Annotated in this window: 425 protein-coding genes, 7 tRNA genes, 2 rRNA genes, 1 other RNA gene, 2 pseudogenes and 1 other annotated feature (2 of these 438 running past the window's edge); of the genes and pseudogenes, 186 read left to right on the top strand and 251 right to left on the bottom strand. The window is 62.6% G+C overall.

What is annotated here, in order from left to right:
• A protein-coding gene (gene dusA, locus RGQ15_RS11240; RefSeq protein ID WP_311161082.1) for a tRNA dihydrouridine(20/20a) synthase DusA crosses the window boundary here: on the bottom strand, positions 1–759 show its 5' portion. Its footprint begins 207 nt before the window's first position; the window shows 759 of its 966 coding nt (coding positions 1–759); it begins with the start codon at positions 757–759; the stop codon falls past the left edge of the window.
• A 717-nt stretch (positions 760–1,476) separates the two neighbouring features.
• Between dusA and RGQ15_RS11235 the strand changes: the two genes are divergently transcribed.
• Positions 1,477–2,667 (top strand): polysaccharide pyruvyl transferase family protein, encoded by a 1,191-nt coding sequence (locus tag RGQ15_RS11235; protein ID WP_311160309.1) that lies wholly within the window; start codon positions 1,477–1,479, stop codon positions 2,665–2,667.
• Positions 2,668–2,887: 220 nt separating this feature from the next.
• Here the strand turns inward: RGQ15_RS11235 and RGQ15_RS11230 are convergent, their stop codons facing one another.
• The gene (locus RGQ15_RS11230) at positions 2,888–3,535 is read right to left on the bottom strand and encodes a glutathione S-transferase family protein (protein WP_311160308.1); all 648 of its coding nucleotides are present in this window, start codon (positions 3,533–3,535) and stop codon (positions 2,888–2,890) included.
• A gap of 757 nt (positions 3,536–4,292) precedes the next feature.
• Between RGQ15_RS11230 and RGQ15_RS11225 the strand changes: the two genes are divergently transcribed.
• Positions 4,293–4,541, top strand: a complete 249-nt coding sequence (locus tag RGQ15_RS11225) for a hypothetical protein (RefSeq protein ID WP_311160307.1) — start codon at positions 4,293–4,295, stop codon at positions 4,539–4,541.
• Between the two features lie 35 nt (positions 4,542–4,576).
• Complete coding sequence (locus RGQ15_RS11220; protein ID WP_311160306.1) at positions 4,577–4,831, top strand: hypothetical protein; 255 nt, start codon at positions 4,577–4,579, stop codon at positions 4,829–4,831.
• 80 nt (positions 4,832–4,911) lie between these two features.
• Here the strand turns inward: RGQ15_RS11220 and RGQ15_RS11215 are convergent.
• Positions 4,912–4,986, bottom strand: a tRNA-Val gene (locus tag RGQ15_RS11215).
• Positions 4,987–5,158: 172 nt separating this feature from the next.
• A complete protein-coding gene (locus RGQ15_RS11210; RefSeq protein WP_311160305.1) occupies positions 5,159–6,025 on the bottom strand; it encodes an NAD(P)-dependent oxidoreductase in 867 nt (288 codons plus the stop codon).
• Positions 6,026–6,158: 133 nt separating this feature from the next.
• Here RGQ15_RS11210 and RGQ15_RS11205 point away from each other — a divergent pair, with 133 nt between their 5' ends.
• Entirely contained in the window at positions 6,159–8,615 is a 2,457-nt protein-coding gene (locus RGQ15_RS11205; protein WP_311160304.1) for a penicillin acylase family protein, read from the top strand.
• A 56-nt stretch (positions 8,616–8,671) separates the two neighbouring features.
• Entirely contained in the window at positions 8,672–9,616 is a 945-nt protein-coding gene (locus tag RGQ15_RS11200; RefSeq protein WP_311160303.1) for a nucleoside hydrolase, read from the top strand.
• A gap of 5 nt (positions 9,617–9,621) precedes the next feature.
• Here RGQ15_RS11200 and RGQ15_RS11195 read toward each other — a convergent pair whose 3' ends face one another.
• The 8 genes from RGQ15_RS11195 to pyrH form a co-directional block, all read right to left on the bottom strand.
• Entirely contained in the window at positions 9,622–10,344 is a 723-nt protein-coding gene (locus RGQ15_RS11195) for an OmpH family outer membrane protein (protein ID WP_311160302.1), read from the bottom strand.
• The gene (gene bamA / locus RGQ15_RS11190) at positions 10,344–12,680 is read right to left on the bottom strand and encodes an outer membrane protein assembly factor BamA (RefSeq protein ID WP_311160301.1); all 2,337 of its coding nucleotides are present in this window, start codon (positions 12,678–12,680) and stop codon (positions 10,344–10,346) included. The genes RGQ15_RS11195 and bamA overlap by 1 nt, the downstream gene beginning before the upstream one ends.
• 102 nt (positions 12,681–12,782) lie before the next feature.
• The gene (gene rseP / locus RGQ15_RS11185; RefSeq protein ID WP_409201318.1) at positions 12,783–14,108 is read right to left on the bottom strand and encodes an RIP metalloprotease RseP; all 1,326 of its coding nucleotides are present in this window, start codon (positions 14,106–14,108) and stop codon (positions 12,783–12,785) included.
• Positions 14,108–15,280: a 1-deoxy-D-xylulose-5-phosphate reductoisomerase gene (dxr, locus tag RGQ15_RS11180; RefSeq protein ID WP_311160298.1), complete on the bottom strand. Its 1,173-nt coding sequence runs from the start codon at positions 15,278–15,280 to the stop codon at positions 14,108–14,110. Before dxr ends, rseP begins: the two co-directional genes overlap by 1 nt.
• Positions 15,281–15,284: 4 nt before the next feature.
• Positions 15,285–16,133 carry a phosphatidate cytidylyltransferase gene (locus tag RGQ15_RS11175; protein ID WP_311160297.1) on the bottom strand — a complete coding sequence of 283 codons (849 nt, stop codon included), beginning with the start codon at positions 16,131–16,133 and terminating at the stop codon, positions 15,285–15,287.
• On the bottom strand, positions 16,130–16,864 hold the full coding sequence (gene uppS, locus RGQ15_RS11170) for a polyprenyl diphosphate synthase (RefSeq protein ID WP_311160296.1): 735 nt from the start codon (positions 16,862–16,864) through the stop codon (positions 16,130–16,132). Before uppS ends, RGQ15_RS11175 begins: the two co-directional genes overlap by 4 nt.
• Before the next feature lie 5 nt (positions 16,865–16,869).
• Positions 16,870–17,433 carry a ribosome recycling factor gene (gene frr, locus RGQ15_RS11165; RefSeq protein ID WP_311160295.1) on the bottom strand — a complete coding sequence of 188 codons (564 nt, stop codon included), beginning with the start codon at positions 17,431–17,433 and terminating at the stop codon, positions 16,870–16,872.
• An 81-nt stretch (positions 17,434–17,514) separates the two neighbouring features.
• On the bottom strand, positions 17,515–18,246 hold the full coding sequence (pyrH, locus tag RGQ15_RS11160) for a UMP kinase (RefSeq protein WP_311160294.1): 732 nt from the start codon (positions 18,244–18,246) through the stop codon (positions 17,515–17,517).
• Between the two features lie 90 nt (positions 18,247–18,336).
• Here pyrH and miaA point away from each other — a divergent pair, with 90 nt between their 5' ends.
• Positions 18,337–19,236: a tRNA (adenosine(37)-N6)-dimethylallyltransferase MiaA gene (miaA, locus tag RGQ15_RS11155; RefSeq protein WP_409201317.1), complete on the top strand. Its 900-nt coding sequence runs from the start codon at positions 18,337–18,339 to the stop codon at positions 19,234–19,236.
• 101 nt (positions 19,237–19,337) lie between these two features.
• Entirely contained in the window at positions 19,338–20,402 is a 1,065-nt protein-coding gene (locus RGQ15_RS11150) for a helix-turn-helix transcriptional regulator (protein WP_311160292.1), read from the top strand.
• A gap of 170 nt (positions 20,403–20,572) precedes the next feature.
• Here RGQ15_RS11150 and RGQ15_RS11145 read toward each other — a convergent pair whose 3' ends face one another.
• Together RGQ15_RS11145 and RGQ15_RS11140 are read right to left on the bottom strand one after the other, a co-directional pair.
• Positions 20,573–21,343, bottom strand: coding sequence for an RlmE family RNA methyltransferase (locus RGQ15_RS11145; RefSeq protein ID WP_311160291.1), 771 nt, complete (start codon positions 21,341–21,343; stop codon positions 20,573–20,575).
• A gap of 1 nt (position 21,344) precedes the next feature.
• Complete coding sequence (locus RGQ15_RS11140) at positions 21,345–22,469, bottom strand: Ppx/GppA phosphatase family protein (protein ID WP_311160290.1); 1,125 nt, start codon at positions 22,467–22,469, stop codon at positions 21,345–21,347.
• 115 nt (positions 22,470–22,584) lie between these two features.
• Between RGQ15_RS11140 and RGQ15_RS11135 the strand changes: the two genes are divergently transcribed.
• Genes RGQ15_RS11135 through RGQ15_RS11115 form a run of 5 tightly spaced genes read left to right on the top strand, consistent with a single transcriptional unit; the run spans position 22,585 to position 27,243 of the window.
• Positions 22,585–22,749 (top strand): hypothetical protein, encoded by a 165-nt coding sequence (locus RGQ15_RS11135; RefSeq protein ID WP_311160289.1) that lies wholly within the window; start codon positions 22,585–22,587, stop codon positions 22,747–22,749.
• A gap of 4 nt (positions 22,750–22,753) precedes the next feature.
• Positions 22,754–23,935 (top strand): vWA domain-containing protein, encoded by a 1,182-nt coding sequence (locus RGQ15_RS11130; RefSeq protein WP_311160288.1) that lies wholly within the window; start codon positions 22,754–22,756, stop codon positions 23,933–23,935.
• 27 nt (positions 23,936–23,962) lie between these two features.
• The gene (locus RGQ15_RS11125) at positions 23,963–24,646 is read left to right on the top strand and encodes a M48 family metallopeptidase (protein WP_311160287.1); all 684 of its coding nucleotides are present in this window, start codon (positions 23,963–23,965) and stop codon (positions 24,644–24,646) included.
• A 54-nt stretch (positions 24,647–24,700) separates the two neighbouring features.
• On the top strand, positions 24,701–25,900 hold the full coding sequence (locus RGQ15_RS11120; protein WP_311160286.1) for a hypothetical protein: 1,200 nt from the start codon (positions 24,701–24,703) through the stop codon (positions 25,898–25,900).
• Positions 25,897–27,243, top strand: a complete 1,347-nt coding sequence (locus RGQ15_RS11115) for a cytochrome P450 (RefSeq protein ID WP_311160285.1) — start codon at positions 25,897–25,899, stop codon at positions 27,241–27,243. Before RGQ15_RS11120 ends, RGQ15_RS11115 begins: the two co-directional genes overlap by 4 nt.
• Positions 27,244–27,288: 45 nt before the next feature.
• Here the strand turns inward: RGQ15_RS11115 and RGQ15_RS11110 are convergent, their stop codons facing one another.
• The 3 genes from RGQ15_RS11110 to RGQ15_RS11100 are packed head-to-tail and all read right to left on the bottom strand — an operon-like array spanning position 27,289 to position 30,698.
• A complete protein-coding gene (locus RGQ15_RS11110; RefSeq protein WP_311160284.1) occupies positions 27,289–28,761 on the bottom strand; it encodes a carboxypeptidase M32 in 1,473 nt (490 codons plus the stop codon).
• On the bottom strand, positions 28,758–29,903 hold the full coding sequence (gene ctaA / locus RGQ15_RS11105; RefSeq protein ID WP_311160283.1) for a heme A synthase: 1,146 nt from the start codon (positions 29,901–29,903) through the stop codon (positions 28,758–28,760). Before ctaA ends, RGQ15_RS11110 begins: the two co-directional genes overlap by 4 nt.
• A 54-nt stretch (positions 29,904–29,957) precedes the next feature.
• Entirely contained in the window at positions 29,958–30,698 is a 741-nt protein-coding gene (locus RGQ15_RS11100; RefSeq protein ID WP_311160282.1) for an RNA methyltransferase, read from the bottom strand.
• A gap of 74 nt (positions 30,699–30,772) precedes the next feature.
• Here RGQ15_RS11100 and RGQ15_RS11095 point away from each other — a divergent pair, with 74 nt between their 5' ends.
• The 7 genes from RGQ15_RS11095 (at position 30,773) to grxD (ending at position 36,989) form a co-directional block, all read left to right on the top strand.
• A complete protein-coding gene (locus RGQ15_RS11095; RefSeq protein ID WP_311160281.1) occupies positions 30,773–31,384 on the top strand; it encodes a thiamine phosphate synthase in 612 nt (203 codons plus the stop codon).
• Between the two features lie 126 nt (positions 31,385–31,510).
• Complete coding sequence (gene guaA, locus RGQ15_RS11090; RefSeq protein ID WP_311160280.1) at positions 31,511–33,070, top strand: glutamine-hydrolyzing GMP synthase; 1,560 nt, start codon at positions 31,511–31,513, stop codon at positions 33,068–33,070.
• Between the two features lie 341 nt (positions 33,071–33,411).
• Positions 33,412–33,864 carry a hypothetical protein gene (locus RGQ15_RS11085; RefSeq protein WP_311160279.1) on the top strand — a complete coding sequence of 151 codons (453 nt, stop codon included), beginning with the start codon at positions 33,412–33,414 and terminating at the stop codon, positions 33,862–33,864.
• A gap of 1 nt (position 33,865) precedes the next feature.
• Positions 33,866–34,915 carry a hypothetical protein gene (locus RGQ15_RS11080; RefSeq protein ID WP_311160278.1) on the top strand — a complete coding sequence of 350 codons (1,050 nt, stop codon included), beginning with the start codon at positions 33,866–33,868 and terminating at the stop codon, positions 34,913–34,915.
• Positions 34,864–36,144, top strand: a complete 1,281-nt coding sequence (locus RGQ15_RS11075) for a hypothetical protein (protein WP_311160277.1) — start codon at positions 34,864–34,866, stop codon at positions 36,142–36,144. The genes RGQ15_RS11080 and RGQ15_RS11075 overlap by 52 nt, the downstream gene beginning before the upstream one ends.
• Before the next feature lie 160 nt (positions 36,145–36,304).
• Complete coding sequence (locus RGQ15_RS11070; protein ID WP_311160276.1) at positions 36,305–36,547, top strand: BolA family transcriptional regulator; 243 nt, start codon at positions 36,305–36,307, stop codon at positions 36,545–36,547.
• A 79-nt stretch (positions 36,548–36,626) separates the two neighbouring features.
• On the top strand, positions 36,627–36,989 hold the full coding sequence (grxD, locus tag RGQ15_RS11065) for a Grx4 family monothiol glutaredoxin (RefSeq protein ID WP_311160275.1): 363 nt from the start codon (positions 36,627–36,629) through the stop codon (positions 36,987–36,989).
• Positions 36,990–37,071: 82 nt separating this feature from the next.
• On the opposite strand, the gene RGQ15_RS11060 is transcribed toward grxD, so the two are convergent.
• Both RGQ15_RS11060 and RGQ15_RS11055 read right to left on the bottom strand, forming a co-directional pair.
• Complete coding sequence (locus RGQ15_RS11060; RefSeq protein WP_311160274.1) at positions 37,072–37,758, bottom strand: phage holin family protein; 687 nt, start codon at positions 37,756–37,758, stop codon at positions 37,072–37,074.
• 6 nt (positions 37,759–37,764) lie between these two features.
• Complete coding sequence (locus RGQ15_RS11055) at positions 37,765–38,190, bottom strand: DUF883 family protein (protein ID WP_311160273.1); 426 nt, start codon at positions 38,188–38,190, stop codon at positions 37,765–37,767.
• A 272-nt stretch (positions 38,191–38,462) separates the two neighbouring features.
• Between RGQ15_RS11055 and RGQ15_RS11050 the strand changes: the two genes are divergently transcribed.
• Both RGQ15_RS11050 and RGQ15_RS11045 read left to right on the top strand, forming a co-directional pair.
• A complete protein-coding gene (locus RGQ15_RS11050; protein ID WP_311160272.1) occupies positions 38,463–39,374 on the top strand; it encodes a PfkB family carbohydrate kinase in 912 nt (303 codons plus the stop codon).
• A complete protein-coding gene (locus tag RGQ15_RS11045; RefSeq protein WP_311160271.1) occupies positions 39,371–40,282 on the top strand; it encodes a pseudouridine-5'-phosphate glycosidase in 912 nt (303 codons plus the stop codon). The genes RGQ15_RS11050 and RGQ15_RS11045 overlap by 4 nt, the downstream gene beginning before the upstream one ends.
• On the opposite strand, the gene RGQ15_RS11040 is transcribed toward RGQ15_RS11045, so the two are convergent.
• Positions 40,279–41,328, bottom strand: a complete 1,050-nt coding sequence (locus RGQ15_RS11040) for a patatin-like phospholipase family protein (RefSeq protein ID WP_311160270.1) — start codon at positions 41,326–41,328, stop codon at positions 40,279–40,281. The two genes, RGQ15_RS11045 and RGQ15_RS11040, sit on opposite strands and share 4 nt — an antisense overlap.
• Before the next feature lie 113 nt (positions 41,329–41,441).
• Here RGQ15_RS11040 and RGQ15_RS11035 point away from each other — a divergent pair, with 113 nt between their 5' ends.
• Positions 41,442–42,074, top strand: coding sequence for a LysE family translocator (locus tag RGQ15_RS11035; RefSeq protein WP_311160269.1), 633 nt, complete (start codon positions 41,442–41,444; stop codon positions 42,072–42,074).
• Between the two features lie 3 nt (positions 42,075–42,077).
• Here RGQ15_RS11035 and prfB read toward each other — a convergent pair whose 3' ends face one another.
• The 4 genes from prfB to RGQ15_RS11015 form a co-directional block, all read right to left on the bottom strand.
• Positions 42,078–43,205 carry a peptide chain release factor 2 gene (gene prfB, locus RGQ15_RS11030; protein ID WP_311160268.1) on the bottom strand — a complete coding sequence of 376 codons (1,128 nt, stop codon included), beginning with the start codon at positions 43,203–43,205 and terminating at the stop codon, positions 42,078–42,080.
• 94 nt (positions 43,206–43,299) lie between these two features.
• On the bottom strand, positions 43,300–45,843 hold the full coding sequence (locus RGQ15_RS11025; RefSeq protein ID WP_311161081.1) for a penicillin-binding protein 1A: 2,544 nt from the start codon (positions 45,841–45,843) through the stop codon (positions 43,300–43,302).
• A gap of 71 nt (positions 45,844–45,914) precedes the next feature.
• Positions 45,915–47,141, bottom strand: a complete 1,227-nt coding sequence (locus RGQ15_RS11020; protein ID WP_311160267.1) for an N-acetylmuramoyl-L-alanine amidase — start codon at positions 47,139–47,141, stop codon at positions 45,915–45,917.
• Positions 47,138–48,274 carry a pyridoxal phosphate-dependent aminotransferase gene (locus tag RGQ15_RS11015; protein ID WP_311160266.1) on the bottom strand — a complete coding sequence of 379 codons (1,137 nt, stop codon included), beginning with the start codon at positions 48,272–48,274 and terminating at the stop codon, positions 47,138–47,140. The genes RGQ15_RS11020 and RGQ15_RS11015 overlap by 4 nt, the downstream gene beginning before the upstream one ends.
• 156 nt (positions 48,275–48,430) lie before the next feature.
• On the opposite strand from RGQ15_RS11015, the gene RGQ15_RS11010 reads away from it, so the two are divergent.
• The gene (locus RGQ15_RS11010; RefSeq protein WP_311160264.1) at positions 48,431–49,183 is read left to right on the top strand and encodes a DsbA family protein; all 753 of its coding nucleotides are present in this window, start codon (positions 48,431–48,433) and stop codon (positions 49,181–49,183) included.
• Positions 49,184–49,235: 52 nt separating this feature from the next.
• Here RGQ15_RS11010 and ispG read toward each other — a convergent pair whose 3' ends face one another.
• From ispG to hemA, 3 genes are all read right to left on the bottom strand, one after another.
• Positions 49,236–50,363 carry a flavodoxin-dependent (E)-4-hydroxy-3-methylbut-2-enyl-diphosphate synthase gene (gene ispG, locus RGQ15_RS11005; protein ID WP_311160263.1) on the bottom strand — a complete coding sequence of 376 codons (1,128 nt, stop codon included), beginning with the start codon at positions 50,361–50,363 and terminating at the stop codon, positions 49,236–49,238.
• 120 nt (positions 50,364–50,483) lie between these two features.
• Positions 50,484–51,716, bottom strand: a complete 1,233-nt coding sequence (locus RGQ15_RS11000) for a helix-turn-helix domain-containing protein (protein WP_409201316.1) — start codon at positions 51,714–51,716, stop codon at positions 50,484–50,486.
• A 108-nt stretch (positions 51,717–51,824) separates the two neighbouring features.
• A complete protein-coding gene (gene hemA, locus RGQ15_RS10995) occupies positions 51,825–53,054 on the bottom strand; it encodes a 5-aminolevulinate synthase (protein ID WP_311160261.1) in 1,230 nt (409 codons plus the stop codon).
• Positions 53,055–53,222: 168 nt separating this feature from the next.
• Between hemA and RGQ15_RS10990 the strand changes: the two genes are divergently transcribed.
• A complete protein-coding gene (locus RGQ15_RS10990) occupies positions 53,223–54,608 on the top strand; it encodes a M20/M25/M40 family metallo-hydrolase (protein WP_311160260.1) in 1,386 nt (461 codons plus the stop codon).
• 636 nt (positions 54,609–55,244) lie between these two features.
• On the opposite strand, the gene RGQ15_RS10985 is transcribed toward RGQ15_RS10990, so the two are convergent.
• From RGQ15_RS10985 to coaBC, 9 genes are all read right to left on the bottom strand, one after another.
• A tRNA-Arg gene (locus tag RGQ15_RS10985) sits at positions 55,245–55,321 on the bottom strand.
• A gap of 46 nt (positions 55,322–55,367) precedes the next feature.
• Positions 55,368–56,579: a cysteine desulfurase gene (locus RGQ15_RS10980; RefSeq protein ID WP_311160259.1), complete on the bottom strand. Its 1,212-nt coding sequence runs from the start codon at positions 56,577–56,579 to the stop codon at positions 55,368–55,370.
• Positions 56,576–57,163, bottom strand: coding sequence for a YIP1 family protein (locus RGQ15_RS10975; protein WP_311160258.1), 588 nt, complete (start codon positions 57,161–57,163; stop codon positions 56,576–56,578). Before RGQ15_RS10975 ends, RGQ15_RS10980 begins: the two co-directional genes overlap by 4 nt.
• Entirely contained in the window at positions 57,160–57,648 is a 489-nt protein-coding gene (locus tag RGQ15_RS10970; RefSeq protein WP_311160257.1) for a hypothetical protein, read from the bottom strand. Before RGQ15_RS10970 ends, RGQ15_RS10975 begins: the two co-directional genes overlap by 4 nt.
• A gap of 8 nt (positions 57,649–57,656) precedes the next feature.
• Complete coding sequence (locus tag RGQ15_RS10965; protein WP_311161080.1) at positions 57,657–58,952, bottom strand: SufB/SufD family protein; 1,296 nt, start codon at positions 58,950–58,952, stop codon at positions 57,657–57,659.
• 35 nt (positions 58,953–58,987) lie between these two features.
• A complete protein-coding gene (sufC, locus tag RGQ15_RS10960; protein WP_311160256.1) occupies positions 58,988–59,743 on the bottom strand; it encodes a Fe-S cluster assembly ATPase SufC in 756 nt (251 codons plus the stop codon).
• Between the two features lie 119 nt (positions 59,744–59,862).
• A complete protein-coding gene (sufB, locus tag RGQ15_RS10955; protein ID WP_311160255.1) occupies positions 59,863–61,389 on the bottom strand; it encodes a Fe-S cluster assembly protein SufB in 1,527 nt (508 codons plus the stop codon).
• Between the two features lies 1 nt (position 61,390).
• Positions 61,391–62,461: a cysteine desulfurase family protein gene (locus RGQ15_RS10950; RefSeq protein ID WP_311160254.1), complete on the bottom strand. Its 1,071-nt coding sequence runs from the start codon at positions 62,459–62,461 to the stop codon at positions 61,391–61,393.
• Complete coding sequence (coaBC, locus tag RGQ15_RS10945; protein WP_311160253.1) at positions 62,458–63,735, bottom strand: bifunctional phosphopantothenoylcysteine decarboxylase/phosphopantothenate--cysteine ligase CoaBC; 1,278 nt, start codon at positions 63,733–63,735, stop codon at positions 62,458–62,460. The genes RGQ15_RS10950 and coaBC overlap by 4 nt, the downstream gene beginning before the upstream one ends.
• Positions 63,736–63,873: 138 nt before the next feature.
• Between coaBC and RGQ15_RS10940 the strand changes: the two genes are divergently transcribed.
• A complete protein-coding gene (locus RGQ15_RS10940) occupies positions 63,874–65,388 on the top strand; it encodes a YifB family Mg chelatase-like AAA ATPase (RefSeq protein ID WP_311160252.1) in 1,515 nt (504 codons plus the stop codon).
• Here the strand turns inward: RGQ15_RS10940 and gshB are convergent, their stop codons facing one another.
• The 3 genes from gshB to rsmI form a co-directional block, all read right to left on the bottom strand.
• The gene (gshB, locus tag RGQ15_RS10935) at positions 65,389–66,339 is read right to left on the bottom strand and encodes a glutathione synthase (protein WP_311160251.1); all 951 of its coding nucleotides are present in this window, start codon (positions 66,337–66,339) and stop codon (positions 65,389–65,391) included.
• A gap of 69 nt (positions 66,340–66,408) precedes the next feature.
• Positions 66,409–66,732, bottom strand: a complete 324-nt coding sequence (locus RGQ15_RS10930; RefSeq protein ID WP_311161079.1) for a YraN family protein — start codon at positions 66,730–66,732, stop codon at positions 66,409–66,411.
• A gap of 68 nt (positions 66,733–66,800) precedes the next feature.
• Positions 66,801–67,661 (bottom strand): 16S rRNA (cytidine(1402)-2'-O)-methyltransferase, encoded by an 861-nt coding sequence (rsmI, locus tag RGQ15_RS10925; RefSeq protein WP_409201338.1) that lies wholly within the window; start codon positions 67,659–67,661, stop codon positions 66,801–66,803.
• 162 nt (positions 67,662–67,823) lie between these two features.
• Here rsmI and RGQ15_RS10920 point away from each other — a divergent pair, with 162 nt between their 5' ends.
• From RGQ15_RS10920 to murJ, 3 genes are all read left to right on the top strand, one after another.
• Positions 67,824–69,026, top strand: coding sequence for a penicillin-binding protein activator (locus RGQ15_RS10920; protein ID WP_409201315.1), 1,203 nt, complete (start codon positions 67,824–67,826; stop codon positions 69,024–69,026).
• A 65-nt stretch (positions 69,027–69,091) separates the two neighbouring features.
• Complete coding sequence (locus RGQ15_RS10915) at positions 69,092–71,839, top strand: [protein-PII] uridylyltransferase (protein WP_311160249.1); 2,748 nt, start codon at positions 69,092–69,094, stop codon at positions 71,837–71,839.
• An 18-nt stretch (positions 71,840–71,857) separates the two neighbouring features.
• Positions 71,858–73,402, top strand: a complete 1,545-nt coding sequence (gene murJ / locus RGQ15_RS10910; protein WP_311160248.1) for a murein biosynthesis integral membrane protein MurJ — start codon at positions 71,858–71,860, stop codon at positions 73,400–73,402.
• On the opposite strand, the gene RGQ15_RS10905 is transcribed toward murJ, so the two are convergent.
• On the bottom strand, positions 73,393–74,106 hold the full coding sequence (locus RGQ15_RS10905) for a rhomboid family intramembrane serine protease (protein WP_311160247.1): 714 nt from the start codon (positions 74,104–74,106) through the stop codon (positions 73,393–73,395). The two genes, murJ and RGQ15_RS10905, sit on opposite strands and share 10 nt — an antisense overlap.
• A gap of 84 nt (positions 74,107–74,190) precedes the next feature.
• Here RGQ15_RS10905 and trpS point away from each other — a divergent pair, with 84 nt between their 5' ends.
• Together trpS and bmt are read left to right on the top strand one after the other, a co-directional pair.
• On the top strand, positions 74,191–75,210 hold the full coding sequence (trpS, locus tag RGQ15_RS10900; protein WP_311160246.1) for a tryptophan--tRNA ligase: 1,020 nt from the start codon (positions 74,191–74,193) through the stop codon (positions 75,208–75,210).
• Positions 75,211–75,282: 72 nt separating this feature from the next.
• Positions 75,283–76,239 (top strand): betaine--homocysteine S-methyltransferase, encoded by a 957-nt coding sequence (gene bmt, locus RGQ15_RS10895; protein WP_311160245.1) that lies wholly within the window; start codon positions 75,283–75,285, stop codon positions 76,237–76,239.
• Here the strand turns inward: bmt and RGQ15_RS10890 are convergent.
• The gene (locus RGQ15_RS10890; RefSeq protein WP_311160244.1) at positions 76,236–77,318 is read right to left on the bottom strand and encodes a PA0069 family radical SAM protein; all 1,083 of its coding nucleotides are present in this window, start codon (positions 77,316–77,318) and stop codon (positions 76,236–76,238) included. The genes bmt and RGQ15_RS10890 overlap by 4 nt on opposite strands.
• Positions 77,319–77,458: 140 nt before the next feature.
• On the opposite strand from RGQ15_RS10890, the gene RGQ15_RS10885 reads away from it, so the two are divergent.
• Positions 77,459–77,620: a hypothetical protein gene (locus RGQ15_RS10885; RefSeq protein ID WP_311160243.1), complete on the top strand. Its 162-nt coding sequence runs from the start codon at positions 77,459–77,461 to the stop codon at positions 77,618–77,620.
• A 138-nt stretch (positions 77,621–77,758) separates the two neighbouring features.
• On the opposite strand, the gene RGQ15_RS10880 is transcribed toward RGQ15_RS10885, so the two are convergent.
• Positions 77,759–78,355: an HNH endonuclease gene (locus RGQ15_RS10880; RefSeq protein WP_311160242.1), complete on the bottom strand. Its 597-nt coding sequence runs from the start codon at positions 78,353–78,355 to the stop codon at positions 77,759–77,761.
• A gap of 115 nt (positions 78,356–78,470) precedes the next feature.
• Here RGQ15_RS10880 and RGQ15_RS10875 point away from each other — a divergent pair, with 115 nt between their 5' ends.
• Both RGQ15_RS10875 and RGQ15_RS10870 read left to right on the top strand, forming a co-directional pair.
• Positions 78,471–78,677 (top strand): hypothetical protein, encoded by a 207-nt coding sequence (locus RGQ15_RS10875; RefSeq protein ID WP_311160241.1) that lies wholly within the window; start codon positions 78,471–78,473, stop codon positions 78,675–78,677.
• Positions 78,678–78,786: 109 nt separating this feature from the next.
• Positions 78,787–79,227: a VOC family protein gene (locus tag RGQ15_RS10870; RefSeq protein WP_311160239.1), complete on the top strand. Its 441-nt coding sequence runs from the start codon at positions 78,787–78,789 to the stop codon at positions 79,225–79,227.
• Positions 79,228–79,420: 193 nt separating this feature from the next.
• Here RGQ15_RS10870 and RGQ15_RS10865 read toward each other — a convergent pair whose 3' ends face one another.
• Genes RGQ15_RS10865 through RGQ15_RS10855 form a run of 3 tightly spaced genes read right to left on the bottom strand, consistent with a single transcriptional unit; the run spans position 79,421 to position 81,344 of the window.
• Entirely contained in the window at positions 79,421–80,083 is a 663-nt protein-coding gene (locus RGQ15_RS10865) for an alpha/beta hydrolase (protein ID WP_311160238.1), read from the bottom strand.
• Positions 80,080–80,703 carry a DNA-3-methyladenine glycosylase family protein gene (locus RGQ15_RS10860; RefSeq protein ID WP_311160237.1) on the bottom strand — a complete coding sequence of 208 codons (624 nt, stop codon included), beginning with the start codon at positions 80,701–80,703 and terminating at the stop codon, positions 80,080–80,082. The genes RGQ15_RS10865 and RGQ15_RS10860 overlap by 4 nt, the downstream gene beginning before the upstream one ends.
• Entirely contained in the window at positions 80,703–81,344 is a 642-nt protein-coding gene (locus RGQ15_RS10855; protein ID WP_311160236.1) for a GntR family transcriptional regulator, read from the bottom strand. Before RGQ15_RS10855 ends, RGQ15_RS10860 begins: the two co-directional genes overlap by 1 nt.
• Before the next feature lie 64 nt (positions 81,345–81,408).
• On the opposite strand from RGQ15_RS10855, the gene RGQ15_RS10850 reads away from it, so the two are divergent.
• The 6 genes from RGQ15_RS10850 to purF all read left to right on the top strand — a co-directional run bounded on the left by RGQ15_RS10850 (position 81,409) and on the right by purF (position 87,235).
• Complete coding sequence (locus RGQ15_RS10850; protein WP_311160235.1) at positions 81,409–82,095, top strand: pyrimidine 5'-nucleotidase; 687 nt, start codon at positions 81,409–81,411, stop codon at positions 82,093–82,095.
• A 27-nt stretch (positions 82,096–82,122) separates the two neighbouring features.
• Positions 82,123–82,323, top strand: coding sequence for a hypothetical protein (locus RGQ15_RS10845; protein ID WP_311160234.1), 201 nt, complete (start codon positions 82,123–82,125; stop codon positions 82,321–82,323).
• 6 nt (positions 82,324–82,329) lie between these two features.
• Positions 82,330–83,514 (top strand): UbiH/UbiF family hydroxylase, encoded by a 1,185-nt coding sequence (locus RGQ15_RS10840; protein WP_311160233.1) that lies wholly within the window; start codon positions 82,330–82,332, stop codon positions 83,512–83,514.
• A gap of 65 nt (positions 83,515–83,579) precedes the next feature.
• Positions 83,580–84,944: a DNA repair protein RadA gene (gene radA, locus RGQ15_RS10835; RefSeq protein WP_311160232.1), complete on the top strand. Its 1,365-nt coding sequence runs from the start codon at positions 83,580–83,582 to the stop codon at positions 84,942–84,944.
• Between the two features lie 37 nt (positions 84,945–84,981).
• A complete protein-coding gene (locus RGQ15_RS10830; protein ID WP_311160231.1) occupies positions 84,982–85,593 on the top strand; it encodes a CvpA family protein in 612 nt (203 codons plus the stop codon).
• A gap of 145 nt (positions 85,594–85,738) precedes the next feature.
• Positions 85,739–87,235 (top strand): amidophosphoribosyltransferase, encoded by a 1,497-nt coding sequence (gene purF, locus RGQ15_RS10825; RefSeq protein ID WP_311161077.1) that lies wholly within the window; start codon positions 85,739–85,741, stop codon positions 87,233–87,235.
• Between the two features lie 65 nt (positions 87,236–87,300).
• On the opposite strand, the gene RGQ15_RS10820 is transcribed toward purF, so the two are convergent.
• Genes RGQ15_RS10820 through gmk form a run of 3 tightly spaced genes read right to left on the bottom strand, consistent with a single transcriptional unit; the run spans position 87,301 to position 89,509 of the window.
• A complete protein-coding gene (locus tag RGQ15_RS10820; protein ID WP_311160230.1) occupies positions 87,301–88,356 on the bottom strand; it encodes a sensor histidine kinase in 1,056 nt (351 codons plus the stop codon).
• On the bottom strand, positions 88,353–88,880 hold the full coding sequence (locus tag RGQ15_RS10815) for a gamma carbonic anhydrase family protein (protein ID WP_311160229.1): 528 nt from the start codon (positions 88,878–88,880) through the stop codon (positions 88,353–88,355). Before RGQ15_RS10815 ends, RGQ15_RS10820 begins: the two co-directional genes overlap by 4 nt.
• Positions 88,877–89,509, bottom strand: a complete 633-nt coding sequence (gmk, locus tag RGQ15_RS10810; RefSeq protein WP_311160228.1) for a guanylate kinase — start codon at positions 89,507–89,509, stop codon at positions 88,877–88,879. The genes RGQ15_RS10815 and gmk overlap by 4 nt, the downstream gene beginning before the upstream one ends.
• A 198-nt stretch (positions 89,510–89,707) precedes the next feature.
• Between gmk and RGQ15_RS10805 the strand changes: the two genes are divergently transcribed.
• On the top strand, positions 89,708–90,502 hold the full coding sequence (locus RGQ15_RS10805; protein WP_311160227.1) for a PAS domain-containing protein: 795 nt from the start codon (positions 89,708–89,710) through the stop codon (positions 90,500–90,502).
• A 1,077-nt stretch (positions 90,503–91,579) separates the two neighbouring features.
• On the opposite strand, the gene RGQ15_RS10800 is transcribed toward RGQ15_RS10805, so the two are convergent.
• Entirely contained in the window at positions 91,580–92,980 is a 1,401-nt protein-coding gene (locus tag RGQ15_RS10800) for a class II 3-deoxy-7-phosphoheptulonate synthase (RefSeq protein ID WP_311160226.1), read from the bottom strand.
• Positions 92,981–93,097: 117 nt separating this feature from the next.
• Here RGQ15_RS10800 and RGQ15_RS10795 point away from each other — a divergent pair, with 117 nt between their 5' ends.
• The 6 genes from RGQ15_RS10795 (at position 93,098) to RGQ15_RS10770 (ending at position 99,477) form a co-directional block, all read left to right on the top strand.
• Positions 93,098–94,102 carry a GlxA family transcriptional regulator gene (locus RGQ15_RS10795; protein WP_311160225.1) on the top strand — a complete coding sequence of 335 codons (1,005 nt, stop codon included), beginning with the start codon at positions 93,098–93,100 and terminating at the stop codon, positions 94,100–94,102.
• A 133-nt stretch (positions 94,103–94,235) separates the two neighbouring features.
• Positions 94,236–95,420 (top strand): ABC transporter substrate-binding protein, encoded by a 1,185-nt coding sequence (locus RGQ15_RS10790; RefSeq protein WP_311160224.1) that lies wholly within the window; start codon positions 94,236–94,238, stop codon positions 95,418–95,420.
• A gap of 110 nt (positions 95,421–95,530) precedes the next feature.
• A complete protein-coding gene (locus tag RGQ15_RS10785) occupies positions 95,531–96,412 on the top strand; it encodes an ABC transporter ATP-binding protein (protein ID WP_311160223.1) in 882 nt (293 codons plus the stop codon).
• Positions 96,409–97,119, top strand: a complete 711-nt coding sequence (locus tag RGQ15_RS10780; RefSeq protein ID WP_311160222.1) for an ABC transporter ATP-binding protein — start codon at positions 96,409–96,411, stop codon at positions 97,117–97,119. Before RGQ15_RS10785 ends, RGQ15_RS10780 begins: the two co-directional genes overlap by 4 nt.
• Position 97,120: 1 nt before the next feature.
• Positions 97,121–98,122 carry a branched-chain amino acid ABC transporter permease gene (locus RGQ15_RS10775; protein WP_311160221.1) on the top strand — a complete coding sequence of 334 codons (1,002 nt, stop codon included), beginning with the start codon at positions 97,121–97,123 and terminating at the stop codon, positions 98,120–98,122.
• Between the two features lie 14 nt (positions 98,123–98,136).
• The gene (locus RGQ15_RS10770; RefSeq protein ID WP_311160220.1) at positions 98,137–99,477 is read left to right on the top strand and encodes a branched-chain amino acid ABC transporter permease; all 1,341 of its coding nucleotides are present in this window, start codon (positions 98,137–98,139) and stop codon (positions 99,475–99,477) included.
• 116 nt (positions 99,478–99,593) lie between these two features.
• On the opposite strand, the gene purN is transcribed toward RGQ15_RS10770, so the two are convergent.
• From purN to RGQ15_RS10745, 5 genes are all read right to left on the bottom strand, one after another.
• Positions 99,594–100,190, bottom strand: coding sequence for a phosphoribosylglycinamide formyltransferase (gene purN / locus RGQ15_RS10765; protein ID WP_311160219.1), 597 nt, complete (start codon positions 100,188–100,190; stop codon positions 99,594–99,596).
• The gene (purM, locus tag RGQ15_RS10760; RefSeq protein ID WP_311160217.1) at positions 100,187–101,233 is read right to left on the bottom strand and encodes a phosphoribosylformylglycinamidine cyclo-ligase; all 1,047 of its coding nucleotides are present in this window, start codon (positions 101,231–101,233) and stop codon (positions 100,187–100,189) included. The genes purN and purM overlap by 4 nt, the downstream gene beginning before the upstream one ends.
• Before the next feature lie 101 nt (positions 101,234–101,334).
• The gene (locus tag RGQ15_RS10755; protein ID WP_311160216.1) at positions 101,335–103,059 is read right to left on the bottom strand and encodes a S8/S53 family peptidase; all 1,725 of its coding nucleotides are present in this window, start codon (positions 103,057–103,059) and stop codon (positions 101,335–101,337) included.
• Positions 103,056–103,244 carry a hypothetical protein gene (locus RGQ15_RS10750; RefSeq protein ID WP_311160215.1) on the bottom strand — a complete coding sequence of 63 codons (189 nt, stop codon included), beginning with the start codon at positions 103,242–103,244 and terminating at the stop codon, positions 103,056–103,058. Before RGQ15_RS10750 ends, RGQ15_RS10755 begins: the two co-directional genes overlap by 4 nt.
• A 17-nt stretch (positions 103,245–103,261) precedes the next feature.
• A complete protein-coding gene (locus tag RGQ15_RS10745) occupies positions 103,262–104,374 on the bottom strand; it encodes a phosphatase PAP2 family protein (protein ID WP_311160214.1) in 1,113 nt (370 codons plus the stop codon).
• Positions 104,375–104,463: 89 nt separating this feature from the next.
• Between RGQ15_RS10745 and RGQ15_RS10740 the strand changes: the two genes are divergently transcribed.
• Entirely contained in the window at positions 104,464–106,098 is a 1,635-nt protein-coding gene (locus RGQ15_RS10740; protein WP_311160213.1) for an SARP family transcriptional regulator, read from the top strand.
• A 5-nt stretch (positions 106,099–106,103) separates the two neighbouring features.
• Here the strand turns inward: RGQ15_RS10740 and RGQ15_RS10735 are convergent, their stop codons facing one another.
• The 3 genes from RGQ15_RS10735 to bhcR all read right to left on the bottom strand — a co-directional run bounded on the left by RGQ15_RS10735 (position 106,104) and on the right by bhcR (position 109,496).
• Entirely contained in the window at positions 106,104–106,808 is a 705-nt protein-coding gene (locus RGQ15_RS10735) for a pentapeptide repeat-containing protein (RefSeq protein ID WP_311160212.1), read from the bottom strand.
• Between the two features lie 66 nt (positions 106,809–106,874).
• Positions 106,875–108,485 carry a DUF6345 domain-containing protein gene (locus RGQ15_RS10730; protein WP_311160211.1) on the bottom strand — a complete coding sequence of 537 codons (1,611 nt, stop codon included), beginning with the start codon at positions 108,483–108,485 and terminating at the stop codon, positions 106,875–106,877.
• 195 nt (positions 108,486–108,680) lie between these two features.
• Complete coding sequence (gene bhcR / locus RGQ15_RS10725; RefSeq protein WP_311160210.1) at positions 108,681–109,496, bottom strand: HTH-type transcriptional regulator BhcR; 816 nt, start codon at positions 109,494–109,496, stop codon at positions 108,681–108,683.
• A 184-nt stretch (positions 109,497–109,680) separates the two neighbouring features.
• Between bhcR and bhcA the strand changes: the two genes are divergently transcribed.
• The 7 genes from bhcA to uraH are packed head-to-tail and all read left to right on the top strand — an operon-like array spanning position 109,681 to position 117,212.
• Positions 109,681–110,871, top strand: coding sequence for an L-aspartate--glyoxylate aminotransferase BhcA (gene bhcA / locus RGQ15_RS10720; protein WP_311160209.1), 1,191 nt, complete (start codon positions 109,681–109,683; stop codon positions 110,869–110,871).
• Position 110,872: 1 nt separating this feature from the next.
• Complete coding sequence (gene bhcB, locus RGQ15_RS10715; RefSeq protein WP_311160208.1) at positions 110,873–111,832, top strand: beta-hydroxyaspartate dehydratase BhcB; 960 nt, start codon at positions 110,873–110,875, stop codon at positions 111,830–111,832.
• A gap of 9 nt (positions 111,833–111,841) precedes the next feature.
• On the top strand, positions 111,842–113,017 hold the full coding sequence (gene bhcC / locus RGQ15_RS10710) for a 3-hydroxy-D-aspartate aldolase BhcC (protein WP_311160207.1): 1,176 nt from the start codon (positions 111,842–111,844) through the stop codon (positions 113,015–113,017).
• A complete protein-coding gene (bhcD, locus tag RGQ15_RS10705) occupies positions 113,017–113,979 on the top strand; it encodes an iminosuccinate reductase BhcD (protein ID WP_311160206.1) in 963 nt (320 codons plus the stop codon). The genes bhcC and bhcD overlap by 1 nt, the downstream gene beginning before the upstream one ends.
• Positions 113,980–114,016: 37 nt before the next feature.
• Positions 114,017–115,498 carry a nucleobase:cation symporter-2 family protein gene (locus RGQ15_RS10700; protein ID WP_311160205.1) on the top strand — a complete coding sequence of 494 codons (1,482 nt, stop codon included), beginning with the start codon at positions 114,017–114,019 and terminating at the stop codon, positions 115,496–115,498.
• 11 nt (positions 115,499–115,509) lie between these two features.
• A complete protein-coding gene (locus RGQ15_RS10695; RefSeq protein ID WP_311160204.1) occupies positions 115,510–116,850 on the top strand; it encodes an 8-oxoguanine deaminase in 1,341 nt (446 codons plus the stop codon).
• 11 nt (positions 116,851–116,861) lie between these two features.
• A complete protein-coding gene (gene uraH / locus RGQ15_RS10690; RefSeq protein WP_311160203.1) occupies positions 116,862–117,212 on the top strand; it encodes a hydroxyisourate hydrolase in 351 nt (116 codons plus the stop codon).
• A 45-nt stretch (positions 117,213–117,257) separates the two neighbouring features.
• On the opposite strand, the gene RGQ15_RS10685 is transcribed toward uraH, so the two are convergent.
• Positions 117,258–117,692, bottom strand: a complete 435-nt coding sequence (locus tag RGQ15_RS10685) for a PACE efflux transporter (protein WP_311160202.1) — start codon at positions 117,690–117,692, stop codon at positions 117,258–117,260.
• Positions 117,693–117,947: 255 nt separating this feature from the next.
• Between RGQ15_RS10685 and RGQ15_RS10680 the strand changes: the two genes are divergently transcribed.
• Positions 117,948–119,195 carry a urate hydroxylase PuuD gene (locus tag RGQ15_RS10680; RefSeq protein WP_311160201.1) on the top strand — a complete coding sequence of 416 codons (1,248 nt, stop codon included), beginning with the start codon at positions 117,948–117,950 and terminating at the stop codon, positions 119,193–119,195.
• 63 nt (positions 119,196–119,258) lie between these two features.
• Positions 119,259–119,975: a class I SAM-dependent methyltransferase gene (locus tag RGQ15_RS10675; RefSeq protein ID WP_311160200.1), complete on the top strand. Its 717-nt coding sequence runs from the start codon at positions 119,259–119,261 to the stop codon at positions 119,973–119,975.
• Here RGQ15_RS10675 and RGQ15_RS10670 read toward each other — a convergent pair.
• Positions 119,972–120,871, bottom strand: coding sequence for a LysR family transcriptional regulator (locus RGQ15_RS10670; protein ID WP_311160199.1), 900 nt, complete (start codon positions 120,869–120,871; stop codon positions 119,972–119,974). The two genes, RGQ15_RS10675 and RGQ15_RS10670, sit on opposite strands and share 4 nt — an antisense overlap.
• Before the next feature lie 114 nt (positions 120,872–120,985).
• Here RGQ15_RS10670 and xdhA point away from each other — a divergent pair, with 114 nt between their 5' ends.
• Genes xdhA through guaD form a run of 4 tightly spaced genes read left to right on the top strand, consistent with a single transcriptional unit; the run spans position 120,986 to position 126,727 of the window.
• Entirely contained in the window at positions 120,986–122,431 is a 1,446-nt protein-coding gene (gene xdhA / locus RGQ15_RS10665) for a xanthine dehydrogenase small subunit (protein WP_311160198.1), read from the top strand.
• A complete protein-coding gene (gene xdhB, locus RGQ15_RS10660) occupies positions 122,428–124,725 on the top strand; it encodes a xanthine dehydrogenase molybdopterin binding subunit (protein WP_311160197.1) in 2,298 nt (765 codons plus the stop codon). The genes xdhA and xdhB overlap by 4 nt, the downstream gene beginning before the upstream one ends.
• Positions 124,722–125,465: a xanthine dehydrogenase accessory protein XdhC gene (gene xdhC / locus RGQ15_RS10655; RefSeq protein ID WP_311160196.1), complete on the top strand. Its 744-nt coding sequence runs from the start codon at positions 124,722–124,724 to the stop codon at positions 125,463–125,465. The genes xdhB and xdhC overlap by 4 nt, the downstream gene beginning before the upstream one ends.
• Positions 125,453–126,727 carry a guanine deaminase gene (gene guaD, locus RGQ15_RS10650; protein WP_311160195.1) on the top strand — a complete coding sequence of 425 codons (1,275 nt, stop codon included), beginning with the start codon at positions 125,453–125,455 and terminating at the stop codon, positions 126,725–126,727. Before xdhC ends, guaD begins: the two co-directional genes overlap by 13 nt.
• 81 nt (positions 126,728–126,808) lie before the next feature.
• Here guaD and RGQ15_RS10645 read toward each other — a convergent pair whose 3' ends face one another.
• Positions 126,809–128,299: a SulP family inorganic anion transporter gene (locus tag RGQ15_RS10645; protein ID WP_311160194.1), complete on the bottom strand. Its 1,491-nt coding sequence runs from the start codon at positions 128,297–128,299 to the stop codon at positions 126,809–126,811.
• 66 nt (positions 128,300–128,365) lie between these two features.
• Positions 128,366–128,424: a sequence feature (sul1 is cis-regulatory element that is thought to sense ions involved in sulfur or methionine metabolism; They are found in Alphaproteobacteria), on the bottom strand.
• 330 nt (positions 128,425–128,754) lie between these two features.
• Here RGQ15_RS10645 and RGQ15_RS10640 point away from each other — a divergent pair.
• Together RGQ15_RS10640 and RGQ15_RS10635 are read left to right on the top strand one after the other, a co-directional pair.
• A complete protein-coding gene (locus tag RGQ15_RS10640) occupies positions 128,755–129,216 on the top strand; it encodes a hypothetical protein (protein WP_311160193.1) in 462 nt (153 codons plus the stop codon).
• Between the two features lie 108 nt (positions 129,217–129,324).
• The gene (locus tag RGQ15_RS10635; protein ID WP_311160192.1) at positions 129,325–130,377 is read left to right on the top strand and encodes a hypothetical protein; all 1,053 of its coding nucleotides are present in this window, start codon (positions 129,325–129,327) and stop codon (positions 130,375–130,377) included.
• 838 nt (positions 130,378–131,215) lie between these two features.
• On the opposite strand, the gene RGQ15_RS10630 is transcribed toward RGQ15_RS10635, so the two are convergent.
• The gene (locus RGQ15_RS10630; protein ID WP_311160191.1) at positions 131,216–131,725 is read right to left on the bottom strand and encodes a MarR family winged helix-turn-helix transcriptional regulator; all 510 of its coding nucleotides are present in this window, start codon (positions 131,723–131,725) and stop codon (positions 131,216–131,218) included.
• Positions 131,726–132,013: 288 nt separating this feature from the next.
• A tRNA-His gene (locus tag RGQ15_RS10625) sits at positions 132,014–132,090 on the bottom strand.
• Between the two features lie 118 nt (positions 132,091–132,208).
• On the opposite strand from RGQ15_RS10625, the gene RGQ15_RS10620 reads away from it, so the two are divergent.
• Positions 132,209–132,436, top strand: coding sequence for a DUF6324 family protein (locus RGQ15_RS10620; protein WP_311160190.1), 228 nt, complete (start codon positions 132,209–132,211; stop codon positions 132,434–132,436).
• Here the strand turns inward: RGQ15_RS10620 and RGQ15_RS10615 are convergent.
• The 8 genes from RGQ15_RS10615 to RGQ15_RS10580 form a co-directional block, all read right to left on the bottom strand.
• Positions 132,417–132,854, bottom strand: coding sequence for an MmcB family DNA repair protein (locus tag RGQ15_RS10615; RefSeq protein ID WP_311161076.1), 438 nt, complete (start codon positions 132,852–132,854; stop codon positions 132,417–132,419). The genes RGQ15_RS10620 and RGQ15_RS10615 overlap by 20 nt on opposite strands.
• Positions 132,855–133,243: 389 nt before the next feature.
• Complete coding sequence (locus tag RGQ15_RS10610; RefSeq protein WP_311160189.1) at positions 133,244–134,164, bottom strand: DUF481 domain-containing protein; 921 nt, start codon at positions 134,162–134,164, stop codon at positions 133,244–133,246.
• A 435-nt stretch (positions 134,165–134,599) separates the two neighbouring features.
• Positions 134,600–134,944, bottom strand: a complete 345-nt coding sequence (locus RGQ15_RS10605; RefSeq protein WP_311160188.1) for a hypothetical protein — start codon at positions 134,942–134,944, stop codon at positions 134,600–134,602.
• A gap of 84 nt (positions 134,945–135,028) precedes the next feature.
• Complete coding sequence (nusB, locus tag RGQ15_RS10600) at positions 135,029–135,529, bottom strand: transcription antitermination factor NusB (protein ID WP_311160187.1); 501 nt, start codon at positions 135,527–135,529, stop codon at positions 135,029–135,031.
• The gene (locus RGQ15_RS10595; protein ID WP_311160186.1) at positions 135,526–136,077 is read right to left on the bottom strand and encodes a 6,7-dimethyl-8-ribityllumazine synthase; all 552 of its coding nucleotides are present in this window, start codon (positions 136,075–136,077) and stop codon (positions 135,526–135,528) included. Before RGQ15_RS10595 ends, nusB begins: the two co-directional genes overlap by 4 nt.
• Positions 136,078–136,080: 3 nt before the next feature.
• Entirely contained in the window at positions 136,081–137,199 is a 1,119-nt protein-coding gene (gene ribB, locus RGQ15_RS10590; RefSeq protein ID WP_311160185.1) for a 3,4-dihydroxy-2-butanone-4-phosphate synthase, read from the bottom strand.
• Complete coding sequence (locus RGQ15_RS10585) at positions 137,186–137,758, bottom strand: hypothetical protein (RefSeq protein ID WP_311160184.1); 573 nt, start codon at positions 137,756–137,758, stop codon at positions 137,186–137,188. Before RGQ15_RS10585 ends, ribB begins: the two co-directional genes overlap by 14 nt.
• A complete protein-coding gene (locus tag RGQ15_RS10580; protein WP_311161075.1) occupies positions 137,758–138,351 on the bottom strand; it encodes a riboflavin synthase in 594 nt (197 codons plus the stop codon). Before RGQ15_RS10580 ends, RGQ15_RS10585 begins: the two co-directional genes overlap by 1 nt.
• A gap of 253 nt (positions 138,352–138,604) precedes the next feature.
• Here RGQ15_RS10580 and RGQ15_RS10575 point away from each other — a divergent pair, with 253 nt between their 5' ends.
• The 3 genes from RGQ15_RS10575 to RGQ15_RS10565 all read left to right on the top strand — a co-directional run bounded on the left by RGQ15_RS10575 (position 138,605) and on the right by RGQ15_RS10565 (position 143,188).
• Positions 138,605–139,915, top strand: coding sequence for a capsule biosynthesis protein (locus tag RGQ15_RS10575; RefSeq protein ID WP_311161074.1), 1,311 nt, complete (start codon positions 138,605–138,607; stop codon positions 139,913–139,915).
• Between the two features lie 101 nt (positions 139,916–140,016).
• On the top strand, positions 140,017–141,192 hold the full coding sequence (locus RGQ15_RS10570) for a polysaccharide biosynthesis/export family protein (RefSeq protein ID WP_409201314.1): 1,176 nt from the start codon (positions 140,017–140,019) through the stop codon (positions 141,190–141,192).
• Between the two features lie 4 nt (positions 141,193–141,196).
• Positions 141,197–143,188, top strand: a complete 1,992-nt coding sequence (locus RGQ15_RS10565) for a capsular polysaccharide biosynthesis protein (protein WP_311160183.1) — start codon at positions 141,197–141,199, stop codon at positions 143,186–143,188.
• Here the strand turns inward: RGQ15_RS10565 and ribD are convergent.
• Positions 143,185–144,162 carry a bifunctional diaminohydroxyphosphoribosylaminopyrimidine deaminase/5-amino-6-(5-phosphoribosylamino)uracil reductase RibD gene (gene ribD, locus RGQ15_RS10560; protein ID WP_311161072.1) on the bottom strand — a complete coding sequence of 326 codons (978 nt, stop codon included), beginning with the start codon at positions 144,160–144,162 and terminating at the stop codon, positions 143,185–143,187. The genes RGQ15_RS10565 and ribD overlap by 4 nt on opposite strands.
• Before the next feature lie 14 nt (positions 144,163–144,176).
• The gene (gene nrdR, locus RGQ15_RS10555; RefSeq protein WP_311160182.1) at positions 144,177–144,641 is read right to left on the bottom strand and encodes a transcriptional regulator NrdR; all 465 of its coding nucleotides are present in this window, start codon (positions 144,639–144,641) and stop codon (positions 144,177–144,179) included.
• A 244-nt stretch (positions 144,642–144,885) separates the two neighbouring features.
• On the opposite strand from nrdR, the gene RGQ15_RS10550 reads away from it, so the two are divergent.
• Positions 144,886–146,010: a TRAP transporter substrate-binding protein gene (locus RGQ15_RS10550; RefSeq protein ID WP_311160181.1), complete on the top strand. Its 1,125-nt coding sequence runs from the start codon at positions 144,886–144,888 to the stop codon at positions 146,008–146,010.
• Between the two features lie 146 nt (positions 146,011–146,156).
• On the opposite strand, the gene RGQ15_RS10545 is transcribed toward RGQ15_RS10550, so the two are convergent.
• The 5 genes from RGQ15_RS10545 to cobU all read right to left on the bottom strand — a co-directional run bounded on the left by RGQ15_RS10545 (position 146,157) and on the right by cobU (position 150,962).
• Positions 146,157–147,995 carry a TRAP transporter large permease gene (locus tag RGQ15_RS10545; RefSeq protein WP_311160180.1) on the bottom strand — a complete coding sequence of 613 codons (1,839 nt, stop codon included), beginning with the start codon at positions 147,993–147,995 and terminating at the stop codon, positions 146,157–146,159.
• Positions 147,992–148,615 carry a TRAP transporter small permease subunit gene (locus RGQ15_RS10540; RefSeq protein WP_311160179.1) on the bottom strand — a complete coding sequence of 208 codons (624 nt, stop codon included), beginning with the start codon at positions 148,613–148,615 and terminating at the stop codon, positions 147,992–147,994. Before RGQ15_RS10540 ends, RGQ15_RS10545 begins: the two co-directional genes overlap by 4 nt.
• 121 nt (positions 148,616–148,736) lie before the next feature.
• Entirely contained in the window at positions 148,737–149,507 is a 771-nt protein-coding gene (gene cobS, locus RGQ15_RS10535; protein WP_311160178.1) for an adenosylcobinamide-GDP ribazoletransferase, read from the bottom strand.
• The gene (gene cobT, locus RGQ15_RS10530; protein ID WP_311160177.1) at positions 149,500–150,456 is read right to left on the bottom strand and encodes a nicotinate-nucleotide--dimethylbenzimidazole phosphoribosyltransferase; all 957 of its coding nucleotides are present in this window, start codon (positions 150,454–150,456) and stop codon (positions 149,500–149,502) included. Before cobT ends, cobS begins: the two co-directional genes overlap by 8 nt.
• Positions 150,453–150,962 carry a bifunctional adenosylcobinamide kinase/adenosylcobinamide-phosphate guanylyltransferase gene (gene cobU / locus RGQ15_RS10525; protein WP_311161071.1) on the bottom strand — a complete coding sequence of 170 codons (510 nt, stop codon included), beginning with the start codon at positions 150,960–150,962 and terminating at the stop codon, positions 150,453–150,455. The genes cobT and cobU overlap by 4 nt, the downstream gene beginning before the upstream one ends.
• Before the next feature lie 170 nt (positions 150,963–151,132).
• On the opposite strand from cobU, the gene RGQ15_RS10520 reads away from it, so the two are divergent.
• The 5 genes from RGQ15_RS10520 to RGQ15_RS10500 all read left to right on the top strand — a co-directional run bounded on the left by RGQ15_RS10520 (position 151,133) and on the right by RGQ15_RS10500 (position 156,709).
• Positions 151,133–152,737, top strand: a complete 1,605-nt coding sequence (locus RGQ15_RS10520) for a peptide ABC transporter substrate-binding protein (protein WP_311160176.1) — start codon at positions 151,133–151,135, stop codon at positions 152,735–152,737.
• A gap of 73 nt (positions 152,738–152,810) precedes the next feature.
• Positions 152,811–153,728, top strand: a complete 918-nt coding sequence (gene oppB, locus RGQ15_RS10515; protein ID WP_311160175.1) for an oligopeptide ABC transporter permease OppB — start codon at positions 152,811–152,813, stop codon at positions 153,726–153,728.
• A gap of 3 nt (positions 153,729–153,731) precedes the next feature.
• Positions 153,732–154,655: an ABC transporter permease subunit gene (locus RGQ15_RS10510; protein ID WP_311160174.1), complete on the top strand. Its 924-nt coding sequence runs from the start codon at positions 153,732–153,734 to the stop codon at positions 154,653–154,655.
• Position 154,656: 1 nt separating this feature from the next.
• Positions 154,657–155,706, top strand: coding sequence for an oligopeptide/dipeptide ABC transporter ATP-binding protein (locus RGQ15_RS10505; RefSeq protein ID WP_311160173.1), 1,050 nt, complete (start codon positions 154,657–154,659; stop codon positions 155,704–155,706).
• A complete protein-coding gene (locus RGQ15_RS10500) occupies positions 155,696–156,709 on the top strand; it encodes an ABC transporter ATP-binding protein (protein ID WP_311160172.1) in 1,014 nt (337 codons plus the stop codon). Before RGQ15_RS10505 ends, RGQ15_RS10500 begins: the two co-directional genes overlap by 11 nt.
• Here RGQ15_RS10500 and RGQ15_RS10495 read toward each other — a convergent pair.
• From RGQ15_RS10495 to RGQ15_RS10455, 9 genes are all read right to left on the bottom strand, one after another.
• Positions 156,706–158,631: a 3'-5' exonuclease gene (locus RGQ15_RS10495; RefSeq protein ID WP_311160171.1), complete on the bottom strand. Its 1,926-nt coding sequence runs from the start codon at positions 158,629–158,631 to the stop codon at positions 156,706–156,708. The two genes, RGQ15_RS10500 and RGQ15_RS10495, sit on opposite strands and share 4 nt — an antisense overlap.
• Positions 158,625–158,996 carry a response regulator transcription factor gene (locus RGQ15_RS10490; RefSeq protein ID WP_311160170.1) on the bottom strand — a complete coding sequence of 124 codons (372 nt, stop codon included), beginning with the start codon at positions 158,994–158,996 and terminating at the stop codon, positions 158,625–158,627. The genes RGQ15_RS10495 and RGQ15_RS10490 overlap by 7 nt, the downstream gene beginning before the upstream one ends.
• Positions 158,996–159,493, bottom strand: coding sequence for a hypothetical protein (locus tag RGQ15_RS10485; RefSeq protein WP_311160169.1), 498 nt, complete (start codon positions 159,491–159,493; stop codon positions 158,996–158,998). The genes RGQ15_RS10490 and RGQ15_RS10485 overlap by 1 nt, the downstream gene beginning before the upstream one ends.
• 8 nt (positions 159,494–159,501) lie before the next feature.
• Positions 159,502–161,319, bottom strand: coding sequence for a DUF294 nucleotidyltransferase-like domain-containing protein (locus RGQ15_RS10480; protein ID WP_311160168.1), 1,818 nt, complete (start codon positions 161,317–161,319; stop codon positions 159,502–159,504).
• 51 nt (positions 161,320–161,370) lie between these two features.
• On the bottom strand, positions 161,371–163,278 hold the full coding sequence (locus RGQ15_RS10475; protein WP_311160167.1) for a sodium:solute symporter family protein: 1,908 nt from the start codon (positions 163,276–163,278) through the stop codon (positions 161,371–161,373).
• Between the two features lie 3 nt (positions 163,279–163,281).
• Positions 163,282–163,539 (bottom strand): DUF4212 domain-containing protein, encoded by a 258-nt coding sequence (locus tag RGQ15_RS10470; protein ID WP_311160166.1) that lies wholly within the window; start codon positions 163,537–163,539, stop codon positions 163,282–163,284.
• 121 nt (positions 163,540–163,660) lie between these two features.
• A complete protein-coding gene (gene acs, locus RGQ15_RS10465) occupies positions 163,661–165,616 on the bottom strand; it encodes an acetate--CoA ligase (protein ID WP_311160165.1) in 1,956 nt (651 codons plus the stop codon).
• A 482-nt stretch (positions 165,617–166,098) separates the two neighbouring features.
• Complete coding sequence (locus RGQ15_RS10460; RefSeq protein WP_311160164.1) at positions 166,099–168,393, bottom strand: glycosyl hydrolase family 28-related protein; 2,295 nt, start codon at positions 168,391–168,393, stop codon at positions 166,099–166,101.
• Between the two features lie 136 nt (positions 168,394–168,529).
• Positions 168,530–170,122: a lysine--tRNA ligase gene (locus RGQ15_RS10455; RefSeq protein WP_311160163.1), complete on the bottom strand. Its 1,593-nt coding sequence runs from the start codon at positions 170,120–170,122 to the stop codon at positions 168,530–168,532.
• An 85-nt stretch (positions 170,123–170,207) separates the two neighbouring features.
• On the opposite strand from RGQ15_RS10455, the gene RGQ15_RS10450 reads away from it, so the two are divergent.
• Positions 170,208–170,630, top strand: coding sequence for a tellurite resistance TerB family protein (locus tag RGQ15_RS10450; RefSeq protein ID WP_311160162.1), 423 nt, complete (start codon positions 170,208–170,210; stop codon positions 170,628–170,630).
• Positions 170,631–170,634: 4 nt separating this feature from the next.
• Here the strand turns inward: RGQ15_RS10450 and RGQ15_RS10445 are convergent, their stop codons facing one another.
• The 7 genes from RGQ15_RS10445 to RGQ15_RS10415 all read right to left on the bottom strand — a co-directional run bounded on the left by RGQ15_RS10445 (position 170,635) and on the right by RGQ15_RS10415 (position 180,384).
• Complete coding sequence (locus RGQ15_RS10445; RefSeq protein WP_311160161.1) at positions 170,635–172,092, bottom strand: D-alanyl-D-alanine carboxypeptidase; 1,458 nt, start codon at positions 172,090–172,092, stop codon at positions 170,635–170,637.
• Positions 172,089–172,694, bottom strand: coding sequence for a nicotinate-nucleotide adenylyltransferase (locus RGQ15_RS10440; RefSeq protein ID WP_311160160.1), 606 nt, complete (start codon positions 172,692–172,694; stop codon positions 172,089–172,091). Before RGQ15_RS10440 ends, RGQ15_RS10445 begins: the two co-directional genes overlap by 4 nt.
• Before the next feature lie 3 nt (positions 172,695–172,697).
• Positions 172,698–174,368: a formate--tetrahydrofolate ligase gene (locus RGQ15_RS10435; protein ID WP_311160159.1), complete on the bottom strand. Its 1,671-nt coding sequence runs from the start codon at positions 174,366–174,368 to the stop codon at positions 172,698–172,700.
• Positions 174,369–174,438: 70 nt separating this feature from the next.
• The gene (locus tag RGQ15_RS10430; protein ID WP_311160158.1) at positions 174,439–175,575 is read right to left on the bottom strand and encodes an OpgC domain-containing protein; all 1,137 of its coding nucleotides are present in this window, start codon (positions 175,573–175,575) and stop codon (positions 174,439–174,441) included.
• Positions 175,572–177,722, bottom strand: a complete 2,151-nt coding sequence (mdoH, locus tag RGQ15_RS10425) for a glucans biosynthesis glucosyltransferase MdoH (protein WP_311160157.1) — start codon at positions 177,720–177,722, stop codon at positions 175,572–175,574. Before mdoH ends, RGQ15_RS10430 begins: the two co-directional genes overlap by 4 nt.
• 25 nt (positions 177,723–177,747) lie before the next feature.
• The gene (locus RGQ15_RS10420; RefSeq protein WP_311160156.1) at positions 177,748–179,373 is read right to left on the bottom strand and encodes a glucan biosynthesis protein; all 1,626 of its coding nucleotides are present in this window, start codon (positions 179,371–179,373) and stop codon (positions 177,748–177,750) included.
• Between the two features lie 144 nt (positions 179,374–179,517).
• Entirely contained in the window at positions 179,518–180,384 is an 867-nt protein-coding gene (locus RGQ15_RS10415) for a hypothetical protein (protein WP_311160155.1), read from the bottom strand.
• A 133-nt stretch (positions 180,385–180,517) separates the two neighbouring features.
• On the opposite strand from RGQ15_RS10415, the gene RGQ15_RS10410 reads away from it, so the two are divergent.
• The 7 genes from RGQ15_RS10410 (at position 180,518) to RGQ15_RS10380 (ending at position 187,947) form a co-directional block, all read left to right on the top strand.
• The gene (locus tag RGQ15_RS10410; RefSeq protein WP_311160154.1) at positions 180,518–180,946 is read left to right on the top strand and encodes a PepSY domain-containing protein; all 429 of its coding nucleotides are present in this window, start codon (positions 180,518–180,520) and stop codon (positions 180,944–180,946) included.
• Positions 180,943–181,605: a response regulator transcription factor gene (locus RGQ15_RS10405; RefSeq protein WP_311160152.1), complete on the top strand. Its 663-nt coding sequence runs from the start codon at positions 180,943–180,945 to the stop codon at positions 181,603–181,605. Before RGQ15_RS10410 ends, RGQ15_RS10405 begins: the two co-directional genes overlap by 4 nt.
• A gap of 26 nt (positions 181,606–181,631) precedes the next feature.
• Positions 181,632–182,915, top strand: a complete 1,284-nt coding sequence (locus RGQ15_RS10400; protein WP_311160151.1) for a sensor histidine kinase — start codon at positions 181,632–181,634, stop codon at positions 182,913–182,915.
• Positions 182,916–183,147: 232 nt separating this feature from the next.
• The gene (locus RGQ15_RS10395; RefSeq protein WP_311160150.1) at positions 183,148–183,561 is read left to right on the top strand and encodes a hypothetical protein; all 414 of its coding nucleotides are present in this window, start codon (positions 183,148–183,150) and stop codon (positions 183,559–183,561) included.
• 382 nt (positions 183,562–183,943) lie between these two features.
• Positions 183,944–184,333 (top strand): hypothetical protein, encoded by a 390-nt coding sequence (locus RGQ15_RS10390; RefSeq protein ID WP_311160149.1) that lies wholly within the window; start codon positions 183,944–183,946, stop codon positions 184,331–184,333.
• 115 nt (positions 184,334–184,448) lie between these two features.
• A complete protein-coding gene (ligD, locus tag RGQ15_RS10385) occupies positions 184,449–186,809 on the top strand; it encodes a non-homologous end-joining DNA ligase LigD (protein WP_311160148.1) in 2,361 nt (786 codons plus the stop codon).
• A gap of 664 nt (positions 186,810–187,473) precedes the next feature.
• Positions 187,474–187,947 (top strand): hypothetical protein, encoded by a 474-nt coding sequence (locus RGQ15_RS10380; RefSeq protein WP_311160147.1) that lies wholly within the window; start codon positions 187,474–187,476, stop codon positions 187,945–187,947.
• 151 nt (positions 187,948–188,098) lie between these two features.
• Here RGQ15_RS10380 and RGQ15_RS10375 read toward each other — a convergent pair whose 3' ends face one another.
• Both RGQ15_RS10375 and RGQ15_RS10370 read right to left on the bottom strand, forming a co-directional pair.
• Complete coding sequence (locus tag RGQ15_RS10375; protein ID WP_311160146.1) at positions 188,099–188,728, bottom strand: hypothetical protein; 630 nt, start codon at positions 188,726–188,728, stop codon at positions 188,099–188,101.
• Positions 188,729–188,740: 12 nt separating this feature from the next.
• Positions 188,741–189,121: a toll/interleukin-1 receptor domain-containing protein gene (locus tag RGQ15_RS10370; RefSeq protein WP_311160145.1), complete on the bottom strand. Its 381-nt coding sequence runs from the start codon at positions 189,119–189,121 to the stop codon at positions 188,741–188,743.
• A gap of 193 nt (positions 189,122–189,314) precedes the next feature.
• On the opposite strand from RGQ15_RS10370, the gene RGQ15_RS10365 reads away from it, so the two are divergent.
• The 4 genes from RGQ15_RS10365 (at position 189,315) to RGQ15_RS10350 (ending at position 193,644) form a co-directional block, all read left to right on the top strand.
• Positions 189,315–189,824: a hypothetical protein gene (locus RGQ15_RS10365; protein WP_311160144.1), complete on the top strand. Its 510-nt coding sequence runs from the start codon at positions 189,315–189,317 to the stop codon at positions 189,822–189,824.
• Positions 189,825–190,063: 239 nt separating this feature from the next.
• The gene (locus RGQ15_RS10360) at positions 190,064–190,762 is read left to right on the top strand and encodes a hypothetical protein (protein ID WP_311160143.1); all 699 of its coding nucleotides are present in this window, start codon (positions 190,064–190,066) and stop codon (positions 190,760–190,762) included.
• A gap of 3 nt (positions 190,763–190,765) precedes the next feature.
• A complete protein-coding gene (locus RGQ15_RS10355; RefSeq protein ID WP_311160142.1) occupies positions 190,766–191,482 on the top strand; it encodes a hypothetical protein in 717 nt (238 codons plus the stop codon).
• Entirely contained in the window at positions 191,482–193,644 is a 2,163-nt protein-coding gene (locus tag RGQ15_RS10350) for a coiled-coil domain-containing protein (RefSeq protein WP_311160141.1), read from the top strand. Before RGQ15_RS10355 ends, RGQ15_RS10350 begins: the two co-directional genes overlap by 1 nt.
• 331 nt (positions 193,645–193,975) lie before the next feature.
• On the opposite strand, the gene RGQ15_RS10345 is transcribed toward RGQ15_RS10350, so the two are convergent.
• The 8 genes from RGQ15_RS10345 to RGQ15_RS10310 form a co-directional block, all read right to left on the bottom strand.
• Positions 193,976–194,560, bottom strand: coding sequence for a hypothetical protein (locus RGQ15_RS10345; RefSeq protein ID WP_311160140.1), 585 nt, complete (start codon positions 194,558–194,560; stop codon positions 193,976–193,978).
• Entirely contained in the window at positions 194,541–195,041 is a 501-nt protein-coding gene (locus RGQ15_RS10340) for a hypothetical protein (protein WP_311160139.1), read from the bottom strand. The genes RGQ15_RS10345 and RGQ15_RS10340 overlap by 20 nt, the downstream gene beginning before the upstream one ends.
• A complete protein-coding gene (locus RGQ15_RS10335) occupies positions 195,031–195,519 on the bottom strand; it encodes a hypothetical protein (protein WP_311160138.1) in 489 nt (162 codons plus the stop codon). The genes RGQ15_RS10340 and RGQ15_RS10335 overlap by 11 nt, the downstream gene beginning before the upstream one ends.
• Complete coding sequence (locus tag RGQ15_RS10330) at positions 195,506–195,931, bottom strand: hypothetical protein (protein WP_311160137.1); 426 nt, start codon at positions 195,929–195,931, stop codon at positions 195,506–195,508. Before RGQ15_RS10330 ends, RGQ15_RS10335 begins: the two co-directional genes overlap by 14 nt.
• Positions 195,928–196,746 (bottom strand): hypothetical protein, encoded by an 819-nt coding sequence (locus RGQ15_RS10325; RefSeq protein ID WP_311160136.1) that lies wholly within the window; start codon positions 196,744–196,746, stop codon positions 195,928–195,930. The genes RGQ15_RS10330 and RGQ15_RS10325 overlap by 4 nt, the downstream gene beginning before the upstream one ends.
• A gap of 75 nt (positions 196,747–196,821) precedes the next feature.
• The gene (locus RGQ15_RS10320; RefSeq protein WP_311160135.1) at positions 196,822–197,082 is read right to left on the bottom strand and encodes a hypothetical protein; all 261 of its coding nucleotides are present in this window, start codon (positions 197,080–197,082) and stop codon (positions 196,822–196,824) included.
• A gap of 112 nt (positions 197,083–197,194) precedes the next feature.
• Positions 197,195–197,551: a hypothetical protein gene (locus RGQ15_RS10315; RefSeq protein WP_311160134.1), complete on the bottom strand. Its 357-nt coding sequence runs from the start codon at positions 197,549–197,551 to the stop codon at positions 197,195–197,197.
• Complete coding sequence (locus RGQ15_RS10310) at positions 197,475–198,728, bottom strand: hypothetical protein (RefSeq protein WP_311160133.1); 1,254 nt, start codon at positions 198,726–198,728, stop codon at positions 197,475–197,477. Before RGQ15_RS10310 ends, RGQ15_RS10315 begins: the two co-directional genes overlap by 77 nt.
• A 205-nt stretch (positions 198,729–198,933) precedes the next feature.
• On the opposite strand from RGQ15_RS10310, the gene RGQ15_RS10305 reads away from it, so the two are divergent.
• The 3 genes from RGQ15_RS10305 (at position 198,934) to RGQ15_RS10295 (ending at position 201,727) form a co-directional block, all read left to right on the top strand.
• On the top strand, positions 198,934–200,280 hold the full coding sequence (locus RGQ15_RS10305; RefSeq protein ID WP_311160131.1) for an NAD(P)-dependent oxidoreductase: 1,347 nt from the start codon (positions 198,934–198,936) through the stop codon (positions 200,278–200,280).
• On the top strand, positions 200,273–201,571 hold the full coding sequence (preA, locus tag RGQ15_RS10300; RefSeq protein ID WP_311160130.1) for an NAD-dependent dihydropyrimidine dehydrogenase subunit PreA: 1,299 nt from the start codon (positions 200,273–200,275) through the stop codon (positions 201,569–201,571). The genes RGQ15_RS10305 and preA overlap by 8 nt, the downstream gene beginning before the upstream one ends.
• Positions 201,572–201,637: 66 nt before the next feature.
• Positions 201,638–201,727, top strand: a tRNA-Ser gene (locus tag RGQ15_RS10295).
• Between the two features lie 133 nt (positions 201,728–201,860).
• On the opposite strand, the gene RGQ15_RS10290 is transcribed toward RGQ15_RS10295, so the two are convergent.
• Positions 201,861–202,151 (bottom strand): hypothetical protein, encoded by a 291-nt coding sequence (locus tag RGQ15_RS10290; RefSeq protein ID WP_311160129.1) that lies wholly within the window; start codon positions 202,149–202,151, stop codon positions 201,861–201,863.
• 440 nt (positions 202,152–202,591) lie between these two features.
• Between RGQ15_RS10290 and RGQ15_RS10285 the strand changes: the two genes are divergently transcribed.
• The 3 genes from RGQ15_RS10285 to RGQ15_RS10275 all read left to right on the top strand — a co-directional run bounded on the left by RGQ15_RS10285 (position 202,592) and on the right by RGQ15_RS10275 (position 203,863).
• Entirely contained in the window at positions 202,592–202,780 is a 189-nt protein-coding gene (locus RGQ15_RS10285) for a hypothetical protein (RefSeq protein ID WP_311160128.1), read from the top strand.
• Positions 202,781–202,790: 10 nt separating this feature from the next.
• Complete coding sequence (locus tag RGQ15_RS10280) at positions 202,791–203,159, top strand: hypothetical protein (RefSeq protein ID WP_311160127.1); 369 nt, start codon at positions 202,791–202,793, stop codon at positions 203,157–203,159.
• 311 nt (positions 203,160–203,470) lie between these two features.
• Positions 203,471–203,863: a hypothetical protein gene (locus RGQ15_RS10275; protein WP_311160126.1), complete on the top strand. Its 393-nt coding sequence runs from the start codon at positions 203,471–203,473 to the stop codon at positions 203,861–203,863.
• Between the two features lie 233 nt (positions 203,864–204,096).
• Here the strand turns inward: RGQ15_RS10275 and RGQ15_RS10270 are convergent, their stop codons facing one another.
• The 24 genes from RGQ15_RS10270 to RGQ15_RS10155 all read right to left on the bottom strand — a co-directional run bounded on the left by RGQ15_RS10270 (position 204,097) and on the right by RGQ15_RS10155 (position 220,475).
• Positions 204,097–204,450, bottom strand: coding sequence for a phage tail assembly chaperone (locus RGQ15_RS10270; RefSeq protein WP_311160125.1), 354 nt, complete (start codon positions 204,448–204,450; stop codon positions 204,097–204,099).
• On the bottom strand, positions 204,450–206,888 hold the full coding sequence (locus RGQ15_RS10265) for a phage tail tape measure protein (RefSeq protein WP_311160124.1): 2,439 nt from the start codon (positions 206,886–206,888) through the stop codon (positions 204,450–204,452). Before RGQ15_RS10265 ends, RGQ15_RS10270 begins: the two co-directional genes overlap by 1 nt.
• A 9-nt stretch (positions 206,889–206,897) precedes the next feature.
• Entirely contained in the window at positions 206,898–208,550 is a 1,653-nt protein-coding gene (locus RGQ15_RS10260; RefSeq protein WP_311160123.1) for a terminase large subunit, read from the bottom strand.
• Positions 208,550–208,939 (bottom strand): phage terminase small subunit P27 family, encoded by a 390-nt coding sequence (locus RGQ15_RS10255; RefSeq protein ID WP_311160122.1) that lies wholly within the window; start codon positions 208,937–208,939, stop codon positions 208,550–208,552. The genes RGQ15_RS10260 and RGQ15_RS10255 overlap by 1 nt, the downstream gene beginning before the upstream one ends.
• The gene (locus RGQ15_RS10250) at positions 208,936–209,253 is read right to left on the bottom strand and encodes a head-tail adaptor protein (protein ID WP_311160121.1); all 318 of its coding nucleotides are present in this window, start codon (positions 209,251–209,253) and stop codon (positions 208,936–208,938) included. Before RGQ15_RS10250 ends, RGQ15_RS10255 begins: the two co-directional genes overlap by 4 nt.
• Complete coding sequence (locus RGQ15_RS10245; RefSeq protein WP_311160120.1) at positions 209,250–209,657, bottom strand: DUF3168 domain-containing protein; 408 nt, start codon at positions 209,655–209,657, stop codon at positions 209,250–209,252. The genes RGQ15_RS10250 and RGQ15_RS10245 overlap by 4 nt, the downstream gene beginning before the upstream one ends.
• Entirely contained in the window at positions 209,654–210,076 is a 423-nt protein-coding gene (locus RGQ15_RS10240) for an HK97-gp10 family putative phage morphogenesis protein (protein ID WP_311160119.1), read from the bottom strand. Before RGQ15_RS10240 ends, RGQ15_RS10245 begins: the two co-directional genes overlap by 4 nt.
• Positions 210,076–210,405 (bottom strand): head-tail connector protein, encoded by a 330-nt coding sequence (locus RGQ15_RS10235; protein ID WP_311160118.1) that lies wholly within the window; start codon positions 210,403–210,405, stop codon positions 210,076–210,078. Before RGQ15_RS10235 ends, RGQ15_RS10240 begins: the two co-directional genes overlap by 1 nt.
• 1 nt (position 210,406) lies before the next feature.
• Positions 210,407–210,862 carry a hypothetical protein gene (locus tag RGQ15_RS10230; RefSeq protein ID WP_311160117.1) on the bottom strand — a complete coding sequence of 152 codons (456 nt, stop codon included), beginning with the start codon at positions 210,860–210,862 and terminating at the stop codon, positions 210,407–210,409.
• A 3-nt stretch (positions 210,863–210,865) separates the two neighbouring features.
• Positions 210,866–211,345, bottom strand: a complete 480-nt coding sequence (locus tag RGQ15_RS10225) for a hypothetical protein (protein ID WP_311160116.1) — start codon at positions 211,343–211,345, stop codon at positions 210,866–210,868.
• Entirely contained in the window at positions 211,342–211,722 is a 381-nt protein-coding gene (locus RGQ15_RS10220) for an HNH endonuclease signature motif containing protein (protein ID WP_311160114.1), read from the bottom strand. The genes RGQ15_RS10225 and RGQ15_RS10220 overlap by 4 nt, the downstream gene beginning before the upstream one ends.
• On the bottom strand, positions 211,722–212,102 hold the full coding sequence (locus tag RGQ15_RS10215) for a hypothetical protein (RefSeq protein ID WP_311160113.1): 381 nt from the start codon (positions 212,100–212,102) through the stop codon (positions 211,722–211,724). Before RGQ15_RS10215 ends, RGQ15_RS10220 begins: the two co-directional genes overlap by 1 nt.
• A 12-nt stretch (positions 212,103–212,114) precedes the next feature.
• A complete protein-coding gene (locus RGQ15_RS10210) occupies positions 212,115–213,638 on the bottom strand; it encodes a phage major capsid protein (protein WP_311160112.1) in 1,524 nt (507 codons plus the stop codon).
• Positions 213,638–214,024 (bottom strand): hypothetical protein, encoded by a 387-nt coding sequence (locus RGQ15_RS10205; protein ID WP_311160111.1) that lies wholly within the window; start codon positions 214,022–214,024, stop codon positions 213,638–213,640. The genes RGQ15_RS10210 and RGQ15_RS10205 overlap by 1 nt, the downstream gene beginning before the upstream one ends.
• Positions 214,011–215,174 (bottom strand): phage portal protein, encoded by a 1,164-nt coding sequence (locus RGQ15_RS10200; protein ID WP_311160110.1) that lies wholly within the window; start codon positions 215,172–215,174, stop codon positions 214,011–214,013. The genes RGQ15_RS10205 and RGQ15_RS10200 overlap by 14 nt, the downstream gene beginning before the upstream one ends.
• A gap of 134 nt (positions 215,175–215,308) precedes the next feature.
• Positions 215,309–215,533: a MerR family transcriptional regulator gene (locus tag RGQ15_RS10195; RefSeq protein WP_311160109.1), complete on the bottom strand. Its 225-nt coding sequence runs from the start codon at positions 215,531–215,533 to the stop codon at positions 215,309–215,311.
• Between the two features lie 86 nt (positions 215,534–215,619).
• A complete protein-coding gene (locus tag RGQ15_RS10190; RefSeq protein ID WP_311160108.1) occupies positions 215,620–215,841 on the bottom strand; it encodes a hypothetical protein in 222 nt (73 codons plus the stop codon).
• Positions 215,801–215,959, bottom strand: a complete 159-nt coding sequence (locus RGQ15_RS10185) for a hypothetical protein (RefSeq protein ID WP_311160107.1) — start codon at positions 215,957–215,959, stop codon at positions 215,801–215,803. Before RGQ15_RS10185 ends, RGQ15_RS10190 begins: the two co-directional genes overlap by 41 nt.
• A gap of 105 nt (positions 215,960–216,064) precedes the next feature.
• Positions 216,065–217,342 (bottom strand): AAA family ATPase, encoded by a 1,278-nt coding sequence (locus RGQ15_RS10180; protein ID WP_311160106.1) that lies wholly within the window; start codon positions 217,340–217,342, stop codon positions 216,065–216,067.
• Positions 217,339–217,785: a hypothetical protein gene (locus tag RGQ15_RS10175; protein WP_311160105.1), complete on the bottom strand. Its 447-nt coding sequence runs from the start codon at positions 217,783–217,785 to the stop codon at positions 217,339–217,341. Before RGQ15_RS10175 ends, RGQ15_RS10180 begins: the two co-directional genes overlap by 4 nt.
• Positions 217,782–218,219 carry a hypothetical protein gene (locus RGQ15_RS10170; protein ID WP_311160104.1) on the bottom strand — a complete coding sequence of 146 codons (438 nt, stop codon included), beginning with the start codon at positions 218,217–218,219 and terminating at the stop codon, positions 217,782–217,784. Before RGQ15_RS10170 ends, RGQ15_RS10175 begins: the two co-directional genes overlap by 4 nt.
• Positions 218,220–218,226: 7 nt before the next feature.
• A complete protein-coding gene (locus tag RGQ15_RS10165; protein WP_311160103.1) occupies positions 218,227–218,409 on the bottom strand; it encodes a helix-turn-helix transcriptional regulator in 183 nt (60 codons plus the stop codon).
• A 105-nt stretch (positions 218,410–218,514) separates the two neighbouring features.
• Positions 218,515–219,255, bottom strand: coding sequence for a hypothetical protein (locus RGQ15_RS10160; RefSeq protein WP_311160102.1), 741 nt, complete (start codon positions 219,253–219,255; stop codon positions 218,515–218,517).
• Entirely contained in the window at positions 219,255–220,475 is a 1,221-nt protein-coding gene (locus tag RGQ15_RS10155; protein ID WP_311160101.1) for a tyrosine-type recombinase/integrase, read from the bottom strand. The genes RGQ15_RS10160 and RGQ15_RS10155 overlap by 1 nt, the downstream gene beginning before the upstream one ends.
• A 314-nt stretch (positions 220,476–220,789) precedes the next feature.
• Here RGQ15_RS10155 and RGQ15_RS10150 point away from each other — a divergent pair, with 314 nt between their 5' ends.
• Positions 220,790–221,224: an Arm DNA-binding domain-containing protein gene (locus RGQ15_RS10150; protein WP_311160099.1), complete on the top strand. Its 435-nt coding sequence runs from the start codon at positions 220,790–220,792 to the stop codon at positions 221,222–221,224.
• 459 nt (positions 221,225–221,683) lie between these two features.
• Here RGQ15_RS10150 and RGQ15_RS10145 read toward each other — a convergent pair whose 3' ends face one another.
• Positions 221,684–224,647, bottom strand: coding sequence for a TrlF family AAA-like ATPase (locus RGQ15_RS10145; protein WP_311160098.1), 2,964 nt, complete (start codon positions 224,645–224,647; stop codon positions 221,684–221,686).
• A 478-nt stretch (positions 224,648–225,125) separates the two neighbouring features.
• Between RGQ15_RS10145 and RGQ15_RS10140 the strand changes: the two are divergent.
• Positions 225,126–225,508, top strand: a pseudogene (locus RGQ15_RS10140) (transposase); the annotation flags it as partial.
• Between the two features lie 470 nt (positions 225,509–225,978).
• Here RGQ15_RS10140 and RGQ15_RS10135 read toward each other — a convergent pair.
• The 11 genes from RGQ15_RS10135 to RGQ15_RS10085 all read right to left on the bottom strand — a co-directional run bounded on the left by RGQ15_RS10135 (position 225,979) and on the right by RGQ15_RS10085 (position 240,205).
• Positions 225,979–226,854 carry a DUF6602 domain-containing protein gene (locus tag RGQ15_RS10135; RefSeq protein WP_311160097.1) on the bottom strand — a complete coding sequence of 292 codons (876 nt, stop codon included), beginning with the start codon at positions 226,852–226,854 and terminating at the stop codon, positions 225,979–225,981.
• 482 nt (positions 226,855–227,336) lie between these two features.
• Positions 227,337–228,050, bottom strand: coding sequence for a hypothetical protein (locus RGQ15_RS10130; protein ID WP_311160096.1), 714 nt, complete (start codon positions 228,048–228,050; stop codon positions 227,337–227,339).
• Positions 228,051–228,423: 373 nt separating this feature from the next.
• Positions 228,424–228,609 (bottom strand): helix-turn-helix transcriptional regulator, encoded by a 186-nt coding sequence (locus tag RGQ15_RS10125; protein WP_311160095.1) that lies wholly within the window; start codon positions 228,607–228,609, stop codon positions 228,424–228,426.
• Positions 228,610–229,025: 416 nt separating this feature from the next.
• Entirely contained in the window at positions 229,026–229,628 is a 603-nt protein-coding gene (locus RGQ15_RS10120) for a hypothetical protein (RefSeq protein ID WP_311160094.1), read from the bottom strand.
• Between the two features lie 262 nt (positions 229,629–229,890).
• On the bottom strand, positions 229,891–232,641 hold the full coding sequence (locus RGQ15_RS10115) for a UvrD-helicase domain-containing protein (protein WP_409201337.1): 2,751 nt from the start codon (positions 232,639–232,641) through the stop codon (positions 229,891–229,893).
• A 383-nt stretch (positions 232,642–233,024) separates the two neighbouring features.
• Complete coding sequence (locus tag RGQ15_RS10110; RefSeq protein WP_311160092.1) at positions 233,025–234,008, bottom strand: ABC transporter ATP-binding protein; 984 nt, start codon at positions 234,006–234,008, stop codon at positions 233,025–233,027.
• Between the two features lie 4 nt (positions 234,009–234,012).
• Positions 234,013–234,984, bottom strand: coding sequence for an ABC transporter ATP-binding protein (locus RGQ15_RS10105; RefSeq protein ID WP_311160091.1), 972 nt, complete (start codon positions 234,982–234,984; stop codon positions 234,013–234,015).
• An 8-nt stretch (positions 234,985–234,992) separates the two neighbouring features.
• Positions 234,993–236,198, bottom strand: coding sequence for an ABC transporter permease (locus tag RGQ15_RS10100; protein ID WP_311160090.1), 1,206 nt, complete (start codon positions 236,196–236,198; stop codon positions 234,993–234,995).
• Entirely contained in the window at positions 236,195–237,178 is a 984-nt protein-coding gene (locus tag RGQ15_RS10095) for an ABC transporter permease (protein WP_311160089.1), read from the bottom strand. The genes RGQ15_RS10100 and RGQ15_RS10095 overlap by 4 nt, the downstream gene beginning before the upstream one ends.
• Complete coding sequence (locus tag RGQ15_RS10090; protein WP_311160088.1) at positions 237,172–238,569, bottom strand: lyase family protein; 1,398 nt, start codon at positions 238,567–238,569, stop codon at positions 237,172–237,174. The genes RGQ15_RS10095 and RGQ15_RS10090 overlap by 7 nt, the downstream gene beginning before the upstream one ends.
• Positions 238,570–238,600: 31 nt before the next feature.
• Complete coding sequence (locus RGQ15_RS10085) at positions 238,601–240,205, bottom strand: ABC transporter substrate-binding protein (RefSeq protein WP_311160087.1); 1,605 nt, start codon at positions 240,203–240,205, stop codon at positions 238,601–238,603.
• A gap of 152 nt (positions 240,206–240,357) precedes the next feature.
• Between RGQ15_RS10085 and RGQ15_RS10080 the strand changes: the two genes are divergently transcribed.
• The 3 genes and pseudogenes from RGQ15_RS10080 (at position 240,358) to RGQ15_RS10070 (ending at position 243,143) form a co-directional block, all read left to right on the top strand.
• Positions 240,358–241,305 (top strand): LysR substrate-binding domain-containing protein, encoded by a 948-nt coding sequence (locus RGQ15_RS10080; RefSeq protein WP_311160086.1) that lies wholly within the window; start codon positions 240,358–240,360, stop codon positions 241,303–241,305.
• 50 nt (positions 241,306–241,355) lie between these two features.
• Positions 241,356–241,628 (top strand): annotated as a pseudogene (locus RGQ15_RS10075) (YcbK family protein); the annotation flags it as partial.
• A gap of 183 nt (positions 241,629–241,811) precedes the next feature.
• Positions 241,812–243,143: an McrC family protein gene (locus tag RGQ15_RS10070; protein WP_311160085.1), complete on the top strand. Its 1,332-nt coding sequence runs from the start codon at positions 241,812–241,814 to the stop codon at positions 243,141–243,143.
• Positions 243,144–244,173: 1,030 nt separating this feature from the next.
• Here RGQ15_RS10070 and RGQ15_RS10065 read toward each other — a convergent pair.
• The 3 genes from RGQ15_RS10065 to RGQ15_RS10055 are packed head-to-tail and all read right to left on the bottom strand — an operon-like array spanning position 244,174 to position 247,861.
• Positions 244,174–245,166: a HupE/UreJ family protein gene (locus tag RGQ15_RS10065; protein WP_311160084.1), complete on the bottom strand. Its 993-nt coding sequence runs from the start codon at positions 245,164–245,166 to the stop codon at positions 244,174–244,176.
• Positions 245,163–246,032, bottom strand: a complete 870-nt coding sequence (locus tag RGQ15_RS10060; RefSeq protein WP_311160083.1) for a peptidylprolyl isomerase — start codon at positions 246,030–246,032, stop codon at positions 245,163–245,165. The genes RGQ15_RS10065 and RGQ15_RS10060 overlap by 4 nt, the downstream gene beginning before the upstream one ends.
• 8 nt (positions 246,033–246,040) lie before the next feature.
• Positions 246,041–247,861, bottom strand: a complete 1,821-nt coding sequence (locus RGQ15_RS10055; RefSeq protein WP_311160082.1) for a DUF3604 domain-containing protein — start codon at positions 247,859–247,861, stop codon at positions 246,041–246,043.
• A gap of 116 nt (positions 247,862–247,977) precedes the next feature.
• On the opposite strand from RGQ15_RS10055, the gene RGQ15_RS10050 reads away from it, so the two are divergent.
• Positions 247,978–248,706 (top strand): Crp/Fnr family transcriptional regulator, encoded by a 729-nt coding sequence (locus RGQ15_RS10050; protein ID WP_311160081.1) that lies wholly within the window; start codon positions 247,978–247,980, stop codon positions 248,704–248,706.
• A 63-nt stretch (positions 248,707–248,769) separates the two neighbouring features.
• Here the strand turns inward: RGQ15_RS10050 and RGQ15_RS10045 are convergent, their stop codons facing one another.
• The 5 genes from RGQ15_RS10045 to RGQ15_RS10025 form a co-directional block, all read right to left on the bottom strand.
• Entirely contained in the window at positions 248,770–249,768 is a 999-nt protein-coding gene (locus RGQ15_RS10045) for a HupE/UreJ family protein (RefSeq protein WP_311160080.1), read from the bottom strand.
• The gene (locus RGQ15_RS10040) at positions 249,765–250,616 is read right to left on the bottom strand and encodes a peptidylprolyl isomerase (protein ID WP_311160079.1); all 852 of its coding nucleotides are present in this window, start codon (positions 250,614–250,616) and stop codon (positions 249,765–249,767) included. The genes RGQ15_RS10045 and RGQ15_RS10040 overlap by 4 nt, the downstream gene beginning before the upstream one ends.
• Before the next feature lie 6 nt (positions 250,617–250,622).
• Positions 250,623–250,949 (bottom strand): hypothetical protein, encoded by a 327-nt coding sequence (locus tag RGQ15_RS10035; protein WP_311160078.1) that lies wholly within the window; start codon positions 250,947–250,949, stop codon positions 250,623–250,625.
• 3 nt (positions 250,950–250,952) lie between these two features.
• A complete protein-coding gene (locus RGQ15_RS10030) occupies positions 250,953–252,872 on the bottom strand; it encodes a DUF3604 domain-containing protein (protein ID WP_311160077.1) in 1,920 nt (639 codons plus the stop codon).
• Positions 252,873–253,462: 590 nt separating this feature from the next.
• Positions 253,463–254,764, bottom strand: coding sequence for an NCS2 family permease (locus RGQ15_RS10025; RefSeq protein ID WP_311160076.1), 1,302 nt, complete (start codon positions 254,762–254,764; stop codon positions 253,463–253,465).
• 217 nt (positions 254,765–254,981) lie between these two features.
• Between RGQ15_RS10025 and puuE the strand changes: the two genes are divergently transcribed.
• From puuE to RGQ15_RS10010, 3 genes are all read left to right on the top strand, one after another.
• Positions 254,982–256,391, top strand: coding sequence for an allantoinase PuuE (puuE, locus tag RGQ15_RS10020; protein WP_311160075.1), 1,410 nt, complete (start codon positions 254,982–254,984; stop codon positions 256,389–256,391).
• A gap of 5 nt (positions 256,392–256,396) precedes the next feature.
• Entirely contained in the window at positions 256,397–257,227 is an 831-nt protein-coding gene (locus RGQ15_RS10015) for a bifunctional allantoicase/(S)-ureidoglycine aminohydrolase (RefSeq protein ID WP_311160074.1), read from the top strand.
• Between the two features lie 70 nt (positions 257,228–257,297).
• Positions 257,298–257,693, top strand: a complete 396-nt coding sequence (locus RGQ15_RS10010; protein ID WP_311160073.1) for a VOC family protein — start codon at positions 257,298–257,300, stop codon at positions 257,691–257,693.
• Here RGQ15_RS10010 and alkB read toward each other — a convergent pair.
• Entirely contained in the window at positions 257,684–258,322 is a 639-nt protein-coding gene (alkB, locus tag RGQ15_RS10005; RefSeq protein ID WP_311160072.1) for a DNA oxidative demethylase AlkB, read from the bottom strand. The genes RGQ15_RS10010 and alkB overlap by 10 nt on opposite strands.
• Positions 258,323–258,410: 88 nt before the next feature.
• On the opposite strand from alkB, the gene RGQ15_RS10000 reads away from it, so the two are divergent.
• Entirely contained in the window at positions 258,411–259,028 is a 618-nt protein-coding gene (locus RGQ15_RS10000) for a DsbA family protein (protein WP_311160071.1), read from the top strand.
• 122 nt (positions 259,029–259,150) lie between these two features.
• On the opposite strand, the gene trpB is transcribed toward RGQ15_RS10000, so the two are convergent.
• The 7 genes from trpB to RGQ15_RS09965 form a co-directional block, all read right to left on the bottom strand.
• A complete protein-coding gene (gene trpB / locus RGQ15_RS09995) occupies positions 259,151–260,383 on the bottom strand; it encodes a tryptophan synthase subunit beta (RefSeq protein ID WP_311160070.1) in 1,233 nt (410 codons plus the stop codon).
• A gap of 52 nt (positions 260,384–260,435) precedes the next feature.
• Complete coding sequence (locus RGQ15_RS09990; protein WP_311160069.1) at positions 260,436–260,882, bottom strand: GNAT family N-acetyltransferase; 447 nt, start codon at positions 260,880–260,882, stop codon at positions 260,436–260,438.
• 69 nt (positions 260,883–260,951) lie between these two features.
• Complete coding sequence (locus RGQ15_RS09985; RefSeq protein WP_311160068.1) at positions 260,952–261,599, bottom strand: phosphoribosylanthranilate isomerase; 648 nt, start codon at positions 261,597–261,599, stop codon at positions 260,952–260,954.
• A 2-nt stretch (positions 261,600–261,601) separates the two neighbouring features.
• Entirely contained in the window at positions 261,602–262,003 is a 402-nt protein-coding gene (locus RGQ15_RS09980; protein ID WP_311160067.1) for a LapA family protein, read from the bottom strand.
• Positions 262,004–262,039: 36 nt separating this feature from the next.
• On the bottom strand, positions 262,040–262,327 hold the full coding sequence (gene ihfB / locus RGQ15_RS09975) for an integration host factor subunit beta (RefSeq protein ID WP_311160066.1): 288 nt from the start codon (positions 262,325–262,327) through the stop codon (positions 262,040–262,042).
• Positions 262,328–262,531: 204 nt separating this feature from the next.
• Positions 262,532–264,211: a 30S ribosomal protein S1 gene (gene rpsA / locus RGQ15_RS09970; protein WP_311160065.1), complete on the bottom strand. Its 1,680-nt coding sequence runs from the start codon at positions 264,209–264,211 to the stop codon at positions 262,532–262,534.
• A 228-nt stretch (positions 264,212–264,439) separates the two neighbouring features.
• Positions 264,440–265,027: a (d)CMP kinase gene (locus RGQ15_RS09965; RefSeq protein WP_311160064.1), complete on the bottom strand. Its 588-nt coding sequence runs from the start codon at positions 265,025–265,027 to the stop codon at positions 264,440–264,442.
• Positions 265,028–265,293: 266 nt separating this feature from the next.
• Here RGQ15_RS09965 and RGQ15_RS09960 point away from each other — a divergent pair, with 266 nt between their 5' ends.
• Positions 265,294–266,160, top strand: coding sequence for a helix-turn-helix transcriptional regulator (locus RGQ15_RS09960; protein WP_311160063.1), 867 nt, complete (start codon positions 265,294–265,296; stop codon positions 266,158–266,160).
• A gap of 74 nt (positions 266,161–266,234) precedes the next feature.
• On the opposite strand, the gene tsf is transcribed toward RGQ15_RS09960, so the two are convergent.
• Both tsf and rpsB read right to left on the bottom strand, forming a co-directional pair.
• Positions 266,235–267,146, bottom strand: a complete 912-nt coding sequence (gene tsf / locus RGQ15_RS09955; RefSeq protein WP_311160062.1) for a translation elongation factor Ts — start codon at positions 267,144–267,146, stop codon at positions 266,235–266,237.
• A 117-nt stretch (positions 267,147–267,263) separates the two neighbouring features.
• Complete coding sequence (gene rpsB / locus RGQ15_RS09950) at positions 267,264–268,046, bottom strand: 30S ribosomal protein S2 (protein ID WP_311160061.1); 783 nt, start codon at positions 268,044–268,046, stop codon at positions 267,264–267,266.
• Positions 268,047–268,325: 279 nt separating this feature from the next.
• Between rpsB and RGQ15_RS09945 the strand changes: the two genes are divergently transcribed.
• Positions 268,326–268,401: transfer RNA gene (locus RGQ15_RS09945), tRNA-Thr, on the top strand.
• A gap of 324 nt (positions 268,402–268,725) precedes the next feature.
• Here the strand turns inward: RGQ15_RS09945 and RGQ15_RS09940 are convergent.
• From RGQ15_RS09940 to RGQ15_RS09930, 3 genes are read right to left on the bottom strand one after another with little or no spacing between them, the layout of a single operon-like run.
• On the bottom strand, positions 268,726–269,478 hold the full coding sequence (locus tag RGQ15_RS09940; protein WP_311160060.1) for a hypothetical protein: 753 nt from the start codon (positions 269,476–269,478) through the stop codon (positions 268,726–268,728).
• Positions 269,475–270,824 carry a hypothetical protein gene (locus RGQ15_RS09935; protein WP_311160059.1) on the bottom strand — a complete coding sequence of 450 codons (1,350 nt, stop codon included), beginning with the start codon at positions 270,822–270,824 and terminating at the stop codon, positions 269,475–269,477. The genes RGQ15_RS09940 and RGQ15_RS09935 overlap by 4 nt, the downstream gene beginning before the upstream one ends.
• Entirely contained in the window at positions 270,821–271,102 is a 282-nt protein-coding gene (locus RGQ15_RS09930) for a hypothetical protein (protein ID WP_311160058.1), read from the bottom strand. Before RGQ15_RS09930 ends, RGQ15_RS09935 begins: the two co-directional genes overlap by 4 nt.
• Positions 271,103–271,132: 30 nt before the next feature.
• Between RGQ15_RS09930 and RGQ15_RS09925 the strand changes: the two genes are divergently transcribed.
• Entirely contained in the window at positions 271,133–272,236 is a 1,104-nt protein-coding gene (locus RGQ15_RS09925) for a hypothetical protein (RefSeq protein ID WP_311160057.1), read from the top strand.
• Between the two features lie 155 nt (positions 272,237–272,391).
• Here RGQ15_RS09925 and RGQ15_RS09920 read toward each other — a convergent pair.
• Both RGQ15_RS09920 and RGQ15_RS09915 read right to left on the bottom strand, forming a co-directional pair.
• Positions 272,392–272,468, bottom strand: a tRNA-Arg gene (locus tag RGQ15_RS09920).
• A gap of 47 nt (positions 272,469–272,515) precedes the next feature.
• Entirely contained in the window at positions 272,516–273,013 is a 498-nt protein-coding gene (locus tag RGQ15_RS09915; protein ID WP_311160056.1) for a GNAT family N-acetyltransferase, read from the bottom strand.
• A gap of 285 nt (positions 273,014–273,298) precedes the next feature.
• On the opposite strand from RGQ15_RS09915, the gene RGQ15_RS09910 reads away from it, so the two are divergent.
• The 6 genes from RGQ15_RS09910 (at position 273,299) to RGQ15_RS09885 (ending at position 278,363) form a co-directional block, all read left to right on the top strand.
• Positions 273,299–274,399, top strand: a complete 1,101-nt coding sequence (locus RGQ15_RS09910; protein WP_311160055.1) for a sulfate/molybdate ABC transporter ATP-binding protein — start codon at positions 273,299–273,301, stop codon at positions 274,397–274,399.
• Complete coding sequence (locus RGQ15_RS09905; RefSeq protein ID WP_311160054.1) at positions 274,396–275,394, top strand: sulfate ABC transporter substrate-binding protein; 999 nt, start codon at positions 274,396–274,398, stop codon at positions 275,392–275,394. The genes RGQ15_RS09910 and RGQ15_RS09905 overlap by 4 nt, the downstream gene beginning before the upstream one ends.
• Positions 275,391–276,236, top strand: a complete 846-nt coding sequence (gene cysT, locus RGQ15_RS09900) for a sulfate ABC transporter permease subunit CysT (RefSeq protein WP_311160053.1) — start codon at positions 275,391–275,393, stop codon at positions 276,234–276,236. The genes RGQ15_RS09905 and cysT overlap by 4 nt, the downstream gene beginning before the upstream one ends.
• On the top strand, positions 276,233–277,057 hold the full coding sequence (gene cysW, locus RGQ15_RS09895; RefSeq protein ID WP_311160052.1) for a sulfate ABC transporter permease subunit CysW: 825 nt from the start codon (positions 276,233–276,235) through the stop codon (positions 277,055–277,057). The genes cysT and cysW overlap by 4 nt, the downstream gene beginning before the upstream one ends.
• Positions 277,058–277,118: 61 nt before the next feature.
• The gene (locus tag RGQ15_RS09890) at positions 277,119–277,844 is read left to right on the top strand and encodes a TerB family tellurite resistance protein (RefSeq protein ID WP_311160051.1); all 726 of its coding nucleotides are present in this window, start codon (positions 277,119–277,121) and stop codon (positions 277,842–277,844) included.
• 54 nt (positions 277,845–277,898) lie between these two features.
• The gene (locus RGQ15_RS09885; RefSeq protein ID WP_311160050.1) at positions 277,899–278,363 is read left to right on the top strand and encodes a hypothetical protein; all 465 of its coding nucleotides are present in this window, start codon (positions 277,899–277,901) and stop codon (positions 278,361–278,363) included.
• Here the strand turns inward: RGQ15_RS09885 and RGQ15_RS09880 are convergent.
• The 6 genes from RGQ15_RS09880 to RGQ15_RS09855 form a co-directional block, all read right to left on the bottom strand.
• Positions 278,360–279,577, bottom strand: a complete 1,218-nt coding sequence (locus RGQ15_RS09880) for a glycosyltransferase (RefSeq protein WP_311160049.1) — start codon at positions 279,575–279,577, stop codon at positions 278,360–278,362. The two genes, RGQ15_RS09885 and RGQ15_RS09880, sit on opposite strands and share 4 nt — an antisense overlap.
• Positions 279,574–281,169, bottom strand: coding sequence for an ABC transporter ATP-binding protein (locus RGQ15_RS09875; protein ID WP_311160048.1), 1,596 nt, complete (start codon positions 281,167–281,169; stop codon positions 279,574–279,576). Before RGQ15_RS09875 ends, RGQ15_RS09880 begins: the two co-directional genes overlap by 4 nt.
• The gene (locus RGQ15_RS09870; protein WP_311160047.1) at positions 281,166–282,272 is read right to left on the bottom strand and encodes an ABC transporter permease; all 1,107 of its coding nucleotides are present in this window, start codon (positions 282,270–282,272) and stop codon (positions 281,166–281,168) included. The genes RGQ15_RS09875 and RGQ15_RS09870 overlap by 4 nt, the downstream gene beginning before the upstream one ends.
• On the bottom strand, positions 282,272–283,417 hold the full coding sequence (locus RGQ15_RS09865) for a microcin C ABC transporter permease YejB (protein ID WP_311160046.1): 1,146 nt from the start codon (positions 283,415–283,417) through the stop codon (positions 282,272–282,274). Before RGQ15_RS09865 ends, RGQ15_RS09870 begins: the two co-directional genes overlap by 1 nt.
• A gap of 35 nt (positions 283,418–283,452) precedes the next feature.
• Positions 283,453–285,336: an extracellular solute-binding protein gene (locus RGQ15_RS09860; RefSeq protein WP_311160045.1), complete on the bottom strand. Its 1,884-nt coding sequence runs from the start codon at positions 285,334–285,336 to the stop codon at positions 283,453–283,455.
• Positions 285,337–285,520: 184 nt separating this feature from the next.
• A complete protein-coding gene (locus RGQ15_RS09855) occupies positions 285,521–286,042 on the bottom strand; it encodes a c-type cytochrome (RefSeq protein WP_311160044.1) in 522 nt (173 codons plus the stop codon).
• Positions 286,043–286,188: 146 nt separating this feature from the next.
• On the opposite strand from RGQ15_RS09855, the gene RGQ15_RS09850 reads away from it, so the two are divergent.
• A complete protein-coding gene (locus RGQ15_RS09850) occupies positions 286,189–287,061 on the top strand; it encodes a prephenate dehydratase (protein WP_311160043.1) in 873 nt (290 codons plus the stop codon).
• A 30-nt stretch (positions 287,062–287,091) separates the two neighbouring features.
• On the opposite strand, the gene RGQ15_RS09845 is transcribed toward RGQ15_RS09850, so the two are convergent.
• Positions 287,092–287,544: a hypothetical protein gene (locus RGQ15_RS09845; protein ID WP_311160042.1), complete on the bottom strand. Its 453-nt coding sequence runs from the start codon at positions 287,542–287,544 to the stop codon at positions 287,092–287,094.
• A 143-nt stretch (positions 287,545–287,687) separates the two neighbouring features.
• On the opposite strand from RGQ15_RS09845, the gene RGQ15_RS09840 reads away from it, so the two are divergent.
• From RGQ15_RS09840 to RGQ15_RS09785, 12 genes are all read left to right on the top strand, one after another.
• On the top strand, positions 287,688–289,553 hold the full coding sequence (locus tag RGQ15_RS09840) for a bifunctional 2',3'-cyclic-nucleotide 2'-phosphodiesterase/3'-nucleotidase (RefSeq protein ID WP_409201313.1): 1,866 nt from the start codon (positions 287,688–287,690) through the stop codon (positions 289,551–289,553).
• Between the two features lie 49 nt (positions 289,554–289,602).
• An RNA gene (gene ffs, locus RGQ15_RS09835) (signal recognition particle sRNA small type) lies at positions 289,603–289,699 on the top strand.
• Positions 289,700–289,809: 110 nt separating this feature from the next.
• Positions 289,810–290,118, top strand: a complete 309-nt coding sequence (locus RGQ15_RS09830) for an acylphosphatase (RefSeq protein ID WP_311160040.1) — start codon at positions 289,810–289,812, stop codon at positions 290,116–290,118.
• Between the two features lie 127 nt (positions 290,119–290,245).
• A complete protein-coding gene (locus RGQ15_RS09825; RefSeq protein ID WP_311160039.1) occupies positions 290,246–290,869 on the top strand; it encodes a Rieske (2Fe-2S) protein in 624 nt (207 codons plus the stop codon).
• A complete protein-coding gene (locus RGQ15_RS09820; protein WP_311160038.1) occupies positions 290,866–291,705 on the top strand; it encodes an aromatic ring-hydroxylating dioxygenase subunit alpha in 840 nt (279 codons plus the stop codon). The genes RGQ15_RS09825 and RGQ15_RS09820 overlap by 4 nt, the downstream gene beginning before the upstream one ends.
• Entirely contained in the window at positions 291,702–292,352 is a 651-nt protein-coding gene (locus RGQ15_RS09815) for a glutathione S-transferase family protein (RefSeq protein ID WP_311160037.1), read from the top strand. The genes RGQ15_RS09820 and RGQ15_RS09815 overlap by 4 nt, the downstream gene beginning before the upstream one ends.
• The gene (locus RGQ15_RS09810; RefSeq protein ID WP_311160036.1) at positions 292,352–293,713 is read left to right on the top strand and encodes an amidohydrolase; all 1,362 of its coding nucleotides are present in this window, start codon (positions 292,352–292,354) and stop codon (positions 293,711–293,713) included. Before RGQ15_RS09815 ends, RGQ15_RS09810 begins: the two co-directional genes overlap by 1 nt.
• A 13-nt stretch (positions 293,714–293,726) precedes the next feature.
• Positions 293,727–294,821, top strand: coding sequence for a BMP family ABC transporter substrate-binding protein (locus tag RGQ15_RS09805; protein ID WP_311160035.1), 1,095 nt, complete (start codon positions 293,727–293,729; stop codon positions 294,819–294,821).
• Between the two features lie 3 nt (positions 294,822–294,824).
• Entirely contained in the window at positions 294,825–296,339 is a 1,515-nt protein-coding gene (locus tag RGQ15_RS09800) for an ABC transporter ATP-binding protein (RefSeq protein ID WP_311160034.1), read from the top strand.
• On the top strand, positions 296,329–297,399 hold the full coding sequence (locus tag RGQ15_RS09795) for an ABC transporter permease (RefSeq protein ID WP_311160033.1): 1,071 nt from the start codon (positions 296,329–296,331) through the stop codon (positions 297,397–297,399). Before RGQ15_RS09800 ends, RGQ15_RS09795 begins: the two co-directional genes overlap by 11 nt.
• Positions 297,396–298,307: an ABC transporter permease gene (locus RGQ15_RS09790; RefSeq protein ID WP_311160032.1), complete on the top strand. Its 912-nt coding sequence runs from the start codon at positions 297,396–297,398 to the stop codon at positions 298,305–298,307. Before RGQ15_RS09795 ends, RGQ15_RS09790 begins: the two co-directional genes overlap by 4 nt.
• Positions 298,308–298,581: 274 nt before the next feature.
• Positions 298,582–298,797 (top strand): hypothetical protein, encoded by a 216-nt coding sequence (locus RGQ15_RS09785; protein WP_311160031.1) that lies wholly within the window; start codon positions 298,582–298,584, stop codon positions 298,795–298,797.
• Between the two features lie 43 nt (positions 298,798–298,840).
• Here the strand turns inward: RGQ15_RS09785 and RGQ15_RS09780 are convergent, their stop codons facing one another.
• From RGQ15_RS09780 to RGQ15_RS09760, 5 genes are read right to left on the bottom strand one after another with little or no spacing between them, the layout of a single operon-like run.
• The gene (locus RGQ15_RS09780) at positions 298,841–299,569 is read right to left on the bottom strand and encodes an MBL fold metallo-hydrolase (protein WP_311160030.1); all 729 of its coding nucleotides are present in this window, start codon (positions 299,567–299,569) and stop codon (positions 298,841–298,843) included.
• On the bottom strand, positions 299,566–300,600 hold the full coding sequence (locus RGQ15_RS09775; RefSeq protein WP_311160028.1) for an ABC transporter ATP-binding protein: 1,035 nt from the start codon (positions 300,598–300,600) through the stop codon (positions 299,566–299,568). Before RGQ15_RS09775 ends, RGQ15_RS09780 begins: the two co-directional genes overlap by 4 nt.
• Positions 300,597–301,367: an ABC transporter permease gene (locus tag RGQ15_RS09770; protein ID WP_311160027.1), complete on the bottom strand. Its 771-nt coding sequence runs from the start codon at positions 301,365–301,367 to the stop codon at positions 300,597–300,599. The genes RGQ15_RS09775 and RGQ15_RS09770 overlap by 4 nt, the downstream gene beginning before the upstream one ends.
• Positions 301,367–302,221 carry an ABC transporter permease gene (locus RGQ15_RS09765; protein ID WP_311160026.1) on the bottom strand — a complete coding sequence of 285 codons (855 nt, stop codon included), beginning with the start codon at positions 302,219–302,221 and terminating at the stop codon, positions 301,367–301,369. Before RGQ15_RS09765 ends, RGQ15_RS09770 begins: the two co-directional genes overlap by 1 nt.
• Before the next feature lie 6 nt (positions 302,222–302,227).
• A complete protein-coding gene (locus RGQ15_RS09760) occupies positions 302,228–303,283 on the bottom strand; it encodes a polyamine ABC transporter substrate-binding protein (protein ID WP_311160025.1) in 1,056 nt (351 codons plus the stop codon).
• A gap of 105 nt (positions 303,284–303,388) precedes the next feature.
• Here RGQ15_RS09760 and RGQ15_RS09755 point away from each other — a divergent pair, with 105 nt between their 5' ends.
• Positions 303,389–304,021 (top strand): TetR/AcrR family transcriptional regulator, encoded by a 633-nt coding sequence (locus RGQ15_RS09755; protein ID WP_311160024.1) that lies wholly within the window; start codon positions 303,389–303,391, stop codon positions 304,019–304,021.
• Positions 304,022–304,078: 57 nt separating this feature from the next.
• Here the strand turns inward: RGQ15_RS09755 and RGQ15_RS09750 are convergent, their stop codons facing one another.
• The 3 genes from RGQ15_RS09750 to RGQ15_RS09740 all read right to left on the bottom strand — a co-directional run bounded on the left by RGQ15_RS09750 (position 304,079) and on the right by RGQ15_RS09740 (position 309,296).
• Positions 304,079–305,677: a GMC family oxidoreductase gene (locus RGQ15_RS09750; protein WP_311160023.1), complete on the bottom strand. Its 1,599-nt coding sequence runs from the start codon at positions 305,675–305,677 to the stop codon at positions 304,079–304,081.
• A gap of 119 nt (positions 305,678–305,796) precedes the next feature.
• A complete protein-coding gene (locus tag RGQ15_RS09745; protein ID WP_311160022.1) occupies positions 305,797–307,095 on the bottom strand; it encodes an MFS transporter in 1,299 nt (432 codons plus the stop codon).
• A gap of 233 nt (positions 307,096–307,328) precedes the next feature.
• Positions 307,329–309,296, bottom strand: coding sequence for a bifunctional 2',3'-cyclic-nucleotide 2'-phosphodiesterase/3'-nucleotidase (locus RGQ15_RS09740; RefSeq protein ID WP_311160021.1), 1,968 nt, complete (start codon positions 309,294–309,296; stop codon positions 307,329–307,331).
• Positions 309,297–309,510: 214 nt separating this feature from the next.
• Here RGQ15_RS09740 and RGQ15_RS09735 point away from each other — a divergent pair, with 214 nt between their 5' ends.
• From RGQ15_RS09735 to RGQ15_RS09715, 5 genes are all read left to right on the top strand, one after another.
• On the top strand, positions 309,511–310,770 hold the full coding sequence (locus tag RGQ15_RS09735; protein ID WP_311160020.1) for an Hsp70 family protein: 1,260 nt from the start codon (positions 309,511–309,513) through the stop codon (positions 310,768–310,770).
• 132 nt (positions 310,771–310,902) lie between these two features.
• A complete protein-coding gene (locus tag RGQ15_RS09730; RefSeq protein ID WP_311160019.1) occupies positions 310,903–312,084 on the top strand; it encodes an AI-2E family transporter in 1,182 nt (393 codons plus the stop codon).
• A 132-nt stretch (positions 312,085–312,216) separates the two neighbouring features.
• Complete coding sequence (locus RGQ15_RS09725) at positions 312,217–315,543, top strand: transglutaminase family protein (protein WP_311160018.1); 3,327 nt, start codon at positions 312,217–312,219, stop codon at positions 315,541–315,543.
• Between the two features lie 8 nt (positions 315,544–315,551).
• Positions 315,552–317,963 (top strand): circularly permuted type 2 ATP-grasp protein, encoded by a 2,412-nt coding sequence (locus RGQ15_RS09720; RefSeq protein WP_311160017.1) that lies wholly within the window; start codon positions 315,552–315,554, stop codon positions 317,961–317,963.
• Positions 317,960–318,949 (top strand): transglutaminase family protein, encoded by a 990-nt coding sequence (locus tag RGQ15_RS09715; protein WP_311160016.1) that lies wholly within the window; start codon positions 317,960–317,962, stop codon positions 318,947–318,949. The genes RGQ15_RS09720 and RGQ15_RS09715 overlap by 4 nt, the downstream gene beginning before the upstream one ends.
• A 68-nt stretch (positions 318,950–319,017) precedes the next feature.
• Here RGQ15_RS09715 and hflC read toward each other — a convergent pair whose 3' ends face one another.
• The 4 genes from hflC to rpiA form a co-directional block, all read right to left on the bottom strand.
• Positions 319,018–320,094, bottom strand: a complete 1,077-nt coding sequence (gene hflC, locus RGQ15_RS09710; RefSeq protein ID WP_311160015.1) for a protease modulator HflC — start codon at positions 320,092–320,094, stop codon at positions 319,018–319,020.
• On the bottom strand, positions 320,094–321,302 hold the full coding sequence (gene hflK / locus RGQ15_RS09705; protein ID WP_311160014.1) for an FtsH protease activity modulator HflK: 1,209 nt from the start codon (positions 321,300–321,302) through the stop codon (positions 320,094–320,096). Before hflK ends, hflC begins: the two co-directional genes overlap by 1 nt.
• A gap of 68 nt (positions 321,303–321,370) precedes the next feature.
• On the bottom strand, positions 321,371–322,771 hold the full coding sequence (gene gorA / locus RGQ15_RS09700; RefSeq protein WP_311160012.1) for a glutathione-disulfide reductase: 1,401 nt from the start codon (positions 322,769–322,771) through the stop codon (positions 321,371–321,373).
• Positions 322,768–323,493, bottom strand: coding sequence for a ribose-5-phosphate isomerase RpiA (gene rpiA / locus RGQ15_RS09695; RefSeq protein WP_311160011.1), 726 nt, complete (start codon positions 323,491–323,493; stop codon positions 322,768–322,770). The genes gorA and rpiA overlap by 4 nt, the downstream gene beginning before the upstream one ends.
• Before the next feature lie 185 nt (positions 323,494–323,678).
• On the opposite strand from rpiA, the gene RGQ15_RS09690 reads away from it, so the two are divergent.
• From RGQ15_RS09690 to RGQ15_RS09680, 3 genes are read left to right on the top strand one after another with little or no spacing between them, the layout of a single operon-like run.
• On the top strand, positions 323,679–324,821 hold the full coding sequence (locus RGQ15_RS09690; protein WP_311160010.1) for a bifunctional 2-C-methyl-D-erythritol 4-phosphate cytidylyltransferase/2-C-methyl-D-erythritol 2,4-cyclodiphosphate synthase: 1,143 nt from the start codon (positions 323,679–323,681) through the stop codon (positions 324,819–324,821).
• Positions 324,822–324,823: 2 nt separating this feature from the next.
• Positions 324,824–325,321, top strand: a complete 498-nt coding sequence (locus RGQ15_RS09685) for a phosphatidylglycerophosphatase A family protein (RefSeq protein ID WP_311160009.1) — start codon at positions 324,824–324,826, stop codon at positions 325,319–325,321.
• Positions 325,318–325,788, top strand: a complete 471-nt coding sequence (locus RGQ15_RS09680; protein ID WP_311160008.1) for a CinA family protein — start codon at positions 325,318–325,320, stop codon at positions 325,786–325,788. Before RGQ15_RS09685 ends, RGQ15_RS09680 begins: the two co-directional genes overlap by 4 nt.
• Here RGQ15_RS09680 and RGQ15_RS09675 read toward each other — a convergent pair.
• The 7 genes from RGQ15_RS09675 to RGQ15_RS09645 form a co-directional block, all read right to left on the bottom strand.
• Positions 325,785–326,828, bottom strand: a complete 1,044-nt coding sequence (locus RGQ15_RS09675; RefSeq protein WP_311160007.1) for a threonine aldolase family protein — start codon at positions 326,826–326,828, stop codon at positions 325,785–325,787. The genes RGQ15_RS09680 and RGQ15_RS09675 overlap by 4 nt on opposite strands.
• A complete protein-coding gene (locus RGQ15_RS09670) occupies positions 326,825–327,265 on the bottom strand; it encodes a YcgN family cysteine cluster protein (protein ID WP_311160006.1) in 441 nt (146 codons plus the stop codon). Before RGQ15_RS09670 ends, RGQ15_RS09675 begins: the two co-directional genes overlap by 4 nt.
• A complete protein-coding gene (locus RGQ15_RS09665; RefSeq protein WP_311160005.1) occupies positions 327,265–328,194 on the bottom strand; it encodes a bifunctional riboflavin kinase/FAD synthetase in 930 nt (309 codons plus the stop codon). The genes RGQ15_RS09670 and RGQ15_RS09665 overlap by 1 nt, the downstream gene beginning before the upstream one ends.
• A gap of 167 nt (positions 328,195–328,361) precedes the next feature.
• Positions 328,362–329,231: a TIGR01459 family HAD-type hydrolase gene (locus tag RGQ15_RS09660; protein WP_311160004.1), complete on the bottom strand. Its 870-nt coding sequence runs from the start codon at positions 329,229–329,231 to the stop codon at positions 328,362–328,364.
• 14 nt (positions 329,232–329,245) lie between these two features.
• Positions 329,246–330,166 carry a manganese-dependent inorganic pyrophosphatase gene (locus RGQ15_RS09655; RefSeq protein WP_311160003.1) on the bottom strand — a complete coding sequence of 307 codons (921 nt, stop codon included), beginning with the start codon at positions 330,164–330,166 and terminating at the stop codon, positions 329,246–329,248.
• Between the two features lie 199 nt (positions 330,167–330,365).
• Positions 330,366–330,701 (bottom strand): nuclear transport factor 2 family protein, encoded by a 336-nt coding sequence (locus RGQ15_RS09650; RefSeq protein ID WP_311160002.1) that lies wholly within the window; start codon positions 330,699–330,701, stop codon positions 330,366–330,368.
• A complete protein-coding gene (locus RGQ15_RS09645; protein ID WP_311160001.1) occupies positions 330,691–331,734 on the bottom strand; it encodes a TraB/GumN family protein in 1,044 nt (347 codons plus the stop codon). The genes RGQ15_RS09650 and RGQ15_RS09645 overlap by 11 nt, the downstream gene beginning before the upstream one ends.
• A gap of 328 nt (positions 331,735–332,062) precedes the next feature.
• Between RGQ15_RS09645 and RGQ15_RS09640 the strand changes: the two genes are divergently transcribed.
• Both RGQ15_RS09640 and groL read left to right on the top strand, forming a co-directional pair.
• A complete protein-coding gene (locus RGQ15_RS09640; protein WP_311160000.1) occupies positions 332,063–332,350 on the top strand; it encodes a co-chaperone GroES in 288 nt (95 codons plus the stop codon).
• Between the two features lie 38 nt (positions 332,351–332,388).
• Complete coding sequence (gene groL, locus RGQ15_RS09635) at positions 332,389–334,026, top strand: chaperonin GroEL (RefSeq protein ID WP_311159999.1); 1,638 nt, start codon at positions 332,389–332,391, stop codon at positions 334,024–334,026.
• A 57-nt stretch (positions 334,027–334,083) separates the two neighbouring features.
• Here groL and RGQ15_RS09630 read toward each other — a convergent pair whose 3' ends face one another.
• The 3 genes from RGQ15_RS09630 to RGQ15_RS09620 form a co-directional block, all read right to left on the bottom strand.
• Positions 334,084–335,019 (bottom strand): hypothetical protein, encoded by a 936-nt coding sequence (locus RGQ15_RS09630; RefSeq protein ID WP_311159998.1) that lies wholly within the window; start codon positions 335,017–335,019, stop codon positions 334,084–334,086.
• A 159-nt stretch (positions 335,020–335,178) separates the two neighbouring features.
• Entirely contained in the window at positions 335,179–336,987 is a 1,809-nt protein-coding gene (locus RGQ15_RS09625) for an ABC-F family ATP-binding cassette domain-containing protein (RefSeq protein ID WP_311159997.1), read from the bottom strand.
• Positions 336,988–337,029: 42 nt separating this feature from the next.
• Positions 337,030–337,617, bottom strand: coding sequence for a serine hydrolase domain-containing protein (locus tag RGQ15_RS09620; RefSeq protein WP_409201336.1), 588 nt, complete (start codon positions 337,615–337,617; stop codon positions 337,030–337,032).
• Between the two features lie 155 nt (positions 337,618–337,772).
• On the opposite strand from RGQ15_RS09620, the gene RGQ15_RS09615 reads away from it, so the two are divergent.
• The 6 genes from RGQ15_RS09615 (at position 337,773) to RGQ15_RS09590 (ending at position 342,730) form a co-directional block, all read left to right on the top strand.
• Complete coding sequence (locus RGQ15_RS09615; RefSeq protein WP_311159995.1) at positions 337,773–338,900, top strand: tyrosine-type recombinase/integrase; 1,128 nt, start codon at positions 337,773–337,775, stop codon at positions 338,898–338,900.
• Between the two features lie 358 nt (positions 338,901–339,258).
• Positions 339,259–339,420 carry a helix-turn-helix transcriptional regulator gene (locus RGQ15_RS09610; protein ID WP_311159993.1) on the top strand — a complete coding sequence of 54 codons (162 nt, stop codon included), beginning with the start codon at positions 339,259–339,261 and terminating at the stop codon, positions 339,418–339,420.
• Positions 339,417–339,611, top strand: coding sequence for a hypothetical protein (locus RGQ15_RS09605; RefSeq protein WP_311159992.1), 195 nt, complete (start codon positions 339,417–339,419; stop codon positions 339,609–339,611). Before RGQ15_RS09610 ends, RGQ15_RS09605 begins: the two co-directional genes overlap by 4 nt.
• Positions 339,608–339,796 carry a hypothetical protein gene (locus RGQ15_RS09600; protein WP_311159991.1) on the top strand — a complete coding sequence of 63 codons (189 nt, stop codon included), beginning with the start codon at positions 339,608–339,610 and terminating at the stop codon, positions 339,794–339,796. Before RGQ15_RS09605 ends, RGQ15_RS09600 begins: the two co-directional genes overlap by 4 nt.
• A gap of 602 nt (positions 339,797–340,398) precedes the next feature.
• Positions 340,399–341,166 (top strand): DUF7146 domain-containing protein, encoded by a 768-nt coding sequence (locus RGQ15_RS09595; protein WP_311159990.1) that lies wholly within the window; start codon positions 340,399–340,401, stop codon positions 341,164–341,166.
• Positions 341,159–342,730: a hypothetical protein gene (locus tag RGQ15_RS09590; RefSeq protein ID WP_311159989.1), complete on the top strand. Its 1,572-nt coding sequence runs from the start codon at positions 341,159–341,161 to the stop codon at positions 342,728–342,730. The genes RGQ15_RS09595 and RGQ15_RS09590 overlap by 8 nt, the downstream gene beginning before the upstream one ends.
• A 348-nt stretch (positions 342,731–343,078) precedes the next feature.
• Here the strand turns inward: RGQ15_RS09590 and RGQ15_RS09585 are convergent, their stop codons facing one another.
• Positions 343,079–343,996, bottom strand: coding sequence for an AbiTii domain-containing protein (locus RGQ15_RS09585; RefSeq protein ID WP_311159988.1), 918 nt, complete (start codon positions 343,994–343,996; stop codon positions 343,079–343,081).
• A gap of 374 nt (positions 343,997–344,370) precedes the next feature.
• On the opposite strand from RGQ15_RS09585, the gene RGQ15_RS09580 reads away from it, so the two are divergent.
• From RGQ15_RS09580 to RGQ15_RS09540, 9 genes are all read left to right on the top strand, one after another.
• Positions 344,371–344,607, top strand: a complete 237-nt coding sequence (locus RGQ15_RS09580) for a hypothetical protein (protein ID WP_311159987.1) — start codon at positions 344,371–344,373, stop codon at positions 344,605–344,607.
• On the top strand, positions 344,604–344,864 hold the full coding sequence (locus RGQ15_RS09575) for a hypothetical protein (protein WP_311159986.1): 261 nt from the start codon (positions 344,604–344,606) through the stop codon (positions 344,862–344,864). The genes RGQ15_RS09580 and RGQ15_RS09575 overlap by 4 nt, the downstream gene beginning before the upstream one ends.
• Complete coding sequence (locus RGQ15_RS09570; RefSeq protein WP_311159985.1) at positions 344,861–345,049, top strand: hypothetical protein; 189 nt, start codon at positions 344,861–344,863, stop codon at positions 345,047–345,049. Before RGQ15_RS09575 ends, RGQ15_RS09570 begins: the two co-directional genes overlap by 4 nt.
• Positions 345,036–345,209, top strand: coding sequence for a hypothetical protein (locus RGQ15_RS09565; RefSeq protein ID WP_311159984.1), 174 nt, complete (start codon positions 345,036–345,038; stop codon positions 345,207–345,209). The genes RGQ15_RS09570 and RGQ15_RS09565 overlap by 14 nt, the downstream gene beginning before the upstream one ends.
• A gap of 97 nt (positions 345,210–345,306) precedes the next feature.
• Positions 345,307–345,735 carry an HK97 family phage prohead protease gene (locus RGQ15_RS09560; protein WP_311159983.1) on the top strand — a complete coding sequence of 143 codons (429 nt, stop codon included), beginning with the start codon at positions 345,307–345,309 and terminating at the stop codon, positions 345,733–345,735.
• A gap of 177 nt (positions 345,736–345,912) precedes the next feature.
• A complete protein-coding gene (locus RGQ15_RS09555) occupies positions 345,913–346,332 on the top strand; it encodes a hypothetical protein (RefSeq protein ID WP_311159982.1) in 420 nt (139 codons plus the stop codon).
• A gap of 16 nt (positions 346,333–346,348) precedes the next feature.
• Positions 346,349–348,475 carry a phage tail tape measure protein gene (locus RGQ15_RS09550; protein WP_311159981.1) on the top strand — a complete coding sequence of 709 codons (2,127 nt, stop codon included), beginning with the start codon at positions 346,349–346,351 and terminating at the stop codon, positions 348,473–348,475.
• Positions 348,472–348,900 (top strand): hypothetical protein, encoded by a 429-nt coding sequence (locus RGQ15_RS09545; RefSeq protein WP_311159980.1) that lies wholly within the window; start codon positions 348,472–348,474, stop codon positions 348,898–348,900. The genes RGQ15_RS09550 and RGQ15_RS09545 overlap by 4 nt, the downstream gene beginning before the upstream one ends.
• Positions 348,893–349,333, top strand: a complete 441-nt coding sequence (locus tag RGQ15_RS09540) for a hypothetical protein (protein WP_311159979.1) — start codon at positions 348,893–348,895, stop codon at positions 349,331–349,333. Before RGQ15_RS09545 ends, RGQ15_RS09540 begins: the two co-directional genes overlap by 8 nt.
• A gap of 199 nt (positions 349,334–349,532) precedes the next feature.
• Here the strand turns inward: RGQ15_RS09540 and RGQ15_RS09535 are convergent, their stop codons facing one another.
• The gene (locus RGQ15_RS09535; protein WP_311159977.1) at positions 349,533–349,961 is read right to left on the bottom strand and encodes a serine hydrolase; all 429 of its coding nucleotides are present in this window, start codon (positions 349,959–349,961) and stop codon (positions 349,533–349,535) included.
• 157 nt (positions 349,962–350,118) lie between these two features.
• Here RGQ15_RS09535 and RGQ15_RS09530 point away from each other — a divergent pair, with 157 nt between their 5' ends.
• From RGQ15_RS09530 to recR, 3 genes are read left to right on the top strand one after another with little or no spacing between them, the layout of a single operon-like run.
• Complete coding sequence (locus RGQ15_RS09530) at positions 350,119–351,897, top strand: DNA polymerase III subunit gamma/tau (protein ID WP_311159976.1); 1,779 nt, start codon at positions 350,119–350,121, stop codon at positions 351,895–351,897.
• A 3-nt stretch (positions 351,898–351,900) separates the two neighbouring features.
• Positions 351,901–352,245: a YbaB/EbfC family nucleoid-associated protein gene (locus RGQ15_RS09525; RefSeq protein ID WP_311159975.1), complete on the top strand. Its 345-nt coding sequence runs from the start codon at positions 351,901–351,903 to the stop codon at positions 352,243–352,245.
• Between the two features lies 1 nt (position 352,246).
• Entirely contained in the window at positions 352,247–352,849 is a 603-nt protein-coding gene (recR, locus tag RGQ15_RS09520; protein ID WP_311159974.1) for a recombination mediator RecR, read from the top strand.
• 230 nt (positions 352,850–353,079) lie between these two features.
• Here recR and RGQ15_RS09515 read toward each other — a convergent pair whose 3' ends face one another.
• The 4 genes from RGQ15_RS09515 to RGQ15_RS09500 all read right to left on the bottom strand — a co-directional run bounded on the left by RGQ15_RS09515 (position 353,080) and on the right by RGQ15_RS09500 (position 357,389).
• Positions 353,080–353,526, bottom strand: a complete 447-nt coding sequence (locus tag RGQ15_RS09515) for an Hsp20 family protein (protein ID WP_311159973.1) — start codon at positions 353,524–353,526, stop codon at positions 353,080–353,082.
• A gap of 115 nt (positions 353,527–353,641) precedes the next feature.
• On the bottom strand, positions 353,642–354,919 hold the full coding sequence (glcF, locus tag RGQ15_RS09510; protein ID WP_311159972.1) for a glycolate oxidase subunit GlcF: 1,278 nt from the start codon (positions 354,917–354,919) through the stop codon (positions 353,642–353,644).
• A 6-nt stretch (positions 354,920–354,925) separates the two neighbouring features.
• The gene (locus RGQ15_RS09505) at positions 354,926–355,954 is read right to left on the bottom strand and encodes an FAD-binding protein (RefSeq protein WP_311159971.1); all 1,029 of its coding nucleotides are present in this window, start codon (positions 355,952–355,954) and stop codon (positions 354,926–354,928) included.
• On the bottom strand, positions 355,944–357,389 hold the full coding sequence (locus tag RGQ15_RS09500; RefSeq protein ID WP_311159970.1) for an FAD-linked oxidase C-terminal domain-containing protein: 1,446 nt from the start codon (positions 357,387–357,389) through the stop codon (positions 355,944–355,946). Before RGQ15_RS09500 ends, RGQ15_RS09505 begins: the two co-directional genes overlap by 11 nt.
• Before the next feature lie 127 nt (positions 357,390–357,516).
• Here RGQ15_RS09500 and RGQ15_RS09495 point away from each other — a divergent pair, with 127 nt between their 5' ends.
• Positions 357,517–358,221: a DUF599 domain-containing protein gene (locus RGQ15_RS09495; RefSeq protein ID WP_311159969.1), complete on the top strand. Its 705-nt coding sequence runs from the start codon at positions 357,517–357,519 to the stop codon at positions 358,219–358,221.
• Here the strand turns inward: RGQ15_RS09495 and RGQ15_RS09490 are convergent.
• The 10 genes from RGQ15_RS09490 to hemC all read right to left on the bottom strand — a co-directional run bounded on the left by RGQ15_RS09490 (position 358,183) and on the right by hemC (position 368,622).
• The gene (locus RGQ15_RS09490) at positions 358,183–359,379 is read right to left on the bottom strand and encodes an MFS transporter (RefSeq protein ID WP_311159968.1); all 1,197 of its coding nucleotides are present in this window, start codon (positions 359,377–359,379) and stop codon (positions 358,183–358,185) included. The genes RGQ15_RS09495 and RGQ15_RS09490 overlap by 39 nt on opposite strands.
• A 112-nt stretch (positions 359,380–359,491) precedes the next feature.
• Positions 359,492–360,274 carry a crotonase/enoyl-CoA hydratase family protein gene (locus RGQ15_RS09485; protein ID WP_311159967.1) on the bottom strand — a complete coding sequence of 261 codons (783 nt, stop codon included), beginning with the start codon at positions 360,272–360,274 and terminating at the stop codon, positions 359,492–359,494.
• Positions 360,271–361,128: a hydroxymethylglutaryl-CoA lyase gene (locus RGQ15_RS09480; RefSeq protein WP_311159966.1), complete on the bottom strand. Its 858-nt coding sequence runs from the start codon at positions 361,126–361,128 to the stop codon at positions 360,271–360,273. Before RGQ15_RS09480 ends, RGQ15_RS09485 begins: the two co-directional genes overlap by 4 nt.
• Positions 361,115–361,780, bottom strand: a complete 666-nt coding sequence (locus RGQ15_RS09475; protein WP_311159965.1) for a glutathione S-transferase family protein — start codon at positions 361,778–361,780, stop codon at positions 361,115–361,117. Before RGQ15_RS09475 ends, RGQ15_RS09480 begins: the two co-directional genes overlap by 14 nt.
• Positions 361,773–363,701, bottom strand: a complete 1,929-nt coding sequence (locus RGQ15_RS09470; protein ID WP_311159964.1) for an ATP-binding protein — start codon at positions 363,699–363,701, stop codon at positions 361,773–361,775. Before RGQ15_RS09470 ends, RGQ15_RS09475 begins: the two co-directional genes overlap by 8 nt.
• A gap of 46 nt (positions 363,702–363,747) precedes the next feature.
• Complete coding sequence (locus RGQ15_RS09465; protein WP_311159963.1) at positions 363,748–364,248, bottom strand: O-acetyl-ADP-ribose deacetylase; 501 nt, start codon at positions 364,246–364,248, stop codon at positions 363,748–363,750.
• A 5-nt stretch (positions 364,249–364,253) separates the two neighbouring features.
• Positions 364,254–365,858: a carboxyl transferase domain-containing protein gene (locus RGQ15_RS09460; protein ID WP_311159962.1), complete on the bottom strand. Its 1,605-nt coding sequence runs from the start codon at positions 365,856–365,858 to the stop codon at positions 364,254–364,256.
• Complete coding sequence (locus RGQ15_RS09455) at positions 365,855–366,313, bottom strand: lysozyme inhibitor LprI family protein (protein WP_311159961.1); 459 nt, start codon at positions 366,311–366,313, stop codon at positions 365,855–365,857. Before RGQ15_RS09455 ends, RGQ15_RS09460 begins: the two co-directional genes overlap by 4 nt.
• Positions 366,314–366,336: 23 nt before the next feature.
• Positions 366,337–367,497 carry an isovaleryl-CoA dehydrogenase gene (locus RGQ15_RS09450; RefSeq protein ID WP_311159959.1) on the bottom strand — a complete coding sequence of 387 codons (1,161 nt, stop codon included), beginning with the start codon at positions 367,495–367,497 and terminating at the stop codon, positions 366,337–366,339.
• Positions 367,498–367,680: 183 nt separating this feature from the next.
• Positions 367,681–368,622 (bottom strand): hydroxymethylbilane synthase, encoded by a 942-nt coding sequence (gene hemC / locus RGQ15_RS09445; RefSeq protein ID WP_311159958.1) that lies wholly within the window; start codon positions 368,620–368,622, stop codon positions 367,681–367,683.
• Positions 368,623–368,697: 75 nt separating this feature from the next.
• On the opposite strand from hemC, the gene hemE reads away from it, so the two are divergent.
• Together hemE and RGQ15_RS09435 are read left to right on the top strand one after the other, a co-directional pair.
• Entirely contained in the window at positions 368,698–369,726 is a 1,029-nt protein-coding gene (gene hemE, locus RGQ15_RS09440) for a uroporphyrinogen decarboxylase (RefSeq protein ID WP_311159957.1), read from the top strand.
• Positions 369,727–369,728: 2 nt separating this feature from the next.
• The gene (locus tag RGQ15_RS09435; RefSeq protein WP_311159956.1) at positions 369,729–370,604 is read left to right on the top strand and encodes a DMT family transporter; all 876 of its coding nucleotides are present in this window, start codon (positions 369,729–369,731) and stop codon (positions 370,602–370,604) included.
• On the opposite strand, the gene RGQ15_RS09430 is transcribed toward RGQ15_RS09435, so the two are convergent.
• Positions 370,591–371,187 carry a LysE family translocator gene (locus tag RGQ15_RS09430; RefSeq protein WP_311159955.1) on the bottom strand — a complete coding sequence of 199 codons (597 nt, stop codon included), beginning with the start codon at positions 371,185–371,187 and terminating at the stop codon, positions 370,591–370,593. The genes RGQ15_RS09435 and RGQ15_RS09430 overlap by 14 nt on opposite strands.
• A 63-nt stretch (positions 371,188–371,250) precedes the next feature.
• On the opposite strand from RGQ15_RS09430, the gene RGQ15_RS09425 reads away from it, so the two are divergent.
• The gene (locus RGQ15_RS09425) at positions 371,251–371,733 is read left to right on the top strand and encodes an Lrp/AsnC family transcriptional regulator (RefSeq protein WP_311159954.1); all 483 of its coding nucleotides are present in this window, start codon (positions 371,251–371,253) and stop codon (positions 371,731–371,733) included.
• A gap of 40 nt (positions 371,734–371,773) precedes the next feature.
• Positions 371,774–373,309, top strand: coding sequence for an ATP-dependent DNA helicase (locus RGQ15_RS09420; protein WP_311159953.1), 1,536 nt, complete (start codon positions 371,774–371,776; stop codon positions 373,307–373,309).
• Here RGQ15_RS09420 and RGQ15_RS09415 read toward each other — a convergent pair.
• Together RGQ15_RS09415 and RGQ15_RS09410 are read right to left on the bottom strand one after the other, a co-directional pair.
• Positions 373,306–374,130 (bottom strand): EcsC family protein, encoded by an 825-nt coding sequence (locus RGQ15_RS09415; RefSeq protein ID WP_311159952.1) that lies wholly within the window; start codon positions 374,128–374,130, stop codon positions 373,306–373,308. The genes RGQ15_RS09420 and RGQ15_RS09415 overlap by 4 nt on opposite strands.
• Positions 374,131–374,253: 123 nt before the next feature.
• Entirely contained in the window at positions 374,254–374,859 is a 606-nt protein-coding gene (locus RGQ15_RS09410) for a GNAT family N-acetyltransferase (protein WP_311159951.1), read from the bottom strand.
• 228 nt (positions 374,860–375,087) lie between these two features.
• Here RGQ15_RS09410 and RGQ15_RS09405 point away from each other — a divergent pair, with 228 nt between their 5' ends.
• The 8 genes from RGQ15_RS09405 (at position 375,088) to RGQ15_RS09370 (ending at position 379,936) form a co-directional block, all read left to right on the top strand.
• Positions 375,088–375,684, top strand: coding sequence for a flavin reductase family protein (locus tag RGQ15_RS09405; RefSeq protein ID WP_311159950.1), 597 nt, complete (start codon positions 375,088–375,090; stop codon positions 375,682–375,684).
• Positions 375,684–376,244 (top strand): adenine phosphoribosyltransferase, encoded by a 561-nt coding sequence (locus tag RGQ15_RS09400; protein WP_311159949.1) that lies wholly within the window; start codon positions 375,684–375,686, stop codon positions 376,242–376,244. Before RGQ15_RS09405 ends, RGQ15_RS09400 begins: the two co-directional genes overlap by 1 nt.
• A gap of 38 nt (positions 376,245–376,282) precedes the next feature.
• Entirely contained in the window at positions 376,283–377,233 is a 951-nt protein-coding gene (ispH, locus tag RGQ15_RS09395) for a 4-hydroxy-3-methylbut-2-enyl diphosphate reductase (protein ID WP_311159948.1), read from the top strand.
• Positions 377,234–377,335: 102 nt separating this feature from the next.
• On the top strand, positions 377,336–377,671 hold the full coding sequence (locus RGQ15_RS09390; protein ID WP_311159947.1) for a DUF1330 domain-containing protein: 336 nt from the start codon (positions 377,336–377,338) through the stop codon (positions 377,669–377,671).
• 106 nt (positions 377,672–377,777) lie between these two features.
• Entirely contained in the window at positions 377,778–378,107 is a 330-nt protein-coding gene (locus RGQ15_RS09385) for a DUF1330 domain-containing protein (protein WP_311159946.1), read from the top strand.
• A gap of 124 nt (positions 378,108–378,231) precedes the next feature.
• The gene (locus tag RGQ15_RS09380) at positions 378,232–378,837 is read left to right on the top strand and encodes a glutathione S-transferase family protein (protein ID WP_311159945.1); all 606 of its coding nucleotides are present in this window, start codon (positions 378,232–378,234) and stop codon (positions 378,835–378,837) included.
• Entirely contained in the window at positions 378,834–379,301 is a 468-nt protein-coding gene (gene rnhA / locus RGQ15_RS09375) for a ribonuclease HI (protein WP_311159944.1), read from the top strand. Before RGQ15_RS09380 ends, rnhA begins: the two co-directional genes overlap by 4 nt.
• On the top strand, positions 379,298–379,936 hold the full coding sequence (locus RGQ15_RS09370; protein ID WP_311159943.1) for a trimeric intracellular cation channel family protein: 639 nt from the start codon (positions 379,298–379,300) through the stop codon (positions 379,934–379,936). The genes rnhA and RGQ15_RS09370 overlap by 4 nt, the downstream gene beginning before the upstream one ends.
• On the opposite strand, the gene RGQ15_RS09365 is transcribed toward RGQ15_RS09370, so the two are convergent.
• Positions 379,933–380,256, bottom strand: coding sequence for a VOC family protein (locus RGQ15_RS09365; protein WP_311159942.1), 324 nt, complete (start codon positions 380,254–380,256; stop codon positions 379,933–379,935). The genes RGQ15_RS09370 and RGQ15_RS09365 overlap by 4 nt on opposite strands.
• A 46-nt stretch (positions 380,257–380,302) precedes the next feature.
• Entirely contained in the window at positions 380,303–380,701 is a 399-nt protein-coding gene (locus tag RGQ15_RS09360) for a group III truncated hemoglobin (protein ID WP_311159941.1), read from the bottom strand.
• 117 nt (positions 380,702–380,818) lie between these two features.
• On the opposite strand from RGQ15_RS09360, the gene queF reads away from it, so the two are divergent.
• Positions 380,819–381,280, top strand: coding sequence for a preQ(1) synthase (gene queF, locus RGQ15_RS09355; protein ID WP_409201312.1), 462 nt, complete (start codon positions 380,819–380,821; stop codon positions 381,278–381,280).
• A 181-nt stretch (positions 381,281–381,461) separates the two neighbouring features.
• Positions 381,462–384,359 carry an isoleucine--tRNA ligase gene (gene ileS / locus RGQ15_RS09350; RefSeq protein ID WP_311159939.1) on the top strand — a complete coding sequence of 966 codons (2,898 nt, stop codon included), beginning with the start codon at positions 381,462–381,464 and terminating at the stop codon, positions 384,357–384,359.
• Positions 384,360–384,609: 250 nt separating this feature from the next.
• On the opposite strand, the gene RGQ15_RS09345 is transcribed toward ileS, so the two are convergent.
• From RGQ15_RS09345 to RGQ15_RS09325, 5 genes are all read right to left on the bottom strand, one after another.
• Positions 384,610–385,806 (bottom strand): hypothetical protein, encoded by a 1,197-nt coding sequence (locus RGQ15_RS09345; RefSeq protein ID WP_311159938.1) that lies wholly within the window; start codon positions 385,804–385,806, stop codon positions 384,610–384,612.
• A gap of 629 nt (positions 385,807–386,435) precedes the next feature.
• A complete protein-coding gene (locus tag RGQ15_RS09340) occupies positions 386,436–387,278 on the bottom strand; it encodes an ATP-binding protein (RefSeq protein WP_311159936.1) in 843 nt (280 codons plus the stop codon).
• A complete protein-coding gene (gene tatC / locus RGQ15_RS09335) occupies positions 387,268–388,113 on the bottom strand; it encodes a twin-arginine translocase subunit TatC (RefSeq protein ID WP_311159935.1) in 846 nt (281 codons plus the stop codon). The genes RGQ15_RS09340 and tatC overlap by 11 nt, the downstream gene beginning before the upstream one ends.
• Entirely contained in the window at positions 388,114–388,605 is a 492-nt protein-coding gene (gene tatB, locus RGQ15_RS09330; RefSeq protein ID WP_311159934.1) for a Sec-independent protein translocase protein TatB, read from the bottom strand.
• Between the two features lie 18 nt (positions 388,606–388,623).
• Positions 388,624–388,914, bottom strand: a complete 291-nt coding sequence (locus tag RGQ15_RS09325) for a twin-arginine translocase TatA/TatE family subunit (protein ID WP_311159933.1) — start codon at positions 388,912–388,914, stop codon at positions 388,624–388,626.
• 175 nt (positions 388,915–389,089) lie between these two features.
• Between RGQ15_RS09325 and RGQ15_RS09320 the strand changes: the two genes are divergently transcribed.
• Positions 389,090–389,716, top strand: a complete 627-nt coding sequence (locus tag RGQ15_RS09320) for a MarC family protein (protein ID WP_311161070.1) — start codon at positions 389,090–389,092, stop codon at positions 389,714–389,716.
• Positions 389,716–390,291 (top strand): retropepsin-like aspartic protease family protein, encoded by a 576-nt coding sequence (locus RGQ15_RS09315; RefSeq protein WP_311159932.1) that lies wholly within the window; start codon positions 389,716–389,718, stop codon positions 390,289–390,291. Before RGQ15_RS09320 ends, RGQ15_RS09315 begins: the two co-directional genes overlap by 1 nt.
• 6 nt (positions 390,292–390,297) lie before the next feature.
• Here the strand turns inward: RGQ15_RS09315 and RGQ15_RS09310 are convergent, their stop codons facing one another.
• Together RGQ15_RS09310 and RGQ15_RS09305 are read right to left on the bottom strand one after the other, a co-directional pair.
• Complete coding sequence (locus RGQ15_RS09310; RefSeq protein ID WP_311159931.1) at positions 390,298–390,747, bottom strand: DNA polymerase III subunit chi; 450 nt, start codon at positions 390,745–390,747, stop codon at positions 390,298–390,300.
• A complete protein-coding gene (locus tag RGQ15_RS09305; protein WP_311159930.1) occupies positions 390,747–392,282 on the bottom strand; it encodes a leucyl aminopeptidase in 1,536 nt (511 codons plus the stop codon). Before RGQ15_RS09305 ends, RGQ15_RS09310 begins: the two co-directional genes overlap by 1 nt.
• A gap of 130 nt (positions 392,283–392,412) precedes the next feature.
• Here RGQ15_RS09305 and lptF point away from each other — a divergent pair, with 130 nt between their 5' ends.
• The 6 genes from lptF to rsmA all read left to right on the top strand — a co-directional run bounded on the left by lptF (position 392,413) and on the right by rsmA (position 400,312).
• Positions 392,413–393,564: an LPS export ABC transporter permease LptF gene (gene lptF / locus RGQ15_RS09300; protein WP_311159929.1), complete on the top strand. Its 1,152-nt coding sequence runs from the start codon at positions 392,413–392,415 to the stop codon at positions 393,562–393,564.
• Positions 393,561–394,682, top strand: a complete 1,122-nt coding sequence (lptG, locus tag RGQ15_RS09295) for an LPS export ABC transporter permease LptG (RefSeq protein WP_311159928.1) — start codon at positions 393,561–393,563, stop codon at positions 394,680–394,682. The genes lptF and lptG overlap by 4 nt, the downstream gene beginning before the upstream one ends.
• Complete coding sequence (locus tag RGQ15_RS09290) at positions 394,682–397,084, top strand: LPS-assembly protein LptD (protein ID WP_311159927.1); 2,403 nt, start codon at positions 394,682–394,684, stop codon at positions 397,082–397,084. The genes lptG and RGQ15_RS09290 overlap by 1 nt, the downstream gene beginning before the upstream one ends.
• 31 nt (positions 397,085–397,115) lie before the next feature.
• Entirely contained in the window at positions 397,116–398,402 is a 1,287-nt protein-coding gene (locus tag RGQ15_RS09285) for a peptidylprolyl isomerase (RefSeq protein WP_311159926.1), read from the top strand.
• Positions 398,403–398,498: 96 nt separating this feature from the next.
• Positions 398,499–399,467, top strand: a complete 969-nt coding sequence (gene pdxA, locus RGQ15_RS09280; RefSeq protein WP_311159925.1) for a 4-hydroxythreonine-4-phosphate dehydrogenase PdxA — start codon at positions 398,499–398,501, stop codon at positions 399,465–399,467.
• Positions 399,464–400,312, top strand: a complete 849-nt coding sequence (gene rsmA, locus RGQ15_RS09275) for a 16S rRNA (adenine(1518)-N(6)/adenine(1519)-N(6))-dimethyltransferase RsmA (RefSeq protein ID WP_311159924.1) — start codon at positions 399,464–399,466, stop codon at positions 400,310–400,312. Before pdxA ends, rsmA begins: the two co-directional genes overlap by 4 nt.
• Positions 400,313–400,328: 16 nt before the next feature.
• Here the strand turns inward: rsmA and RGQ15_RS09270 are convergent, their stop codons facing one another.
• The 4 genes from RGQ15_RS09270 to RGQ15_RS09255 all read right to left on the bottom strand — a co-directional run bounded on the left by RGQ15_RS09270 (position 400,329) and on the right by RGQ15_RS09255 (position 404,029).
• Complete coding sequence (locus RGQ15_RS09270; RefSeq protein WP_311159923.1) at positions 400,329–401,189, bottom strand: DUF4167 domain-containing protein; 861 nt, start codon at positions 401,187–401,189, stop codon at positions 400,329–400,331.
• Between the two features lie 228 nt (positions 401,190–401,417).
• The gene (gene prmC / locus RGQ15_RS09265; RefSeq protein ID WP_311159922.1) at positions 401,418–402,281 is read right to left on the bottom strand and encodes a peptide chain release factor N(5)-glutamine methyltransferase; all 864 of its coding nucleotides are present in this window, start codon (positions 402,279–402,281) and stop codon (positions 401,418–401,420) included.
• Positions 402,278–403,333: a peptide chain release factor 1 gene (prfA, locus tag RGQ15_RS09260; RefSeq protein WP_311159921.1), complete on the bottom strand. Its 1,056-nt coding sequence runs from the start codon at positions 403,331–403,333 to the stop codon at positions 402,278–402,280. Before prfA ends, prmC begins: the two co-directional genes overlap by 4 nt.
• Before the next feature lie 114 nt (positions 403,334–403,447).
• Positions 403,448–404,029, bottom strand: a complete 582-nt coding sequence (locus RGQ15_RS09255) for a YceI family protein (protein ID WP_311159920.1) — start codon at positions 404,027–404,029, stop codon at positions 403,448–403,450.
• A 304-nt stretch (positions 404,030–404,333) separates the two neighbouring features.
• On the opposite strand from RGQ15_RS09255, the gene rpsF reads away from it, so the two are divergent.
• The 4 genes from rpsF to RGQ15_RS09235 all read left to right on the top strand — a co-directional run bounded on the left by rpsF (position 404,334) and on the right by RGQ15_RS09235 (position 406,589).
• Entirely contained in the window at positions 404,334–404,732 is a 399-nt protein-coding gene (gene rpsF / locus RGQ15_RS09250; protein WP_311159919.1) for a 30S ribosomal protein S6, read from the top strand.
• A 17-nt stretch (positions 404,733–404,749) separates the two neighbouring features.
• Entirely contained in the window at positions 404,750–404,977 is a 228-nt protein-coding gene (gene rpsR, locus RGQ15_RS09245; protein ID WP_011747229.1) for a 30S ribosomal protein S18, read from the top strand.
• A gap of 12 nt (positions 404,978–404,989) precedes the next feature.
• Positions 404,990–405,574: a 50S ribosomal protein L9 gene (gene rplI / locus RGQ15_RS09240; protein WP_311159918.1), complete on the top strand. Its 585-nt coding sequence runs from the start codon at positions 404,990–404,992 to the stop codon at positions 405,572–405,574.
• 160 nt (positions 405,575–405,734) lie between these two features.
• A complete protein-coding gene (locus RGQ15_RS09235; RefSeq protein WP_311159917.1) occupies positions 405,735–406,589 on the top strand; it encodes a hypothetical protein in 855 nt (284 codons plus the stop codon).
• A 182-nt stretch (positions 406,590–406,771) separates the two neighbouring features.
• On the opposite strand, the gene RGQ15_RS09230 is transcribed toward RGQ15_RS09235, so the two are convergent.
• Positions 406,772–408,196 (bottom strand): inorganic phosphate transporter, encoded by a 1,425-nt coding sequence (locus RGQ15_RS09230; RefSeq protein WP_311159916.1) that lies wholly within the window; start codon positions 408,194–408,196, stop codon positions 406,772–406,774.
• A 409-nt stretch (positions 408,197–408,605) separates the two neighbouring features.
• On the opposite strand from RGQ15_RS09230, the gene RGQ15_RS09225 reads away from it, so the two are divergent.
• Positions 408,606–409,346, top strand: a complete 741-nt coding sequence (locus tag RGQ15_RS09225; protein WP_311159915.1) for a gamma-glutamylcyclotransferase — start codon at positions 408,606–408,608, stop codon at positions 409,344–409,346.
• A gap of 51 nt (positions 409,347–409,397) precedes the next feature.
• Here the strand turns inward: RGQ15_RS09225 and RGQ15_RS09220 are convergent, their stop codons facing one another.
• On the bottom strand, positions 409,398–410,342 hold the full coding sequence (locus tag RGQ15_RS09220) for a ring-cleaving dioxygenase (protein WP_311159914.1): 945 nt from the start codon (positions 410,340–410,342) through the stop codon (positions 409,398–409,400).
• A gap of 96 nt (positions 410,343–410,438) precedes the next feature.
• Between RGQ15_RS09220 and RGQ15_RS09215 the strand changes: the two genes are divergently transcribed.
• Positions 410,439–411,416, top strand: coding sequence for a LysR family transcriptional regulator (locus RGQ15_RS09215; RefSeq protein WP_311159913.1), 978 nt, complete (start codon positions 410,439–410,441; stop codon positions 411,414–411,416).
• A gap of 2 nt (positions 411,417–411,418) precedes the next feature.
• Entirely contained in the window at positions 411,419–412,438 is a 1,020-nt protein-coding gene (locus tag RGQ15_RS09210) for an LLM class flavin-dependent oxidoreductase (protein ID WP_311159912.1), read from the top strand.
• 3 nt (positions 412,439–412,441) lie between these two features.
• On the opposite strand, the gene RGQ15_RS09205 is transcribed toward RGQ15_RS09210, so the two are convergent.
• Genes RGQ15_RS09205 through RGQ15_RS09195 form a run of 3 tightly spaced genes read right to left on the bottom strand, consistent with a single transcriptional unit; the run spans position 412,442 to position 415,217 of the window.
• Positions 412,442–413,005, bottom strand: coding sequence for a HutD/Ves family protein (locus tag RGQ15_RS09205; protein WP_311159911.1), 564 nt, complete (start codon positions 413,003–413,005; stop codon positions 412,442–412,444).
• Positions 413,002–413,700 carry a response regulator transcription factor gene (locus RGQ15_RS09200; protein ID WP_311159910.1) on the bottom strand — a complete coding sequence of 233 codons (699 nt, stop codon included), beginning with the start codon at positions 413,698–413,700 and terminating at the stop codon, positions 413,002–413,004. Before RGQ15_RS09200 ends, RGQ15_RS09205 begins: the two co-directional genes overlap by 4 nt.
• On the bottom strand, positions 413,697–415,217 hold the full coding sequence (locus RGQ15_RS09195) for a sensor histidine kinase (protein WP_311159909.1): 1,521 nt from the start codon (positions 415,215–415,217) through the stop codon (positions 413,697–413,699). Before RGQ15_RS09195 ends, RGQ15_RS09200 begins: the two co-directional genes overlap by 4 nt.
• A 147-nt stretch (positions 415,218–415,364) precedes the next feature.
• On the opposite strand from RGQ15_RS09195, the gene RGQ15_RS09190 reads away from it, so the two are divergent.
• Positions 415,365–417,266: a potassium transporter Kup gene (locus RGQ15_RS09190; RefSeq protein WP_311159908.1), complete on the top strand. Its 1,902-nt coding sequence runs from the start codon at positions 415,365–415,367 to the stop codon at positions 417,264–417,266.
• Here RGQ15_RS09190 and RGQ15_RS09185 read toward each other — a convergent pair.
• The 6 genes from RGQ15_RS09185 to RGQ15_RS09160 form a co-directional block, all read right to left on the bottom strand.
• Positions 417,263–418,288 (bottom strand): AbrB family transcriptional regulator, encoded by a 1,026-nt coding sequence (locus tag RGQ15_RS09185; RefSeq protein ID WP_311159907.1) that lies wholly within the window; start codon positions 418,286–418,288, stop codon positions 417,263–417,265. The genes RGQ15_RS09190 and RGQ15_RS09185 overlap by 4 nt on opposite strands.
• A gap of 71 nt (positions 418,289–418,359) precedes the next feature.
• Positions 418,360–420,129, bottom strand: coding sequence for an acetyl/propionyl/methylcrotonyl-CoA carboxylase subunit alpha (locus tag RGQ15_RS09180; RefSeq protein WP_311159905.1), 1,770 nt, complete (start codon positions 420,127–420,129; stop codon positions 418,360–418,362).
• Positions 420,126–421,682, bottom strand: coding sequence for a 5-oxoprolinase subunit B/C family protein (locus RGQ15_RS09175; protein ID WP_311159904.1), 1,557 nt, complete (start codon positions 421,680–421,682; stop codon positions 420,126–420,128). Before RGQ15_RS09175 ends, RGQ15_RS09180 begins: the two co-directional genes overlap by 4 nt.
• Before the next feature lie 2 nt (positions 421,683–421,684).
• Positions 421,685–422,476 carry a putative hydro-lyase gene (locus RGQ15_RS09170; protein ID WP_311161069.1) on the bottom strand — a complete coding sequence of 264 codons (792 nt, stop codon included), beginning with the start codon at positions 422,474–422,476 and terminating at the stop codon, positions 421,685–421,687.
• Positions 422,473–423,243, bottom strand: coding sequence for a LamB/YcsF family protein (locus RGQ15_RS09165; RefSeq protein WP_311159903.1), 771 nt, complete (start codon positions 423,241–423,243; stop codon positions 422,473–422,475). Before RGQ15_RS09165 ends, RGQ15_RS09170 begins: the two co-directional genes overlap by 4 nt.
• A gap of 63 nt (positions 423,244–423,306) precedes the next feature.
• Positions 423,307–424,536 carry an NRAMP family divalent metal transporter gene (locus tag RGQ15_RS09160; protein WP_311159902.1) on the bottom strand — a complete coding sequence of 410 codons (1,230 nt, stop codon included), beginning with the start codon at positions 424,534–424,536 and terminating at the stop codon, positions 423,307–423,309.
• A gap of 278 nt (positions 424,537–424,814) precedes the next feature.
• Here RGQ15_RS09160 and RGQ15_RS09155 point away from each other — a divergent pair, with 278 nt between their 5' ends.
• On the top strand, positions 424,815–425,459 hold the full coding sequence (locus tag RGQ15_RS09155; RefSeq protein ID WP_311159901.1) for a GntR family transcriptional regulator: 645 nt from the start codon (positions 424,815–424,817) through the stop codon (positions 425,457–425,459).
• Here the strand turns inward: RGQ15_RS09155 and pdxR are convergent.
• Positions 425,456–426,943 carry a MocR-like pyridoxine biosynthesis transcription factor PdxR gene (pdxR, locus tag RGQ15_RS09150; protein WP_311159900.1) on the bottom strand — a complete coding sequence of 496 codons (1,488 nt, stop codon included), beginning with the start codon at positions 426,941–426,943 and terminating at the stop codon, positions 425,456–425,458. The genes RGQ15_RS09155 and pdxR overlap by 4 nt on opposite strands.
• A 20-nt stretch (positions 426,944–426,963) precedes the next feature.
• Positions 426,964–428,325 carry a hypotaurine--pyruvate aminotransferase Tpa gene (gene tpa, locus RGQ15_RS09145; RefSeq protein WP_311159899.1) on the bottom strand — a complete coding sequence of 454 codons (1,362 nt, stop codon included), beginning with the start codon at positions 428,323–428,325 and terminating at the stop codon, positions 426,964–426,966.
• A gap of 164 nt (positions 428,326–428,489) precedes the next feature.
• Between tpa and RGQ15_RS09140 the strand changes: the two genes are divergently transcribed.
• Positions 428,490–429,422 (top strand): sugar-binding transcriptional regulator, encoded by a 933-nt coding sequence (locus RGQ15_RS09140; protein WP_311159898.1) that lies wholly within the window; start codon positions 428,490–428,492, stop codon positions 429,420–429,422.
• On the opposite strand, the gene xylB is transcribed toward RGQ15_RS09140, so the two are convergent.
• From xylB to RGQ15_RS09090, 10 genes are all read right to left on the bottom strand, one after another.
• Positions 429,419–430,855 (bottom strand): xylulokinase, encoded by a 1,437-nt coding sequence (xylB, locus tag RGQ15_RS09135; RefSeq protein WP_311159897.1) that lies wholly within the window; start codon positions 430,853–430,855, stop codon positions 429,419–429,421. The two genes, RGQ15_RS09140 and xylB, sit on opposite strands and share 4 nt — an antisense overlap.
• Before the next feature lie 3 nt (positions 430,856–430,858).
• The gene (locus tag RGQ15_RS09130; protein WP_311159896.1) at positions 430,859–432,310 is read right to left on the bottom strand and encodes an FGGY-family carbohydrate kinase; all 1,452 of its coding nucleotides are present in this window, start codon (positions 432,308–432,310) and stop codon (positions 430,859–430,861) included.
• A gap of 15 nt (positions 432,311–432,325) precedes the next feature.
• Positions 432,326–432,985: an HAD family hydrolase gene (locus tag RGQ15_RS09125; protein ID WP_311159895.1), complete on the bottom strand. Its 660-nt coding sequence runs from the start codon at positions 432,983–432,985 to the stop codon at positions 432,326–432,328.
• Positions 432,986–432,988: 3 nt separating this feature from the next.
• Positions 432,989–434,452 (bottom strand): mannitol dehydrogenase family protein, encoded by a 1,464-nt coding sequence (locus RGQ15_RS09120; RefSeq protein WP_311159894.1) that lies wholly within the window; start codon positions 434,450–434,452, stop codon positions 432,989–432,991.
• 1 nt (position 434,453) lies between these two features.
• Positions 434,454–435,218, bottom strand: a complete 765-nt coding sequence (locus RGQ15_RS09115; RefSeq protein WP_311159893.1) for an L-iditol 2-dehydrogenase — start codon at positions 435,216–435,218, stop codon at positions 434,454–434,456.
• Positions 435,215–436,213 (bottom strand): ABC transporter ATP-binding protein, encoded by a 999-nt coding sequence (locus RGQ15_RS09110; RefSeq protein ID WP_311159892.1) that lies wholly within the window; start codon positions 436,211–436,213, stop codon positions 435,215–435,217. The genes RGQ15_RS09115 and RGQ15_RS09110 overlap by 4 nt, the downstream gene beginning before the upstream one ends.
• Before the next feature lie 11 nt (positions 436,214–436,224).
• Entirely contained in the window at positions 436,225–437,055 is an 831-nt protein-coding gene (locus RGQ15_RS09105; protein ID WP_311159891.1) for a carbohydrate ABC transporter permease, read from the bottom strand.
• A gap of 4 nt (positions 437,056–437,059) precedes the next feature.
• Positions 437,060–437,929, bottom strand: coding sequence for a carbohydrate ABC transporter permease (locus tag RGQ15_RS09100; RefSeq protein WP_311159890.1), 870 nt, complete (start codon positions 437,927–437,929; stop codon positions 437,060–437,062).
• 76 nt (positions 437,930–438,005) lie between these two features.
• Entirely contained in the window at positions 438,006–439,313 is a 1,308-nt protein-coding gene (locus RGQ15_RS09095) for an ABC transporter substrate-binding protein (protein WP_311159889.1), read from the bottom strand.
• A 97-nt stretch (positions 439,314–439,410) separates the two neighbouring features.
• Positions 439,411–440,316 carry a LysR family transcriptional regulator gene (locus RGQ15_RS09090; protein WP_311159887.1) on the bottom strand — a complete coding sequence of 302 codons (906 nt, stop codon included), beginning with the start codon at positions 440,314–440,316 and terminating at the stop codon, positions 439,411–439,413.
• A 105-nt stretch (positions 440,317–440,421) separates the two neighbouring features.
• Between RGQ15_RS09090 and RGQ15_RS09085 the strand changes: the two genes are divergently transcribed.
• Together RGQ15_RS09085 and RGQ15_RS09080 are read left to right on the top strand one after the other, a co-directional pair.
• Positions 440,422–441,813 (top strand): amidase, encoded by a 1,392-nt coding sequence (locus RGQ15_RS09085; RefSeq protein ID WP_311159886.1) that lies wholly within the window; start codon positions 440,422–440,424, stop codon positions 441,811–441,813.
• 78 nt (positions 441,814–441,891) lie between these two features.
• Positions 441,892–442,713 (top strand): sulfotransferase family 2 domain-containing protein, encoded by an 822-nt coding sequence (locus RGQ15_RS09080; RefSeq protein ID WP_311159885.1) that lies wholly within the window; start codon positions 441,892–441,894, stop codon positions 442,711–442,713.
• Between the two features lie 63 nt (positions 442,714–442,776).
• On the opposite strand, the gene RGQ15_RS09075 is transcribed toward RGQ15_RS09080, so the two are convergent.
• From RGQ15_RS09075 to RGQ15_RS09060, 4 genes are all read right to left on the bottom strand, one after another.
• Positions 442,777–443,952, bottom strand: a complete 1,176-nt coding sequence (locus tag RGQ15_RS09075) for a hypothetical protein (RefSeq protein ID WP_311159884.1) — start codon at positions 443,950–443,952, stop codon at positions 442,777–442,779.
• A gap of 606 nt (positions 443,953–444,558) precedes the next feature.
• A tRNA-Met gene (locus RGQ15_RS09070) sits at positions 444,559–444,635 on the bottom strand.
• A gap of 58 nt (positions 444,636–444,693) precedes the next feature.
• Positions 444,694–444,808: ribosomal RNA gene (gene rrf / locus RGQ15_RS09065) — 5S ribosomal RNA — on the bottom strand.
• A gap of 96 nt (positions 444,809–444,904) precedes the next feature.
• Positions 444,905–446,659: ribosomal RNA gene (locus RGQ15_RS09060) — 23S ribosomal RNA — on the bottom strand (it continues 1,076 nt past the right edge of the window).

The following is a 446,659-nucleotide window of genomic DNA, read 5'->3' as shown; positions in this document are numbered from 1 at the left end:
GGCTGCGGCAAGCGGATCGGCGAAGTTCGGTTCCTCGCCCCAAAGGCGGTCGGCTTCGCCAAGGATATCCCAGGGCTGATGATATGCCGCCCGGCCGACCATCGCCCCATCCATGAGTTCGAGATGCCCCCGCACTTCGTCCATCGTCGCGATGCCGCCATTGATCGAAAGGTACAGGTCGGAGAATTCGGCTTTCATGCGATGGACGAGCGGATAGTCCAGCGGTGGGATCTCCCGGTTTTCCCGCGGTGACAGGCCCTGGAGCCACGCCTTGCGGGCGTGAACCGCGATCCGGCGCACGCCGCTTTCACGCATCAGCGCGAGAAATGATGGCAAGACTTCCTCGGGCGTCTGGTCATCGACGCCGATCCGGCACTTGACGGTAACCTCGACGGGGCTGACCTTCGCCATGGCCTGAACGCAATCTGCCACGAGCTGCGGCATGGTCATCAGGACCGCACCGAAACAGCCCGATTGGACCCGGTCGCTGGGACAGCCGACATTCAGGTTGATTTCGTCATAGCCCCAGTCCGCGGCGATACGTGTCGCCTCGGCCAGCATCCCGGGATCAGAGCCGCCAAGTTGCAATGCCACAGGATGCTCGCTCGCATCATAATCCAGGAGCCGCGCGCGGTCGCCATGGATCACTGCCTGCGCAGTGACCATTTCCGTGTAGAGCAGCGCGTTTCTGGACAGGACACGATGGATCCTCCGGCAATTCCGGTCAGTCCAATCCATCATCGGGGCGACGCTTAGCATCGCGGCTCGGTTCACGTTCTGGTTCAAGTCTCTGTCCACCAAGAATGGAGTTTTCCCTCTGGCGGCGAAATATCGCCGTGCAGCCTCAGGGGTGACAAAACATCGTCCCCAAGATTTAGTCTTCCGATCCGGTCGCGCCATAGCGGAAACCCCGGAAATATCCAGCATGTCCGTTCTCGACATGCTGGAGATCCTCGGCGATTGGGGACTCGGACCCCTGATATTCCCGGGGTAAATCAGATCGAAGAGCCATCAACCTGCTGACCTTGTTAACTTGACCGTTCCCGGACTAAAGCCGGATTTGGCCGCATATGACCGCAGCAACCGGGGGTTTGCGACCACATAGCGCCGCATTAACGGCAATTCCAGAGCAGACCCGCCGCAACTGGACGAATCCCAAATCCCCCTGCCCCTGCGCAGAGAGCGTCATGCCACCGCCCATCACAAGCCGGCGATGCAGTTCGCAAGGCTTCTGATCCGCAGGCTGGCGCGACATCCGGGAGAAACCGTTGCGCCGGCCGCGATGACCACCTGAGGCTCTCGGGGCGCCGAGAATGGTCGGCTTCGATCATCGAAGATCGCACCGAAGGAAAAGCCAGCTCGAAAAGCACAGTGAGCGCCGCGCCGCCCAGAGACATTCCGAATTGGCCGACAAAGCGAGGTGTTAATTTAACAAGAAGCTTTCTACGATCGTCGCCGGAAGGTAATGAGGTGAACATGAGTCTGAATTCGTTAGCTTTTAGCGAAGTCCCGCCTCGGGAAACGGGTCGCGTCGGCTTCGTCGGAATTTCTTCTCGTGGCCGAGAAGGCTCGCGGGAGAACACCGGGAATTATCTTCACGGCTTTGCCGCACGGCAGATCCTGGGGGATTATCAGAACCTGTCTGTGGATCGTTTGCTCAACCATCCAGTCGATGAATTGCGCGAAAAGCTGTCGCACGTTGCCTTCGTCGCGGCGACGACGATAAAAGTCAACGATCAGGCGCAAACCTTCGCGGATGGTCATACTCGTCTGGCCACCGCAATCGAGAAGCTGGGGCTGCCAGTCATTGTATTCGGACTTGGTGCGCAGGCGCGTCTGGGACAGGCCGTTGCGACAGCCGAGGTCTCAGAGGAAACCAGGCGGCTGCTTGCGGTACTTTCGCACCACTCGTCCAAGATCGCGGTGAGAGGAGAGTTCACGGCGGATCTTTGCAGACATCTGGGGATCGACAATGTCGAAGTCATCGGGTGTCAGTCATGCTTCCTCAGCTGTCGGCCGGATTTCAGGATGCCGGAACTGGAAGAGCATCCAGATCCGCGACGCATGATCATCAATATCACGCGCCATTCGCAGGAGCTGCCGTTGCTGCGTTGGGCCATGGCGAATGGCGCGACGATGATCGGGCAATCTTCGCATTTCGAATATGCGCTTGCCCGCACGGAAGAAGTTGCGACTTTTTCGGCATTGCCGGATCACGTGAGGTCATTGGCCACAAAGGGACTGCAGAACGTCTTCAACTCCGGTTCACTCGATTTCGGAGAGTTCCACACCTGGGTAAAACAGGGCTTCTCACAATTCTATTCGATGCCGCCTTGGTTCGATAAATTGGCAACAGGATTTCATGCCAGCATTGGCACCCGTTTTCATGGGAACATGACCGCCATGCAGGCGGGCCTGCCCTCTCTGTGGGTGGTCCATGACAGCAGAACCAGGGAATTCTGCGATCATCTCGGATTGCCGAATGTCCCGCTCGAACTCATCCAGAAGGAATTTTCGATGGGCGAACTGTTCGAGCGCTTCTACGAGACCCGGACATTTCGCAGAAAATATCCGTCCAATTATAGACGGTTCTACGACTATCTTCAGGGTCAATCCGTCCCCCACAGGCTCGCGCCTCCGCTTCCATCTTCAACGGCACTGGATTGATGCCTCTCACCTGCTGCCCTTGACGCTTTCGGAAACTGGGGCTGCCCTGGGCGCTCGCCCCGTCTTGACCGGCATCCATTCGGTACGCACCTGTCCGACGACGAGCTGTCCCTATGGCTGGATATGCCACGGCCGCTTCGGCGCCGTGCATCCGCGCGCCGCAGGGACTTATGCCCCCGCCATCACGGCCCGAAGACATGCCCCGTAAGCCTGGCCGCTTTCATGGGGATTTCAGGTTCTGAAACACCTCGTATTGGGCCGAGAATGCGCGCTGATAGGCAGGTCTTGCTTGCGCGCGTGCGATGTAGTCCATCAGCACCTGATACTCTTCAAGTATCCCCGAGCCTTCCAGTCTGCGGATCGCATGGACCATGAGAATATCTGCCGCGCTGAAATTGCCGACCAGCCATTCTGCGTCTCCAAGTGCTGCGGCGAGTTGGTGAAGCCGCGTTCGGATACGCTCGTCCACCAGGGCAAACCGATCTGCCTGCCCGCTTCGATCCGCCTCGAAAAATCTCACGTTGTCACGTTCGACGATTGGCGGTTCAACAGTGTTCAGCGCAGCAAACATCCAGCTTATCGCCCTGGCGTGCGCGGCTTCGCCCTCAGGTAGAAGGCAATGATGACGCTCTGCGACATGAAGTACGATGGCCCCGGACTCGAAAAGGGAAACATCTTCATCTTCATAAGCAGGTATCTGCGCAAAAGGATGAAGTGCGAGATATTCTGGTTGCTTCATCTCTTCGAACGTCACCAGGCGCACGTCATAGGGCTGTCCAGCCTCTTCCAGCACCCACCGAACGCGCATGTCACGCGCCAATCCTGCACCTTTGTCGGGCGATGCCGCGAATGCTGTGATCGTGGGCATGCTTATGTCTCCGAACATGAAATAGCGTTAAGGATCGGTCATCTCGCTCACCGACATTCGTCAGATACGTAGCCTGGATCAAATGTGGGCGCGTCGCTTTGGATTGTCGATCGCCTGCGCAGCCCTAGCTATATCGGAATCCTATCTGCGGCGGTGACGTCTGGCCCTGAGGTGGCAGCGAACAGGTCACGATGTCAGTCGGGGGTTCCAGGCCCGGAGCCGGAGGGTTTCGGTCGCCTCTGTCGAAACAATCCTTGCTGCTCGGATGCGCGAAAAAAAACTGTCGAGGCGGGCTTTGTGATCGTGCGCACATATCTGGGCGCGATTGTCTGCTATCTACGTCCTCATCGGGCGAGTGTGTGGTGGCCTCGCCCGATCTTCGCCCAGTGTCGCATTCTTGGATGCCCCCCATGTTGGCAAAGCCGTTCTGTCCGCTCGTCAATTGAACGCTGTCGGAGGGGCAACCCTGCAAGAACAACGGCAACCGCACGCCTTCAAAGAAGCCCAGCCGATGATCAGATGCCGGCCATGACCCGCATAAATGCGGGACCTAGCCGATGGAAACGTCCGACGGACCATCCCCGATACCGGCGGCGGCCTATAAGCATTTGCGGCGAACGGTTATCAACGCTGATCGTCCGCCTGACCTTCTCCACTTTCCAGACCATGTCTGAAGGCGCCGTCCCTTTCGTCCCTGGCAAGGACGGAACATCCATCGATGCGGGCAGTTGAGTTGGCAGAACCAAAGGAGGCTCCTATGGGAAACCAGAAGGATCACGACAAGGAACGGCCACCGCTCAATACGGCGATCTATCCTCCCCGCATGAAAGTCGCGCGCAAGACAGCCGATTCGAGCGAGGCCGCCAAACCTGCGACCGCAGATCAGCCCAGACCACCAGACCTGAACGAGCCTGGCTCGGTTTACGACCATCGGACGACGGCCAGGCAGCCGCGCTACAGCCGCCCGCCTGCACCAGGACCGGCGAGCGGTGATCCAACGGAGTGAGCGCGTTCATCCCACCGCAAGGAGGAGAAATCCGAATGACAGAGGCAAAACTAAGCTTTGAAGATGGACCCGCTCTTTCGGGTATGGCGACACATGGCGGTGACTATGTCACCTTCAAAACCGAGACATCGCTGGATCAGGATCAACTGCAAGCGCTGAAGGCCGGGGTGGTCGAAATCTCAGGGAAAACCGAAAAGGTCTTCGTGGAAAGCGTCAGGGTTTCCGGCACCGAGGCGGATGGCTGTTGCCTGGAGATCACGCTTCGCCTTTACGCCCCGATCACGGGCTGATCTGCTTGGGAGCAGTTCGCGCACATGGCGGCAAATAAGTCGATCTTGCGATACAGCCGCATCATCGGCATTGCACGAAATGGTGGGGCGGGAGGGGATCGAACCCCCGACCAACACGGTGTAAACGTGTCGCTCTACCGCTGAGCTACCGCCCCACTTTGGCAGCACGACACGTCACTTGGGGATCATGCCGTGTTTTTCGCTTTCGTTTCCGGTCACTGATCGGTCAACATTCTCGGGGTAAACGAGACGCTCTGCCAAACAGGTTGACCGCCCGTGAAAGGGTCGTCGCGCTGATAACCCGAAGCGGACGGCAATGGCAAGCACCTACCTGCGAAGCCGCGCGATCAGGGACGAGGTGTCCCAGCGTCCGCCTCCCATATGCTGCACTTCCTTGTAGAACTGGTCGACAAGTGCGGTGACGGGAAGGCTTGCGCCATTCTCCTCGGCTGTCGCGAGACAGATGCCGAGGTCCTTGCGCATCCAGTCCACGGCAAAGCCGAAATCGAACCGATTCTCGGCCATGGTCGCAAAACGGTTCTGCATCTGCCAACTGCCTGCGGCCCCCTGGCTGATGACCTCGACCACATCGGCAATCGAAAGCCCGGCCTTTTCCGCGAAGTTCAAGGATTCCGACAGCCCCTGGACAAGCCCGGCAATCGCGATCTGATTGCACATCTTGGTCAGTTGCCCGGCGCCCGAAGGGCCCATGAGCTTGCAGATCTTGGCATAGGCCGCAATGACAGGCTCGGCCCGCGCGTAGTCCTCCTGCGAGCCGCCGCACATGATGGAAAGCTTGCCATTTTCGGCACCCGCCTGCCCCCCGGAGACCGGCGCATCGACATAGCCGAAGCCCGCCTCACCCGCCAAGGCAGAAAGTTCGCGCGTCACGGCCGCCGATACCGTCGTGTGATCGACAAAAAGCGCGCCACGCGACATGCCGGCGAAGGCGCCATCCGACGAGGTGCAGACTTCGCGAAGGTCGTTGTCATTTCCGACGCAGGCAAGAACGATCTCAGCCCCCTCTGCTGCTTCGCGGGCGGTCTTGGCAGATTGGCCCGGATGCTTGGCCGTCCATTGCTCGGCCTTGGTCGCGGTTCGGTTCCAGACCGTTACTTCATGTCCCTTGGCGGCAAGATGCCCCGCCATCGGAAAGCCCATCACACCCAATCCAAGAAATGCGACCCGTGCCATAATTTTCTCCCCAAGCCTGCAAAAAGGCGCGTTGATCCGGCACGCGCCCTGCCCTATTCAAACGCATGATTTCCACCACCTGCCGCACGGGTCAACCACCTGTGCGCCAAAGCATTGAGACCGCGCCCGATTCATGGTGACACTATTTCGCTGGCTCGTGCGCCTTACGGTCGGATTGATTGTGGCAGGCGCCGCGTTGATGGCTTTGGCCTGGTATTTCGCCGTCCGCTCGCTGCCGGATTACGGCGCAACCTATGAGGTTGCGGGGATCTCCGCTCCGGTCGAGATCGTCCGAACCACCGAGGATGTGCCGCATATCTTTGGGCAGGACGACCATGACGTATTCTTCGCTCTGGGCTTGGCGCATGCGCAGGACCGGCTGTTCCAGATGAACGTGCTGCGCCGCGCGGCGCAGGGGCGGCTTGCCGAGATTTATGGCGAAGGCGCGCTGCCCGCTGACGATCTTGCGCGTCGCCTGGGTCTTTATCGCAATGCGCGGGCCTCGGTCGAGGCGCAGACCCCCGAAACGCTCAGTGCGCTCAGGGCCTATGCCGACGGGATCAATTCCTGGATCCAGCAGATCAATCTGGGGGCGCGCGGGCGCGGCGCACCCGAATTCTTCCTGTTTCCGGACAATATCTCCTATTGGGAACCCGCCGATTCGCTTGCAATCCTGAAGCTCCTCGCGGCAACCTCGACCCAGCAGATCAGGCGCGAGATCCTGCGGGCCCGCATTTCTCTGGCCGCTCCGGAACGTGGGCAGGAGCTGATGGCCGCTCCGGGTGAGCCGCCACTTCCGACCTATGCGAGCCTGTTCAGCGGAGGCCGTTTCGCCGGGGCCGAGCGGCGCACGCTCGAGGCCGACTGGCCTACCACCCTCGCTGGCTATCTTGCCCCCTCGATGGGGGCCGGTGGGAGCGGCTGGGCCGCTGCCGCCGATCGGACGGCGGCGGGCGGCGCCCTTTTGGCGAACGATCCACAATTCGCGCTGACCGCGCCGGGCCTTTGGTATCTCGCGCGGATCGAGCTGTCATCCGGCGGCGTGATCGGCGGAACGATCCCCGGCGTTCCCTTGGTCCTGTCGGGACGGAATACCGAACTTGCCTGGGGCATCAGCCCTGCCCAGGTTGACGACCAGGATATCTTCATCGAAGAGGTCCAGCCCGGCGATCCCGATCGCTATCGCGGGACAGAGGGATGGACGGAGTTTGCCACCCATAGCGAGACGCTGGGCGTGCGCGGCAAGCCATCGCGAACGATCACGCTGCGTGAAACCGCGAACGGGCCGATCCTGCCTGCCAACTACCTCGATATCGCGAGCGTCCTGCCAGCAGGCCATGTCGCTGCATTGGCATGGACCGGAGGCCATGGGGACGACCGCTCGATGAGCGCGCTTATGGCCTTGATGCGGGCGTCGGACAGGCAGGCAGCAGCCGACGCCCTTGGCATGCTTGTCGCGCCCGCTCTCGAAGTCGTTCTGGCCGACAAGACGGGGGTCGGGCGTATCGTGGCCGGAGAAATGCCGATCCGGGATCCGGCATCGGTCAGCAAGGGACGCCTGCCCCAACCGGGTTGGATCGCCGGCAATCAGTGGCTTGGCCAGGAAGCGGCGCCCAGCGTGGCGGGCGATCTTGCACCTCCTAGCGGAATCGTGGCTGTCACCGGGGCGCCGATCTCGGGCGAACCGCTGCTTGGCTTCGACCGGGGCAATCATTTCCGGCAGGACCGTCTTCAGCACCTTCTGGACAGCCGCGAGGTGCATTCGCGCGACAGCTTCATCGCGGCCCAGAATGATATCGTCAGTCCGGTCGCCCGGTCGATCCTGCCGCTTGTCGGCGCGGATCTGTGGTTTACCGGAGAGCCTGCGCCTATGGGCACGCCCGAAAGGCAGCGCCAGGACGCGCTGGCCCTGCTTGCCAATTGGGACGGAACGCTCAGCGAACACCTGCCCGAACCCCTGATCCATGCCGCCTGGATGGGCGCTCTTCAGGATCGCATCCTGCGCGATGAGCTGGGACCCTTGGCCGATGAGCTGACCGAGCTTTACCCCGATTTTCTGGACCGGGTTTTCCGCGACACGAATGGCGCGGCGGTCTGGTGCGATATCCGTCAGTCAACCCCGGTCGAGACCTGCACGCAGATCGCCCGGCAGGCTCTTGACGAGGCGCTGCTTGAATTGACCGCCCGGTTCGGGCCCGATCTGGAAAGCTGGCGCTGGGGCGACATGCACCAGGCACGCCATGTCCATCCCGCGCTTGGCGATCTGCGGGGGCTGTCCTATCTGGTGAATATCGTGCAGCCGACATCTGGCGGGAATTCGACCATCGCCCATGCGGGCGTTCTGGGCTACGGGCGCAACCCCTATCTCAACGTGACGGGGGCAGCCTATCGCGGGGTCTATGATCTTGCCGATCCCGACAGTTCGGTCTTCATCATCTCGACCGGGCAATCGGGCCATCCGCTGTCGCGCCATTACGACGACATGTCCGAGCTTTGGCGGCGGGGCGAATATGTCCGGATGTCGCTCGACCCCGAACTGGCCCGTGCCGCGGCGGCGGGCATTACCCATCTGGAACCGCCGGGCAGATAGCCCCCTTGCATCCCTCGCTTGGGTGGTCATTCTCGCCTCGACGTATGGAGAGTGGAATGACCCGCAAGATCATCATCGACACCGATCCCGGCCAGGACGACGCCGTTGCCATCCTGCTTGCGCTTGCAAGCCCCGAGCTTGAAGTCCTGGGTCTGACCACGGTCGCAGGAAATGTTCCGCTGGACCTGACCCATCGCAATGCCCGTATCATCTGCGAAATCGCGGGACGAAAGGACATTCCCGTCCACGCCGGCTGCGATCGCCCGATGTGTCGCCCGCTCGTGACGGCCGAATATGTGCACGGAAAGTCGGGAATCGACGGCATCGAGATCTTCGAACCCGAAACCGCCCTGGGCGAAGCCCACGCGGTAGATTTCATTATCGAGACGCTGCGCGGCCAGGAACCGGGGGACGTGACCCTGGTCCCGATCGGGCCTTTGACCAATATTGCCACGGCTTTCGAGCGAGCTCCCGAGATCATTCCCCGTGTCAGGGAAATCGTTCTGATGGGCGGGGCATATTTCGAGGTCGGAAATGTGACACCCGCCGCCGAATTCAACATCTATGTCGATCCTGAGGCGGCCAAGCTGGTCTTTTCAAGCGGGGTTCCCCTGTCCGTGCTGCCGTTGGATGTCACGCACCGCGCCTTGACCAACCGTGAATGGGTCGAAACCATGCGATCAACCGGCCCGGTTGGACGCGCGGTCGCAGGCTGGACCGATTTCTTCGAGCGTTACGACCGGTCGAAATATGGAAGCGAAGGTGCGCCGTTACACGACCCTTGCGCGATCGCCTATCTCATCCGTCCCGATCTGTTCCAAGGCCGCCATATCAATGTCGAGATCGAGACGGCTGGAGAGTTCACGCAGGGCATGACTGTGGCAGACTGGTGGCGTGTCACGGGACGCAAGCCAAACGCAATGTTCCTGCGCGACATCGATCGCGACGGATTCTTCGATCTGCTGACCGAAAGGATCGGCAGTTTGGACCGCAGGATTTAGAAAGGTCAGGGCTTGGAAGGCGCGTTCTCGCGTCCTTCCGTTGCCGTCTCGGAACTCGTTTCGGCATCGGAAGGCGCGACCGGCCCTTCCCCAATCAGACGATCCATTCGTGCCACCAGATCATCCGTAACATCGACGGATTGTGCGGATACAAAGATGGACCTCTGGTCGAGCACGATGACCGCACCCCTTTCCTGCATCAATTGAGCAAGAATAGGGAGCGCTGCGCGAAAGAACGACGCCCGTTCTTCCTCGATCTCATCCTGAAGCTGCCTCGCCACGCTGTCGCGCTGACGGCGCACTTCGACGACCCGCTTGTCGAATTCCTCGGCGCGCTTGCGGAATTCATCCGGTGCCAGCGTGCCCCGCAACTTTGTCAGCTCGTCTTCTTCGGCCGAAAAATCATTCGCGAGGCGTTCGTTTTCTGCCGCGATCTCATCACCGCGTCGATCCAGTTCGGTCTGGACACGCATACCCCAGCGCGACTTCAGGAACACCGCGTCCTGATCTATCGTCATGATCATCAGTGGCGGGTGATCCGGTCCGGGATCGGGCGTTTCGACCATCAGCATCGTCTCGCCGGGTGGTGATGCCTGGTCGGCCAGGGGCAGAGTGGGCGCACCGATCATGTCGCTGCCACCCGTCTCATTGGGGACCGCCAGCTCCTCGGACGCGACCGGCCCCGACAGAGCCAGAACCAACGCGATCGAGGCGGCGCGGATCCGCATCAGAACTTCGTTGAAATCGTCAGGTCGAAGGGCTGATCGAGGTCATAATCCTCTTTCACGACGGCCTTGGCGAAGTTGAAGCGAAGCGGCCCGATCGGGGTCGTCCAGAACAGCGAGGCACCAACGGCTGCGCGGACATGCATCCCGTCATCAACCTCGTTTCCATAGGCACCGGCCGTGTCATCTAGCCCCCATACGGAACCGGCATCGGCGAACAGGCCGCCCTGAATGCCATATTCTTCGGGCAGGCCCAGCGGGAACCTGACTTCGGTGCGCAGTGCCCAGAAATAGTTGCCGCCCAGAGCGTCTTCGTTCGGCGCATAAAGGTCGCGCGGGCCAAGGCCGTTGGGTTCGAAACCGCGGATCTTTCCGTTGCCGGTGTAGCGGTCAAGGAAACGCGTGGACTCATCGTCGAGCATATGGACCGCACCACCCTCAAGCTCGGCGAGGAATGTTACGTTCTCACGCCAGGCATTGCTTTCGACGCCGCCATAGACCGAGGTGGTCACGGATTTCACGTCTCCGCCCAGACCGGCGAAATCCTGCGAGAGACGCAAGCGATACCGGGTCAGCGGGTCGATTCCGGTGATGCGGCTGTCATAACCGTAGGTATAGCCAAGCGCCGAGGTGAAGAAGCCGCCCTGCTCGCGGAACAGGATCGGCGACGAGCCGTCGAGTTCACCCGATTCCGAATCCACCTCGATCGGGTCGACGTCGAACAGGGTATCCTTGCTGAGCTTGTAGCGCAGTTCCAGCCGGCCATTCTCGGAGACCGGGAATTCGAATCCCGTCTGCAACCCGACCGAGCGTGTATTATAGTCGGAATTGTAGCGGTTGGTCGTGTTGTACCAGACCTGCGCCCGCGCCTTCAGGTTGCGGCCCAGGAAATAGGGCTCCACGAAGGTAATGCCCGATGACTGGTTGTCGGACCCGGCAGCGAAGGAAAGATTCAGTTCCTGGCCACGTCCAAGGAAGTTCTTCTCGGCCAGAGAGGCGTTGAAGCCCACCCCCGTCGAGACGCCGTAGCTCACGCCAAAGGACAGGCTGCCGGTGGGCTGTTCCTCGACGTTCACGTCGACGATGACCTGATCCGCGCTGGAGCCGGGGCGGCTTTCGGCCTGGACATCCGCAAAATATCCCAGGGCCCGCAAACGCTCTGCCGAGTTGCGGATCTCACGCGGGTTGAAGGGATCGCCTTCGACCGTCGCAAACTGCCGGCGGATCACCTCGTCCAGCGTGGTCGTGTTGCCTTCGATGTCGATCCGTTCGACGAAGACCCGCGGCCCGCGCGTCAGGGCAAAGGTCAGATCCAGCGTCTGGTCGCGCATGTTCCGGGTGATGCGCGGCTCGATCGAAACGAAGTTCAGTCCCTTGTTGATCGCCAGCGCCTCCATCCGGCGGATGGTGGTGTCGATCGAGGTCGGGTTATAGACGGCGCCCGGGCGAACACGGTTCTGCGCCTGGAAATCCGCGGCATCCACGCCGGGAACTTCACTGACGGTGTTGATGTTGCGGAAGGTATAGCGCGGGCCTTCCTGGATCTGGAAAGTGATGTAGAAAGCATCGCGTTCCCGCGCAACCTCGGGCGCGATGGCCTGAACCTTGAAGTCGGCATAGCCGCGCGAACGGTAGAAATCGGTCAGCAGCTTTTCGTCGACCGGAAGCCGATCGGGGGAAAACGTGTCGCGCTTGATGAAAGTGCGAAGCAGGCCCGCCTGTTTGGTCTGCAGCACATTGCGCAGTTTCTGATCCGAGAATGCGCGGTTGCCGACGAAGCCGATCCGCTCGATCTCGGTCACGTCGCCTTCGCGGATCTCGAACACCAGGTCGACACGGTTGCCACTGCGACGGATGATCTTGGGATCGACCCGCGCGGCCAGACGCCCTTGCGAGGCATAGACCTTGCTGATCTCGGCGGCATCGGCCTCGGCCTGGGCGGGCGAATAGACCCGGCGAGACTTGGACTGCACAACCTGGTTCAGGTTGTCATCCTTGAGGCGCTTGTTGCCCTCGAACGCGATCGTGTTGATGGTCGGGTATTCCGCGACCGTGACCACGAGCGTACTTCCCGAAGGCGTCAGTTCGACCTTTTCGAAAAGCCCCGAATTCTGCAGGCGCTGGAACGCCGCATTCAGCTGTCCGCCACTGACATCCTGCCCCCGCGGAAGGTCCAGGAAGGACAGGATCGTCTGGGGTTCGATCCTTTGATTGCCTTCTATGCGCACATTGTTGAACACATAGGCCGAGGCGGGCATAGGCACCATCGCAACCGGCCCGGCCAAAGCCAGCGCCGAAATCAGCGCCAGTGCGCCCTTGCCGAGTTTCCCGTCCGTCATTTCTGCCCCTCGCGCGTCTTGCCTTGCAAGCGGTTTTGCACCGCTCTCTTTGGCAAAGTGGATACAGCGAAGCAGGCCGGACTGTCAAAAGGCAAGGCCGGATCAGGGGCAGAAAAGATCGTTGGTGAGTCCGAAGATCATCAGTGCCAGCACCGCAGCCATGCCCAATGCAGACAAGATATCCAGGACGCGGTCCGAGGGACGACGCCCGGCAACCGCCTCATACAGGTAGAACATCAGGTGGCCGCCATCCAATACCGGGACAGGCAAAAGGTTGAGAAAGCCGATCGCGGCCGAAAGCACGGCGATCCACCAGATGAAATCGCTCCCCCCTGCCGAGGCTGCCTGACCAGTGCTTTCCGCGATGGAAATCGCCCCGCCCAGATTGCAGCTGCCGATCTGTCCTGAGATCATCGCCCAGAGGCCCGAAACCGAGGAGGCGATGATGTCCCAGGTGCGATTGACGCCAAGTTCCAGCGCTTCGCCCAGCCCGGTCGAGCGCGTCGCCGGATCGAAATACGTGCCTCCGCCGGTGACACCGATCATCCAGCGCTTCTCATAGCCGGTGGCGGTCGGAAGATCCTGTTCGCGCGGAATAAGGGTGTAATCCGCCTCTCCGGCACCTTCGCGCCAGACCTGCAAAAGCAGGGCACGGCCCTGCGCCGCCTCGACATGCTCGCGCAATTCGTCAAAGCGCGAGACGGGCTTGCCGTCGATGGCCAGAATGACATCGCCCGCCCGCAAGCCTGCCGCCGCGGCGGCGCTGCGAGGTGCGATACCGGTCAGCAGCGCTGGCATCGGATCAGGGCCGGGAACGATCAGCTCCTGCCCAGCACGGCGAACGGTCCATTCGTGCGATGGCCGTGGCTCCAACGCCTCGGCCGTTTTTGCGAGATCGGCCCAGGACCCTACCTGATGATTGTCGATCGCAATGATCCGGTCACCCGGCTGAAGCCCGATCTCGATCCCCGGAGGTGTCGCCCGCAACACCCCGACCTCGGGTTCATCCACCGGCATCCCGTGCCATAGCGCGACCCCGCCGAAAACGAGGATCGACAAGATGAAGTTGAAGATCGGCCCGGCTGCGACCGTCGCGAAACGCGCCCAGAGCGGTGCGCCGGGCAGGCTTTGCCGCGCGAGTTTCGTATCGACCGCCTCGCCTGAGCCGGCGCTGGCAGCATTGCTGTCACCCAGGAAGCGGACATAGCCCCCCAGGGGAATCGCCGCGACCTGCCAGACCGTCCCGCGTCGGTCGCGCCAGGAAAAAAGCTGCGGACCAAAGCCAAGCGAAAACACCTCGGCCTTGATGCCGGACCAACGGCCGACGATGTAATGGCCGTATTCATGGACGGTGACGATGATCGACAGCGCCAGGATGAACGCGCAGACTGTCCAGATCAGACCACCGAGTTCAGCGATCAATCCCATCATGCCGCACCTGCCGAACAGGCCGCATTCCGCCGCCCCATTTCATCCCATGCAAGAACATCATCCAGCCCTTTCGGGCTGGTTCCGAAGCCCTCTTCGCGGGCGCACATCTCAAGCGCGCGCTCGACTGCCGCCGCCATGTCGGTGAAACCGATATGACCGGCGATGAAATCGTCAAGCGCCTGTTCCTTGGCGGCGTTCAGCACGGCGCCGGCGGCACCTCCCGCACGGATCACCTCGCGCGCCAGTCGAAGCGCCGGCCAACGCTTTTCGTCGGGCGCTGCGAAAGTCAGGTTGCCGATCCGTGCGAGGTCCAGCGCCGGAACTGGCAGGGCGGCGCGCTTGGGCCAGTTCAGCGCATAGCCGATGGCGTGACGCATGTCCGGAGCCCCCATATGCGCAATGCTGCCACCGTCAGCATGGCTGACGAAGGCATGGACGATCGATTGTGGATGCACCAAGACCTTGATCTGCCTGTCATCCAGCCCAAAGAATTCATGCGTCTCAATCACTTCCAGCGCCTTATTGAACATCGAGGCACTGTCGATCGTGATGCGCTGACCCATCGACCAATTCGGATGACAGGATGCCTCCGCGACCGTCGCACGTGACAGACGCTCGATCGGCCAGTCTCGAAACGCGCCGCCCGAGGCAGTGATGGTTACGCTCTCGACACAATCGAGATCTTCACCGTTAAGGGATTGAAAGATAGCCGAATGTTCGGAATCGACCGGCAGGATGCGGGCCCCGTTCCGCTGCGCCTCAGACATCACGAGACGTCCTGCCGCGACCAGGCTTTCCTTGTTCGCCAGCGCAAGCGTCCCACCGCGCCGCAGGACCTCAAGTCCCGGTGGAAGCCCCGCCGCACCGATGATTGCCGAAAGGGTCCAATCCGCCGGGCGCGCCGCAGCCGCGGCGATCGCATCTCTCCCGGCCGCGGCCTCGATGCCTGATCCGGCCAGCGCGTCGCGCAGCTCGGCCAGCTTCCCGGGGATTGCGGTTACCGCGATCTCGGCACGCAGGGCGCGCGCCATTTCGGCCAGCCGCGCCACGTTCGCCGCACCGGTAAGCGCAACGGTTCGATACGCATCCGGCCCGCCCGACCGCATGAGAAGGTCAAATGCGCTTTCGCCGATGGAGCCGGTGGCCCCCAGCACGGTCACGCTGCGCATGGTCTTAGCCTCCGATTATCGGCAAGAGATGGAGGAGCATCAGCACGAAGGCAAGCAGAAGCGCGCCGCACATCGCATCGAAACGATCCATGACGCCGCCATGCCCCGGGATAAGCTGCGAGCTGTCCTTAACCGCAACACGGCGCTTGAGCCAGCTTTCCGCAATGTCGCCGAACTGACCCGCGAGTGCCAGAAGCGGCCCGACGAGCAACACCCCCAGGCTCGCATTTCGGCTGAGGACAAGGCCTGCCGCCAGCAGAAGCGCTCCGACCCATCCTGCGACGGTGCCGCTCCAGGTCTTCTTGGGGCTCAGCGAAGGCCAGAACCGCGGCCCCCCGATCCTGCGGCCGACAAAATAGCCAAGGATGTCGGATTGCACGACCGTCGCGACCACCCAAAACAGCGTCGCAAGCCCCATTTCCTCGCGCAGGGCGACAAGCCCGTAACCCGCGCCGAAGATCGCGATGGTGAATAGGGCATAGGGCACGCGCTCATGTGCATGCGTTCCGGGAAGACCCGCCAGCACCGGAACGGCAACCAGCAGAAACGGTAGATTGCCCGGCACGTTCAGCATGGTCACAAGGACGATGGCGCTGAGCGAGCCGATCAGTACGGGATGGCGCGGGCTGTGGAACTGGGGAAAGCGCCAGGCCGTCAGCCGCGCCAGTTCCCAGCTCATCAGCCCGACGATTACCGAAACTCCAAGCCGGAGCCACAATCCCGAGGAAACGAGAAGCAGTATTCCGACCAGAAGCAAAGGTGCCCCTGCGCCCAACCGCTTGCCCAGATCAGCCCAGTTTCCCGATTTGAGCCTGTCCACCAGGCGCCCGCGCGAAGGTTCCGTGCCGGTCATGCGCCGCCGAAGCGCCTGTCGCGCAGACTGTAGCGATCAAGGATCTCACCAAGGTGCTCGGGCGTGAAATCCGGCCAAAGCGTGTGCGAGAATTCATATTCCGAATAAGCGGCCTGGAAGGGCAGGAAATTCGACGTGCGTGTCTCACCCGATGTGCGGATCACCAGATCCGGGTCGGGATGCCCGGCCGTGTCGAGGCATGACGCGAAATCGGCCTCGGTCGGCCTCTGGACCTCGCCCCGCGCGATGCGTTCGGCCAGACGCGCGGCGGCACGCACCACCTCGTCCCGACCGCCGTAATTGATCGCGACAGTCAGGTTGAGACGGGTATTCATCGAGGTCCTGGCCTCGATCCCTTCCATCAGCCTTTGAAGCTTTTCGTCGAGCCTTTCGCGCCCGCCGATGAAGCGCATCCGCACACCTTCTGCGGCCAGGCCATCGGCCTCGCGTTCGATGTAGCGTGCAAAGATGCCCATCAGTCCAAGCACCTCTTCAGTGGTGCGCTTCCAGTTCTCGGTCGAAAAGGCATAAAGTGTCAGCCAGTTCACGCCAAGATCGGGGCAAGCCCGAACGATCTGCTTGACGCGCTCGGCGCCGCGGCGGTGGCCGACAAGCCGCGGCCAGCCCTTGTTGACGGCCCAACGGCCGTTACCGTCCATGATGATGGCCACGTGGCGAGGCCGGATATCCCCACCTTGGGCACGGGACAGGCTGGCTGCGGGATCTGCCATCTGGATCAGACCTGCATGATTTCGGCCTGCTTGGCCTCGAGCGCCTGATCGACCGAGGCGATGACCTTGTCGGTCAGTTCCTGCACCGCGCCTTCCCAGAACTTCTGGTCATCTTCGGACATGCCCGACGATTTGGCCTTCTTGATCTGGTCCATGCCGTCGCGTCGAACGTTGCGAACCGCGACGCGCGCATGCTCGGCATATTGGGCGGCAACCCGGGTCAAGTCGCGGCGACGCTCTTCGTTGAGCTCGGGGATCGGCAGCATGATGATCGTGCCATTGAGCTGGGGGTTGATCCCAAGACCCGATTCGCGGATTGCCTTTTCGGCCTTCGAGACCAGCGCCTTGTCCCAGATGTTGATTGTCACGAGGCGCGGCTCGGGCACGTTCACCGTCCCGACCTGGTTGATCGGGGTCGGCGATCCATAGGCATCCACCATGATGGGCTCGACCATGCTGGCCGAGGCGCGGCCCGTGCGCAACGAAGCGAATTCGTGGCGCAGGGACTCGATGGCGCCCTTCATCCGGCGTTCCAGGTCGTCGATATCGATCTCAATTTCGTCGGACATGCTCGATCATGGCCTTCTATGCTGTGGTTTTCAGCGCTTTTAGCCGAGCAGCGCCGCCAAGGCAAAGCCTATGCGGGGATTTTAGCCGTGAACACGCGTATAGGTGCCCTCGCCCGCAAGGATGCCACGGAAGCCGCCGGGTTCGTCCAGCGAAAAAACGATGATCGGCAAGTCGTTGTCCCGGGCGAGCGCGATGGCAGAAGCGTCCATCACGCCAAGATGTTTCTGCAAGACCTCGTCGTAGGAGACGTTATCGTAGCGCTTGGCGTCGGCATGCTTCTTGGGGTCCTTATCATAGACGCCGTCGACCTTGGTGCCCTTGAAGATTGCCTCGCAATTCATCTCGTTCGCGCGCAGCGTCGCAGCGGTATCGGTGGTGAAATACGGGTTTCCGGTTCCGGCCGCGAAGATGCAGACGCGCTTCTTCTCAAGGTGACGGACGGCACGGCGGCGGATATAGGGCTCGGCCACCTCATCCATGCGGATTGCCGAAATGACCCGGGTGTGGATCTTGAAGGATTCAAGTGCCGCCTGCATCGCCAGCGCATTCATGACGGTTGCCAGCATGCCCATGTAATCGGCGGTCGCACGCTCCATGCCCTGGGCGCTGCCCTGAAGACCGCGGAAGATATTGCCCCCGCCGATCACCATGCAGATCTCGACCCCCATGTCATGGACCGACTTGACCTCTTGCGCGATGCGCGCGACCGTCGGCGGATGCAGGCCGTAGCCCTGGTCACCCATCAGCGCCTCGCCCGAGATCTTCAGCAGAACACGGGAATATTTTCCGGCTTGCGGGGTTTTTTCGGACATCAGAAGGGGAACCTTTCACGGGGGTGTTTCATTGGCGCGCAAAATGTCGCAAACAGGGCGCATGTTCAACCGCCAGAGCGTGCGGGCAAAGTGACGCAGCCCCGGGAAATTCTTTCGACTATCTCCGCAGACAAGCATGTGCTGATCGCAGGACCCACAGCAAGTGGAAAATCCGCGCTGGCGATCGCGCTTGCCCAAGGACAGGGCGGCGTCATCGTCAATGCCGACGCACTCCAGGTCTGGTCCTGCTGGCGGATCATCTCTGCCCGCCCCTCTATCCAGGACGAGGCGGAGGCTCGGCATCTTCTTTACGGGCATATGCAGCCCGGTGCGCCCTATTCCGTGGGCCAGTGGCTGGATCAGGTGGCCGAGATCCTGAGCGGTGGGGAAAGGCTCATCGTCGTCGGCGGCACGGGTCTTTATCTTCACGCCCTTTCCAACGGTCTGGCCGTCATTCCGCCCGTTCCTGATGACATCAGGGCCGAAGGCAATGCGATCATCGCTTCTCCGGACGGCATGTCCCGCATGGTCGCTGCCCTCGATCCACGAACCCATCAGCGGATCGACCTGAGAAATCCTGCACGCGTTCAGCGGGCCTGGGAGGTCTTGCGCGCGACCGGACGGGGGATCGCCGACTGGCAGGCCGAAACCGGACCCGCGCTGATCCCCCCTGCCGCAAGCGAACGGATCGTCCTGAACAGCGACCGCGACTGGCTCGCCGAACGCATCGATCGCCGATTTCGCCTGATGATGCAGCAAGGGGCGCTTGAAGAAGTTCGCGAAATGCTGCCTCATTGGGAACCGACTGCCCTTTGGGCGCGCGCCATCGGAGCGCCGGAACTTGTTGCCTACCTGTCCGGCGACATGAGTCTCGACGAGGCGGTGGAACGCGCTATCATCGCTTCAAGGCAATATGCGAAATCGCAAAGGATATTCTTCCGGGGCAGAATGAAGGACTGGAGACAGATCCCGATCGGCCCTGCTGCCTGACTGCAACAGCTTCACGGTTTATCAACCTGTGATTGATAAATCTCTGGACCGAATCCGAGGTCGGCCTAGCATTTTCTGCGACGGCTCCAGAAAGGCGTTCCATGATCCATTCGTTGCGCCCACAGCAGAACCCCGATGTGCCGCACGAAGCGGCCACAAGGGAAAGGCTCGCCACGGCGGCCATAAACGCGCCGCGCGTGCAGGAACCCCCGCGGATGGACCCGCGATTGCCCCAGCCTGTCGAACTTGGCGAAGACACGGATTCCAAGGCACGGATTCGCGTCTTTTCAAGCGGAAAGCCTGAGGCCCTGCCGCGCCCCGCGCCAGGCGATGGATTGCGTCTCATGCCGCTTGAGGGGTTTTTCTGGTCAGGACCCCTGCTGGGACGTCATGAAGGGCTGGCCTGCGCGGCTGCCCCTCGGGTCCGCGGAGATCATGTCATCATCCTCGTGACCGAGGGCGGCTGCTCGATCGACCTGCCCAAGAAAAGGCATCTGGTCTCGGCTGGACGCATCGCCTTCATCCCAGCGGGAACGGCCTTTTCCACGAAGCCGCCCCCTGGGGTACGTGGCTGGGCGCTGCTCGTTCCGGTGCAACTGGCCCAAGGACTGCCCGACCCGCTTCCCCATGGTTTTCGTTGCGGCTTTCCCAACCCTGCGGACAGGCCACTGCTTGAGCCGGCAATCGTCTCGCTTGGGCAAGGAAGTCCGCGCAGTTCGATCGAAACGAAGGCCACGGCCTTTCAGATCGGGCTCTTGACCCTTGCGCTGTCACGGATCGTCGGCGTGCCTGAGGTACAGGACAGTCATGCACGCCGATTGGACGAGGCCCGGCAGCTGACCGAGCGGTTCCTGTCCGTCGCAGCCGAAAACCTGGCCCAGGGCTGGACCATCGCCGAACTTGCAGGGAAACTCGAATGCACCGTCGCGCATCTGGATCAATCCTGCCACGACAGCCGCGGACGTTCGGCGTTGGAACTGCTTTACGACCTGCGCCTGCAGAGGGCCGCGGCACTTTTGCGCGGCAGCGACATGAGTTTCGAGCATATCGCGCTTGAGCTGGGATATAGCGGGTTGGGACATTTCCTCAGAACATTCGCCGCGTCGACCGGCCGAACACCGGAATCGTTTCGAACGGACGGCCACAGCGCGGTCCTTGGCGACTGAGCCGCAGCCAGGGTTCAACGTCCCGCTGGCGCCCCTTTCAGGATAGTCGGCGCTGTCCGGCCCGGTCATGGGTCAAAGAGTTCGCCCAATTCTCGGCTACGTCTCGGAGACCGCGCGACCATCATGACCTATCGGGCCTTTCGCCGGGCCAGTTTCCGCCCTGAACGTCGCTAATTCCCGCTTCCTTCGTCGCCGACTGCCAATTCGGCCTCATCCCGCCCACGAAAACCTTGCGCGACGACAAATTTCTCTGACGAATCCGAACGGCTCGCCGGCGGCTTCACGTTCGCGACCTTTCGGAAACGGCGCTTGAGCAGCGCCTGCATTTCGTTTTCGGCGCCGCCCGCCAGCACCTTGGCCACGAAAGTCCCGCCCGGTTCCAGCACGTCGAAGGCCAATTCAAGCGCTGCCTCGATCAATGCGACGATGCGCAGGTGATCGGTGCCCTTGTGGCCAGACGAGGCAGCGGCCATGTCGGACATGACCACATCGGCATATCCGCCCAGCCATTCCTTGACCTTGTCGTCGGCCCCGTCGGACAGGAAATCCAGCTGATGCAACTCGGCCCCGGCGATCGGCTCGACCTCCTGCAGATCGACGCCCAGAACACGGCCGATCTTCTTGCCCGATTTTTCCCCCAGCGCATTCACCCGCCCCACGGCGACCTGGCACCAGCCGCCCGGGGCGCAGCCAAGATCGACAACCCGCGCACCCGGAACGAGAAAGCGATACTTGTCGTCCAACTCAAGGATCTTGAAGGCGGCGCGGCCACGGTAGCCTTCGCGCTTGGCACGGGCCACATACGGATCGTTCAACTGCCGTTCGAGCCAAAGCGTGCTCGACAGTTTCCGCCCCTTGGCGGATTTCACGCGGACCCGCAGATCGCGCTGTCCTCGGCCCGAGCTCTTGCGCCCGGCACCTGGTTTCTTGCCTTCGGTCATCTCATGCTACCCCGTTCAGTCCGTCGGGGGCGAGCACCCCGTCCTTCACCATTTGCGCATATAGCAGCCCTTCGCGCAGACCGCGATCCGCAACTGACAGCCGTGTCGTCGGCCAGACACGCATCAGCGTCTGCAGGATCGCCGCCCCGGACATGATCAGCGCATGTCGCTCACGCCCGATTCGTGGATCGGCACGACGGCCCTCGGGCCCGAGCGAGAGATAATCCCGAATCACGCGGTCGATCTGGACAGAGGTCATTGTCAGGCCATCAACCTTGGTCCTGTCGTAACGGCGCAGGCCGAGATGGCTGGCCGCGACCGTGGTCACGGTTCCCGAGGTGCCGATCACCTGGAAGTTCTCTTCGACCTTGTAGGTCAGGGAATAGGGGCTGAAGTCTGACAGCATCTCTTCGAAATGCCAGGACATCAGGGCGAAACGCCCCTCATCTTCCTCGACATCATCGAACTGGTCGCGCAGCGTCGCCACGCCCAGCGGCACGCTGATCCAGTCGACGACGCGAGCCCCGCCCGGCTGGGGGTTCCGAAAGCCGTCGGCCAGCCGCATGATGGCCCTTGGGCGTTCAGTCGGCTCGACCTCCTTCAGGTCGATCCAGACAAGCTCGGTCGAGCCGCCACCGATATCCACGACCAGCAACTGATCGGTGCGGTGGCTTACCAGGGGCGCACAGGAAATCACCGCCAGCCGGGCTTCTTCCTCGGCATTGATGATCTCGACCGGCAGGCCGGTTTCGCGCCGGATCATCCGCAGGAAGTCGCGACTGTTCCGCGCGCGGCGACACGCCTCGGTCGCAACCAGGCGCATGCGGGTGACGTTATGTGTCTCGAGCTTGCGACGACACACCTGCAAGGCATGCACTGTGCGCGCCATCGAAGAACGCGACAACCTGCCTGATGCTTCCAGCCCCTGCCCCAATTGGACAGGTTTTGAAAAGCTGTCGATCACCTGGAACTGACTGCCCGTGGGTCGGGCAATCAGCATCCGGCAACTGTTGGTGCCAAGATCCAAGGCCGCATATAGCGGCCCGTCCTCGGCCGGGCGGGTGACGAAGGGCTCGACCGTGTTTCTCGGGAACGCGTCCGCACCCGCAGGACGCCTGGGCGCCATGTCACGCCCTCCGATTACTAGTTGAAAATAGGTTAACCTGCGCCCCATTCCGGTTCAAGGGGCTGCGGTCAGTCTGGCACTCGACACGGACAACCAGCGGAGGTATCCCAGCCACATGATCGTGATCACAGCTCTTATCATCGGCGCCGCGATCGGCTGGTGGCGCGCCGGCAAGCTCGGCGGTACGCGGGCCGACCGGATTCAATATGCCGCCGTCCATGCCATGGGACTTGCGGTTCTTGGCGTTTTTCTGATCGTGCTGTTGGGAAGGCTGGGCTAGGCCGATGTTCCGCCCCTTTCTCGAAAGCCTGCGCCGACACGGAGTGCCAGCCAGCCTTCGAGAATATCTGGATCTGCTGGCAGGTCTTGAGGCGGGGCTTTCCGACTGGACAACGGATGGTTTCTACCATCTCGCCCGCGCGACACTCGTCAAGAATGAGGCACATATCGACCGCTTCGACCGGGCGTTTTCCGAAGCCTTCGCAGGTCTTGAGGAAATTCCCGTCGAAGCCCTGGTGGACGAGATCTCGATCCCCGCGGAATGGCTTGAGAAGCTTGCCGAAAAGCTGCTGACACCCGAAGAGCGCGCCGCGATCAGCGGGCCGGGAAGCTTCGAGGAGTTGATGAGGCGGCTGCGCGAGCGGATCGCCGAACAGAAAGGTCGCCATCAGGGCGGCAACAAGTGGATCGGCACGGCGGGAACGTCGCCATTCGGGGCCTATGGCTACAATCCGGAAGGCGTCAGGGTCGGTCAGACGGAAAGCCGTCACCGAAGCGCGGTCAAGGTCTGGGACAAGCGAGAGTTCCGGGATTTCGACGATTCCGTCGAGCTAGGGACACGCAATATCAAGGTTGCCCTCAAAAGGCTTCGGCAATGGGCGCGCCAGGGGGCGGCCGAGGAATTGGATCTGCCCGGGACGATCCGCGCCAGCGCCGAACACGGCTATATCGACGTCCAGACCCGGCCCGAACGCCACAATGCCGTCAAAGTGCTACTTTTCCTCGATGTCGGCGGATCGATGGATGAACATTCGCGCCTTGTGGACGAACTGTTTTCGGCCGCGAGGGCGGAATTCAAGCATCTTGAGCATTTCTACTTTCACAATTGTGTCTATGAGGCCGTCTGGAAGGACAATCGCCGGCGCTGGACCGAAACCACGTCAACCTGGGAAGTGCTCAACCGCTTCGGGCGAGACTACAAGGTGCTTTTCATCGGCGATGCCTCGATGTCCCCCTATGAGATCGCGATTGCCGGCGGCGCGAATGAGCATTGGAACCCCGAATCGGGTGAAACCTGGCTGCGGCGGTTTCGCGAGACCTGGCCCGATCATGTTTGGCTGAACCCCGTGCCGGAACGGCTTTGGCGTCATACCCGCTCGATCGAGATGATCGACGAGATCTTCGATGGCCGCATGCAGCCGCTGACGCTCGAGGGCCTGACGCGGGCGATGCGGCTCCTTGGCTGAGACGGAATTCGGCACCATATCCATTCCATGCTGAAGCTGACACCCATCATCCTGATCCTGCTTTATGCCGCAGCGATGTGGTATTTTTCGCTCTGGCGGCTGAAGGCCGAGTTGAATGCGAAATCTTCGCCCCTGGACCATCCGCGCCTGCTGCCGATGCTCGAGCGGCTGGGAAAGGCGATGGATCTGCCACCTGTCAGGGCGCATGTCTACGAAATCGCGCCGATCAATGGCCTTGCCGCGCCGGATGGCAGGATCTTCCTCACGCGCGGTTTCCTGGACAAACTAGATCAGGGACAGGTGACAGAGGCCGAACTCGCCTCGGTCGTGGCCCATGAGCTGGGGCATGTGGCCCACGGGCACGCCCGGCGGCGAATGGTGGATTTCGCAGGGCAAAATGTCATACGGATGGTTCTCGCGGGCGTTCTGGGGCGATTCCTGCCCGGGATCGGCGCCTGGATCGCGGGTATTGTCGCAACTGCCGTCGCGGCTCGCCTGTCACGCGGCGACGAGTTCGAAGCCGATGCCTTCGCGACAGCGCTGATGGTCAAGGCCGGACTGGGGACCGAGCCCCAGAAAAGCCTTTTTCGCAAGCTCGAGAAATTCGCCGGAGCCAGCACGACGACCCCTGCATGGCTGATGTCCCATCCCAAGATCGATGCCAGGATCGCGGCAATCGAAAAACTTGAAACAAGATGGGGTATGGCCTGACTTGCCCATGGCCGCGATTGGACTATTCTGCGGACGCATAGCTCATGAGATCCAATGACCAGCACTTTTCGGCGCCGCGTCCTTTACATTCCAGGCTACGATCCGATCCCACCCCGCCGCTACCGCGAGCTTTACAAGCGCGAGGGCAGCGATCAGGCGCGTATTTCGGGTTATGCGCTTGAGTTTGGCGCCCGACGTGACCGCAATGGTTTCGGTTGGGGGGTAAAGGGGAATTTCGACGGGGCTGCAACCGAAGCCGAAATCGAAGTCTTGCTATGGGCCGATATCGTTCAGGGCTCGATGGGCCAGTCGATTGCCGCGACCTACCTTCAGCTTGCGCGGACGGCTTGGGCCTATATCGGCTCGGGCGCGCTTTTCCGGCTGATGCGGCTGAGGCGCGGCCCGGTCCTGGCCGCGCTTTATCCTGTCCTGGTGCTGCTTGCGCAGCTTTTCTCGAGCATGCTTGTCGGCGCGCTTGTCGGCTGGGGGATCGGGCGGCTGAGCGGGTTGGATTGGTGGATCGGCCTGCCCGTCATGCTTGCGATCACATGGGCCGGGCTGAACCTTTGGCGCAAGTATGACGGCAAGGTTTTCGCCTATTACCTGATGCATGACTATGCCTTTACCGCCGCAAGCCTGGGCAGCTATCCGCCTGCGCTGAATGAAAGGCTGTCGCAATTCGCCGACCGCATCGCCGCGGTCCTTGCCGATGAATGGGACGAGGTGCTGGTCGTGGGGCATAGTTCGGGCGCCTATCTTGGCGTCTCGGTCCTTGCGGAACTGATCCGTTCGGGCCGCGTGCCGGCGAATGGGCCGAAGCTGTCCTATCTTTCGCTCGGTCAGGTCGTCCCGATGGCCTCGTTCCTGCCCAGGGCAAACCAGCTTCGGGCCGATCTGCGCTATCTCTCGGCGCGCGATGAACTCGCGTGGGTCGATGTCACGGCACCAGGCGACGCCTGTTCCTTCGGGTTATGCGATCCGGTCTCGGTGTCAGGTGTCGAACCTGCTGATCGCAAACATCCGCTGATCCTATCGGCCGCGTTCAAGCAGACGCTTTCGGCAGAAAAGCAGAAGGAGCTGCGCGGCCGTTGGTTCAGACTGCATTTCCAGTACCTCTGCGCTTTTGATCAGCCCGGCGACTACGATTATTTCGCGATCACCGCAGGGCCGTTGACACTGCAAGACCGCTTTGCCGGAAGGCAGCATTCACCGGGCCGCATCGCCCGCGCCGTGAACGGCTGGACCGCGACATGATCCCGCCCAAACCTCGGCCGCGCGAGGGCAAGGGCTCGGTCTGGCGCTTTATTCGCGAGTTCCGGCGCGACATCCTTTCAGCACAATCGGACCGGCTTTACCGCGCCTGGATGGCCGAATTCCGCGGCCCCTTCATCCACAGCTTCACCTGCAACGACCCCAGTCTCGTGGATATGGTGCTGAAGCGCAGGCCGATGGACTTTCCCAAATCTCCACGCATGGCGGCGGGGTTGCAGCCCTTGCTGGGGAATTCCAGTTTCATCTCGAATGGGGCGACATGGCTGCATCAACGCCGCATCATCGACATCGCCTTTGAGCGTGGGCGCGTGCGCGAAGCCTTCCCCGCGATGCATGATGCCGCCGAAGCCGTGGTCGAAAGGCTGGCACCGCTTGCCGACGGAAGCGAGATCGATATCGAACCCCATACCAGTCATGTCGCTGCAGATGTGATCTTTCGCACCCTTTTCTCGATCCCGATCGAGCATGAAACGGCGTCGCAGGTCTTTGAATCCTTCCGCGAACATCAGGACGCGCAGCCCATGGTCAATCTGGGCGGACTGATCGCCCTGCCCCGCTGGGCGCGGTATCACAATCGTCGCGTGCGCCACAGCGCGCGCCGCATCCGTCGGCTGATCAAGACGCTTGTTGCGGAACGCGCCGCAGACATCGACGCGGGTACAGCGCCCCAGGACCTCGCGACCAAGATCATGACCACGCCCGACCCCGTCACGAACGAGGTCTTCACGCCGCGCGAGATGATCGACGAGGTTGCGACCTTTTTCCTGGCCGGGCACGAGACCGGCGCTTCGGCGCTGGCCTGGTCGCTTTATCTTCTTTCAGGCAGCCCATATTGGCAGGAAAAACTGGCACGCGAAGCCAAGACCCACCTTTCACGCGACTTTTCCTGCGTGAAGCGGCTTGAGACCGCGCGCGCTGTCTTCCGCGAGGCGATGCGGCTTTACCCCCCTGTTGCGATGACCGTGCGCCAGTGTCGCCACCAGGAAACCCTGCGCGAACGCCGGGCGCCGAAAGGCGCGCAGATCGTTCTGTCACCGTGGCATCTGCATCGCCACCAGAAGCTCTGGGATAATCCCGACGGATTCGATCCGGGGCGCTGGGACACGCCAAACGGTCAAAGCTGCATGCGAGATGCCTATATGCCCTTCTCGCAGGGGCCGCGATCCTGCCCCGGTGCAGGCTTCGCGATGATCGAGGGTCCATTGCTGCTGGCGGCGATCGTCAGGGACTATCGCCTTGAAGAACCGGACAAGCCCCCCGTTCCCGTCATGCGCCTGACGCTGCGGGGCAAGGACGGAATTCATCTTCGCTTGCACAAGCGCTGAACCGTCAACTTCAGGGGCGATGGGAAAACCGCCCCTGAGGTCGTCTCAGAGCCGGTAGATGCCCGAAAACTTTTCTTCGAGATAGTCGAGCAAGGGCGCCTCGCTCACATCGCTGCCTGTCGCATCCTCGATCAGGTCACGCGGCGGATATAGCCCGCCATGACGCTGCATGTTCTCGCGTAGCCATTCGACGGCGGGGGTCGCATCCCCCTGAGCAAGATATCGGTCTAGATCGGGCACGGCTTCTGCCATTGCCTTGTTCAGGCAGCCTGCATAGACGTTGCCAAGCGCATAGGTCGGGAAATAGCCGAAAAGCCCCACCGCCCAGTGAACATCCTGCAGAACGCCGTTGGCGGGCCGATCGACGGCAATTCCGAAGTCCCTGAGGAAGCGGGCGTTCCACGCCTCGACCAGGTCCACCGTATCCAACCGACCAGAAATCAGGTCGCGCTCCAGATCAAAGCGCAGCATGATGTGGAGGTTGTATTGCACCTCGTCTGCCTCGGTGCGGATATAGCCCGGCGTCACGCGGTTGACGGTCGCATAGAACCCTTCGGCATCCGGGATCGAAAGACCGTCGAAGGCGTCCGACATGCGCTGGTAGAGCCAGCCCGTAAAGGCAGCTCCCCGACCGATCTGGTTTTCATAGATCCGGCTCTGGCTTTCATGTGCGCCCATCGAGACGCCCCGGCCGAGCGGCGTGAAGGCGTAATCGTCGTCGATCCCCTGTTCGTAGCTGGAATGTCCAACCTCGTGGATCGTCGAATAAATGCAGTTGAACGGATCTGTTTCAACCACGCGCGTGGTGATCCGGCTATCCTGCCAGCGCCCCGAACTGAAGGGATGAACCGCAATGTCCATTCGACCGCGCGCCCAGTCATAGCCGAAGGCCGTCGCGCAGCTGCGCGCCAGACGCAACTGGGTTTCCTGAGCGAAATGGCCGCTCAGGGCGGAGGGCTGGAACTCGGCCCCCAGCACATCCTCGCGCAAGGTGACAAGGCGCGGTCGCATGGAATCGAACAGGGCCGCGATCTGCGCCTGGCTTGCGCCCGGCTCGTAATCGTCGAGCAATGCGTCATAGAGATCGCCACCATCGGCTAGGGCCGAGGCTTCCTCGCGCTTCAGCATCAGGATGTCACTGAGGACAGGCAGAAAATCATCGGGCGCATCATTGGCCCGCGCATCGGCCCAGACGCCCTGCGCAAGTGAGGTCTGGCGTGCGATCTCGGTCGCAAGGCGCGCCGGAACCCGAGATGCGCGACGGAAATCGCGCGAGATCAATTCAAGAATGCGCTGATCTTCGGCATCCTGCGGCTCGGCCTGTTCCAGCCATTCGCCCAACCGGGGATCGGTCCGGCGTTCATGCAATACCGCTTCCATTGCCGCCATTTCCTCGGCGCGCTGCTCGGTCGCACCGCGCGGCATGACGGTCTCCTGATCCCAGCCCAGACGTTCGGCGACGGAACTCAGCGCCTCGGTCTGGCGCTGAAAGGCGAGAAGATCGTCGAAAGCGCTCATCTGGCAGTTCCCCGAACCGAAGTTTCATATGGATAGCGCGCGTGATGACGGGCGCGCAGGATCATCGCGAACAGCGCGACCGCACCGATCTGGTGCGCAAGCGCCAGCGGCAAAGGCGAGGCATGGAGCACGTTCATGACCCCAAGAAGGACCTGCACGGCGAGGGCCGCGATCATGACGAAATAGGCGCCGCGCGTCACGGGATGCGGCGAACGGCGCGAGCGCAGGAACACCACGACGGCAAAGATCGTCAGAAGATAGCCGGTCATGCGGTGGATGAACTGGACGAGCGCCGGATTCTCGAAGAAGTTCCGCCAGCCGAGCGCGGCATCCCATATGGCCGAGGGTATCCATTCGCCCCCCATGGTGGGCCAGCCGGTATAGGTCCGTCCCGCATCAATGCCCGCGACAAGAGCCCCCAGCAGGATCTGGACGAAGGCCAGATGCAGAAGCCCCGTGGTCATCGAGAAGAGCTTGTCTTCACCCGCACGACGCGACCGCATGAGCTGCGCCTCGGGCCTCGACAAGGCCAGCGCCCACCAGGCGATCAGCCCCAGAATGGCGAAAGCGATCCCCAGATGGATCGCCAGCCGATAGGAGGCAACGCGCACCATTTCGCCCGAAAGGCCGGAATGCACCATCCACCAGCCAATGGCGCCCTGCGCCCCGCCAAGGGCGCCCAGCAACAGCAGGCGCGGCGTCCAACCGGTGGGGATCTTCCTTGTGGCAAGGAAGAAGACGAATCCGACGGCCCAGACCAGTCCGATCAGGCGGCCCAGCAGCCGGTGCGACCATTCCCACCAATATATCTGCTTGAAACCGGCCAGATCCATGTCCGGATTGACCTCGGAGAATTGCGGGATCAGCTTGTACTTGTCGAATTCGGATTGCCAGGCAGTCTGATCCATTGGTGGCAATGCGCCCGTCACCGGCTTCCATTCGGTGATCGACAGGCCCGAGCCGGTCAGACGCGTCGCGCCGCCAAGGGCGATCATCGCCACGACCAGAACGAACATCACCATCAGCCAGATTCGGATCGCACCGCGTGCGCCACGGTTTCCGGCATCGATCATGCCGCCAGAGGGTTGCGTCTGGCGTGGCGTCGTTTCGGTGACTTCCTGAAAGACGGGGCGTCTTGCCATGTCAGCTTCCTTGTCGCTGGACCAGACCTTGACCGGCCTTGGTCCGGAAATCAATCAATCGCGGCGGGTCAATTGCCGCAGCATGCCGTGGAAGATCCGTGTGTCGGCGCGGGTCAGCGGCAGGCGCGACCAAAGGTTGCGCAACGTCAGCTTCATCGCGGGCGCCTTCTCGGGCGGAAAGAAGAAGCCATTGTCCTGCAAGCGCTCTTCCCAGTGATCGGCAAGCTTCTCGATCTCGATCCGGGTTGCGGGTATTTCACCATCCGGACGACGGCCATGCGGCGCGGGCTGTGCCGGCAACTGTTCGCGCGACCATTCGTAACCGTTGAGCAGGACGGCCTGCGCGAGGTTCAGCGACGGGAAGTCCGGGTTCACGGGTACCGTGATGATCGCGTTCGCCCGTGCGACATCGTCGTTTTCCAACCCGGCGCGTTCGGGGCCGAAGATAACTGCGACGCGCCCTCCCTGCCCGACGCGTTCCCTTGCGTCGGCCATGGCGCTGGCAGGCGTCAGCACGGGCTTTGTCAATTCGCGGCCGCGCGCCGTGGTGGCATATGCGTAGTCGATATCGGCCATGGCCTCGGCAAGCGTCGGGTAAACGCGGGCCTGATCAAGCACCTTACCCGCCGCGCCCGAAGCCATGGCGATGGCCTTGGGGTTCGGCCAACCGTCGCGTGGCGCAACGAGTCGCATATCGGTCAGTCCGAAATTCAGCATGGCGCGAGCCGCCGCGCCGATGTTTTCGCCCATCTGCGGGCGCACGAGAATGATCGCTGGTTCCATGTTTGCCGCCATATCGCCGCCGCGACCTACTGGCAAGCCGCGCGGCACTGCGCTATCTGCAGGACTGAACACAGGATGACATCGCCATGACAGACCAGCCGAACACGCCTCAACTCTACCTGATCACTCCGGTCGGGGCGGCAGCCTCGACGGTGGGGCCATTGCTTGCCGATGTCATGGACCGCTTCCCGGTCGCCTGCCTGCGCATCCCCGGCGCCGGAACCGAGGAGGATCTTGGGCGACTGGCGGACCTTGCCCGCGAAATCGCGCATGCCCGCGATGTCGCCGTCGTCATCGACGATCACGTGCAGCTTGCGCTGCGCCACGGGCTGGATGGCGTTCACCTGACCGACGGTCCACGCGGCATTCGCCATGCCCGCAAGGAACTGGGCGCCGACGCCATTGTGGGCGCCTATTGCGGGGCCTCGCGTCACGACGGCATCAACGCGGCCGAGGCCGGTGCGGATTACGTCAGCTTTGGGCCCTGCGGCTCGACCGCGCTTGGTCATGGCGATATCGCGGAATTCGAGCTTTTCCAGTGGTGGTCCGAGATGATCGAGATCCCGGTGGTGGCCGAGGGTGCCCTGACGCCGAGCCTCATCGCGCAGCTTGCCCCGGTCAGCGACTTCATCGCGCTTGGCGCTGAGATCTGGTCCGAGGACGACCCAGCCGAGGCACTCGGCAATCTCTGGCGCTGATCGCGGTACCTGTTGGCAGGCTGACAAAGCCAAGGAAGGGCAATCTTGCCGCAATGAAGCCAACCGTCACGCGGTTCGGGCAGTCAGGCCCTTGCGAATGGCATGGACGCGGCCTAAAGGCGGTCCATGACACAGCATCAGCGCCTCCTCATCATCGACTTCGGCTCCCAGGTCACGCAGCTGATTGCGCGGCGCCTGCGCGAGTTGAACGTTTATTGCGAAATCCACCCCTTCAACACGGTGGATGACGCCTTTCTCAACGACTTCGCCCCTCAGGCCGTGATCCTGTCGGGCGGACCGGCTTCAGTGACCGAGCCAGAATCTCCGCGCGCGCCGCAAAGCCTGTTCGACCTTCAGGTTCCGGTCTTCGGTATCTGCTATGGCCAGCAGGTCATGATGGAGCAGCTTGGCGGACGGGTTGAATCCGGCCATCACGCCGAATATGGCCGCGCCTTCATCGCGCCCGCCGAGGGTCACAAGGGCGACGGCATCTTCGCAGGTCTGTTCGATACCGGCCGCGAGGAAGTCTGGATGAGTCACGGGGACCGCGTGACGCAACTGGCGCCGGGCTTCGAGGTCATCGGCACCTCGCCCAACGCGCCCTATGCGATGATCGCCGACGAGGCGCGCAAGTTCTTCGCCGTGCAGTTCCACCCCGAGGTGCATCACACCCCGAATGGCCGCATCATGCTGGAGAACTTTGTCCGCATGGCGGGCTTCACCGGCGACTGGACCATGGCCAGCTATCGCGAGGAGGCGGTCCGCAAGATCCGCGAGCAGGTCGGCGACAAGCAGGTGATCTGCGGCCTGTCGGGCGGCGTCGACAGCTCGGTCGCGGCGGTTCTGATCCACGAGGCGATCGGCGACCAGCTGACCTGCGTCTTCGTCGATCACGGCCTGCTGCGCCTCAATGAGGCCGACGAGGTCGTCACGATGTTCCGTGACACCTACAACATCCCGCTGATCCATGCCGACGAAAGCGACCTGTTCCTGGGCGAGCTGGAGGGCGTCTCGGACCCGGAGGTCAAGCGCAAGACCATCGGCAAGCTTTTCATCGACGTGTTCCAGAAATACGCGAATCAGATCGAGGGCGCGGAATTCCTGGCCCAAGGCACGCTTTATCCTGACGTGATCGAAAGCGTTTCCTTCAGCGGCGGGCCCTCGGTCACCATCAAGTCGCACCACAACGTGGGCGGTCTGCCCGAGAAAATGGGCCTTAAACTGGTCGAGCCCTTGCGCGAGCTGTTCAAGGACGAGGTCCGCGCGCTGGGTCGCGAACTGGGCCTGCCCGAGAAGTTCATCGGCCGCCACCCCTTCCCCGGTCCGGGTCTGGCGATCCGCTGCCCCGGCGAGATCACCCGCGAGAAGCTCGAGATCCTGCGCAAGGCAGATGCGGTCTATATCGACCAGATCCGCAAGCACGGGCTTTACGACGAGATCTGGCAGGCCTTCGTCGCGATCCTGCCGGTGCGCACTGTGGGCGTGATGGGCGATGGGCGGACCTATGACTATGCCTGCGCCCTGCGCGCGGTCACTTCGGTCGATGGGATGACGGCGGATTACTATCCCTTCACCCATGAGTTCCTGGGCGAGACGGCGACGCGGATCATCAACGAGGTCAAGGGCATCAACCGCTGCACCTATGACATCACCTCGAAGCCGCCGGGCACGATCGAGTGGGAATAACCTTTTTCTGCCCGTTACGGCAGAAATCTTGACTTCAAGGGCCGCGGGAACCGACCTCCTGCGGCCCTTTCGTCTGAAGTCACGATCCTCCGCAAAGGCCGGAAACCTGACGAAAAGTTCAGCTATCGGTCCGCGATACGGCGTGTTAATTGATTGGTCAGTCAACAGTAGCTTGTTACCTTGTTCACACGAAGCTGCCCGGCAAAGCCGGGCAGTTTTGTCGTTTCAGGGCCATCGCTCTGGCGGAACCGGCCCCCGAACGTTGCACCTCCCCCCTGCGCAACAGCGTGAAATCGCTCGCATACTGGCCGCGACATCCGAGTTGAGCCGAGGAGCAAGAAATGCCGAACAAAGCATCCGTCAGTGGCATCCTAGTGGACGCCACGCTTTCCCCAATCGCAGCCGGCAAGATCGTGGCGACCCTGAACGGATCAGACATGTTCGAGGGGGGGCTGCGGATTGTGACCCAGAAGGTCGAGGCCACGACGAACCAGAGCGGTGAATGGTCCGTCGACCTGATCGTCAATGGCGAAGGCGAAGCCGCAACGACCAGTTGGACGATCGAAGGCTACAATCAATTCGTCGTAAAGGTTTTCGAATCGAAGTCGCTGTTCATCGCCTCGCCTTTGCCCGTTTCGCTTGGCGAGCTGGAAAAGACCAGCGGGCAAAACCAGAAGGCCGCGAAGGATGCCGGCGCGGCAAGGTTGCTCGTCGTGTCACGCTTTGCCGAATACGAAGAACTGCCCGCCGCGCAGAAGCGGCATAATGACATTATCCTGGTGAAGGGGGACTGACATGGCGATCCAGATCCATGATGGCCTGTCCCTGGCGCTTTTCAACAATTTGGGCGAGGTCTGGCTGGGCGACGATCCGGCCGAGCTTTACGATGCGGCAGGCAGCCTGATTGCGGGCGCACCGCCAACCATCGCCCCGGTGATCACCCAGGCGCCCAGCATCCTTCCGACCGACGCAAGCATCGGGCAAAGCATCTCGCTGAACATCGGCCAGGCGGATGGCAGCCCTGTCCCGCAAGCGCATTGGGATTTCACCCTGGACGGCATGTCGATCCGCGACCGGCTGGACGAGGGCGCGATGACGATGGAACTGAGCGACCCCGGTGAATACGAGCTTGCCGTGACCTGGACCAACAGCGCGGGTATGGCCACGAGCACAGCCGACGCCCTGAAGGTGGTTCTGCCCGAGGTGAAGGTCATCGATTATGATGCTGTCACGCTGGCCTATTTCAATGCAGCCGATTCCCTGGCCGCCCTGAGCGACGATCTTGCCAGCCTCACGACTCGCGGCACGGGGGGCTATGCTTTCGCCAAGACCGGCTCCGGCACGACCGCCCGAATGACCGACAAGGGGATTGTCTTTGCCGACGGGATCTATCTGCAATCTCAAACCCTGTCGAACCAGCCCGCGACCGACGGCCTGTTTGCCGTCGCGGATGTCACCCTGGACGGCTATGGCTCGAATATCGGTCAGATCCTGGACGGCACCGGTGGTCATGTGAAGCTGCGCAACAATGGCGGGACGCTTCAGGGAACCGGGACAGATGATACATCTGTCAACCTGACCCTCGGCCCTGCCGTCTACAGCTCGCGCGTCATCATCGCGGTCGAGATCGACGACGTGGCCGACACCGTCAGTGGCTTCGACGCTTCGGGCAACCTCGTCGCAGCAAGCCATCCCGGGCTGACGGACCCTTCACCCAACCGCTTTTCACTGGGACGCTATCTCAAAGGCACGATCCACCGGTTTGCGATTGTCGGTCGCGCTGAAGGAAAGGCATGGCCGATCACGATGCGCGAGGTTGTCGAGGATTTTCGGCGGGGGGCGTGACGGCCCCCGTTCCTTCCGTCACCTCGCTGGAGATCATGCCGGTCTACGGCCAAAGCGAGAATCGGCCGCTTCAGGAGACGTCGGCCGCAGATATCGAGACAGCCGCGCGCGAACAGGTTTACTACACCTACGGTTTGCGGGACCGTCAGGGCAGCCTCCTCGGCCCGCTCGGCGCAGGACTTGGAGAGATAGATCAATCGGTTACGGCTACCGGCTTCATGTCCGCCACGGGCCAGGGACGCGTCTCTCCGGCATTCACCTTTCAGTTTGCCCGTGCGGCACGGTGGCGCGACGAAGGAAGGACTGCGCAAGGAACCATCATCGGGGATAACGGCTTTGGCGGTCGGCAGATCAACGAATGGATCGCTTCGGACCCGAGTCCGCTGGGACGAAACCAGACCTATTGGATGCGCGAAAGCGCGCGTCTGGCGAATGAGTTCGGGATAGCCCTTTCCTGCCCCTATGTGTTCCTTTTCCAGGGAACCAGTGCCAAGGATCAGGTCGGCTCCTCCTATCGGGCAGATTTCGAAACGGCCCATACGGAAACCCTGAACGAGGCGCAAAGCCTTTTCGGGGCCAGTCCCAGATTGGTCGTTGTCGTCAACGGTGCCGATGTGAACTCGATCGGAGACCTCTACGAAACGCCCGGCGCTCAATATCGACTGGCGATGGAACATGACGGAATCGTCGCCACGTGGCAGCGGGTTTTCCTCATCAACGATCTGAACATTCATCCCACCGGCCGCACTCAGGTCCTGATCGGCGAGACCTGCGATTGGGCGGTTTCCGAAGTAGAGGCGGGCAATGTCTGGAACATCACCTACTCGGTTGCCAAATCGGGCGCACATGTCACGGTGCGGTTCTCGCTACGACCAGGCGAGACGCTGATGAGCCGTCCTGATCTCTACGACGCATTCGGAGGCAGCGCGACCTGTCTGGATTTCGGATTCGAGGCAGAGGGCGGCATCCAAAGCGCCTTGCCCGATTGGGAAGGAGACAGCGTCACGCTGGTCCTGAGATCGGCTTCGGCCGGCTGGTTGCGCTTTGCGCACCAATTGCAGGATTGCTACGCAATGGCCGATGCACAAGGTCGCACGATGTCCGCGCATCGCTCGACACTTTTCGGCAGTCACACCCGCGAAAGCCGTTTCGTTCCCGGTGAGCGACTGTGGCGTCCACTCCCCGGCTTTCGTGGAAAATTTTCGGGCGACCTGTTCATCCCCGAATGATATCTTCCCGCCCTTCTGCCTCGCATCCGCACCCCCAGATCGGGGGTGCGGATCGAATTTTCGCGTCGGCTCACTCCATCTCCGAAGACGGCACCGGTCGTGGCCTTGCGAGCCGCCGAGCCTTCCCCTACATCTGGGATAAGATTTGAAAGGACCCCCCATGGCGATGGAAGCCCAGGACATCGAGACGCTGATCCGTTCAGCATTCCCCCAGGCCAAGATCACGATCACGGATCTGGCCGGAGATGGGAATCACTATGCCGCAGAGGTAATCGACGAAAGCTTCCGGGGTCTCAATCGCGTGCAGCAGCAGCGCGCGGTCTATGCCGCGCTGAAAGGGAAAATGGATGGCCCGCAAGGCGAACTTCACGCCCTGGCCCTGACCACCAAGGTCCCTGAATAACCCCCAGTCTTCGGCGTCGGCTTTGGGGGAACATGAACCCGAAAGAACCGACGCGAGCAAAAGAAGAAAGTATCCAGACATGACCGACGTGCGTCAGAAGATCCAGGAAACCATCGACGGCAGCGATGTCGTGTTGTTCATGAAGGGCAGCAAGGAAATGCCGCAATGCGGTTTCTCGAGCCGCGTTGCCGGCGTGCTGAACTACATGAATGTCGATTACCGTGACATCGACGTTCTGAAAGATGCCGATGTCCGCCAGGGCATCAAGGACTTTTCGGACTGGCCGACGATCCCCCAGCTCTACGTCAAGGGTGAGTTCGTGGGCGGCTGCGACATCATCACCGAGATGACCCTTTCGGGCGAGCTCGATCAGCTGCTGGACAAGGCCGGTGTCGCCTATGACAAGGACGCCGCAGAGAAGATCCGCGAAGCAAACGCCTGAGAGTTCCGATCCTAGGCAAGATCAAAGCCCCGCCATCGGCGGGGCTTTGTCGTTTGCATACGCGTCATCACGGTGCCGGCTGTCAGAGACGGCTGTCGTGTTCATCCGGCCAAGAATGATCGGTCTCTTCTCTCCGGCGATAGCGTGATGCAAGGGTCAGACCGACGGCGACCAGTCCAAGGACCGGGGCGATATTCGTGGCTCTGATGCCGCCACGGTCTTCCTCGGTCAGGTCTTCGCCTTGCTCGGGCGAAGCGAAACCGAATCTCCGAGCCGCGTTTTCGCCCATCCGCCGGGCTGAGCCGTAGACCCTCGCTTCGGTCTGGTCCGCGAACCGGTTCGCGCGGTAGGTCAGATTGTCGGCGACCGAATGCACCTTGTTTTCGGCAAGATCCAGAAGGTTGCCCGCTTTGCTTGCAGCCCTGTCCATCGCGGCATCGGCAGCATCGCTGGCCTTGGTGATTGCCGTATTGGCCATCAGGTTGATCTGCTGTTCGACTTCGATCCGCAAATCTTCCGTGCTGGGCACCGGATGCCGCTCACGACCTGCGATGACCACAAGTATCAACCCGATCGCGACCATGAAACCTCCGATCACCAGCGAGGCGACCATCGAACCCCAACCCAGATGATAGGCAAGGAAAGTCCACAGTGCGGCAAGAAGAAAGCCCGCGCCGAGGACAAGGACTACCCCTGCCCCGGCGGCGAACCCCGCCCTGCGCAGCTTGTCGGATACGGCAAGCTGCATGTTTTTTGCATAGGCGAACATGCTCGATCAGCGGCGTGAAAGGATCAGGCCAAGCAGGAAACCGACGCCCGCAGCGATACCAAGCGCCTGGCCGGGGTTGCGACGGACCATGGCCGCCACGTCATCGTAATAGTCCTCGGCATAGGCGCCCACTTCTCCCGCGCGGCGCTCACCTTCGCGATAAAGACGCCGGGCCTCATCGCGGGCCTGCCCGGCATATTCCCGGCCCTTGCTGCGGGCCGATTCATAGTAGTCCGACCCCTGCTTCGTCGCGGCATCGACGAATTCCGAGCCCTTCTCGCGAAGGGATTCAAGGATTTCTCCGCCACGGTTCTTCGCGTCTTCAAGAGCTTCCTCGGCATCGTCAGCCGCGCGGCGTGCTTCGCGCCCAACTTCGTTAGCCGTGCGTCGGGCTTCGGCTTTCAGTTCGTCTTTCGGATCATGATGAGCCATGATTCTGTCCTTTCGGAATGAAGTGCCTGTTTCGCATTACCAACGCAGTTGATCGCCGATCGTTCCTGCTGCCGGCTGCACATCTGCGTCTTGCGACCCCATGGCCAAGTTTTGCCTATGGTCCGGTTGCCAGATCCGACTTGCAGAGCATTTGCGGCGAATGAATACTGCCAGTTGCGAAGGTAGCGTGGTAAATGCGCCGAGATGATCGATATTTCACGTGGTCTTTCCATGCTCCACCGCTGCCCCCCTTGCTGCCATGAAAGCGTGTCATGACCGAGAAACCCGGTATCATCTGCGTCGGCGCCATGCTTTGGGACGTCATCGGGCACAGTCCTGTCCGTTTGAAGCCAGGCGAAGACGTCGCGGGGCTTATCCACCAGCGCCCGGGGGGCGTTGCGCTGAATGTTGCGGTGGCACTTGCTCGTCATGGTCTGGCGCCGGCGATCCTGTCGGCCGTCGCAAGGGACGGACCGGGAGAAGGCCTGATCACGGAAACCCACAGGCTGGGCGTCGCGACCGACTGGCTTTGGCGTGACGGGCCGAAGCCGACCGACCTTTACATGGCGATCGAAACCCCGGACGGGCTTTTCGCCGCCATCGCAGATGCCCATGGGCTGGAAGCCGCCGGCACGGCAATCCTGTCGCCGCTGGAAAACGGAACGCTTGGCAGTTCGGTCGTGCCCTGGGAAGGAACGCTTGTCGTCGATGGGAACCTTACGCAGGACACGCTTGCGATCATGGCCGAGGCGCCCTTCCTGTCCCGCGCATTTTTGCGCATCGTTCCGGCCAGCCCGGACAAGGCCGAGCGTCTGGTGCCGTTGCTGAACCACCCCAATGCCATCTTCCACATCAATCTGGCTGAGGCCGAAGCCCTGGCCGGCCGCCCCCTTGATGGGGCCATTGAAGCTGCCGAAGCGATTGCCGCACTGGGGGCCGCACGCGTTCTCGTGACCGATGGCCCGCGCTCTGCCGCCGAAGCCGCGCGCGGTCTGCCGACCATCATCCAGACCCCGCCATGTGTCGAGGCGCGCCATGTGACCGGCGCGGGAGACGCGTTCCTTGCCACCCATCTCGCCGCCGAACTCGCTGGCGCGTCGCGCGAACAGGCGCTGGATCAGGCGATCCAGGCCGCCACCAAACATATTACCGCGCATCCCGTTACCCGAAAGGACATTGCATGAAGGACCTCATGGTCTTTGCACCCGAAGTCGAGGCCGCACTGGCCGCAGGCAAGCCTGTCGTCGCGCTGGAATCGACGATCATCACGCATGGCATGCCCTATCCCCAGAACCTCGAGGTCGCCCGCAAGGTCGAGGCGACGGTCCGCGATGGCGGAGCTGTTCCCGCGACGATCGCGGTCATGGGCGGGCGCATTCATATCGGTCTTGATGATACGAGCCTGGAAGGATTGGCTTCGACGCCAGGTGCCGAGGTCATGAAGCTGTCGCGGGCCGATCTGGCCGTCTGCCTGGCCCTTGGCAAAACCGGGGCGACGACCGTCGCAGCAACGATGATCTGCGCACATATGGCCGGCATCCATGTCTTTGCGACCGGCGGCATTGGCGGCGTTCATCGGGGTGCCGAGCTCAGCTTCGACATTTCGGCCGACCTTCAGGAGCTGTCGCGCACGCCCGTCACCGTCGTTGCCGCCGGTGCAAAGGCGATCCTCGACCTGCCGAAGACGCTTGAAGTGCTTGAAACGCTGGGGGTTCCGGTGATCGCGGTCGGACAGGATCAGCTTCCCGCCTTCTGGTCACGGGATTCTGGCTTGGCCGCGCCGCTGCGGATCGACGATCCGGCCCAGATCGCTGCGGCAGCCGGCATCCGTGCCAAGCTTGGCCTAGAAGGCGGTCAGCTTGTGGTGAACCCCATCCCGGAACGCGATGAAATCCCACGATCGGTTATGATCCCCGTCGTCGAAAAGGCGCTGGCAGAGGCCGCGGAACAAGGCATTGCCGCAAAGTCGGTCACGCCATTCCTGCTGCAGCGCATCTTCGAACTGACCGAAGGGCGTTCGCTCGAGGCCAATATCGCGCTGGTCCTCAACAATGCCCGCCTGGCGGCAAGGATCGCGGCGGCAATGGTTTAGGCGAACAGTGCCGGAAGGTTTACCGAATCCCGCGCGCCCAGATTACCCGCGTGATATTCCATGAACCTTTCGGCCGCGCCGCGCCCTGCCTCGCGCAGCGTTCCAAGAAGCCCCGGCTCCGGCACCAGCTTCGTTCCGGCGCTAAGCGAGGTCATCACGAAATCGTCCATGATCATGTGGATCAGCACGTTCTTCATAGGTCGTCCGGTCAGGCGATCTTCCTCATGCAGGCGCTTGACGAAGTTGATCGCGCGCAGCTCCCTGATCAACGAGGCGTTGAAGCTGATTTCGTTGATACGGTCCTGGATCTCCACCGGCGATTTCGGGACGGAATCGCGCAGCATCGGGTTGATGTTGACGATGACCACGTCGCGCGGAAGGTCCGGCGCGAACAGTGGAAAAAGCGCCGGATTGCCGGAATATCCGCCATCCCAATAGGCTTCGTTGCGCCCGGTAGCAGGGTCGTGGATCTCGATTGCCCGAAACAGGCTTGGCAGGCAGGCCGAAGCAAGAATGGCCTCGACCGTCACCTCGGGGCCACTGAACACCCGGATGCGTCCGGTCCGGACATTCGTGGCCGAGACGAAAAAGCGCGGCCCGCGCTCCAGCCCGAGTTTCGGATGGGGCATTTCACGCAATATTGCTGCAAGCGGATTGCTGTAGAATGGCCCGCAATCATAAGGGCTGAAGATCCGTGTCACCCCCTCCATCCAGGCGATGGGCGAGACGAGCTCGGTCAGGCGCTGCAATGCGCGCGGAGCCGGGAAAAGCGAATGAACCCAGCGCACCATGCGATTGTCGCTGATCTGGCTGACATGCGACCAAACATGGGCCAGATTTTCCAGGGCGGCCTGCCGTCCCCGACGGCCGGGGCCGCATGACAACCCTGCGGCCAGAGCAGCGCCGTTCAAGGCGCCAGCAGAGGTTCCGCTGATACCGGAAATTTCAATGCTGTCTTCCTGCAACAGCCTCTCAAGCACCCCCCAAGCGAATGCGCCATGCGCGCCACCCCCTTGCAGTGCCAGATTTATGCGTCTGACGGCCATGACAGTTTCACCCCGTTCGCACTCGCAGCATATCACGCTGCAACGCAGCATGTAAGGCTTGCGTTCCCTGCGTGGCACCCGGAAGATGGCTCTGCGAGAAACGGAGAATGTCGATGCCGGAATGGCCCGCGCTTATTGGTTTTTCTGCCCTGGCGCTTGCCATGGTGCTGACACCAGGGCCGAACATGATCTATCTGATTTCGCGATCGATCTGCCAGGGCAGCCGGGCCGGGCTGGTATCGCTGCTCGGCGTCGGGGTCGGCTTTCTCTTTTACATGCTCTGCGCGGCTCTGGGAATCACGGCAATCGTGATGGCCGTGCCCTATGCCTACGACGCCTTGCGGATGGCCGGGGCGCTATATCTGGCCTGGCTCGCCTGGCAGGCACTTCGCCCGAACGGACGCTCGGCCTTCCAGGTCCGCGACCTGCCAGCCGACAGCCCGCGCAAGCTGTTCTTCATGGGCCTTCTGACGAACCTGCTGAACCCCAAGGCGGCCGTGCTTTATCTTTCACTTCTGCCACAATTCATCGACCCCGCTCACGGGGCTGTTCTGGGCCAAGCGATGACGCTGGGCTTCACCCAGATCGTCATTAGCCTGGCCGTGAATGCTGTGATCATTCTCTGCGCCGGACAGGTGGCGCTGTTCCTTGCGCGCCGTCCCGGCTGGGCACGAGCACAACGCCTTTTCATGGGAACGGTTCTGGCCGGACTTGCCGTGCGACTGATGACCGAGACCCGTCGCTAAGGCTCAGTCCTCGGACTGAGCCTCGGCCCGCGATTTACCCGCCACGTCAAGGGCCAGGGTCGCCGCCATGAACGCGTCCAGATCGCCGTCGAGAACGCCTTGCGTGTCCGACGTTTCGTGCGATGTCCGCAGGTCCTTCACCATCTGGTAGGGATGCAGGACATAGGAGCGGATCTGGTTGCCCCAACCTGCCTCACCCTTCGCGGCATGCTGGGCATTGATCTCGGCGTTCCGCTTGTCGAGTTCCATCTGGTAAAGGCGCGCCTTGAGGGCAGCCATGGCGTTGGCACGGTTCTGGTGCTGCGATTTTTCCGAGGAGGTCACGACGATCCCGGTCGGAAGGTGGGTGATCCGCACCGCCGAGTCGGTGGTGTTCACGTGCTGACCGCCCGCGCCCGACGACCGGTAGGTGTCGATCCGGATTTCATTATCCGGAACGGTGATCTCGATATTGTCGTCGACGACCGGATAGACCCAGACCGAGCTGAAGGACGTATGCCGCCGCGCCGCCGAATCGTAGGGAGAGATCCGGACAAGGCGGTGAACGCCCGATTCCGATTTCAGCCAACCATAGGCGTTGGAACCCGAAATCTTGTAGGCGGCAGAGCGTATACCCGCTTCCTCGCCTGGGGTTTCGGAGAGCAGCTCGACGGTGTAGCCTTTCTTCTCGGCCCAGCGGACATACATCCGCGCGAGCATCGAGGCCCAATCCGCGCTTTCGGTGCCGCCCGCGCCGGCATTGATTTCAAGGAAAGTGTCATTGCCGTCGGCCTCGCCATTCAGCAGCGCCTCCAGCTCCTTCTGGGCCGAAAGCTCGGCAAGCTCCTTCAGCGAGCCTTCGGCATCTGCGACGATCTCGTCGTCACCTTCAAGTTCGCCCAGTTCGATCAGGTCGACATTGTCCTTCACGCCGGATTCGATCCTGCGATAGGTTTCGACCGCGTCGCTCAGCATCTGGCGGTCGCGCATGAGCTTTTGCGCGCGCGCGGGGTCGGACCAGATATCGCCCGCCTCGATCATGGCGTTCAGTTCTTCCAGCCGATGCGGCGCGGTTTCCCAGTCCATGCGCTGACCGAGCAGCTTCAGCGATTTGCGGATCGCATCGATGGTGGCTTGGGTTTCGGCGCGCATGGGCACTCTCTTTCGGGTCACGAACTACGGATCAGGGCAAGACAGATAGCGCGAGGGCGAGCCGGTCGCAAGCGCCCGGCCCGAAATCCTGCGTTCAGTAGAGCCCGCCCGATGAAAGCGTGCCGAAATCGGCCTTTTTCGGAATGACCTTCTTTCGTCCCGTCGAAGTCGTGACAGCCCGACCGGCGTCGCGACCTCCCTGGGTATAAAGCGGCAAGGTGGTGGGGTCGGCCCGTTCGAAGCCGCCGTCCACCAGCGCCATGCCGACGCTCATGTCCTGGCCATCCCGGAAATACTCGGCGATCACATTGTCACCCTTGGCGTTCGGTCCCAGCAGCGCCCCAGTGAATCGATCGATATTGACGAAATGGCCGCCCGGCGGAACCTTGAATTCGGTACCGCCATATTCCTTGACGACTTCCTTCATGAACTCGTTGAAGACGGGCACGCAAAGCGTTCCGCCATAAGCCCCTTCGCCCAACGTGCGCGGCTGGTCATAGCCCAGATAGCATCCTGCGACGATGTTCGAGGTGAAGCCGATGAACCAGACGTCCTTGGCATCGTTGGTCGTGCCGGTCTTTCCGGCCACGGGCACGGGCAGGTTTACCCCTCGCCCCGAACCGCGCTTGACCACGCCCTCCATCATCGAGGTCAACTGGTAGGCGGTAATGGCATCCATCACGCGTTCGCGGTTGCTCACGATTGTCGGGGCGGCGCCGGGAGGAAGCGTCGCCTGGCCGCAGGTCACGCAATCGCGCCGATCATGGCGATAGACGGTGCGTCCACGCCGGTCCTGCACACGGTCAACCAGCGTGGGCTCGACCCGCTCGCCGCCATTGGCGAACATCGCATAGGCCGCGACCATCTTGAAAAGCGTCGTCTCCTGAGACCCGAGGCTATTGGCGAGGAAATGCGAAAGCCGGTCATAAACCCCGAATTTTTCGGCATATTTCGCAACCGTATCCATCCCGATATCCCGCGCGATGCGGATCGTCATGAGGTTGCGCGACTGTTCGATCCCGGTGCGCATCGGCGCCGGACCGTAATACCGCCCCGAGGCGTTCTGGGGCGTCCACAGGCCTTCTGGCGTGTTCACCGTGATCGGCTCGTCGACGACGATCGTGGCCGGAGAGAAACCGCTATCCAGCGCCGCTGCATAGACAAAGGGCTTGAAGCTGGACCCCGGCTGACGCTGCGCCTGCGTCGCCCGGTTGAAGACCGAGCTTTGATACGAAAAGCCGCCCTGCATCGCCATGACCCGGCCGTTGTTCACGTCCATGGCCATGAAGGCCCCTTCGACCTCGGGAACCTGGCGCAGGGTCCATCGGATGAAGGCCCCGCTGGAATCGTCGGTCATGCGCCGGACCAGCACGACATCGCCGATTTCAAGCAGGTCCGAGGCCACCCGGGCCTTGTCCGCAAGCCGGCCATTCGACAGACGCTTTCGTGCCCATTGGACGTCCTTGGCAGGTATCGTCGCGGTTTCCTCGATATCCTCGATGCCGATGGTCGCGTCGCTGTCGCCGAGTGACAGCACGACCGCCGGATACCAGTCGGGAATGTCACGCGGGACTCTCGTTTCCCCAAGGGCCGCACGCCAATCGTCTTCGGTCGTCAACTTCTCGGGCGAAATGCTGACGCGCGTGCCGCGCCAGATGCTGCGGGAACGATCGAATTTCTCAAGCGCGCGCTGCAGCGCGCGCGCTGCGATCTTTTGCAGATCGGGCTCGACCGTGGCCCGGATCGCAAGACCGCCACCGAAGAATTCATCTTCACCGAATTCCCGCGAAAGCTGCCGCCGGATCTCGTCGCTGAAATAGTCCCGCGGGGGCAATTGTCGCTGAAAGGATGGAAAATCGCCATTCTGGACGGATTTCAGAGGCAGCTCTGCTTCGGACCGGTAGCCTGCCTCGGTGATGTAGCCGTTTTGCCACATCTCGCGCAGGACATAGTTGCGCCGCTCGGTGACGCGCGCCTTGGCGCGCACAGGGTGATAGCGCCCGGGCGCCTGGGGCATCGCGGCCAGGGTGGCCGCCTCGTGCGGGGCAAGATGTGTGAGCGATTTGTTGAAATAGGTCTGCGCGGCGGCGGCCACACCGAAACTGTTCTGCCCCAGGAAGATCTCGTTCAGGTAAAGTTCCAGGATCTGGTCCTTGGACAGCGTCTGTTCCAGCCGGGTCGCCAGTATCAATTCCTTGATCTTGCGCTCGATGCTGCGATCAGAGGAAAGCAGGAAGTTTTTCATCACCTGCTGGGTGATCGTAGACGCGCCGCGCACGCTCTGCCCGCGCGAGGCGATCGCCTCGACCATCGCGCCCGCCATGCCGCGGGGATCAAACCCATGATGGTGATAGAAATTCTTGTCTTCGGCGCTGACGAACGCCTGTTTCACAAGATCCGGGATTTCGTCGATCGGAACGAAGATCCGCCTTTCCTCGGCGAATTCGTCGATCAGCTTGCCTTCACTGGAATAGACGCGGCTGATTGTCTTGGGCGAGTACTGCGCCAATTGCTCGTGGCTGGGCAGATCGCGGGAATACATCCACAACACGGCCCCAAGGGTCAGCGCCACGAACACGATCGCGGTGACGATCCAGGCAAAAATCGCGCCGAAGAATGAAAGGACAAAGCGCAACAAGGTGACCATGCCTCAGGGGTTTCCGGAATTTATAGACGCTGGCTGCAACAAGGTCAAAACAACCTTGACGCTTAACGCCGCGAAAGCCCTGCCCTTACGGCATCATCCTGCGACCAGGCCGCGATCGCAGCCGCAATGGCGTTCGAGGTGCTTTGCCGCCATTCAGGGTTGAAAAGGTTTGCCCGGTCCCTCGGATCGGTCAGAAAACCCAATTCGATCAGGACGGAAGGTATGTCCGGCGATTTGAGCACCGAAAACGCCGCACCCTGGACAGGGCGGGCATGCATGGGCACTTTCGCACGGGTCAGTTCCGCAAGCAGGAATTTCGCGAAGGCTTCGGATCGGGGCTGCGTCTGCTGCCGCGCCAGATCCATCAGGACGGCCGCGACCTGGTCGTCGGTTCCCTGCAGATCAAGCCCGGTGACCAGATCCGAGCGATCGTGCCGCGCCGCGAGCTGGCGGGCGGCGCGGTCATCCGAATCCGGGTTCCAGACGTGGATGGAAAGCCCAGCCGCCTGCCCCTCGGGCAAGGCATCTGCGTGAAGCGAGATGAAAAGATCGGCCTGGGCCGCGCGGGCAATCGTCATGCGCTGCTCCAGCCCAACGAAACTGTCGTCGTTTCGGGTTTGCACCACGTCATAGCCTGCGCGGGTCAGAACCTCGGAGAGCTCGCGCGCAAAGCTCAGGAGCACCGCCGATTCCCGGATCGCCCCGACCTCGGCGCCGGGATCATGACCGCCATGGCCAGGGTCCAGCGCGACGCGCAGAACCTGATTTTGCCGTGGTGTCGCGGACATCGCTGGAAGCGAAGGCTCGGGCAGATCCCACAGCGCCGATAGCGCATTGCCGCGGGATCGAAACTCGGCCTGAGGCACCGGTTCGAGGCGAAGCATGACCTGGGCGCCGGCCGCACCGCCCTGCAGGCCATTCTGGACCGCCAGCCGCAACGCATAGGGGCCGGGAAGCTCCATCACCAGGCGAGACCAGCCGGGCCGGAACCGGCCCCAGCGAAGGGCCGGCACCAGGCTACGCCCGGCAAGCGCATCTGCATCGGCGGCGGAGAAATCCACCTCGCGGAAATCGATCACCAGTCGCGGCGGACCGTCCAGGAAATAGACCCGGTAGGGAACCGGGCCGCTGAGCCCAAGCCGCAGTTCAAGCGGTCGCGGCTTGCCCTTGTCCCTGCCCTCGGCAGTCAGCGAGGATCCAGCCAGATCGACCCGCGCCATCGCCGATCTTTCCTGCGCAAGGCTCGGCAGGGCCAGCATCACCAGAAGCAAAGCCCAAGCCCATCTCATCTGGCAGCCATGAACGCAGCGAGCCTGTCCAGTCCTTCGGCGATATCTGCGGTCGAGCCCGCATAGCTAAAGCGCAATGTTCGCGCCCCCCGCTTGGGATCGAAATCCAGGCCCGGCGTCACGGCAACCCCAGCCTTGTCAAGAATCTCGGCGGCGAATTCCAGGCTGTTCGCGGTCAGGTCCGACACATCGGCATAGATGTAGAACGCGCCTTCGGGCGGCGCGATGCGGGAAAAGCCGATCTGCGGCAGGCGCTTGAGCATCATCTTTCTGTTTTCTGCGTAAACAGAGAGATTTGCATCGGCTTCTTCGAAACAGTCGAGCGCAGCCATCGCAGCCACCTGGCTGGCATGGGGCGGGCAGATGAACATGTTCTGCGCGAGGCGCTCGATCGTTCGAACCTGGCTATCGGGCACCACCATCCAGCCCACGCGCCAGCCGGTCATGCTGAAATATTTCGAGAAGCTGTTGATGACGAACACATCATCGGTCACTTCCAGCGCAGAATGGAATCCTGCGCCGTAGTCGAGGCCATGATAGATCTCATCAGAAATGACGGCCATGCCCAGCTCGGCGGCGCGCCGGGTCAGCGCGGACAGTTCCTCGCGGCGCAACACGGTCCCGGAGGGGTTGCCGGGCGAGGCGAGGATAAGACCCTGCGCATCCGCAGGCAAATCCTCGGGCCGAGGCTGGTATCGGTTCTCGATCCAGGTCTCGATGCCGACCGGTTCAAGCGACATCGACCTCAGGATCTGTCGATAGCTGGGATAGCCCGGCTCGCCCAGTGCGACGCGGTCCCCGGCATCGAAAAGCGCGGAGAACGCCAGGATGAATGCACCGCTGGAGCCTGGAGTGACGATGATGCGCGCCGGGTCCAGTTCAAGCCCATACCAGCGGCGATAAAGGCCCGCGATTCCTTTGCGCAGTTCGGGCAGACCAAGAGCCACCGTATAGCCCAAGGGCCTTTCCAACGCAGCGGCCAAGGCCTTTCTTGCGCCTTCGGGCGCCGGAGTCGACGGCTGCCCGACCTCCATATGGATGACGTGCCGCCCCCCGGCTTCGGCCCGGCGTGCAGCCTCCATGACATCCATGACGATGAAGGGATCGACTTGCCCCCGGCGCGACTGTCTCATTCCTGCCTCGATGGTTTTCGCCGGGTATCACAACTTGTGCGTGCCGGGTCAAGCACCCCGGTCAAGCCCGCGTGAAACCGACATCATTCAGTCCATCCGCGCTTGCATGCCCGCCACACGCGCGGCAATCTTCCCGCCAAGCTGAAAGGACACGAGATGAAAGCCATTCTGACCGCCGCGGCACTGGCGACGGCCGCCCTGCCCGCCCTCGCCTTCGACCCGGCCAACATGACCGAGGACGAAAAGGCGGCCTTCGGCGAGGCCGTTCGCGACTATCTCATGGCCAATCCCAATGTACTGGTCGAGTCGATCAACGTCCTGGAAGAGCGTCGCGTCGCGGACGAGGCCAAGAACGACAAGCTTCTGGTCGAGAACAACAAGGCCGAGATCCTTGAGGACGGGCATAGCTGGATCGGGGGCAACCTCGACGGCGATATCACGCTGGTCGAGTTCGTCGACTACCGTTGCGGCGTTTGCAAGCGGGTGCATCCAGAGCTCGAGAAACTGATCTCGGCCGATGGGAACATCCGCTGGATCGTAAAGGAATTCCCGATCCTGACGCAAGAAAGCGATCTGGCTGCCCGGTTTGCCGTCGCGGTGCTGCAAGAAGGGGGCGATGCGGCCTATAAGAAGGTCCATGACGCGTTGATGGAAACGCGCGGCCCCGTCAATCTGGAAACCCTGGGTGCGCTCGCCGACAAGGTTGGCGTCGAGAAATCGACCGTGTTGAACCGGATGAATACCGAAGAGGTTTCGGCCGTCCTGCGCAAGAACCACCAACTGGCCGAGCAGATGCGGATCATGGGCACCCCCACCTTCATCATCGAGGGCGAAATGCTGCGTGGCGTTCCGGCCGAAGGTCTGGAAGGCGTGATCGAGCGGGCGCGGGCAGAAAAACAGCAGGGCTGAAACCCGGCCGATCCAGAATTGACGAGGCGGCGCCGATACGCCGCCTTTTTCCTTATTCCGCTGCCTGGGCCGAGGCCGCGGCGTCAAGCTCGGACGCGCGCTTTTCGACCAGTTGGACGATATGGTCAATCATCTGGTCATTCGACATTTTGTGATCCTGCTTTCCGGCAAGATAGACCATGCCAGCGCCGGCACCGCCGCCGGTGAAACCGATATCGGTCATCAATGCCTCGCCCGGGCCATTGACGACACAACCGATGATCGACAGGCTCATCGGTGTCTTGATGTGCTCCAGACGCTTTTCCAGGGCTTCGACCGTCTTGATCACGTCGAAACCCTGACGCGCACAGCTCGGGCAGGAAATGATCTGGACACCGCGCGTGCGCAGACCCAGGGATTTCAGGATCTCGAACCCGACCTTCACCTCTTCGACCGGATCGGCCGAAAGGCTGACGCGGATCGTGTCGCCAATTCCCATCCAGAGCAGGTTACCGAGGCCGATCGCAGATTTGACCGTGCCCGACACCAGCCCGCCAGCCTCGGTGATACCAAGGTGAATTGGCGCATCGGTCGCCTCGGCGAGCTGCTGATAGGCAGCCGCGGACAGGAAGACATCCGACGCCTTTACGCTGATCTTGAATTCGTGAAAGTCGTTGTCCTGCAGGATCTTGATATGATCGAGCCCGGATTCGACCATCGCATCGGGACAAGGCTCGCCGTATTTCTCAAGCAAGTGCTTTTCAAGACTGCCTGCATTCACTCCGATACGGATCGAGCAACCATGATCCTTCGCGGCCCTGATCACTTCGCGCACGCGACGTTCGTCCCCGATATTGCCGGGGTTGATGCGCAAGCAGGCGGCCCCCGCCTCGGCGGCTTCTATCGCGCGCTTGTAGTGGAAATGGATATCCGCGACGATCGGCACCGGGCTTTCGCGACAGATCTCGCGCAGCGCTCGGGTCGATGCCTCGTCCGGGGTGGAAACCCGCACGATATCCGCACCCACATCGGCGGCCCGGATGACCTGATCGAGCGTGGCCCGCACATCGCTGGTGTCGGTATTGGTCATGGTCTGGACGCTGATCGGGGCATCGCCTCCGACCGGAACATTGCCCACCATGATCTGGCGGGATTTGCGCCTTTCGACATTGCGCCAGGGCCGGATCGGGTTGTGCGTCATGAAGGAAAAACCTGTGCAGCGCGATTGGGAAGTGTCTGCGTCAGCAATAGGCCGATGCGCGCCAGCGGGCAACCCATGGCCGGCGCGCAGGTGGGGCGAATGCCGCAGCCGTGACCGCGATCAGTCGGTCTCGGCGTTGCCCGGATTGACCGGAGAAGCCGAAGCAACCGCGATCATCGAAGCCAGTTCGGGGTCCTTGCTCGGATCGGCAAAGGCGAACTTCGCGGTTAGCGCCTCGGGCGAAAGCTCGACATTCTTGACCACCTTCGCCCCCGGAGCAGCCGGGCCGTAGGTCTGACCATTGACCGCGAAATAGACAGCACCCGAGTTTCCGGTGCGCAGGGTCGGCGGCGATTCCAGCTTCGGCAGGGCAAATCGTTCGCCCGCATCCATGGTCTTTTCAAGAAGGACCGTGCCGTCCGCCGAGGTCACGCGAACCCAGGCCGGGCGCGCGGCCAGCAGCTCGACTGCCGGGGCATCGGGGGCCACCGTGCGAACCGCAGCCACCTGCATGGGCATTTCCGGCCCAAAGGGCTGACTTGCCCCTGCCCCCGCCTGACCAGCACCAACCGACTGCGCGACGACCGGTGCCGGCTGCATCGCCGGAGCATTCAGGCCCGGATCAATGGCCGAGATCGGCCCGTCCCGCGCGATCAGTACAGGCACTTCAAGAGCCTGCGGGCGATAGGTCCGGTCGATCCCTTCCGGACGCGGCAGGTTGACCTGCGCGGAATCGATCGTTTCGGGTTCGGCGGCGTCCTGCACCGGATCAAGCGTGGCAATCACACCCGGGGGTTGTTCGCCCGGCGTCAGGTTGACCTTCTGCACCTCCTGCAGGACGGACCAGCCCCCATAGCCGAGCCCGCAAGCAAGCAGCGCCATCACCAGAACCGAACCAATCGCGCGCGGCTCGATCGAAGACCACATGCTTTCCGGCTTGGGCAGGAAGATGGGATGGGGATTGGCCAATGCCTCGGCAGGGTCCGACGGGCGGCGCTGAGGTTTCGGGCCGGATGCGGCCGGAGCCATGCCGTGGGTCGGGCGGAACCCGGATTCCTGACAGAACCTACGAAAGGTCCAGTCGGAATCCATGCCAAGGTAGCGGGCATAGGAACGCACATATCCGGCAATGAAACTGGGCGTATCAAAGGCCGAGATGTCGCAATTTTCGATCGCGGCAACATAAGAGGCACGGATGCGCAATTCGCGCTGAACATCCAGCAGCGACTTGCCCAGCGTAGCGCGTTCGCCCCGCATCAGGTCGCCAAGCCGAACGTCCGGCTCCTCAATTCTTGGCGGCTGTGCCGCCTGCTCATCATGATGCATTGGGGCGTTCCCCCTCAGCCCGATCATCCCGCCTGCCCCGTATTATTTAGTGTGCCCCATCCCGAATCGGAAGGGTGTCACAGGTTCATTAACGGAAGGTTATCACGGGTGCGAGAGCATATCAGCCCCCAACCATCAGGCGACGTGAGACGAGCGATTCAACTTGCACTGCGACCAGAGAACATCCATCGCGCGCACCAACTGATCTATGTCCTTGGGCAGGTGAACCGGCGACGGCGTAAAGCGCAACCGCTCGGTTCCGCGCGGGACGGTGGGGAAGTTGATCGGTTGCACATAGATCCCGAAATCGGCCAACAGCATGTCCGACAAGGCCTTGCAGTGAACGGGATTTCCGACATGAACCGGCACGATATGGCTGCCGTGATCCACGATCGGCATGCCCAGGCCACGAAGACGCATCTTCAGGATGCGGGCGTGAAGCTGGTGCTGGTCGCGCAGCGCCTGCCCATCCTCGGTCTTGAGGAAGGAAATGGAAGCGGCCGCGCCGGCCGCCACGGCGGGCGGAAGCGAGGTCGTGAAAATGAAACCCGGCGCATAGGACCGGATCGCGTCAACCATCTTTGCAGAGGCCGCGATATAGCCGCCGAACACGCCGAACGCCTTGCCCAGCGTGCCGTTGAAGATGTCGATCCGCCCGAGCAGGCCGTCACGCTCGGCCACGCCGCCGCCGCGGGGTCCGTAAAGGCCCACGGCGTGGACTTCGTCGAGATAGGTCAGGGCGTTGAATTCATCTGCCAGGTCGCAGATGGCCTCGATCGGTCCGAAATCGCCATCCATCGAATAGATGGATTCAAAGGCGATCAGCTTCGGAGCAGCGGGGTCGTCAGCCTCGAGCAGTTCGCGCAGATGTGCGACATCGTTGTGGCGGAAGATGCGCTTGGCCCCGTCGAAGCGCTTGATGCCCTCGATCATCGAGGCATGGTTCAGCGCATCGGAATAGATGATCAGCCCGGGAAACAGCTTGCGCAGCGTCGAAAGCGTCGCGTCGTTCGCGATATAGGCGCTTGAGAAGACCAGCGCGGCTTCCTTGCCGTGCAGGTCCGCGATCTCGGCTTCCAGCCGCTTGTGATAAACGGTCGTGCCCGAGATATTGCGCGTGCCGCCCGAACCTGCCCCGGTCGCGTCAAGCGCCTCGTGCATGGCGGCAAGAACCGCAGGGTGCTGGCCCATCCCGAGATAGTCGTTGCCGCACCACACGGTGATCTGGGTCTCGGTGCCATCGGGGCGTGTCCAGACAGCATGGGGAAAGGCGCCCTTCCGGCGCTCGATGTCAATGAAAGTCCGGTAACGGCCTTCCTCATGCAGCTTCCCGATTGCCTGATCGAGGGCGGCCGAATAGTCCATCTGCGTCCCTTGCCTTGCTTGAACGTGCTCGCTTGGGGGATCATGGGGCGATCCCGCGGGTGTTAACTTGATACGTGTCAAGTTACAGGAAATATAGGGTCAAAATGTCGCATTACGACAATCGGACCAGTGATTTTCCCTGAGAAAATCAATCTAGAAAGGCTGATCATGCTGAACAATGCCAGAATCGAAGAGGTTCTTTCAACGCTGGACAGGGGCTTGCCGCAGGCGCTCGATCGTCTGCTCGCATTCCTGCGCATTCCGTCGATCTCGACCGATCCCGCGCATATGGGCGACGTGCGCGACGCGGCGGAATGGCTGTGCGCCGAGCTTGCCGGGCTGGGATTCGAAGCCTCGGTCCGCGACACGCCCGGCCATCCCATGGTCGTCGCCCACTCGCCCAAGGGCCAGCGACGCGCGCTTCTTTTCTACGGCCATTACGATGTTCAGCCGGTCGACCCGCTGAACCTGTGGGACCGCCCCCCGTTCGAACCCGAAATCGAGGACACGCCCGACGGAAAGGTCATTCGCGGCCGCGGTGCGGCTGATGACAAGGGCCAGCTTATGACTTTCATCGAGGCGTTCCGGGCATGGAAGGAGGTGCATGGCAGCCTGCCCACCGACCTGGTGCTGTTGTTCGAGGGTGAAGAGGAATCAGGCTCACCCAGCCTGCGCCCCTTCCTTCGCGAAAATGCCGAGGAGCTGCGGGCCGGCATCGCCATGATCTGCGACACCGGAATGTATTCGGACGGCCGCCCGGCGATCACGACCCAGCTTCGCGGCCTCTATGGCGAAGAAATCGTCATCCGCGCCGCAGACCGCGATCTGCATTCGGGAAGCTTCGGCGGATTGGCTGCAAACCCGATCCAGATCCTTGTCGACGCGCTCGCAACCATCAAGGACGAAAGCGGCCGCATCACCCTGCCCGGTTTCTATGCGGGCGTCGAGGAACTGACCAACGAGCTGCGCGCGGATTGGGACGACCTGGGCTTTGACGCCGCCGAGTTCCTGTCGCGGGTTGGGCTGAGCCAACCCATTGGCGAAAAGGGCCGAACCGGACTTGAAATGGTCTGGAACCGCCCGACCTTCGAAATCAACGGGCTTTCCGGCGGCTATACGGGCGAAGGTTTCAAGACGGTCCTGCCGGCTGAAGCCCGCGCCAAGGTAAGCTTTCGCCTGACCGGCAGCCAGGACCCCGAAAAGATCCGCGAGACGTTCCGCGCCCATATCCGCGCCGCGATCCCCGCCGATTGCTCGGTCGAATTCCACGCTCATGGTGCCAGCCCGGCAAGCCGCATGGACATCAGCGACGCCGCCTTCGCGGCCGCCAAGGCGGCGCTGAGCGACGAATGGGAACGCGACGCCGCCTATATCGGCGCGGGGGGCTCGATTCCCATCGCGGGCGATTTCAAGGAGATCCTCGGGATGGATTCGATGCTCGTCGGATTTGGCCGCGATGACGACCGCATCCATTCGCCGAACGAGAAATACGATCTGCAAAGTTTTGCCAAGGGCGCACGCAGTTGGGCGCGCATCCTCGCCGCTTTGAGCTGACGAACCGCCATGCCCCGGAATTCGCATTTCGGGGCATATGCACAAATCATCGCATGTCGTATCTGACGGCCGTCTTGCGATGCTTCTGGCCGGTTTGAGCGGGTCGCGGGGCTTTCCACGAGATCAAGCCGAAAACGCTGACCCCTGATCGCACGCCGCGACGGGGACCTATGCCCAGCAGGGCGGTGGCCACCGCTCGATCAAGGCTCCGCATCACGCGATCTGCACCCGGAAGAAAGGCCCGCGCAGCCTGATCGCAGCCACGATGGTGCAGACCGGCTATGGCGAGCAGCAGGGTCAGGCACCGCGCGCACGGGATATCGCCGCCGCTCGGGCCTGTGGTTGCCGATGGCGCGCAACATGCGCCCGTTGCGGCCCTCCACCCCAGCAGAATGGCATGCCGCGCATGGAAGCGCAGGCCGGGCACAAGATGGGAAACGCCAAACTGACCATCGAGGACCACGGACAGCCACCAGTCACAGATCGCGGCCTTCCTCGACAAACACTACGCCAGCGGTGACGGCGCGCGGACCGATGACCCGATGCGTACCGCCTGCCGGAAACGGGGCGTTCGGACCCCAGATTTACCCTTCCCCTTCAGGAAGTTATGGGAGAGATCATGAGCTGGATATGAAATGGCGCACCCGAGAGGATTCGAACCTCTGGCCTCTGCCTTCGGAGGGCAGCGCTCTATCCAGCTGAGCTACGGGTGCAACGCTTGGGCTGCATAGCCGCTATTTTGCGGCCGTGCAATGGGGTTCAGGCGAAAAGCTCACGGCAGAAGGAAAGCCCGTCGACCAGCGCGTCAACCTCGGATCGGGTGTTGTAAAGCGCGAAGCTTGCGCGCGCCGTGGCGCTGACACCATAGAAATCCATCAGCGGCATGGCGCAATGTGAACCCGCGCGCACCGCGATGCCGCGCTTGTCCAGAATCGTCGAGATGTCATGGGCATGCGCCCCCTGCATCGTCATCGAGAAGATCGCGCCCTTGTCCGCCGCGTCGCCCTGCACGCTCAGCCAGTTCAAGCTGCGCAACCGGTCGCGGGCATAGTCGCGCAGGTCGTGTTCATGCGCGGCGACCTGATCCATCCCGATGTCCATCAGGTATTCCAACGCGGCGCCAAGGCCGATCTGGTTCACGATGCCCGGTGTCCCCGCTTCGAACCTGAGGGGCGGGTCGGCATAGTCGACGCCTTCGCGCGTCACGGTCCGGATCATGTCGCCTCCGCCCATGAAGGGGCGCATCTCGGCCTGGCGCTCGCGCTTGATCCAGATCGCGCCAGAGCCCGAAGGACCGTAGAGCTTGTGGCCAGTGATGCAGTAGAAATCGACCCCGAGCGCGCCGACATCGACCGGCAAATGGACCGAGGCCTGGCTCCCATCGACCAGCACGGGCACTTCGGTACCACGCGCGATCGCCCCCACATCGACCACGGTCCCTGTCACGTTCGACATATGCGTGACGGCGATCAGCCTTGTCCTGGGTCCGACGGCGGCCAGCACCTTCTCGGGCGGCAGCGATCCGTCAGGCTCGGGCTCGACCCATTTCAGCACCACGCCCTGACGTTCGCGCAGGAAATGCCAGGGCACGATATTGGCGTGATGTTCAAGCACCGACAGGACGATCTCGTCGCCTGCCTGAAGGCGCGGCGCGGCCCAGCCATAGGAAACGAGATTGATGCCCTCGGTCGAGCCCGAGGTGAAGATCACCTCATCCTCGTGCGGGGCGTGCAGAAAGCACGCGATGATCGCCCGGACGCGCTCGTAATTCTCGGTGGCGAGGTTCGACAGGTAATGCAGCCCGCGATGGACATTCGCATACTCTGCCTCATAGGCACGGGTGATCGCTTCTATCACCATCTTGGGTTTCTGCGCCGAGGCGCCATTGTCCAGATAGACCAGTGGTCGACCGTTCACCTCTCGCCCGAGGATCGGGAAATCGGAGCGGATCTTGTCGATATCGAAGCTCATGGCGAGACCTCCGGTAGAATTCCCAATGCGGCGGCAAGGATCGAGAGAACAGTCGCCACCAGAAAGACGCCACCGATGAAGCCCAGGGCGACCTTGGGCGTGCTCGTGAAGCCGTGCAGCGCCTTGGTCAGCGAGATGGTCAGGTAGATCGAAAGCGCGAAGGCTACCAGTGACATAATCATTGCCGACGGCGGAACAAGCACCATCAGCACAAGCTGAACGGCCTGCAATCCGACCAGGATCAGTTCCACCCAGGCGACCAGGACCAGCGCATCCGCAAAATTGCCCTGCCCGCCAAAGGCCCGGCCGATCACCGTGACAGCTGCCGCCGACAGCACCATGGCGCCGAATTGCAGCGCCGCAAGGGTCATCGGATCGGCCAGGATCGCCGAAAGGGCGTCATTCGTGGCCGGTGGGAACATCTGCCGCGCAATGCCCGCCAGCAGGCTTGAAAGGCTCGCCGCAAGAACCACGGTCATCCACCGTTCCGACGTGCTCAGACCGAACTCGCGCAGAAGGCGCACCGCGCGATCCGGGTTCCTGAGCGTCAGGACCACCAGTTCGCCAAGATCACCGATTTTCATTCCGTCCTCGTCATTGCGCTCAGTCCGGCGCCCCATATCACGAGAAAACCGACCCCTGCCACCGCCCTTGTAAGACTCAGCGCAGGACCAGGCCCGATCAACCCCGCAACCAGCCCTGCGAGAAGCATCGCGGGCGACACGGCAAGCAAGGCCCAGAACAGGGCGAGCCGCGACGCATGCCCGTCAACAGGGCGTGGACCAATATGCGAGATCAAAGATACCAACGCCGCCAACCCATAGGCCAGCAGCGGCATCATGAACATCACCGCGAGCATCGCCCCGCCCATCCTCGCCTGAAGTGGCACCGAGGGGTCAAGGTAGGCGTCGCGGGCATGTTGGGGCGCCTGCGCGATCAGAAACACCAGCATTGCCGACATCAGGATCGCGATCAGCGCCCGGTCGGGCAGACCGCGCAGGGAATTCACGACCCTGCGCGGTGCCCACCAGCTTTCGATGATCCGCGGGACAATTCCGACGCGGGTCATCTTCGGTCTCAGGACGCGGCGCGGCTGGTCAGCCACTCGTCGAGGCGGGTCAGGATGTCGTCGCGCAGACGGTCATCCTCGATCTCTTCCAACGCATCGGCGAGGAAGGACAGGACCAGCAGGACCACCGCCTGTTCCTTCGGCACGCCACGCGAGCGCAGGTAGAACATCGCGGTTTCGTCAAGCGCGCCGGTGGTCGAACCATGCGAGCACTTCACGTCATCGGCATAGATTTCGAGTTCCGGCTTGGCGAGGAACTGGCTGCCCTCGTCCAGCAGAAGCCCTTGGCTGATCTGGTAACCGTCGGTCTTCTGCGCGCCGGGCTTGACCAGGATCTTGCCCTGGAAGATGCCATCCGCGCCGTTCTTGAGCACCTTCTTGAACACCTGGCGGCTTTCGCAACGCTCGGCGGCATGGGTGATGAAGACGGTGTCGTCATGGTGGAAGCGGCCTTCGGTGCCGTCGCCCAGAACGGCGGCGGCGATATGGGCAACGGCGTCGTCACCGACGATGTCGATCACGCCTTCATTGCGCATCATGCTGCCGTTCACCGAAAGCGTGAAGGATTTGAACAGAGCAGCTTCGCCCACGCGAGCGAAAACATGCCCGATGCCGACCTTGGCATCATCCGCACGCTTGCTGGCGATATGGTGGAAGCGCGCTTCCTTGGCCACGTCGACCTCGATCACCACGTTCGAGCGCGCGCCGATGCCACCGGTCTCCAGCAGCGTCAGCTCGGCGCCCTCTTCCATCTTCACGACGTGATGGAGCGTGACATCGGCATCCTGCGCCTCGCGGCGGTAAAGGATGTGGACCGGACGCGAGACCTTGCCGGTGACGCGGATCAGCACGCCATCGGTCGCGGCCAGCGTGTTCAACACGGCGAAGGGACGCTTGACCGGGATCTGACCCGCCGTTTCCAGCTTGCCGTAAAGCTCGGCGGCCCAATGATCGCCCGCAGCATCGGCAGCGGCCAAAGTCGAGATTTCAAGCCCCTCGCCTTCCAGCGCGTCCGAAGCAGCCGCGTCGAAACGGCCATCGACAAAGACCAGCTTCAACTGCTCGATATCGTCGAACAGCGTCGATGCGCGCGAAGTGAAGGCCAGTGGCTCTGCCACGGCGGCGTTGAAGGCCGTCGGATCGGTATAGCGCCAGTATTCGTCGCGCTTGCCCGGCAGACCCATCGCATCGAGACGGGCCGAGGCATCGGCGCGGGCTCCGGCACTGAAGCCGCCCTTGGGAAGGTCAAGCGCGGCGAGGCGCGCGGCCAGAACGTCGCCGGCCCGGGCCTTGCCCTCGGCCATCGGCGCCTTGCTGGCAAGAACAGCCGTATCCGCCATCAGCCAACCTCCGCCAGAAGGTCGCCATAGCCGTTCTTCTCGACTTCAAGCGCCAGTTCCGGGCCACCGGTCTTGATGATGCGGCCGTTCGACATGATGTGCACGACATCCGGTTTGATGTGGTCCAGCAGGCGCTGGTAGTGGGTGATGACAAGGAAGCTGCGTTCGGGCGAACGGAGCGCGTTCACGCCCTCGGCCACCAGACGCATTGCGTCGACGTCGAGACCCGAGTCGGTTTCGTCGAGGATGCACATCTTGGGCTCCAGCATCGCCATCTGCAGGATCTCGTTGCGCTTCTTTTCGCCGCCCGAGAAGCCAACATTGACCGGACGCTTCAGCATCTCGGCGTCGATCTGCAGCGTCTTGGCCTTTTCGCGCACGACTTTCAGGAACTCGCCCGAGGACAGCTCTTCCTCGCCACGCGCCTTGCGCTGCGCGTTCACGGCGGTGCGCAGGAAGGTCAGGTTACCGACGCCGGGGATCTCGACCGGATACTGGAAGGCCAGGAACAGGCCGACCGCGGCGCGCTCTTCCGGCTCCATGTCCAGCAGGTCATGCTCGTCCAGCGAGGCCTCGCCCTCGGTCACTTCATAGCCGTCGCGGCCCGAGAGGACATAGGAGAGCGTCGATTTGCCCGAGCCGTTCGGACCCATGATGGCATGGACCTCGCCCGCCGGAACGGTCAGGTCGACGCCCTTGAGGATCTGCTTGTCCTCGTCTTCGAGTTTGACGTGCAGGTTCTTGATGTTCAGCATTATTCTTACCTCAGTCGATGGTGTGGCGGTGCCGGGCCCCGACACCATCTGAATGGATTTCAGGGCGGCTCTGCCGTCCTGCGAAGCTTGTGCCGCGCCCGCTGGGGACGCGACAGGGATTATCCCACCGAGCCTTCCAACGAGATCGCGACCAGCGATTGCGCTTCCATGGCGAATTCCATCGGAAGCGCCTGAAGGACCTCGCGGCAGAAGCCGTTGACGACGAGGGCGACGGCCTCTTCCTCGTCCATGCCGCGGGCGCGGCAATAGAAGAGCTGGTCGTCATCGACCTTCGAGGTGGTGGCCTCGTGCTCGACGCGGGACGAGGTGTTCTTCACCTCGATATAGGGCACGGTATGGGCGCCGCACTGATCGCCGATCAGCAGGCTGTCGCATTGCGTGTAGTTGCGGCTGTTCGTGGCCTTGGGGTGCATCGTCACGAGGCCGCGATAGGTATTCTGCGCCTTGCCAGCGGAAATCCCTTTGGAAACAATGCGCGAGCGGGTGTTCTTGCCAAGATGGATCATCTTGGTGCCGGTATCCGCCTGCTGCATGTTGTTGGCAATTGCGATCGAGTAGAACTCGCCTTGGCTTTCCTCGCCGCGCAGGATGCAGGACGGGTATTTCCAGGTGATTGCCGAGCCGGTTTCGACCTGCGTCCACATGACCTTCGCCCGCGCCTCGCGGCAATCCGCGCGCTTGGTGACGAAGTTGTAGATGCCGCCCTTGCCTTCCTCGTCGCCGGGAAACCAGTTCTGGACGGTCGAGTATTTCACTTCGGCATCTTCAAGGATGACGATCTCGACCACGGCGGCGTGCAGCTGTGCGGTGTCGCGCTTGGGCGCGGTGCAGCCTTCGAGGTAGCTGACATAGCTACCCTTGTCGGCGATGATCAGCGTGCGCTCGAACTGGCCGGTGTTCTCCGCATTGATGCGGAAATAGGTCGACAGCTCCATCGGGCAGCGGGTGCCCGGCGGGATGTAGACAAAGGACCCGTCCGAGAAGACCGCCGAGTTCAACGTCGCGAAGAAGTTGTCCGATTGCGGCACGACCGAACCGAGATATTTCTTCACCAGCTCGGGATGCTCGCGGATGGCTTCCGAGATCGAGCAGAAGATGACGCCGGCCTTGGCCAGCTCATCCTTGAAGGTGGTGCCCACGGAAACCGAGTCGAAAACCGCGTCGACCGCGACCTTGCGGGCCTCGGCCGGAGTTTCGCCCGCACCCTCGACGCCGGCAAGGATCATCTGTTCCTTCAGCGGAATGCCCAGCTTTTCATAGGTCGCAAGCAGCTTGGGATCGACCTCGTCCAGCGATTTCGGCTTCACTTCCATGCTTTTCGGGCGCGCGTAGTAATATTGCTCCTGATAATCGATCTCAGGATAGTTCAGCATCGCCCATTTGGGTTCCGTCATGGTCTGCCAGCGGCGGAACGCCTGGAGGCGCCACTCGGTCATCCATTCCGGTTCATCGTTCTTTTTCGAGATAAGACGGACGATATCCTCGTTCACGCCCTTCGGCGCATATTCCATCTCGATCTCGGTGTCCCAGCCGTATTTGTAGGACCCCATGTTCTGGACGGTCTCGACGGTTTCGCGGTCTACGCCTTCGCGCACCCCGATTTCGTCGCTGATCTGTTCAGCCATCTCAAACCCTTCCTGCGGTTGCCCGCGATTCATTCCTTTGTCGCCAGCGCTCATATGCCGCCAGCCAGGCATCCGCAAAACGCATAATGTCCCGATGGTCCGTCGTCGGACCGATCGAGACGCGGATTGCATCGCCCGCCCATTCCGTCGCGATTCCCATGGCCGTCAGCACATTGCTGGGCCGCACCTTCCCCGAGGAGCAGGCCGAGCCAGCCGATACGGCAAAACCCGCCAGGTCCATCTGCATCACCTGTGTCTCTCCGCGCCAACCTGGCGTCAGGATCGACAAGGTATTCGGCAGGCGGTGGGATTCGCGTCCCGGGAATGTAACCATTTCTGCCCCGGATTCCAGAGTCCTCAGGAGCGAATCGCGTATTTCCGAGACTTTTTCTCCGACACCTTGATCCAGATCATTCTGCGCCGCCTTTGCCGCCGCGGCAAAACCCAAAATACCAATCAGGTTTTCCGTTCCGGCGCGTCTGCCCTGTTCCTGCCCGCCACCCTTCAATCGCGCCTCGATTTCCGTTCCCCGCTTGACGATCAAGGCACCGATGCCCCGCGGCCCGCCCAGCTTATGTGCACTGACGAGGCCGGCTTCGATTCCGAGCCAGTTGAAGGCGAACGGGATCTTGCCGAATGCCTGCGTCAGATCGCTGACCGCCAGCCCTTCGGGCAGGCTCTGGATCACGCCCGTCTCGGGATTGGCAAGCTGCAGGGTCGATGCCGCTGGATCGTCAACGATCACCTTCCCCGAGCGCTCCACCCTCAGTTCCGGCCTGCACCATGACAGAACAGCAGCATGTTCCACCGGTGCCGAAAGCAGATTGCGACCTTCAAGGATCAGCGCGGCAGCCTCGGTCGTGCCCGAGGTGAAGATCACGTCCGCGCCTTCAGCGCCCAATGCCGAGGCGACATCCTCGCGGGCGCGCTCAAGCGCAGATTTCGCGGCCCGTCCCTCGGCATGGACAGACGAGGGATTGCCGGTGATCTCGGCCGCTTCGATCATCGCGGCACGGGCCTCAGGCCGTAGGGGCGCGGTCGCGTTCCAATCCAGATATACCCTTTGGGTCATGCATCCACCTCTGCTCCGAACAGGACCGATCCGGTAAGGCTGTCGGCAATGCGTTCTGCCAGCCTTATGGCCACATCCGATTTGGCCATTCGGGGCCATTCCTCGGCCCCTTCATGCGTAATCAGTGTCACGGCATTCTCGGCGCCGCCCATGATCCCCGTTTCGGGGCGCACATCATTGGCGACGATCCAGTCCGCCCGCTTGCGCATGCGCTTCGAGCTGGCATGGAGGATAACATCATCAGTCTCGGCCGCGAAACCAACGACCAGTTCGGGTCGCCCGGCCTCCAACGCACCGATCCAGGCAAGAATGTCGGGATTTTCGGTGAATTCCAGTACCGGAGGACGGCCCGAACCGTCCTTCTTGATCTTGCTGCCATTCGCATTCGACACGCGCCAGTCGGCGACCGCCGCCGCCATCACGGCCGCATCGGCGGGCAGTGCGGCCTCTACCGCCCGTCGCATTTCCTCGGCGGTCTGAACCCTTATGACATCGACGCCATGGGGTGGCGGAACCTCGGCTGGACCGGTCACGAAACTCACCCTTGCCCCCAGATCTCGCAAGGCGGCCGCAATTGCCGTTCCCTGCGCGCCGCTCGACCGGTTGGCGATATAGCGCACCGGGTCGATAGGTTCGTGGGTCGGTCCGGACGTGACGATCACATGCTTGCCGGAAAGCCGATGATCGACCGGCGCGTTCTTTATCCATTCCGAGGCAAGCTGCAGGGGACGCGAAGCGCCCAGCATGATGCGGATCGCATCAAGTATCGCTTCGGGTTCGGCCATCCGACCGGCTCCATATTCGCCGCAAGCCATCTCGCCTTCATCCGGGCCGATGAAGGAAATCCCGTCCCGCTCCAGCACGGCCCGATTGCGCGCCGTGGCGGGATGTTCCCACATTCGAACGTTCATGGCAGGCGCGATCAGGACGGGCTTGTCGGTTGCCAGCAGCAGGGTCGAGGCCAGATCGTTCGCAAGCCCGGATGCCATCTTCGCCATGAGGTCGGCGGTGGCCGGGGCAACCACCACAAGATCGGCGCTGCGCGAAAGCTGGATATGCCCCATCTCGGATTCACGGGTCAGGTCGAAAAGCTCGGTATGACACGCGCTTTCGGCCAAGGCCGACAGCGTCAGGGGCGTCACGAATTCGGCCCCGGCCGAAGTCAGGACCGGGACGACAGCGATCCCCTCGCGGCGCATCATCCGGATCAGCTCGGGCATCTTGAAGGCGGCTATTCCCCCTCCGACGATCAGCAGAACGCGGCTACCCAGCATGCTGGCTCCCTTCGACATAAGTCTCGGCACAGCACATAGGGTGATTAGCTCCCGCGGGCAAGGAATCAGGGCGTTAACTCTTCCTTAAGCCTGCCCCCGTTAACCCTTCGGGCAGGTGCGGGGTTCGGGAGTGCGGGAATGGTTGCAATCGCCTATACGGTCGCCTTCGAAGGGGTCGAGGCGCGGCTGGTCGAAGTGCAGTGTTCGGTCTCGCCCGGACTGCCGGCATTCGGGATCGTGGGCCTTCCTGACAAGTCGGTCAGCGAAGCGCGGGAACGCGTCCGCGCAGCTTTTGCGGCACTTTCCATCGCCCTGCCTGCGCGTCGCATCACCATCAACATGTCGCCCGCCGATCTGCCCAAGGAAGGGTCGCATTTCGACCTGCCGATTGCGCTGGCCGTGCTGGCAGCATTGGAACTCGTGCCGCACGAGGCCCTGGAGCGGGTCGTCGCGCTTGGTGAGCTCGCCCTGGATGGACGGCTTTCCGCCGTCAACGGAGCCCTTCCCGCAGCCATGGCGGCGGCCGAGGATGACCGCGCGCTGATCGTTCCCCGCCCCTGCGGCTCCGAAGCGGCCTGGGTCGGATCGGTTGCGGTCTTTGCGCCCCGGACGCTGCGCGAAGCCATCGACCACCTGACCGATCGCGCGCCCCTGACCCCGGCCTCGGCCGGAGAGGCTCTTGCCAGCGGCAACCTGCCGGATCTCATCGAGGTCAAGGGGCAGGAACGTGCTCGTCGTGCGATCGAGATCGCCGCCGCGGGACGACACCACCTGCTGATGGTCGGCCCGCCCGGCGCCACCAAGACGATGCTCGCGCGCCGAATTCCAGGCATCCTGCCGCCTTTGACCGCACAAGAGGCGCTTGAGACCTCTGTCATCCAATCGGTTGCCGGCCTGATGAAGGAAGGAGGCATTTCGAGGGCAGCCCCATTCTGCCAGCCCCACCACACCGCATCGACCGCGGCGATCGTCGGCGGAGGACGTCATGCCGGCCCCGGGCAGATCAGCCTGTCCCATAACGGCGTCCTCTTCATGGATGAATTGCCGGAATTCGACCGCCGGGTCATCGATGCACTGCGTGAGCCGATCGAAACCGGGGAAATTCACGTCTCGCGCGCCAATGCGCATGTCCGCTACCCGGCACGCTTCCTGCTGGTCGCGGCCGCCAATCCCTGTCGCTGCGGCTATCTGGCAGACCAGGCTCGGGCCTGTTCCCGCGTGCCGGTCTGTGGGGCCGATTACATGGCCCGCGTTTCGGGGCCGATGATGGACCGCTTCGACCTGCGCCTTGAAGTGCCCCAGATCACCATCGAGGAAATGAACCTTCCGCCGACGGGCGAGGACTCTGCCACCGTTGCGGCCCGCGTCGCAGTCGCGCGGCATGTCCAGGCGGCCCGCTTTCGCGATCATCCCGAGGTGCGGGTGAACGCGGATGCGACGGGCCGGCTGCTGGATGAGATTGCGCCGCTTGACGCTGAATGTCGCACGTTGCTTGCGCTGGCATCGGAACGGCTGGGCCTGTCGCCGCGCGGGTATCACCGCGTCCTGAGAACGGCGAGGACCATCGCCGATCTCGATTCCGCGCCGGATATCCGAAAGCCACACCTCGCCGAGGCTCTGTCCTACAGGATCGCCTTCGGAAACCCGGATTGATCAGCCGCGTGCCGCGATGCGTTTTTCGACCGCTTCCCAGATCAGCGCGGCCGCGTTGATCCCGTCGAAACGCTCGAGTTCCTGGATGCCGGTGGGCGATGTCACGTTGATTTCGGTCAGCCAGCCGTCGATCACGTCGATGCCGGTGAAGATCAGCCCCTTTTCCCGCAGCACCGGGCCGATGATCGAGCAGATCTCAAACTCACGCTCGGTCAGGCCGATCTTTTCCGGACGGCCGCCGACATGCATGTTCGAGCGCGCCTCGCCCGCGGCGGGCACCCGGTTGATGGCCCCGACGGGCTCACCGTCGACAAGAATGATGCGCTTGTCACCCTTGACCACGGCAGGCAGGTATTTCTGCGCGATGACGGGCTCGCGGTTGATCCCCGAGAAGGTCTCGACCAGCGATGACAGGTTCGGATCGTTCGGCCTCAGGTGAAAGATCCCTGCCCCACCATTGCCGTAAAGCGGTTTGACGATGATGTCGCCATGGCGCTCGCGGAACGCCCGGATCAGCGACAGATCGCGGGTAATGACCGTCGGGGGCGTCAGTTCGGGAAAATCCAGAACCAGAAGCTTTTCCGGGCAGTTCCGCACCCAGAACGGGTCATTGACCACGAAAGTATGCGGATGGGCCCGGTCCAGAAGATGGGTATTGGTGATATACCCCATATCGAAGGGCGGATCCTGGCGCAGCCAGACGACGTCGAAATCGGCCAGATCGACCTCGGCCCAGTCACCGAAAGTGACGTGATTTCCCTCTTCGCGTCGCAGGGTGACGGGGCGGCCTCGGGCCACCAACCGGCCTTCGACATAGCTCAGCTTGTCCGCGGTATACTGGAAAAGGCGATGGCCGCGGGCTTCTGCCTCGAGCCCGAGGCGAAATGTGCTGTCTGCCGCGATCGAGACATGTTCGATCGGGTCCATCTGGAGGGCGACGTAGAGATTCATGCTTTCAGCTCCAGCCAAGTTCGACCGGAGTTGTCGCTTGCCGGCCCGCGCTTTGCAAGCACCCGCCCCTCAGTCGGCGCCGAAGGCGTTCTCGATGATCTCGACACGGCCGTAACCGTCGACCAGCGCGGCATCGAAACGCATCTGGGACAGCGACCCGCCTTCGAGCCCGCCGCAATATTCAAGCGCCGCCCGGCAGATCCGGTCCATCTGAAACCGTCCGATCCGGGCGGCGGCCATGTCATGGGTCGAGGATTGCTTGACCTCGACGAAGACGACCTCGCTGTCCTGTCCGACAATAAGGTCGATTTCGCCCGCGGTTCCCCTCCAGCGCGACGCGAGCAGGCTGTAGCCCATTGCCTGATAGGCGCGGATGACAGCATCTTCGCCCATCCGACCGGCCGCATTGGATATGATGCCCCGCTCCCGTCGCGGGTTTGGACTGGGCGCGCAATTCTCGGTCAAGACCCCTCCTTCTTCATTTCGAGCGCCACGGCATAGACCTCGCGTCGCGGCAGGTCGAAACGGTTTGCCACCTGGCTTGCCGCTTCCTTGACCGGCATGCGGCCCAGAAGATCGGCCAGGGCGGCGCGCAGATCGCCTTCGCCGACCTCCTTCTTCTCGGGATGGCCGAACAGGACGACGATCTCCCCTCTCAGCCCTTCATCCGGAACCAGTTCGACCAGTTCCGATACGGTCCCGCGCAGGACTTCCTCGAATTTCTTCGTCAGCTCCCTGCAAATGACAGCCGTTCGATTCGGCTCACCCTCGCAGACAATCTGTAACAGTTGCTTAACGCGCTTCGGGCTTTCGAAGGCGATGACGGTCGCCTCGACGTCGGACCAGCTTTGCACCCATTTGCGCCGCTGACCCGCGGCCGAAGGCGAGAAACCCACGAAGAGAAAGCGGTCGCTGGGCAACCCGGAAACGCTGAGACCGGCAAGCGCGGCGGATGGCCCCGGCAAGGCGCGCACCGTCAGCCCGGCCTCGGCAACATCGCGGGCCAATCGGTAGCCGGGATCTGCGACAAGGGGCGTCCCCGCATCCGAGGCATAGGCAACCGACAACCCTTCCCCGAGAGCTTGAAGTATCGCGGGTTTGGCGCGCTCGGAGTTGTGGTCGTGATAGGACACCATCCGCCTGCCCCGCAGGGGGATCCCATGTATATCCAGAAGATGCCTGAGGTTGCGCGTGTCCTCGGCAGCCAGAACATCGGCCGTGTTCAGCACGTCAAGCGCGCGCAGCGTGATGTCGCGGGCACTCCCGATCGGGGTCGCGACCAGATACAAGGCCGGCTCTGGCTTGCGGTCGGAAATGTTCAGCGCGATCGCGCGCGCCTCGATGCCGCCTGACTGTCCGTTCTCGCTCATCTGCAAACCTCTGCCGCTGCCTGACGACCCGGGCCGGGTCCGTTGCCAACCCCCGGATATGCCAATAACCTGTCAGCGTTAAGCCCCCAGCCCGCAGGAACAGGGAATCACGCCATGACCGTCACGACACCGAGCCGCGGCCGCGTTGCTCTGCGCCGCCTGTCTGCCCGCATGACAGCCTTTGCCTCGGCCATGCTGCTTGCTGCCTGTCAGCCCATGCAGCTCGGATCGACCGGCCCTTCAACCGGCCAGACAATCGACCCTTCGCAACCTGTGCCGGTCGCCCTTCTCGTTCCAGGCGGCACCGGAAGCGCCGACATGGAGTGGCTGGCGCGCTCGCTGACCAATTCTGCCAAGATGGCCGCGGCAGATGCCCAGGGGGCGACGATCGACCTGCGCATCTACAATGCCGGGGCTGATACCGGCGCCTCGGTCGCCGAGGCGAACCGAGCGGTCGATGAGGGCGCAAAGATCATCCTTGGCCCGCTTTTCGCCGATTCCGCCAATGCCGTGGGCCTTGCGATGGCCCCGCGCGGGGTGAACGTGCTTTCCTTTTCGAACAATGCCGACATCGCCGGCGGCAACGTGTTCGTCCTGGGCAACACCTTCGGCAACGTCGCCGATCGGCTGACCAAGTTCTCAGTCAGGAATGGCAAACGCCGGATCCTGGTCGTGGCCGAAGACGACGCGGCCGGACAGGTCGGATCGCGCGCGATCCAGCAGGCGATCCAGAACAACCGGGGCGCCGTCGCGGGCGTGATCAACCATCCCCTGTCAAAGGAAGGGATCGACGCCATCATCCCCAGCGTGACGCAGGCGACCGCCTCGGGCAATGTCGATGCCATTTTCATGACCGCCAACCAGGGCGCGGTGCTGCCCTACCTGACCGATACCCTGGCCGGTTCGGGCATCACTTCGTCCACCGTGCAGCTGATGGGGTTGACCCGTTGGGATCAGCCGGATTCACGCCTGGGGCTGAAAGGGGTTCAGGGCGGCTGGTTCGCACTGCCGGACACCCGGATGAAAGGCCAGTTCGAACAGCGCTATCGCGCCGCCTATGGCGAGACACCGCATGAACTGGGCTCGCTCGCATATGACGGGATCGCGGCCATCGCATCGCTGGTCCGGGCCGGAAAAAGAAACGCGCTGACTACCGCGGGGCTGACCCAGAACGCGGGCTTTGCCGGCATCAACGGCGCCTTCCGCCTTCGCCGGGACGGCACCAATGAACGCGCCCTTTCGGTCGCAACCATCCGCAATGGCCGGGTCGAGATCCTTGATCCGGCGCCTCGCAGCTTCGGTGGAGTCGGATTCTGATCTTGAACGACGCAAAACCCAACAAACTTGCTCAAAGTGCCCCGGCTCTGCCCGGGGCCCATTCATTGTTCTCGCCGGAAATATTCCTGCCGCACCTGACCGAAGCGCTGTCAGAGATATCCGAACCCCGCGAGATCCGCCGACAGACCGTCGCGATCCTGTCGGCCGCCCGCGCCGAGGCGATGGAGGATATTGTCGCGGGTTTCCGTTCGCATCCACGGGCCGCGCGCGAAACCGTCCGTGCGATCGCAAGCTTGACCGATGTCACCGTTAGCGCGATCCACCACGTCGCGACCACGATCCTGCATCCTCAGACCAACCCGACCGATGCCGAAAGGCTCGCCGTGCTGGCCATCGGGGGATATGGCCGCGCCGAGATGGCACCGCAATCCGATGTGGACCTGCTGTTCCTGACGCCCTGGAAAGTCAGCGGCTGGGCCGAAAGCGTCGTGGAATCGATGCTCTACATGCTTTGGGATCTGAAGTTGAAGATCGGGCAATCGACACGCTCGGTCGACGATTGCCTGCGGCTTGGGGCGGGCGACATCACGATTCGCACAAGCCTGCTGGAACACCGCCTTGTCTGTGGTCATGCGACCACTGCCGAGGCGCTTCGCGACCGGCTCTGGAGCGAGCTTTTCGACAATTCCGTTCCGGAGTTCATCGAGGCCAAGTTGGCCGAGCGCGCGACGCGCCACCGCCGCCAGGGCGGCCAGCGCTATGTGCTCGAGCCCAACGTCAAGGAGGGCAAGGGCGGGCTGCGCGATCTCCAGACCCTTTACTGGATCGCCAAGTATATTCACCGGGTCGATCGTGCAGTCGAACTGGTCAATCTTGGCTTCTTCACGAAGGAAGAGCACCTGACCTTCTGGCAGGCCGAAGATTTTCTTTGGGCCGTGCGCTGCCATCTGCACCTGTTGACCGGGCGGCCCAGCGACCAGTTGACCTTCGACATGCAGGTCGAGATCGCGAATGCGATGGGGTATCGCGACCTCGGAGGCCGCCGCGCGGTCGAGATATTCATGCAGGAATATTTCACCCATGCGACTCGGGTTGGCGAGTTGACACGGGTTTTCCTCGTCGCGCTCGAAGCTCGCCATCTTTACAAGGCCCCTCTGCTCAACGCGATCTTCAGCCGGCGCAGGCGCTTCAAGCCGGGGTTCAGGATGGATCGCGGCCGGCTGAACTATGTCAGCGAAAGACAGTTCCTTGCCGATCCCCTGAACATCCTGCGACTGTTCGAGGAAGCATTGCGGACCGGTGTGCTGCTGCATCCCGATGCGATGCGTTCGGTTGCGGCCAACCTGCATCTGATCGACGATCGGGTCAGGCAGGACCCCGAGGCCGTTCGGATCTTCCTCGACCTGCTGCTGCGCCACGGCAATCCCGAACGTTCGCTTCGACGGATGAACGAATTGGGTGTGCTCGGGGCCTTCATCCCTGAATTCGCCCCGGTCGTCGCGATGATGCAGTTCAACGTCTACCACCATTACACGGTCGACGAGCACCTCATCCAATGCGTCGCCGCCTTGTCCTCCATCGAGCGCGGAGAGGAAATCACCGACCTCCCGACGGTGTCCCGGATCATGAAGGGCAAGATCAACCGCAGGGTCATCTATCTCGCGGTGCTCCTGCACGATATCGGCAAGGGCCGGACCGAGGATCATTCGATTCTTGGCGCGCGCCTTGCCCGTCGGATCTGCACCCGCTTCGGCCTTGAACCCGATGAAACCGAAACGATCGAATGGCTGATCCGCAATCACCTGCTGATGTCGGACGTGGCGCAAAAGCGGGATATTTCGGACCCGCGCACCCTGCGGGACTTCGCCAAGCTGGTAAAGACTGCCAAGCGGCTCGACCTGCTGACCGTGCTGACCGTCTGCGACATCCGCGGCGTCGGCCCCGGAACGTGGAACAATTGGAAGGCCGTGCTCTTGCGTCGCCTTCACGCCGAAACCGAGCGCGCCCTGAAGAACGGCCTTGAAGAACTGAACCGCGACCGCCGGATTGGCGAGGCAAAGCGCTCGCTTCGCCATCTGCTGACCGCCAAGGGCTGGGACCCCAAGGACATCAAGGGTGAACTGGGCCGGCATTACGAGAATTACTGGCCAAGCCTTCCGACCGAGACGCAGTACATATTCGCAGATCTGCTGCGCGACCTTGGCGATCACGAGATCCGCATCGACCTGCATCCCGATCTCGACCGCGACGCGACGCGGGCGGCCTTCGTTCTGGCCGACCATCCCGGCATCTTCTCGCGCCTATCGGGAGCGATCGCGCTCGTCGGGGCCAACATCGTCGATGCCCGCACCTATACGACCAAGGATGGCTTCGCGACGGCCGTGTTCTGGCTGCAGGATGGTGATGGTCATCCCTATGCCGCCGACCGCCTGCACCGCCTGCGCAAGATGATCGAACGCACGCTGAAGGGCGAGGTCGTCCCGCGTGAGGCCTTCGCGGGACGCGACAAGCCCAAGAAGCGCGACAGCGCCTTCCGCTTCCCGACCCATATAACCTTCGACAACGAAGCATCTGATGTCTACACGGTGGTCGAGGTCGACACACGGGACCGTCCCGGACTGCTTTACGACCTGACGCGGACGCTGGCCGAGAACCACATCCAGATATCAAGTGCGGTAATCGCGACCTTCGGCGCTCAGGTTGTCGACACGTTTTACGTCAAGGACATGTTCGGGCTGAAACTGCACCAGCAGCACCGGCGCGATTCACTCAGCAAGAAACTCCAACAGGCGATCAAGGACGGGGCCGAACGTGCCGAAAGGGCCGAGCGCAAGCTTGGCGGGTCGTTCTGAGATCACGGAAATTCATAGATGCAACCGATCAGACTAATCCGGGGCTTCCTTTCGGTCGGCGCCTGGACCTTGGCGAGCCGTGTCGTGGGCTTTATCCGCGACGTGATGATTGCCGCCTATCTTGGCACGGGGCCGGTCGCGCAGGCCTATCTGGTGGCCTTCACTTTGCCCAACATGTTCCGTCGCTTCTTTGCCGAGGGCGCGTTCAACACGGCCTTCGTGCCGATGTTCGCGAAGCGGCTCGAAGCGGATGACGATCCTCGTGGTTTCGCCGAGGAAGCCTTTTCCGGCCTTTTCTCGGTCGTCCTGGTCGTTTCTCTGATCGCCCATCTGATCATGCCCTGGCTGGTCTTGGCGATGGCCGCCGGCTTCAAGGGCGACGAGCGCTTCGAACTGGCGGTCATCTACGGGCGGATCTGTTTTCCCTATATCCTTTTCATCTCGCTGACGGCGCTGCTGTCGGGGCTTCTGAATGCGGGCGGGCGCTTCATCGCCGCGGCCGCAGCCCCGGTACTGATGAACTTCATCCTGATCGCGGCCATGCTGCTTGCCGATTGGAACGGCTGGGACATGGGCAAGGCCATGGCATGGTCCACCCCGATCTCGGGGATTGCGCAACTGGCCACCGTCTGGTGGGCCGCCAAGCGCATGGGATTTCCGCTGCGCCTGCGTCGGCCGCGTTTGTCCCCCGACATGAAGCGCCTGCTGGCGGTCGCGGCTCCGGCGGTCCTCGCGGGTGGCGTCGTCCAGATCAACCTGCTGGTCGGACGTCAGGTCGGCTCGTTCTACGACGGCGCGATCGCATGGCTCACCAATGCCGACCGGCTTTACCAGCTTCCCCTGGGCGTGGTCGGCATCGCGATCGGGATCGTGTTGCTGCCCGATATCTCTCGCCGCCTCAAGGCCGGGGATACCGGCGGTGGGCGCCATGCCTATAATCGCGCGGCCGAGTTCGCGCTTTTTCTGACTGTTCCCGCCGCCGTTGCTCTGGTCATCGCGAGCTACCCTTTGATCTCGGTCCTGTTCAAACGCGGTGCCTTTCTCGAATCCGATGTCGGCCCGACCGCTCTCGCACTAGCAATCTACGGCCTCGGCCTGCCTGCATTCGTGCTGCAGAAGGTCCTGCAGCCGTTGTATTTCGCGCGCGAGGATACCCGCAGCCCGTTCCGCTTTGCCGTCTGGTCGATGGTGGTGAATGCCGTCGTGGCGCTTGGACTGGCGCCGATCATCGGATTTTCGGCCGCGGCCTGGGGAACGACGATCGCGGGCTGGACGATGGCGGCGCAGCTGTGGCGCGGCACGGCCGCCTATGGCGAGGCGACCGAACTGGACGACCGTCTGCGCCACCGCCTGCCGCGCATCATCATTGCCTCGGGCGTAATGGGCGTGGCGGTCTGGGGCGCTCAGGCCGGACTTGGCGATCTGCTCTATCAGCCGGGCAGCCGTTACCTCGCCCTGATCGCTCTCGTCGCTGTCGGCATCGTCACCTACGGCATCGCCGCAATCTTGCTGGGCGCTTTCCGACCTTCGGACCTGCGTGCGGGTTTCAGGCGTCAGCGCTGACGGATCTGGCGCAGCACGCGCGCCACTCCGCCCGGGATCAGCACGAAGGACAGCAGGAAGCCGGTGATGAAGCCTGCGACCTCGGCGATCCAGGTGGTGTTCCCGCTTTGGAAGATGATGCCGAAGATCAGCTGAAAGGCCAGAAGCATCCCGATCAGCGAAAACGCCCGCATCCGGTTCGCGTTCTGCTGACCCAGCCGGGTCCAGAGCAGGAAGGTGAAAGCACCCACGAAACCGTAGACTGCCGGATAGCCCCCGATCAGCGGCTGAAAGCGGAATTGGGGGAAAAGACCCGCGAAAAGCGTATAGATCAGCGCGCCTCCGATGGCCGATCCGAAGAAGAGCGCGATCACGGCCCAGGCCCTGAACTGGTTCGCGATCAGGTTGCCGAGCGCGAGGCAGAAGACGATGACGAAAATGGCATGGGTCAGCGACATGTGGATGAAGGAATAGGTCAGGATGCGCCAGCTTTGGTCAAGGACAAGCGCGCGCATCTGCCAAAGCTGCAGCACCATTTCGGGGATATAAGCGGTCCGTTCGGCCGCTAGCTGGCGCATCGCGAGGCCCGCGCCCGGCGTGCCGCCACCGGCCAGACCTAGCTGCGCGAGACCGAAGACCACCTCGCAGGCGATCATCGGCAAGACCAGGGCCCAGACCACGGCCGGAACGGGGTTTAGCGGGGATTCGTCATAACCGGGACGCATCGTCTTCCTTCTCCTGCAGGGCGGTTGCGCCCGGACGGGCCAAGGGGTAAGCCAGCCTACGGAAATTTCCAAGCAGGTAGTGCCATGACCACGAGCTTCGCTCCGCGCATCTTCTCCGGCATCCAGCCCTCTGGCGGGCTGACGCTGGGCAATTACCTTGGCGCGCTCAAACGCTTTGCCGAGTATCAGGGCACAGGGGCCGAGACGATCTATTGCGTCGTGGACCTGCATGCGATCACCGTCTGGCAAGACCCCGAAAAGCTTCGACACAATACCCGCGAAGTTGCGGCCGCCTTTCTCGCTTCGGGCGTCGATCCCGAGGTGTCGATCCTTTTCAACCAAAGCCAGGTGCGACAGCATGCCGAACTGGCATGGCTGTTCAACACCGTCGCCCGCGTCGGCTGGATGTACCGGATGACCCAGTTCAAGGACAAGGCGGGCAAGAATTCCGAGAACTCCAGCCTTGGCCTCCTGGCCTATCCCTCGCTCATGGCGGCCGACATCCTTGCTTATCACGCGACTGCCGTTCCGGTGGGTGAGGATCAGAAGCAGCATCTGGAGCTGACCCGCGACATCGCGGCCAAGTTCAACCACGATTACGGTCAGGAATTCTTCCCGATCACCGAGCCGCTGATCGAAGGCACCGCGACCCGCGTCATGTCTCTGCGCGACGGCAGCAAGAAAATGTCCAAATCCGATCCCTCGGATGCGGCACGGATCAACCTGACCGACGATGCCGACGCGATCGCGCAGAAGATCCGCAAGGCCCGCACCGATGCCGAACCCCTGCCCGGCACGATGGATGGGCTGAAGGATCGTCCCGAGGCACGCAACCTCGTCAACATCTATGCGGCCCTGTCGGGTGAAACCGGCGATGAGGTTCTGGCGCGGTTCGAAGGTCAGGGCTTCGGCGCCTTCAAACCCGCATTGGCCGAGGTCGCGGTCGAATCGCTTGCGCCGATCACCGCCCGGATGAGCCAGTTCATGGCCGACCCGGCCGAGATCGATCGCATCCTGGGGCAGGGTTCAGCCCGTGCCGAGGCCATCGCCCAGCCGATTGTCGAGCGCACCAAGGACATCATGGGAATGATCCGTTCGCGCTGACACGCGCGAGGAAAATCAACCATTTCCGCGCGGGATGTGTTAGCATCATCCCGTGCGAGAACGGATAGCGCAATGACGGACCTCTTGTCCCGGCTGCTCGGCGAGCGTCCTTGGCTTCTGGCCGATGGCGCCACCGGAACCAATCTTTACAATATGGGCCTGGCCCCCGGCGACGTGGCCGATCTGTGGTGCGAAAGCCACCCCGATCGGGTGCGCGATTTGCACCGACAGATGATCGACGCCGGGGCAGACCTGATCCTGACCAACAGCTTCGGGGCGAATGCCAGCCGGCTGCGCCTGACGGGTGCAGAAGGTCGCGTCGGCTCGATCAACGGCGCGGCAGCAAGGCTCGCACGCGAGGCGGTCGATGCTTCCGGTCGTCAGGTCGTCGTGGCGGGTTCGATCGGCCCGACCGGGGAAATCATGGCGCCCGTCGGGCGGCTGACCGAAACCGAGGCGACCCGGCTTTTCACCGACCAGGCCCTGGCCTTGAAGGCAGGGGGTGTGGATGTGCTATGGGTCGAAACCGTCAGTGCCATGGAAGAAATGCGCGCCGCATCCCGCGCTGCTCAAGCCACGGGCCTGCCCTGGTGCGGCATGATGAGCTTTGAATCCGGTGGGCGCAGCATGATGGGTGTGAGCCCGCAGCAGCTTGCCTCGCTGGTGGATCGCCTTCCCTACCCGCCTGTCGCTTATGGGGCGAATTGCGGCACCGGCCCGGCCGAGTTGCTCATCGCGCTTTCCAGCTTTTCCGCGGCCGGTTCAGAGCGACCTTTGATCGCGAAGCCCAATGCCGGTGTGCCGCGCTATCAGGATGGCGGCTTGATTTATGACGGCACGCCCGAGATCATGGCAGAGTTTGCCGTTCTCGCCCGAGACCTTGGTGTCCGCATCATAGGTGGCTGTTGCGGAACAACCCCACTGCACCTCGCCGCGATGCGAGAGGCACTGACTTCGCGCATGCCCGAAGTCAGGCCAAGCACGGATGAGATAGCCACCCGGATCACCGGCTTGATGGCCGAACGCTAGAAAAGCGCAAGCTGATCGCCCGCCCTGGGCGGGGCCGCGAAAAGGCTGCAATCAAGCACGGGGTCTTCGCGCAGCAGGCCCAGCCTTTTTCGTGCCAGCCGAAAACGCTGATGCAGCAAATCGGCCTCCTGCCCTTGCCCGCGCATCCTTGTGCCAAAGCGCGGATCATTGTCACGACCCCCACGCATCGCCTGGATACGGGACATGACATGGGCGGCCTTGCCGGGATGATGCCGCAAGAGCCAGTCCCGAAACAATGGCGCAACCTCAAGCGGCAGGCGGATCGGGATCATGCTTGCTGACCGAGCCCCTGCATCGCGTGCCGCTGCCATGATCCGTTCCATCTCGTGTTCGTTCAGCACGGGTATGACGGGCGCGACCATGACTCGGACGGGAACTCCGGCCTTGGCCAACCCCTCGATCATGCGCAACCGGGTGGCGGGCGTCGGCGCACGGGGTTCAAGTTTCCGAGCAAGTTCCGGATCGAGCGTCGTCACTGATACACCCGTCGTCACCAGTCGCCTGCCTGCCATGTCCCCCAAAATGTCGAGGTCCCGCAGCACGGTCGCGCCCCGCGTCACGAGGCTCATCGGATGGTTCCACGCCGACAGCACCTCGAGGCAGGCGCGCATGATCGCAAGCTTGGCTTCGATCGGCTGATAGGGATCGGTATTCGTCCCAAAGGCGATCGGGGCCACGGCATAGTTGCGTCGACCGATCTCGGCCTCAAGCAGTTGCGCAGCATTTGGCTTGGCCGTGATCCGGGTTTCGAAATCCAGCCCCGGAGACAGGCCAAGATATGCATGGCTCGGCCGGGCAAAGCAGTAGATGCAACCGTGCTCGCATCCACGATAGGGGTTTATCGAGCGATCGAAGGGAATGTCGGGCGAACTGTTTCTGGTCATGATCGAGCGCGCATTCTCGATCGCAATCTCGGTCCTCAGCGTCTCTTGATCAAGCGGCAGATCCCAGCCGTCATGCTCGCGCCTGTAGTGATAGGGCTCGAAGCGCGCATCCGGTCGGGTATCTGCCCCACGGGCGCGCAGAAGCTCATCTGGGTTGCGAGGTGGCAGGGACATGACCAGACAATACCCATGCCATGGGAACATTTCAAGAACATTGATGGCCGGGACGGCTTGGACACGTTTGAAGCAATTCCTCAAGAACGGGCTTTCCCCTGCGCGTTTTCAGAGACATACTGACGGAACTGGAGGAAGACATGCCATTGCCGCATTTCCTGATCCTGATCCTGCTTGTCATTCTGGCCTCTGGCCTGACCATCTGGGCTGCCAGTTCCGTGGGCGTCCCCTTTTTCGCCCTTGGTCTGGTTGCTCTGCTTGCTGCGGCGATCGGACACCTGGCGGTGCATGAGGATCGCTAGCTCATAGAACCGGGATTCTCGCCGGAAGCCGCCACAAACGCTCCGTGAGGGCAATCAAGCCCCTTGAACTGAGGTTTCGGCAGCGTTTGATCCCCATCTGCGCCGGGACGTCCTAGCCGGGAGGGCTGCGCCGGGCCGTCATTCGACCACCAGCTCGGTGTCCCAGTAAAGGTAATCCATCCAGCTTTCGTGCAGGTAGTTCGGGGGAAAGCGGCGACCGCATGCATGCATTTCCTCGGGCGTCGGTCTGCGAGGCGCGCGGCGCAGCCTCAGGCCCGAATTGCGCAATGACTTGTTCGCCTTTTTCAGATTGCAAGGGGAACAGGCGGCAACCACGTTTTCCCAACTGGTCACTCCACCCCGGGAACGGGGCACGACGTGATCAAAGGTCAATTCCCCCTTCGCGCCGCAATACTGGCAGCAGAATTCGTCCCTCAGAAAAAGATTGAAGCGCGTGAATGCCACGCGCTTCTGAGGTTTTATGAAATCTTTCAGAACGACCACCGACGGGATGCGTATGCTTTCCCTTTGGCTTCGAACTACTTCATCATATTCGGCGATGATCTGAACCCGGTCCAGGTAGACGGCCTTGATCGCCTCCTGCCAGGGCCAGAGCGAAAGCGGATAATAGCTCAGCGGCCGGAAATCCGCGTTCAAGACAAGCGCAGGATGATGGCGCAAGTTCGAAGGCTCACGCACGAATTGGGTCCGGAAATCGCGATGGTCGTCCAGCATCGGCCCTCTGCCTCGCCTGCCAGGAACTTGTCGGTATCTCTTCAAGGCCGACTATATATCGCGACCGCCGTCTGACAAGACCCTGAATATATGTCCTGCCAACGGATTACCCCGAATGCGTGACATCGACGTGACACGCGAGGCAGGCTTTCGGGGTCGGCAAATCGAAAAGAGAGAATGTCCGAAATACAGTGGCCGCGCCGGATGCGAGCCCGAAGAAATCGGGCATGCATTCCAAGCACTCATCGCAGCCAAACCGCACGATGCCACGATCGGCAGCGTCAGGTCCGAACAAGCTGCGGACAGCAAGATGTTCAGATGACAGGATAAGCAGATTTCGAATTGGGGTTTTCACTTGGCGTGCGCGGTATTTCACTTCGCCATGCCGACCCGGGCTGGCGCCTGGGGCAACGCGGTGGCATGCTCGTCTCATGTCACATCCACCGCCGGTTCTGGGAACATTGGAAAGCGCGCTCTATGCGCGAGACCTGGATCTTGCCGAGGCATTCTGGACCAACATCATCGGTCTTGAGCGGATCGCGCGCTCAGAGACGCGTCACGTCTTCTTCCGCTGCGGTGCTCAAGTCTTGCTGATCTTCAATCCCGACGAGACCCGCAAGCCACCGGCACCCGGATCAAGCCTTCCCGTTCCCCCGCACGGAACCGAGGGGGAAGGGCATTTTTGCATGGCTGCCGAAGCGGATCAGATCGAGGCATGGCGCATCCACCTTGAGGCGCAGGGCATCACGGTGGAATCCGACTTCAGATGGCCTCAGGGGGGAAGGTCGATCTATTTCCGCGACCCTGCGGGAAACTCGATCGAAATCGCAGATCCGATGATCTGGGGCAGGACCGACCGGAACCGGCCCTGACGGGAGATGATCAGCGACGGGCGCGAACGGCTACCTTGCGGGGCTGGGGTTTGGGCATCGCTGCCAGGGAAATCCCGGCCAGACCGAGTGCCGCGAGCGCCATCCAGACAATATCCATCACAAGAACTCCTCAGTACCTGATTTGAAGGTATGCCCTGAGCACCGCAGTTCAAGAGCTAATTGGAAACCCGCGTCATGACCTTGCGGAAAATCGCTGCATGAGGAACTGAAGCGCGACCGAAAGACCGTCCGGCGAAATGCCATGCGGCGTGTTTTTCATCACATGGGTGTAGACTTCGAACCCCGCATCAGTCAGGGCATCGGCCGCGATCGACATGCTCTCGAAGGGAACGACGGGGTCCTGATCGCCATGCGCGAGCAGGACCGGAGGCCGCACTTTCACGTCCCGTTTCAAGCTGTCCGGATCCAGCAACCGGCCCGAGAAGCCAACGACCCCGGCAAGCTCGTGATCGCGGCGGGGCGCGACCTCCAGAGACATCATCGTTCCCTGTGAAAATCCTACCAACGCGAGACGGGAAGGCTTGATGCCTTCATCCGCAATCACCTTGTCGAGGAACGCATTGATGTCGGCAAATGACTGTTCCGCCGAGATACGCGCCTGTTCGGGCGTCGACCCATCCATCCAGGGTATCGGAAACCACTGGTAGCCCATGGGATTGTTGATGCAGCGTTCGGGCGCGTCGGGAGCGTAAAAGGCCGTATTCGGCAGATGCGGCGCAAGCGGATCGGCCAGACCCAGCAGGTCGGCGCCATCGGCACCATAACCATGCAGGAAAACCACCACGGATTCGGCTTTTGCCGGGCCCTTGCGTTTCGACTTCAACTCGCGCGTCATCTGACCCCCTCGCGTCCTTTGGCCAGCCGGTAATAGGCCCAGAGCGCCCGTGCCGCAACCGCCCGCCATGGCCGCCAAGGCTCGGCCATGGCAATCAGAGCGGCAGGCTTGGGCCGATCCGGAAGTTCGTAAAGCAGGCGCGCGGATTCGGCGAGCGCGAGATCGGCGGCGGCGAAGATATCCGGTCTGCCAAGCGCGAATTTCAGGTAGATCTCGGCTGTCCAGCGTCCGATCCCCGGCAGGGCCGTCAGCAAGGCGACAGCCTCTTCATCGGGCAGATCGCGCAACCCTTCCCAGTCAAGCTTCGCCTCTGCAATTCCTCGCAGGTAGCGGATCTTGGGACGCGAAAGCCCCACGGATCGCAAGGCGTCGTCATCGGCGGCAGCGATATCATCTTCGTCGGCCAGCCCCGCCGCAACCATCCGGGCGACAATGGCATTCGCGGCATGGGTCGATATCTGCTGCGAGACGATGGCATCGCGGATCGAGACGAAGCCTTCATCCCAGCGCCGCAGGGGCAGTGGTCCGATCTCGGGCAGCACCCGCGCCCAGACCGGGCAGACATGGGCCAGGTGGGCGGCGCCCTCTTCCAGATCCGCAGCATCGCGGATCAGCCGCATCACTCGTCCAGTCCGATTTCGATCGCGCGCTTGGCCTCTTCCTTGAGGCGGGTTTCGAAGGCCATCGAGATGTGACGGCGAAGTGCCGCCTCGGCCCGTCCGCCGTCGCGATCGGCGATGGCCTCGACTATTTCATGGTGTTCGTCCAGCGACACCGCGTCGCGCCCCTTGGCGGCAAGCGTTGTTCGGGCCATCAGCGCCATGCTGCGATGCACGAGATCGAGCTGCTGCACGAGATATCGGTTATGCGACGCAAGGTGGATCTGGTGATGAAAGCGCCGGTTCGAGCGCGAAAGAGCCTGCGGATCGCCGAGGATCATCTTGTCCTCCTCGACCATCGCGGCAAGTACGCGCACCTCTTCCGGGGTTGCATGAAGCGCGGCCAGACGCGCGGCAAGCGCCTCGAGCTCGGCCCGCACGGTATAAAGTTCGGCAAGCTGGTTATGATCCAGGGTCGCGACGATCAGGCTGCGGCCGTCGCGCTTGAGCATCGACTGGGTTTCAAGCCGCTGCAGAGCCTCACGGACCGGGGTGCGCGACACGCCAAACCGCTCGGCCAGCTCGGATTCGACCAAGCGGTCACCGGGGCGATAAATGCCGCTGTCGATGGCGGAAAGGATCAGGGAATAGGCGTCTTTCATGTCCGCACGATCTGTTGTCCTGCTCGGGATTGCAAGCTCCCTGCCGCAGGCTTAGGCAGGGATCATGAATTTTGATCATGTCACCACCTGGATCTTCGATCTCGACAACACGCTTTATGCGCCCGAGATGCGGTTGTTCGATCAAATCGAGAAAAAGATGACCGCATTCGTCATGCGGGAATTGCGCGTCCCCGAGGCGGAGGCCAACCGGATACGCGGCCACTATTGGCGCACGCACGGGACGACGCTGTCGGGATTGATGGCATTGCACGACGTGGACCCCCTGCCCTATCTGCGCGAAGTGCATGACATCGACTTTTCGCATCTGACGCCCGATCCCGATCTTGCCGCGCTGATCAGCGACCTGCCCGGGCGCAAGATCGTGCATACCAACGCCGATACCGAATATGCCGGTCGCGTGCTTGGCCATCGCGGCCTTGCCATTTTCGACGAAGTTCACGGCATCGAAACCACCGGATTTCACCCAAAGCCGGACCCGCGCGCTTATGCCGCAGTCATGGAGGCGAGCGGTTTCGACCCCGCCGCAGCCGCAATGTTCGAAGATGACCCGCGAAATCTTTCCGTGCCGCATTCGCTGGGAATGCGAACAGTTCTTGTCGGTACGGGCAGGCACGGACCGGATGAACTCAACCCCTTGCATGATCACGGACCCCACGTGCAGCACCGCACGATGGACCTGACTGGCTTTCTTCGTGGCCTTGCCGAGAAACGCCTTCAGGGCCAGAATTAGGCGTTGCACCCACAAAGGAATGCAGAAATGGCCGCCACTCAGATCGATCCCGCAGAAGCCCGCAAGGAAGCCCGCACCGCCGCGGTGCTTTTCCTGTTCGTTGCGGCACTGATCGTCATCTCGGCCCTGGCCACCGCCATCTGGGGGCTGGCCGCGCTGAACCTCATCGCCCTGGTCGGCACCTTGGCCGTGTTCGGCGTCCTTGTCGCTTACGCGGCGGGCTTCTGATCCAAGATGCAGGATAGCCAGATCGTCGTTTCGGGTGGCGGCATAGCCGGCCTGATCGCTGCGGCCGCCTTCGGCAGTGCCGGGCATGTCGTGACTTGCGTGGACCCCGCGCCACCCGTGACCGACGAGGCCGCCGAAGGTTCGGACCTGCGCAGCACGGCCTTTCTGCACCCCTCCATCGCGGTTCTGGCGGCTGCGGGTCTGTGGGAACGGCTTGCCCCCCACGCGACCCCTCTGCAGGTCATGCGGATCATCGATGCGGGGGGGAAGGAATCGCAGGCCCGTCTGACCCGCGATTTCGACGCCTCGGAAATATCCGATCAACCCTTCGGGTGGAACCTGCCCAACTGGCTGCTCAAGCGCGAAATTTCGGCCCGACTGTCCTCGCTGCAGAATGTCCGGTTTCTTCCCGGGACGGGAACGGCCGATCTGGTCGTCCGCGACAGCGAAGCAATTGTGACGCTGACCGACGGAAGCTGTCTGCGCGCGCAACTGGTGATTGGCGCGGATGGGCGCAATTCGCCAGTGCGTCAGATGCTTGGCATCGGAACGCGCACGATCAGATATGGTCAGAAGGCCTTGGCCTTTGCCGTCACGCATGATCGTCCCCACGAAAATGTCTCGACCGAAATCCACCGCTCGGGCGGGCCCTTTACACTTGTTCCCCTGCCGGATCGGGACGGCAAGCCCTCCTCTGCCGTGGTCTGGATGGAGCGCGGCACCGAGACGGCGCGGCTGCGCGAACTGTCCCCCGAGGCGTTCGGCGCCGAGTTGAACCGCCGTTCGGCCGGCGTGCTCGGCCACCTGACCCAGGCCACCCGGCTGACGGAATGGCCTATCATCAGCCAGATCGCGGACAGTTTCACAGCCCCGCGCACCGCGCTCATCGCCGAGGCGGCCCATGTCGTGCCGCCGATTGGCGCACAGGGTCTGAACATGAGCCTCGCGGATCTTGCCTCGCTGCTCAGCGTCTCTGCTGGCGATCCCGGCAGCCAAGCCTCGCTTGATGCCTATAACCGCCGCCGCCGTCCCGAGGCGATGGCGCGCCTGGTCGGCATCGACGCCCTGAACCGGGCCAGCATGATCTCGGCCCGCCCGCTTCGGGATATTCGCGCGGCCGCTCTTGGCAGCCTTTACGCCGTGTCGCCCGTCCGGCGCGTTCTGATGCGCGCAGGTCTGGGGGTCAGTTGATCGCGGCGCCGAAGCGCCGACGGTTCCCCATGGCGCGACCCCGCGCAATCTGCCAGTAAAGCGCCATGGCAAAATCGATCACCGCTTTCACTTGCACTGCCTGCGGCGCCAGCCACAGGAAATGGGCCGGCCGCTGCGAAGCATGCGGCGAATGGAACAGCATCATAGAAGAGGCCCCGCTGTCCCAGGGGCCCGGACGCGGCCTGGGGACGCTCAAGGGCAAGCCGATCCCGCTTTCGGGACTGGCCACCAAGGAGGCGCCACCGGCCCGGGCTCATTCCGGCATTGCAGAATTCGACCGTGTTCTGGGCGGCGGCCTTGTTCCCGGCTCGGCCATCCTTGTCGGGGGTGATCCGGGGATCGGGAAATCCACCCTTTTGCTGCAGGCTGCCGCCGCCTTCGCGCGATCGGGCCAACAGGCAATCTATGTCTCGGGCGAGGAAGCCAGCGCACAGGTCCGGCTGCGCGCACAGCGGCTGGGGCTGGGCGACGCGCCGGTGCGGCTCGGGGCCGAGACGGCGCTGCGTGACATCCTGACCACGCTCGACGCCGAACGCCCCGATGTCGCCATCATCGATTCGATCCAGACGCTCTGGTCCGACCAGATCGAGGCGGCGCCTGGATCGGTGTCGCAGGTCAGGGCCGTTGCCCATGAGCTGACCACCTTTGCCAAAAGGCGCGGGACGACGGTCGTGCTTGTCGGCCATGTCACCAAGGAAGGCCAGATCGCCGGCCCCCGTGTCGTCGAACACATGGTCGATACCGTCCTTTATTTCGAAGGCGAGCGCGGACACCAGTTCCGCATTCTCAGGGCGCACAAGAACCGCTTCGGCCCGGCCGACGAAATCGGCGTCTTCGAGATGACGGGCGGCGGGCTTGCCGAGGTCGCGAACCCTTCCGCGCTTTTCCTGTCCGAACGCGGCCAGCCCAATGCCGGGTCGGCCGTCTATGCGGGAATCGAGGGCACGCGCCCCGTGCTGACAGAAGTTCAGGCCCTTGTTGCACCTTCGACACTGGCAAGCCCCCGGCGCACCGTCGTCGGTCTCGACTCGGGACGGGTCTCGACCATCCTTGCCGTGCTCGAGGCAAGATGCGCAATTCCGTTTGCCGGATTGGATGTTTTTCTCAATGTTGCCGGGGGGATGCGCGTCAATGAACCCGCCGCCGACCTTGCGATTGCGGCGGCTCTGCTGAGCGCGCGCGAGGACGCCGCCCTGCCCGCAGAAGCGGTTCTTTTCGGCGAAATCAGTCTTTCTGGCGCGCTCCGTCCAGTGGCGCAAACCGAAAACAGGTTGAAAGAAGCGCAGAAACTTGGTTTTTCACGAGCAATCCTGCCCGCGGCCACAAAGGTCGAGGGCGTGGGGGGGATGCGGATCGACCGCGTTTCGGATTTGACAGGCTTCGTGGGCGAAACATTCGGCGCCGGATGAGCTGGCCAGCCAGCACGAAGACAAAAAGGGCGTGTTAATGGACGGTTTCACCATCATCGACGGCATCGTGGCGATCGTGATCATCCTTTCGGCGATCCTGGCCTATGCGCGGGGATTTGTCCGCGAATCATTGGCCATTCTCGGATGGATCGGCGCGGCGGTTCTGGCCTTCATCTTCGCTCCTGCCGTCCGGCCAATGGTGGCGCAGGTTCCGGGGCTCAACAGGTTCCTGGCGGATAGCTGCGAGCTCTCGACGATTGCCGGTTTTGCAGCGGTCTTCGCGCTGGCGCTCGTCGTCTTCTCGATCATCACGCCGCTTTTCTCATCGGTCGTCCAGCGCTCGGCTCTGGGTGGGATCGACCAGGGGATGGGCTTCCTTTTCGGGGTGGCGCGGGGCATCCTGCTCGTCGCCGTGGCCTTCATCGTCTATGATCGCGTGATCGCGTCTCAGCCGATCGAAGTCGTCGACAATTCGCGCTCGGCCCAGGTTTTTTCGCGGATGACCGGCCAGATGGACGAACAGATCCCGCAAGATGCGCCGGGTTGGGTCGTTTCCAGATACGAACAGCTTGTGCGCGGCTGCGCTGCCACCCAAAGCGTGGACACCAGCACCCCTACCCCAGAGCCCGCGCCCGCGCCGGCAAACTGATCGGATCGCAGGCGGGTTGACCATTTCGTGACATAAAATGCGCCCCGCCGACCCGGCGGGGCGTGACTTCATCGGCGCAAGTCCCTATGTTAGCGGCAGTCGCGCCACAAATTTGCCCTCCCCCTAGCCCAATGAGCCGGTGATGATGCAGCCATTCCTCGCCCATCCCTTCGATTCCGATCGACTGCATGAAGAATGCGGTGTTTTCGGTGTAATCGGTGTCACGGATGCGGCCAACTTCGTCGCCCTCGGGCTCCATGCCTTGCAGCATCGCGGCCAGGAAGCGGGCGGCATCATCTCGCATGACGCCGAACAGGGCTTCAACAGCGCCCATCGCTTTGGATATGTTCGTGACAATTTCACGAAACAAAGCCTGATGGAGACCCTGCCCGGGTCGCTCGCCATCGGCCATGTCCGCTATTCGACCGCCGGCACCAAGGCCGCGACCGCGATCCGCGACGTGCAGCCCTTCTTCGGCGACTTCTCGATGGGCGGTTGTGCCGTCGCCCATAACGGCAACATCACCAACGCGATGGCCCTGCGCAAGGAACTGATCGAGCGTGGCTCGATCTTCCAGTCCAGCTCGGACAGCGAATGCATCATCCACCTGATGGCACGTTCGATCCAACGCAACATCCCCGAGCGGATGAAGGATGCGTTGCGCCGCGTCGAAGGTGCGTTCAGCGTCGTCGCCATGACCCGCACCAAGCTGGTCGGCGTGCGCGATCCCTTGGGGGTCCGCCCGTTGGTCCTCGGCAAGATCGGCGACGAGGGCTATGCACTGTCGTCGGAAACCTGCGGCCTCGACATTATCGGCGCCGAGTTCGTTCGTGAAATCGAACCTGGCGAGATGGTCGTGATTTCCAAGGGCGAAATCGAAAGCTCGCGCCCCTTCGGACCTTCGACCGGCCGCTTCTGCATCTTCGAGCATGTCTATTTCTCGCGCCCGGATTCGATCATCAAGGGCCGCTCGGTCTATGAGACCCGCCGCCAGATCGGCGTGGAACTGGCCCGCGAAGCCCCGGTCGAGGCAGATCTGGTCTGCGCCGTGCCGGACAGCGGCACCCCGGCCGCGATCGGCTTCGCGCATGAAAGCGGCATTCCCTTCGGCATGGGGATCATCCGCAACCAGTATATGGGCCGGACCTTCATCGAGCCGACCGAGCAGATCCGCAATATGGGCGTGCGCCTCAAGCTCAACGTCAACCGCGCGCTGGTCAAGGGCAAGCGGGTCGTCCTGGTCGACGACTCGGTCGTGCGCGGCACCACATCGCGCAAGATCAAGGACATGATCCTTGATGCCGGCGCCGCCGAAGTGCATTTCCGGATCGCCTCGCCGCCGACCTCCTGGCCCTGCTTCTACGGCGTCGATACGCCCGACCGTGAGAAACTCCTGGCCGCGCAGATGTCGGTCGAAGAAATGCGCGAATGGATCGGCGTGGACAGTCTCGCATTCGTCTCTCTCGACGGCCTCTACCGCGCAGTCGGCGAGGCGCAGGGCCGGAACACATCCTGCCCGCAATATTGCGATGCCTGCTTCTCGGGGGATTATCCGGTCGCGCCCTTCGACCAGCTCGAGCGCGGCTTCCGCATGAAGCCCGATTCCGAAACCTCGAACATCACCGGCCACGCGGCCGAATAGGGCTCGCTCGGGGAGCATTCCCCGAAAAAAGGCGGGGGCTCGATGCCCCCGCCTTTTTTGCTTTCTCAGCTGCGACCGGCACTTTCCGGCAAGAGCACGATAAAGCGGCTGCCCTCGCCGCGCTTGCTTTCGATCTTCATCCTGCCACGGTGGCGATTGACGATATGCTTGACGATCGCAAGGCCCAGCCCGGTTCCGCCCTGTTCGCGCGAGCGGTGCGAATCCACGCGGTAGAACCGTTCCGTCAGCCTGGGCAGGTGCCGCGCCTCGATGCCCTCGCCGCGATCCGCAACCGTGACCGCCCAGGCCGGACCGCGCAGAACCGGCTCATGCTCGATGCGCTCCAGGCTGACGCTGACAAGCCCCCCGCCACCGCCATATTTCAGCGCATTCTCGATCAGGTTGTGAAAGACCTGCACCAGCTGATCGGAATCACCGGGAACGGTCACCTGCTGATCTGTTCCGAATTGCTCGAGGCTGACGCCCGCCGCATCGGCTGCCGGGCTGAGCGTCGTGATCGCCGCCCGCAGAAGCGCGGCAAGTTCCACCCGCTCGAGAGGACGGCGACGCTCCTCCTGCTCGACACGGCTCAGCGACAGAAGCTCCCCGATCAGCCGGTTCATCCGGCCAGCTTCCCGCTCCATGATCGCAAGAAATCGGTCATGCGCGACGGGGTCGTTTTTTGCCGGCCCGCGCAATGTCTCGATGAAGCCCATGAGGGCGGTCAGGGGCGTGCGCAACTCATGGCTGACATTGGCGACGAAATCGCGCCGCATCAACTCGGTCTCCTCATGTCCCGAGCGATCCTCGATCGAGACGGCGGCGGCGCGGGCGCGGCCCACGGTCAGCGCGCTGACCGTCACTTCCGACAGCATCTCACCCTCACGCGTCCGAATCGTGGCGTTGAGCCTGATCCGGTCGTCCCCGCCCGCCAATACCGTTTCGACCGCCGTGTTCACTTCCGGATGGCGCAGCACCGTGACAAAGGGACGGGTCGCCTCGATCGGCCCCAGAAGCACCTCGGCTGCATCATTCGCCGCCAGCATGCGCGTTTCGGCATCGGCGACGAGCATGGGAATTGGAACCGCCGCGAGCGTGCGGCGCAGATCGTTTGCGGTCATTCTTGCGTCACCGGCTTCAGCCCTGCGCGAAAGCGGGCCGCATTGCGGCGGTAGCCTTCGGCGGATTTCAGGATCTTTGCCTTCGCGTCGTCGTCAAGCATGCGAACGATCCGTCCGGGGGAGCCCATCACCAGCGAGCCGGGAGGGATCTCCTTGCCCTCGGTCACAAGCGCTCCCGCGCCGATCAGCGAGCCGGCACCGATCCGCGCCCCGTTAAGGATGATCGCGCCCATCCCGATCAGCACGCCATCCTCGATGGTGCAGCCATGCAGCATCGCGCGATGGCCGATGGTGCAATCGGCGCCGATGGTCAGCGGGTGGCCCATATCGGTGTGGCACACGGTCAGTTCCTGGATATTCGAATTGCGGCCGACCCGGATCTCTTCGTTATCGCCGCGCAGGACCGATCCGAACCAGACACTCGCGCCTTCCTCGAGGACCACCTTGCCAATCAGCTGCGCATCGGGTGCCACCCAGGCATCCTCGGCCAGTTGTGGTCCGGCCCCGTCCAGTTCCCAGTTCATCGTCCCTCTTCCTCCATCAGGCGGCGCACGAAGGGACCCAGACCGACTTGGCGGGCGCGCCGCAGGCGCTCGGCTGTCAGGATCGTCTTCAGGGCCTCGGTACTCTGGTCGATATTCTCGTTGATGATGACATAGTCGTACTCGGCCCAATGGCTGATTTCATCCCGGCTTTTCTGCATGCGTCCGGCAATGATCTCGGGGGCATCCTGTCCACGCGAGACGAGCCGACGCTCAAGCTCGGCAAGACTTGGCGGCAGAACGAAGATCGAGATGACATGCGCGCCAAGCGCGGATGCCCGGATCTGCTGACCACCTTGCCAGTCCACGTCGAAAAGCGTGTCGCGCCCAGCCCGCATCGCCTCTTCGACGGGTTCGCGCGGTGTGCCATAGAGATTGCCGAAAACCTCGGCATGTTCGAGCATATTGCCTGCATCGACCATGGCGCGAAATTCCTCGCGGTCCCGAAAATAGTAATGTTCGCCCTCGACCTCGCCGGGACGCGCCTTGCGCGTCGTCGCAGAAACCGAGAAGCGCAAGGTCGGGTCCCATTCCATGAGCCGGCGCGCGAGGGTCGATTTTCCCGCACCCGACGGCGATGAAAGGATGACCAGAAGCCCGCTGCGTTCCATCTCGTCTGATCTCCTTTTTCTTATTTGCATTCTCATTCGAGGCGCCTGAATGACGCAGGCCGGGCATGATGGTCAAGGCCCGCGCGGAGGGCTGGTCGATTTTAACCATTGGTGAAGAAATCGCTCGGAAACAATGCGGAACAGGCGTTAGAATCGGGCTCGTAGTTCAAATGTTTCAGCGGTTGGGTTGGTCAAAGAATGTCCGAAAATGTCACGGAGGGCGGTTTCGACGCCAAGGGCCGGTTGTGCGAACAGGGCAACGGCAAGGGCAAGCTTCTGCATCTGTCGGATTACGGGCCGATCCAGGCCGACAGGATCATTTCCGAGATGCGCAGCTATTGGAACGGTCTGCGCGAAGGGCGTGCAATTCCTGCCCGCGCAGATATCGATCCCAGTGGCATTCGTCGCGCCATCGAACATGCCTTCATCCTTGAACGCATTGCCCCGGGGGCCGCGCGTTTTCGGCTGGCGGGGCGACACCTGAACGACCTGATGGGGATGGAGGTGCGCGGCATGCCCATCTGCGCCTTCCTCAACACAAGCTCGCGCGGTCGCCTGTCAGATGTGCTCGAAAGCGTGTTCAAGGGGCCCCAAATTGCCGAAATCTCGCTGGTCTCCGTGGCCAGCTATGGACGCCCCGCGCTTGGCGGCAAGATGATCATCTTGCCGCTGCGCTCGGATCTGGGCGACGTGAGCCGCGCCCTGGGTTGCCTGGTCGCCGAGGGGGAAATCGGCCAATCTCCGCGACGCTTTGATCTGGTCGGCGATCAGGTCATTCCCCTGATCCCGGGTGCAATGGTCGTCGAGCCCTCTGCCTCGACGGTGCACCCGGTTTCCGCGAGTTCGCGTTGGCAGCCACTTTCGGCTCGGAAGGACGCGCAGCCGCAGCCCGCGCCCACGCCGCAGGAGCCTGCCTCGCCCGCGGAAAGGCGGGCGCGGTTCCGGGTGGTCAGCCGGAACGACACGACGCCACAAACGCATATCCACAGCTGAGGAATATGGTCACATACGAGAGGCCGGCCGCCGCATGCGCCCCAACGATGTATCGCGATGGCGGACGCGACGCTGACACTCATCAGATCTCAGGATGTGTCCGACTTGTCCCGATCGCCTCAAGATGGCAGCGCAAGGCATGGCCGCCTCTCGCCCGCCGGCACGGAAGTCGGGCGCGCCAGCCGAGCCATTCGGCTGGACGGGTTCGATACCCCGGCATCGCCCTCGGCATGATGACGGATCGGAAGCTGGGCCACGACCATTTCAAAGCGTTCCCATGCTGCCTCGGGATCTCAGGGAAGTTGCGCCCTGCGACGTTCCTCTGCGTGCACGATCAATCGTCTGGATCATCAAAGAACTTTGCCCCGCAAAGGGCCTCCGGGTCAGTGCAATTGTCAGCGCAGCGTCGATTGGCTGAGAATTCGGCAGCCGAGACCAGAAGGCCAAGTGGGTCCCCGAATGCATCTCGGGAACCGATGTTGGCGGCAGCTCGCTCGGTGCCCTGGGCTTCGGCCGAAGGTTTTCTCCGACTCGCCACCTGCGGCAGAATACAAGGCCCCTGAGGTCTCACGGTCGGCCGCCAGATGGTCGAAGACGGCAGACGGAAATGTCTTCAAGCCTGCCGCATGGGGCATGCCCTTTGCGCTTGACGTCCGGTCAACGCCGCCCCCTGCATGGACAGTTTCAGATGAAAAAAAGACCTCGGTGGAGGCATGTCTTCCTTGCCGGGCAGAGAGCCCCGGACATGGTGGAATGCCCCGCCGCGCCTTGCGAGGGCGCTGGCACTGCCGTCGGTCTTCGGGCCGTTCTCGACGGGAACGAAACCTTGATGTCCTGGCCCGAGATCGGAAAGCTCGCCCATGTGCCATTCGCTGTTCTTCGTCTGGCTTTTCATCGGACAGCTGCGCGTCGGCCAGCCCATCGACGAAATCGAATGGCGGGAGCGTTCCTGGCCAGGGAAGTGCTGTGCAGCGTCGCCTCACTCTCGCCCGGATGGGCACAGGGATCGTGCCATCAAGAAAGGGCCGGGGTCATGCTGACCCCGGCCCCTTGGGTAATGACGCGCAGTTCAGACGGTCAGCTTGCCAGGTCGTGACGCAAGCCCGCGACACGGCGGTTGCGAAGCTCTTCGGCCACGAGGAAGGCCAGTTCCAGCGACTGGCTGGCGTTCAGGCGCGGATCGCATGCCGTGTGATAGCGGCTCGACAGGTCCTCATCGGTGACGGCGCGGACGCCGCCGGTGCATTCGGTCACGTCCTTACCGGTCATCTCGAAATGCACACCGCCGGGAATGGTACCCTCGGCGCGGTGAACGGCGAAGAACTCGCGAACCTCGCGCAGGACCGAATCGAAGGGCCGCGTCTTGTAGCCCGAAGCCGACTTGATCGTGTTTCCGTGCATCGGATCGCAGGACCAGACGACATTAGCCCCTTCGGACTGGACAGCCTTGACCAGGCGCGGCAGATGCTCCCCGACCGAACCGGCCCCAAAGCGGGCAATCAGCGTCAGTCGGCCTGGCTCGTTCTCGGGGTTCAGCTTCGCAATCAGCGTCTTGAGATCGCTGTCCGAAATCGAGGGGCCGCATTTCAGCCCGATCGGGTTCTGAACGCCGCGCGCGAATTCGACATGCGCGCCATCGATCTGACGGGTGCGATCGCCGATCCAGATCATGTGACCCGACCCCGCCACCGGCAGACCCGTGGTCGAATCGATCCGGCACAGGGCTTCTTCATATTCCAGAAGCAGCGCTTCGTGACTGGTGTAGAAGTCGACGGTGCCGAGCCCGTGGGCGGTTTCGGAAGTGACGCCCGCAGCCGCCATGAAGGCCATCGCGTCGCTGATGCGATCGGCGATATCGCGGTAACGCGCAGCTTCCTCGCCGCCGGTGAAGTCGCTGATCCAGCTTTGCACCCGGTGCATGTCCGCGTAACCACCGGTCGAAAAGGCGCGCAGGAGGTTGAGCGAAGCCGCGGCCTGCGTATAGGCCGACAGCATGCGCTGCGGATCGGGGATGCGGGCCTCGGGTGTGAAATCGAAGCCGTTGATGATGTCGCCGCGATAGCTCGGCAGTTCCGCGTCACCGATTTTCTCGGTCGGGGCCGAGCGCGGCTTGGCGAATTGCCCGGCCATGCGGCCGACCTTGACCACGGGCAGTTGCGCGCCCCAGGTCAGCACGATCGCCATCTGCAGCATCACCTTGAAGGTATCGCGGATATTGTCGGCCGAGAATTCGGAAAAGCTCTCGGCGCAGTCCCCACCCTGCAGCAGGAAGGAACGCCCGGCGCCGACTTCCGCCAGCGATGCCTTGAGCCGACGCGCCTCGCCGGCAAAGACAAGTGGTGGCATCTGCGCCAGCTGCGCCTCGACGGACTGCAGAGCGGGGCTGTCAGGATAATCGGGCATCTGGATGCGCGGATAGGCGCGCCAGCCACGCTTGTCCCAAGCCTGGGTCGCGGAACCGGTTTGATGCTTTGCCATTATCCTGTCCTCCTAAGAAACGGTGAGTGCGGTATAATGCGTCGATGGACCGAGGAAAAGCCTTGCGCACACCTGCGGCGCTTGCTCTTTTGCCGCTGATTCCGGACACGCGCCTTCATGCCAGACACGAACCCAGCCATTTCATCGCGCACCAGCCTGCCCGTCATGCGCTCTCAGCGCTATTATTTCCTTTTGCTCGAACGGTTTACGCTGATTTCTTTCGCCGCTGCGATTGAGCCGCTGCGGCTTGCGAACCGGCTTTCATGTCAGCATCTCTACGAATGGCGGGTCATTGGCGAGCAGGCGGATTTCGCGAGCTGCTCGAACGGAACACGGATAGCGCTGGATGGCGGACTGATCGAAACACAGCGCGGAGACACGATTCTGGTCTGCGGTGGGCTTGATGCATCCAGGGCGGCGACGCGCCCTGTGCTCGCCTGGTTGCGTCGCGAAGCACGACGGGGAACCCGGATCGGGGCGCTTTGCACCGGGGCCTGGGTCCTTGCGCAAGCTGGGCTTCTGGACGGCAGACGCGCGACCATTCATTGGGAAAATCAGGACGGCTTCGCCGAGGAATATCCCGACGTGACGCTGATCCGGACAGTCTTCGTCGAGGACGACAATCGGATCACCGCGGCCGGCGGCACCGCCGCAATCGATCTCATGCTGCGCCAGATCGCGCGCGACCACGGGAACGAATTGGCCAATCGGGTCGCAGATCAGATGATCCATACCTCGATCCGCTCGGAAGACGATCACCAGCGTCTTTCGATCACCACCCGGATCGGTGCCCGGCACCCGCGTCTTGCCCAAGTGGTCGCCCGCATGGAGGCAAATATCGAGGACCCGATCAGCCCCGCGAGGCTGGCCCAGGACGCGAACATGTCACCGCGCCAGCTTGAGCGACTCTTTGCGCGCTATGTCGGGCGCTCGCCCAAGCGCTACTATATGGAACTGCGGCTCGAACGCGCGCGCAACCTGCTGATGCAGACGCAGATGAGCGTGATGGAAATTGCGCTGGCCAGCGGCTTCGCCTCTGCTTCGCATTTCTCGAAATGCTACCGCGCGACCTATGGCAGCACCCCCTATCGACAACGTGGCACCGGCGAAACCCCCAGCTGATCGCCATTTCCTTTCGGTCATCCCTGACTTTTTGACGCTTTTGACCGGCAGTTTGCAATCTCGCGCACTTTTCTTTTGTCGGCTCCCCAGATAGCTTGCCGCCAGGACAATGTTCCATTCAGGGAGTCTGAAAATGAAAAAGCTTCTTCTGGCCAGCGTTGCCGGTGCCATGTTCGCCGGGGCTGCAGGAGCCGAAGATATCAAGCTGGGTATCTCGCTGGGCCTGACAGGGCCGCTGGAATCCATCTCGCCGGCGATGCAAAAGGGTGCCGAACTCGCCATGAAGGAAGTGTCGGACAGCGGCAAGCTTCTGGACGGCTCGACGATCGTGCCTGTCGTTGCGGATAACACCTGCGTCGATGCCGCGGCTTCGGTTGCCGCGGTCGAACGTCTTGTCAGCGCCGAAGGCGTCAAGGGCATCATGGGCGGCATGTGCTCGGGCGAAACCATCGCCTCGCTTGAAAAGGTCGGCGTGCCGAACGGCATCGTCATGATCTCGCCGTCGGCCACCTCACCTGCGCTTTCCTCCATCGACGACAAGGGCTTCTTCTTCCGGACCGCACCTTCGGATGCGCGTCAAGGCGAAGTCATGGCCGATATCGTGCTGGAAAAGGGCATCAACAGCGTTGCAGTGACCTATACGAACAACGACTACGGCAAGGGTCTCGCGGACAGCTTCGCCAATTCCTACAAGGAAAAGGGCGGCTCGGTGACGATCGTGGCCGCTCATGACGACGGCAAGGCGGATTACTCGGCCGAAGTCGCCGCGCTCGCGGCCGCAGGTGGAGACGCATTGGTTGTCGCCGGCTATGCCGATCAGGGTGGTTCGGGCGTGATCCAGGGTGCGCTGGATACGGGCGCCTTCGAAACCTTCGTTCTGCCCGACGGCATGGTCAACAACACGCTGGTCGAAAAGTTCGGCACCGCGCTTGAAACCTCTTTCGGCCAGAACCCCTCGGCCGAAGGTGAAGGCAACCAAAAATTCGCTGAGCTTGCCACGGCAGCCGGTTTTGACGGAACATCGGCCTATGCCGGCGAATCCTATGACTCGGCCGCGCTGATCATGCTGTCGATGCAGGCCGCCAAGTCTTCGGACCCCAAGGCCTACAAGGACAAGGTCATGGAAGTCGCGAACGCTCCGGGCGAAAAGATCTACCCGGGCGAACTGGGCAAGGCGCTGGAATTGATTGCCGCCGGGCAAGATGTCGATTATGTCGGCGCAACCTCGGTCGAACTGGTCGAGCCGGGCGAAAGCGCCGGTGTCTACCGCGAGGTCGATTTCAAGGGCGGTCAACTGAACGTTGTCAGCTACCGCTGAGTCATCGGCGAAAGACTACGGGGGGCCCGGATTTTTCCGGGCCTTTTCGATAATTATAACATGCCCTTAAAGGGGCTACTTCGCGCAAATTGCGAGGTCTGGGGAGTACCATGATTCAGGTCCATGACCTGCACCGACACTTCGGGGGATTCCGTGCCGTGGACGGCGCGAGCCTCACGATCGAGACCGGCTCGATCACCGGCCTGATTGGGCCGAACGGCGCAGGAAAATCAACACTTTTCAATGTGATCGCCGGTGTCCTGCCGCCCACTTCGGGCCGGGTGGTGATGGATGGCGAAGACATCTCCGGGCTCGCCCCGCATGAGCTGTTCCATAAGGGCCTTTTGCGCACGTTCCAGCTTGCGCATGAGTTCTCGTCGATGACGGTGCGGGAAAACCTGATGATGGTTCCGGGCGCCCAGGCCGGCGAAACACTGCTTAACACGTGGCTCCGTCGCGGGCGTATCCGCGAGGAAGAACGTGCGCTGCGCAAGAAGGCCGATGAGGTTCTTGAGTTCCTGACGATCTCGCATGTCGCGGACGAAAAAGCGGGCAATCTCTCGGGCGGCCAGAAAAAGCTTCTCGAGCTGGGCCGCACGATGATGGTCGATGCCAAGATCGTCTTCCTCGACGAGGTGGGCGCCGGCGTGAACCGCACGCTGCTGGGCACCATCGGAGATGCCATCGTGCGCCTGAACAAGGAACGCGGCTACACCTTCTGCGTCATCGAACACGACATGGATTTCATCGGCCGCCTTTGCGATCCGGTGATCGTCATGGCCCAAGGCAAGGTCCTGGCCCAGGGTTCGGCAGACAGCATCATGCAGAATGAGGCCGTGATCGAGGCCTATCTGGGCACCGGTCTCAAGAACAAGGTCGCCGCCGAACTGGCCGAGGAAGCGAGTTTCGGCGAAAGCCATGGCGCCCAGCCCGGAATGGGTTCGGAAGCGGGCCAGGGCGGCGATGGCAAGCCGGCGGGAGACATCGGATGAGCCAACCCTATCTTTCCGCAAGCGCGATGCGTGGCGGCTATGGCAAGGCCGACATCCTGAACGGCTGCACGCTGACCGTCGATCAGGGCCAGATCGCCGTGATCGTCGGGCCGAACGGGGCGGGAAAGTCGACCGCGATGAAGGCCGTCTTCGGCATGCTGGACCTGCGCGAAGGCGAAGTCCTTCTGGGCGGCCAGGACATTTCCCGGCTGACACCGCAAGAGCGCGTCCACAAGGGCATGGGCTTCGTCCCGCAAACCCACAACATCTTCCCGACCATGACGGTCGAGGAAAACCTCGAGATGGGTGCCTTCATCCGCGAGGATGATTACCGCGAGACCATGGAGCAGGTCTATCACCTGTTCCCCGCCGTCGCCGACAAGCGCAAGCAGAATGCGGGCGAGCTGTCGGGCGGACAGCGACAGCAGGTCGCCGTCGGCCGCGCCCTGATGACGAAACCGCGTCTTCTGATGCTGGACGAGCCCACCGCGGGTGTTTCGCCCATCGTCATGGACGAACTCTTCGACCGCATCATCGAGGTCGCCCGCACCGGCATTTCGATCCTGATGGTGGAACAGAACGCGCGCCAGGCGCTCGAGATCGCCGATATCGGCTATGTTCTCGTGCAGGGCGCAAACCGCTATACCGACACCGGTCGGGCATTGCTGGCCGATCCCGAGGTCCGCCGCACGTTCCTTGGGGGCTGACATGGACATCCTGAACGCCATTGTGGCCATCCTGAACTTCGTGGTGATCCCCGCGGCATCCTATGGGGCGCAACTCGCGCTGGGTGCGCTCGGGGTGACCCTGATCTACGGCATCCTGCGCTTTTCGAACTTCGCCCATGGCGATACGATGGCCTTCGGCACCGCATTGGTCATCCTCGTGACCTGGGGGCTGCAGGCCATGGGCATCAGCCTTGGTCCTCTGCCCACCGCGCTCCTCGCGCTGCCGATCGGCATCGCGCTCTGCTCGGTCTTCGTTCTGGGCACGGACCGGGTCGTTTACCGTTTCTATCGCCAGAAGCGATCCGAGCCGATCATCCTGGTGATGGCATCGGTCGGGGTCATGTTCCTGATGAACGGCCTCACCCGCCTCGTAATCGGGGTGGATGATATCCGCTTCGACGACGGCGCGCGTTTCCTGATAAGCGTACAGGACTTCAAGGCATGGTCCGGCCTCGCCGAAGGCTTGTCGCTGCGTGTCAGCCAGGTCATCACGCTTGTCGTGACATTCCTGAGCTGCTGGGCGCTGTTCCGTTTCCTCAGCCGTTCGCGGTCCGGCAAGGCGATGCGCGCCTATGCCGATAACGAGGATCTGGCGCTGCTCTCGGGGATCGACCCCGAGCGGATCGTCCGGCTGACATGGATCATCGCGACCGCGCTGGCAGTGACTGCGGGCACGCTTTACGGGCTCGACAAAAGCTTCAAGGCCTTCAACTATTTCCAGATCCTGCTGCCGATCTTTGCCGCAGCGATCGTGGGCGGGCTGGGCAATCCGCTGGGCGCGGTCGCGGGTGGCTTCATCGTCGCCTTTTCCGAGGTCGCGGTAACTTATCCCTGGAAGAAGATCGCGACCTATCTGGGCTTCCAGCCCGAAGGGCTGCTGCAGCTTCTCTCCACCGAATACAAGTTCGCGGTCAGCTTCGTCATCCTGATCGTCGTCCTGCTGTTCAGGCCAACCGGCCTGTTCCGCGGCAAAGCCTACTAAGAGGGGGCCGAAAAATGTCGAACACTCGTCAGGCCGATGCGTCCAGCCCGTTGCGCGCCCCGCTGATCTTTCTGCTGGTCATGGCCCTTTTCGTGCTGGAGGGGACGACGCGAAACGCGCTCTTCTCGGGCAGCTGGAACTCGGCGCTCACGATACTCAACATGGGCCTGATCTCGGCCATCATGACCTTGGGCGTGAACATGCAATGGGGCTATGCCGGGCTCTTCAATGCCGGTGTGGTCGGTTTTCTTGCACTCGGGGCACTCGGGCCCGTCCTTGTCGCCACCGCGCCGGTCGAAGGCGCCTGGGCAGCCGGCGGGCCACGCGTCCTTTTGGCACTGGCCGTGGGGCTTGGCACGCTGGCGCTGGCCAGCCAGGTCTGGAAACGTGTCAAGGCGCCGCTGAGCTTTCTCCTGATGCCGCTGGTGCTGCTTCTGGGTTTCGTGCTCTACCGCTACCTTTTTGATCCTGCCGTCATGGCGATCGAGGCGAATAATTCCGCCTCGGCCGGCAATATCGGCGGACTCGGCTGGCCAGTCCTGCTGTCCTGGCCTGTGGGCGCCCTCTTCGCGGCCGCGGCCGCATGGGGGGTCGGCAAGGTCGCACTGGGATTGCGATCGGATTACCTCGCGATCGCCACGCTCGGCATCGGCGAAATCATCGTGGCGGTTCTTCGCAACGAAGAATGGCTGGCCCGCGGCGTCAAGAACATGTCGGGCATTCCCCGGCCCGTGCCCTATGAGCTCGACCTGCAGAACGATCCGGGCTTTGTCGCGAAGGCGGCCGATTGGGGGATGGACGCGTCGACCGCCTCCGCGATCTGGGTGAAGCTGCTCTATGCCGGGCTATTCGGGATCGTCCTTCTGGCGCTGATCCTCCTTGCGGAACTTGCCCTGAAATCCCCCTGGGGCCGGATGATGCGCGCGATCCGCGACAACGAAACCGCGGCCTCTGCCATGGGCAAGAACGTCAAGGCGCGGCATCTGCAGATCTTCGTGCTGGGTTCGGCCGTGATCGGGCTTGCCGGCGCGATGATGGTCACGTTCGACGGCCTGCTGTCGCCGGGCGGTTTCAACCCGCTGCGATACACCTTCCTCATCTGGGTCATGGTGATCGTCGGTGGGTCGGGCAATAATTGGGGCTCGGTCCTGGGCGCGTTGCTGATCTGGTTCCTGTGGATCAAGGCCGAGGTCTGGGGGCCGCAGCTCATGAACCTGGTGACCGCCCCCCTGCCTGCCGGAAGCTTGCGCCAACACCTGCTGGAAAGCGCCCCGCACATGCGCTTCGTCGCGATGGGTCTGGTGCTACTGCTGGTCTTGCGCTTCGCGCCGCGCGGGCTCGTCCCGGAAAAGTAGGGGCCCGGATCGGGGGCATGGCCCCCCGCGCCGGTTGCGCCCCTCGATGGGGCGGAACCGGCGTCCTTCCGAAAGTGTCCGTCACCTACGAAAAAGGGGCCCTAGGGCCCCTTTTCTCACGCTGCCGTCAGCCGGACCGGTGTCTGGTCGCCTCGGACGAAGCGCCGCAAAACCTCGGGATAAAGCCGGTGCTCCTGCACCAGAACACGCGCGGCCAGCGTCTCGGCCGTGTCGTCGGGCAGGACGGGAACGCGTGCCTGCCCCAGGATCGGACCGGCATCCAGCTCCGGCGTGACCAGATGAACCGAGGCCCCCGCTTCGGCATCGCCCGCCTCGATGGCGCGCTGATGGGTATGAAGCCCCGGATATTTCGGCAGAAGCGAAGGGTGGATGTTCAGCATCCGCCCTTCGAAGCGCGAAACGAATTCCGGCGTCAGGATGCGCATGAAGCCCGCAAGGCAAAGGATCTCCGGCTCTGCCGCCAGCAGCGGCTCCAGCAGCGCGGCCTCGAAGGCGGCGCGATCCCCCTTGTAGGCGCGGTGATCTACCGCAAATGTCGGCACGCCCATCGCGGCCGCCTTGGCAAGCCCACCCGCATCAGGATCATTCGAGCCGACAACCACAGCACGGCCGGCATGCTCGCCGGTCATCGACTCGACCAGCTTGATCATGTTCGAGCCACCGCCCGAAATCAGGATCGCGACGCGTTTCACCGCAGCTTGCCGCTGTAGCGCACACCCTCTCCCGGCACGACCTGGCCAAGGCGATAGACGGTTTCACCCTCGGATTTCAGCAGGGATTCGATAGCCTCGGCATGCCCCGCCTCGACCGAAAGGATCATGCCAATGCCCGAGTTGAAGGTCTTGAGCATTTCGGCCTCGGCGATATTGCCGGCTTCGGCCAGCCAGTCGAAGACCGGCGGCAGGCTGAAGCTGTCCAGATCGATCTCGGCGCCCAGACCTTTGGGCAGAACGCGAGGCAGGTTCTCGGTGATGCCGCCGCCGGTGATATGGGCCGCGGCATGGACGCCGCCCGCGCGGATCGCGGCCAGAACCGGCTTCACGTAAAGCCGCGTCGGAACAAGCAGCGCCTGCCCCAGCGTGCCCGTGCCGAAGGGCGCATCCGAATTCCAGTCAAGCCCTGCGTGCTCTGCGACCTTGCGCACCAGCGAGAAACCGTTGGAATGGACGCCATCCGAGGCGAGCCCCAACAGGACATCGCCATCCGCGACACCTGCCGGCAGGGCGGCCCCCCGTTCCATTGCGCCCACCGCGAAACCGGCGAGGTCGAAATCACCCTTGGCATACATGCCGGGCATCTCGGCCGTTTCGCCCCCGATCAGCGCCGCGCCCGAACGGCGGCAGCCCTCGGCGATGCCATTGATAACGCGGGTGGCCTCATCGACCGACAGCTTGCCGGTGGCGAAATAGTCAAGGAAGAACAGCGGCTCTGCGCCTTGGCAGACCAGGTCGTTCACGCACATGGCGACAAGGTCGATGCCCAGCCCGTCCAACTCGCCCGTGTCGATCCCGATGCGCAGCTTGGTGCCCACGCCATCAGTCGCAGCGACCAGGACCGGGTCCTGGTAACCGGCTGCGCGCGGATCGAAGAGCGCGCCGAAGCCGCCCAACCCATCCATCACGCCAGACCGCTTGGTTGCGGCGGCTGCGGGTTTGATGCGCTCGACAAGCGCATTGCCTGCATCGATATCCACTCCGGCTTCGGCATAGGACAGGCCAGATTTGCGCTCGGTCATGTGCGGGGTCCCCTTTGCTTTGCGCCCCGATAGCGCAGCCGGGCCGTACAGGCAATGATCCGCTGCGCTGCAAGGGCGAATTGCACCTTTTCGCAGTCTGCCTAATCGTCGAAATGCGGCCAGGGCAGGTCGGGTTCGACCTTCGGTGTGCCAGATTCCGATGGATGCGCAGCCTTGGCGGCGGCAATCAGCGCTGCGCGATCGGCAAAGCGCTCTCCTGCGGCGAAGCGGCGCGATATCCAGCGCGTCAGGCGCGGGGCAGAGATGCTCGTGCCGCTCAGTGCCTGCATGCTGGCACCACGGGTGCCCGGTGCAAGCATGCCCGGCAAGGCCGGTCCACGATCCGAGGGCGCAAGCACATCGCCGCCCGTCCCGTCCTGCAAGAGGCTCGCATAGCCCGGCAAGCGATGCCGCTGCAGATAGACCGCGCCGCAGCGAAGCTGCTCGCTTCCCCAGGCATAGGCGTTGCAGGTGCCGTTGCGTCGGATCAGCGTCTTCGCGGGCGTGGGGTCCGGCCCCTTCCACTGGCCGTTCTTCTTCCTGGGCGAATAGCCCTTCTCGACCAGATAGGACTGCCTTCCCGCGCGTGGGAAACCGATCAGCCGATCGTCCCGCTGCACGACCATGTCGCAGGGACCGGGCGTGACGCCACGGAGCCTCAGCCGCCAAGTGCCGGCCGGGGCAAGCGCGACGCCCGACTTTTCGGCCACGGTCGGTGGAGCGATGATGGAGAGGCATTGGCGCAGCTTCGACCCGCGAGGCACTGCCTGCAGGACAAGGCGGGCCAGTTCACCGCCGTCGGGGTCGCAGATGCGCGCGATCTGGGTACCCTTGTGTTTCGGCGGGACGAAATCCGACGCGACCATTCGCCCGTCCGGCAGGGTCACCTCGAGGCTGATCGCCGGACTTCCGGCCTTGAGGGCAGCCGACCAGATCTGCACCTCGCTGGGCGTGCGATCGTCGGGCGGAAGTCGCCAGCCGATCGATTGCCCGGGCTCGAGCACGCCCAGAAGCGTCTGCGCCCGCGTGTTCCCCGCAGCCAGAACAAAGCGCACCGGTCCGAGATCGGGCACGGGCCCGCGAGACAGCATGTCCTGGAGACGTTCGAGACGGGAATGGCCGTCCCTTGGCCCAGCGGTGATCCCCAGCGAGATATTGATCACGACAGGCGGGCGCACCTTCTTTCCATTCGCGCTCATTTCCCTGGCGAGCAACCTCGCACGGCTGATGATGAAGGCAATCGCGGTTTCAAGAAGCAGCGGCATGGCCGCACCCGACGTGTCCGCCAGCGCCCGATCGGGCAGGCCCACGGCAATGACCGGGTGCTGGAGTCCGTTCGGGTCTGCAGGCCGATAACCCGCAGCCGTGCCGATCACAGCTGCACCATGCGTCTTTGCCCGCATCAGCCATCGATTCCTGCCGGCCGGGTTCAGCAGGCCCAGTTCGCGGTAAAGAGAATCCTCGTCCAGCACATGCGCGGTGCCCGCCCCCCGCAGCCTGTCGAGCTCTGCGCCGCGGAACTCCTGCCCGAAGGGAATGTCGTCGCGGCGCCTCGTCACGGGGGTTTCCTGCAACCAGATGCTGGCGACGCGACTGAATCCGCCCGTGGTCGTCAGCAACCGATGCGCGAACGGGATGGCATGGTCGATCACAGCGGTGATCGCACATCGTTCGGGGTCTGGCGGCAGGGTCTGAGGCGACAACAGGTGATCCGAAAGAGCGTGCCGCGAAGGGAACTCTTCCTCAGACGAGACAAGCTCGGGCAGGAGCTTGCAGACCTCGTCATGAAAATTCGCGCCCAGCGCGAGATCGTCCACCCCGTTCATGGCCCGTAAGCCGAGCGGAAAAGCCTGCCCAGCGCCTCGGCAATGTCCCCGGTCCGAGAGGAACGACGGCTTTCCCCTGCCCCTCCGCCGCAACCGCAGGGCGGGCTCAGCATGAAATCGGTCATCGGCAAGACCTCAGAGGGCAGCCGATCCGGTTCACCCGACTCAAGCTCGAATCGCGGCATGCGATCAGTCTTGCGATCTAGATCCATCGATTACGCCACTCCTTACCGGCCTCGGCCCAGCATTCCCGAAGCATGTTCGATACCGGTGCGGTGACCGGATCGCCGATCGTCAGGCAGGGGTCCTGCTTTCCTTTCTTCTTGTTCATCACCTCGCAGAGCCGCGCCAGATAGAAATCCCTGCTCCCGTTCGGGGCGGTTTCCCCCCAGCGGTTGGCATGCAGGGTCAGGGCGGGACAGGGCTCGCCCGTCACTCCGGCCCGACTTGCCACCCAGCGCGCAAGTGTGATCCCCAAAACCGCTCCGGCGACACTGTCGATCGGGAAGTGGACGCCTGCCACCGTCCGGTTGATCGCGATTCGCGCTGCCATGCGGAAAAGCTGACTATCCGGATGGATCTCCACCGGCTTGTCGGGGTCCTTTCGCGTCAGGATCGCCAGAAGCATGGCCAAGGCGAATGCCTGCGTCGCATGTCCGCTGGGGTAGCTTCCGTGCAGAGGCGTCGGGATCATGGGCTGGACCTGGTCGCTGAACATTTCCGCCCGAGGCATCGCGAAGTTCAGTTTCACGCATTGCACGACCGAGGTGGCAAGATCGGCCACCATGGTCATCAGCATCTCGGTGACCGGCGCCCGCCGGGGCTTCAGCGGCAGGATCGAAAGGAAAAACGAATCGAGCTCAACTGTCTGGACTGTAATCTCGGCCAGTCGCTCCGGTCTCAGATCCGCATAACCAAGGACCAGCTTGAGCTCTTCTGCGAAGTTGTCATCTGAAGGCAGGTCGATGGTCAGAAGCGGAGTGTTCCGTTTTTCCAGCTTGGCCTCGACCTTCGTCTTCTTTGCCTGCTTGTCGGTCGGTGGCGGAGTGACCGTCAGCGTCTCGAGCATGTCGAAAAGCAGGATCGCCTGAGCGAATTGCGGCTCGATCCGCCGCAACCGTTTCAGGGGTTCAAGCGTGACCGCCTCCGGCTTCGATGGCGGGGGCGGGTCGGCTTCGGCGATTCCCTCCCTCGCGATGATGAGCGCTGTGGACAGGGTTTCTTCGGCAATCACCGAGCTACCGACACCATGCGCGTTGTGAGCGTTATGCGCATTGTGCGCGTTATGTGCATTATGTGCGTTGGTTAAGGCCACAGCGTATCCAACTCCTGTTGAGCAAGTTGTCGAATCTCTTCAGATCATTAGAATATTAAGCCTTATGTCCGGGAATAATGCGAATCGCGATGACGACCGTACTGAGTCTGATGGGATCGATCCGCGTCCGTGGGCCCGACGGGGATGATCTGACGCCCCGTAGCCAGAAGGCACGTGGAGCTTTGGCCTTGCTGGGCACCGCACCCGATCTGAGGTTGAACCGGGCTCGTTTGCAGGACCTGTTGTGGAGCGACCGCAGCAAGCAGCAGGGGTCGGACAGCCTGCGTCAGATGCTGCGCGAATTGCGCACGAGCCTGGGCGAAATGCGCGACATCGTCCTGACAGGCGTCGGATGGGTCGGGCTTGATCCCGAACAGGTGCGCATCGACCTGACCCCCGTCTACGATGCAGGCGGAACACCGATCGAATTCGCCGCCGATATCGACATTCCCGACCCCGAGTTCGAAAGCTGGCTCAGAGACATGCGTCTTCGCCTGACGCCAGACAATTACGGCCCGACAGCACTCGAGCTTTCCCCTCCGCCCGAGCCTGTGCCGGCTCGTCCTGCCCCGCAATCCATCCGGCAGGCGCTTTTCGGAGATGCCCCGACGCTGCCCAGCGCTTCGGCGCAGCCCCATTACATCGTCGCGCTTGACCCCGTGGAGACGAACGAACCGCGTGCCCATGTCATCGGCGAGATGGTCATCAACGAGGCAGCATCCCGTGCCTGCGAGATGATCCCGGCCATGCTTGCGGACGAGATCGAGATCGCAGGACCGGCGACTGGCACCAGAATTGGCGCGATGTGCTACAGCACCGGCGAAGATTGTTCGCTGATGGTCGTCATGCGCGACATCGCGTCGGGCGCGCGCGGCTGGACACGGCGGTTCACCATCCGTGCCACCGATGAAACCGCCACGATGCGCCATGCGATCGCACAGATCACCGTGGCGCTTCTGGATCGGGCGCGCCGCACTTCCTCGCCGAACTGGACCACGTTTCCGATCTGGGATGTCTTCAGTTACTCGCGCGATCGCCTTGAAGCGGCGGATGAGGTCCTTGCTTCTCTGCCCCCCGGGCAGGAGAATGCCGTGAGCCTTGCCCTCCGCTCCTACCTGCGCAACACATTGATCATCGAGCGGCTGACAGAAGATCCGGTGGCTTGCTCGGACGAAGCAGAGTCCTTTGCCCGACAGGCGCGCGAGCTTGCCCCCAACAATCCCGTGGTTCTGGCAGTCGCCTCGCTTTCCGCTTCCTGGCGACGTGATGCGATCGGGGCACTGGAAATTGCGAATGCCGCATGCAGGGCCGATCCCGATAACGAAATGGCCTGCCATGCGCTGTCGCAGGCCCTTACCGATGTCGGGCGCGACCTCGAGGCGCTGGAGGCGGCGGACCGGGGCGCGCGCGGCGCATTGGCCGAGCTGGGACCGGCCTGCTGGCTGATGCGGCGTTCGGTGGTGCAGATCCGCCTTGGACGTTTCGGCGATGCCGAGAACAGCGCTGCAGCCGCCTACGCCTTTGCTGCGGACAACCGGCCTTCCCTGCGCTTTCTTGCCGCCCTGCGCTATCGTCGCGGTGACGAGGTGGGCGCCGCTGATGCGCTGCGCCGGCTGCGCCTGATCGAGCCCGATTTCAGTCTCGAACTGATGGCCGCGCCGGAATATCCCGTATCGACGCTCAGGATGGCGAATCTCATGGGGATCACCCGCTCGGGGCTTTGATCGCGTCATGGCACCACCTGCACATCGAAGCTGAGCGCTGGTTCGCCTTCGTCCCGAGCGACGAGCAGCCTCGCCTGGCCGGGTTCAGCCGCGCTGAAGCGAAGCACCAGGACCTCTCCATTCCCGCCTTGCGGTTCTGGGCCCCGCAGCACGGGCCGGCCGGACACTTCATCCTGCCTTATGGTAACCTGCCGCGCCGGTTGGGTGAGCCTCAGCTCCAGCCGCTCACCACGATGCAGAAGAACCTCGGCGGGCGCCCTTTCGTCCAGCACCCTGATCGGAGCATTCGTTCGCGACGGAAATTGCAGCGTCGGTGCACCGATCGCCAGGGCGCGCTGCATGGCATCAAGCCAGACACCCTGCATCTGCGAGCCGCTCAGATCCGTGTCCTTGAGCTGCGTGCCCGTCAGGTCGGCATGATCGAGAATGGCATCATGCATGTCGGCCCCGTCCAGAACCGCGAGCCCCAGATTCGCCCCCGACAGGTTGGCCCGGCAGAACTTCGCCCCCTTGGCCTTGGCCGACCAGAGGCTTGCCCCCGACAACTCCGCATCGCTCAGATCCGCGCCTGTCAGATCCGCATAGCTCAGATCCGCATCAACCAGCGTCAGACCCGACAGATCAAGCCCTGCCAGATCGGCTCGCGCCAGATGAACCTGCCCTGTGGCGACGATCCGACGCAGGATCTCCTCACGGCTATGCTCCGTCATGCTCACTCCTTCCGGCAGCATGTCAATGTGCCCGAGGGCGTCTGCCAACACCCCCGGGCTACTGGATCAGTCCCCCAGGTCAGACTCGATCCAGTAACACTTGCGAAACCCGCGTGCGCAGGTCACTTCGACCGCTTCCCTGGCGATCAGTCTGGCCGTGTTCGAGCGGATTCCGTATCCGATCTCGGTCAGTCCCGGCATCGCCCGCAGGCTGAGCGGTGCCGCGCCGCGTGCCGCCAGATCACGCAACAACCGCGCGGCACTCTGCGCCAGAAGCTGCGGCACCTCGCTGTCCCCGATCACCCCGGCCGCGATGGCGGGACGAATGCCCGCAACCTGCCGCAGGGTGGATTCAATCCGCAGCAGGCTGCCATCGGCCCTGAAGACGACCCGCAAATATCCGGCATCGGCCGAGATGACGGGCATGTTCTCGATCGTCTGCCTGAACTGCACGATGATTTCGTCGATCGTCTCGGGCAGCTTGCCCGACCCCGAAAGGCTGCGTCCCGCCGACATGGAGAGCAAGATCCGATCGAAGCAATGATCGCTTTGACGTGGCAACACGAAACCGTGGTGGCGCAACGCTGCGCGGGCCTGGCTGATCAGCGGCCTGCGTTGCAGGTTGGGCGACTTGCCCGCTCCCCGGCTCTGCCGGCCGAATTCCAGAAGGATCGAACCCGTCTCCGAACGGCTGAAGCGCATATCCCCGAAGCTGATGGACATGCCGCGGGGCACGGGCTCCAGAAGATGTATTCCGGCCCCCATACGCTTCAACACTTCTGCCGCGAGCGCGTGATCGTTATCAGCATGGACCAGCCTGATTCTCGGGAACATGGCGGGAAGTTGGGAAAGCGGCTCGCGCCTTTGTTGCGAAAGCGGCAGGTTCCAGCGCCAGGCCCACCAGTCACACTTGGCACGGCCGGACATGAAGCGGTTCTCACCGTAAAGATTTGCCAGTGCCTCATCCTGCGTTTCCCCCATCGCGCAGACGGTCGGGATTTGCTCTTGCGAGACATCGGCAGCCGCGTCGAGCCAGCTTTGGGAAAAGCTCTTGCCCATCCGCCAATGCCTCCAGAACAGGTCGCCCTGATCTGAACTGTCCCATTCCACTGAATCAAAGCCGAACATCATTCGAAGGCCGCGATTTGCCTTCGCCCAGCTGCGGAGTGGCGTGTGCCCGTCTGCGACGCGCAGGGATTGACTGGCCGACCAGAAGAGATAGCGCAGCCGATCCGCCCCGAAGCTCATCAGCTCCGAGCTTTGGCAAGCATCGCTCCCGTTCGACAGGGCTCCCATCGGCAGCCTGAAACTGCCCGACGGTTCCATCGCACCGTGGCCAGCATGATAGAAGACGCGGACGGCATCAATATCCTGATCGGCCTGAATGTCGTTTTCGTCGCGGGAATAAAGCCAGGATTTCACGGCGCCGTCTCGTCGCCAGAAGTCTGGCGTGGCATAACGATCGACCTGGTCCAGAAAACCGCCCGCATCCCGATGGGCGGCGTGAAGGGCGCCTGCGGCACGATAGGTTTCAGCCGAGCAGGCGCCGTAAATAGGTTCGGTCAGCCCCACGCCCGGCTCTGCGGGATCTGATCTTTCCGACAATGATCCGAGGGTCGGGAAAAGGATGGCAGACGGCGACTTGACCGTGGCCATACCCAGGCTTTGGTGCGTCATGAATTCCCCCCTGTCCTGTTCGCGTTCGTTGCGCAAATCTCGATGACAGGGAAAGGCTAGGACGGCCCCGTGAACGCACCGTGAATCAGCGGCCAGGCGGGGCGAACCAGCTAGAGAAAAAACGACAATGAACTGATTTCATGAAGAAATCCAGCAGCATGGCCGGTCATTCGACAGTGTGACAGCGATTCGTGTTCACTGCCTGGACGTCATGCCAAGAGAAAGCTCCCCCCCTGCCGCAACCACGGCGCGCGAAATCTTCTCGATGCGGTCATCTTTCATCCGGTGAAGCGGCCCAGAGACCGAAATTCCCGCCGCCGCCTCCCCCGTCGCGTCGAAGATCGGCGCGGCGATGCAGCGCATGCCGGGCGTCCTTTCCTCGTTGTCGAGCGAATAGCCACGTTCCCGTATCCGTGCCAAATCTTTCTGAAGCGCAGCGACATCGCAAAGCGTCGTGTCGGTAAAGCGTTCCAGTGTCATGTCCCGAATGAGCAATCGCAGCTCATCGGGGCGCAGATGCGCAAGCAATGCCTTCCCAATTCCCGAGGCATGCAGTGGCGAGCGCGTCCCGGGCGGAAAAAACGCGCGGATCGTCTCATGTGTTTCCGCCTGGCTGAGGAAAAGAACCGCGTCCCCGTTCAGAATGCCCAGATTGGCCGTTTCTCCGGTCACTTCCATCAGCTGTCGCAGCACAGGACGCGCACGCTCGACAAGGCCCGAACGGCGCATGAAGGCCGATCCAAGCCGGAACGCTGTCGGACCGACATGCCAGGCTTGGCTTTGACCGTCGGTTTCCGTCATGCCCCGCGCGGCAAGGGTCACCAGCACGCGGTGGACAGTCGAAGGGGCCTGCTCGAGCCTTTGCGCGATCTCGCTGAGCGTCAGGCCGTTCGCGCCAGCGATGATGTCAAGCACATCCAGCGCCCTGTCGAGCGCGCGCACGCCGCCGGAATCTTCCGATGCTGTAGATCGTCCCTTCGGGCGGCCTCTCTTGCGGATTTCAGACGACATTCAAGATTTTCTTTCGACAGCTTCATCATTTGGTGAAAAATTGGATTGCCAAAATGGAAAACAGCAAACCACTGATATTTCTTCCTAATATCTTATTTTTCCGCGATTGCGAAATGTTTTTCAGAAAAATTGTTCCAATGGACAGCGAGGACTAGGCTGGGTCACAAGTGCAGGAGGAAGCACCATGACCAGTCAAAATCCGATCTTCATTCCCGGCCCGACCAATATTCCCGAGGAACTGCGCAAGGCCGTGGACATGCCGACCATCGACCACCGCTCGCCTGTTTTCGGCAGGATGTTGCATCCCGCGCTGGAAGGCGTGAAGAAGGTGCTCAAGTCGACCGAGGCACAGGTCTTCCTGTTCCCGTCGACCGGGACCGGCGGGTGGGAAACGGCGATCACCAACACGCTTTCGCCCGGCGACAAGGTGCTGGCCGCGCGCAATGGCATGTTCAGCCACCGCTGGATCGACATGTGCCAGCGCCACCGCCTGGACGTCACCTATGTCGAGACGCCCTGGGGCGAAGGCATCCCCGCCGAGCGTTTCGAAGAGATCCTGCGCGCCGACAGGGGCCATGAGATCCGCGCCGTCCTTGCAACCCATAACGAGACGGCGACCGGCGTCAGATCCGATATCGCTGCGGTGCGCCGCGCGCTGGATGCGGCCGGCCACCCGGCGCTGCTGTTCGTCGACGGCGTCAGTTCGATCGGCTCGATGGATTTCCGCATGGACGAATGGGGCGTCGATATCGCCGTCACCGGCAGCCAAAAGGGCTTCATGCTGCCCCCCGGCCTCGCCATCACCGGCTTCTCGCCGAGGGCCATGGCGGCGGTGGAAGCGGCCAAACTGCCGCGCACCTTCTTCGACATTCGGGACATGGCCACCGGCTATGCCCGTAACGGCTACCCCTATACGCCGCCGGTCGGGCTGATTAACGGGCTGAACGCGGCTTGCGAGCGTATTCTGACCGAAGGGCTGGAGAATGTCTTTAACCGTCATCACCGCATCGCGGGCGGCATTCGCGCTGCCGTCGACGCTTGGGGGCTGAAGCTTTGTGCGGCGCGGCCGGAACTTTACTCGGACACGGTCAGTGCGATCCGCGTGCCGGAAGGTTTTGACGCCAACCGTATCGTCAGCCACGCGCTTGAAACCTACGACATGGCCTTCGGCACCGGTCTGGGCGAAGTCGCGGGCAAGGTTTTCCGCATCGGTCATCTGGGCAGCCTGACCGACGCCATGGCGCTGTCGGGCATCTCGGTCGCGGAGATGGTCATGGCCGATCTGGGCCTGCCGATCCGCCTCGGCTCGGGCGTGGCCGCCGCGCAGGAACATTACCGCCAGTCCACAGTGACGGCCCTTCGGAAGGCGGCCTGAGATGCGGGACGAGATGTATATCCCGACGCTCGCGGACATGGCCGAGGCGCGCAAGCGCATTGCGCCGCATGTCCATGTGACGCCGGTCCTGACCTCGCGCTTCATCAATGAACTGACCGGGGCGGAGCTGTTCTTCAAATGCGAGAACCTGCAGAAGGCCGGGGCCTTCAAGGCGCGGGGGGCCTCGAACGCGGTCTTCGGGCTCTCGGACGAGCAGGCGGCGAAGGGCGTCGCCACCCATTCCAGCGGCAATCACGGCACCTGCCTGAGCTATGCCGCAGGACGCCGCGGCATCCCCTGCACCGTGGTCATGCCGCGCAGCGCGCCGCAGGCCAAGAAGGACGCCGTGCGCGGCTATGGCGGGCGGGTCGTCGAATGCGAGCCCTCGACCAGCTCGCGCGAGGCGGTCTTTGCCGAGGTCGTGGCCGAGACCGGGGCGGAATTCGTCCATCCCTATAATGACTGGCGGGTGATCGCCGGCCAGGCCACCTGCTCGGCGGAACTGGTCGAGCAGGTCCAGAACCTTGACGCCGTGGTCGCCCCGATCGGCGGCGGCGGCATGGTCTCGGGGACCTGCCTGACGCTCTCGAACCTCGCGCCGAAGACCCGGATCTTCGCCGCCGAGCCGCTGAACGCGGACGATGCCGCGCGCAGCTTCCGCGCCGGGCACATCATCGCCGATGATGCCCCCGAGACGGTGGCCGACGGGCTCAAGGTGCCGCTCAAAGAGCTGACCTGGCATTTCGTCCAGAACCACGTCACCGACATCCTGACCGCGACCGAGGACGAGATCGTCGAGGCGATGAAGCTGATCTGGAAACGCATGAAGATCGTGATGGAGCCCTCGAGCGCCGTGCCGCTGGCCACGATCATCAAGAACCGCGACCTCTTCGCCGGCCAGCGCGTCGGCATCATCATCACCGGCGGCAATGTCGATCTCGACCGCCTGCCCTGGAACTGAGGACCTGTCATGAACGCACAGAACAAGATCGCGACGGATTTCGCCGGTTTCGAAGTCGGCTATGACATTCCCGCCCTGCCCGGAATGGACGAAAAGGACATCCAGACGCCCTGCCTGGTGCTCGATCTGGACGCGCTGGAACGCAATATCAAGAAGATGGGCGATTACGCGAAAGCCCATGGCATGCGCCACCGCAGCCATGGCAAGATGCACAAGTCGGTGGACGTGCAGAAGCTGCAGCAAGAGCTGGGCGGCGCGGCGGGCGTCTGCTGCCAGAAAGTCTCCGAGGCCGAGGTCTTCGCCCGCGGCGGCATCAAGGACATCCTGGTCTCGAACCAGGTGCGCGACCCGGCCAAGATCGACCGCCTCGCCCGGCTGCCGAAATACGGCGCGCGGATCATTACCTGCGTCGATGACCTGGCGAATGTGGCGGATCTCTCGGCGGCGGCGCAGCGCCACGGCACCCAGATCGAATGCTTCGTCGAGATCGACTGCGGCGCGGGTCGCTGCGGCGTCACCACTGCCGCCGCCGTCGTCGAGATCGCCCGGGCGGTCGATGCCGCGCCGGGGCTGAAATTCACCGGCATCCAGGCCTACCAGGGCGCGATGCAGCACATCGAAAGCTTCACCGAACGCAAGGCCAAGCTCGACGCCGCCATTGCCCAGGTGCGCGAGGCCGTGGCCGCGCTCGAGGAAGCGGGCCTCTCGCCTGAACTCGTCTCGGGCGGCGGCACCGGCAGCTATTACTTCGAGAGCGGCTCGGGCGTCTATAACGAGCTGCAATGCGGCTCCTACGCCTTCATGGATGCCGATTACGGCCGCATCAAGGACGCCGAAGGCCAGCGCATCGACAAGGGCGAATGGGAAAACGCGCTCTTCATCCTGACCTCGGTGATGTCGCACGCCAAGCCTGACAAGGCGATCTGCGACGCGGGCCTCAAGGCGCAATCGGTCGATAGCGGGCTGCCCTTCATCTACGGCCGCGACGACGTGGAATATGTCAAATGCTCGGACGAGCATGGCGTGATCGCCGACCCGCAGGGCGTCCTTAAGGTCAATGAGAAGCTGCGCCTCGTGCCCGGCCATTGCGACCCGACCTGCAACGTCCATGACTGGTATGTCGGCGTCAGGAACGGCAAGGTCGAGGTGGTCTGGCCGGTCTCGGCGCGCGGAAAGGGCTACTGATGCTGGTCGTTCCCGAAAAGGAGATCGCCGGGCTGATGACCCCCGAGGCGGCCTATGACGCGGTCGAGGCGGTCTTCGCCGCGATGGCCTCGGACCGGGCCCGGAACTTCCCCGTGGTGCGCGAGGCCATCGGCCATGAGGACGCGCTTTACGGCTTCAAGGGCGGTTTCGACGCGCAGGGCCTGACCCTGGGCCTGAAGGCCGGGGGTTACTGGCCGCAGAACCAGAAGCACGGGCTGATCAACCACCAGTCGACGGTCTTCCTGTTCGACGCCGATACCGGGCGGGTCGCGGCGGCGGTGGGCGGCAACCTTCTGACCGCGCTGCGCACGGCGGCGGCCTCGGCGGTCTCGATCCGGCATCTCGCGCCGAAGGGGGCGAAGGTGCTGGGGATGATCGGCGCGGGCCACCAGTCGGCCTTCCAGATGCGCGCGGCGGTCCGCGCCCATGCCTTCGAGAAGGTGATCGGCTGGAACCCGCATCCCGAGATGCTGACCCGCCTTGCCGACACCGCCGCCGAACTGGGCCTGCCCTTCGAGGCGGTGGACCTGCCGCGCCTCGGGGCCGAGGCGGATGTCATCATCTCGATCACCTCGGCCTTCGCGCCCCTGCTGATGGACGAGCACGTGAAGGGCCCGACCCATATCGCGGCGATGGGCACCGACACCAGGGGCAAGCAGGAACTCGACCCCGCGCTGGTCGCCCGCGCGACACTCTTCACCGACGAGATCGCGCAATCCGTCAGCATCGGCGAATACCAGCACGCCATCGCGAGCGGCCTGATCGCAGAGGAGGCGATCACGCAAATCGGCGAGGTGGTGAACGGCACCCATCCCGGACGGGAAGGTGCCGAGCTGACCATCTTCGACGGCACCGGCGTCGGCCTGCAGGACCTCGCCGTCGCAAACGCCGTCGTCAGACTGGCCCAGCAAAAGGGCATCGCCCAAAAGGTCGAAATCTGACCCAGGGCAAAGACAGCAAGACATAGGGAGGAGAACCATGTCACTGCCAGAAACCGGCCGGGTCACAGACCCGGTCGAAGAAATCCTGCCGGCACCCCGGCTGTTCACGCTGGGCTTCCAGCATGTGCTTGTGATGTATGCGGGGGCCATTGCCGTGCCCCTGATCGTGGGCCGCGCCCTGCAGCTTTCGCCGCAGGACGTGGCCTTCCTGATTTCGGCGGACCTGTTTGTCTGCGGGATCGTCTCGATCATCCAGTCGCTGGGCGCGACGCAATGGTTCGGGATCAAGCTGCCCGTGATGATGGGCGTGACCTTCGCCGCCGTCGGGCCGATGGTCTCGATCGCAAGCTCGGCCCCGGGCACCGAAGGCGCAAGGATGCTTTTCGGAGCGATCATCGCGGCCGGGGTGATTTCGATCTTCCTTGCCCCCTTCGTCAGCCGTCTGCTGCGGTTTTTCCCCAGCGTGGTGACGGGGACGGTCATTCTGGCTATCGGCGTCAGCCTGATGCCCATCGGGATCAACTGGATCTTCGGCCTGCCGGTCGGGCCTACCGCACCCAAGCTGGTCGATCCGGCACAGCAGGAATGGCTGAACGCGGCCATTGCCGCAGGCTCGGCCCCCGAAGGCGTCAAGCTGCTGCCTACGGTTCCGAACCCGGCCTATGCATCGGCACAAAACATCATCATCGGACTGGTCGTGCTGGGCGCGATCCTGGCGCTGTCGCGTTTCGGCAAGGGCTTCATTGCGAATATCGCAGTGCTTCTGGGCATTATCGGCGGCGGCGCATTGGCTGCGGGCATGGGGATGATGCATTTCGGCGCCGTGTCCGAGGCCGCCTGGTTCGCACCCATCCGCCCGTTCCATTTCGGTATGCCGATCTTTGATCCCGTGATGATCGCCACGATGCTTCTGGTGATGTTCGTGACCATGGTGGAATCGACAGGCATGTTCCTGGCCCTGGGCGAAATCTGCGGCCGCAAGGTCACGCCGAAAACGCTTTCTGCCGGGCTGCGGGTCGACGGCCTGGGAACCGCGCTTGGCGGACTTTTCAACACATTCCCCTATACGTCCTTCAGCCAGAACGTCGGTCTGGTTGGCGTGACCGGCATCCGGTCGCGCTTTGTCTGCGTCGCCGGCGGCGCGATCATGATCGTGCTGGGCCTGATCCCGAAAATGGGCGCGCTGGTTGAAAGCCTGCCGACGACGGTGCTGGGCGGTGCGGGCCTTGTCATGTTCGGCATGGTCGCCGCGACCGGCATACGCATTCTCGCGAATGTCGATTTCGCGGGCAACCGGCACAACCTCTTCGTGGTCGCGATCTCGCTCGGCATGGCGATGATTCCGATGGTCGCGCCGGACTTCAACCAGTGGATGCCGCATGCTTTGCACCCGCTGATCCATTCCGGCATCCTGCTCGCGACGCTTTCGGCGGTGGCATTGAACTGGTATTTCAACGGCGCACCCGCCGCGTCCGAGGATGATATCCGCGCCGCCGGCCACGCAGCAGAAGCACATTGAGAGGACAAGCAATGACCCGAACCCTGATCCGCAAGGCCGAGGTGGTCGTCACCATGGACGGAGCCCGGCGCGAGATCGCGGGCGGAGACGTTCTGATCGATGGCGGGGTGATCCTCGCCATCGGCACGAACCTTCCCTCGGAAGGTGCCGAGGTGGTCGAGGCCAAGGGCTGCGTCGTCACCCCCGGCCTCATCAACACCCATCACCACCTGTTCCAGACCCTGACCCGCGCCGTGCCCGCCGCGCAGGACGCGGCGCTCTTCGGCTGGCTGCGCACACTTTATCCGATCTGGGCGCGCATGACGCCCGGGGACATCCGGCTATCCGCCAAGGTCGGCCTGGCCGAACTGGCGCTGTCGGGCTGCACCTGCTCGTCCGACCACCTCTATCTTTTCCCGAACGGCGCGCGGCTCGACGACAGCATCGAGGCGGCATCCGAGATCGGCATCCGTTTCCACGCCACGCGCGGCGCCATGTCGATCGGCGAAAGCAAGGGCGGCCTGCCCCCCGACGCGCTGGTCGAAGACGAGGCCGCGATCCTCAAGGACAGCGAGCGCCTGGTCGCGGCCTTCCACGACCCCGCTCCGGGCGCGATGGTGCAGGTGGGGCTTGCGCCCTGCTCGCCATTCTCGGTCAGCCGCGAGTTGATGCGGGATGCCGCCATCCTCGCCCGCGAAAAAGGCGTGCGCCTGCACACACACCTTGCTGAGAATGACGAAGACATCGCCTATTCTCTGGAAAATTTCGGAATGTTGCCGGGCGATTACGCCGAAAGCCTCGGCTGGACCGGGGACGATGTCTGGCACGCCCATTGCGTGAAGCTCTCGGACAAGGAAATCGACCTATTTGCCCGCACCGGCACCGGCGTCGCGCATTGCCCCTGCTCGAATGCGCGCCTCGCCTCGGGGATCGCGCCGATCCGGGCGATGCGCGATGCGGGCGTGCCGGTGGGGCTCGGGGTCGACGGCTCGGCCTCGAATGATTGCAGCCATCTCGGGCTTGAGGCCCGCCAGGCCATGCTGATGGCGCGGCTGAAGAACGGCCCCGCCGCCATGGGCGCGCGCGAGGCGCTGGAAATCGCGACCATCGGCGGCGCCCGCGTCCTTGGCCGCAGCGATCTTGGCAGCCTTGCGCCCGGAATGCGCGCCGATCTGGTGATGTGGGACATCACCGAGCTTGCGGCCGCGGGCGAATGGGACCCGGTCGCGGCGCTTGTCTTCTGCGCGCCGATGCGCGCCAAATCCGTTTATGTCGAAGGCCGCGCGGTCGTGCGCGACCACCACCTGCTGACCGCAGACACCCGCAAATTGAATGATGAGGCCCGCATGGCCACCATCCGCCTCGCCAATTGAAAGGACCCATGATGGCCGGCTTTCTGACCACCCATGTACTCGATACCGCCAAGGGCGCGCCAGCGCAGGGCATGAAGATCGAGCTTTACCGTCTCGATCCCGAGCGTCGCCTGATCAAGGAAACCGTGACCAACCATGACGGCCGGACAGACAGCCAGATCCTGCCCGAGGCCGAGTTCGAGACCGGGGAATACGAACTTCTGTTCCATGTCGGAGCATGGCTCGACGCACAGGGGCATGAGGCGGCGAAGCCCCGCTTCCTCGACGTGATCCCGCTGCGCTTCGGCATGTCCGAACAGGACCATTACCACGTGCCCCTGCTGATCTCGCCCTATGGCTATTCGACCTATCGCGGCAGCTGAGCGACCCGCACGAAAACGAAAGAGGGGGCAAATGCCCCCTCTTTATCATTCCGCCGGCCGCGCGCTCCATTCCGGAAGCGGAAAGATCCGGTCATAGGCCCAGTTGAAGACATAGGCATAGAGCATGTAGAAAATCGCAAAGGCGATATCCATGACGAAGGCCTGCCAGATCGTCAGGCCGAGATACCAGGCGATGAAGGGCAGCAGCACCGCCAGCAGGCCCAGCTCGAACAGGATCGCGTGCAGGACGCGCACCATCCCGCGCTTCTCGGTCGTGCCCGAGACCCGCCGCAAGACCAGGTCGAAGAGGTAGTTGTAGACGAAGTTCCAGCCCGTCGCGACCGTGGCGCTGACCAGCGTGACGATCCCCATCTCGTGGAACGGCATATGGAAGGCCAGCGCGCCAAGCGGCGTGACCAGCAGAAGGCCCAGAATCTCGAAGCTGAGGGCATGACGAATGCGATCACCGACCGTGCGCATCTTGATCTCCAAAATGCTCGGGCCGTCCCGAGAGAACTTGCCCATCCTGGGGGAGGTCGTCCTCGCTTGGCCATCTTCTAGCCTTGGCACCCTCCTCGGGTCAAGCCTGCCCCCGCGGGCGGCCGGACATCCGCTTCTGCCCGTTCTCTGCACAGATGATTTTCAACGCCAGCTTAAGACAGCCACGGCACTCGTGCCGATTTCCGCGAAGCTCCGGTTTGGGCTAGGGTTTCCGCAACAAGACAGGAGCAATGCATGTCCGATTTCGCCGTGATCTGGGATTGGCTGGCCTTTGCGATACGCTGGACGCATGTTGTCACCGCGATCGCCTGGATCGGCTCGTCCTTCTACTTCGTCGCCCTCGACCTGGGCCTGCAGAAAGCCCCGCATTTGCCCAAAGGCGCGCATGGCGAGGAATGGCAGGTTCACGGCGGCGGCTTCTACCATATCCAGAAATATCTCGTCGCGCCCGAGCGCATGCCAGAGCACCTGACCTGGTTCAAATGGGAAAGCTATGCGACCTGGCTGTCGGGCGCAGCGCTTCTGATGGTGACTTATTGGGTCGGCTCGGAACTGTTCCTGATCGATCCCGCCAAGATGGAACTCGCGCCCTGGCAGGCAATCCTGATCTCGGCGGCCTCGCTTTCGATCGGCTGGCTGGTCTATGATTTCCTGTGCAAATCGAAATTGGGCGATACCCCGACCCTGCTGATGCTCTTGCTGTTCGCGATGCTTCTCGCGATGGGATGGGGCTACAACCAGATCTTCACCGGCCGCGCGACCATGCTGCATCTGGGCGCTTTCACCGCGACGATCATGACGGCGAATGTCTTCCTGATCATCATGCCCAACCAGCGCATCGTCGTGGCCGATTTGAAGGCCGGGCGCGCGCCGGACCCGAAATATGGCAAGATCGCCAAGCTGCGCTCGACCCATAACAACTACCTGACGCTGCCCGTCGTCTTCCTGATGCTGTCGAACCACTACCCGCTTGCCTTTGCCAGCGAATACAACTGGCTGATCGCGGGGCTCGTGTTCCTGATGGGCGTGACGATCCGGCACTTCTTCAACACAATGCATGCCCGCAAGGGAATGCTCTGGTGGACCTGGGCCGTGACCGCGATCCTGTTCATCCTGATCATGTGGCTGTCGACTGCGCCGATGTTCCGCCAGACGCTTGAAGAGGCCGAGGCCCGCGTGCTCACGCCCACCCAGCAGGCCATGGTCGAGGCCCCTGGTTGGGACGACACCTACAATGCCGTCATGGGCCGCTGCAGCATGTGCCATGCCCGCGAACCCAGCTACGACGGCATCCACACCGCGCCAAAGGGGGTCTTGCTGGAAACCCCCGATGACATCACCCGCGCCGCGCGCGAGATCTATATCCAGGCCGGGGTGACAGATGCCATGCCGCCGGCCAATGTCAGCTTCATGGAGCCTGCCGAAAGGCAGGCGATCATGGACTGGTATCGCGGCCTGCCCAAGGCCTTCGCCGCGAACTGACCGGCCTTTTCCCCGCCGCGCGCCTCGGCTAGGTGATGGCCGCAACAGCTCGGAGGCGGGATCATGGACAGCGGCAATGGTTGGGACGAAAGCGCCGAGGCCTGGATCGCCGACATGGGCGAGACCGGCGATTTTTCACGCCGCAACGTGCTGGACGCCCCGATGCTGGACCGCATCCGGGGCCGCGGCTTTCAGGACGCTCTGGATGTCGGCTGCGGCGAGGGGCGCTTCTGCCGGATGATCTCGGGGCTGGGCATCCGCGCGACCGGCATCGACCCGACCGCCCGCCTGATCGAAACCGCCCGGGCCCGCGACCCGCTGGGCCGCTATCACGAGGCCCGCGCCGAGGCCCTGCCCTTTGCCCCCGAAAGCTTCGATCTCGTGGTCAGCTACCTGACCCTGATCGATATCGACGACCTGGACGGTGCGATCGGGGAAATGGCCCGCGTCCTGCGTCCCGGCGGCAGCCTGCTGATCGCGAACCTGAATTCCTTCAGCACCGCCGGGAAATGGCAGGGCGAGGGCGACAGCGCGCGCGGCTACCTGATCGACAATTACCTTGAGCCGCGGGCGGAATGGGTCAGTTGGCGCGGCATCCTGATCCGCAACTGGCACCGCCCGCTGCATGCCTACATGCAGCCGCTACTGGCTCAGGGTCTGCGGCTTGCCCATTTCGACGAACCGGCCGCCCGCGAGGACCCCGCTGGCGACGCGACGACCAGGGCCGCGCGCTACAACCGCGCGCCCTATCACCATATCATGGAATGGACGAAGCCCTAGGCGCCAAGATGGCGCTTGGACTCGCGCGCGATGAAATCAACGAAAAGCCGGACCTTGGGATCCTGCAACCTGCGATGCGGGGTCAGGACCCCGAACTGGGCAGGCGACGGTGGACATTCGGGCAGGACAAGCTTCAGGCGGCCCGTCGCGATATGCTCGGCGACCTCGTAATGCGGGCGGTTCGCGATGCCGCAGCCATCCAGCGCCCAATCGGTCAGAACATCCCCATCATCTGCATCGAAATGGCCGTGGACCAAAAGCTTCTGCGGCCCCTCGGGCGTGTGCAGCACCCAGTAATATTCCGGGCTGCGCGGATAGCGCAGCAGCAGGCAATTGTGCTTGACCAGATCATCCGGCTTTTCGGGCGTGCCGCGCTTTTCCAGATATTCCGGGGTCGCGACCAGCACCCTTCTGCATTCCGCGATCCGGCGCCATTTCAGCGCTGAATCCTGCGGCTCGCCCAGGAAGAAGGCGAGGTCGATCCCATCGGCGATGATGTCCACATTGCGGTCGGACAGCCGCAGCCGGATCTCGACGCCGGGATATTCTTCGCAGAATTTCGGCACCAGGGGCGAGATCAGCCGCCGCCCCAGCCCCAGCGGCGCAGTGACCCTGAGCGCGCCATGCGGCATGCCCGAAAAACCCGATACGACGGCCTCGGCCTCGTCCAGTGTCTCGATCACGCGACGCGCACTTTCGTAGAATGCGCGGCCCACTTCGGTCGGCACCAGCTTGCGAGTCGTCCGGTTAAGCAGCCGAACGCCGAAGCGCGTCTCCAGATCCTTGATGCGATTTGAGGCAACTGCCGGAGACATGCGCAAATCGCGCCCCCCCGCCGTAATGGATCCAAGTTCGATGACGCGGACGAAAACCCGCAGACTTTCAAGATATGGCACGGTTTCGACCCGCTTCTTTCAATGATTGGCTGAAAGTCTTATGCTCAATCGGTGATTTCGCAAAGGTCAAATCGCATCTACGCTTTTTCTGAAAGCGACCCGAGCGAGGATTTGATGGGCAGCGAGCTGCGCTTCTTACTGAACGATACCGAGATCCGCCTGACCGAGGCCGGCTCCCGCGACACCCTGCTGGATTTTCTCAGGCTAAACAGGCGCCTGACCGGCACGAAGGAAGGCTGCGCCGAAGGCGATTGCGGCGCCTGCACCGTCCTTGTCGGGCGGCTGCATCACGGCCATCTGCAATATGAGCCGATCAACGCCTGCATCCGCTTCCTCGCCTCGTGCCACGGTTGCCACATCGTCACGATCGAGCATCTGCGCGGCCCGGATGGCGGGCTGCACCCGGTTCAGGCCGCGATGGTCGAGCATCACGGCAGCCAATGCGGTTTCTGCACGCCCGGCTTCGTGATGGCGCTCTATGGGCTGTGGATGCAGAACCCCCGCCCCGACATGGGCGCGATCGAAACCGCGCTGCAAGGCAACCTGTGCCGCTGCACCGGCTACGAGCCGATCGTGAAAGCTGCCCTTGCCGCCAGCGAGGCGGGCGGGCAACACATGGATGCGCTGGCTATCGAACGCGACCGCGTGACCGAAACACTGGCTGCAATCCCGCGCGACAGGGTCGACATCGCGCGCGGCGAGGATCGCGCGATCCTGCCTTCGGATGCCGCCGATCTGACAGAAGTGCTGGCCGAGAACCCCAAGGCCACCATCGTAGCCGGGGCGACCGATGTCGGGCTGTGGGTCACGAAATTCCTCAAGGACATCTCTCCGGCCGTCTTCATCGGCCACCTGCAGGACCTCAAGCGCATCGAGATCACGCCGGGCCAGATCACGATCGGCGCGGGTGTCACCTATACCGAATTCGAGCCCTTCATCCTGGCCCATTTCCCCGAGGCGCTGGATTACTGGCGCCGCATCGGCGGCTGGCAGGTGCGCAACGCCGGAACCATCGGCGGCAATGTGGCGAATGGCTCGCCCATCGGTGAAACGCCACCCCTGCTGATCGCGCTCGGGGCCTCGATCACCCTGCGCAGCCAGGCGGGCAGGCGTGATCTGCCGGTCGAGGATTACTTCATCGAATATGGCAAGCAGGACCGCCGCCCCGGCGAATTCGTCGAGGCGGTGCATATCCCGCTGAAGGGCGACGCGAGGATCGCGGCCTACAAGGTCAGCAAGCGCCACCATGCCGACATTACCGCAGCTGCGGCCGCCTTCCGTGTGGAAACGGATGGCGCGACGATCATCGACGCCTGCGTGGCGTTCGGTGGCATGGCCGGGACGCCCAGGCGCGCCGCACAGGCCGAGGCCGCGCTGAAGGGTCAGCCCTTCGCCGCCGAGACATTCGAAGCCGCCGCCCGCGCCGTGGCGAACGACTTCCAGCCGCTCAGCGACTGGCGCGCCAGCGCCGAATACCGCCAGCAGCTTGCCGCCAACTTCTTCCGCCGCTTCTGGCTGGAACAGTCGGGCGCCGAACATCGCCTGAGGAGAGCCGAATGAAACAGGACGTCATCGTCAAGGGTACTGCCCACAGCTCGATCATCCACGACTCGGCCGAGAAACATGTCACCGGCCGCGCCGACTATACCGACGACATCGCCGAGCCCATCGGCACGCTGCATGCCTATCTGGGCCTTTCGACGGTGGCGCATGGCATGATCACCACGATGGACCTCACGGCGGTGCGCGCGGCGCCGGGCGTGCATGCTGTCCTGACCGCCGAGGACATTCCCGGCGTCAACGATATCAGCCCCAACGGGCTCGATGACGACCCGGTCTTCGCCTTCCCCGAGGTGCAATTCCTGGGCCAGCCGATCTTCGCAGTCGTGGCCGAAACCCGCGACCAGGCGCGCCGCGCCTGTCAGCTGGCCAAGGTCGAATATCAGGAACTGCCCTTCGCCCTGGACGCCATGAGCGCCCGCGATGCCGGGCTGGGTTATGTGACCAAACCACTGAAACTCGCCCGTGGCGACATGGCCGAGCTTGACCGCGCGCCGCGCCGCATGTCCGGTCGCCTGACCGTCGGCGGGCAGGAACATTTCTACCTGGAAAGCCAGATCGCCTTTGCCCTGCCCGGCGAGGATGACGAGGTCATCGTCCACACCTCGACCCAGCACCCGACCGAGGTGCAGCACATGGTCGCCCATGTCTTGGGCACGGCCGCCAATGCCGTCGTGGTGAACGTGCGTCGCATGGGCGGCGGCTTCGGCGGCAAAGAGACGCAGATGAACATCTTCTCGGTGATCGCCGCCCTCGCCGCGAAGAAGCTGCACCGCCCCGTCAAGCTGCGCCCCGACCGCGATGACGATTTCCAGATCACCGGCAAGCGCCACGACTTCGTCATCGACTATCAGGTGGGCTATGACGAGACCGGCAAGATCCACGCCGTCAGCGGAGACTTCTACGCGCGCTGCGGCTTCTCGGCGGATCTCTCGGGTCCGGTGACGGATCGCGCGCTGTTCCATGCCGACAATGCCTATTACTACCCGGCGGTCGAACTGCGCAGCCATCCGATGAAGACCAATACCTGTTCAAACACCGCCTTCCGCGGCTTCGGCGGTCCGCAGGGCGTCATCATGGCCGAGCGCGTGGTCGAGGACATCGCCTACGCCCTTCAGCGCGACCCTTTGGAAATCCGCCGGCTGAACCTTTACGAAAATGGCCAGCTCACCCCCTATCATCAGGAGGTCGAAGACCAGATCCTGCCACGCATTCTCGATGAGCTCGAAGCCAGCAGCGACTATCAGGCGCGCCGGCGGGCGGTGATCGAATGGAACGCGCGGGGCGGCGTGATCCGCAAGGGCATCGCGCTGACCCCGGTCAAGTTCGGCATCAGCTTCACCGCGACCTGGTTCAACCAGGCGGGCGCGCTCGTCCATATCTATTCGGACGGCTCGATCCACCTGAACCATGGCGGCACCGAAATGGGCCAGGGGCTGAACACCAAGGTCGCGCAGGTCGTGGCCGAGGCGCTTGGCGTCGACATCGATCGTATCAGGATCACCAAGACGACGACCGAGAAGGTGCCGAACACCTCGGCCACCGCGGCCTCGTCCGGTTCCGACCTGAACGGCATGGCGGCACTGCACGCCTGCCAGCAGTTGATCGAGCGTCTGACCGCCTTTGCCGCCGAGGCCAAGGGCGTTGCGCCCGAACTCGTCAGCATCGGCGAGACGGTGCAGATCGGCACCGAGCAAATGCCGTTCCAGGATTTCGTCAAGACCGCCTATATGGCCCGTATCCAGCTTTCGGCGACCGGCTTCTACAAGACGCCCAAGATCCACTGGGATCGCGACACCGGGCGCGGCCGGCCCTTCTATTACTTCGCCTATGGCGCGGCCTGCGCCGAGGTCGCGGTCGACACCCTGACCGGCGAATATGTCATCGAGCGCGCCGACGTGCTGCATGACGTGGGCCGCAGCCTGAACCCGGCATTGGACAAGGGCCAGGTCGAGGGCGCCTTCGTGCAGGGCACCGGCTGGCTGACCAGCGAGGAGCTGTGGTGGGACGCCAAGGGGCAGCTCAAGACCCATGCCCCTTCGACCTACAAGATCCCGCTCGCCTCGGATCGGCCCAAGGTCTTCAACGTGGCGCTGGCAGATTGGTCGGTGAACCGCGAGAACACCATCAAGCGCTCGAAGGCCGTGGGTGAGCCCCCTTTCATGCTGGGCATCTCGGTCTTCCAGGCGCTGAACATGGCGGTCGCGTCGTTCAACGGCTATGCCGAGAACCCGCGCATCGACGCCCCCGCCACGCCGGAACGCGTTCTCATGGCGATCGAGAAGCTCAGATGATCCGGGTCACGATCACCCGCACGCGGGGGTCGTCGCCCCGCGAGGCCGGCGCCACGATGCATGTGACGCGCGATGCGACGCAGGGCACGATCGGGGGCGGACAGCTTGAATTCATGGCGATCGACCGCGCGCGGCAGATGCTTGCGCGCGGCGAGGACAGCGCCAGGATGGATGTTCCCCTTGGACCCGAGATCGGCCAGTGCTGCGGCGGTCGGGTCGAACTGGATCTGTGCCGGGTCAAGGCAATCTCAGCGGATGATGACCATCCGCAGGTGCTGATCTTCGGTGCGGGGCATGTCGGGCGGGCGCTCAGCCGCGCGCTCGCTCTGCTGCCCCTGCGGCCCATCCTGATCGACCAACGCGCAAGCGAATTGACACAGGCCACCGGCGAGACCCGCCTGACCCCCCTGCCTGAGGCCGAGATCCGCAAGGCCCCCTTCGGCACCAGCTATATCGTCGTGACGCATGATCATGCGCTGGACTTTCTTTTGTCCGCCGAGGCTTTGCGCCGGATGGATGCCCCCTATATCGGCATGATCGGCAGCCAGACAAAGCTCGCGCAGTTCCGTCGCTTTGCCCGTGCACAGGGTCTGGACACCGACAGGCTGACCTGTCCCATCGGCGCCGGCTATTCGCGTGACAAGCGCCCCGAGATCATCGCCGCCTTCACCGCCGCCGAACTGATCGGCCGGCTGACCGAAACCACATCACCGGTTCCCCAAATCAAATGCGACAACTGATCCGAGGGCGGACGCTCTCTTTCCATGCGGACCCCGCCCTGTCCGAGGATGCCTTCACCTATCACGAAAACGGCGCGGTGCTTGTCGAGGATGGCAAGATCGTCGCTACCGGCGACTACGCGGATCTCCGCGCTGACGGCCTGCCCGAGATCGACCATCGCCCGAACCTGATCCTGCCCGGCTTCATCGACCCGCACCTGCATTTCCCGCAAGTGCAGGTCATCGCGAGCTGGGGGGCGCAGCTTCTGGACTGGCTCAACACCTATACCTTCCCGAGCGAGGCGCAGTTCAGCGACGAGGGTCACGCCACGCGCATGGCCGACGCCTTCCTGAAGCTGCTGCTCTCGCATGGCACGACCTCGGCGGTGGCCTTCTGCTCGAGCCACCCGCAATCGGTCGAGGCGCTGTTCCAGGCCTCCGAGGCGCGCAACATGGCGATGATCGCGGGCAAGGTCATGATGGACCGCAATGCGCCCGAGGCCGTCCTCGACACGCCGCAGCGCGGCTATGACGACAGCAAGCGCCTGCTGGAAAAATGGCATGGCCGCGGCCGCCAGCGCTACGCCATCACCCCGCGCTTCGCCATCACCTCGACGCCCGAGCAGATGGAGGCGACCGGAACGCTGGTTCGCGAGCACCCCGACTGCCATATCCAGACCCATCTGAGCGAGAACCTCGCCGAGATCGAATTCACCCTAAGTCTTTATCCCAAGGCACGGGATTACCTGAATATCTACGAATCTTACGGATTGCTCGGCCCGAAGATCCTACTGGGCCATTCGATCCACCTGCGCGAACGCGAGATCGCCCGCATGGCCGAGACCGGCAGCCGCGCGATCTTCTGCCCGACCTCGAACCTGTTCCTGGGCTCGGGACTTTTCGACGAGGCCGGCCTGCGCGCGGCGGGCATCACCTCGGGGATCGCGACGGATATCGGGGGCGGCAGCAGCTATTCGATGCTTCAGACCCTGAACGAGGGCTACAAGATCCTTCAGCTGCGCGGCCAGAAGCTGCATCCCTTTGCGGCTTTCCACTGGGCGACGCGGGGGAATGCCGTGGCATTGGGTATGGAGGATCGGATCGGCACGCTGACCCCCGGCACGGATGCGGATCTTGTCATCCTCGACAGCCGCGCCACCCCCGCCATGGCACTGCGCATGGAAAAGGCCCAGACCCTCGCCGAAGAGCTTTTCGTACTCCAGATCATGGGGGACGACAGGTCGGTGGCGCAGACCTATGTCGCGGGCCGTCCGATGCTCTGATCTCGCCGTTCCGGCTCAAGAGCCGAAGAAAGACGGAAGCGGGGCGCAGCCTGGAACTGCGCGCCCCGCTTTCTTGCCCGGTCAGTGCAACGGGATCTCATCTATGGCGCCGGGGCGGTTCTGCACACCCAAGCGGTCGACGATGGTTCTCGAGGCCTCGTTCAGGCCGACCACATCCACCGTGGCCCCGCCTCGCCGGAATTTGAGCACCACCGAGTCCAGAGCCTGCACCGACGAGATGTCCCAGATATGGGCGCCGGACACGTCGATGGCAACGCGGGCCGGCTTCTCGGCAAAATCGAAGGCCGCCATGAAATCCTCGACCGAGCCGAAGAAAAGCTGGCCGTTGACGCGATAGGTCCGGGATCGACCATCCTCGGCCAGCTCTGACGTGACGCGGAACATCGTGACGATCTTGGCGGCAAAGAAGATCCCCGACAGAAGCACTCCGATCAGCACGCCGATCGCGAGATTGTGGGTCCAGACGACAGCCACCACCGTCGACAGCATGACGATCGACGATGACCGGGGATGGGTCCGAAGCGACCCGATCGAGGACCAGGAAAAGGTTCCGATCGAAACCATGATCATCACGGCGACCAGCGCGGCCATCGGAATGCGCGCGACCAGCGGCCCAAGGAAAACCACGAAGATCAGCAGCATGACGCCTGCAAAGGCACAGGAAAGCCTGCCCCTTCCGCCGGATTTGACGTTGATCATGCTCTGGCCGATCATGGCGCAACCTGCCATGCCACCGATGAAACCGGTCGCAGCGTTGGCAAGTCCCTGGCCGATGCATTCCTGGTTCCGGCTGGTCTTCGTGTCCGTCAGCTCGTCGACAAGGTTCTGTGTCATCAGGCTTTCAAGCAGCCCGACCACGGCAACCGCCAGCGCATAGGGAAAGATGATGGCCAGCGTCTCGAGGTTCAGCGGAACCTGAGGGACAAGGAATGACGGCAGGGCATCCGGCAGCGATCCCATGTCGCCCACCGTGCGCACGTCCCAGCCCAGCCCGATCGCCAGCGCGGTCAACACGACGATCGTGACCAGCGGCGATGGGATCGCACGGTTCACCAGCGGGAAAAGATAGATGATGGCGAGCCCCGCCGCGACCAGAGGATAGGTCAGCGCCGGCACCCTGGCGGGATCAAGCTCGGGCAATTGCGCCATGAAGATCAGGATCGCAAGCGCATTCACAAAGCCGGTCATGACCGATTTCGAAACGTATCGCATGACGAAGCCCAGCCGCAGCAGGCCCATCCCGATCTGCAAGAGCCCGGCAAGCACCGTTGCCGCCAGCAGGTAATCCAGCCCGTGATCGCGCACGAGCGACCCCATGAGCACGGCCGTGGCCGCGGTTGCGGCGGAAATCATTCCGGGCCGGCCGCCAGCGATCGCCGTGATCAGGGCAATCGAGAACGAGGCATAAAGCCCGACTTTGGGGTCAACACCCGCGATGATCGAAAAGGCGATCGCCTCGGGGATCAGGGCAAGGGCCACGACAAGCCCGGCAAGCAGGTCTCGGCGAATATTGCCGAACCATTCGTGACGATAGGTCTCCAGTGAAATCATGCAAAATCCATTCCCTGTCCGAAACGGCACGAAGCCTTGTTGCGGAACCGAATTCAGGGTCAATCAGATGGTCCGGCGGATCGGCGGCCGGAAGAGCCACCCGGGAATCTCACCCGGGGTCCAGGTTTTCAGCAGCCTGATAGGGGAAGGCGGCGGGTCGTTGCAAGACCCCGATCGATCTTGAACCTATCGGAAGCGCGCCAAGCCCATGACTGTGGCAACCAGGCCGCGCCCTGCCCAACAGTTGCGCCTTTTCCACCTTGTGAACACACGATCGTGACGCGCGCAAAGAATTTCCGGCCCCCTGCCTCGCCCTCCGATTCTGCCGCAGAACGCGCAAGGACCGCCCGGACCCCGTTTTGGACCAATATCGACGTCACGAGTAAATTGCGTTGACATGATGATTGAGCCTCGGCAAGCTCGCCTCAATGAAAACCGAACAGCAAGGAAACATCATGACCAAAACCAAACAATTCGCAGGCAAGTCGGCGAAAGACGCGATCGACGAGAGCGGCTTTGAGAACCTGATCGACACGGTTGCGAAATTCACCGCGGCCGTCGATCGCAAGCTGCGCGGAACCGCGCACAAGGTCACGCTGCAGGAATGGTCCGCTCTGCGTTCGCTGAACGAGGCCGAAGGCACGGAAGGCTCCAGCCGTTCGCCGGGCAAATCTGTCGCCGCCAAACTGGTCAAGAAGGGCCTGGTCACCCGTGAGGAAGATGGCCCGCTGTCGCTGACCGACGAAGGCAAGGCCGCGCTGGCCGAATTTTCGACCCTGACGAAAACGATCATCGCCGAGCTGGAAAAGGAAGAATGCGGCAAGATCAGCGCGACGACCGCACGCCCGCTGGCCCGCGCGACCCGCGCCATCCGCAAGCTGACGACCGAGAAGAAAGAAGAGGCGGTCGAGGCGTAAGCCCGGCCCTGCCCCAACGGATGCCCGGCCGCGGCGCGTAGTCCTACGCCGACCGCTCCGGGCATCTTCCCCAGTTCGCAACCCCAATTGTCAGAGGCCGTCGCCGCAATGAAGTTCGTCATCCATATCGGAATGGGAAAAACCGGAACGTCTGCCATTCAGAGCGTTCTGGCCCAGCATTCGGCCCAGCTCGAGCAGCAGGGCGTGAAATATTTCGGTCGGTGGCTCGGAGACGAGGCGGGCAAGCGGAACGGGCGGCTGGGTCAGAAGGACTTCTTCAAGGCATCCGATGCCGAAAAAGCCCTGCATGCCAAGGAAATCTTCGCCCAGGCGAAGGCACTTCACCGCTCGGACAAGCTGAAGACCTTCGTTCTCTCGAACGAGGCCTACTGGTCGCGCGCCAATGACCTGAAGCCCTTCCTTGACGAGCTGAAGAAACATGCCGAGGTCGAGATCGTCGGCTATGTCCGCGATCCCGCGGGATGGCTGCCCTCTGCCTATTGCCAATGGGGCGTCGTCCACAAGGTCTACAAGGACAACCTTCTCGACTACCCGACCATGGCCGAAACCCTCATGGAGCGCTATGAGCGGGTCAAGGACTGGCTGGACCATTTCCGCGACGATCTCACCATTCGCCATTACGATGCGGTCGAAAGCGTCGTGGCCGATTTCCTGGCCAATCTCGGGGTCGAACTGACCGTGCGTCGGGACAGAAGCTACATGCGGCGCAGCGATGCCGAACTGCTGTTGCGCGCGCTGGTCAATGACCGGCAGGAAGGCAAGACCAGGGGCACCGAATTCGACGACATGATGCAGTGGAAGGATGCGCTTGCGGGTCCCAGCCTGCCCGATGTCGCAGGCATGACGCTGGACTATTCCCAGACCCAGAACATCATCGACGCCCATGTCGAGGACCTGAAGCTCTACGAACAGGAATTCGGCATCGACCTGCTGGCCCGCAAGGCCAAGGAACAGGCGCCGATCGACATGAACGACCTTCGCCTCGGGATGGTGGATGTGCTGACGAAGCTCGTCATCTCTCAGGGGGCGCGCATCCGCGAGCTGGAAACCAAGATGGCTGCGAACAGCCCCATGTCGGCGCGCCGCGCCGAGCGGCTGGCCGCGAGGGCCAGGAGAGCCGCGGCGGCAGACGAAGATTAAGCGCGCGGCGTCCTGCGCTGAGAGCGGGAGTGAAAATTCGGAAGGCCGCTAGCGTCGAAAGTGAGTGACCCACACTGAGAAAGGCGCCACACGCTTCTAACGTGCCCCGGCTTGGATGCACCAATTGTTGAATTCAGCCTGCCGGGGAGTTCGCCGCAGGCTGTCATCTTGGCCTACCCCATGGCAGGCCGGGCCGCGCCCGAAAGCCTGATCGCGCTGGCCCGAAATTGACCAAGATCCACGGAGCGGCGAAGAGTTTTCCGCGCTCTCGCCTGGCGAATTCAAGACCTTCGCGGATTTGCTTCGTCATGATGACGATGAAGATTATCAACTATGTGCGCAACGCTGTTTCGTTCATGGCGTCTTCACTTCACCAGCGCGTCAAGGCTGCTTTTTCCGAACCTTCAGCCCGGAGTCACCCGCTCCCGGCTTCTCGAAGATGCGGCGGCGTTACGCGGGCCATGATGTGACCTATGTCGATTTCGCGCGCGATCGCCTTTACAACAATTGCGTCGTTCAGGATTTTTGCCGACGCGTCGGGATCGACATCCGACCGGACGAAGCCATCACCTCGAACAAAAGTGTCTGCGCCCTTACCACCTCCATTTTCTACTGCAGGAATAGGACGGCTGCGATGACTGGCGTCGCAGTGGGACAGCCGTCGACATTCTGGCCATATCCCCTGCCGCCCGCAAAGGCGAAGCGGCGCAAGCCAATTGCGGCTGAGGTAGCCGCCACGGCTGGCTCGGCTGCGGCATATACCCGGCAAAAGCATCGCCAAGGGCTGATTGCGGAACGGGCCCCTGCACAGGCGGGGGCCGTTTTTCTGGCATATAGCTCAGCTTTCGCCGGCGTCCGACTTGCTCGCCTGCAGGATGGCGGTGATCGCGGAAAGCGTGCGCATCGCGGGGGCGACGCTGCTTGCAGGTCGCTTTTCGTTCATCGCTGCCGCCACCTTTTCGAAAATCGCATCGCGCTTGCTGATCAGATCGAAGGCACCCTGCTTGGCCGAAATATTGACCGCCCGCGCGTTTTCCTCGATGCCCCCGACTTCCACGAGATCGAGGTTTTCAAGCTTCTTGACCGTCCGCCAGGCCAGTTGCCGCGAGATCGAGAGCTTCTTGCCCAGTTCGAAGGGCCTGTGCTCTCCGCCTGACACGAGCAGATCGAGAACCGCCCATTGGCCCAGAGTCAGAACCGGCCCCACATCGTTGAACATTTCTTCGAAGCTGCCGGTCAGCCGCGCGACTGCCGTGAAGAGCTCCTTGATGTCATCCTTTGTCTTGACGACGACCTTCGTCTCGGGGGCGATTTCGGCGTCAGTTTTGTCAACGACTTCGGCTTTCACGACATTTCCTCCGTCATGTTTTCACGTTCTGGAAGGTAGCGGATTGCCGCGCATCCAATCAACACCGTTTATCTGGATCGTCAGCCTAGGCGTGCATGTGGTGCGACCCGGAGACATCGAACAGGCATGCGCGCTTGGGGCGGAACGCCTGACACGTTCACCCATGCGGAAGATGCGTGGATGCGAAATTGCAGAAGGTTTTCCCGCAGCTGCGGGAAGACGATCATGCAAAATCTGGACGGGATCGATTTCCGAACCAGACGCATTCCCGACGATTTCATGATTTGATGGTACCGCCTCCCCGGCTCGAACGGGGGACCTCTAGATCCACAATCTAGCGCTCTAACCAACTGAGCTAAGGCGGCACTGGCGCGGTTACTAGCGCCAGTTTTCGGGGGATGCAACCCCGTCTTGTCGGAAAAACGCACGCAATGTATTCAAGGTTCCTTACCGGCAAATGCCTTGCCAGACGGAGACCCGAGAATGAGCATCAACAGCGAAAGTGAAGTCGCCGCGAACCTGCAGATCGGCCCCACCGATCGCGGCATGGTCCGGATTTATGTCGAGGCGGAAGGCGTTGATCTTCCTCTGGATTTCGACCCGGAAGAAGCCGAGGAAATCGCCGAGGAGTTGCTTGCCGCTGCCGAGGCCGCGCGCGAGATGAACCAAGGCGGAAAACAGGGCAAGCCTGCTAGGAAACCGAAGCGCTGACGCCAAGCGGATCAGTCGCCTGAAAGAGGCGCAGCGTCGAAACGCGGGCGATCTCGCGCATAAGACGACTGCGCCTTGCCGCGGCAAGCCTGCTTTCGGGGCCCAGACGGACCAGTTCGCCGCCCCAGCTGTCCGCTCGTATCAGACCCGTTTCCTCAGGCAGCAGGTCTTCGGGGAAATCACCGTCGACAGCCCAGAAGAAGCGGTCGCAGAACTCAAGATAGTTCTGCCATTTCCGGTCCGAAACGAAATCGGCGCGGCAACTCTTGCATTCGACGACCCAGATCTCGCCCTTGGGCGAAATCGAAATCACGTCGACACGAAGACCACCACTGGGCACGAACTCGGCCAGCGCGGCATGGCCCAGAGATGTCAAAAGCCGCGCAACCCCGCGCGCAAGGCGCTGGCCGGCCTTCATCTGCTGCAACAAGTCATCCTGAGGCTTCGGGCATGGATCAGACATGGCCGGATGATGAACCAATCGTGAACATCTGACAAGACCGCCCGCTGTTTTCAAACGTCCGGCCCTTGCGGCAGGAAGGCGGGAAGCCTATTTACGGCGGTGGCGGGTTTCTGCTCTTCGCGTGCGCGGCCTTTTTTTCCACTGGCCTATAATTTCACCGAGGGGGCTGGCTCTGTCGAGGCCCTGGTCTCGTTATCTGGTCCCCACCTGGACATCCAGGCTTTCGGGGAAACCTGCGCTGCCACGGTTGCTGTGGTTCCCGCCACCCTTCCCCACCATGCCCTGAAACGCGAAGGGACGGCCCGAAGGCCGCCCCGATTTGCATGAGAGGAGGGAGGAGGGTCTTAGAAACCGTAGACCAGCGACACGCCCAGCGTGTTGTCGGTGCGGATCGCGCGATCGGAAACATACTCGGTCTTGTACGAGAAGCGGGTCGCGAAAGCGTCCGACATCTTGAAGTTCAGACCCAGTTCGTTGGTCGCGGTATCGTTCGCATCCGAGGTCAGGTAGTCGGTGTCGTTCGTCAGGAAGAACGTGTCGCTGAACCGGTGATAGAAGCGCGACGACACGAGGTAGCCCACGCCGGTATCCGAGTCGAGTTCAAGAGTCTCGGCGACCGGATCGATCACATCGACCTGCTTGGTGTAACGGATACCAACCGCAGCCTGCATGCGCCAGGCCGTGGTGTCATTGTTGATGATCCGATAGCCCGGACCGATACCGAAATAGGCGTCGCGCTTCATCCGGCCGTCCAGATCCTCGAACGTGTCCCCGTCATCGAGGCTGACCGGGTCATCGGCAAGCGAATCCGTGGTCAGACGACCCAGCGCGAAGCCGTAGAAACGATCGTTGATGTTGTACATGCCCTCATAGATCGTCGAGGTTTTCTCGGTGTCCTTGTCACCGTTATTGTCCTCGCCATATTCAAGCAGGATCCCGACCGATTGCGAGAAGGCGCCGGCGTTGCTCGAAAGGCGTCCCGACAGGCTGAAGTCCTGGTTTTCGCTGTTGCCGGTGCGTCCGACATAGCTCAGGGCGACCGATCCGTAGATGCCTTCGGCGCGATCTGGCGGGCCATAGCGATAGGCGTCGGACGAACGATCAAAATCGTCGCGCACCGCATCTTCGACATCATTCATCTGTTCGTTGACGTCAGAAATCCCGGTCGCGTTGGCGCCGGTCGCGATTTCCGTCTGGGCGAAGGCCGGCGAAGAAAGAGCAGCGGCCAACGCCGTGGCGCCAGCGAGGTAAGCAAGAGCTTTCATGTCTTCAGTCCTTTTGAACCGTTTTCGTGTCCGTGGCCATCAAAGCCTGTCTGACCACGAGCATCTCTGCTGGGGAAAGAATTAGACCCGCGCGGCTGCCTCATAAAGGCTCGCGGCGCGAAGCCGGGACATCGCGAAATCGTGAAATCGATGTGGTGAAGCCGCATCGGCGGAAATTGGAGCAAGCAAATTCGTGATGAAACCAATCGCCATTGGCGAGTCCGCTATTATTTTTAGAAGTAGCTCAGGGACTAACGCGCAACCTCAGGTTTCACAAAACATGTGAGTTTCGTAACAATGGCAGAAACGAGGCATACGCGCCCAATAATTAAGCAATCAATATGCCCAATTGGCGAACGCTACTTGTTGCACGTTTTCCACAGTTTTTTGCAACAATGTGTCCAGTGCAGGGAACAAACCAGGCTTTTCCTGCCGCTATAACGCCTGGCATCCATGCCCCGACCCGTGCTTCGTTGCAGCAGAAACACGGATTGCCGATGAATCGCGACGATTCTGCAACGTGGTCTTAAGGCGCCCGCCCCTTGAGCGCGGATTGTCGTCCGAAGCCATACGCATCACGAATATGCCGAACTGGACACCCGAAAACAGCAGGGCATGGAAAATAGCGAGCATGGCGACCGCGATTGATCCGCCGCGCGTTTCGATCACCAGGCCACGCAGCCCCGCCACGTCGAAGCCTATGAGGAGCGCCGTGAAGGCCAGGGCAAGGCATATGCCCCAGACGATGCTGACAAGGTAAAGTTTAACCAGACGCGGCATGGCGGGCTTCCGATCTGACGGCTGACAAGCCCAGCTTATGCCAGATCGGATGAAATGCCCAAATATTTCGCGGTGCGGCCCCGGTCAGAATTCCTCGGGGCGGGCCTCCCGCGCCATGTGATCCAGCACGGCATTCACGAATTTCGCTTCACGTCCTTCGGGGAAGAAGGCCTGCGCGATCCGAACATATTCCGAGATCACCACCTTGGGCGGCGCGCCGCGCTCGACCAGTTCCGAACCGGCCGCACGGAACAGGGCGCGCAGGACCGGATCGATGCGATCTATCGGCCATTTCTCGACCAGGGCGCGATCCGTCATGCGGTCGATCCGGGCCTGCCAGTTCACCGCCTGGTCGACGATCCGGCTGAACAGGGCGGGATCGGCCTCGATCGAGACCATGTCCTCATCCTCGTCCAGACGTCCGATGCGCCATTGCTTGAATTCAGCCATCACCCGATCCGCCGACTGGCCGATCGATTCCATCTGGAACAGCGCCTGGACGGCATACATCCGCGCTGCCGACGTGCGGGCCTGCCGGGCCGCCTTTTCTTCCGGGCTCCGCCGGTTTCCACCTTGCCCGCTCATGCGCCACTCGGTCCTTCTAGTTCACCCGCAAGGCGGATGATATCCGGCTTCTCGCCGCTTTTCTGCCGAACGGGGCGGGTTTCCCAGCCGCGTTTCAGCGCTATCAGATGCAGGGCCGCAGCGGCGGCTCCGCCGCCCTTGTTCTGTCCGTGCGGTTCGGCACGGACCTCGGCCTGCTCGTAATTCTCGACCGTCAGGATGCCATTGCCGATGCAATGGCCCTGAAGACCCAGAAGGGTGATCCCGCGCGAGCTGTCATTGCAGACCGTATCGTAATGCGTCGTCTCGCCACGGATAACGCAGCCAAGGGCCACGTAGCCGTCATAAAGACTGCGCGAAGCGGCCAATCCGATGGCGGTCGGCACTTCCAGCGCGCCGGGCACCTCGACAAGATCGACGCTTGCCCCGGCCTCGGTCGCGACGGCTTTCGCCCCCTCGATCATCGCATCTGCAATCGCACGGTAATAGGGCGCGACCACGATCAGCAGCCGGACGCCGCCTTCGAAGCGCGGCAACGGCAGTTGATAATGTTCGATGCTGGCGGCCATGGCTTACTCTTTGGGAATCGGACGCGTGGAATGGATCGAAAGGCCGTAGGCGTCAAGCCCAACCACCTTCGTCGGAGCGGAATTGCTGAGAAGAACCAACTCGGACAGCCCGAGCACCGACAGGATTTGCGCCCCCAGCCCGTATTGCCGCAGCACGTGGGGCGAAACCTCACCCTGCACCGGCAGCTTCTTTTCGAGATCGCGGAACAGGACCACGACGCCCCTGCCCTCATCTGCGATGAGCCGCATCGCGGCACCCAATTCGCCCGCATCCTTGCGTCCGATCCCCAAGACGTCATGCAGCGGATCAAGAGCATGCATCCGGACCATGACCGGGCCGGGCGTGGTCACATCGCCCTTGGTCAGCACGACATGTTCGGCGCCCGAGGTTTCATCCCCGAACACCCGCATGACCCATTCGCCCCCATGAATGGACTCGACCGTCGTCTGGCTGCGTTCATTGATCAGGTTGTCATGGCGGCGACGATAGGAAATCAGGTCGCTGATGGTGCCGATCTTCAGCCCGTGCTTCTGCGCGAAGGCCACCAGATCGGGTAGGCGCGCCATGCTGCCATCCTCGTTCATGATCTCGCAGATCACGCCCGAAGCGTTCAGCCCGGCCAGCCGCGACACATCGACGGCCGCCTCGGTATGGCCGGCCCGCACCAGGACTCCGCCCTCGCGCGCGCGAAGCGGGAAGACATGTCCGGGGGATGCGATATCGGCGGCGCCCTTGGTCGGATCAATGGCGACTGCGACCGTGTGGGCGCGGTCCTGGGCCGAAATGCCGGTGGTGACGCCTTCCCTTGCCTCGATCGACATGGTGAAAGCCGTCTCATGGCGGCTGGAATTCTTGGGACTCATCAGCGGCAGCCCCAGCGCGTCGATGCGCGATCCGGGCAAGGCAAGGCAGATCAGGCCGCGCCCATGCATGGCCATGAAGTTGATGGCCTCGGGCGTTGCCATCTGGGCGGGGATGATCAGATCCCCCTCATTCTCGCGGTCCTCGTGGTCGACGAGGATGAACATGCGGCCGTTGCGGGCCTCGTTGATGATTTCCTCGGTCCGGGAAATCGCATCCGACCAGTCGGTCTCGACGGGTCCGGGTTTATCGTACTGCATCCGCAACTCCTGCAAAGAAAGCCTGGCCGGTCACGAAACCCGCCAGCCCGCCCGCTTCCATCATCTCGCGCTCATGCGCAGTCTCGCCGATCATCAACACGGCATCGCCCGGAAGGCCCTGCTGTTTCAGCCAGCACTTCATTTCGTCGCGCATCGCCGTCCAACTGCTGCCGAAGGGCGCGAGCCCGCGTCCCGACACCGCATTGATCTGGGCGGCCAAAGCCTCGGGCGCAAGTCGCGGCGCGCAGCCCAGGTGAGGTGACGCGGCGGAGATCGCGATGCGATCGGCCTGCGGCGCGGCGACCCGCTGCCCGTTGCGAAAGACGCCGAGCCCGTTCGAAGAATAAAGAAACGCAATCAGATCGCGCCCGGTCGTGGCCCGCACGCCGGCATAGGTCTTGTAGTCAAGACCTAGCTGCCTGGCCCTTCTGACCTGCATCCGCACGATCTCGACGGGCAGCCGCGCCCCCAGCAATTCCCGGCGTGCGACATTCCAGCAATGGGCGCGGAAGCCGCTTCCGATCCCAGGCCCGCCGTTATGCCCGATGCCCGGCGTCATCAACCGGCCTCGGCCAGCCGCGCGACATAGCGCGCCAGCGTGTCGATCTCCAGATTGATGGCATCCCCCGGCTTGACCGCGCCCCAGGTCGTCACCGTTTGCGTATGCGGGATGACGTTGACGCCAAAGGTCGAGCCCGCAACCTCGTTCACGGTCAGCGATGTCCCGTTGAGCGCGATCGACCCCTTTGGCGCGATGAAACGGGCAAGCTCATCCGGCGCGCGGAAGGTGATGCGTGTGCTGTCGCCTTCATCATGCATTTCTTCGATCAGGGCGACGCCGTCGACATGACCCGAAACGATATGGCCGCCAAGTTCATCGCCGACACGCAGGGCGCGTTCTAGGTTCAGTCGCTTGCCTTCGGCCCAGCCATTGGCACCGATCGCCGTCTTGGAAATCGTCTCGGCCGAGATATCGACATCGAACCACCCCTGCCCCTTGTCGATCACGGTCAGGCAGATCCCGTCGCAGGCGATCGAGGCCCCCAGATCGACCCCGGTCATGTCGTAATTGCAGCCAATCCGCGCCCGCATGTCACCGCGCATCTCGACGCGCTCGACGGTTCCGATATCGGTGATGATCCCGGTGAACATGATTGCTCCCCAATTGGTTTCCTGCGCCGAGACGTAGAGCGTCATCGTGCATTCTTCAAGCAAAGGTACGCCTATATCGGGGCAGTTTGGGCGAAAGCTGGTGACAGGTCAGCCACATTGGTGCATTCACGGAAATGCTCGTCGTTTTTCAAGAGCGATGCAGAATAACACTTTGCCATAATGACACTTAAACGATTCACTGGGACTGCGACGGGAATATGATGTGACTGTGCAGAAACCCGCACCGAAGCCCATGCTCGCGCATGAACTGGCATTGAAGCCGGTCGAGCAGCGCGTGTTCCTGATGCTTCAGGGCCCCCATGGACCGTTTTTTGACAAACTGGGCCGGCAGTTGCGCCGCGCGGGCGCCGAAGTCTGGCGGGTCGGCTTCAACGCGGGCGATGAATTCTTCTGGTCCGATGCATCGCATTTCATCCGACATACCGCCCCGCCCGAAGAATGGCCTGTCCATCTCGAACGGATCATAAAGGAAAAGGGCGTCACCGATATCGTCCTTTACGGCGATGTCCGCCCGGTTCACGCCGCTGCCCGGTCGGCGGGCAAGCGTTTCGGCCTGGTCCTCCATGTTTTCGAAGAGGGTTATCTGAGACCGTTCTGGATCACCTATGAACGTGGCGGCTCCAACGGTCATTCCGCGCTCATGGATATTCCGGTGCGGCAGATGCGCAATGCGCTGCGCGGCCGGGTCGGTGAGCTGTCCCGCCCGCCCGCGCGCTGGGGCGACATGCGACAGCACAAGTTCTATGGCGCGCTTTATCATTTCTTCGTGCTGATCAAGAACGGGCGATACAAGGGCTATCGCACCCACCGCCAGATCAGCGTGTTCCAGGAATTCCGCCTGAACTTTCGCCGCCTGCTCTTCACGCCGATCGATGTCATCGCCCAGCGACGCGAAGCGGATGCCGTGCGCAATGGCGGCTTTCCCTATGTGCTCGTGCTGATGCAACTCGAACACGATTCGAACTTCGTCGCCCATTCCCCCTATGGCCGGATGGCGGATTTCACCGACGAAGTCCTGGCCGAATTCGCCCGTTCTTCCCCCCGCCACCATCATCTCGTCTTCAAGGCCCATCCGCTCGAGGATGGGCGGGGCGGCATTCGGCAGGCGATTTCCGAGCGGGCAGCCAGCCTTGGCATCTCCGACCGGGTTCATTTCGTGCGCGGCGGAAAGTTGGCGCAGCTGCTCAACCAGGCGCGTGCGACGATCACCGTGAACTCCACCTCGGCCCAGCAGGCGCTATGGCGCGGCCTTCCGGTCAAGGCCATGGGCCGCGCCGTCTATGACAAGCCGGGTCTCGTTTCGGATCAGGATCTGGCCGGGTTCCTCGCCGATCCCATGGCCCCCAATGCCTGGGCCTATCGGCGCTACCGGGACTTTCTTCTGGAAAGCAGCCAGGTCCCGGGCGGTTTCTATTCCAATCGTTCGCGCGCCCATGCGCTGCGCATTGTCGTCGATATGATGATCGCTCCCGAAGATCCCTATGATGCGCTCGTGGCGGGACGTGGGAAATATCGGCAACAGATGGAGCACAATCAGGAATAGATTCGGAGAAATTATGGAAAACTTCTCCGCGCTGATCTAACTTACCCCAAAAATGAGGTGGGCAAAGCCCGCCCAAGGACGAGAGAGACAGGAGTTACAGCTTGACCGCATTGAGCTTTTCGCGCGCCGACGGCTGCGCTGCACAGGCAAAGCGCAGCAGCCTGGCCGCCCGGTTGGGTCAGATCGCAATCTTGGGTGCCGTGATCCTCGTATCCGCCTGCGGCCTGCCGCGCTCGGGCCCGACACGCGGCCAGATCTATGATGGCGCCGTCGCCAAGGGGGGAAGCAGCCATATCGTCGCGGTCGACGACCGCGTGAACCGGGCCGCGAACTTCTCTCCGACCTATGGTTTCAGCGCCGATTTCCAGCGTGCCGGACAGGTCGGCGCCGACGAGGTCCGCCCCGGTGACGTTCTGGGGCTGTCGATCTGGGAAAACGTCGATGACGGGCTGCTGGCGTCGATGGGCACCAGCTCGACCCAGCTTCAGCAGCTTCAGGTCGACAGCCAGGGCTATATCTTCGTGCCCTATGCGGGCCGGATCATGGCGGCGGGCAACAGCCCCGACGAGCTGCGCCGCATCATCACCCAGAAGCTTGAAACCCAGACGCCCGATCCGCAGGTCATGGTCACGCGCGTCGCAGGCGACGGCGCGACCGTCTCGGTTCTGGGCAAGGTCAACGCGCAGGGGGTCTATCCGATCGAACGACCGACGCGGCAACTTTCGTCGATGCTGTCCCGTGCGGGCGGGGTCTCGATCGAGCCCGAAATCGCCGTGGTCACGGTCAAGCGTGCCGGCAATAGCGGCAAGGTTTGGTTGCGCGACCTCTATTCCAACTCGCGCAACGACATCGCGCTGCGCCCGGGCGACATCATCCTTGTCGAGGAAGACCAGCGCAGCTTCACTGCACTTGGCGCGCTTGGCGGGCAGACCAAGGTTCCGCTGGGCAACGAACAGATCAACGCGATCGAGGCCGTGGCCATGGTTGGCGGCCTTCAGACGGCTCTGGCCGATCCAAAGGGCGTGTTCATCATGCGCGAAGAACCGCAATCGGTGGCGCGCGCCGTCCTTGGGCGCAATGACATCTACGGCACGCAACGCATGGCGTATGTGCTTGACCTGACCAAGCCCGACGGCATGTTCATGGCGCGCGACTTCCTCGTCCGCGACGGCGACACCGTCTATGTGACCGAGGCGCCGATGGTTCAGTGGACCAAGACGCTCAACGTCATCCTTGCCCCGGTCAACCAGATCCGCACGACTGAATCCGGGTTCTGAGTCCATGCCCGAAACGACCAAGGCCGCCGGTGAACTCCGGCGGCTTTTCGTTTACAATGGCGGTTTCTTCCGCCAGCCACGCATCCGCCGCATCCTGAAACTTGCCGGATGGCAACTCACAACCGGCCTGCCGGGCCCTGAAGACATGGTCGGGGTCTGGGGGGAAAGCCCGACCTCATGGCGGGGCGAAGCCATGGCCCGTCGCAGGGGCACCCCGATCCTGCGGGTGGAAGACGCGTTCCTGCGCTCGGTCCTGCCAGGAAGGGCCTCGGAAAAGACCGGACGCCGTGGCCCGGTCGGGCTGATCCTCGACCCGGTCGGATTGCATTTTCGGCCCGAGCAGCCTTCGCACATCGAAACCCTGATCACCTCGGGTCGGGCTCAGGCACTGAAGGACCGCGCTCGGCTTGGGATCGACCGTCTGATCGCCGCGGATCTCTCGAAATACAACCCGCACCTGTCCGAAGCCCCTGCCCCCGACCGGGGATATGTCCTTGTGGTGGACCAGACGGGCAACGACGCCTCGCTTCTGGGGGCGGGACGCGCCGAGTTCCTGGCCATGCTCAGCGCAGCAAGGGACGAAAACCCGGGGCAGCGCATCGTCATTCGCAGCCATCCCGAAACCGTCCGCGGCCTGCGGCCCGGCCATTTCACCGCGGCAGACCTGTTGGCAGGTGAAGAATTCTGTGACAGCCCGGTATCGCCCTGGGCGCTTCTTCGAGGTGCGAGCCGGGTCTATGCGATGTCGTCACAATTCGGCTATGAGGCCATGCTGGCGGGCCATCGCCCCCGGATCTTCGGACAACCCTTCTATGCGGGATGGGGGCTTTCCGAAGACGCGCATTCCTTCCACAGACGCGGCGCGGCGACGATCGAGACGCTTTTTGCGGCCAGTCATCTGCTCGCACCCGTCTGGTACGACCCCTGTGGTGACAGGCTGACCAATTTCGAAGCAGCGCTCAACCAGATCGAGGCCGAAGCCCGCGCGTGGCGACAGGATCATGCCGGGCACCTGGCCTTTGGCATGCGGCTATGGAAACGCCCGTCGGTCAGTCGCTTCTTCGGCAGCGGAAAGGGCGTCCGCTTCACCGACCGGGCAAGCCCAAAGGTTACCCTGACCTGGGCCAACAGATCCGGGGAAGTGCCGGGCGCCATCCGGGTCGAAGACGGTTTCATTCGCTCTCGCGGGCTTGGGGCGGCGCTTGTCCCGCCGCTATCGCTCGTCGCCGACGATCTGGGGATCTATTACGATCCGACCCGCGAAAGCCGGTTCGAAAAGTTGATGGCGGCGCCTCTGCCGCCGGGTGGGGCAGAACGCGCCCGCGAGATCGCCCGCGCGATCATTGACGCGGGGATCACAAAATACAATCTGGCCGGAAACCTCCCCCAGCTTCCGCAAGGTCGTCGCATCCTTGTGCCGGGACAGGTCGAGGACGACGCCTCGATCCGTCTCGGCGCGGGGGCGGAACGCACCAATCTTGCCCTGCTCGAACGGGTCCGGGCCGAGAACGCTGATGCCGTTCTGATCTACAAACCCCATCCCGATGTCGAAGCGGGCTTGCGGCCCGGCGCCATTCCCGACGCCGATCTGGCCCGGCTCGCCGATGTCGTGGCACGGCAAAGCAGCGCATCAACGCTGATGGCGCAGGTCGATGAGGTCTGGACGATCACCTCGACCTTGGGCTTCGAAGCACTGATGCGCGACATTCCGGTGACCACGCTGGGTGCCCCCTTCTATGCCGGTTGGGGACTGACACGCGACCTGGGCCCCGTTCCTGATCGCCGAGGCCAAGCCAACCTGTCCACCTTGATCCACACGGCATTGATCGCCTATCCGCGCTACCATGATCCGCTGAGTGATTTGCCCTGCCCGCCCGAGATCGCGCTCGAGCGGTTGGCAGATCCGACATTGGCGCTGGGCGGCAGCCCCGGCCTGCGTCTTTTGGCCAAGGCCCAAGGGCTACTCGCCACCCATTCATGGCTCTGGCGACGTTAATCGCGAAGCCAGCGATGCATCAGGTCGGCCCCGATCCGGCGCATCTCGACCAGCCGGAAGCGCGGCGCATCGGCCAGCCGTTCCAGGCCCAAGGCACCGATTGCGGCGCGGGCATCCCCGCCAATGACCCGCCCGGCGGTATATCCCAGCAGCTGATCGACAAGCCCTGCGCGCAGAAGGCTCGCGGCGAGCACGCCGCCGCCTTCGCAGAAGACGCGCGTCAGGCCGCGTGAGCCCAGTTGGGCCATGACGACCCCGGCATCGCCGGCCAATTGCCAGAGCGGCCCGAATTCCGCGCCTTCCGGGGGCAGGTCGGGGATGTCACGCGCCGAAACGACGATCCGGACCGGCTGCCTTTCACACCCCATGCCCCGCACGTTAAGCGACGGCCGATCCGCCCGGGCTGTCCCGCCGCCGACCATGATTGCATCGTGACTCATCCGCAGGGCATGAACGTGCCGGCGTGCCTCGGGGCCGGTGATCCACTGGCTTTCACCGCTTGCCGTCGCGATGCGTCCATCGAAGCTGCTGGCGAGCTTCAGCGTCAGCATCGGCCGCCCCAGCGTCATGCGCGTCAGGAAGCCCCGCTGCAGGTCGCGTGCCTCGGCCGAGCGCACGCCTTCGACGACCTCGATCCCCGCTTCGCGCAACAAGGCATGCCCGCGGCCAGAGACCCGCGGATCGGGATCGGTAAAGGCGGAAACGACGCGCCTGATCCCTGCCCGCACCAGCGCCGCCGCACAAGGCGGTGTTCTGCCATGATGCGCGCAGGGCTCCAATGTCACATAGGCCGTTGCACCACGCGCCGCCTCACCTGCCTGCATCAGGGCGCGCACCTCGGCATGTGGCCGCCCGCCCGGCTGGGTCCAGCCACGACCGATCACGCGCCCGTCCTTGACGATGACGCATCCGACCGCAGGGTTTGGCCAGGTATTGCCCAATCCGCGCCGGGCTAGTCCCAGCGCATGATCCATGTGCCTGATATCGCTCACTCTTCTACTGTGCCGGGACGCAGCTCCGAGACGAACTTGTCGAAATCATCCGCCGCCTGGAAATTCTTGTAGACGCTGGCGAAACGGACGTAGGAAACGGTATCGATCCGGGCCAGCGTCTCCATCACGATCTCTCCGATCACCTTCGAGGGAATGTCGGTTTCCCCCATGCTTTCAAGCCGTCGCACGATACCCGAGATCATCTGGTCGATCCTCTCCGGCTCGATCGGGCGCTTCTGCATCGCGATGCGGATCGACCTTTCCAGTTTGCTACGGTCGAAGTCCTCGCGCCGTCCGCTTGTCTTCACCACCACCAGATCGCGCAGCTGCACGCGTTCGTAGGTCGTGAAGCGGCCGCCACAGGCCGGACAGAATCGCCGTCGACGGATCGCCACATTATCTTCGGCGGGACGCGAATCCTTCACCTGGGTGTCCACATTCCCGCAGAATGGACAGCGCATTTATTGTCCCCCAAATCGCCCGAACCTCAGCCAGTATAGGCAGCACCAAATGGCTTGGGTAGCCCGCTTCTGCAGCTACTAGATAAGCCAGATGCGGACCCTGGCCCCAAGTCGTCGCAGTTCGTTTTCGAGCGGAGCCGAAACGAGAAAATTCATTGCATCTGCATCTCGACACGTCCCGCCAAGCCATGCAACATTCGCCACGATCAGCCGCCAGGAGAGGCTGACCAACTCGGAGGAAAATATGAAAAACAACAGCAAACTCGACCGGCGCGGCTTTCTGACGCGCGCCGCGGTGGGAAGCGCCACTGCCGCGGCCGGTGCGGCCCTTGCGGCTCCTGCCATCGCGCAAGAAATGCCCGAGGTGAAATGGCGTCTGACCTCGTCCTTTCCCAAATCGCTCGACACGATCTATGGCGGCGCGGAAGTGCTGTCGAAATACCTGTCGGAAGCCACTGACGGCAAGTTCCAGATCCAGGTCTTCGCGGCCGGCGAAATCGTTCCCGGCCTGCAGGCGCAGGACGCGGTGACAGAAGGCACGGTCGAAGCCTGCCATACCGTGGGCTATTACAGCTGGGGCAAGGACCCGACCTTCGCGCTTGGCGCGGCGGTTCCTTTTGCCCTTTCGGCCCGTGCGATGAACGCATGGCAGTATCACGGCGGCGGCATCGACCTTTATAACGAATTCCTGGCTGGCTATAACATCTTCGGTCTGCCGGGTGGTAATACCGGCGCCCAGATGGGCGGCTGGTTTCGCAAGGAAATCAACACCGTGGCCGATATCAAGGGGCTCAAGATCCGGGTCGGCGGCTTTGCCGGCAAGGTGCTCGAGCGTCTTGGTGCCGTTCCCCAGCAGATCGCCGGCGGCGACATCTACCCGGCACTGGAAAAAGGCACGATCGACGCATCCGAATGGGTCGGCCCCTATGACGACCAGAAGCTCGGCTTCTTCAAGGTCGCGCCCTATTACTACTATCCCGGCTGGTGGGAAGGTGGCCCGACGGTCCACTTCTTCTTCAACAAGGCCAAGTACGACGAACTGCCCGACAGCTACAAGTCGCTGCTGCACACCGCAGCACAGGCCGCCGATGCCAACATGCTGCAGATGTACGATCACCTGAACCCGATCGCGCTGAAGGAACTCGTCGCATCGGGCGCGCAACTTCGTCCGTTCAGCCAAGAGATTCTGGACGCCTGCTTCAAGGCCGCGAACGAGGTTTATGCCGAACTCGACGCGTCGAACCCGGCCTTCAAGAAGATCTGGGATTCGATCAAGGAAGCACGCGCGAACTGGTATCTCTATAACCAGACCGCCGAATATACCTATGACACCTTCATGATGATCCAGCAGCGCAACGGCGCCATCTGATCAAGTTCCGGCAAGAATGAAAGGCCGCCACGGGCATCCCGTGGCGGCTTTTTCGTGTTCGGCCTCTTCCTTCCGAGCCTGTCGCCGCCACCATAAGCATGCGACAGCGGAACAGAGAAAGGCGACCCGAAGGTCGCCTTTCCGGTTCAGTTCGCAGGTTGAGGCGCGGGGCCACCCAGGCCGGGCGGCGGGCCCGAAAGCGGGTCCAGCCCCCCCGATGACGGCTGGGCAGGAACCGTCTCGGGCGCTGCGGGTGCCGTCGCTGGCGCGCCGAAGTTCGGCACACCCCCAAGGCCACCCAGGCCGCCCGGCGCTGCAGGCGCGCCGGAGGGAGCACCAAAGGGATCTCCCAGACCGCCGAGTCCGCCCAGACCACCCGTCGCGGGGATTTCGAACTTGACGTTCGACGTGTCGATCGGCGGGCCCTTGTAATGCATGACCAGTCCAGGGAAGAGCATCACGATCGCAACCATCACAAGCTGGATGAACACGAAAGGTACTGCGCCCCAGTAGATCTGGCCCGTGCTCACGGGGTCCATCATCTTGCCGGTCACCTTGTCCTTGTACGGCACCTTGGGTGCGACCGAACGCAGGAAGAACAGCGAGAAGCCGAAGGGCGGATGCATGAAGCTCGTCTGCATGTTCACGCCCAGAAGGACGCCGAACCAGATCAGGTCGATCCCCATTGCCTCGGCCGCCGGAGCCAGCAGCGGGACGATGATGAAGGCCAGCTCGAAGAAATCGAGGAAGAAGGCCAGCAGGAAGACCAGAACCGATACCGCGATCAGGAAGCCGTATTCGCCCCCCGGCAGCGAGGTCAGCAGGTGTTCGACCCAGATATGCCCGTTCACGCCATAGAAGGTCAGCGAGAAGACCCGCGCACCGATCAGGATGAACATCACGAAGGCCGAAAGTCGCGTGGTCGCCAGCAAAGCCTGGCGGATCACGTTGTAGTTCAACCGCCCCTTGACCGCCGCAAGCAGCAGCGCGCCAACCGCGCCCATCGCACCACCTTCGGTCGGCGTGGCCACGCCTAGGAAGATCGTGCCAAGCACCAGGAAGATCAGTGCAAGCGGCGGGATCAGCACGATGATGACCTGCTGGGTCAGTCGCGACATCAGGTTGATCTTCAGCGAGCGATCCAGCAGGGCAACGACATAGATGATGATGATCGCAAGCGCCGGGGCCAGGATATCGGCATCCTTGCCCTGGGTCGGGTGCAGCCACAGGAAGGCCGCATAGGCCACGCCCACTGTCGCGGCCAGCGCGACGAACAGCGAGGTGACACCAGATCCCAGTGTCCGGGCCTCGGGCGGCAATGCCGGCAGCATGTTCGGCCGGAAGATCGAGACGACGAAGATGTAGCTGAGATAGATGCCGGTCAAGACGAGGCCCGGAAACAGCGCCCCCTTGTACATGTCGCCCACCGAGCGGCCCAGCTGGTCGGCCAGGACGATCAGGACGAGCGAGGGCGGGATGATCTGCGCTAGCGTTCCCGAAGCCGCGATGACACCCGACGCGACGCGCCGGTCATAGCCATATCGCAGCATGATCGGCAACGAGATCAGCCCCATCGCGATCACCGAGGCCGCAACCACGCCGGTCGTCGCCGCAAGCAGCGCGCCCACGATGATGACGGCATAGGCAAGCCCGCCACGAACCGGGCCGAAAAGCTGGCCGATCGTGTCGAGCAGGTCTTCCGCCATGCCCGATTTCTCAAGCACGATGCCCATGAATGTGAAGAAGGGAATGGCAAGTAATGTCTCGTTCGACATCACCCCCCACAGCCGTTCCGGCATGGCGCTCAGCAAGGGCCAGCTCAGGTTGATCGAACCACCCGAAAGCGGCGCCAGCTCGACCCCGATGACGAAGAACAGAAGTCCGTTCGCGGCCAGTGCGAAGGCGACGGGATAGCCGAAAAGCAGGAACATCACGAGGGATGCGAACATGATCGGCGCCATGTTCTGCGCGATGAGTTCCATCATTTGCGGCGCCCCTCGCCCTTGTCATCATCGCCGATCCCGGCCTCCATCTCGCGCACCATCGCATCGCCTTCCATCGCGGCAGCGGCATGATGCGAAACGAAGGGATTGGGATCCGGAATGACCCCGCGCATCACTGCGACCTTCTTGATGATTTCGGAAATGCCCTGAATGAACAACAGGATGAAGCCCGCAAGCAGCATCGCCTTGGCGGGCCACAGGATCAGCCCCCCCGAATTGGTCGAAACCTCGCCGCTGCGATAGCTGCGCATCACCCATGGCCAGAGGAAATAGATCATGAGCGTGACGAAGGGCATCAGGAACAGCACATGGCCGATCAGGTCGATCCAGTGCTGGCGGCGCCGCGACCATATCCCGTAGACGATGTCGATGCGGATATGCTCGTTTTCCTTCAACGTGTAGGCGGCGGCGCCCAGGAACGCCGCTCCGTAAAGATACCATTGCAATTCTAGCCAGGAATTCGACGAGGTATTGAATACCTTTCGAATGATGGCGTTGCCCGCGCTGACCAGAACCGCGACCAGGATGAGCCAGGTGACCCCTCGCCCGATCACGGTGTTGACGCGGTCTATGCCGCGAGAAAGCCCCAAAAGGGCATCCATAGCTGAAACCTCCCATACCTCCGGCCAACCTTCCTCAAGGCGCGGCCCGCCGGTCTACCCGGTCTTTTCCATGACTTTTCCTATGAACGAACGGAAAAAGGCGGTCAAGCCGCCGGCCTTTTCAGCGCCACGTCAGAAACGCCAGCAGACACGCTGCCTCCCCCGCTTGCTGTATCGCGCCCAACACGTCTCCGGTCTGCCCACCCAATCGGCGCAGCGCCATGCGGGCAAGGAAAAGCTGGGCCGCCGCACAGGCGAGCGGTGCGAGCAGGACGATCGCGATGCCCCCCTTTGCGGTCAGAGCGGCGAGAGCCAGCGCCCCGAAACCCAGAATGACCGCAACGGCTGCCCGCGCGACGGGCACTTGCCCCGCCTCCCGCCCCAACCCGTCCCGGCGGGCGGCCGGCATTTTGGCCAGCGCGACCGCCATCCCCGAACGCGAGAAGGCGGCGGCACCGATAAGCGCGGCCGCCGCCGAAACGGACCCATCCTCGACAAGCGCCGAAACCGCCCCGACGCGCAGCCCGATGACCATCATCAAGGCGATGACACCATAGCTGCCGATCCGCGAATCACGCATGATTTCAAGGCTGCGTTCGCGCGTGGCTCCGCCGCACCCATCGGCAAAATCCGCCAGCCCGTCTTCGTGAATCCCGCCGGTCAGCCAGACCATCGTGCCGATGGCCAGGATCGCGACAACCGGCGAGGGCAGGCCGATCGCGGCCGCGGCGATCAGCACGAGCCCTGCACATGAGGCCACGACCAGCCCCGCAAGAGGAAAGGCCCAGGCAGCCAGGGCCAGCGAAGGGATCGGGCGCGGCAAGGCAGCGCCAAGTGGCAGGCGGGTCAGCCAGACAAGCGCCGTCGCGGCCTCGCCCGGCAGCCTAGCCAATCCCGGCCTCGGCAAAGGTCGCCATGCCGTTATGGCATTCAAGCGCCGCGCGCAGGATCATGAGCGCCACCGCAGCCCCCGACCCTTCGCCCAGCCGCATGTCCAGCGTGACGACCGGCTTCTTCTTCAGGACCGCGACGAGGCGGCGATGGCCCGGCTCGGCGCTTTCATGGCCGACCAGGCAATGGTCCAGAGCGTTCGGGTCATTGACCATCAGGACCCCGGCCGCTGCAGAACAGATGAAGCCGTCTAGGATGACCGGGATGCCCAGTTCGCGCGCCCGTATGACCGCGCCGCAAATCGCCGCCTGTTCCCGCCCGCCATATGAGCCAAGGATCGAGGCCGAGGTGGCCGCACCCTTGTGCCGCTTGAGCCCGGCATTCACCGCCCGGATCTTGTTTTCCATGACCTCATCGTCGGCACCAGTGCCGGGTCCGACCCAATCCTCGGCCGCGCCGCCGAAGGTCGCGCCGGCAAGGGCGGCAGCGACGGTCGAATTGCCGATTCCCATCTCGCCCAGCAGGATGACGTCCGCTTCGGGATCGACGGCATCCTTGCCAATCTGGATCGCGGCCACGAGGTCGGGCACTTCCATGGCCATACCTTGCGTGAAATCTGCGGTCGGCCTGTCCAATTCTATGGGGATCACGGTAAGCTCGGCGCCGGCAAGACGGCAAAGCTGGTTGATCGCCGCCCCGCCCCTGCGGAAATTGTCGACCATCTGCGTCGTCACCTCGACCGGAAAGGGATTGACGCCCTGTTCCGTCACACCGTGATTTCCAGCAAAGATCAGGGCCTGGGCGCGGCAAATCCTGGGGCATTCGCGCCCCTGCCAACCGGCCATGAAGATGGCCAGCTCTTCGAGGCGGCCCAGCGAACCCGGAGGCTTGGTCAATTCAGACTGGCGCTTGCGGGCGGCCGATGCGGCCGATTCGTCGAATTCTTTCAAGGCGTCTCTCTTTGCGGTTTCAGGCGCAGAGGAAGGCCACTGACGGCCATCCAGACCTCATCCGACATAGCGGCAACGGACTGGTTCATCCAGCCATGTTCATCTCGAAAGCGACGGGCAAGCGCATTTTCGGGAACGATTCCCAGTCCCAGCTCATTCGTCACGAGGACGACGGGACCGCGCTGGCGAGGAAGCGCGTCGCACAGGCCCTTGATCGCAGGCCCCGGATCACCGGCCGCCATCAGGTTCGACAGCCACAAGGTCAGGCAATCGACCAGGCGGACTGTTACCCCGTCATCACTGTTCATGAGGGCGCCGGGCAGGTCGAGCGGCTCTTCAACCGTATCCCACGCCCTGTCGCGGCGATCACGATGCAAGTTGATACGCTGCGTCATTTCATCATCCCACGGCTGTGCCGTGGCAATGTAGACGTGGCGGCCGGAAAATCGGCAAGCGATTGATTCCGCCAGCTGCGACTTGCCCGAACGGGCGCCTCCGGTCACCATGATGATGCGTGAAATGGGGTTCATGCGGCAGTTGTCGCACATGGTGCGGCGACGCAAAAGTCGAGAAACGCGCTTGCTGTCAGACAGCTTTTGCGCAAGCAATACCCATTCGCGCGCGGGCGAACGACCCGGCCAAACGCGCCAAGAACAACTTCAGTGAGGTGTAACAGATGAAACGTCTGATCCTGACAACGGCCTTGACCATGGGGATCGCCTTCCCGGCGCTCGCCGTCGAAATCGCCCCGGGCGACAAGCTCGCCGCGAACCAGAGCTACACGTTCTGGCTGCTGGACGCGATCAAAACCGCTGATCCGCACAAGAACTCGGATGTCGAAGGTTCAGACATCATCCGCCAATTGTTCGAAGGCCTGCTGACCTCGGATGCCAAGGGCGCCCCGGTGCCGGGCGTCGCGACCTCGTTCGACATCTCGGACGACAAGCTGACCTATATCTTCCACCTGCGCCCCGAGGCGAAATGGTCGAATGGTGATCCGGTGACCGCAGGCGATTTCGTCTATAGCTGGCGCCGCCTGGCCAATCCCGAAACCGCCTCGGAATATGCCTGGTTCATGGAGCTGATGAACGTCGAAAACGCCTCGGCCGTCGTCAAGGGTGAGAAGAAGCCCGAAGATCTGGGCGTGCAGGCGATCGACGACCACACGCTGGAAGTCAAGCTGACCACCCCCACCCCCTATTTCCCCAAGATGGTGATGCACGGATCAACCTATCCGGTGAACCAGAAAGTGATCGAGGCCGAAGGCGACGACTGGACCCAGCCCGGCAAGCTTGTCGGCAACGGCGCCTATGTCCTGACCAGCCACGATCTGGGCGTGCAGATCAGCATGGACAAGAACCCGAACTATTGGGATGCCGACAACGTCGTCATGGAACATCTCAAGGGGCTGACCGTGAACGACAACAATGTCGCCCTGACCCGCTACAAGGCAGGCGAACTTGACCGCGTGCAGATCCCGGCTGGCCAATATCCCGCCCAGAAGAAGGAGTTCCCTGAACAGGCGATCTCGATCCCCTATTCCTGCTCTTACGCCTACCTTTTCAATCTTTCCGAAAAGGGACCCGAGGCACTGAAGGATGTCCGCGTCCGCAAGGCTTTGTCCTATGCGATGCAGCGCGATGTCATCGTCGACAAGATCCTGCAAGGCGGCCAGAAGCCTTCCTACAACTGGAGCCATTGGGCAATCGAGGGCTTCCAGATGCCCGAGATCGACTACGCCTCCTGGAGCCAGGCAGAGCGCCTGGAGAAAGCCAAGGCGCTCTTGGCCGAGGCGGGCTATGGCCCGGACAAGCCGCTGAAGCTCACGCTGCAGTACAATACCGACGACAACCACAAGAAGATCGCCGTCGCAGCGCAGCAGTTCTTCAAGCAACTGGGTGTCCAGGTCGAGCTCAACAACGTCGAATGGAAGGTGCATACCGACCGCCTGCAATCGCAGGATTTCGACATGGCCCGCTATGCCTGGTGCGCCGATTACAACGAGGCGTCGACCTTCCTCGACTATTTCCGATCGACCGGCATGAATTACGGTAAGTTCAACAACGCCGAATTCGACAAGCTGCTTGATGAATCCAAGGCCTCGGAAGATCCGAACGTCCAGTATACCGCGGCCGAGAAGATCCTGGCCGAGGAAATGCCTCTGATCCCGATCTACCAATATGCCAAGGTCGACATGATCAGCGACGCCATCAAGGGCCTGCCAACCGAGAACGTCATGAACGACTGGCTCGGCAAGGATCTCTACCGGATCGAGAAATAAGATTTTGGCGGCGGCCCCCTTCGCGGGGCCGCCCTGCCGAAACTGTCCGGCACCTTACTTCGGGAACCTGAACATGTTCGGTTACATCCTAAGGCGGCTTGCCGTCGCCATCCCGACGTTGCTTCTGCTCATCGTCCTTTCCTTCCTGCTGATGTATGCCGCGCCCGGCGGCCCCTTCACGCAGGAACGTGCCCTGCCCCCGCAGATCATCGCGAACCTGAATGCGAAATATGGCCTCGATGAGCCGCTGTGGCGGCAGATCGTCAATTACGTCTGGGGCATCGTCGCGCATTTCGATTTCGGGCCAAGCTTCGTCTATCCCGACCGCTCGGTGAACCAGATCATCGCGGCGGGCTTCCCGGTCACGCTGACCTATGGCGCTCTGTCCTTCGTGGCGGCGGTGGTCGTTGGCGTGTCGCTGGGCGTCGCCGCGGCCATCCGCCAGAACTCCTGGATCGACTACCTCGCGGTCGGCACCTCGATCGGCGCGCAGGTGCTGCCGAACTTCGTCATGGCGCCGATCCTGGTGCTGGTCTTTACCCTGTGGCTTGGCTGGTTGCCCGGCGGCGGATGGGGCGGCCCGATCTACTGGATCATGCCGGTCCTGGCGCTTTCGACCAGCTTCATGGCCTCGATCGCAAGGATCACGCGGTCCTCGATGCTCGAGGTGCTGGGCTCGAACCATATCCGCACCGCCCGCGCCAAGGGCCTGTCCGAAAGCAAGGTGATCCTGCGCCACGCGCTGAAGCCCGCGATGCTGCCGGTCATCAGCTATCTTGGCCCGGCCTTCGTCACGATGATCACCGGATCGGTCGTGGTGGACATATATTTCTCGACGGGCGGCATCGGGCGCAGCTTCGTCGATTCCGCGCTGAACCGCGATTATGCGGTGATGATGGGGATCACCATCCTCGTCGGCGCGCTGACCATCCTCTTCAGCCTGGTGGTGGACGTGCTTTACGCATGGATCGACCCCAAGATCAGGTACTAGGCCATGATCGACACCCAACAGATGCAATCCCTCGCCGCGCGCATGTCCGAGGCCGAGGTCAAGGGCCGCAGCCCCTGGGCCGATGCGCGCCGCCGCTTCCGCCGCAACAAGGCCGCGATGATCAGCCTTGTGGTGCTCGTCCTTGTCGCGCTTTTCGCGATCTTCGGGAACTCTCTGGCCGCTTGGTCCAATGAGGAAATGGATTTCGAGATCATGGGCAATGCCGCCACGATGGGCATGCCGAGCCTTGCCAATGGCCACTATTTCGGCACCGACGACCTTGGCCGCGACCTTTTCTCACGCACCGTGCAGGGCACGCAGGTCTCGCTGATGGTGGGGCTGATCGGCGCGGGCATTGCCGTGATCGTCGGCACGCTTTACGGCGCGACGGCTGGCTATGTCGGCGGACGCACCGATGCGATCATGATGCGCACGGTCGATATCCTTCTGGCCATTCCCTACATGTTCGTCCTGATCCTGCTTCTGGTGATCTTCGGCCGCTCGATGTCGATGCTGTTTTTGGGCATCGGGATGATCTCATGGCTGGAAATGTCACGAATTGTTCGAGGTCAGACACTTAGCCTCAAAAACCGAGAATTTATCGAGGCCGCGCGGGCGACCGGCGTGCCGGGGTGGAAGATCATCATCCGCCATATCGTCCCGAACCTTCTGGGTGTCGTCGCGGTCTATGCGACGCTGCTGGTGCCGCTGATGATCCTGTCGGAAAGCTTCATCAGCTTCCTCGGCCTCGGCGTGCAGGAGCCTCTGACCTCCTGGGGGGCGCTGATCTCGGAAGGGGCCGGCACGATGAACTATGGCACGCTCTGGCAGCTTGCCTTCCCGCTCTTCTTCTTCTGCATCACGCTTTTCGCCTTCTTCTTCGTCGGCGACGGGCTGCGCGATGCGCTTGACCCGAAGGATCGCTGACATGAGCCTGTTGCAGATCCGCGACCTGAACGTGCGCTTCGCCACCACCGATGGCGAGGTCTCGGCGGTCAATGGCATCAACCTGGATGTGGAACGCGGCCAGACCCTGGGCATCGTCGGCGAATCCGGCTCGGGCAAGTCGCAGCTGGCCTTCTCGATCATGGGCCTGCTGGCGCGCAATGGCCGCGCCACCGGCTCGGTCCGCTTCGACGGGACCGAGATCCTGAACGCCGCCCCCGAGGTCCTGAACAGCATCCGGGCCGAGCGCATCGCGATGGTCTTCCAGGACCCGATGACCAGCCTCAACCCCTATATGCGCGTCTCGGACCAGATGGCCGAGGTGCTGATGCTGCACAAGGGCATGAGCAAGCGCGAGGCGGTGGCAGAATCCGCCCGGATGCTCGACGCCGTGAAGATCCCCGATGCCAAGGGCCGCATTCGGCTTTACCCGCATGAGTTCTCGGGCGGGATGCGCCAGCGCGTGATGATCGCCATGGCGCTCTTGTGCCGCCCGGACCTCCTGATCGCCGACGAGCCGACGACCGCGCTCGACGTCACCGTGCAGGCCCAGATCATGGAACTGATGGCCGATCTGCAGCGCGAATTTGGCATGGCGATGATCCTGATCACCCATGACCTTGGCGTCGTCGCCGGTTCCTGCGAGCGGGTCATGGTCATGTATGGCGGCCGTGTGATGGAGCGCGCGCCAGTCGATCCGCTCTTTGCCGACCCGGCCCATCCCTATACGCAGGGCCTTCTGGCGGCGATCCCGAGGGTGGACCAGAAGGGCGACAAGCTTTCGGCCATCCCCGGCAGCCCGCCCAACATGACCCATCCGCCGACCGGCTGCCCCTTCGCGCCGCGTTGCGCCTATGTCATGCCCGTCTGCGGCCAGAACATGCCCGACCTCGACGGCTTCGCGCCGGGCCGCGAGCGGGCCTGTCATGCCGCGCTTGAAACCATCCGCGCGGGACATGCGCCCCAAGCGGACTTGCCGGAACCCGCGGCCGCCGAACTCGACGAGATGCAGGAGAGCGCAAATGTCCAATGAACCGCTCATCTCGGCGCGCGACCTGCGCGTGACCTTCGAGCTGCCCGCGCCGGGCGGCATGCCCTGGACACCGCCGCGCCAGCTTCACGCCGTGGGCGGGGTTGATTTCGACCTGATGCCGGGCGAGACGCTGGGCATCGTCGGCGAATCCGGTTCGGGGAAATCGACACTGGCGCGTGCGCTGATCGGCCTCGTCCCGGCCACCGGCAAGGCCGTCTGGCAGGACGGCACGAACCTGATCGGCCTCAGCCCCCGCAAGATGCTCAAATACCGCAGCGAGATCCAGATGGTCTTCCAGGACCCGCTGGCGAGCCTCAACCCGCGCATGACCGTGGGCCAGATCATCGCGGAACCCCTGACCACCCATCACAAGGGCCTCGGCCGCGACGAGGTCAAGCGCCGCGTCAAGGACATGATGGACCGCGTCGGCCTGCTTCCGAACCAGATCAACCGCTATCCGCATGAATTCAGCGGCGGCCAATGCCAGCGCATCGGGATCGCCCGCGCCCTGATCGTCGAACCGAAGCTGGTTATCTGCGATGAGCCGGTCTCGGCGCTGGATGTCTCGATCCAGGCGCAGGTCATCAACCTGCTCGCCGATCTGCAGCGCGACCTGGGCCTGGCGCTGATCTTCATCGCCCATGACCTCTCGGTGGTAAAGCATATCAGCGACCGCGTGCTGGTGATGTATCTGGGCCGGGTCATGGAACTGGCCGAGGCCGAGGCGCTTTATGCCGAGCCCCGCCACCCGTATACGCAAGCGCTGCTTTCGGCCGTTCCGATCCCTGATCCGCAGTTGGAGCGTGAAAAGCGGATGATACCGTTGAGGGGTGAGTTGCCTTCGCCGATGCGGCCGCCCTCGGGCTGCGTTTTCCGGACACGTTGCCCGCGTGCGCAGGATTTGTGCGCGGCGGAACGTCCGGCGCTGGAGGGACGCAATCACCTGACCGCCTGCCACTTCCCCGGCGCCTTGCGGCCCGAGGAGCTGGCAGCCAGCGCCTAGGCGCGATCGGCGTCCTCGATCAGGCGCCGATGCTTGCGAGCCTCGGCGCTGATCTGGTCGAGTTTCGTCAGCCCCTTGGCTTCAAGCGCGGGGATCATCCGAAGCAGGATCCGAGCCGTTGCCTCGGCATCGCCCATTGCCGTATGGCGCAGTTCGGGGGCGATCTCGACCCCCAGCCGCGCGGCCAGGGCGTCCAGCGTGTGGGGCGCCGATTGGCCCCAGAGCATGGCCGAGAGCAGCACCGTATCCAGCACCCGGTTCGGAAACTCGATCCCGGTCTCATCCCGCGCCGCGCGCAGCAGGCCCATGTCGAAGGGCGCGTTATGGGCGACAAGGACTGCATCTTCGGAAAAATGCCGAAACGCGGCCAGGGTTTCTGCCAATCCCGGCGCAGTCGCGACCATGGCATCGTCGATCCCGTGAATGGCCGTGGCAGAGGCGGGAATGGGACGACCGGGATTGACCAGCGTTTCGTATCGCTCGCCGGTCAGTCGCCCCGCCATGATCCGCAGACCGGCGATCTGGCAAATGCGGTCACTTGGCAAAAGCCCCGTCGTCTCGGTATCGAAGACCACGAATGTCATTTCGGACAAGATCTCACCATTGCCCAAGGCGGTGCGATAGGTCAGGCCCGGCGCGATCTCGCAGCGGGTGGCGCTGGCAGCGACCGGCATGATGATGCGACCGCCCCCGGCTGCCGGCTCGCTCCAGAGGCCGCTCCCCAGTTCCTGTGCCAGCGCCGATCCGGTGACGCCCGGCCGGTCGGGATCGGGCGGCTCGGCCATCCAGGCGTCAAGCTCTGCCATGCCCAAGGGCCTGCCGCGCCATTCCAGCGTCACCAGCGCCTCTTCCCCCTCGGCGACCACAAACAATAGCGGCGCCAGGCCCAGATCATGGAGTTTATGGGCAAGATGGCTGAACAAAGCGGCCAGCCCGCCCGGTTCGGTTTCAAGGCAGAGCGCGTCGATCCGGCCCATCGCGACCCCTTCGACCGAGGCTGCGAAGGCTTGCGCATCCACCTGGGACGGGGCGGAATCGGGCTCCATTTCCCGCAGCACATCGATCAGGGCAGAGCCCTCGGCACGGATCGCCTCGCGCACCGGGGCGGGAACCTCTTCGCCGCCCACCGCATCCAGCATCGGGACCAGGGTCGCGGCGTGTCGGCGCAGCCTTTCGATCGCGCGGGCACGCTTCTGCTGACCAGAGGCACGCAGGATCAGCACCCTGCCTTCGGGGGCAACGCGCAACGTGCCCGTCAGCCGCGCGCCATCCGAAGTCACGACGCTGAGTTCGGTCGCGCCTGATTGCGTCACCGCCAGCCGTCGTTCGGCAGCGGTCAGTGCGGCTGGGCGCAGCAACCGAGCGATCGGACGGCCAAGAACAAGCCCCGGCAGCGTCGCCCGGCCGGCGGCGTTGAAGAAAACGACGCGCCCGTCGCAGTCGGTCATGATCGCGACCGCCCCGATATCACCCAGAACGGCTTCGAGCATCGCCTTTTCGCGCGCTGTCTCGGCAAGTTGCGCCTCGATCGCATCGGACAGCGCCTCGGCTGAGCGGGTGCGCGCTTCGGCGGCATCGCGCACGGCCGGGGCGAGATCGGCAAGATAGTGCCCCTCGGTCTCGGCCGGGATCGCACCGGTGCGCAGCCCGCCGGCCAGCGTCTCGATCGGTCGGGCGACATGCTGGTCGAAAAGATACCACACCCAGACGACCAGACCCAGGATGCCGAAGAAACCGACCGCCCCTGCCCCGATCAACGCAGAACTGGCACCGGGCGCGGCCTCGCCCAGAAAGCTGACACCCGCGGCGCTCAGTCGCTCCCAGGCCAGGACCAGCCCGGCCGCAAGCACCAGCAGCAATCCGGCCAGCAATGCGGCGAAGATCAGCAAGACCCTCAGCCGCAATGAGAGATGTTTCAGCATGATGCGCCGAGAAGCCGCGCCATTTCAGCACGCAACTCGGCCAGTTCGAAGGGTTTGGCAATGAAGCCGTCCGCCCCAAGCGCAAGCCCCTTGCGGCGCTCGACCACCGATCCGCGCGCCGTCATCAAGAGCACCCGCACATCGGCAAGTTCGGGGTCGGCGCGGATCTCTTCGACGATCTGATAACCCGAAACATCGGGAAGCATGATGTCCAGAAGCACAAGATCGGGCCGCTCGCTGCGGATCGTTTCCATCGCTACGGCACCCGACGAAAGCCTGCGATGGCTGTGCCCGTCGCGCGTCATCAGGAATTCCAGCGCCACGGCAATGTTATCCTCGTCCTCGACGATCAGGATACGAGCCATCACCCCTCCTTTCGGCAGATCGCGGCGAAGGCGGGGTCATTGGTGCCCGATTGCCAGTCGCTCGCGCGGTCGTTCTCGACTGCGCGCATCCGCGTGCCGCCGCAGTCGAAATCCAGCGTCACGGCGCGGGTAGGCTGCCAGCGTTCGACGAAAAGCACCTGTCCTCGCTGCAAGCCATCGCCGGTATCATGCAGGCTTGCCCGATCAAGCGCGGCAAAGCGGCTCACCATCGGCACCACGAAGGCCCAGGGCCGCCACGCCTTGCCACCCGTCCCGGTCTGCAGGATCTCGACGGTTTCCGGCAGTTGCGCCCGGACGCGGGAATACCAGCTGTATTCGTTCCAGACGGTGAAGCTGAGCATCGCGAGCCCGATCGCGGCGGGCAGAAGCCAGCGCGGCAGGGCAAGGCCCGCCTTTCTCAGGGCGTGCAAGGCGGCGAAGGCCAGCGCTGCAGCGCCGATCCCCACCGCGATCATCCCCAGAATGTCCCAAGCCATGCCGCTCATCATTGCAGAGCTCCCTTTCCATGGCCGACGGCCGATTGCATACTGCGCACGACGACGAAGGCGTCGCGCAAGTGACTGCGCTCGAAATCAGGAAGTTCGACGGGCGCGAGAAAGTTGTCAGGTTTCCGGCCCGCACGGACGCGGCGGGCCTGGTGTTCGAGACGCCGTGACTGGATCAGGTCATAGGCCGCGATCAGATCGGCGGCACCCGGCGTAGAGATGACGCCAGCTTCCCCCGCTGCCACGATGCGGGCGCGGGTATTGACCTGGGGCAGACCGCCCTGAAGCGCATAGACCCGGCCAAGATCGGCAACCGGGACCACGCCGTTCAGCTTCATGTCGATCTGGTTGCGATGCTCGCCGGACCGGATCGTGGCGAACCCCCCGATCAGCCCCAGAGGCGGCCGATGTTTGAGCGAGTTCGCAATCATATGCGCCACGAAGATCGAATTCTTGCGCGCCGCGGCCAGGGTCTCGGCCTGCAATTCATGCAACAGGCCCGGATCGCCACCGATGGCACGCAGGTCGAACATGACACTTGCCAGCATCTGCGCCTCGGGGCTGGGACGTTCGATCCAGCCGCGGAAATATTCTCGCCAGATCTCGATCGGCTGGCGCCAACGCGGGTTCGAGGCCATCATCTCGCCCGGGCAATAGACATATCCCGCTGCGTTCAACCCGTCGGTCACGAATTTCGCAAGTTCGGTGAACCAGGGGTGATCCGGGTCGGTCCCGGGACCGAGGATCAGGCAATTGTCCTGATCCGAAATCCCCGTCTGTTCCTGCCGGCCCTGGCTGCCGCAGGCGGCCCAGAGCCAGGGCGCGGGTGCCGGGCCCAGCCGATCTTCGGCCAAGACCAGCAGTCGGCGGGTGACGGCATCGGCGACATCGGTGATCTGTCGGGTGATGACCTCGTGGCGCTGGCTGGCAGCCACCAGACTTGCCAGCAGTTGGGGAATGCGGGAAGTGGCGCGTCGCAGATCATCATCATCGGTCGCAGCAGCGATTTCCCGCATCAGCACCGAACCCGAAATCGCCTGCACGCGGGTCAGGTCGGTCTGGGTGATCATCCCGACGAACCGCCCCCCCTCGGTAATCGGCAAATGGCCGATACGCCGTTCGGCCATGAGGTTCAGGACATCGGCCCCCAATGCCTCGGGGGTGAGGGCTACGGGATCATGCGTCATGATCCCGGCGACGGGCCCGGAAGCGTCGCGCCCCTCGGCCACGACCTTGCTGCTCATGTCGCGGACCGTGACAATGCCCAGCAACTGCCCCTCGGACGAGGTCACGCCCAGCGACGACACTCCGGCATCGCGCATCATGCGCGCTGCCTCGGCAATGCCCTGATCGGGCCGGCAGGCAACCGGTGCGCGGCTCAGAAGTTCCGCGACGCGCAGATCGGCGAACTGGACCCCGTTCGCCTGGCGCACACGCGCGGTGCCGCGGTTGAAAAAGCGTCCAAAGGCCCCGTTCGACGCCATGAGTTGGCGGAAGTCGCGTCCTGGCAGCATGAGGATGTCGCCGCCCCGGACGACCCGGGCATTCGTTGCCGCAAGCCCGTCCCGCAAAAGCCCCCGTTCGCCGAAGCTGTTGCCGCGACCCAGCGAGGAAACCGGCATTCCGGCCTGATCGGTCACCTCGACCTCGGCATCTTCGATCAGGTAGAGCCCTTCGATCGGTTCGCCAAAGCGATAGATCTGCTCGCCCGCCTGCCAGTGCCTGCGGCTGAAGAAACCGGCCACCCGTGCCAGTTCGTCCCGCGACAGGGCGTCATAGGGGTGAAGTGAAGCAAGAAAGTTGGAGGTCTGGTCCATCACGATCACTCGGGGGTCGGCCGCGCCCGGAGGGGCGCGGCCGGTGTTTCATCAGTGATGGGTCGCAGCGCCCGCACCGCTCGGGATGCGGATCGATTCGACCAGCTCCTGAACGTGGACAGGCGGCTCTTCCGTGGCATTCGACACGAGATAGGCGACCAGGAAGTTCAGCAGCGCGCCCACCACACCGAACGAAGCCGGAGCGATACCGAAAAGCCAGGCGGAGGGCGTGTCCGGCAGCATGTTGGTGCCAGCAACGAAGAACCAGCCCTTGTAGGTGAAGATGTAGACCAGGGTCGACAGGATCCCGGCAAGCATCCCCCAGATCGCACCATGCTTGTTCACGCGCTTCGAGAAGATGCCCATCATCAGCACCGGGAAGATCGAGCTCGCGGCAAGACCGAAGGCCAGAGCAACCGTCTGCGCCGCAAATCCCGGCGGGTTGAGACCCAGAAGGGTTGCAACCAGGATCGAGACGGCCATCGAGATGCGCGCCGCCATCAGCTCGCTCTTCTCGCTGATATTGGGGTTCATGGCGCCCTTGATGAGGTCATGGCTGACGGCACCCGAGATTGCGAGCAGCAGGCCCGCAGCGGTCGAAAGCGCTGCGGCAAGACCGCCCGCCGCGACGATGGCAATGACCCAGCCCGGCAGGTTGGCGATTTCCGGGTTGGCCAGAACCATGATGTCGTTGCTGACCTTGGTCAGTTCGTTGCCTTTCCAGGTCGCGGCATCGGCCGGAGCGTTCGGAAGTTTCGCAACCCCCGCGGCAAGCGCCTCGTCATAGGCCGTCTGGGCGGCGTCGATTGCGGCCTGGTCGCCACCGGCCCTGGCTGCGGCGAGCGCCTTGGCCTGAGCGTCGGCACCATCCGCGTAATACTGGATCAGACCGTCGCCGTTCAGGTCGTTCCACTCAAGAAGACCGGTCTTTGCCCAGGTGCGCATCCAGTTCAGCTCGGGCTTCGTCTCGATATCCTGCAGCGAAACCGCAGGCTGCGAGTAGGTGTCACCCGTAGCCGCGCCCGGCCACATCGTGGTCGACAGGTTCAGACGCGCCATCGAACCCACGGCCGGGGCGACCGTGTAGAGCAGCGCGATGAAGACCAGCGCCCAGCCCGCCGAAGAGCGCGCATCCGAAACCTTCGGCACGGTGAAGAAGCGGATGATGACATGGGGCAGACCCGCCGTGCCGATCATCAGCGCAAGAGTGAACATCACCATGTTCAGGGTCGAGCCGTTATGGGTCGTGTATTGCTTGAAGCCCAGATCCGTCACGACCTGATCAAGTTTGGCAAGGAACTCCTGGCCCGAGGCATCATGCGTTCCAAAAAGGCCCAGCTGCGGCAGGAAATTGCCAGTCAGCGCCAGTGAGATGAAGATCGCCGGAATGGTGTAGGCGATGATCAGCACGACATATTGGGCGACCTGCGTGTAGGTCACGCCCTTCATGCCACCGAGCACTGCATAGGCAAAGACGACCGCCGCGCCGATCCAAAGCCCCGTCGACTTCGAGACCTCGAGATAGCGCGCAAAGGTGATGCCCACGCCCTCCATCTGTCCGATCACATAGGTGATCGAAATGATCAGCAGGCAGACAACGCCAATGATCCGGGCGGTCTTTGAATAGAAGCGATCGCCGATGAATTCCGGCACGGTGAACTTGCCGAACTTGCGCAGATAAGGAGCAAGAAGCATGGCCAGCAGAACATAACCGCCGGTCCAGCCCATCAGGTAGGTGGAGTTATCGTAGCCGGTAAAGGCGATCAGGCCAGCCATCGAGATGAACGATGCCGCCGACATCCAGTCGGCCGCGGTCGCCATGCCGTTCATCACCGGATGCACGCCGCGGTTGGCGGCGTAGAACTCGGCGGTGGAACCGGCGCGGGCCCAGATCGCGATACCGAAATACAGCGCGAAGGACAGGCCGATGAAGATCAGGTTGAGCGTAAACTGGTCCATGGCTTACTCCTGAACGCCATGTTCGCGGTCGAGGCGGTTCATCCGCGCCGCGTACCAGAAGATCAGCGCGATGAAGGTCAGGATCGAGCCCTGCTGGGCGAACCAGAAGCCCAGATCGCTGCCTCCGACCTTGACCCACGAGATCAGCGGCCGAAACAGGATACCAAATCCGTAGGATACCAGCGCCCATATCGCGAGGCTGAAGCCGATGATACGGACATTCGCCTCCCAATAGGCATTCGAGGGTTGCTTGTCGCTCATGCCCCCGTTCCTCCCTGTGATAAATGCGCCGCCTTTCGCGTGTCCGACCTCGGCGGCTTCGGCCGGATAGAGTGGAGATCGCGCCCGGCTCTCCTCCCACGGGCGCGATCTCCCTTTGCTGTCAGATCCGGTTCATCCGGTTCTCGATCAGTTCGTCTACGACGGCCGGTTCGGCCAGGGTCGAAATATCACCAAGACTGCCGTAATCGTTCTCGGCTATCTTGCGCAGGATGCGGCGCATGATCTTGCCCGAGCGGGTCTTGGGAAGTCCCGGCGCCCATTGGATGAGGTCGGGCTTGGCAATCGGCCCGATCTCGGTCCGGACCCAGATCTCGAGCTCCTTGCGCAGATCGTCGCTGGGTTCGACACCGTTCATCAGCGTCACATAGGCATAGATGCCCTGCCCCTTCAGCTGATGCGGATAGCCCACCACGGCTGCCTCGGCGACCTTCTCATGGGCGACAAGCGCACTTTCCACCTCGGCCGTACCCATGCGATGGCCCGAGACGTTGATCACGTCATCGACGCGGCCCGTGATCCAGTAAAACCCATCCTCGTCGCGGCGGCAGCCGTCGCCGGTGAAATAATAGCCCGGATATTGCTGGAAATAGGTCTCCATGAAGCGCTGGTGATCGCCCCAGACCGTGCGCATCTGGCCCGGCCAGCTCTCAGCGATCGCAAGCACGCCCTCGACGCCATTGCCCTTCTGGATCTCGCCGGTCTGCGCATCCAGCACCTCGGGACTGACCCCGAAGAAGGGCAACGTGGCCGATCCGGGCTTGGTTTCGATCGCGCCGGGGATCGAGGTGATCATGTGACCGCCCGTTTCGGTCTGCCACCATGTGTCCACGATCGGGCAGCGCCCCTTGCCCACATGGTGATCATACCAGACCCAGGCCTCGGGGTTGATTGGCTCGCCCACCGTGCCCAGGACACGCAGGCTCGACAGATCGTATTTGTCGACCCATTCCGGGCCCTGCCCCATCAGCGAACGTATGGCCGTCGGCGCGGTGTAGAACTGGTTGACCTTGTGCTTGTCGCAAACCGCCCAGAAACGACCGGCATCGGGCCAGGTGGGCACGCCCTCGAACATGACGGTGGTCGCGCCATTCGCAAGGGGGCCGTATACGATGTAGCTGTGGCCGGTGACCCAGCCGACATCGGCGGTGCACCAGAAGATATCTCCGTCCTTGTAGTCGAAGACGTATTGATGCGTCATCGCGGCATAGACCAGATAGCCGCCCGTCGAATGCACGACGCCCTTGGGCTTTCCGGTCGAGCCGGAAGTGTACAGGATGAAGAGCGGGTCCTCGGCATTCATAGGCCGCGGCGGGCAATCCGGGCTGACTTCATCCATCAGGCGCAGCACGTCCACGTCGCGACCGTCGATCCAGGTCGTCTGGTCGCCGGTATGCTTGACCACGAGGCAACGCACCCGATCCGAGCAATGCAGCAAGGCCGCGTCGGCATTCGACTTGAGCGCGGTCCGGCGCCCGCCGCGCGGGGCGGTATCGGCGGTGATGACCAGCTTCGCACCGCAGTCATTTATCCGGTTCGCCAGAGCATCGGGCGAGAAGCCGGCAAAGACGATGGAATGGATCGCGCCGATCCTGGCGCAGGCCAGCATGGCATAGGCCGCCTCGGGGATCATCGGCATGTAGATCACGACACGATCGCCACGCATGACGCCTTGGCTCAGCAGCACGTTGGCCAGCCGGTTCACCTTGTCCGAAAGCTCGGCATAGGTGATGTGGCGCGCGGGCGCGTTCGGGTCATCCGGCTCGAAGATGATTGCCGTCTGGTTGGCGCGGGTCGGCAGATGGCGGTCGATGCAGTTCACCGAGGCGTTCAGAATACCGTCCTCGAACCACTTGATCGAAACCTTACCCATGGTGAAGTCGGCATTCTTGACCACACTATACGGATGGATCCAATCCAGCCGCTTGCCTTCACGCCCCCAGAATGCATCCGGGTCAGACACGGATTCTTCATACATGCGGGAATAATCCGCCGGCTTGAGCAATGCGTCCTCGAACCCGGCGGGAATCGGGTGTTTGGCGGTACTTTCGACGGACATGCGGGCTTCCTCCATTCCCAGAAGCGCCCTGCGCAACGCGCCTCCCCGACGCCAGAATTTGCAGAGCACCAATTTCGGGAATGTTAAAACATCAAACGCACTTTCAGTAAATGATTTTTTATAAATGATAATTTTGTAAATTAATTCACTTGGTCGCGCATGAAATTGTAAATATTTGACAGTTGCACAACCTCGGATTGCACGACATTTCGTCCGATCGCGCAGGCAAGCGAACGAATGGCGCCGTTTGCCAGATGGCCGATTAACATGAGAAAACTGGGGGTTATGCAAGAAACTTTCTGCAACGGCAGCACCCGTCCGGCGACCCGGTCGAGGCGCAGCCGACAGCCACCGCGACAGTTTCTCACAGCCATGACGCCGTGGTTATCGAACCGGCTCCGATTTCAGCAATGCCCTAAAGTGCAGTAACCCCCGGATGAAAGGCGCATCCGAGGGCTGATGATTGCAGAGGAAAAGGACGCTCAGTTCGGTGTGTCCATCCGAACACGCATGCTGATCGACCCCTTGGTCGCAGTGCTCCAGTTGATACCCACGAGCTTCTTGTTGCTGCCCAGATCGCCCTGGATCCAGGGCATCTCGCTGACCTTGCCGTTGCTTGAATTGGTGATTGCCGTGGTCGCAACGACAGATTCGACCCTCCGCGCCCAGCCGTTGAAGGGCAGCGCGACATCGACAGGAACGACCCAGCGCTGCGCTGCCTTGGCTTGGGTGAAGGACACATCGACCGGGTTCGCAACATAGTTCAGCACGCCGTTGAACATGTTTCCCTGAAACTGGATGTTGCGCATCCGCGTGTAATCCAGATCGGCCAGCGTGGTGTCGACCTTGTCGACACGGGTGATCTTGTTGTCGAGCGACTTGAAGACATTGCCCAGGACTGCAAGCCCGTGAATGAAATGCCCGGTCCCGAAGGGCTTCATCACCAGCCAGTTGAAACCTAGTGTCGAGTTCGAGGCAAGGAAGGTATTTCCCGTAATGGTAAGACCCCCGAAGGAATAGGCATTGCCCTGAAAATCGGGCAGGACATCGTGCTCATTCGTCCATTCGATCGAACAGTTGTCGATGTAGTTTCCGGTCACCGTCGCCTGGACATTGGTCTGGGTCAGGATGAGCCCGCCAAACCGCACGCCATTCTGCGCCGCGTCGCCCTGGAACCAGTGATTTCCTTCGATCATGTGCCCGCCGCCATTCGCCACCATGAAATGGCCAAAGCGGATGAAACGGTTGTGCCGGATCTTGGTGTCATTGCCGTTGACGTTGATCGCCACCGACTTCCGGTTCTGGGCAAGATCTCCCATCTCGTTCGACAGGAACTCGCAGCGGTCCACCAGCATCCCCTGGCAAGCCGTTCCGATCGAAGTGATCCCCCTGTCTTTCGGCCTGGTGAAGTAGCAATCCCGGAAACAGTTCATGGTCCCGGTCTGTGCCAGCATGACACCACTGGCATTTCCCTCAAGCAGGAATTCGACGTCGTCGAAGTTGAACCGGGCAAGATGGTCCATGTCGGAAAAATCGAACGCATAGCGGTCGCGGGTAAAGGTCAGGACGCGGGTGCCTGTTCCGCCGTAAAGCGGCTGAGACAGGGTGACAGTGCTCGCGCCGACGTTTTTCGCGCTGACATAGACCTCGCGACCGACACCATTTCCGCTGACCCTGGCGCCGACCTCGATATGGGCAACGTTGTTGACACCGGTCAGCAGCAGCGGCTGCTTCACATTGTAAGTGATGGCCGAGTTCACCGCCTTGCTGTTCCAGGCGCTTCCCGCCACGATTGCGATCTGGCCGTTCGAGATCACGCGACGGTTTGCAAAACTTGCCAGACCCGGTGCAAAATCCGAAACCCGAAGCGGTTCGGTCAGATGAACTGCTCTTCCGCAAAGATCGAGCGTGCTGTGATCGGTATAGCCGAAAAGCGCCTGTAGCGCGCGTTTCATCCCCTCGGTCTCGTCCCCGAAGGCGGCAGCATAGGTCGGAAAGTCGAACTTTCCCGTCAGCGCCAGGCGCGCGGTGCGTGGCATTTTCAGCGTTCCGACAAAGCGGACCGGCGCGCTCAGGCTCAGATCCGAGCCGATGTAAAAGGTTCCGGCAGGAACCACGATCTGCCCGCCATTCGCAGCCTGGTTCGCCGCCACGAATGCCGCGCGATCATCGGCCTTCCCGTCGCCAAGGGCACCGAAATCGCGCACATCCACCCAATCAAGCATGCCCGGAACGAAGGCAGAGGTCACATCCTCGATGACCATGCTTTCGATCCGGATCGAGCCATTGTTGTCACCAACAAGGTCGAGGCCGAAATAACCGAAGCTGGCCGTCCGCCCCCAAGGCATGTCCACACCGTCGCGCGATCCGGTCCCGACGATGGCCGAAACCTCGACAACCTCTCCATAGCTGGCCGGGGTGATGGTCGGCCCGACCTGAATGACGCCAGAGATGTTTGATCCGTTCGAGGCCCCGGCATAGGCGGCAACGCGGATGCCGGGAATATTCCCGGCGACTGCCTTCACTCGTGTCGAAATGCGCAGATAGGTGCCCGGACTGACCGGCGTCTGCTTCATGTAGCGAAGCGAGGTCACCTCATCGAGCTTCAGGATCTCGAGACAGGTGCCAAGATCCTCGTCTGCCGGTACGATCGCCGCATTCGCCTGACCAGCCCAGGTCGGTGAGTTCGCCGTGCCATCGGTCCTCGACCAAAGATTCAAACCCAGCCGAAACTCGCGTGGCATCAGCGCCTTGCTTCCAACGACGGCAGTGGACATGCCAGATACTCCCTTTTCCCGATCATGCGAGCCGATGGGCCGCGCGGTCGGGTCAGAATCTGGCGATCCGAAATTAAAGCCTCGTTAACGATGCGCGCGCAGCAACGGGCCGCGCGCAACATCTCGGCACCTCGGATCAGGCGGCCGGTTCGGAAACCAGCTCGCCCGCCAAGGCCCGTTCGATCAGCTTGCGGGTTTCCTCGACCCCGTAAAGGGCGATGAACCCACCGAAGCGCGGCCCCTGATCGGCGCCGAGCAGCACCTGGTAAAGGGCCTGGAACCAGTTCTTCATCGGCTCGAAACCATGCTCGCGGCCGATGGCGAAGACCATGGTCTGCAGCGCCTCGGCATCGGCGGGCTGATCCCATGCGGCCAGACGCCCAGCCAGATCCTCGAGCGCGCGGCGCTCGACCTCGCTCGGCGCGCGGAAGGTCCGGGTCGGCGCGACGAAATCGTTGAAATAGCGCACCGCGAATTCGGCGGCGGCATCCAGCGTCGGGTTGGTCTCGGGGCTGGCTTCCGGCGCGTAGCGGCGGATGAAGCCCCAGAGCCCGGTCTTGTCCTTGGCACCGGCGACCGAGGCGAGGTTCAGCAGCATCTGGAACGGCACGACCATGTCCGAGGCCGGAACCTTGCCGCCATGGATATGCCAGACCGGGTTCGCGAACTGCTGCTCGGGCGTCTGGTCGGGATAGGCGCGCAGCTGCTGGTGATACTCGTCCACCGCCTTCGGGATGACGTCGAAATGCATCCGCTTCGCCGTCTTCGGCTTCTGATACATGAAATAGGACAGGCTCTCGGTCGCGGCATAGGTCAGCCACTCGTCGATCGACAGGCCGTTGCCCTTGGATTTCGAGATCTTCTGCCCGTCCTGGTCGAGGAACAGCTCATAGGTGAAATGCTCGGGCTTCCGGCCGCCGAGGATCTCGCAGATGCGGTCATAGATCGGCGTATTGGTCGAATGGTCCTTGCCATACATCTCGAAATCGACGTCGAGCGCGGCCCAACGGGCGCCGAAATCCGGCTTCCATTGCAGCTTCACATTGCCGCCGGTGACCGGCAGCGTGGTCTCGACCCCGTCCTCGTCGTCGAAGGTGATGGTGCCGTTCTTCGCATCGACGTTCTTCAGCGGCACATAAAGGACCTTGCCGGTCTTGGGGCTGATCGGCAGGAAGCAGGAATAGCTCTGCTGGCGCTCTTCGCGCAGCGAAGCCAGCATGACCTCCATGATGGCGTCGTAACGCTCGGCCGCAAGCAGCAGGGTCTGGTCGAACTGGCCCGACTTGTAGAACTCGGTCGCGCTGATGAACTCATACTCGAACCCGAACGTGTCGAGGAAGCGGCGCAGCATGGCGTTGTTGTGATCGCCAAAGCTCGGATATTCGCCGAAGGGGTCCGGAACCGTGGTCAGCGGCTCTTGCAGGTGCTCTCGCAGCATCTCGGGCTGCGGCACATTGTCGGGCACCTTCCGCATCCCGTCCATGTCGTCCGAAAAGCAGAACAGGCGCGTCGGGATGTCCGAGATCATCTCGAAGGCGCGGCGGATCATCGTCGTGCGCGCGACCTCGCCGAAAGTGCCGATATGGGGCAGGCCCGAGGGACCGTAGCCGGTCTCGAACAGGACGAAGCCCTTTTCGGGGTCCTTCTTCTCGTAACGCTTGAGCACCCGGCGTGCCTCTTCGAAGGGCCAGGCCTTGGATTTCATCGCGGCGTCACGCAGAGCGGTCATTTCGGGTCTCCATTGCTGAGCCTTCCCCGTATTGAAACCCGGCGAAATGGTCAATAATTACCCGGAAAACCCGCGGAGAAATGACATGTCCGATAACCTTCCCTCGTTTTCGCCCTGCGACGCTCTGGTCGCGGTCATGGTGGGGGTCTCGGCCTCGGACCAGAACCTGCGCACGTCCGAGCTTTTGGCGATCGAGCGGGCCGTGAATCACACGCCGATTTTCGCCAATTACGACATCGACCGAATTCGCGCCGTCTCGCAGACCGTCATGACGCTGTTCGAGGAAGAAGACGGTCTTGACGCGCTCTTCGGACTCGTTCGTTCCTCGCTGCCCGAGAAGCTCTTTGACACCGCCTACCTGCTGGCCTGCGATGTCGCCGCTTCTGATGGACGCCTCGGGGATATCGAGGCCGAGATGCTGGCCGAGATTCGCGACCAGCTTGAAATCGACCGCCTGCATGCCGCCGCCATCGAATTGGCGACCCGCACGCGTCACCGCGTGCTCTAAATCCTCAACGGATGACCTTTTCCGGTTCCGCCGCGCCACCGGGCGCGGCGATCTGCGCGGGCAAGGCCCCCATCCAACCCTCGATCAGCGCCTGCTGCATCACCTTTGACCGGCGCGTCCAGACGCTTACCCCATCCGGCAATTCCTGCCCTTCGCTCGCGGCCCGGCGTGCCTCGTCGCCGGACAGGATCGCAAAGGCGATCTCGCGGCCATCTGGCATCCGAGCATAGCCCGACAGGTTCGACACGAAGTTCAGCGTTCCGGTCTTGGCCAGAACCGTGATCGGACTTTCCTTCTTCTTGCCCTTATCGTCCCGCAAAGAAATATGCTTCAGCAGGTCTGCAAGCTCGCGTCCTTCACCCTCATTCGCGACAAGACGCGCCAGTGACATCGCCGTCAGTCGATTCTCGGCGGACAGACCAGAATGGTCGCGGAAGGTGAACGCCTCGCCCGGCAGCAGATTGCGCAGCCATGCCTCCATCGCGACAGCCGAACTCACGGGATCAGCGGCACCGCTCGCGGCCAGCCCGATCACCTCGGCTGTCAGGTTGGTCGAATACTCCAGCATGCCGCGCACGATTTCGTCCAGTCGTTCGCCCTGTAGCTTTGCCACTTCCGAACCCGCAGGAGCAAGCTCTGCAACTTCGGGATTCGGCAGCACCAGCCCCCTGGCCCGGCACAGGGTCTGGAAGACGTCGCCCGCATAAAGTTCCGGCCGGCGCACAGGAAGCCAGCGCGAACCCGACTTGGCCACGGCTCCGCGCGCAATCGTCCAGGCTTCCTTCTTGCCCGACCCGTCATAGGTGAAAAGCGGTCGGCTCCGGTCAGAGGCGCCAATGCTGATCGTATAGGCCCGCGGCGATTGCTGCCTGCCCCGTGCTTCCAGCATCAGCTTGCCCTGCCGCCAGCCAAGATGCACCCGGTTGAAGTTCAGGATCATGCCGGAAAGGCTTGGATTATAAGGCAGATATTCGTCCTGAGAGGCCGAAAGCCGATCGATCTGGGGCAATGCCCCACCCCAGACAAGAAAGCGCTTCGGCGGCGGGCCCTGCCAGGTTTCGACGGTCATCCCGGCAAGCTTCGCCAGGCCGTCCGTGTCCAGCAGCGGATCTCCGCCCCCCGCCAGGATGAGGTCGTCCCCGTCTTTGATGATACGCGTGGTGAAGCGATGGTCTGCACCCAGCTTTTCAAGTGCGTAAAGCGCGGTCACGATCTTCAGCGTGCTAGCCGGGGCCATCGCCTGACTGGCATGACGGGACGACAGAACCTCGCCGCTTCGCGGATCAAGCACGGCAAAGGCCACCTCGCCCCCGAGCTTGGCAAGGTCGATGACCGGCTCGGGGTCAAAGCCCGACAAGCCAGAGGCGGGCCCGGTCGCCGTCAGGGCCACCTGTCCCAGCGATGCTCCGGGCAGAAGACAGGCACCCAGTCCCGCCAGCATCGTCCGTCGTGTCAGCTTCATCCGGTTTTCCCTTCCGCACGCGCCCTGATCGCACTCGAGGATTGCTTGTTCAGCGGAACATTTATCATGGACCAGGCCGGAGGGACAGAATTGGCCAGATCACCAGCCCGTGTTTCAGGGATGCGGCTGCGCCACAGCATCCTTGCGGTGCGGGAAAATCGCGCGGGCGTCCGCCAGCCAGGACGCGCAATCACCCCGATCGGCACGCGCGATGCGATCTCGCTCCAGCGATCCCAACGGTCGAACTGCACAAGATTGTCCGCCCCCATCAACCAGACAAAGCGAACCCGCGGATAGATGCGCTGAAGCCCCGCGATCGTGTCCGCCGTCATCCTTGTCCCGATTCGGCTCTCGATATCGGTGACGAGGATGCGCGGGTTCTTCGCCAGATTCCGCGCCCCCGCGATCCTCTGCTCAAGCGGCGCAGGGCCATGCACCTTGAGCGGGTTGCCGGGACTGACCAGCCACCAGACCTGATCAAGCTGAAATCGGCGCATCGCCTCTTCGGTGATGTGCACATGCCCTTCATGGGCCGGATCGAACGATCCGCCCAGAAGCCCGATCCGCATCCCAGGCGGCGCAAAAGGCAGGTCCGCTCGCAAGGTTCAGAACAGCCCTTCGACGCGACCATGCTCGTCGAGCCCGATCCGTAGGGCTGCCGGATGGCGCGGAAGGCCCGGCATGGTCATGATCTCGCCGCAGATGGCCACGACGAACCCGGCCCCGGCGGAAAGCCGAACCTCGCGCAGGGGAATCGTGAAGCCGGTAGGCGCCCCAAGCGCCGTCGGATCGGATGAGAAGGAATACTGCGTCTTGGCCATGCAGACCGGCATATGCCCGTAGCCCGCAGCCTGCCATTCGGCCAGCTTCTCGTGGATGGCGGGTGGGGCCTCGACGTGATCGGCGCGATAGATCTTCTTGCAGACTGCCTCGATCTTCTGCCACAGGCTCATTGCGTCGGGATAGAGCGGTGCAAACGCTGCCTCTCCTGTCTCGGCAAGGCGCGCAACAATGCGCGCCAGTTCCTCGGCGCCCTTTCCACCCTCAGCCCAATGACGGCAAAGAACTGCCTGGACATCATGCGCGGCGCAAAATTCTTGAACAGCGGCGATCTCGTCTAGGGTATCCGAAGTGAAGTGGTTGATCGCGACGACCACCGGCAGGCCGTAGCCTCGAAGGTTCTCGATATGGCGGCCCAGATTGGCGCAGCCGTCCTTCAGGGCCGTGACGTTCTCGGCCCCCAGATCGCCGCGCTTGACGCCTCCATTCATCTTCAGCGCCCGAACCGTCGCGACCAGCACGACCGCCGCAGGTGAAAGCCCCGCCAGGCGGCACTTGATGTCCAGGAATTTCTCGGCCCCGAGATCGGCACCGAAACCCGCCTCGGTCACGACGTAATCCGACAGCGCCAGCGCGGTCCGGGTCGCCACCACGGAATTGCAGCCATGCGCGATATTGGCAAAAGGGCCGCCATGGACCAGAGCAGGGTTGTTTTCCAATGTCTGGACGAGGTTCGGCTGCAGCGCATCACGCAAAAGAACCGTCATCGCGCCATCCGCCCCCAGATCGCGCGCCGTGACCGGTTCCTTGTCGAAGGTCTGGCCGATAACGATTCTGCCCAGCCGGTCCTGCAGGTCGGCAAGATCATCGGCAAGGCAAAGAATGGCCATCACTTCGGAAGCCACAGTGATGTCGAAGCCACTTTCGCGCGGATGGCCATTCGCCGGCCCGCCCAAGCCCAGTGTCGTCTGGCGCAGCGCCCTGTCGTTCATGTCCATCACCCGCCGCCATGTCACGCGCCGAGGATCGATCCGCAGTTCGTTGCCCCAATGGATGTGGTTGTCGATCATTGCGGCCAGAAGATTGTGCGCGCTGGTGATCGCGTGGAAATCTCCCGTGAAATGCAGGTTCATTTCCTCCATCGGCACGATCTGGGCCATGCCGCCGCCCGCGGCGCCGCCCTTCATGCCGAAATTGGGGCCAAGACTGGCCTCGCGGATGCAGACCGTGGCGCGGCGGCCGATGCGGTTCAGTGCGTCGCCAAGCCCGACCGTGGTCGTCGTCTTGCCCTCGCCCGCCGGGGTGGGGTTGATCGCGGTTACAAGGATCAGGCGGCCCTGTTTGCGGCCCTTCAGTCCAGCAATGTATTCATGCGTGATCTTGGCCTTGTCATGACCATAGGGCAGGAAATCGTGCGGCCCCATTCCGAGCTTGGCGGCAATCTCGGCAATCGGGCGTTTGCGCGCCGCGCGGGCGATTTCGATGTCGGAACTCATGCGGTCTCCGTAAGTCTTTGTCTGTCCCGATCCGGCGGTACGATCGCCGCACCGCTCGGACCTTCAACGGTCAGGTGAGGCGGGTCAACCACGACCTGACCCGCCCCATCCATTCCTCTCGCCTGAGCCAGAGCGCCGCCGAGATCCACAGCGCCACGATGACCCAGATGTCGATGGCAACCCTGAGCAGGAAACCCGTCGCACCCGGCGAAACCGTCATGTCGAGCGCGTCACCCCAGATGGAAAGCAGGACGCAGGTCACGAATGACCAAAGCCCTCCGCGCCCGATCTCGGCAAGGTCGCGGCCCAGAAGCGTCCGCGCCATCCATTCGAATGCCGACGCCAGCGGCACCGCGACAAGCCATGTCGCCGCAAGGATGGACATGTAGCGTAGGCCGTCGAGCGACCATTTGTCGATCGATCCGTAGACCTGCTTCAGCATGTCGGCGACCGGCTTGGCCGGGGCGCCTATCCGCCAGCAGATGATGATCGCGAGCCCAAAAAGCAGGATCGCCACCGAGATCCCGTTGAGCACCCCCGTCCGTTGACGCAGGACCGGCATGAACTGGTCGCGGAACGCACCCATGGCCACGCCGGTAAAGAACAGAAGTTGCCATCCGAACGGGTTGAACAGAAGGCCCTGCCCTTCGCGCTGGTTGGGGATCATCGCGTTCAGCGGCTCGGACAGCCACCAGATTGCCGCCGAAACCGCCATGGCGGTGAACGGCATACGCAACAGGAACGGCACGGTGATCGGCGCGGTCGCGATCAGCAGGACATAAAGCGCCAGCACATCGAGCAGGTTTGGCTGCATCCACATCAGCGCCACCGTCGCGACGTAGCCGAACGGGTTCTCGACGATCCAGCGCGAATACTGGAACCAGACGGCCTTGTGGTTCATCTTGAACTCGAAGAGCAGGTGCGAGAACAGCGCCAGCAGAACCGCTCCGATGACCAGGGCAAGCCAGACCTTGTAGGCCCGTTTCAGGAAACGCCATTGCGCTGCTCGCCGTCCCTCCCGAGCCTCGACCTTGATCCAGACCATGCCGACCAGAAAGCCCGAAAGCAGGACGAAAAGTTCGGCGGCGTCGAAGACCGTGAAATTCGCAAGGGTAAAGCTGCGCAGCACGCCCATCGGCATGTGGTCGAGCATGATGCAGACAAGCGCGTAGCCGCGCAGCATGTCGAGGGCCGCGATCCGCTTCATTTCGGCAACTTCGCGAAGACTTCGACCAGCGACCGGGTTTCGAGCATCGCCAGCTTCTCGGATTCGGTCAGGAAGGACAGCGCCTCGGCCTGCGTCGCGGCGTGGGCCAGCTTGGCTTCCGCCGAGATCGCGTCCAGCCGACCCGCCGCGGGCCCAGCCGGGGCCCCTGCCCGGAGCAAGGACGCGACCCTTGCCTGCATGGCCGGGTCACGCCCGACCGCCGCCAGACCATCCCGAGGCAGGCTGCCCGCGATGCGGTAATCAAGCGCATTGGCCGCCGTCAGGATTTCGGGCGGCTCACGTTCCTCTGGGGTCACGAGCAATCCTTGCCGGCGGGCCCAACGGCCAAAGACCGGACTGGCCGACCAGCGCGAGGTCATCGGCGACAGGATCAACCCAGCAAGGATGGGCGAAAGCCAAACGAGCTGTCCGGGCGAGAAGATCGCAAGCACGACCAGCGTACCTAGGCCCAGTGAAATATGCAGCGCATGACGACGCAGTACAACGTTCCAGGGCGGCATCTGGCCGGCACGGACCTGCGCTTCCCAACCGGAATCCCGGCCCCGCAGGATGTCCAGGATCTGACGCGTCTGGATCAGCATCTGCACCGGCGCGATCAGCGCCGAAAGCGTGATCTCGAAAAGGGCAGAGCCCAGAAGCCTTACCCCTCCGCCAGAATTCTTCGCCAGCGGACGCAGCCATGCGCGCAGGATGCCAATGAATTTCGGCACCAGAAGGAATGACATGGCGGCAATGAACAGCCAAAGCATCCGCACCGGATCGAATGTCGGCCATTCAGGGAAGAGCTGGTAGGTCTGCGGGAAGTAATCCGGCCGCGACAGAAGCACATTCGCCGAAAGGGCTAGACCGACCAGAATCATCGCCAGCCAGATCGGCGACATCAGGAAGCCGAGAATGCCGATGACGAAATGCGCACGGCTGATCCAGGCGAAGCCACGCGAGAAGATCAGGCGCGAATGCTGGAGGTTGCCCTGTGCCCAGCGACGCTCGCGCACGGCCATGTCCAGAAGGGTCGGAGGGCTGCCCTCGAAACTTTCGCGAAGGTCATGGTCCAGGCGAACCTTCCAGCCCGCCCGCCGCATCAGGGCGGCTTCAACGAAATCGTGGCTCAGGATCGTGCCGCCGAACGGAGGCTTGCCCGGAAGATCCGGCAGCCCACAGCATTGAGCGAACGCTTCAAGCCGAATGATCGCGTTATGCCCCCAGAAATTTCCGCTATTGCCGGACCATGCCGCAACGCCCCGCGCGATAGCCGGCCCATAGATTCGGCCCGCGAACTGCGTCAAGCGGGCAAAGATCGTCTGTCCGCCGACCAGCATGGGCATGGTCTGGATCAGGCCGACGGCCGGATCGGCATTCATTCGTGCCGAAAGCGCACGAATGGTATTCGCCCCCATGACGCTGTCGGCATCAAGAACCACCATCTGCTCGTAGCGCCCGCCCCAGCGGGTGACGAAATCCGCCACGTTTCCCGCCTTGCGGCCCTTGTTGCTCTGGCGTCGTCGATACCAGATCGGAACAGGAGATATATCCCGCAACCTGCTGATTGCGATCATTTCTTCGAAAACTGCTCCGGGTTGGCGGCTGTCAGAAAGAACGAAAATTTCCGCCCTTTCGGCCATGCCGACACGGTAAAGATCACGCGCGAGCGCCGCCAGAAGCCCGGCGGTCGCGGCGGCGTCCTCGTGATAGACCGGCATGATGATCGCGACACGCGCGTCATTCGGCCCGGACGGGGTCCGCAGATTGGACGCGAGAAAGCCCGCAATCATCGAGGTGAACGAGAACCCGACCCAGGTGAAGGTGATGCCGAACAGCACCAAAAGCACCATTTGCAGGAAGGTCACATTGTCCCCGAACACCTTGTCCATCTGCAAAAGACCGAACCAGGCGATCGCTGCGGCACCACCAAATGCGATCAGGCGCGCAGCCATCGTGCGCAGACTGGGCCATCCGCTATCGGGGCCAAGCGGGGGTCGCGCGCGAAAATCCTGCTCGGGCATTGCAAGCGGGGCTTCGGGCGGCGTCGCGGGGCCACCCGGCAATTCCAGGTCAAGCGCGGCCCAGCCGGCATCTTCCGACAGCGGCAGCCGTGCGCCGCCATCGGTTTCTCCCTGCGACTGCATCGTATTTTCCGTTTCGGTCACAATATCACTCGCGCGTCCAGCGGGCGATCCAGGTTTCGCTCAGGGGGCCCTCCGGCCCATTCAGAACCGCTGAAAGATCTGCAAGTTTCGCGCCTTCCGGAATATATTCAAAAGCAAGACGCATCCGCCCCTGGTCGGGCAGGCGCAACAGATAGCTATGGCCGATGCTGCCGGAAGACGTCCTGATCTGGGGCTCGGGATTGTCTGCGCCGAACACATCAAGATCGTAGTCGATGACATATGTCCTTGCAGCCGGGTTGTTGACGGATTGCCCCGACATGGTTTCGACAACCCTCGATATCGGCGCGCTGTCCGGAGGCTCGGGCGCGAAGCTCAGCAGATAGTTGAAATCGTAGCGCTGCCCCGTCTTCAACACTTCCGCAGGTTGCCAGAAGGAAACGATATTGTCGTTGAATTCGTTCTGGACCGGGATCTCGACCAGCGAAACCGTGCCGCGGCCCCAACCGTCCTGTGGGGCAATCCAGGCCGACGGCCTTTTTTCGTAGCGCGCCTCGGCATCCTGATAGGCGTCGAAGCTGCGCGCACGCTGCGCCAGTCCGAAGCCCAGCGGGTCCTCATCCATGAAGGCCGAGGTTTGCAGTGTGCTATGCCCCGAAAGCACCCGCCAAAGTCTCTGCTCAGCGCCGGTCAGCATCTGCAACCCGTCGCTGTCATGGACCGCCGGGCGATAATCGTCGACGCGGGTCCGGTCGGTCGGTCCGAACCAATACATGGACGTCAAAGGCGCAATGCCCGCGTTCTTCATGTCACGGCGCGGAAACAGTGCCACCCGCGTGTCGAAAACGGTCTCGGCGCCGGGCGTGATTCGGAATTCATAGGCGCCGGAAACCGAGCGGCTGTCGAGCAAGGCATGGATCAGCACCGAGCGGTCCTGCGTGCTTGGCTTGTGAATCCAGAAGCCACGGAACAGCGGGAACTCCTCGCCTTCGGCGCTTCCGGTCCCGATGGCAAGACCCCGGGCCGAGATGCCGTAGAGCGTGCCGCGTGCGACGGCTCGGAAATAGCTCGCGCCCTGGAAAACGACGAACTCATCCATGACATCGGGGCGATTGAGGGGGGCGCGCAGCCTGAACCCGGAAAAGCCCATATTGCCGATGGTTTCGAAATCGACGCCGTCAGGAAAGATGGTCGGATCGAATTCGAACATGTGGGGGTCGAACTTCACCGGGATGACGACACCATCATCGACCAGGCTGATATCGACCGGCTCATGAAAGATCGCGCCCGGAGGCAGCAGGTCCAGCGCGAAGTCACGGCTTCCCGTCCAGGGATCGCGATCGCGACGGAACCGGATGCCGCGATACTGGTCATAGGTCAGATTACCGAAGGTGCCGACCAGATCGGCATCGCGATAGGCATAAGGCTTCGACGCGAGGTCCTGAGCCATGGCCACGACATCTTCGAAACCGAAGGGCTTGGCCGGAGCGGCTTCTTCCGCAGGCGGGGCCGGCGTAGCTGGCGGGGCCTCCTGCGCGTGGGCCGGGCCAAAGCCCGAGGAAAGCGCGCCAACGGCGGTCAGTGCCGCTCCGGCAGAGATGACGAAATCACGACGATGCATCGAATTGTCCCAGGTATCGGCCTGCGAAAGGGCCTGAATTTCGCAGCGCATTTGGCATTGTGACAGTCATCAGGCAAGCCATTTCACGTCGGGTAGCAAAGGCTTGCCAATTCTTGAATGAAAAACGGCAAATAGAAAGGGCGCGGTGAGATACCGCGCCCTTTCTCTCTTGCGTTTCTGTTTTCGGCGACAGGATCAGCGGTTAAGTTCGCGTACCACGTCGCCATTCGGAGCGATTTCAACCAGAACGGGTTCTCCCTCCGGGTTCGTCGCCTGCGCAATGGTGATGGGCCCCTGCTGCAGGATCTGGCCGACCGACGTGTAACCGGCTTGCGACAGGCTCGAACGAACCTGGTCCGGGCTCAGCGCGTCCCCAGAAGCCGGAGGCGGCGGCATGTCGCCCTGGGCGCGGGGCGCGCCCTGACGGCCGCGTTCGCCCTTTTCGCCATGGCGTTCTGCCTTGTGCTCGCGCATGTGGTCGCCCTTGGGACCCTTATGCCCCTTGGCGCCGTGCTCGTCGCCCTTGGGACCATGGCCCTTGCCTTTCTTTCCCCCCATCTCCTTGGCGCGGTCGTCTCCGCGGCCGAAGCGAAGCAGGGTACCGTCTTCGGCGAATGCTGCGCGCACGCTGTTGGATTGGGCATCCGAACCGGCCAGCATCACGCCCCGCTCGTTGATGAAGATCGCCTGAACCTGACCGAGCTCGGCAAAGATCGGCTGATTGCGGACCGTCTGGGGCACCAGGCGCTCGACAAGCGTCGCGGGAAGGGGCTGCTCGCCGTGGCTGCGCAGGCCGCGCAATTCGCCGCTTTCGTCAAGGATCGCGCCGATCTCGGTGCCGTCGGGCAGCTTGCCTTCGATCCTCTGACCATGACGCGAGGGCTTTCCGGTGACGTCGGTCAAGCCCGCATCCTGCAGGGCCTGCGGGATCGCAACCTGTACCTGAACCTGTCCATGCGACTGTTCGGCAGGTTGTGCGGGGGCCTCTTGAGCCAAAACCGGTCCGGCGAGAACCGCAAGCAATGCTGCGGTGGCAACCGATGAGGAAAAATATCTGCTCATGTCGTCTTCCTGGTCTTCGTTGACAGTCGGGGCGCGACGGCCCCTTGCGAATCACATCTATCGCGAGTCTGACCAACCAATCGCCAACATGTCGTTTGGGTTTCGTTTGGTTTTCACGCAATATCTACATCGCATGATCAGGACCCTTCCGACACCCCAGCTTCTTCGCAATGTTCTGGCCGCCGCTCTGGCAGTCGGAATGTTCTTGGGCGCGCCTGACATGCTCCATTCCGAACCCAACGAACCGCTGCAGAATTCTGCACGCGACGAGCTGGACCTGGAATTCGAGATGATGGAAGATCCCGGCCTGCGCGTTATGCCCCTGCAGGATGCCATGCATATCGCGATGGCGCGCTTCCATGGCCGCTTGATCGCCGCAAGACTGCGCGCGCCGCGTCCCGAAGAGCACGAACGGGGCGTTCAGCTTGTACATGAACTCAAGCTGCTGACACGAGAACGTGACGTCCTGCTGATCCGCCTGGATGCACAGACCGGGGCGTTTCTCGAAGTCAGGGGATCGGGTCTGACACGCGCGCGGCGAAGCACGAGGGAAAAAGAATGAGATGTCTCGTCGTCGAGGACGATCCGGTTTTGGCTGCTCAGATCGAACAGGCGATGACCGATGGCGGCTTTTCCTGCGACATCGCGCATGACGGAATCCAGGGGGAATATCTGGGCTCGACGGAAAGCTACGACCTTTCGATTCTGGATCTGGGCCTGCCGGGCATGCCCGGCATCGACGTTCTGACGCGCTGGCGCGAAACTGGCATCAACATGCCCGTCCTGATCCTGACCGCGCGTGGGGACTGGATCGACAAGGTCGCGGGCTTTCGCGCGGGGGCCGATGATTACGCGGTGAAGCCCTTTCGCCTGGAAGAGGTCGTGATCCGCGCACAAACCCTGGTCCGCCGGGCCGCGGGTCACGCGCAGGCGGTGATCAAGGCCGGCCCCTTGCGACTGGACAGCCAATTGGGCGTCATCACCCGAAATGGAATGGCGCTGCGGCTGACTGCGTTCGAGACGCGCATCCTGTCCTACCTCATCCATCACCAGAACCGCGTCGTAAGCCGCAGCGAGCTTTCAGATCATCTCTACGATGCCGCTGCGGATCGCGACTTCAAGTCGATCGAAGTGGTGATCGGGCGGCTCCGAAAAAAGATCGGCGAGGGGCTCATCGAAACGAGGCGCGGCGAAGGTTATGTCCTGCGGGTCGCCAGTTGATTCCCGGCGATTCGATAAGGCTGCGTTTGATCGGACTGTCCTTTCTGCTGATAGGGGCGGCGCTGCTTGTCGGCTATCTGGCGATTGCGGCCATTCTCGATCGTTTCGTGACCGATCGCTTCGATGCCGAGGCCGAGGCCATAGCCGACGCCCTGATCGCGGGATCGGGCATTGATGGAACCGGACGACTTGTCGTCTCGGCCGCGCCGACCGATCCGCGCTTCGACATTCCCCTTTCGGGCTGGTTCTGGCAATTGCAGCAGGAAGGCCGTGTCGTGGCAAAATCGGCTTCGCTTTTCGACAACGTGATGAATCCACCCGACACGGATTTCATTGGCGGCCCCGGCACGGGCCCGGGGGGTGAGCCGCTGCGCATCCTGCGGCATGTTTTCTCATTGCCGGACAGCACCGGCGAACTTGCGGTCGTCGTCTCGGCACCCCGCTCCGAGATCGACGCAAGCCTTGCCCGCGTTCGTCGCCCGCTCGCCATTTCACTTGCAGTTCTGGGCATGGCGCTGTCCCTGGCAAGCGTTCTGCAAGTCGCTGCGGGCCTGCGCAGCCTTGACCGGCTGGGCCGCGACCTGCGTGCAATCCGCGCCGGCAAGGCCGACGGGCTTCCCCTCCCCCGCGTATCCGAGCTCCGGCCTGTGGCAACCGAGATCAACGGCCTGCTTGAACAGAACCGCCTGGTGCTTGCGCGAACGCGCGAACATGTCGGCAATCTGGCCCATTCGCTCAAGACCCCGCTTGCCGCATTGGAAAACAGCCTGCCCCGGGACCATCCCGGCCATGCGCTGGTCGCGCGGATGGACAGCCAGATCGGCTGGCACCTTCGGCGAGCGCGAAGCTCTGGCTCGGCGCGGTTGCTTGGCCAGCGCACTGAAATCGCGCCCGTCGTCGACGACATCCTTCTAGTGCTGCGGGGCCCGATCCAGGATTCCGGCATCGAGGTCAGGATCGACCTTCCACCCGGCCTCGCCTTCGCAGGCGAGCGGCAGGATCTTGAAGAGATGATCGGCAACCTGATCGAGAACGCCGTAAAATGGGCAGACCGACGGATCCTGATCGACGGACGGCAACTGGATCGGACGCGGCTGCGCATCACGATCGCAGATGACGGCCCAGGCATGAGCGACGAGGATCACGCGCTAGCCATCGCGCGGGGCGGCAGGCTTGACGAATCCGGGCCGCCCGGCACGGGCCTGGGACTTGCGATCGTGGCCGATCTTGCCGCCTTGCACGGGGGACGGCTGCATCTTGAACGCGCCGCGATCGGCGGGCTTTCGGCAACCATGGAATTGCCCGCCTGATCCGCCTCTGCCCGATTTATGCGCAATCGCTTCGTGAAGGTTTTTTACCGTTTGATAAAAAGCTCAAACGGCCTATCCGTCTGTAGTTGCTGCATTTTCCTTGCTCCTTTTTTGAGCCGTCCGAAAACGATCTGAAACGGCAAAATCCGTTCTAAAACAGGCTCTTGCCAGTCGCAACGGATCGTTCCTCCATAGGGCTCCAAGCCAACAAAGGAGGCAAAGGATGGTAACGATGACCGGAATGCTTGAGCTGCTCGACATACCCATCCCCGATGGGTTGGATGAAGAGCATCCGATGGAAGACATGATGTATGATCTGGACGCGATCATTCAGGTCTCGTTGCACGGCCCCAAGGCGTTCGCCGACCGGCAAGAACTGCTGTTCTACAGCCTTCTTTGCCATCCGTTCAAAAAGGAACTGGGCATCACCGATGACGGTGGCCCGCTTCGCGTCCGCATGGTGCACCACTACGAGTTGCAACGTGACGATGGAACGTGGATGCCGCTGAACCCCGTCATCGGGGCCATCATCCAGTCTAATGGCACCGTGGTCAGCCAAGCGCATCTGGACAAGCTCATCGAGCAGGTCCGTGCGCAGGCCTTCAAGTCCGAGGACGAACTGATGCTGCTGGAACGCTTCGGCTAGCGCCCCAAAAAGAGGGCGGCGGTTGCTGCATGGGTGGTAGGTCCCTGTCGCAATCGCCGCCCAAGTGCCCCCGCTGATCTCTACCGGCTGAACGTCCCACAGCAGGCGGCTCGAAGCGGTCAGTCTGAATGGCGTAAGGCGATGCAAACCTCAGGCTATTCGGACTGCGGGCAAAAACAGTATAGCAGGTGAGATTATCTCCGCTACGGCGATGTTAATGTTTGGCGGCGGTGGGGAATATCTTGATGGCTGAATAGGCCTTAAAAGAAGTCTTTGTAGACCTAGACGCAGGGTCTAAACTTACAAATGGCGCCCCGCAGAATTAACCGCAAGGCGCCATCTGATAACTTCGGGGCTGTTATCAGCATAACGGAAATCGAAAATGGTGCAAGCGCTGATATGCGTTTTTGCAAATGGAGAAACTATGGCTACGGGAATGGGAATAAAAATCGTCAAGCCGGCATTGGAGTATACCGATGGGTCTCCGGTTCCGCTCGACGATGCCTATGTCGCGGCAACCCGCTTCAGGATTGTCATGCAGCATGGGGAAACGAGGGCGGCTTTCGTCGTCAAGAAACAACCGACCGCCGACCAGATCATGGGAATGTTTCCCTATTCCGACTGGAAAGAAGTTTGGGATTCAGTGGTGGGCGGCGGGCTGAGCGATCGCTGGGCACCGTTCGCCAAAATCTATTGGCCCGACTTGTGGCGGAAGCTGATGGGCAAAGCAGGAGTTGAATACCTTCCGCCAATTGAAACGCCCAGAAAATGAATACCAGCCAGACCGGAGCCTCAAAGGAAAAGGCCGATGCGAGAAACATCGGCCCCTTCGGTCTGGTGAAACAAGGAGAAAGGTTGGCTAAAACCTCAACCCTTGGAGGATTTGAATGTCTCCTGTTGCACAATCAAAATACGATGCCGTCACTAAAATCGCAAGTATTCTTGTGGCGGACTACTACAACCTCGGGTGGACCGATAGCGAAGGCAGGCAGAAATACCGCTATGTGAACAAACCGATCACCGCGGACCTCATTACCGATCATTGCAATGGCGGTGTGCCGCTCGGAATGTTCAGCCAGACCCAAGGCTCGGCGTATTCTCCGGCGCTCGTCTTCGATATCGACGACAAGGCGGGGGAAAACTGGCCGCAGGTGCAGGACGCTGCGCGGGCGCTTGTCGCGGTCCTCACAGGCTACGGCCTGAGCTGCATGGTGTTCCGCAGCGGCGGCGGTCACGGCATCCATATCTGGGTGCTTTGGGATGAGAAGATTCCGTCGACCCAGACCCTGTGCCAGTTTGGCCAGTATGTGGTCGAGGACGCCGGTCTCAAGGTCGGCAACCGTGGCATCGCGGCTGGGCATGTCGAGGTCTTGCCGAAGCAGCACTTCGTCGCGCCTGGCACCGTCGGCACCGCGCTCTCGTTGCCGCTCGGCAGACAGTCCTGTTGGCTGGATCAGAACATGGAGCCGTGTGACAGCGGCGACGTGGTGTTCAACTCGGAGCCGTTGGGCTTCAAGGCTGATCCGCTTCCGAAAGACGGCAAGGAGGATGCGGTTGAATATGCCGGTATCGACGAGGCCGCGCTGCGCAGCGCCGCCGAGGAAGCTCTGACCTATCTCGACGCGGACGACTACGACACTTGGATCCGCATGGCCCATTGCCTCAAGAAGCATTGGGGAGATGGCGGGTATGATCTGTGGCTGAACTGGTCCAAGACGGGGCAAAAGTTCGACGGTGCCGATGCCTGCGAAAAGAAGTGGCGCAGCGTCAAAGACGCTGACAAAGCGCGTCTGCGCACCTTGTTCAAGCAGGCCACGGCATCGGGCTGGAAGGCTCCTGACGGACTTTTCGACGCCATGTGGCAGCGTCACCTACAGAAGACCCCACCGACCACAAAGAACCCGAACGGAACCTTGAAGTCGACGCTGAACAATGTCGTCGCCATGCTGCACTTCCATCCGGATTTGATGCAGGCCCTGTCACGGTCGGAGTTTGACCGGCAGGTCTATATGGTCCGCGACGTCATAGGCAAACCCGATTGGCCGATTCCGCGTCAGATCACGGATGTGGACATTACCCACATCCAGATGAAGCTGTCGCACCTTGGGGTTGAGGCAACAATCGACCACACGCGGCGGGCCATCGAACTCGTTGCCGCTGTGAACCCGCATCATCCGATCCGCCAATACCTTGACGGGCTGGAATGGGACGGGGTGCCAAGGCTGGAACGCTGGCTTACCGACTACGCCCAGGCGGCTGATACGCCCTATGTCCGTGCGGTCGCCGAAAAGACCCTGATCGGCGCGGTTGCCCGCATCTACCAGCCTGGATGCCGTGTCGATAACATGCTGACGCTGGTCAGCAAGCAGGGCACGAAGAAGACCACCTTCGTGCAGACGCTCGCGGGGAAGAAGTTCTACACCGATATCACGGCCTCGATGGACGACGCCACGGCCCATAAGATGCAGGGCTACTGGATCATCGAAATGGCTGAGATGGCGAGCTACACCCGCACGGCCTACGACCAAGCCAAGGCGTTCATCAGCCGGACCGAGGACAACTTCCGAAAGCCCTATGGTTCGGTCTACGAGAAGTATCCGCGTCAGTGCATCTTCATTGCCACGTTCAACCCGACCGCAGATGAGGGTTTCCTCAAGGACAAGACGGGCAATCGCCGGTATTGGGTCGTCGAGGTCGGTAAGTTCGATATCGACGGCATCGAGGCGATCCGCGACCAGCTCTGGGCCGAGGCCGTTCACGCCTATCGTTCGGGCAAGCAGTGGTGGCTGACGGACGAGGAACAGGAAGAACTGGCGACGCCGGTCCAGAAGCAGCACGAGGACCGGAATACCTACGTCGAAAGCATCCTCGAAATGATCTGCTTCAGGTGGCAGATCGACGAGCATGGCCGAAAGGTGAAGAAGGTTCCACGCAAAGAGCCGTTGCTGGTGGTCAGCATCGCCGAGGTCCGCGAGTTCCTTGGTATCCCCGAGACGGCAGCGGATTACGTCAAGAAGGCGATCGCGGCCGCTCTGCGTGAGGTCGGATATGAGATCGACAAAGGCGCTAGGTGGAAGAACAAGGACGAAGTCAAGCTTGGGGCAAAGGAGATTGGCCCAAGGATTCGCTGGTATCGCATTGACCCCGAGAAGCTGGCAGAACACATGCCCGAAAGCGATGCCGAGGCGACTCCGGCACCGGCTGACGTGAGCAGGAAGCCCTACTTTGACGACGAAATCGGCTTCTGATCCAATCTGAAAAGATGGCTGCGCTGCGGACAAGACGCGGCGCAGCGTGCTGCACGGCACCGTGCGCCTGCACGGTATGTTTTTGCCCAGTTCGAGCGACATCCGCTTGGCAGCGGAGAAAATACCGTGCTGCGGGTATACCGTGCACTATACCGTGCAGCGGATACCGTGCGGCCCAAAAAGCCAATACTTCTATGGGCTTATCTTATATTATTAACACTACTGCAACGGTATATACGGTATAGTATAAGAAACATTGATAGGTAAAAAAAAGGGAGCAAAAATAACATTGTATAGAGATTACAGAACGCACTTAGGTAGCGTTTACCGTGCAGCCCGCTTTCTTGCCCTGCTGACACCGAGGTGCGGGCGTGGCACGGAGGTCTTCTTGCCGAGGCGCAACCGCATCCGACCGACCGCACTGGCTGGCGCGGATGGATGGTGCTGGGCCGGATGGCGCGGGGCCTCCTAGGTGGGGGGGGGCGGTGGAGAAGAACAGCGTTTGGGGGCGGGAGCGCGCGGGGTCAGCGTCTTCCAACACGAACGAATATTTGAATGGCTCAGTATACGATTGCATACTGAATTGAGGAGTTGAGTTAAGTCACTTGCGCAGGTTTATCCTGTCGGTAATCTGCCACCAACGGCATTTTCAAACGGGGCTCAGATGGCCTTTTCGCGTCCAAGGATCTACCTTGAGCAATTGGCACGTCCAATGTGTAATAGGTTTGCAGCCGAGCCAACGAGCTACGATCTCGCAATTGCGTCATGCAACATAATCTACCATTTCGCGGATGTTCTTGCTTATACGAGAAATCTCCAGCCTCATGTGGCGGCTCAGATTATTGCCGAGCGCATTCCAAAATTCGAAACGATACAAGCCCTTGCCAATGCAGGTAAGCATGTGGAGCTAAGGCGGCATCGCAATCATGCATTGAACGGATTAAAGGCTGAAGACCTCGTCAGAGGCAATGCAGCAGCCTTCAGCGACGGAAGTTATTTTTCAGACGGGTCGACTTTCTCAGACATGCCCGAAACCGTGGTCGTTACGACGCCTGATGGTAGATTGCACGATGTCCTTCATACATGCATGGAGGTTCTGGTGGCATTGGAAGAAAGCGACGACTTCTTACGGGTCTAGAGGTTGCCACAATGCGCGTAAGGCCCGCAGAGGCGCATCTCGGTGTCCCCGCTACCCCACTAGCTGCGCCTAGCGTCGTTGCCATCATCGTGCCTGCCCAGCCCCTGCTATGCGCAACTCTGTGCTGGGCCTAAGGGTTTTTTCCGGCCCATCAGAAAGGGAACGGATTCTCATCTGCCTTATCTTTAGTCTCCAAATCACGCTGGATAATTTCCAGGGCTCGTTCGTGAAGGCTATCCGGCAAGTCTAGCATCCTTTCCTTTAGCCCATCTACGAAGTCCACCTGTCTGGGGTTTCCGTGTGATGTTCTTTCAGAGACGGAGGTAAGGTTGCGAACTTCCAAGCGACTCAGTGCAGATTCATATTTCTTTGATAGGGTGTCACTGTATTGATTCAGCTCCTCCCATTCCGCTATCCTTTTTCTCTCCTCGTCAGTCCTCCAGCCGACTCCAAGGCTAAAACGGCCAGTCTCCGAAGCATAGTGAATAAGTAGAACTTCCTCATCTTTAAGCTTTCCCTCCTCGAAATCACTAAAGAACTTCTCATCCGGAGTCAGCCTTCTATTCGCCGAACCTTGAACGGTTGAGCTTTGTGCTGGAGGTGGGCTTGGCTTTTGAGGAGGAGGCTTTATCGAGTTTTGATTAGAGTTGCTCACTGCCAATTGCAGTCGCGGGGTCTGAGGGGGGGCAGCGGGCTTAATCGCGCTTACTGCTGCCACGAGCTTATCACATGCCCTATTTATCATGACAGGGTTGGTTTGGAGGTTGCAGCGATATTTCATTTCATCTGCGAACTAGGTAATTCTGTCGCGGTCGTTAAGGCGAAATCCCATCTCACGAGGATCAAGCACGCTATTTCGGAAATTCGACCCATCAATATCGAAATCCGGCGTAAATATTGATATGTGTTGATTTTCAATAACCCACGCAGCCCCCATTTCATTCAGGCAAGCTACGCTGGAAAAGTATTCTGGCGATAGAAGATATATCACGAAGGGCTTTTCTGATATTTTCCCTTTTAGCCAGTCGAAAATATTCGCACCCGACGGGATTCCATAGGCGGAGTCGCTGGTGAATGTGATGTTGTTATGCGCAACACCGATTGACGTTAGAAACTCGACCAAAGCCTTGCCGTAGTCTGCATTCTTAGAGGAGTGAGAAATGAATATCTTCATATATTGACACACAGCTACGCAGTTGGGGCCTAGGTTATGACCTTTTGAAAGCTCACTGTATCGTAGTTGAGGTGCCGAGGCAGTTACAACCCTTTCAATTTGAGCGCTCCACCAGCAGTCTCGGCTATGGGGCATCGCCTTGCGGTGCTATAATACCGTCAGCAGCTTCCGCCTATGCGATCGGACGATCCCCATGCAGCAAACCTACCTCTTCGACCTGCCGAGTTCGACGCCCATAAACGCCGTCGATGCGCCCCTCGAACCCCTCGACCCCGCCGAGGTCAGCGCCAAGGACTGCCTGCGCCTTTGGAACGCCGTTCTGCACGGCTCCATTCAGGCCGCGATGGTCGGCAGTCCCGCATCATCTTCTGTCGCCATCGACCGCCTGCGCGACATCTCTCATGCCCGCATCGACCTGTTGGCTTTTGCCCGTCAGCCAAACCGCCAGGACTGCCACCTCGGTTTCGTCGTGGACCTGACTGGCCTCGACCGCGACACCGTTGCGGCAGGCATCATCCGCCTGTATCGCCGGAACTGGGCGGCAGACAGCCACAGCCTCGCGCTGAAGCAGCAGTCAGCCGAACTCTACCGCTATGTGGCGGCAGATGGCCGCAGCTTCTTTTGCCCAAAGCCCCAGCGCTACATGAGCATGTCGGAGTTCATGCGGGCGTATCCCGAACCAGGTGAACCCCAGCGGTGGTGATGCAGGGCGCCGATTATGGGCGCCCTAGCAGTCAGCCGCCCATAATGGGCGCCCTCGGTCCTGACCCAGCGGTCACTGATTATCCGTGCCCGCTGTCGTCGGTTTCTGCCTAACGCCTTTGCTCGGTCGATATTTGGGCAATTAAAATATCCTTCATGCGCTATATATTGCGCTTTGTCACCCTCTATTCTGTGCTAAACTACTATATGTAGTAGCACAAACATAGAGCGAGCGCGATCATGCCTCCATCTGATGAACCGTCCAACATCACCAATATTGCCGCTGAGCGCTTCAAGCGAGCGGAGCAACAGGGAAACCACCCGACAGATTTCCGTGCATCCTCGGAAATGGGTATTTCCATCCATCCGGTCATTTGCAGCCTATTCGATCTGGCGAACACGCATTTGGCCTGCGAGCAAATTTGCCGCACCACCTTCATTGACGCCACGGCTAGCAAAGTCGGCCTCACGCTGCATAAGTTCGTCGATGAATACGCCACGGAAGCCTTCTTTTGCCGTGTGCAAGGCCTCGCATTACAGCGTCTGTTCGGCACCAAGAACGCGCTGCGCCATGCGATCGAAGACTCCAATCTTGTCTGGTCCGAAGGCATTGGCCCTGAACTGCCGCGTTCGGAACTGTCGCGTCTCACCATCATCGACGGCATCATCTTTGCCGAACTGATCGGCACTCGTGCTTTGCCCTATGTGCAAGACATGATTGCCGGAGCAACCAAGGATAATCCGGTGGTTCTAAGCAGCGACTTCCTGCTCAATCACTTGATGACGCCTTATCCGCTGTCTTCGATGCGTGAGACGCTGCACGAGCTTGCACTGGACGACGATATTGCACAAGAACGCCGCAGTCTCGTGCTGAGCAAGTGTCTGCGCGTCCTGCAACATGCGTCAAATGTGCCAATCGATACGTCACAGGCGGGATAGATTATGGCGCAGATCACCGTTCGCTTAACGCCGGTCAACTATACCAAGGCAGCGAATGCGGCGATCTTGGAAGCGCAAGCCAATGCGCTGGGACAAGCAAAGGAGTTTTTGCAGACATTCCAGCGCAAAGGCGAATTTCCGTCCGATCCCAAAGATTACCAGTTAATCCTGCGCAATCGCGGCAGTGAAACCAGACGCAAATTCGAGACAATCCGACCTGAATATCTTCGTATCCCGTTCTCATTGACTTGGCACGCCACAACCAATACCGATATGGTGGTTGTGGTTGACGCTGCCAAATATGCTTTGCGGGAAATGGCGAAGCGGGCGCCCTATCGCACCGGCAAATATCTCGGAAGCCTGACTATCTATGTGAACGGTGTTCCGCAGAACTCAAACTACCTCAATGCAGAAATGCTGGACCCGACTGATGAAGTCGTCATTGGGCCGAATACCAAATACGCCAGCACGATTGAGCGCGGTTTCGCCAAAGGCTACTACCAGACCGAAACCATACGCGGCGGTGTTATCAGGCCGGTTGCAAAGATGGTTCGGGCCAAGTTCGGCAATAGGGTTGCTTGCCGGTTCATCTACGTGGTGTTCAAGAACGCCGGTCACAATATGGCCAGCCCCGTCATTCAGATCGGCCCAATTGGGGCCTTTGCCCAGAATGACACGTCGAACACCTCTACCAAGAAACGCAGACGCGGAGCGCGGTAATGGCCGATACCAACGTCAAGCAAACTATTCAGGTCGCCGTCATTGGCGATCAGTCGCTCAAGGATTACCAGAAGCTGGTCGCCCAAACCAGTCAGGCCACCGCCAATGCCAACAGGGCGCTGCAAACTCAAGCCAAGGCCATAAAAGATACCGGCGATGCTGCGAAGGGCGGCAGCGTCAACGTCGCCAATTTCAGCTACCAAATCCAAGACATGGCCGTCCAAATGCAGATGGGCACCAGTGCCTTGGTCATCTTTGCCCAGCAGGTGCCGCAGATGCTGGTCGGCATGGGCAACATGGTCACAGTCTTTGTGACCGTCGCCGCTGTCGCTGCAACCGCCTGGACGGTGCTGGCGAAGTCCAAAGACCCGATGAAGCAGGCGGCGGATAATTCGCAGAAGCTGGCCGACAGCATGGACCGGATGAAGGACGCGCTCGACAAGGCGCAGCTTCCGCTAGGCGAGCTAGGTCCGAAGTCCATAGCCGCCGCGCAGGGCTTGCAGAAGCTTTACATCGTATCGGCCTCGTTCGAGCGGCTAAAGCTTGAGAAGACCCTTGCGGCATCGTCCAAAGCCATTTCCGATATGTCGAGCGGATTGCAGAAGGAGGCGGCCAACCTTCAGAACGCCCAGACCCTTGCCGCAGGATACGCGAAACAGATCAAGGCTGGCGGCGACAATGCTTCAATCGCGGAACGGCATTACAAGCTTCTCAACAAGCAGATTGCCGACGCTGAGAAACGTTACGGTGCGACCGCCGACCAGATCATCGCCGCAGGAAAGGCCGTTGACGCCTACCAGAGCGCAGTTGCAAGCGGCGCTGGAACCGATGTTATCGGCGACCTCGGCGTCAAGGCTGTGGCTGCACTCAAGCCGCTTGACCTCATCAGCGACGAACTCATAACCCAGCTTCAAACGACCACGGACACCGCGGCGCAGCGGGCACTGATCGACCAGTATCTGAAAGACGCCGACGCGGTCCTCAAGAACATTACCAACGAGACCGACAAGCAGGACGAATCCACAGCCAATATCGCCAAGAACCTCGATGATGCGCGTTCGGCATTGGACGGCTTGCAGCAGTCGGCCCGCAGCACCCAGATTGACCTGACTAAGATGGAGGCGTCGGTTGGTGCGTTGGCAAGCGGGGCATCAGAGGGAGCCGCCGATCTCGCTGGGGAAATCGCTGGCATCAACGCCTATTACGACGACCTCCGCAATACCGTGATTCCTGGCCCTGACGCCGTTCAGGTTCTTGCCGACATTGAGTCCTTCCGGCAGGAAGATATTGCCGCCGCCACGCGACAGAACCAGCTTGAGCAGCAGCGCAACACAATCCTGAAATCCCGCCAGAAGATCCAAGACGACGAGAAGAAACGGCAGCAGGATATCGTCAGGCTGCAACAGGACTACCAAGCTGGCATCAGTGCGACCACGACGGCAATGGAGGGGCTATTCCGCGAAACTGACAGCTTCGTCAATGCCGTAAACGCCTTGCAGTCGCAGGGGCTTCTCGACGACCAGCAGATCGCGAATGCCCAGATCGCGCTGGATCGGTTCTACCAAGAATTCTGGAGGGACGTGTCAGCGATGGACGACCTCATCGCCATCATGGGCGATAGTTTCACGCAGACTTTCGACGGTCTCGTGGACGGCACCATCGACGCGAAAGACGCCTTTAATGACATGATCGACTCCATGCTTAAGGACATGGCGAAGTTCATCTTCAGCCGTCAGGTCCAGCAGTTCACCCAGCTTCTGACCGACTGGGTTCTCGCCGCAATGGGCACTCCTCCGGGCGCACCGACCATCAACAGCGCCTCGGTAGCAGCGCCGCGCTACATGGTCCAGACACCGTCTTTGCCATCTATGGACGCGGGCGTTCGGACGCTTTCGGCGGGTGCTGTCGCGGCCCGCAGCGTTTCCCCGATGCCGATGCTTGGTGACAGCATGTCGAGTGGCGGCAACAAGCTTGTCGGGGATACCAACATCAACGTCTACAACCAGAACGGTTCGCAGGTGACGACGCAGGAGTCCACCGATCCGATGGGCAACAAGACCATCGACCTCTACATCGAGGACAAGGTCCGGTCGATGATTACCACCGGCCGCCTAGACCGCCAGATGCAGGCCAACTTTGGGTTGCGACGGAAGCCGATCTAATGCGGTCGATGTAGCCTAGGAGGTCGGGGACGCGCTCAACGGCTTCGGCGAGTCTTCGTTTGTCATAGAGCGTCCGCTGCGGGGTTGCAGCGAAAATCGCTGCAACCCTCAGCCAATTCCCAAAGCGGTCGTTAGGGTTGTCGCCCTCGACCCCGCAGTTGGAGGTGGCAGCGAAAATCGCTGACACCTTCAGCCAAGCCCCGACGGGGTTGACACGAAAATCGTGCCAACCCTTGCATAGCCTGCACGATGAGCGGCCCTTGCTGCGCTCGGCTACCCCTATAGCGGGGCATATGCTGACAGCCATCATCGCGCGTTACGCGCACGGCAATCAGCGCGTTTTGACGCCCATCGCAGCTAGCATCTTCGGCATATCGGGAATGGCGCTGTCTGCCACGGCATAGGCCTTCGGGCGCAGGATACCGGCGTCAACCTTCGGTGGCGGCACGAACTCTTTTTTCAGATGAATGCCCCGCAGGCAGCGGAACGCCGGACTTAGCACCAGCGCAAGATCAGCGAAGTCGAAGACCAGCAGGCCGGAATTGTCGTCAGCCTCGGCCACCATCTGCATGTCGAGATCCTGCGCGTCGATAAACTGGGCAAGAAGCATCGCCTCTTTAAGATCGGACTGACCGCCGGTCGCATTCAGCGCGTCAACGAGACCCTCGCAGACCGCTTGTTCGGCTTTATCCTCGGTGACGATGGTCATGTTGCCATTGCGGAACTGGTTCAGCGCCAAAACCGTGAACAGCGCGAAATTGCTGACCGGCATCGCCTGCTTGTAACAGGTGGCGGTGGTGACGATCAGCCCTTGCTTGACCCCGCCGATCTCACCGCGCCGGAAGCTGTCATAGGCATATCCGAGGGCGATTTGCGCTGCATGGATGACACGCCGTTTACTGGATAGCTCGCGCATCAATGCCTCCGCGAAAGTTGGCTTTCTTTGCCATGCCCCGTGGCACCAGAAGCGGCGCGAGGATGCGGATTTCGCCTTCCTGCCGCAGCCGTGCCGCGACCTGCTTCAACTGGTGGTCATAGCGATAGAAGAACTCGGCGGTGGCGCAGATGACTTGGTTGCGCTCGTCGGTGGTCAGAACGGTGTCATGCAGGACTGAAACGTCCGACTCCGACAGCAGGCCGCTGGTCTCGAAGAACTGCCGCTTCATCATGCTTCGGCGTTGGTCTTTCGGCAAAAGCGCCACGGGGCCAAGTGCTGACAGCGCATTCACCTTGCGGCGCAGGAATGTCGGCACTTCATCTGAGAACTGGGTGCCCATGACGGTCGGCTTGAGGTGAACCATCATCGACCCGTAATGCTTGCCCGTATGGTCGTGGCGCACCAGCGACAGGCAGGCAGCAATGCCGTGGGAAAGCTCGTGGTTGATATCAGACTGCATTGTCTTGGCTCCTTGCACGGCGGCGCACCATTTCATTGGCTTCGATGCGCAGTCGGTCATACAGGGCGATCTTCTCGACCAAGATGCTGAACCACTTCTGGTTGCTTTGCAGGAAGGTCAGCGTGGAGAAGATCAGGGCGTCACAATCCGAAGGCTTCACCGTTGCTTGCTGGAGAAACCGCATGTCGTCTTTCGACAGGACACCCGAACTGAGGTAAGTGCCGTATCGGACCATGCGCCTGACCTCATCTAGTGGCAGCAGCGCGATTGGGCCGAGTGATGCCAGCGCCCGCACCTTGACCTTGATATGTTCTTCGGTGCTTTTGCCGAACGTCATAGACAGCTTGTCCGGCGTCAGATCAAACACCAGATCGCCATATCCGCGCCGGTTCATGTTATGCAGCGCAAAGCAGCCAGCAAAAGCGCGGCTGACGTTGCGCTCGGTCTTGATACGCAATGCGGGGTCAATGTTGAGCACGTGAACGGCCTCCTTTGACTGCGGCTGTCAGAACAGCACCGGCCGGGCCGTCCACCGAGGCGCGATGACGCATGAACGATACCGCGTAGCTGCTCATGCCGGTCTTCAGGGCTTTGAGACGGGCCGTGGTCGCGCTCAGGTAAAGCGCATCTGGTGCATGTGCAGCGGTCTGTTTCAGCGCGGTGCCAAGGTCGCTGATCTGTGCCTTGAGACCGTCCATCTGCCGCTGCATTTCGGCAAGCTGCGTCGCATGTAACGCCCGCTCGTCTTTGATGAGCAGCGCCATCGCTTCCATCATCGCGTTCCGGCTGGCCTCGTGGCGCTTGATCGTCAGATATGGGGTTTTTGCAGGAACAGGCAGCGATCCAGCGGCTTTGGCGCGGTCGCGGGCTTCCCAAGGTGCCTCGGTCATTCTGCACCCTCCTGCATGATTTTGGCCACGGCCTGAGCGGCAGCGTCGTTTTTGGCGTCTATCGCGGCCTCGCGCTGGCGGCTGGCTTCCAGTGCAAGAAGCGTCTGGGACTGCCTGTGCCGTTTCTCGTTGCGCTTCTCGTGCCGCGACATGCGGCGCTGCGACACAGCGTCCTCGACCAGTTGCGCTGCACCAAGGACCGTGATGCCTTTCGGCCAGTCCCTCGGTAGCCAGTCTTTGAGACCGGCGTCTGCAAATCGCTTCTGCGCAATGCTGTGACCGGCTGTCGCGGCATAGGCCGCGCCGACGCAACGCCGTGCTTCAGTCTCGGCGGCTGAGACGCGCTTTTCGGCGGTGGTGACGTCTAGCGCCAGCGTCACCTGCATCTCCTTAAGCTGCGACACCAGCGGCCCAAGATCGGCCTCGGCGGCTTCGGGGTCGAAGCTGCGCAGGCTGTCGGCGGCGGCCCTGATCTCAAGCGACGTGGCCAGCACAGGCTCGGCGGCGAGGCTGGCCGGATAGCTGATGCCGTTGCCTTCGAGGATGCCGACAGCCACGCGATGGGCTTCGAGCAGACGCTTTGCCCCATCCAGCACGGCCTTGGCCTCGCGGAACCCGTCAAGGGCGCGAGAGGCGGCAGCTACATCGGCGGATGGGGAAATGGTGTCGCCGTCCTCAAGATCACGAGCGGTCTTGGCAGCGGCGTCACGGGCAAACTTCGCGGCATTTTGAGTGAACGCGGCAGATAGTTTTACCGAGGTTCCGTCTTTTAGGGTGACGGTGGGCAGGATAATCGGAATGGGTTGGTTTCGCATAGGGTCAATCCCGCTATGAATGCTGCAAACATTATAGCAAGACGACCTCATACATATAGCAAAGACTGCGGCGGATTAATAAGAAACGCAGGTATGGAAACTCGAATAAGTCGATCCGTATCCTCTGATATATCCAGTGGTGGTTACGGTCGAGCAGCGCGGCATTGCGTCGATCTTTTTCCGCGTTTCACGAATGGAATTGAGGCGATCCTTGTCCGCGTATTCCGCCATAGCCTTTTTGTCTGTCAGCATCATGGCATCTTCGACTTCGTGCATATTCCCGCAAGCAGAAAGCCACGCAACGGAAATAGCCACGAAGGCTGCACGGATTAACACTTGCCTTGCTCCTTAATTGCATTGCTAAAGCAAGTTTTTAGCAGATCCAATATCGCCGCAAGCCAAATAAGAAGGGCGCAATCGGATTTTCCAAATGCGCCCCGTGGTTGGTTTATTCGTCTTGGTTTTCTTCGCGCCACTTAACCAAAAGGTCTAGCGGATATTCTATCCTTCCGTGCTTCTTTACGAATGGAGGCCCCTTCCCTCCTATGCGCCGCCATTTCCGCAATTGGTCGTCTGTTTGCTTTCCGAGAAACTCGGCGGCTTCCTTTGACCTGAGCCATTTCCGGCCCGCCAGCGCATTGAGACGAGCAATCTCTGCGGAAACGGCCTCAGCATCGGTGCGCGCCGGAGGCTTCAACAGCATGAGTTCGATGCGATTTGAAGTCCGGTCAACCTTCGCCTTCTCCGACTTGGAAAGTGAGCTGCAAGACCCTTCCTTCGGCCATCCGGTCAGTTCCTCGTTCATGGTATCCTCCTTTAGCAGCGAGCACAGAATGGACCTTGGCCGCAGCTTCCGCTAGGTCTTCATGCGTCGGATGGACGTAGCTTTTGCCCAGTGCAGGCAAAGTATGCGCCATGAGGGCCTCACCCATTGCCCAGTTGCCTAAAACCTTATGTGCGGCGGTTGCAAAATGCTTCCGCAGCCGCGACGCCAGCCATGCGCCAGGTAACTTGTAGTCGCCAATCCGACCGCCAGTGCTTGGCGACGGGAATACGAACTCGCTACCGAGGTGGCTGACGCGGGCTATAACTTCGAGCAGTTGGTCTGTGAGCGGGCAAAAGAACTCGTTCGGAACTTTCATGAAGTCTGCTGGAACAAGGAAGCCTGCCGGCTGGAAATCGTCGCCTTCCATGAACCAAGACCAGCGTAGCTCGCGCACCGTGCGAGGGCGCATTCCGGTGAAATAGACGAAATCGAGGAACGCCTGCTTCACCGGCTCATTTGTCGCCCGTGCAATCGCAGCGTGGTGTTCGTGCAAAGACCTCTCGCTGATGTCATAGCGCTTCGGAACGTATTTCCCGCGCTTCTTGTCCTTGGCATAAAGTCCAGGCGAACGCGGGAGGTGATGGAAGTGGTCGCGGCTGTGGAGGTAGATCGAGTTCATCGTCTTCACGCAGGCGTCGGCAATGAACTTGTTCTTCTCCTTCATCGTGCGATACCAAGCCTTCACCTCGTCGATTGACTTTGACAGTTCAACCATGCGCCTTTTGCCAAACTTCGGCTCAAGATGGTTCGCCCACACGCTGGCGTAGTAGCTGCGCGTGGCCGCTCGATCATAGTTTTGAACGGCCAACGCGAACCCGTCAGCCAGAGTCAGCGTTTCCATCGCGGCATCTGACTGAAGCTGACTGAGAGTTCCATCGATGAACTGCTTCGCCCATTGCGTCGCCAGTTCCTGTGCCTGTGCCAGCGACAAACTCCCGACTGCTCCCAGCTTCTTCGTGAGGAATTCGCCATTGTGGAACTTCTCGACCACGAACGAAAGCGACCGCTTGTTGGCATAGACCTTCAGAACGGCATTCTCCGAATCATGGTGCACTTCTCGGGTTGCATTTCTCGCAAAAGGAATCTTCGCCAGCCCTTCTTCGCCTGTGAAGACGTGCCGCTCGCGCTTCCGCCCAGTTTTTCCGCTGAAACTCATACCAAATACTCCCTCTCAACCGAGGGGATTTTAGTCGTTCCAAAACAGTCACTTGTCCAGCGTTTGCCTGCGAAATCAGCGCCTTGCGCACAACAAAGCACAACCGCGCACACCCAGTCACAAAAATAATCTGACCGTTTGATAAAAAAACGGACCTGTGTCAGCCTGATTCCCATAAGAACAAGCAAGCAGGGAGGTCATGCCAATGACCAACAGCCAGCTCACGCCCGGCGTGGTGCCGGGGCGTTTGCGCGCGAACGACTACGCCGCGAATTTTACAGACGTCGCTCCACCGCTTCAGTCGAACGAGGCGCGCATTGCGGCGGACAGGTGCTATTTCTGCTATGACGCGCCCTGCGTCACCGCCTGCCCCACCTCAATCGACATTCCCTTGTTCATCCGCCAGATCGCCACCGGCACGGCGGACGCAGCCGCGCTGACCATCTTTCACCAGAATATTCTTGGAGGCATCTGCGCCCGCGTCTGCCCGACCGAGAACCTGTGTGAAGGTTCCTGTGTGCGCATGGAGGCCGAAGGCAAGCCGGTGGAAATCGGGGCGCTGCAACGCTATGCGACCGACCACTTGATGGCGCAGGGCGAACATCCATTCCAACGCGGCCCGGCAACGGGCAAGCGCATCGCCGTCGTCGGTGCCGGGCCCGCCGGACTTTCGGCAGCACATCGCTTGGCGGCCAAGGGCCATGACGTGACTGTATTCGACGCGCGTCCCAAGGCGGGCGGCCTGAACGAATATGGAATTGCAAGCTACAAGGCCGTTGACGGCTTTGCAGCGCGCGAAGTCGACTGGCTCATGGGCATCGGCGGGATCACCCTTGAAAGCGGCAAGGCCTTGGGGCGCGATTTCACGCTTGAAAGCCTGCGCAGCGAATACGATGCCGTCTTCCTGGGGCTTGGCCTGCAAGGCGTGAACGCAATGCGAGCCGAGGGTGAAGAGCGCGCGAATGTCGATCATGCCGTCGACTTCATCCGCGAGCTTCGTCAGGCGAAGGATCTCTCCGGCCTTCCCGTGGGCAGGGATGTCGTCGTCATCGGCGGCGGCATGACTGCAGTCGATGCTGCGGTGCAGGCAAAGCTTCTGGGTGCGCAGAACGTCACGATCGTCTATCGTCGCGAACGTGAGCGCATGTCTGCCAGCCAGCACGAGCGGGATCATGCCACCCATAGCGGCGTGCGCATCATCTGCAACGCCGCACCGCTGAAAGTTCATGGCAACGGGGCGGTGCGTGAGGTCGAGTTCATGTTTACCCGCGAAGGCGCGAACGGTCTCGAAGATACCGGCGAGCGCTTCCGCCTTCCGGCGGATCAGCTTCTGCGCGCGATCGGCCAGAAGCTTGACGGCGCACCTGAAGGGCTCGCGGTCGCAGGCGGCAAGATCGACGTCACCGGACCCGGGCGGACATCGCTTTCCGGCGTCTGGGCCGGGGGGGATTGTGCCGTGGGCGGCGACGACCTGACCGTCACCGCGGTAGCCGAGGGCCGCGACGCGGCCGAAGATATCCACGCGAAACTGATGGGGGCCGCTCATGGCTGATCTGCGCTCGAATTTCGTGGGGATCAAATCCCCGAACCCGTTCTGGCTGGCTTCCGCGCCACCCACCGACAAAGAGGTGAATGTCCGCCGTGCCTTCCAGGCCGGCTGGGGCGGCGTCGTCTGGAAGACGCTGGGCAGCGAAGGCCCGCCCGTCGTCAACGTCAACGGACCGCGCTACGGAGTCGTCTATGGCGCCGACCGCCGGGTTCTCGGCATCAACAATATCGAGCTGATCACCGACCGCCCGCTCGAGGTCAATCTGCGCGAGATCAAGTCGGTCAAGCGGGACTATCCCGACCGCGCGCTGGTCATCAGCCTGATGGTCCCCTGCGACGAGGAAAGCTGGAAGGCGATCCTGAAGCAGGTCGAGGATACCGGCGCAGACGGGGTCGAGCTGAATTTCGGCTGCCCGCATGGCATGGCCGAACGCGGCATGGGCTCGGCCGTGGGCCAGGTCCCGGAATATATCGAGATGGTCACGCGCTGGGTCAAACAGCATTCGCGCATGCCCTGCATCGTCAAGCTGACCCCGAACATCACCGATGTCCGCAAGCCAGCCGAGGCCGCCAAGCGCGGCGGGGCGGATGCGGTCAGCCTGATCAACACGGTGAACTCGATCACCTCGGTCGATCTGGACCTTTTTGCGCCGCAACCCACGATCGACGGCAAGGGCAGCCACGGCGGATATTGCGGCCCGGCAGTGAAACCGATCGCGCTGAACATGGTGGCCGAGATCGCGCGCAATCCGGCGACGGCCGGACTGCCGATCTCCGGCATCGGCGGCATCACCACCTGGCGAGACGCGGCCGAATTCATGGCACTGGGCGCCGGCAACGTGCAAGTCTGCACTGCCGCCATGACCTATGGGTTCAAGATCGTCCAGGAAATGATCTCGGGCCTGCGCGAATATCTCGATGAAAAGGAGATCGGCCTTTCAGATCTCGTCGGCCGCGCGGTTCCCAATGTCACTGATTGGCAATACCTGAACCTCAATTACACGACCAAGGCGGTGATCGATCAGGACGCCTGCATCAAGTGCGGCCGTTGCTACGCCGCATGCGAGGACACCTCGCACCAGGCCATCGCGATGGGGCCGGGGCGCGTCTTTTCGGTCAAGGAAGAGGAATGCGTCGCCTGCAATCTTTGCCTTGACGTCTGCCCGGTCGAGAATTGCATCACCATGCGCGAGCTGGCTATCGGCGAGATCGACGCAAGAACCGGCAACCCCGTCCGCCCCTATGCAAACTGGACGACCCATCCCAATAATCCCATGGCTCAGGCAGCCGAATGAAACTCTCGAAAAGGGGGCTCCGGCCCCCTTGCCCATCCTGTCGCTTCACGCTAGTTCCGTGCGGTCGGAGGAGTGGCAGAGTGGTTTAATGCACCGGTCTTGAAAACCGACGTGGGGGCAACTCCACCGTGGGTTCGAATCCCACCTCCTCCGCCATCATATCCGGCAATGCGTTGATTTTACTTAAAAAATTACCCAGATCATCAGCCGGTCCCCACAGTTGTTCCCCCACCTGATTTGAGAATATGCGAGACGGCTCGGGAAGGATGTTCCCTCCTTTGACGGGGCATTACCTCGAGGCTGACCTGCCCGTCTCACAGTTTTTCACGACCGAGCTCAGGGAATCTAGGTCGCGCTGGATATCGATGGAGAAGCTGATCGCCACCGAGTTAAGTTCGGCGATGATCTTTCGTCCGACCTTTCCTCCGATCAGCATCGCCTCGATTGCCACGGTGATCGCCTCAAGTTGCACCGCTTTGTGCTGAATGTTGCCAAGGTGCTGCTCCAACTCACATGGCATGGGAGCACCATCAAGCCGCTCTGTCGGCGCTATCAGGTCGGGTGGATTCATATGGGTCATAGGTTTCTACTCGCGGTCTGAACCGGCTTCTCAGGGCCGGGGAACTTCGGCAATTTCTTGCACAAGTTCCAATGCCAGCGATCGGCACTGGCGCCGGGAGTCTGAGAACATGTCCGCGAGAACATGCGCCACGGCCTTCCCCTTTCGGGTCTTGCATAACCGTGGCACTCCCGGCATAGTGGTGCCGGTCACGCCCACGGCAAATGGGCGCGCTATATTCAGAGGGGCCGATGCCCGGCAAGGCTGGTCACTCTTATCGCGGTTGAAGCGCCATCCCCGGCAAGGGACCGCTTCGGGAGTTCTCAGGCTCCGCGATTAGGCGACATCCAACATGACGACATGGTCAAGTCTGCCCCTCGGGGCGGCCGCTTGACATTGCTCTGCGCCTGCCGAAGCATTCAATCTTTGACCTATCCAGAGTTTGAGGTGCGCCTTTGGCGATGACAGTCGAGACGCGAGCGGCCCGTCTGGTCGCGGCGCTGGAAAATTCCGGCGTCAAGGTAGCGAGCGTGACAATCAAAGACGGCGAGATCAAGGTAACTCTGCGCGACGGCGACGAACGAGAGGTAGATCCCTTTGATTTAGTTGATTGGCGAAGAGAGCCTTCCAGAAAAAAGAATAGCAATTAGGTAGTGTGGCATGGTTCAGAAAACGCTTAATTTCGAAAATTTGCATCAGGCAGTGCAATACCTCGCTGACCAGATATCGAAACTGTCGGAGCGGCTTGATAAGGCCGAAACCGAAGTGTTGGCCGCCCGGACCGTTCTTTCATGGATGATCAAAGTTGATGATGCACGAGAAGGAACAACGAGGGCTATGCTGGAGGATATGCTTTCTCAATGGAAGAGCGTCGTCTTCTCGCGTGACGAAGAAGTTGACGAGCCAGTTGCTTTTCGCGAGAGACTTGAAAACATTTCTCAGGAAATTCAAAAGATTATTGCGGAGAACGCAGCGCCAAGACCTGCCCTCAAAGTGATTGACGGTGATAAAAGGGAGCCGCCCGCTTGAGTCTTGGCCTTCGGAGGGCAACGCTTTATCGGGCTAGCCCCATAAATACCCCCCACCCTGCAACCCAAGAGGCAACCGTCATGGATAGACGCCCCACGCCCAAGGAATCCAAAGCCCTCCGGTACTTCATGATCAACACGATAGAAGACCCGGCAAACTTTCCGGGAGTGGGGAAAGTGACGTGGGCAAATATGGTCGCGCAGGGATGGGTTAGGTGGGTCTCATCACCAGTGACGAATGAGGAAGGCTATATGATCACCGAAGCTGGAATAACCGCGTCAGGTGAAATGCCGCAGCCTCGGAGGTAACTCATGTTGACGCTAGATGCACCGGAAGATCCGCCGTTCGAAATTCCGCCCGAGGTTCTGAAGCGTGCGAATGACTGGAGATTCGTTTTCAAGTTCGCGCATCGCGTGCATTACGTCTTGGGACTGGTCGGTGTGGTTTGCGGAGCGCTCACGCCTCTTCATTGGGAACACGCCAAGTATTTCGGGGTTGTCGCGGGTCTTTGCGCGGCCATTCTTGCATTTGTACAGCCAATGCAAATTTACCGTCGATATGCGATAGCGTGGCGAATTTTAGATTCAGCAATTTTGAGGGCCAAGAGCGGCAAACTCTCCTTGGAAAACTTATTGGATGCCGTCGAGCAAGGTGAACGGCAGCTTTCCAGTGATGAGCGACCAGAGCCCTCAGACCCCAAATGATCGGAGCCGGGAACGCAGATCCCCTGCGCCATCCCGGCCCCTTGCCCCAACGCGGGCCATCCGGCCTAGCCGGTCGGGCAAGCCCCAGGTATGAACTGTGCCTGCCTGCGCCACGCCCCTGGAGGGAAGGCTGCGCCGTGACGGGGTTTGTGGGCCATGTCATGACCGGGCACTCACCGTCTTACCCCAGATGCTTCAACCGCCATGGCGGGATAAGGTGCATCCAACCCTAATCATCCCATCATCGCGTCCAGCAGCGCGGTTGTGATGGGCATCTGAGATATCTGCGGCAGGACCTTCACCCCGTCCGGCGCCTTGGTCCGGGCATAGGCGTGATCCAACCAGGCGGCATCCATCGCGATCAGGATCTCGACGTGCCGCGGCTCCAGCGGCAGGCGCATCAACTGGCACCACGCCGCGATCTCCGAGGGCTGGATCGGGTTCGGCCCGGCCGGGTTATAGGTGCGCGTGCCAGAGAGGCCCTGAAAGGCGTTCCACAGGTCCCGGCCAGCCTCGGGCGGATATGCCTTCTTGCCGGTGAGTGACGCCTTCACAGCGGCGCAGAGTTGCTTCTTGAGCCTGTCCATCAGAACCGCCTTTTCCTTGAATTGGCTACCCAATCGGCAGCGTTGCGTTCCGAGACCTGGAGCGTCTGGCGCTGATGCGCGCTGGAGATCGCGCCGGCCCGCTTGTCCACGAACGCGGTCAGGTTGCCGCTGTTGGGGTCCACGCCGACCGTCACATGCACGTCGGTCGAGCCGCCGCCGGAACTGCCCGACGAGCCTTTCGTGTGGTCGGTCACGGTCTCGCGCGGGTGCATGACGGCGAGGAAGCCGCCCTTACCATCGAGGCCACCAGAGCGGGAACCGTTGCCGGTGTAGCCGCCACCATCCATCGACAGGAGCGAACCGATCACGCCGAGGAAACCGCCGCCGCCCGCGCTCGCGAGGCCTGCCAGCGACTTCTGGATCTGCACCTGGATGATCTGCTGGATCAGTTGGATCACCGCCTCTTTCGCTGAGTCGGCCCCCTCCAGCGCGGAACTGAATATGCTGGCGACGGCATCGGCCCCGGCCTTGCCCTGCTCTTGCACCTGCTTCAGGCGATCGGCCGCATCCTCGGCGCTTTGCCCCGCGCGGGCATAGGCCTGTGCCAACTGGTCAATCTGCGCCACCAGTTCCGGCGTGATCGCGCGTCCCTCTTCCTGCGCTGCTGCCAAGAGCCGGGCCTTCTCGCTGGCATAGGCCATCACGTCGCCATAGGTCTCGCCGCTCGCAGCGGCTGCCGTGAGCACCTGCGCCTCGATGATCAGCGCATCCGTGCGTTCCTTGATCTGCTGCACGTCACGGTCGAAGCCCTTGAGGCTGTCGCTGCCCTTGCTCTTGCCCTTCGATCCGCCGCCCTTCTTGCCGGACGCGGATCGGGTCGCATCGCCTGCGAGCGCCGATTGGGCAAAGCTCTGCACCTCGGCGTCGGTCAGCGTCGCGCCCATCTCCTTGGCCCGCTTGCGCACCTCGGCCATTTCGCGTTCGAGGGCGACCTGTTCCTTGGTCGCGGAGTTCCGCGCCTCTTCAGACGCCGTGAACTTGTCATTCGCCTCGGTCATCGCTTCGGCGCTGTCCATGGATGCCTGCTCGGCCGCGTGACGGTCGCGCATGGCCTTGAGGCTCGTCTGATCCGCCGAGACACCGGCCGCACTGGCGAGCGCGTTCTTCATCTGGTTCGCGAGGGAGATGATGCCCGAGATCACCCCGCCGAGCCTGCCAAGCTGGCTGATGACACCCTCGAAGCTCACGCGCTCCCCGGCTTCCAGTTCCTCAAAGGCCTCCCGCGCCTTCGACTGGAGATCGCCGAGTTTCACGGCGAAGTCGTCGCCGCTGATTTCACCCTCGCGGAAGGATCGCACCACCTCGTCCATCTCGGCCGAGATCTGGCGCAGGGCATCGGCAGCACCGTCATAGCCCCAGGCATCGAGCTTGCCGATCGCGTCACGCATCGCCATTCCGGCCGAGGTCGCTTCCTCGGTCAGGGATTGATACTGGCCTTCGAGGGTGCCGAGCGCGACGGCGTTCCCGTCCACCGCATCCCGGTTGCGTTCCAGCGCGTCGAATACCTCGTCGCCAAGGATCGCGCGGCCCTGTTTCTCGTTGTCGAAGATCTCATCGAGCTTCGCGCGCAGGTCGGTGATTTCCACCGCAGCTTCCGCCGCCTCGACAATCACCCGCTTGAAGAAGCTGCTCGCGCTGGTCTGCAAGTCGCGGAAGCGCCGGTCGAGATCCTCGGCCCGGGCAATCAATTCGTCATCGAAGACGGCGCCGGTCTCGTGCGCGCGGGCGATGGTGTCGCGCAGCGCGCCTTCGCCTTGCCCGAGCAGTTCCACGAAGCGTTCGCCACCCGTGCCGCCGAAGATCTCATCGGCAATGCGGATCTGTGCCGCCTTATCCAGCCCTTCGAGCCGCTGCATGATTTCCAGCATCAGGGCCGAGGGGTCCTTGAGCTTCTTCTTCAGGTCTTCGGCACGAAATCCGAGACGCCCGAAAGCCTCTGCCGCAGGGCCAACACCGGTCGTTATGAACTCGTCGGCACGCAGCGAGAGTTCCTTGAAGCCGTCCACCAGCGCATCGACGCTGATCCGGTTCTGATCGGCCACGTATTTCCATTCCTGGAAGGCCTGCGCCGAGATGCCGGCACGCTTGGCCTCGTTGCCGATCTCGGCCATGCCGCGCACCACCTCACGCGAACTGCCGACCACCTCGGCCAGACCACCCACCGCAACACCGCCGAGAAAGCCCCCGGCCAGAGCCTTGCCGAGGCTGCCCACGCTGCCCGCCACGCTGGCGACCGATTGCCGGATATTCGCGGCAGAGCGGGCCATGTCCTGTTCCATCTGCCGGGTTGCCGAGCGCGAGCCACGGCGCAGCCCCTGATAGGTCCGCGTGCCCACCTGGTTGGCGCGTTGCATCGACTTCTCGAACTGGTTGATGCGCGCCTCTAGGGCCACCACAAGGCGTTCGTCATCTGCCATATTTGCCTCCTATACGGGCGACCAAAGGTCTTCGGTGAACCAGCTAGCGCTGGTCGTCAGGGCGTTTTCATTGGTGGAGGCGCGGGCCACAGCCATGGCCGAGGCCACCGCGCCATCGATCGAAAGCCAGCGCTTGGGCTTGGTGAACTTCACGACATGGCCGTGGTCGTTGCGCTTCACCACGACATTGGCAAAGCAGTGCCGCAGCACCGGGTGCCCGCCGTGGAAGAACTCGCCACCGAGCAGTGCCCGCTCCAGTTCGAGGACCGCAGGCATCATGAGCGAAGGCACCTGCCGGAAGTCCACCGCCGGCAAACCGGCCTCCAGGATCTTCGGCTGCACCTGCCGCGCCATGTGCGGGTCGAAGGCGATCTCCTGCACGTTCAATTCGGCGCAGAGGTCGATGATCTTGGTCTCGATCTCCTGATAGTCGATGACGCTGCCTTCGGTGGCGGTGATCAGCCCTTCCTCGTGCCACGCCTGATACGGCGCCCCGGAACGATCCTCGCGCGCGCTGATGCCGTCGTCATCGTCCAGAGGGCCGTCGTCGGTCTTGTCGATTGCCTCCAGCGGGCAGAAGAACCACGGCTTGACGACATAGCCCTCGGCCCGGCGCCAGCAGGCGACGATCACCGAGAGGTCCACGGTCGAGGACAGGTCCACCGCCAGCCAGCAGGGTTCATCCCTGAGCGCGTCCAGATCGAAGTCCTTGGCCCCGGCATCGTAGATATCCATGTCCACGAAGGGATCGGTCGAAGCGTCGAGCCAGATGTTCAGCTTCAACTGCTTGAAGGATTGCCGGTCGCCCACGCTGCGCTGCGAGCGCTTGGCGTGGCGCCGGAAGCCCGCAAGGCTCGGATAGCCATGCTGCAAGCCGGGGTTCACCCGGTGCCAAAGTTCCTCGTCTTCCCAATCCTCGCGGCGCTCGGCCTCGAACAGAATGGGCAGGATGGACGGATCATCGACCTTGCCCCGCGCGACATTGCGGGCGTCCTCAAAGAACTCCCAGGCGAGATTGTCCTGCCCCCGCCCGGCCGTCGAGGCGACGACAAGCAAGCTGTCATCGATCTTCTCAAGCCCGGTGGTCAGGGCTTCCCAGAGATCGCGGCCCTTCCAGATATGGATCTCGTCGGCCAGCACGAAGCCGGGCGTCCGGCCATGCTGCGGCCCGCCATCCCCGGAGATCACCTCCAGATAGGATGCTTCCTTGCGATAGAGCAGCTTCTTCGGCGCGTTATGCGCGTCATAGATATTGACCGCCGAGACCAGCCGCTTGTCTTCGCGGATGATGCCCGCCGCCTCGCGAAAGCCGATGCCGGCCTGCTTGCGATCGGCTGCGGCAAAGATCGCCTCGCCGCCCGGCCTGCGCTCAGGGCCGATGGTGTGCAGGAGCGCCAGAGCCGCCGATAGAGAGGTCTTTCTGTTGCCGCGCGGCAGGAGCAAGGCCACCGTGTTGACGATGCGCGTGCCGTCCTCGTGGCGCGGGCCGTAGATCCGGCGCACGATCCGTTCCTGCCACGGGTCCAGCTGGAAAGCACGGTGCGGCAGGATCGACTTCGGATGCCGCAGGGCGCGCAGGAACTGCACCGCCCGTTCGCCATGGCCGTAAGGGTCCGGGATCTCCGAGCCGTCATAGATCCATTCCGGGAAGGTGCCGGCCATCAGAGAAGCCCCAGCGGGTTCGGGCTGTCGTCCTGGTCCTCGTCCTCACGGATCGCGGGGCGCGAGCGTGACACGGGCGTGAGGCCCAGTTCGGCGGCAAGCTGCCGCGCCGAGGCCATCGCCTTGTCCTGCACCCGGATCAGCTTCAGCATCATCTCGGCATCTTCTTCGGACTGGATCTTGGCTTCGGTATCGCGCACCCGGCCGATGCAGATGCAGTAATTCTCCAGGCCCCCGAGATCGGCATCGGTCAAGATGCGGCGCTCGGTCAGGATCGGCATCACCCGGTCCCATTCCTTGCGGGCTTCCTCGGCCAGCCAGTCGGGCGCGGTGAGAGAACGCAAGATTGCGTCGTCATCTTGCCGCATCTGAGGCTTGGTGCCCTTCATCCCGGCCACCTCACGCAGCGCAGTTCCACGCCCTTGCGGCGCCCGATCGGCGTCACCTGCTTGATGTTGAAGGGCTGGCCTTTCCAGACGAGCCGGTGCTTCGGGGTGATGCCGTCGAAGTTGCGGGCGCGGAAGATCACCAGTTCCTCGTCGCTGGCGCCAAAGCCGCGAATGAACTCCTCGGTGCTCTGGTCCACCCGTTCGGCGCGAAGCTCGGCCACCCGGCCCCAGATCTCGACCGGCGTCCCGGCATCGTTGATGTCCGTGGTGGCCCGCTCGATGCGGATGGTTTCAATAAGCGTGCCCGACCTCATGCCACCGCCTCCGACACAAGCACCTCGACCACGACCACCCCGTGCGAATGCTCGCCATCGGGATCGCGCAGGAAGCGCATCGAGGACACCAGGGCATCGGCGCAATGCAGCCCCGGGGCAAGCGTCAGCCGGGCGGAATGGATCGCGCGCCGGATGTTCCCGGCAATCACCTTCACGCCTTCCAGCGAGGGTTCCTTCTTCCAGACATGCAGCGTGTGATAGACGCGGGTATGCGTGCGGCGCAGGCTGGTTTCCTCGTCCACGGCCTGACTGTCACCCAGAAGGATCGCGGGCAGCACCGAAGGGCGTTGGTTGCTGTCGAGGATCTGCGCCGGGGTCACGCCCACGCCGAAGGTCGTCAGGCGCGCGCGAATGGCTTTCTGCACTTCGAGATCGACGCTCATTTCGCCTCCCTGATTGCCTTGCCGATCGCCCGCTTGATGCTGCTCATGGCGCGTTTGCGACCGAGGCGGAAGCCCGGCCAGAAGAAAGGCTGCGCCGCGTGATGCGAGGTGCCGTATTCCTGAAGGTGCGGATAGCGCACATCGGTGTTGCCCACGGTGATCAGCGCCTGGTTCGGCTGCACGATCACCGACCCGCCCGGCTGCGAATAAGCAGGGGTCGCCTCTCCCGGCCCGGTCACGACAATACTCGACTTGAGGTCAGGCGCGCTCGTTGCGGGATCGTCCGGGGCAAGTCCGCGCTGGATCTCGGCCACACCGTTCGCGGCTTTGACCAGAGCAGGCTTCACCGCCTGACGCGCTGCGCGGGGAATTGCTTCCATGCGCTGCTGGAACCGGGCAAGGCCACCGTCATCAGCCATCAGAAGGTCCACTCGCGATATTCGTTGATCAGATCGGTCACGCCGAAGGGCAGGACGCGGTTCATGTCGGTCGCGGCCTCGCGGTTCTCGAACCACCACGCGGCAAGCTGCCTCACGGCTTCAAGGAGCGAGGCAGGCACGTTCGACGCCACCGGGTCCCCGGCGTTGGTGACGGGGAAGCGCTCGCGCATCCGGTAGCCGAGCAGCCGGTCGATATGGTTTTCGGCCGCATCGATCTTCGACTGAATCAGGCCGTCATCGTCATCCTGATCGGAGGTGAGGCCGAGTTGGTTCTTCAGTTCGCCGAGCGGGATAAGGCTGTCGGGCATGTCAGGCCTCCGATCGTGTGATGGGCGCGTGATGCGGCTGGAGATCGACCTGCAGCTTCATCACCGAGTTGGCGGCATCGAAGACTTCGGAAATCGCAGTGACGAGCGCGAACCAGCTTCGGCTCCGAACGCCGTCCGGCATCAACAGGCGGAACGGGTAATGCTCGACCGCGTGCGCCGCCTGCCAGAGCAGGATCTGCCCCACGTCCTCGGGATCGTTGCCCAGGATGATCTGCATTGGCAGCGTCCGGCGTGATTGCTTGGCATGGGCGATGACATTGCCCGCACCACCGGCCATATGCGCCAGGTCGGCTTCCGCCATTTCCCATTCGATGCCGACCAGCCCCAGCGCCTCGGTCTCTCCGATCTCGACCCAGCCAGACGCGGGCAGCGCCCCCGGTTCGAGCGCGGGGGCGTCTGCGATGAAGAAGCGTGTGCCAGCGGTCGGGTAAAGCACGGCTTAGGCCTCGGCCGCGTCAACCTTGACGATGTTCGAGTTCACCCAAAGCGAGATGTTCAGCTTCATCACCGAGTTGGCGCTGTCATATTGCTCGGTGGCTGCCGCGACCTTGGCGACGAAGTAGCGCTCCGACGGCGTGCCACCGGCCGGCGCATCGTTCAGCACCATCTTGATTGCATAGTCATGCGGGGTCTTTTCCGCCGCGATCACCGCTGCCTGCCCGAGGTCGTCGGGGTCGATGCCGCAGACGATCTCCATCGTGCCCGCATTGCGCGTGCCCTTGAGGCGTCGGGTGCGCGACGAGTTGATGCCGTCGAAGGCGATCTCGGCCGAGGTGTCGCCGACCGTGCCAAGGCCCTCGGTCTCGCCGATTTCCACCCAGCCGGTGGTCGGGAAGTCCGAGAGAATGAAGTCGCTGGATTTGGCGGCGAGAGCAGCACCAATGTAGATGCGCGTGCCGTTCGTTGCGTAGATGGTCATTGCTGAACCTTTCCAGAATGACGGCGCTCCTCACGTTGCTTCGCGCCGGAATGACAGGGAGTGCAGAGGCGGGACCAGTTGGTCTTGTCCCAGAAGAGCTTCTGGTCGCCTCGGTGCGGGATCTTGTGATCGACCACGGCCGCGCGGGGCTTGCTCAGGTCGAGATACTTGCCGCAGCGCGAGCAGTAGGGGCAGCGTTCCAGAAAGGCCTTGCTGGCCCGCTCCCATTCCCGCGTGTAACCGCGTTGGCTGCTGGACGGCCGGGCCTTGTCGAACTTGGCCTTGCGGGCCGCGTCACGCTTCGCCTGGCACGCGCAGCGGCTGCCCGAAGGCACCTGCTTGCCGCACGAACACAGGCGAGGCGCGCGCGCCGGCATCAGGCGGCCGGGCGGCTGTAGGGCGAGATGATCGCCGTTGCGCCTGCCGCGATGCTGGTGCCGCTGGCCCGGGTCAGGGAGAAGCGGACATAGCGCTTGTAGCCGCGATAGCCGAGCCGGTAGACGCTCGTCGCCGCCAGCGTGGCCGGGGCGTTGCTGTCCATTTCGTCGGCTGCAACTGCGGTCCAGCCGGTCGAACCGTCATCGCTTTCCTGTAGGGTCGCTCCGAAGTCGCCGGAACCGGCAATGGCCCCGGTGTTGACCACGAAGGCCACGCGGCCCGCGCCAAGCAGATCGATCGCCGGGCCTTGCGCTGCTGCGGTCTGAACGGCCGGGGCGAGCGCCTGGAAGGCCGCGATGTTCGAGTAAAGGTCACGCATCGGTCATGCTCCTCAGCTGGTCGCCATGCGAAGTTTGCGGAAGCGCGCGGCTTGCAGCACACCGCCGCCGACACGCCGGGTCGCGTGAATGCGGGTGATGCCGTTCGTGGCGCGGGTGTAGGGATCGACAAGGACCGACATCTGCGTGCGGTCGATGATCCGGTAGGCCGAGAAGTCGCCGTAGATGATCGGGAAGGCGTCTGCCTCGACATCGGGCATGTCCACCATTTCCACCACCGGGCGACCGAGGATGGTTTCGGGCTGGCCCGCCTGATAGCTCGGCTGCCACAGGAAGTTGCCCTGTCCATCCTTCAGCTTGCGCAGGACGCCAAGCGTGGTGCCGTTCATCGCCCAGGCGCCGCGATTGCGATAGGTCGCGGGCAGCGCATAGAGCAGCGTGATCAGGGCATCTGCCGAGAGGTTCGTGGCGTGGCCGTTCGCCGTGCTGAGAATGTCCTCGTTGACCATGAAGCCTTCGGGTTCCAGCACACCCTCGCCCCAGACGAAGGCCGTCGCCTCTTTCTGTCCGAAGTCCTCGGCGAGGGCGAGGCGCACTTCGGTTTCGGCCTGCGGCGCGTCTTGCAGCAGGCGGTTCGAGATATCCACGAAGGTGGCAAGCTCTTTCGGCTCCAGTTCCTTCTGGCCGAAGCTGATATCCGACTCTGTGCGGGTCTGCGTCTCACCCACCCAGCGGGCATTGGTGGTGTCGCCGCGCGTCGGGTAGACGACCGAGGGCGCGCTGGTCGAGCGAACCGAAGAGACCGAACGGATCGGCGAGAACTCGATCAGGTCGCGAATGATCTCCGAGGACAGTTCCGGCGGGGCCAGATAGCCGCCTTGCGGGTCGCTGGCGACGATCAGGGCCTTGCGATCGGCTTCGGGGATCTGGCCGCCGAGACGCAGGTAATTGGCAAATGCCTTGCGCTCTTCGGTGGGTTCGTTCTCGGCCTTGGTCTCACCCTGCGGGCGGTTCATCTTCGCCTCGATCTTGTCGAGACGCGCGACGAGCGCCGAGGGGTCGGCCTTCTTCTCCAGTTCGGTCATCTTGGCTTCCAGCGCCGCAATGTCCGGGGTTTCGGTGGTGTCCGTCATGTCCATTTCCTTTGCTGACGTGATCCGCGCGCCGGGATGGGCAGGCACCGCCACCACGCTGATTTCGAGAAGTTCGAGGTCGCTGATCACGCGACCGCCGCCCTTGCGCGGCAGGGCCTTGCGAGAGGCAAAGCCAATCGACAGGCCGCGAAGCGCACCTGCCTGGATCAGCGAGCGAACCTCGGCCGCACGCTGCACATCGTTGACGAGAAGCCGTCCCTTGACGGTCAGACCCTCGGAGGTTTCTGCGATCTCGTCCCAGACGCCGACCGTGTCCTTCTGATCGTGGCTGGCGAGCATCGGCAGGGGCGGCAGGGCCTTGGAGAAAGCGCCACGCTCGATCACGTCGCCCACGCGGTCAGCCGAGCCGAAAGGCCACGCGATGCCGGTGATCGCGCCTGCCTCGTCCACGCTGATCTGCGCCTTGATTTCGATCCGGTCCATCAGCGCCCCCTGAAAGCGGCGCGGTCAGAGGCAAAGCCATCGACCTGCTGCTGCACCCAGAGCGCCGCCTTGAGGAAGCGCAGGACATTGGCATGGGTGAAGGGAACCTGCTCGCCGTCCTCTTGGACATTCCAGCCCAGCACGCAGCGGGCCAGCGAATTGAGCCGGGCCTTTTCGCGGCTGATCGCGGACACCCGGCCTTCGTCATCCGCCATTTCGGCCAGGTCATCGACCATCTGAAGCCGGGCGCGCGCTTGCGTGGCGCTGTCCGGTCCCGCGATGCGAAGCGTGATGCCGATCGTCTTGCCGGTCACAGGGTCGAGCAGGTCGAAATCCCGCCCCCGGTCCTGATCCTGCGCATCGGCGAGAATGTCATTCAGTTGCATTGTCGTCCTCGGGGTTGCGCTCAGATTTGAGCGGATCGGCAGAACCTGTGGCAGGCTCAGGTTTCGCCGCGCTGATGTTCGGGTTCAGGAACTCGTCACCGCCATCGCGGGGCGGCAGGCCAAGCCATTCCCGGCCCTCGTTGGGGTTGATGGTCTGGCTGGCGATGAGGCTGTTGATGGTCGTGGCGCGCGTGGCGAGATCCGCCCGCGTCAGGTCGTCGCGATCGAAGCGGATGACGTGGTTCTGACGTTCTTGGTCATTGAACAGGGCGCGGCGCAGCGCCCCTTCGAGGCCACGAAGCCAAGGTTCCAAGGTGTAGCTCAGGAACTCGCGGCCCTTCTGCTCGCTATTGCTCCAGGTCGCCCGGCTCAGGTCGCCGACCATCGGGGCAGGGATATTGAAGCAGCGGGCGATCTCCTCGATCTGGAAGCGGCGGTTTTCGAGAAACTGCGCATCGGTCGAGTTGAACGTGAACGGCTCGAAGGTCATCCCGTCGAACAGGAAGGCGGTTCGGCCCTGATCCTCGCCCTCATGTGCGACACGCCAAGCAGCCCGAGCGGCCTTGATCGCTTCTTCGCCCATGCCCTTCGGGATCAGCAGCGCGCCGGAAGGACGGGCACCACGGCCGAAGAGCTTGGCCGCGTGACGGTCGAGCGCCAAGGCAATCCCGATCGCCTCACGGGCCAGGGTCAGCGGCGACCGTTCCAGAGGCGGCAGCAGGTGGATCACGTCGCGCGCCACGATGGGCCGATTGCCGAGGTTGTATTTCCGCTCGCCGGTTTCCAGGTCGATGTCGAATTGCAGCACCGCGCGGCGGTAGCGGATGATCTCGCGCGGCTCGCCACCGATGCGGTTCACCCAAGCCAGCCCGCCACGGTCATCCATCAGGGCGTCCCTGACGATCTGCCGGATCATCTCGAAGCCGGATGTCCAGTCGTTCGACTCGTTGCGCAGCAGGCTGAGAAGGGGATGGTCGGGCACATCGATCTCGGTCTCGCCCTCGATGCGCTTCACGTAGATATCCAGCGAGGCCACCGCCTCGGAGATCAGCTGGATCGCATTCGCCACCACGGGCACCTGCATTGCGTCCGTTTGGGACACCACGATGCCGGTGGAGGTCGCCTCGGTCAGGCCGAAAGCCGCCAGCAACGCCTGATCCGGCGACGCCAGAGACTTCTGTTCAACCGGTTGAGCTTTGCGAGAGAAGGGCCAGAGTTTCATAGGGCCAAGATACGGCCCCACGACTTACCACGTCAGATTGCAAAACATTGCAAATCATAGGTTTATCTGGCGCAGAGCCAGTTCTTGAGCGCGGTCTTGGTGGAGTAATAGCGACCGCCAGGCTTGCTGATCGGCGCATCCGTCTTTCTATGCCAACGGCGCACCGTGTCAATGCTTACCCCTGCCACGCGGGCGATTTCGGGCAGCCCCCACAGTTGCCGATCCGGCTCCAGAACCTCGTCTGCACGCCAGCGATCAAGCGGCGGATGCTCGGGTTTTTGGGTCATCCGTAAATCTCCAATTCCGTCATATCTTGCGCGCTGCTCCCCGCGCCGGTCCCCGCCATTAGGCCAAAGTTCCAGACCACCCCCGGTCATGCCCGACCACGCAGGCCCCCGCTGGCTTGCAGGTTCGCGAGACGCTGCCGCCGTTGCACTATCGTCGCCTCGACCTCGGCAGTGATGCCCATGCGTTCGGCCAACACCATCATCGTGCCACCGCTGACGGCCAGATGATCGTGAATGGCATCGAGCGCGGCATCGACATGGGCACGGTCATCTCGATCCGCCTGTTCGCTCGACCAGGACACAGCCATGGACGATGACGCCGGGGAAGCCGAGATTGAACGTGGCCAAGAGACGCGTGCCCCGCTCGCTAGGCGGGCCGTCGATGACGTTCAGCTTTTGGATGGTGAAATTAATGGGATCAGCCATGTCGGCCCTCGTTGCGTTGGCGTTGAACAGGCCCATGCCTCGAGGTCGAATTCTTCGAGATCTGGAAGGCACCGTTGCGCAGTCTTGTTCTGGTTTGGGTCTGCGTCACACGTCACACCCTTTATAGGGGGGTGTGACGGTTGTGACGGTAGCTTGACCGGCGTCACACTGGTCACTTGTGACGCGCTGTGACGGTTGTGACGCCTTATCCTCGGCCAAAACGCGCCAGACATAGTTGTCAACAATCCGGATCTGCTCTCTATCCTGAAGGCGTGTTCTTACGCGCCCAAAGGCTGTGCGTGCTGCGCTAGGACTGTCACCAGCCGACAGCGAATGCCGGTCGCACATCTCCCGCCAATTCTCGACAGACACCACTTGCCGGTTGGCAGGGAACATGTCGCTGTGCATCACCTTGCCATGCTGCGCGATCGCATCGGAAAGCGCCTGCAAGGCGATCTTGTCGGAGCCGTTGAGCCTGACGCGCTTGGCCGGTGCTTCGGTCGCCTCCACCACGGCAGAAGTCACCTTGTCGCCGTCCTCGTCGTGCCCGAGGAACACACCCTTGAGCCGATAGGCGAACACGCCGTCGCAGGGCATGTCACGTTGCTTGCGTGCCTCAGCCGTCACCACGTCGTCGGTGCGGGTCAGCTCGATCTCCGTATCGACTGCGGCCCGAAGACTCCCAGATCCTCGCGCGCCCTTGCTGGCGTCCTTGCCGCTGTGGTGGATCACCATCACATGCGCCCCGGTCGCCTCGCGCAGCAGGTCAATGCTCTTGATGAACATGCCCATGTCCTGGGCGGTGTTTTCGTCGCCTGCGCCCATGGTGCGGGCCAAGGTGTCGACCACGATCAGGCTTGGCATCTGGTCGACAACCTCGCGGATCGCATCAATCAGATAGCTGGCGTCCTCGGATGTGCAGAGGTCAAGCGGCGCGGGCAGCAAGGCAAAGTCGCTGTTGTCCTCAATTCGCTCCATCAGTTTGGGCTTGTCGCGGCGCATCGCCTCGATGCGGTTATTGATGCCGCTGCCACCTTCGCACGCGACATAGATCACCGGCCCGGCCCACTTCTCGCCGGTCGGGACGCGGTTGCCGTGCCAATCCTCGCCCGCGGCAACGTGCAAAGCCAGATCGAGTGCAAAGAATGTCTTGCCGACATTGCTCTCGCCATAAATGACACTGGACGCGCCACGGTCGAGCCAGCCTTTGACCAGATACCGGGACTTGAGAACCGGCTTGATCTTGTGCAGCGGGCGGATTGCTCCCGACAGGTCGAGCGCCCGACCGGTCAGATTCGCGTAGGAGCGCGGCCCAGCCGCCTGCATGTGCTTGCGGTCCAGGTCGGCCATCTCCGAAAAGTCATTTCGCTGCATCACCTTCATGCCGCATCCCCCCCGGTGATGTAGGTCAGGAACGCGGCCCGGTCAGCGCGGGATAGGCGGCGATAGCACGCCAGCATGTAAGCCTTGCGCTCGGGCGTCGTGGCGGTGTCGGCCCACCAGCCCGCCTCTTCCATCACGTCGATGTTGAAGGATTTGGGCCAGCCAGGACGGATCTGGTCGAGAATCGTTTCGAGGAACAACACGCGGTCCTCTGGCTCGCAATCCATCACCGATTCGATAACTTTGCTTGCCTTGGCCTGGCGATCTGCGTTGATCTCTGCCCAGTCCCAAAAGCTTTCGATTTCGACCTCGGTTGCGCCAGCTAGCGCGACCTGCGCTTTCTTTTGGGCGATCTGATCAGGGTCTCGGCTTGTCTTCGAATCCCAGCCGACAAGAAGTGGGGCACTGTCCTGACCTACCGGGAGAGCCTTGATGCGGTTCATGCGCGCCCCGTGGTCTTGGGGACGGGGAATCCGGCAACGCGCATGCTTTCCGCCAGATTGTCGAGTGCCTTGGCCTCGGCCAGCAAGGTGGCGTCGGTGGAAGATCCGTCTACGTCAGTGTATGCCCAGGCTAACGAATACGTCGCCCTCGAGGTCACGTCGATGCCAACTGCTAAGGAGTGCTGCACCCCTTCTGGGGCGCTAGGTCTGGGAAAGGCGGCAGCCTCGGCGCGGGTGATCTGCATGGCATAAGGGTCGCCGCCTCTCTCCAATAGATGGGTGAAAGCACGGCGCAGCACGGCTATTGCCTTGGGGTTCTCCACTCTGATCAGAATGCCGGACGTATCGTAATCGTAAGATTTTGTTGCGAACTTGCCGGCCAGTTCTTTTGCCCGTGATTTATTTGCTCGTCGCTCTGCCCGATTGAACCTCATTTTCACCTCACGCTGCGACAGGGCGCGAGGCCAGCCATTCGGCAACCTGATCTTCAGGCCAGCCAACGGCTTTGCGGGTGAGCTTGACGGGCTTCGGGAAATCGCCCGCATCCATCATTCGATAAATTGTCGAGCGGCTAAGGCCGGTCAGGGCCTCGACTTCGGTACGGCGGATATAGCGACGTGACATATGGTCATTCCTGCGCTGTTTTGGGTCAGTGCAGGAATGATTTGTGGAAAGCCTTCAGGTTGGGAATATTAGCAAAATACGCATTTCAGCATTCGATTTTTGCGGCTATTTTGCGGTAGACTTTTGCGCATCGTTCGCCATGGCCATAGCCCTGTCGAGCGTGTCAAGTGAGCCGCTGATTCCAGTCACTCGCTGAAGGTGCGCGAGGACGGCTTTGCGGTTTTTACCTTCGCTACCATTGGGGAACTCTGCCTTATAAGCCGCTGCGAACTTTCCGACTTTCGACGGCCTGCCCGGCCGACGACCTTCCTCACCGTCACCTATTCCGCACACTTTCTTCCAGTCGGGCTCGCTGCCGGTCGGCATTTTCCAACACACAGGACACCGGTCCAGCGGCTTCAATATATGGTATGCCGCTGCCCATTCATCCATATCAGGTGAGTCAGTGACGTCCCGCAAATCGATTGTGTAAAATAAATCCTCCACGAACATGAACGGATCTTTCAGGTGATCAATTATGCTTCTCCAGCCTTGCGGATCATCCTGGAAATCTCCATCGTAAACTTTACCACGCCGAACCACGATGGTTGATAGCTTTACAGAATTCCCGTTAGGGTGAGCGGCATATAAGTTTCCCTCCTCCGCGTTTAGAAAGCAGTTCATGAGCCAAACCTTATAGGCCAATTCTCGATCCCAGCCGAGATCTACGTTAAAATCTAGCCAAGATCTCTTTTCTTCCTGCTGGACGTCGTATTGATTTGGCGTCGCCAACCGCCACTGGCTAGAGATTTCGGCAAATTTCTCATAAATTTCAGCCAAGCTAATAAAACCGTCAGGGCACCACATCACCCAATCCTCACGACTTTGGCGCTCTCCTGCGCCAGATACATTGCCCATGCCTCGCCCAAGGCGCGGCGCTTATCCATCAGTTCCGAGCGGGCATAAGCCGCCTCGGCCTTGTCCTTGATCGTGTGCGCCAGCGCCGCTTCGGCCACCTCGCGGGGGAAGGTGGTCTTCTCCTGCGTCCACGTTCGGAAGGAGGTGCGGAAGCCGTGAATGTCGATGTCATAACCATTCTCGCGCACCAGCTTGAGCAGCGTGGCGTCGGAGAGCGGCTTGCCCTTCACGGTTCCAGGGAAGATCAGCGCGTCGGGATCGTCGCTGTTCGAGATCTCCTTGGCGAGCTTCAACACCTCGGCGCCGGCCTTCGACAGAGGGATGCTGTGCGGCTTCTTGGCCTTCATCACGTCAGCCGGCCGGGTCCAGACAGGGCCACCCTCGGCGTTCCAGTTCACCTGCCCCCATCGCGCTAGCCTGACTTCATTCGATCGGCTAGCCGTCAGCACCAGCAGGCGGAAAGCCAGCTTTGTCGAGACCCCTGCCCCGCTGCTTTCGACCACCTTCATGCAGGTCGCCACTTCGCCATACGGCAGCGCCTTGCGGTGCACCTTCTCTTGCTTATCCTTCGGCAGCGCCTGCGTGATTGCCATCGACGGGTCGTCTTGCCGCCAGCCCTTCGCGACGGCCCACTTCATCACCATGCCGATGCGCTGCTTGGTGCGCCGCGCCGTCTCGCGCTTCTCGTTCCAGATCGGGGCAAGGACAGCCAGCACGTCAGCCGTGCTCACGTCGCCGACCTTCATCTTGCCGATGCGCGGGAAGGCGTAGGTCTCCAGCGTCGAGATGAACTGCTGGCCATGCTTCTCATTGCGCCATGTCGGCAGGTGAAGCTTGTGGACCGTGTGCGCGGCTTCGGCGAATGTCGGGATCGCCTCGGCCTCCATGCGCGCCTTGAGCGGGTCCACCCCGTCGCGCACAGACCGCTTGTTCTCAAGCGCGATCTCTCGAGCCTTCGCCAATGTCACGACCGGAGGGCTACCGAGACCAAGCTCGCGCCGCTTGCCGTGGATCATGATCCGCTGCACCCAGAAGCGCGAACCGTTCGGCTTGACCATGAGGTAAAGCCCCATGCCGCCACTGTCGTGATACTTGCCCGGCTCAAGCGGGCTGCGGACAAGCGCGGCAGTGAGCCTATTGCCGGTCCTGCGGGTTGTGGTTTCCTGCAATCGATCCCCCAAGTGTTCCCCCAGCGTGATTGTGAAGGTATGGGACATAGCGGGAACATTCAAGACGCAAGTTTGGAAATTTTTTGTTTCAGTTCAAGATACTTAGGACCACTTGGGAAGGCGTGAGAAGGTGCATATGTGGACACCTCCTCCGCCACCTAACGGTCGAGACTGTCCAGACTGTCACGAAAACCCAGCAAAAACTGTACTACGACTGTCGAACCTGTCTGGATTAGTCCGAGGCAGTCGCGTTAGTTGCGTGGGACTGCGCGTTGGTTCGGAGGACAGTTTTGCCAAGGGGTGCGATTCACAAGTTGGGCAGCGGTGCCGTAAAATCATCGGGGCCTGGATTCCACGCCGATGGGGGCGGGCTTTACCTGAGCGTCAAGCCGGGGTCGAAAAGCTGGGCCTTCCGGTATTCCGAACCGGGCACGGGCCGCAGGCGCGAGATGGGACTTGGCAGCGCGGATACACTGCCACTGGCCGCAGCCCGCCGTAAGGCAGCAAAACTGCGCGAACAGGTCGCGCAGGGCATCGACCCCTTGGGCAAGCCCCCTGCCCCCGACAAGCACGGCGCTGGTCGGGGCATCACATTCGGGCAGGTCTTCGATTCGTATTACGAGGCCAACGCGCCTAGCTGGCAGAATGCCAAGCATCGGCAGCAGTGGCAGAACAGCGTGGGTAGGATCGTCTTCCTCAAGCTCGACCTCGATATCGTCGGCATTCGCCGGTTCAAGCGTGATGCGTGACGCCGACTTAGTGACAAAAAGTATCCGCAAGGCCACTAGGATGGAGACGTCGAGCTGATAATCATAACCAGCCAGCGCGGCAGTAGCACCGGTTGCGTCTGCTGGGATCGGAGTTGCTTTGATAGGCTCGGTCATCGAAACACACTTCATAAAAAAGGCCATCAAAGGCAGTAGTAAGGATCCTGAACATGCCAATCTTGGCGTGTGGGCGCGTGGGCTAAAGTGGCAACATGGATCACAGGGCTGTCGCTATTTTTGCAAAAGCGATGGGTAGAAGACTTTGGCTTGGCCGTCTCAGGCTGGTGCATGAAGCAATCCTGCAGCGTATCAATTGCTGACATTACTGCCTTCAATCCCAGGCCCCTCAATAAACAAGCCGATTGGCGGCACAATGGGGGCTGCCTGGAAGGGAGGTGTCTTGTGTTTAACTGCTGGAGACACGGGTGGACATTGCTCGACTCAACGTTGTAGCCGCACACGTAAGCGGCGCGCACGCTCCTTGAACGCCGCCTCGCCCCCTTCCAGAATGTCACATACCTGCCGGCGAATCTCTGAATCCTCGAGCCCGCCCGTCACATACGTGATCGGCGGCAATTCGCCGGGACTATGATGTCCGGCAGTCGCAACGATGATCTGATCAGCATCCGTATTGATGACCAGATTGGCGTTGTGCGTAACCATGATAACCTGACGTTTCGTCTTGGCGGATATGAACAGGCTGACCAGTTCGTCGAAAATCGACTTCGGATCAAGGTTCTCCTCGGGCTGGTCGATAATTAGGGGGCGGTGATCGGTGTCATCGAGCGCGAGGTAAAGAAGAAGCAGAACTATGCCGCGGGTGCCGGGCGACAGCTTGCTGATGTCGGTCCCTTCATAGTCAATGCTATATTCGATCTGGATGTGGTCGGTGCTGAACAGCCATTTAGCAAACCGCATCAGCCAGCTACGATATGCCGGAGCGTCATTGGCCGGAACCTTCGCGACAGCGGTCAACTCATCCTGCCAAGCTTCCGTGAAGAGCTTGAGCGCCTGACCAATCGCCGAGACGTCACCTCTCTCCCAAGCGGCACGCATATGCCGGTTGGCCCATTGTGCAATCGATCCCTTGCCTTTGAAATCGCCCGCCTGGCGAAGATCGAACAGCTGCTCACCCATTGCGGCCCACCTTCCTACATCGGCGCGGCGTGTCGCTGAAAAGGATAGTTTCCGCAATGTGCCTTCCGCGGTGTGCAAGCGATCCACCAGCGGTTGATAAAGATCTCGAAGAACCTGCTCCTCGGCGAGGATCGCTTCGAAGACGCGAAGGTAAGTGTCCTGGCGATCACCGCTGAGTTTACGCATCCTTTCCGCGGCACCTTCGCAGTCGGTGAGCGATGTCCGCAGCGACTCAATCTGTGCATTTTCCTCGGCTATCCGCCTTACGAGAGCCGTGAATTTGCTGGCCGTCTCGGTATCAACATTGATGAGACCTTGTAGCCGCTTCGCCTCAGCTTCGAGCATGGCCAACGGCGTCTTTTCAGGATCGGCTCCGTCGTCGAGGTAGGATTGCATTCGATCGAACAAGGGTTCCGGTGCCACCCCTCGCCATGCAGCCGTCCCCTTGCGCGCCTTTTCTAACTTCGCGCTCAGCGCTTCATCGACATTTCCATGGTATTCGAGAAGGAACGCATTCCAGTCACCTTCATCGAGGCGGGCGGCCACATAGCTTGCCTTGGTTTGGCGTAGGGCCTCGGGTGCCGTGTTCTGACGGAAAGCCTTCACCTCATCTTGCAGGCCGAGAACCGATGCCTCCTGATTGACGAAGAAGCGAAGGTATGACCGGACCTTCTCGGCGGCATTCACGATCTCCGTGAGCCTTGCTGCCCGTTCCTCGCTCCCCTTGACGACCAGCTTGCCGCGATCGGTCTCGAGGCCTTTCACGAGCTGTTCCTTTTGAAGGATCTGCTGTTTCAGACTTGGGACGCGAAGCCGCTTTTCGCGCTCCGAACCGATTTCATCTGATAGGGTTTCTATCGCCTCCTCCTCACGCTCGCGGGCAAGACGATGCCGCGAGGCTCTCATCTCGAGAAGCTCGGCGAAACTAAAGGTGCCGTCCTTGTCGGGGTGCGCTTCGAAAATAACCCGCTCGATCTCGGAGAGCAACGCGTCGGTGATACGGTCAGCCGAGCAGAGCTCTTCAACGAACTTTTGCGACAGGTAGCGAGCCCGCGGGAAGCGGCCATCCCGCTCGGGATCGTAGGTATAGTCAAGCATATCGCGGCGGGAGGGATCGCCAGAACCCCAACCTAGCTCGACACTGACCCCGCCCAAGAGGTCACCGGCACGAACGAGAAAAGAGGCGGCGCTGAGATTTTCCGATGCAGCATCGCAACCGGCAGCAATCGCATCCGCCAATGCCGTCTTACCAGATCCGCGTGCGCCGATGATCGCGACCAAGCCTGGGTTAAGTGATAGGAATGGCGTCTCTGCCCATGTCGCATTTTGAATTCCGATCGAGGCGATGACCTGTGAGGGCGTTGCCCGCGTCGGGGGTATCAGGCCGACATAGGCGCGGCCCGCAGGATCAATTACTGCCTGGCGCAACGTGTCGAACTGAGCCGCGCCCTTCACCCAAGAGTAGCGATCGCCATCTGGGGCGCCGATCCTCTGTGTCTCATGGGCATCGCTACCGTGAAGACATGGTTTCAGAGCACCATAGCGCTTACGGATATCGAAAGGTGTCGCGCTTGGCTTGCGACCGAGCCAGAAGTCACGCTGGCTGGCGCTGCTGGCGAAGATGATATGGGCAAATTTTTCCACTTCGGCGCGAAGCGCACCTTCAGACTCACCCCGAAGACCAGACGTCCCGTCGTGCTCGCTGCCGGCAACTGCGATGAGAATGTTTTCGTTCGCCCAACCGACAGCCCGGTAGACTTCAACCAGCTGTTCGAAATTGACCTTGAACTGTGTCGCGCCGCGCGCAAGCGCAGCCCGGCCCGACAAGCTCGCATCAACATTCATGCCCAAGCGGGTGAGGTCAGCAGGGGTGCAGGTGAAACGATCATCGTAGGCATCGAACGTCAATTGTTGCAGGAACCGCTGCGCCGCGCCGACGTGGTCGGGGTCTTCAGGACTGACAAGAAGGTGGCAATTCACCCAATTGCCCTTGATGGTGCCGAGGCCTAACCGCAACTCGATATTTGGAAAGATAAGGTCGACATTGGATAGGCGCCCATCGTTGGCCTTCGCCGCACTTACTTTCTCGTATGTGTCGAGGAGGTAGTAGTCTGTGACACCGAGTGCTCGGATACATGGTGTCGCAGCCTCTATCTTCTCGAGATACTCCTCCCAGGAATCGGCGCCCTTGAACTGGTCATTAAGCACGGTGCCAGGGGCATGAATATGCGGCTCCCAACGAAGCCATCGCGATCCTGAACTAAGCATTGCCTCTCCAAGCAGCATATCAAACTGCGATACAAAAACGTCATTAAGTATCGACCTGACGATACTTGAAAATCCTCATCTCTCAATCGATATATGCGGGATGTCTCCGCTGCTCAGCCGCTTTGATGCCTCGGCAGTAACGGGCTCTGAGGGCCAGCAAGATCCGCAATTTGGCTGTAACGGTTAAAATTTCGCTGCACGACGCCTGAACGGCCGCTTCGTTGAATGCCGCCATGCGGCATAGGCAAGGCTCGACCGACCGCCATGGGCCGCCCCGCGTGCGGTGCGTGTGACACAGATGAGGACAGCGAACCTGCCGGCTGCTGTGCCGCAGCACGTTGCTCGGAGCCATTGCTGACAATCAAAGCTGACACGGCGCGTGACCGATCCACAACCTAGCACGTTGCTGAAAAACGACGGGGTCGACGCTGGACGCAGAACATGATTCACGGTTCCTGCAAGACGAGAGGGAAAGTGGATGCGGGGATCGGACGAGGCGAGCGGTTCGCTCTTCAGCTACGTTGATCTTGAGCAGCGCATCCCTGCCCGGCATCCGTTGAGCAAGATCCAACAGGTGGTGAATGACGCGCTCGTCAGCCTCGATGGTGAATTCGATCGGCTTTATGCCATGGGCGGTCGACCGTCGATCGCACCTGAACGTCTGATCCGGGCCAGCCTGCTGTAAATCCTGTTCTCGATCCCTCCAAGCGGCAACTAATGGAACAGATGCAGTACAACCTGTTGTTCCGCTGGTTCGTCGGCCTCGGGATCGATGATGCAGTCTGGGTCCCGACGGTCTTCACCAAGAACCGCGACCGGCTGCTGACGATCGAGATGTCGCGCAAGGTAATGGCGGCAATCTAGGCGCATCGCGACGTGGCACCGCTATTGTCGGACGAGCATTTCTCGGTCGATGGCACCCGATGGCAGCCTGCAATCTTGCGCGCCTGCCCAGATTGCTCGCGTCATAATGCGGAGCCCGCCATTTCGGCGGGCCAACCGTCGGGTGCGCAGCCCTCACTGGCTATCGAAGAATAATCTTCCATCTGCCGTGCATTTTTCAGCGGCGTGCTGGATGACCGATGCTGCAGCTTGCAATCGGGTCGGCGCATGAGATGAAGTAACCCTTGAAACAATTCGCAAGCCGCTGTAGTTGTATGAGCACTGGTGAGGGCTATACTTACCGACGAGATAGCCAAAGTGTGTTTCCGGTCACTCCTGATGGCTTATAGCGGAAAAAACCGGATTAAGAGCAGCTTTGGTTTCCAAAGCTGCTCTTTCGATTATAAGGGTTCGCGGCTGTTTTCAAGTAACCCTGTAATCGCAGGCCGTTACCGAAGCCCTTTGAAAGGGATGCCGCCAAGTTTTTGAGCTGGCATGGCCGGGAATGCTGTATATCCGGGCCTTTTCACGTTTCGCCGAGTGTCGTCGTAATAGACAGATAAAATGCCGGAGATGAGAAACTGAAAGCTGTGATGCAACTCATCTTTCTCAAGTGACAGGTAAAAATATCTTGCCACGCCGCTGTCGGCTGTAGGACTCGTTGTTGGGCGGGCTTTGAAGACATACCAACCCGAAAGATCGCCGATGAAGCCGACCATATCATCGAACTTGGACCTGTCGGCGTAAAGATCTTGTAGCTTCTGGAAAATCTTCGTTTCCTTTGCCACTAATTTGTCAGCAAATTGCGAGCCCGCACCCACCAGGGCAAGAAATGGACCGCGACGGCGATCCTCTGGCTGGCCTTCATCCGAGCGGCAGATATGGCCTGCGGTTGCCAAGGCCCTACATTCGGCTGATAAATCTGCATCGCGCAGCGTTTTCTTTACCGACAGTACAGCAATGACGCCCTCAGGCGGCACGATTGCCGTCTCACCCATCCTCTGAAAAACCGGGTAGGTGCCGGTGTCATACACAATAATATCCAGTTGAGTCGAATGCTGGTCCGCTTCGTTCTTCCTGTTGCGCGTGTTCTTGCCTGTCTTAACTGCCGGCCGCAAAATAAAGCCAGTGAGCACTTCGAGATCCTTGGGAAGATATTTTTGCAGGTAATTGCGGAGCAAGGCTTCCACGTAGCGGCCATCCTCGCCGCGATGCTCCGCGCCTTCAAAGTGAGGGCTAGGCAGTAGAGTTTCGAATTGTCGGTACACCGCAAGGAGCGCCAGAACTTCCTGATTCCAGAAACCTTGGAGCCTCCGTCCGTCCATTGTGCGCTCCCCCCGACTCTAGTCGCGACCCCCAAGGCTAGTCGTAGCTTAAAGATCTGACAATGCGGTATTTCCGGGGCTTGAGCGCGCCTGATGTGAGCCGTCACCTACTGAGCGGCACGGGCTAGGCTCGATGCCACGATCAGAAAACGGAAGGGCAACTCGGGAGATTTCGCGCCTCGAATTGAAGCGTCCGCAATCTGCCCCTAGTCGAGACATTTCTTCGTTTTTCTCAGACCATAGCTTCTTCCGATTCGTGGGTGTTCATCTGGTGAGCGGTGAAGGTTGGCTCTCCGCCCGAAACCTCGATGTAGCGGTAGCTACTTGGCCCGCAGAACGCAGGTGCAACAACTGGTAACTCCGTCCGCATTGTAGTGCCGAGTCCTTAGCGTACGGCCGGCTGTTGGAGGGCCGGCCTTCCCATCTGGGGATCATGACACTCGCCTGAGCCAAACCTGTCAATTTCTGCCCCGCCCTTAGGATTAACTGGATGAGGCCAACGTAAGAACAAGTGCGCCAATACCTGAGAATGCGGATGCAGCATCCCAACCGTGCTCAACTAAGACCTTTACTAAGCTGTTCAGCCGAAAGTTCCTACGAAATTTGGCGCTACTTGGGTCCACCGTCCCTTGAGAGATCTTGGACCCGTTGATGATTTCCATAATTTGCCGTTCAACCTCTTCCATCGGGCCATTTGAGAGGTTTATTACAGCGCCATTTTTCCAGTCTGGCACGTCATCTTCTACCTCAATAGCAACCGCAGTCACGGAACTTCCGAGGTGAAAGCCTGGCATATTTTCTGTAAGAAATTCTTCCGCATCAACTAGAGCCTTAGGGTAATAATAACCTTGAGGTTTTGAGTTTCTTAGCTTCACTGCATGCCCGAGATCATCTCTATGGTTAGCGCCGTAAAATGAGAATCCAGGAACAAAAATGTCTAAGTCTCTGCCAGAGCTAAAGTGATAGTTGATAAAGTTTGCCGCAACTCGCCAAGGCACGCTCAATTCATCGTCGCGATAACGGCAAAAAAGAACGAGGGCAATGTAATTACCCTTGTCACGTTCCCCAATTCGTTCTTCGATATCTTTAATTGTAGCGGCGTCGATCATGGGGAGAAAAATCGCTTTCATGCTGAGGTCGAGGAGAGGTTGCCCGAGTACCAAGCCGACTGCAACGCGATTCTCTAGTTCTAACATCTTGCATCAACCGGGCATCGCATTGATGCGATATGACTTTCCACACCGAGTTGGCTTTGGTTGACGAATTTCCACTGCGGTATCCTGCACCCACGGTCGCTACGCCGCAGCAGCAAAAGGCAACTAAGTCCGCACTCCATACGTTCATTAGTTCGAGATGCTGCACCCCGTCTCGAATGGCGGTTTCGGTGAGTGCCGCCGCGCAGCATTGTACGAGACCGACCGGCCGGTAAGGGCCGTCACCTTCAGGCCCCAGCAGGAAACAACGCGATGCAGTTCGTACAGGCGACGCGGACGGATGAGGTCGCGATCATCCTTCGAGATGCCGCCTCCTTCCTCGTCCGGGTTTTGCGAATTCGCAGGGGTCGGCATCCTACAGGCCTCCCCGCGTACGGTTGTTGACCCAGGCTTCAACCTCGCTGCGCTTCCAGCCCACGGCGCGGGCGCCTAGACGCAGGGGCGACGGGAAGCGCCCAGCGCCGACGGCCCAGTAGATCCAGCTCCGTCCCATCCCCACCGTCGCGATGACGCGCGGAAGCCGCCAGATTTCTTCGGTCATTCATGGTCCTTTCAAGAAGTGTTTGAACCTCTCTGGACACATGACACGCGTGGGGTGCGGACTTCGTGGGGCTTTTAATGGGCGGTTTTTTTGTTTGTGTCCGCACCTTGAGGTGCGCAGGCACGATTCTAGCGGCGGCAGCTCGAAAGAGACTACGTCAGGGCGTCTCACTGAGGGGACAGCTCAGGCAGTCCTTGCGTTCGCCTCTCGGGAGGCAACAACGTGCAGCCACTTTGCAGACTTGGTCGCAAGCCTAGGGGCAAACAGGGAACGTCAGGCAGTCGAACCACGCGCATCGACAGCTTTACTAGGATGCGCCATCATCCTTTTTTCTGCTGCCGCGACCTCACCATCCGTGCTCTACTGGCAATCTCGCCTCCACGAACCGGCCCGATCGCGCTAGAGGTGCGCGACGGCTACAGCAGGTCCAATTCGCCTATGCCGAGGCCCGATTCCGGATACGGGCCTCTGAGCCAGATTTTTCGAATGACATCATAAGACTGTGGACGACGACGAAGCTGGACCATCGCCTGAGCGACTGCGTCACTTGCGCTGAACGCATTCGCACCCGGAGAGTCGTTGCGTGTTGGTTTCAGGTGGAATTTCTGCGCCACCTCACCCACTAGGTCGTGTATGTACTCGTCACGCAAGCTCGGAATTTTCGGCCTGCCTGAAATCGAGGGCGAACTGAGCCGACCGGTCAGAACGCCCATCAGAAACAAGCGTAGCTGTACCGGAAGCGGGGCGCCTTTTCCGAGAAGAAAGGTTGCATGGTGGTTGAGTATATCGAAGGACAATTTGTCCTCTGATGCCAGCTTTAGAAGCCGCGCGAGCTCTCGTTCGTATGGATCAGCGAAATGCAAGTCTCCGGTGGGCGAGCACCCTCGCTTGCATGCAAGTAGAATTGTCGGTTCGCTCAGATCCGCCGGATTGCCGTCCAGGCCTCTGAGTTGGGCTGAGCGTTGTTCTTCAAGTTCGACTATGCCGTCATGTGCATGCACAATCTGTGAAACCCACATGCCATCCTGTACTTCATCAAGAGCAGCTAATGTTTCTTGCAGTTCATCGACGACAAAAGAGACGATTTCCGGCCAAGGGAGCGAGTATATGAAGCGAGGGCTATCCCGTTACGGTGTGGACCGCAATGGACTCTTGAACAACGATATGACCCAAGGATAGTCATAAGGAACGCTCGAATGTCGTTGGCCTTTAGCGCGTCGCCAACGAGCTTACTAAGCTTCTATGCTGCCGACTCCGGCGCACTGCATTCGGACAGGCGCCCTATGGCTTCGTGTCCACCTTGGAAATGCGCCCTTTCGGAACTGAAACCCGAATCTTCCCCAAGCACGCCGGATATCGCACGCAACCGAGGAATTGCCCGTATCGCCCGCTGCGTTCAACCAGCCAGCCATCGCTGCATTCTGGACAGTTCGAGTAGCCGGCACCGCAGTCACATAGGGCCTCCGTTGTTCTCCCTGCGCGACGTGGCAGCGCTGTGCCACATGACGGACAGGCCGGGAGCAGGTTTCCGCAATGCTGGACATGCTCGCAGCGATACCAGATGCGACCGTCCTTCCCTGTGACGCCGAGCAATCGTCCACCGCATTTACCGCAGAGATAAGCCTTCGCTTCCGCGCCCAGCGCCGCTGCAATGCCGTAGGCCGGGTCGTTCCTCAGCTCGGTGACGAACGACGATGGTCGTGCTTTGGAAGCGAGGATTGTCAGCGTATGGCGCGCCCGCGTCATGGCCACATACATCACACGCCGCTCTTCCGCGTTCTGGAACGCTTCCTCCTCGGGCGAGACAAGCGACAGCAGGGGATCGTCGACGATCTCGGAGGGAAAGCCGGTCCTGCCGCTGTCGGCATTCAGGAGGATGACGTGATCCGCCTCGAGGCCCTTTGACGCATGAATGGTTTTGAAACTAATGCGCAGCTGCGGGAAGTCGTGCTTGAGACCACGCATGTCGGGTTCCAGGTATCGATAGCGCCCGAGCAGAAGCACACTTTCCGGCTGTGACCTCCCTTCAAGCTTGGTGGCTATTGCCTCGAGTACGCTGGATAGCCTCTGCTCATCCTCGCCTTTCGAGACGGTCACGATCCTAATCGCCGGTTCTGTTGCTGCCCCTGCGGGAACAATTTTCTTCTCGATCTGGGCTGGGTTGCGAAGGACAAAGGTCCTCGCCGCAAACGCTATCTGGTCGATCGACCGGAAGGTGCGGCCAAGATCGACCGTTCGGTGCACACCAGTTTGCCCGTCGAAGTTGCCGCCGAATTCCTCCCCGAAATGGCGCATCAGATGGATGTCGGACCCGGCAAAGCGGAAGATCGACTGCCAGTCATCGCCCACTGCAAAGATGCGCACATCGGGGTGTTGGGCCTTCAGTGCCTTCAGCAGCCGGGCACGGCTTTGCGAGATGTCCTGGAACTCGTCGACAAGGATGTGGCGGAACGGGCTGACATAGCGGCCGGTCTCGACATAGCGCGCGGCGCGCAGGATCATGTCCTCAAAGTCGATCCTTCCTCCCAACCTCTTCTGGTACTCCGCGAAGACCGGCGCGAAGACATCGAGGAATGCCCGGGCGCGCCTGCCCAATGTCATGCTTTCTGACTTCGCCTCACAGTCATCCAGAGTATAGCCACCACTCTTGAACTTGCGAAGAAAGGTTCCAAGCAGCTTGGAGAAGTCATCGACCTGCTTCAGCTCGACGATCCGGTCATAGATCGTGTTGGCCGGGAGGGGGTTCAGAGTGACGTATGGTGCCAACTTCTCGGCAAGGCCGGTCAGAAGGCGCCCCTCCTGCCGTTCGTAGCTGTAGGTCTCGATCAGGTTTGTCTCGTTCTCGGCGTGGATCTGCCGTTTCCATTCCATACCAGCGAGATACTCGTCGCGGTCGACGAAGGGCGCGGTGACCAACCGCTCGCGGCCGTCAGCCATCTTGTGGCGCCGCACGCCGAAATGTTCGATGTAGATGCCGCTTTCGGTCAGCCGGAAATCCGGCTGGTAATCGCGTCTGCCGGTTTTCGGGATCTTGTGCTCGTACAGAGGCTCGTACTCGTAGGCGACGCCATTTTCATAGAGCCAGTTGGCGATTTGCAGCTCTTCGTAGCTCTTGACCTTTTCTCCCTGCAGTGTGCGGAGGTCCTGCGCTTCCATGTGAGTGTAGAATTCGTGCTTGGTCTTGAACTCCCATTCGGTCTTCGGCTCGACCAAAAAATGCGCAAACCACTGGATGATCGCCTTCGAGACATCCGACAGCCGGTGGACAAGGTCCTTCAGGATCTGCTTGATCAGATTGGTAAAGGCGAGGTCGTCGGTGGCGTGGTCGGCCAGAGCAGGCTTTGACCCTTCCACGATACCGATGACGTCATAGGCAATCGCGTGGAAGGTCCGCGCCACGACAGGCCCCCCGGATCGGGCTTCGACACGCTCCGACATCTCTTCTGCCGCATTCTTCGCGAAGGCCAGAAGCAGGATTTCCTCTGGTTGTCGTATCCCCGCTTTGACCAGATAGGCCGCCTTCGCGGTGATGACGCTGGTCTTGCCAGATCCCGCGCCGGCCAAAACGAGGGTCGCATCTTCATCCACGACTACGGATAGCCGCTGCTCCGGTGTCAGCGGCTTACTCTCGATGGTATCGAAGAACTCATTCCAGCGTTCCAGTTCGGCAGTGACGAAGGCGGCGATACCCTTGGCTCGTGCCGTTCGCGGATCTGCGACGAACTTTCGGACAGGTGCAATGCGCGCGACCATCTCTGGACCGATGGCCTCGTCTTGCAGCTTCGAGAGGAGCGAAGCATCCAACCCGCGGGCTTCTTCGAGCAACGGCGCCATCTGACACGCGGCCGCATATCGAAGAGGTGCGCCCAGCGCATTGACGGCTGCTAGGATCCTCTCGAGACGCGCCGCTTCCTTATCGAGCACCGAAAGGTTGAATCGAACCCAAGCCTCCTTCACCTCTTCGGAGAATAGTCGGGCCGCCAAAGGGTCCGCGCCATTAAGCACGACATCGTCCTGGTCCTCCAGCCTCATGGTGACGACCGTTCCGAGTATCCCTTTCCGGAGAGCCGGAGGCCTCTTCAAAGATCGCAAGGACACGGAGGCGATGCTGTCTCGCCGCTTGACGCGCAGGTGATCGTCAGAGAGTTCGACGATCCGGACGCCATTGCCGAACGGGTTCCTCAGCAGTGCCAGCAGTCTACGTTGTTGCAGTAGAGACAAGGTCAGCGTTCCCAGTACCCTTTCCAGCTAGCGTGCCGCGCTATGAGATCGACTGCAACCTTAGTTGCGGCGCTTGGACTCGACCGCGGGCAACCGGCTCAGGCGGCACCACATCCGGGCGAGTAGCCACGATCAAGGATCATTGAAAATGTTCCTAGGCCGTTACGGTATTGGTGACTGACTGATCCGCGGGCCTATGCAGTGTTCAGACAGGCATGAAGATGACCCGGGCCGGCTTGCCGCAGCTCTGGTACGATCGCTTGGCAATGAGCGGACGCGATAGGACAGCGCGGGTGAAAATGGCAACCCAGCGGCGGGTGGAGCGGCGATGGAATTTCACCGCGGATAGGCAGAAAGGAACGGCGCTCCGACGAGATGCGTGGCATGCCTTCCAGCAGCATGCGGGTATAGGGGTGTTTCGGCGCATCGAACAACTCATCCGCTGGGGCAAGTTCCACCACGCGCCCAAGATACATGACCGCGACCCGGTCGCAGAGATGGCGTATCACCCCAAGATCGTGACTGATAAAGATCATGGCCAGCCCACTGTCTTGCCGGATCTTAATGAGCAGATTTATGATCTGAGCCTGGACCGAGACATCCAGCGCCGCCACCGCCTCGTCGCAGATCAGCATGTGTGGCTTCACAGCTAGTGCGCGCGCAACGCCGATCCGCTGCCGCTGCCCGCCCGAAAACTGGTGCGGATAGCGGCGCAACGCGTCCTCAGGAAGCCCCACACGTTCCAGCAGGTCCAACACGTATGGTCGCGCTTCGCGCCGAGCAACGATGCCATGCAGGATCGCCGCCTCTCCGATGATATCCTCGACTCGCAGGCGGGGGTTCAGCGATGACATCGGGTCCTGAAAAATCATCTGGACCTTCAGCGCGTCGCGAGTACGGCGCAGAAACGAGTCATAAACCTCGCCTCGGAAACGCCGGCTGCCCGAGGTCGTTGGCAGAATCCCCGCGATCATACGCGCCAGCGTAGATTTGCCGCATCCGGATTCTCCGACGATTCCCAGCGTCTCTCCTTCAGCCAGTTGCAGCGACACGCGATCCACCGCGCGCACCGCCAGCGGCTCGGCTCCGGTCCAGCGTTCGGTGAGTTGCTGAAACATACTGCGGGATCCGGCAAAGGTGCGGCTCATCGCCTCGGCTTCAAAGATGGGGGCGGTCACGAGTTCATTCCTCATGCGGATGGACGCACCAAATGCGATGCGTGGGCGATGTCTCGGCGACCGGTACCAGCACCTTACACGCGTCGGTGGCCCGGTCGCAGCGCCCGGCAAACGGACAACCCGGCCCCAAGGAGAGGATCGAGGGCATCGTCCCCGCTATCTGTTTCAGCATCGTTCCCGGCGCATTGCGCGAAGGCACGGATTCGAGAAGTTTCCGAGTATATGGATGGCGCGCGCTGCCGATTATCTCGGTAGTCGTGCCGATCTCCATCACCGCGCCCGCATACATCACCATGATCCGGTCGGCGAGTTCGGACAACGTCGCGAGATCATGGGAAATCCAGATCATCCCCAACCCGCGTGCGTCGATCTGGCGGCGCATCTCGTAGATGATCTGTGCCTGTATCGTCACGTCAAGCGCGGTGGTCGGCTCGTCCGCGATAATCAGTTCCGGCTCCATCAGCAGCGCGATGGCGATGACGATACGTTGCCGCATCCCGCCCGAGAACTCGTGTGGATAGGCGTCCAGCCGCTCCTGCGGCGACGGGATGCCTACCGCCTTCAGCGCCTCAATGCAGCGCCGCTCCATCTCTCGACGTGGCACCCGTTCGTGCGAAGATATTGCCTCGAACATCTGCTCGCGGATGCGCAGTAGCGGGTCCAGTGTCATCAACGGGTTCTGAAAGATCATCGCAATGCGCCGCCCGCGATAATGGCGCATCTCCTCGAAGCTCAGCCGAGTCAACTCCTCGCCATTCAGTCGGATCGAGCCGGATTCGATCCGGCCCGGATCATCGACCTGTCCCATGATCGACATGCCGGTGACCGACTTGCCCGAGCCGGATTCCCCGACAATGCCCAGAACTTCGCCCTTTCGCAGGTCGAATGACACGTCGCGCACGGATTTCACCACGCCGGCGCGGGTGTGAAACCAGGTGTTCAAACAGTCGACGGCAAAGAACGGCTCTGAGGTCATCGGCGCGTTCATCGTTCCAGCCTCGGGTTGTTCAGATCGCGAAGGCGGTCACCGAGCAGGTTCATGGCGACGATCATCACCAGCAGCGCGATGCCCGGATAGATGCTGATCCAGTACTTGTGCGAGAAGATGAACTCGTAGCCGTTGGCGATGAGCATACCGAGCGAGGGCCTTGTCACCGGCAGGCCGATGCCCAGAAAGCTCAGCGAGGATTCCAGCGAGATTGCGGCCGCGATGTTCAGGGTGAAGAGCACGATGACCTGTGGCAGGCAGTTCGGCAATACATGGCGGACCATCGTGCGCGTGGGCGAAAGGCGCAGACAGCGGGCGGCCTCGACATATTCCTTGCCCAGTTCGCTCAGCGCGACGGATCGCGTCGTGCGGGCGTAATAGCACCATTGCACAAGGACGATCGCGACGATGACCTTGCCCACGCCGCTGCCCAATATGGCCAGGATGGCAAGACCGACCAGCAGCGCCGGGAAGCCCAGCATGAAATCCACCGCGCGCATGATCAGGGCATCGGTGACGCCGCCGCGCCATGCCGCAAAAAGGCCCAGCGCTGTTCCGATCACCATGGCACCGCCAGCCGCGACCAGCCCGACGAGAACGCTGATCCGGATGCCGTAGAGGATGGCGGACAGCATGTCGCGACCGAAACTGTCAGTCCCGAGAAGGAAGACGAGCCCTGTTTCCCGCGGTTCGGCGCGCGCGATGGCCATGATGTCGAAGGATGCGGGGAGTGCCGTGTCCGAGGTAAGGCGCACGGTCGATCCCGCAGGGTTCCGAACCGTCCACCACGGCCGGACCGGATGTTTTCTCCCGCCCTCGACCGTGACCCCGCGAGGCAGATCGCGAAGCTCAAGGCTGGATAACGCGACACCCTCGGGCAGAGCGGAAAGATCAAGGCACCCTTCCCCGCAGATCGCCGCCCGAAAACTGGTGACGGCAGAACCAGCGGCCGAGACCGATGCGACCTGGCCGTCAGCGATGCGGATGTCGGTCCGAAGTTCCTCGCCCGGTACCACTTGCGCCGAGCCGGTGGGTTTAAGCGCGTCAGAGAGTTGCAGCTTCGACAGGTCATATGGGTTGGTCGGCGCGATCAGCGGAGCAAAGATGGCGCACAGGATGCAGACAAGCGTTATGGCGAGGCTCAGCACCGCAAGCGGACTTTCGGCGAAACGCCGGGCGTAGTCGGTGAAAGAGGTGTTCATACCGCCCGCCTTCCCATGGCCGAGCGCACGCGCGGGTCAATGACCATGTAGAGGATGTCGACCATGAAGTTGATGAAGATGAAGAGAAGCGCGGTATAGGTCAGCTGCGCCACGATCATCGGACGGTCCAGCACTCTGATTGAATTGATCAGCAGCTTGCCCAGTCCTGGCCACGAGAACACTGTCTCCGTTATCACGCCATAGGCCAGCAGGTTGCCGAGTTCGATCCCCACGACGGTAATCAGCGGGATCAGTGCGTTACGGAAGATGTGGCGCCACACGACCTTTCGCGTCGGAACCCCCTTGGCATAAGCGTATTTCACGAAGTCCACGCGGGTCAGTTCCATCGTCGCGGCGCGCGTGACGCGGATCAGCAGCGACATCTTGAGCAGTGCAAGACTTATGGCCGGCAGGATCACGTGCCACCAGCCGTCCAGCGTCCAGAGCGAGGATGTGATGCCGAACCGTGTCGCGACGTCGCCCCTGTCCCCCACCGGAACCAGAGGGATCGTCAGGCCAAATGCGATGATCAGCAGCATCCCTTGCCAGAATGTAGGGATGCTGACCCCGATCAGCGAAAACCCCATAATAGATTTCGCGCCGAGGGAGTTCGGCTTTAGCCCGGCATAAAGGCCCGCGGGAATCGAGATGGCCATCGCAATGACGAAGGCGACCATGGCCAGTTCGATGCTGGCCGGGAGCCGCTGGAGCAGGATGTCGGTCACCGGCTCGTGGTAGACGAAAGACGTGCCCCAGTCGCCTTGCATCGCATTGCCGAGAAAGATCAGGTATTGCTGCCAGAGTGGCTTGTCGAGGCCGAGGCTGCGGATCGCCGCCAGTCGCTCTGCCGGGCTTGCCTCGGATGAGATCAGCACGTCCACCGGATTGCCGATCATCCAGACCCCGACGAACAGCACGATGGAAAGGACCAGCACGACGATAAGGCTTTGTCCCAACCGTTTCAGAGCGAAATTCAGCATGGCGGCTCCACGTGCAGCAAGCGTTCCGCAGGTGTCGGAAGCGTGCCATTCGCGGCGCGCTCGGCCAAAGCGCCGAAGTGAAGCGCATACTCGGCGCAGATCCCGTTGCTGCCGCCACCGGAAAGGCGTCTGTCGATCTCTGCGCGCAGTTCCCCTCCGCCCGGCAAGCTTGCGATCTGCTCCATAAACGCCCGCCCCCCGTCTGCCGCACTAACGGCAATGTCATGGACCTTCTCATGCGCTGTATGCTTGCCCAGTGTGCGCCCCAACTGCATCATGGCGAGTTCGCCGTGGATCGCGCCATGCGAAAGGTTCAGATTCACCAGCATGCGTGCGGGATCGACGACGAGATCACGCAGCATCGCCTCGGTCCTGACCAGAACGTCGGCCATGGCGCCGATCGCATCGGGCATGGCGTCCTCGAAGATCTGGTTCGCCGAACCGTCGGATTCGAAAGGCCTGTGCGCCAGGGACATCAGCATCCCTGCCAGCGCGTAAAGCCGCTCTGCCCCGGCGATGATACCATAGGCGAGGATCGGATTGATTTTTTGCGGCATAGTGGACGAGCCGATCGAACCGGCGACGCGACCTTCGTGGATCTCGTCATATTCTTCCGCGCTGGTCTGATAGACTTCCTCGGCGATACGGTGACAGACAGCGGCAGCAAGGCCCAGCGCGTTCATGTAGTCGCACATGTGCGTCCGGATCGCGCGCGACGGGATCGCCATTTCACCCATGCCAAGAAGTTGCGCCACCTCGCGCTGGAACGCCGGCCCTTGCGGACCGAGGGCGGAAAAGCAGCCCACCGCACCGCCCGACATCACGACAAAGGCGCGGGCCCTGACCTCGTTCAGGCGATCGATGGCCTGCAGCAGTTCATCGATCCATACGGCGACCTTGAAACCGAAAGTGATGGGAACGGCATGGCGATAATGCGTTCGCCCCGCCATGGTCGTTGTCGCGTGCGCGCGGGCATGACGACCGAGATGCGCCAGTATCTCGGACAGAAGTTCGTCGAGCGTTGCCTGCGCTCTTTGCGCGAGCAGCAGGATGCCGCTTTGGATGACGTTCTGCGTCGTGATGCCCCAGTGCACGTAACCGCCATGTGGCTCTCCCACGACACGGACAAGTTCATTGATCAGCGGCATCAGCGGGTGCCGGGTGGTCGCGAAGCCCATCTCGATGCGCGACCTGTCCAAACGCTCGACATTGCAGGCCGCTGCGATGGCGGCCGCAGAGTTCGCCGGGATCATCCCGAGTTTCCCTTGGGCAAGGGCCACGGCGCGTTCCACGTCCAGAAAGGCCTGATAGATCGCCTCTGGTGCAAAGGCGGCGCGCAATCCGCGATAATCCAGCTGCGCCGACAGCCTGTCGTTGAAGTCGATGCCCATATTTCTGCCTTCCGGAGGAGGGGCGCGGCCGTTACTCGGGCCGCGCTGTATAGTAGATGTTCAGCAGGTTGGCATTGGGTTCGAAATGGACCCCGTCCCGCACCGCCCAGACACCCAGCTCGTGATAGAGCGGAATGATGCCGTCATCCTCGTGGGACTGTTTCGCCGCCGCGCGCACCAGGCTCTCGCGTTCGGCATCGTCCAGCGTCGACTGCGCCTTCTCAAGATACCCGTCGGTCACCTTGCTGGAATAGCGCCCGCGATTGGCCCCGCCCCAACCGGGCTTGCTGTCGCGCGTGGCTGCAAGGTTGATCATCTGGCTCAGACCTTCGCCCGTGTCGGCTGCCGCCCCGGCAAGGTACAGCGAATATTCATAGGCGCTGGCCTTGTTGAAGTAGATGCTGCGGGGGAATGTCTCCAGCGTCACGTCCAAGCCGATCTGCGACAGCATTGCCGCCACTGCCTGCGCCACCTGCGCGCCGTTCACATAGCGGTCGCTGGGCGCGGTCAGTGTCAGCGAGAAGCCATCGGGGTATCCGGCTTCGGCCAGCAATTCGCGCGCCTTGGCCGGATCATAGGGATATGGGGCGAGGTCGGGGTTGTGACCGAAGACACCCTCCAGAATGATCTGGCTGGCCGGTTGGGCCATGCCGCCCATGACGGTCTCAGCGATTTCGTCGCGGTTGATCGCGAGGTTCAGCGCGCGCCGCACGCGGGGGTCCAGATACGGGTTCTTGCCGTCTGTGCCCGATACCTTCGGCGTCGGCTCCTGATGCTGGTCCGGCAGCAGGAAGATCAGAAGCGTTGAGGGCATGTCGGCCAGATGGATGTTGCCTGCGGTCTCGATGCTGTCGATCGCGTTGATCGGGACCGCGTTGATCACGTCGACCGCATTGCCCAGCAGCGCGGCGATTCGCGCGCTGTTGTCGGGCAGCGACTTGATGGTGACGGTCTGATACCCGGCTGGTGTCCCGTAGTAGCTGTCATTGCGTTCCAGCCGGATTTCAGTGTCCGGCGTGAAGCTGGCCAGCTTGTAGTGCCCGATCCCGGTCGAGATGCTGCCGTCGTTGAAACCGTTGGTCTCCAGCCAGTTGTCATTGCCGCAAGTCGAGTCGTCAAAGGTCAGCGTCTTGCCCGTCGGGTTCTCGACGATGCCGATATTGCTGAGGCTGCGCAGCAGGTTCGGGTCCGGTGTCTTGGTGCGGATCGTGATCTGGCCGTTGCCGGCATCGGTCACATCCGCGACGGATTCGATGAAGCTGGTGTAAAGCCCCGGACTGTTCGGCACGTTTCGCACGCGGCAAATGGAATAGATCACATCGTCTGCACCAAGCGGCTGCCCGCTCGCGAACACGGCCTTCGGCTCCAGCGTCAGCAGCCATTCTGTGTCACCGACGATCTTCCACTCTCGGGCCAAGCGCGGTTCCAGATCCCCAGTCACACCATTCGCATAGGTCAGCGCGTCCGAGGTGTTTTCCCGCAGGTCGAAATTGTAGCCCGCGCGGTGAAAATGCGGATCGGCCGAAGTCGCGAGCGCCGCGACCCCGACCCGCAACTCTTGGGCCATCACCCCCAAGGGCAGTACCGCGACGATGCCGGCCAAAATCGCTCCCTGCACCACGCTGCGCTTTTCCATCTCTCCCCCCATTTAGAAACTCCCCGTTCTCCCTCGGGACGTTCAAAGCCTAGCGCCGCGCGTCGGCCGATTGAAATCGACGATTTCTCCTCTCCGTTGAGTTTTTCTCAATGGAACGCTATTCGTCGTCTCGGAGGTTGGGAGGCCCGATCATGAATTCGAGACATCCGCCGATGACGGCCCTGCCGGTCTTTGCCGCTGTCGGCCGGCACCTGAGCGTCGCCCGTGCCGCGCAAGAGCTTAATCTGACCCCTGGCGCGGTCAGCCGACAGATCAGGAACCTTGAGGATCACGTCGGCTGTCTGCTTTTCGAGAGAGGACACCGCCGGATCACCTTCACTGACGAGGGGCGTGCATACTGGACCGCCATCAACACCGCGCTGTCGGACATCCGCTCGGCGACGGACACGCTTGGGCAGAGCAGCGGGAATCGTGCGCTGATCATCGCCTGTCCGCGCGTTTTCCTGCAGTCATGCCTTATCCCGGTGTTGGGCAGCTTCTTCGCCAACCATCCCGAGGTCCAGGTCACGCTACAGGTGGACGGACCGAATGTGGACGGCGTGGATGGCAGGATCTTTGTGGGCAGAGAACCGGCAGCAAACCTCGTCGTGGACAAACTGATCGAAGGCGATCTCATCCTTGTCTGCTCGCCCGGCTACAAGCTTCGATCGCCTCCGTTGGATCGGCCGGAGGATCTGGCTCACCACGTCCTGCTTCGATCGGCCGAATTTCGACGGAACTGGGATCGATGGCTTGACCGCAACCTTTCCTGCCTGAAGCCCGGTTGCAGGTTCATGGACTTTGACGGTGCGGGGTTTGAACTTCCGGCCGCGGTGGAGGGGTTGGGTATCGCAATCGTCCGAACTCCATTGGTTCGGCAGGAACTGGCGACGGGGCGCCTTGTTACCCTATTCGACGATTGCCGGATCGCAGATTCCTACCGTTTCGAGTTTCACGAAAGACGGCTGCGACAGCCCGGCCTCCGTCGGTTTCGCAGTTGGCTCCGACAGACATTTCAATGTCGCGTCGACCTTACAGCTCGCCAGACTGTCAGCGCAGCCGGCGATCGGACCGGCCTTGAATCGCCGGAAGGTCGCTGAATCTAATGGTCGGTCTCGAAAGGATGTGCTTCGAGGTGATCAACGCTGCGCGTTCATTCGGTTTTGCAGCCGAGACACCGCCCGCGCGGGAGGTGCTGGCCGACAGCCGTACGATGAAGGGCCGCGGGGTGGCGGGTGTCGCGACGCTCTGCGCGGCCGGGGTCGAGAGGGCGCAGAGCGTCCTCGCGAAGACCCAATCCGCAATCCTGCCGCTCGTGCCGTATCTCAACACGCTGCGTTGGGTGTTCATCGCGGTCGCGCTCGGCGGCATAGCGGTCACGATCTACGCTCGGTTTGATGGCTGGTGCCGGGGCCGGCGATAGCCCGCGGGCCTACCCAAATTCCGCCCGCGGAGTATGCGCGCTCGTTCCTGGCATCGTGAGATACTGTTTCCTTGAATCCAGACGGTTGGTGGCCCCCGCCGGCTTCACCGATGATGATCTGGCCGGAGAAAAACGACGCTGGAGCGTGAAGACCGCCTTTGATTTTTCAGGCTTCGCTGCCTGATGCCCGCTTATACGGTTCGTGAGTGGGACAAGCTCGTCTACGGCGAGGCCGAAGGTCAGATCGCGGTGCACCATGCCGACCGTTTGGCAGGGCTGGCGGCCCGCTCGGCCTTCGCCGGACGCGGCGGCAGTGGGGTGCTAGAGCATGGCAGGAACGCCTTGCGTGCCCGCGGGGTTGTCGGAATTCTGGCGGCGGGTGATGCAAGCCTTGAGATCCTGCCAAAGATCGATGTGGCACCCGGAGAAACACCCGTTCACCAGAACGCCGCGATCCGAAAACGTCTGGTCCATATGCTTGCCGTCGCGCTTGATCTCAAGATTGACCTCGGTGTCATTACCGATCTCGCCTGGCAGCGCGAAACGCTCTTGGAAATCTTGATTCGCATTTTTTGCGACAAGCTGACCGAAACGCTGCGCAAAGGCATGCCGCGCCGTTATGTCGGGCGCGAAGAAGACTTGCCGACTTTGCGTGGCCAACTCGACGTGAACCGTCAGTTCACCCGCCATGCGGTCAATCCGTCGCGCCTCGCCTGCCGTTTCGATCTTCTATCGGAAGATACGCCGCTCAACCGGATCATGAAGGCAGCAATGGTTCACCTGTTTCGCCTCTCCCGGAGCAGCGCCAACCAGAAGCGCCTGCGCGAACTGGCATTTGTTTATGCCGACATCGCCGATGTTCCGGTCCTCGCTCTGCGATGGGACGAGGTCGTCATGGACCGGACCAACCGGTCCTGGCGAGAGCTGTTCGCCATGGCGCGTCTCTTCCTGCATGACCGCTACCAGACGACGACGGGCGGGACTGGCGAAGGAACCGCGATGCTTTTCGAAACGAACGCACTGTTCGAAGAATATGTCGGACGGCTGGTCGCTCGCGCTCTGGCGGGAACTGGATTTACCGCTTCGCTCCAAGGGGGTCGCCTGTTCTGCCTCAGCGCGCAGGACAGTGAACGCGGGCTGTTCCAGACCAGGCCCGACATCCTGATCCGAAGGCGTGGTGCCGTAACCCATGTCATCGATACCAAGTGGAAGCGGATATCTTCGCGGATTGACGATCCCAAGCAAGGCGTCTCTCAGGCCGACGTCTATCAGATGATGGCCTATGCGCAGCTCTATCGCGCTCCCCGCTTAACGCTACTCTATCCCCATCACCCCGGCCTCGGAACCGAAGACGTTGTCCATGCCCGCCATCGCATCACCGGGCATGCCACGATCCTTGAGACCGCCAGCATAGACGTGGCGAATAGTGCCAACATACTCGATAGACTCCGAAGATTGCTTGTCGGCGATCAGGCCATAGTCGAAGCAACTGGCCCCGGAACCGACAGCAGATAAGCGGCCTACTGACGGACGGAGAATGTTCGACCCCAGGCCCAACCGCTCCGCCACTTGGCTTGGCAAAACAAATCTACCCACACCGTCACAGTAGGATTTTCTCGTTGTTTTCGAGGGTTGTGTGTGATGGTCGTTTCACCCACCCCGTCAAGTCGAGCCTGATTTTCATTCTCCGACCGCCGTTCTCTCTCGAGCAGTTGACTGAGCCCGTTTCGGTGAAGTGCCATTAAAGACCTGTTTTTCATTTAGAAAATCATTGGAGGGAAAGCAGTTTCGACGCTGGGGGCATCAGCTTTCCTGCCCCTGACATCGAGAATTTGCCACCGCACCCATGCGCTTTCCTCTATCTTATTTGCGCGTGACAAAGCATCGCCGACCATCCAACGGCGCCGTTGCCCGCATTGCGAAGGTGGGCCCGAAACTTGCTCACGAAATGAACAGCGCGACACGATCACGGCGTCAACATTCGCGGTAGGCCGCGTCCCCACGTTGAGCGCCACTGAGCCAACGGCATCAGAGCGCCGTCTGGATCTTGGACAGGTCTCGCGGGCGGAGAGCAGCCTGATGGCGGTGCGGCGTTGCAGCTGCAGCAACTTGTCGGAGCAGCCGTTCGGAGGTGCCGCAGCGAGAGCCCAGGCGGATCCCCCGCGAGAGGGCGGCGAGCGGCCTGATGGAGGTGCGGCGTTGCAGCTGCAGAAACTTGGGAAAGCGGACACTCGTGCGCGGCGCAGCGATCACCCGGCCCAGCGGCCCGTGACGGGCGGAGTGCAGTCTGCCGCGATGTGGCATGGCAGCCACGGCAAAATCTCGGAAGCGGTCGTCAGGCAAGGCGCAGCGCGACAGGACCACTCACAACACAAATCGGGCGGAAAGCAGGATTGGGTCGGCGCTGCATTGTGCCAGCAAAAACCTAGGGAAGCGGCCACACAAGCAACGCGCTTCGAATGGCAGCACGAGGCTTGCCGAAGCAGACAAAGCGAAGCGCGAGCAGTGCTGCAGGTCCCTCCTCGACGGCCTACGTGATCTCAGCTTACAGGAACATTCCGTCGAGGCGCTGGATGACCCAGAACATGGCCACCGCGCCGATGGCATAGGCGGCAGCGACGGGTGCGATCCGGGGCAGCGACACCAGCCGCCGTGCCAGTGCGACAAGTCCCGACAGCAGCGCAATGAAGCAAAGCTGGCCCAACTCGACGCCGATGTTGAAGAACAGCAGCGCCAGCGGGATGTCGCCCTGCGGCAGGCCGATTTCGCGCAAAGCACCCGCGAAGCCCAGCCCGTGCAGCAGGCCGAAGGCGAAGGCGACGATCCAGGGCCAGCGCGTGGCAAGGCTTTCGCGGCCGCGGCGCAGGTGGACGGCCTCGACCGCGATCAGCACGATGCTCAGCGCGATCAGCGCCTCGACCGGGGGCGACGGCAGCGAGACATAGCCAAACGTCGCCAGCGCCAGCGTGATCGAATGGGCCACGGTGAAGGCGGTCACCGTCTTCAACAGCATCGGCCAACCGCGCACGACCAGGATCAGCGCCGCGACGAAAGCCAGGTGATCTACGCCCGCCAGGATATGCTCGACCCCGAGCCGGGTATAAGTCGTGACCACCTCCCAGGCTGAGGGTGCCTTGGGCACCAGGCGCGCGCTGTCCCGGGGCTTCAGCAGAAAGCTGTGCCGTGTCCCGTCGAGAAGCCTGATCTCGACCAGCGCGTCGATCGCGGTGCGTTCCAGATTGTCGATCTTGACCACCGTCCCCGGCAGGGCCCTCTCGCCGGTCAGGGTGTAGCGGAAAAGCACGAAGCCGTTCACGACGCTCTCGCCCGGAAGCGGGGTCAGGGTGAAGCCGGGCTCGAATGCGGGCCGGATATCCTGCACCATGCCGTCGCGCGTGGGCACCTTCCACAGCAGCTTGTAGTGGTGCGGGGTCTGCTCGTCGATCTGAAGATAGGCCGGGCGGATCTCATGCGCCTGCGCGCGCGGCGCCAGGGCGGCGAGGCTCAGGAACAGGGCAAGGAGGAAGCGCAGGGTCATGGCCGTGCATATTCCTGGATCACCGCGTCGGGGACGCCCTGCGCGTCGAAGCGGACCCTGTACTTGCCAAGCAGTTCCTTGAAGACGCGCTGCTGCGCGTCGAGCACGGTGTAATATTCGTATTGCCGGGCGACCTCATCGCGGATCTCGTCGAAGGGTGCGAGCCGCTCGGGCTGAATTTCGGTGACCTGCACCAGGTGAAGCCCCAGCCCAGAACGGACCGGACCGGACCAACTGCCGACGGGTAGCTTCGCCAAGGCCTTCGCAAAGCCTCCGCCAAAGGCATTGTTCAGATCCTGGCCCGAGGTCAGCGGCCAGTCGAGCGGCAGCGATAGCTTGCTGCGCCGATCGGCGGGCACCGCACCCCCCGAACGCAGCGTGGCAAGCGTGGTCTTGATACGGGCATCGCCCGCCTCGGAGGGAAGATACAGCACCTGCCGGAAGGCGAAGGCCTGCGGCAGGGTGAAGAGATCGGGCCGCGCCGCATGGAAGGCCCGCAGCTTCTCTTCGGTCGCGGGCTGCATCAGGCTGCTCAGGTCGCTCGCCACCGCCTCCATCTTCTGGGCCAGACGGGTTCGGATGATCTCGTCGTCGCGATCCAGCCCCATCTGCAGCGCCTCGCGATAGAAGACCTCTTGCTGCAGATGCCGGTCGATGATCGCGGCAACGTCCTCGGGGGCGGGATCGCGCTTCCATTGCGCCTTCCACATCGTCTGAAGATGGTCGAGCCGGGACTGGTCGATCACGATCACCTCATCCCCGGACCCGGCCGGCTCGGGCGGCGCCAGCCAGGACCAGGCCACGAAGATGAGCCCGCCCAGAACAAGGAAATGGAAAAGCGGCTCGCGCGCAATCTGTCGCAGCATGTCGGGTCTCAGTTCACTTCATGCCAGATCGGCGAGGCCCAGGCCCGCTCGACGATCTCGCGCTTGACGTTGTCGGGATATTTCACACCCGCACGCAACTCGTCGTAAAGCGTCCAGCGCGCGGTCGGCAGCTGAAGCACTCGGACATAGTAGAATGCCTCCTGCGCGGCATCCCATTCGGGATCGGTCCAGACGGCCATCAGCTCGGGATCGCCCTTCTCGGCATTGAACGCGCCAGTTTCCAGGTTGATCGGCGCATCGATCGGCGTCACCTTGCCATCCGCCTGCAGCCGGTCGCCCGAGGCAACCACGTCATAAACGCGGTCCTTCATCTCGCCATCCGCGTACCAGCCCTTGATGATCTGGATGCGGTCCAGATTGGGACCGATCGGGTCCTTCATCGCCCAGACCAGGAATTGCGGTGCTTCACTTCCTGTGTAATCCCCGCCCATCGGCACGCCCTTGGCATAGCCGTCGGTGACCATGGCCTCATAGCTGTCATACTTGTCGGCAAAGCCTTGGCCGGCAAAGACCCGCACCTTCATCCGCGGCCCCGAGGTGGCGAAGGTCTCCTTGGCCATCATGGAATCCCAGATCGCGCCACGGGTGTTCGATTCCGCCCAGACCGCGGTCAGCGCCCCCGGGTTCATGTCCGCGACAAGCATCTCGCCCTCGAGATTGCTGGTCGCGCGCACCTCGGCGGTCCGGTCGGCCAAGCCGTGGCTGCCCACGCTATAATTGTCCTCCTCGACATTGCTGGGCGTGCCGTTATGGCTGTCCGTGCCGCCGACGAAGCCGTATTTGAACGGGTTCACACCCAGGTCGGCATGGTACTTGACGCCGCGCCCAAGCCCGTAGCGGACGAAATTCTCCTTGACGAAGCCGCGACCGTTGAACTGCTGGATCGTGGTCGCGTTCTCGAAATCCGCGAATTCGTCCCTGGGCCAGAAATTCGGCACCACCTCGGAATTGCCCTTGATCTGCATCATCTCGATCAACGGCTCCATGCTGGCGCGCGTCTCGGCATAATCCTTGCCGATCGGCACGCCGGTCAGGCTGGCCTCGGCGAAAAGCAGCCCCTTGGATTCATTCGAGTTATGCGGGATTGCGAAAACCTTCTTGCCGTCGTCGCGCTGCGCCTGCATCCAGGCCCAGAGCATCTCCGGATCCGCCCCCTCGTTCGAGGAAAACGGCATGTCGGGCACATTGGTGTCGCGGAAGAAGACATTGCGATGCTGGTTCGACCCACCCGGCGCCGAGGTCCATTCATAGGCATGAATCGTCGTGAACTTGCCCGGCTTGTAGTGCTTTTCAGTGGCCTCGAAATTCTTCTTCCAGGTCGACTTGATCGCTTCTTCACCCTGGAAGAATTCCGGATGAGGATCACCGCCGCCAGCCAAGGGGGTCAGAACATACTCGGCATAGAGCCCAAGCGCGGTCTTAAGGTCGGGCGCCTCGCGAAACGCGACAGCGACCTCGTCGTCATAGCCCGGCGCGCCCTCGTTCATCAGGCTATAGGCCTCGCCCATGAATTCGGAATGATCGGTAACGGCGACGAAATCGAGCGGCCGCTTGATCTTGTGCATGCTGCCATTGACCATGATCTCTTCGCCCTGGGCGAAGCGATAGGCGTCGTCGGGCGTCAGACGGTTGCCGGCGATGAAGGCGTCCATCGACACGCCGGTATGGACATGCTGCTCGCCGAAATAGGCCTCCTTGAGGGGGTTCTTCGGGACGTCGCTTTCGGCGGTCTGGGCCATCGCCGCAGGGGCCGGCATGGCGGCAAGCAGACCAATTCCAAGGATATGCGCGCAACCTGGTCGGATCATGGCATTTCTCCTCGCTCCGGTGGGAATCGAAAAGTCCAGCGATAACAGCTTAGCATGCTGTCGCTCATGACGAGAGGCCTAGATTAGACCCGGCCGTCTGCTAGAATTGCCCATCTATGGGAAATTCGAAGAATATTGCCCTTACGCAATCGGACCGGCGCACCCTTCGCGGGCGCGGCTGGTTGCATGGCCGCCCCCTGCCCTTCGCGGATGCTGTTCTGGACAATTGCATGCTGCTGGGGATGGAGCGGGGCGACAGCGCGATGCATCTCGGCGACGAATCTGGCGGCCTTTACGGGCTGATCGAGGGGTGGCTCGACGTGCTGATCTCGCCCGGCGCGCTGGATCCGACGCTGGTTCATGTGGCGACGACCGGCTGGTGGTTCGGGGACAGCGCGCTGCTGACCCAAAGCCCGAAGCGGGGCGCTCATATTGCCCGCACGCCCTGCCGGATCGCCTATCTGCCCGCCGAGGCCGCAGGCCGGCTGGATCGCGCCGGGTTCGAGGCCTGGCGCAACATCGCCCATATCTCGGTCGGGGTGATCGACCACGCCTTCGCGGTGATCGCCGCGAACAGGACGCAGCAGCCGATCCAGCGCGCAGCATTGACGCTTCGCATCCTTCTTGGCGAGGGGCTGCATTTCGCCGCCGGCGCAGCACTCGATCCGCCGGTGCTGCCGATCTCCCAGACGGAATTCGCCGAGATCGCCAACCTGTCACGGAATGCCGCAGGCGACGCGCTTCGGCATCTGGCCCATTCCGGGGCCATCCGGCTTGGATATCGCGGCATCGAAATCGTCGATACCGCGATGTTGCATGAGCGGAACGTGGCGCTGGATCGGTGAGAGTGAATGACGGCTGGTCGTGAACCTTGCCGGTGGCCGGAACTGCCCGGTTGAGCTGCGGCCTCAGAAAGTCTGAAGGCGCTCGATGACCCAGAATGCGGCCGTGCTGCCGATCGCGTAGCTGGCCGCACGATTTGTCCAGGGGCTGGCGGTCAGGACAGCGGGCAACAGGCGCCGGGCGATCCAGCCAAGCGTGAGGACGGCCCCGATGAAGATGAGCTGACCGGTCTCGACACCGATATTGAAGGACAGCAGCGCCATCGGGATGTCGCCTTGCGGCAGGCCGATCTCGCGCAGGGCACCGGCGAAGCCAAGTCCATGGACCAGGCCGAAGCCGAACGATACCAGCGCGGGAAAACGCACGGCGATCTGGTCGCGGCGCGCTGGCGGCTTGGCAAGCTCATAGGCCAGGAAGACGATCGACAGCGCGATCACCACCTCGACCGGGGCCGAGGGCAGCGTCAGCCAGCCCATGGACGCGGCGGCCAGCGTGATGCTGTGCGCGAGGGTAAAGGCCGTCACCGCCCAGAGAAGGCGGCGGGGGTCCCGCACGAGCAGCAGCAGCGCCAGCACGAACAGCAGGTGGTCGATCCCCTCTAGGATATGCGTCACGCCGAGCGAGACATAGCTGGTGAAGACCTCGAAGGCGCCGGGGTCGGCGGGGACGGTGAAGCCCGGGGCGTCGGCGGTCAGGCGCTGCGTCACCGCCTTGCCCGGCGTCATCTCGTAGCGGACGAGGGTATCGGTGCGGGTATTTTCCAGCCCTTCGATGCGGATCTGCCCACCGGCCAGCCCGCCGGGACAGGTCGCGACATAGGCCGTGCTCCAGCCGCGCCCGTCGAAATGCGGCGCCGGGGGCGGTTCGGCGCCGCAATTCGCGGGCAGCGCGGGCGTGATGCCCATGGGGCGGCCGCTCACATCGGGCATCCGCCACGTCACGCGCCAGCGGTCCTTGCCCATGGCGGATAATTCCAGGTAGCCGGGGTCCAATGCATGGGCGAGCGCCAAGATCGGATGCAGGACCGCCAGCAAAAGGGCAAGCATGGCCGTGCGAAGGGTCATTGCCTAACCTCGTCGGGGATTTCCGGCAGTTCCAGCCGATAGCGCTGCAGGAGGTTGGCGGTATAGTCCTCGCGCAGCTTGCGGGCTTCGTCGGCGCGCCATTCCCCGAGCACGCGTTCACGCACCTGGGATAGCGGGGGCAGCACTCCTTCCAGGCGCTTTTCGAGCCGCACGAGATGCGCGCCATAGCCGCTTTGCAGCGGACCGGACCAGCGGTCCAGCGGCAGGCCCGCGACCTCCTTGCCGAAGCCCTTGCCGAAGAGGCGCTCGACCGCGGGCGCGGCCATGCCCTCGACCTGGGGCGGCAGCATGCTGGAATTGCTGAGCGCGCCCGGGTCGGCCCCCTGTTCGAGCTCTGCCTTTACCGCCTCGACCTCGTCCGGCCCGGCATTCGCGGGCAGCAGGACCTGCGCAAAGCTCAGCTCTCCGTCATGGCTGAAACGCGCGGCATTGGCCCGGTAATAGGCCGCAAGGGTGGCCTCGTCGGGGGTCAGCGCGGCGGCCGGAGCCTCGGCCAGGAACTCGACCTTGTTGCGCAGCCGGTTGCGGATCATCGCGTCGCCCTGGTCAAGGCCAAGGGCCAGGGCCTCGCGCACCGAGGCTTCCTCGATGGCCCAGTCGCGGATCTGGCCGCGCAATTCCTCGCGGGTCGGGGCGCGATGCCAGGTGGTGAAGAAGTCGACCACCAGCCGCTGGGCGTCGGTTTCGGAGAGCCGCAGCACGTCATCGGTCGGGGGCTGTTCCGAGGCCGGGTTCTTGAGGCTGTAATAGCCGAAGACAAGCCCCCCAAGAACGAAGAAATGCAGGAGCGGCGAGGCAAGGATCGCCCGGAACCTGGTCTTCAGCATCGTCCTTCAACCCTTTGTCGCGCCCTGCAGGGGCATTGTCACGCGGATCAGCCGGGCCGCGGCATCCGTGGCAAGTGTGGCGATCTCGGGACTTTCTCCCAGATTGCCAATGCCCATCATCGCGCCCGCATCGGCGATCCGGACAAGGCAGCCGCCGGGGCTTTGCTCCACGGCATAGCGGCGGAAGTCGGGACCCAGCTTCTCGGCGAAGGCCCGGTCGAGATCGATCCGCGCGGTCATCCCGAAACCTTCGGCCGAGAGCGCCGCGGTAACCGCCTCGACCGCCGCGTCGAAGGGGCGGTCGAGGGTCACGCTTGAGCCCAGTCCAGTCATGGCTCACTTGGCCGGGCCATACCAGATCGGCGAGCTGTAGGCGCGCTCGTTCACGGTCATCGGCACGTCGTCGGAGAAATTCGCATCCTCGAAATAGGCCGCGTCATAGGCCGTCCAGCGCGGCGTCGGGATCTCGAGTACCCGGGCATAGTAGAAGGCCTTGAGCGCCGGGTCGAACTCGGGATCGGTCCAGACCGTGATCAGTTCCGGGGCGCCGATCGTATTGGTGAAGGTCGCCTTCTCGACATCGACCGTATTGCCGACCAAGGGCAGCTTGCCATCCGCATCCGGCTTGCGGTCGCCCGACCAGGCAACGTCATAGATCTTTTCCTGCATCTCGCCCGCGGCATCGACCCAGCCCTTGACGATCTGGATGCGGTCGAGATTGCCCGAGAACGGGTCCTTCAGCGCCGCGACCAGGAAACTGGGCGCAGAGGCCCCTTCTGGCGCGGGCATCAGGTCGCTGCCCATCGGCACACCCTTGCCATAGCCGATATTGGCCGGCGTCCGCCCCAGCGCATCCTCGGGAACAAAGTCCCAGCCGCCGAAGAAGCGCAGCGTGATGCGCGTCCCCGTGGTGCCATAGACCTCCTTGCGTTTCATCGTATCCCAGATCGAGGCGCGGGTATTCTCGGGCGCCCAGACAGCGGTCAGCCCCGAGGCACCAAGCTTCCAGTCCTTGACGGTGCGGCCGTCGAAATCGAAGGCGTTGGCGGTCGAGCGTTCCGGTCCCGGTTCGCTGGCAGGGAACTTGCCCCAGAAGTTGTTCTCTTCCGTCGAGGAGATGCCGGTATGCGCGTCGGTCGAGCCAATCAGGCCGAACTTGAAGGGGTTGGTGCCGAACTCGTCCTCCAGCTTCAAGCCCCGCTTCAGCGCCTCGCGGGCATATTCGTAATCGATCATGCCCGGTTCTTTCGGTACGACGTTCAGGTTCCCCTTGTCCCAGATCTCGAAATCGGCGAATTCGTCGCTGGGTGCCAGCGACGGGTGCTGCTCGGACGTACCCTTGCCCTGCGTGACCTCGTAGAGGGGTTCCCACCTGGCGCGGGTCTCGGCCCAGGCGGCGTCAATGGGCTTCCCGTCCGGCGTCTCGGTCGCGAACATCAGCCCGTTCGACAGGTTGCCGTTATGGGGCACGGCCAGAACCTGGCCGCCGGTCTTATCCTCGTAGGCCTGCATCCATTCCCAGAACTGGTTCGGCAGCTCGCTATCGAAGGTCGTGTAGGGCCGCACCATGTCGGCCTTGTCCTTGCCGTCGCGATAGACCACGTTGCGGTGCAGGTTGTTGCCCCCACCGTAATTCGAGGTCCATTCGTAGCCGATCAGGGCGGTGAACTTGCCCGGGTTGTTATGGCTTTCGACGATCTCGGTCATCTTGTGCCAGATATCCATCTGGGTGTTGGGATCGGTCATGGGCTTCGGGATCTTGCCTTGTCCCTGAAGGGTGATCATCTCGATCACCACCTTGCTGGCAGCCTCGCCCCCCTTCTGCATCTCTTCATGCCAGCGCTTGAGCACCGGGTCGGCCATCATCGCCTGGTCACCCTCATAAATGCTGGCGACGACGCCCATCGCGTCGGAGTGGTCCGCCACCATCAGGAAGTCATAGGGTCGCGACAGGCGCACCGGCTGTCCGGTGCTCGAGGTGATCGTCTCGCCCTCGGCATATTTCAATGCTTCATCCGGCCCGACGCGGGTCCCCCCGGCAAAGGCATCGGGCGACCAGCTGGTGTGCAGATGGATCTCACCCCAGAGCGGTTCAGTCGCGAATTTGCGCCCGGCATAGGGCGAATAGCCCGGCTGGTTGAAGAAGCGCTCGATCATCTTTGGGTTTATCTCGCCCGCATCGGTATTGACCTGCGCCGCGAGAGGGCTGGCAAGGAAAGTCGAAGAGAGCGCGAGAAGGAGAATATGACGGGACATGTGAATACCCTGCGGCTGTTAAGGCGAGGAAGTCATGAGTCAGGTCCTTACTGTAAGTAAGAACCTTCTCCGAAGCTGCCGCAAGCCTGAAATGACCGCACAAGGCCCAAATGGCCGGTCTGGCGGAGCCCGCGCTTCCCTCAGGAAAGACGCGCCGCGGTGACGCAAGGCGGGTTCTTACCCCTTCTCAACGGTGGGTTGCTCGCTCGCGTCTGCGAGCCTCAAGGCGTGTAACAAATCAGGGAAGATCAGGCCCGATCCTGCGCCGTCAATCGCACACCTCCGGAGGCGCTGATCGGCAAATATCCCAGTTCATCCACCAGTGAGGCGGATCGGGCAAACGGACCTGGCGGCCGTTTGCCCGGTGAACGACATCCAGCCGGATCAGGGTTTCCACGAGTTGGCCAGCTTTTCCCCTGGCCTTTCCTGTTCGGGCGGGTTGACCAGTTCCATGGTCGAGAAGAACCGGACCTTGCGGCGTTGATGCGCGATACCTGGATGCCGACGCGGTTTCCCGCCTCTGGCAGGGTTGGGGTTTTGGACCACATCAGACGTGGAACTGGGGGGCAACACCCCCCCGGGGCAAAGCGTCATTCCATGAAGAAGGCAAATCGGATCACGAAAAGCCCCGCGACTACCCAGGTCGCCAGATGCACCTCACGGACCCGACCTGTCAGCAGCTTGATCAGCGCATAGCTGACAAAGCCGAAGGCCAGACCGTTCGCGATCGAATAGGTGAAAGGCATCATCAGAGCGGTCAGCACGGCCGGGGCCGACTCGGTCACGTCACGCCACTCGATTTCTTCGAACTCGCGCACCATCAGGCATGCCACGTATAGCAGCGCAGGCGCGGTCGCGTAGGCGGGAACCGAACCCGCGAGAGGGGCAAAGAAGATCGCAAGCAGGAAAAGTCCGGCCACGACCAATGCTGTCAGGCCCGTCCGCCCCCCCGCCTGCACGCCCGAGGCGCTTTCGACATAGGCGGTCGTCGAACTGGTTCCCAGAAGCGAGCCTGCAAGGATCGCGGTCGAATCCGCCATCAGCGCGCGTCCGAGATTAGGGTTCGTATGTGTCGGTCCTTGCGTCAGCAACCCGGCGCGCTTGGCAACACCGATCAGCGTGCCGGTCGCGTCGAACACCTCGACAAGGACCATCACCAGGATGACATGGAAAATTCCGACGGTCAGGGCTCCGGCAACGTCAAGCTGCAGGAAGGTCGGCGCGATCGAGGGCGGCATCGACAACACGCCTCCGAAAGGGCTCGCTCCAATCGCGATCGAGATCACGGTGATCACGAGGATGCCGATCAGGATCGAGCCGCGGATCTTGAGCGCGTCAAGCGCGGCGATGATGAAGAAGCCGGCCGCGGCAAGCAATGTCGGCGTCTGGGTCAGGTCGCCAAGCCCGACCAGCGTCGCGGGATTGTCCACGACAAGCCCTGCATTCTTCAGCGCGATAAGGCCAAGGAACATGCCGATCCCCGCCGCGATGGCACTGCGCATTGATGTCGGGATGCCCGCGATCAGCCAGCGCCGTATCCCGGTGACCGAAAGGAACAGGAAGACGAGGCCGGATATGAAGACCGCCCCCAGCGCCTGCTGCCAGGTGAAGCCCAGCGTTCCAACCACGGTAAAGGCGAAGAACGCGTTGAGCCCCATCCCCGGCGCCATGCCGATGGGCCAGTTGGCCCAGAGCGCCATGATGGCCGAGCCCAGGGCGGCTGCAAGGCAGGTGGCGACGAAGACCGCGTTGCGATCCATTCCGGTCGTCGACAGGATATCAGGGTTCACGAAGATGATATAGGCCATCGTCAGGAAGGTCGTGATCCCCGCGACCACCTCTGTCCTCACGCTGGTGCCCTTGGCCGCAAGGCCAAATTGTCTGTCTAGCATTGATCCTCCCTTTGGCGGTTTGCCCACCGAGGCGGACAGACTAGGACCAGCCATCTTCAACGCAAATGCCGGCTCCAGCGACAGAGTTTCAACGCTTTATGAGTAAAGCACCATTTTCAATGAAAGCTGGTCTCTGATTATAGCATTTCTTACCTTGCCGATGGCGGTGGCAAGGTGATGCTGCATTACAGCCGGAAATGCGAAAGGGATGCAAGCGATGCGATATAGCCGCGACATGATCGGATATGGCGAAAACGCCCCCGACCCGAGATGGCCGGGCGGCGCCAGGATCGCCGTTCAGATCGTGATGAATTACGAGGAAGGCGGCGAGAACAGCATCGAGCACGGCGACGCGGCATCCGAGGCATTCCTGTCCGAGATCATCGGCGCCCAGCCCTGGCCGGGGCAGCGGCACTGGAACATGGAATCGATCTACGACTATGGCGCACGCGCGGGCTTCTGGCGGCTGCACCGCCTGCTGAAGGATATTCCGGTCACCGTCTACGGGGTCGCCACCGCGCTTGAACGCGCGCCCGAACAGGTGGCCGCGATGCAGCGCGCCGGCTGGGAAATCGCGACCCATGGCTACAAGTGGATCGACTATCGCAACATCCCGCGCGAGGTCGAGGCCGAGCACATCGCCAAGGCCGTCGAACTGCATACCCGCGTCACCGGCGAACGTCCCCGCGGCTTCTACCAGGGCCGCACCTCGATGAACACGGTGGCGCTGGGATGCGAGGAAGGCGGGTTTGAATATCTCGCCGACACCATCGCCGACGACCTGCCCTACTGGCATGTCCACCAAGGCAAGCCGCAGCTCATGGTGCCCTATACGATGGATGCCAATGACATGCGCTTCTCGTCGGGCCAGGGTTTCGGCACCGGGGTCGAGTTCTTCGACTACCTGCGCGACAGCTTCGACGTGCTCTATGCCGAAGGCGCGGCCGGCGCGCCGAAGATGATGTCGATCGGGCTGCATTGCCGCCTCGCCGGCCGTCCGGGCCGCGCCATCGCCATCCAGAAGTTCCTGGAACACGCCCGCGCGCATGAGGGGGTCTGGTTCGCCTCGCGCCTGGACATTGCCCGGCACTGGGCGAAAGAACATCCCTACCAGCCCCGCCTGCGCCCCTCGGAGATGGAGCGCGACGTTTTCGTCTCGACCTTCGGTGGCATCTACGAGCATTCCCCCTTCATCGCCGAGCGCGTCTGGGACGGCGAGATGGGAAGGGTCCACGACACACCGGGCGGGCTTTCCGCACGCATGGCGCAGGTCTTCCGCGCGGCCAGCGACGAGGAACGCCTTGGCGTGCTGATCGCCCACCCCGACCTTGCAGGCAAGCTAGCCGAGGCCAAGCGGCTGACCGCGGAAAGCACGTCCGAACAGGCCTCGGCGGGATTGGATGCCCTGACCGATGCGGAACGCGCCGAGTTCCAGCGCGTGAACACCGAATATGTGGAAAAGCACGGCTTTCCCTTCATCATCGCCGTGCGCGACCATGACAAGGCTGGCATCATGGCCGCGATGCAGGCCCGCCTTGCCAATGACACGAAAACCGAGCGCGACACGGCCGAACGTCAGGTCATGCGCATCGCAGAGCTGCGCCTGAAGGACGCGCTGAAAGGATGAACAAGATGAGCGAAGTCAGCGCACCCCGCTATGCCGGGCCCCTTGCAGGCCTGCCGCCGCAGACGGACCTGTCGACCGATACCGCGGTCTTCACCGAAGCCTATGCGGTGATCCCGGCTTCGACGATGCGCGACATCGTCACCAGCTTCCTGCCCGGTTGGACCGGGATGCGGATGTGGGTGATCGCCCGCCCGCTTTCGGGCTTTGCCGAGACCTTCAGCCAATATGTCGTGGAGCTGCAACCCGGCGGCGGCTCGGCCCAGCCCGAGACCGACGAGGGCGCGCAGGCCGCGATCTTTGTCACCGATGGCAGCGTGACCCTGACCATCGACGGCAAAACCCATGAACTGACCCCCGGCGGTTTCGCCTATATCCCGGCAGGCATGGACTGGTCGGTCGCGAATGGCGACCAGGTCTCGCGCTTCCATTGGTGGCGCAAGCGCTGGCAGGCGGTCGAGGGTGTCGAGAAGCCCGATGTCATCATCGCCAATGAACGCGACATCGCGCCGATCCCGATGCCTGATACCGGCGGCAGCTGGGCCACGACCCGCTTCATGGACCCGACCGATATGCGCCATGACATGCATATCACCATCGTGACCCTGAGCCCCGGCGGCACCATCCCCTTTGCCGAGACCCATGTCATGGAGCACGGGCTATTCGTCATCGAGGGCAAGGCGGTCTATCGCCTGAACCGCGACTGGGTCGAGGTCGGCCCCGGCGATTTCATGTGGCTGCGCGCCTTCTGCCCGCAATGCTGCTACGCAGGCGGCCCGGGGAACTTCCGCTACCTGCTCTACAAGGACGTGAACCGCCACGCGCCGCTCTGGCGCTGAGATCGGGGCCTTCGGGCCCCTTTTGCATTTGCCGACCCGCCGCTAGATTGCCCGAAAACAGGAGATACCCATGGCCAAGGCAATCCATTCGATGATCCGCGTGCTCGACGAGGCCCGCTCGCTCGCCTTCTACGAGACCGCCTTCGGGCTCAAGGTCGCAGATCGCCTGGACTTCGACAGCTTCACGCTGATCTACCTGTCGAACCCAGAAACAGAATTCGAGCTTGAGTTGACGGTCAACAAGGATCGCACCGCGCCCTATGATCTGGGCGACGGATATGGCCATCTCGCGGTTTCGGTCGAAGATGTCGCGGCGGAACATGCCCGGCTGTCCGAAGCCGGTCTTGAGCCCCGCAAGCTGGTCGATTTCGCGCCGGGCGGAGAGGTCATCGCGCGGTTCTTCTTCATCGCCGATCCGGATGGCTACCAGATCGAAGTGCTGCAGCGGGGCGGTCGCTATCTCTGACCGGCCTGTCGGAATGTCAGGTTGATCCGGCAGCGCCCGGTTTCGGGGTGCTCGCCTGGTTTCAGGGTCAGGATACCGTGCCAGGCCAGACGCGACGGCCCGCCCCACACGGCCACGTCGCCATGGTGCAATTCATGCCGCCGCACCGGGTCCTTGCGATCGGTGCCGCCGAACTGGAAGGTCGCGGGCAACCCAAGGGACACCGAAACGATGGGCGCATCGAAACCGGCCTCGTCCCGGTCCTGGTGCAGGCCCATCTTCACGCCCGGCGCATAACGGTTGATCAGGCAGGCGTCGGGTTCGAAAGCTTCGAACCCGGCGATGAGCGCGGCCTCATGCGCCAGTTCCACGAAACAGGGGGGCATGTCGGGCCAGGGCCGGCCGCTTTCTGGATCGTGCGTTTCATAGCGGTAGCCACGCCGGTCGCTGACCCAGCCAAGCATCCCGCAATTCGTCATCTCGACCCCGATCTGACGCCCTCCCGGCGTCATCATGCGTCGAAAAGGCGCACGGGCTTCGACCGAGGCGAGACCGGCCAGAAGATCGCGGTCAGCCCCAATGCCGCGCAGGATCATCGCTCCGGGGGCGATGATTTCGTCCCGCCGGTCACCGAAAAGGTCGGATTCCATCCTTCTCTCCCACATGATTGTCATTTCAAGCCCCTTGACCAGCCATGGCCAGTCAGGCCCAGAATGCAAGAAGCGAAAGGAGCATCCCATGCGCCGCAAACTTGCCGCAATCGCCGCGACCCTGCTGATCACGCTGTCCTGCGGTGCGGCATCCGCCCAGGACATGACCGCGGCAGAGATCGCCGCGATCAAGAACGCGGTCTTCAACGATCCTGCTTCGCCCGTGATGGGAAACCCGGCCGGAGACGTCACCCTGGTCGAGTTTTCGGACTACAATTGCGGCTTCTGCCGAAAGTCCATGCCGGTTGTGATGGGCTTGCTGAAATCCGATCCCGGCATCAAGCTCGTCGTGCATGAGATCCCGATCTTCGGCGATGGGTCACGCTTCGCGGCAAAGGCCGCGCTCGCCGCCGCCAAGCAGGGCCGTTATCCCGAGTTCCACCGCGCCCTCATGGGCATGAATGGCCGTGCCGAGGAAGCTTCGGTCATGCGCGTCGCACGCGATCTTGGGCTCGACATCGCGCGCCTGAAAAAGGACATGGAATCGCCCGAGATCACGGCCCAGATCGAGAAATCGCTGGGCCTTGCGGATGATATCGGACTGGTCGGAACACCAAGCTTCGTGGCAGGCAATCGCGCGGTCTTCGGCGCCCTGCCCCAAGCCGATCTCGCCGAACTGGTGGCCGAGGCCCGTTCGGGCAAATAAGCGCAAGCTGCGGGCCCGCAAGCTCGGCATAGACGCGAGCTTTCCGAAGACCCCGAATTGGAAAAGGGCGACGGCTGGTTGGCCCGTCGCCCCATCTCGTCCCTGGTCACCGTCCGCGAAAATCAGGTCTGGATGTCGACACCCAGATGCTTCGCGACCGCAAAGATATCCTTGTCGCCCCGGCCGGACAGGTTAACCACCATGATGTGATCGCGGGGCAATTCGGGCGCGATCTTGATGACATGGGCCAACGCGTGGCTGGGCTCCAGCGCCGGAATGATGCCTTCGAGGCGGCAGAGGGTCTGGAAGGCCTCGAGCGCTTCGGTATCGGTTACGCTGACATACTCTGCCCGGCCCTGTTCCTTCAGCCAGGCGTGCTCCGGCCCGATGCCCGGATAGTCGAGCCCCGCGCTGATCGAATGGCCCTCGAGGATCTGGCCAGCATCGTCCTGCAGCAGATAGGTGCGGTTGCCGTGCAGCACGCCGGGGCGCCCGCCGGTCAGGCTGGCGCAATGCTCCATGCGCTCATCGACGCCTTTGCCACCCGCTTCGACCCCGATGATGCGCACGGAAGGATCGTCGAGGAAGGGGTGGAACAACCCCATGGCATTCGAGCCTCCACCGATCGCGGCGATGACGCTGTCGGGCAAACGGCCCTCGCCCTCCTGCTCTTCCAGCTGCCAGCGGGTCTCGCGGCCGATGATACATTGGAAATCGCGCACCATGGCGGGATAGGGATGCGGGCCCGCCACCGTGCCGATGCAATAGAAGGTGTCGCGCACATTGGTCACCCAGTCGCGCAGCGCGTCATTCATCGCGTCCTTGAGCGTGCCGCGGCCCGAGGTGACCGGCACGACTTCGGCGCCCAGAAGGCGCATGCGGAACACGTTCGGCGCCTGACGCTCGACATCATGCGCGCCCATGTAGACGATGCATTTCAGCCCGAAACGCGCGCAGACCGTGGCGGTCGCCACGCCATGCTGGCCCGCGCCGGTTTCGGCAATGATCCGGGTCTTGCCCATGCGACGTGCGAGCAGGATCTGGCCCAGCACGTTGTTGATCTTGTGGCTGCCGGTGTGGTTCAGCTCTTCACGCTTGAGATAGATCTTCGCGCCGCCCAGTTCTTCGGTCAGGCGCGGCGCGAAATATAGCGGGCTCGGACGGCCGACATAGTGTTTCCACAGGTCGTCCATCTCGGCCCAGAACTCCGGATCGGTCTTGGCGCGTTCGTATTCCGCTTCCAGATCCAGGATCAGCGGCATCAGCGTCTCGCTGACAAAGCGCCCGCCAAAGATGCCGAAACGCCCCTGCTCATCCGGGCCGGTCATGAAGCTGTTGATGAGATCTTCGGCCATGGCTCTCCTCGCGCGCGGTCGGGAATTGGATCAGAAGAAGGGCTGCCGCCCCTCACAGTGATTTCTTATAGCCGATATGGGAAGGGGTAAAGCCGAGGCGGTCGTAGAAACGATGCGCATCCGCTCTTGACCTGTTCGTCGTGAACTGCAAAAGCGCGCAGCCCGCCTCGCGGGCACGTGCCTCGGCATCGCGCATCAACGCCTCGCCGATGCGCTGGCCTCGATGGCTTGATGCAACGCGGACCCCCTCGATCTGGGCACGACGTGCGGCAGAAAGTGACAGGCCCGAAATGAAGGTGATCTGGTAACAGGCGACAACCTCTGTCGCGATCACCCCCACGACCAGGTGATTGCCCCCTTCTGCCCGCATGGCTTCGAACGCCGCCTGATAGGTCGACATATCCCCCCGCTCGCGGGTCTGGCCCAGCATGTCATCGGCCAGCAATGCGACGACCGGGGCGACGTCAGCCTGTTCCGCGACGCGAAAACTGATCGTCACCGCACATCCTTTCCAATTGATCCGGGCCGGGCGGGCCACTCGCCTCGGAACTGACCCCGGTCGCAGCCGTCAAAGGATCGGGGCCGTGGCCCGTGCAATGAACTTCGCGATCTTCTGTGTGTCTTTCACACCCGGCGCGGATTCGACACCCGAGGACACATCGACACCCTGGGCACGCGTCAAGCGGATCGCCTCACCCACATTGTCCGGGGTAAGCCCGCCGGCCAGGAGCCAGGGCTTCAGGATCTGCCGACCCGCCAGCAGCCGCCAATCGAAGGCAAGACCATTGCCGCCCGGCAGCACCGCATCCTTCGGCGCCTTTGCGTCGATCAGCAGCATGTCGGCCACAAGGCCGTAATCCCAGATCGCGTCCAGATCCGCCGGTTCGGCCACACCGACGGCCTTCATGACAGGAAGGCCCGTCAGGGCCTTGACCTCGGCGACGCGCTGGGGGCTTTCGCTGCCATGAAGCTGGACGATATCCAATGGCACCTGCGCGAGTGTCGCCTCCAGCGCGGCATCGTCCGGATTGACGAACAAACCCACACGCGCGATGCCCAAAGGCACATTGGCCACGAGAGACGAGGCCGTCGCGGCGGTGACATGTCGCGGCGATTGGGGGAAGAAGACGAAACCCAGATAGCGTGCCCCGGACTTCACCGCCGCATCGACGGCTGCAGGCTCGTTCAGCCCACAGATCTTGACGGAAACAGGCATGGCTAGCGCGGGGCCGGAAGAGCGGCGGCGGCTGCGGGTTTGGGCGCCGGGCGCGAAGCGGATTCGTCGAGGATGGCCAGAACGTCGTCCTTGGGCGCGGAATGGGTGCGGCGCAGGTCACCGACCTCGCGCTCAAGCCGGGCCAGTTCACGGGCGCGGGCCTTTGCTTCGGCGCGTTGGCCATGTTCGCGAAGCCATTCCCAGACCAGACCGACGATCAGACCGAAAACCATGGCGATAAACAGGGCAAGGAAGCCCGGCAGGGTCATCGACCATTGGCCATTGGTGAAACGAGATAGGCTTTCGGGCACCAGGTTGACCGTAATCGGTGCACGATTGGCCAAGGCCACAAGGATCAGCACGACGGCCAGAAGAAAAATAAGGACAAGCCTGATCACGCGCATGATTCACCCCGCAGCAGAATTCGCCGCCAATCTGGCTTATTCGCCCTCGCCGTTCAACCGCTCGCGGAGCAACTTCCCGGTCTTGAAGAAAGGCACATGTTTCTGGTCGACGCTGACCGCCTCGCCGGTGCGCGGATTGCGGCCCTGTCGGGCATCGCGCTTCTTGACCGAGAACGCACCAAAGCCGCGCAGTTCGACCCTGTCGCCCCGCGCCATGGCATTTATGATTTCCTCGAAGACCGTGTTCACGATCCGCTCGACATCCCGCTGGAACAGATGCGGGTTCTCTTCTGAAATCTTCTGGATCAGTTCGGATCGGATCATCTGAGTTCCCGGATTTTGGCAAGTTCCCACAACGACCTGCTGCGTTAATCTTAAATCAGCGCGGCCGCGTTTCAATGGCTGAACGTCGACTTCGGCAAAAGGTTGCGATTTTTTTAAGATAGATCACGCGGTTCGGCGGATTCTCGCATGAAAAACGCCCCCGACCGCGAGGGTCGGGGGCGTCTGTATCAACTGAAAGACCGATCAGCCTTTGTTCTTCAGCGCGGCGCCAAGGATGTCGCCCAGCGAAGCGCCCGAGTCGGACGAACCGAATTGCTCGACGGCTTCACGCTCTTCGGCGATCTCGCGTGCCTTGATCGACAGGCCCAGACGACGGGTCTTGGTGTCGATGTTGGTGACGCGGACGTCCACGTTGTCGCCAACCTGGAAGCGCTCGGGGCGCTGGTCCTGACGGTCACGGGCGAGATCCGAACGACGGATGAAGGATTTCATGCCGTTGTACTCGACCTCGACGCCGCCATCTTCGATCGCGGTGACGGTGACGGTGATGACCGAACCACGCTTCACGCCTTCGACGGCTTCAGCCATGGCGTCGTTTTCCAGAGCCTTGATCGAAAGCGAGATGCGCTCTTTCTCGACGTCGACTTCCTGGACAACGGCTTTCACCACATCGCCCTTGCGGAAGTCCTGGATGGCATCTTCGCCACGGGTATCCCACGAGATGTCCGACAGGTGAACCATGCCGTCGATATCGCCTTCGAGGCCAACGAACAGACCGAATTCGGTGATGTTCTTGACTTCGCCTTCGATGACGGTGCCGACCGGGTGGGTCTCGGCGAAGACTTCCCACGGGTTGCGCATGGTCTGCTTGAGACCCAGCGACACGCGGCGCTTGGCTTCGTCGATTTCCAGGACCATGACGTCAACCTCTTGCGAGGTCGAGACGATCTTGCCGGGGTGCACGTTCTTCTTGGTCCAGGACATTTCCGAAACGTGGACCAGACCTTCGACACCGGCTTCCAGCTCGACGAACGCGCCGTAATCGGTGATATTGGTCACGCGGCCAGCATGGACCGAGCCGATCGGGAACTTGTTGCCGACCGTATCCCACGGATCGGCCTGAAGCTGCTTCATGCCCAGGCTGATGCGGTGGGTGTCCTTGTTGATCTTGACGACCTGGACCTTGACGGTCTCGCCGATCGACAGGATCTCGGACGGGTGGTTGACGCGGCGCCAGGCCATGTCGGTGACGTGCAGCAGGCCGTCGACGCCGCCGAGGTCAACGAACGCACCGTATTCGGTGATGTTCTTGACGACGCCCTCGACCGTCTGACCTTCGGTCAGGTTGGCGATGACTTCGGCGCGCTGTTCGGCGCGGCTTTCTTCCAGGATCGCACGGCGCGAGACAACGATGTTGCCACGGCGACGGTCCATTTTCAGGATTTGGAACGGCTGCTTCAGACCCATCAGCGGGCCGGCATCGCGGACCGGACGGACGTCGACTTGGCTGCCCGGCAGGAAGGCAACAGCGCCGCCCAGATCGACGGTGAAACCGCCTTTGACGCGACCGAAGATAGCGCCTTCGACGCGCTCTTCAGCGGCGTAGGCTTTTTCCAGACGGTCCCAGGCCTCTTCGCGGCGAGCTTTCTCGCGCGAGATCGAGGCTTCACCGCGAGCGTTTTCGACGCGGTCGAGATAGACTTCGACTTCGTCGCCAACCGCGATCGAGGGAGCTTCGCCGGGATTAGCGAATTCTTTCAGATCAACGCGGCCTTCCATCTTGTAGCCGACGTCGATGATGGCCTGGCCTGCCTCGATGGCGATGACCTTGCCTTTGACAACCGAACCTTCGTCCGGGGTGTCGATGTTGAGGCTTTCATTAAGGAGGGCCTCGAATTCCTCCATGGTCGCTTTAGCGCACATATAGAATCAGTTTCCTTTGCGTGGTTTTCTGGCCTTGCGGTTGGCTCCGCCGGTCTTTTTGTAGGCGTCGAGATAAGCGCAAAGGGTCGCGGCATAGGCCCGACCCCTGTATGATGCGGCCTGTTGTGGCCATATCTCTTAACCCGACGGGCGTCGATATACCCATTAATCCACAGGCTGGCAAGGCTTTCCGGGCCGTAATTGCGAAGGTCAGCCGTGGTTTTGGCCCTAGCGGCGTGATCTGAGGCGAACCGCTTCGATCACGCGCGCCACCGCCTCGTCGATGCTGAGCTGCGATGTGTCAAGCAACATTGCGTCTTCGGCAGGACGCATGGGCGCCACATCACGCGCGGCGTCGCGCGCATCCCGTTCCCGAAGCTCCGCCAGGATATGCGCTTCGTCCGCCCCCAGTTCCAGTGCGCGACGGCGTGCGCGGATCTCGTCACTTGCGGTGACATAAAGCTTGAGCTGCGCCTCGGGGCAGATCACCGTTCCGATATCACGTCCGTCGAGAACAGCGCCGGGTTCACTGAGCGCGAAGCGACGCTGGAAATCGACAAGGGCGCTGCGGACTTCCGGGATCGCCGCGACCCGGCTGGCCGCCTGCCCTGCTTCTGCCGTGCGAAGGCCGTCGCGCGACAGGTCTTCGGGACGAAGCCTGAGGGCGGCCAGGATCGGATCGCCCCCGATCGCGCCGACCGCGCGGTAAAGCAAACCCGTATCGAGATGGACAAAGCCGAATTCGCGGGCAACTGCGCGTGCGATCGTTCCCTTGCCGGAAGCGGCCGGGCCATCGATTGCAATCGTAAAGGACATCTGCCCGCTCCTGTTATCCTTCGGAATTATCCCCGGTGGGCTACCCTTCCGGCTAGGTGAGGGTCAAGATGGCAGTCGCAAGTCTCACCGTACAGTTTCACGCCTTGTTGATCCGGCGCTGCCCAAAGAACCGGCCCCGCCCGAACGGACGGACAAAGATGCGGCTTTACAACAAGCTGCCCGTCCGAATGGGCAGCCAGCCTTGTCTGCTTGCCGCGAACCCAATAATTCCCGGCCAAAGCAGATGACGACGGACGTGACCCCGCATGCCCCTGATGACGGCCTTCGAACAGCTTCTTGCGGCACGCACGGTCGAAGAAGCATGGGCCCGCTACCTGGCCGAAATCGCAGAACTGGGCTTCCCGACGGTCTTCTACGGCGCTCAGCGGATCATCCAGACAGGCAGTGAAAGCATCATCGACGATGCCATCGAGATGACCTCATTGCCCGACGCCCTCATGACAGAACTGGTCAGGGGAAAGCTGATGCGCAATCTTCCGATGATGTCATGGATGATCCACAATCATGGCAGCTCAAGCTGGGACTGGATGCATTCACGCCGCGCAGCCGGAGAAATGGGCCCGAACGAGGCGCGCTGCTTGGAAACATTCGAGCGCTACAGGCTGGGCAGCGGCATCGCGATCAGCCTGTCAGATCTTGCCCCAAGGCTGCGCGGGGGCGTCTTGCTGCTTGGGCGTGCCGGAACGGCTCAATCGACGATCGACAGGCGCTGGAAAACGTCTCAACGGGAAATCGAGCTTCTGACCCAGCTTCTGCACCAGCGATTTGCGAACCTGCCCTTTCGGGTTCCGGCAGAGGTTCTCACGTCACGGCAACGCGAGGCGCTGGAAATGACCTGCATCGGGTTCACGACCCACGAAATCGCCGAACGGCTCGAAGTCACTCCTGCCACCATCGAAAAGCATATGCGTCTGGCCAGAAAGGCCTTGGGCGCCCGAACCACCGCTCAGGCCGTGCTGGTGGCGCTGACCAGACGCCAGATCTTCGTCGATCGGGGCGAGGGCCGGACCACTGAAGCGCCGCTTGCCAATGGGGCGAACGCCCCGGCCGCGTCGTGGAGCTATCGGCAATTCCCGAACTCGGTCGGACAAGAGCCGATGTCCGCCGAATAGTCCGAGATCCACGGCAAAAGAGAAGCGCCGGCTCCTTTCGGAACCGGCGCCATTCGCTCGGAAAGGGACGCGGCTTAGTTGGCGCCCAGGGTCTTGGCGACCTCGGCCGCGAAGTCCTCTTCCTTCTTTTCGACGCCTTCGCCGACCATCACGCGGGCGTAGCCGGTGATTTCCACGCCAGCTTCTTTCGCGGCCTGCTCGACCGTCAGGTCGGGGTTCATCACGAAGGCCTGACCCAGCAGGGTGTTCTCGGCGACGAACTTCTTCATCCGGCCCGGGATGATGTTGTTCTGGATGACGGCCTCGGGCTTCGGCTTGGCCGAACCGGCGTTCTCTTCCAGAGCTTTCGCGGTCTGGACTTCCAGTTCGCGGGCCAGCAGCGCCGGGTCAAGCGTCGCTTCCGACAGCGAAACCGGGGCGGTCGCCGCGATGTGCATCGCGAACTGCTTGCCGATTTGCTCGGCCTTGTCCTTGTCGCCCTTCAGGGCAACCAGAACACCGATCTTGCCCATGCCTTCGGTCGCGGCATTGTGGACGTAAGAGACGACGGTATCGCCTTCCAGAACGTGCATCCGGCGCAGGGTCATGTTTTCGCCGATACGGGCGATCGCATCGGTCAGCACGTCCGAAACCGGCTTGCCGTTCAGATGGGTGGCTTTCAGCACCTCGACATCGGTCGCGGATTGCAGCGCGACTTCGGTGATCTCGCGGACCAGCTGCTGGAAGTCGGAGTTCTTGGCAACGAAGTCGGTTTCCGAGTTGATCTCGATCGCGACACCGCGACCGTCAGTCACCTGCACGCCGACCAGGCCTTCGGCCGCAACGCGGTCGGCCTTCTTGGCGGCTTTCGCCAGGCCCTTGGTCCGGAGCCAGTCGATCGCGGCTTCCATGTTGCCGTCGTTTTCGGTCAGCGCCTTCTTGGCGTCCATCATGCCTGCGCCGGTCGTTTCGCGCAGCTCTTTCACCATAGCAGCGGTGATAGCCATCCGATGTCTCCTTGTTCTCAATGCGTCAGGCGGGGCTTATCCCCGCCTGATGAATGTTCCGTGAAGCCTCGCAGGGGCGGGCCAACGGCCCGACCCATCGGCCGGGCCATGTCCCGATCAGGCTTCGGCGGTCGCTTCTTGCGAAGCTTCGCCTTCCAGCTCTTCCTCGATGCTCGCTTCAAGCGCACCAAGGTCGACACCGGCGGCGCCCATCTGGGCGGTCATGCCGTCCAGAGCAGCGCGCGAGGCCAGGTCGCAATAGAGCGCGATGGCGCGCGATGCGTCGTCGTTGCCCGGGATGACATAGTCAACGCCCTTGGGCGAGCAGTTGGTGTCGACGATGGCAACGACCGGAATGCCCAGCTTCTTCGCTTCCGCGATTGCCAGGTCTTCCTTGTTGACGTCGATCACGAAGAGCAGGTCCGGCAGACCACCCATTTCACGGATACCGCCGAGCGAAGCCTGCAGCTTGGCCTGCTCGCGTTCCATGTGGAGACGCTCTTTCTTGGTCAGACCCTCTGCACCCGAGGCCATGGTCTCATCGATGGCCTTCAGACGCTGGATCGACTGGGAAACGGTTTTCCAGTTGGTCAGCGTGCCGCCGAGCCAGCGGTGGTTCATGTAGTACTGAGCCGATTTCTCGGCGGCTTCGGCGACGGCCTTCTGGGCCTGGCGCTTGGTGCCGACGAAGAGAACGCGGCCGCCCTTGGCGACGGTGTCACGGATGACCTGCAGCGCCGCGTCCAGCATCGGGACGGTCTGGGTCAGGTCGAAAATGTGAATGCCGTTACGTTCACCATAGATGAACTCGGCCATACGGGGGTTCCAGCGCTGGGTCTGGTGGCCGTAGTGAACGCCAGCTTCAAGCAGCTGACGCATGGAGAATTCAGGAAGCGCCATATCAAGGTCCTTTCCGGTTTGAGCCTAAGCGGGGTATTCAGGGACGGATGTCCCAACCGGTGGACCTGCGAAGGATTTCTCCCCTCGTCGGCCCGACCCCACCTGTGAAGTGCGCGCCAATTAGTCGCTTTTCTGCGCGATTGCAAGCCCCGATCCACGCTGCAGGCGCGAAGCCCCGTGACGAGCCGGAAATGCGATAGCGGCACAATCAATCGCGATCGGGTGAGGGTTGCAAGCGGCACTTGCACATGCTGCGTTCTGACGTTATCGGGAGGGCGGGCCGGTTTAGCTCAGCTGGTAGAGCAGCTGATTTGTAATCAGAAGGTCGCGGGTTCGATTCCTGCAACCGGCACCATCACCACATAATTATTGTAGATCAGTAACTTAAGCGGTGGCTACCACCTACGCTTACCACCTACGTTTGCAATTTTTTTTTGTAGATCCTGGATGACCCCTTAGGGGCGCTTCCCTAGAGGCTCAAAGCCACAATTTTTATATTGGAAATCAGTGGGCCTATCCCGCCTAGGTGAAGTCCTTGACGAGTGTTCAGGGGGGAGCTTTGCCGCGCGCGGGAAAGTGCAATGGCCGCGCTGCAGGGCAACCGATGCGTTGACGCGGTTCTGGTCGATGAAACCCATGGGTATCCTTGAATTGCTGGACGTCGTTGAGAGGGCGGTAGTTACAAGAGCTCGCCCTTCTGGGCGGGGCGGCCAAGCCTGACAGGGGTTTTCGAAGGCGGGTTCTCCGCCTTGGGCTTCGATTTCCTGGCTGGTATTGCTGGCGTAGAGGTCGTCTCCGCAGGCGCGTGATCGATGAGGCTTGCTCCGCCGAGTGGCAGGATCCCCGGGCCCGAGATCGCGGTGGCCAGAGTACCTGGGGCGACCGTGTCGATCGGCACGTGCGTGGTGACCAGCCGACATGAGGCAAACAGGCTCTTGGCCTTCTTGCGGGCTTCACCCACGTTGACATAGCTCCTGGGCAGCCGTCGCTCGACGCCGATCTTCTTGAGCTGTTCATGTCTCTCGAGGCGAACCTTTGCGATCCGATCTTCATAAAGCGTTGTCAACTCGGGGTTTTCGCGCGAGTACTGCGTCATCAACTCCAGGAATTCGGACACGGTCAGACCTGCGAAGACGGTCGTCCGGAGTGCCAGTCTGTACGGGTCCGGATCACGCGGAATCACTGCGGTTGCAAAGCTCAGATCGTCCGGATCGATATAAACGGTGACCTTGCCCTGGTGGTGTTCGCGGGCGGTCTGGAACTCGTCTGACGAATAGAAGAGGCCTTCAAGCACACGCACACGCTCATCGTTGGGCTGCAACTTGAATGGCCAGCCCAAGTGGACGCGACGGAGATCTTCATCCAAAAGACGAAATGTCTCCCTGGTCTCATTCAGTTCTTGATAGACCTCTGCTGGGCGGCGCCCGCTCATACCGACATCCGCTCGACATACGGCTTGTCGGCGGAGGCGTGGGTCCGCACATCGGTATTCGCCGATGCGATCCCCATGAGCGCGGACTTGACCTCGGCGTCCCGCAGGCCGGTACCGTTGTCGTTGCGCACCATGCCGAGCCCCATGGCCGGCATAGCCTCGCCCTCGCAACCGTAGATGCGCCTCTCGCGGGTCTTGTCGCGCGTTGCCATCCGCAGCAGCTGCATCGTGGCTTCCGCTTTTGGCTGGTCGCTGACAACCCAGGCCAGCGGCATGCGTGTTGCGACATCGATCATGACAAGGATGCTGAGGCGGCTGCGGATCTCCTCATCCGCCCATTCCATAGCCTTCTTCATATCTTCAGACAGCGTATGCCAATAGCCTTTGGCCTTGGCCGAGGTAATCAGGGATGCCCGACATTCGTCCATCTCGCAGAATTCGCCGATCATGAGCGCCCGCACGTCAGAAGTGCTGCGGCCCCGCTTGTTGCGCGCGTGGCGCTCGCCCTTCGTCGCGACCATGTATTCGGTCGGCGTGAGCAGCTCCTTGCGGTGACGAAGAACGGATTGATGGGATGGGACCGGGAGCGCGGGGAGGTCGTTGAGCGCCCGCTGCCGGTTTTCCCTGTTGATCAGCGCTGTGAGGTAGCCATGCACGTTCGCCACGGACGGTCCCTTGAGATCCAGGCCGATCTCCTCCCACGCCTCTGTCATGAGTTCTTTCAGACGGAGGGGCAGACGCGGTGTCTCGTTGCCTTTGAGGTGGTCAAGTGTCGCCAGCCCAGCGATGACATCGTCACCGTCCTGGAGACCCTGATAGATCCCGTAGAATTTCTTCAGCGTTCGCCCTTTGTAGAGAAACCAGCTCTTCTGCCGGCCGCCCTTCAAGGTGGCTGCACCCAGATGCACGCGCTCGCCGAAAAAGGCTTCGACGAGCGGACGCAAGAACTTCCTGTTCGCGGGGTCGTTCAAGCTGCCGATCGAAATCCGGAAGTCCTCACTGCCCTCGACAATGGTCCGGTGCCGATGGAGCTCGTCGATCGCCCTGCATATCGCGAAGTGGAAGCGGCCATAAGTCTGTTGCTCATCAGAGAGTTGGGCCGCGACGCTCAGACCACCCAGCCTGAGCTTGGCACTTCCCTCCGGCAACAGCTGCGAAGGGGCGAAAGTCACGACGCCGGATTTCATCAATTCGACGAAGGACGAGAACCCGAGGATACTCATCTGGCCGCCCATCGGGTCCGTCAGCTCATAGCCTTGCGAACCGACCTTGCGGAGCAGGAGGTCGCGCCCCTGGACCACGATTTCGGTTCCGTCTTCGAAGTTGTAGCGAGGCGCGATCGTCATGACGCAACCTCGATGCGCGACCATTCCGCGACCACATGGTCAAGGTTTGCGGTCAAGGCGCCGCGTGCGATCAGGCGATGGCAAGATTTGAAGACCGTCTTCTGCGGCAAATCGAGCAGCGGGAAAAGATCACGCATCAGCCAGAGCGCGCGATGATTGCGGGCGGTCCAGAGCACGATGTCGTCGATTTCAGGATCGGGTGTCTGGATGGCCTCATGCAGCCGGAACAGGTTCTCCCGTCGCTGCCGTGAGTAGCGGCCAGCATCGACGATGATCATGCTGTCTGCAGCGCTCGAGGGTGTCGCCGCTTGGATCGCTTCGATCTCGCGCCGCGTCCGAGGCTTTTGCAGGGCGAATTGGGTCCGCTCTTCAAACATCTCAAGGGCATCTATCTTGATGACGATGCCTTTGCGGGGTTTCGCGGGATCCTTCGAAACTATTTCCTGGAAATCTGGCCGTTGGCGCCAGGGGATGACCTTCTCGGGCAGGCCGTGACGGAGCGGCGCCTCCACTCCCTCACGTCCGCATCCAAGGAAACCGGCGTCGGCCCGGCTGTTCTGGATGATTTCTTGACGGAAGCAGGCGCGTTCGCATCCAGTGACGCGCGTGCCGATGCCCGCAAGACCTTTGATGCGAAAGCTTGGCAGCACGTCCTCGATGAAGTCCCGGCACTGGTTGGTCCCATTGCGCTGCGACGGGCAATCGGCGCAACCCTGGCCGAATTGAACGGGTTGAAGGCAGACGGTGTCCTCGTCCCGAGGACCAAAGTTGCAACGATCAAATCGCCTTGGCGGATTGCGGATGGCCAAGCTCTTCTTGAGGAGCTGGAGGCCTATGCGCAGCCGGTTGCCCCAGAGGAGCCAGGGTGGGAGAGGATCCAACTCGTTCACAAGCGACTTGGCCTTCCTGTTGGAGAGATCATTGCGGCTATCAGGGCTAGTTCTCTGCGCCTCGGGAAGCGTTCGGACGTGTTCGGCTACCACGGGCTTGTGGTGAAAATCAGTGAGGTTGCTGCGTTAAAGACGAAGGTCGCGCCGAAGCGCAAGCCATCGAACAACCAGGGAGAGGTGACAGCAGCGGCCTTCGCTCGGTCGGCGGGTATTCGTGGGAAAGGTCAATTCTTGCCTCTGATCGAAGGTGGTCACACGCCTGCGATGTTGGTTTTGAATCCTACGACCAGGCGTCGGGAATGGCGCATGAGCCGCGACGACATCGCTGCGTTTGAGGCCAACTACACGACACCATCGATGCTGTCGGCCGAAACCGGCGCGCATTTGAACACGATTCGGGCCGTTCTGCAGAGCGAGCGGGTCCAGCCGTTCCGACCCAACGGCTTGGATGTCGGACCGGTCTATCTTCGCAAGGCTGTTGAGCCGGTTGCTGCACTCCTGAAATCTCAGGGAGGAAAGTGACCGCTAGCCACGGGTTACGCTGAAATACCGTTCTATCCCAGTGTGCTAGAAGAAACCTTCGACACGGCGCCCCAAGCCTCTTGACAGGGGGTGTGCATGCAAATCGCCCAAACGTGCAAGCTTATGGTTCATTGGCAGGTGTCATTGCCGAAAAGTGGCGATCCCGGAAGGACTTGAACCCTCAACCTGCCGATTAGAAGTCGGCTGCTCTATCCAGTTGAGCTACGGGACCGTGCTTTTGGCGCAGTCATGGCAAAGCTTTTCGTCTTTATCAACCGCTCATTCGGCTTTCTCGAGTTCAAGCGTCATGTAGACGCTGTTCGGATCCAGCCGATAATTCCCGAAAGGACCGCATTGCTCGAAGCCGACCCGCTCATAGAGCATTCTTGCAGGCAGGAACATCGGCTGCGATCCGGTTTCAAGGCTCAGCCGCGACAGCCCCCAGGCCCGCGCATGATCGATCATGCCGTTTACCACGAAACGCGATAGCCCCCTGCCCCGCTCCTCGATGAGAACATGCATGGATTTGACCTCGCCGTGATCCGGGGCAATGCGCTTGATCGCACCCATTCCGATGGGCCGCCCGGCATCACGCAGCACGAAAAACGCGATCTCGGGATGCTCGAGTTCCTTGCGCGGCATCATGTGGATGGATTCCGGCGGGGTATCGGCATGCATGTCCTCGGTATGGCGCTGGAACAGCAGCTCCAGATCATCGCCCAACGGGCTTTCCTGCGCCAGGCTCAGGGTCGTCTGCGGTTCCGCCAGTCGTGCCATTCGATTACCTCATCCTTGTCCCCCGGGGCTTAGCAGAGCGCGTGACACTGCAGAAGCCCTGACCGCGGTGATGGGAGAGCCAATGTTGAAAAATAAGGACAATGGCAGGCCGTAAGGCCAACCTTCCTGAAGAAATTCCGCCGATTTCCTGCTGGCAAGGAACGGGAATCCACAGGGACCAAGACACCGGAACATCCTTCGCCGCCTGGGACGAACCGCCGTGATGCGCCGGCTTGAAGGCAAATCGAGACGCAGCTACCTCTGCCGCAAACCCCGGAGGCACGAATGTCGATCGTCATCGAGAACATGACCAAGAGCTTCGGCGGCACATCCGTGCTGCGCGGGATCGACCTGACCATCGAAAGCGGGGAACTGGTCGCCCTGCTTGGCCCCTCGGGCTCGGGCAAGACCACGCTTCTGAAGATCATTGCAGGGCTTGAATGGCCGAATTCTGGTGGCCTGAACGTCCATGGCAAGGATTGGCTGGGTCTTGCCGCGCAGGACCGCCGTATCGGCTTCGTTTTCCAGCATTACGCGCTTTTCCCGCATATGACCGTCAGGGACAACCTTGCCTTCGGCTTGACGGTCCGCCCGCGTGCCGAACGCCCCGGCAAATCGGTGATCGCGGCCAAGGTGGATGAGCTTTTGCACTTCCTTCAGATCGCGCACCTGGGCGATCGCTATCCGACGCAGCTGTCGGGCGGCCAGCGGCAGCGCGTGGCGCTTGGCCGCGCATTGGCGATCGAGCCCACGGTCCTGCTGCTCGACGAGCCTTTCGGCGCGCTCGACGCTGCCGTTCGCCGCGATCTGCGCGCCTGGCTGCGTCGCGTTCACGAGGAAACCGGATCTACGACCATTTTCGTGACCCACGATCAGGAAGAGGCGTTCGAACTTGCCGACCGGGTCGTCGTCATGGGTGATGGCAGGATCGAGCAGATCGGCAATGCCGACCAGATCCACGACCATCCCGCCACGCCCTTCGTTGCCCGCTTCATGGGGGCGACGATCGAGCTTCCCGTGACATTGCTTGCCGGCCGGGCCGAGGCGGCCGGGCTCGACACCAGCCGCCTGCCCCGCCGCGCACTGCCGGATGGACCCGCGACCCTGTTCCTGCGCCCTGCCGACGTGACGCCCATTGCCGATCCCGACGGACGCTGGCAGATCATCCGATGCGCCAGCAACGGCGCGCTTCTGCGCATTGAACTGACCGACGGCAAATCAACCATCCCGGTCGACCTGCCCCGACGCGCGCCCGAGGCGAACGGCCTGGCGGCAGGCACGAGGATCAACCTGCGCCCTGAAGCGGGCGCACTGTTTTCCGGCCCCCGCGCGACACAGCCCCAGGGCCAGACGATCGAATTCCCCCGCAAGGAGAAAACTCTGTGATCACCTCGAAACTTCGCCTCGCCGCCCTTGCGCTGCTTCTGGGCAGCACCCCGGCCCTGGCCCAGGACAAGATCCTGAACGTCAGCTACGATATCGCCCGTGAACTTTTCGAGGCGCTCAACCCCGAATTCCAGACCCACTGGAAAGACAAGACCGGTCGCGAGGTCAGCATCGACCAGAGCCATGGCGGTTCCTCGAAGCAGGCACGCGCCATCCTCGAAGGCTTGCCGGCCGATGTCGTGACCTTCAACCAGGAGACCGATATCGACGTTCTGGCCAAGAACGGCATGGTCGCCGAGAATTGGCGCGAGGCGCTGCCAAACGGCGCCTCACCCTATTACTCGATGCCGGCGTTCCTGGTGCGCGAGGGCAATCCCAAGGGGATCAAGGACTGGTCGGATCTCGCACGCGATGACGTCCAGCCGATCTTCCCGAACCCCAAGACCAGCGGCAATGCGCGCTACACCTACCTGGCCGCCTATGCCTATGCCCTGCAGGAAAACGGCGGCGACCACGACAAGGCGCAGGAATTCGTCGGAAAGATCTTTGCCAATGTCCCGGTTTTCGACACCGGCGGCCGCGCCGCGACCCAGACATTCGCCGAGCGCAGCATGGGCGACGTTCTCGTGACCTTCGAGGCCGAAACCCGCGGGATCGCCAAGCAATATGCCGATCAGGGTTTCGAGGCGGTGACGCCCTCGACCAGCCTCTTCGCCGCTTTCCCGGTTGCCGTAGTGACCGAGAATGCCGAGAAGAACGGATCGCTCGAAATTTCGACCGAATACCTGAACTGGCTCTACTCGCCCGAGGCTCAGGAAACCCTGGCCGAGCACAATTACCGCACGACCGACCCCGACGTCACTGCCAAGCATGCGGCTGATTTCCCCGAGGTGAAGCTGCTGACGGTCGATGACGTCTTTGGCGGCTGGGACAAGGTGCAGGCCGAGCACCTGGCCGAAGGCGGCATTCTCGACAAGGTCTTTGTCAACCGATGACGGCCGCCGCACCGATCCGTGCGAAACGCGTTCTGCCGGGGTTCAGCCTGAGCCTCGGCACGACGCTGCTTTACGTTGCGCTGATCATCCTGATCCCGGTCATCGCGCTGATCCTGAAGGGCGCGCAAATCGGGCCTTCGCAATTCTGGTCCATCGTCACCTCGCCGCGCACGCTCTCGGCGCTGCGTGTGACTGTCACCGCCGCAGCGCTCGCGACCCTGTTCAACGCCTTTTACGGGCTGCTCATGGCCTGGGTCCTGACGCGCTACGATTTTCCCGGAAAGCGCATCCTCGATGCGTTGATGGATGTGCCCTTTGCGCTGCCAACGGCCGTCGCGGGCATTTCGCTGACCGCGCTCTATTCGGCAAACGGCTGGTTCGGGGCGCCGCTTTCGGGCACCGGGGTCGAGATTGTCTACACCCTTGCCGGGGTTACGCTGGCCATGGCCTTCACCTCGACCCCTTTCGTGGTACGCGCGATCCAGCCCGTTCTCGAGGACCTTGACCCGACACTGGAACAGGCTGCAATGACCCTGGGCGCCCGTCCCTTCGCGATCTTCCGCCGCGTCGTCCTGCCCGCGATCCTGCCGGCTTGGCTGGCCGGCTCCACCGTGGCTTTCGCCCGCTCGCTGGGCGAATTCGGAGCGGTCGTCTTCATCGCCGGGAACCTGCCCTTCAAGACAGAGATCGCCGCCTTGTTGGCCTATATCCGGCTTGAGGAATACGACTATCAGGGCGCCGCGGCCATTGCGCTGGTGCTTCTGGGCTTCGCCCTGATCCTTCTGATCCTGTCGAACTGGCTGCAATTCCGCGCCGCCCGCCATCTCGAGGCCCGCCCATGAACGTCACTGCACTGACCGAAGCTCCGGGCCAGGGCCGGGCGGTGCCGCGGATGCTGATCGCGCTGGCCTTCGTCCTGACCGCGATCTTCGTCGTGGCACCTCTTGTCTTCATCTTCTGGCGCGCCTTCGCGGAAGGCTGGGCGACCTATATCGGCAATATCACCGATCCGTTGACCCTTCATGCCATCGCGCTGACGGCCCTGGTTGCCGTCATCGTCGTGCCGATAAACATCGCCTTCGGCATTGCGGCGGCCTGGGCCATCGCGCGTTTCCGCTTTCCGGGGCGTAAGCTTCTGATGACCATGATCGAGATCCCCTTCTCGATCTCTCCGATCATCGCGGGCATCTGCTACCTGCTGCTTTACGGCCGTCAGGGCCTGCTGGGCCCCTGGCTTGCGGCCCATGACCTGAAGGTCATGTTCGCCCTTCCCGGCATCCTGCTGGTGACGATGTTCGTGACAGCCCCCTTCGTCGCGCGCGAAGTTCTGCCGCTGATGCAGGCTCAGGGCTCGGAACAGGAAGAGGCTGCAGTGACCCTTGGCGCCCGCGGATGGCAGGTCTTCTCCCGCGTCACGCTTCCCAATATCCGCTGGGCGCTGCTTTACGGAGCTGTGCTTTGCACGGCCCGAGCGGTCGGCGAATTCGGCGGCGTCTCGGTCGTTTCGGGTTCGATCAGGGGGCAGACCAACACGCTTCCGCTACAGATCGAACTGATGTTCAATGACTTGAATACCACCGGCGCCTTCGCGGCAGCCTCGACCTTGACCGTCATCGCGATGGTTGTTCTGGTCGTCAAGGCCGCGCTCGAAAGCCGCAGGTGATCCGCCACAACTGGCGGTATTGTCAGTGGACTTGACCCTTGACCCCGCCTAGGCTGGAGCCATGGACGCCGCATTGAAGGACCCCCACAGGCAATGCCCCGAACTGCCGAAGCCGCGCAGCTTCTGGCAGCGGATTGCCGATCGCCTTGCCGCGATCGTCGGCGCGCGGCGCGCTGCGACCCCGCCCGAAAGATCCGTGGCCTTCACCATCGCGATCATCGCGCTGGGGGCCAAGCTGGCCAAGGCCGACGGCGCAGTCGAGCGGTCCGAGGTCGCGGCCTTCCGCCGCCTCTTCATCATTCCCCGTGCCGAGGAAAAGAACGCAGCCCGCGTCTTCGACCTGGCGCGGCAGGACGTGGCGGGTTTCGACGCATGGGCCAAGCGCATCGCGGCAATGTTCCCACCCGGTGACCCGGTCCTCTCCGACGTGATCGAGGGGCTTTTCATCATCGCCGTCGCAGATAGCGAGTTGCATGAGGCCGAGATTGTCTTCATCGACGAAGTGGCCCGGATCTTCGGTCTGACTCAGGCCGATGTCGCCGCGATCCGCGTCCGGCACGACCAGAAGATGGGCTGTTCTTCCTGCGAAGTGCTGGGCATCCCGCCCGAAACGCCTCTGCCCGAGGCGCGCAGGCGCTGGCGCGAACTGGTGCGCGAATCCCATCCCGACCGCGCCGTTGCGCGCGGCCTTCCCCCCGAAGCGATCCGCCTTGCCGAAGCCCGGACCCGGGCGCTGAATGCCGCCTGGGACGCGTTTCGAGAGATGCATCGCCCCCGGCCTGCCTGACTGGGAGAACTGCGGCATTTCTGCCGCCGTTTCATTCTGACAAGGAGAAGACCGATGCAGAGGCTTGCCGCATTTTTCCTTTCCACGGTCATGGCATCTGGCCCGGCTCTGGCCCAGACGCCCTATGAACCTCCGCCCGCCGATGATCGCGAAGGCGGGCTCGAAAGCGATATCGAAAACGGAATCCAGGGGTTCATGGAGAAACTGCTGAACGAGGTCCAGCCGCATCTGGATCAGTTGGGCCGGGATCTGAACGATACGATGAACAGCTTCAGCCCGGTTCTGGACGATCTCGGAAGCCTCATGGACGATGTGGGCAATTACCAGGCGCCCGAGCGGTTGGAAAATGGCGACATCCTTATTCGCCGCCGTGCGGATGCGCCGCCGCCACCCAAGATCGGCGACACCCTGCGCGACTTTCTCGCGCCCGAAACGCCACCAGGTTCAGAATCCGCGCCGTCACCCGATGCGCCGGAGCCCATGCCCGATTCTTCCGGCGCACCCGAGATCGAACTTTAGCCGCCAAAGCCCTCGACCCACTCGATCAGGCGTGGAAGGCATATCGACTTCTGGTCATAGCCTTCGACGATCGTTCTGCGTGCCGCCATGCGCAGACGATCCGCCTCCGGGTCGCCTGCAAGCCCCTTGATCAGGGCGGCCTCAAGCCCGCTCTGATCGAAGAAATCGACGAGGCGGCCATTTTCCCCATCCGTCACCAGCTCACGAACCGGCTCGGTGTCTGAGGCGACGATATAGCAACCCGCCGACATCGCTTCGGTCAGCGACCAGCTTAGAACGAAGGGGTAGGTCAGGTAACAGTGGACCCGCGCTATCCGCAACAAGGCCAGATATTGCGCATAAGGAACACGACCCATGAAATGGATGCGCGACAGGTCGATCTGGCCGTCGAGTTCGGCCAGCATTCTTGCCTTCCAGCTTTCCGCATCGCGAGGTTTCGTGCCGTAGCTGACCCCATCGCTGCCGACCAGAACGACCTGGGCCTGAGGGCGGGCGCGCATCACCTTGGGCAGAGCCCGCATGAAGCGATGGAACCCGCGATAGGGCTCAAGCGAGCGCGAGACATAGCTGAGCACCTCGTCCCTGGCGTTCAGGGTCCTGCCATCGGGCAGATCAAACCTTGCCTCGGGATCAGGGCTGACCTTCTGGGTGTCGATGCCGTCGTGAATGACCGCCAGCTTCTGTCGCAGCTCGGGTGGAAAGGAATCGGCCTGATATCGCGTCGGAGCCAGCCCCGCATCGGCCTGAACCAGGCCCTGGATCAGATGCGCGGAACGGGCAAGCGTCATCGCCCGCCCTTCGTCGCTGTCGGGTGTCACCTCGGGGTCGAAGCCGACATCGTGTCCCCGGGTCCGGTAAAGCAGCTCGGCATAGACGAGCAGCCTTGCCTCGGGCCAGATCTCACGCAGAAACAGGGTCTCACCCCATCCGGAATGACCCAGGATCAGATCGGGGTGGTATCCATGACGATCGCGCAGGGCGCGACAGCCGCGCGCGGCCAGCCAGCCACGTTCGGTATATTCGGCATAGGTGCGCGCGAAGCCTCGAACAGGATTTTCCTTCGGCGGCGCCTTGTAGCGGAGAACCCTGACCGGGGAAGGCCGCTTGTTGGACTCATCGGTCAGCGCCAAGACCTCGTGACCCCGTGCCGCCAGAGCCGGTGCCAGATGCAGGAACTGGCCCGGGAAATTCTGGTGCACGAGAAGGATCTTCATCTGCTCTTGCCCAGGAAGGCCGCCTCGATCAGGCTGCGAGTATAGTCGCTTTTGGCCTGCTCGAAGACCTCCTCGGTCGTTCCCTGTTCGACCACCTCGCCCGCGCGCATCACCATGATCTGGTGGGACATGGCCCGGACCACCCGAAGGTCGTGGCTGATGAACAGGAATGCGAGCCCGTGCTTGCGCTGAAGTCGGCGCAACAGCTCGACGATCTGCACCTGAACCGTCATGTCCAGTGCGCTGGTCGGCTCATCCAGAACGACAAGCTTGGGATTGAGGATCATCGCCCGCGCAATGGCGATGCGTTGCCGTTGCCCGCCCGAGAACTCATGCGGGTAGCGGTGCATCGTGGCGGGATCGAGCCCCACCTCGCGCATGATCTGGTCGACCATCTCGCGCCGGTCTCGGCCTTTCTCGACACCATGGACGCCAAGCCCCTCTGCGATGATCTGCTCGACCGTCATGCGCGGGGAAAGGCTGCCGAACGGGTCCTGAAAGACGATCTGCATGTCGCGCCGCAACTCTCGCAATGCCCGTCCGGCCAATTTCGAGATGTCGCGCCCCGAATAGACGATCGTCCCGTCGCTTTCGATGAGCCGCATGATCGCGAGCGCAAGCGTGGTCTTGCCGGAACCGGATTCCCCGACGATGCCCAGCGTTTCACCCGCGCGGACCGCCAGTGTCGCGCCGTTTACCGCCTTCACATGCCCAACGGTCCGGCGCAGGAAGCCGCGCTGGATCGGAAACCAGACCTTCAGATCATGCGTCGAGACAACCTCGGGCGAATTGGGCGGAACCGGATCAGCCTGGCCCTTCGGTTCGGCCGCAAGCAGCATGCGGGTATATTCATGCTGTGGATTGGCAAAGATCTCTTCAACAGGCCCCTGCTCGACGATCTCGCCACCCTTCATCACGCAGACACGGTCGGCAATGCGGCGCACAAGGCCCAGATCATGGCTAATGAACAGCATGGAAAGCCCCTCGGCGGCCTTCAGCTCGGCCAACAGCTCCATGATCTGCGCCTGGATCGTGACATCCAGCGCCGTGGTGGGTTCGTCCGCGATCAGAAGTTCGGGGCGGTTGGCCAGGGCCATGGCGATCATCACCCGCTGGCGCTGCCCCCCGGATAGCTGGTGGGGGTAATCGGCAAGCCGTGTCTCGGGATCGCGAATGCCAACGCGGGTCAGCAACTCGATCACCCTTGGCCGCGCCGTGTCCCCCCGCAGTCCCTGATGCAGTGCAAGGCTTTCCGCAAGCTGGCGTTCGAGCGTATGCAACGGATTGAGCGAGGTCATCGGCTCCTGGAAGATGAAGCTGATGTCGTTCCCCCGCACCTGGCGCAGAAGGGCCTCGGTCGCGCCGACCAGCTCCTGCCCGGCATAGCGGACAGACCCGGAAAGCTGGGCACTGTCGCCGAGAAGTCCCACCGTCGAAAGCGCCGTGACCGACTTCCCCGAACCCGATTCACCCACAAGCGCGACCGTCTCGCCCTTGCCGATGGCGAAGCTGACCCCCTTGACCGCAGGCACAAGCTTGCCGTCCTGCCGGAAACCGATCCGCAGGTCGTTGACTTCAAGAACCTGCGTCATCTGAAGGTCTTTCTTGGGTCGAAGGCGTCGCGGATGCCCTCGAAGATGAAGACCAGTAGCGACAGCATGATGGCGAAGGAAAAGAAGGCCGTGAAGCCAAGCCAGGGCGCCTGCAGGTTCTGCTTGGCCTGCAAGGCAAGCTCGCCCAGCGAAGGCGCCGAGCTTGGAAGGCCGTAGCCCAGGTAATCCAGCGCGGCGAGCGACGAGATGGTGCCCGTCACCACAAAGGGCAGCATGGTCAGCGTCGCCACCATCGCGTTGGGCAGAATATGGCGGAACATGATCTTGCGATCGCTTACCCCAAGCGCGCGGGCAGCGCGGACATATTCAAAGTTCCGTGCCCGCAGGAATTCGGCCCGAACCACGCCGACCAGCGCCGGCCAGCCGAACAGGATCGAGACGAAGACAAGCAGCCAGAAACTTCGCCCCAATATCGCAAACAGAATGATAATCACGTAAAGAGAAGGGGTTGAACCCCATATCTCAAGCAATCTCTGAAACACCAGATCGGTGCGCCCGCCGAAATAGCCCTGAATCGCTCCGGCCGAGATCCCGATCAACGATCCGACGATGGTGACAATCAGCGTGAACAGGATCGACAGGCGGAACCCGTAGATGACCCGCGCCAAAACGTCCCGCGACGTGTCGTCCGTGCCCAGGAGATGCTGGCTGTCCGGCGCGCTCGGCGCTGTGCCGACATTGTTGATCGTGCGGTAGTGATACGGGATCGGCGGCCAGATCATCCAGCCCCTCTCGACTGCCTCGCCCGAGACGGTGCCGGTATCGGCGGCTTCCTTCTCGACGGCTTCGGGATCGTCCCAACATTCCTCGCGACCACCGGTCCGGATCAGGCATTGCACCCCCGGATCGGTATAGATCGCCTCGGTTCCGAAATCGCCGCCGAAGGTCGTTTCGGGGTAAAAGCGATAGACCGGGAAATAATAGCTGCCCTTGTAGTTCACGACGATTGGCCGGTCATTGGCGATCAATTCGGCGAAAAGCGAGGCCACGAACAACAGGGAGAAGACGATCAGCGACCAGAAGGCCCGCTTGTTTCGACGGAAATTGCGCAGCCTGCGCCGGTTTAGCTCGGTCATCGCCATCAGCCGGCCCTCCGCTCGAAATCGATGCGGGGATCGACAAACACATACATCAGGTCGGACAGGATGCCCACCAGCAGGCCCAGCAGCCCGAAGACGTAGAGCGTGCCGAAGATGACGGGATAGTCACGCTGCACAGCGGCTTCGAAGCCGAGCCGTCCTAGCCCGTCGAGCGAGAAGATCGTCTCGATCAGGATCGACGAGCCGAAGAAGACGCCCAGGAACATTGCCGGAAAGCCCGCGATCACGATGAGCATCGCGTTTCGGAAGACATGGCCGTAAAGCACCTTGCCTTCCGTCAGGCCCTTGGCGCGGGCGGTCATGACATATTGCTTGTTGATCTCGTCAAGGAAGCTGTTCTTGGTCAGAAGCGTCAGCGTCGCGAAGCTTGAAATCGTTGTGGCGATCACCGGCAAGGTGATGTGCCACAGGTAGTCCTTGATCTTTCCAAAGAAGCTGAGGTCCTGGAAATTGTCCGAAGTCAGCCCACGCAACGGAAAGATCTGCCAGTAGCTTCCGCCCGCAAAGACGACCATCAGCAGAACCGCGAAAAGAAACGCCGGGATGGCGTAGCCAATGATGATGATGCCCGAGGTCCAGGTATCGAAGGCCGATCCGTTCCTGACCGCCTTGCGGATGCCCAGAGGGATCGAGATCACATAGGCGATCAGCGTCGACCACAGACCCAGCGTGATCGAGACCGGCATCTTTTCGACCACCAGATCAACAACCGAGATCGAGCGGAAAAAGCTCGTCCCGAAGTCGAACCGCAGGTAATTGCCAAGCATGATCATGAAGCGCTCGACCGCGCCGATCTTTTGCTTTTCGCACGCGTCCGATCTCAGGTCGGGCTCGCCCTCATGTTCGGGGCCGCAGACGATTTTCGCGAAGCCCATCTGGACTTCGAGCTGATCCAGGAGTTCCGGCGGGATGCCTCGCGCGCCGGCATATTCGCTGGTCTGGGCTTGTTGCGTATCACCGCCAGCCCCGGCGATGTTGCGAAAAGCGTCGCCTTCGCCCTGCACGCGGGCAATGACCTGTTCGATCGGACCACCGGGGACGAATTGCGTCAGAGTGAAATTGACCAGCATGATGCCGATCAATGTTGGAATGATCAGCAGCAATCGCCGCAGTATATAGGCTGCCATCCTGCCCCGTCTCTAGTCTTGCCCGGCCTGCAGGGTCAGCGCAGTGCGCCGGATTGTTTCAGCTTTTCTGCCTTATCCGCGTCATACCACCAGAAATCAAGTTCACCCAACGCATAGGCGGGCATGTTCTCGGGGTGACCGAATATGTCGTAATAGGCAATCGTGTAATCGGCCTTGTACCATTGCGGCACCCAGAACCGCAGCGCGCGCAATGCGCGGTCCAGTGCATGGATGGTGGTATCCATCTCGTCCTGCGAGGTGGCTTCGATGCCTTTCTTGATGAGCGCATCGATGGCCGGATTGGCCAGCCCCATCGGGTTGAAGACATCCGCCGTATTTTCCGAGCCGAAAACCTGCTCGGTGCCGCCGCTGATGTAGAAGCTTTGGCCAAGGCTGTCGGTCACCATGTCGAAGTCATGGCTGCGGGTGCGGTTGGTCATCTCGGCATCGTCGACGCGGGCATTGACCGCATCTATCCCAAGCGCGCGCAGGTTCTGGACGTATGGGTTGATGATGCGATCGAAGCTTTGATTGTCATTGAGGATTTCAAGCTTCAGGATCTCGCCCTTGGCATTGCGGCGCAGCCCGTCCGGGCCGACCTTCCATCCCGCATCGTCAAGAAGCGCCGAGGCCTTGCGCAAGTTGCCCCGATCAAGCTGTGTCTTGCCCGCGACGGGTTGCGTGACGGCATCATCGGTCAGCACACCGGGCGGCAGATCCTTGGCCAGGGGCTTCAGAAGCGCAAGCTCGGCCTCCGAGGGCTTGCCGGTCGCGGCAAGGTCGCTATTGTCCCAGAACGAATTCACCCGCGTGTTCAGACCGTAGAAAAGCGTCTCGTTCGACCACTCGAAATTGAAGACCAGCCCGATGGCCTCGCGCACACGGATGTCCTGGAACTTGGATCGGCGAAGGTTGAAAACCCAGGCCTGTCCACTTGCGATATCGCCGCGCGGCAGGACCTCCTGTTTCACGGTCCCGTCCTTCAGCGACGGGAAATCGTAGCGCGTCGCCCAATGGATCGACGAAACCTCGTTGCGGAACGTGTAGACGCCGGCCTTGAATGCTTCGAAGGCGCTGTCGTAATCGCCGAAATATTCCAGTCGGATACGGTCGAAATTGTGGCGTCCGACATTGATCGGCAGATCCTTGGCCCAGTAATCCGGGTTGCGCTTCACCGTCATCGAGCGACCCATCTCGGCCGAATCGAACATGTATGGCCCCGAGCCGAGGAACGGCTTGTCCGAGCTTTGCTCGATGTCGCGCTTGTTCTTGCGGAAATCTTCCCGCGAGAAGACAATCTGGCTACCCACCTGCTGGATCACGTCGCGGCGGGGATAACCGGTCTGGAACATGAACTTGATTGTATGGGGGTCGATCACCTCGGCCTTGGCGACCATCTTGGCAATACCCGTGCGATAAGAAGACAGCCCTTTGTCGCGCAGCAACTCGAATGAAAAAAGCACGTCATGCGCCGTCAGAGGCGTGCCATCAGAAAATTTCGCCTCGGGCCGGAGGTGGAAAATGACCCAGTCGCGGCTTTCCGGATATTCGATCGTCTCGCAGATCAGGCAATAGGACGAACCGCGTTCATCCTGCGAATCCTCCATAAGCCGTTCCAGCATGATGACCGAAAGCGGCCCGGCGCGGCCCCGATGGGTGAAGGGGTTGTAGCTGTCGAACCCGCCAAGCGCCCATTCCGAAATCTCGCCCCCCTTGGGCGCATCGGGGTTCACATAGGGCAGATGCTTGTAATCCGCCGGCAGTTCCGGCGCCCCGAAAGTCGAGATGCCATGCGAGACGACCGTTTTCTTCGGTGTGGTTGCAGAAGGCTCGACCGCCGTCGAAGCAGGTTGCTCTTGTCCGATCGCATAGCCCGGCAGCAAGGCCAGAAGGGCAACCATCGGGGCATGTCGCAACATTCGCATCTTCATGGGGTCTTGCTGATCCTCTTGTCCATCTTCCGGTCCGGCAGGGACCAGCCTGCCAACAGGCTAGCAGCCGAACCGCAGTGTTCAACATGCAAATGCGTGATCCGGCGACACAAATGCCAAATGCAAAAGGGCGCCCCATGGGACGCCCTGACATTCGGCAAGCGCACAAGGCTTACTGCTGGCTTTCGAGATAGGCGATCAGATTCGCGCGATCTTCGATCTTGGGCAGGCCATTGAAGGCCATCTTCGTGCCCTTCACGACCGATTTCGGGCTCGTGAGGAATTCCTGCAGCGCCGCAGGTGTCCAATCGCCGCCATGCGCCTGCATCCCGTCGGAATAGGAAAAGCCTCCGACACTCGCGACTGTCCGACCGACGACGCCGTTCAGGTGCGGACCGACGCCATCGCTGCCGTCAAGCTTGTGGCAGGCCTTGCACTTGCCGAACACCTTCTCGCCCGCCGCTGCATCGGCCGAAGCGTAGACCACTTCGAAATCCGGTCCTTCGTCCACCACCTCGCCATCGTCTCCGGCGGATTCCACCGGGATCGTGTAGGCCTGCGCATGCTCCTCCTCGCCATGGCCCGAGGAGCCGACATGGAAAATGCCCGATGCTGCCCAATTCATCAGCAGAAGGAACAGAAGCGCACCGATGAAAGCTCCGGCTGCCTTGGTGATGGTCATGGTATCGAACATATCTGCGGATCCCTGTTGCGGCCTGTCCGTGGAACATGGGTATCTAGGCGCTTTTGTTCTGTTGGATCAAGGTATAGTTGTGCCTTCGCATGGAACAGGCCGCGTGGGGGGTGCATCCCCGCAACGGCCGGAATTGAGGCTTCGACATGACCAAGAACGTGATCGCATTCCAGGGTGAACCGGGCGCCTACAGCCACCAGGCCTGCCGATTCTACAGGCCGCATATGGAGGCCCTGCCCTGCCGCACGTTCGAGGACACGATCGACGCCGTCCGCCAGGGCCGCGCGGAACTGGCGATGCTGCCAGTCGAAAACTCCACCTATGGCAGGGTTGCAGACATCCACCACCTGCTGCCGGAAAGCGGCTTGCACATTGTCGACGAGGGATTCGTGCGCGTGCGCATCAGCCTGCTCGGCGTTCCCGGAACCCAGATCGCGGACGTCAAGGAGGCGATGAGCCATCCGGTCCTACTGGGCCAGTGCCGAGGCTTCCTGCGGCAACATCAGATCCACGGAATCGTGGGGGCGGACACGGCAGGATCGGCGCTTGAAGTCGCCCGCCGCGGCGAAAAGTCGCTGGCGGCACTTGCCGCGCCGCTTGCCGGCGAAATCTACGGGCTCGATGTTCTGGCTGAGGGGATCGAGGACCGGCAGAACAATACGACCCGCTTTCTCATCATGGCGAGCGAGCCCGATTATACGCGCCGCCAGAACGTCCGGGGCGGCGACGTGATGATGACGACGTTCGTCTTCCGGGTGCGCAACATCCCTGCCGCGCTTTACAAGGCGCTCGGCGGCTTCGCGACGAACGGGATCAACATGACCAAGCTGGAAAGCTACATGGTCGACGGGATCTTCACGGCGACCCAGTTCTACGCCGATATCGAGGGACATCCCGAGGACCCGGCCGTTGCCCGCGCGCTTGAGGAACTGCGCTACTTCACCTCGAGCATGGAGATCCTTGGGGTCTACCCGGCCGATCCCCTGCGCGCGGAACAGCAGATCGCACTTTCGGCCTGACCGGCGCTGCCATAGGCCGCAGTCGGCAGGTCAGCCGACGGCGGCCCTTGTGATGAATTCTTCGATCCGAAGCGCGAACTTGCGATCGAGCTGACCCTTGCCAAGCTTGGCGGTCTGCAGAAGCAGGCGCGCCTTCATGCCGCGCGGCTGCACGTCAACCTCGAAGATCAATCGCGACTTGCTGGGCGAAAGCGCGACAACCGTCATCTGGATCGAGATCAGGAACTGCTCGGACTGGCCCGACATCACGATCAATTCCTTGGGCTGGAACGTCGTCACCTCAAGGCGCAGATCGCGCTGCCGTCCCCTCCAGTCGAAGCTGATTGCCCAGGCATTGCCGACATGGCCTGACGGCTCCCTGTCCAGCCGGCGCACGACGGCACCACGGCGCACGAGCATGCGCTCAAGCATGGGAAAGTCGCTGATCGCAGCGAACATCACCTCGGCAGAAAGGTCGGTATCCTGGCGAGTTGAGAATTTCATTGGGCACCGGGCAGATTGAAGAATGACCCCGTTAAAAGGGATCATCCGCAGCAATGCAAGTGCGGCAGGTCGAGAACCGGCGCCCAATCGCCGGACACAATCACAGGTTGCATAGTGCACGATATTGCCGCAACACTGTCGGCATGGAGCCACCCCTTCCCCAGTCAGCAAGGCGGGATGCCTGTGCAACGGTCCTGTTCAGGATCATGGCGACGACCGATCTGCACATGCATCTGCTGGGATTCGACTACTTCACCGGACGCCGCTCGCCCAGAATCGGCCTCGCACGCCTCGCCTCGCTGATCGAATCGCAGCGACGGACCCGTGCCAACTGCCTGCTTCTCGACAATGGCGACATGCTTCAAGGCAGCGCCATGGGCGATTATCTGGCGGAAATCCCGCCCGAAACCTGGCACGGCGAACATGCGGCGATCATGGCGATGAACCTGATGGGCTATGACGCCGCCACGCTGGGCAATCACGATTTCAGCTTTGGCCTGCCCTTCCTCAAGCGCGCGCTGGACGGGGCCCGCTTTCCGGTCGTCTCGACGAATCTGACCGCTTCGCGAAGCCTTGGCATTGCCAGACATCTGCTCCTGCACAGAAGGGTCGTCGACACGCGCGGCGCGAGCCGGGAAGTGTCGATCGGCATTCTGGGCTTCCTGCCGCCGCAGACCGTCGCCTGGCAGCCCGAACTTCGCGCGGAAATTGCCATTTCCGATATCCTCGTCGCCGCGCGCGAAGGCATTGCGACCCTGACGTCGCAAGGTGCCGATCTGATCATAGCCCTTGCCCATAGCGGGATCGCAGAGCGCGAACCCGCCCCGATGATGGAAAACGCCGCGACGGCGCTGGCCGCGCTACCGGGAATTGACGCGATCATCGCGGGCCACACCCATCGCGTCTTTCCCGCCCCCGATCACCCCTCGGGGCCGGGAATAGACAGCAAGGCAGGCACATTGGCCGGAAAACCCGCGGTCATGCCGGGTTTCTGGGGATCACATCTGGGAGTGGTCGATCTCGAAATTCACCGCCCGCCGGGCAGCGAAAGATGGAAGGTCGTTCAGCACGACAGCCGCGCCCTGCCCGTCGATGACCTTGACGAACATGAAGCTGTAGTAGCCGCACTATCTCCCGCCCATCACCGAACATTGCGCCATTTCCGGCGCCATGTCGGTCGGGCAAGAATTCCGCTTGCCAGCCACTTCACGCTTATCGGGCATGACAGCGCCTTGCGGCTCGTGGCCATGGCGCAGCGCTGGCAGGTCCGCAAGGCGCTGCGCGGCACTGCCTGGCAAGACCTGCCGATCCTCTCGGCCGCTGCCCCGTTCCGCGCCGGGGGGCGCGGTGGACCGGATCATTACACGGATGTCGCGGATGGGCGCCTGACCATGCGCAATCTCGCCGATCTCTACCTGTTTCCCAACCACCTTCGCGCGATTCTGATCAACGGGGCGGGTGTGCGGGACTGGCTCGAACGCTCAGCCAGCCAGTTCCTTCAGATCACGCCAGGCGCTCAGGATGCGCCGCTGATCGACCCAGATTTCCCCAGCTACAATTTCGATCTCATCGACGGACTCAACTGGCAGATCGACCTGTCCCGTCCACCGAGCTATCGCACCGATGGCCGACGGAATGTTCTTGATTCAGGCCGGATCACCGAACTCCGCCACGACGGCGCCCCGGTGCGGGATGACCAGCAGTTCATATTGGCAACCAACAGCTACAGGCTTGCCGATAGCGGTTTCTTCGCAGCGACAGCCGCCGGTCGACCCGTTCTCGTCGATGGGTGCCAGCGCATGCGTGACGTGCTGCGCCGCTATGTCTCGCATCATCGCGTGGTCGCGCCTGATGGTGACCTGGGCTGGCGCTTCAAACCCATGCCTGAAACGACGGTGGTTTTTCACACCGGACCGGGCGCAAAATCCCATCTGGACCGGCTCAGACTTCGCATCGATTGCCTCGGAACGGGGGTCGACGGCTTTCTTGCCATGCGGCTGCATCTTTAACTGCGGCGAAGTGCTTGCATCCGTCGCTGTTGCCGCTTATCTAGGCCGCGAGAGGTTGGCGCGGGTGAGCGCCTCGCCAACCCGGTCAGGTCCGGAAGGAAGCAGCCGTAACGAGCCCCGCTTGGGTCGTTGTCCAGCCTCTCACCCAATCCCCCTATACGGTCATATTTTCGGGCACGCCCCCATTCGGCGAGAGTGCCACCGATAGTGGCGCGAGCAAAAACGCCCTTGCGTCACCTGCCCTGTTCAGACGCGAATGAATGGTATAACAGGCCACGACCCCGACGAATTCGGCAAGTTCATGACATCTGCCCCTGCAATTTCTGTCGAGCGTTTCGTGATCATGGGACAGCTCGCTCCGGCCGCCTTCAGGCCCTGGATTTCCCGCCATGCCGGGCGACTCGGGCTTGGCGTCACGTTCCTCAGCGAAACATCCGAGCGGATTGACATCAGCGTGAAGGGCCCTCCGGACCTGATCGACGCGATGGAAATGGGTTGCACGCTGGGGCCGGCCGAAACCTGGGTCGAAACAATCGAACGACATCCTGTCACCGCCATGTCCTGACCCTGCTGCACTGCACAGATTATCAGCAATTTGAAAAATGCGGCGTCGAACGGCCCGGAAAACGGGCCGCCGACTTCCCCCCGCGCAGAGCAACCCTATCGTCACGCCAACCATCACGAGTCACCCCATGCCAAGCTGGACACCCGTCGCCCTTGCCCCCGATCTCTTGCCCGCCACGGCGATGCCCGCGCGGACGGAATTGGGCGAACTGGCCGTCTGGCGCGGCGCCTCGGGGCGCGTATCCGCGTTCCACGATCGCTGCCCGCATCGCGGCATGCGCCTGTCGCATGGCTTCGTGCGCGGCGAGATGCTGTCCTGCATCTATCACGGATGGCGCTATGACGGTGCGGGCCAGTGCCGCAAGATCCCGGCCCATCCTGATCTGGAACCACCAGCCGCGATCCGCGCGGGCGCGGTGGCATGCACGGAATTGGGCGGGGTGATCTGGGTCGCGCCTGCCGGAACCGAGACCCTGCCCAGCGATCCCGGCGCGGTCGAGCCGCTGCGCTCGCTTCCCGTGGCCGCGCGGATAAAGGCCGTGCGAAGCGCGCTAAGCTTCGAGGAAATGGGCACCGTCAGCCTGCCCGGCCTGCTATCGCCGCTGACCATCGCGCTTCAGGATGCGGGCGAGCAGACCATGCTTCACGTCCTGATCCCGGCCTCGGACCCGGCCGGCAGGATTGCCGCCTCGCGTGCGCTGGAAATCCTGCGCCGCGACATCGAAGCGACCGCAAAGGAGACCGCCGCATGAGCCGCGATATTCGCAACGAATGGTTCCCCGTCGCCATTGCAGCGATGCTTCCTGCGGCCCCCGGTCGGGAAACCCTGCTTTTGGGCGAAGCGATCCGGGTTCGCGGCGAGGACGATCAGCCCGTCGTCGAAACGCTCGGGGGTCGCACCCTGCCCGTTAAGATCGCCTATGGCCATGTCTGGACCTCGCTTGGCGAACCGGGCGACCTTTTCCCGCTTCCCGAAGCGGAACAGCCCGGTCGCCGCCTTGTCGACGTGGGCAGCGTTCGGGTGAAGTGCTCGCCGCTGCGGGCGGTAGAGAACTTTCTCGACATCGCGCATTTCCCTTTTGTCCATACTGATATCCTGGGCTCGGAACCCCATACCGAAGTCTATCGCTACGAAGTCCAGATCCGCGACGAGGTGGACGAGGTATGGGCGACCAAGGTCCGCTTCTACCAGCCGCAGGCCGCGAAATCGGCCGAGGGCGGGATCGAGACGGATTACATGTATCGCGTGCCGCACCCGACCTGTTCGGTGCTTTACAAGACCTCTCCGCCAATGCCGGGCGAATGGGATGTGATCGCGCTGTTCGTCCAGCCGCTGACCGAAGAGCTTTGCGAGGTCTGGCCCTGGATGGCACTGTTCGACGACACATCGCCCATGGCCGACCTGATCCAGTTCCAGCAGATGATCTTCCTGCAGGACCGTTCGATCCTTGAAAACCAGTTGCCGCGCAAGCTGCCGCTGGACCCCGGCATGGAAACGCCGACGCGCGCGGACATGACCTCGATCGCCTATCGCCGCTGGCTCAAGCGCAATGGCATCACCTTTGGCGCACAGGTAGTGGCAGCATGATCCTTTACGACTATATCCTTTCGCCCGAATGCTACACGGCCCGCCTGATGGCATCCTTGCTGGGCAAACCACTTGAAACCGTGGCGGTGGATTTCCATCCCGGCGCCGAACAGCGCGGCGCCGCCTTCCGCCGGATCAATCCGGCGGGGACGATTCCGGTCCTGGTCGACGAGGCGCTGATCCTGACCGAGCCCGCCGCGATCCTGACCCATCTGGCGGGCGATGCGCCCGAATGGCTGGGCCGGGGGGCCGTTGGCCAGGAATGGATCTCACGCGCGGGGCATTTCGCGGCAAGCCTTGGCGGCGCGCGCCTTCACGAGATGCTGAGCCAACCCGGCGACCTTGCCACGATGCAGGCTGATGGCGTGATGTGGCTGCGCATCCTTGAAGCCACGCTGACCGAGGCGCGCATTTCCGGCCATGCCTTCCTGACGGGGGAAAAGCCGACCATCGCGGATATCCTGATCTTTCCGCATGTCGCGCTGGCGCCCGATGGCGGGATCAGCCTTGACGATTACCCCTCGATCCGGCTCTGGATGCGGGCGATCCGTTCGCTTCCGGGCTTTGTCGAGATGCCCGGCATCCATCGCCTGCATGATCTCAGCCCCGAGCCGGGCCACGAGGTCGGGGGGGCGGCGGCCTGCTGATGTCCGTCCTGTTTCGCAACTGCGCGGCGATCGTCCCTTCAAGCAACGCCGCTGTCATTCGGGACGCCGACCTGCTCACGGATGGTCCGGCGATTACCGCCATCGGCCATGATCTGGTCGCTCCCGATGGGTGCCGCGTCATCGACGCCACGGGGTGGTTTCTCTATCCCGGCCTCGTCAACACCCATCACCATTTCTTCCAGACCTTCGTGCGCAACCGTGTCGAACTGGACTGGACGCGGCTTTCGCTGATCGAATGGCTGGACACGATCTATCCGATCTTCGCCCGCCTGACCGAAGACTGTTTCTACCACAGTTCGGTCACGGCCATGGCCGAACTGATCAAGCATGGTTGCACGACCGCATTCGACCATCAGTACTGCTTTCCACGCCATGCCGGCTCGCGCATCGTCGACCGCCAGTTCGAGGCTGCCGAACTTCTGGGCATGCGCTTTCACGCCGGACGCGGCGGCAATACGCTGCCGAAATCCGAAGGCTCGACCATTCCGGACGAGATGCTTGAAACGACGGACGGTTTCATCTCGGACTGTGCGCGCCTGATCGACGGCTATCACGACGCGGAGCGGTTCAGCATGCGGCAGGTGGCCATCGCCCCTTGCCAGCCTGTGAACTGCTATACCGAGAGTTTCACCGAATCCGTCCGTCTGGCCCGTGACAAGGGCGTCATCCTGCACACCCATGCGGGCGAAGGCGAAAGCCCGGTCATCGAGGCGCGCTTCGGGATGCGCACGATCGACTATCTGGAAAAGATCGGTTTTGCCGGGCAAGACACCTTCTATGCCCATTGCTGGGAATTGACCCCGGCCGAGATCGCCCGCTTGGCGAAAAGCGGTACCGGCGTGTCGCATTGCCCCGAGCCGGTCTATCTTGTCGGGGCCGAGGTCACTGACATTCCGGCAATGGACGCGGCGGGCGTGAGGATCAGCCTTGGCGCAGATGGTGCTGCATCGAACGACAATTCGAACCTGATGCACTGCATTCATTCCGGCTACATGCTGCAATCTCTCGCGGCCTCTGGCCGCAGCCACCCCGTGCCCCTGCCCTCGGCCTTCCTGCGCTACGCGACCGAAGGCGGAGCCTCTTGCCTTGGACGGGACGACATCGGCACGCTCGCCCCCGGCATGGCGGCGGATCTTTTCGCCATCGACACCCGGCGGATGGATTACATCGGCACACGCCATGATCCGCAAAGCCTGATCGCCAAGGTCGGTGTCGGCATGGCGACCGATCTGACCATGATCAACGGTCGCATCGTCTGGGAGAACGGCGAGTTCCCCGGACTGGACGAACAGCGCCTGTTTGCCCAGGCCGAAACGGTTCTGAATTCCACCCTGTTCTGAAGGATTAGCCAGGATGTCCCAAAATCGCCGTCAGTTCCTGACCACCGGAGCCGCACTTGCCGGTGCCGCCGCCCTTGGCCTGCCGAAAATGGCGCGCGCCGACGAACCGCTTGGCGTCGCGCTGATCGCCCCTTCGCCGAATGGGGATGTCGGCTGGACCCACGCGCTGGCTTCGGGTCTGGAAAAGGCCAAGGCCGAGATTGCGACCCCGATCAACATCACCGTGCTGGACAACATCATGGAAGGCCCCGATGCCGACCGGATCATGCAAAAGACGGTCGCCGACGGCAACAAGCTCGTGCTCGCGGGCTCATTCGGCTATCAGAACGGCGCGCTGCAGCTCGCGCGCCGCTTTCCCGACGTGACGGTGATCCACGCCTCGGGATATCAGGTCGCGCCGAATTTCTCGAATTTCGCGGCCAAGAACTTCGAGGGCACCTACCTGATGGGCATGGCGGCCGCAGCCGTCACGAAATCGAAGAAGCTCGGCTCGGTTTCGGCCTTCGCCATTCCTGAACTGATCACCTCGATCAACGCCTTTGCACTGGGCGCGCGCGCCATCGACCCGGAAATCGAAGTGTCCGTCGTCTGGGTGAACTCGTGGTTCGACCCGGCCAAGGAACAATCGGCAGCCAAGGCGCTGATCTCGCAAGGTGTCGACGTGATCTTCTCGAACGCGCAGGACACGCCTTCGGTGATTGCCGCCTGCGAAGAGGCGGGCGTCTATGCCTTCAACCTGAACTCGTCGATGAAATCCTATGCGCCCAAGACCTATCTTGGCTGCGTGGAAACCGACTGGGCGCCCTATTTCAAGGCCGAAATCGAGGCGCATCTGGCAGGCGAATTCAAGGGGTCTTCGCATTGGCTGGGCATTTCCGAGGGCGTGATCAAGGTGTCCGACTGGAACGCCGACATCCCGGCCGATGCCATGACCAGGATCGAGGAAGCCCGCGCCAAGATGGCCGACGGCAGCTTCAACCCCTTTACCGGACCGATCGTGAAAGCCGACGGGACCGAGGTCGCGGCTGCGGGGGCGATCATCCCCGACGACCAGGTGCTGGCCATGGATTACCACGTTCAGGGCGTCGTGACGCCGCTGCCGAAGTAACCGATGCAGCCGCTTCTGCGCCTTCGCGGCATCTCGAAATCCTACGGAACGGTGGCCGCCAACGCGGCCATCGATCTTGATGTCATGCCCCATTCCATTCACGCCATTCTGGGTGAGAACGGGGCGGGAAAATCGACCCTGATGAAACTGATCTACGGGGTAGAGACACCCGATGAAGGCGGCATGGAGTGGCAGGCCAAACCTGTCAGCCCCGGCTCGCCCGCCGAGGCGCGCGGGCTGGGGATCGGCATGGTCTTTCAGCATTTCTCGCTCTTCGAGACACTGACCGTCACCGAGAACATTTCCCTGATCGTCCCGGGCCGCAAGGCTGCGCTCGCCCAGCGTATCCGCAGCCTCGGCGCGCAATACGGACTTGAGGTCAATCCCAACGCGCTCGTGCATTCGCTTTCCGTGGGTGAGCGACAGCGGGTCGAAATCCTGCGTTGCCTGATGCTGGAACCGAAGCTGCTGATCCTTGACGAGCCGACCTCGGTGCTTGCCCCGCAAAGTGTCGAACTGCTTTTCGAGACCCTGCGCAAGCTGCGCGACGGCGGGGTGTCGATCCTGTTCATCTCGCACAAGCTCGAAGAGATCCGCGCGCTGTGCGACCGTGCCACCATCCTGCGCGCGGGCCGCGTGGCGGGTGAGGTCGATCCCCGTGCGCATAGCGCCAACGCGCTGGCCACCCTGATGATCGGGCGCGCCATGCCGGCCCCCCTGCCCGCGAAAGCCATGCCCGAAGGCAAGGTCATGCTGGACATCGCGGGCCTGTCCTATCCGTCCGACGATCCCTTCGGCGTGTCGCTTTCCCTCCCGAGCCTTCAGGTCCGTGCCGGCGAAATCGTCGGCATTGCGGGCGTTTCGGGAAATGGTCAAACCGAACTGGCCGCTCTGATCTCGGGCGAAACCTCCCTGACCGCCGACAAGCGCGACGTGGTCCGCATCCTGGGCCGGCCGGTTGGCCGAATGGGGGCCGCCGCCCGGCGCAAGCTGGGCTTTGCCTTTGTCCCTGAAGACAGGCTGGGTCGCGGTGCGGTGCCCGAGATGTCGCTGGCCGACAACAGCCTGCTGACCGCGCATCGGCGCGGCCTCGTGCGCCGTGGTCTCATCAACCGCCGCAAGGAAGCCGATTTCACCCGCAGATGCATGGCAGATTTCGACGTGCGCGCCTCTGGCCCCAAGGCCGAGGCCGGCTCGCTTTCGGGCGGGAACCTGCAGAAATTCATCATGGGTCGCGAGATCATGCTTGATCCCGATCTTATCTTCGTCGCCCAGCCCACCTGGGGCGTCGACATCGGGGCCTCGGCCCAGATCCGCCAGCGACTTATCGCGATGCGCAATGCCGGCAAGGCTGTGCTTGTCGTGTCGGAGGAACTCGAAGAACTTTTCGAGATCTGCGATCGCCTGCATGTGCTGCATCACGGCCGTCTGTCGCCTTCGTTGCCGCTGCCGCAGACCACGGTAGAGGAAGTGGGCGAATGGATGATCGGAGCGAAGGAGACGGCTCATGCGGGCTAGACTGATCCGCCGCGAGCGCGCCTCGGCCCGCGCGGCATTGTTTGGAATTCTGGCGACCCTGGCGCTGAGTGTCGTCACAAGCGGCGTGCTCTTCGCGGCTCTGGGCGCTCCGCCGCTCAGGGCACTGCATGCGCTGCTGATCGACCCGTTCCTGAGCTGGGGCAGCTTTTCGGAAGTGTTGCTGAAAATGGCGCCCCTGCTCATGATCGCGCAGGGGCTCGCCATCGGGTTCCGGGCAAAGGTTTTCAATATCGGCGCCGAAGGGCAACTGATCCTTGGCGCGATCTTTGCCTCGGCCATTCCGATCTGGTTTCCGACCGCAACCGGGGGCTGGATCTGGCCGCTGATGATGGTGCTGGGCGCGCTTGGCGGCATGCTCTGGGCCGCGATCCCGGCCTATTGGCGCAGCCATCTGAATGCGAGCGAGATCCTGGTGACGCTGATGCTGAGCCTGGTCGCCGCGCAGCTCTTGAACTACCTGCTTCTGGGACCGTGGAAGGACCCCGCGGGCTTCAATTTCCCGCAAAGCGTCATGTTCCAGTGGGATGCCATGCTGCCGACCCTTCTGCCGGGCACGCGGGTCAACATATCGCTTCTGTTCGCGCTGGCGGCGACGCTGGCCGCCTGGCTTTACATGCAGCACAGCTTTGGCGGCTACCGCCTGCTGGTGGGCGGACTGGCCCCGCGCGCCGCGAGCTATGCGGGCTTTTCGGAAAACCGCGCAATCTGGCTTTCGTTGCTGATCGGTGGCGCGGCGGCCGGACTTGCCGGAGCCGCCGAGGTCGCCGGTCCGCTGGGCCAGCTTCAACGATCAGTGTCGACAGGTTACGGCTATTCGGCGATCATCGTGGCCTATCTGGGTGGGCTGAACCCGATCGGCATCCTGTTTTCATCCTTCCTGCTGGCGGCGCTTTTCATCGGCGGCGACAGCGCAATGGTTTCTGCTGGCCTCCCGGTCGCGGCGGTCCGGGTCGTTCAGGGCTTGCTGCTGGTCTTCTACCTCGGCGGCGTGACCTTCGTGCGCTACCGACTGGTCTTCGGTAAGGGAGCCGAGGCATGAGCGCGATCGAGTTCATCCTGTCGGGCATGCTGGCTGCGGCCATGCCGTTCCTGCTGGCCGCCCTGGGCGAATTGGTCGTCGAGCGCTCGGGCGTCCTGAACCTGGGCGTCGAGGGCATGATGGCGTTCGGGGCCGCGATCGGCTTCATCTCCGTCTATCTTGGCGCCGGACATTTCGCGGGCTTCGTTCTGGCCGCGCTTGGCGGGGCGGCTCTTTCGCTGGTCTTTGCGACGCTGGTCCTGTGGTTGCGCGCGAACCAGGTGGCCGCCGGACTTGCCATCGGCATTCTCGGGCTGGGATTGTCCGCATTGATTGGCAAGCCCTATGAAAGCCTGACGATCACGGGATTGAAGGAAATCAGCCTGCCGGGCCTGTCCTCGCTGCCCGTGATCGGCGGCATCTTCTCGCAAGATATCGTGGTCTGGCTTGGCCTATTGGCCACAGTTTCGATCTGGTGGGTGTTTCGGGCGACCCGTCTGGGCCTGCTGATCCGCGCGGTGGGTGAAAACCCGCATGCCGCACTGGCCATCGGGACACCTGTTCTTGTCCTGCGCGCCTGCGCCATCGCCTTTGGCGGGGCAATGGCAGGGATCGCGGGCGCCTATGCGGCGACGGTCTACACGCCGCTTTGGGCGGACGGGATCATCGCCGGACGCGGCTGGATCGCGCTGGCCCTGGTCGTCTTCGGAACCTGGATGACGGGGCGGGTCTTCTTCGGCGCCTGCCTGTTCGGCGCGCTCTCGCTTGCAGAACTGACCGGACAGGCCGTCGGCTGGCATCTGCCCTCGCAATTGCTGGCAAGCCTGCCCTATCTGGTGACGATCCTCATCCTTGGCGTGATCTCATCGAACCGCGCCCGCATGAAGATGAATGCGGTCGCTTCGCTGGGCGAAACCTTCGAGCGCTGAGACCGAGTCGCGCATCGGATATTTCCAAACGCCGTCATGGCCCATGTTAGCGCTGCCTGAAAGGGCAGCACACATGTCCCATTTGTCCATTTTCACTAAGCAACCCGGTTATTCGCCCGCCTATTCCGATTCAGGTCACGCCAGATTCACATGCGCTGTTGCATGTTGGCCTTGCAGGACGGGTGTCCTGCCCGGGCGAGCCGGCGCCGTGTTCTGCCGGACGGGACCGCGCTCAACCCGGGGTCAGCAGCATTAACAAGTGGAGAGATCGGTCATGTTCACTGAACTATTGATCACCGCCTGCTTGCAAGGTTCGATGCCGGCAGGTGACTGCAAGGACTTCTCATTGCTCTATGATGCGCGCGATGTCAGCTTGTCGACCTGTTCCAAGGCCGGGATGTTTGAAGTCGCGCGATGGAGCGGCACTCATCCCAACTGGACGGTCAAGCGCTGGAGATGTGGCAATCCGGAAAAGGACATTCCGGTCTGAGGAAGACGCGCGCCCGAGATGTCTGCTACATCAAGACGGGCACTCAGCTTTCGCGCGATTGAAGCCAGGTGCGAATAATCTCGCGATGGCGCTGCCCGGAATAGGACGCGAAATGCCCGCCATGGACCACCCTGACAGGCAGGTCCAGCAACCTCCGCATCGAGCGGAGATAATCGGCGGGGTCGGCGTGGTAGGTGTCCTCGATCAGCGGCCCGTCATAGACGATGTCGCCTGATATGAGGATGCCCGTCGCGGCTTCCCACAACGCAATCCCGCCCGGGGAATGTCCGGGAGTATGGATGACTTCGAAATTTCGGTCCCCCAGGTCGATTCTGTCGCCATCCTCAAGAACCCGCGTCGCCGGAGCGGACTTCACCGCATAGGTTGCCGACTGATAGGGCAGCGGCGGCATCGCGTCGAAGATCCCGTCTTCGACATAGGGATCGGCCAGCGTGTTCTGCCGTGTCGGCCGCGCCAGGATATCGGCCTCGGCCGAATGGCACAGGCGGCAGTCGAATTCGTGGTGACAACCGATATGATCGAAATGCATGTGGCTCGCCACCGCGTCCAGCGGGCGTTCGGTGACCAGCGGCACCCATTCACGCAGCGACACGACCCCCATCCCGCTATCGACCAGCATGTCGCGGTCCCGGCCGCGGACATGCCAGATATTGCAGCGATAAAATTCCCGGATGAACGGTTCGTCGATCCAGGTGATGTCGTCGGAAAGCCTTCGTATCCGATACCAGTCCTGTGCAGGCACGCGGTTCATGCCGCGGCCTCGTCGCGCAGGATGACGGGATGATTTGCGTAAAGCTGGACTTCCTGCCCCGGCGCGGGATGGCTGCCCTGCGGCAGATGGGCGACAAGCTGGACGCCGGGCGCGGCCAGCGGTTCGAAATGGCAGCGATGATGGCTGCCGAAGAACGAGGCATCGACCAGCCGGGCGGGCCCCAGTGCCAGATCGCCTGCCAGCCCGACGTTTTCAGGTCGCAGGCACAGCACCCCGCGCGATTGCGGCATGGGCAGGGCAAGCTGTCCGAATGCAGTCTCTGCCCCCGAACTCGAAGCCGTCACGGGGATGCGGTTCATTTCCCCCATGAACCCGGCCGAGAACAGCGATGCGGGCTGCAGATAAACTTCCTCGGGCGTGCCGCAATGTTCGATGCGACCATGGTTCATCACGACGATACGGTCCGCGACCGCCATCGCCTCTTCCTGGTCATGGGTCACATGCACGAAGGTCGTGCCGACGCGGCGCTGGATCGCCTTCAGTTCATCCTGCATCTGGCGGCGCAACTTCAGGTCAAGCGCCCCCAGAGGCTCGTCCAGCAACAGCACATCGGGCGAGACGGCAAGAGCGCGGGCCAGAGCGACGCGCTGACGCTGACCGCCCGAAAGCTCGTGCGGGCGGCGGCCCGCCTTGTCGCCCAGCCCGACCATCTCCAGCATCTCCTGCGCGCGGGACCGGCGATCTGCCTTGCCCACGCCCCGCATCCGCAGGCCGAAGGCCACGTTTTCCCGCAAAGACATATGCGGGAACAAGGCATAGTCCTGAAACATGGTCGTGGTCGGGCGCTGGCGCGGCGGGACCTGCGTCATGTCCTTGCCGCTGATCAGAACCTTGCCGCTGGTCGGGGTCAGGAAGCCGCCCAGGATCGACAGAAGCGTGGTCTTGCCACAGCCCGATGGCCCCAGCAGCACGATAAATTCGCCCGGTGCGATCGTCAGATCGACCTTCTCCAGAGCGGTGAACTGACCGAAGCGGTGATGGACGGCTTCAAAACGGACTTCGGCGGTCATTTGCGCGCCTTTCTGAAAAGGGTAAGCTCAAGCGTCACGATCACGGCGATCGAGACGAGGAAGACGAGCGAGCCGATGGCATTGGTCGCAGGCGACAGGCCAGAGCGCAGCATCGACCAGATCTCGACCGGCAGCGTGACGTCGAAGCGCGTCAGCAGGAAGGCGATGATGAACTCATCCCAGCTGAAGGTGACGGAAAGGAAGAAGGCGGCCGCCAGAGCCGGCGCCAGCATGGGCGCCGAAATCAGCGCGAGCACCTGCCATTCCCTGGCCCCGAGATCGCGCGCGGCGCGCATGGCATTGCGCTGATGCTCGCCCATCGCGGCGTAGATGATCGAAAAGCAAAGCGGCAGGTTGATGACCACATGCCCGATCCCCGTCGCCATCAGGGAAGGCCGGACCCCGACAGTGTTGAACACCTGAAGCAGGCCAAGTCCGATGATCAGATAGCTGACCGTCATGGGGGCGATCAGCAAACCGCGCATCAGGACCGATCCGGGCAGCACCACCCGCGACAATCCCGACGCGGCCATGAAACCCAGCACAAGCGCAACCGCCGACGAACCGATGGCCACGAGGAAGGAGTTGCCAAGCGCGGCCATCAGGTCGCGATCCGCAAGGACCTTGGCATACCAGTCCAGCGTCACCCCCTTGAGCGGCGGCACCGGCAAGCGCCCATCCTGAAACGAAAACAGCACAAGCGCGCCGACGGGCAGCAGGATGAAAAGATAGATCACAGCCATATAGGCCCAGGACAGATAACGCATCACACCCGCTCCATCTTCAGCCAGCGGGCGCATCCGGCATAAGCCAAAGTCACCAGCACCATCAGCACGACGGCCAGTGCCGAAGCCATGGGATAGTCGCCACGTCGTCCCAGTTGCAGCATGATCAGTTGCGGCAGGGTCAGCTCGGAATTGCCGCCAAGGATCTGCGGCGTGATATAGTCGCCCATGCATAGGACGAACGTCAGGAATGCCCCGGTCACGACGCCTGGCAGGGTCAGCGGCAGGATCACGAGACGGATCACCTGCCAGCGCGACGCGCCAAGGTCTTCGGCCGCGCGGGCATAGTTCGGCGAAAGCTGGACGAGATTCGAATATATCGTGAGCGTCAGCAGCATGACGAAGAAATGGACGAAACCGATGATCGTCGCGGCCCGCGTCGCCATGATCTGGATCGGGGTGTCCAGCAACCCGATCTGGATGAGGCTCTGCATCACGATGCCGTTTTCCCCAAGCACCAGCGCCCAGGAATAGGATCGCACGACATAGGACGTCCAGAACGGCAGGACTGCAAGCAGCAGGGCAAGCCTGCGCCAACGCTCGGGAACCCGCGTCGCGATGATCCAGGCCAGCGGCCAGGCCAGGATGACCGAAAGGACCGTCACGATGCTTGTGATCTCAAGCGAAACGACGATGCCCCGGAACAGCGACGGGTCCGTAAAGATGCGCAGGTAATTCCCGAAACCCGGCTCGTTGACGACCTGCCGCCCCTCCATATGGGTAAGCGACATCCAGATCATCGCGGCAAATGGAAGAACGAAAAAGGCGATGGTCCAGATCAGGGCCGGCGCCACCAGCGCCGCCCCCTGCCTGCGTTCAAGACGTTCGATGCTCATGGCTCGTCAGTTTTGCAGCATGTCGGTCCAGAGATCCTGCATCGCCGCGTCGTCTTCGGCGCTGGGGATCGGGTAAAGCTGGGCGCGCTTCAGGAACTCGGCCTGTTCGTCCCACCGCAGCACGGCCTTCTGCTCGTCGGTCAGATGCTCGCCCGCCTTGGCATTCGCAGGCATGCCCCAATAGCAGGACGAGGTCGCAAGGCGCGCCTGACCCTCGGGCGAGGTCACGTATTTCACGAATTCCAGCGCCAGTTCCGGGTTTCCGGCATCCTTGAGCACCGCGATCGATTCAGCCCAGAGCGCCGCACCCTCTTCGGGAATGATCCATTCCAGATTCGGGTTTTCCGCATGCAGCGTGGCGGTCAGGTATTCTCCACCACCAAGCAGGATATCGACCTCGCCGGTGGCCAGGGCCGTCTGGCTGCCCACCACGTCCGCAACGAGCTTCGTGTCCTTCTTCAGCGCCATCAGCGGCTCGCGCAGCTTTTCGATGTTGTCACCGCCCAATTCGGCAGTCGGAATGCCTTCGGCGATGCCGACCAGACCAAGGCTCGGCAGGTAGTAGTCATAGATCCCGATACGTCCTGCATATTTCCCGGACCAGAGCGACTTGAGGCTGGTCATATCGGCCGGGTCGACCTTGGTCTTGTCATAGGCAAGCGTGTTGTAGCCGAACTTGTCGGTCACAGCGTAAGTCACGCCGTCCTTGGTGTTGTGCGAGGCCATGACCAGTTCGGGAAAGAAATCCGTAGTCGGCAGCGCCTCGGCCGGAAGTGGTGCCAGAACGTCGCGTTCAACCGCGCGACCGACATCGACGGCATCGATCACCAGCAGGTCCCAATCACCGGGCCGCGACTGTTCGAGGATCGTCAGCGCCTCGGCCGTTCCCTGGTATTCCTTGACGTTGATGCGAACGTCATGCGCCTGCTCGAAAGGCTCAAGCAACGCAGGATCGGCGTGATCGCACCAGATCAGGGCGTTGAGCTCGGTTGCGGCATGGGCAGAAATGGGCAAGGCAGCCGCGCAAAGCGCAAGTGCGGTGCAGGTTGGTCTTGAAATCATCATTTTCTCCTGTCGGGAAGAGGACCTCTGCGGGTCCGTCACAAAAAAGTTGAACGAGTTCATTTTTGCAGTCAATGATATTTTTCAGCGAAACAAGAGGAAGCGATGGCCGGACTGCGCGAGAAACAGAAAGCCGACAGGCATCGCCGCATCATCGACTCGGCGAGCACTCTTTTTGGGCAGGTCGGATATGACGCCGCCCGCATCGACGCCATCGCGGAATTGGCGGAACTGTCCGTCGGGACTTTCTACAACTACTTCGAAACCAAGGCAGACCTGCTTCTGGCCATCGTCTCGATGGAGGTCGAAGAGGTCCTGAGCCAGGGCGAAGGGGTCCTGGTCGATCCGCCTGACGAACCGCTAGCTGCGCTCGGTCTGCTCATCCGGACATATTATGGCCATTCGCTGGTCTACCTGACCAAGGACATGTGGCGATCGGCGATGGCGATGGCGATCCAACAGCCAGAGGCGCCTTTTTCGCGGCGCTACCGTGAACTCGATGCGGCCCTTGCCGAGCAGGTCTGCCGCCTGATCGAGAAGCTGCGGCTGCGCGGTGATCTTCGTTCCGATCTCCAGTCCCGTCCACTGGGCGAGCTGGCCTTCAACGACCTGAACGCGCTTTTCACCGAGTTCATTCTTGATGAAGAGCAAAGCCTTGACCAGCTTCAGAGCCGGCTTCAGGCCCATCTGACCGCGTTGGCAAGCCTCATCGTGACGAAAACCCAGGGCGCGACTTGACCGCTCCGTTTCTCGCGCAGCGCTGAAGACCAGGAAAAATCCATCCTGCGCGGGCGATCAGGCCCGCGCATCCTCGATAATCATCCGCGCGGCCTTTTCCGCGATCATCAGGGTGGGCGAATTCGTATTGCCGCTGGTGATGGTCGGCATGATCGAAGCGTCGACGACCCGCAACCGCCCCAGCTTGCGGAAGCGCAGGCGCGGATCCACGACGGCCCCGTCATCAGTCCCCATCCGGCAGGTGCCGACAGGGTGAAAGATCGTTGTCCCGATATCTCCCGCTGCGCGCGCCAGTTCCTCGTTGCTTTCGTAGGATGGACCCGGCTTGAATTCCTGCGGGTTCAGTCGCGCGAATGCGGGCTGCGAGACGATCCTGCGCGTGAGCCGGATCGAGCTTATCGCCACCTCGCGATCCCCCTCGGTCGACAGGTAATTCGGCCGGATGGCGGGCGCTGCACGGTAATCGGCGCTTTTCACATGGACCGAGCCGCGGCTTTCCGGCCGAAGGTTGCAGACCGATGCGGTCATCGCCGGAAAGGCGTGCACGGGCTCGCCGAACCTGTCGAGGCTGACAGGCTGCACGTGGTATTCGAGATCGGGCGTTTCCTTTTCGGGTCCCGAACGCGTGAACACACCGACCTGGCTTGGTGCCATCGACATCGGCCCCGAGCGCCTGAAAAGGTATTCGAACCCGATCGCAGCCTTGCCCATCAGCCGCGACGCCTTTTCGTTCAGCGTTGGCACGCCCTCGACCTTGTAGCAAAGCCTCAGCTGCAGGTGGTCCTGCAAGTTCTCTCCCACCCCGGCGACCTCGACCTGAGGGGCGATTCCCGCCGCTTGCAACACCTCGCCTCGTCCGATTCCCGATAGTTCCAGCAGATGCGGAGAACCGATCGCGCCTGCTGATAGGATCGTTTCGCGCGTCGCGCGCGCTTCCTTTCTTTGGCCCTCATGATGAAAGACAACCCCCGAGACTTCGCCATCGGCGATCACCAGCCGCTCGGCCTGCGCGCCGGTCAAGACCCGCAGGTTGGGGCGCGCTGCCGCAGGACGCAGGAAGGCCTTCGAGGTGTTCCAGCGGATGCCCGCACGCTGGTTCACGTCGAAATAGCCGCCGCCCTCATTCGTGCCAGTGTTGAAATCCGCTGTGCGGGGAATGCCCGCCTGTTCGGCCGCATCAAGGAAGGCGTCCAGGACGGCCCAGCGGACGCGCGCCTTTTCGACACGCCATTCGCCGCCCGTGCCGTGCATCCGATCGGCCCCGCGCCAGGAATCCTCTTGCGACTTGAACAGGGGCAAGACGTCGTCCCAGCCCCAGCCGGAACACCCCATTTGCCGCCATTGGTCATAATCCCTCGCCTGCCCGCGCATGTAGATCATGCCATTGATCGAAGAACAGCCACCCAAGACCCGTCCCCGAGGATAAAGCAGGGCGCGCCCGTTCAGCCCCGGCTCGGCTTCGGTCGAAAAGCCCCAATCGGTGCGGGGATTGCCGATGCAGTAAAGATAGCCCACGGGGATGTGGATCCAGTGGTAATTGTCTCGCCCGCCCGCTTCCAGCAGCAGGACGCGGTTGCGCGGATCGGCCGACAGCCTGTTGGCCAACACACAGCCGGCGCTGCCTGCCCCGATGATGATGTAGTCGTAGTTTTCCATCCCTCAGCCACAGGCGTCTCGCCCATGGTTCCCTGCCCTCGTCCGGCGCAGGATGAAAGCGAAGCGGCCCCGGTGCAAGTGCCGGGGCCGCCGATCGGATCAGAGAGTTCGCGAAGCGATCAGACTTCGTCGCGCCCCGAGGCGAGGATGCAGAGCAGCGTGATCACGGCAGCCGCCAGCATGTAATAGCCAACATGGCCGAGCCCGTAGGTCTGTTGCAGCCAGGTTGCGGCATAGGGCGCAAGCGAAGCCCCGAAGATCCCGGCAAAGTTGAAGGTGATCGACGAGCCGGTATAGCGCACCTTTGTCGGGAATGGTGCGGCCAGCGCTGCACCGATCACGCCATAGGTCAGGCCCATGAGGAACATGCCGATGGTGACGAAAAGGTACATCATGCCCTCGCCTCCGCTCATCAGCGGCGCCAGCAGGAACGAGAACATGCCGATCAGGATCGTGACGACGATCAGGAAGGATCGGCGACCGACCCGGTCCGCGACCTTGCCCGCGATCGGAATGGCGATCCCGAAGACGATTGCCCCGAAAATCTGGATCGTGAGCGCGTCCAGGAACGGGATCTGCGCCACCTTGACGTTATAGGACAGAAGCCAGGCCGAGCAGATGTAGAACAGCACGAATGTCACCAGCGCGACGAAGGTGCCCAGGAACAGGCTGCGCTTGTGATTGCGGAAGACCTCGACGACGGGCACCGCGACACGCTTGTCCTTCTTGACGGCCTCGGCGAATTCCGGCGTTTCGGTGATCGACAGACGGACCCACAGGCCCAGCGCGATCAGCAGGATCGAAGCGAGGAAAGGCAGGCGCCAGCCCCATGCCAGCAGATCGTCCTGCGACATGAAATGCAGGAGGATCCAGAAGAAGCCCGAGGACAGGAACAGGCCGACCGGCGCACCCAGTTGCGGGAACATGCCATACCAGCTGCGCTTGCCTTCCGGGGCATTCTCGGTGGCAAGCAGAACCGCGCCGCCCCATTCGCCGCCCAAGCCGAAACCCTGGCCGAAACGGCACAGTGCAAGCAATGCGGGCGCGGCGACACCGATCTGCGCGTAAGTCGGCAGAAGGCCGATCACGACGGTCGAAATGCCCATGGTCAGAAGCGCCGCGACCAGCGTGGCCTTGCGCCCGACACGGTCGCCGAAATGGCCGAATACGATCGCGCCAAAGGGACGGGCGAAGAAGGCGATCGAGAAGGTCGCAAACGAGGCCAGAAGCGCCGTCGTCGGGTCCGAAGCCGGGAAGAACAGCGCCGGGAACACAAGCACGGCGGCCGTGGCATAGACGTAGAAGTCGAAGAATTCGATCGTGGTGCCGATAAGGCTGGCAAGGAGAACCCGGGCCGGAGAGTTCAGGCGGGCTTGCCCGCGCGCCGCATCAACGGCGCCGATGGTCTGGTCAGTCATAATTTCTTGTCCGCATTCCTGGGAGGGGACGCACCGCGGAAGATGCGCCAGCCGCGCGCAGTAATGCATCACGTCGACGATGAAAACCGCAGGACGATCAGAAATTTCGTGCGCATGGCTGGTTTGCGTAATTGTATTAGCTAAAACCAGATTAGGTCAGCAATTATTCCATAGTTTGCCGCGATGCAACCCCGAAAAAAGGAACTGACGATCCGGCCCTATCCATTGCCCGATCAAAGGCGGATGCGATAGCGCGCGAAGCCGTCCTCGCCGTGTCCGACTTCTTCCAGATCCAGACCCCGCTCGCGCATCGCCGCCAGATAAACCCGCGCTTTCGGTCCGGTATCGAACACGGCGCTGGCACCTTCGACAGGGACAAAACTCCAGTTCCTGTCGGCATCGGGCGAGATTGTGCCCTGTTCGATGATGTAGCGCACCAGCACGTCGCGGTTGGTATCGGGCGCGGTAAGGATCACCGTCGATCCGTCGGCGCCGGGGAAGTTTCCCCCACCCGAGGCACGGTAGTTGTTCGTAGCGATCAGGAATTCCTGTTCCGCGTCCAAAGGCTTTCCTTCATAGGCAAGGTCGATGATGCGGCTTGCGGCTTCATCCAGCAATTCGCCCTCGGCCACACCGTATTTCGACGGCTGGCTCAGGTCGATCCGATAGCTTACCCCATCGATGACATCGAAGTTATAGGACCGGAAATCGGGGTTCAGCAGCGGGGCATCCTGCGTTCCGGGAACAATCCGGTTGAACTGCCCGGCCGAACGCTCCAGCCAATCCTTGAGCTGCGCGCCTGTGACCTTAACGATCTGCAAGGTATTGGGATAAAGATACAGGTCGGCGGCGTTCTTGATGGCGACGGGCCCCTTGGGCACATCGGTGTAATATTCCGGCCCGCCCCGTCCTCCCGCCTTGAAGGGCGCTGCAGCGGAAAGCAGCGGCAGGGTTTCATATTCGCTGCCCTTCAGAAGCTGACCCGCATACCAAAGCTGGGCCAGAGACACGATCTGGACGGAAGGGTCATCGGCGACCTGCGCGAAATAGCTGAAAAGCGGCGAGTCGGTCCGACCGATCTCGGCCCGCACATATTCCAGGGTTTCTTCGTGGCCCTGCCTGGCGGCGGCCAATGCCGGCGCATAGTCGCCGACAAGGGGCTCGATCTTGCGATCCTCGGTCAGCCGCGAAATCGGCCGCGCTTCGCTGCTGCTGTCGACCACCTGCCAGCGCTTCCCGTCATGTTCGAGCAAAAGGTCGATCAGCCCCATGTGAGAGCCCCAGAACCCGGCCATCACCGCAGGCACCCCCTTGATCCGGCCACTTGTCGGATCAAGACCTTCGCCGGCGTAGTCGTCGGATGGCCAGACAGCATGGGCATGACCCATCACGATGGCATCGATCCCCTCGATATCGGCAAGATAATAGGACGCATTCTCCATCCCCGGTGATGCCGGGTCCAAGGAAAGGCCCGAATGCGACAGCGCGATGACCACCTCGGCACCTTGTGCGCGCATCTCGGGGACCCAGGCGCGGGCCGCCTCGACAATGTCGCGGGTCTCGAACCTGTCGCCCAGATGCCCCGCGTCCCATTGCATGATCTGGGGCGGCACGAAGCCGATCAGGCCGATGCGGATCGGGCGCTTGCGCCCTGCCCCGTCGACCATTTCCCGGTCAAGCATGACGAAGGGCTGGAAATGGAGCGCATCGTCCAGCGGATCTTTCGAGAGCTTGCGCGCGAAATTCGCGCAGGTGATGGGCCGCGCCGTCTGCGCCGTCACCTTGTCGAGAAACTCCATGCCATAGTTGAACTCGTGATTGCCAACGGTTCCGGCATCGAATTCCAGCGTGTTCATCGCCGCAGCCACCGGATGCGTCTCGCCGCTGTCCATACCCTTTTCATAGGCCATGTAATCGCCCAGTGGATTACCCTGAATATAGTCTCCGTTATCAACGAGGATCGAGTTTCCCGCCTCGGCGCGGATCTCCTCGATCAGGCTCGCCGTCCGTGACATCCCCACCGTGTCGTTCGGTTTGTCGGCGTAATAGTCATAGGGGTAAAGGTGGCAATGCAGGTCGGTCGTGGACAGGATGCGCAGATGCGCCTGTCCTGCCTGCGCGCGCGCAGCGAAGGGATGCAGCGTGACTGTGCCGGCAAAGGCGGCGGTTCGGGCAAGAAATGAACGGCGGGACAACGACACGGGGGATCTCCTGCGATGAAATCTGCAACCTGACCGCGAAAAACTCCCGCAAAGTCGAGCCAAGGTCAAACCCGAAACTGGCCGTTCGGACCTGCTCGGCGGCCCGGCGCCGCCTTGGCGTTCAGAACCACAACTGCGCGATGTGCCAAAGCGTCTTGCCCCGAGACAGGAAAGCCGGTATCAGCCTCGGCCTTTCCAGAAGCAGGGGCCAAGCATGCAGGACGATATCATTGCCGTCGATTTCGGCACATCGAACAGCGCAGCGGCCATCCTGCAGGACGGTCGGGTCCGTCGCGTTCCGATCGAGCAGGGATCGGATACCCTGCCCACAGCGGTCTTCTTTCCGACGCGCGGGGGCGCGATGCGGATCGGGGCCGCGGCCGCCGAAGCCCTGATCGAAGGTGATGACGGGCGCTACATGCGCGCGCTGAAAAGCGTGCTTGGCACCCAACTTGCCAACGAAAGCCGGCTGATCGGCGGGAAGCGCCGGACGATTTCACAGATCGTGACCGAGTTCCTGGGCGAGGTGAAGGCGCGGGCCGAGGCTGCGACCGGACGACGCTTCAACCGCGTGCTGTCGGGCAGGCCCGTGCATTTTCACAGCAACGACTCCCAACGCGACGAACAGGCCGAACAGGATCTGCGCGCCTGCTATCAGGCCGCCGGCTTCGACGAGGTCGAATTCCTCGTGGAGCCCGAGGCAGCCGCCATCGCATCGCATGGTCTGGGCCGCCCCGGCGGGCTTGGCCTGATCGTCGACATCGGAGGGGGCACCTCGGATTTCTCGGTTTTCCAAAGCGAAGAAGGCCGAGTCCGCATTCATGCCAATCACGGTATCCGGCTTGGCGGAACCGATTTTGACCATGCGGTGTCGATGCAGCACGCGATGCCCACGCTAGGTCATGGCGGCGAATTGCGTCGCGAGATGGGCGAAGGCAGGCTGCCGGTGCCGAATGCGATCTATTCCGACCTCGCGACCTGGGCACGCATTCCGTTTCTCTACACGCCGGAAACGCGGCGCATGGCGCAGGACATGGCCAGGCTTGCGGTCGATCGCAAGGCCATGGGCCATCTCGTCACCGTCCTTGACGAAGAACTGGGGCATGAACTGGCCTTCGCCGTCGAGCATGGCAAGATCGCGGCGAATGCAGGGGACGAGGCGGCACGCATCGCCATGGGCTTCGTCGCGCCGGGGCTGGGCTGCGACATCACCCCTGCATCACTTGACCGCGCGCTGATGTCCTATCGCGCCGACCTGCTGGATGCCGCGCGCGAAACCATCGAAATGTCCGGCGCGCGGCCTGACCAGATCGACCGGGTGATCCTTGTCGGGGGCTCCAGTCTGATGGGGCTGGTGCGCGATGTCGCGCAAACCCTATGCCCCAATGCCGAGCTGAAGCATTCCGAGGCCTTCACTGCCGTGGTGGACGGGCTTGCCCTTGCGACATCGCGCGTGGCCAGGCAAGCCGCGTGAACCGGCAGAAGGTCATTTTCACGTCATGACGGTGCGAGACAACTGGTCAGGCCGCCCCGCAGGCGGGCATTCCCTGCTTGCAGCCCCGGTCGATCTGTTATGATGTGATCCCGCGCATTCCGGACGAGGAAGATGACTACTGCAGAGGCAACCGACCGCAAGACCGGAAAAAGCACGCCCGCCTCATCGGCGACAGTGCGCGCGACGGGTCTGAGACCGCACCGCCAACCGCTCCTGACCAATATCTCGGCCGCGCGCTGGCTGTTGCTCGGGATCGTGCTGGCTTCAATCTATTTCTTCCACGGCTTTCTGGTTCCGGTTCTCGCCGCCACGGTGATCGCGCTGGCAAGCTGGCCGCTGCGCAACCGCGGCGTCCATCAACTGAACCTCGGACGAACCATGACGGCAACGGTCATGGTGCTCTTGCTGGTTTGTTTCCTTGTCATTCCGATCGCCATGGCGCTGATCTACGCCTTTGGCGAATTGAAGGACTGGATCAACTGGGCGATCTTCGTGAACGCCTCGGGTGCGCCGACGCCCGGCTGGATGGTCGAATTGCCCCAGGTCGGCCCCTGGCTGGACGAGCAGTGGCGGACCTATATCGGTCACCCCGGCGGCATCAGCGAAATCGTCCAAGCCGTCTCGGGCTCGAATATCGGGACGATCTATCGCGGCGCGCTCACGGCGGGATCGCTTGCGTTTCACCTGACGCTGACACTTCTTTTCATGCTGATCACGCTGTTCGTGCTTTACCGCGATGGCGACCGCCTCGTGGCTCAGCTTGACCGAGTGGGCGCGCGCATCCTGCCCGACCGATGGGACAGGCTCTCGCGCGTGGTGCCGGCGACGATCAGTTCAACGGTGACGGGGATGACGCTGATCGCCATCGGCGAAGGCGTGATCCTTGGGATAGCCTACTGGATCGCCGGTGTCCCTTCGCCCGTGACCTTCGGCGTGATCACCGGCTTCATGGCCCTGATCCCGGGTGGCGCACCGCTTTGCTTTACGCTGGTCTCGGTCTATCTCGCGGCCAGCGGTTCACCCGTTGCGGGGCTTGCGCTGTTCATCTGGGGCACCTGCGAACTTTTCATCGTCGACAAGACCATCCGGCCATTGTTGGTCGGCGGCCCGGTCAAGCTGCCCTTCCTGCCCACATTCTTCGGCCTTATCGGCGGCGTGAAGACACTGGGCATCGTCGGCCTGTTCGTCGGCCCCGTCCTGATGGCCCTGCTCGTGTCGATCTGGCGCGAATGGCAGCGCGAGATTTCCGAGGACGAAGTTCGGCTGGCCAACCAGCCCGTCACGCCCGAATAGGTCCCGACTGGCAGCACCTGCCTGCTTTTTGGTCACAATCCTCGACGCAATTGGCCGACATGGCCAGCAGTCGTTTTCAAGGCAGGCGACCGGCTGCTAGCAATTCCTGAGACAACAGGAAATGGACGGACCATGTCGATCAAGGCCAGCATCTATCACCTGACCCACTACAAATACGACACTCCCGTCATTCTCGGCCCCCAGATCATCCGGCTTCGCCCAGCGCCCTACAGCCGGACCCGGGTGATCTCGCATGCGCTGAAAGTCAGTCCGGGCGGGCATTTCGTCAACCACCAGCTTGATCCCTTCGGCAACTGGCTTGCGCGTTTCGTCTTCCCCGAGCCGGTGCGCGAGCTGAAGATCGAGGTTGATCTGGTTGCCGACATGACCGTCTACAACCCGTTCGACTTCTTCACCGAGGAAAGCGCCGAAGAATGGCCTTTCGACTATCCAGAAGATCTGATTGACGAGTTGGTCATCTATCGCAAGCCCGAACCCGCCGGGCCGAAACTGCAGAAGCTTCTGGACAGCATCCCCCGCGACAGGCGGCGCACGACGGATTTCATCGTCTGGCTGAATTCGCGGATCTCGGAACTGGTCAATTACACGATCCGGCTGGAGCCCGGCGTCCAGACGCCCGAGGAAACGCTGGCACTGGCCAGCGGCTCCTGCCGCGACTCGAGCTGGCTTTTGGTGCAGGTGCTGCGCAATCTCGGATTCGCCGCAAGGTTCGTCTCGGGCTATCTGATCCAGCTCAAGCCCGATCTTGAAGCCCTGGACGGTCCGTCCGGAACCGACAAGGACTTCACCGACCTCCATGCCTGGGCCGAGGTCTATATTCCCGGCGCGGGCTGGATTGGCCTTGACCCGACCTCGGGGCTTCTTACCGGCGAAAGCCATATCCCGCTGGCCGCGACCCCGCATTACAGCAATGCCGCGCCGATCAGCGGCGGATATTTCGGTCAGGCCAAGACCGAGTTCGATTTCGACATGCAGATCCGCCGGGTGGCCGAGCATCCGCGCATCACCAAGCCCTTCTCGGATGAGGCGTGGGAAGATCTGAACGCACTTGGCCGCAAGGTGGACGACGCGCTGAACGCAGGCGATGTCCGCCTGACAATGGGGGGCGAGCCGACCTTCGTTTCGATCGACGATTTCGAAAGCGGCGAATGGAACACGGATGCGGTCGGGCCACAAAAGCGCGCGCTGGCCGATACGCTGATCCGGCGCCTGAAGACACGCTTCGCTCCCGGCGGATTCCTGCATTACGGCCAGGGCAAATGGTATCCGGGCGAAAGCCTGCCGCGCTGGACGTTCTCGCTTTACTGGCGCCGCGACGGCGCGCCGCTTTGGCAGAACCCCGATCTGATCGCGACCGAAGGGGTGGACCAGCAGGCCACCACGCTGCAGTCGCAGGAATTGCTGCGCGAAATTGCGGTCGAGCTGGACGTGCCGCAGGACAATATCGTTCCTGCCTATGAGGACCCCGCCGAATGGCTGGTCAAGGAAGCCAACCTGCCCGAGAACGTCACGCCCGAAAATTCGAAGCTCAAGGACCCCGAGGAACGCCACAGGATCGCAACCGTGTTCAATCGGGGGCTGACGGCCCCGGTGGGGTTCGTCCTTCCGGTCCAGCCCTGGCAGTCGCGTGCTGGTCGGAGGAAATGGCATTCGGAACCCTGGCGGTTGCGTCGCGGCCGGATGTTCCTGGTCCCGGGCGACAGCGCGGCTGGCTATCGCCTGCCGCTGAACAGCCTGCCCCATCTGACGGCCGCGCAATATCCCTATACCAACCCGATGGACCCGACCATCGATCGGCCGGACCTGGAACCACCCGGACAGATCGATCCGGCGCGCAAGTCGCAGCCGATGGCAAGCTTCGTGCAGGCGTCGCCCCAGCAACCGATCCAGCAGCAAGACACGACCGAGATCGAAGGTTTCGTCAGAACCGCCCTGACCGTCGAGCCGAGAAACGGCAGGCTTTGCGTGTTCATGCCCCCGGTCACGATGCTGGAGGATTATCTTGACCTTCTCCATGCCGCGGAATCCGCCGCGCTGCGCCTTGGTCTCAAGATCCATATCGAAGGTTACGCGCCGCCTCAGGACCCCCGCCTGAACGTGATCCGCGTTGCCCCCGATCCCGGCGTCATCGAGGTGAACATCCACCCCGCGCAGAACTGGCAGGATTGCGTGGACATCACCTCGGCCGTCTATGACGAGGCCCGCCAGTCCCGCCTCGGCGCGGACAAGTTCATGATCGACGGCAAGCATACCGGCACCGGCGGCGGCAACCATGTCGTCGTCGGCGGCCAGACCACGATGGACAGCCCCTTCCTGCGCCGCCCCGACCTGCTGGCGAGCCTGATCCTGCACTGGAACCGGCATCCCTCGCTCAGCTACCTGTTCTCGGGCCTCTTCATCGGCCCGACATCTCAGGCGCCGCGCATCGACGAGGCGCGCCACGACGCGCTTTACGAGATGGAGATCGCGCTTTCGCAGATCCCCGCGCCCGGCGAAGGCATGCCGCCCCAGCCCTGGCTGGTGGACCGCCTCTTGCGCAACATGCTGACCGACGTGACCGGCAATACCCATCGCGCCGAGATCTGCATCGACAAGCTCTATTCCCCCGACGGCCCGACCGGGCGGCTAGGCCTGATCGAGTTCCGGGGCTTCGAGATGCCGCCCGATGCCCGCATGAGCCTTGCCCAGCAATTGCTGATCCGCGCCCTGATCGCGCGTTTCTGGCAAAGCCCGGCCAAAGGAGAGCTTAGCCGTTGGGGCACGATGCTGCACGATCGCTTCATGTTGCCCCATTACCTGTGGCAGGATTTCCGCGACGTGCTGGCAGATCTGCGCCAGCACGGTTTCGATTTCCGCGAGGACTGGTTCGAGGCGAGCCGCGAGTTCCGCTTCCCGTTCTGCGGAGAGGTGGAATATGAGGGCGCGCATCTGGAATTGCGACAGGCGCTGGAACCGTGGCACGTCTTGGGCGAGACCGGCGCGATCGGCGGCACGGTGCGCTATACCGACAGCTCGACCGAACGGCTTCAGGTCAAGCTGCGCACGGCTGACCCTTCGCGCTACCAGGTGTTGTGCAATGGCCGCCGCGTTCCCTTGCAGGATGTTGGCGGCGGCGAGGCGGTCGCCGCTGTGCGCTTCAAGGCATGGCAACCCGCCTCGGCGATCCATCCGGTCCTGCGCGTCGATGCGCCCCTGACCTTCGATATCTGGGACAACTGGTCGGGCCGGTCACTGGGCGGCTGCACCTATCATGTCGCACATCCGGGCGGGCGCAGCTATGATACCTTCCCCGTCAATGGCAACGAGGCAGAGGCCCGCAGGCTGGCACGTTTCCAGCCGAATGGTCACAGCCCAGGCTTGGGATATCGGCCACAGTCCGAGCGAATTTCCACCGAATTCCCCATGACGCTTGACCTGCGCAGACCCGTGGGCCTCTAGTCTGGTCCATGGAAACCGCGTCTGGCAGCGACAGCAAATCCGCGGCCCAGCCACGCCGTGGCGGGCTGGGCATCGCCGATTATGCGCCCTTGCCCGGCGTCCCCGACGAAATGGTGGATGCGCTCGGGAAGATCCGGCCCCTGTGGAAACCGCTTTTGGACCACATCGAACGCCTGCCGCCCGACCTTCTGGCGCGCTCGCTGGCGCGGGCGAACCAGTATCTTCGCGATTCAGGTGTCTTCTATCGCCAATATGGCGGGGGAAACTCGACGGCCCGTCCCTGGCCACTCAGCCATATTCCCGTCCTGATCAGTGAACGGGACTGGGAAGAAGTCAGCGCCGCCCTGATCCAGCGCGCCGAGCTGCTTGAGGCCGTCATGGCCGATCTCTACGGGCCGAACCAACTTGTCGCCGCCGGACATCTTCCGCCATCGCTGGTCGCCTCGAACCCGCAATGGCTGCGGCCGATGGTCGGGATCAAGCCGCGCACCGGGCGCTATCTGAATTTCATCGCATTCGAGATCGGTCGGGGCCCCCAGGGCCTATGGTGGGTCCTGTCGGACCGGACCCAGGCACCTTCGGGTGCGGGATATGCGCTGGAAAACCGCGTCGCTACCTCGCGCGCCTTTGCCGATCTTTTCGCTGTCCAGAACGTCCATCGACTGGCAGGCTTCTTCCGCGATTTCCGCGATCATCTCTTGCAGGTCCGGGCAGACAATGATGCCCTGATCGCGATTCTGACCCCCGGCCCGCTGAACGAAACCTATTTCGAGCAGGCCTGGATTGCGCGCTATCTTGGCTTCATGCTTGTGCAGGGCGACGACCTGGTGGTCGAGAACGGGCACCTGATGGTGCGCACCGTGTCGGGATTGCGGCCGGTTGACCTGCTTTGGCGACGCATGGATGGCGAATATACCGACCCGCTCGAACTCAACCCGGCTTCGCGCATCGGGACGCCCGGTCTTGTTTCGGCCCTGCGCAAAGGCGGGCTGAGCATGCTCAATTCGCTGGGGTCGGGGGTGCTCGAAGCGCGCGCGATGATGGCCTTTCTGCCCAAGCTTTCGGGCCTGATGACAGGCAAGCCGCTGGCCATGCCCAATATCGCCACCTGGTGGCTGGGCGGCAGCGCCGAGCGTGACGAAGTCTTGGCCAATCCCCGCAACATCGCGCTGAGCCCCGCGCTTGGCACCGGACTGCCCTTTGACAGCGAAACCGCTCCGGTGCTGGCGTCCGGCCTGACATCGGACGAGTTGCGGCAACGTCTCGCGCAGGAGGGGCCGGAGCTTGTCGCGCAGGAAACCGTCGGGCTCTCGACCACCCCTGCCCTGATCGACGGCAGGATCGTGCCCCGTCCCTTCAGCCTGCGCGTCTTCCTTGCCCGGACCGCCGAGGGCTGGGAGGTGATGCCCGGCGGCTTTGCGCGGATCGGAAACAGCGAAGAGGCCACTGCCCTTGCGATGCAGCGCGGGGGGGCCGCGGCCGATGTCTGGATCGTGAGCAACAACGAGGTCCCGGCAGTCACCATGGTTCCGACGCAGAAGGGCCCCTATCGGCGAAGCGCGCCAAGCACCCTGCCGTCGCGTGCGGCGGATAACCTGTTCTGGATGGGACGCTATGTCGAACGCACCGAGCAAATGGTCCGCATCCTGCGCGCGCGCCATATCCGCGAAGCGGAAAGCGGCCGCGGCGCGGAACCCATTCAGCATGCGCTTGACCGGCTCTTGAAGACCTACGGGATCAAGGGCGGCGCGCCTATCCCCTCGGAACTGATCGACACGCTTTCGGCGGCGTCGAGCAGCGCAGGGCAGGTTCGCGACCGATTCTCGACCGATGGCTGGTCGGCGCTTTCGGATCTCGAGAAGACGGCAAGGCAGATGGCCGGGCGGGTCTCATCGGGCGATGATGCGGCCCGCGCCCTGTCGGCCATCCTGCGCAAGCTCGCGGGCTTTTCCGGGCTGGTTCACGAGAACATGTATCGCTTTTACGGCTGGCGCTTCCTGGCACTGGGGCGGCTCCTGGAACGGGCGCTCGGCACGGCCGGGATGGTTGCAGCCCTGGCCGAGCCGGACGCGCCGCAAGGGGCACTCGACCTTTGCGTGGAACTGGGCGACAGCGTCATGACCCATCGCCAGCGCTATGCCGTTTCGACATCGCGCGAAACGGTGATCGACCTTCTGGTGCTCGATCCGATGAACCCGCGTTCCGTCCGCAACCAGATCGACGAGATGATGGTGCAGATGGCAGAACTGCCCGGCAGCGTCACTCATGGTGAATATTCCTTGCTGGCCCGCGCCATCCTGCGCTGCCAGACCAAGGTCGCCACCGAAACACCCGAAACCTTGTCCCGCACCGCGCTGCTGGACCTGGCCACCCAGATCGCCGCGATTTCCGACAATCTGACCGAGGCATATCTGCGATGACGATCTATCGGATGCAGATCGCGTTCCAATACACGTTCGAACGCCCCGCTGGCTCGGGCCGACAGCTTTTCCGCATCCTGCCCGCCACCGTCGCAGGCACGCAAAACGTCCTTAACGCATCCCTGCAAGTCGATCCCGATCCGACGGAAACCGATGAATTCGTCGATTTCTTCGGGACGCGGGTGATCGAACTCGTCATGCCTGCGGGTATGACCGAACTTGAGCTGGTGCTCGAAGCGGATGTGCAGCGCATCGCACATGAAATCGGTCTGGACATTTCAGCACCCCTCGAACGGCTGGGCGGCGAGATTGCCGGTCATCGCGGCCTCGGCCCCAGATCGCCACACCATTTCCTGGCCTCGACCCAGCGCATTTCTCCTGATCTCGAAATCGCCAGCTTCGCCCGGCAGATGACCCGATCCGCGGCGACGGCGCGAGAAGCGCTCGAGCAGCTCGGGCTTGCCCTTCATGGCAAGATGACCTTCGATTCAAAGGCGACCGACGTGAACACGCCCCCGGCCGAAGCCTTCCGCCAGAAGCGAGGCGTCTGTCAGGACTTTGCCCAGATCATGGTCGGGGCTTTGCGCAGCCTCGGCATACCGGCCGCATATGTCGGGGGCTATCTGCGCACCCTGCCCCCACCCGGACAGCCAAGGTTGGTCGGCGCCGATGCCAGCCATGCCTGGGTTCGCGCCTGGTGCGGCACGGATGCGGGCTGGATCGACTATGACCCGACCAACGCATGCTATGCGCTGGGAGATCACGTCGATATCGGCTTCGGGCGGGATTATGACGATGTGGCCCCGGTGTCGGGAATGATGCGCCTTGATGGCGCGCAGATCGGCACGCATAGCGTCGATATCGAGGAAGCGCCGCTGCAGACCCAGCCAGTTCAGCCGCCTTGGACTCTGCTTGGCCTGCAGGTCAGACCCCGATCACGTCACAGCTCAGGATCGGGGAAGAATCCCCTGTCCGAAACGGTCTGAACTCGTTTCGAAATTTGAAAAGGGGCAAAGCGATGCTTTGCCCCCTTCCCTGCATGCTGCGGCCTGGCTCAGTTCGCCGGGACAGGCGGGACAATGCTTTCCTGTTGCGGCGGCGGAGCCAGCGACTCGGGAAGAGGCGTCAGCTTGACACCGGCATTTTCGCCCAGCGGCTGGCCTTCACGGTTGGTGACGTCGGGCGCGAGCGTTTCTTCCTCTTCGTCGGTTTCTGCGACCGGGGCCGGCGCAGGCGCGGCCGGGACCGGGTTGGCATTTTCCGATCCATCATTGCGCAGATAGTCGAAGAACTCGCCTTCCGGCTTGATTACCATCGAGCTGTTCTCACCTCTCAGCGACCGTTCATAGGACGTCATCGAGCGGGTGAAGGCGAAGAACTCGGGGTCCCTGCCGAATGCCTCGGCGTAGATCGCGTTCCGGCGGGCATCGGCCTCACCGCGAACGATTTCGGCCTTCTTGCGGGCCTCCGAGGTCAGTTCGACCACGGTCCGGTCGGCGGCGGCACGGACGCGCTGCGCGGCCTCGCCACCGCGGGCGATCTCGTCGGCGGCCTCGCGTTCGCGCTCGGCGCGCATCCTGGCATAGGTCGCGGTCAGGTTCTGCTCGGGCAGGTCGGTGCGGGTCAGGCGCACGTCGATCACGCGCACGCCCAGATCCTCGGCGTTCTGGCGCGCCAGATCGCGGATCTGGTTCATCAGCGGCGTCCGGTCATCCGAAAGCACGGTGGTCGAAGGCACCGAGCCCATGACCTGGCGGATGGCGTTCGTCACGATGTCGGCCAGTCGCTGCTGGGCGAACTGGATGCCGCCCGCGGCGGTGGCACGACGGAACTGCACGACATCGGTGATCTGCCAACGCGCGAAGGCGTCAACCACAAGACGGCGGTCGTCAAGCGGCGTGACCTCCAGCGGCGGAGTCGGAATCCCCAGGATACGCGCGTCGTAGCGCACGACCTGGTCGATGAAGGGAACCTTGAGGCCAAGACCCGGATTTTCGCGCACATCGACAACTTCACCGAAGCGCAGGACGAGGGCTTTTTCACGCACGTCGACGATATAGACCGATGCCGAAACCAGAAGCGCCACGACGGCGACGAAGGGCAGAACCAGAATGGAAATTGCGCGGCTCATTATTGGTTCCCCCCGCTGGTGGTGTCGGTTTTCCCGGTGGCTGTCGACGCGCCGCTGCGCAGCTGGTCGAGCGGCAGGTAAGGCACGACGCCCTGCCCGGTTTCGCCATCCAGGATGACCTTGTTCACCCCGCCAAGGACTTTCTCCATCGTCTCGAGGTACATCCGGCGACGGGTCACGTCCGGCGCCTTGACATATTCGTCATAGACCGAGTTGAAGCGCGCCGCTTCACCTTCGGCGGTGTTGACGGCATCCGCCCGATAGGCTTCCGAGCGTTCGATCACCGCGGCAGCTTCACCACGGGCATTGGCCAGCACGCGATTCGCATAGGCATCCGCCTCTTTTTCCAGGCGGTCGCGTTCCTGCTGCGCGGCCTGCACTTCGCGGAAGCTGTCGATCACCTCGCGCGGAGGGTCGGCACGGTCGAGGTTGACCCGGACCACGTTGATCCCGGCCTCATAGGCGTCAAGCGTATTCTGGACAGCCAGTTTCAGGTCTTCGCCGATGGTGCCGCGGTCGCGGTTCAAGATCGGAGCGAGTTCCGAGCGGGCGACGATGTCGCGCATGGCGGATTCCGCCACGGCGCGGATCGTGTCCTCGGGATCGGCCAGGTTGAACAGGTATTTCTCGGGGTCCGAGATATTCCAGACCACCTGGTAGGCCATGTCCACGATATTCTGGTCGCGCGTCAGCATCAGGCCGCTATCCATCGGACCGGCGCGGCCCGTGCCGATTTCGGTGGTGCGTTCGCTGGAGACCGAGACCACCTCGGCGCGCACGACAGGCCAGGGGGCAAAGTTCAGACCTTCTTCAGCCGTCGCGAAGGGGCGACCGAACAACAGCTCGACCGAACGTTCTTCGGGGTTGACGGTATAGAAGGACATGAAGGCCCAGAACGCCACCGCGCCAAGCGCAACGAGGCCCCAGGACCCGCGCGACATCTGCGGACCCTGCGAACGGCGCGGGCCGCTGCCACGCGGGCCGCCACCCTTGCCGCCCATCAGGACGCGCAGCCGGTCTTGTCCCTTGCGCATCAGCTCTTCGATTTCCGGAATCTGTTCGCCGCGGCGCGGACCTCGTGGATCCTCCCCCTTCTTGCCGCCCTGGTTGCCTCCGGCATTGCCCCAGGGGCGCTGGCCCCCTTGGGGTGGTTCCTTCCCACCCTTGCCGTCATCTCCTCCACCGCCCCAAGGGCCTTGTCCTGCCATGCCTCTCTTGCCTCGTATGCTATTCGTGCGACTATTTCAGCTTGTAACTGGGGCCGAAGGCCCAAAAATCAAGCCGAACCAACGGTTTTGTCAGGATGGGCCCCACCGATATGACGCGTGGGCCTGCGCATCGTCACAATCTCCTCGGCCAGCGTCGGATGCACCGCGATGGCCGCGTCGAAATCGGCCTTGGTCGCCCCCATACCCATCGGGATCGCAACCAACTGGATCATCTCGCCGGCTTCCGGCCCGAAGATGTGGCAACCGGTGACCTTCTTCGTCCCGGCATCCACCAGAAGCTTCATGATGACACGGGCATCCGATCCCGCAAAGAGCGAACGCATCGGCCGGAAGCTCGCGACATAGACTTCATGCGGTCCCTTGGCGGCGGCCTCTTCCTCGGTCAGGCCGATGGTCGCGACCTCATGGGGTCGCACATAGACCGCCGAGGCGACCAGGCCGTGATCGACCTTGCGTGGCTTCGCGCCAAAGATCGTGTCGGCAAAGCTGTGACCTTCACGGATGGCGACGGGCGTAAGGTTGACCCGATCGGTCACATCGCCCACGGCAAAGATCGAAGGAACCGAGGTCTGCGACCATTCATCCACGACGACCTCGCCCCGCGCGCCCAGCTTGACGCCCAGTTCGGTAAGCCCTAGCCCCTCGGTATTCGGGGTCCGGCCGGTCGCGAACATCACCGCATCGTAGCTTTCCTGCGCGCCGTCGGACCAGATGACACGGGTCCTTTCGCCGTCCTTTTCAAGCTTGGCTGGAACGGTGCCCAGCTTCAACTCGACGCCCACGACCCGCAACTGCTCGGTCGCGTGGCGGCGCATTTCCTCGTCAAAGCCGCGCAGCACCGCGTTGCCGCGATAGCTGAGAACGGTTTCGGCGCCCAGGCCCTGCAGGATGGTCGCGAACTCGCAGGCGATGAAACCGCCCCCGATCACCAGAACACGACCGGGCAGCTTTTCCATCAGGAAAAGATCATCCGAAATCAGGCCGAGCTCCTCGCCTTCGATCCCCGGGCGCTGTGGCCGGCCTCCGACCGCGATCAGGATGTGCTTGGCGCTCAGGCGCTGGCCATCGGCCAGTTCGACCGTATGGGCGTCGACCAGCCGGGCGCGCTGCTTGTGGATTTCGACATCCGCCGCGACAAGGCCGCCGGTATAGGCGCCCTCAAGCCGTGTCAGTTCGGCATCCAGCTTGTTGCGAAACATCGTCCAGTCGAATGCGCCCGCATCGGCCGTCGTCCAACCATAGCCACGGGTTTCCTCGACGATTCCTTCGGCCTGCGAGGCAAAGATCATCAGTTTCTTGGGCACGCAGCCGCGGATCACGCAGGTGCCCCCCATGCGGCTTTCTTCGGCAAGGCCCACGCGGGCGCCGTATTCGCTGGCCGCAATGCGGGCGGCGCGCACGCCTCCCGAGCCGCCGCCGATCACGAACAGGTCGTAGTCGAAGCTCATTCCAGATCCTCTCGCAGCAATTCGACGACCGAGCCGTCGGGACGGCCGATGATCGCAAGGCTGCAGATATTCAGGAAAAGCCCATGTTCAACCACTCCGGCGATCGAAGACAACTGCCGGGCCAGTCCATGCGGGTCGCGGATCTCTTCCAGCGCAAGATCGAGGATCAGGTTGCTTTCGTCAGTCAGGACGGGATTGCCATCACGCTCGCGCAAGATGATCGGACGCCCTTCCATCTCCAGCTCGGCAAGGGCGCGCTCGATATGGGTGCGGGTCGATTTCCAGCCAAAGGGAATGACCTCGACGGGAAGCTTGAACTTGCCCAGGCACTCCACGACCTTGCCCTGATCGGCAACGACGACCATACGATCGGACGCCGTCGCGACGATCTTTTCGCGCAGATGGGCAGCGCCGCCGCCCTTGATCAGGTTCAGGTCCGGATCGACCTCGTCGGCGCCGTCAATGGTAAGATCCAGCCAGCCCAGATCGTCGAGTTCCTCGACGACCAGTCCCAGCTTGCGCGCCTGGTCCGCCGTCGCCTTCGATGTCGAGGCGCAGCGCAGGTCCATTCCTTCGTCATGCACGCGCTCGGCCAGGCGATCCACGAAGATCTTCGCCGTCGACCCGGTCCCCAGGCCAAGTTTCATGCCATTCTCGACAAGCGCGACTGCAGCACGGGCCGCGGCGTCTTTCGAAAGGTCGATGGTTGCAGGATCGGTCATGGCAATGGCTCCGAAGCGGAATATCTGTTGAATGTGTCGGCCCGGACGGGCGGTCCCGAACCTTATACGCAGAACCCTTGAAATGAGCCACATGCCACGCGGCGGAATCTGCTCGGTCCACGCGGGCCAAAGGTCGCAGCTCGTGCCGATTGCCTAGACGGGCGGGCTCGCCTAATCATGCCGCCATGAAGATACCAGAAACATATGCGGCGATCATCACCGCGGCGGGACGCGGCACCCGCGCGGGCGGCGATGTCCCGAAACAATGGCGCAGCCTGGACGGGCGCAGCGTGATCTCGCGCAGCGTCAGCGCCTTCGCCGATTTTCCCCGCATCATCGTCACCATCGCGCCCGAGGACATGGAGCGCGGCATCGACGATCTTGCCGGACCGGTCGTTCTGGTCACGGGGGGCGAGACCCGAAGCGCCAGCATCCGCGCTGCACTCGAAACGCTTGAAGGGTCCGGCGTGACCCATGTCCTGATCCATGACGGCGCGCGCCCCCTCGTCCCGCATGAGGTCATCCGGGGCGTGGTCGAAGCGCTGGAAGCGGGCGCCGAAGCTGCAGCCCCCGCCCTTCCTGTCACCGATGCGCTATGGCGTGCGACCGAAGGGCGTGTAACCGGAACGGCAAGTCGCGACGGGCTTTTCCGTGCGCAGACACCGCAAGGTTTCCGGCTGGACGCCATTCTGGCCGCCCATCGCGCCTTCCCCGAGGGAGGGGCGGATGACGTCGAACTGGCCCTGCGCGCGGGCCTTTCCGTGACCGTGACCGCCGGCGACGAGAACAATCTGAAACTGACCTGGCCGCAGGATTTCGCGCGCGCCGAAGGCATCATGGGGGCCGCGATGGACATTCGCCTTGGAAACGGATTTGACGTGCATGCCTTTACGCAAGGCGATCATGTCTGGCTTTGCGGTGTGAAGATCGCGCATGACAAGGCGTTGCTGGGGCATTCCGACGCAGATGTCGGCATGCATGCGCTGACCGACGCGATCTATGGCGCATTGGCGCAGGGCGATATCGGGCGGCACTTCCCGCCCTCGGACCCGCAATGGAAAGGCGCGGAAAGCCATATCTTCCTGCGCCACGCAATCGAACTTGCGCGCTCGATGGGGTTCACGCTTTCAAATGCCGATGTCACGCTGATCTGCGAAAGGCCCAAGGTCGGGCCCCATGCGGGTGCCATGCAGTTACGCCTGTCCGAGATCATGGGCGTCGATCCCGACCGGATCAGCGTCAAGGCAACCACCTCAGAGCGGCTTGGCTTTACCGGGCGCGAGGAAGGCATTGCCGCGATCGCAACCGCCACCCTGATCGGGAGCTGAGCATGGAACGTCAGATCGCAACCTTTTTCGGGGTCGGGCTTCTGCGGCCAGCGCCGGGCACCTGGGGCTCGGCGGCAGCGGTCGCCCTTGCCGTGCTGTTTTACGAAATGGGGGCAGCGCTTCTGGTGCCGCTGGGCTTCGTGCTGGCCACAATCCTCGGCTTCTGGGCGGTGCCTCGTGTCGTGGCGAACAGCGAAAACAAGGACCCTTCCGAAATCGTCATCGACGAGGTGGCGGGACAATGGCTTGCGATGTGCTTCACCATGATCCCGCTCTGGCGGCACGGCATCTCGATCCTCGATGCCTGGCCGGCCTATGTCGTGCCTTTCCTGCTGTTCCGGCTTTTTGACATCTGGAAACCCTGGCTCGTGGGTCGGGCCGATCGGCGTGGCGACGCACGCGGCGTGATGCTGGACGATCTCTGGGCGGGCTTGTTCGCAGGCGTAGTTTCGGTGATCCTTGCCGGGCTTTATCATACCGTCTTGGAGCCCATGCTGTGACCCCTGCCGAAGTGCTCGACTTGGCCCGCGGGCGCGGGGTAATGATCGCGACCGCCGAAAGCTGCACGGGCGGGCTTATCGTGGGTAGGTTGACCGACATCCCCGGGTCGTCCGAGATCGTGGATCGAGGCTATATCACCTATTCGAACGCCGCGAAGATCGAGATGCTGGGCGTGCAGCCCAGCACGCTTGATGCCCATGGCGCGGTCAGCGAAGAGGTCGCGGCCGAGATGGCCCAAGGCGCACTGAGCCGCTCGCAAGCGGGCATCGTCGTCGCCGTCACCGGGATCGCGGGCCCCGGCGGATCGGAGCACAAACCCGAAGGTCGGGTTTGCTTCGGCATTGCGGATGGCTGGGGCGTCAGGACCGAGACCTTCGAATTCGGCGCGCTCGGCCGTGACAAGGTGCGCGCCGCGACGGTCGAGCGCGCGCTTGTTCTGTTGGCATCCGCGCTGAGCGCAGATTAGGCGCCGCGCAGCAGGTCCAGCAGATCGGTTACCTCATCTTCGCGGGTGGCCCAGCTCGTGACAAGACGAACCGTGACCGGCTCGCCCGGAGCCGGAAGTTCATCCTGCCAAAGATGATAGACAGCGCCATGCGCACGGGCGCGTTCATGCGCGTCGGATGGCAGGCGGGCAAATACCTCGTTCGCCTCGACCGGCACCACCAGGCTGCCCCCGGCCTGCTCGATCCCCTGTCCCAGTCGCGTGGCGGCTGCATTCGCATGACGCGCAAGATCAAGCCACAACCCGTCCTCGACAAGCGCGAGCATCTGCGCCGCAAGGTAGCGCTGCTTGGAATAGACCTGTCCCGCCTGCTTGCGGCGATAGTCGAAGCCGTCGGCACGGGCCGGGTCGAAGAAGATCACCGCCTCGGCGGCAAGCGCCCCGTTCTTCGTTCCGCCAAAGCACAGCACGTCGACACCTGCCTGCCAGGTCAGCGCGGCCGGATCGCTGCCCAGCCCCGCCACGGCATTGGCAAAGCGGGCGCCGTCCATGTGCAGGGGCAGCCCGGCTTCATGCGCGACCGTCGCGAGTGCCGCCACTTCGGAAGGGCCATAGCAGGTACCCCATTCCGTCGCGTTCGTGATCGAGACCATGGCATTGCGGCCGTCGTTCAGGCTTCCCGCCTTGCCGAACCGGATCGCCTCGGCAAGCGCGGCGGGGCCGAACTTGCCCTGCGCTCCGCTCAGCGGCACAAGCTTCGCGCCATGGCTGTAGAATTCAGGGGCCGAGCATTCATCGCGATGGATATGGGCGGACTCGTGGCAATAGATCCGACCGAAACTGGGCGAAAGCTGGGCACAGACCAAAGCATTGGCCGCGGTTCCGGTCGCGACGAAGCGCACGACCGCGTCTGGGGCATCCAGCAACTCGCGATAGGCCGCTTCGGCCCGTACGGTGACAGGATCGGCGCCATATGACCCCATCGCACCCTCGTTGCAGTCAGACAATGCCTGCAGGACCTTCGGGTGAACGCCATGCACATTGTCAGATGCAAAATTCATGCCAGATCCTCGATGATGTAATCGTCCCAATCGTCCTCGGTCACGGTCAATTCGCTGACCGTGCGGCCCCGGATGCTGATCCCCGCCTCATGGACGGATTCGCGCGACCCTGAAATGAGGTGATGCCAGGGGTAAAGCGGCTTGCCCTCGGTCCTGAGCCGATAGGCACAGGTCGCGGGCAGCCACCAGGCGATTTCCTTAAGCTTCTTCGGCGTCAGTACGATGCAATCGGGCACATAATCGTGCCGCTTTGCATAGTTCGAACATTGGCAGGTCTGACCATCCAGCAGCTTGCAGGACACACGGGTGAAGGCCAATTCACCGGTATCCTCATACTCGATCTTGTTCAGGCAGCACTTGCCGCAACCGTCGCAAAGCGCCTCCCACTCATCGGGCTGAAGGCTTTTCAGGGGAAGTTCCCAGAATCGATCGCGCATCAGCGTGCCTCCAGGATCGCGCGCGCCTTGGCGCTATCCTGATCCATCTGGGCGATGAGCGCATCGATGCTGTCGAATTTCATCTCGGGGCGCAGGAATTCGACCAGCGCCACGGAAACGTGCTCTCCGTAAAGATCCGCTTTGAAATCGAAGACATGCGTTTCGAAGTTGGGACGATTTTCGCCGAACATCGGCCTGACGCCAAGATTGGCAACGCCGGTATAGCCACCGCGTTCGGGGCCGGTCAGGACGTCGATCAGCACGGCATAGATGCCAAAGCGTGGCAGATGCAGGCCGCCCACCGCCATGTTCGCCGTCGGATAACCCAGATCCCTCCCGCGCTTGTCGCCATGCACGACCTCGCCATCAAGTCGATGCCAATGCCCCAGCATGCGCTCGGCGTCGCGGGTGCGTCCATCGGCCAGGGCCTCGCGGATGGCGGTCGAGCTGTATTCGTTTCGCCCGTCACCGATCAGCGGCGCGACCGTCACACCAAAGCCAAGCTCTCGGCCAAGTTGCGTCAGCGTCTGGGCGTTCCCCGACCGCTTGCGGCCGAAGCAGAAATCGGCCCCAACCGTGACATGGCGGATTCCCAGCCCGTCGACCAGCACCTCGCGCGCGAAATCTTCGGGCGCCAGACCTGCGAGAACCGCGTCGAAGGGCAGTTCGTAAAGATGATCGACGCCCAGGCGTCCAAGCCGGTTCGCGCGCGATTCGGCATTCATCAGCCGGAACGCCGGAGCATCGGGTTGAAAGAATTCGCGGGGATGGGGCTCGAAGGTGATGACGCCCAAGGGTGCATCGGCCGCAGCGCGCGCGGCATCGATGACCGAGCGGTGCCCCAGATGCACACCATCGAAATTCCCCATGGCCACTGTCGCTCCGCGTGCCTCGGGCGACAGACCTTTCCAATCGTGATGGATGCGCAAACGGGCCCCCGATGGGCCGATCTGCGGCCCGCTCAGTTCTCGAACTTTCGGCTTCGCGGCCGAATGCCCGCTTCACCCTTCAGAACGACCGTATCGCCGAGGCCGCAGCGGGTTGCAAGCATGACGCGAAGAAGAAGCGGCGATCTTTCAGATCTGCCGGCCCGTAATCAACGCAGCCGACCGATGCTGTAGCGCGGGTTTTCATTGCGCATCGCCAGCCATTCGTTCAGCTTCGCCTGATCGGGGCTCTCGACATCCGCGCCGAACTGGTCGAAAGCGAGACCGCCCGAAACGAAAAGGGCGTCGATCCCCTCTCCTGCGGCGCCGGGAATGTCGGTCGCGATCCCGTCGCCGACGGCAAGGATGCGGGCATCGTCACCCAGGCCCAGCTTGCGACGCGCCAGATCATAGATCGGCGGGTGGGGTTTGCCGAAGTAAAGTGAGGTGCCGCCCAGATCCTCGTAGAACTCGGCCAGGGCGCCCGCGCAGTAAAGCCGCGTCTCGCCCAGATCGACGATCACGTCTGGATTGGCGCAAAGCAGCTTCATGCCGCGTTCCTTGGCCAGCATGAGGCGCGAGCGGTAATCCTCGGGCGTTTCGGTCGCATCATCGAAAAGGCCGGTGCAGACGATGCCCTCGGCCTCGTCCAGCGGCACGCGCTCGATCGCGGGCGCATCGTGCCATTCCGGCGGCACATCGGCAAAGAAGCCTTCGTCCTTGGGCATGGCGATCGCCCAGACCTTGCGACCGACGGCGCCGGCAAACATGGCGTCCTGCGCTGCATCGCCCGAACTGACGATGACGTCCCAGGCATCCTTGGGGACCTCCATGCGGTCCAGCTGGGCCTCGACATATTTCCACGGGCGCGGCGCATTGGTCAGCAGGACGACCTTGCCACCCTGGGCGCGAAACGCCTGCAATGCGGCGACGGCGGCCGGATAAGCCGCCACACCGTTGTGAAGGCAGCCCCACAGATCGCAGAACAGCACGTCGTAATCGGCCGAAACTTCGGCCAGCGAATTGATGATCTGCGTCATGAGAGCCTTCTAGCTTAAATCGCGAGCGCGGGGATGATCTGCTTCTTGCGCGACATGATGCCGGGCAGCACCACGGTGTCACCCGACACGGTGGCGTTGAAGCTCTTCTCGGCGACCTGCCTGACGAAATCATTCGGCACGAAAAGCGTCGCTTCCTCGTTGAGGATGTCGATGATGAAAAGCAGCACCTCGTCAGCACCATCGGCGCTGGCGACACCCGGCATGGCCGCCATCAGCGCGCCCTTGCGGTCAAGCAGGACCTTCGGCGCTGTGGTTTCCAGAACCGAAACCCGCAGCTGCTTGCCGCCAAGCTCGTATTCCTTGCTGTCCATACGCAGGAGAGCTTCTTCGGTAAATGCCGAGACATCCGACTTCGCGGCAAACATTTCGGACGCGTATTCGGGGATCGAGATGCCCAGATCCTTGGCGAGCTTCTCGGCAACGAAGCGGTCATGCGCGGTGGTGGTGGGGCTGCGGAATTCCAGCGTATCCGACAGGATGCAGGTGAGCATCGCGCCCTTGATCGCGCGGGGCGCGCGCGCCAGGGCCTCGTCGCCCATCAGGTCGTGCATGATGGTGGCGGTGCAAGCCAGCGGGCGGATCGTGATGTTGATCGGCAGGCGCGTCTTGATACCGCCGGCCAGAAGGTGGTGGTCGATGATCTCGATGACCTCGGCCTCGTTGATCGAGGCGGGCAGCTCGGCCGGATTGTTCGTGTCGACGACGACGCATTTTTCGCCCGCGGCCACATCCGCGATGATCTCGGGTTTGGGCAGATCCCATTTGGACAGCATCCAGGCGGCCTCGGTATTCGGCTCACCCTGAAGCACGGCAACCGCCGGCTGCTTGCGGACCTCGGAGAGATACCAGGCCCAGATGATGGGCGAACCGGTCGAGTCGGTGTCGGGTGCCTTGTGGCCGAAAACCTTGATCATGGAGCTACCTTCACGAGATCGGAAAAGTCGTGCGCGTTATAGGGCTTGAGCCCGGGATTGTCTATTGACCCGCCGCCACAAGGCATTCGCCCGCACATCGTCTGCGCGACCCATGCATTGCCCGGCCGGTCGGGACAGGAAATGCTGCGCGCAAGGCCGTCGAAAACGTTCCCGGCATTTCAGGAACAGACGGTCGGCGTCAGACCGGCGTCTGCTGATGCTGCAGGATCCGCCAGTCGCCTTCGCGCCTGATCCAGGTTGTCGTGCAAAGCGCGCGATAGGCATCCGCCCCCGAGCGGCGCGCCGTGGCGCGATAGGCCAGCACGCAGACATCGTTCGTTTCGACCACGGCGCGATCGGACATCGAAACTTCCTGCCAGCGCGGCGTCGATCCAAACCGTTCGACGACCTTGCGCCGGGTCAGGATACCGGTCGGAGCAAAGGCCATGACGCAGGTTTCATCAAGCTTCCGGGCCGCCTCGGCCGCTCCGGCCAGCCAAAATTCGCGCTCTTCGCGCCAGAGTTCATCCGCCATTCGCCCCCTCCCCTGATAGGATCGGCTGGATGGCCCAGCCCGCATTCTGCAAAAGCGAAAGTACGCCCTCGCGCCCCGGAAGATGCAATGCCCCGAAACCGACGACGATGCCCTTTCCCTTTTGGGCGGCATCGGCAGCCGCCGCCTCGATCGGACCGATCCAGCTGATATTGCGCTGGTCGATCAGCTTTTCCTGCGCCAGGCGCATCTGATTGTCGACCTCGGCCCGCGACAGGCCCGACCTCGCATAGGCGTCGAGACGACCGAATTCCCAGATCAGCCAGCTGTTTTCGGAAAAATATGCCTCGGTCAGCGTCACCGCATAGTCATCCGCATATTCCGCGGCAGGCATCGCGGCGCGGATCATGTCGATTTCTTCATCGGCGGTCATGCCATCGAAAAGCGAAAAGACCGTGTTCCAGGGCTCAAGCGCATGAACCGCGACACCCGCTTTCTGAGCCCTTTCGATCAGCTTGTGGTCAAGCCCGCCCGTCTCGCCGCTTTTCCTCACCGTATCGAGCATGCAAGGCGAGATGCCCAGCATGACCGAGACATACCAGGGCCGCATCCGGCTGCTGATGACGGCAGGCATGCCCCGCGCCTCGAGTGCGGTCCAAAGCGATTCCCAATCTTCGGGCGACATGCGCTCGGGCAGGGTCGGCCCCTTGCTGTCCATGATCAGCGACGGGTCAGCCGCGATGGCGTCCGAAAGGCGCTTTTCCTCGGTCGGGCCTGCCTCGACCAGCAAGGCCCCCGCCGCATCGACGAGCGGCCCGAAACGGGCCATCGTCTGGCGATGACGCGGATCGTCGAAATGATAGGTGCCGATCAGCGTCACCTGCTCGTTCCCCTTGGTTGCACGCCAGAAAAGCCCCTCGTGAAAGGGCTCCTTGCGGGTCGCGGCCTCAAGCGCGGCAAGCTGTGCGGGCGGCAGGTCATCAAACAGGTTGCGCCCGACACATTCACCGGCAGCGACGGGCAGGCCAGCAAGTGCGGCTACAATCAGGGTGGCAAGAAATTGGCGCAGGCGCATTGTCGGTTTCCATTTCGCTTGCGCAAAGAATGGCATGGCCGGGGGCGCGCTGCAAATGCGTCGCATTCGAAAGGGCCCGACCGGTTCCCGCGGCAGCGGACGCGCAGAGGCGAATCGACATTCCGCAGCGCCTTCCCCCTCCGGCCGGGCCGGGCCGCACTTGCCAATCCCGCGCCGGGAAACGGCGTCGAGAAACCTGAAATGAAAATTCGCGCGACAGAGCCGTTGACACGAAATCGGCTGCTGCCTAGATGTTCCGGCACTGGCACTCACCAAGACCGAGTGCCAACAACGAAAACACTGCAACCTGTAACACCGGAGTGTTCACATGGCTTTCAAACCGCTGCACGACCGCGTTCTGGTCCGTCGCGTCCAGTCGGACGAGAAAACCAAGGGCGGCCTGATCATCCCCGATAGCGCAAAAGAAAAACCCGCTGAAGGCGAAATCGTCTCGGTTGGCGAAGGCGCTCGCAAGGACTCGGGCGAGCTGATCGCACCCGCGGTCGCGGCTGGTGATCGCGTCCTGTTCGGCAAATGGTCGGGCACCGAAGTCACGATCGACGGCGAAGAGCTGCTGATCATGAAAGAAAGCGACATCCTGGGCGTCATCGCCTGATTTCCGCTTTCCGCTAACCCATTCCAGGAGAAGAACAAATGGCTGCTAAAGAAGTCAAGTTCAACAGCGACGCCCGCGACCGCATGCTGAAAGGCGTGAACATCCTCGCGGATGCCGTCAAAGTGACCCTCGGCCCGAAAGGCCGCAACGTCGTGATCGACAAGTCCTTCGGCGCCCCGCGCATCACCAAGGACGGCGTTTCGGTCGCCAAAGAGATCGAGCTTTCGGACAAGTTCGAGAACATGGGCGCCCAGATGGTTCGCGAAGTCGCTTCGCGCACCAATGACGAAGCTGGCGACGGCACCACCACCGCCACGGTCCTGGCCCAGGCCATCATCCGCGAAGGCATGAAGTCGGTTGCGGCTGGCCTGAACCCGATGGACCTGAAGCGCGGCATCGACCTCGCGACCTCGAAAGTCGTCGAAGCGATCAAGGCTGCTGCCCGCCCGGTCAACGACTCGGCTGAAGTTGCGCAAGTCGGCACCATCTCGGCCAACGGCGAGGCCTTCATCGGCCAGCAGATCGCCGAAGCCATGCAGAAAGTTGGAAACGAGGGTGTGATCACCGTCGAAGAAAACAAGGGCATGGAAACCGAAGTCGAAGTCGTCGAAGGCATGCAGTTCGACCGCGGCTACCTTTCGCCCTACTTCGTCACCAACGCCGACAAGATGATTGCCGAGCTGGAAGACGCCTACATCCTGCTGCACGAGAAAAAGCTCTCGTCGCTGCAGCCGATGGTCCCGCTGCTGGAATCGGTCATCCAGTCGCAAAAGCCGCTGATCATCATCGCTGAAGACGTCGAAGGCGAGGCCCTGGCCACGCTGGTCGTCAACAAGCTGCGTGGCGGTCTGAAAATCGCCGCCGTCAAGGCTCCGGGCTTCGGCGATCGTCGCAAGGCCATGCTGCAGGACATCGCGATCCTGACCGGCGGTCAGGTGATTTCGGAAGACCTGGGCATGAAGCTGGAAAACGTCACCGTCGACATGCTCGGCCGTGCGAAGAAAGTCACGATCAACAAGGACAACACCACCATCGTCGATGGTTCGGGTGAAAAAGCCGAGATCGAAGCCCGCGTTTCGCAAATCCGTCAGCAGATCGAGGAAACCACCTCGGACTACGACCGCGAGAAACTGCAAGAGCGCGTTGCCAAACTGGCCGGTGGCGTTGCCGTCATCCGCGTCGGCGGCATGACCGAAATCGAAGTCAAAGAGCGCAAGGACCGCGTTGACGACGCCCTGAACGCGACCCGCGCTGCGGTTCAAGAAGGTGTTGTCGTCGGTGGCGGCGTTGCCCTGGTTCAAGGCGGCAAGGTCCTCGAAGGCCTGACCGGTGTGAACTCGGACCAGGACGCCGGCATCGCCATCGTCCGCCGCGCCCTGGAAGCTCCGATGCGCCAGATCGCTGAAAACGCTGGCGTCGACGGCGCTGTCGTGGCCGGCAAGGTCCGCGAATCCTCGGACAAGGCCTTCGGCTTCAACGCCCAGACCGAAGAATATGGCGACATGTTCAAGTTCGGCGTCATCGACCCGGCCAAGGTTGTCCGCACCGCGCTGGAAGACGCCGCCTCGGTTGCAGGTCTCTTGATCACCACCGAAGCGATGATCGCCGAGAAGCCCGAGCCGAAAGCTCCGGCCGGCGGCATGCCCGACATGGGCGGCATGGGCGGCATGATGTAATCATCCGCCTGTCGCAAGACAGACGAGGGCCGTCCCGAAAGGGGCGGCCTTTTTCGTTCACCCCGCCATGGCGGCGCTCAGCGCGCGCGTGACCGGCAGGTGAAAGGGCAATTCGGTATTGGTATGATGCCATGCCCCCGTGACACGATGATCGGTCGGGATATCCAGCCGCGAGTTCAGCAGGCCAAAGCCATCCATATCCCCCATGATGTCGATCACATCGTGCCAGTCGCGCGGCATCTGGATCTTTGCGCTGATCGTCGCGATGCGGCCTTGTTTTCCCATGGCCTTGCTGCGCTGGGGCGCAAGCTCCGAAAGCATGTAGAGGGCCTCGGATATGACCAGATTGCCCTTGGAATGCCCGACAAGCAGGGAAATATCTGTCTGCGCGCAAAGCGCATGGACGGTTTTCACGTCCAGACTACCGCGGATCGCCGAACTGATGGAGCCTGTCGAATATTCAAGCGAGGAAGGGGAAATCCGCGTCGCGACATCAAGCGATTCGAAGGCATGGCGCAGCGAGTTCATCCAGCCGAACCAGAAAAAACCGCCAAGCGCCTCTGCGGCCAGATCCGAGAGGCCATAGCCCGAGACGACCGCCAAGACAGGCTTGCCAATGGCATCCGCGACATTCCGTCCAAAGGCAGCCGTTCCCAATGCAGAAGAGCCGACCCCGGCCACGGCCAGACAATCGCAAGGGGTCGCTGCCGCATCTGCCTGAAAGGCGTCGAAATGCGCCCAGACCGTCAGCCCGCCAATATCGCTCGGCTGAACAAGGATCAGCGCACCTTCCTTGGCATACCAAGGCGCAAGCATCTCGACCTCATCCGTGGTCAAGACGCCGATATCGTAGAAGAAATGATCAAAGACCGCATTTCGCTCGCGCAGCGGCTCCAGAACCGCCTCTTTGAGAGGATTGGGTGCGGATAGCTTTTCCGGCAGGGACCCATAACGCGCGGCCTGAGCGACGCCCAAAAACTGCAATGACTTCATGAAACACCTCACTCGTGAAAGCGGTGGAAGTCATTCAATCATAGCACTGCCCAAAGATTGGTCGGCGCGTTTTCGTTCGGCCGAGCCTCGCTCGGTCAGAAATCCCGCAGGCTTGCCGCGTCAACATCCAATGCCTGCCGCGGATCGGGCAAACGGAGCTTAACCGGCGTCTTTCTCGGCCAATTCCAGCCACTCCTCCTCGGCCGCGGCCAGCGCCGTCTGCCGCTCGGCCAGCCCCTCGCTCGCCTTGGCGAATTTCGCCGGGGCGCTGGAAAACAGGTCGGGCTGGGCGAGGAATTCATTCAGCTTGCCGATCTCGGCCTCAAGGCGCTCCATAATACTGGGCAAAGCCTCAAGGCGCTTTTTCTCGGTGAAGCTCAGGCCCGAACGCTCGGCTTGGGCCTTGGCCTCGGGCTTAGGTGCTGCAACCGCGGGCTTGACCTCGACCTCGGGCGCGTCCTCGGGACGCTGGGCGCGGTAGTCCGACCAGCCGCCGGGATAGATCACGGCGCGGCCATCGCCCTCCATCGCCACCGTGGTCGTGGCCACGCGGTCGATGAAATCGCGGTCGTGGCTGACCAGCAGCACGGTGCCGTCATATTCGCCCAAGATGTCCTGCAGCAGATCCAGCGTTTCCACGTCCAGATCGTTGGTTGGCTCGTCCAGAACCAGCAGGTTCGAGGGTTTGGCCATGATCCGCGCCAGCAGCAGCCGGGCCTTTTCGCCGCCCGACAGGCTGCCGACCGGCGCACGCGCCTGCGCGTCATCGAACAGGAAATCTTTCAGATAGGCTACGACATGCTTGGGGTTTCCGCGCACCATGACCTGATCGTTCCGGCCCGAGACACTCATCGAGGGATCGCCGGTCAGCGCGTCCCAAAGCGTCACCGTCTCATCGATCGCGCTGCGGGCCTGATCGAAGATTGCGATATCCAGATTGGTGCCGGTCTTGATCTCGCCCGAATCCGGGGCGATCTCGCCGGTCAGCATCTTGATCAGCGTGGTCTTGCCTGCGCCATTCGGGCCGACAAAGGCCACGCGGTCGCCGCGCAGCACGCGCAGATCGAAGGGCTTCAGGATGGTGCGATCACCGAAGGACTTCGAGATGCCCTTGGCGTCGATCACGCGCTTACCCGATTGCTGGCCCGATTCCAGCTCCATCGCGGCCGTGCCCTGACGGCGGATCTGGTTAGCCCGCTCGTCGCGCAGCGAGGCCAGTGCCCGCAGGCGGCCCTGATTGCGCTTGCGACGTGCGCTGATGCCCTCGACAGCCCAACGGGCCTCGGCCTTGATCTTGCGGTCCAGCTTGTGGCGCGCCTCGTCCTCGGCGGCCCAGACTGTCTCGCGCCAATCCTCGAAATGCTCGAAGCCGCGTTCCTGGCGGCGCACCTCGCTGCGGTCGATCCACAGCGTCGCGCGGGTCAAAGCCCGCAGGAAGGCGCGGTCGTGGCTGATCAGCACGAAACCCGTGCGGGTCATCGAAAGCTGCTCTTCCAGCCAGCCGATGGCTTCGATGTCGAGATGGTTCGTCGGCTCGTCGAGCAGCATCAGTTCCGGCGCTTCGGCGAGCAACCGGGCCAGGGCGGCACGGCGACGCTCACCGCCCGAGGCGGTGGCGACAATTCGGTCGGGGTCGAATTTCAGCCCCTCGGCGGCCATTTCGACGCGGTAATCCTCGCCGTCATGCAGGCCCGCGCGGGCGAAATCACCCAAGGTGGAGTAGCCCGACAGGTCAGGCTCTTGTTCCATATAGCCGACCTTGACGCCGGCGGGGGTGATGACCTCGCCCTGATCCGGCTCGACCAGCCCGGCCATGACCTTCATCAGGGTCGATTTACCCGAGCCATTGCGGCCGACCAGCGCGAGACGGTCGCCCTGCTGGACGGTCAGGTTCAGACCGTCAAAGACGGGGTTGCCGCCGAAGGTCAGGGAAATATCGGTAAGTTGCAAAAGGGGTGCGCGTGCCATCAGGCGCAGATATGCTGCCCCGCAGGGTTGGTCAACGCCCGCTCACAGGCTTTGCACCAACTCGCCCGCCAAGGCGTGCAGTTCCTGCCGATACCCCGTCCGGGCCGAGGGCTGGTCGGGGTCCGAGGTCATGGCAATGGCGACGGGATCATCGCCGGGAAAGACATAGATCATCTGCCCGCCATAGCCCCAGCCATAGCGCACCTCGCGCCCGCCGATCCGGCTGATGAACCAGCCATAGCCATATTGCTCGCCATTGAAGATCGAGCGCGTGCGCGGCTGCCAGCTTGCCGCGATCCATTCGGGTGGGATCACCCCCTGCCCGCCCTGCGCATAGGCCGTGCCAAAAGCCAGCAGGCTGCGCGTCGACATCGCCATCTGGTTGCCGCCGAGATAGATCCCCTGCGGGTCCTGTTCCCATGCGGTGATCGCGAAACCCGGGATATCCAGCCAGTCACGCGCCAAGGCCAGGGTCGATTTGCCGCCGACCTTGGTCAGCATCGCCGAGACCAGATGGCTTGAGGCCGTCGAATACAGCATCCGCCCGCCCGGATCGGTCTCGAAAGGTGCTGCCAGCGCCGCGCGGACCCAGTTCCGGCTGCTGACCCAGCACCTGCACGCATGTCTCAGTCCGTCTCAACCCGTCTCGAATTACGATTGTATAACATCAACTTAAGAGAGAGCCGCCGCGCATCCGTATTGCAACTTGTCGCGTTCAGCCGCATATAATCCTACTTAGGATGCTGGGTAGGATGCTAGGAGCTATGCCAAGGAAAGCAAACGAGTTGAGCGCACTCGCCGTCAAGGCGCTGGGGCCGGGAGTGCACGCGGTGGGCGGGGTGCCGGGCCTCTACATACAGAAGGTGGGCAACGGGGCCAGTTGGCTTCTCAATGTCAGCATCGCGGGCAAACGCCGCAGCATCGGCCTCGGCGGCTACCCCGAACTGCCGCTAGCCAAGGCGCGCGAGGTTGCAAAGGCCATGCGCTTCCGCATCAACCACGAAGGTGCGGACCCGATCCAAGAGCGCAAGGACGCCCGCGCTGCCGCCAAGGCCGCCGCGCCCATGACGTTCGCAGAGGCGGTGGAAGGTTACTTCGCTACCAAACCCGACACGCCGCACAACCAGCAGTGGCGGGAAGCCCTGCTCAAGCTGAAGCTGCCGACGGTGGCCAAGATCCAGCCCAACGATGTTGAAGCGGCGCTGCTGCCCATCTGGACTGAGACACATGAAACAGCCAAGCGCACCCTCACCCATCTGAAAGCCGTGCTGAACTGGGCCACCGTCAAGGGGGAGCGGCAGGGTGAGAACCCCGCCGCGCACGTCAAGCTTCTGCTGCCCGAGGTGAAGGCCAGCAACAAAAACCATGCGGCGCTGCCTTGGCAGCAAGCCCCGGCCTTTATGGCGGCGCTGCGGCGCGAAGCTGGCAGCGGCCCCAGAGCGCTGGAATGGCTGATGCTGACCGCCTGTCGGACGCAGGAGGCAGCCGGGGCCAGGTGGGACGAGATCAAGGACGGCGTGTGGACGGTCCCGGCCAGCCGGATGAAGATGGGCAGGCCGCATCGCATTCCCCTGCCCTCCGCATGCGTGGAAATGCTTGCAGCACTTCCTCGGCGCGGTCCTTTCCTCTTTCCCGGCCACAGCGGTGGCCCCATCAGCGACAGCACCCAGCGCGCGGTCATCCTGCGCATCCCCGGCTTCACGCCGACCGATGGCAGGCAGCTAACGGTCCACGGCCTGCGGTCCTGCTTCAAGGATTGGGCGGACGAGCAGGGCTATGACCACCGGTTGTCGGAACTGGCGCTGGCGCATGCCCCCGGCAGCAAGACCGAACGGGCATATGCGCGGAGCGACATGCTGGATGCGCGGCGGGAGCTTATGCAGGCGTGGTCGGATTATTTGGGCGCTCGATGATCTCGGCTAGGCTGCGCATGCGGAAGAGGGTTGAGTTGTCTGCGACGGTCTTGCAATTTGCAATACCGCTCTTAGACAGCCAGTTCCCAAAACGCTGGTCGATGCTGGGGTATACCCTAATTTATGGTAAACCCATGCACCAAAACGCTGGTCGATGCTGGGGTGTATTGCAAGTTGCAAGACACCCTTCATCCAAGCCGCTAATGCGCGCGAGTATGGGGTGTACCATAAATTAGGGTACACCCTGCCGAAAGCGTGTTGACGAATCACCCCGGTCTGCCCCACTTTGGCCCTGCATAGGTAAAACCCAGCACGGTGCTGCTCCCCCTTCCTGCGATCGCATGAAAGGGATTTTGCTATGCAAAACCATCTATCTGTGAAAGACCTCGCCGCCGCGCTCGGCATCAGCCCGGCCACCGTATGGCGCTGGGCGGCGCAAGGCAGGCTGCCGCAGCCGCGCCGTTTCAGTCCCGGCTGCACCCGCTGGTCGCTTGATGAAGTGCGGGAGTGGCTGACGTGAGAGCGTTTGTCGTTGAGTTCGGTGAACACGCCCTTGCGGTGGAAGCCGAAGACGAGTCCGAAGCTGTCCAGAAACTGGATGAGTGGCTTCGCGACGGATTGAAGCGCGAGTTTCCGGACATCTATTCGGATGACGACGGCCCGTTCATCTCTCTGGGTGAGTCCTCGGACAGCACGGAGGACGAGGGATGACGCGTTATCGTTTCTGGTGCAGTAACCTCTTCGGGATCGTTCGAGCTGACCACGAAGAGGATGCGATTTACAAGATCGAAGAGAGCTTCGTCGGGGATTTCGTTCATGACGGCAGCAGCCCGCTCATCATCTTGGACGAAGGCCCGGACGAGGACGAAAGCACGGACGACGAAAGCACGGAATAATGCACGGTAGGCCGGGGAAACCCGGCCTATCCCGTTGTTCTGCAACCTCGATGCGGGTGCTGGCATAGCACACGCAATGGTTGCAGGGCGTTCTTCAATCGGATGCAGCATGATCCAATAGAAAAGCCCTATCGGATAGCATAAACCTTTGTATATACTGCATTTTTTGCTTGCCTTTGGGGCGCAGGCATAATAGCTTTTAGCTGGGCCAGTTCCATGGTCGGCGGGTGGCAATGATCAACCAGCTTGCTGGGTGCCCCCGCCTCATGGGACCGGCTCAAAAGGGGCAAACATCCTGACGCTTTGATCAGCGTCCTAACCAATGGAACAGGAGGCCCGCTCTCCATGCAAGACGATCCCTTTAACGCCTTTGGGGCGCATGGCCGCGCATTGCCCGCAGCAGGCCCGGCAGCGCCCCCGGCCCCTGCCCCCTTGCCGGGGCGCGAGACCCTGCCCAGCGGGGCGTATAGCGAGGCTGGGGCGCGATGACTGACCTCTCCGATCTGGCAGAGGCCCTTGGTGGCAAGGCGGGCGAGCTTCGAGGAAACGCGCCGTGCCCGATATGCCAGCCAGAAGCGCGGAGGGATCAACACGGTCTTTCCATGCGCTACAACGAAGAGGGCAGGCTGTGGTTCTGGTGCCATCGGTCCGGCTGCCGGTCTTGGGACATCATCCAAGAACTCAGGCGGCTGCGCCTGTGGCCGATAGACCAGCTTGACCCAGACGAAGCTCGACGCCGCATCAGCGAGCATGAACAGCGGCAGTCCGACAGGGCGAAGCAAACATGGGAACAGGCTCAGCCCATCGAGGGCACGCCGGGCGAGGCCTATTTCCGCCTCCGCGGTCTCTCCTGCCCGCTGCCGCCCAGCCTGCGCTTCCACCCCGCCCTCTATCATGGCGCTGTCGACAGATGCCTTCCTGCCATTGTGGCGTTCGTGCGCGGCGGCCCACCTGCGATCCATCGCATTTACATTGACCAGCACGGCCGCAAGGCGGCGGTCGACAATATCAAAATGTCGCTCGGGCCGGTCAGCGGCGGGCATGTGCCGCTGCGCTTCGGTGATCTTAGCAAGGTAATCGTCGCAGAGGGCATAGAGAACGGGCTGGCGCTAATGTGCGACACGCTGGCGGATTACTTCGGGCATGACGTCTCTGTCTGGTCGGCTCTTAGTTCTTCGGGCATGGCGGCCCTGCGGTTGCCCGACCCCGACCCCGGCGACCAACTACTCATCGCGCCTGACGCTGATGAAGCTGGCATGGCAGCGGCCAGCCAGCTTGCCGCCGCCGCGCTGGGCTGGCGAGTGCAGGTGATCCCCGCACCGCAAGGTATGGACTGGAACGATCTCATCAAGGAACCCCAGCATGGATGACCGTGGGAAAATGGAATGGCAGGCAATCAAGGATCCAGCCGAAGCGCATAACGAAGCGCTTGAAGCAGAATGGCGACAAGCCTTAGCGGACGAGGCCGCGAAGGACGAAAAGCTAGAAAGCCACCGCCTCGCCTCAATTGAGGAAAACCGGCGCATCTACGGACCGTGGATCGCAGGCACTCCATACCCTATTGAGCAGCCCTCGCTGATCGAAGCGCTGGCGTGGAACGCGCCGGGGCTGATTGGGCGAATGGTGCGCGAAGGCGCGGCCAAACGCGCAGAGCGCGGAACACTTATTCCTCAGCTTGGCGCGGCGCTGGTTTCCTTCTCGGTCATGGTGCAGGGAAAATTCGTTAGTTACTGGGACGGCCACTACACCCCGCCTTGCGCGATGCTGGTTCTCGTCGGCGGGACGGGTAGCGGGAAAAGCACGGCGATCAAGTTATTCGCCGACTACAAGACGTATTTGGCAAACAACACCGCCGCCGTATTCATCAGCCGCCCGAAGTCCGGGCCGGGTCTTCTGCAGTATGCCAGCCGCTCCCCCATCGCTGCGGTTAACATCATCAATGAAGAGGCGTCCGGCATCCTTGGTGCCACTGGCGAGCACTCTGATAGTTCGCGCCGCATGATGGCGCTGATCTACACCGCATATGAAACCGGCATTGATCCAGAGCCGTCCGCCGATGACAAACGGACGACCGAACCCCTGCCCTGCCCCCAGCTTTCCGCGCTCCTTTGCATCCAGAATGAGTTGCTACAAAAGTACGACAAGAAGTTCGCGGCACTCGGTGAGTTAGGACGAATGCTTTTCATCCAGATCCCGGACCTTGATCTTATTGAGTATGAAAAGCGGCCACAGTTTTCCGATGCTCTCATCAAGGAGATTAATCAGTTCATCAAGCTCGCCCCGCCCATGGTGCCCACTGGCGGCCTGTCGTCCAACCCCTTGAAGTGCGAGATCAAGCAAACCCCGCTTCTGGCGCATTTCTCTTACGTTATCCAATACAGCGCAGAGGCTGATGAATACCTGAAGTCGCTGCGGCTCGAATATGATACAATCTCCCGCGATGAAAAACGAGACCTGCTGGTGCGCTATGTTGCCAAGCGGATGGTGGAGGCCATTAATCGAATTGCGACAATCTGCGGCATTGCCGCCGGTGAATGGGAGACCGGCATCAGCATCCAAACCGTGCGGTGGTCCGCCGCCTTCGTCAAGGAAAGCCTCCAGTTTGTCATCGACATGGCCGCAGATACAGGAGTGGTTGATTCCGGCGCTCCCGCCCCACAAAGAATACGCGGAGCAATTAAGGCGGCGTTTTCCAGGAGCTTAGACGAATGGGGCGCTGATGCTCGGCAAGGCATCAACGACCGGCTCGAAGTCAAGCGCGGGGCGCTAAACCGGCTTGTCAAGGATAAGACCGGCCTTGGCGCTCAGGTGAAAGCCGAAATCCAAGATATGATTGACGACAAGACTCTCGGCGCGATTAAAGAACAAACGCGCGGAGAGCGAGACAGGCGCGGCCCGAAGCCGGAATGGGTTTTTGTGCTTCGTCGCTTTTGAATAAGGGGGACGCGCAAATAGGGGGCGCAATAAGGGGGCTGCCCCTATTTGAAAGCCAAGCTATTGGTAATAAAGGGAAATTAATAGGGGGGTATAGGGGGGTACGGGCAGCCAATTTCACCGTCACAGTCACGGCCAAGCACTCACAAACTGCCTAGATTTTCAGCAGTCCCCCAGAAGGCTGCGCCCCTTGCCCCCTATTCCCCCCTATTATTTATTTTATATATATTAAAGGCTTAGGGCTTAAACTAGGGGACTTAATGAGGGGGATAACTAGGGGGAGGTTCCCCTTAATTAAATTTGCACAAAACGGGTCTATTTCGGCCCAATATTCTTGCCTCCGCGGGGTTAGCCGCCAATGGAAGTGACGATCTTTTCAAGCAGCGCAATGGCACCTGTGGCCATCAAGTTTCCGGACGCCCCTGCCAATGCGTTTTTCGCTAGATCGACCAATCCCCCAACCCGACCGGTGTCGGGATTCGGGGACGATAGCTCTATGTTTATTTCCGCAACTGTCCTTTCAAGAGAGGGAGTTGCGCCTGCCGCAATCAACGCTGGAGTATGTTGTTGAAGCTCTCGCGCGAGATTAAGGGCTTCGGGAATATCGACGGTGTTTACGGTAATTGCACCGCTCGCGTTTCCCGCACCGATATTCCCTGCGAATGTCCCAACGGAACCATGGACCGTGATGTTATTCATCACACGCGCAGCCTCCTCCTTCTCTTCCTTACTAAACGTCATATTCTCCCCCACCACCCCTTGTTTTTCCATCTCAATTGCCCAGTCAAGAATTTTGCCCCGGACGTGATCTAGCACTGCGGCAACTTGACCGGAAGTGATCCGCGTTCCCGCCGCCGCTATATGCCCTGCGTTTCCTTCAATGAATTTTTCTACTATTTGGGGAGAGAAGAAAATCGTGAATGTGCCGGAGTTACCGTTAGACATTGCTTGGGCCATCATCGTTTCAAGCAGAGCAACAGAAGCCCCAAGGTTGCGCTGCTGCATTATGCTTAAAGTTATAGGATCTCCCGAGACAATCTCCCAACCTCGATAATGGCTCTTGACGACTACTTGCCCCGTGACATTACGATATTCGGGAACGTCCTCCTCTTCGACATAACCGTTTAATTCAGTGTCCACCCATGACTCAACTTCTGGGAGTCCTAGACGCAGCGCAGCAACTTTCATCATCCGAAGCAAAGTGACTAGGCTTTTCTCGCCCGTCATCGCCCCTTCAGTGATTTCCCCGATCAAGCTACTTGCCATCCAAACCTCCTCGATTTTGGCTTATTGAGCACGCGCGCCCCCCTGTGGGCAAGCCTGCCCAGCGCCGCGCCCCACGCCTGCCCTGCGCATGCCCCATTCCTCCGCTGCAAGGCCCCTAGCAGGGCCGAGGCGGCCTGCCCGGCTAGGGGGCATAGGGCCGCAGCGCAAGGCCCCCTGCGGGCGAGGAAAATGGGGGTTCAGCCCGCGACGTCCGGTTGCCAATTAAGCAACCGCAACAACAGCCGTAATTAGTTAATTATCCCATATATGCAGAGGCTTGTTGGATGTAAGCCCTGCATTTTACCATGCAAAAAAGCTTGCGAGCTAATAGGGGCGGGGCCTATTATGGGGCATGGGGCAAAAGGAGAACGCCCATGCCAAGAAGCCATACCATCCAAGTTGTCGTCAGTAAGGACGAAAAGGCAGCCTTCTCGCGCATTGCCTGCAAGCATGGCACCACCGCCAGCAAGTTCGCCCGGCAACTGATCACAAAGTCCATCACCGAGAAGGAAGCGGCCTATCTCGCGCTCCGCGCCAAGGGCGAGAGCCACGAGGACGCCTATCGCATCGTCAACGAGGGGCCGCCCAAGCCACCCGGTGGCCAGTCATGACCCAGCCGTTCATCCGAGATGGTCGTCTGCTCGGCACGCCCTTCACCGGCCTTGCTGCATATGACGTCAAGCATCTGAGCCACGAGCAGGCGCAGAGGGCGATGAACCTGACTGCCAAGGCGCGCGACGGCAAGAAACTCAGCGGCGAGGACATTGCCGATTTGATGCGCATTCGGAAGGCGGCCAGCGTGGCCCCGGCCAACCCTGTCGAAAAGCTGTCCGGCCTGCTGCGCGATTTGAAGGACGCAATGAGGTGAGCAACCTGCCTGAGCCATTGCTGCGACAGTTAAGGGGCCTGCCGCCTAAAGCCGCCCAGCGCCTAGCGCAGCGGATGGCGGTGCCTTTCTGGATGATCGAGTCATGGGCGGAAGGCGGCTACGTCAGCGAGCGGATGCAGGAAAGGCTCATCAAGCATCTGGAGGCGCTGCATGAGCCCGGATGAACGCCTCGCCCGTGTTGCCGCCGTGCGCGACAGCCTGCCGCCCGGCATCAAGCGGGATGCTTGGGCCGACCAATACCAGCGGATTAAACGAGGATACGCGACCCTTGCGGAGGCTGAGGCCGCCATTGACGCAGCACTAGAGCGGGAGGCGCGGCAATGATCCTCGGCCTCAACACCCCGGCAGGCCGCCGCATAAGTGCAAAGCAGTTGCTGTGCTGGCCACCAGAGTTCCTCAAGCTGATGTGGAGGATGAGCAGTTGAAGATCGAAGGCTGGGCCAGCGTGCCAGAACCGGACTGGGCGGGGCACATTGTGGAGCCGGGAGCCTTTGCCGCCAGCATCGCCCGCAAGGGCTTGGGTGGGCCGGGCGGCGTCAAGCTGGTCATCAAGCACGACATGGGCAAGCCCGCAGGCGTCATCACGCGTCTGGAACAACGCAACGGTGGCCTTTGGCTGGAGGCCCTGCTGGACGAGGGCATCAGCTGGAGCCGAGATTGGGCAGCTGCAGTGCGCGTCAACAATGGCCTCAACTTCAGCGTCGGGTTCTTCATTCTCGATGCGGACATCGTGAGCCGCAACGGCGTCGAATACTTGCAGATTATCCGTGGCGAGCTTGAAGAGGTGAGCCTTGTGGTGGAGCCAGCCAACCCACACGCCAAGATGACGAAATGGGAGGACGACGCGTGACTGATTGGCCAGCCCTGCGAGAACGCATCAAAGCCCTTAGCCCTGAGCAGCGCACCGCTCTGCGCTACCAGTGTGGGCTGTCCAACGGGGAGCTAGATCGCTTCCTTCACCCCGATCCAAACAAGCCCCGCGACCACACGGTGGCCCGCCTGCTCGCTGCACATTTCGAGGTCCACCATGCAAACTGAGACATTGGAGCTGCTGCTGAGCCGCCAGACGCCGGAGCAACGGGCAAGCATGAAAACCGCCCTTGCCCTTTCGGTGCAGGACATTGAGCGCCTCGCCTACGGTGGCCAAGTGCAGGACGACACTCGCTTCAAGGTCGAGGCTTGGCTGTTAGGCCATTTCGTGCAGCGCGGCGATGCTGAAGGCTGGGTTTATCGGCCGCCCAACCTGCCCGCTCCCGCAAAGATTCTCATGCGGCCCCCGTCCATCAGTGTACTGCCTGAGCGGTATCTGCCGGGCACGGCCGCCAAAGGTTGCGTTGTCTCCCAAGCGGAACGCCAGAAGCCCAAATCCGACCAAGCCCCGGTGGCGAAGAAGGAACCCGCCCCTGCTGGCGGTGGCGGCTTCTGGCGCGGGAGCAGCCTTGGGTAAACTCAAGAGGTAAGTCATGGCTAGCTTTGTTGAACAGGCCACACTTCGGGTAAACGATCAGTCGACCAAGTCGCTGCAAGCCATCAACAAAGAATTGGCCAAGCTCTTCAAAACGGCGGGCAATGCCAGAGGCATCAAGATTCCGGGGCTGGACGAGCGTAGCTTGCGCAACATCAACCGCGAGCTTCTGTCAGCCGCAAGGCAGCTTGAGAGGTCGTCCCGCAACCCCTTCCGCCCCTTGGTGCGCGACAGCCAACAGGTGCGAAACAACTTCAAAGCCACCCAACAAGAGATCAACCGACTGGCTAACAAGCGGCTACGCGTTAACCTGACCTTGCAGGGCTTTGCCGCCAATATGCTAGGCGGGGCCGCCGCCAGCATTGGCGCGCAAATGGCGCGAGGTTTCCAGCAAGGCTTGGGGAGCTTCAATGCTGCCGCTGGCCGGGGTGCCTTGAATATGGACACCGTCCGCACCGCCTATGGCACCGCAGGCTATACGGATGAGCAGACAGCCAGCGTGGAGCGCATGGCGGGGCGTGTCAGCGCGGCCTACCCGGTGGCCAGCCAAGCGGGCCTGATGGAAGCCTTCCGAGATGCCAACACCTTTGACTTGGGCACCACCGACGGCGCGGCCAAAGCCGAAGATCTTATGAACGCCATTGCGCGGGATATGGCGGTCATCCAAGCGGCCACCGGCAAGACAGCCGACGCTGCCAGCGACCAAGCCCGCATGATGGAGAAGTCGCTCAACCTGCTCGGGCAACAGGGGCCGCAAGCTCAAGCCTACCGCGAGGCCATGCTCCAAGCCAGCATCGCAAGCGGCGGCGATTTGGACATGGCCAACGTCTACCGCATGTTGCAGCAAAGCCCGCAGCTTAAGAACATGATAAGCCCGGAAACCCTGCTGCAAATCGCCCTGAACCGGGACAGTGCCGGGTCGCGTGGCACTGGCCAAATCGACCAACTCATTAGCGACCTGACGCGCGGCAACCTTAACGCCGAGGATACCGCCGCCCAGCAAGCTATCGGCCTCCGTGACAGGCAGGGCCGCAGCACCATCGCGGCAGATTTTGGCCGCGACTTCAACGCGACAGTGCGCGATGAGATCATCCCGCTGCTGCGGAAGGACAACATCGATCTAACCGACGCCAGCGCCATTTCCAGCTACCTGGACAACAAGCTCGGCCTCAGTAAGCAGGGCGGTATCAGCGCCCTGACCGATGCCATTATGAACCTCGACGCCAACACGCGCGAGCGCGACCGGGCACTCAAGACCAACCCGCAATACGCGATTACAAATCCCAGCTTCAAAAGCATGCGCGAGGCGCTAAACAGCCAAGTTGAGAACCTTGGGGCCACCGCCCTCACGCCTTTGATGCCCGCTGCCAAGGCGGTGCTGGACGCGGCCACAGACGCTGTGACCAGAGCGGGCAACAACCCGGCTGCCGCTGGTGCGGCTCTGCTAGGTGTTAACGCCGCTCTTACCTCCGCGCCTGTGCTGGGGGCGATGACGCTTTCCGCCATTACCAGCCGCGACCCCATCGTGCAGACCTTGGGTGTCATCGCACAGAACACGGGCCAGATTGCCGACAACACTGGCGGCATTGGCGGCAAGGACGGCGGCTGGATGAAAGGGATTTGGGGCACAGCCAAGAAGGCCGCAGGGGCGGTGTTGACCTACGGAGCCACCAAGCTCCCGCCCATCCCCTACGCTGGGCCTGCGGTCGGGCTGAGCTACGGGCTTCACCCCACGGAGGCCAACAAGGGCGAAGATCAGATGGTCAGCCAGATCTATGCTGACTACGCCGCAAAGGGTGGCAGGCCGCAGGCAGTAACCCCCAACCCGGCCGATCTGATTAACGAGGTTACAGGGCCAATTGGCTACGCGTTTGGAGACATAGGCCAGAAGGTGACGCAGGACTTCGACACGGCGGCCAGCATGACCATGTCGGCGGCGGACTACCAACGCGCACAACTACAAGGCGGGGCCGATGATTTCCGCACAAGCCTCAGTGGCATTGGCGCTGAGATAGCGGGGGCCATTCGCGGCGCATTGGCAAGCTTTGTACCAGCCACGCCGACCGAGCGGGCGGTGCTTGGCTATGGCAGCGTCGATACAGGAACACAGGTGCCGACAGAATGACGACATGGGATGAACTTGGTAAGCAGGTAGGTCGACCCCTCCGGGGTGAGCAAGAGGTGCCGCCCCATGCGGAGGCCCAGATTCGTGCGCATTACCGTGCTGTTGGCATCCCCTACCTCATCTATAACACCTACCAGACCGATAGCCGCCTCGTCTTCAATCTGAAAGGTGAGGACCAACTAAGGGTGCTTTCTTTCAGGTTCGATACGCCCGAGTGGTCGGATTTGATCAATCGCTTCCTGCGGCCCTTCCGCCCCTTCCAGGATATGGCCGAGCTACACGGGCGGCATGTGATGATCTTCGGCAACCCGCCCGCTACGGCGGCCACCGTTGATGACATCCGCTACGCCCTCGGCGCTGAGTGGGAGAAGGCCCAGCACCTGACCGATTATCCGATCCAATGGCCGGTGGTGTTGCATGAATGATGACTGGCAGCGGCAGAGCCTCGACGCCTTCGGCAGGGTAAGCCCGGAGGCCATGACGGCTGAGGGGTTCTGGTCCTATGCCCGTGCTTACTTCACTTGGGTCAAGGCCAACCCGCTGGTTGTAGAGAAGGCTGTATCTGGCCGCATCGTCCGCTATAGCGCGCCCCGCGCCATGACGATAACCGGCCTCCGTGCCTTCACCGGCGCAGAGCTGACGGAGCCACATTTGCAGCGCCCGGTGGAAATGGCGTTGGACGTGATGAACGAATATAACCTGACGCTGGGCTTGGTCGAGGTGTTCAACCCGATGCTCATAGCCCGCACTATGGGCCTGCCCGACAAGCAAGAGATACTGACGCCCGGCCAAGCCGACGCGCCCCCGGCCAGCGTTAGCATCGGGCAGCCCGCCAAGCCCGGCTTGCCAAAGCCGTGACGAGGTTCGTCTACTACGCCGACCGCAGGGCAGCCCCCGGCAATATCCGCTCTGCGCCGAAGCTGAACATCATCCCCATCCCGCATGGATGCTTCTTCGAGGGCAATCTGGTGCGCAAGCCCTGCGATGCAGCCTGCCCGCATTGCCGGGTAGCTGTGCAGGTAGACGAAATAAATGAAGAATTAGCTAGCAATAACAACTAGGTTGCTTTGCTGACCCAGCGTCCGTAATTCGGCCCCGATTGCCGTTCGAGCCCGGCCTGCATGGACAAGAGGTTGCCCAGCGTCAGGTCGTCCATGCGCGGGTCGGGATCGCTCGGAAGGTCGCGCGCCAGCACGTCCGCCACCTTGTGATCCGGCCCCGAGAACAGGCCCTTCGCGATCGCGATCCCGGCCAGGGCCGAGATGATCGATTTCGAGGCGGACTTGATATTCGTCGGCCGGTCAGGATCGAATCCGCCGTATCCGCGCGCAGCGACCTCCTGCCCACGCTGCCAGACGGCAATGGCGCGTAGCTGTTGCAGCGCACCTGCCTGATCCAGCAGCTGCTTTGCCGCCCGTGCCCGCCGTGGCGCGAAGCCAACAAGCGGGGCTGCAAGGGCCGACAGGATCAGGGAACGACGCTTCATTGCCGAACTATGCCCCCGCTGCCGCGCGCGCGATACCGGACAATCCGTAACGACCGGTCACATCTGCGTTGTTCGCCCTCGCTTTCGCCGAACTCAGCCAACGGTTGCCGGTCTGCCCTGCCATGTCTAATGTGACGCGGCAGAGAGAAGGCGGACCATGAGCGAAAGCGAAAAGACCTATCAAGTGCTGGCGCGGAAATACCGCCCCGAGACCTTCGCCGATCTCGTGGGCCAGGACGCCATGGTGCGGACGCTGAAAAACGCCTTTGCCGCCGACCGCATCGCGCAGGCCTTCATCATGACCGGCATCCGCGGCACCGGAAAGACCACGACCGCCCGGATCATCGCCAAGGGCCTGAACTGCACCGGCCCCGATGGCCAGGGCGGCCCGACGACCGAGCCTTGCGGCACATGCGAGCATTGCGTCGCGATCAGCGAGGGCCGCCATGTCGACGTGATGGAAATGGACGCCGCATCTAGAACCGGCGTGAACGATATCCGCGAAATCATTGAATCCGTTCACTATCGCGCCGCTTCGGCGCGCTACAAGATCTATATCATCGACGAAGTCCACATGCTCTCGACCAGCGCCTTCAACGCGCTGTTGAAAACGCTCGAGGAACCGCCGCCGCATGTGAAATTCATCTTTGCGACGACCGAGATCCGCAAGGTCCCGGTCACGGTGCTGTCGCGCTGCCAGCGCTTCGACCTGCGCCGGATCGAGCCCGAGGTGATGATCGCGCTCCTGCGCCGCATCGCCACCCGCGAGGGGGCCGAGATCACCGATGACGCGCTGGCGCTGATCACCCGCGCCGCCGAAGGTTCGGCCCGCGACGCGACCAGCCTTCTCGATCAGGCGATCAGCCATGGCGCGGGCGAAACCACCGCCCCGCAGGTCCGCGCCATGCTGGGCCTCGCCGATCGCGGCAGGGTGCTGGACCTCTTCGACATGATCCTGCGCGGCGCCGCTGCCGAGGCCCTGGCCGAGTTGCAGGCGCAATATGCCGATGGCGCCGACCCGATGGCGGTGCTGCGCGACCTGGCCGAGATCACGCATTGGATTTCCATCGTCAAGATCACCCCCGAGGCGATCGACGACCCGACCATCGCCCCGGACGAGCGCACGCGAGGAGAAGACATCGCCTCGCGCATCCCGATGCGCGCCCTGACGCGCCTGTGGCAGATGCTGCTCAAGGCGCTGGAAGAGGTTGGCCAGGCCCCGAACGCAATGATGGCCGCCGAGATGGCGATCATCCGCCTGACCCATGTCGCCGACCTGCCCGACCCCGAGGCGCTGATCCGCAAGGTTCAGGCATCTGCCGCCGCAGGCGAGTTCAACCGCGCACCTGCCGCCCAAGCTCCGGGCCGCGCCGAGGCGCCGCGTGCGGCCGCCCCTCGCGCGCCCATTGCGGCGCGCCCCGATGGCGGCGCGCTGGCCATCGCGGTCTCGCCCGACGCGCTCGCGGCCTTCCCGGATTTCGACTCGGTGATCGAGCTGATCCGCCGGATGCGCGACATGAAGCTGCTTCTGGATGTCGAGGATCACCTGCGGCTGGTGCGCTATTCTCCGGGCCGGATCGAGTTTCAGCCGACCGACGACGCGCCTCGCGACTTTGCCCAGCGTCTTGCCGAGAGGCTGCGCGGTTGGACGGGCGGACAACGCTGGGCCGTCACCGTTGCCTCTGGCGGTGGACAGCCCACGATCAGCGAACAACGCGCCGCGCGCGAGGCCGCGGCCCGCGCCCGCGCCATGGAAAACCCCACCGTACAGGCGATCTTTGCCGCGTTTCCCGGTGCAAAAATCACCGCAATCCGTCCCGTTCCCGTGCCGCAGGCGGTTGAAAAGCCTGTCGGCGAGGATACATCCCCGCATGAGCTGACCGAAGGCCCCGTGGCCGAGGTCGAGGAATGGGACCCTTTCGAGGACGAGGAATAAAAGATGTTCAAGGGACTTGGCGATATGGGCGATCTGTCGAAGATGATGGAAGCGGCCCAGCAGATGCAGACCAAGATGACCGAGATGCAGGAAGGGCTGAACCGCCTGAGCGTCACCGGCGAGGCTGGCGGCGGTCTGGTCAAGGCCACGGCAACTGCCAAGGGCGAGCTGACCGGTCTGGATATCGACCCGTCGATCTTCCGCTCGGAAGACAAGGAAGTGGTCGAAGACCTGATCCTTGCCGCGATCAAGGACGCGCAGCGCCGCGCCGCCGACAAATCGGCCGAAGAGATGCAGCGCCTGACCCGCGAAATGGGTCTTCCCGCCGACATGAAGATGCCCTTCTGAAATGAACTCGGGCCCCAGCGACGATATCGAGGCGCTCATCACCACGATGGCGCGCCTGCCGGGGCTGGGGCCCCGCTCGGCCCGGCGCATCGTGCTGCACCTGATCCGCAAGCGCGCGGGCCAGATGGCGCAACTGGCCAGCCTGCTGGCCGGCGTCGCGGAATCGGCGCGCGAATGCCTGACCTGCGGCAATGTCACCCAATCCGATATCTGCCCGATCTGCCAGGACCCGGCCCGCGCCAACGGCGAAATCTGCGTCGTGACCGATGTCGCCGATCTTTGGGCGCTGGAACGCGGCCGCGCCTTCAAGGGCCGCTACCACGTGCTGGGCGGCAGCCTTTCAGCCCTGGACGAGATCGGCCCCGAGGACCTGCGCATCCCGCAGTTGATTGCCCGGATAGCGGATGAGCATGTGACCGAAGTCATCCTTGCCCTTGCCGCCACCGTCGAGGGCCAGACCACCGCGCATTACATCGCCGAAGCGCTGGAACCTTCGGGCGTCACCGTTACCGGCCTTGCCCAGGGTGTGCCGATCGGGGGCGAACTCGATTATCTCGATGACGGCACCATTACCGCTGCACTCCGCGCGCGACGCAAGATCTGACCGGTCGTCCCGATCCTGTTGCCATCAAGAAGCGGCCGAGACCCCGAGCCGACCAATACGGCTCAAGCCGGGGCGGTTCGATGCGCATGGCAGGCTAGGAATGGTGAGGCCCGGCCCATCTTCCCCGGCGCCATTTACGCTAAATCTAAACCCGCCGCGACCTTTCGGTTGCGGCGGAGATCTTTCAGATATTTCCGAGCGGGGGAGAAATCCCCCGCCCCTTTCGGTTCTCAGGCATCGAGCTTTTCGACCGACTTCACGCCCTTGGCGATCGCGATCCGGCGTGGTTTCAGCGCCTCGGGGATTTCGCGGATCAGGTCGATGTTCAACATGCCGTCTTCATGGCTCGCGCCATCGACGCGGACATGGTCGGCCAGCGTGAAGCGGCGCTCGAAAGCACGGGTCGCGATGCCGCGATGCAGGAAGGTGCGGCCATCCTCATCGGCGGATTTCTTGCCCGAGACGATCACGGCGCCGTCCTTGACCTCGACATTCAGGTCATCGGCGCCGAAGCCCGCAACGGCGATCGAAATGCGATAGGCATTCTCGCCGGTCTTCTCGATATTGTAGGGGGGGTAGCTCGCGATATCGGCCGAGAGAGCACGGTCCATGACATCAGCCATGCGGTCGAAACCGACCGAGGCACGATAGAGCGGGGTCAGATCAAAATTGCGCATTTTCGCATCCTTCATTCAAGCGATACAAAGGCTTGCCCCCCTTCTCGGGCGGGCAGGTCCGTCGGCGCCCTCGGGCCCTCCGACATCACTCAGGTAGGAATGCGGCGTCCCCGTTTCAAGCCTGCAGCGCGCGCGGTTTCGGCCCGCCGCTCGCCCAGTCGAGCAGCTCGACCGTATGGACGACCGGCACCCCGGTCCCCGAGCCGATCTGCATCATGCAGCCGATATTCCCGGCCGCGATGACCTGCGGTGCGGTCGCCTCGAGCGTCGCGACCTTGCGGCGCTTGAGCTCTCCGGACAGTTCGGGTTGCAGCAGGTTGTAGGTCCCGGCCGAGCCGCAGCACAGATGCGGGTTTTCTGGCTCGACCACGCTGAAGCCCGCCTTCGCGAGCAGCGTCTTCGGCGTGGTCTTGATCTGCTGGCCATGCTGCAATGAGCAGGCCGAGTGATAGGCCACGCGCAGCCCCTCGCCCTTGCCCTCGGGCAGCCCGTGGAGGTCGAGGAACTCGGTCACGTCGCGGGCAAGCCGCGCCACCTTCTCGGCCTCGGGCTGCATCGGGTCGCCGGCGAAGATCTTGCCGTAATCCTTGACCGTGGTGCCGCAGCCCGAGGTGTTGATGATGATCGCGTCCAGCTCGCCCGCCGCCAGGAAGCCCCGGATGGTGGCGCGGGCGGAATGCAGCGCGTCCTCCTCGCGGCCCATGTGATGGGTCAGCGCGCCGCAGCAGCCGAAATCCTTGGGGATCACCACCTCGCAGCCCGCCCGGCGCAAGAGCCGGATCGTCGCGTCATTGATGTCGGTATTGAGCGCCCGCTGCGCGCAGCCGGGCATCATCGCGACGCGCGCCCGCTTCTCGCCGATCGCGGCGAAGACCTGTCCCCGGTCGTTCGCGCTGACGGGCGGGATGACCTTCGGGGCCATCGCCAGCATCGCCTTCAGCCGCGGATCGGGCATCAGCCCGGCAAGCGGTCGCGCCAGCTTCGCGCCCAGAAGCGCCAGCCGGAAGCGGCCCTGATGCGGCAGCACCTTGGCCAGCATCCAGCGCAGCGCCCGGTCGCGCCACGGGCGGCGATAGGTCTTCTCGACATGGATGCGGGCATGGTCGATCAGGTGCATGTAATCGACGCCCGAGGGGCAGGTGGACATGCAGCTGAGGCAGCTCAGGCAGCGGTCGAGATGCTTGACGGTCTTCTCGTCGGCGTCGCGCCCGCTTTCGAGCATGTCCTTGATCAGGTAGATCCGCCCGCGCGGGCTGTCGAGCTCGTCGCCCAGCACCTGGTAGGTCGGGCAGGTCGCGGTGCAGAACCCGCAATGCACGCAGGCGCGCAGGATCTTGTTCGACCGCGCGACCAGCGGGTCCTGAAGCTGCTCTTCGGTGAAATTCGTCTGCATGAAACCCTAGCTGGCAAAGATCCGGCGCGGGTCGAACCGCTGGCCGAGGCTGGCATTGAGCCGCGCCACGACCGGGTCGGGCGCGGGCAAGGTCAGGGCCTCGGCCCCGGTGACGCGGGTGGCATGGCCGGACCATGCCGGCAGGGCCGGCGCCTCGCCCGCAGGCAAGGCCACCCAGATCAGGCTGCCGCCCCAATCGAGCGCCAGAGGCTGCGGCAGCGCAGCCAGCAGGGCCGGTGCTTCCGACGGGCGGCAGATGATGCGCCACAGGTCGCCCTCGGCCCCTTGCGGGACGAGGCGCGACCAGCTTGCGCCATCGCCCTCGGCCACCTCGCCGAAAGCCGCCAGCCTTTCGGTCAGCGCCTTGCCGCGGATGGCCACGGAACCTTCCAGCCCTTCGATGCGGATCAGCGCCCCCTGCCCCGGCAGCCAGGCCGCGCCCGAGACATCGTAGGGCCCGGTCAGCGCCGAGGTCAGGGCCGCCACCGCCGCCGCCGCGTCCAGCCCCGGAAGCGCCAGGGTCGCGGAACAGGGCGGGATCGGCGCGGTCTTGAAGGACAGCTCGGTCAGGACGCCCAGGCGGCCCCGCGCGCCCGCCATCAGCTTCACGAGGTCATAGCCGGTGACGTTCTTCATCACCCGCCCGCCATTCTTGACGATCTCGCCCTGCCCGTTCACGTAGCGCACGCCCAGCAGCGCGTCGCGGCAGGCCCCGGCCTGCACCCGGCGCGGCCCCGAGGCATTGGCGGCGGCGATCCCGCCCATGGTCGAGCCGGGGCGGTCGTCTGGTTCGAAGGCCAGCATCTGCCCCTCTGCCGCCAGCGCCTTACGGACCTCGGTGAGCGTCGTCCCGGCGCGGACCACCAGCGTCAGCGCGGCGGGCTCGTAAAGCGTGATGCCTGTCAGGCCCGAGACGTTCAGCCGTTCGCCCGCCCCTTCACCCGGATGCAGCCGCGTGCCGCCGCCGATCGGGGAAAGCGGCGCGCCGGCCGATCGGATCAACTGGGACAGGTCGTCTTCGGTTTCAGGCCGCATTGCGGATCCCCTCGCGGCGCGGGGCCGAGACGGCCAGCGGAAAGACCTTGGCGGCGTTCAGAAGCCACTGCGGATCGAAGGCGTCCTTGACGCGCATCTGCGCCTCCAAATCGATGTCGGAAAACTGGGAACTCATCAGTTCGCGCTTTTCGACGCCCACCCCATGTTCGCCCGTCAGGCAGCCGCCCACCTCGACGCAGAGCTTCAGGATCTCGGCCCCGAGCGCCTCGCAGCGTTCCAGGTCGCCGGGCTTGTTGGCATTATAGAGGATCAGCGGATGCATGTTGCCGTCGCCCGCATGGAAGACATTTGCCACGTCGAGCCCGAATTCGCCCGAAAGCCGCGCGATGCCCGCAAGCACCTGCGGCAGGGTGCTGACGGGAATGGTGCCGTCGAGGCACATGTAGTCGTTGATCTGCCCCATCGCGCCGAAGGCCGACTTGCGGCCCAGCCAGATGCGGCGGGATTCGTCCTCGGACTGGCTTTCGCGGAATTCGATCGGCGAGAAGCGCGCGGCGATGTCGCGGATCAGGGCAAGCTGTTCGTCGATCTCGGGGGCGGTGCCCTCGACCTCGATGATCAGCAGTGCCTCGCAATCAGGATAGCCGGCATGGGCGAAAGCCTCGGTCGCGAGGATGCAGGGGCGGTCCATGAACTCGATGGCGACGGGCAGGACGCCGGCGCGGATGATCGCCGCGACGCAGGCCCCGGCGGTTTCCGAGGCGTCGAACGCGACCAGCACCGGCCGCGCCCCCGCGGGCTTGGGCAGGATGCGCAGCACAGCTTCAGTGACAATCCCAAGCTGCCCCTCGGATCCGCAGACCACGCCCAGCAGGTCGAGCCCCGGGGCCTCGCCCATCGGGCCGCCCAGCTCGACGATGGACCCATCCATCAAGACCACGGTCACGCCCAGCAGGTTGTTGGTGGTGACGCCGTATTTCAGGCAATGCGCGCCGCCGGAATTCATTCCGATGTTCCCGCCTATGGCACAAGCCAATTGGCTGGACGGATCGGGGGCATAGAAGAAGCCTGCCGCGTCGACAGCACCCGAAACAGACAGGTTCGTCCGCCCTGCCTGCACGCGGATGAACCGGTCATCGAAGCTGGTTTCCAGCACGGCATTCATGCGTGACAGGCCAATGATCACGGCATCCGCCGTCGGCATCGAGCCGCCTGCAAGGCTGGTTCCCGCACCGCGCGGCACAACTGGTACGCCCTCTTGATGGCAGATGCGCAGCACGGCCGCGACCTCGGCGGTGGTTGCGGGCAGGACCACGGCCAAGGGTGGGCAGCGATAGGCGGACAGCGCGTCGCATTCATAGGCGCGGGTTTCAGCCGGATCGTCGATCACGGCGCCAGGCACGACCTCGCGCAGCCGCGCGGCGATCGCGTCGCGTCGCGCGAGGATGCGCGGGTCCGGAGGCGGCATCTGCATCAGGCGCCCCCGTTCCTGATATCCAGGCTTGCAGCCATTGCTTCCTCCAAGGCAAAGACGACGTCTCTTGCTTAGACCCGTGGCAAGTCTCTGGCAACCGCCCTGCGCCGCGGCTAGTGTCTGCGCCATGGAGAACAGCATCTTCGATATTCCCGGCCCCTTCACCCGCGCCGACGCGGCTGCGGTCGCCTGGCTGTTCGTCTCGTGGTACGCGGTGGGCTGGTTCACCGAGCACCCGCCCAAGCGCTTCCCTTCGGTTTCGGTCCTGATGAAGGAATATCGGCGCGAGTGGATGCGTCAGTTCGTGACGCGAGAGCCGAGGATATTCGATAGCAATATTCTGGCATCCCTGCGCGAAGGGACCGCATTCTTTGCCTCGGCCTGCATGATCGCCATCGGTGGCGGCCTGGCCTTGATCGGCAATACCGACCAGCTTGCGGGCGTGGCGCGGCAGTTCGACATGGAGCACGTCCCTGCCCTGAAATGGGAAATCAAGATCGTCGTGGCGCTGTTCTTCGTCGCGAACGCGCTTTTGCGTTTCATCTGGTCGCATCGGCTGTTCGGCTATTGCGCGATCATGATGGCAGCCGTGCCGAACGAGATCGATGACGCCAACGCCGTCCCCCGCGCCCTGCAGGCGGCCGAAATCAACATCACGGCCGCCAAAAGCTTCAACTCGGGTCTTCGCTGCGTCTATTTCGCACTCGGCGCACTCGGATGGCTGGCCGGGCCGCTCTGGCTGATCGTCGCGACGATGGCTGTTCTGGCGATCACCATCCGTCGCGAATTCGCCTCAAGCTCGCGCAGGGTAATCCTCGAACGCCTGCCCTGAGGCGCGCGCCTGCCACCAGGCAAGCGCGAGCGCGATCAGCCCCGCGGCAGAAAGACCGACCCCTACGAAGCCGGATGACCTCCAGCCCCATCCTGCCGTGAGCGCAAGACCGGCAAGCCACGGCCCAAGGGCGTTCGCCGCGTTGAAGGCCGCGTGGTTCATCGCGGCTGCCATGGACTGAGCCTCACCCGCGACTTCCATCAGGCGGGTCTGCAGGGGCACAGCCATCGAGGCGCCGACCCCGATCAGGAAGGACGAGCCGATCATCAGCACCCAATCACCCACCGCGAAGGAAGCAAGCGCCTGCGTCAGCGCCATGAAGATCATCAGTGCCAGCGAGGCGCGAAACTCGCCCAGCCTGATCGTCAGCCGCGCGGCCATGATGCTCCCGAGCGTCATGCCGACCCCAAAGGCGGAAAGCAGCGCCGCCACGGCCCATGCCGGCGGCTCGGTCGTGGCCAGCATCGCGGCAGACAGGTAGGAATAGACCGCGAAGACACCGCCGCAGCCCACGGCGCCGACCAGAAGCGTCAACATTACGGCGGGATTTTTCAAAGCCTTGAGCTCGGCCAGCGGATTTGCATTGGGCGCGGCCCCAACGCGAGGCGCGAGGCGCATGATCAGCCAGCCCGCGACAAGCGCAAGAACGCCTGGCAGGGCGAAACCCCAGCGCCAACCAAGCCCTTGGCCCAGCACTCCGGCAAGCGGCACCCCCGCGATATTGGCGATGGTCAGGCCCAGCAGCACCTGCGTCACGCCCTTCGCACGCTGTTCCTTGGGCAGGGCATCGGCAGCGAAAAGCATGGCGACGCCCAGGTATCCGCCATGCGGAAGACCAGCCAGGAAGCGCGTCACGACAAGCGTGCCATAGCCGGGCAGAACCGCCGCCAGCAGGTTCATGATCCCATAAGCCGCGATCAGGGCGGCAAGGTAGCGCCGGCGCGGTAGCCTTGCGCCCAGGATCGAGGTGATCGGCGCGCCGACGACGACGCCGAGCGCGTAGGCGCTGATGACATGGCCGGCTTGCGGCTCGGTGATGGCCAGATCACTCGCATACCAGGGCAGCAAACCCATGGCGGCGAATTCGGATGTTCCGATGGCAAAGGCGCCCAGCCCAAGGGCAAGGATCGCAAGTTTCAGGTTCGGCTGGGGCGGCATTGCGTCACATTCCGGGATGCAGGGGGAATAAGGTATCCGTTGGCGATAACAGATCGCCATTTCCCCGTCTGCATCACCTCAAGCAGGCCCGCCATGCACTGCATGCAAGGCTTTAGCCTTGCCAGCCCGGTTTCTGCTTCTGCAAGAAGGCGTTGATCCCTTCGTGGGCCTCGTGCCCCTCCCAGACCCCAACCAGCGCGTCGATGCTCGTTTCGATCACGCTTTCGTCGATCCGGGGGCCAAGCTCTCGGGCAAGCCGTTTCGCGGCACCTACCGCGCCCGGCGCGCAGGACAGATAGGGCAGGATTTCACCCTCGACCGCCGCGTCAAGGATCTCGGCCGCGGCGATCGAGGAGACGAGATCCAGCCTCACCGCCTCATCCGCGTCGAAAAGCCTGCCCGACATGAAGACCCTGCGGGCCTTGGCCTCGCCCATGCGGGCGATGACATAGGGGCCGATCGTCGCCGGGATCAGACCCAGCCGCGTCTCGGTCAGCCCGAAGCGGGCCTCCGGAATGGAAACGGCCACATCGCAAACCGAGATCATGCCGACCCCGCCGCCAAAGGCATTGCCCTGCACCCGGCCGATCAGCGGCTTGGGCAAGGTGTTCAGCGCGTAGAGCATCATGGCAAGCTCACGCGCACCGGCGCGGCGCGTTTCCGCATCGGCGGCCATCTGGTCCTGCATCCAGCCAAGATCGCCGCCTGCGCAAAAGCTTTTCCCCTCGGCCGCCAACACGACGACGCGCACCGAAACATCCTCGCGCAGAAGTCGGGCCGCCTCGGTCAGCTCGCGGATCATCTGCGCCGAAAGAGCATTGTGCTTTTCGGGCCGGGCCAGCCATAGATGCGCGACACCCCGGGCGTCGGTTTCCAAGCGGATCGTTTCCATCATTCCCTCCCTGCGCGGATGGCGCGCGCCATGGCCGCGGCCTCGTCAATGATCGCCATATCAAGGCCCGTATCATAGCCGCGCGATGCGAGATGGGCGGCCACGCGCTCGGTCGCGACATTTCCGGCCGCGCCCGGCGCATAGGGACAGCCGCCCAAGCCCCCGACGGCGGCATCGAAAACGCGCAAACCCCGGGCAAGGCTCGCATCGATATTGTCCAGCGCGCGCCCGGCGGTGTCATGGTAATGCCCGGCCAACCTTTCGGCAGGCAACTCGGCCAGCACCGCAGAGAGCATCGCGTCGATCGTTTCGGGACGGCCCTGCCCGATCGTGTCGCCAAGGCTGATCTCGTAGCAGCCGAGTTCGCGCAGGGCAGCCGCGACGCGGGCCACGTTGGCGGGCGGCGTCGGCCCGTCGAAGGGGCAGTCCGTCACGACCGAGATATAGCCCCGCACAGGAATGCCATCCGCACGCGCCGCATGCGCGACGGGCGCGAAGCGTTCGAGGCTTTCGGCAATTGTCGCGTTGAGGTTGGCCTTGGAAAACCCCTCGGAGGCCGAGGCAAAGATCGCCACCTCATCGGCGCGCGCGGACCTGGCACCCTCATAGCCCTTCATGTTGGGGGTCAGCACGGCATAGCTGATGCCGGCCACGCGGGTGATGCCCGCCATCACCTCGGCTGCATCGGCCATCTGCGGCACCCATTTGGGTGAAACGAAGCTGGTGACCTCGATCCGACGAAAGCCTGCGCGCGACAGAAGGTTCACCAAGGCGATCTTTTCGGCTGCCGGGATGAGGCGCTTTTCATTTTGCAGCCCGTCGCGCGGGCCCATCTCGAAGATCTCAGCGCGGGGCATCGGGCACCTCGTAGAAATCGCGATCATAGATCACCCGCGTGCCCGGCGCGGGCAATGCCGCGCGAAATGCCGGTCGGGCAGAGCATCGGGCGGCATAGGCAGATAGCACGGGCCTGTCGTCGAGGGGCACGAAACGCGCCGCCATCCACACCGCATAGCCGATCTGGCAGTCCACCCCGGAAAAATCTCCCAGCAGCCAGTCGCGATCGGCCAGCGCCACTTCGATCAGCCGCAGCGCCCGCCCGAGCCGTGCGGCTTCAAGCTTCATGACCGTGGGCGAACGCTGCCAATCCTCGCGCAGCATGATGTGGTGCTGGGTCAGGTTCGCCAGATGCTGGCCCAGCGTCTCGCCAAAATGTATCCAATCGAGCCAATCCGCCCGTCCTGCGCCACCCGGCGCGCGCCACAAATGCGGAGCACGGGTTTCGCATAGCCATTCCGTGATCGCGCCGGATTCGTGCAGGGTCACCGGGCCGTCCTGCAAGGCCGGAACCCGGCCAACGGGGTGGACATCCGCGTAAGGCGGCTGGCGCATCGAGCCATCGAAGAAATCCAGCGTCTCGAGCCGGAAGTCGCAGCCGATCTCGTTGAGAAGCCAAAGCGCCCGCATCGAGCGCGACATCGGCACATGCCAGAGCGTCAGTTCAGGCATCGACTTCCTCTTCCAGCCGGATCAGGGGCGCGCCGGCCTCGACCTGCTCACCCGCCCTCGCCAGCACCTCTGCGACGCGGCCGTCACGGGCGGCGGTCAGGGTATGTTCCATCTTCATCGCCTCGAGAATGGCCAGCCGGTCGCCCGTCGCGACCTCTTGGCCCGGCTCGACGAAGACCGCCTTGACCAGCCCCGGCATCGGCGACAGCGTCAGCCCGCCGCCCGTCTCCGCACCGCCGCGCGCCAACGGGTCCAGCGGGCTCAGCGTCAGAGATCGACCGCCAAAGACGCTGGTTCCGGCGGCGTGATTCACGATACGCGAGGCGCGCGGGCTGCCATCCACCCACCAGCGCCCGCCCTCATAGCCGATCTGGTGCGTGTTTCCATCGACCGAGACACGCGCGACGCCGGCTCCAAGCACCTCGAGCACAGCCTCGCCACCTTCCCATGCAATGGTGCGTCGCAAAGGCTGCCACAGGGTCATGCCCCCCCGCACCCGCGGATCATCCAGCCCGGCAAGCCCCAGAACCGCCAGAGCCTTGCTGCGCGGATCGGGTTCGGCGGCCTCGACGAGTGCTTCGAGGTCGCGCCCGATCAGCCCGGTATCGACCTCGCCCCTGCCAAAGCCCGCATGACGTGTCAGCGCGATCAGGAAATCGACATTGGTCACCGAGCCCGCGACCTCGGTATCGACCAGCGCGGCTTCCAGCGCACGCAGGGCAATGGCGCGGGTCGCCCCATGGGTGACGACCTTGGCGATCATCGGGTCGTACCACGGGCTGATCGTGTCGCCCGGCCTGACGCCGGTTTCGATCCGGGCATGATCCGGGAAGCGCAGATGGGACAGCGTGCCCGTAGCTGGCAGGAACCCCGCCGGGACATCCTCGGCGTATAGCCGGGCCTCGAAGGCATGGCCGCGGATCGAAAGCTGGTCCTGCGTCGCGGGCAGCCCCTCGCCGCTCGCGACGCGCAATTGCCATTCGACGAGATCGACGCCAGTGATCAGTTCGGTCACGGGATGTTCGACCTGAAGCCGGGTGTTCATCTCCATGAACCAGAAGCCGTCAGGGCGAAGCCCGTTCGAGCCGTCGACGATGAATTCGATCGTGCCCGCCCCCGAATAGCCGATGGCTTCGGCGGCCCGCACGGCGGCTGCGCCCATGGCCCGGCGCATCTCGGCCGTCATGCCGGGGGCCGGGGCTTCTTCGATCACCTTCTGGTGGCGGCGCTGCAGCGAGCAATCGCGTTCGAACAGATGGACGGCGCGCGTCCCATCGCCAAAGACCTGCACCTCGATATGGCGAGGCTGCTGAATATATTTCTCGATCAGGACGGCAGCGTTGCCAAAGGCGGTCGCGGCCTCGCCCTGCGCCGATTTCAGGGCTTCGGCGAATTCACTGGAACGTTCGACCAGCCGCATCCCCTTTCCGCCGCCACCCGCGACGGCCTTGATCAATACCGGATAGCCGATCGCATCGGCCTGCCCCGCGAGATATCCGGGCTCCTGATTGTCGCCGTGATAGCCTGGCACGACCGGGACGCCCGCCTGTTCCATCAGCGCCTTGGCGGCGTCCTTGAGCCCCATCTTGCGGATTGCATCGGCCGACGGGCCGATGAAGGCCAGCCCGGCCGCATGAACCGCATCGACGAAACCCGGGTTTTCGGACAGGAAGCCGTAGCCAGGATGGATCGCCTGCGCGCCGCTGTTGAGCGCAGCCTCGATGATCGCATCGCCCCGCAGGTAGCTGTCACGCGGGGCGGGGCCGCCGATATGGACGGCCTCGTCCGCCATTGCGACATGCCGCGAGGCGCGGTCGGCGTCGGAATAGACCGCGACGGTCCGAACGCCCAGCTTGCGGGCGGTGTCGATCACGCGGCAGGCGATTTCACCGCGATTGGCGATCAGGATCTTCTGGAACATGCGGTCGCTCCTGTGGCGGGAACATCGGTTCGGCTGGGCTCGGTCTTCATGCCAGCGCCCCTTCAAGGATAAGAGCGGTCCTTGGGTCAAAGGCGACCAGCGTAATCGCAAGACCCAGGCCGTTGTTCTGAATGCTGTTAACGGCAATTCCCGCCGCGCGTTCGGGCGGGAAACCATAGATTCCCGTCGAGATGGCCGGAAAGGCGATGGTCGAAAGCCCGTGCCTCAGCGCAAGCCTCAACGAGCTGCGGTAGGCCGAGGCAAGCAACTCGTCTTCGCCCTGGTCGCCCCCCTGCCAGACCGGGCCGACGGCATGGATGACATGGCGCGCGGGCAGCAGATGGCCGGCGGTGATCCGCGCCTCTCCGGTAGGGCAGCCGCCGATGCCGCGACATTCCTCGAGAAGGCCGGGACCAGCGGCGCGATGAATCGCGCCGTCGACACCTCCACCGCCAAGCAGCGATCGGTTCGCGGCATTGACGATGGCATCCACGGCAAGCGTGGTGATGTCGCCCTGCCAGACGGTGATATCGGGCAGTTCAGCCATGTCGATCACATCCGGAAGATGCCGAAGCGCGTCGGCGCAATCGGGGCATTCAGGCTTGCGCGCAGCGATAGCGCCAGCACGTCGCGCGTCTTGCGCGGGTCGACGATGCCGTCGTCCCAAAGCCGCGCCGAGGCGTAAAGCGGGTGGGACTGGCGTTCGAACATCTCGATGGTGGGGCGCTTGAACTCGGCCTCGTCTTCGGCGGACCATGTGCCTCCGGCGCGCTCGATGCCGTCGCGGCGGACGGTGGCGAGGACGCCCGCCGCCTGCTCGCCGCCCATCACCGAGATGCGGGAATTCGGCCAGGTCCAGAGGAAGCGCGGCGAATAGGCCCGCCCCGACATGCCGTAATTTCCCGCGCCGAAGCTGCCGCCGACCAGCATGGTGATCTTGGGGACATTGGTCGTGGCGACCGCGGTGACCATCTTGGCGCCGTGGCGGGCGATGCCTTCGTTTTCGTATTTGCGCCCGACCATGAAGCCGGTGACGTTCTGCAGAAAGACCAGCGGAATGTTCCGCATCGAACAAAGCTCGATGAAATGCGCGCCCTTTTGCGCGGCCTCGGAAAAGATCACGCCGTTATTGGCGACGATGCCGACCGGGCAACCTTCCACATGGGCAAAGCCCGTCACCAGCGTCTCGCCGAAGCGGGACTTGAACTCGTCGAAGCGCGAGCCGTCGACCACGCGGGCGATCACTTCGCGGATGTCATAGGGTGTGCGCAGGTCGGCGGGGACGATGCCGAGGATTTCCTCGGGGTCGTAGAGCGGGGCCTCGGGGGATTGCCACGCGACGCTTTGCGGCATGGCGCGGTTGAGATTGCCGACGGCACGGCGCGCCAGCGCAAGGGCATGGGCGTCATCCTCGGCCAGGTAATCCGCCACGCCGGACAGGCGGGTATGCACATCGCCGCCGCCCAGATCCTCGGCCGAGACCACCTCGCCGGTCGCGGCTTTCACCAGAGGCGGCCCGGCCAGGAAAATCGTGCCCTGCTCGCGCACGATGATCGTCACGTCCGACATGGCGGGAACATAGGCCCCGCCCGCCGTGCATGAACCCATCACAACCGCAATCTGAGCGATGCCCTTCGCCGACATCCGCGCCTGATTGTAGAAAATGCGGCCGAAATGGTCGCGGTCGGGAAAAACCTCGTCCTGGTTCGGCAGGTTCGCGCCGCCGGAATCCACCAGGTAGATGCAGGGCAGATGGCATTCCTCGGCGATCTCCTGCGCGCGCAGGTGCTTCTTGACGGTCATCGGGTAATAGGTGCCGCCCTTGACCGTGGCATCATTGGCCACGACCATCACATCCTGCCCGTGAACGCGTCCAATACCGGCGATCACGCCCGCTGCCGGCGCCGCGCCGTCATACATGCCATGCGCGGCGGTCGCGCCGATTTCCAGAAACGGCGAGCCGGGATCGAGCAGGTTCGCCACCCGCTCGCGCGGCGGCATCTTGCCGCGACCGACATGGCGCTCAAGGGCCTTCGCGCCGCCCCCGGCAGCCGCAGCCAGCGCCGCCTCGCGCACGGTATCGAGCATTCCAAGATGCGCGTTGCGGTTGGCCTGAAAGGTCTCCGACGAAGGCAGGGCCTGTGAGATCAGCTTCATGGTTGTCGCATGTTCCTGAGTTCAAGCGCGCGCCGCGCCGTATGTTCCATCTGGCATGAGGCCGCAGAGATGCTGCGCATCGATCCGCCCTCGTAACGGTCATAGGCGATGTCGCAATCGGCATCGCGCATCTCTATCCAGCCCCTCTGGGCGGCCTTCAGCTTGTCACCAAGGGCGGGGATGCGCGCAAACTGGTCGCGCGTTTCCTTGTATTCGCGGTTCAGAAGGGCGTCCCAGGCCTTGGTCTCGGCCATGACGCACTGGCCGATCGCAACTGTCGTCTCACCTTCGCGACCCTGGCAAAGCCGGGCCGCGAAGCCGATGCAGTCGGGATCAACCGCGCCGTTCCGCGCAGACTGAAAACAGGCCTCGACCACCGAACCGTCGACCGAAACATCCTGCCCCATTGCTGGCACTGGCGAAGTTGCCAAAATCGGGATGAACCATTTCCACATCCGGGAGCCCTTTCGGATCGGCGTCAGGCCAGTTCCATGAGCTGGCGCCCGATCAGCATACGTCGAATTTCCGACGTGCCAGCACCGATTTCCATCAGCTTTGCATCCCGGAACAGCCGCGACACCACGCTGTCGTTCAGGAAGCCCGCGCCACCCAGCGCCTGTACCGCCTGATGGGCCTGCACCATCGCCTGTTCGGAAGCGTAAAGAACCGCGCCCGCCGCATCCTGCCGCGTGACCTTCCCGGCGTCACAGGCCTTTGCCACCTCGTAGACATAGGCCCGCGCGGTGTTCAGGCTGACATACATGTCGGCGATCTTGCCCTGCATCAGCTGGAAGGACCCGATCGCCTGGCCGAACTGCTTGCGCTCGCGCACGTAGGGGATGACCTCATCCAGACAGGCCGCCATGATGCCCGTACCGATACCCGAAAGCACGAGCCTTTCGTAGTCGAGCCCCGACATCAGGACCCGCACGCCCTTGCCTTCTGCCCCGAGCACATTTTCGAACGGGATCTCGCAATCCTCGAAGATCAATTCGCCCGTGTTCGAGCCGCGCATTCCCAACTTGTCGAAATGCGGGCTGGTCGAAAAGCCCTTCACGCCGCGCTCGACGATGAAGGCGGTGATGCCCTTCGAGCCCGCTTCGGGGTCTGTCTTGGCATAGACAACCAAAGTGTCCGCATCGGGCGCGTTGGTGATCCAGTACTTGTTGCCGTTCAGGATATAGCGATCATTGCGCTTTTCGGCGCGCAGCTTCATCGAGACGACATCGCTGCCCGCGCCCTCCTCGGACATGGCAAGCGCGCCGATCGCCTCTCCCGAACAGAGCTTGGGCAGGTATTTCGCCCGCTGCTCATCCGTGCCGTTCAGCTTGATCTGGTTCACGCAAAGGTTCGAATGCGCGCCGTAGGACAGGCTCACCGATGCCGATGCCCGCGCGATTTCCTCGGTGACGATGACATGGGCCAGATATCCCATCCCCGCCCCGCCCCATTCTTCGGGAACGGTCACGCCAAGCAGGCCCAGTTCGCCCATCTCGCGCCAGAGTTCGTTCGGAAAGGCGTTCGAACGATCGACCTCGGCCGCGATCGGCTTCACCCGCTCCTGCGCCCAGCGATGCACCATGTCGCGCAGCGCATTCACGTCCTCACCCAGATCGAACTCCATCCCTGCCGTGAACATCGGGCCTCCTCCGATTATTGAACGCTTGTTCATTTAATCCGGTTTATGCGTCGCAACATGTTCCGCGTCAAGTGCCGCAATCGGATGCTGCGTCGCGCGCGCCCTGCGGGCAAGACAAAAGGGCCGCCACTTTCATGTGACGACCCCAGATTCTTTCGCGTGCGTTTCTTGCCTTGATCCGACTCAGCGCCAGTCGAAAAAACCCCCTGGCGCACGGGACAACAGTTCGTCTGCCAGATCGGCGCCCATCGCCCGCCCATCTTTCGCCGCACCGCGCCGCTCTCCGGCAATGACCTCCCCGCCGTCGGGGCGCAGGATTTCGCCCCGCAGGTGCAGTTCGTCCCCCTGCAGCTCCGCAAGCCCCGCAATCGGCGTCTCGCAGGAACCGTCGAGTCGGGCCAGGAAGGCGCGCTCAGCCTCGACCCGAATGGCCGACGGGACGTGGCCAATTGCCGCAAGCAAGGACGCCGTCCGGTCATCCGAGGCCCTGCGCTCGACACCGATGCAGCCCTGCGCAACAGCCGGCAACATCTCGTCGGGCTCGACGGCGCCCCGCGCGACATCCGTCAGGCCCAGCCGCGACAGGCCGGCCATCGCAAGGAAGGTTGCAACCGCAACGCCGTCTTCAAGCTTTTTCAGGCGGGTCTGGACGTTTCCCCGAAACTCGATAAGCTGCAGATCGGGACGACGGGCGGCAAGCTGCGCCCGCCGACGCAGGCTGGACGACCCGACAACCGCACCTTGCGGCAGTTCGGAGATTGCACCGTAAAGGTTTGACACGAAAGCATCCCGCACATCCTCGCGCGGCAGGTAGCAGTCGATCAGCAACCCATCGGGCTGGAGAGTCGGCATGTCCTTCATCGAATGCACCGCGATATCGATCGCACCTTCGGTCAGGGCCTCTTCGATCTCGCGGGTGAAAAGCCCCTTGCCGCCGATCTCTTTCAGCGCCCTGTCCAGCACGCGGTCGCCGGTTGTCTTGATCGCGACGATCTCGAAGGCGGTTTCGGGCAGGCCATGCGCTGCCATCAGCCGGTCGCGGGTTTCATGGGCCTGGGCCAGCGCCAGCGCCGAGCCGCGCGTGCCGATGCGAAGAGGGTTCTGAGGATCGGGCATCTGGGTCATGACCAAGGGCTTAGCCTCCGGCCGCGCCCTTGACAACGGGGACACGCACGCCATGAAGGCGTGTACGAGGTGAACATGACCCAGAAAACGATCCTTCGCGCGCTGGCTGGCGAGCGTCTGCCCACCCCTCCGGTCTGGATGATGCGTCAGGCGGGGCGATACTTGCCGGAATATCGCGCGACCCGCGCCCAGGCGGGCGACTTCTTGTCGCTGTGCTACTATCCCGATCTCGCGGCCGAGGTCACGCTGCAGCCGATCCGCCGCTATGGTTTCGATGCTGCGATCCTATTTGCCGATATCCTGCTGATCCCGCAGGCGCTTGGCCTGGATCTGTGGTTCGTGACCGGCGAAGGCCCTCGCCTTTCGACCGTCACCAGCGCGGCCGAGGTCGCGGCGCTGAAACCGGTAGACGCGATCCACGACACGCTGTCCCCAATCTACGAGACCGTGCGCATTCTGTCGCGAGAATTGCCCCGCGAAACCACCCTGATCGGCTTCGCAGGTGCGCCCTGGACAGTTGCCACCTACATGATTGCCGGCCGCGGCACGCCCGACCAGGGCCCGGCCCATATGTTCAAGGATGCGGATCGCGCTTCCTTCACGGCATTGATCGATCGCGTGACCGAAGCGACCATCGCCTATCTCTCGGCTCAGATCGAGGCCGGGGCCGAAGTGGTCAAGTTGTTCGACAGCTGGGCCGGTTCGCTCAAGGGGCAGGATTTCGACGATTTCGCGCTGGAACCCGCGCGCCGCATCATCACCGAGATTAAGGCGCGCCATCCCGGCATCCCCGTCATAGCCTTTCCACGCGAAGCTGGGCCCCGCTATGCGGGATTTGCCCATGCGACCGGCGCCGATTGCGTGGCGCTGGACAATTCCGTCGATGCGGAATGGGCCGCCGCCCATGTGCAAATGGACGGCTGCGTTCAGGGCAATCTGGACCCCAAGCTGCTGGTCAGTGGGGGCCCTGATCTGGAAAGCGAAGTGCGCCGGGTCGTAAACGCATTCTCGAACGGCCCCCATATCTTCAACCTCGGCCACGGCATCACACCCGATGCCGATCCCCAGAATGTCAGCCGCATGCTCGCCGCGATCAGGGGCTGAACATGTGGATGATTGCCACGCTGATCGCGGCTGCGGCGCAGACCGCGCGTAACGCCGCTCAGCGCGGCCTGACCGCCGAGATCGGCACGATGGGGGCAACGGCTGTCCGCTTCCTGTTCGGCCTTCCCTTTGCAGCGACTTTCCTTTTGCTCTGGAGCATCTGGACACCCCTGCCACTGCCGGGAGGCGAGGCGCTGGCATGGGTGATGCTTGGCTCGGTCAGCCAGATCGCCGCCACGGCGCTGATGCTGCTGACGATGAAGAACCGCGGCTTTGGCGTGACGACGGCGCTGATCAAGACCGAACCCGTGACCCTTGCCCTGACCGGCGCGCTGCTATTGGCCGAACCGCTGGGGCCTTTGCAAATGGTCGCCATCGCAACGGCGACATTCGGGGTCATCATGATGTCGGGCGTGAACTGGCGAAGTGGCGACTGGAGAGCGGTGCTGCTGGGCCTCGCGGCCGGCGCGCTTTTCGGCCTTTCGGCGATCGGTTTCCGCGGCGGCATCCTTGCCCTGCCGCATGGCGATTTCATCACCCGTTCGGCCACTGCGCTTGCGATCAGCCTCGCCATGCAGACGATCCTAATGCTGATCTGGCTTGGCAGCATGGACCGCGCCGCTTTGCGCGGCATCGCCCATCATTGGCGCGGCTCGATGAAAGCGGGTTTCCTCGGCTCCTTTGCCTCGCTCTTCTGGTTCTTCGGCTTTGCCCTCACGGCGGCGGCCAATGTCCGCACGCTCGCTCTGGTCGAGGTGGTCATGGCACAGATCGTCTCCGGTCGGGTATTTCGCGAAGGTGTGGGCCCGCGCCAGCTTGCCGGAATGGCGCTCATCGTCCTGGGCGTCGGAATGCTGATCGCCGTCAGTGCGAGGTGACGACGGGCAGCATCGAAGCCACCAGCAACAGCGCCATCGTCAGGTTGAAGAACCGAAGCCTGCGCCGATCGGCCAGAAAGCCGCGCAGCCCCTGCCCCATCGCCACCCAGACAGCGACCGAGGGCAGGTTCACGAGCGTGAAGATCAGCGCCACCCCCATCACGCCGCCCGCCCCGACCGAATAGGCGGAAAGCGCCCCCAGCGCCATCATCCATGCCTTGGGATTAACCCATTGGAACGCGCAGGCAGCGCCGAAGCTCATCGGTCGCGCAGCCGACCCGTTGTCGTCCGCCGCAGGCGGAGCCGCATGGGCAATTTTCCAGGCAAGCCAGAGAACATAGGTCAGGCTGACCCATTTCAACCCTTGCGCGAGAAGGGGAAGCTTGGTGATGATCTGGTCGACACCAAGCCCCAGCAGCGCGACCATGCCACCGAAACCGAAGGCCACGCCCAGCAGGTGCGGCAAGCTACGCCGCATCCCGAAATTTGCCCCTGATGCCATAAGCATCAGATTATTGGGCCCTGGCGTGATCGATGTGACGAATGCGAAGGCAATCAAGGCCAGGATGACGTGCTGTGACATGGAATTCCCTAGGAGAATGATCGAACAATGATATTCTACTATGGCCACAATTTTTGATCTTACATGGACGTCCAGACCAAATTGTCACAACCAGCGCCAGAAAATGACCCCATCTCCGAAAGAATATTGCGCATCCTTTCGCAGAACGGAAGAATTCCGAATCAACAGCTTGCATCCGAGATCGGCCTGTCCCCATCCGCTTGCCTGCGCCGCGTCCAGGAACTGGAGCGTCGAGGCGCGATCATGGGCTATCGCGCCGTCATCCATCCTGCGGCGCGCGAGGCCGGGTTTACGGCTTATGTCACGGTCGGCCTGTCGCGACATTCGAACGACGCGCAGCAGGCTTTCGAACGGGCCTGTCTTGCCGCGCCACAGGTCCGAGAGTGCCACAATATCACCGGTTCGGTCGAATATCTTATCCGCGTCGAGGTCCGCGATCTGGAATCCTACCGCCGTTTTCACAGCGAGGTGCTGGGCGCTTTTCCCCAGATCTCGACCATCACGACCCATGTGGTGATGGGCTCACCCAAGGACGAGCGGGCTTGATGGGACTTTCGCGGCAGGACTGCGCAGGCTAACAGGGGCCATGACCCTGCCCGCACTTTCCCCCGATCAGGCCGAGGCCTGGGATGCGATCGCCGCTGCCCTCGAGGAGACGGGCATAGATCTCGTTTCCGAAGAAGTGGCTCCTGCAACTGCCGGCAAGGGCCGTGTGATGGCTGTGATCGGCAAGGCCGGCTCGGGCAAGACCCTGCTGCTGGCCGAGTTGACCCGCGCGCTGAAAGCCGCCGGGGTGGACGTGATCTCGGGGGATTATGAAGGCAGGAAGCGCAAGGAACGCCGCACGGTCGCGATCCTCGCCCCGACGAACAAGGCGGCCTTTGTCCTGCGCATGCGCGGTGTTCCAGCGACGACGATCCATCGCATCCTCTACACGCCCGTTTACGACCCGGACTATGAACGGATCGCCGACTGGCTGACCGGCGCGGGTGATCGGCCTGCCGTCGAAGGCGTGATCGAAGGCCTGACGGATGCCGCGCTCGACCGGGCCAAGGCGTTCTACCAGCAGCATGCCTCGATCCCCGGCGCTTTGGCGGCTGCGGGGCTGCGAGGCTCGGATTTCATCCGTGGCTGGAAGCGGCGCGAGGAAGGGCTGGATATAGGCCTGATCGACGAAGCCTCGATGCTCGACGAACGCCAGTTCGACGATCTGCGCGAGATCTTTCCTGTGCTGATCCTTTTCGGTGATCCGGCCCAGCTCGCCCCGGTCGGCCAATCGGGTGAGATGGTCTTTGATCGGCTCGCGAAATCGCAGCGGCTGGAATTGTCGCGCATCCATCGCCAGTCAGGTGACAGCCCGATCCTTGACCTGGCCCATGCGCTGGCCGATCCGGATCTGGATTTCCCGGAATTCGAACGCATGGTGCGCGAGGCCGCCCAGCGCGACGACCGTGTCGTCTGGGCCGAGCGCGTGGAAAGCGATCTGATGGCGAGCAGCCCGGTCCTTGTCTGGCGCAATGTCACCCGCATCAAGTTGATCCAGGCCTTCCGCTCAGCCTATGGCGCGCCCGGCGACGCATTGCTTCCGGGCGAGCCTTTGATCTGCGACGGGCTGGAACTTCCGCTTAAGCATCGCAAGAAGCGCATCGACCTCGAGGCGCGCGGCCTCATCAAGGGGGCGCAGGTGATCTATCTGGGACCGGGTCGCAAGCCCGGCTTCTCGCGACTGCATGTTGTGGGGGCCGAAGATCCTCGCCTTTCCGCCGCGTCAATCGTGCGGATCGAGATGCCGGATGTCGAAGAACCCTTCATCCCTTATGCTGCAAGAATGGGGGCGACGTTCCTTCATGGCGCGGCTGTCACGATCCACAAGGCCCAGGGCAGCCAGTGGCCGGACGTCCAGGTCTTTGCCCCCGACATCAGCGCGGCAGCCTGGTCGAACCGGACCGAGGCGGGCGTGCCACTGTGGAAGCGCCTGACCTATGTCGCGATCACACGCGCCCAGGAACGGCTTCACTGGATCGTGCGCTCGCGTTTGGCGCGGCCATCCGCTCCGCTGGGCATCGACCATCTCGACACCGCCCCTTCAGCGCTGGAATTGACGACAGAAAGCGAAAGTTAGGACTTTGCACGACGCGCGGCCCGACCGGTCGAGCCGGGGCGGATCTGTTCCATGCGCAATGTCAGTGCCTCGATCAGCGCCTCGCGAGGCAGTCCCGTTTCCTGCGACAAGCGCAGCAGGCCGAACTGAACGCGGGCGACCTCCTGATAGTAACGCGTGAAGTTGTAGTTGATCGCGGCACCGGCAAAAGCGCCAAGCAGCGGCACGGTCTGGGCCGCGAGCTTCTGGGCGAGCGAGGCCGAAAGCCGCGGCGCGACCCGCGCAATCAGTGTCTGCACTGTCTGCCCGGTGATCGACATCCGCGCGGTCAACAGGCCAAGATCGGCGCCCTCATCATCGGCAAGCGGACCGGCCACGGCAAAAATCTGCAAGGCTTCACGCCGAGCCTGGTCGCTGTCGGGATCAAAGCCGTGCTCGGCCGCAATATCCATGATCGCACGCAACAGCAGCGTGACGGTGACCGGCAGTTCCAGCGTCGCCCCTGCGATGCCGGCGAAACCTCCAACTGCGCCCGAGGTCGTGGACAGCATGCGGTTGAACCAGTCCCCGCGATCCGTCAGCAAACCGCGCGACCGTGAGGCCGCATCGAACGCCCGGCCGAGCGCGCTGAGCGTGATTCGGTCCATCCGCGTCCGCACGGGTTTCGGCAGACGGTCCAGCAACCCCTCGGCCTTGCCGCCCACGGCGTTCATCAGCTCCATCGCGACGCCGCCCGCATTGAGATAGCGCCGCGCGAGGCGGTCAATCTCGGTATGTACGGTCGGGTCGGTGATAGGGGGCAGAACCGACTGACGCATGGGAATCGGGTTTTGCTTGGTCATTCCTTGGCTACCTGGGCTTTCGCTTGCGATCCACACGGACCATCAAAGAAACAAAGATGGGGCGCCAGAGGTTCCTTGTCACGGGGCACGGTCGATTGACGCACTTCCCTTGGGGGCATGTGCCTAGCGTTTCCCGGCGCCCGCCACTCCCCGCGAAGCGCCGGCGGGGGGTGAGATCACCACGCGGGCCTGGCTTTTTGGCGGCTCACGAAGCTGTTCGTTCAGACCGGCAGCGACCCGTGCGCTCGTCTCGCGCGTGACCGGACCGTTGACACCCCGCCAGGCGCCATCGACCAGTTCCAGGCCAAGCACGCGGTCCGGGTTGGTGGGCGGCGGCATTTCAACATCGTCAAGCTTGGCAAAGCCGAAACGCTGGTAATAGGGAAGATCCCCCACCAACATGACACGCGCCCAGCCAAGTTCTCGCGCCCGAGAAAGGCTTTCGCGCATCAGAAGCGCGCCCAGCCCTTCGCCCTGCGTCGTCGGATGTACGGCGACGGGACCAAGAAGCAGCACCGGCCTTTCCCCGACCCGCACGGGCCAATAACGGATCGCGCCGAGAAGCACCCCAGCCTCGTCCCGCAACACAAGACACAACGCCCAGACCTGCGGCACGCCTTCTCGCAATCGATAGGATGAAAGCGCGGTTCGTCCCGGCGCGAAGCACAGGTCCATCAGCGCCTCGACTTCGGGCGTGTCGTTTTGGGTCTCGGGGCAAAGTGCGTACATTGAGTCTCCCGCCAGGGATGATGGTGCGGGTCGGGATCCGACCGGCGCGCCCCCTAGCACGCTAGTCGCTGCGCGCAAACATTCTTTGACAGCGCGCGGATGAAATTATTTGCGCCCTTCGCCACGTCGGTCAAGCACGCGGCTTGACGCGAAACGGCGGGGCGGGCAGACGGAAGCGGTCAAGCGGCGCGGATTGGTCGCGCCCGGCAATCGGACCCGAGGAAACGGATGTTCTACCGACCCGAGGCCGGTCACGGCCTGCCCCACAACCCGTTGAATGCCATTGTCGCCCCCCGCCCTATCGGCTGGATTTCGACCCGTGGCAGGTTGGGTGACAATCTTGCGCCCTATTCCTTCTTCAACCTGACCGCCTATGTCCCGCCCCAGGTGATGTTCGCTTCAACCGCAGCCAAACCCGATCGACGCGGCACCAAAGACAGCGTCGAGCAGATCGCGCAAAGCCGGGTCTTCTGCGTCAATATCGCCGACGGCGCGATGAAGGATCAGGTGAATGCAAGCTCGGCAGCTCTGGCGGCAGGGGTAAGCGAGTTCGAGGCCGCAGGAATAGAGGCGGCCGAATGCGAAACCATAGATTGCCCGCGGGTTGCCCAGGCGGCGGCCTCGCTCGAATGTCGGGCAACGCGCATCCTTCGCCTGGCCGGCGAAGCGAACTACATGGTGCTGGGGGTCGTGACCGGCATCCATCTGCGCGAAGACTGCGTCATCGACGGCCGGTTCGACCCGCGACGCAACGGTTGGCTGTCGCGCCTGGGCTACAAGGATTACACGATCACGACCGAGACTTTCGAAATGGAGCGACCCTGATGGACAAACCGGCAAAGAGAAGCCGCGACACCCGCGAGGTCCGGGACTATATCCGAACGATCGTCGACTTCCCGAAAGAGGGTATCCTGTTTCGCGACGTGACCACCCTCTTCGCGGATGCGCGCGGATTTCGCATGGCAGTCGACCAGCTTCTGAACCCCTATGCCGGCGAACAGATCGACAAGGTCGTGGGGCTCGAGGCGCGCGGCTTCATTCTGGGGGGCGCCGTGGCCCACCAGCTTTCCGTGGGCTTCGTGCCGATCCGGAAAAAGGGCAAGTTGCCGGGCGCCGTTCTGAGCCAGGCCTATGAGCTGGAATATGGCGAGGCGGTCGTCGAAATCCACGACGACGCACTGAACCCCGGTGACCGCGTGCTGATCGTGGATGACCTTCTTGCCACCGGAGGAACCGCTGCGGCAGGCATCGCGCTTTGCGAGCGTCTTGGGGCAGAAGTCATCGGCTGCGCCTTTGTCATCGACCTGCCCGAGCTGGGTGGGCGCAAGCTGCTTGAAGAGATGGGACACGAGGTCTTCGCCCTGACAGCATTCGAGGGCGCCTGAACCTTGCGGCAGGCTGGGCGGAAGGCTAGGTGATGGGCATGGACAAGAAACCGCCTTTGATCCTTTACCTCGCTGCCCCGCGCGGCTTCTGCGCGGGCGTGGACCGCGCGATCAAGATCGTCGAGATGGCGCTGCAGAAATGGGGCGCCCCGGTCTATGTCCGCCACGAGATCGTGCACAACAAGTTCGTGGTGGACAACCTGCGTGACAAGGGCGCGGTCTTCGTCGAGGAACTGGATGAATGCCCCGATGACCGCCCGGTGATCTTTTCGGCGCATGGCGTTCCCAAAGCCATCCCGGCCGAGGCGCGTCGCCGCGAGATGGTCTATGTCGACGCGACCTGCCCCCTGGTCAGCAAGGTCCATGTCGAGGCCGAGCGCCATCACGCCGCGGGCCTTCAGATGGTGATGATCGGCCATGCCGGGCACCCCGAGGTGCTGGGCACCATGGGTCAGTTGCCCGATGGCGAGGTCCTTCTGGTCGAAACAGTGGAAGATGTGGCGGTGATCGACCCGCGCGATCCGGGCCGTCTCGCCTTCATCACCCAGACCACCCTTTCGGTCGATGACACCGCAGCCATCGTTGCCGCGCTGCAGGCACGTTTCCCCGCCATCGTCGGCCCTGCCAAGGAAGACATCTGCTATGCCACCACCAATCGCCAGGCCTCGGTCAAGGCGATCGCGGGTCAGATCGACGCGCTTTTCGTGATCGGGGCGCCGAACAGCTCGAACTCGCGCCGCCTTGTCGAAGTGGGCAGCGCGGCGGGCTGCGCCTATTCGCAACTCGTCATGCGCGCCGACCAGATCGACTGGCGCGCGATCGAGGGCGTACGCTCGGTCGGCGTCACCGCGGGGGCCAGCGCGCCCGAGGTGCTGGTCGACGAGGTGGTCGAAGCCTTCCGCGCGCGTTTCGACGTGACCGTGGAACTGGTCGAAACGGCGCGCGAGAACGTTGAATTCAAGGTGCCTCGGGTGCTTCGCGAGGCCTGATCCGCGCCTGATTTTCGCGTTAGGAGGCAATCGGTCCCTTCTGTTATTCTGCGGGGGCCGACCGCGACCATGCGGCGGCTGGCTTTCACGGGAGTGTTCCGCATGACAGTCTATCTGATCGCCGAAGTGAAGATCACGGACGAAGCCTGGATCCCCGATTACGTCGCACATGTGCATGAGATCGCCGCACGCCATAATGGCCGGTTCCTGTCCCGCAGCGGCAATGTCGAGACCATCGAAGGCCCCCCTAGCGAAGGCACGGTCATCTCGCTTCTGGAATTCCCCTCGCGCGAGGATGTCTTGGCCTTTGCCGATGACCCCGAATATGCGCCCTATGGCGCGGCGCGGCGGCAGGGATCGATCTGTCATTACCGGCTGATCGACGACACCGACCTTGCCGGCGCCATCCCCTATCTTGTGGGGCCTGCCGCCACTTGACGGGTCGTCAAATCGTCGGATGGACGGCAAGAAGTCTTGGCCACTATGCTGCTCCAAGTTGCCGCCGCCGATCGTAGCGTGCGGCTCGGGCAGGGAGGAAACCCGAATGACCGTTTTTCTGATTGCCGAGGTGCAGGTCACCGACGATGCATGGATCCCCGACTATGCCGCGCGTGTGCATGACATCGCGGCCCGCCATAATGGCCGCTACCTGTCGCGCAGCGGCAATATCGAGACGCTGGAAGGCGACCAGACCGACGAGACGCTGATCGCGCTGATCCAGTTCCCGAACCGCGACGATGCGATGTCGTTCGTGAACGATCCGGAATACGCGCCCTTCGGCAAAGCCAGGCAGGATGGCTCGGTCAGCCATTTCCGACTGATCGACGATACCGACATCGCAGGGGCCATCCCCTATCTGGCGAAACCCTCGTAACGCGCCATGATTGGGGCGGCCTGCTTGCGCTGGCCGCCTGATGCGATCCCACCTATAGTGCCGCGCAGATTTGGCTTGCCCGCCGCCGCGCGGGCAGCAGGACTTGGACCAAGGCAGGTGTCGAATGCGTCTTTTTTCAATGCCCTCTTCGGGAAACAGCTACAAGGTGCGACTGCTGATGTCGCTTCTGGGACGCCAGTGCGACACGGTCGATGTCGAATATGAGACCGAGGCGTTGGATCGCGCCAAGGCCGAAGGCCGGCTTCCCTTTGGCAAGGCCCCGGTGCTGGAGCTGGATGACGGTCGCCTGCTTCCCGAATCGAACGCGATCCTGTTCTGGCTGGCAGAGGGCACGAGCTTCCTGCCCGAGAATGCATTCCGGCGCGCCGAGGTCATGTCCTGGATGTTCTGGGAACAGAACCAGCATGAAGGCGTCATCGCCGTGCGCGGGGCATTGCTTTTCTATCCGCAGCGACGCCATCTCGCGACACCCGAACGCCTTGCCGAATTGCTTGAGCGCGGGCATCAGCTCTTGCAGGTGATGGAAGATCGCCTGGCCACACAGGACTGGCTGGTCGGCGATGCGCCCTCGATCGCAGATATCTGCCTTTATGGCTATACGCACACCGCCGAAGAGCGCAGCGGCTTCGACATGGCGCGCTTTCCCGCGATCAATCGCTGGCTTGCGCGCATCGCCGCCCTGCCCGGCTATGTGGGCCTTGGCGAATGACGGTCCTGCTGGCCTGGACCGACGGCGCCTGCAGCGGCAATCCCGGCCCCGGGGGCTGGGGCGTCCTGATGCGCGCCATGGACGGAGAAACTATCCTGAAAGAGCGTGAACTTTCGGGCGGTGAGGCGGATACGACGAATAACCGCATGGAGCTCATGGCCGCGATCTCGGCGCTGGAGGTGCTCTCCCGTCCCAGCGAGATCACGGTCACGACAGACAGTGCCTACGTGAAGAACGGCGTCACGCAGTGGATCCACGGCTGGAAACGGAATGGCTGGCGGACAGCCGACCGCAAGCCGGTCAAGAACGCCGAACTTTGGCAAAGGCTGGACGAGGCCCAGGCACGCCACAAGGTCCGTTGGGAATGGATCAAGGGTCATGCCGGCCATCCGGAAAACGAACGCGCGGACGAATTGGCGCGGGCGGGCATGGCGCCCTACAAGCCAGCAAAGGCGGCAGAGTGAGCCTCGTCTCGCTCATCGCTCTTCTCGACTATGCCAGCGTCCTGGTTTTTGCCCTGACCGGGGCGCTGGTCGCCAGCCGTGCGCAGCTCGACATCGTGGGCTTCATCTTCTTTGCGGCGCTGACCGGGATCGGCGGCGGCACGCTGCGCGACCTGCTGCTGGGCCAAGGCCCGGTCTTCTGGGTCGGGCGCCCCGAGCTTCTGCTGCTGATCGCGGCGGCGGCCGTGCTGGTTTTCTTCACCGCGCATCTGTTTGAAAGCCGCTACAACCTGCTTCTGTGGCTGGATGCGCTGGCGCTGGGGGTCGCGGTGCCCGCCGGGGTCGGCGTCGCGATCGAGGCCGGGGCCGGCCCGGTCGTCACCGTCGCCATGGGCGTCATCACCGGTACGTTCGGCGGCATGGCACGCGACACCGTCGCCAATGAGCTTCCGCTGGTCCTGAAGCAGGGCGAGCTTTACGTGACCGCCGCCTTTGGCGGGGCGCTGGTCGGCGCCGCGCTGATCGGCATGGGGTCTTCGCAAGGCTGGGCGCTGGTCGCCTGCGGGCTTACAGTCTTTGCGCTGCGGGCCGGCAGCATGGCCTTTGGCTGGAACCTGCCCACCTATCGCCCGCGCCCTCCCCGCAACAAGGGCTAGGTCTCGGACCAGACCGCCATCTCGGTCCCGCCCGGCTCGCGGAACTGGAAGCGCCGCCCGCCCGGGAAGCTGAAGATCGCCTTGGTGATCTCGGCCCCCGCCTCGCTGACCTGCGCCAGCGCGGCTTCCAGGTCATCGGCCTTGAGGATCACCAGCGGCGGCGCCAGTGGACCCGCCGCGATCCCGCCCGAGACCCCGGCTTCGACCAGTTCCTGGTAGTCCGGGCCGTAATCGTTGAAGCCCCAGCCAAAGGCGCGACCGAAGAAGGCCTTGGTGGCCGAAATGTCGGGGGACGTGAATTCCAGATAGTCGATCCGCATGGCAACCTCCGGGTTTGTTCCCGTTTTGTTTACGCCTCGCGCCGGTTCAGCGCAAGACCGGAGGCCCCGCCTTGGGTCGCATGTTCTCTACCCCCATGCGCAGCCCCGCGCCGATGCGATGGGCGAGCGCCGACCAGCCTGCGGCGCTCTCGGGCGGCAGGCTGCGGCGCAGCGTCTCGTCGAAAAGCATGAGCCAGTCGCGGAAATGCTCGGGCGCGACATTGCCCGCGCGCATATGGGCCTGCATCGGGCTGCCCTCGTAGCTGCGCTCGTGCAGGATCGCATTGCGCCAGAAGGCCGCGATCTTGGCCTCATGCGGGGGCCAGTCGGTGACATGGGCGGCGAAGATCGGGCCCAGCACCTCATGCCTGCGGATCGCGGCATAGAAGACCGCGACGACGAGGTCGATCTGTTCGGCGGTGACGGGAAAGCGTGGCGGGATCATCGCCCGGATATGGGCCGCGCGCGGGGCGCCCGCAAGGGCGCGCTTTGACGCGCGGCCCCGCGCCTGCTATGGCGCGACACCCGGTCGCAGCCCACCCGGTAAAAACAGGAGCAGATGATGAGCCATTACACCGACAACCTGACCCAGCTCGGTCAATCCACCACCCTGCCGCAATCCCCCGAGGACGCGGTGCTCGAGCGCGTGCCCAATCCACGCGCCGAGACCGCCTATTGCGTGCGCTTCACCCAGCCCGAATTCACCAGCCTCTGCCCGATGACGGGCCAGCCCGATTTCGCCCATCTCGTCATCGACTACGTGCCGGGCGAATGGCTGGTCGAATCGAAATCTCTGAAGCTCTATCTCGGCAGCTTCCGTAACCACGGCGCCTTCCACGAGGATTGCACCGTCAGCATCGGACTGCGCCTGGTCGAATTGCTCGCACCGAAATGGCTGCGCATCGGCGGCTACTGGTATCCGCGCGGCGGCATGCCGATCGACGTCTTCTGGCAGAGCGGCGCGACGCCCGAGGGCTTGTGGATCCCCGATCAGGGCGTCGCGCCCTATCGCGGTCGGGGCTGAGCCCACAAGGCGGTCCGAACGGGCAGAATTCCGACGGGTGCTTGCAGCCACCCTTGTGCATTTCTATAGAGAGCGCATGAGATTTCTGGCGTTCGGCATCCGAATTAGCAGCCCGGCGGCGTGAGGGTTCGCGCCGCCGGGTTTCTGCTGCCTGCCTGAACGACCGACAAAGGACCGCCCGATGAGCGACGCGACCCCCGACTACCGCGATACCGTTTTCCTGCCCCAGACCGATTTCCCGATGCGCGCGGGCCTGCCCCAGCGTGAACCCGAATGGCTCTCCCGTTGGGAGCGCATGGGCATCTATGACCGCCTGCGCCGCAAGGAGGGCCGCACCCCCTTCATCCTGCATGACGGCCCGCCCTATGCGAACGGCCATCTGCATATCGGCCACGCGCTGAACAAGGTGCTCAAGGACTTCATCACCCGCAGCCAGCAGATGATGGGCCGCGATGCGCGCTATGTCCCGGGCTGGGACTGCCACGGCCTGCCGATCGAATGGAAGATCGAGGAACAGTACCGCCTGAAGCAGCAGAACAAGGACGATGTCGATGTCGTCGAATTCCGCCAGGAATGCCGCAAGTTCGCCGAAGGCTGGGTGGAAACCCAACGCGAGGAATTCAAGCGCCTCGGCATCATCGGAAAGTGGGAAGACCCCTACCTGACGATGAACTACCACGCCGAGGCAGTGATCGCGGCCGAGTTCATGAAGCTTCTGATGAACGGCAGCCTGTACCAGGGCTCGAAGCCGGTGATGTGGTCGCCGGTCGAGAAGACCGCCCTGGCCGAGGCCGAGGTCGAGTATCACGACCATACCAGCCACACGATCTGGGTGCGGTTCGCGCCCAAGGGCGGCGCGTTCGACGGCGCCACGGTGGTGATCTGGACGACGACCCCCTGGACCATCCCGCAGAACCGCGCGGTGGCCTACAACCCGACCATCGCCTATGGCCTCTACGAGGTCACCGCCGCCGCCGAGAACGCCACCGCGAAAATCGGCGAAAAGATCGTGCTGGCCGATGCCCTGGCCGAAGGCGTGATGAAATCCGCCAAGGTCGAGGAATTCACCCGCCTGCGCGATGTCCCGGCCTCGGAGCTGGACGGCGTGGCTCTGAAGCACCCGCTGAACGGCGTCGAGAACGGCAATGGCGAATGGGACTATGACGTGCCGCTGCTGCCCGGCGACCATGTCACCGAGGATGCCGGCACGGGCTTCGTCCATACCGCGCCCAGCCATGGCGATGACGACTACCAGCTTGGCCTGAAATTCGGGCTGCCGATGACCTACAATGTCGAACCCGACGGTTCCTATCGCAAGGACCTGCCGATCTTCGGCGGCGAGGCGATCCTGACCGCCGAGGGCAAGGAAGGCCCGGCCAATGTCAGCGTCATCAAGCAGCTGGCCTGGGCCGGAGCGCTGCTCGCCAAGGGCAAGGTCAAGCACAGCTATCCGCATAGCTGGCGCTCGAAGGCGCCGCTGATCTATCGCAACACCCCGCAATGGTTCGCCGCGATCGACAAGGCGCTGACGGATGGCATGGGCGAATATGGCGACACCATCCGCGCCCGCGCGCTCGCCTCGATCGACCGGCTGGTGAAATGGACGCCGCAGACCGGCCGCAACCGGCTCTTCTCGATGATCGAGAACCGCCCGGACTGGGTCCTGTCACGCCAGCGCGCCTGGGGCGTGCCGCTGACCTGCTTCGTGAAAAAGGGCGCGCGCCCAGACGATGCCGATTTCCTGCTGCGCGATCCGCGGGTCAATGACCGGATCATCGAAGCTTTCGAGAAAGACGGCGCAGATGTCTGGTATCGGGCCGATTTCAAGGCGAAGATGCTGGACGGCGTGGCCGATCCCGAGGCTTACGATCAGGTCATGGACGTGCTGGATGTGTGGTTCGATTCCGGCTCGACCCATGCTTTCGTGATCCGCGACCGCGCCGATGGCTCGCCCGACGGCATCGCCGACCTGTACCTGGAAGGCACCGACCAGCATCGCGGCTGGTTCCATTCCTCGCTCCTGCAGGCCTGCGCGACCAAGGGCCGCGCGCCCTACAAGGGCGTGCTGACCCATGGCTTCACGCTGGACGAGAAGGGCATGAAAATGTCCAAGTCGCTCGGCAATACCGTGGCCCCGGCCGATGTCATCAAGGAATATGGCGCGGATATCCTGCGCCTCTGGGTGGCGCAGTCGGACTACACCGCCGACCTGCGCATCGGGAAAGAGATCCTGAAGGGCACCGCGGACAGCTACCGCCGGCTGCGCAACACCCTGCGCTTCGTGCTGGGCAACCTTGACGGCTTCTCGGATGCCGAGCGCGTCGAAGTGAAGGACATGCCCGAGCTCGAGCAATGGGTCCTGCATCGCCTCGCGCAGATCGACCACCAGCTCCGCAAGGGCTATGACGCCTATGACTTCCAGGGCGTCTTCCAGACCGTGTTCCAGTTCGCCACCGTGGACTTGTCGAGCTTCTATTTCGACATCCGCAAGGACGCGCTCTACTGCGATGCGCCGGACAGCCTGCGCCGCCGCTCGGCCCGCACGGTGCTGGACATCCTGTTCCAGCGCCTGGTGACCTGGCTCGCGCCGATCCTGCCCTTCACCATGGAAGATGTCTGGCTGAGCCGCTTCCCCTCGGACGAGGATTCGGTCCACCTGCACGACTTCCCGGTGACCCCGGCGGACTGGCTGAACGAGCCGCTGGCCCGCAAATGGGACGCGATCCGCCGCACCCGCCGCGCGGTCACGGCCGCGCTGGAAATCAAGCGCACCGACAAGGTGATCGGCGCCAGCCTCGAGGCCGCCCCCGTGGTCCATGTCGAGGATGCCGAGGTGCTCAAGGCGCTGAAATCGGTCAATTTCGCCGATATCTGCATCACGTCCGACCTGAGCCTGACGGCGGACCCTGCCCCGAACGAGGCCTTCCGCCTTCCCGATGTCGCGGGCGTGGGCGTGGTCTTCGAGCCGGCCGAGGGCGAGAAATGCGAGCGCTGCTGGAAGATCCTGCCCGATGTCGGCAGCCACAAGCATGCCGGAACCTGCGCGCGCTGCGACGAGGCGCTCGGCGGCAAAGGCTGAGCCCGCTTCGCACATTCGGAAACCACAAGGCCCGCTTCGGAACACGAGGCGGGCCGTTTCGTCACTGCAGGTAAAATTCGTCACTTCGCAGTTGAAAATCAGCAGATCCCGGTTGCCGAATGAATTCCTGAGGCAGGTTATATTCCGGTCGCCCCCGGTAAAATCAGCACTTGGGTACCTATCGGTGAATCGAGGCCGATTTACAGGGAATCCGTCCAGAGTTTTACCATACAAGCGAAGTGCAAACGACCTAATGAAACCATAATTCGGCGCGCTTCAGCTTGTGACGAATATTCTGTTCAGGTTGCGCCGCATTTTGCTCGAACATCGGTCGCAGTTTCTCCCGTCCCATTCCGTCCAGCACCAACCGCTGCACCGCCTCGTCTTCGGCAAAGACGGGGGCAATCAATGGATCGAGGATCAACTCTTCCACCAGCGTGACAATGTCATCCGCTTCACGGGCGTAGAGCAGCGACAAATTGCGATAGTGGCAGGTCAGATGGCCATCCAGCCCGGCCATTTCCGGCCCTGGCCTTCCCCCCGCGAACGAGTGGATGACCAGCGGCAACACGATCTGGTCCAGCCACGGATAGAGCGACTGGCAAGCCAGCTCGTCGCCCGGCTCGTCCCTGATCGCGATCGCCCATTCCCGGAAGCGACGGCCGAATTCGCGCGGATCGTCGCCGGTGAACCATCCGGCATTGAAATAGAGATAGCGTTCCCAATGTTCATCAGGCTGCGCCAGATCCAGTGTCGTCGAGAAATCGAGGCTGAACCGGTCATAGAGCGACTTCCAGATCGCGGAATATCCGGGGCCGTATAGCGGCGGTATCGGCCATGTTCCGGTTCGCCGCATCGACGCGCAGGGCCTCTGGAAATCGATCCCAAGGTCAGAAAGTTCACCAAGAACGACCGTATCGGTGTCAAAGAACAGAAAGGGCTCTGCGGGTGGAAGAAGCTCCAGAGCCTCTATCTTGTTGCCGTTGGGATAGTCTCTGCCGAAGGCTTGCGCATGGAGCGGGACAATCTCGGCGTCAAGATCCTGCAAGACACCGCGTTCGCGATCCGACAGGCGGGTATTGACCCCTTGCCACGCCCCATCGCCTGTCGGCTCCGCCACGATGAGCCTGCCGCTCCATTTTGGGGAGTTGCGTCGCAGGCTGGCCGCGAAAAGCACCGCCTCGCGCGCCAGGCGACCGTTCTGGGCGACGATCAGAATGTTGAACTCCCCCTGACCCGGCACGAGATTGCCGCGTGCCACGGCCCGGGCACGTTGGTTCTTGCGCCGCTGCGCCTCGCGTAATGCGCGTTGTTCCGCCCGATGAACCTCGCGCTTTGCCCGGTTTTCTGCCTGACGCGCCTCGCGCTCGGCCTGACGCAGTTCGGCTTCCGCTGACCCCGCATCGGCCGCGTCATGGGCTTTGCGCTCGTTTTCGGTCACGGTCATGCTCCTTGGCAATTCCGGCGCCCGCCAGGACGAATCATCGGCCAGTTTTCCAAACCGACCACGGAAAGGAAAGGGGCTGAACAACCTTAAGTTGTATATGTTATTTCGAAGCAATCAAGGGATAAAATTTCGCTCCGATTGTAATGATCCGGCGCCTGAACTTCACCAAAAAGTCAGGTTTCGGAATATCGGCTTTGCGGGCAGTCTGACTTCGAGCCGTTTTAAAAGTTCTTCGAGTCATGAGTACGGCCAGACCGGGTGAGGCTGGGCATTGTTCTCACCCGGTCGTCAGATTGCGCTTATCATCTGTTCCGCAATGTTGCGAGACAATTTCAGCGGCCGGCTTATTTTTAAGATTTCAGTTGCAGTTTCAAGCCTTGCCAGATGGGCGGCGTGACGTGGAGCCATTTTCGCCCGCCGCACGAAAATCTGCGCGCCGACGCCTGCGATCCCATGGACACCCTGTCGAGCGGTCGGGTGAATGTCCCGGGCAGGCCCGTCTTGGCATCTTTGGCTTGCGATCTGGGCAGAATGCCACAAAAGGCGCTCTGCCCCCCGAATGGCCGTCGAGAAGACGATGCCGTCTCCCCGAAAACCGATCACCGATCTTGGCCCTCACGGGCGAATGATCAGACGGAAATCCCTTGCCGGCCGGCGAGATCTGTAAAGAACTGCCAGGCGACGCGGCCCGAACGCGAACCCCGGGTCGCCTGCCATTCGATCGCCTCGGCGCGAAGTTGCTCGTCCGATACGTCGACGCCATATGCATCACAATATCCGCGCACCATGGCGAGATATTCGTCCTGTGAGCAGGGATGAAAGCCAAGCCAAAGCCCGAAACGGTCCGAAAGCGACACCTTCTCTTCGACCGCCTCACCCGGATGAATCGCGGTCGAGCGTTCATTGTCGATCATGTCGCGCGGCATCAGGTGACGTCGGTTGGATGTCGCGTAAAGGATGACATTTTCCGGCCTGCCCGCGATCCCGCCATCCAGCACGGCCTTCAGCGACTTATACTGCGTATCGTCATGGCTGAACGAAAGATCGTCCGAGAAAAGCACGAAGCGCCTGTCACTGGCCTGCCCAAGAATGCCAAGCAGACGACCGACCGAGCCAAGATCCTCGCGCGCGATCTCGACGAGGACAAGCGGCAGGCCCTGACGGACCGCCTCGGCGTGAACCGCCTTGACGAGCGAGGATTTCCCCATCCCGCGCGATCCCCATAGCAGCGCATTGTTCGCGGCATAGCCGCGCGCGAATTGCAGCGTATTCGCAAGCAGCGTGTCGCGCGAACGGTCGATACCGATAAGCTGAACCAGATCGACCCGATTGACCTCGGCCACCGGCTCGAGCCGATCTGGATCGGGCTGCCAGACATAGGCAGTGGCTTCGGAAAAGCTGGGTGCGGGCGCGGGCGGAGGCGCCATGCGCTCAAGCGCCTCGGCGATCCGTACCAGAAGATTACTCGACATCGGCTTCCTGTTCCTCGAGCGCGCGTTTCTTCTCGATACGGCGAACGAGCTGGATCGAAATTTCGTAAAGCCCGTAGATCACGGTGAACAGCACGACCTGGCTGACCACATCGGGCGGAGTCACGACGGCCGCCATGACGAGAATGACCAGAACCGCGTAGCGCCGCATGCTGGCCAGCCCCTCGGACGAGACAAGACCGGCCTTGCCCATCAGCGTCAGCGCTACCGGCAACTGGAATGAGATGCCGAAGGCCAGGATGAACTTGGTCGTCAGCGACAGGTACTCACTGACCGAGCCTTGGAACACGATCCCGGCCAGCGCATTATCCGCCTGCACCGTATTCGGATCATCGGGCAGCGCCATCGGACCCTGCTGGAAGCCGAGGAAGAAGTCGTAAGCCATCGGCAGGATAATGTAATAGGCGAAGGACGCGCCGATCAGGAACATGACGGGCGAAGCGACCAGAAACGGCAGGAAGGCCGCCTTTTCGCTGCGATAGAGGCCCGGTGCCACAAATCGCCAAAGCTGGTAGGCGATGATCGGAAAGGCGAGAACAAAGCCGCCAAGGAACGAAATCTGGATCGCGACGAAGAAACCTTCCTGCAATTTCAGCAGGATCAGCCCGCATTCCTGCCCGCGGGTTTCCAGCGCATGGCAGATTGGACGCGTCAGGAAATTGTAGATCGGGTTCCAGACCGCATAGCAAAGAACCATGGCCACGACAAAGGCCAGAACGGACCAGATCAGCCGGGTACGCAATTCGGCCAGATGCTCGATCAGCGGGGCCGAACTGTCATCGATTTCGTCGGGGCGCTTGGCGGAATTGGCGGACAATCAAAGGTCTTTCGTATCGGATCGGCGCACCGCATGCAGTCGGCGCTGGCCGGATTCAGGTTCTGCGGCCGGTGTTGTCGCCGCGGCAATGCCGGGGGCTGGCGGTGCACCCGCAGGTGGCGCGGCATCAGCTTCCGCCGTCGCAGTCTTTTCCGTTGCCGGCTGGGCCGGATCGGGAACAGCCTGGCCATCGCGGGGCGGAAGCTTGGGCTCCCATTTCTCGAACCGGTCGGCCGCCCGTTCAAGCGCGTCCAGTCCCAGGGCCTTTTTCGAAGTCAGGGATTTCACGTCGCGCAAGGCGTTCCCGGCCTCGTCAAGGCCAGTATCCTTGGCGGCATCCTCCATGGCGCTGGTGAATTCCCGCGCCATGGCCCGTGCCCGGGCGGTAATCCGACCCAGGGTATGGAACAGCTGCGGCAGGTCCTTTGGCCCGATGACGATCAGCGCCACGACTCCGATCAGCAGCAGCTCGCTCCAGCCGATATCCAGCATGTGCCGTGCCTGTCCCGCTTACGAGCGATCGCCGTCGCGCGGCGTCACGTCGCGCAGCGCTTCATCGGCGCGAGTGCGGGCGTCGACGGCGTCTTGGCTCGGCGTGTTCGAGATCGGACGAACCTCGGCCGAGTTCTTCTGCTCGGTCTCGCGCTCGATCTCTTCGCCGCCTTCCTTGACACCTTTCTTGAACGCGGTGATGCCCTTGCCGACCTCACCCATCAGCGAGGACACTTTCCCGCGTCCAAAAAGCACCAGCACCACCACGGCGATAAGAAGAAGGCCAGGAAGGCCGATGTTTTGCAGCATAGCTTAACTCCCTTGTCGGTTGGACCGACTTTGATCTGGCCATGTCTACCCCCCGCCGCGAAGCATTGCAAAGCACAAACGCGCATGTGATCGGATGATGACGGCGCCGCCTCAAGCCGTGGCAGAAACGGTCACGGCATTTCCCGAACCTTCGAGCCGTGATATGTCCGGCTTCATGGACAGCACCCAGATCATCAGCGCATTTGTCACGCTTTTCGTGGTCATCGACCCCGTCGGGCTGGTGCCTCTTTTCATTGCACTGACACGAGGCATGACCCCGGAAAGGCAGCGCCGAATCGGATGGCGCGCGCTGGCCATTGCAGCAGTGCTGATGACCCTGTTCGGGCTCGCGGGGGAGGCCATACTGGCGGGCATCGGTATCTCGCTGCCCGCCTTCCGCATCGCCGGGGGGCTCTTGCTGTTTCTTACCGCGCTCGACATGCTCTTCGAGCGCCGGACCGAGCGGCGCGAGGGCCAGACCAAGGATGACCCCGCCCGCGATGACCATGACGATCCTTCCGTATTCCCGCTGGCCACGCCCCTCCTCGCCGGGCCCGGGGCGCTGGCGACGATGATCCTGCTGGTGAACCAGAACGAAAGCGCGGCGCATACGGCGATGATCCACATGGTCATGCTGGTCGTGCTGGCAATCGTTGCCATCCTTTTCGCCCTGGCCGGACCGATCGCTCGACTTCTGGGTCGCACCGGAACCATGGTGGTGACACGGCTTTTCGGGATGCTTCTGGCCGCGCTTTCGATCCAGTTCGTGATCGACGGGCTGAAAGGGTCGGGATTGGTCTGATGGGAGACGAATTCGGCCGCATGGCCTATCTGGTGCTGCTGCTGATTGCCATCGGAGGGTTCCTGCTGGTCGAATTGCGCACAAGGCCGGGGCGAACGCTGCGCCTCGCTGCCGCATGGGCGATGATCTTTCTTGGGGCCATCGCCATTGCCGGGATGTGGGGCGAGATCCGCAGCACGATCTTTCCCCAGGCGCGGATCATCGGAAATGATCGCATCGAAGTTCCCATGAGCGACGATGGTCATTTTCACCTGACCGCATCGGTGAACGGTACGCCGATCCGCTTTATTGTCGATACGGGCGCCTCGACAATCGCACTGTCGGAAAACGACGCACGAAAAGTCGGCATAGACCCGAACAGGCTGGGTTATGTGGGCCAGGCCCGCACGGCGAACGGCGTGATCGAGACCGCGACGGTCACGCTGGATACGGTTTCGATAGGTGATATCAGCGATGAGCATGTCGTGGCGCTTGTCCTGCGCTCGAACCTCGACCTGTCGCTGATGGGCATGTCCTACCTGTCACGCTTCGCCCGCGTCAGCATCGAGGACAATCTCCTCGTGCTCGAACGCTAGGACATTTCAGAGCTTTCTTTCCCAGCGCCCGTCCGCTTCCGACCAGTATTCCATCTCGACGCCGTCGGCTTTCAGCTCACGCCACTGGTTTCTGGCGCGATCCAGCTCGCCGGGGTCGTTGCCGTCAAAGACGACGCAGACGCGCTCAAGCTGCTGGCATTCGGTTCCGCTGACGGCGGCGCCGTCCAGTGCGATGAGGCAAAGCGGCGCATTTTGCGCCGCCTGCCCTTCGACCGTCAGCAGCACCGGCTGACGGACATCATGCGCGCCCCCTGCCAGGCCGTGGGGCAAGAACCCCTCATCCTGCCAGAGGGTCTCGTCCAGCGCGACCTGCCGCGCGCGGTCCCTGCCCCGCAGCTCGACCCGCCAACCCGCATGCAGGCTTTTGCCCAGCAAGACGGGCAAAAGCTGTAAGGGCCCCGAGCGGGTCAGATGGTAGAACAGGGCCGACCCCATCAGGCCTTCGCCTCGTAGTGATCGCGGACCAGCCGGTTGAGCGTCATGACTCCCCAGCCACTTGCACCCTTCGGCGCGAGGTCGGTCGCCGCGGGCGGCAATGCGACGCCGGCGATGTCCAGATGGATCCACGGCACGTCCTTCGATACGAAGCGCTGAAGGAATTGCGCCGCCGTGATCGAGCCGGCCGGTCGGCCCCCGGTATTCTTGATATCGGCCAGCCGGGAATTGATCAGCTCGTCATAGGCTGGCGAAAGCGGCAGGCGCCACGCCCCCTCGCCCTCGGCGCCAGCTGCGGCCAACAATTGCCGCGCGAAGGCGTCATCATTCGAGAAAACACCAGCATTCTCATGCCCAAGCGCGATGATGACGGCACCGGTCAGCGTGGCCAGGTCGATCATGGCTGCGGGCTTGAAGCGTTCCTGCGCGTACCACAGCACATCTGCCAGCACGAGCCGACCTTCGGCATCGGTGTTGATGACCTCGATCGTGTCGCCCTTCATCGAGCGGACGATATCGCCTGGCCGCTGCGCCTTGCCGTCGGGCATGTTCTCGACGAGCCCGACAAGACCCACGACATTGGCCTTGGCACGGCGCAGGGCAAGCGTGCGCATCACGCCCGCAACGACACCCGCGCCGCCCATGTCCATCGTCATTTCCTCCATGCCACCTGACGGCTTGATGGAAATGCCGCCGGTATCGAAGACGACACCCTTGCCGATCAGCGCCAGCGGCGCTTCCTCGCCGCCACCATTCCAGCGCATCACCACGACCTTCGACGGGCTTTCCGAGCCCTGCCCCACACCCAGAAGCGCGCGCATGCCGAGCTTTGCCAGCTCGTCCTCGTCCAGAACCTCGATCTCCAGACCCAGTTCGCGCATCGCCAGAAGGCGATCCGCGAAATCGGTCGTCGTCAGCACATTCGCAGGCTCGCTCACGAGATCACGGGTGAAGAACACACCTTCGGCGACGGCGGCACCGTCGGCGGCGGCGCGGGCCAGCTTTTCAGGGTCGGCATGGATGAAGACGACGTTGCGCTGCGCGGCCTCGCCCGTCCCGTTGGCGTCTTCAGCCGCTGCCGGCGTTCCATCGGATGCGGCAGCTTCAGCGTCGCTGTCGCTTTTTTTGGTCTTGTAGGCCGAGAAATCATAGGCGCGCAAAGCAAGCCCCAAGGCGACTTCGGCAGCCATCGGGTGATCACCGGCCAGCACGGTGGTCTGCGTCTTGCCAAGCTTCGCGCCGATGCTCGCTCCGGCCTTGCGTGCCGTTGCGACATCGGTCCGGCGCGGCAGGGCGACCAGTTGAATGGCATCGGCCTGCAGGCCCGCAGGGAAGCCCAGTTCCAGTGACTTGCCCGGCTTGAGCGCCTTCCACGCATCCGAGGCCAATGCCCGCGCGACCGCCGCACGCGCGGGGCGCGGCAGCGAAGAGGGAACGCGCGCGTTCGGCGCCACCAGGACGGCAATGCGCCCCTTGCGCGAAACAAGGTCCTGGTTCTCTACTGACGTGAAAGAGATTTCTACCGGATGGGTCATCAACCAGCTCCTAGAAGTGATGAATCTGAGCGGAAACTAGTCACCCCGCAACCTCTTGACCAGTGCCGGGACTTCCGCAATCGGCAGACAGGGGTTAAGCAAAGCCCAATCACTCCTTGTGAAAGCGCCCATGCCCCGGATTGACCGCTACATCCTGTCGCAGCTTATGACCCTGTTCGGGTTCTTTGCGTTGGTGCTTGTGTCGGTCTACTGGATCAACCGGGCGGTGTCGCTGTTCGAGCAGCTGATATCGGACGGCCAGACAGCTTTGGTCGTGCTGGAGTTCACTGCCCTGACCCTGCCCCTGGTGATTTCGGTCGTGCTGCCGATCGCGGCATTCACCGCCTCGGCCTACGGCACGAACCGGCTTTCTTCGGAATCGGAACTGATCGCCATGCAGGCGGCAGGAATGTCCCCCTGGCGACTGGCGCGGCCTGTCCTGACCTTTGGCGTGCTGGTCGGGCTGATGGTCGCGCTGCTGGTTCATGCCGTCGTGCCGATGGCGCGGGGGCGGCTGAACGACCGGCAGGCGCAGATCGCGCAGAATGTGACCGCCCAGTTCCTGCGCGCGGGGGCTTTCCAGTATCCGGTCAAGGGCGTCACGCTTTACATCCGCGATATCGCTGCGGATGGCCGGCTCGAGGATTTCTTTCTCGAGGACGCTCGTGATCCCAACAACCAGGTGACCTATACGGCGACCGAAGCCTTGGTGATCAAGACGGAAAACGGGCCGCGCCTCGTGCTCTTGCGCGGCATGGTGCAGAATTTGCGCATTCACGACGGGAACCGCTCGGGACCGGCCCAGCTTTCCGTGACGCGCTTTGATGAACTCGCCTACGATCTCGGATCGCTCACCGGGTCCGGCGAGGCGCGCAAGCGCGACCTGCGCGCCTATCCGACGGGGCGCCTGCTTTCACCCGATGCCGAACTGCTTGACGCGACCGGCTCGACCGTCGATCGCGCGCAGGCCGAGGCGCATGAGCGGCTGAGCAAGCCCTTGCAGGCCCCGGTCGCCGCGATGCTTGGCTTTGCCATGCTTCTTCTGGGTGGCTTCAGCCGTTTCGGGGTCTGGCGGCAGGTGATCTGGGCGGTACTTGCACTGATCCTCGTGCAGTTCCTTGGGACGGCGGTGCAGAATCAGGTGGCCCAGAATGCCTCGCGATGGCCGTTGATGTACCTGCCCTCGGCCGTGGGTGGGTTGATCTGCGTGTTGATCCTCTGGCTCGCCGCCAAGCCACGGCGACCTCTCCAGCGCAAGCCCGCAAGCGGGGCCACGACATGATCTTGTCTTCCTATGTCGCCCGCAGGTTCCTTCGCACCTTCCTGATGGTCGCGGCCATTTTTGCGGCCATCCTCTTCCTGATCGACATCGTCGAACAGATCCGCCGGTTTTCCGAACAGGAGATCGGTCTGAGCGGCGCGGCGGGGCTGTCGATCCTGAACATCACCGGCAGCTTCTACTCGATCATGCCGCTGATCACGGTGCTTGCCGGGATCGCGTTGTTCCTCAACCTGTCGCGCAGTTCGGAACTGGTCGCGATCCGGGCATCGGGACGGTCGGGCATCCGTGTTCTTGCTGCCCCGGCCGTGGCCGCCGCGCTGACCGGCATTCTGGCGGTGGCGATCCTGAACCCGATGGTTGCCGCCACCTCCAAGCGATATGACGACGCGGTCGCCCGCATCCGCAGCGATGGTGGCCAGACCGTCAGCCTCAGCGAAAGCGGCGTGTGGCTGCGCCAGGCCCTGCGGTCGAATTCACCCGACGGCAGCGAGACCACCGGCCAGATGGTGATCCGCGCCACTCGCGCAAGCCCGGACGCGACGACGCTTTATGATGCCACCTTCATGGTATTCGCCCCCGACCAGGGGCCGAGCCGCCGGATCGAGGCGGCGCAGGCGCGGCTTGGTTCCGGGGCCTGGCAGCTATCCGAGGTGAAGGAATGGCCGCTGACCGATCCGAACCCCGAGGCGACGGCACGCCGCATCCCGCAGATGGAACTACCGACCGATCTGACTGCCGCCCGCATCCGGGACAGCTTCGGCCGACCCGAGGCGATTCCGATCTGGCAGTTGCCGCAGTTCATCCGCGGCATAGAGCGCGCCGGATTTTCGGCACAAAGGCACAAGGTCTGGTTCCAGATGGAGCTTGCCCTGCCGCTTCTGATGGCGGCCATGGTATCCATCGCGGCTGTGTTCACCATGCGCCACATGCGGGGCCGCAAGATGGGCATGCTTGTCCTCGCGGGATTTGGCAGCGGAATTGGTCTGTTCTTCCTGCGCAATCTCGCGCAAGTGCTGGGTGATAATGGCGACATACCCCCGATCCTTGCGGGTTGGGCGCCACCTGTTGTTGCGCTGCTATTCGCTCTCGGCGCACTCTTGCGTCTGGAGGATGGCTGATGGCAAGGCCCAGGAAAACACCCGCCCGCCCGGCGATCAGCACGCGACGCGCTGCATGGCTGCTTGCGGCCTGTGCGGCCCTGCCCGCACAGATGGCGCAAGCCCAGACCCTGGCTCCCGACGGGCAGACCCTGCCCGCCTATGGTCAGGATGACGGCTTCCTTGGCCGCTCGGACGAAGGTCCGGCGCTCGCGCCTACTGAAACGCCTGACGGAACGCACCGCTATGCCGATGGAACCGAGGCCTCCCAGGCCCCGTCGGTGGCCCGAAGCAGGACAACGGTCAGCATTTCACCCGCCCCGGAAGGCACCCGCACAAGCAGCCCCGCCACCGTGCTCGCGGATGTCGTCACGCTGGGAACGGATCAGACGCTGACCGCTTCGGGCGGTGTCGTGATCTGGCATCAAGGGGTGCGCCTGGTCGCATCGCGCGTGATCTATGACGGCAAGACGGGCGGCGCGGTGATCGAGGGGCCCATCCACCTGAGCCAGCCCGCGCTGCGCGGCACCGAAAACGAAACGATCATCATCGCGGATTCGGCCCAGCTTGACTCCAACCTGCAGGACGGGATCATTCGTGGCGCGCGCCTTGTGCTGGCACGCGAGTTGCAGCTCGCCTCAGGGCAATTGCGACGCGAACAGCAAGGCCGCATCACCACCATGGACAATGTCGTGGCATCAAGCTGCCAGGTCTGCGCCTCGGACCCGATCCCGCTCTGGGAAATCCGCGCCCGCAGGATCACGCATGATGCGCAGACCCGGTTGCTGCATTTCGATCAGCCGCAGTTCCGAGCCTATGGCGTTCCCTTGCTGAGCCTGCCGTCCCTGACCGCGCCCGATCCGACGGTCGAGCGCCGGACCGGCCTTCTGCGCCCCCAGTTCCGCACCACGTCGAGCCTGGGTGTCGGCATCAAGCTGCCCTATTTCGTAACGCTCGGGGATCACGCCGACATCACGCTGACCCCCTACCTTGCTGCCAGCAGGACATCGACGCTCGAGATGCGCTATCGGCAGGCCTTTTCGAATGGCGGGCTGGAGCTGAACGGCGCAATCAGCCGCGATGATATCGATCCGGGCGTGACCCGAGGCTATCTGTTCGGTGCGGCGCGTTTCGAACTGCCGCGGGGCTATCAATTGGGCGTACAGGTCCAGATGGCCAAGGATCGCGCCTATCTGCTTGATTACGACATCACCGATGCCGATCGGCTATGGAGCGGCGTGACCCTCGACCGGGTTCGGCGCGACCGCATGCTGACCGCACGCATTGGAAACTACGAATCCCTGCGCGACGATGAGCCAGCCGATACCACGCCCTCGCTGGTTGCCGATGCATTATGGCAGCGCCGCTGGCAGCCCGGGCTGATCGGCGGGATGGCGGGGATGGAATGGTCGCTTCATGCCCATCGCCGCTCGTCGAACGAAGACATCGTCGGACGCGACATGGCGCGCGGCTCGGTCGCGATGAACTGGCGGCGCACCGAGATCCTGCCCGCGGGTTTCGTCGGCGCGGTCGAGACGACGGTCGATGCCGATATCTACCGCATCAATCAAGACAGCCGGTATGACGACTGGATCATTCGTGCAAACCCGGCGGTTGCCACCGAATTGCGCTGGCCGCTCGCCCGACATTCCGGCGGCGTGACCCATATTGTCGAGCCCGTCGTGCAGCTTGTCTGGTCGCCAGAAACAAGCGATGACGATGAGGTCCCGAACGAAGACAGCACGCTCGTCGAATTCGACGAAGGCAATCTTTTCTCACTGGACCGCTTTCCCGGATGGGATACGCGCGAATCCGGTTTCCGGGCCAATCTCGGAATCGGCTGGACACGCATCGATCCGGCAGGTTGGCAGATCGGCGTGACCGCCGGCCGCGTGCTTCGCGAAAGTCCAGACCCGGCTTTCGATGGCACCGGACCTTTGGGCGGGGTGGATTCGGACTGGTTGCTCTCCACCAGCTATTCGGCCAGCAACGGCCTTGCCCTGGTCAACCGGGCCCTGTTCGACGACAGTTTTTCGCTTAGCCGAAATGAAACGCGCCTGGGCTGGCTCAAGCCCGGATTGCAGGTTTCGGCCGGCTATCTCTGGATGGATTCCGATGAACGCGAAGACCGCCCTGTCGACGTCTCCGAACTGACTGCGACGGCGGGTTGGCAGATCCGGGATGGCTGGTGGGCCAGTGCCGAGACACGCTATGATTTCCAGGCGGACCGCGCTCAGAAAGCCGAACTGGGGCTGGAATACCGCAACGAATGCCTCACCGTCGAAATGTCCATCGAACGGCGCTTCACCGATTCGGACAGCCTCAGCGAGGATACGAGTTTCGATCTGGGTGTCAGGCTGGCCGGTTTCGGAAAGCAGCGTTCCGGTCCGGGAACGGTGGCGCGCCGGGCCTGCCTGCGATAAGGTCCGTGCAAACGATGCGGCGAGGGAACTGATGCGGCAAATTCTTCTGGGGGCGGCGATGGCCGCATTGCTGACCGGGACGGGAATCGTGCCGGACCTGGTTGCCCATCCGGCCATGGCCCAATCGGCCGGCAACCCGTTCCAGCCAGTGGCCTATGTCAACGATTCGGCCGTGACCCGCTACGAGGTGGATCAGCGCGTCCGCTTCATGCAGATCCTGCGGGCGCCGAATGCCGATCGCGAAAGCGCCGAAAAGGCCCTTATCGACGATCGTCTTCGCAACTTTGCCGCCAAGCAGGCGGGGATCACCGTCGACGACGAGCAGATCCAGGTAGGCATCGAGGAATTCGCCAGCCGAGGCGGTCTCGGGGTCGATGAATTCGTGAGACTTCTGGGCCAGAACGGCGTCGACCGGCAGACGGTCGAGGATTTCATCGTCTCGGGCATACTTTGGCGCGAATATGTGCGCGCCCGGGTCTCTCCGCTGGTTCGCGTCGGCGATGCCGAGGTCGAGCAGCAGATGAAGAATATCATCGAAACGCCCGAAATCACTCATGTCGCAATGTCCGAGCTGATTATTCCCGCGCCTGAAGGGCAAGAGGCGCAGGCGCGTGAACTGGCCGATCGCATCGTGCAGCAATCAACCAGCGAAGCGCAATTCGCGGCCTTCGCGCGGCAGTATTCGGCGACCCCGTCAGGCGAAAACGGCGGCCGGCTGCCCATGATGCCGCTGGCGAACCTTCCACCCAGCCTTCGCCCGATCGTCCAGAACATGCAGCCTGGACAGGTCAGCCAGCCGCTCGAGGTTCAGGGCGCGATCGTTCTGTTCTTCCTGCGCGAAACCCGAGGCACCCTGCGCCCCGGCGCGACCGAGCAGGTGCTTGACTATCTCAAGCTGCGCGTCGCCTCGGCAGAGGAGGCAGCCCGTATCGCCGCCCTGGCGACCACCTGCGAAGATCTATACGTCCAGGCGCGCAACCTGCCCGCAGAGCAACTTCAGCACCAGACGCTGACACAGGGACAGATCCCCAGCGGCGAGGCCGTGAGGCTGGCTGTGCTTGACGACAATGAATCGACGATCATCAATTACGGTGGCGCGGTCGAGCTTCTGATGCTGTGCAAGCGCAGCCCTGCGCTGCTGGCCAACGAACCCGAAGCCCCCGTTGCGACCAGTCCGGGAGAAGAGCCGACCGCATCCGGCGACGCACTGCCTCAACGGGAAGATGTCCGGAACCAGATCTATAACCGCAAGGTTTCCGAAGCGGCCGAAAGCCAGCTGGCCGAGTTGCGCGCGAACGCGGTCATCCGCTACCCCTGAACCGTGGCTTGACCTGACGGAACGAGATGAGCCGCCGGTCGTCGAACCGGCGGCGAAGTCATTGACACCATTTTGGCAAACTGGACGAAGATCAAGATGAGCCTCCGCCGCCCCATTCTTTTGACCTGCGGCGAACCTGCCGGCATCGGACCCGAACTTGCGCCAAAGGCGCGAGCTTCGGGCGTGCCCTTCGTGTTCATGGGCGATCCCCGCCACCTGCCGGAAGGCACGCCCTGGGCCGAGATCACAACGCTTTCCGACCCATTGCCCGATGATGCGCTGGCAGTGTTGCGCCATGATTTTCCGGCCCCGGCCATACCCGGCCAGCCCGATCCGGCCAATGCGGCGGCCGTCATCGAGGTGATCGCGCGCGCCGTCCGGCTCGCCATGTCGGGCGAGGCCAGTGGCATCTGCACGCTGCCGATCAACAAGGAGGCGCTGAAGCGCGGCGCGGGCTTTGCCTTTCCGGGCCATACCGAATTCCTCGCCCATCTCGCGGGAGACGTGCCAGTGGTGATGATGCTGGCATCGACCACTGTCGATCCCCCATGCCGCGTCGTTCCCGTCACCATCCACATTCCGCTGAGCGAGGTGCCCCGCTCGTTGACGCCGCAAGCGATGGACCAGGCCGTCCGCATTACCGATGCCGCGATGCGCCGCGATTTCGGACTGGCCTCTCCTCGCCTCGCGGTTGCCGGGATCAACCCGCATGCAGGCGAGAATGGCGTGATGGGACATGAGGAAACCGACTGGATCGGTCCGCTGCTCGCAGGTTTGCGGGACGAGGGCTTCGATCTTTCCGGCCCCCTGCCGGCCGACACGATGTTCCATGCCCCCGCGCGATCACGCTATGATGCGGCGATCTGCGCCTATCACGACCAGGCGCTGATCCCGATCAAGACGCTGGATTTCGCTGGTGGCGTGAACGTGACCCTTGGCCTGCCTTTCGTGCGCACCTCGCCCGATCACGGCACGGCATTCGATATTGCAGGCAAGGGCGTGGCGGACGCGGACAGTGTCATTGCCGCCCTGCGCATGGCCCATGACATGGCGGAGAGAAGATGAGCGCGATCGACGGATTGCCCCCCCTGCGCGAGGTGATCGCGCGCCACGACCTGCAGGCCAAGAAGCAGCTTGGGCAGAACTTCCTTTTGGACCTGAACCTGACCGCCAAGATCGCGCGGGCGGCGGGCGACCTGACCGGCTGCGACGTGATCGAGGTCGGACCCGGCCCCGGCGGATTGACCCGCGGCTTGCTGGCCGAAGGGGCGCGCCTTGTACTCGCGATCGAGAAGGACGCTCGCGCGATGGCCGCACTGGCCGAAATCTCGGATTTCTATCCGGGGCGTCTGAACGTGATCAATGGCGACGCGCTGGAAATCGATCCCTTGGCGCATCTGACGCCGCCGATCCGGATCGTCGCGAATCTGCCCTATAATGTCGGCACGGAACTGCTGGTCCGCTGGCTGACGCCGAAGGAATGGCCGCCCTTCTGGCAGTCGCTGACGCTGATGTTCCAGAAGGAAGTGGCCGAGCGGATCGTGGCGAAACCCGGGGGCAAGGCTTACGGGCGGCTGGCGGTGCTGGCGCAATGGCGCTCGGACGCGAAAATCGTGATGACACTGCCGCCCGAGGCCTTCGTGCCCGCGCCCAAGATTCATTCGGCGGTGGTGCATCTGACCGCCCTGCCCGAGCCGCGCTATCCGGCCGATCCCGCCGTGCTGAACCGTGTTGTCGCGGCAGGATTCAACCAGCGCCGCAAGATGCTGCGCGCCTCGCTCAAGGGTTTGCACCCGGCGATGGAGGATCTTCTGCTGGAGGCGGGAATTGCGCCCACGGCGCGGGCCGAGGAAATCGGCCTTGAACAGTTCTGCGCGCTGGCGCGGGGTCTGGCAGCCGCGCCGCGCTGAACCGGTCGGCCCGGGCTTATTCGCCCGAGGCCTTTTCGGTAGCAGGAGCAGCTTCTGCATCGGCCGACGGCTTGCGGCGCGACCGCGTGCTGGTGCCCGAGGTGCTGCGAGTGCGACGACGCGGCGCGGCGGCCGGCGCTTCTTCTGCAGTAGCGGGCGTCTCGGCCTCAGGCGTCTCGGCTGTCGCCTCGGCTGCAGATTCGGCGGTCGGTTGTTCGACGGCCTTCTGCTTGCTCGGCTTTGCCTTGACCGGGGCTTCATCCTGCTCCTGAACCGGCGCTTTCACGGGTTCCGGGGCAGGCGAGGTCTCGGGGGTGTCGACAGGCCCTGCGAGTTCTTCGGACGAAATCGCAGGAGGCAATCCCTTTTCCTCGGCTTCGCTGCGCTGAGCGGCAGGCTGGCGATCGTCACGACGATCATCACGACGGTCGTCGCGGCGATCATCCCGGCGATTGTCGCGACGGTAGTCATCCCGCCGGTTGTCGCCGCGATCGTCATTGCGGTCGGCGCGGTGGCTTTGGCCATTGTGATGGCCGTTGCCGTTCTGAGGCTGCCCGCTGTCGCCCTGCCCGGCATCTTCGCGATCTTCATCGCGCGAAGCGCCGTTCTGGTGCTGCTGGCGTTCGGCCTGCTCGCGCTGCGCTTCGCCCAGCATCCGAGTGTAATGCTCGGCGTGCTGCAGGAAGCTCTGCTCGGCAACGCGATCGTTGGAAAGTTGAGCGTCGCGCGCAAGCGTCAGATATTTTTCGATGATCTGCTGCGGCGTACCGCGTACCTTGCCCTCGGGACCCGAGGAATCGAAGACGCGGTTCACGACATTCCCCAGCGAGCGCTGGCGGTTCGACTTGTTACGCGAACGGGATTTGGATGATCTCATCAGCTTGTTGTCAATTCGTGGTCCGGCCCTGGCCGGCACAGGTTAGGGTCATATCTTGCAGCGGGTGCCAGTTCAGGAGCGGCCCGGGGCCCGGATTCCTGCGTCATCAGTTTGAGGCTGAGTTACTGACCCGTGCGTGGGCGGCAACGCCCCCGTCACATCTGTCACTAAGCATCCCACAACGGCGCTGACAAGCAGAAATTTGGCCTTTCTCTGGCTTTTCGGCAATTAGGCGCTCCGAGATGCAGGTTTGCGCCCCCAGACGACCCGGTCGCGTCCGTCAAGATCCTGACGAACAGTCACCTCGACAAGTCCTGCCGCACGCATCAGTTCTGCAACCGCTTCGCCTTGGCTTGGTCCGATTTCGACCATCAGCCTGCCAGAGGGGGTAAGATGAGCCGGCGCCCCGGCGCAGAGTGCCCGGTAGGCTGTCAGCCCATCGCCGTCATCGGTCAGCGCCATGCGCGGCTCCCAATCGCGCACTTCGGGCGCAAGTTTGGGCATTTCGTTCAAAGCGATATAGGGCGGGTTCGAGACGATCAGGTCGAATTTCCGTGAAACCGACGAGAACCAGTCTGAAACCGCGAACTCAGCCTTCACCCCGATGATCTGGGCATTGCCCCTTGCAACATCAAGGGCTGCTGCGGACAGATCGACCCCCATGCCGCGGGCCTGTGGACGCTCGGCCAGCAGCGATATCAGGATCGCGCCGGTGCCGAGTCCCAGATCGAGCACGGAATCAAAGTGCTCGGTCAGGGCCAGTTCGACCAGCAGCTCGGTTTCGGGACGCGGATCAAGCGTGTCGGGCGTCACGCGGAAATCATGCTTCCAGAATGCCCGTCTTCCGGTGATCTGGCTGACCGGCTGGCGCGCCGCGCGTGCCGCGATCATGGGCTCGTAGATCGCTTCCAGACCTGTCGGAACAGCCGCGGCAAGATGCTCGCGCAGGGCATGGCGTGGAACGGGGCGATCCAGGCTTTGGCTTAGCGCGTGCAGGAACAGGACCTGTGCATCGCCTGCTGGGGCGTCGATTCCGGCCGCGCGCAAACGTTCCTCGGCTTCGGCACAAAGCTGCCGCCCGGTCACGCTCATCCCAGTTCGGCAGCCAGACGCGCCGCCTGATCATGCGCGATCAAGGCATCGGTGATTTCCGCCAGATCCCCGCCGATGATGCGGTCGAGCGCGTAAAGCGTCAGCCCGATGCGATGATCGGTCATGCGGCCTTGCGGGAAATTATAGGTGCGGATGCGTTCCGAACGATCTCCCGAACCGACCTGGCTGCGGCGGTCGGCGGCACGTTCGGCATCAGCGCGCATGCGTTCCATATCATAAAGCCGCGCGCGCAGAACGGCCATGGCATTGGCGCGGTTCTGGTGCTGAGATTTTTCGCTGCTGGTCACGACGATACCGGTCGGCAGGTGCGTGATGCGCACCGCCGAGTCTGTCGTGTTGACGTGCTGTCCGCCCGCCCCGCTTGCCCGCATGGTGTCGATGCGGATGTCGTTGGCAGGAATGTCGATATCGACATCCTCGGCCTCGGGCAGCACGGCCACGGTCGCGGCGCTGGTATGGATGCGCCCTCCGGATTCCGTCTCGGGGACGCGCTGAACGCGGTGCACGCCGGATTCGTATTTCAGCCGGGCAAAGACCCCCTCGCCCTCGATCCGGGCGACGGCCTCGCGTACGCCACCAAGCTCGGATTCGGACAGCTCGAGCAGTTGGAAATTCCAGCCACGCGATTCGGCAAAGCGTCGATACATGTTCAGGAGATCACCTGCGAACAAGGCGGCCTCATCACCCCCGGTTCCGGGCCGGATCTCGAGAATCGCTGGCCTCGCATCGGCGGCATCCTTGGGCAAAAGCGCAATGCGCAGTTGATGCTCAAGCGCGGGCAATTCACCGCGAAGGCGCGCCAGTTCGTCCTCGGCCAGCTCGCGCATCTCGGGATCGGCCAGCATTGCCTGCGCTTCGCGAATGCCATCGTCGGCGGCGCGCCACTCGGCGATCTGGGCGACGACCGGCTTCAGGTCGGCGTATTCACGGCTGATCCGCGCGATCTCGTCGGCGGATGGGCCGGCATTGAGCTTTGCCTCGAGAAACTCGAAGCGCTGAACAATCTGGGAAAGTCTGTCCTGGGGCAGCATGTCGCGGAGTTATCCCGTGTAACCGGCTGCCGCAAGCCGCATAGGGCGCACGCGGCCCAGTTATCTGAGCGACGGGATGGCCCCGCGAGAGGCCATTCCATGTTCGAAGCCGAATTACTCGGCCTTGATCGCTTCGACAGTGATGGCGATCGCAACATCGTCCGAAACTGCAGGGGCGAACTTGCCCATATTGAAATCCGAACGTTTCAGCACGGTTTCGGCGTCAAACCCGGCAGCTTCCTTGCCGGTCATCGGGTGCGCCGCAATCTGGTTCAGGTCGACATCAAGCACCACCGGCTTGGTTACCCCGTTCACGGTGAAATCGCCGGTCACCTTGGCTTCCTTGTCGCCATTCGGCTCGACCTTCGTCGATTTGAAGGTGGCGACAGCTTCGCCCCGATCGGCGTTGAAGAAATCTGCACCGAAGATGTGCTGGTCAAGGTCGGGCGAGACGGTATGCAGACCCGAAAGCGGAATCGTCGCCTCGACGGTCGAGTTCTCGGGGTTCTCGGCGTCAAGCTGCAGCGTGCCGGTCACGCCATTGATGATGCCGGTGCTGGTCGAAAAGCCCATATGGCTGTACTCAAAGACGACCTGGCTGTGCGATGGGTCGAAGTCATAGACGACCGGCTCGGCCAGAGCGGCACCAGCGGAAAGCAGCGAAAAAGCGATGACCGGGGAGACGAAGGATTTCATGCGGGACTCCTGATTGAACTTGTCGCGATTGGTATTTGGCTAGGAAATGTGTCAATCGCAACAAAGGTTTCCACACAACGGCCTGACAATTTTGTGTTGGCACGCGGCGTCGAAACAGTTTCGCCGACCCGGCGACTTTGCCGCCGTTTCTTGTCTCGCGGGCCGGTTTTGCCTTGCAATCCCCCGGCTCCCCGCTATAAGGCCGCATCCTTCCGCATCAGCGAAACCGGCGCAGCCTCTCGTGGCGGGGCGCGGAGGGTGATGTTCCGCCGTTGAAATGCGCCCTGAAACAAAGGTAGCAGTCATGCCGCTTTACGAGCATGTGCTGATCGCCCGCCAAGACCTGTCGAACACGCAGGCCGAAGGGCTGATCGAACATTTCTCGACCGTTCTTGCCGATAACGGTGGCAAGGTCGTCGAAAACGAATACTGGGGTGTCCGCACCCTCGCCTACAAGATCAACAAGAACCGCAAGGGCCACTATGCCTTCCTGCGTTCGGACGCCCCTTCGGCGGCCGTTCAGGAAATGGAACGCCTTGCCCGCCTGCATGACGATGTCATGCGCGTGCTGACCGTCCGCGTCGACGAGCACAAGGAAGGCCCGTCGGTCCAGATGCAGAAGCGCGAAGAGCGCGGCGAGCGTGGTGATCGTGGCGACCGTGGCGAACGCCGCGAGCGTCGTGACCGCGACGACCGGAACTAAGGGAAGGAACCAGAACAATGGCAAACAAACCCTTCTTCCGCCGCCGGAAAGTCTGCCCTTTCTCGGGCGACAACGCTCCTGCGATCGACTACAAGGACACGCGTCTTCTGCAGCGTTACATCTCGGAACGCGGCAAGATCGTGCCCTCGCGCATCACCGCCGTCTCGGCGAAGAAGCAGCGTGAACTGGCCCGCGCCATCAAGCGCGCCCGCTTCCTCGCCCTGCTGCCCTACGCCGTGAAGTAAGGAGAGACGACAATGCAAGTCATCCTGCTGGAACGTGTGGCCAAGCTTGGTCAGATGGGCGAAGTCGTCAAAGTCAAAGACGGCTTTGCACGCAACTTCCTTTTGCCGCAAGGCAAGGCGCTGCGCGCCTCGGACGCCAACATCAAGGCATTCGAAGCCCAGAAAGCTGAACTGGCTGTCCGCAACGACGAGAGCCGTGCAGAAGCGCAAGCCGCTGCCGAGAAACTCGACGGTCAGACCTTCGTCGTGATCCGCTCGGCTTCGGACGCCGGTGCGCTTTACGGTTCGGTCACCCCGCGTGACGCCGCCGACGTCGCCAATGCCGAAGGCTTCTCGGTCGAACGTCGTCAGGTCGTCCTGACCGCGCCGATCAAGTATCTGGGCCTGCACGAAGTTCGCGTGCACCTGCACCCGGAAGTGGACGCCACCATCACGCTGAACGTTGCCCGTTCGACCGAAGAAGCTCTGCTTCAGGCCTCGGGCAAGTCGATCCAGGAACTGGCCGCGGAAGAAGACGCCGCTGCCGATTTCGAGATCGCCGAACTGTTCGACGATATCGGCTCGGCCGGCCGCGACGAAGACGAAGCTGCGAACTGATCGCAGCCTTCTTCGCTGTAAACCAGGAAAGACGCGCCGCAAACCGGCGCGTTTTTTCATGCCTTGGCCTATCCGTGACCCGGCACGTCGCGCATGGCGGAACATTCCACCGGCTCTGGTGTTGAGCTTGCGACAGCGAGAATCGCAAGAGGATCAGGCAATGAGCAGCCACCAGCAGCCCTTCGACGACCCTGAACGCGGCGAAGCGAACCTTACCGATGCCGATGTGACCAGTGAGACCCGCTTTGGTCCGCGCCCGGTTCCCAAGGGGCATCGCCCTGCCCGCGATCGTCTGGAATCGCGCCGCATTCCGCCGCATGGGGAGGTTTCGCCCGACGGAAGTCGCGCCTATCCCCGACCCTCTCGACTGGCGAAATGGATGGTCTTGGGCGGTACCGGCATCGCCGCTGCGGCGTTGACGGCCGGCACGGTGCTGGCTGCGCGGCAATTGTCGGACATGCTTGGCGGCGACGGTCGGGCCAAGCGCCGCCCGCAATGGCCTTATCGGCCCGATGATGCCCCCACTCCGCGGATGCATCTGTCCGAGCCGGCCGAGCCTGAACCCACGTCGCAAAAGAGCACATCCCGGCCGGGACGCAAACGGCCCCGCGCCAGCCTGATGGATGAAATCGAGGCGAATACCGCGACCCTGACCCACAGCGTCGACAATGTCATGCGCACGGTCACCTCGGCGGTCGCCGGCTTTCGCGCAGTGGCAGCCCAGTCCAGCGAGATCGTGCGTGAATTCGGTGATGCCGCGGATTTGGTGCGCGACATTCTCGAGCGGAATTCATCCTCCGGGAAATCGCGGAGTAGAACACGCGCGCAGGGCTTCCGACCGGGCCATGACGGCCCAAAGCGACCGTTCCACCCCGCGCCGAAAGACCCGCTTGCGGGCGATCATCCTTCCGCACCTCCCCCGGACCTGCGCGATGACCCGCTAGTCCATGACCCCGCCGAAGGTCCCGAAGATGGTGGCCCCTCGGACCACGACCCGCGCAGACACCGGCTTTAGGGGGCAAGATCGGTCTGGAGATGGGAGCAGGCGGGCGCCCGGCTAAACAACTCGGCCTCGACGAGATCCATACCAAGGGCAACCCCCCGTTCTTGCCCTGGGGCGGGGCGGCTGCCTCCCTCGCATCGGATCTGAGCCGGGAAGGCAGGGAATGTCTTAGGGATGCACAGGGAGTCTTAGCCTCAGACCATCATGACGTGCAGCACCAGCGCCGCCGCAAAGGACAGGATGACGGTGCCTGGCAGCGTCGTTACCCAAGCGATCAGAATGCGTGAAATGGTGTTCATCTGCATTCGGTCACCAGAGGATTTCACCGCTCCCGCCACCCCGGATGTCAGCACATGGGTCGTCGAAACCGGCACGCCCCCGAAATCCGCCGCCCCGATCGAAACCATTGCCGCAGCCTGAGCGGCGAGGCCTTGGGCGGGGCTCATGGGCCTGTCGCCCATCTTTTCGCCGAGGGTCAGGACGATCCGCTTGTAGCCGACCATCGTGCCCACCCCAAGTGCCACAGCCGACAGCAGGATCACCCAATAGGGCACATGCTGGATCAGCCTTGTCATGGCATCATAGGCATCATCCAGCTTGTCCAGTTCATCGCGGGTCACGACATCACGCAGATCGGGGTTGTCCAACGCCTTGCCCAGTGACTGGTGCAGATCCAGAATCTCGGTACGGAACCGTATCCGTTCCTCGGGCGAAACCGGCCGCTGCTCGAAATCATGATCCGCCACCTGCCGAACATGTCTCAGTTCCTCAACGTACAGTTGGGCCCGCGGAACCGCGGGGTCGTTGAGATGGGCGTCGACGACATCCCGCATCTCTTGAATGACCTCGATCGTGCGTCGATAGCTCGCGGGGTCTTTTACGGGGTCGATGGCGAACACGCCCGGCGCCAATCCCATCAGCGCCATCAGCATCAGGCCGATCGATTTCTGCCCGTCATTCGAGCCATGGAGAAAGGACACTCCGGCTGCTCCGGCGATCAGGCTTGCCCGGATGCCCAGGGGCGGTCGGACACCTGCGGCATGAGGTTCGTAAATTTCCGGCCTGTGAAAGCAGCACCGCACCAGCCTGTAAAGCGCCCAGGCCAGGACAAAGCCAAAGATCGGCGAAATCATCAGCGTGAAAAGGACCTTGCGGCCTTCATGCATGTTGATCTGCTGGGCGATGGGCTCTCCCACCAGAAGCGCATGCGCCATCGAAACGCCCATCACCGCACCTATATAAGTATGCGTTGTCGAGTTCGGGATGCCATACCACCATGTCGCGAGGTTCCAGAGCACTGCCGTCCCGATCAGCGCAAGCATGAGCGACGCATCATGCGCGGTATCGATCCCTGCGATCATGCCCTTTGGAAGCATGAAGACAATGGCGAAGGCAACCGCGGTTCCACCCAGAACCACGCCCAGAAAGTTCATCAGCGCCGATAGCGCGATCGCAAGCGCGGGCTTCATGGAGTTCGAGTAGATGACCGTCGCCACGGCATTCGCGGCGTCGTGAAATCCGTTCACCGCCTCCTGCAGGACGATCAGGGCGAACACGATCAGCAAAGTGATTGTCGCCAATTGTGGAAGATTGGCCAATATTTCCTCGACTGCGGTCATCGGGCAGTCCCTTCGGCATGGTTGCTGTAACTGCGCAGGGCATGGAAACCCGACCTGCCAAGGCTGATGACATCATGCCGAAAAGGGCAAGGATCGACACAGGCAGGCGGTTTTCGATCGCTGCCTTGAAAACGACGGGCAGAAAGCAACCATCCCGGAAATTGCCGTTTCGAATCAAGCGACCACTCGAAGCTTCGATGAGACCCTGCCTGAACGCGACGGGAAATGACAAATGAAAGTGATCGCAGGAACCGTTCCCACAATGCTGAGCCATGTGACGACGCTGCAGGGAAGCTGACCAATTCCGATGCGCAGCGCGGCAGGCGCCCCAAAGGGCCGCGTTCAGGCTTGCGCGGTCAGGCCAAACCCGTTTTCCTCGGGCCGGGGGGATGACCAGGCGGAGAATGCGATGCACGAAGTCGAGAGCGATGGCGTCAGGGTACTTCGGCAGATGGTCCTGACCCCCGACCATGTCGCCTTGACCCTGCGGCCCGAGCCCGACCATGGACCGGAACCGGGCTGGACGCTTTTGAGCGATGACGAGATAGATCAACTCGCCCAGAGACTGGCAAAGGAATCCGGTGATGGGCCTTTATGGGTTTTCGCCTATGGATCTCTGATCTGGAAGCCCGATTTCGACGCGATCGGCCACCTGCGGGCCAGCGCCTATGGCTGGCACCGTTCCTTCTGCCTTCGAATGAATCGCTGGCGCGGTTCGCCGCAGCAATTCGGGCTGATGATGGCGCTTGAGCGTGGCGGGCGCTGTGACGGGGTGGTCTACCGCGTGCGCGACGATGACCGTCTGGACCAGATCCGGCGAATGGTCCGCCGCGAGATCCGCTTTCGCGACAATATCGGTATGGTGCGCTGGATCCGCGTCCATACAACGCAAGGCAGAATGCCCGCCCTCGTCTTCTGGGCTGGACCGACCGGAGAACGAATCCTGAGCCGGCTGCCCCTGGACGAGGTGGCGCATGTCCTCGCGCGGGCCTGCGGTCCAGCGGGGTCCTGCGCGGAATACCTGTTCAACACCGTTCTCCACCTGAAGGAATTCGGCATTCACGACCGCAATCTCTGGCGCCTGCAGGAGCTTGTCGCGAGGGAGATCGAGGATCTGCATTTTCCGCTGTCGGGCGAGGCTGCAGAATGAAAAGGCCGCCGGATGTCCGGCGGCCCTGTCACGGCTCTTGCACCGCATGGCCTAGTCGAGCGGCTTCAGGTCCGCTTCAATCTGGGCCCGGCGCGGCTCGAGGAATGGCGGCAAGGACAGCCGTTCACCCAGCGCCTCGATAGGCTCATCGACGGCGAATCCCGGATCGTCCGAGGCAAGTTCGAACAGGTTGCCACCCGGCTCCCGGAAATAGAGCGAGCGGAAGTAGTAGCGCTCGACCTCGCCGGAGCTGGGGATGCGCAATTCGTTCAGCCTTTTGGCCCATTCGTGAATCGCGGGCTTGTCCGGCACGCGGAAGGCCACGTGATGCACCGCGCCCGCACCCTGACGGGCGACAGGAAGATCGGGCTGAACCGCCACATGCAATTCCGCAGAAGGCCCCCCCGCGCCCATCTCGAAGACATGGACGCTGCCCTGCCCGTCCGGGCTGGCATAGTCGCGCACCTTGCGCATGTTCAAAACATGGGTCAGCACGATCTCGGTCGGGGCGAGATCAGGCACGGAAATGGTGATCGGGCCAAGGCCGTGGATCTGGTGCCGCGCCGGGACCGGGCTTTTTTCCCAGATACTGGCCGTGTTGCCGGCAACATCCTCGGTCAGGCGAAAACGCTGGCCTTCCGGGTCCTCGAAATCGAGACTGGTGCGTCCATCGAGCGTCCCGAGGGCGCCCGTGACAAGACCCTGTTCCCCCAGCCGCGAGGCCCAATAATCGAAGCTGTCCTTGCCGATCCGCAGACCCGTCCGACTGATCGAATGGGTGCCGCGGCGTTCTCGCGCGGCCGGCCAGTCGAAGAAGGTCAGGTCCGTACCGGGCTGGGCCAACCCGTCGGCATAGAACAGGTGATACGCGCTGGTATCGTCCTGGTTCACGGTCTTCTTGACCAGCCGCATCCCCAGCGTCTCGGTATAGAAGCGCTTGTTCTCGCGGGCCTGGGCGGTGATCGCGGTAAGATGGTGTATTCCGGTGAGTTCCATGACGGGTCTCCTTTCGCTTGCGGACAATATCGGCGCGGCCCCGGATTTCGGCCACAGCACCCTGCGCGAACCTCGTGTTCGACAGAAGCGAACGACATGGCCTTGGACGATCGGCATTCCTCGCCTATCTTCCCTCGCATGCGGTATGATCTCGACGATCTGGAAACCTTTCTGGCGGTCTTGGAACTGGGCACCGTCACGGCCGCCGCAGCACGCATGAACCTGTCGAAATCCGTCATCAGCAAGCGCATCACCGATCTTGAAGCCACGCTGGGGGCCGCACTTTTCCGACGCAGTGCAGGACGCATAGCCCCGACCGAAGCAGCCTTGCGACTGGCCGAACGCCTGCGGCCCGCCCTGAACGAACTCGTCGCGGCGGCCGAAAGCACCGCATGGGACATGGACGGCGTTGCCCCGCTGCGCGGCAGCCTTTCGATCTCGGCACCGATGAGCTTCGGCATCCTGCACCTAGGCCCGATCATCGCCCGCTTCGCGGCGCAGAATCCCGAGCTTTCCATCAGCGTGGATTACGACGATCGCACCCGTGACCTCGCGCGCGAGGGTTTCGACATCGCGATCCGGATCGGCAAGCTGCGCGACAACGCCTTGATGCAGCGCAAGCTTTGCGAGGATGAAAGCGTCGCCTGTGCGAGCCCCATCTATCTGGACGCCCATGGTCGCCCCGAAAGCCTGGCTGACCTGCGCGACCATCAGGTAATCGGCTACAGCCATCAGCCGAACAGCCAGCTTTGGCAGTTCCAGGACCGCGAACGCTATGTCTCTCCGCTGGTCGAGGGCAGGATCACGGTGAACAACGGAGAAGCCATCCGCGACCTGGCGATCGCGGGGTTGGGGCTGGCGATGCTGCCCGGCTTCATCGTGGCACCCGCGCTCGCCGACGGGCGGCTGGAACGCATCCTGTCCGGCCAACCGACCCGGCGCATGCCCATCGTCGCCGTCTGGCCGCCTGTCAATCCAATACCCGCCAAGCTGCGCCGCTTCATCGACCATGTCGCGGCGGAACTCAAGGAACCTCCGTGGCGCAAGGCTGCCGCGCCTGCACTGCTAGGATGAACATGAAGAAAATCGGATTTCTGTCCTTTGGCCATTGGTCGCCCGAGCCGGGCTCACACGCGCGCAGCGCCCAGGACGTCCTGCTGCAATCGATCGACCTGGCTGTCGCCGCCGAGGAACTCGGGGCGGATGGCGCCTATTTCCGCGTGCATCACTTCGCCCGCCAGCTCGGATCACCCTTTCCGTTGCTCGCGGCTGTCGGCGCGCGCACGAAGACGATCGAGATCGGCACCGCCGTCATCGACATGCGCTATGAAAACCCGCTTTACATGGCCGAGGATGCGGGGGCGGCCGATCTCATCTCGCAGGGTCGCCTGCAACTGGGGATCAGCCGCGGATCGCCCGAACAGGTGATCGATGGCTGGAGATATTTCGGCTATCAGCCGGCCGAAGGAGAAAGCGATGCCGACATGGCCCGCCGCCATGCCGAGGTCTTCCTGAATGTCATCCAGGGGCATGGATTTGCCAAGCCCAATCCCCGCCCGATGTTTCCGAACCCGCCGGGCCCTCTGCGCATCGAACCCCATTCACCGGGCCTGCGCGAGCGGATCTGGTGGGGTGCGGGGTCGAACGCAACGGCGAAATGGGCGGCGACGCTTGGGATGAACCTGCAAAGCTCGACACTCAAGGATGACGAGAATGGCAAGCCCTTCCATGTCCAGCAGGCCGAGCAGATCCGCACCTATCGCGAGACCTGGGCCGAGATCGGCCATGAACGCGCGCCTCGCGTATCGGTCAGCCGCTCGATCTTCCCGCTGATCGACGACCGCGACCGGATGTATTTCGGACGTGGCGGCAAGGAAAGCGATCAAGTCGGCATGATCGACCAGACCCGCTCGATCTTCGGTCGCGGCTATACGGGCGAACCGGAAAGGCTCATCGAAGAGCTGCGTGGCGACGAAGGCATCGCCGAGGCCGACACCCTGCTTCTGACAGTGCCGAACCAATTGGGCGTCGATTACAACGCACATGTCATCGAAGGCATCCTGAAGCATGTCGCACCGGCGCTTGGCTGGCGCTGAGGCTCAGACGCGGCGGATCTCGATCATCCAGCCGCCCGCGACGGGCTCGGGTGGAAGCACCGCATCGGGACCGTCGCAGATCAGCGCGTCCAGCGGGGCCAGGTCGAAATCCTTCCCCCCGGCGCGCAAGCTCAAGCGTTCGGTCGCAAGAACCAGCCGCAGGTCGCATGGGGCGGTCGCGGTGTCGTCCGAACGGATCATCCGGTGGGCATGAACACCCCGCCGCGTCATCACGTTCAGGTCAGTGATCGGCCCGTCGATGAGGCGGGCCGAACTGGGAATGTCGGCAGGAAAGGCCAGGGGCGGGTCATCAGGCGTCAGCCGATGAAGGCCATGCTTCTGAACCTGCAATTCAATCCCCGCACCGCTCAGCACCGCCAAGGTCCTGTCGATGCCGGGAAAGATCGAAAACTCGCCATCCTCCGCCACACCAGCCATGCTGATCCGCCATGCGAACGCGTCAAGCCCCGCCCCTTCGGGGAAGACCGCAATCTCCACGGTTTCGCCACGACCGTTCTTCCACGGCATGCGCCGATGTCCGTCGGCGCGAAGGATACGGATGGTCACAAAGTTCCTCCTTCGGGCTGGACCCAGCGATAACCGATACCCGGCTCTGTCAGGATCAACGCGGGCTTTGCCGGGTCCAGTTCCAGCTTCTGCCTGAGCTGGCCCACGAAGACGCGCAGATAGGGCACATCATCGACGTGAGCGGGGCCCCAGACCAGCGCCAGAAGCTTGCGATGCGTCATGACCCGGCCGGCATTCGACGCAAGGGCGGCCAACAGGTCGAATTCTTTTGGGGTCAGCCGCAATGGCTCGCCGTCGCGGCTGACCTGATGCGCGGCCAGATCGATCACCAGCCCGTCCTGCCGAATGACATCCGGCCGGGCGGCGCGGCGCTGACGCAGGCTCACGCGCAGGCGCGCGAGCAACTCTCCGATGCCGAAGGGCTTGGCCACGAAGTCATCGGCCCCGAGATCAAGCGCCATGATCTTCTCCATCTCCTGATCATGGGCCGAAAGCACGATGACCGGCAAGTCCGAGCGCAGGCGCAGCCGCTCGATCACTTCCTTGCCGTTCATGTCGGGCAGACCCAGATCCAGGATCATCAGGTCCGGTTCATGCGAGGCGATGCCCGCCAGCGCTTCGCTTCCGCTGCCGGCAAGCACGGTGTCATACCCCGCCGCCATCAGCGCATGGCCAAGGAAGCGTTGGATCTGTGGTTCGTCATCGACGATCAGGATGGTCTGGCGTCCGTTCATGCGCGATGCTCTTCTGGCACCGGCAGGCGGATTTCAAGGACCGCGCCACCCTGCGCGCGATGGCCCGAGGCAAGCGTTCCGCCAAGCGCAAGCGCGATACCCTTGCTGATCTGCAGGCCAAGGCCCGAAACCTGCGGCACCCGCGTCATGCTGTCGGATGTCAGCCAGTCGGCGATCGGATCGGGCAAACCGCGTCCGCGATCCGTGACCGACAGGACCAGCGTGCCACGCTCGACGCTTCCGGCGACCCTGATCACGCCCGGCGCGTATTTCACGGCATTCTCGATCAGGTTGAAGATGGCCTGCTCCAGCAATCCAACCTCGGCGCGGACCATCGGCAAGGGCGGAATGGTTGCTTCGATCCGGGCGTTCGGCCAAGACCTTCGCGCCCGCGCCACTGCCGCCAGCGCGGCGTCTCCGGCATCGACCCAGGCCATGTGGATTTCGCTGCCGGCTTTCAGCCGGGTCAACTGCAACAGCTTTTCGACATATCGCGCCAGACGCTCTGCCTCTTCCTCGATCGCGACAAGCAGATCGGCCTTGGCGGCTGGCGGCAAGGTCTCGCCCAGTTCGCGCAGGGTGGTGACAGATCCCAGGATCGTCGCCAGAGGCGTGCGCAGATCATGCGACAGCGATGACAGCAATGCCGCCCGCATCTCCTCGCTCGTGGCGCGGCGGCGCTCGGCTTCGGCTTTTTCGGCCAGGGCCATCCTTTGCAAGGTCTGCCCTGTCTGGCGCAAGATCACGTCGATCGCGCTTTCGCGCCAGCCGTGATCGCGACGGTCCGCTGGAATCCGGGCATGACCGATGACCGGACCGGGCGCGTCCTCTGCCCCGGTCGCGACAGGATAGAATGTCAGGCGCGATCCGTTCCAACCCTGCGCCGAAGCGAATTCAGGGCGGCGGCGCCGAAAGGCCGCATCGGCTGCCTCAAGCTCGCTGGCTTCGGGAAGGTAATCTTCGGGCTCGGCGGCCAGAAGGCGCAGCCGACCCTCGACCGGCGAAAGCGCGATCGACGGCCCCCGCGACAAGGCATTCAGATGGCGCACCGCGACTCGGGCGACATCCGAGGGTGCGTCCGCGCGCGAAAGCTCGATCGACACACGGGACAGAACTTCAAGCGCGGCCGCCCTTCCCTGAGCTGCATCCACCTGTTCCCGCAATCGGCCCGAGATCAGACCTGTGATTGCCGCGGCCAGCAAGAAGACCCCCAAGGTGATGACATCTTCCGGCTTGGCGATGAAAAGCGTGAAATGCGGCTCGAAAAACATGAAGTTGAAGCCCGCCAAGGCCCCGACTGCACTGGCGATCCCGACCCAGAAGCCGAAGCAGGCCGCGCTGATCAGGACGGCGATCAGAAACAGCAGGATCGCCACGGATTCCGGCAGGACATGGCGCGCCGACCCCACGAGTATCGCGACCGCGGTCAGGATCGCGCCGGCGCCGACGAAACCGCCCAGCGTGGGCGGGCTGATCCATCGGCGATCGTCCTTCAGCGGAGAGATTTCCTGGTCCATGTCCCGGATCTGGCGACAAGCGGGTGACCTTGTCCACAGTCTTTATGGCTTCCTTACGAGAGGCCCGCAAATTCGCATCGAACCTTTACGCTGCTCTGCGGCATCTTCCGGATCTTGTCGGGAATCCTCCCGCTATCGGAACTCAAGATGGCCAGCCTCGATTCACATCTTCCTGAAGCCCAACCACAACGTGCGGGTGTCGCTTCCTTGTCTCTCGCTGCGATCGGCGTCGTCTATGGCGACATCGGCACATCCCCCCTTTACGCTTTCCGCGAGGCGATCCTCGCGGCAGGCGCGCGGCATGGCGGGGTGACACGCGCCGATGTGCTTGGTGTGCTGTCGCTGATCATCTGGGCGCTGATCCTGGTCGTCACATTGAAATATGTGCTGATCCTGCTGCGCGCCGATAACGAAGGCGAAGGCGGCACGCTGTCGCTGCTCGCCCTGGCCCAACGCTCCATGGGCAAGCCCAATCGGGCGATCCTCTTTGTCGGCATGATCGGCGCGGCGCTTTTCTACGGCGACGCGGCAATCACACCGGCCATTTCCGTGCTTTCGGCGATCGAAGGGCTGAAGCTCGTGACTGACCAGGTCGATCCATTCATCGAGCCGATCGCGATTGCCATCATCATCGGCCTTTTCCTCGTGCAGAACCGTGGAACCGAGGCAGTGGCGCGCTTCTTCGGGCCGATCACGCTGGTCTGGTTCATCGTCATGGCCGCCGGAGGTACCCATTGGATGGTGCAGAACCCCGAGGTCCTGACGGCGGTCAACCCGGTCCACGCGATCCGCTTCGTCGCGGACAACGGCACGCTCGGGCTCATTGTCCTGGGGGCAGTGTTCCTGGCCGTGACCGGGGCCGAGGCGCTTTATGCCGATATGGGCCATTTCGGACGCAGGCCGATTCAGCTCGCCTGGCTGTTCGTGGCCTTCCCTGCCTTGCTTCTGACCTATTTCGGCCAAGCCGCGCTGGTCCTGTCCAACCCCGAGGCGATGGCGAACCCGTTTTACCTCCTGTTCCCAAGCTGGGCGCTTCTGCCGGTGGTGATCCTTGCAACCATGGCGACGATCATCGCCAGCCAGGCCGTCATCACGGGCGCCTATTCGCTGACGCAGCAGGCGGTGCAGCTGCGCTTGCTTCCCCGCATGAAGATCCGCCACACCTCGGACGAACATCAGGGCCAGATCTACATGCCGGGCGTGAACCGCTGGCTGATGTTCGCGGTGATTGCCCTCGTCGTGCTTTTCGGTTCGTCCTCGAGCCTTGCGTCGGCCTATGGGATCAGCGTCACCGGCACGATGGTGGTGACGGCCACGCTGGCCATGGTTGTGGCGCACAAGCACTGGAAGCTTCCGATCTGGCTTTCGGTCGCGATCATGCTGCCCTTCCTTCTGCTCGACCTGATTTTCCTGGGCGCCAACCTCATGAAGATCGGCGATGGAGGCTTTGTGCCCCTGGGCATCGCAGCCGTGATGCTGGTCATCATGACAAGCTGGGTGCGGGGCACGGCAATCGTCTCGGCAAAGGATCGCGAGGCCGAACTGCCGCTGGGCACGCTTCTTGACCAGGTCGAGCAATCAGACCGCCTCGTATCGGTGCCGGGAACGGCGGTCTTCCTGACCTCGACACCCGATCTCGCGCCGGCCGCGCTGCTTCACAGCCTCAAGCACTTCAAGGCGCGGCACGAACAGAACGTGATCCTGACCATCACGACGGCAGACGTGCCTCGGGTCGCCCTGTCCGAAAGAGTGCAGATCGAAGAGGTCAACGAACATTTCCGTCGCATCCTGCTGCGTTACGGCTATGCGGAAGAGCCCGACGTCCCACAGGCGCTGCTGCAATGCCGCAGGCAGGGGTGGAAGTTCGACATCATGGCGACCTCGTTCATCCTGTCCCGCCGCCGCATCCGGATTTCGACCCGCAGCCGGGTTCCGGGCTGGCAGGCGAAGCTGTTCATCGCGCTTTCGCGAAACTCGGCGGCGGCGTCGGACTATTTCCGCATTCCGGCCGGACGCGTGGTCGAAATCGGCACCCAGATGAACATCTAGTCGCGGAAGATGCGCGCCATGACCGGGGCAAGAAGGATCACCAGGACCATGCGCAGCAGGTGGTGGCTGACGACATAGGCAAGATCCGCCCCGGCGATGATCGCGATGACGATCATCTCGGCCTGGCCACCGGGAAGAAAGGCCAGAAATGCATCCAGCCCCGGTGCCAGGTCAAGGTGGGTGATGACCTCGATAAAGACGAGGCTGATCGCTGCAAGCGCAAGCGAATAGACCAGGCCCGCTGAGACATAGAGCCGCAATTCTCGCAGCGTGATGCCGGCATATTTCGATCCGACCGCGATGCCGATGAAATATTGCGCGATCTGGATCATCTCGGCCGGAGGGCGATGCTGGATCAGCCCGGACAGGGACAGGATCATGGTCAGGACCATCGGACCAAGGATCGAGGCGCCGAAGATCCCGATCCGCTCGGCCAGTTGCCAGCCGAGAAAGCCGCAGGCGCACATCAGCACAATCTCCTGCGGGGCGACGCTGCCGATCGGCTGGCCAGGAGGCTGCGACAGGTCCAGGCCCCAGGATACCGCCATGATCAGGGGGGCAACCGTGACGATGACAAGAACCCGTGTCGCGTGGATCAGCGACAGCGCGCGAACATTCCCGCCGGCTTCCTCGCCAAAGACAAGCATGTCCTGCAACCCGCCCGGCATGGCCCCGTACCAGGCCGTCGCATGGTCAAGGCCGAACGCCTTGCGAAACAGCGGATATCCGATCAGCGCGATCACCCCGATGAAGACCGGAACGAAGGCGAGCGAGGCTGCCATTTCGGGAAGCCCCGCCAGCACCTCGGGCGTGATCGAGGCCCCCACGGCGACGCCAAGGATGGTGCGCATGAGGATGCCGAACCAGCCCGCCCCTGCCATCGGCACGCCGGCGAGCGCGGCAATCAGGCAGGCCAGCATCGGCCCGAGCAACCACGGAAGCGGCAAATGCAGCGCCAGGAACAGCGCCCCTCCCGCCGCGGCAATGGCAAAGGTCAGGAAACGGCGTCCGGCAAGGCTCATGGAAGTCTCGGAAAAAATGCATGTGCACTCTTTCCGCCTTGCCGGGTCGATGTCAAATCGCCGCGCGCGGATCAGATGATCCGTGCCACTTCCGCACCATAGGCCAGCACCTTTCCCGCCTCGGCGAGCTGCTCAAGACGACCCGCGCGATGCGCTTCGATCCGGGTCTCCATCTTCATGGCCTCGATCACCGCAATGACTTGTCCCGCCTCGACCTCGGCCCCGGCCTCGGCCTGCCACAGCGTCAGCGTTCCGGCGACCGGCGCGGTCACGACAGATGCATCCGCCTCGGGCTCCGCATCGAGGACGACGCTGCGATCCCCCGCAGGCAGGGCCGCCAGCAGGTCGGCGGGCAGGCCCAGCTCATGCCGCTTGCCATCGATTTCGACCGCCAGCCTCAGCGTTTTCGACGGGGTTGCGGGGCTGACCCGGGCATGCGGCTTCATGGCCTTCGCAAGGGCATCGGCGAAGTCGGTTTCGATCCAGCGGGTATGAACGCGAAACTCGCCATCTTCGGCACGGAAATCGGACTGCTCCAGCACCTCCCGGTCGAAGGGCAGGACCGATGCCACGCCTTCGATGCGAAACTCGCGCAGCGCGCGGGCCGCGCGGGCAAGAGCCTCGGCGCGGGTCGCCCCTGTCACGATCAGCTTGGCCATCATGGAATCGAAGGTCCCCGGCACGACCGAACCCGAGGTCACGCCGCTATCCACCCGGATACCCGGCCCCGAGGGCGCGTCGAACACGTCAATCGGACCGGGTGTCGGCAGGAAGCCGCGCGCCGGGTCCTCGGCGTTGATGCGGAACTCGATCGAATGGCCACGCGGGGCGGGCACGCTGTCATTGGCAAGACGCGCACCCTGTGCAATGCGGATCATCCCGCGCACGAGATCGATCCCGGTGGTTTCCTCGGTCACGGGATGCTCGACCTGCAGGCGGGTATTGACCTCGAGAAACGAGATCGTGCCATTGGCCGACAGCAGGTATTCCACCGTTCCGGCCCCGCTATAGCCGGCATGGGCGCAGATCCGGCGGGCGGAATCATGGATGCGGTCGCGCTGCTCGTCGGTAAGGAAAGGCGCGGGTGCTTCCTCGACCAGCTTCTGGTTGCGTCGCTGCAGCGAACAATCGCGCGTTCCGATCACCTTGACCGTGCCGTGACGGTCGGCCAGCACCTGGGCTTCGATGTGGCGTGGGCGATCCAGGAACTGTTCGATGAAGCATTCGCCGCGACCAAAGGCGGTCAGCGCCTCACGCGTGGCGCTTTCGAAAAGCTCTTCCACCTCTTCCAGACGCCATGCGACCTTCATGCCGCGACCGCCGCCTCCGAAGGCCGCCTTGATCGCGATGGGCAATCCATGCTCGCGGGCGAAAGCCAGCGCTTGGGCCGAGGTTTCGACCGGACCGGGCGTTCCTGCAACAAGGGGGGCACCAACGGCTTCGGCGATCCGCCGCGCCTCGATCTTGTCGCCAAGTGCCTCGATCACCTTCGGATCGGGACCGACCCAGATCAGCCCCGCATCCTGCACGGCCTTCGCAAAATCGGCGCGTTCAGACAGGAAACCGTAGCCGGGATGAATTGCCTCGGCACCAGAGGCCTTGGCGATCTCGATGATCTTTTCGGCGTTCAGGTAGCTGTCGGCGGGCTTGTCACCCCCCAGCGCATGCGCCTGATCGGCCATGCGCACGAACAGCGCGTCGCGATCGCTGTCGGCATAGACCGCGATGGCTTCGATGCCCTCGTCGCGGCAGGCGCGGATGACGCGCACGGCGATTTCACCGCGATTGGCAATCAGCAGTCGGTTCAGCGGACGTTCGGGGCCAGTGGCGAAAATGGTCATGCGGGCCTCGCAGGGGTAATCGGGGTGAAGTCTTGGTCGGCGGTGAAGCGGATGCGCGCTCCGGGCGGGATCTGGCCTGCCAGATCCAGCGCCGAGGGCAGCAGCGTCGCGATCACGGGATAGCCGCCGGTCAGCGGGTGGTCGGCCAGAAACAGGACGGGCTGGCCGGAATGCGGGATCTGGATCGCGCCGGTTTCCGTCCCCTCCGAGGGAAGCTCGGTCGCATCCTCGCGGGTCATCGGCTGGGCACCTTCCAGGCGAATGCCCACGCGCGAGCTTTGCGGCGTGACCAGCCATTCCTGCGTCAGGAAATGTCGGACCATCTCGGGCGTGAACCAGTCGGCGCGCGGCCCCAGGGTGACGGGGAGTTCGACCAGATCGCCCGACTTTGGCAGCGCGGGCTGGTCCTGCGGTTCGGCGACGGCCCCGGCAGGAAGCCCGGCAAGACCGAGCGCGGCGCCAGCGCTCAGCGCGTCGGGTCCGACAAAGGCCAGCGTGTCGGTCGAAGCCGAACCCAGCACCGGCTCAATCTGGAAACCGCCCCGCAGCGCAAGATAACTGCGCATTCCGGCTGCGGGGGGCAGGATCACAAGCTCATCCCCGGCATCCATGGCGAAGGCTGCGCCAGCGGGAACGGTTGTGCCCGCCACGCTTGCCGTAGCCGCACCGCTGAGCGCCAGTGTCACCGCGCATTCAGCGCGCAGCTTGACCGGGCCAAGGGTGATTTCCAGCGCGGCACTGTTCGAAGGGTTGCCGACCGCGCGATTGGCACGATGCAGCGCACCCATATCCAGCGCGCCCGAGGCCGAGACGCCCTGGCCTCCCTGCCCCGGACGCCCTTCGTCCTGAAAGAGGATCGGATAGGCGGTCGAGACAACCTTGAGAACCGGTTCCGTCACCTGCGCAGGCAATGCGGCGGAAGGGTGGATTTCAGCCGCCCCCTCGACGAAGCGGGCGCGAATGCCCGGCCGCAGCAATGCCGGCGGATCGCGGCTCAGATCCCACATCGGCACTTTGGTCGTCCCGATGAGCTGCCAACCGCCCGGAGTTTCCTGCGGATAGATGCCACAGAACCGCCCGGCCAGCGCGACCGATCCCGCAGGGATACGTGTCCGTGGTGCCGCTCGGCGCGGCAGGTCGAACCGGGCATCATCGCAGGTCATGTAGGCAAAGCCCGGCGCGAAGCCGCAGAACGCCACCTGCCAGGTCGTCGCCTGATGCGCCGCGACGACCTCGGCGACGCTCAGCCCCATATGCCGGGCGACCTCATCCAGGTCCTCGCCCTCATAGGTCACGGGAATTTCGACCGTCTCTAACGGTCCATCCTCGCGGACCGTGCCGGGGGCGGGCTTGCGGCGGGCGACCTGCCCAGCCAGAATGGCATCTGCGCCGTAGCCGGGCGCCATGCGGATCATCAGGGTGCGCGCAGCAGGCACGATTTCGGCCACGCCCTCGACCGGGTCGGCCAGAAGCGCGTCGAACAAAGCCAGCGTCTCGTCCAGATCGGCAAGTTCGACCAGGATCGTGCGCGGCCCGACGGGAAGAAACTTCATGCTCATACCTGCCACCGACTGTCGGGCACGTCGGTGATGAACATGTGCCCCGGCGCATGCGTGATGGCGAAAGGCGGCTTCGAGGCCATGACGGCGGCTTGCGGCGTGACACCGCAGGCCCAGAAAACCGGAACCTCGCCCTCGCGGATCTCGACCGGGTCACCGAAATCGGGACGGGCTAGATCGGCAATGCCCAGAGCCTCGGGTGCACCGATCTGGATCGGCGCGCCATGCACTGCCGGGAACCGGCCCGAGATCATCGCGGCCTCTGCCACGCGATCGGCCGGGATCGGCCGCATCGAGACGACCAACTGACCGTGCAATCGCCCGGCGGGACGGCATTCGCGATTGGTGAGGTACATCGGCACATTGCACCCTTGGGTGACATGGCGCACCTCGATCCCCGCCTGCATCAGCGGGGTTTCGAAGGTGAAGGAACAGCCGATCAGGAAGGTGACCAGATCGGGATGCTCGGCCCAGACATCGGTCGCGTCGGCCAGCTCCTCGGTCAGCACGCCGTCACGCCAGACGCGATAAAGGGGCAGATCTGTGCGCAGGTCGGCCCCCGGCGCGAGTTCGGTGCGGTGGCTGCCGGGATCGGTCACGTCCAGGACCGGACAAGGTTTCGGGTTCCGCTGCCCATAGAGCAGGAAATCCCAGGCCCAGTCGCGGGGCAGCGAGATCATGTTGCATTGTGTAAAGCCCGGAGCCATGCCGGCTGTGGGGGCAACAAGCCCCTTACGGCATTGCAGGCGGGCAGCGGCGGCGGAGGCTGGGTCGGGGCGCAGCATCAGAGTGCCTCGGTGAAAGCGGTAATTGCGACGCCCGCGGCAAGCAGTTCTTCGCGGATGCGGCGGGCCATCTCGACCGCGCCGGCGCTGTCGCCGTGCACGCAGATGCTGTCGGCCTGAAGACGAAGGATCGTGCCGTCGATCGCCTCGATCACCCCTTCGGTCGCAAGGCGGACCATGCGCGCCGCGACCAGTTCGGGATCATGCAGGACAGCCCCCTTTTCGCGGCGCGAGACAAGCTGGCCTTCGGGCGTATAGGCGCGGTCGCCGAACGCCTCGGCCACGGTTTTCAGACCGGCGCCATGCGCCCTGTCAAGGATCGGGGCGCCTGCCAGTCCCATCAGCACCAGCGACGGCTCGATCGCCTGAATGGCTGCAATCACCGCATCGGCCTGGCGGGCATCGGTAGCGATCGTGTTGTAAAGCGCGCCATGCGGTTTGACATAGGTCACGCGCGTTCCGACCGAGGCGGCAAGCCCCTGCAGCGCGCCGATCTGGTAGATCACGTCCGCCGTCAGTTCGGCCGAAGTCACGTCCATCGGGCGGCGGCCGAAGCCCACCCGGTCGGGATAGGACACATGCGCCCCGACCGCGACACCTTTCGCCGCCGCATCGCGCAGCGTGGCAAGGATCGTCAGCGGATCGCCGGCATGAAAGCCGCAGGCCACGTTGGCCGAACTGACGATCCGAAGCATCGCGCCGTCATCGCCCATGCTCCACGCACCATAGCCCTCGCCAAGATCGCTGTTCAGGTCGATCGAATGGGTCATGCTGTCCTCCTCATTCTTGAAAGGCGGTGGCCCGTCGCTGGCCACCGCGGTGTTTTTGTCAGGTTAGCCGAGCAGGAATGAAAAGATCGTGCCGACCGACTTGAAGCCCATATACCAGGTCAGGGCGCAGACGACCGCGCTCGCGATCAGCAGCGGACGGTTATAGACATGTCCGCCCATCAGGTCCGAACGGGCAAATCCGATATAGGTGAAGATTGTCAGACCGATCGGCAGGATCAGGCCGTTGAAGCCGCCGACAAAGACGAGGATCGATGCCGGAGCCTTTCCGAGTGCCAGATAGACCACAAGTGAAACAGCGATGAAGATCACCGTGGCAATGTTTCTTCCGCGGTCGTCCATCTCGCCAAACACCGTGAGGAAGCTGACAGAAGTATAAGCCGCGCCGATCACCGAGGTGATGGCCGCCGCCCAGAGAACGACCCCGAAGACCCGCAGGCCCCATTCGCCTAGCGCCGAGGCAAAGGCTTGCGCCGCAGGGTTCGCAGCCTGGCTGGACAGATCCAGGGTGACACCCGAGGCAACGACGCCGAGGATCGCCAGGAACAGGACAAAGCGCATGACGCCCGTGACTGCGATGCCGGTCAGCGATGCGCGGGTGACGGCTTGCAGGTTCTCTTCCCCGACGAGCCCCTTGTCGAGCAGGCGATGCGCGCCCGAATAGGTGATATAGCCGCCGACCGTTCCACCGACGATCGTGGTGATGGTGGCGAAATCGATCGTGTCGGGCAGCACGGCCTGACGCAGGGCCTCGCCCACGGGCGGGTTCGTCGTCAGCGCGACGATCACGGTCATCACGATCATCAACAGACCCAGCCCGATGATCATGCGGTCCAGCAAAAGCCCCGCGCGCCTCGACAGGAAAATGCCGATGGCCAGCAGCGCCGATACCGCGCCGCCGATTTTCGGATCAACCCCCATCATCGCATTTAGGCCAAGCCCCGCGCCTGCGATATTGCCGACGTTGAAGGCCAGACCGCCGATCAGGACCAGCAGGGCCAGCACGTAGCCCGCGCCCGGAATGGCCGCATTCGCCGTGTCGGAAGCTCGGCGGCGGGTCAGCGCGGTGATGCGCCAGATGTTCAGCTGAACAACGAAATCGATGACGATCGAGGCGAGAATGGCAAAGGCAAATGCCGCGCCCATCTTGGCCGTGAACGTCGCTGTCTGGGTAATGAACCCCGGTCCGATGGCCGAAGTGGCCATCAGGAAGATTGCTGCCAGGAACCCGCCCTTGAGGCTGGTGTTGGCTGCGCTGGGAGCGGAAACGCTCATCAGGGATGCTCCTGTTGGTCTGAATTATTGCTCTTGGATGACGGAACTGTGAGTTTGAAGCGACCATCCGTCAAGAATTATGTGACATTGACATCTAGATTGTTGAGCAATTCATGACTGATAGAACGACAATATGCCAAGGAATTGAGCAGGCTGCCTGCTGATCTCACCGACAACTGCCACCATTCCGTGCGCCAACTTCGGCGAATCGATCTCGTCCGACTTGTCTGCCGCGCCCGGCTCGGACAAGATGCGCGACGCCTCAGACGGAACCATTCATGCGCGCAGAACCCAGCCTGACCGAAGAAATCGCCTCGCAATTGCGCGATCAGGTGACCGGAGGGACGCTCGTTCCAGGCCAACGCCTGTCCGAAGCGAAGCTGGCTGCCGAACTGGACATTTCCCGAAACACTCTGCGCGAGGTCTTCCGCCTGCTGACCCGCGAAGGGCTTTTGCGCCATGAGCCGAACCGAGGGGTCTTCGTGGCCGAGCCGTCAATGGCCTCGATCCTCGACATCTATCGCGTGCGCCGTCTGATCGAGGTGCCCGCGCTTGCCCAGGCCTGGCATCGGCACGAAGCGGTGGCCCGCATGACCGCGGCGGTGGAGCGGGCCGAACAGTTGCGCGAAAGCGGCAATTGGCGCGCCATTGGCAGCGCCAACATGGAATTTCACGCAGCCATCGTGGCGCTGACCGACAGCCCGCGCCTGATCGCCTTCTTTGCCCAGATCATCGCCGAACTTCGGCTGGCCTTCGGCCTGCTCGACAGCCCGGAATTGCTGCACGGCCCGTATATCCACCGCAATGCCGAGATCCTCTCGACGCTCGAGGCAGGCAAGGCCGAGCAGGCCGCCGAAATGCTCGACGAATATCTGGGCCAGTCCGAACGCGCCGTTCTACAGGCATTTGCGCGGCTGGGCTAATCCCTGCCTGCCAGCATTCGGCCAAGCTCCGCGATACGACGGACCCCTTCGTCGATATCGCTCGCCGCGATCGAGGAATAGGCCAGCCGAAAGAACCCTGAACCGGCCTCGGGGGCGCGAAAGAAGGGTCGTCCCGGCTCGATCAGAACGCCCTGCGGCCGCAACTCGCGCGCAAGCAGGTCGCTGTCCACGCCGTGCGGCGTCGCCAGCCAGAAGCTCGACCCGCCCGCCTTTCCTGTCGCCCCCCGGTTCATGTCGTGACGCATCAGGGCCAGGGAGGTTACCTTGTGCCGCTCGGCAAAGGCTTCGCGCATGCGTTTCAGCTGCCTGTCGTAATGACCAAGCGACAGGAAATAGGCCATCGTGCGCTGAACATGCCCCGGAGGATGGCGAAGCATCATCCCGCGCCTCGCACGCGCCTCGGCGATGAAGGTCGGATCGGCGACGATATAGCCGAGCCTCAAACCCGGAAAGACAGATTTCGAAAAAGAGCCGATATGGATCACGGCCCCGCTGCGATCCATTGCCTTCAACGCGGGCGAGGTTGAGCCCGCAAAGGAAATCTCGAATTCATAGTCATCTTCGACAATGACGATCTCGCGCTCGGCGGCCAGACGCAGCAGGTCCTCGCGCCGCTCCCGGGGCATGGTGCGGTTGGTCGGGCATTGGTGGCTGGGGGACGTGAAGACAACAGAGATGTCGTCCGGAATGGAAGCAGGCGGCAGGCCGTCGGAATCGAGCGCGACAGGCACGACATTCGCACGGAGCGTGGTCAGGATTTCATGCAGCCCCGGATAGCCCGGTTCCTCGATCGCGCAGGCCGCGCCGCGATCAAGAAGGATCTCGGAAATGAGCCAGAGCGCATTTTGCGCGCCAAGCGTCAGCAGGATTTCCTGCGCGCGGGCCTTGATCCCCCGACGGGGCAAAAGGTGGCGTATGATGAAATCGACCAGTTCAGGATCATCGCCATCATATTGATCGTCCGACAATGCGCCAAGATCACGACGGCCAAGGGCACGCACCGCACATTCCCGCCAGGCCGCATGATCGATCAGACGGTCATCCGTCTGACCATAGAGAAACCGGTAGGGATAGTTTCGCCAATCGGTCGGTCGGTCCTTCCGCCGCGCCGCAAGGTTGCGCCCGTCCAGCCGCGAAGACCAGTCGAACCGGGGCGCTTCCTGCAAGGTGGCAGGCCCGGGGCCAAGATCCTCGATCCGATCCGAGATGAAATAGCCCGACCTGCCCCGCGCAATCAGGTAGTCAGTGGCGACAAGATCGCCATAGGCTTGCGTGACCGTGATCCGCCCGACGCCGAGATGGGCGGCCAGTGCCCGGCTTGACGGCATCCGTTCACCCGGTCGCAACCGGCCTTCATGCACGGCAAGCACGATTTGCCGGCGCAACTGAAGCTGCAGCGGCTGGGCCACGGCCCTGTCGATCAGGAATGTCTCGGGTGGGATCTGCATGGCGGCCTGAAGCATGTCCGGGCCGCCATTCTAACTTAGCCGAAAACCCGGGTCAGCGCCGCGTCGATGGCATTCGTCATCAAGTCGATGTCATCGGCCGTGGCGATCAGTGCAGGCGAAAGGCACAGAGTATTGTTGAAACCCGGGACCGAGCGGTTCGTCGCGCCGATGATGACACCCTGCGCAAGGCAGTCTGCAACCACGGCCTGGACCTTCTTTTCATCCGCCGGTTCCTTGGTCAGGCGGTCCGCGACCAGTTCGGCACCGCAGAACAGACCCTTGCCACGAACATCGCCAATGACCTTGTGCTTTTCCATCAGCGCGATCAGGTTCGCGATCACGCGCTCACCCATCAGGGTGCAGTTGTCAAGCAGCCCCTCGTCCTCGATGACTCGCATGTTTTCCAGCGCCGCTGCGGGGCCCGAGGTGCAGCCGCCGAAGGTCGAGATGTCGCGGAAATAGCTCATCCCGTCTTCGGGCGCGTCCTTGAACATGTCGAAGACGCGCTCGGTCGTGACGGTGCAGGAAATCGCCGCATAGCCCGAGGCGACGCCCTTGGCCATGGTCACGAAATCCGGCTCGATGCCGTATTGCTGATAGCCGAACCACTTGCCGGTCCTGCCGACGCCGCAGACGACCTCGTCGATATGCAGCAGGATGTCGTATTTGCGGCAGATTTCCTGGACGCGCTGCCAGTATCCTTCGGGCGGGGTGATCACGCCGCCGCCGGCGGTAACCGGTTCCAGCACGATCGCCCCGACGGTGTCCGGGCCTTCGCGCAGGATGACCTCCTCGATGGCGTCGGCCGCGCGCTCGCCGTAATTCTCGACATCCCATTGCTTGCGATATTCAAGGCAATGCGGCACGCGGACAAAGCCGTCCGGATAGGGGCCGTATTGCATCGCGCGCTGATCCTGACCCGAGGTCGCGAGCGTCCCGATCGTGGTGCCGTGATAGTCGCGGTCGCGGTACAGGATCTTCCATTTCTTGCCGCCGTAATGGCGCGCCGCGATCTGGCGCACCATCTTGTAGACCTTTTCGTTCGCTTCCGAGCCCGAGTTCGAATAATAGACCCGGCTCATGCCCGGCATCTTTTCGATCAGGCGCTGCGCGAATGTCGCGCCCGGAACGGTGCCAGCGGCCCCCGCGTAATAGTTCAGCTTCACGAGCTGGTCGCGCACGGCGTTCGCGATGCTTTCGCGGCCATAGCCGACATTGACCGTCCAGACGCCGCCTGACACGGCGTCCAGGAACTCGCGGCCGGTGGCATCCCACAGCCGCATCCCCTTGCCTTCGACGAAGACGCGCGGATCGATGGTTTCATACTGTTTATGCTGGCTCAGATGGTGCCAGACATGGGCCTTGTCCGCTGCGATGACCGGGCTGAGGTCGTTCATTTCTTGCCTCTGTCGAAAGGAGGGGGAATCTTGACCAGACGACAATACGTTCCCAATGCCAGCCGTTATAGATCCAAATTGACATGTTCGATAGATCCAGCGTGAGAAACTGGACGCCTGACCTGACAGGGAATAGACAAAGCCGGAAAAAGACAGGGGGATGAATGCCGGAAGACGGGCAAAAACTTGAGCTGGCGGCGCGTGCCGCATGGCTTGCGCATGTCGCCGGCAAGACCCAGGACGAGATCGCCGGCATCATGGGTGTTTCACGGCAGACCGCGCAGCGGCTGGTTTCGCAGGCCATGGCCGAGGGGCTGGTCAAGATCCGCATCGATCACCCTTTTGCCCATTGCCTTGAACTTGCCCGAAACCTGCGCGCGAAATGGGATCTGGAGTTCTGCGAGATCGCGCCGGCAGACGCCGCCGAGGCGGGCGTTGCGCATCATCTCGCGCGGGCGATGGAACGCTGGCTGCGCCGAACCGAGCCGCTGACCCTGGCGATCGGAACCGGCCGAACCTTGCGTGCGGGCATCGAACGCCTGCCCCATATCGACTGCCCCCAGCACCGCATCGTGTCGCTGACCGGCAACATAGCTACGGATGGATCGACCGCTTATTACAACGTGCTCTTCTCGCTTTCCGAACTGGTCACCGCCCGCAGCTTTCCCCTGCCGCTCTCGGTCCTTGTTCCTACGGCAGCCGAGCGGCGTGCGATGATGAGCCAACCCGGCATCCAGCGAGTGATTGAAATGTCGCGTCAGGCAGAGGTCGCATTTGTCGGGATCGGGACGATGGATGACAGCGCCGCGCTGATGCTCGACGGCTTCCTGACCCGCCCCGATCTGGATCTCATGGTTGCCGCAGGCGCCGTCGGGGAAATCACCGGCTGGGCCTATGACGATACCGGTCGTCTGATCGAGGGCCTGAGCAACGATCGCGTCGCCTCGGCCCCGATCCCGCCACGCGACACCACGCTGGTCATCGGCGCAGCTTTTGGCCCCGAGAAGCTGCCCGCGATCCGCGGCGCCCTTGCCGGCCGGCTGATCGGCGGGCTCATCACGGATGCCGCGACCGCGGCGGCGCTTCTGGACAGCTAGCCACGACTGGCGGGATAAAGCGCCCGGAAACGGCTTCGGCCATCAGCGAATGCCTGGGTCATGCTGCGGTCCGGCAGGATCTCGGACGCGATCTCGGGCATCAGGCAAATTTCTTTGGGCTTGGCCCCCGTATCGGCCATCATGGCCAGACGTGCGGCGCCGAATGCCGCGCCATAGTCGCCGCCCACCGGCACGACCACCGGCAGGTCCAGCACGGTCGCGATGAGCTTCAGCCAGTAATCCGAGCGCGCGCCGCCGCCCAGCGCGAGAAGGGCGTCGAGACGAGCCCCGGCCAAGCGAAGTGCCGTAAGGTTGTCGGCCAAGGCATAGGTGACGCCCTCGAGCACGGCGCGCGTCAGAGCCGCGCGGTCTGTCGTAGGGGTGAGTCCGGCCAGCAGCCCCTTGGCGGCCGCGTCATTATGCGGCGTGCGCTCTCCGGCAAGATAAGGCAGGAAGAGAACCGTTCCCGGCCCCCGCAAAGCCCCCAGATGAGACGTGAGGTCGGCGGGTTTTTCCCGCAGCACCCCGGCGAGCCATTCGAGCGCCGCCGAAGCAGACAGGATCACTCCCATCTGGTGCCAGGTCTGGGGGATCGCGTGGCAGAATGCGTGGACTGCCGTTTCGGGCGCCGGCAGAAAGCGATCCGATGCCGCGAAAACCACGCCCGAAGTCCCGAGGCTCACGAAGCCCTGCCCCTCGGTCACGGTCCCAGCGCCGATTGCCGTCGCTGCATTGTCGCCTGCCCCGCCCGCGACGACAACGGAGCCCTCGATGCCCCATTCCTGTGCCAGTTCGGCGCGAAGATGGCCTGAAACCTCGGAGCCCTCGACCAGCGCGGGCATCTGCGACCGGCTCATCCCGCTGGCGGACAGCAATGGCTCGGACCAGTCCCGTGCCGCGACATCCAGCCAGCTTGTCCCCGAGGCATCGGACATTTCGCTGACGCGTTCCCCGGTCAGCCAGAACCGAAGATAGTCCTTGGGCAAGAGAACGGTCTTGGTGCGCGCGAACAGATCCGGTTCGTGTCGCGACATCCAGACGAGCTTGGGCGCGGTGAACCCCGGGAACACGATATTGCCCGACAGCCTGCGAATTTCAGGCGCGGCATCAAGCTCGGCGGCCTCGGCATGGGCGCGTGTATCATTCCATAATATCGCGGGGCGTATCACCTGCCCGGCGCCGTCCAGCGTCACCGCTCCGTGCATCTGGCCCGAAAGACCGATGCCCCGCACGCCCTTCAAACCATGGCTCCGAGCCAGCGCGCCCACTGCCTTGCGCGTCGCGGCGATCCAGTCGGCGGGGTCCTGCTCGGACCAGTTCGGGTGGGGGCGCTGTACGGCAAGCCGGGCCGTTTCCGAGCGCAGGACGCGCTGCGCCTCGTCGATCAGCGTCGCCTTGACGCCGGAAGTGCCCAGATCGATGCCCAGATACATTGCTCAGTTCCTTGCTGTGAGTTCCGAGATTTCAGCACGCTGCTGCTGCATGCGCAGGAAGACGGCCCAGTCCCGCTCGCGCCGGGCGACCGCCTCGGGGTTGGGCCGGGTCACCTCGACCGCGCGGGCAAACCGCTTGCGCGCGGCATGTATGCCGCCAAGAAGCGGCGCTGCGGCCGCGATCGCCGTCCCGCGCAGGACGGCATCCTCGGGTTGCCAGTGGATCTCGGCGCCGGTCGCGTCGGCGTAAAGCTGGCGCAGCAAGGGCGCGCGCGCCTGGCCGCCCGCCATCGCCAAACGATCGGGCCGCAAGCCCATATGCGCAATGACCTGCCTTGTGCCAAGCGCGATCCCGACGGCGGAACGCCAGTAAAGCGCGTCCAGCGCCGGCGCGCCGCGATCCAGTGACATGCCATGGACGACCCCGCGCATCAGCGGGTCCGCGAAGGGGGCACGATTGCCCTTGAAGTCGGGAAGGACGTGCAGCCCCTGCCCCGGCTCGGGCATCGCTGCAATGCGCGCCAGAATCTCGCCATGGCTGGTTTCGAACGGATATTGCCGACGAATCGAATCGAGCAGTGCCCCGGTGGCGGACTGGCCGCCCTCGCTCACCGTCTGATCGGGCAGGATCGCGCCGGGATAGGGCCCCCAAAGCGCGGGGGTTGCCGCAACATCCGGCGCCATGACGCAATTCGATGTCCCCGCGATCAGCGCCGGCATGCCTGGTGCGGCACCAAGGGCACCGGCGAACGCGTCGATCAGCCCCGCAGAGACGATACATTCACGATCAAGACCCAATTCCGCCGCGCCCTGCCGCGAAAGCGGCCCGATCTCGGCACCCGGAGCCAGCACCCTGTCTTCATGAGGGAAACCTGCAATCCCCAGACCCTCCAGAAGGTCATGGGCCCAACCGCCGCGATCGGGCAGATAGGGCCATTTCGCGGCCGCCGCGCAAAGCGAGCGAGCCGCGATCCCGGTGGCACGCCATGCAAGGTGATCGCACAGATCGTGCACAGCCCGAAGTTCGGCCCAGACATCGGGACGATGGCGCGCGAGCCAAAGAAGCTTCGGTGTCTGCATCTCGGGGGAAACCGATCCGCCCGCCCGGACAACGACCTCGTGGCGGATGCGACCCAGCTCCTCTGCTTCGGCCACGGCACGATGGTCGTGCCATGCGATCACGTCCGGGGCAAAGTTCGGAGCGTCGACGACGAGAGAACAGGTGGCATCGAAGGCCAGCGCCTGAACCTGCGCAGGACTCGCGCCGGCCATGCGACGCGCTTCGGCCAAAGCGTCGGAAACCGCCTGCCAGATCTCGGCAAAGTCGAAGCCAGCCTGGCCGCCGGGCGATGGGAGTGTCGCAAAGCCCCGGCTGGCACGGGCGACAAGCTGGCCCTCGACCGAGAAGAGCCCCGCACGCGCGCGGGCCGAGCCGACATCAACCGCAGCGATCAACAATGACCTTACCCCCTACCCCAGTCGGGCCAGAGTGTTGGGCAATTCCCGCGCATGTTCAATGAGCGCGTCGGGGGCAAGTGCGGCAAGCCGCTCGCGCAGCCGCGCCGGAGCAGCGTGGCTGCCGCCGAGAAAGCCAATGCAGCGCATCCCGGCCGCCCTCGCGGCATGGATCCCGGCAGGGCTGTCCTCGATCACGACGCAATCGCGCGGTTCAACTCCAAGGCTGCTGGCGGCAAGCAGGAACAGGTCCGGGGCGGGCTTGCCATTGCGCACCTGTGTCGCGGAATAGACATGCGGTCCGAACAGGGGGGCAATCCCCGTGAGCCGGAGCGACAGGGCCAGTCGATCGGGCGCGCTCGACGACGCCACGGCGCGCGGAGCGTCGCAATCGGCGATCATCTCGGCCATGCCATCGACCGCCTTCAGCTCACGGCCCAAGCGCTGTGCCAGGGCCTCACGGTAACCGGGAAGTGCGGGACGGACATCGACCGCGAAATCGCGCGCCACCGCATCAATGATGGTCTGAATCGAGCGACCCAGGAATTCATCGTAGATGCGGGCTGAGTCCACTGGCGCACCGATCCTGTCGAGCATCGCCAGCAGTTCGATGACGGCCAGCGGCTCGGAATCGACCAGCACCCCATCGCAATCGAAGATCAGCGCCTGCGTCAAATCTCAGCCCTTCAGATAGGCTTTCAGCGTCGCTTCGGTCCCTTCGCGCCAGAGCATGGCCAGCCAGCGTGCGAAGGGGGCGGCAAAACGCGGGTCCTGTCCGGTCGCGCCGTAGATCTCGGACATGCCGAGCCATGCCGACGGATTCGCCTTGGCCGCCGCGGCCTTTTCGGTCAGTCGATCCCAGTTCGGGTCATTCGGTTCGATCGTCGCGCCGCTATCGGTCATGCCTGCGCAATAGCGGCACCAGAGCGCGGATTCCAGCGCCAAGCCATCGACCGGAAGGTTCCGGGCCAGCCGATCGTTTATCGTCGGAATGATGAACTTGGGCTGGCGGTTCGATCCGTCAAGGCACAGCCGCCGTATGGTGTCGCCGATCTTGGGATTGGCGCAGCGCTCGGCCACCTTTCGGTAATAACCGTGCAGGTCGGTGCCGGGAACCGGGGGCACGATGGGGATGATTTCATCGGTCTCGATCTTGTCGAGAAAAGCCCGAACAAGTGGGCTCTCCATTCCTTCATGGACGAAATGGATATCCATCAGACCCGAGGGATAGGCAATGACCGCATGCCCACCGTTCAGGATGCGGATCTTCATCAACTCCCAAGGCGTCACGTCCGCGACGAACTCGACGCCTGCATCCTCGAGGGGCGGCCGTCCCGAGGGGAAATTGTCCTCGAGTACCCATTGGATGAAGTCTTCGGCGAAGACGGGATTGTCATCCTCGACCCCAAAATCCTCGCGGATCATCCTCCGCTCGCGGTCGCTTGTTGCCGGGGTGATGCGGTCGACCATGGCGTTGGGAAAGGCCACGTTGGCCGCAATCCAATCGGCAAGGTCGGGGTCGGACAGCCGCGCGGTTTCGACGACGGCCTCGCGGGTGACCTTGCCGTTATGGGGAATATTGTCGCAGCACATGACGGTAAAGGACGGGATGCCCGCCGCACGCCGCGCCTTCAGCCCGGCAACCAGCATGCCGAACACGGTCCTGGGGTTTTGGGGATCGCGGCCATCATCGACGATTGCCGGATGCGTCGGGTCAAAATGCCCGGTGGTCGCGTCGATGAAATAGCCCCCCTCGGTAATGGTCAGGCTGGCGATGCGAATGGCGGGATCGGCCAGCTTCGCCACGATCGCCGCGCTATCGGCGGGCGGCAGGTAGTCGATCATCGGCCCGATCACGCGCGCCCGCGACGCCTCGGCAGATTGCTCGACGACGGTGTAAAGCCAGTCCTGTTCGGCAAGCGCATTGCGCATCGCCGCGTCGCTTGGCATGACACCAGCGCCGATGATCGCGAAATCACGACCCTTGCCCAGGTTCATCAGCCGGTCGAGATAGACGGCCTGATGCGCGCGGTGAAAATTGCCCAGACCGAAATGGATGATCCCCCCGGCCAGCGATGCGCGGTCATATTGCGGTGTGGCAACCGGCAGTTGGGCTAAATTGGCTTGGTTCAGCTTGGTCATGTCAGCTCATCCAGTTCCCGCCATCGACATTATAGGTCTGGGCGACGATGTAATCGGCTTCGGGCGTGGCGAGGAAAATTGCCATGCCGGTCAGATCCTCGGCCGTTCCCATGCGCCCGAAGGGCACAGCGGCCGCGACTTCGGATTTCTTCTGCCCGCGCGCCTTGCCCTCATGTTCCGCGAACTTGGCGTCCACCCCGTCCCAATGCTCGCCATCGACGACGCCGGGCGCGATGGCGTTCACGTTGATGCCATGCGCGATCAGGTTCAGCCCGGCGGACTGGGTCAGGCTGATGACCGCGGCCTTGGTCGCGCAATACACACCAACCAACGGCTCGCCCCGCCGCCCGGCCTGGCTGGCCATGTTGATGATCTTGCCCCGCCTGCCTGTCGCGATCATGTGCCGCGCCACGGCCTGCATGGTAAAAAGCGTCCCACCCACGTTGATCGCAAAAAGCGTGTCATAACTGTGGCGGGTGATCTCGGTGATCGGCGCGAGATCGAACAGCGCGGCATTGTTGATCAGGATGTCGATGCCCCCCAGCGCCGAGACGGCATCGGCCAGGCCTGCGTCAATGCTGTCCTGCCGGGTCACGTCCATCACCACGGGATGCGCGCCGATTTCGGCCGCGGTCTGCCGGACGGCCACATCGTTGATATCGGCGATCGCCACCGCCACACCCTCGCGGATATAGGCCTCGGCAAAGGCGCGCCCGATCCCGCGAGCCGCGCCGGTGATGACGGCCGTCTTGCCCGCCAGCCTCATATCGCAAGCCCCTGCTCATCGAAGCGGTAGATCCGACCGTCTTGCGGGGTCAGCCAGATCCTGTCGCCGTCGTGGACGGGAAATTCCCCCTCGGCGCGCGCGACAACATGCGTGCCACTGTCGAGATCGACATGCAGGAAGGTATCCGAGCCAAGATGTTCCGCCACGCCCACGGTACCGGGCAAAAGCCCCTCGGTCGTGGACATGGTGAAATGTTCGGGACGAACGCCGATCGCATGCGCTCCCAGTTGCGCCGCGACATCTCCTTCAAGGAAGTTCATGTTCGGGCTGCCGATGAAACCCGCGACAAAACGGTTGGCGGGTTGGCGGTAAAGCTCAAGCGGCGATCCGACCTGTTCCACCCGCCCTGCCCGCAGGACCACGATCTTGTCGGCCATGGTCATCGCCTCGACCTGATCGTGGGTGACGTAAACCATGGTCGTCGCAAGCTTCTTGTGCAGCTCGGATATCTCGACGCGCATGTTCACCCGCAGCGCGGCATCAAGGTTCGAAAGCGGCTCGTCGAAAAGAAACGCCACGGGTTCACGCACGATGGCGCGTCCGATCGCCACGCGCTGGCGCTGCCCGCCCGATAGCTGACCGGGGCGACGATCCAGGTAATCCGTCAGGTTCAGGATGCCCGCCGCGTGTTCCACCCGCCGCGCCTGTTCATCGGCGGCCATGCCCGCCATCTTCAGCGGAAAGGCGATGTTCTTCCTGACCGACATATGCGGATAAAGCGCATAGGATTGGAACACCATGGCCAGCTTGCGCCTGGCGGGCGGCGCTTGGGTCATATCCTCGCCGTCGATCAGGACTTGGCCCGAGCTTACGTCCTCGAGTCCGGCGATCAGCCGCAACAGGGTCGACTTGCCACAGCCCGAGGGGCCGACAAAGACGACGAATTCGCCATCGTTGATCTGCAGGTCGACGCCGGGAATGACCTCGATGTCTCCGAATGCCTTGCGGACCTTTTGCAGCGTGATGCTTCCCATCATTCTCCCCTTTACTTCACTGCGCCGAACGTCAGGCCGCGCACGAGCTGCTTCTGGCTGAACCAGCCCAGGATCAGGATCGGGGCGATGGCCATGGTGCTCGCCGCCGAAAGTTTCGCGTAAAAGAGCCCCTCTGGGCTGGAATAGCTGGCGATGAAGGTGGTCAGTGGCGCCGCCTTCGAGGTCGTCAGGTTCAGCGTCCAGAAGGCCTCGTTCCAGGCCAGGATCACGTTCAAGAGCATTGTCGACGCGATCCCTGGAACGGCCATCGGCGTCAGGACATGCACGATTTCGTTTCTGAGGCTCGCGCCGTCCATCCGCGCCGCCTCGAGGATCTCGGAGGGGATCTCGCGGAAATAGGTGTAGAGCATCCAGATGATGATCGGCAGGTTGATCAGCATCAGGACGATGGTGATCCCGAGCCGCGTATCCAGCAGGCCCCAGCTGCGGAAAATCAGGTACATCGGGATCAGAACGCCCGCCGCCGGCATCATCTTGGTCGACAGCATCCACATCAAAAGGTCCTTGGTGCGTTTGCCGGGCTGAAAGGCCATCGACCAGGCCGAAGGGATCGCGATCAGCAGGCCGAGCAGGGTCGAGCCGATCGAGATGATGACCGAATTCATGAAATGCCGCAGATAGGACGAGCGCGCCTGAACCTCGGCAAAGTTCTCGGTCGTCCAGTCGAAGAACAGGAACTTCGGCGGGCTTGCGATGGCGTCCGCCTCGGATTTGAAGCTGGTCAGGATCGTCCACAGGATCGGAAAGAAGATCAGCAGCGCCACCAGCCATGCAAGGACGGTGAAAAACCAGCGGCGTCTGTCGGATACACGGCGTGCCATGGCGTTACTCCAGCGTCTTGCCGATCATCCGCATCAGGAAGATCGCGACGATATTGGCAAGGATGACGGCGATGATGCCGCCTGCGGATGCGCCGCCCACGTCGAATTGCAGCAGCGCCTGCGAGAAGACGAGATAGGTCAGGTTCGTCGACTGATAGCCCGGCCCGCCATTGGTGGTCACAAGGATCTCGGCAAAGACCGACAGCAGGAAGATCGTCTCGATCAGGATGACGACCGTGATCGCCCGCGACAGATGCGGCAGGACCAGATGGGTGAACTTGGCCCATGCCCCCGCGCCGTCCATCTCGGCCGCTTCCATCTGTTCGCTGTCCAGGGATTGCAAAGCGGTCAGCAGGATCAGCGTCGCAAAGGGCAGCCACTGCCAGGCGACGATCAGGATGATCGACATCAGCGGATATTGCGCGAGAAAGTCGATGGGCTGCGCGCCCACCGCCTTGGCCATCCAGGCAAAGAGCCCATTCACCGGGTTCATGAACATGTTCTTCCACACCAGCGCGGAGACGGTCGGCATGATGAAGAAGGGCGCTATCATCAGGATGCGCACGATCCCCTGCCCCATGATCGGCTGATCCAGCAGCAGGGCCAGCACGACTCCGCCCGCGACAGTGATCAACAGAACGCCTCCGACGATCAGCAGCGTATTCTGCATCGCGGTCCAGAAGGCCGGATCGGACAGGAAATACTTGTAGTTGGTCCAGCCGATGAATTGCTCCATGCCGGGCGAAAGCAGGTTGTAGCTTTGAAAGCTGAACCACAGCGTCATCGCCAGGGGAACGATCATCCAGCCCAAAAGCAGCAGGACCGAGGGCGCGACCATGAAGCGCGCAAGGGATTTCTGATGTCTGGTCGCCATGGCCGCGCCTCCCTGTCGCGGGGAATGGAGGAATGTGCAGGGGGCGGAGCCGCCGCCCCCTGCCTAGCCGAGGAGGCTATTTCGGATAGCCGGCCTTGGCCATTTCACGCTCGGCGATCTGCTGGGCCATCTGCAGCGCCTGTTCGACGCTGGACTGGCCTGCAAGTGCTGCCGAGAATTGCTGTCCCACAGAGGTGCCAAGAGCCTGGAACTCGGGGATGCCGATCCATTGCGTGCCGATATAGGGCACCTCGACCGTGGTCGGGTTCTTCAGATCGGCCGACATGATGCTGTCATAGGTCAGCTTCGCGAAGGGCGCCGCATCCAGGTATTCCTGATTTTCGTAAAGCGATGTGCGCGTGCCGGGCGGGACGTTCGCCCAGCCTTCTTCCGCAGCGACCTGCTCGGTATAGGCTTTCGAGGTCGCCCAGGCCACGAACTTCTTCGCGGCGTCCGGCGCATCGGTCGAGGCCGGAATGGCAAGGGTCCAAGCCCAGAGCCACATGGCGGGCTTTTCGCCTTCCGGCGCCAAGGCATAGCCGACCTTGTCCGCGACGGTCGATTCCTTGGGGTTCGACACGAAGCTTGCCGCCACCGTGGCATCCATCCACATGCCGCATTTGCCGGTCTGGAACAGCGCGAGGTTTTCATTGAAGCCGTTAGAGGACGCGCCCGGAGGTCCGGCCTCATTCATGATCGTGACGTAGTCGGTCAGCGCCTTGTTCCATGCTTCGCTGTCGAACTGCGGCTTCCAGTCCATGTCGAACCACGGCGCGCCATAGCTCGCCGCCATCGAGGTGATGAAGGCCATGTTTTCGCCCCAGCCCGCCTTGCCGCGCAGGCAGATGCCGTAGATCTCGGCGGATTTGTCGGTCATCTTGCGCGCAGCGTCGAACACGAAATCCCAGGTCGGGCGCTCGGGCATGGTCAGCCCCGCCTTCTCCATCAGATCGGTGCGGTACATGATCATCGCGGATTCGCCATAGAAGGGCGCGGCGTAAAGCTTGCCGTCCAGTGACAGCCCCTCGGCGATTGGCGGCAGGATGTCGGCGGCGTCGTAATCCTCTCCCATATCCTCGAGCGGCATCAGCCAGCCCTGCTTGGCCCAGATCGGAACTTCGTAATTGCCGACGGTAACGATGTCATACTGCCCGCCCTTGGTGGCGATATCGGTCGTCACGCGCTGGCGCAGGACGTTTTCCTCAAGCGTGACCCATTCCAGCTGGATGTCGGGATTCGCATCCGTGAAGGGCTTGGTCATCTTTTGCATGCGGATCATGTCACCGTTGTTCACGGTGGCGATGGTCAAGGTCTCGGCGGTTGCGGGGACGGCAATCGCCGTCAGGGCACAGGCCCCCATCAGGCCGCGCAGCATATTGGTCATTCTGATCCTCCTCCCATTCGGATCGGCATTTGCCAATGCGATGGGCAAATGCTCACACACGGAAGCGAGTCTGTCAACCCTGACGCCCTCTGGGCGATCAGGCGACGAAGGATCGACGCAGGTGGTCGACGAGGAAATCCGTAAGCAGGCTGGCTGCGGCACTCTGGTGGTGGGCGAGCGGGCGGCACAGTTCGAGATGGGTCTCGATCCGATCACGGGCGCAGAAGCGCCGCAGGGTAAGAAAGCCGCCCTCGATCTCACGCGCGACGGTCTGGCGGGGCAGGATCATCACGGCGGATCCGCGGCAGGCGAGTTCCTTCTGCAATTCCAATGATGCGGACACGAAGGCGAAATGGGGCGGCTCGAGGCCCGCGGCCTGAAGCCGCGCATCGAAAGCACGGCGCACGCCATATGTCCGATCGGGAATTGCGACCGGATGCTGCAGAAGTTGTTCCAGCGTCACTTCGGTCAGGGCTGCCAACGGATGCTGCGGCGCCATGACCGGTTCATGCCGCATCGGCAGGCGAAGCAGAACCTCGATCCTGGGGTCCGGGGGTGTGAACATGGTCACGGCAATCTCAGACGCTCCGGTCGCGGCAGCTTCCAGCGCAGCAGTGGCCGAGGTCACTGTCACCTCGATCTGGATATGAGGATGAAGGCGAGAAAACTCGGCCAATGCCGGTGCCAGCATCGAACTCGCGGCCACACCCGGCACATGCAGCGAGACGGTTCCGCGCTTGAGGCCGCGCAGGTCGTCGATCAGCCGGCGGGCCACCAGCAATTCACGAGAGATCTTCTGGGCGCGTTCGGCCAGAACTTCGCCCGCCGAGGTCAGACGAATGCCCCTCGGGCCACGTTCGACCAAGACAGCGCCAAAGGCGTGTTCAAGCTTGTCGAGTTGACGAGACACCGAGGTGGGGGAAGTATTCAGCGTCTCGGCCGCCTGACGGATCGAGCCTGCCCGGACAAGTTCGTTGAAGGTCGCAATGCTCAGCAAGTCCATGAAACTTCTTGTGCTCCGCAAATCGTGGCACTGCGCGCACAACTTGCCGACTTCCCCTGGCCTGCGCCAGAGATTTCAATCATCGGGCGAACATTGGGTAATTTCATGCACAACATTCTGGACCTGACCGCGCGTCAGGTCGTTTCCGCATTCACGACGAAGGAATTGTCACCCGTCGATTACATGCAGGCGCTGATCGCGCGGGTCGAGGCTTCGGAACCCTGGGTGCAGGCCTTATGGCTTTTCCGCCCCGAAATGGCACTGGAAATGGCCCGCGCATCGGAAGCGCGCTACCTGCGAGGTGCCCCCCTTGGACCGCTTGACGGGATGCCCGTCACGGTGAAGGAACTGATTGCCACCAAAGGCGACCCCGTCCCCACCGGCACCGCCGCATTGCCGCTCGATCCGGCCCGCGAGGACGCCCCGACGGTCGCGAGGTTGCGCGAGGACGGGGCCATCATCTTCGCCAAGACGACCTGTCCCGATTTCGGGATGCTGAGTTCGGGGCTGTCTTCATTTCACGAGTTGAGCCGAAATCCCTGGGATCTTAGCCAGAACCCCGGAGGATCGTCCGCCGGAGCAGCCGCTGCAGGTGCAGCCGGCTACGGCCCGCTGCACGTTGGAACCGACATCGGCGGATCGGTGCGTCTTCCGGCAGGTTGGACCGGGCTCTTCGGCCTGAAGCCCAGCTTCGGCCGGGTTCCGATCGACCCTTACTATACCGGCCGCGTTGCCGGCCCGATGACCCCGACGGTGGATGATGCCGCGCTGATCATGCACTCCATCACGCGACCCGACTGGCGCGATGCCACCGCGCTCGCATACGAGAGGCTCGATTGGGATGTCGGCCCCACCAATGTTCAAGGGCTGAAGATCGGGCTGATGATGGATGCCGGATGCGGCCTGCCGGTCGATCCCGATGTCAGAGAGGCCGTTGCCAAGGCGGCAATGACATTCGAGGAAAATGGAGCCACCATCATCCCGATCGGGCCGGTGCTGACGCGCCCGATGCTCGACGGTCTCGACCGGGCGTGGCGCGCACGCTTCTGGGGCCTCATGCAGAAATTGCCGGCTCAGGCACAGGACCGGATCCTCCCCTATATCCGGCAATGGGCCGCCTCGGCGGCGATGCTGTCGCCAATCGAAGTCGCCGATGGCTACGAACAGATCTACGCGATGAAACGCGCCACCAACGGCGCATTGCAGCGGATCGACTTCATTCTTTCACCTGTCAACCCAAAGCGCAGTTTCGCCGCCGATTGGGCGTCTCCGACGAATGACCCGACCCGCCCCTTCGAGCATATTGCCTTTACCGTTCCCTGGAACATGGGCGAACAACCCGCTGCCTCGATCCATTGCGGCATGAGTTCCACGGGAATTCCGATCGGCCTGCAGATCGTGGGCCACCGCCACGACGATCTGGGCGTCATGCGTCTTTCGCGCGCCTACGAAGAATGGCGCGGCCCGATCACGAACTGGCCTCGTCACGAAAGGTGACAAGGACCGAAGCCGCGGTGCTCCTGTCCGGTTTCTTCACGCGCTGGACTTCGCCTCAAAGGTGGCCGATTTGCGCCAATGATCCGACCTCGGCTCGGATTATCCTGGATGCCACTGGTGCTGCACCTGCATTCGCGACATAAGAGCAGGCTGTATTCACATTGTTTGCGGTCTCATGCGCGACAACCATGTGCTCGGGCCAAGCTTCGGACGGAGACGGAATTGACGTTATTTTTCATGCACATCACCAAAACTGCCGGCGGCTCTCTCAAGGAGCTACTCAAGACCGCCGCCCGAGCGGGGGACGACATTTCCTTCCACTATCCGGATGAGCCGCAATTCCGCCGTCATTTCGATTATGATCGCCTGCCCCGGATCATGTTCGGCCACTTCGTCTATGGGGCGCATGAGCGCGCCGATGCCGCGCCGAATTACGCCTGTTTCCTGCGCGATCCGATGGCCCGGACGATTTCGCATTACCATCACCTGAAAAACAACGACAACAGCAAGGTCGGGACCACGCTTCGCAGCTTTGACACGATGGCCTCTTACCTTCGCCATGCGCGTCACTGGGAATTCGACAACTTCCTGACCCGGACCATTTCGGGTGTGGCCGCGCAGGCGCGCTTTGGCGATGTGGGATACAATACCTATGAACGCGCCCGGCAGAACCTGCGCTGGCAGTTCAGCTATATCGGCCTTTTCGAACAGATGGATGAATCGCTGCAACGGCTGAGAACCATCGTTCCCGGCATCGGCCAGACGCTCCCCTCGGTCAATCGAGGCAAATACTCGCCCGAAGTGACGGACGAGGAATACCGGCTTCTCAGGGCGTTGAACCGCTTCGACGAAATGCTTTACGAAGAGGCCGTCTCGCTTTTCGAAGCGCACAAGCCCTGAAAAGGCAGAGCCCTGCTTCTTGGGCGGGGCTCAACAAGGTAACTTCTTTTTCCGGCACATGCATCAGTGCCGGAAAAAGCGCTTCAATCCCTTTCTGACCTTGGCTGTCAGCGGCTGGATCATGACGACATTCTGGCTTTGCGTCTGCAGGGTCGGACGCACGACGATATCTTGCGAAAGCACCTCGGCCTCGACGGAGAGCTTGAACTTGCAGGGCAATCTCGCCGTCATGCTGGGTCCGAACGCGATTTCCCGTGCCGTCCCGCTCGTCTCGATATCAAGGACATTCAAGCCGTTTCGAAGCTTGGGCCGGTCGGAATGGGCATCTATGTAATTGTCGGTGAATCGGAAGAACATTCTGAGCGGTTCATCTTCGCGGGTCAGACCGTCGCCCGCCTCGTATTGAACCCTTAAGCGCAGGCGCTTCGGAACGTTCGAGCCGTCCGCCATCCGCATCACGAGCTTCGGCGTCAGGTCCGTATTGCTGATCCAACCATTCAGGTCCCTGAAACCTTCGCCGATTTCGCGCAGGGCGATCTCTTCCTGCCTTGGTCCATCCTTCCCCTTTGCACAGAGAAAGAAATATTCCGGCAGGTTCACATAGCCCCCTCCTTCGCCGGTCACCATCGAGATCGCGCGGGCTCGGGTCGCCGCATCGATCTCGAGCCCCATGAAATCGGCCAGTTGCTCGGCCAGCAGACCACTCGCCTCGGCATTCTGTACCACGCGGTCGTAATTCACGAGCAGAACAGGTGACTTTGTCTTGGCATAGAAGGTATTGAGCGCTTCTTGATACGTATGGATGCGGTCAAGAACGCCGGCAATCTGGCCGGCGCCGCGCTGCATCCAACTGTCGAGAATCGAGAGCGTGTTTCGGTAGACCACGACATAGATCGGATTGCGAAGCTCCTTCTCGAAGAAGTCCAGCTTCATTGTCGCCTTGGGCATCTTGAACCCCCAAAGCGCGTTTTCCTCGTTGCGTTGGGCAATATAGCTCCGCAGCTCGGCCGGGTCATTGGTCAGGAAGCTCGGATCCTCGTGATTGAGCCCCGCGCTCTTGCCCATGCAGACACCCAGGGCGCGAATGACCCCCGAGACCATCGAGGTTCCACCGCGCTCGACACCCAGGACAACAACGGTATGCGGTATCGCCTTTTCTTTCTGCGGATTGAGCACGAAGGTGATCGCCTTGCTTTGTGTCCCGAGGCGAGGCTTGTTGACCGCGTTGTCGTCTTTCATGTCATCCCTCTCGTGGGCCTAGGCGACCCGCGGTAATGGCCTTCCATCTGGTGCTCTTCCCTTGGTCGCGGATTCTTCCCTTCCGCCAGGTTTGCGATCGGCGGCCGATCCCATGGGATGCGCCCAGTCAATCAGCTTGGTGTTGTCGATGCAAGCCGGAAGGCGCGCCGGATGCAGCTGATGGTGTCCTTCAGCGGCGCGAAAGTAGGCGGTCTGAACCGCCAGGTATCGCATTGGTACTTCTCGAATGTTTTCATTCGCGATCACGGAGATCCAGCCACAATGACCCAGTACGGTTTCACGCATGTCGTCAAAGATGATAAGCACGAATACTGGATGCGTCAGGGGGCTGGGGCTCAGGCTGCCTTCGAGGAAGCAATGGTCGCAATGACCGGGGTGCGGCCGCGAGCAGCACCTCTTCGCCCATAAGAACATCCCGCGAACATCCACCCCATCCCTTGTCGCATCCGTGTTGCACGGAAGAAATCGGAACGGCTGTAAGCCTTTGGAATCTTTGGGGAGCGGTCGGGACGCGCTTGCAACACGACGCGACACGCAAAAGCCGCCAGAGGGCGGCCTATGTGTTTGTTATCTTGCAGTAAAGTTTGGTTGCGGGGGCAGGATTTGAACCTGCGACCTTCAGGTTATGAGCCTGACGAGCTACCGGGCTGCTCTACCCCGCGCCGTTTTGCCTGGTTTTCGGCGTTTTTTCATCGTTTTGAGAGAACCGTTTCTTTCCAGGTCTGGCGGTGACCTACTCTCCCACGTCTTGAGACGCAGTACCATTGGCGCGACGGCACTTAACGGCCGAGTTCGGGATGGGATCGGGTGTTTTGCTCGTGCTTTGGCCACCAGACCGGGAAAGAAACGGATCGGCGTTACCCTTTGCAGGGTTTCGGTTGTCCAAGGATGCTTTTGGAAGCGTGACAGATTGATCTGTCTTCTTCCGGATCAAATCAAGCCAATCGAGCCATTAGTACCGGTCAACTGAATGCATTGCTGCACTTACATCTCCGGCCTATCGACGTGGTGGTCTTCCACGGCTCTCAAGGGATACCTTGTTTTGAGGGGGGCTTCACGCTTAGATGCCTTCAGCGTTTATCCTGTCCGTTCATAGCTACCCAGCACTGCCGTTGGCACGACAACTGGTCCACCAGTGGAACGTTCACCCCGGTCCTCTCGTACTAGGGGCAACTCCTCTCAAGTATCCTACACCCACGGCAGATAGGGACCGAACTGTCTCACGACGTTCTAAACCCAGCTCACGTACCTCTTTAAATGGCGAACAGCCATACCCTTGGGACCTGCTCCAGCCCCAGGATGAGATGAGCCGACATCGAGGTGCCAAACGATGCCGTCGATATGGACTCTTGGGCATCATCAGCCTGTTATCCCCAGCGTACCTTTTATCCGTTGAGCGATGGCCCTTCCACTCGGGACCACCGGATCACTATGGCCGACTTTCGTCTCTGCTCGACTTGTCAGTCTTGCAGTCAGGCTGGCTTCTGCCATTGCACTCAACGAGCGATTTCCGACCGCTCTGAGCCAACCTTCGCGCGCCTCCGTTACTCTTTGGGAGGCGACCGCCCCAGTCAAACTACCCACCACGCAGGGTCCCGGACCCGGATAACGGGCCGCGGTTAGACATCAAGAGTGCGAAGGGTGGTATCTCAAGGATGGCTCCACAGCGACTGGCGTCACTGCTTCGATGCCTACCACCTATCCTGCACATCACAATCCTGATGCCAGTGCGAAGCTATAGTAAAGGTGCATGGGGTCTTTCCGTCTAACCGCGGGAAGTCTGCATCTTCACAGACAATTCAATTTCGCTGAGTCCACATTTGAGACAGCGGGGAAGTCGTTACGCCATTCGTGCAGGTCGGAACTTACCCGACAAGGAATTTCGCTACCTTAGGACCGTTATAGTTACGGCCGCCGTTTACCGGGGCTTCAATTCAATGCTTGCACATCTCCTTTTAACCTTCCGGCACCGGGCAGGCGTCAGACCCTATACGTCGCCTTACGGCTTCGCAGAGCCCTGTGTTTTTAGTAAACAGTCGCCACCCCCTGGTTTGTGCCCCCCGCCGATAGTTGCCTACCAACGGGGCCTCCTTCTCGCGAACTTACGGAGGTATTTTGCCGAGTTCCTTAAATGTGGTTCTCTCAAGCGCCTTGGTATTCTCTACCAGTCCACCTGTGTCGGTTTAGGGTACGGTCTTGTGGAGGGCTATTTCCAGGAACCGCTCACCAGCCCTTCCAATCCGATAAGGAAGAACTAGCTCTGCGATCCGTCACCATCTCCTGGCCCAGGAATATTAACCTGGTTCCCATCGACTACGCCTTTCGGCCTCGCCTTAGGGGCCGGCTTACCCTGCTCAGATTAGCTTTAAGCAGGAACCCTTGGACTTTCGGCGACAGGGTCTCTCACCCTGTTTGTCGCTACTCATGTCAACATTCTCGCTTCTGATCACTCCACCGGATGCCTTACAGCCCGGCTTCACAGTCAGAACAATGCCTCCGTAACCCCGAAGGGCTAAAGAGGCAGCGTTCTATATCACAGAACGCTCCGCTACCACGCACATAAATGTGCATCCAAAGCTTCGGCTCGTGGCTTGAGCCCCGTTACATCTTCGCCGCAAGACCTCTTGATTAGACCAGTGAGCTGTTACGCTATCTTTAAAGGATGGCTGCTTCTAAGCCAACCTCC

Origin of the sequence: Paracoccus sp. MBLB3053 (assembly GCF_031822435.1) — a bacterium.
GTDB lineage: Bacteria > Pseudomonadota > Alphaproteobacteria > Rhodobacterales > Rhodobacteraceae > Paracoccus > Paracoccus aurantius.
Note: the sequence above shows the minus strand (reverse complement) of the source record. Positions and strands in the feature narration are given on the sequence as shown.

What these genes read in the sequence shown, in the direction of transcription:
- RGQ15_RS10250 (WP_311160121.1), bottom strand. Translation starts at nt 209,253, where the DNA reads ATGAGGTCGGGCACGCTTATTGAAACCATCCGCATCGAGCGGGCCACC.
- RGQ15_RS09140 (WP_311159898.1), top strand. Translation starts at nt 428,490, where the DNA reads ATGCCGGAAGACGGGCAAAAACTTGAGCTGGCGGCGCGTGCCGCATGG.
- RGQ15_RS09215 (WP_311159913.1), top strand. Translation starts at nt 410,439, where the DNA reads ATGGCCTTGGACGATCGGCATTCCTCGCCTATCTTCCCTCGCATGCGG.
- RGQ15_RS10580 (WP_311161075.1), bottom strand. Translation starts at nt 138,351, where the DNA reads ATGTTCACCGGGATCATCACCGATATCGGAACCGTCGAGCGCGTCGAG.
- RGQ15_RS11085 (WP_311160279.1), top strand. Translation starts at nt 33,412, where the DNA reads ATGCCGAACAAAGCATCCGTCAGTGGCATCCTAGTGGACGCCACGCTT.
- RGQ15_RS09670 (WP_311160006.1), bottom strand. Translation starts at nt 327,265, where the DNA reads ATGCGCGATCGATTCTGGGAACTTCCCCTGAAAAGCCTTCAGCCCGAT.
- RGQ15_RS09175 (WP_311159904.1), bottom strand. Translation starts at nt 421,682, where the DNA reads ATGAAGTTTCTTCCCGTCGGGCCGCGCACGATCCTGGTCGAACTTGCC.
- rpiA (WP_311160011.1), bottom strand. Translation starts at nt 323,493, where the DNA reads ATGACCGATCCTGCAACCATCGACCTTTCGAAAGACGCCGCGGCCCGT.
- RGQ15_RS11145 (WP_311160291.1), bottom strand. Translation starts at nt 21,343, where the DNA reads ATGACCGAAGGCAAGAAACCAGGTGCCGGGCGCAAGAGCTCGGGCCGA.
- RGQ15_RS09960 (WP_311160063.1), top strand. Translation starts at nt 265,294, where the DNA reads ATGCCCCTGATGACGGCCTTCGAACAGCTTCTTGCGGCACGCACGGTC.
- RGQ15_RS09765 (WP_311160026.1), bottom strand. Translation starts at nt 302,221, where the DNA reads ATGAGCATCGAACGTCTTGAACGCAGGCAGGGGGCGGCGCTGGTGGCG.
- nusB (WP_311160187.1), bottom strand. Translation starts at nt 135,529, where the DNA reads ATGAGCGGGCAAGGTGGAAACCGGCGGAGCCCGGAAGAAAAGGCGGCC.
- RGQ15_RS09385 (WP_311159946.1), top strand. Translation starts at nt 377,778, where the DNA reads ATGACCGTTTTTCTGATTGCCGAGGTGCAGGTCACCGACGATGCATGG.
- RGQ15_RS09410 (WP_311159951.1), bottom strand. Translation starts at nt 374,859, where the DNA reads ATGTACGCACTTTGCCCCGAGACCCAAAACGACACGCCCGAAGTCGAG.
- RGQ15_RS11225 (WP_311160307.1), top strand. Translation starts at nt 4,293, where the DNA reads ATGGGAAACCAGAAGGATCACGACAAGGAACGGCCACCGCTCAATACG.
- RGQ15_RS09305 (WP_311159930.1), bottom strand. Translation starts at nt 392,282, where the DNA reads ATGACCCATCCGGTAGAAATCTCTTTCACGTCAGTAGAGAACCAGGAC.
- RGQ15_RS10040 (WP_311160079.1), bottom strand. Translation starts at nt 250,616, where the DNA reads ATGCTGAAGACCAGGTTCCGGGCGATCCTTGCCTCGCCGCTCCTGCAT.
- RGQ15_RS10165 (WP_311160103.1), bottom strand. Translation starts at nt 218,409, where the DNA reads ATGTCACGTCGCTATATCCGCCGTACCGAAGTCGAGGCCCTGACCGGC.
- RGQ15_RS10125 (WP_311160095.1), bottom strand. Translation starts at nt 228,609, where the DNA reads ATGACCGAAGAAATCTGGCGGCTTCCGCGCGTCATCGCGACGGTGGGG.
- rpsB (WP_311160061.1), bottom strand. Translation starts at nt 268,046, where the DNA reads ATGGCGCTTCCTGAATTCTCCATGCGTCAGCTGCTTGAAGCTGGCGTT.
- RGQ15_RS09110 (WP_311159892.1), bottom strand. Translation starts at nt 436,213, where the DNA reads ATGGGAAGCATCACGCTGCAAAAGGTCCGCAAGGCATTCGGAGACATC.
- RGQ15_RS11205 (WP_311160304.1), top strand. Translation starts at nt 6,159, where the DNA reads ATGGTGACACTATTTCGCTGGCTCGTGCGCCTTACGGTCGGATTGATT.
- cysT (WP_311160053.1), top strand. Translation starts at nt 275,391, where the DNA reads ATGACGGCCGCCGCACCGATCCGTGCGAAACGCGTTCTGCCGGGGTTC.
- RGQ15_RS10480 (WP_311160168.1), bottom strand. Translation starts at nt 161,319, where the DNA reads ATGGACCAGACCTCCAACTTTCTTGCTTCACTTCACCCCTATGACGCC.
- RGQ15_RS10420 (WP_311160156.1), bottom strand. Translation starts at nt 179,373, where the DNA reads ATGCGCTGCGAAATTCAGGCCCTTTCGCAGGCCGATACCTGGGACAAT.
- RGQ15_RS10980 (WP_311160259.1), bottom strand. Translation starts at nt 56,579, where the DNA reads ATGAGCTTCGATATCGACAAGATCCGCTCCGATTTCCCGATCCTCGGG.
- RGQ15_RS11235 (WP_311160309.1), top strand. Translation starts at nt 1,477, where the DNA reads ATGAGTCTGAATTCGTTAGCTTTTAGCGAAGTCCCGCCTCGGGAAACG.
- pyrH (WP_311160294.1), bottom strand. Translation starts at nt 18,246, where the DNA reads ATGTCCGAAAAAACCCCGCAAGCCGGAAAATATTCCCGTGTTCTGCTG.
- RGQ15_RS11080 (WP_311160278.1), top strand. Translation starts at nt 33,866, where the DNA reads ATGGCGATCCAGATCCATGATGGCCTGTCCCTGGCGCTTTTCAACAAT.
- prfA (WP_311159921.1), bottom strand. Translation starts at nt 403,333, where the DNA reads ATGCTGCCCCAGGACAGACTTTCCCAGATTGTTCAGCGCTTCGAGTTT.
- RGQ15_RS10035 (WP_311160078.1), bottom strand. Translation starts at nt 250,949, where the DNA reads ATGACTGGACTGGGCTCAAGCGTGACCCTCGACCGCCCCTTCGACGCG.
- dxr (WP_311160298.1), bottom strand. Translation starts at nt 15,280, where the DNA reads ATGCGCAGCGTGACCGTGCTGGGGGCCACCGGCTCCATCGGCGAAAGC.
- RGQ15_RS10645 (WP_311160194.1), bottom strand. Translation starts at nt 128,299, where the DNA reads ATGATTTCACTGGAGACCTATCGTCACGAATGGTTCGGCAATATTCGC.
- rpsF (WP_311159919.1), top strand. Translation starts at nt 404,334, where the DNA reads ATGCCGCTTTACGAGCATGTGCTGATCGCCCGCCAAGACCTGTCGAAC.
- RGQ15_RS09880 (WP_311160049.1), bottom strand. Translation starts at nt 279,577, where the DNA reads ATGAAGATCCTTCTCGTGCACCAGAATTTCCCGGGCCAGTTCCTGCAT.
- RGQ15_RS10565 (WP_311160183.1), top strand. Translation starts at nt 141,197, where the DNA reads ATGCCCGAAACGACCAAGGCCGCCGGTGAACTCCGGCGGCTTTTCGTT.
- guaD (WP_311160195.1), top strand. Translation starts at nt 125,453, where the DNA reads ATGCGACAACTGATCCGAGGGCGGACGCTCTCTTTCCATGCGGACCCC.
- RGQ15_RS11095 (WP_311160281.1), top strand. Translation starts at nt 30,773, where the DNA reads ATGACAGACCAGCCGAACACGCCTCAACTCTACCTGATCACTCCGGTC.
- acs (WP_311160165.1), bottom strand. Translation starts at nt 165,616, where the DNA reads ATGTCCGTCGAAAGTACCGCCAAACACCCGATTCCCGCCGGGTTCGAG.
- rsmA (WP_311159924.1), top strand. Translation starts at nt 399,464, where the DNA reads ATGAGCGCGATCGACGGATTGCCCCCCCTGCGCGAGGTGATCGCGCGC.
- RGQ15_RS10545 (WP_311160180.1), bottom strand. Translation starts at nt 147,995, where the DNA reads ATGATGGAACTCATCGCGCAGAACATGGCGCCGATCATGTTCGCATCC.
- RGQ15_RS09790 (WP_311160032.1), top strand. Translation starts at nt 297,396, where the DNA reads ATGAGCGCGATCGAGTTCATCCTGTCGGGCATGCTGGCTGCGGCCATG.
- RGQ15_RS09685 (WP_311160009.1), top strand. Translation starts at nt 324,824, where the DNA reads ATGGAACGTCAGATCGCAACCTTTTTCGGGGTCGGGCTTCTGCGGCCA.
- RGQ15_RS10090 (WP_311160088.1), bottom strand. Translation starts at nt 238,569, where the DNA reads ATGGGCATCGACTTCAACGACAGGCTGTCGGCGCAGCTGGATTATCGC.
- RGQ15_RS10495 (WP_311160171.1), bottom strand. Translation starts at nt 158,631, where the DNA reads ATGCTGAAACATCTCTCATTGCGGCTGAGGGTCTTGCTGATCTTCGCC.
- RGQ15_RS11040 (WP_311160270.1), bottom strand. Translation starts at nt 41,328, where the DNA reads ATGGCCGTCAGACGCATAAATCTGGCACTGCAAGGGGGTGGCGCGCAT.
- RGQ15_RS10820 (WP_311160230.1), bottom strand. Translation starts at nt 88,356, where the DNA reads ATGACCGCAAACGATCTGCGCCGCACGCTCGCGGCGGTTCCAATTCCC.
- xylB (WP_311159897.1), bottom strand. Translation starts at nt 430,855, where the DNA reads ATGTATCTGGGCATCGATCTGGGCACTTCCGGCGTCAAGGCGACGCTG.
- RGQ15_RS10290 (WP_311160129.1), bottom strand. Translation starts at nt 202,151, where the DNA reads ATGACCCATATGAATCCACCCGACCTGATAGCGCCGACAGAGCGGCTT.
- RGQ15_RS10620 (WP_311160190.1), top strand. Translation starts at nt 132,209, where the DNA reads ATGAGCATCAACAGCGAAAGTGAAGTCGCCGCGAACCTGCAGATCGGC.
- RGQ15_RS09565 (WP_311159984.1), top strand. Translation starts at nt 345,036, where the DNA reads ATGAGCCCGGATGAACGCCTCGCCCGTGTTGCCGCCGTGCGCGACAGC.
- RGQ15_RS09400 (WP_311159949.1), top strand. Translation starts at nt 375,684, where the DNA reads ATGGACAAACCGGCAAAGAGAAGCCGCGACACCCGCGAGGTCCGGGAC.
- RGQ15_RS10055 (WP_311160082.1), bottom strand. Translation starts at nt 247,861, where the DNA reads ATGATCCGACCAGGTTGCGCGCATATCCTTGGAATTGGTCTGCTTGCC.
- RGQ15_RS10370 (WP_311160145.1), bottom strand. Translation starts at nt 189,121, where the DNA reads ATGAAGATATTCATTTCTCACTCCTCTAAGAATGCAGACTACGGCAAG.
- RGQ15_RS10205 (WP_311160111.1), bottom strand. Translation starts at nt 214,024, where the DNA reads ATGCAACTGAATGACATTCTCGCCGATGCGCAGGATCAGGACCGGGGG.
- RGQ15_RS10920 (WP_409201315.1), top strand. Translation starts at nt 67,824, where the DNA reads ATGACCGTCACGACACCGAGCCGCGGCCGCGTTGCTCTGCGCCGCCTG.
- RGQ15_RS10235 (WP_311160118.1), bottom strand. Translation starts at nt 210,405, where the DNA reads ATGCCCGACAGCCTTATCCCGCTCGGCGAACTGAAGAACCAACTCGGC.
- RGQ15_RS09965 (WP_311160064.1), bottom strand. Translation starts at nt 265,027, where the DNA reads ATGTCCTTTACGATTGCAATCGATGGCCCGGCCGCTTCCGGCAAGGGA.
- RGQ15_RS10970 (WP_311160257.1), bottom strand. Translation starts at nt 57,648, where the DNA reads ATGACCCGCGTCGGAATTGTCCCGCGGATCATCGAAAGCTGGTGGGCA.
- RGQ15_RS10060 (WP_311160083.1), bottom strand. Translation starts at nt 246,032, where the DNA reads ATGCTGCGACAGATTGCGCGCGAGCCGCTTTTCCATTTCCTTGTTCTG.
- RGQ15_RS11195 (WP_311160302.1), bottom strand. Translation starts at nt 10,344, where the DNA reads ATGCGGATCCGCGCCGCCTCGATCGCGTTGGTTCTGGCTCTGTCGGGG.
- rnhA (WP_311159944.1), top strand. Translation starts at nt 378,834, where the DNA reads ATGACGGTCCTGCTGGCCTGGACCGACGGCGCCTGCAGCGGCAATCCC.
- RGQ15_RS10680 (WP_311160201.1), top strand. Translation starts at nt 117,948, where the DNA reads ATGTCCGATTTCGCCGTGATCTGGGATTGGCTGGCCTTTGCGATACGC.
- RGQ15_RS09190 (WP_311159908.1), top strand. Translation starts at nt 415,365, where the DNA reads ATGGCCAGCCTCGATTCACATCTTCCTGAAGCCCAACCACAACGTGCG.
- RGQ15_RS09785 (WP_311160031.1), top strand. Translation starts at nt 298,582, where the DNA reads ATGTTCACTGAACTATTGATCACCGCCTGCTTGCAAGGTTCGATGCCG.
- RGQ15_RS10540 (WP_311160179.1), bottom strand. Translation starts at nt 148,615, where the DNA reads ATGGATGCCCTTTTGGGGCTTTCTCGCGGCATAGACCGCGTCAACACC.
- RGQ15_RS11015 (WP_311160266.1), bottom strand. Translation starts at nt 48,274, where the DNA reads ATGAGACAGTCGCGCCGGGGGCAAGTCGATCCCTTCATCGTCATGGAT.
- hflK (WP_311160014.1), bottom strand. Translation starts at nt 321,302, where the DNA reads ATGGCAGGACAAGGCCCTTGGGGCGGTGGAGGAGATGACGGCAAGGGT.
- RGQ15_RS10830 (WP_311160231.1), top strand. Translation starts at nt 84,982, where the DNA reads ATGGACGGTTTCACCATCATCGACGGCATCGTGGCGATCGTGATCATC.
- pdxR (WP_311159900.1), bottom strand. Translation starts at nt 426,943, where the DNA reads ATGCTTCAGGCCGCCATGCAGATCCCACCCGAGACATTCCTGATCGAC.
- RGQ15_RS10990 (WP_311160260.1), top strand. Translation starts at nt 53,223, where the DNA reads ATGCTGAACAATGCCAGAATCGAAGAGGTTCTTTCAACGCTGGACAGG.
- RGQ15_RS09270 (WP_311159923.1), bottom strand. Translation starts at nt 401,189, where the DNA reads ATGAGATCATCCAAATCCCGTTCGCGTAACAAGTCGAACCGCCAGCGC.
- RGQ15_RS10100 (WP_311160090.1), bottom strand. Translation starts at nt 236,198, where the DNA reads ATGAACACCTCTTTCACCGACTACGCCCGGCGTTTCGCCGAAAGTCCG.
- RGQ15_RS09915 (WP_311160056.1), bottom strand. Translation starts at nt 273,013, where the DNA reads ATGGCACGACTGGCGGAACCGCAGACGACCCTGAGCCTGGCGCAGGAA.
- RGQ15_RS09365 (WP_311159942.1), bottom strand. Translation starts at nt 380,256, where the DNA reads ATGCGGATCGACTATCTGGAATTCACGTCCCCCGACATTTCGGCCACC.
- RGQ15_RS10145 (WP_311160098.1), bottom strand. Translation starts at nt 224,647, where the DNA reads ATGCTTAGTTCAGGATCGCGATGGCTTCGTTGGGAGCCGCATATTCAT.
- RGQ15_RS10330 (WP_311160137.1), bottom strand. Translation starts at nt 195,931, where the DNA reads ATGACCGAGGCACCTTGGGAAGCCCGCGACCGCGCCAAAGCCGCTGGA.
- RGQ15_RS09600 (WP_311159991.1), top strand. Translation starts at nt 339,608, where the DNA reads ATGACGCGTTATCGTTTCTGGTGCAGTAACCTCTTCGGGATCGTTCGA.
- RGQ15_RS10240 (WP_311160119.1), bottom strand. Translation starts at nt 210,076, where the DNA reads ATGGCTGATGACGGTGGCCTTGCCCGGTTCCAGCAGCGCATGGAAGCA.
- gmk (WP_311160228.1), bottom strand. Translation starts at nt 89,509, where the DNA reads ATGGAACGCAGCGGGCTTCTGGTCATCCTTTCATCGCCGTCGGGTGCG.
- ribB (WP_311160185.1), bottom strand. Translation starts at nt 137,199, where the DNA reads ATGCAGTACGATAAACCCGGACCCGTCGAGACCGACTGGTCGGATGCG.
- rpsR (WP_011747229.1), top strand. Translation starts at nt 404,750, where the DNA reads ATGGCAAACAAACCCTTCTTCCGCCGCCGGAAAGTCTGCCCTTTCTCG.
- RGQ15_RS10770 (WP_311160220.1), top strand. Translation starts at nt 98,137, where the DNA reads ATGTCGAACACTCGTCAGGCCGATGCGTCCAGCCCGTTGCGCGCCCCG.
- RGQ15_RS10635 (WP_311160192.1), top strand. Translation starts at nt 129,325, where the DNA reads ATGAAGTTCGTCATCCATATCGGAATGGGAAAAACCGGAACGTCTGCC.
- RGQ15_RS11200 (WP_311160303.1), top strand. Translation starts at nt 8,672, where the DNA reads ATGACCCGCAAGATCATCATCGACACCGATCCCGGCCAGGACGACGCC.
- RGQ15_RS10855 (WP_311160236.1), bottom strand. Translation starts at nt 81,344, where the DNA reads ATGAAAGACGCCTATTCCCTGATCCTTTCCGCCATCGACAGCGGCATT.
- RGQ15_RS09885 (WP_311160050.1), top strand. Translation starts at nt 277,899, where the DNA reads ATGCAGAGGCTTGCCGCATTTTTCCTTTCCACGGTCATGGCATCTGGC.
- RGQ15_RS10070 (WP_311160085.1), top strand. Translation starts at nt 241,812, where the DNA reads ATGCCCGCTTATACGGTTCGTGAGTGGGACAAGCTCGTCTACGGCGAG.
- ribD (WP_311161072.1), bottom strand. Translation starts at nt 144,162, where the DNA reads ATGGATCATGCGCTGGGACTAGCCCGGCGCGGATTGGGCAATACCTGG.
- queF (WP_409201312.1), top strand. Translation starts at nt 380,819, where the DNA reads ATGAGCCATTACACCGACAACCTGACCCAGCTCGGTCAATCCACCACC.
- RGQ15_RS09430 (WP_311159955.1), bottom strand. Translation starts at nt 371,187, where the DNA reads ATGTCACAGCACGTCATCCTGGCCTTGATTGCCTTCGCATTCGTCACA.
- RGQ15_RS11055 (WP_311160273.1), bottom strand. Translation starts at nt 38,190, where the DNA reads ATGGCTCATCATGATCCGAAAGACGAACTGAAAGCCGAAGCCCGACGC.
- RGQ15_RS09735 (WP_311160020.1), top strand. Translation starts at nt 309,511, where the DNA reads ATGCAGGACGATATCATTGCCGTCGATTTCGGCACATCGAACAGCGCA.
- RGQ15_RS09585 (WP_311159988.1), bottom strand. Translation starts at nt 343,996, where the DNA reads ATGGCAAGTAGCTTGATCGGGGAAATCACTGAAGGGGCGATGACGGGC.
- RGQ15_RS10840 (WP_311160233.1), top strand. Translation starts at nt 82,330, where the DNA reads ATGCAGGATAGCCAGATCGTCGTTTCGGGTGGCGGCATAGCCGGCCTG.
- RGQ15_RS09155 (WP_311159901.1), top strand. Translation starts at nt 424,815, where the DNA reads ATGCGCGCAGAACCCAGCCTGACCGAAGAAATCGCCTCGCAATTGCGC.
- RGQ15_RS09755 (WP_311160024.1), top strand. Translation starts at nt 303,389, where the DNA reads ATGGCCGGACTGCGCGAGAAACAGAAAGCCGACAGGCATCGCCGCATC.
- RGQ15_RS09590 (WP_311159989.1), top strand. Translation starts at nt 341,159, where the DNA reads ATGGATGACCGTGGGAAAATGGAATGGCAGGCAATCAAGGATCCAGCC.
- RGQ15_RS09935 (WP_311160059.1), bottom strand. Translation starts at nt 270,824, where the DNA reads ATGACGATCGCGCCTCGCTACAACTTCGAAGACGGAACCGAAATCGTG.
- trpS (WP_311160246.1), top strand. Translation starts at nt 74,191, where the DNA reads ATGACCACGAGCTTCGCTCCGCGCATCTTCTCCGGCATCCAGCCCTCT.
- RGQ15_RS09485 (WP_311159967.1), bottom strand. Translation starts at nt 360,274, where the DNA reads ATGATGGAAACGATCCGCTTGGAAACCGACGCCCGGGGTGTCGCGCAT.
- ispH (WP_311159948.1), top strand. Translation starts at nt 376,283, where the DNA reads ATGGACAAGAAACCGCCTTTGATCCTTTACCTCGCTGCCCCGCGCGGC.
- RGQ15_RS10930 (WP_311161079.1), bottom strand. Translation starts at nt 66,732, where the DNA reads ATGGGCGAAGATGCTGTCATCCGCGCCTATCAGGCAATGGGCTACAGC.
- RGQ15_RS10185 (WP_311160107.1), bottom strand. Translation starts at nt 215,959, where the DNA reads ATGGCTGATCCCATTAATTTCACCATCCAAAAGCTGAACGTCATCGAC.
- RGQ15_RS10865 (WP_311160238.1), bottom strand. Translation starts at nt 80,083, where the DNA reads ATGACGCGCGAGTTGAAGTCGAAACGCAAGGGCCCGGCAAAAGCCGAA.
- RGQ15_RS10310 (WP_311160133.1), bottom strand. Translation starts at nt 198,728, where the DNA reads ATGAGTTTCAGCGGAAAAACTGGGCGGAAGCGCGAGCGGCACGTCTTC.
- RGQ15_RS09825 (WP_311160039.1), top strand. Translation starts at nt 290,246, where the DNA reads ATGCCAAGCTGGACACCCGTCGCCCTTGCCCCCGATCTCTTGCCCGCC.
- RGQ15_RS09630 (WP_311159998.1), bottom strand. Translation starts at nt 335,019, where the DNA reads ATGAAGTCATTGCAGTTTTTGGGCGTCGCTCAGGCCGCGCGTTATGGG.
- RGQ15_RS10575 (WP_311161074.1), top strand. Translation starts at nt 138,605, where the DNA reads ATGCTCGCGCATGAACTGGCATTGAAGCCGGTCGAGCAGCGCGTGTTC.
- RGQ15_RS09230 (WP_311159916.1), bottom strand. Translation starts at nt 408,196, where the DNA reads ATGACCGCAGTCGAGGAAATATTGGCCAATCTTCCACAATTGGCGACA.
- RGQ15_RS09320 (WP_311161070.1), top strand. Translation starts at nt 389,090, where the DNA reads ATGGACAGCACCCAGATCATCAGCGCATTTGTCACGCTTTTCGTGGTC.
- oppB (WP_311160175.1), top strand. Translation starts at nt 152,811, where the DNA reads ATGTTCGGTTACATCCTAAGGCGGCTTGCCGTCGCCATCCCGACGTTG.
- RGQ15_RS10265 (WP_311160124.1), bottom strand. Translation starts at nt 206,888, where the DNA reads ATGGCAGATGACGAACGCCTTGTGGTGGCCCTAGAGGCGCGCATCAAC.
- RGQ15_RS09595 (WP_311159990.1), top strand. Translation starts at nt 340,399, where the DNA reads ATGCGCTACAACGAAGAGGGCAGGCTGTGGTTCTGGTGCCATCGGTCC.
- RGQ15_RS09660 (WP_311160004.1), bottom strand. Translation starts at nt 329,231, where the DNA reads ATGACGCAGATCATCAATTCGCTGGCCGAAGTTTCGGCCGATTACGAC.
- RGQ15_RS10305 (WP_311160131.1), top strand. Translation starts at nt 198,934, where the DNA reads ATGACCAACAGCCAGCTCACGCCCGGCGTGGTGCCGGGGCGTTTGCGC.
- RGQ15_RS11230 (WP_311160308.1), bottom strand. Translation starts at nt 3,535, where the DNA reads ATGCCCACGATCACAGCATTCGCGGCATCGCCCGACAAAGGTGCAGGA.
- RGQ15_RS09640 (WP_311160000.1), top strand. Translation starts at nt 332,063, where the DNA reads ATGGCTTTCAAACCGCTGCACGACCGCGTTCTGGTCCGTCGCGTCCAG.
- RGQ15_RS11020 (WP_311160267.1), bottom strand. Translation starts at nt 47,141, where the DNA reads ATGAGATGGGCTTGGGCTTTGCTTCTGGTGATGCTGGCCCTGCCGAGC.
- trpB (WP_311160070.1), bottom strand. Translation starts at nt 260,383, where the DNA reads ATGGCCGAAGATCTCATCAACAGCTTCATGACCGGCCCGGATGAGCAG.
- RGQ15_RS09875 (WP_311160048.1), bottom strand. Translation starts at nt 281,169, where the DNA reads ATGACGCAGGTTCTTGAAGTCAACGACCTGCGGATCGGTTTCCGGCAG.
- RGQ15_RS10270 (WP_311160125.1), bottom strand. Translation starts at nt 204,450, where the DNA reads ATGGACAGGCTCAAGAAGCAACTCTGCGCCGCTGTGAAGGCGTCACTC.
- gshB (WP_311160251.1), bottom strand. Translation starts at nt 66,339, where the DNA reads ATGAATCTCTACGTCGCCCTCCAGATGGACCCGATCGAACATGTCTCG.
- RGQ15_RS11100 (WP_311160282.1), bottom strand. Translation starts at nt 30,698, where the DNA reads ATGGCGGCAAACATGGAACCAGCGATCATTCTCGTGCGCCCGCAGATG.
- RGQ15_RS10015 (WP_311160074.1), top strand. Translation starts at nt 256,397, where the DNA reads ATGAGCGAAGTCAGCGCACCCCGCTATGCCGGGCCCCTTGCAGGCCTG.
- RGQ15_RS11135 (WP_311160289.1), top strand. Translation starts at nt 22,585, where the DNA reads ATGATCGTGATCACAGCTCTTATCATCGGCGCCGCGATCGGCTGGTGG.
- RGQ15_RS10130 (WP_311160096.1), bottom strand. Translation starts at nt 228,050, where the DNA reads ATGTTAGAACTAGAGAATCGCGTTGCAGTCGGCTTGGTACTCGGGCAA.
- RGQ15_RS09345 (WP_311159938.1), bottom strand. Translation starts at nt 385,806, where the DNA reads ATGACCGTGACCGAAAACGAGCGCAAAGCCCATGACGCGGCCGATGCG.
- RGQ15_RS10700 (WP_311160205.1), top strand. Translation starts at nt 114,017, where the DNA reads ATGTCACTGCCAGAAACCGGCCGGGTCACAGACCCGGTCGAAGAAATC.
- RGQ15_RS10605 (WP_311160188.1), bottom strand. Translation starts at nt 134,944, where the DNA reads ATGCCGCGTCTGGTTAAACTTTACCTTGTCAGCATCGTCTGGGGCATA.
- RGQ15_RS09210 (WP_311159912.1), top strand. Translation starts at nt 411,419, where the DNA reads ATGAAGAAAATCGGATTTCTGTCCTTTGGCCATTGGTCGCCCGAGCCG.
- hemC (WP_311159958.1), bottom strand. Translation starts at nt 368,622, where the DNA reads ATGACCCAGATGCCCGATCCTCAGAACCCTCTTCGCATCGGCACGCGC.
- tatB (WP_311159934.1), bottom strand. Translation starts at nt 388,605, where the DNA reads ATGCTGGATATCGGCTGGAGCGAGCTGCTGCTGATCGGAGTCGTGGCG.
- RGQ15_RS10115 (WP_409201337.1), bottom strand. Translation starts at nt 232,641, where the DNA reads ATGAGGCTGGAGGACCAGGACGATGTCGTGCTTAATGGCGCGGACCCT.
- RGQ15_RS09845 (WP_311160042.1), bottom strand. Translation starts at nt 287,544, where the DNA reads ATGAAATTCTCAACTCGCCAGGATACCGACCTTTCTGCCGAGGTGATG.
- RGQ15_RS10065 (WP_311160084.1), bottom strand. Translation starts at nt 245,166, where the DNA reads ATGACCCTGCGCTTCCTCCTTGCCCTGTTCCTGAGCCTCGCCGCCCTG.
- RGQ15_RS10485 (WP_311160169.1), bottom strand. Translation starts at nt 159,493, where the DNA reads ATGGCTTGGGACATTCTGGGGATGATCGCGGTGGGGATCGGCGCTGCA.
- RGQ15_RS09100 (WP_311159890.1), bottom strand. Translation starts at nt 437,929, where the DNA reads ATGGCGACCAGACATCAGAAATCCCTTGCGCGCTTCATGGTCGCGCCC.
- RGQ15_RS09805 (WP_311160035.1), top strand. Translation starts at nt 293,727, where the DNA reads ATGTCCCAAAATCGCCGTCAGTTCCTGACCACCGGAGCCGCACTTGCC.
- RGQ15_RS09515 (WP_311159973.1), bottom strand. Translation starts at nt 353,526, where the DNA reads ATGCGCAATTTTGATCTGACCCCGCTCTATCGTGCCTCGGTCGGTTTC.
- xdhC (WP_311160196.1), top strand. Translation starts at nt 124,722, where the DNA reads ATGATCCGGGTCACGATCACCCGCACGCGGGGGTCGTCGCCCCGCGAG.
- RGQ15_RS09580 (WP_311159987.1), top strand. Translation starts at nt 344,371, where the DNA reads ATGCCAAGAAGCCATACCATCCAAGTTGTCGTCAGTAAGGACGAAAAG.
- RGQ15_RS10890 (WP_311160244.1), bottom strand. Translation starts at nt 77,318, where the DNA reads ATGTCCCTGCCACCTCGCAACCCAGATGAGCTTCTGCGCGCCCGTGGG.
- rpsA (WP_311160065.1), bottom strand. Translation starts at nt 264,211, where the DNA reads ATGTGCGCTAAAGCGACCATGGAGGAATTCGAGGCCCTCCTTAATGAA.
- purF (WP_311161077.1), top strand. Translation starts at nt 85,739, where the DNA reads ATGCAGCCATTCCTCGCCCATCCCTTCGATTCCGATCGACTGCATGAA.
- RGQ15_RS10120 (WP_311160094.1), bottom strand. Translation starts at nt 229,628, where the DNA reads ATGTGGGTTTCACAGATTGTGCATGCACATGACGGCATAGTCGAACTT.
- RGQ15_RS10325 (WP_311160136.1), bottom strand. Translation starts at nt 196,746, where the DNA reads ATGCGAAACCAACCCATTCCGATTATCCTGCCCACCGTCACCCTAAAA.
- RGQ15_RS09865 (WP_311160046.1), bottom strand. Translation starts at nt 283,417, where the DNA reads ATGGCAGCCTATATACTGCGGCGATTGCTGCTGATCATTCCAACATTG.
- RGQ15_RS09760 (WP_311160025.1), bottom strand. Translation starts at nt 303,283, where the DNA reads ATGATTTCAAGACCAACCTGCACCGCACTTGCGCTTTGCGCGGCTGCC.
- RGQ15_RS10280 (WP_311160127.1), top strand. Translation starts at nt 202,791, where the DNA reads ATGGTTCAGAAAACGCTTAATTTCGAAAATTTGCATCAGGCAGTGCAA.
- RGQ15_RS10780 (WP_311160222.1), top strand. Translation starts at nt 96,409, where the DNA reads ATGAGCCAACCCTATCTTTCCGCAAGCGCGATGCGTGGCGGCTATGGC.
- RGQ15_RS09750 (WP_311160023.1), bottom strand. Translation starts at nt 305,677, where the DNA reads ATGGAAAACTACGACTACATCATCATCGGGGCAGGCAGCGCCGGCTGT.
- RGQ15_RS09730 (WP_311160019.1), top strand. Translation starts at nt 310,903, where the DNA reads ATGACTACTGCAGAGGCAACCGACCGCAAGACCGGAAAAAGCACGCCC.
- RGQ15_RS10735 (WP_311160212.1), bottom strand. Translation starts at nt 106,808, where the DNA reads ATGACGGAGCATAGCCGTGAGGAGATCCTGCGTCGGATCGTCGCCACA.
- RGQ15_RS10080 (WP_311160086.1), top strand. Translation starts at nt 240,358, where the DNA reads ATGAATTCGAGACATCCGCCGATGACGGCCCTGCCGGTCTTTGCCGCT.
- RGQ15_RS09115 (WP_311159893.1), bottom strand. Translation starts at nt 435,218, where the DNA reads ATGAGGCTGGCGGGCAAGACGGCCGTCATCACCGGCGCGGCTCGCGGG.
- mdoH (WP_311160157.1), bottom strand. Translation starts at nt 177,722, where the DNA reads ATGCAGTCGCAGGGAGAAACCGATGGCGGCGCACGGCTGCCGCTGTCG.
- RGQ15_RS10365 (WP_311160144.1), top strand. Translation starts at nt 189,315, where the DNA reads ATGCAGCAAACCTACCTCTTCGACCTGCCGAGTTCGACGCCCATAAAC.
- RGQ15_RS09235 (WP_311159917.1), top strand. Translation starts at nt 405,735, where the DNA reads ATGAGCAGCCACCAGCAGCCCTTCGACGACCCTGAACGCGGCGAAGCG.
- RGQ15_RS10450 (WP_311160162.1), top strand. Translation starts at nt 170,208, where the DNA reads ATGTCCGATAACCTTCCCTCGTTTTCGCCCTGCGACGCTCTGGTCGCG.
- ispG (WP_311160263.1), bottom strand. Translation starts at nt 50,363, where the DNA reads ATGACGCACAACCCGATCCGGCCCTGGCGCAATGTCGAAAGGCGCAAA.
- RGQ15_RS10045 (WP_311160080.1), bottom strand. Translation starts at nt 249,768, where the DNA reads ATGACCCTTCGCACGGCCATGCTTGCCCTTTTGCTGGCGGTCCTGCAT.
- RGQ15_RS09480 (WP_311159966.1), bottom strand. Translation starts at nt 361,128, where the DNA reads ATGCCCCGCGCTGAGATCTTCGAGATGGGCCCGCGCGACGGGCTGCAA.
- RGQ15_RS10860 (WP_311160237.1), bottom strand. Translation starts at nt 80,703, where the DNA reads ATGCGGCTGATCCGCGATGCTGCGGATCTGGAAGAGGGCGCCGCCCAC.
- RGQ15_RS10460 (WP_311160164.1), bottom strand. Translation starts at nt 168,393, where the DNA reads ATGTCCACTGCCGTCGTTGGAAGCAAGGCGCTGATGCCACGCGAGTTT.
- lptG (WP_311159928.1), top strand. Translation starts at nt 393,561, where the DNA reads ATGATCTTGTCTTCCTATGTCGCCCGCAGGTTCCTTCGCACCTTCCTG.
- RGQ15_RS10085 (WP_311160087.1), bottom strand. Translation starts at nt 240,205, where the DNA reads ATGGAAAAGCGCAGCGTGGTGCAGGGAGCGATTTTGGCCGGCATCGTC.
- RGQ15_RS10640 (WP_311160193.1), top strand. Translation starts at nt 128,755, where the DNA reads ATGACCAAAACCAAACAATTCGCAGGCAAGTCGGCGAAAGACGCGATC.
- RGQ15_RS10210 (WP_311160112.1), bottom strand. Translation starts at nt 213,638, where the DNA reads ATGGACCGGATCGAAATCAAGGCGCAGATCAGCGTGGACGAGGCAGGC.
- hflC (WP_311160015.1), bottom strand. Translation starts at nt 320,094, where the DNA reads ATGAGCCGCGCAATTTCCATTCTGGTTCTGCCCTTCGTCGCCGTCGTG.
- RGQ15_RS09715 (WP_311160016.1), top strand. Translation starts at nt 317,960, where the DNA reads ATGACGATCTATCGGATGCAGATCGCGTTCCAATACACGTTCGAACGC.
- RGQ15_RS10490 (WP_311160170.1), bottom strand. Translation starts at nt 158,996, where the DNA reads ATGGCTCGTATCCTGATCGTCGAGGACGAGGATAACATTGCCGTGGCG.
- RGQ15_RS11075 (WP_311160277.1), top strand. Translation starts at nt 34,864, where the DNA reads ATGGCCGATCACGATGCGCGAGGTTGTCGAGGATTTTCGGCGGGGGGC.
- RGQ15_RS09780 (WP_311160030.1), bottom strand. Translation starts at nt 299,569, where the DNA reads ATGAACCGCGTGCCTGCACAGGACTGGTATCGGATACGAAGGCTTTCC.
- RGQ15_RS10350 (WP_311160141.1), top strand. Translation starts at nt 191,482, where the DNA reads ATGGCCGATACCAACGTCAAGCAAACTATTCAGGTCGCCGTCATTGGC.
- RGQ15_RS11130 (WP_311160288.1), top strand. Translation starts at nt 22,754, where the DNA reads ATGTTCCGCCCCTTTCTCGAAAGCCTGCGCCGACACGGAGTGCCAGCC.
- RGQ15_RS10790 (WP_311160224.1), top strand. Translation starts at nt 94,236, where the DNA reads ATGAAAAAGCTTCTTCTGGCCAGCGTTGCCGGTGCCATGTTCGCCGGG.
- RGQ15_RS10510 (WP_311160174.1), top strand. Translation starts at nt 153,732, where the DNA reads ATGATCGACACCCAACAGATGCAATCCCTCGCCGCGCGCATGTCCGAG.
- RGQ15_RS09890 (WP_311160051.1), top strand. Translation starts at nt 277,119, where the DNA reads ATGGACGCCGCATTGAAGGACCCCCACAGGCAATGCCCCGAACTGCCG.
- recR (WP_311159974.1), top strand. Translation starts at nt 352,247, where the DNA reads ATGAACTCGGGCCCCAGCGACGATATCGAGGCGCTCATCACCACGATG.
- RGQ15_RS09360 (WP_311159941.1), bottom strand. Translation starts at nt 380,701, where the DNA reads ATGATCCCGCCACGCTTTCCCGTCACCGCCGAACAGATCGACCTCGTC.
- RGQ15_RS09690 (WP_311160010.1), top strand. Translation starts at nt 323,679, where the DNA reads ATGAAGATACCAGAAACATATGCGGCGATCATCACCGCGGCGGGACGC.
- prfB (WP_311160268.1), bottom strand. Translation starts at nt 43,205, where the DNA reads ATGCGCGCCGAAACCCAAGCCACCATCGATGCGATCCGCAAATCGCTG.
- rplI (WP_311159918.1), top strand. Translation starts at nt 404,990, where the DNA reads ATGCAAGTCATCCTGCTGGAACGTGTGGCCAAGCTTGGTCAGATGGGC.
- RGQ15_RS10880 (WP_311160242.1), bottom strand. Translation starts at nt 78,355, where the DNA reads ATGCTGGACGACCATCGCGATTTCCGGACCCAATTCGTGCGTGAGCCT.
- bhcB (WP_311160208.1), top strand. Translation starts at nt 110,873, where the DNA reads ATGCGGGACGAGATGTATATCCCGACGCTCGCGGACATGGCCGAGGCG.
- RGQ15_RS10870 (WP_311160239.1), top strand. Translation starts at nt 78,787, where the DNA reads ATGTCACATCCACCGCCGGTTCTGGGAACATTGGAAAGCGCGCTCTAT.
- ileS (WP_311159939.1), top strand. Translation starts at nt 381,462, where the DNA reads ATGAGCGACGCGACCCCCGACTACCGCGATACCGTTTTCCTGCCCCAG.
- glcF (WP_311159972.1), bottom strand. Translation starts at nt 354,919, where the DNA reads ATGCAGACGAATTTCACCGAAGAGCAGCTTCAGGACCCGCTGGTCGCG.
- RGQ15_RS09095 (WP_311159889.1), bottom strand. Translation starts at nt 439,313, where the DNA reads ATGACCAATATGCTGCGCGGCCTGATGGGGGCCTGTGCCCTGACGGCG.
- bhcC (WP_311160207.1), top strand. Translation starts at nt 111,842, where the DNA reads ATGAACGCACAGAACAAGATCGCGACGGATTTCGCCGGTTTCGAAGTC.
- RGQ15_RS10845 (WP_311160234.1), top strand. Translation starts at nt 82,123, where the DNA reads ATGGCCGCCACTCAGATCGATCCCGCAGAAGCCCGCAAGGAAGCCCGC.
- RGQ15_RS09800 (WP_311160034.1), top strand. Translation starts at nt 294,825, where the DNA reads ATGCAGCCGCTTCTGCGCCTTCGCGGCATCTCGAAATCCTACGGAACG.
- RGQ15_RS09490 (WP_311159968.1), bottom strand. Translation starts at nt 359,379, where the DNA reads ATGCCGCCCCAGCCGAACCTGAAACTTGCGATCCTTGCCCTTGGGCTG.
- RGQ15_RS09720 (WP_311160017.1), top strand. Translation starts at nt 315,552, where the DNA reads ATGGAAACCGCGTCTGGCAGCGACAGCAAATCCGCGGCCCAGCCACGC.
- RGQ15_RS09910 (WP_311160055.1), top strand. Translation starts at nt 273,299, where the DNA reads ATGTCGATCGTCATCGAGAACATGACCAAGAGCTTCGGCGGCACATCC.
- RGQ15_RS10775 (WP_311160221.1), top strand. Translation starts at nt 97,121, where the DNA reads ATGGACATCCTGAACGCCATTGTGGCCATCCTGAACTTCGTGGTGATC.
- RGQ15_RS09195 (WP_311159909.1), bottom strand. Translation starts at nt 415,217, where the DNA reads ATGGACCAGGAAATCTCTCCGCTGAAGGACGATCGCCGATGGATCAGC.
- RGQ15_RS10160 (WP_311160102.1), bottom strand. Translation starts at nt 219,255, where the DNA reads ATGTGGTGCCCTGACGGTTTTATTAGCTTGGCTGAAATTTATGAGAAA.
- RGQ15_RS09185 (WP_311159907.1), bottom strand. Translation starts at nt 418,288, where the DNA reads ATGAGCCTTGCCGGACGCCGTTTCCTGACCTTTGCCATTGCCGCGGCG.
- RGQ15_RS10520 (WP_311160176.1), top strand. Translation starts at nt 151,133, where the DNA reads ATGAAACGTCTGATCCTGACAACGGCCTTGACCATGGGGATCGCCTTC.
- RGQ15_RS09460 (WP_311159962.1), bottom strand. Translation starts at nt 365,858, where the DNA reads ATGAAGCTGATCTCACAGGCCCTGCCTTCGTCGGAGACCTTTCAGGCC.
- RGQ15_RS10675 (WP_311160200.1), top strand. Translation starts at nt 119,259, where the DNA reads ATGGACAGCGGCAATGGTTGGGACGAAAGCGCCGAGGCCTGGATCGCC.
- RGQ15_RS11110 (WP_311160284.1), bottom strand. Translation starts at nt 28,761, where the DNA reads ATGAGCGCTTTCGACGATCTTCTCGCCTTTCAGCGCCAGACCGAGGCG.
- RGQ15_RS10275 (WP_311160126.1), top strand. Translation starts at nt 203,471, where the DNA reads ATGTTGACGCTAGATGCACCGGAAGATCCGCCGTTCGAAATTCCGCCC.
- RGQ15_RS11070 (WP_311160276.1), top strand. Translation starts at nt 36,305, where the DNA reads ATGGCGATGGAAGCCCAGGACATCGAGACGCTGATCCGTTCAGCATTC.
- RGQ15_RS10445 (WP_311160161.1), bottom strand. Translation starts at nt 172,092, where the DNA reads ATGAAGCTGACACGACGGACGATGCTGGCGGGACTGGGTGCCTGTCTT.
- RGQ15_RS09980 (WP_311160067.1), bottom strand. Translation starts at nt 262,003, where the DNA reads ATGCGCGTGATCAGGCTTGTCCTTATTTTTCTTCTGGCCGTCGTGCTG.
- RGQ15_RS10750 (WP_311160215.1), bottom strand. Translation starts at nt 103,244, where the DNA reads ATGCCGCGATTCGAGCTTGAGTCGGGTGAACCGGATCGGCTGCCCTCT.
- RGQ15_RS09255 (WP_311159920.1), bottom strand. Translation starts at nt 404,029, where the DNA reads ATGAAATCCTTCGTCTCCCCGGTCATCGCTTTTTCGCTGCTTTCCGCT.
- guaA (WP_311160280.1), top strand. Translation starts at nt 31,511, where the DNA reads ATGACACAGCATCAGCGCCTCCTCATCATCGACTTCGGCTCCCAGGTC.
- RGQ15_RS10755 (WP_311160216.1), bottom strand. Translation starts at nt 103,059, where the DNA reads ATGAACGGGGTGGACGATCTCGCGCTGGGCGCGAATTTTCATGACGAG.
- bhcD (WP_311160206.1), top strand. Translation starts at nt 113,017, where the DNA reads ATGCTGGTCGTTCCCGAAAAGGAGATCGCCGGGCTGATGACCCCCGAG.
- alkB (WP_311160072.1), bottom strand. Translation starts at nt 258,322, where the DNA reads ATGGAATCCGACCTTTTCGGTGACCGGCGGGACGAAATCATCGCCCCC.
- RGQ15_RS11000 (WP_409201316.1), bottom strand. Translation starts at nt 51,716, where the DNA reads ATGATCGGGCTGAGGGGGAACGCCCCAATGCATCATGATGAGCAGGCG.
- RGQ15_RS09725 (WP_311160018.1), top strand. Translation starts at nt 312,217, where the DNA reads ATGTCGATCAAGGCCAGCATCTATCACCTGACCCACTACAAATACGAC.
- RGQ15_RS10245 (WP_311160120.1), bottom strand. Translation starts at nt 209,657, where the DNA reads ATGAGCGTCGATCTCGAAGTGCAGAAAGCCATTCGCGCGCGCCTGACG.
- RGQ15_RS11115 (WP_311160285.1), top strand. Translation starts at nt 25,897, where the DNA reads ATGATCCCGCCCAAACCTCGGCCGCGCGAGGGCAAGGGCTCGGTCTGG.
- RGQ15_RS09795 (WP_311160033.1), top strand. Translation starts at nt 296,329, where the DNA reads ATGCGGGCTAGACTGATCCGCCGCGAGCGCGCCTCGGCCCGCGCGGCA.
- RGQ15_RS10940 (WP_311160252.1), top strand. Translation starts at nt 63,874, where the DNA reads ATGGTTGCAATCGCCTATACGGTCGCCTTCGAAGGGGTCGAGGCGCGG.
- RGQ15_RS09535 (WP_311159977.1), bottom strand. Translation starts at nt 349,961, where the DNA reads ATGAAGCGTCGTTCCCTGATCCTGTCGGCCCTTGCAGCCCCGCTTGTT.
- RGQ15_RS10000 (WP_311160071.1), top strand. Translation starts at nt 258,411, where the DNA reads ATGCGCCGCAAACTTGCCGCAATCGCCGCGACCCTGCTGATCACGCTG.
- RGQ15_RS09530 (WP_311159976.1), top strand. Translation starts at nt 350,119, where the DNA reads ATGAGCGAAAGCGAAAAGACCTATCAAGTGCTGGCGCGGAAATACCGC.
- RGQ15_RS10410 (WP_311160154.1), top strand. Translation starts at nt 180,518, where the DNA reads ATGATCAGGACCCTTCCGACACCCCAGCTTCTTCGCAATGTTCTGGCC.
- RGQ15_RS10505 (WP_311160173.1), top strand. Translation starts at nt 154,657, where the DNA reads ATGAGCCTGTTGCAGATCCGCGACCTGAACGTGCGCTTCGCCACCACC.
- RGQ15_RS10190 (WP_311160108.1), bottom strand. Translation starts at nt 215,841, where the DNA reads ATGGCTGTGTCCTGGTCGAGCGAACAGGCGGATCGAGATGACCGTGCC.
- RGQ15_RS11150 (WP_311160292.1), top strand. Translation starts at nt 19,338, where the DNA reads ATGATCCATTCGTTGCGCCCACAGCAGAACCCCGATGTGCCGCACGAA.
- puuE (WP_311160075.1), top strand. Translation starts at nt 254,982, where the DNA reads ATGCGATATAGCCGCGACATGATCGGATATGGCGAAAACGCCCCCGAC.
- RGQ15_RS10050 (WP_311160081.1), top strand. Translation starts at nt 247,978, where the DNA reads ATGGGAAATTCGAAGAATATTGCCCTTACGCAATCGGACCGGCGCACC.
- RGQ15_RS10550 (WP_311160181.1), top strand. Translation starts at nt 144,886, where the DNA reads ATGAAAAACAACAGCAAACTCGACCGGCGCGGCTTTCTGACGCGCGCC.
- RGQ15_RS09475 (WP_311159965.1), bottom strand. Translation starts at nt 361,780, where the DNA reads ATGCCTGAACTGACGCTCTGGCATGTGCCGATGTCGCGCTCGATGCGG.
- RGQ15_RS09775 (WP_311160028.1), bottom strand. Translation starts at nt 300,600, where the DNA reads ATGACCGCCGAAGTCCGTTTTGAAGCCGTCCATCACCGCTTCGGTCAG.
- RGQ15_RS09545 (WP_311159980.1), top strand. Translation starts at nt 348,472, where the DNA reads ATGACGACATGGGATGAACTTGGTAAGCAGGTAGGTCGACCCCTCCGG.
- RGQ15_RS09105 (WP_311159891.1), bottom strand. Translation starts at nt 437,055, where the DNA reads ATGGCACGCCGTGTATCCGACAGACGCCGCTGGTTTTTCACCGTCCTT.
- RGQ15_RS09495 (WP_311159969.1), top strand. Translation starts at nt 357,517, where the DNA reads ATGGAGAACAGCATCTTCGATATTCCCGGCCCCTTCACCCGCGCCGAC.
- RGQ15_RS09855 (WP_311160044.1), bottom strand. Translation starts at nt 286,042, where the DNA reads ATGTTCGATACCATGACCATCACCAAGGCAGCCGGAGCTTTCATCGGT.
- pdxA (WP_311159925.1), top strand. Translation starts at nt 398,499, where the DNA reads ATGAGCCTCCGCCGCCCCATTCTTTTGACCTGCGGCGAACCTGCCGGC.
- RGQ15_RS10730 (WP_311160211.1), bottom strand. Translation starts at nt 108,485, where the DNA reads ATGACGCACCAAAGCCTGGGTATGGCCACGGTCAAGTCGCCGTCTGCC.
- RGQ15_RS09555 (WP_311159982.1), top strand. Translation starts at nt 345,913, where the DNA reads ATGCAAACTGAGACATTGGAGCTGCTGCTGAGCCGCCAGACGCCGGAG.
- radA (WP_311160232.1), top strand. Translation starts at nt 83,580, where the DNA reads ATGGCAAAATCGATCACCGCTTTCACTTGCACTGCCTGCGGCGCCAGC.
- RGQ15_RS10785 (WP_311160223.1), top strand. Translation starts at nt 95,531, where the DNA reads ATGATTCAGGTCCATGACCTGCACCGACACTTCGGGGGATTCCGTGCC.
- coaBC (WP_311160253.1), bottom strand. Translation starts at nt 63,735, where the DNA reads ATGCTGGGTAGCCGCGTTCTGCTGATCGTCGGAGGGGGAATAGCCGCC.
- RGQ15_RS09465 (WP_311159963.1), bottom strand. Translation starts at nt 364,248, where the DNA reads ATGGCTGAACTGCCCGATATCACCGTCTGGCAGGGCGACATCACCACG.
- RGQ15_RS10010 (WP_311160073.1), top strand. Translation starts at nt 257,298, where the DNA reads ATGGCCAAGGCAATCCATTCGATGATCCGCGTGCTCGACGAGGCCCGC.
- prmC (WP_311159922.1), bottom strand. Translation starts at nt 402,281, where the DNA reads ATGAGCGTGACCGGGCGGCAGCTTTGTGCCGAAGCCGAGGAACGTTTG.
- RGQ15_RS09380 (WP_311159945.1), top strand. Translation starts at nt 378,232, where the DNA reads ATGCGTCTTTTTTCAATGCCCTCTTCGGGAAACAGCTACAAGGTGCGA.
- RGQ15_RS09225 (WP_311159915.1), top strand. Translation starts at nt 408,606, where the DNA reads ATGCACGAAGTCGAGAGCGATGGCGTCAGGGTACTTCGGCAGATGGTC.
- RGQ15_RS10500 (WP_311160172.1), top strand. Translation starts at nt 155,696, where the DNA reads ATGTCCAATGAACCGCTCATCTCGGCGCGCGACCTGCGCGTGACCTTC.
- RGQ15_RS10800 (WP_311160226.1), bottom strand. Translation starts at nt 92,980, where the DNA reads ATGGCAAAGCATCAAACCGGTTCCGCGACCCAGGCTTGGGACAAGCGT.
- RGQ15_RS09090 (WP_311159887.1), bottom strand. Translation starts at nt 440,316, where the DNA reads ATGGACTTGCTGAGCATTGCGACCTTCAACGAACTTGTCCGGGCAGGC.
- ligD (WP_311160148.1), top strand. Translation starts at nt 184,449, where the DNA reads ATGTCTCCTGTTGCACAATCAAAATACGATGCCGTCACTAAAATCGCA.
- RGQ15_RS10225 (WP_311160116.1), bottom strand. Translation starts at nt 211,345, where the DNA reads ATGACCATCTACGCAACGAACGGCACGCGCATCTACATTGGTGCTGCT.
- uraH (WP_311160203.1), top strand. Translation starts at nt 116,862, where the DNA reads ATGGCCGGCTTTCTGACCACCCATGTACTCGATACCGCCAAGGGCGCG.
- RGQ15_RS10455 (WP_311160163.1), bottom strand. Translation starts at nt 170,122, where the DNA reads ATGACCGCTCTGCGTGACGCCGCGATGAAATCCAAGGCCTGGCCCTTC.
- RGQ15_RS09435 (WP_311159956.1), top strand. Translation starts at nt 369,729, where the DNA reads ATGTGGATGATTGCCACGCTGATCGCGGCTGCGGCGCAGACCGCGCGT.
- RGQ15_RS10850 (WP_311160235.1), top strand. Translation starts at nt 81,409, where the DNA reads ATGAATTTTGATCATGTCACCACCTGGATCTTCGATCTCGACAACACG.
- bmt (WP_311160245.1), top strand. Translation starts at nt 75,283, where the DNA reads ATGACGGACCTCTTGTCCCGGCTGCTCGGCGAGCGTCCTTGGCTTCTG.
- RGQ15_RS11060 (WP_311160274.1), bottom strand. Translation starts at nt 37,758, where the DNA reads ATGTTCGCCTATGCAAAAAACATGCAGCTTGCCGTATCCGACAAGCTG.
- RGQ15_RS11220 (WP_311160306.1), top strand. Translation starts at nt 4,577, where the DNA reads ATGACAGAGGCAAAACTAAGCTTTGAAGATGGACCCGCTCTTTCGGGT.
- RGQ15_RS10875 (WP_311160241.1), top strand. Translation starts at nt 78,471, where the DNA reads ATGCGTGACATCGACGTGACACGCGAGGCAGGCTTTCGGGGTCGGCAA.
- RGQ15_RS09610 (WP_311159993.1), top strand. Translation starts at nt 339,259, where the DNA reads ATGCAAAACCATCTATCTGTGAAAGACCTCGCCGCCGCGCTCGGCATC.
- RGQ15_RS10255 (WP_311160122.1), bottom strand. Translation starts at nt 208,939, where the DNA reads ATGAAGGGCACCAAGCCTCAGATGCGGCAAGATGACGACGCAATCTTG.
- RGQ15_RS09080 (WP_311159885.1), top strand. Translation starts at nt 441,892, where the DNA reads ATGATCCGACCTCGGCTCGGATTATCCTGGATGCCACTGGTGCTGCAC.
- RGQ15_RS09770 (WP_311160027.1), bottom strand. Translation starts at nt 301,367, where the DNA reads ATGCGTTATCTGTCCTGGGCCTATATGGCTGTGATCTATCTTTTCATC.
- RGQ15_RS10170 (WP_311160104.1), bottom strand. Translation starts at nt 218,219, where the DNA reads ATGAGGTTCAATCGGGCAGAGCGACGAGCAAATAAATCACGGGCAAAA.
- RGQ15_RS09420 (WP_311159953.1), top strand. Translation starts at nt 371,774, where the DNA reads ATGACCCTGCCCGCACTTTCCCCCGATCAGGCCGAGGCCTGGGATGCG.
- RGQ15_RS10260 (WP_311160123.1), bottom strand. Translation starts at nt 208,550, where the DNA reads ATGGCCGGCACCTTCCCGGAATGGATCTATGACGGCTCGGAGATCCCG.
- RGQ15_RS09315 (WP_311159932.1), top strand. Translation starts at nt 389,716, where the DNA reads ATGGGAGACGAATTCGGCCGCATGGCCTATCTGGTGCTGCTGCTGATT.
- RGQ15_RS09675 (WP_311160007.1), bottom strand. Translation starts at nt 326,828, where the DNA reads ATGAATTTTGCATCTGACAATGTGCATGGCGTTCACCCGAAGGTCCTG.
- sufB (WP_311160255.1), bottom strand. Translation starts at nt 61,389, where the DNA reads ATGGCTGAACAGATCAGCGACGAAATCGGGGTGCGCGAAGGCGTAGAC.
- RGQ15_RS09165 (WP_311159903.1), bottom strand. Translation starts at nt 423,243, where the DNA reads ATGACCCATTCGATCGACCTGAACAGCGATCTTGGCGAGGGCTATGGT.
- bhcR (WP_311160210.1), bottom strand. Translation starts at nt 109,496, where the DNA reads ATGTCGTCTGAAATCCGCAAGAGAGGCCGCCCGAAGGGACGATCTACA.
- RGQ15_RS09870 (WP_311160047.1), bottom strand. Translation starts at nt 282,272, where the DNA reads ATGGCGATGACCGAGCTAAACCGGCGCAGGCTGCGCAATTTCCGTCGA.
- ihfB (WP_311160066.1), bottom strand. Translation starts at nt 262,327, where the DNA reads ATGATCCGATCCGAACTGATCCAGAAGATTTCAGAAGAGAACCCGCAT.
- RGQ15_RS10395 (WP_311160150.1), top strand. Translation starts at nt 183,148, where the DNA reads ATGACCGGAATGCTTGAGCTGCTCGACATACCCATCCCCGATGGGTTG.
- RGQ15_RS09340 (WP_311159936.1), bottom strand. Translation starts at nt 387,278, where the DNA reads ATGTCGAGTAATCTTCTGGTACGGATCGCCGAGGCGCTTGAGCGCATG.
- RGQ15_RS10615 (WP_311161076.1), bottom strand. Translation starts at nt 132,854, where the DNA reads ATGAAGGCCGGCCAGCGCCTTGCGCGCGGGGTTGCGCGGCTTTTGACA.
- RGQ15_RS09390 (WP_311159947.1), top strand. Translation starts at nt 377,336, where the DNA reads ATGACAGTCTATCTGATCGCCGAAGTGAAGATCACGGACGAAGCCTGG.
- RGQ15_RS09655 (WP_311160003.1), bottom strand. Translation starts at nt 330,166, where the DNA reads ATGATCAAGGTTTTCGGCCACAAGGCACCCGACACCGACTCGACCGGT.
- RGQ15_RS09200 (WP_311159910.1), bottom strand. Translation starts at nt 413,700, where the DNA reads ATGAACGGACGCCAGACCATCCTGATCGTCGATGACGAACCACAGATC.
- RGQ15_RS09325 (WP_311159933.1), bottom strand. Translation starts at nt 388,914, where the DNA reads ATGCTGCAAAACATCGGCCTTCCTGGCCTTCTTCTTATCGCCGTGGTG.
- RGQ15_RS11035 (WP_311160269.1), top strand. Translation starts at nt 41,442, where the DNA reads ATGCCGGAATGGCCCGCGCTTATTGGTTTTTCTGCCCTGGCGCTTGCC.
- grxD (WP_311160275.1), top strand. Translation starts at nt 36,627, where the DNA reads ATGACCGACGTGCGTCAGAAGATCCAGGAAACCATCGACGGCAGCGAT.
- sufC (WP_311160256.1), bottom strand. Translation starts at nt 59,743, where the DNA reads ATGCTGAACATCAAGAACCTGCACGTCAAACTCGAAGACGAGGACAAG.
- RGQ15_RS09745 (WP_311160022.1), bottom strand. Translation starts at nt 307,095, where the DNA reads ATGACTGACCAGACCATCGGCGCCGTTGATGCGGCGCGCGGGCAAGCC.
- ctaA (WP_311160283.1), bottom strand. Translation starts at nt 29,903, where the DNA reads ATGGCAAGACGCCCCGTCTTTCAGGAAGTCACCGAAACGACGCCACGC.
- RGQ15_RS10805 (WP_311160227.1), top strand. Translation starts at nt 89,708, where the DNA reads ATGTCCGAAAATGTCACGGAGGGCGGTTTCGACGCCAAGGGCCGGTTG.
- RGQ15_RS09625 (WP_311159997.1), bottom strand. Translation starts at nt 336,987, where the DNA reads ATGGCACGCGCACCCCTTTTGCAACTTACCGATATTTCCCTGACCTTC.
- RGQ15_RS10610 (WP_311160189.1), bottom strand. Translation starts at nt 134,164, where the DNA reads ATGAAAGCTCTTGCTTACCTCGCTGGCGCCACGGCGTTGGCCGCTGCT.
- RGQ15_RS10360 (WP_311160143.1), top strand. Translation starts at nt 190,064, where the DNA reads ATGCCTCCATCTGATGAACCGTCCAACATCACCAATATTGCCGCTGAG.
- RGQ15_RS10795 (WP_311160225.1), top strand. Translation starts at nt 93,098, where the DNA reads ATGCCAGACACGAACCCAGCCATTTCATCGCGCACCAGCCTGCCCGTC.
- RGQ15_RS09455 (WP_311159961.1), bottom strand. Translation starts at nt 366,313, where the DNA reads ATGTGGAAATGGTTCATCCCGATTTTGGCAACTTCGCCAGTGCCAGCA.
- RGQ15_RS10695 (WP_311160204.1), top strand. Translation starts at nt 115,510, where the DNA reads ATGACCCGAACCCTGATCCGCAAGGCCGAGGTGGTCGTCACCATGGAC.
- RGQ15_RS10135 (WP_311160097.1), bottom strand. Translation starts at nt 226,854, where the DNA reads ATGGACGGACGGAGGCTCCAAGGTTTCTGGAATCAGGAAGTTCTGGCG.
- RGQ15_RS10355 (WP_311160142.1), top strand. Translation starts at nt 190,766, where the DNA reads ATGGCGCAGATCACCGTTCGCTTAACGCCGGTCAACTATACCAAGGCA.
- bhcA (WP_311160209.1), top strand. Translation starts at nt 109,681, where the DNA reads ATGACCAGTCAAAATCCGATCTTCATTCCCGGCCCGACCAATATTCCC.
- RGQ15_RS10975 (WP_311160258.1), bottom strand. Translation starts at nt 57,163, where the DNA reads ATGAAAATCGGTGATCTTGGCGAACTGGTGGTCCTGACGCTCAGGAAC.
- RGQ15_RS09550 (WP_311159981.1), top strand. Translation starts at nt 346,349, where the DNA reads ATGGCTAGCTTTGTTGAACAGGCCACACTTCGGGTAAACGATCAGTCG.
- tpa (WP_311159899.1), bottom strand. Translation starts at nt 428,325, where the DNA reads ATGAACGACCTCAGCCCGGTCATCGCAGCGGACAAGGCCCATGTCTGG.
- RGQ15_RS09450 (WP_311159959.1), bottom strand. Translation starts at nt 367,497, where the DNA reads ATGTTCACGGCAGGGATGGAGTTCGATCTGGGTGAGGACGTGAATGCG.
- RGQ15_RS09830 (WP_311160040.1), top strand. Translation starts at nt 289,810, where the DNA reads ATGAATGGTATAACAGGCCACGACCCCGACGAATTCGGCAAGTTCATG.
- RGQ15_RS09820 (WP_311160038.1), top strand. Translation starts at nt 290,866, where the DNA reads ATGAGCCGCGATATTCGCAACGAATGGTTCCCCGTCGCCATTGCAGCG.
- RGQ15_RS09290 (WP_311159927.1), top strand. Translation starts at nt 394,682, where the DNA reads ATGGCAAGGCCCAGGAAAACACCCGCCCGCCCGGCGATCAGCACGCGA.
- uppS (WP_311160296.1), bottom strand. Translation starts at nt 16,864, where the DNA reads ATGGCAGATCCCGCAGCCAGCCTGTCCCGTGCCCAAGGTGGGGATATC.
- cobU (WP_311161071.1), bottom strand. Translation starts at nt 150,962, where the DNA reads ATGGTGACCGGAGGCGCCCGTTCGGGCAAGTCGCAGCTGGCGGAATCA.
- RGQ15_RS10030 (WP_311160077.1), bottom strand. Translation starts at nt 252,872, where the DNA reads ATGTCCCGTCATATTCTCCTTCTCGCGCTCTCTTCGACTTTCCTTGCC.
- RGQ15_RS10180 (WP_311160106.1), bottom strand. Translation starts at nt 217,342, where the DNA reads ATGAAGGTGATGCAGCGAAATGACTTTTCGGAGATGGCCGACCTGGAC.
- RGQ15_RS10345 (WP_311160140.1), bottom strand. Translation starts at nt 194,560, where the DNA reads ATGCGCGAGCTATCCAGTAAACGGCGTGTCATCCATGCAGCGCAAATC.
- RGQ15_RS10885 (WP_311160243.1), top strand. Translation starts at nt 77,459, where the DNA reads ATGCCATTGCCGCATTTCCTGATCCTGATCCTGCTTGTCATTCTGGCC.
- RGQ15_RS09120 (WP_311159894.1), bottom strand. Translation starts at nt 434,452, where the DNA reads ATGACCAAGCTGAACCAAGCCAATTTAGCCCAACTGCCGGTTGCCACA.
- RGQ15_RS09930 (WP_311160058.1), bottom strand. Translation starts at nt 271,102, where the DNA reads ATGATCATCGTCGATGCTGGCCGCTACTCACGGCAGCGACGGGAGAAC.
- RGQ15_RS09850 (WP_311160043.1), top strand. Translation starts at nt 286,189, where the DNA reads ATGACCAAGAACGTGATCGCATTCCAGGGTGAACCGGGCGCCTACAGC.
- xdhB (WP_311160197.1), top strand. Translation starts at nt 122,428, where the DNA reads ATGAAACAGGACGTCATCGTCAAGGGTACTGCCCACAGCTCGATCATC.
- RGQ15_RS10285 (WP_311160128.1), top strand. Translation starts at nt 202,592, where the DNA reads ATGACAGTCGAGACGCGAGCGGCCCGTCTGGTCGCGGCGCTGGAAAAT.
- RGQ15_RS10095 (WP_311160089.1), bottom strand. Translation starts at nt 237,178, where the DNA reads ATGCTGAATTTCGCTCTGAAACGGTTGGGACAAAGCCTTATCGTCGTG.
- RGQ15_RS10905 (WP_311160247.1), bottom strand. Translation starts at nt 74,106, where the DNA reads ATGCGTCCCGGTTATGACGAATCCCCGCTAAACCCCGTTCCGGCCGTG.
- tsf (WP_311160062.1), bottom strand. Translation starts at nt 267,146, where the DNA reads ATGGCTATCACCGCTGCTATGGTGAAAGAGCTGCGCGAAACGACCGGC.
- RGQ15_RS11050 (WP_311160272.1), top strand. Translation starts at nt 38,463, where the DNA reads ATGACCGAGAAACCCGGTATCATCTGCGTCGGCGCCATGCTTTGGGAC.
- gorA (WP_311160012.1), bottom strand. Translation starts at nt 322,771, where the DNA reads ATGAGCTTCGACTACGACCTGTTCGTGATCGGCGGCGGCTCGGGAGGC.
- RGQ15_RS09840 (WP_409201313.1), top strand. Translation starts at nt 287,688, where the DNA reads ATGGAGCCACCCCTTCCCCAGTCAGCAAGGCGGGATGCCTGTGCAACG.
- RGQ15_RS09180 (WP_311159905.1), bottom strand. Translation starts at nt 420,129, where the DNA reads ATGACCATTTTCGCCACTGGCCCCGAACGTCCGCTGAACCGACTGCTG.
- RGQ15_RS09425 (WP_311159954.1), top strand. Translation starts at nt 371,251, where the DNA reads ATGGACGTCCAGACCAAATTGTCACAACCAGCGCCAGAAAATGACCCC.
- RGQ15_RS10595 (WP_311160186.1), bottom strand. Translation starts at nt 136,077, where the DNA reads ATGGCCGCCAGCATCGAACATTATCAACTGCCGTTGCCGCGCTTCGAA.
- RGQ15_RS11210 (WP_311160305.1), bottom strand. Translation starts at nt 6,025, where the DNA reads ATGGCACGGGTCGCATTTCTTGGATTGGGTGTGATGGGCTTTCCGATG.
- RGQ15_RS11175 (WP_311160297.1), bottom strand. Translation starts at nt 16,133, where the DNA reads ATGACCGGCACGGAACCTTCGCGCGGGCGCCTGGTGGACAGGCTCAAA.
- RGQ15_RS11125 (WP_311160287.1), top strand. Translation starts at nt 23,963, where the DNA reads ATGCTGAAGCTGACACCCATCATCCTGATCCTGCTTTATGCCGCAGCG.
- preA (WP_311160130.1), top strand. Translation starts at nt 200,273, where the DNA reads ATGGCTGATCTGCGCTCGAATTTCGTGGGGATCAAATCCCCGAACCCG.
- RGQ15_RS10220 (WP_311160114.1), bottom strand. Translation starts at nt 211,722, where the DNA reads ATGCCGGCGCGCGCGCCTCGCCTGTGTTCGTGCGGCAAGCAGGTGCCT.
- lptF (WP_311159929.1), top strand. Translation starts at nt 392,413, where the DNA reads ATGCCCCGGATTGACCGCTACATCCTGTCGCAGCTTATGACCCTGTTC.
- RGQ15_RS09525 (WP_311159975.1), top strand. Translation starts at nt 351,901, where the DNA reads ATGTTCAAGGGACTTGGCGATATGGGCGATCTGTCGAAGATGATGGAA.
- purM (WP_311160217.1), bottom strand. Translation starts at nt 101,233, where the DNA reads ATGACCGAGCGCAAATCTGGCCTGTCCTATGCCGAAGCCGGAGTGGAT.
- bamA (WP_311160301.1), bottom strand. Translation starts at nt 12,680, where the DNA reads ATGACGGACGGGAAACTCGGCAAGGGCGCACTGGCGCTGATTTCGGCG.
- RGQ15_RS09470 (WP_311159964.1), bottom strand. Translation starts at nt 363,701, where the DNA reads ATGTTCCAGAAGATCCTGATCGCCAATCGCGGTGAAATCGCCTGCCGC.
- RGQ15_RS10380 (WP_311160147.1), top strand. Translation starts at nt 187,474, where the DNA reads ATGGCCTTTTCGCGTCCAAGGATCTACCTTGAGCAATTGGCACGTCCA.
- RGQ15_RS09575 (WP_311159986.1), top strand. Translation starts at nt 344,604, where the DNA reads ATGACCCAGCCGTTCATCCGAGATGGTCGTCTGCTCGGCACGCCCTTC.
- RGQ15_RS09985 (WP_311160068.1), bottom strand. Translation starts at nt 261,599, where the DNA reads ATGCCTGTTTCCGTCAAGATCTGTGGGCTGAACGAGCCTGCAGCCGTC.
- RGQ15_RS10415 (WP_311160155.1), bottom strand. Translation starts at nt 180,384, where the DNA reads ATGAGCAGATATTTTTCCTCATCGGTTGCCACCGCAGCATTGCTTGCG.
- RGQ15_RS10215 (WP_311160113.1), bottom strand. Translation starts at nt 212,102, where the DNA reads ATGCGTGACCTTTACTCGAACATCGCGGCCTTCCAGGCGCTCGCCCCG.
- RGQ15_RS09415 (WP_311159952.1), bottom strand. Translation starts at nt 374,130, where the DNA reads ATGACCAAGCAAAACCCGATTCCCATGCGTCAGTCGGTTCTGCCCCCT.
- RGQ15_RS09500 (WP_311159970.1), bottom strand. Translation starts at nt 357,389, where the DNA reads ATGCAGATGCCGCCTCCGGACCCGCGCATCCTCGCGCGACGCGACGCG.
- RGQ15_RS09540 (WP_311159979.1), top strand. Translation starts at nt 348,893, where the DNA reads ATGAATGATGACTGGCAGCGGCAGAGCCTCGACGCCTTCGGCAGGGTA.
- RGQ15_RS10475 (WP_311160167.1), bottom strand. Translation starts at nt 163,278, where the DNA reads ATGGACCAGTTTACGCTCAACCTGATCTTCATCGGCCTGTCCTTCGCG.
- RGQ15_RS10105 (WP_311160091.1), bottom strand. Translation starts at nt 234,984, where the DNA reads ATGACCTCAGAGCCGTTCTTTGCCGTCGACTGTTTGAACACCTGGTTT.
- RGQ15_RS09220 (WP_311159914.1), bottom strand. Translation starts at nt 410,342, where the DNA reads ATGGAACTCACCGGAATACACCATCTTACCGCGATCACCGCCCAGGCC.
- RGQ15_RS10390 (WP_311160149.1), top strand. Translation starts at nt 183,944, where the DNA reads ATGGTGCAAGCGCTGATATGCGTTTTTGCAAATGGAGAAACTATGGCT.
- RGQ15_RS09075 (WP_311159884.1), bottom strand. Translation starts at nt 443,952, where the DNA reads ATGAAAGACGACAACGCGGTCAACAAGCCTCGCCTCGGGACACAAAGC.
- RGQ15_RS10740 (WP_311160213.1), top strand. Translation starts at nt 104,464, where the DNA reads ATGACGACCGTACTGAGTCTGATGGGATCGATCCGCGTCCGTGGGCCC.
- RGQ15_RS09285 (WP_311159926.1), top strand. Translation starts at nt 397,116, where the DNA reads ATGCGGCAAATTCTTCTGGGGGCGGCGATGGCCGCATTGCTGACCGGG.
- RGQ15_RS10585 (WP_311160184.1), bottom strand. Translation starts at nt 137,758, where the DNA reads ATGACGCCGGGCATCGGGCATAACGGCGGGCCTGGGATCGGAAGCGGC.
- RGQ15_RS10470 (WP_311160166.1), bottom strand. Translation starts at nt 163,539, where the DNA reads ATGAGCGACAAGCAACCCTCGAATGCCTATTGGGAGGCGAATGTCCGT.
- rseP (WP_409201318.1), bottom strand. Translation starts at nt 14,108, where the DNA reads ATGGGATTGATCGCTGAACTCGGTGGTCTGATCTGGACAGTCTGCGCG.
- RGQ15_RS09940 (WP_311160060.1), bottom strand. Translation starts at nt 269,478, where the DNA reads ATGAGCGGGCGCCGCCCAGCAGAGGTCTATCAAGAACTGAATGAGACC.
- RGQ15_RS10405 (WP_311160152.1), top strand. Translation starts at nt 180,943, where the DNA reads ATGAGATGTCTCGTCGTCGAGGACGATCCGGTTTTGGCTGCTCAGATC.
- RGQ15_RS09085 (WP_311159886.1), top strand. Translation starts at nt 440,422, where the DNA reads ATGCACAACATTCTGGACCTGACCGCGCGTCAGGTCGTTTCCGCATTC.
- RGQ15_RS09645 (WP_311160001.1), bottom strand. Translation starts at nt 331,734, where the DNA reads ATGCGCCTGCGCCAATTTCTTGCCACCCTGATTGTAGCCGCACTTGCT.
- RGQ15_RS09860 (WP_311160045.1), bottom strand. Translation starts at nt 285,336, where the DNA reads ATGTTGCGACATGCCCCGATGGTTGCCCTTCTGGCCTTGCTGCCGGGC.
- nrdR (WP_311160182.1), bottom strand. Translation starts at nt 144,641, where the DNA reads ATGCGCTGTCCATTCTGCGGGAATGTGGACACCCAGGTGAAGGATTCG.
- RGQ15_RS10195 (WP_311160109.1), bottom strand. Translation starts at nt 215,533, where the DNA reads ATGACCCAAAAACCCGAGCATCCGCCGCTTGATCGCTGGCGTGCAGAC.
- xdhA (WP_311160198.1), top strand. Translation starts at nt 120,986, where the DNA reads ATGGGCAGCGAGCTGCGCTTCTTACTGAACGATACCGAGATCCGCCTG.
- RGQ15_RS10375 (WP_311160146.1), bottom strand. Translation starts at nt 188,728, where the DNA reads ATGAAATATCGCTGCAACCTCCAAACCAACCCTGTCATGATAAATAGG.
- RGQ15_RS10685 (WP_311160202.1), bottom strand. Translation starts at nt 117,692, where the DNA reads ATGCGCACGGTCGGTGATCGCATTCGTCATGCCCTCAGCTTCGAGATT.
- RGQ15_RS10025 (WP_311160076.1), bottom strand. Translation starts at nt 254,764, where the DNA reads ATGCTAGACAGACAATTTGGCCTTGCGGCCAAGGGCACCAGCGTGAGG.
- cysW (WP_311160052.1), top strand. Translation starts at nt 276,233, where the DNA reads ATGAACGTCACTGCACTGACCGAAGCTCCGGGCCAGGGCCGGGCGGTG.
- RGQ15_RS10950 (WP_311160254.1), bottom strand. Translation starts at nt 62,461, where the DNA reads ATGACCCAAAGGGTATATCTGGATTGGAACGCGACCGCGCCCCTACGG.
- groL (WP_311159999.1), top strand. Translation starts at nt 332,389, where the DNA reads ATGGCTGCTAAAGAAGTCAAGTTCAACAGCGACGCCCGCGACCGCATG.
- hemA (WP_311160261.1), bottom strand. Translation starts at nt 53,054, where the DNA reads ATGGACTATTCGGCCGCCCTCGATCAGGCAATCGGGAAGCTGCATGAG.
- RGQ15_RS09650 (WP_311160002.1), bottom strand. Translation starts at nt 330,701, where the DNA reads ATGGCGGATGAACTCTGGCGCGAAGAGCGCGAATTTTGGCTGGCCGGA.
- RGQ15_RS10965 (WP_311161080.1), bottom strand. Translation starts at nt 58,952, where the DNA reads ATGGCCGAGGGCAAGGCCCGGGCCGGCGACGTTCTGGCCGCGCGCCTC.
- RGQ15_RS09505 (WP_311159971.1), bottom strand. Translation starts at nt 355,954, where the DNA reads ATGCGGCCTGAAACCGAAGACGACCTGTCCCAGTTGATCCGATCGGCC.
- RGQ15_RS10815 (WP_311160229.1), bottom strand. Translation starts at nt 88,880, where the DNA reads ATGAACTGGGAACTGGACGGGGCCGGACCACAACTGGCCGAGGATGCC.
- RGQ15_RS09160 (WP_311159902.1), bottom strand. Translation starts at nt 424,536, where the DNA reads ATGAGCGTTTCCGCTCCCAGCGCAGCCAACACCAGCCTCAAGGGCGGG.
- RGQ15_RS10435 (WP_311160159.1), bottom strand. Translation starts at nt 174,368, where the DNA reads ATGAGTTCCGACATCGAAATCGCCCGCGCGGCGCGCAAACGCCCGATT.
- murJ (WP_311160248.1), top strand. Translation starts at nt 71,858, where the DNA reads ATGCAACCGATCAGACTAATCCGGGGCTTCCTTTCGGTCGGCGCCTGG.
- RGQ15_RS09310 (WP_311159931.1), bottom strand. Translation starts at nt 390,747, where the DNA reads ATGGGGTCGGCCCTGTTCTACCATCTGACCCGCTCGGGGCCCTTACAG.
- hemE (WP_311159957.1), top strand. Translation starts at nt 368,698, where the DNA reads ATGACCCAGAAAACGATCCTTCGCGCGCTGGCTGGCGAGCGTCTGCCC.
- RGQ15_RS11120 (WP_311160286.1), top strand. Translation starts at nt 24,701, where the DNA reads ATGACCAGCACTTTTCGGCGCCGCGTCCTTTACATTCCAGGCTACGAT.
- RGQ15_RS10430 (WP_311160158.1), bottom strand. Translation starts at nt 175,575, where the DNA reads ATGAAGCGGATCGCGGCCCTCGACATGCTGCGCGGCTACGCGCTTGTC.
- RGQ15_RS09810 (WP_311160036.1), top strand. Translation starts at nt 292,352, where the DNA reads ATGTCCGTCCTGTTTCGCAACTGCGCGGCGATCGTCCCTTCAAGCAAC.
- RGQ15_RS10175 (WP_311160105.1), bottom strand. Translation starts at nt 217,785, where the DNA reads ATGAACCGCATCAAGGCTCTCCCGGTAGGTCAGGACAGTGCCCCACTT.
- RGQ15_RS09405 (WP_311159950.1), top strand. Translation starts at nt 375,088, where the DNA reads ATGTTCTACCGACCCGAGGCCGGTCACGGCCTGCCCCACAACCCGTTG.
- RGQ15_RS09815 (WP_311160037.1), top strand. Translation starts at nt 291,702, where the DNA reads ATGATCCTTTACGACTATATCCTTTCGCCCGAATGCTACACGGCCCGC.
- RGQ15_RS10315 (WP_311160134.1), bottom strand. Translation starts at nt 197,551, where the DNA reads ATGAACGAGGAACTGACCGGATGGCCGAAGGAAGGGTCTTGCAGCTCA.
- RGQ15_RS10340 (WP_311160139.1), bottom strand. Translation starts at nt 195,041, where the DNA reads ATGCAGTCTGATATCAACCACGAGCTTTCCCACGGCATTGCTGCCTGC.
- frr (WP_311160295.1), bottom strand. Translation starts at nt 17,433, where the DNA reads ATGTCCGACGAAATTGAGATCGATATCGACGACCTGGAACGCCGGATG.
- RGQ15_RS11045 (WP_311160271.1), top strand. Translation starts at nt 39,371, where the DNA reads ATGAAGGACCTCATGGTCTTTGCACCCGAAGTCGAGGCCGCACTGGCC.
- RGQ15_RS11140 (WP_311160290.1), bottom strand. Translation starts at nt 22,469, where the DNA reads ATGGCGCCCAGGCGTCCTGCGGGTGCGGACGCGTTCCCGAGAAACACG.
- RGQ15_RS11010 (WP_311160264.1), top strand. Translation starts at nt 48,431, where the DNA reads ATGAAAGCCATTCTGACCGCCGCGGCACTGGCGACGGCCGCCCTGCCC.